General features: G+C 47.1%; 373 protein-coding genes, 12 tRNA genes, 1 other RNA gene and 1 pseudogene (2 of these 387 running past the window's edge). 222 read left to right on the plus strand and 165 right to left on the minus strand.

Translation table 11 applies throughout. The features are described 5' to 3' along the window. The 11 genes from C6W44_RS05500 to rfbC form a co-directional block, all read left to right on the plus strand. Positions 1–2,487, plus strand: the 3' portion of a protein-coding gene (locus C6W44_RS05500) for a 2-oxoglutarate dehydrogenase E1 component (protein WP_105244552.1). It extends 396 nt beyond the left edge of the window; the window shows 2,487 of its 2,883 coding nt (coding positions 397–2,883); its start codon lies beyond the left edge, outside the window; the stop codon is at positions 2,485–2,487. A 156-nt stretch (positions 2,488–2,643) separates the two neighbouring features. Next, positions 2,644–3,891: a 2-oxoglutarate dehydrogenase complex dihydrolipoyllysine-residue succinyltransferase gene (gene odhB, locus C6W44_RS05505; RefSeq protein WP_105244553.1), complete on the plus strand. Its 1,248-nt coding sequence runs from the start codon at positions 2,644–2,646 to the stop codon at positions 3,889–3,891. Positions 3,892–4,256: 365 nt separating this feature from the next. Next, entirely contained in the window at positions 4,257–5,711 is a 1,455-nt protein-coding gene (gene lpdA, locus C6W44_RS05515) for a dihydrolipoyl dehydrogenase (RefSeq protein ID WP_105244555.1), read from the plus strand. 186 nt (positions 5,712–5,897) lie between these two features. Then, positions 5,898–7,064, plus strand: a complete 1,167-nt coding sequence (gene sucC, locus C6W44_RS05520) for an ADP-forming succinate--CoA ligase subunit beta (protein WP_105244556.1) — start codon at positions 5,898–5,900, stop codon at positions 7,062–7,064. A 187-nt stretch (positions 7,065–7,251) separates the two neighbouring features. After that, positions 7,252–8,127 (plus strand): succinate--CoA ligase subunit alpha, encoded by an 876-nt coding sequence (gene sucD / locus C6W44_RS05525; RefSeq protein ID WP_075101409.1) that lies wholly within the window; start codon positions 7,252–7,254, stop codon positions 8,125–8,127. A 99-nt stretch (positions 8,128–8,226) separates the two neighbouring features. Continuing rightward, the gene (galE, locus tag C6W44_RS05530) at positions 8,227–9,270 is read left to right on the plus strand and encodes a UDP-glucose 4-epimerase GalE (protein ID WP_105244557.1); all 1,044 of its coding nucleotides are present in this window, start codon (positions 8,227–8,229) and stop codon (positions 9,268–9,270) included. A gap of 85 nt (positions 9,271–9,355) precedes the next feature. After that, positions 9,356–10,606, plus strand: a complete 1,251-nt coding sequence (sat, locus tag C6W44_RS05535) for a sulfate adenylyltransferase (RefSeq protein ID WP_105244558.1) — start codon at positions 9,356–9,358, stop codon at positions 10,604–10,606. A gap of 122 nt (positions 10,607–10,728) precedes the next feature. Continuing rightward, positions 10,729–11,802: a dTDP-glucose 4,6-dehydratase gene (gene rfbB, locus C6W44_RS05540; RefSeq protein WP_105244559.1), complete on the plus strand. Its 1,074-nt coding sequence runs from the start codon at positions 10,729–10,731 to the stop codon at positions 11,800–11,802. Then, positions 11,802–12,710 carry a dTDP-4-dehydrorhamnose reductase gene (rfbD, locus tag C6W44_RS05545; protein WP_105244560.1) on the plus strand — a complete coding sequence of 303 codons (909 nt, stop codon included), beginning with the start codon at positions 11,802–11,804 and terminating at the stop codon, positions 12,708–12,710. The genes rfbB and rfbD overlap by 1 nt, the downstream gene beginning before the upstream one ends. 113 nt (positions 12,711–12,823) lie before the next feature. After that, the gene (gene rfbA / locus C6W44_RS05550; protein ID WP_105244561.1) at positions 12,824–13,693 is read left to right on the plus strand and encodes a glucose-1-phosphate thymidylyltransferase RfbA; all 870 of its coding nucleotides are present in this window, start codon (positions 12,824–12,826) and stop codon (positions 13,691–13,693) included. Between the two features lie 94 nt (positions 13,694–13,787). Then, complete coding sequence (gene rfbC, locus C6W44_RS05555) at positions 13,788–14,327, plus strand: dTDP-4-dehydrorhamnose 3,5-epimerase (protein WP_105244562.1); 540 nt, start codon at positions 13,788–13,790, stop codon at positions 14,325–14,327. A gap of 99 nt (positions 14,328–14,426) precedes the next feature. Here rfbC and C6W44_RS05560 read toward each other — a convergent pair whose 3' ends face one another. The 8 genes and pseudogenes from C6W44_RS05560 to C6W44_RS05595 form a co-directional block, all read right to left on the minus strand. Beyond that, positions 14,427–15,353, minus strand: coding sequence for a sulfotransferase family 2 domain-containing protein (locus C6W44_RS05560; RefSeq protein ID WP_105244563.1), 927 nt, complete (start codon positions 15,351–15,353; stop codon positions 14,427–14,429). A gap of 39 nt (positions 15,354–15,392) precedes the next feature. Beyond that, positions 15,393–17,597 (minus strand): glycosyltransferase family 2 protein, encoded by a 2,205-nt coding sequence (locus tag C6W44_RS05565; RefSeq protein WP_105244564.1) that lies wholly within the window; start codon positions 17,595–17,597, stop codon positions 15,393–15,395. 72 nt (positions 17,598–17,669) lie between these two features. Next, entirely contained in the window at positions 17,670–18,671 is a 1,002-nt protein-coding gene (locus C6W44_RS05570; RefSeq protein ID WP_105244565.1) for a hypothetical protein, read from the minus strand. A 1-nt stretch (position 18,672) separates the two neighbouring features. Continuing rightward, a complete protein-coding gene (locus tag C6W44_RS05575; protein WP_105244566.1) occupies positions 18,673–19,632 on the minus strand; it encodes a hypothetical protein in 960 nt (319 codons plus the stop codon). Beyond that, complete coding sequence (locus C6W44_RS05580) at positions 19,632–23,321, minus strand: rhamnan synthesis F family protein (protein WP_105244567.1); 3,690 nt, start codon at positions 23,319–23,321, stop codon at positions 19,632–19,634. The genes C6W44_RS05575 and C6W44_RS05580 overlap by 1 nt, the downstream gene beginning before the upstream one ends. A 55-nt stretch (positions 23,322–23,376) precedes the next feature. Then, positions 23,377–24,168 carry a sulfotransferase family 2 domain-containing protein gene (locus tag C6W44_RS13380; protein ID WP_158676697.1) on the minus strand — a complete coding sequence of 264 codons (792 nt, stop codon included), beginning with the start codon at positions 24,166–24,168 and terminating at the stop codon, positions 23,377–23,379. Positions 24,169–24,401: 233 nt separating this feature from the next. After that, positions 24,402–24,785, minus strand: a pseudogene (locus tag C6W44_RS05590) (transposase family protein); the annotation flags it as partial. Between the two features lie 8 nt (positions 24,786–24,793). Next, positions 24,794–25,234 carry a transposase family protein gene (locus C6W44_RS05595; RefSeq protein WP_105244570.1) on the minus strand — a complete coding sequence of 147 codons (441 nt, stop codon included), beginning with the start codon at positions 25,232–25,234 and terminating at the stop codon, positions 24,794–24,796. A 276-nt stretch (positions 25,235–25,510) separates the two neighbouring features. Here C6W44_RS05595 and C6W44_RS05600 point away from each other — a divergent pair, with 276 nt between their 5' ends. The 4 genes from C6W44_RS05600 to C6W44_RS05615 all read left to right on the plus strand — a co-directional run bounded on the left by C6W44_RS05600 (position 25,511) and on the right by C6W44_RS05615 (position 32,544). Continuing rightward, positions 25,511–26,944, plus strand: a complete 1,434-nt coding sequence (locus tag C6W44_RS05600) for a mannose-1-phosphate guanylyltransferase/mannose-6-phosphate isomerase (RefSeq protein ID WP_105244571.1) — start codon at positions 25,511–25,513, stop codon at positions 26,942–26,944. A gap of 78 nt (positions 26,945–27,022) precedes the next feature. After that, positions 27,023–30,565 carry a glycosyltransferase gene (locus C6W44_RS05605; protein WP_105244572.1) on the plus strand — a complete coding sequence of 1,181 codons (3,543 nt, stop codon included), beginning with the start codon at positions 27,023–27,025 and terminating at the stop codon, positions 30,563–30,565. A 40-nt stretch (positions 30,566–30,605) separates the two neighbouring features. Continuing rightward, the gene (locus C6W44_RS05610) at positions 30,606–31,409 is read left to right on the plus strand and encodes a sulfotransferase family 2 domain-containing protein (protein WP_105244573.1); all 804 of its coding nucleotides are present in this window, start codon (positions 30,606–30,608) and stop codon (positions 31,407–31,409) included. Positions 31,410–31,557: 148 nt separating this feature from the next. Then, positions 31,558–32,544: a hypothetical protein gene (locus tag C6W44_RS05615; RefSeq protein WP_105244574.1), complete on the plus strand. Its 987-nt coding sequence runs from the start codon at positions 31,558–31,560 to the stop codon at positions 32,542–32,544. A gap of 158 nt (positions 32,545–32,702) precedes the next feature. On the opposite strand, the gene C6W44_RS05620 is transcribed toward C6W44_RS05615, so the two are convergent. Then, positions 32,703–33,461, minus strand: a complete 759-nt coding sequence (locus tag C6W44_RS05620; RefSeq protein WP_105244575.1) for an IS5 family transposase — start codon at positions 33,459–33,461, stop codon at positions 32,703–32,705. Positions 33,462–33,704: 243 nt separating this feature from the next. Between C6W44_RS05620 and galE (C6W44_RS05625) the strand changes: the two genes are divergently transcribed. The 7 genes from galE (C6W44_RS05625) (at position 33,705) to C6W44_RS05655 (ending at position 42,134) form a co-directional block, all read left to right on the plus strand. Next, a complete protein-coding gene (galE, locus tag C6W44_RS05625; RefSeq protein WP_105244576.1) occupies positions 33,705–34,718 on the plus strand; it encodes a UDP-glucose 4-epimerase GalE in 1,014 nt (337 codons plus the stop codon). 29 nt (positions 34,719–34,747) lie between these two features. Continuing rightward, positions 34,748–36,475, plus strand: a complete 1,728-nt coding sequence (locus C6W44_RS05630; protein WP_105244577.1) for an SLC13 family permease — start codon at positions 34,748–34,750, stop codon at positions 36,473–36,475. 59 nt (positions 36,476–36,534) lie between these two features. After that, complete coding sequence (gene cysC / locus C6W44_RS05635) at positions 36,535–37,137, plus strand: adenylyl-sulfate kinase (protein ID WP_105244578.1); 603 nt, start codon at positions 36,535–36,537, stop codon at positions 37,135–37,137. An 11-nt stretch (positions 37,138–37,148) separates the two neighbouring features. Then, complete coding sequence (locus C6W44_RS05640; protein WP_105244579.1) at positions 37,149–38,126, plus strand: DHH family phosphoesterase; 978 nt, start codon at positions 37,149–37,151, stop codon at positions 38,124–38,126. Positions 38,127–38,153: 27 nt separating this feature from the next. Next, positions 38,154–39,014, plus strand: a complete 861-nt coding sequence (locus C6W44_RS05645) for a UTP--glucose-1-phosphate uridylyltransferase (RefSeq protein ID WP_105244580.1) — start codon at positions 38,154–38,156, stop codon at positions 39,012–39,014. A gap of 141 nt (positions 39,015–39,155) precedes the next feature. Further along, on the plus strand, positions 39,156–40,823 hold the full coding sequence (gene pgi, locus C6W44_RS05650) for a glucose-6-phosphate isomerase (protein ID WP_105244581.1): 1,668 nt from the start codon (positions 39,156–39,158) through the stop codon (positions 40,821–40,823). A 15-nt stretch (positions 40,824–40,838) separates the two neighbouring features. Continuing rightward, complete coding sequence (locus C6W44_RS05655) at positions 40,839–42,134, plus strand: UDP binding domain-containing protein (RefSeq protein ID WP_105244582.1); 1,296 nt, start codon at positions 40,839–40,841, stop codon at positions 42,132–42,134. Between the two features lie 33 nt (positions 42,135–42,167). Here the strand turns inward: C6W44_RS05655 and C6W44_RS05660 are convergent, their stop codons facing one another. The 4 genes from C6W44_RS05660 to C6W44_RS05675 all read right to left on the minus strand — a co-directional run bounded on the left by C6W44_RS05660 (position 42,168) and on the right by C6W44_RS05675 (position 47,768). Beyond that, positions 42,168–43,589 (minus strand): glycosyltransferase family 2 protein, encoded by a 1,422-nt coding sequence (locus C6W44_RS05660; protein ID WP_105244583.1) that lies wholly within the window; start codon positions 43,587–43,589, stop codon positions 42,168–42,170. Next, a complete protein-coding gene (locus C6W44_RS05665; protein ID WP_158676698.1) occupies positions 43,586–45,022 on the minus strand; it encodes a glycosyltransferase family 4 protein in 1,437 nt (478 codons plus the stop codon). Before C6W44_RS05665 ends, C6W44_RS05660 begins: the two co-directional genes overlap by 4 nt. Further along, positions 45,019–46,449 carry a phosphomannomutase CpsG gene (locus C6W44_RS05670; protein WP_105244585.1) on the minus strand — a complete coding sequence of 477 codons (1,431 nt, stop codon included), beginning with the start codon at positions 46,447–46,449 and terminating at the stop codon, positions 45,019–45,021. Before C6W44_RS05670 ends, C6W44_RS05665 begins: the two co-directional genes overlap by 4 nt. 137 nt (positions 46,450–46,586) lie before the next feature. Then, on the minus strand, positions 46,587–47,768 hold the full coding sequence (locus tag C6W44_RS05675) for a nucleotide sugar dehydrogenase (protein ID WP_105246478.1): 1,182 nt from the start codon (positions 47,766–47,768) through the stop codon (positions 46,587–46,589). Between the two features lie 248 nt (positions 47,769–48,016). Here C6W44_RS05675 and mazG point away from each other — a divergent pair, with 248 nt between their 5' ends. From mazG to yjgA, 8 genes are all read left to right on the plus strand, one after another. Next, complete coding sequence (gene mazG / locus C6W44_RS05680; RefSeq protein WP_105244586.1) at positions 48,017–48,901, plus strand: nucleoside triphosphate pyrophosphohydrolase; 885 nt, start codon at positions 48,017–48,019, stop codon at positions 48,899–48,901. Continuing rightward, positions 48,885–49,289: a ComEA family DNA-binding protein gene (locus C6W44_RS05685; protein WP_227526365.1), complete on the plus strand. Its 405-nt coding sequence runs from the start codon at positions 48,885–48,887 to the stop codon at positions 49,287–49,289. The genes mazG and C6W44_RS05685 overlap by 17 nt, the downstream gene beginning before the upstream one ends. Before the next feature lie 163 nt (positions 49,290–49,452). Continuing rightward, complete coding sequence (gene pcnB / locus C6W44_RS05690; protein ID WP_105244587.1) at positions 49,453–51,663, plus strand: polynucleotide adenylyltransferase PcnB; 2,211 nt, start codon at positions 49,453–49,455, stop codon at positions 51,661–51,663. A gap of 24 nt (positions 51,664–51,687) precedes the next feature. Then, positions 51,688–52,278 carry a 2-amino-4-hydroxy-6-hydroxymethyldihydropteridine diphosphokinase gene (gene folK / locus C6W44_RS05695; RefSeq protein ID WP_105244588.1) on the plus strand — a complete coding sequence of 197 codons (591 nt, stop codon included), beginning with the start codon at positions 51,688–51,690 and terminating at the stop codon, positions 52,276–52,278. A gap of 51 nt (positions 52,279–52,329) precedes the next feature. Beyond that, positions 52,330–53,130 (plus strand): 3-methyl-2-oxobutanoate hydroxymethyltransferase, encoded by an 801-nt coding sequence (gene panB, locus C6W44_RS05700; RefSeq protein WP_105246482.1) that lies wholly within the window; start codon positions 52,330–52,332, stop codon positions 53,128–53,130. A 91-nt stretch (positions 53,131–53,221) separates the two neighbouring features. Then, positions 53,222–54,103 (plus strand): pantoate--beta-alanine ligase, encoded by an 882-nt coding sequence (panC, locus tag C6W44_RS05705; protein WP_105244589.1) that lies wholly within the window; start codon positions 53,222–53,224, stop codon positions 54,101–54,103. 182 nt (positions 54,104–54,285) lie between these two features. Continuing rightward, on the plus strand, positions 54,286–55,263 hold the full coding sequence (gene rapZ, locus C6W44_RS05710) for an RNase adapter RapZ (protein ID WP_413772336.1): 978 nt from the start codon (positions 54,286–54,288) through the stop codon (positions 55,261–55,263). Between the two features lie 196 nt (positions 55,264–55,459). Continuing rightward, positions 55,460–55,972: a ribosome biogenesis factor YjgA gene (yjgA, locus tag C6W44_RS05715; protein WP_100748714.1), complete on the plus strand. Its 513-nt coding sequence runs from the start codon at positions 55,460–55,462 to the stop codon at positions 55,970–55,972. A 165-nt stretch (positions 55,973–56,137) separates the two neighbouring features. Here the strand turns inward: yjgA and C6W44_RS05720 are convergent, their stop codons facing one another. Continuing rightward, complete coding sequence (locus tag C6W44_RS05720) at positions 56,138–56,758, minus strand: thiol:disulfide interchange protein DsbA/DsbL (RefSeq protein ID WP_075102176.1); 621 nt, start codon at positions 56,756–56,758, stop codon at positions 56,138–56,140. Between the two features lie 346 nt (positions 56,759–57,104). Between C6W44_RS05720 and ubiG the strand changes: the two genes are divergently transcribed. The 4 genes from ubiG to C6W44_RS05740 all read left to right on the plus strand — a co-directional run bounded on the left by ubiG (position 57,105) and on the right by C6W44_RS05740 (position 60,099). Continuing rightward, on the plus strand, positions 57,105–57,953 hold the full coding sequence (ubiG, locus tag C6W44_RS05725; protein WP_105244590.1) for a bifunctional 2-polyprenyl-6-hydroxyphenol methylase/3-demethylubiquinol 3-O-methyltransferase UbiG: 849 nt from the start codon (positions 57,105–57,107) through the stop codon (positions 57,951–57,953). A 55-nt stretch (positions 57,954–58,008) separates the two neighbouring features. Continuing rightward, on the plus strand, positions 58,009–58,719 hold the full coding sequence (locus C6W44_RS05730) for an HAD family hydrolase (RefSeq protein ID WP_075102178.1): 711 nt from the start codon (positions 58,009–58,011) through the stop codon (positions 58,717–58,719). Between the two features lie 95 nt (positions 58,720–58,814). Continuing rightward, complete coding sequence (locus C6W44_RS05735; RefSeq protein ID WP_105244591.1) at positions 58,815–59,648, plus strand: YciK family oxidoreductase; 834 nt, start codon at positions 58,815–58,817, stop codon at positions 59,646–59,648. Positions 59,649–59,832: 184 nt separating this feature from the next. Next, positions 59,833–60,099, plus strand: coding sequence for a DksA/TraR family C4-type zinc finger protein (locus C6W44_RS05740; RefSeq protein ID WP_075102180.1), 267 nt, complete (start codon positions 59,833–59,835; stop codon positions 60,097–60,099). 65 nt (positions 60,100–60,164) lie between these two features. On the opposite strand, the gene C6W44_RS05745 is transcribed toward C6W44_RS05740, so the two are convergent. The 3 genes from C6W44_RS05745 to C6W44_RS05755 form a co-directional block, all read right to left on the minus strand. Continuing rightward, on the minus strand, positions 60,165–60,725 hold the full coding sequence (locus tag C6W44_RS05745) for an exopolysaccharide biosynthesis protein (RefSeq protein WP_158676699.1): 561 nt from the start codon (positions 60,723–60,725) through the stop codon (positions 60,165–60,167). Positions 60,726–60,883: 158 nt separating this feature from the next. Continuing rightward, positions 60,884–61,639 (minus strand): two-component system response regulator OmpR, encoded by a 756-nt coding sequence (ompR, locus tag C6W44_RS05750; RefSeq protein ID WP_105244593.1) that lies wholly within the window; start codon positions 61,637–61,639, stop codon positions 60,884–60,886. 245 nt (positions 61,640–61,884) lie between these two features. Next, positions 61,885–62,097 (minus strand): hypothetical protein, encoded by a 213-nt coding sequence (locus tag C6W44_RS05755; protein ID WP_105244594.1) that lies wholly within the window; start codon positions 62,095–62,097, stop codon positions 61,885–61,887. Between the two features lie 96 nt (positions 62,098–62,193). Between C6W44_RS05755 and C6W44_RS05760 the strand changes: the two genes are divergently transcribed. Beyond that, positions 62,194–64,716 (plus strand): Tex family protein, encoded by a 2,523-nt coding sequence (locus tag C6W44_RS05760; protein WP_105244595.1) that lies wholly within the window; start codon positions 62,194–62,196, stop codon positions 64,714–64,716. Between the two features lie 171 nt (positions 64,717–64,887). Here C6W44_RS05760 and C6W44_RS05765 read toward each other — a convergent pair whose 3' ends face one another. From C6W44_RS05765 to C6W44_RS05775, 3 genes are all read right to left on the minus strand, one after another. After that, a complete protein-coding gene (locus C6W44_RS05765) occupies positions 64,888–65,400 on the minus strand; it encodes a hypothetical protein (RefSeq protein ID WP_105244596.1) in 513 nt (170 codons plus the stop codon). A 308-nt stretch (positions 65,401–65,708) separates the two neighbouring features. Beyond that, positions 65,709–66,521: a hypothetical protein gene (locus C6W44_RS05770; protein WP_105244597.1), complete on the minus strand. Its 813-nt coding sequence runs from the start codon at positions 66,519–66,521 to the stop codon at positions 65,709–65,711. Between the two features lie 499 nt (positions 66,522–67,020). Continuing rightward, positions 67,021–68,307 (minus strand): saccharopine dehydrogenase family protein, encoded by a 1,287-nt coding sequence (locus tag C6W44_RS05775; protein WP_105244598.1) that lies wholly within the window; start codon positions 68,305–68,307, stop codon positions 67,021–67,023. A 585-nt stretch (positions 68,308–68,892) separates the two neighbouring features. Between C6W44_RS05775 and C6W44_RS05780 the strand changes: the two genes are divergently transcribed. Beyond that, positions 68,893–69,048: a DUF1328 domain-containing protein gene (locus C6W44_RS05780; RefSeq protein ID WP_011512513.1), complete on the plus strand. Its 156-nt coding sequence runs from the start codon at positions 68,893–68,895 to the stop codon at positions 69,046–69,048. Positions 69,049–69,201: 153 nt separating this feature from the next. On the opposite strand, the gene C6W44_RS05785 is transcribed toward C6W44_RS05780, so the two are convergent. Together C6W44_RS05785 and C6W44_RS05790 are read right to left on the minus strand one after the other, a co-directional pair. Then, a complete protein-coding gene (locus C6W44_RS05785) occupies positions 69,202–69,495 on the minus strand; it encodes a 4a-hydroxytetrahydrobiopterin dehydratase (RefSeq protein ID WP_105244599.1) in 294 nt (97 codons plus the stop codon). 103 nt (positions 69,496–69,598) lie between these two features. Then, positions 69,599–69,898, minus strand: coding sequence for a GNAT family N-acetyltransferase (locus C6W44_RS05790; protein ID WP_105244600.1), 300 nt, complete (start codon positions 69,896–69,898; stop codon positions 69,599–69,601). 482 nt (positions 69,899–70,380) lie between these two features. Between C6W44_RS05790 and ettA the strand changes: the two genes are divergently transcribed. Next, positions 70,381–72,042, plus strand: a complete 1,662-nt coding sequence (gene ettA, locus C6W44_RS05795) for an energy-dependent translational throttle protein EttA (RefSeq protein ID WP_105244601.1) — start codon at positions 70,381–70,383, stop codon at positions 72,040–72,042. A gap of 117 nt (positions 72,043–72,159) precedes the next feature. Here the strand turns inward: ettA and plsB are convergent, their stop codons facing one another. Next, a complete protein-coding gene (gene plsB, locus C6W44_RS05800; RefSeq protein ID WP_105244602.1) occupies positions 72,160–74,859 on the minus strand; it encodes a glycerol-3-phosphate 1-O-acyltransferase PlsB in 2,700 nt (899 codons plus the stop codon). Between the two features lie 339 nt (positions 74,860–75,198). On the opposite strand from plsB, the gene ybaK reads away from it, so the two are divergent. After that, positions 75,199–75,687 carry a Cys-tRNA(Pro) deacylase gene (gene ybaK, locus C6W44_RS05805; protein WP_105244603.1) on the plus strand — a complete coding sequence of 163 codons (489 nt, stop codon included), beginning with the start codon at positions 75,199–75,201 and terminating at the stop codon, positions 75,685–75,687. A 138-nt stretch (positions 75,688–75,825) separates the two neighbouring features. After that, positions 75,826–76,197 (plus strand): 5-carboxymethyl-2-hydroxymuconate Delta-isomerase, encoded by a 372-nt coding sequence (locus tag C6W44_RS05810; RefSeq protein ID WP_105244604.1) that lies wholly within the window; start codon positions 75,826–75,828, stop codon positions 76,195–76,197. 24 nt (positions 76,198–76,221) lie between these two features. Here C6W44_RS05810 and C6W44_RS05815 read toward each other — a convergent pair whose 3' ends face one another. Continuing rightward, positions 76,222–76,701, minus strand: a complete 480-nt coding sequence (locus tag C6W44_RS05815) for a hypothetical protein (protein WP_227526367.1) — start codon at positions 76,699–76,701, stop codon at positions 76,222–76,224. A gap of 163 nt (positions 76,702–76,864) precedes the next feature. Further along, positions 76,865–78,685, minus strand: a complete 1,821-nt coding sequence (locus C6W44_RS05820; protein ID WP_105244606.1) for an acyl-CoA dehydrogenase C-terminal domain-containing protein — start codon at positions 78,683–78,685, stop codon at positions 76,865–76,867. A 469-nt stretch (positions 78,686–79,154) separates the two neighbouring features. Here C6W44_RS05820 and C6W44_RS05825 point away from each other — a divergent pair, with 469 nt between their 5' ends. Beyond that, positions 79,155–80,303: an FUSC family protein gene (locus C6W44_RS05825; protein WP_105244607.1), complete on the plus strand. Its 1,149-nt coding sequence runs from the start codon at positions 79,155–79,157 to the stop codon at positions 80,301–80,303. 18 nt (positions 80,304–80,321) lie between these two features. Here the strand turns inward: C6W44_RS05825 and aroE are convergent, their stop codons facing one another. Beyond that, a complete protein-coding gene (gene aroE / locus C6W44_RS05830; RefSeq protein ID WP_105244608.1) occupies positions 80,322–81,197 on the minus strand; it encodes a shikimate dehydrogenase in 876 nt (291 codons plus the stop codon). A gap of 599 nt (positions 81,198–81,796) precedes the next feature. On the opposite strand from aroE, the gene C6W44_RS05835 reads away from it, so the two are divergent. Then, positions 81,797–82,468, plus strand: a complete 672-nt coding sequence (locus tag C6W44_RS05835) for a hypothetical protein (RefSeq protein WP_105244609.1) — start codon at positions 81,797–81,799, stop codon at positions 82,466–82,468. Between the two features lie 8 nt (positions 82,469–82,476). After that, positions 82,477–83,517 carry an aminotransferase class IV gene (locus C6W44_RS05840; RefSeq protein WP_105244610.1) on the plus strand — a complete coding sequence of 347 codons (1,041 nt, stop codon included), beginning with the start codon at positions 82,477–82,479 and terminating at the stop codon, positions 83,515–83,517. A gap of 7 nt (positions 83,518–83,524) precedes the next feature. Here the strand turns inward: C6W44_RS05840 and C6W44_RS05845 are convergent, their stop codons facing one another. Both C6W44_RS05845 and C6W44_RS05850 read right to left on the minus strand, forming a co-directional pair. After that, a complete protein-coding gene (locus tag C6W44_RS05845) occupies positions 83,525–84,352 on the minus strand; it encodes a DNA-methyltransferase (RefSeq protein ID WP_105244611.1) in 828 nt (275 codons plus the stop codon). A 2-nt stretch (positions 84,353–84,354) separates the two neighbouring features. Beyond that, on the minus strand, positions 84,355–84,603 hold the full coding sequence (locus C6W44_RS05850) for a hypothetical protein (protein ID WP_105244612.1): 249 nt from the start codon (positions 84,601–84,603) through the stop codon (positions 84,355–84,357). An 89-nt stretch (positions 84,604–84,692) separates the two neighbouring features. Here C6W44_RS05850 and C6W44_RS05855 point away from each other — a divergent pair, with 89 nt between their 5' ends. The 5 genes from C6W44_RS05855 to tmk all read left to right on the plus strand — a co-directional run bounded on the left by C6W44_RS05855 (position 84,693) and on the right by tmk (position 89,609). Next, on the plus strand, positions 84,693–84,932 hold the full coding sequence (locus C6W44_RS05855) for a helix-turn-helix domain-containing protein (protein WP_105244613.1): 240 nt from the start codon (positions 84,693–84,695) through the stop codon (positions 84,930–84,932). Positions 84,933–85,232: 300 nt separating this feature from the next. Then, positions 85,233–86,075, plus strand: a complete 843-nt coding sequence (locus tag C6W44_RS05860; protein WP_199774460.1) for a DNA adenine methylase — start codon at positions 85,233–85,235, stop codon at positions 86,073–86,075. After that, positions 86,068–87,411 carry a type II restriction enzyme gene (locus tag C6W44_RS05865; protein WP_105244615.1) on the plus strand — a complete coding sequence of 448 codons (1,344 nt, stop codon included), beginning with the start codon at positions 86,068–86,070 and terminating at the stop codon, positions 87,409–87,411. The genes C6W44_RS05860 and C6W44_RS05865 overlap by 8 nt, the downstream gene beginning before the upstream one ends. A gap of 82 nt (positions 87,412–87,493) precedes the next feature. Then, the gene (mltG, locus tag C6W44_RS05870) at positions 87,494–88,801 is read left to right on the plus strand and encodes an endolytic transglycosylase MltG (protein ID WP_105244616.1); all 1,308 of its coding nucleotides are present in this window, start codon (positions 87,494–87,496) and stop codon (positions 88,799–88,801) included. Positions 88,802–88,976: 175 nt separating this feature from the next. After that, on the plus strand, positions 88,977–89,609 hold the full coding sequence (tmk, locus tag C6W44_RS05875; RefSeq protein WP_227526469.1) for a dTMP kinase: 633 nt from the start codon (positions 88,977–88,979) through the stop codon (positions 89,607–89,609). An 86-nt stretch (positions 89,610–89,695) separates the two neighbouring features. Here tmk and C6W44_RS05880 read toward each other — a convergent pair whose 3' ends face one another. Next, positions 89,696–91,972: a cation:proton antiporter gene (locus C6W44_RS05880; protein WP_105244618.1), complete on the minus strand. Its 2,277-nt coding sequence runs from the start codon at positions 91,970–91,972 to the stop codon at positions 89,696–89,698. Positions 91,973–93,063: 1,091 nt separating this feature from the next. Between C6W44_RS05880 and C6W44_RS05895 the strand changes: the two genes are divergently transcribed. The 7 genes from C6W44_RS05895 (at position 93,064) to C6W44_RS05925 (ending at position 99,957) form a co-directional block, all read left to right on the plus strand. After that, a complete protein-coding gene (locus C6W44_RS05895) occupies positions 93,064–94,479 on the plus strand; it encodes a Do family serine endopeptidase (RefSeq protein WP_413772337.1) in 1,416 nt (471 codons plus the stop codon). A 522-nt stretch (positions 94,480–95,001) separates the two neighbouring features. Then, positions 95,002–96,177, plus strand: a complete 1,176-nt coding sequence (locus C6W44_RS05900; RefSeq protein ID WP_105244622.1) for a hypothetical protein — start codon at positions 95,002–95,004, stop codon at positions 96,175–96,177. 457 nt (positions 96,178–96,634) lie between these two features. After that, positions 96,635–97,540: a 4-hydroxy-tetrahydrodipicolinate synthase gene (gene dapA, locus C6W44_RS05905; protein WP_105244623.1), complete on the plus strand. Its 906-nt coding sequence runs from the start codon at positions 96,635–96,637 to the stop codon at positions 97,538–97,540. 108 nt (positions 97,541–97,648) lie between these two features. Further along, a complete protein-coding gene (locus tag C6W44_RS05910) occupies positions 97,649–97,963 on the plus strand; it encodes a hypothetical protein (RefSeq protein ID WP_227526368.1) in 315 nt (104 codons plus the stop codon). A 124-nt stretch (positions 97,964–98,087) separates the two neighbouring features. Beyond that, on the plus strand, positions 98,088–98,801 hold the full coding sequence (gene purC / locus C6W44_RS05915; RefSeq protein WP_105244625.1) for a phosphoribosylaminoimidazolesuccinocarboxamide synthase: 714 nt from the start codon (positions 98,088–98,090) through the stop codon (positions 98,799–98,801). 145 nt (positions 98,802–98,946) lie between these two features. Next, entirely contained in the window at positions 98,947–99,594 is a 648-nt protein-coding gene (locus C6W44_RS05920) for a DNA-3-methyladenine glycosylase (protein WP_105244626.1), read from the plus strand. Between the two features lie 51 nt (positions 99,595–99,645). After that, on the plus strand, positions 99,646–99,957 hold the full coding sequence (locus C6W44_RS05925; RefSeq protein ID WP_105244627.1) for a YqfO family protein: 312 nt from the start codon (positions 99,646–99,648) through the stop codon (positions 99,955–99,957). Between the two features lie 28 nt (positions 99,958–99,985). Here C6W44_RS05925 and C6W44_RS05930 read toward each other — a convergent pair whose 3' ends face one another. The 3 genes from C6W44_RS05930 to C6W44_RS05940 form a co-directional block, all read right to left on the minus strand. Then, complete coding sequence (locus C6W44_RS05930) at positions 99,986–100,354, minus strand: hypothetical protein (protein ID WP_105244628.1); 369 nt, start codon at positions 100,352–100,354, stop codon at positions 99,986–99,988. 190 nt (positions 100,355–100,544) lie between these two features. Further along, on the minus strand, positions 100,545–101,195 hold the full coding sequence (locus C6W44_RS05935; RefSeq protein WP_105244629.1) for a hypothetical protein: 651 nt from the start codon (positions 101,193–101,195) through the stop codon (positions 100,545–100,547). A 797-nt stretch (positions 101,196–101,992) separates the two neighbouring features. Then, on the minus strand, positions 101,993–102,196 hold the full coding sequence (locus C6W44_RS05940) for a CsbD family protein (protein WP_100748743.1): 204 nt from the start codon (positions 102,194–102,196) through the stop codon (positions 101,993–101,995). Between the two features lie 775 nt (positions 102,197–102,971). On the opposite strand from C6W44_RS05940, the gene C6W44_RS05945 reads away from it, so the two are divergent. Both C6W44_RS05945 and C6W44_RS05950 read left to right on the plus strand, forming a co-directional pair. Further along, complete coding sequence (locus C6W44_RS05945) at positions 102,972–103,673, plus strand: TetR/AcrR family transcriptional regulator (protein WP_158676700.1); 702 nt, start codon at positions 102,972–102,974, stop codon at positions 103,671–103,673. Between the two features lie 49 nt (positions 103,674–103,722). After that, on the plus strand, positions 103,723–105,921 hold the full coding sequence (locus C6W44_RS05950) for a molybdopterin oxidoreductase family protein (protein WP_227526369.1): 2,199 nt from the start codon (positions 103,723–103,725) through the stop codon (positions 105,919–105,921). 94 nt (positions 105,922–106,015) lie between these two features. Here the strand turns inward: C6W44_RS05950 and C6W44_RS05955 are convergent, their stop codons facing one another. After that, positions 106,016–107,341 (minus strand): D-amino acid dehydrogenase, encoded by a 1,326-nt coding sequence (locus C6W44_RS05955; protein ID WP_105244631.1) that lies wholly within the window; start codon positions 107,339–107,341, stop codon positions 106,016–106,018. A gap of 56 nt (positions 107,342–107,397) precedes the next feature. Next, positions 107,398–108,150: a YgfZ/GcvT domain-containing protein gene (locus tag C6W44_RS05960; protein WP_105244632.1), complete on the minus strand. Its 753-nt coding sequence runs from the start codon at positions 108,148–108,150 to the stop codon at positions 107,398–107,400. A gap of 285 nt (positions 108,151–108,435) precedes the next feature. Between C6W44_RS05960 and C6W44_RS05965 the strand changes: the two genes are divergently transcribed. Together C6W44_RS05965 and hemL are read left to right on the plus strand one after the other, a co-directional pair. Next, a complete protein-coding gene (locus C6W44_RS05965; protein ID WP_105244633.1) occupies positions 108,436–108,789 on the plus strand; it encodes a zinc ribbon domain-containing protein YjdM in 354 nt (117 codons plus the stop codon). Positions 108,790–108,861: 72 nt separating this feature from the next. Continuing rightward, entirely contained in the window at positions 108,862–110,163 is a 1,302-nt protein-coding gene (gene hemL, locus C6W44_RS05970) for a glutamate-1-semialdehyde 2,1-aminomutase (RefSeq protein ID WP_105244634.1), read from the plus strand. A 108-nt stretch (positions 110,164–110,271) separates the two neighbouring features. Here hemL and C6W44_RS05975 read toward each other — a convergent pair whose 3' ends face one another. Beyond that, entirely contained in the window at positions 110,272–110,679 is a 408-nt protein-coding gene (locus C6W44_RS05975) for a DUF962 domain-containing protein (protein ID WP_105244635.1), read from the minus strand. Between the two features lie 429 nt (positions 110,680–111,108). Between C6W44_RS05975 and ppx the strand changes: the two genes are divergently transcribed. The 5 genes from ppx to C6W44_RS06000 all read left to right on the plus strand — a co-directional run bounded on the left by ppx (position 111,109) and on the right by C6W44_RS06000 (position 117,416). Beyond that, positions 111,109–112,635 carry an exopolyphosphatase gene (gene ppx, locus C6W44_RS05980; protein ID WP_105244636.1) on the plus strand — a complete coding sequence of 509 codons (1,527 nt, stop codon included), beginning with the start codon at positions 111,109–111,111 and terminating at the stop codon, positions 112,633–112,635. Between the two features lie 248 nt (positions 112,636–112,883). Next, complete coding sequence (locus tag C6W44_RS05985; RefSeq protein WP_075102213.1) at positions 112,884–113,687, plus strand: acetyl-CoA carboxylase carboxyltransferase subunit alpha; 804 nt, start codon at positions 112,884–112,886, stop codon at positions 113,685–113,687. A gap of 326 nt (positions 113,688–114,013) precedes the next feature. After that, a complete protein-coding gene (gene tilS / locus C6W44_RS05990; RefSeq protein ID WP_105244637.1) occupies positions 114,014–115,726 on the plus strand; it encodes a tRNA lysidine(34) synthetase TilS in 1,713 nt (570 codons plus the stop codon). Between the two features lie 154 nt (positions 115,727–115,880). Continuing rightward, on the plus strand, positions 115,881–116,714 hold the full coding sequence (proC, locus tag C6W44_RS05995) for a pyrroline-5-carboxylate reductase (RefSeq protein WP_105244638.1): 834 nt from the start codon (positions 115,881–115,883) through the stop codon (positions 116,712–116,714). Positions 116,715–116,846: 132 nt separating this feature from the next. Further along, complete coding sequence (locus C6W44_RS06000) at positions 116,847–117,416, plus strand: YggT family protein (RefSeq protein WP_105244639.1); 570 nt, start codon at positions 116,847–116,849, stop codon at positions 117,414–117,416. A gap of 75 nt (positions 117,417–117,491) precedes the next feature. Here C6W44_RS06000 and C6W44_RS06005 read toward each other — a convergent pair whose 3' ends face one another. Then, positions 117,492–118,298 (minus strand): hydroxymethylpyrimidine/phosphomethylpyrimidine kinase, encoded by an 807-nt coding sequence (locus C6W44_RS06005; protein WP_105244640.1) that lies wholly within the window; start codon positions 118,296–118,298, stop codon positions 117,492–117,494. A 435-nt stretch (positions 118,299–118,733) separates the two neighbouring features. Here C6W44_RS06005 and C6W44_RS06010 point away from each other — a divergent pair. The 3 genes from C6W44_RS06010 to C6W44_RS06020 all read left to right on the plus strand — a co-directional run bounded on the left by C6W44_RS06010 (position 118,734) and on the right by C6W44_RS06020 (position 119,974). Then, positions 118,734–118,823, plus strand: a tRNA-Ser gene (locus C6W44_RS06010). Between the two features lie 187 nt (positions 118,824–119,010). Next, positions 119,011–119,087: transfer RNA gene (locus C6W44_RS06015), tRNA-Arg, on the plus strand. 227 nt (positions 119,088–119,314) lie between these two features. Continuing rightward, positions 119,315–119,974, plus strand: coding sequence for an RDD family protein (locus C6W44_RS06020; protein WP_105244641.1), 660 nt, complete (start codon positions 119,315–119,317; stop codon positions 119,972–119,974). 241 nt (positions 119,975–120,215) lie between these two features. Here C6W44_RS06020 and C6W44_RS06025 read toward each other — a convergent pair whose 3' ends face one another. The 11 genes from C6W44_RS06025 to C6W44_RS06070 form a co-directional block, all read right to left on the minus strand. Then, on the minus strand, positions 120,216–121,226 hold the full coding sequence (locus tag C6W44_RS06025) for a calcium/sodium antiporter (RefSeq protein WP_105244642.1): 1,011 nt from the start codon (positions 121,224–121,226) through the stop codon (positions 120,216–120,218). A 15-nt stretch (positions 121,227–121,241) separates the two neighbouring features. Beyond that, positions 121,242–121,412, minus strand: a complete 171-nt coding sequence (locus tag C6W44_RS13385) for a hypothetical protein (RefSeq protein ID WP_158676701.1) — start codon at positions 121,410–121,412, stop codon at positions 121,242–121,244. A gap of 117 nt (positions 121,413–121,529) precedes the next feature. Continuing rightward, positions 121,530–121,910: an aspartate 1-decarboxylase gene (gene panD, locus C6W44_RS06030; protein ID WP_105244643.1), complete on the minus strand. Its 381-nt coding sequence runs from the start codon at positions 121,908–121,910 to the stop codon at positions 121,530–121,532. A 109-nt stretch (positions 121,911–122,019) separates the two neighbouring features. Next, on the minus strand, positions 122,020–122,601 hold the full coding sequence (pth, locus tag C6W44_RS06035) for an aminoacyl-tRNA hydrolase (protein WP_105244644.1): 582 nt from the start codon (positions 122,599–122,601) through the stop codon (positions 122,020–122,022). A gap of 192 nt (positions 122,602–122,793) precedes the next feature. Then, positions 122,794–123,468: a 50S ribosomal protein L25/general stress protein Ctc gene (locus tag C6W44_RS06040; protein WP_105244645.1), complete on the minus strand. Its 675-nt coding sequence runs from the start codon at positions 123,466–123,468 to the stop codon at positions 122,794–122,796. 394 nt (positions 123,469–123,862) lie between these two features. After that, on the minus strand, positions 123,863–124,810 hold the full coding sequence (locus C6W44_RS06045; RefSeq protein ID WP_058367921.1) for a ribose-phosphate pyrophosphokinase: 948 nt from the start codon (positions 124,808–124,810) through the stop codon (positions 123,863–123,865). A gap of 110 nt (positions 124,811–124,920) precedes the next feature. After that, a tRNA-Gln gene (locus tag C6W44_RS06050) sits at positions 124,921–124,996 on the minus strand. Positions 124,997–125,159: 163 nt separating this feature from the next. Continuing rightward, positions 125,160–125,235: transfer RNA gene (locus C6W44_RS06055), tRNA-Gln, on the minus strand. A gap of 301 nt (positions 125,236–125,536) precedes the next feature. Continuing rightward, entirely contained in the window at positions 125,537–126,499 is a 963-nt protein-coding gene (gene ispE / locus C6W44_RS06060) for a 4-(cytidine 5'-diphospho)-2-C-methyl-D-erythritol kinase (protein WP_105244646.1), read from the minus strand. A 104-nt stretch (positions 126,500–126,603) separates the two neighbouring features. Next, on the minus strand, positions 126,604–127,308 hold the full coding sequence (gene lolB, locus C6W44_RS06065) for a lipoprotein insertase outer membrane protein LolB (protein WP_105244647.1): 705 nt from the start codon (positions 127,306–127,308) through the stop codon (positions 126,604–126,606). Between the two features lie 150 nt (positions 127,309–127,458). After that, entirely contained in the window at positions 127,459–129,357 is a 1,899-nt protein-coding gene (locus C6W44_RS06070) for a tetratricopeptide repeat protein (RefSeq protein WP_105244648.1), read from the minus strand. Positions 129,358–129,921: 564 nt separating this feature from the next. Here C6W44_RS06070 and hemA point away from each other — a divergent pair. The 4 genes from hemA (at position 129,922) to C6W44_RS06090 (ending at position 133,631) form a co-directional block, all read left to right on the plus strand. Then, the gene (gene hemA / locus C6W44_RS06075; RefSeq protein WP_105246487.1) at positions 129,922–131,277 is read left to right on the plus strand and encodes a glutamyl-tRNA reductase; all 1,356 of its coding nucleotides are present in this window, start codon (positions 129,922–129,924) and stop codon (positions 131,275–131,277) included. Positions 131,278–131,401: 124 nt separating this feature from the next. Further along, positions 131,402–132,544, plus strand: a complete 1,143-nt coding sequence (locus C6W44_RS06080; protein WP_105244649.1) for an aminotransferase class V-fold PLP-dependent enzyme — start codon at positions 131,402–131,404, stop codon at positions 132,542–132,544. Positions 132,545–132,716: 172 nt separating this feature from the next. Beyond that, positions 132,717–133,154 carry a YeeE/YedE family protein gene (locus tag C6W44_RS06085; protein WP_037059074.1) on the plus strand — a complete coding sequence of 146 codons (438 nt, stop codon included), beginning with the start codon at positions 132,717–132,719 and terminating at the stop codon, positions 133,152–133,154. A 57-nt stretch (positions 133,155–133,211) separates the two neighbouring features. Further along, positions 133,212–133,631: a DUF6691 family protein gene (locus C6W44_RS06090; RefSeq protein ID WP_105244650.1), complete on the plus strand. Its 420-nt coding sequence runs from the start codon at positions 133,212–133,214 to the stop codon at positions 133,629–133,631. Between the two features lie 293 nt (positions 133,632–133,924). Here C6W44_RS06090 and C6W44_RS06095 read toward each other — a convergent pair whose 3' ends face one another. Then, positions 133,925–135,589: an AMP-binding protein gene (locus C6W44_RS06095; RefSeq protein ID WP_105244651.1), complete on the minus strand. Its 1,665-nt coding sequence runs from the start codon at positions 135,587–135,589 to the stop codon at positions 133,925–133,927. A gap of 328 nt (positions 135,590–135,917) precedes the next feature. Here C6W44_RS06095 and C6W44_RS06100 point away from each other — a divergent pair, with 328 nt between their 5' ends. After that, positions 135,918–138,074, plus strand: coding sequence for an NADPH-dependent 2,4-dienoyl-CoA reductase (locus C6W44_RS06100; protein ID WP_105244652.1), 2,157 nt, complete (start codon positions 135,918–135,920; stop codon positions 138,072–138,074). Positions 138,075–138,170: 96 nt separating this feature from the next. On the opposite strand, the gene C6W44_RS06105 is transcribed toward C6W44_RS06100, so the two are convergent. Next, positions 138,171–138,590 carry a tetratricopeptide repeat protein gene (locus tag C6W44_RS06105; RefSeq protein ID WP_105244653.1) on the minus strand — a complete coding sequence of 140 codons (420 nt, stop codon included), beginning with the start codon at positions 138,588–138,590 and terminating at the stop codon, positions 138,171–138,173. A gap of 58 nt (positions 138,591–138,648) precedes the next feature. After that, on the minus strand, positions 138,649–138,792 hold the full coding sequence (locus tag C6W44_RS13645) for a hypothetical protein (protein WP_264755610.1): 144 nt from the start codon (positions 138,790–138,792) through the stop codon (positions 138,649–138,651). An 83-nt stretch (positions 138,793–138,875) separates the two neighbouring features. Between C6W44_RS13645 and C6W44_RS06115 the strand changes: the two genes are divergently transcribed. Together C6W44_RS06115 and C6W44_RS06120 are read left to right on the plus strand one after the other, a co-directional pair. Continuing rightward, positions 138,876–139,136: a transposase gene (locus C6W44_RS06115; protein ID WP_105244655.1), complete on the plus strand. Its 261-nt coding sequence runs from the start codon at positions 138,876–138,878 to the stop codon at positions 139,134–139,136. An 86-nt stretch (positions 139,137–139,222) separates the two neighbouring features. After that, the gene (locus C6W44_RS06120) at positions 139,223–139,678 is read left to right on the plus strand and encodes an IS3 family transposase (RefSeq protein WP_105244656.1); all 456 of its coding nucleotides are present in this window, start codon (positions 139,223–139,225) and stop codon (positions 139,676–139,678) included. Here the strand turns inward: C6W44_RS06120 and C6W44_RS06125 are convergent. Beyond that, a protein-coding gene (locus tag C6W44_RS06125) for an IS3 family transposase (protein WP_105244657.1) occupies positions 139,675–140,858 on the minus strand; the annotation gives its coding sequence in 2 pieces (ribosomal slippage) (positions 139,675–140,585 and positions 140,585–140,858; 1,185 coding nt in all). The two genes, C6W44_RS06120 and C6W44_RS06125, sit on opposite strands and share 4 nt — an antisense overlap. Positions 140,859–141,114: 256 nt before the next feature. Between C6W44_RS06125 and C6W44_RS06130 the strand changes: the two genes are divergently transcribed. Then, complete coding sequence (locus C6W44_RS06130) at positions 141,115–142,107, plus strand: IS110 family transposase (RefSeq protein WP_105244335.1); 993 nt, start codon at positions 141,115–141,117, stop codon at positions 142,105–142,107. Between the two features lie 45 nt (positions 142,108–142,152). On the opposite strand, the gene C6W44_RS06135 is transcribed toward C6W44_RS06130, so the two are convergent. The 4 genes from C6W44_RS06135 to C6W44_RS06150 form a co-directional block, all read right to left on the minus strand. Beyond that, positions 142,153–142,866: a PAAR domain-containing protein gene (locus C6W44_RS06135; RefSeq protein ID WP_105244658.1), complete on the minus strand. Its 714-nt coding sequence runs from the start codon at positions 142,864–142,866 to the stop codon at positions 142,153–142,155. Positions 142,867–143,075: 209 nt separating this feature from the next. Next, on the minus strand, positions 143,076–144,110 hold the full coding sequence (locus C6W44_RS06140; protein WP_105244659.1) for a lipoate--protein ligase: 1,035 nt from the start codon (positions 144,108–144,110) through the stop codon (positions 143,076–143,078). A 259-nt stretch (positions 144,111–144,369) separates the two neighbouring features. Then, positions 144,370–144,783, minus strand: coding sequence for a hypothetical protein (locus C6W44_RS06145; protein WP_105244660.1), 414 nt, complete (start codon positions 144,781–144,783; stop codon positions 144,370–144,372). A 191-nt stretch (positions 144,784–144,974) separates the two neighbouring features. Continuing rightward, the gene (locus tag C6W44_RS06150) at positions 144,975–145,274 is read right to left on the minus strand and encodes a Trp family transcriptional regulator (protein ID WP_105244661.1); all 300 of its coding nucleotides are present in this window, start codon (positions 145,272–145,274) and stop codon (positions 144,975–144,977) included. Between the two features lie 230 nt (positions 145,275–145,504). Here C6W44_RS06150 and trpB point away from each other — a divergent pair, with 230 nt between their 5' ends. Both trpB and C6W44_RS06160 read left to right on the plus strand, forming a co-directional pair. Further along, complete coding sequence (gene trpB / locus C6W44_RS06155; RefSeq protein WP_105244662.1) at positions 145,505–146,743, plus strand: tryptophan synthase subunit beta; 1,239 nt, start codon at positions 145,505–145,507, stop codon at positions 146,741–146,743. A 133-nt stretch (positions 146,744–146,876) separates the two neighbouring features. Beyond that, positions 146,877–147,779, plus strand: a complete 903-nt coding sequence (locus tag C6W44_RS06160; protein WP_105244663.1) for a DMT family transporter — start codon at positions 146,877–146,879, stop codon at positions 147,777–147,779. 89 nt (positions 147,780–147,868) lie between these two features. Here C6W44_RS06160 and C6W44_RS13390 read toward each other — a convergent pair whose 3' ends face one another. After that, positions 147,869–148,066 carry a hypothetical protein gene (locus C6W44_RS13390; protein ID WP_158676702.1) on the minus strand — a complete coding sequence of 66 codons (198 nt, stop codon included), beginning with the start codon at positions 148,064–148,066 and terminating at the stop codon, positions 147,869–147,871. A 60-nt stretch (positions 148,067–148,126) separates the two neighbouring features. Then, positions 148,127–148,417 carry a hypothetical protein gene (locus C6W44_RS06170; protein ID WP_105244665.1) on the minus strand — a complete coding sequence of 97 codons (291 nt, stop codon included), beginning with the start codon at positions 148,415–148,417 and terminating at the stop codon, positions 148,127–148,129. A gap of 561 nt (positions 148,418–148,978) precedes the next feature. Here C6W44_RS06170 and C6W44_RS06175 point away from each other — a divergent pair. Further along, a complete protein-coding gene (locus C6W44_RS06175) occupies positions 148,979–150,088 on the plus strand; it encodes an alkene reductase (RefSeq protein ID WP_105244666.1) in 1,110 nt (369 codons plus the stop codon). Positions 150,089–150,141: 53 nt separating this feature from the next. On the opposite strand, the gene C6W44_RS06180 is transcribed toward C6W44_RS06175, so the two are convergent. The 3 genes from C6W44_RS06180 to C6W44_RS06190 all read right to left on the minus strand — a co-directional run bounded on the left by C6W44_RS06180 (position 150,142) and on the right by C6W44_RS06190 (position 153,785). Then, positions 150,142–150,843, minus strand: coding sequence for an IS1 family transposase (locus C6W44_RS06180; RefSeq protein WP_105246489.1), 702 nt, complete (start codon positions 150,841–150,843; stop codon positions 150,142–150,144). 424 nt (positions 150,844–151,267) lie between these two features. After that, positions 151,268–152,275: a pirin family protein gene (locus tag C6W44_RS06185; protein WP_105244667.1), complete on the minus strand. Its 1,008-nt coding sequence runs from the start codon at positions 152,273–152,275 to the stop codon at positions 151,268–151,270. A gap of 208 nt (positions 152,276–152,483) precedes the next feature. After that, positions 152,484–153,785: an NAD(P)/FAD-dependent oxidoreductase gene (locus C6W44_RS06190; RefSeq protein WP_105244668.1), complete on the minus strand. Its 1,302-nt coding sequence runs from the start codon at positions 153,783–153,785 to the stop codon at positions 152,484–152,486. A 407-nt stretch (positions 153,786–154,192) separates the two neighbouring features. Here C6W44_RS06190 and acs point away from each other — a divergent pair, with 407 nt between their 5' ends. The 4 genes from acs (at position 154,193) to pgsA (ending at position 159,280) form a co-directional block, all read left to right on the plus strand. After that, positions 154,193–156,154, plus strand: coding sequence for an acetate--CoA ligase (acs, locus tag C6W44_RS06195; RefSeq protein WP_105244669.1), 1,962 nt, complete (start codon positions 154,193–154,195; stop codon positions 156,152–156,154). A gap of 211 nt (positions 156,155–156,365) precedes the next feature. Further along, positions 156,366–157,580, plus strand: a complete 1,215-nt coding sequence (locus tag C6W44_RS06200; RefSeq protein ID WP_105244670.1) for an NAD(P)/FAD-dependent oxidoreductase — start codon at positions 156,366–156,368, stop codon at positions 157,578–157,580. A gap of 73 nt (positions 157,581–157,653) precedes the next feature. Next, complete coding sequence (locus C6W44_RS06205; protein WP_105244671.1) at positions 157,654–158,094, plus strand: MgtC/SapB family protein; 441 nt, start codon at positions 157,654–157,656, stop codon at positions 158,092–158,094. Positions 158,095–158,599: 505 nt separating this feature from the next. Next, positions 158,600–159,280: a CDP-diacylglycerol--glycerol-3-phosphate 3-phosphatidyltransferase gene (gene pgsA, locus C6W44_RS06210; protein WP_105246491.1), complete on the plus strand. Its 681-nt coding sequence runs from the start codon at positions 158,600–158,602 to the stop codon at positions 159,278–159,280. 194 nt (positions 159,281–159,474) lie between these two features. On the opposite strand, the gene C6W44_RS06215 is transcribed toward pgsA, so the two are convergent. Further along, entirely contained in the window at positions 159,475–159,969 is a 495-nt protein-coding gene (locus C6W44_RS06215) for a pyridoxamine 5'-phosphate oxidase family protein (RefSeq protein ID WP_105244672.1), read from the minus strand. Positions 159,970–160,654: 685 nt separating this feature from the next. Between C6W44_RS06215 and purL the strand changes: the two genes are divergently transcribed. Then, positions 160,655–164,662: a phosphoribosylformylglycinamidine synthase gene (gene purL / locus C6W44_RS06220; protein WP_105244673.1), complete on the plus strand. Its 4,008-nt coding sequence runs from the start codon at positions 160,655–160,657 to the stop codon at positions 164,660–164,662. Positions 164,663–164,798: 136 nt separating this feature from the next. On the opposite strand, the gene C6W44_RS06225 is transcribed toward purL, so the two are convergent. The 10 genes from C6W44_RS06225 to C6W44_RS06270 form a co-directional block, all read right to left on the minus strand. Next, positions 164,799–165,017: a hypothetical protein gene (locus tag C6W44_RS06225; protein WP_105244674.1), complete on the minus strand. Its 219-nt coding sequence runs from the start codon at positions 165,015–165,017 to the stop codon at positions 164,799–164,801. A 28-nt stretch (positions 165,018–165,045) separates the two neighbouring features. After that, positions 165,046–165,921, minus strand: coding sequence for an N-acetylmuramoyl-L-alanine amidase (locus C6W44_RS06230; protein ID WP_105244675.1), 876 nt, complete (start codon positions 165,919–165,921; stop codon positions 165,046–165,048). Positions 165,922–166,037: 116 nt separating this feature from the next. Continuing rightward, complete coding sequence (locus tag C6W44_RS06235; RefSeq protein WP_105244676.1) at positions 166,038–166,289, minus strand: hypothetical protein; 252 nt, start codon at positions 166,287–166,289, stop codon at positions 166,038–166,040. Between the two features lie 14 nt (positions 166,290–166,303). Next, positions 166,304–166,801 carry a type II toxin-antitoxin system HicB family antitoxin gene (locus C6W44_RS06240; protein ID WP_105244677.1) on the minus strand — a complete coding sequence of 166 codons (498 nt, stop codon included), beginning with the start codon at positions 166,799–166,801 and terminating at the stop codon, positions 166,304–166,306. Continuing rightward, positions 166,794–167,057 (minus strand): hexulose-6-phosphate synthase, encoded by a 264-nt coding sequence (locus tag C6W44_RS06245; protein ID WP_105244678.1) that lies wholly within the window; start codon positions 167,055–167,057, stop codon positions 166,794–166,796. The genes C6W44_RS06240 and C6W44_RS06245 overlap by 8 nt, the downstream gene beginning before the upstream one ends. 203 nt (positions 167,058–167,260) lie before the next feature. Further along, positions 167,261–168,016, minus strand: a complete 756-nt coding sequence (locus C6W44_RS06250; protein WP_105244679.1) for an MOSC domain-containing protein — start codon at positions 168,014–168,016, stop codon at positions 167,261–167,263. Between the two features lie 183 nt (positions 168,017–168,199). Continuing rightward, positions 168,200–168,601, minus strand: a complete 402-nt coding sequence (gene rsfS / locus C6W44_RS06255; protein WP_075101840.1) for a ribosome silencing factor — start codon at positions 168,599–168,601, stop codon at positions 168,200–168,202. Positions 168,602–168,802: 201 nt separating this feature from the next. Beyond that, positions 168,803–169,711 carry a nicotinate-nicotinamide nucleotide adenylyltransferase gene (locus C6W44_RS06260; RefSeq protein WP_105244680.1) on the minus strand — a complete coding sequence of 303 codons (909 nt, stop codon included), beginning with the start codon at positions 169,709–169,711 and terminating at the stop codon, positions 168,803–168,805. 205 nt (positions 169,712–169,916) lie between these two features. Next, positions 169,917–172,064: a phosphate acetyltransferase gene (gene pta, locus C6W44_RS06265; RefSeq protein ID WP_105244681.1), complete on the minus strand. Its 2,148-nt coding sequence runs from the start codon at positions 172,062–172,064 to the stop codon at positions 169,917–169,919. Positions 172,065–172,217: 153 nt separating this feature from the next. Beyond that, entirely contained in the window at positions 172,218–173,450 is a 1,233-nt protein-coding gene (locus C6W44_RS06270; RefSeq protein WP_105244682.1) for an acetate/propionate family kinase, read from the minus strand. Positions 173,451–174,189: 739 nt separating this feature from the next. Here C6W44_RS06270 and lptM point away from each other — a divergent pair. The 4 genes from lptM to C6W44_RS06290 all read left to right on the plus strand — a co-directional run bounded on the left by lptM (position 174,190) and on the right by C6W44_RS06290 (position 178,288). Continuing rightward, entirely contained in the window at positions 174,190–174,504 is a 315-nt protein-coding gene (gene lptM, locus C6W44_RS13395) for an LPS translocon maturation chaperone LptM (RefSeq protein ID WP_227526370.1), read from the plus strand. A 278-nt stretch (positions 174,505–174,782) separates the two neighbouring features. Beyond that, on the plus strand, positions 174,783–176,141 hold the full coding sequence (lysA, locus tag C6W44_RS06280) for a diaminopimelate decarboxylase (RefSeq protein WP_199774461.1): 1,359 nt from the start codon (positions 174,783–174,785) through the stop codon (positions 176,139–176,141). A 115-nt stretch (positions 176,142–176,256) separates the two neighbouring features. Continuing rightward, a complete protein-coding gene (gene dapF / locus C6W44_RS06285; protein ID WP_105244683.1) occupies positions 176,257–177,144 on the plus strand; it encodes a diaminopimelate epimerase in 888 nt (295 codons plus the stop codon). Between the two features lie 49 nt (positions 177,145–177,193). Beyond that, on the plus strand, positions 177,194–178,288 hold the full coding sequence (locus C6W44_RS06290) for a tyrosine recombinase XerC (RefSeq protein ID WP_105246495.1): 1,095 nt from the start codon (positions 177,194–177,196) through the stop codon (positions 178,286–178,288). Positions 178,289–178,381: 93 nt separating this feature from the next. Here C6W44_RS06290 and C6W44_RS06295 read toward each other — a convergent pair whose 3' ends face one another. Continuing rightward, on the minus strand, positions 178,382–179,281 hold the full coding sequence (locus tag C6W44_RS06295) for a nitrilase-related carbon-nitrogen hydrolase (RefSeq protein WP_105244684.1): 900 nt from the start codon (positions 179,279–179,281) through the stop codon (positions 178,382–178,384). A 448-nt stretch (positions 179,282–179,729) separates the two neighbouring features. Between C6W44_RS06295 and rpoN the strand changes: the two genes are divergently transcribed. Together rpoN and hpf are read left to right on the plus strand one after the other, a co-directional pair. Beyond that, complete coding sequence (gene rpoN, locus C6W44_RS06300; RefSeq protein ID WP_105244685.1) at positions 179,730–181,442, plus strand: RNA polymerase factor sigma-54; 1,713 nt, start codon at positions 179,730–179,732, stop codon at positions 181,440–181,442. Between the two features lie 607 nt (positions 181,443–182,049). Continuing rightward, on the plus strand, positions 182,050–182,430 hold the full coding sequence (gene hpf, locus C6W44_RS06305; RefSeq protein WP_105244686.1) for a ribosome hibernation-promoting factor, HPF/YfiA family: 381 nt from the start codon (positions 182,050–182,052) through the stop codon (positions 182,428–182,430). Positions 182,431–182,703: 273 nt separating this feature from the next. Here hpf and thiS read toward each other — a convergent pair whose 3' ends face one another. From thiS to C6W44_RS06325, 4 genes are all read right to left on the minus strand, one after another. Beyond that, positions 182,704–182,904: a sulfur carrier protein ThiS gene (gene thiS / locus C6W44_RS06310; RefSeq protein ID WP_105244687.1), complete on the minus strand. Its 201-nt coding sequence runs from the start codon at positions 182,902–182,904 to the stop codon at positions 182,704–182,706. Positions 182,905–183,018: 114 nt separating this feature from the next. Continuing rightward, on the minus strand, positions 183,019–183,396 hold the full coding sequence (locus C6W44_RS06315; RefSeq protein ID WP_105244688.1) for a DUF423 domain-containing protein: 378 nt from the start codon (positions 183,394–183,396) through the stop codon (positions 183,019–183,021). An 82-nt stretch (positions 183,397–183,478) separates the two neighbouring features. Then, positions 183,479–184,342 (minus strand): RNA polymerase sigma factor RpoH, encoded by an 864-nt coding sequence (rpoH, locus tag C6W44_RS06320; RefSeq protein WP_198335748.1) that lies wholly within the window; start codon positions 184,340–184,342, stop codon positions 183,479–183,481. Positions 184,343–184,583: 241 nt separating this feature from the next. Then, positions 184,584–185,042, minus strand: coding sequence for a sulfurtransferase TusA family protein (locus C6W44_RS06325; RefSeq protein ID WP_105244690.1), 459 nt, complete (start codon positions 185,040–185,042; stop codon positions 184,584–184,586). Between the two features lie 279 nt (positions 185,043–185,321). On the opposite strand from C6W44_RS06325, the gene C6W44_RS06330 reads away from it, so the two are divergent. Next, positions 185,322–187,025, plus strand: a complete 1,704-nt coding sequence (locus C6W44_RS06330) for a M48 family metalloprotease (protein WP_227526371.1) — start codon at positions 185,322–185,324, stop codon at positions 187,023–187,025. A 130-nt stretch (positions 187,026–187,155) separates the two neighbouring features. Here the strand turns inward: C6W44_RS06330 and C6W44_RS06335 are convergent, their stop codons facing one another. Both C6W44_RS06335 and rpsU read right to left on the minus strand, forming a co-directional pair. Beyond that, on the minus strand, positions 187,156–187,605 hold the full coding sequence (locus tag C6W44_RS06335; RefSeq protein ID WP_105244691.1) for a GatB/YqeY domain-containing protein: 450 nt from the start codon (positions 187,603–187,605) through the stop codon (positions 187,156–187,158). Between the two features lie 371 nt (positions 187,606–187,976). Further along, complete coding sequence (rpsU, locus tag C6W44_RS06340; RefSeq protein ID WP_010195908.1) at positions 187,977–188,192, minus strand: 30S ribosomal protein S21; 216 nt, start codon at positions 188,190–188,192, stop codon at positions 187,977–187,979. A 444-nt stretch (positions 188,193–188,636) separates the two neighbouring features. Between rpsU and C6W44_RS06350 the strand changes: the two genes are divergently transcribed. The 4 genes from C6W44_RS06350 to C6W44_RS06365 all read left to right on the plus strand — a co-directional run bounded on the left by C6W44_RS06350 (position 188,637) and on the right by C6W44_RS06365 (position 191,214). Next, positions 188,637–189,002 carry a hypothetical protein gene (locus C6W44_RS06350; RefSeq protein WP_105244693.1) on the plus strand — a complete coding sequence of 122 codons (366 nt, stop codon included), beginning with the start codon at positions 188,637–188,639 and terminating at the stop codon, positions 189,000–189,002. A 77-nt stretch (positions 189,003–189,079) separates the two neighbouring features. Then, positions 189,080–189,604, plus strand: coding sequence for a c-type cytochrome (locus tag C6W44_RS06355; protein ID WP_105244694.1), 525 nt, complete (start codon positions 189,080–189,082; stop codon positions 189,602–189,604). Positions 189,605–189,756: 152 nt separating this feature from the next. After that, positions 189,757–190,794, plus strand: a complete 1,038-nt coding sequence (gene tsaD, locus C6W44_RS06360) for a tRNA (adenosine(37)-N6)-threonylcarbamoyltransferase complex transferase subunit TsaD (RefSeq protein ID WP_105244695.1) — start codon at positions 189,757–189,759, stop codon at positions 190,792–190,794. Positions 190,795–190,872: 78 nt separating this feature from the next. Beyond that, the gene (locus C6W44_RS06365; RefSeq protein WP_264755611.1) at positions 190,873–191,214 is read left to right on the plus strand and encodes a CrcB family protein; all 342 of its coding nucleotides are present in this window, start codon (positions 190,873–190,875) and stop codon (positions 191,212–191,214) included. A 119-nt stretch (positions 191,215–191,333) separates the two neighbouring features. On the opposite strand, the gene C6W44_RS06370 is transcribed toward C6W44_RS06365, so the two are convergent. The 5 genes from C6W44_RS06370 to potA all read right to left on the minus strand — a co-directional run bounded on the left by C6W44_RS06370 (position 191,334) and on the right by potA (position 196,014). Continuing rightward, a complete protein-coding gene (locus C6W44_RS06370; protein ID WP_058025636.1) occupies positions 191,334–191,804 on the minus strand; it encodes a hypothetical protein in 471 nt (156 codons plus the stop codon). A gap of 259 nt (positions 191,805–192,063) precedes the next feature. Beyond that, positions 192,064–192,954: a LysR family transcriptional regulator gene (locus C6W44_RS06375; RefSeq protein WP_105244696.1), complete on the minus strand. Its 891-nt coding sequence runs from the start codon at positions 192,952–192,954 to the stop codon at positions 192,064–192,066. 107 nt (positions 192,955–193,061) lie between these two features. Further along, on the minus strand, positions 193,062–193,862 hold the full coding sequence (potC, locus tag C6W44_RS06380; protein WP_105244697.1) for a spermidine/putrescine ABC transporter permease PotC: 801 nt from the start codon (positions 193,860–193,862) through the stop codon (positions 193,062–193,064). Further along, positions 193,862–194,749 carry a spermidine/putrescine ABC transporter permease PotB gene (gene potB / locus C6W44_RS06385; protein WP_058367985.1) on the minus strand — a complete coding sequence of 296 codons (888 nt, stop codon included), beginning with the start codon at positions 194,747–194,749 and terminating at the stop codon, positions 193,862–193,864. Before potB ends, potC begins: the two co-directional genes overlap by 1 nt. Continuing rightward, positions 194,749–196,014 carry a spermidine/putrescine ABC transporter ATP-binding protein PotA gene (gene potA / locus C6W44_RS06390; protein ID WP_227526372.1) on the minus strand — a complete coding sequence of 422 codons (1,266 nt, stop codon included), beginning with the start codon at positions 196,012–196,014 and terminating at the stop codon, positions 194,749–194,751. The genes potB and potA overlap by 1 nt, the downstream gene beginning before the upstream one ends. Before the next feature lie 650 nt (positions 196,015–196,664). Here potA and C6W44_RS06395 point away from each other — a divergent pair. From C6W44_RS06395 to C6W44_RS06405, 3 genes are all read left to right on the plus strand, one after another. After that, on the plus strand, positions 196,665–197,303 hold the full coding sequence (locus C6W44_RS06395; protein ID WP_105244698.1) for a carbonic anhydrase: 639 nt from the start codon (positions 196,665–196,667) through the stop codon (positions 197,301–197,303). A 199-nt stretch (positions 197,304–197,502) separates the two neighbouring features. Then, positions 197,503–198,081 (plus strand): lactoylglutathione lyase, encoded by a 579-nt coding sequence (gene gloA, locus C6W44_RS06400; protein ID WP_105244699.1) that lies wholly within the window; start codon positions 197,503–197,505, stop codon positions 198,079–198,081. A gap of 77 nt (positions 198,082–198,158) precedes the next feature. Continuing rightward, the gene (locus C6W44_RS06405) at positions 198,159–199,115 is read left to right on the plus strand and encodes a mechanosensitive ion channel family protein (protein ID WP_105244700.1); all 957 of its coding nucleotides are present in this window, start codon (positions 198,159–198,161) and stop codon (positions 199,113–199,115) included. A 99-nt stretch (positions 199,116–199,214) separates the two neighbouring features. Here C6W44_RS06405 and C6W44_RS06410 read toward each other — a convergent pair whose 3' ends face one another. From C6W44_RS06410 to ribA, 3 genes are all read right to left on the minus strand, one after another. Then, positions 199,215–199,685 (minus strand): c-type cytochrome, encoded by a 471-nt coding sequence (locus C6W44_RS06410; protein WP_105244701.1) that lies wholly within the window; start codon positions 199,683–199,685, stop codon positions 199,215–199,217. Between the two features lie 392 nt (positions 199,686–200,077). Further along, complete coding sequence (hemF, locus tag C6W44_RS06415) at positions 200,078–201,112, minus strand: oxygen-dependent coproporphyrinogen oxidase (RefSeq protein WP_227526373.1); 1,035 nt, start codon at positions 201,110–201,112, stop codon at positions 200,078–200,080. A gap of 7 nt (positions 201,113–201,119) precedes the next feature. Continuing rightward, positions 201,120–201,806, minus strand: a complete 687-nt coding sequence (gene ribA, locus C6W44_RS06420) for a GTP cyclohydrolase II (protein ID WP_105244702.1) — start codon at positions 201,804–201,806, stop codon at positions 201,120–201,122. Between the two features lie 464 nt (positions 201,807–202,270). On the opposite strand from ribA, the gene dxs reads away from it, so the two are divergent. After that, positions 202,271–204,304, plus strand: coding sequence for a 1-deoxy-D-xylulose-5-phosphate synthase (gene dxs, locus C6W44_RS06425; protein ID WP_105246501.1), 2,034 nt, complete (start codon positions 202,271–202,273; stop codon positions 204,302–204,304). Positions 204,305–204,573: 269 nt separating this feature from the next. Beyond that, positions 204,574–205,401, plus strand: coding sequence for an inositol monophosphatase family protein (locus C6W44_RS06430; RefSeq protein WP_105244703.1), 828 nt, complete (start codon positions 204,574–204,576; stop codon positions 205,399–205,401). 37 nt (positions 205,402–205,438) lie between these two features. On the opposite strand, the gene C6W44_RS06435 is transcribed toward C6W44_RS06430, so the two are convergent. After that, positions 205,439–206,878, minus strand: coding sequence for a WS/DGAT/MGAT family O-acyltransferase (locus C6W44_RS06435; RefSeq protein WP_105244704.1), 1,440 nt, complete (start codon positions 206,876–206,878; stop codon positions 205,439–205,441). A 98-nt stretch (positions 206,879–206,976) separates the two neighbouring features. Next, on the minus strand, positions 206,977–207,795 hold the full coding sequence (locus C6W44_RS06440; protein WP_105244705.1) for a thiazole synthase: 819 nt from the start codon (positions 207,793–207,795) through the stop codon (positions 206,977–206,979). 432 nt (positions 207,796–208,227) lie between these two features. Between C6W44_RS06440 and gspE the strand changes: the two genes are divergently transcribed. Further along, the gene (gspE, locus tag C6W44_RS06445) at positions 208,228–209,775 is read left to right on the plus strand and encodes a type II secretion system ATPase GspE (RefSeq protein ID WP_105246504.1); all 1,548 of its coding nucleotides are present in this window, start codon (positions 208,228–208,230) and stop codon (positions 209,773–209,775) included. A gap of 143 nt (positions 209,776–209,918) precedes the next feature. On the opposite strand, the gene C6W44_RS06450 is transcribed toward gspE, so the two are convergent. Further along, complete coding sequence (locus C6W44_RS06450) at positions 209,919–210,416, minus strand: RidA family protein (RefSeq protein WP_105244706.1); 498 nt, start codon at positions 210,414–210,416, stop codon at positions 209,919–209,921. A 46-nt stretch (positions 210,417–210,462) separates the two neighbouring features. Continuing rightward, positions 210,463–211,245 carry a DUF4442 domain-containing protein gene (locus C6W44_RS06455; protein WP_227526374.1) on the minus strand — a complete coding sequence of 261 codons (783 nt, stop codon included), beginning with the start codon at positions 211,243–211,245 and terminating at the stop codon, positions 210,463–210,465. 280 nt (positions 211,246–211,525) lie between these two features. Here C6W44_RS06455 and C6W44_RS06460 point away from each other — a divergent pair, with 280 nt between their 5' ends. The 23 genes from C6W44_RS06460 (at position 211,526) to C6W44_RS06570 (ending at position 238,220) form a co-directional block, all read left to right on the plus strand. Beyond that, a complete protein-coding gene (locus C6W44_RS06460; protein WP_105244707.1) occupies positions 211,526–212,998 on the plus strand; it encodes an McrB family protein in 1,473 nt (490 codons plus the stop codon). Next, on the plus strand, positions 212,998–214,527 hold the full coding sequence (locus C6W44_RS06465; RefSeq protein ID WP_105244708.1) for an McrC family protein: 1,530 nt from the start codon (positions 212,998–213,000) through the stop codon (positions 214,525–214,527). The genes C6W44_RS06460 and C6W44_RS06465 overlap by 1 nt, the downstream gene beginning before the upstream one ends. Positions 214,528–214,786: 259 nt before the next feature. Beyond that, positions 214,787–214,863, plus strand: a tRNA-Pro gene (locus C6W44_RS06470). A gap of 104 nt (positions 214,864–214,967) precedes the next feature. After that, positions 214,968–215,044: transfer RNA gene (locus C6W44_RS06475), tRNA-Arg, on the plus strand. Positions 215,045–215,082: 38 nt separating this feature from the next. After that, positions 215,083–215,158, plus strand: a tRNA-His gene (locus C6W44_RS06480). A 214-nt stretch (positions 215,159–215,372) separates the two neighbouring features. After that, a complete protein-coding gene (locus C6W44_RS06485) occupies positions 215,373–216,449 on the plus strand; it encodes an RNA-guided endonuclease InsQ/TnpB family protein (protein ID WP_105244709.1) in 1,077 nt (358 codons plus the stop codon). A 334-nt stretch (positions 216,450–216,783) separates the two neighbouring features. Further along, positions 216,784–217,707, plus strand: coding sequence for an AraC family transcriptional regulator (locus tag C6W44_RS06490; RefSeq protein WP_105244710.1), 924 nt, complete (start codon positions 216,784–216,786; stop codon positions 217,705–217,707). A 238-nt stretch (positions 217,708–217,945) separates the two neighbouring features. After that, entirely contained in the window at positions 217,946–218,986 is a 1,041-nt protein-coding gene (locus C6W44_RS06495; protein WP_105244711.1) for a hypothetical protein, read from the plus strand. A gap of 78 nt (positions 218,987–219,064) precedes the next feature. Next, complete coding sequence (gspF, locus tag C6W44_RS06500) at positions 219,065–220,267, plus strand: type II secretion system inner membrane protein GspF (protein WP_105244712.1); 1,203 nt, start codon at positions 219,065–219,067, stop codon at positions 220,265–220,267. A gap of 483 nt (positions 220,268–220,750) precedes the next feature. Further along, complete coding sequence (gspG, locus tag C6W44_RS06505; protein ID WP_105246506.1) at positions 220,751–221,212, plus strand: type II secretion system major pseudopilin GspG; 462 nt, start codon at positions 220,751–220,753, stop codon at positions 221,210–221,212. A 439-nt stretch (positions 221,213–221,651) separates the two neighbouring features. After that, positions 221,652–222,191 carry a protein-disulfide reductase DsbD domain-containing protein gene (locus C6W44_RS06510; protein WP_105244713.1) on the plus strand — a complete coding sequence of 180 codons (540 nt, stop codon included), beginning with the start codon at positions 221,652–221,654 and terminating at the stop codon, positions 222,189–222,191. Between the two features lie 50 nt (positions 222,192–222,241). Continuing rightward, positions 222,242–224,461: a protein-disulfide reductase DsbD domain-containing protein gene (locus C6W44_RS06515; RefSeq protein ID WP_105244714.1), complete on the plus strand. Its 2,220-nt coding sequence runs from the start codon at positions 222,242–222,244 to the stop codon at positions 224,459–224,461. Positions 224,462–224,985: 524 nt separating this feature from the next. Next, positions 224,986–226,473 carry a phospholipase A gene (locus tag C6W44_RS06520; RefSeq protein WP_105244715.1) on the plus strand — a complete coding sequence of 496 codons (1,488 nt, stop codon included), beginning with the start codon at positions 224,986–224,988 and terminating at the stop codon, positions 226,471–226,473. 40 nt (positions 226,474–226,513) lie between these two features. Further along, positions 226,514–227,338, plus strand: coding sequence for a ComF family protein (locus C6W44_RS06525; protein ID WP_227526375.1), 825 nt, complete (start codon positions 226,514–226,516; stop codon positions 227,336–227,338). Between the two features lie 349 nt (positions 227,339–227,687). Beyond that, positions 227,688–228,176, plus strand: a complete 489-nt coding sequence (locus C6W44_RS06530; RefSeq protein ID WP_227526376.1) for a Tfp pilus assembly protein FimT/FimU — start codon at positions 227,688–227,690, stop codon at positions 228,174–228,176. After that, positions 228,176–228,766: a type IV pilus modification protein PilV gene (gene pilV, locus C6W44_RS06535; RefSeq protein ID WP_105244717.1), complete on the plus strand. Its 591-nt coding sequence runs from the start codon at positions 228,176–228,178 to the stop codon at positions 228,764–228,766. Before C6W44_RS06530 ends, pilV begins: the two co-directional genes overlap by 1 nt. Position 228,767: 1 nt before the next feature. Then, positions 228,768–229,862 carry a PilW family protein gene (locus C6W44_RS06540; RefSeq protein ID WP_105244718.1) on the plus strand — a complete coding sequence of 365 codons (1,095 nt, stop codon included), beginning with the start codon at positions 228,768–228,770 and terminating at the stop codon, positions 229,860–229,862. Then, entirely contained in the window at positions 229,859–230,653 is a 795-nt protein-coding gene (locus C6W44_RS06545; protein WP_105244719.1) for a hypothetical protein, read from the plus strand. The genes C6W44_RS06540 and C6W44_RS06545 overlap by 4 nt, the downstream gene beginning before the upstream one ends. Positions 230,654–230,761: 108 nt before the next feature. Further along, the gene (locus C6W44_RS06550) at positions 230,762–234,859 is read left to right on the plus strand and encodes a PilC/PilY family type IV pilus protein (RefSeq protein ID WP_105244720.1); all 4,098 of its coding nucleotides are present in this window, start codon (positions 230,762–230,764) and stop codon (positions 234,857–234,859) included. Position 234,860: 1 nt separating this feature from the next. Further along, positions 234,861–235,361 (plus strand): type IV pilin protein, encoded by a 501-nt coding sequence (locus C6W44_RS13705; protein WP_105244721.1) that lies wholly within the window; start codon positions 234,861–234,863, stop codon positions 235,359–235,361. Next, the gene (locus tag C6W44_RS06560; RefSeq protein WP_105244722.1) at positions 235,355–235,882 is read left to right on the plus strand and encodes a type IV pilin protein; all 528 of its coding nucleotides are present in this window, start codon (positions 235,355–235,357) and stop codon (positions 235,880–235,882) included. The genes C6W44_RS13705 and C6W44_RS06560 overlap by 7 nt, the downstream gene beginning before the upstream one ends. Positions 235,883–236,206: 324 nt before the next feature. Next, positions 236,207–236,629 carry a pilin gene (locus C6W44_RS06565; RefSeq protein ID WP_105244723.1) on the plus strand — a complete coding sequence of 141 codons (423 nt, stop codon included), beginning with the start codon at positions 236,207–236,209 and terminating at the stop codon, positions 236,627–236,629. A 76-nt stretch (positions 236,630–236,705) separates the two neighbouring features. Then, complete coding sequence (locus tag C6W44_RS06570; RefSeq protein WP_158676703.1) at positions 236,706–238,220, plus strand: O-antigen ligase family protein; 1,515 nt, start codon at positions 236,706–236,708, stop codon at positions 238,218–238,220. A gap of 134 nt (positions 238,221–238,354) precedes the next feature. Here C6W44_RS06570 and fdxA read toward each other — a convergent pair whose 3' ends face one another. Together fdxA and mutS are read right to left on the minus strand one after the other, a co-directional pair. Then, the gene (gene fdxA, locus C6W44_RS06575; protein WP_105244725.1) at positions 238,355–238,678 is read right to left on the minus strand and encodes a ferredoxin FdxA; all 324 of its coding nucleotides are present in this window, start codon (positions 238,676–238,678) and stop codon (positions 238,355–238,357) included. 101 nt (positions 238,679–238,779) lie between these two features. Then, a complete protein-coding gene (gene mutS / locus C6W44_RS06580) occupies positions 238,780–241,965 on the minus strand; it encodes a DNA mismatch repair protein MutS (RefSeq protein ID WP_105244726.1) in 3,186 nt (1,061 codons plus the stop codon). Positions 241,966–242,352: 387 nt separating this feature from the next. On the opposite strand from mutS, the gene secA reads away from it, so the two are divergent. After that, positions 242,353–245,154, plus strand: coding sequence for a preprotein translocase subunit SecA (gene secA, locus C6W44_RS06590; RefSeq protein WP_105244728.1), 2,802 nt, complete (start codon positions 242,353–242,355; stop codon positions 245,152–245,154). A 236-nt stretch (positions 245,155–245,390) separates the two neighbouring features. After that, entirely contained in the window at positions 245,391–245,942 is a 552-nt protein-coding gene (locus C6W44_RS06595) for a hypothetical protein (RefSeq protein WP_105244729.1), read from the plus strand. Positions 245,943–246,213: 271 nt separating this feature from the next. Here the strand turns inward: C6W44_RS06595 and C6W44_RS06600 are convergent, their stop codons facing one another. From C6W44_RS06600 to C6W44_RS06620, 5 genes are all read right to left on the minus strand, one after another. Beyond that, entirely contained in the window at positions 246,214–246,855 is a 642-nt protein-coding gene (locus C6W44_RS06600) for a YsnF/AvaK domain-containing protein (protein ID WP_105244730.1), read from the minus strand. A 233-nt stretch (positions 246,856–247,088) separates the two neighbouring features. Continuing rightward, complete coding sequence (locus tag C6W44_RS06605; RefSeq protein ID WP_105244731.1) at positions 247,089–247,937, minus strand: DUF2382 domain-containing protein; 849 nt, start codon at positions 247,935–247,937, stop codon at positions 247,089–247,091. Between the two features lie 427 nt (positions 247,938–248,364). Next, complete coding sequence (locus tag C6W44_RS06610) at positions 248,365–249,546, minus strand: thiolase family protein (protein ID WP_105244732.1); 1,182 nt, start codon at positions 249,544–249,546, stop codon at positions 248,365–248,367. 90 nt (positions 249,547–249,636) lie between these two features. Then, positions 249,637–250,980, minus strand: coding sequence for a homoserine dehydrogenase (locus tag C6W44_RS06615; RefSeq protein WP_105244733.1), 1,344 nt, complete (start codon positions 250,978–250,980; stop codon positions 249,637–249,639). A 247-nt stretch (positions 250,981–251,227) separates the two neighbouring features. Further along, complete coding sequence (locus C6W44_RS06620; protein WP_105244734.1) at positions 251,228–252,079, minus strand: DsbC family protein; 852 nt, start codon at positions 252,077–252,079, stop codon at positions 251,228–251,230. A 425-nt stretch (positions 252,080–252,504) separates the two neighbouring features. On the opposite strand from C6W44_RS06620, the gene C6W44_RS06625 reads away from it, so the two are divergent. Then, positions 252,505–253,443 (plus strand): DUF808 domain-containing protein, encoded by a 939-nt coding sequence (locus C6W44_RS06625; RefSeq protein ID WP_105244735.1) that lies wholly within the window; start codon positions 252,505–252,507, stop codon positions 253,441–253,443. A gap of 150 nt (positions 253,444–253,593) precedes the next feature. Here the strand turns inward: C6W44_RS06625 and C6W44_RS06630 are convergent, their stop codons facing one another. After that, entirely contained in the window at positions 253,594–257,700 is a 4,107-nt protein-coding gene (locus tag C6W44_RS06630; RefSeq protein ID WP_105244736.1) for an Rne/Rng family ribonuclease, read from the minus strand. Positions 257,701–258,213: 513 nt separating this feature from the next. Between C6W44_RS06630 and C6W44_RS13400 the strand changes: the two genes are divergently transcribed. The 3 genes from C6W44_RS13400 (at position 258,214) to C6W44_RS06645 (ending at position 260,900) form a co-directional block, all read left to right on the plus strand. Next, on the plus strand, positions 258,214–258,474 hold the full coding sequence (locus C6W44_RS13400) for a hypothetical protein (RefSeq protein ID WP_158676704.1): 261 nt from the start codon (positions 258,214–258,216) through the stop codon (positions 258,472–258,474). Positions 258,475–258,853: 379 nt separating this feature from the next. Further along, positions 258,854–259,879, plus strand: a complete 1,026-nt coding sequence (locus C6W44_RS06640) for an RluA family pseudouridine synthase (protein WP_105244738.1) — start codon at positions 258,854–258,856, stop codon at positions 259,877–259,879. Positions 259,880–260,159: 280 nt separating this feature from the next. Further along, on the plus strand, positions 260,160–260,900 hold the full coding sequence (locus C6W44_RS06645) for an HAD family hydrolase (RefSeq protein WP_105244739.1): 741 nt from the start codon (positions 260,160–260,162) through the stop codon (positions 260,898–260,900). A 331-nt stretch (positions 260,901–261,231) separates the two neighbouring features. Here C6W44_RS06645 and yihA read toward each other — a convergent pair whose 3' ends face one another. After that, positions 261,232–261,996 carry a ribosome biogenesis GTP-binding protein YihA/YsxC gene (gene yihA / locus C6W44_RS06650; protein ID WP_199774462.1) on the minus strand — a complete coding sequence of 255 codons (765 nt, stop codon included), beginning with the start codon at positions 261,994–261,996 and terminating at the stop codon, positions 261,232–261,234. 386 nt (positions 261,997–262,382) lie between these two features. Here yihA and C6W44_RS06655 point away from each other — a divergent pair, with 386 nt between their 5' ends. From C6W44_RS06655 to C6W44_RS06675, 5 genes are all read left to right on the plus strand, one after another. Continuing rightward, positions 262,383–262,715, plus strand: coding sequence for a c-type cytochrome (locus C6W44_RS06655; RefSeq protein ID WP_105244740.1), 333 nt, complete (start codon positions 262,383–262,385; stop codon positions 262,713–262,715). 317 nt (positions 262,716–263,032) lie between these two features. Next, positions 263,033–263,701, plus strand: a complete 669-nt coding sequence (locus C6W44_RS06660; RefSeq protein ID WP_105244741.1) for a c-type cytochrome — start codon at positions 263,033–263,035, stop codon at positions 263,699–263,701. Positions 263,702–263,950: 249 nt separating this feature from the next. Beyond that, positions 263,951–265,027, plus strand: a complete 1,077-nt coding sequence (locus C6W44_RS06665; RefSeq protein WP_105244742.1) for an RNA-guided endonuclease InsQ/TnpB family protein — start codon at positions 263,951–263,953, stop codon at positions 265,025–265,027. Between the two features lie 257 nt (positions 265,028–265,284). Further along, a complete protein-coding gene (locus tag C6W44_RS06670; RefSeq protein WP_105244743.1) occupies positions 265,285–266,427 on the plus strand; it encodes a hypothetical protein in 1,143 nt (380 codons plus the stop codon). Continuing rightward, positions 266,415–266,747, plus strand: coding sequence for an RnfH family protein (locus tag C6W44_RS06675; RefSeq protein ID WP_227526377.1), 333 nt, complete (start codon positions 266,415–266,417; stop codon positions 266,745–266,747). The genes C6W44_RS06670 and C6W44_RS06675 overlap by 13 nt, the downstream gene beginning before the upstream one ends. 19 nt (positions 266,748–266,766) lie before the next feature. On the opposite strand, the gene C6W44_RS06680 is transcribed toward C6W44_RS06675, so the two are convergent. Further along, positions 266,767–267,186, minus strand: coding sequence for an outer membrane protein assembly factor BamE (locus C6W44_RS06680; RefSeq protein ID WP_105246516.1), 420 nt, complete (start codon positions 267,184–267,186; stop codon positions 266,767–266,769). A gap of 362 nt (positions 267,187–267,548) precedes the next feature. On the opposite strand from C6W44_RS06680, the gene fur reads away from it, so the two are divergent. Next, entirely contained in the window at positions 267,549–267,983 is a 435-nt protein-coding gene (fur, locus tag C6W44_RS06685; protein WP_105244744.1) for a ferric iron uptake transcriptional regulator, read from the plus strand. Between the two features lie 156 nt (positions 267,984–268,139). Here fur and C6W44_RS06690 read toward each other — a convergent pair whose 3' ends face one another. Both C6W44_RS06690 and C6W44_RS06695 read right to left on the minus strand, forming a co-directional pair. After that, on the minus strand, positions 268,140–269,261 hold the full coding sequence (locus tag C6W44_RS06690; protein ID WP_075101772.1) for a PilT/PilU family type 4a pilus ATPase: 1,122 nt from the start codon (positions 269,259–269,261) through the stop codon (positions 268,140–268,142). A gap of 124 nt (positions 269,262–269,385) precedes the next feature. Next, positions 269,386–270,441, minus strand: coding sequence for a type IV pilus twitching motility protein PilT (locus C6W44_RS06695; protein WP_105244745.1), 1,056 nt, complete (start codon positions 270,439–270,441; stop codon positions 269,386–269,388). A gap of 351 nt (positions 270,442–270,792) precedes the next feature. Between C6W44_RS06695 and C6W44_RS06700 the strand changes: the two genes are divergently transcribed. Then, a complete protein-coding gene (locus tag C6W44_RS06700) occupies positions 270,793–271,488 on the plus strand; it encodes a YggS family pyridoxal phosphate-dependent enzyme (protein WP_105244746.1) in 696 nt (231 codons plus the stop codon). 34 nt (positions 271,489–271,522) lie between these two features. Here C6W44_RS06700 and C6W44_RS06705 read toward each other — a convergent pair whose 3' ends face one another. Together C6W44_RS06705 and C6W44_RS06710 are read right to left on the minus strand one after the other, a co-directional pair. Continuing rightward, positions 271,523–272,797: a hemolysin family protein gene (locus C6W44_RS06705; protein WP_105244747.1), complete on the minus strand. Its 1,275-nt coding sequence runs from the start codon at positions 272,795–272,797 to the stop codon at positions 271,523–271,525. Between the two features lie 209 nt (positions 272,798–273,006). Beyond that, positions 273,007–274,698, minus strand: coding sequence for an NAD+ synthase (locus tag C6W44_RS06710; RefSeq protein ID WP_227526378.1), 1,692 nt, complete (start codon positions 274,696–274,698; stop codon positions 273,007–273,009). An 835-nt stretch (positions 274,699–275,533) separates the two neighbouring features. Here C6W44_RS06710 and C6W44_RS06715 point away from each other — a divergent pair. The 3 genes from C6W44_RS06715 to epmA are packed head-to-tail and all read left to right on the plus strand — an operon-like array spanning position 275,534 to position 278,987. After that, positions 275,534–276,661, plus strand: coding sequence for an AI-2E family transporter (locus tag C6W44_RS06715; protein WP_105244748.1), 1,128 nt, complete (start codon positions 275,534–275,536; stop codon positions 276,659–276,661). Positions 276,662–276,700: 39 nt separating this feature from the next. Then, a complete protein-coding gene (locus tag C6W44_RS06720; RefSeq protein ID WP_105246520.1) occupies positions 276,701–277,885 on the plus strand; it encodes a 4-phosphoerythronate dehydrogenase in 1,185 nt (394 codons plus the stop codon). Positions 277,886–277,928: 43 nt separating this feature from the next. Continuing rightward, entirely contained in the window at positions 277,929–278,987 is a 1,059-nt protein-coding gene (gene epmA, locus C6W44_RS06725) for an EF-P lysine aminoacylase EpmA (RefSeq protein WP_105244749.1), read from the plus strand. 131 nt (positions 278,988–279,118) lie between these two features. On the opposite strand, the gene C6W44_RS06730 is transcribed toward epmA, so the two are convergent. The 6 genes from C6W44_RS06730 to C6W44_RS06755 form a co-directional block, all read right to left on the minus strand. Next, positions 279,119–279,757, minus strand: coding sequence for an NAD(P)H-binding protein (locus tag C6W44_RS06730; RefSeq protein ID WP_105244750.1), 639 nt, complete (start codon positions 279,755–279,757; stop codon positions 279,119–279,121). A gap of 430 nt (positions 279,758–280,187) precedes the next feature. Beyond that, positions 280,188–280,637, minus strand: coding sequence for a YaiI/YqxD family protein (locus C6W44_RS06735; RefSeq protein WP_105244751.1), 450 nt, complete (start codon positions 280,635–280,637; stop codon positions 280,188–280,190). Continuing rightward, positions 280,637–282,019, minus strand: a complete 1,383-nt coding sequence (locus tag C6W44_RS06740) for a 5-(carboxyamino)imidazole ribonucleotide synthase (RefSeq protein WP_105244752.1) — start codon at positions 282,017–282,019, stop codon at positions 280,637–280,639. The genes C6W44_RS06735 and C6W44_RS06740 overlap by 1 nt, the downstream gene beginning before the upstream one ends. A 213-nt stretch (positions 282,020–282,232) precedes the next feature. Continuing rightward, positions 282,233–282,787 carry a 5-(carboxyamino)imidazole ribonucleotide mutase gene (purE, locus tag C6W44_RS06745; protein WP_105244753.1) on the minus strand — a complete coding sequence of 185 codons (555 nt, stop codon included), beginning with the start codon at positions 282,785–282,787 and terminating at the stop codon, positions 282,233–282,235. A gap of 142 nt (positions 282,788–282,929) precedes the next feature. Then, on the minus strand, positions 282,930–283,880 hold the full coding sequence (locus C6W44_RS06750) for a metallophosphoesterase (protein ID WP_105244754.1): 951 nt from the start codon (positions 283,878–283,880) through the stop codon (positions 282,930–282,932). Between the two features lie 138 nt (positions 283,881–284,018). Further along, positions 284,019–284,627: a rhomboid family intramembrane serine protease gene (locus C6W44_RS06755; protein WP_075101761.1), complete on the minus strand. Its 609-nt coding sequence runs from the start codon at positions 284,625–284,627 to the stop codon at positions 284,019–284,021. A 570-nt stretch (positions 284,628–285,197) separates the two neighbouring features. Between C6W44_RS06755 and C6W44_RS06760 the strand changes: the two genes are divergently transcribed. Beyond that, on the plus strand, positions 285,198–286,811 hold the full coding sequence (locus C6W44_RS06760) for a hypothetical protein (RefSeq protein WP_105244755.1): 1,614 nt from the start codon (positions 285,198–285,200) through the stop codon (positions 286,809–286,811). A 332-nt stretch (positions 286,812–287,143) separates the two neighbouring features. Next, positions 287,144–288,739, plus strand: coding sequence for an OmpA family protein (locus C6W44_RS06765; RefSeq protein WP_105244756.1), 1,596 nt, complete (start codon positions 287,144–287,146; stop codon positions 288,737–288,739). Positions 288,740–288,874: 135 nt separating this feature from the next. Here C6W44_RS06765 and nagZ read toward each other — a convergent pair whose 3' ends face one another. Continuing rightward, positions 288,875–289,957, minus strand: a complete 1,083-nt coding sequence (gene nagZ, locus C6W44_RS06770; protein WP_105244757.1) for a beta-N-acetylhexosaminidase — start codon at positions 289,955–289,957, stop codon at positions 288,875–288,877. Positions 289,958–290,591: 634 nt separating this feature from the next. On the opposite strand from nagZ, the gene C6W44_RS06775 reads away from it, so the two are divergent. Then, a complete protein-coding gene (locus C6W44_RS06775; protein ID WP_105244758.1) occupies positions 290,592–292,775 on the plus strand; it encodes a carboxy terminal-processing peptidase in 2,184 nt (727 codons plus the stop codon). A gap of 583 nt (positions 292,776–293,358) precedes the next feature. Here the strand turns inward: C6W44_RS06775 and C6W44_RS06780 are convergent. Continuing rightward, complete coding sequence (locus C6W44_RS06780; protein ID WP_075101756.1) at positions 293,359–293,844, minus strand: FKBP-type peptidyl-prolyl cis-trans isomerase; 486 nt, start codon at positions 293,842–293,844, stop codon at positions 293,359–293,361. A 345-nt stretch (positions 293,845–294,189) separates the two neighbouring features. Here C6W44_RS06780 and C6W44_RS06785 point away from each other — a divergent pair, with 345 nt between their 5' ends. Further along, positions 294,190–296,202, plus strand: coding sequence for a M61 family metallopeptidase (locus C6W44_RS06785; RefSeq protein ID WP_105244759.1), 2,013 nt, complete (start codon positions 294,190–294,192; stop codon positions 296,200–296,202). Between the two features lie 114 nt (positions 296,203–296,316). Here C6W44_RS06785 and C6W44_RS06790 read toward each other — a convergent pair whose 3' ends face one another. After that, the gene (locus C6W44_RS06790) at positions 296,317–297,186 is read right to left on the minus strand and encodes a DUF305 domain-containing protein (protein ID WP_105244760.1); all 870 of its coding nucleotides are present in this window, start codon (positions 297,184–297,186) and stop codon (positions 296,317–296,319) included. Between the two features lie 110 nt (positions 297,187–297,296). Further along, the gene (locus tag C6W44_RS06795) at positions 297,297–297,929 is read right to left on the minus strand and encodes a pseudouridine synthase (RefSeq protein ID WP_105244761.1); all 633 of its coding nucleotides are present in this window, start codon (positions 297,927–297,929) and stop codon (positions 297,297–297,299) included. A gap of 507 nt (positions 297,930–298,436) precedes the next feature. On the opposite strand from C6W44_RS06795, the gene icd reads away from it, so the two are divergent. After that, positions 298,437–299,696 carry an NADP-dependent isocitrate dehydrogenase gene (gene icd, locus C6W44_RS06800; RefSeq protein WP_105244762.1) on the plus strand — a complete coding sequence of 420 codons (1,260 nt, stop codon included), beginning with the start codon at positions 298,437–298,439 and terminating at the stop codon, positions 299,694–299,696. A 182-nt stretch (positions 299,697–299,878) separates the two neighbouring features. On the opposite strand, the gene C6W44_RS06805 is transcribed toward icd, so the two are convergent. Then, positions 299,879–302,098 (minus strand): NADP-dependent isocitrate dehydrogenase, encoded by a 2,220-nt coding sequence (locus tag C6W44_RS06805; protein WP_105244763.1) that lies wholly within the window; start codon positions 302,096–302,098, stop codon positions 299,879–299,881. A gap of 969 nt (positions 302,099–303,067) precedes the next feature. Between C6W44_RS06805 and C6W44_RS06810 the strand changes: the two genes are divergently transcribed. The 3 genes from C6W44_RS06810 to glyA all read left to right on the plus strand — a co-directional run bounded on the left by C6W44_RS06810 (position 303,068) and on the right by glyA (position 306,591). Next, positions 303,068–304,447 (plus strand): GNAT family N-acetyltransferase, encoded by a 1,380-nt coding sequence (locus C6W44_RS06810; protein WP_105246522.1) that lies wholly within the window; start codon positions 303,068–303,070, stop codon positions 304,445–304,447. Between the two features lie 57 nt (positions 304,448–304,504). Further along, positions 304,505–305,026: a chorismate--pyruvate lyase family protein gene (locus tag C6W44_RS06815; RefSeq protein ID WP_105244764.1), complete on the plus strand. Its 522-nt coding sequence runs from the start codon at positions 304,505–304,507 to the stop codon at positions 305,024–305,026. Positions 305,027–305,334: 308 nt separating this feature from the next. Continuing rightward, the gene (gene glyA, locus C6W44_RS06820; RefSeq protein WP_075101749.1) at positions 305,335–306,591 is read left to right on the plus strand and encodes a serine hydroxymethyltransferase; all 1,257 of its coding nucleotides are present in this window, start codon (positions 305,335–305,337) and stop codon (positions 306,589–306,591) included. A gap of 139 nt (positions 306,592–306,730) precedes the next feature. Here glyA and C6W44_RS06825 read toward each other — a convergent pair whose 3' ends face one another. From C6W44_RS06825 to C6W44_RS06845, 5 genes are all read right to left on the minus strand, one after another. Further along, entirely contained in the window at positions 306,731–307,429 is a 699-nt protein-coding gene (locus tag C6W44_RS06825) for a ZIP family metal transporter (RefSeq protein ID WP_105244765.1), read from the minus strand. A gap of 210 nt (positions 307,430–307,639) precedes the next feature. Continuing rightward, positions 307,640–308,914 carry a sodium/glutamate symporter gene (gltS, locus tag C6W44_RS06830; protein WP_105244766.1) on the minus strand — a complete coding sequence of 425 codons (1,275 nt, stop codon included), beginning with the start codon at positions 308,912–308,914 and terminating at the stop codon, positions 307,640–307,642. Positions 308,915–309,002: 88 nt separating this feature from the next. Further along, complete coding sequence (locus tag C6W44_RS06835; protein WP_105244767.1) at positions 309,003–309,344, minus strand: barstar family protein; 342 nt, start codon at positions 309,342–309,344, stop codon at positions 309,003–309,005. Position 309,345: 1 nt separating this feature from the next. Further along, entirely contained in the window at positions 309,346–309,879 is a 534-nt protein-coding gene (locus C6W44_RS06840; RefSeq protein WP_199774463.1) for a ribonuclease domain-containing protein, read from the minus strand. 371 nt (positions 309,880–310,250) lie between these two features. Beyond that, on the minus strand, positions 310,251–311,552 hold the full coding sequence (locus C6W44_RS06845) for a glutamate-5-semialdehyde dehydrogenase (RefSeq protein ID WP_105244769.1): 1,302 nt from the start codon (positions 311,550–311,552) through the stop codon (positions 310,251–310,253). Between the two features lie 380 nt (positions 311,553–311,932). Between C6W44_RS06845 and C6W44_RS06850 the strand changes: the two genes are divergently transcribed. The 10 genes from C6W44_RS06850 (at position 311,933) to C6W44_RS06900 (ending at position 323,792) form a co-directional block, all read left to right on the plus strand. Next, on the plus strand, positions 311,933–312,253 hold the full coding sequence (locus C6W44_RS06850) for a hypothetical protein (RefSeq protein ID WP_199774464.1): 321 nt from the start codon (positions 311,933–311,935) through the stop codon (positions 312,251–312,253). A gap of 426 nt (positions 312,254–312,679) precedes the next feature. Further along, the gene (locus tag C6W44_RS06860; RefSeq protein ID WP_105244772.1) at positions 312,680–313,477 is read left to right on the plus strand and encodes an ABC transporter ATP-binding protein; all 798 of its coding nucleotides are present in this window, start codon (positions 312,680–312,682) and stop codon (positions 313,475–313,477) included. Positions 313,478–313,862: 385 nt separating this feature from the next. Further along, complete coding sequence (locus C6W44_RS06865) at positions 313,863–314,663, plus strand: transporter substrate-binding domain-containing protein (protein WP_199774465.1); 801 nt, start codon at positions 313,863–313,865, stop codon at positions 314,661–314,663. 106 nt (positions 314,664–314,769) lie between these two features. Beyond that, positions 314,770–315,705: a transporter substrate-binding domain-containing protein gene (locus C6W44_RS06870; protein WP_105244774.1), complete on the plus strand. Its 936-nt coding sequence runs from the start codon at positions 314,770–314,772 to the stop codon at positions 315,703–315,705. Positions 315,706–315,806: 101 nt separating this feature from the next. Beyond that, positions 315,807–316,715: an ABC transporter substrate-binding protein gene (locus C6W44_RS06875; protein ID WP_105244775.1), complete on the plus strand. Its 909-nt coding sequence runs from the start codon at positions 315,807–315,809 to the stop codon at positions 316,713–316,715. Between the two features lie 488 nt (positions 316,716–317,203). Further along, a complete protein-coding gene (locus C6W44_RS06880; protein ID WP_075101739.1) occupies positions 317,204–317,938 on the plus strand; it encodes an ABC transporter permease in 735 nt (244 codons plus the stop codon). Positions 317,939–317,950: 12 nt separating this feature from the next. Next, positions 317,951–318,676: an ABC transporter permease gene (locus tag C6W44_RS06885; protein WP_105244776.1), complete on the plus strand. Its 726-nt coding sequence runs from the start codon at positions 317,951–317,953 to the stop codon at positions 318,674–318,676. A 60-nt stretch (positions 318,677–318,736) separates the two neighbouring features. After that, the gene (locus tag C6W44_RS06890; protein ID WP_105244777.1) at positions 318,737–319,453 is read left to right on the plus strand and encodes a fumarylacetoacetate hydrolase family protein; all 717 of its coding nucleotides are present in this window, start codon (positions 318,737–318,739) and stop codon (positions 319,451–319,453) included. A 360-nt stretch (positions 319,454–319,813) separates the two neighbouring features. Then, positions 319,814–322,021, plus strand: coding sequence for a PhoX family protein (locus tag C6W44_RS06895; RefSeq protein WP_105244778.1), 2,208 nt, complete (start codon positions 319,814–319,816; stop codon positions 322,019–322,021). A 262-nt stretch (positions 322,022–322,283) separates the two neighbouring features. Then, the gene (locus C6W44_RS06900) at positions 322,284–323,792 is read left to right on the plus strand and encodes a GPI inositol-deacylase (protein ID WP_227526379.1); all 1,509 of its coding nucleotides are present in this window, start codon (positions 322,284–322,286) and stop codon (positions 323,790–323,792) included. Positions 323,793–323,898: 106 nt separating this feature from the next. Here the strand turns inward: C6W44_RS06900 and C6W44_RS06905 are convergent, their stop codons facing one another. After that, positions 323,899–324,870 (minus strand): Hsp33 family molecular chaperone HslO, encoded by a 972-nt coding sequence (locus tag C6W44_RS06905; RefSeq protein WP_105244780.1) that lies wholly within the window; start codon positions 324,868–324,870, stop codon positions 323,899–323,901. A 317-nt stretch (positions 324,871–325,187) separates the two neighbouring features. Here C6W44_RS06905 and C6W44_RS06910 point away from each other — a divergent pair, with 317 nt between their 5' ends. The 11 genes from C6W44_RS06910 to C6W44_RS06960 all read left to right on the plus strand — a co-directional run bounded on the left by C6W44_RS06910 (position 325,188) and on the right by C6W44_RS06960 (position 339,574). Further along, on the plus strand, positions 325,188–326,177 hold the full coding sequence (locus tag C6W44_RS06910) for a glutamate/aspartate ABC transporter substrate-binding protein (protein ID WP_105244781.1): 990 nt from the start codon (positions 325,188–325,190) through the stop codon (positions 326,175–326,177). An 87-nt stretch (positions 326,178–326,264) separates the two neighbouring features. Beyond that, complete coding sequence (locus C6W44_RS06915) at positions 326,265–327,011, plus strand: amino acid ABC transporter permease (protein ID WP_075101980.1); 747 nt, start codon at positions 326,265–326,267, stop codon at positions 327,009–327,011. Further along, the gene (locus C6W44_RS06920; protein ID WP_105244782.1) at positions 327,008–327,679 is read left to right on the plus strand and encodes an ABC transporter permease subunit; all 672 of its coding nucleotides are present in this window, start codon (positions 327,008–327,010) and stop codon (positions 327,677–327,679) included. Before C6W44_RS06915 ends, C6W44_RS06920 begins: the two co-directional genes overlap by 4 nt. Positions 327,680–327,829: 150 nt before the next feature. Further along, positions 327,830–328,561, plus strand: coding sequence for an amino acid ABC transporter ATP-binding protein (locus C6W44_RS06925; RefSeq protein ID WP_105246525.1), 732 nt, complete (start codon positions 327,830–327,832; stop codon positions 328,559–328,561). 239 nt (positions 328,562–328,800) lie between these two features. After that, entirely contained in the window at positions 328,801–330,105 is a 1,305-nt protein-coding gene (locus C6W44_RS06930) for an FAD-dependent oxidoreductase (protein WP_105244783.1), read from the plus strand. 308 nt (positions 330,106–330,413) lie between these two features. After that, positions 330,414–332,171: an AMP-binding protein gene (locus tag C6W44_RS06935; RefSeq protein WP_105244784.1), complete on the plus strand. Its 1,758-nt coding sequence runs from the start codon at positions 330,414–330,416 to the stop codon at positions 332,169–332,171. A gap of 153 nt (positions 332,172–332,324) precedes the next feature. Further along, complete coding sequence (locus C6W44_RS06940) at positions 332,325–333,935, plus strand: carboxyl transferase domain-containing protein (RefSeq protein WP_105244785.1); 1,611 nt, start codon at positions 332,325–332,327, stop codon at positions 333,933–333,935. A gap of 136 nt (positions 333,936–334,071) precedes the next feature. Then, entirely contained in the window at positions 334,072–334,866 is a 795-nt protein-coding gene (locus C6W44_RS06945) for an enoyl-CoA hydratase/isomerase family protein (protein ID WP_105244786.1), read from the plus strand. A 56-nt stretch (positions 334,867–334,922) separates the two neighbouring features. Further along, positions 334,923–337,028 carry an acetyl/propionyl/methylcrotonyl-CoA carboxylase subunit alpha gene (locus C6W44_RS06950; RefSeq protein ID WP_105244787.1) on the plus strand — a complete coding sequence of 702 codons (2,106 nt, stop codon included), beginning with the start codon at positions 334,923–334,925 and terminating at the stop codon, positions 337,026–337,028. 344 nt (positions 337,029–337,372) lie between these two features. Next, the gene (locus C6W44_RS06955) at positions 337,373–338,293 is read left to right on the plus strand and encodes a hydroxymethylglutaryl-CoA lyase (RefSeq protein ID WP_105244788.1); all 921 of its coding nucleotides are present in this window, start codon (positions 337,373–337,375) and stop codon (positions 338,291–338,293) included. A gap of 93 nt (positions 338,294–338,386) precedes the next feature. Then, complete coding sequence (locus C6W44_RS06960; RefSeq protein WP_105244789.1) at positions 338,387–339,574, plus strand: isovaleryl-CoA dehydrogenase; 1,188 nt, start codon at positions 338,387–338,389, stop codon at positions 339,572–339,574. A gap of 100 nt (positions 339,575–339,674) precedes the next feature. Here the strand turns inward: C6W44_RS06960 and C6W44_RS06965 are convergent, their stop codons facing one another. Further along, complete coding sequence (locus tag C6W44_RS06965) at positions 339,675–340,403, minus strand: pantothenate kinase (protein WP_075101988.1); 729 nt, start codon at positions 340,401–340,403, stop codon at positions 339,675–339,677. Positions 340,404–340,526: 123 nt separating this feature from the next. Next, positions 340,527–341,531, minus strand: a complete 1,005-nt coding sequence (locus tag C6W44_RS06970) for a biotin--[acetyl-CoA-carboxylase] ligase (RefSeq protein WP_105244790.1) — start codon at positions 341,529–341,531, stop codon at positions 340,527–340,529. 302 nt (positions 341,532–341,833) lie between these two features. Here C6W44_RS06970 and C6W44_RS06975 point away from each other — a divergent pair, with 302 nt between their 5' ends. Further along, complete coding sequence (locus C6W44_RS06975; protein ID WP_199774511.1) at positions 341,834–342,637, plus strand: sulfite exporter TauE/SafE family protein; 804 nt, start codon at positions 341,834–341,836, stop codon at positions 342,635–342,637. 1 nt (position 342,638) lies between these two features. Here the strand turns inward: C6W44_RS06975 and C6W44_RS06980 are convergent, their stop codons facing one another. Further along, positions 342,639–342,938 (minus strand): DUF4298 domain-containing protein, encoded by a 300-nt coding sequence (locus tag C6W44_RS06980; protein ID WP_105244792.1) that lies wholly within the window; start codon positions 342,936–342,938, stop codon positions 342,639–342,641. A gap of 139 nt (positions 342,939–343,077) precedes the next feature. Here C6W44_RS06980 and C6W44_RS06985 point away from each other — a divergent pair, with 139 nt between their 5' ends. The 3 genes from C6W44_RS06985 to ligA all read left to right on the plus strand — a co-directional run bounded on the left by C6W44_RS06985 (position 343,078) and on the right by ligA (position 350,465). After that, entirely contained in the window at positions 343,078–346,989 is a 3,912-nt protein-coding gene (locus C6W44_RS06985; RefSeq protein ID WP_105244793.1) for an AAA family ATPase, read from the plus strand. Between the two features lie 234 nt (positions 346,990–347,223). Continuing rightward, the gene (locus C6W44_RS06990; RefSeq protein WP_105244794.1) at positions 347,224–348,228 is read left to right on the plus strand and encodes a cell division protein ZipA C-terminal FtsZ-binding domain-containing protein; all 1,005 of its coding nucleotides are present in this window, start codon (positions 347,224–347,226) and stop codon (positions 348,226–348,228) included. Positions 348,229–348,386: 158 nt separating this feature from the next. Further along, positions 348,387–350,465 (plus strand): NAD-dependent DNA ligase LigA, encoded by a 2,079-nt coding sequence (gene ligA / locus C6W44_RS06995; RefSeq protein WP_105244795.1) that lies wholly within the window; start codon positions 348,387–348,389, stop codon positions 350,463–350,465. 266 nt (positions 350,466–350,731) lie between these two features. On the opposite strand, the gene C6W44_RS07000 is transcribed toward ligA, so the two are convergent. The 4 genes from C6W44_RS07000 to C6W44_RS07015 form a co-directional block, all read right to left on the minus strand. Further along, complete coding sequence (locus C6W44_RS07000; RefSeq protein WP_105244796.1) at positions 350,732–351,277, minus strand: hypothetical protein; 546 nt, start codon at positions 351,275–351,277, stop codon at positions 350,732–350,734. Between the two features lie 295 nt (positions 351,278–351,572). After that, positions 351,573–351,992, minus strand: coding sequence for a hypothetical protein (locus C6W44_RS07005; protein ID WP_105244797.1), 420 nt, complete (start codon positions 351,990–351,992; stop codon positions 351,573–351,575). A 220-nt stretch (positions 351,993–352,212) separates the two neighbouring features. Then, complete coding sequence (locus C6W44_RS07010) at positions 352,213–352,971, minus strand: IS5 family transposase (RefSeq protein WP_105244798.1); 759 nt, start codon at positions 352,969–352,971, stop codon at positions 352,213–352,215. Between the two features lie 262 nt (positions 352,972–353,233). Further along, the gene (locus C6W44_RS07015; RefSeq protein ID WP_105246527.1) at positions 353,234–355,711 is read right to left on the minus strand and encodes a YgiQ family radical SAM protein; all 2,478 of its coding nucleotides are present in this window, start codon (positions 355,709–355,711) and stop codon (positions 353,234–353,236) included. 519 nt (positions 355,712–356,230) lie between these two features. Between C6W44_RS07015 and C6W44_RS07020 the strand changes: the two genes are divergently transcribed. Further along, positions 356,231–357,541 (plus strand): ammonium transporter, encoded by a 1,311-nt coding sequence (locus C6W44_RS07020; RefSeq protein WP_413772338.1) that lies wholly within the window; start codon positions 356,231–356,233, stop codon positions 357,539–357,541. A 10-nt stretch (positions 357,542–357,551) separates the two neighbouring features. Continuing rightward, entirely contained in the window at positions 357,552–358,184 is a 633-nt protein-coding gene (locus tag C6W44_RS07025; protein ID WP_105244799.1) for a hypothetical protein, read from the plus strand. 92 nt (positions 358,185–358,276) lie between these two features. Here C6W44_RS07025 and C6W44_RS07030 read toward each other — a convergent pair whose 3' ends face one another. Next, positions 358,277–358,852: a hypothetical protein gene (locus C6W44_RS07030; RefSeq protein WP_226941332.1), complete on the minus strand. Its 576-nt coding sequence runs from the start codon at positions 358,850–358,852 to the stop codon at positions 358,277–358,279. Positions 358,853–359,181: 329 nt separating this feature from the next. On the opposite strand from C6W44_RS07030, the gene C6W44_RS07035 reads away from it, so the two are divergent. Further along, positions 359,182–359,934: an IS5 family transposase gene (locus C6W44_RS07035; protein WP_105244801.1), complete on the plus strand. Its 753-nt coding sequence runs from the start codon at positions 359,182–359,184 to the stop codon at positions 359,932–359,934. 97 nt (positions 359,935–360,031) lie between these two features. On the opposite strand, the gene C6W44_RS07040 is transcribed toward C6W44_RS07035, so the two are convergent. Beyond that, the gene (locus tag C6W44_RS07040; RefSeq protein WP_075107635.1) at positions 360,032–360,499 is read right to left on the minus strand and encodes an Lrp/AsnC family transcriptional regulator; all 468 of its coding nucleotides are present in this window, start codon (positions 360,497–360,499) and stop codon (positions 360,032–360,034) included. A gap of 278 nt (positions 360,500–360,777) precedes the next feature. Here C6W44_RS07040 and rarD point away from each other — a divergent pair, with 278 nt between their 5' ends. Further along, positions 360,778–361,785: an EamA family transporter RarD gene (gene rarD, locus C6W44_RS07045; protein ID WP_105244802.1), complete on the plus strand. Its 1,008-nt coding sequence runs from the start codon at positions 360,778–360,780 to the stop codon at positions 361,783–361,785. A gap of 270 nt (positions 361,786–362,055) precedes the next feature. Here rarD and smpB read toward each other — a convergent pair whose 3' ends face one another. Beyond that, on the minus strand, positions 362,056–362,532 hold the full coding sequence (gene smpB / locus C6W44_RS07050; RefSeq protein WP_075101997.1) for an SsrA-binding protein SmpB: 477 nt from the start codon (positions 362,530–362,532) through the stop codon (positions 362,056–362,058). Positions 362,533–362,755: 223 nt separating this feature from the next. On the opposite strand from smpB, the gene coaD reads away from it, so the two are divergent. The 19 genes from coaD (at position 362,756) to pdxJ (ending at position 382,987) form a co-directional block, all read left to right on the plus strand. Further along, positions 362,756–363,274, plus strand: a complete 519-nt coding sequence (coaD, locus tag C6W44_RS07055) for a pantetheine-phosphate adenylyltransferase (protein WP_075102063.1) — start codon at positions 362,756–362,758, stop codon at positions 363,272–363,274. 97 nt (positions 363,275–363,371) lie between these two features. After that, on the plus strand, positions 363,372–363,620 hold the full coding sequence (locus C6W44_RS07060; RefSeq protein ID WP_105244803.1) for a YfhL family 4Fe-4S dicluster ferredoxin: 249 nt from the start codon (positions 363,372–363,374) through the stop codon (positions 363,618–363,620). A 111-nt stretch (positions 363,621–363,731) separates the two neighbouring features. Beyond that, positions 363,732–365,045 (plus strand): adenosylmethionine--8-amino-7-oxononanoate transaminase, encoded by a 1,314-nt coding sequence (gene bioA, locus C6W44_RS07065; RefSeq protein WP_105244804.1) that lies wholly within the window; start codon positions 363,732–363,734, stop codon positions 365,043–365,045. Next, entirely contained in the window at positions 365,042–365,767 is a 726-nt protein-coding gene (bioD, locus tag C6W44_RS07070; protein WP_105244805.1) for a dethiobiotin synthase, read from the plus strand. The genes bioA and bioD overlap by 4 nt, the downstream gene beginning before the upstream one ends. 86 nt (positions 365,768–365,853) lie before the next feature. Continuing rightward, an RNA gene (gene rnpB, locus C6W44_RS07075) (RNase P RNA component class A) lies at positions 365,854–366,210 on the plus strand. A gap of 172 nt (positions 366,211–366,382) precedes the next feature. Then, positions 366,383–366,459 (plus strand) — tRNA-Met (locus C6W44_RS07080). Between the two features lie 247 nt (positions 366,460–366,706). Beyond that, positions 366,707–367,519: an ABC transporter permease gene (locus C6W44_RS07085; protein ID WP_105244806.1), complete on the plus strand. Its 813-nt coding sequence runs from the start codon at positions 366,707–366,709 to the stop codon at positions 367,517–367,519. A 34-nt stretch (positions 367,520–367,553) separates the two neighbouring features. Next, entirely contained in the window at positions 367,554–368,225 is a 672-nt protein-coding gene (locus C6W44_RS07090; protein WP_105244807.1) for an ABC transporter ATP-binding protein, read from the plus strand. After that, on the plus strand, positions 368,203–369,309 hold the full coding sequence (locus C6W44_RS07095) for a capsule biosynthesis protein (protein ID WP_227526380.1): 1,107 nt from the start codon (positions 368,203–368,205) through the stop codon (positions 369,307–369,309). Before C6W44_RS07090 ends, C6W44_RS07095 begins: the two co-directional genes overlap by 23 nt. A 71-nt stretch (positions 369,310–369,380) precedes the next feature. Beyond that, positions 369,381–371,150 carry a polysaccharide biosynthesis/export family protein gene (locus C6W44_RS07100; protein WP_105244808.1) on the plus strand — a complete coding sequence of 590 codons (1,770 nt, stop codon included), beginning with the start codon at positions 369,381–369,383 and terminating at the stop codon, positions 371,148–371,150. An 82-nt stretch (positions 371,151–371,232) separates the two neighbouring features. Beyond that, positions 371,233–373,836, plus strand: a complete 2,604-nt coding sequence (locus C6W44_RS07105) for a capsular polysaccharide biosynthesis protein (RefSeq protein ID WP_105244809.1) — start codon at positions 371,233–371,235, stop codon at positions 373,834–373,836. Between the two features lie 143 nt (positions 373,837–373,979). Next, positions 373,980–375,218, plus strand: coding sequence for a capsule biosynthesis protein (locus C6W44_RS07110; protein WP_199774466.1), 1,239 nt, complete (start codon positions 373,980–373,982; stop codon positions 375,216–375,218). Between the two features lie 374 nt (positions 375,219–375,592). Continuing rightward, positions 375,593–377,392 carry a translation elongation factor 4 gene (lepA, locus tag C6W44_RS07115; protein ID WP_105244811.1) on the plus strand — a complete coding sequence of 600 codons (1,800 nt, stop codon included), beginning with the start codon at positions 375,593–375,595 and terminating at the stop codon, positions 377,390–377,392. Between the two features lie 105 nt (positions 377,393–377,497). Then, positions 377,498–378,400, plus strand: coding sequence for a signal peptidase I (lepB, locus tag C6W44_RS07120; RefSeq protein WP_105244812.1), 903 nt, complete (start codon positions 377,498–377,500; stop codon positions 378,398–378,400). A gap of 223 nt (positions 378,401–378,623) precedes the next feature. Beyond that, positions 378,624–379,016 (plus strand): DUF4845 domain-containing protein, encoded by a 393-nt coding sequence (locus C6W44_RS07125; protein WP_226941337.1) that lies wholly within the window; start codon positions 378,624–378,626, stop codon positions 379,014–379,016. A gap of 93 nt (positions 379,017–379,109) precedes the next feature. After that, a complete protein-coding gene (rnc, locus tag C6W44_RS07130; protein ID WP_105244814.1) occupies positions 379,110–379,907 on the plus strand; it encodes a ribonuclease III in 798 nt (265 codons plus the stop codon). 316 nt (positions 379,908–380,223) lie between these two features. Further along, entirely contained in the window at positions 380,224–381,240 is a 1,017-nt protein-coding gene (gene era / locus C6W44_RS07135) for a GTPase Era (RefSeq protein ID WP_075102064.1), read from the plus strand. A gap of 70 nt (positions 381,241–381,310) precedes the next feature. Further along, a complete protein-coding gene (gene recO / locus C6W44_RS07140; RefSeq protein WP_105244815.1) occupies positions 381,311–382,114 on the plus strand; it encodes a DNA repair protein RecO in 804 nt (267 codons plus the stop codon). 93 nt (positions 382,115–382,207) lie between these two features. Next, positions 382,208–382,987 (plus strand): pyridoxine 5'-phosphate synthase, encoded by a 780-nt coding sequence (pdxJ, locus tag C6W44_RS07145; protein WP_227526382.1) that lies wholly within the window; start codon positions 382,208–382,210, stop codon positions 382,985–382,987. A gap of 255 nt (positions 382,988–383,242) precedes the next feature. Here the strand turns inward: pdxJ and C6W44_RS13575 are convergent, their stop codons facing one another. After that, positions 383,243–383,893 (minus strand): Tfp pilus assembly protein FimT/FimU, encoded by a 651-nt coding sequence (locus tag C6W44_RS13575; protein WP_227526383.1) that lies wholly within the window; start codon positions 383,891–383,893, stop codon positions 383,243–383,245. Between the two features lie 586 nt (positions 383,894–384,479). Here C6W44_RS13575 and C6W44_RS07155 point away from each other — a divergent pair. Further along, entirely contained in the window at positions 384,480–385,772 is a 1,293-nt protein-coding gene (locus C6W44_RS07155) for an OmpA family protein (RefSeq protein WP_105244816.1), read from the plus strand. Positions 385,773–386,139: 367 nt separating this feature from the next. After that, entirely contained in the window at positions 386,140–387,987 is a 1,848-nt protein-coding gene (gene typA / locus C6W44_RS07160) for a translational GTPase TypA (protein ID WP_105244817.1), read from the plus strand. A 182-nt stretch (positions 387,988–388,169) separates the two neighbouring features. On the opposite strand, the gene C6W44_RS07165 is transcribed toward typA, so the two are convergent. The 6 genes from C6W44_RS07165 to cysM all read right to left on the minus strand — a co-directional run bounded on the left by C6W44_RS07165 (position 388,170) and on the right by cysM (position 396,350). Next, positions 388,170–388,610: a hypothetical protein gene (locus C6W44_RS07165; RefSeq protein WP_105244818.1), complete on the minus strand. Its 441-nt coding sequence runs from the start codon at positions 388,608–388,610 to the stop codon at positions 388,170–388,172. Positions 388,611–388,922: 312 nt separating this feature from the next. Beyond that, positions 388,923–389,858, minus strand: a complete 936-nt coding sequence (mutM, locus tag C6W44_RS07170) for a bifunctional DNA-formamidopyrimidine glycosylase/DNA-(apurinic or apyrimidinic site) lyase (RefSeq protein ID WP_105244819.1) — start codon at positions 389,856–389,858, stop codon at positions 388,923–388,925. 76 nt (positions 389,859–389,934) lie between these two features. Next, a complete protein-coding gene (locus tag C6W44_RS07175) occupies positions 389,935–392,487 on the minus strand; it encodes a RelA/SpoT family protein (protein WP_105244820.1) in 2,553 nt (850 codons plus the stop codon). Between the two features lie 354 nt (positions 392,488–392,841). Then, positions 392,842–394,383 carry a 23S rRNA (uracil(1939)-C(5))-methyltransferase RlmD gene (rlmD, locus tag C6W44_RS07180; protein ID WP_105244821.1) on the minus strand — a complete coding sequence of 514 codons (1,542 nt, stop codon included), beginning with the start codon at positions 394,381–394,383 and terminating at the stop codon, positions 392,842–392,844. 113 nt (positions 394,384–394,496) lie between these two features. After that, a complete protein-coding gene (locus tag C6W44_RS07185) occupies positions 394,497–395,321 on the minus strand; it encodes a 3'-5' exonuclease (protein WP_105244822.1) in 825 nt (274 codons plus the stop codon). A gap of 24 nt (positions 395,322–395,345) precedes the next feature. Then, positions 395,346–396,350 carry a cysteine synthase CysM gene (gene cysM / locus C6W44_RS07190; protein WP_105244823.1) on the minus strand — a complete coding sequence of 335 codons (1,005 nt, stop codon included), beginning with the start codon at positions 396,348–396,350 and terminating at the stop codon, positions 395,346–395,348. Between the two features lie 553 nt (positions 396,351–396,903). Between cysM and C6W44_RS07195 the strand changes: the two genes are divergently transcribed. From C6W44_RS07195 to tsf, 6 genes are all read left to right on the plus strand, one after another. Continuing rightward, positions 396,904–400,341, plus strand: coding sequence for an ATP-binding protein (locus C6W44_RS07195; protein WP_105244824.1), 3,438 nt, complete (start codon positions 396,904–396,906; stop codon positions 400,339–400,341). Between the two features lie 320 nt (positions 400,342–400,661). Continuing rightward, complete coding sequence (locus C6W44_RS07200) at positions 400,662–401,474, plus strand: crotonase/enoyl-CoA hydratase family protein (protein WP_105244825.1); 813 nt, start codon at positions 400,662–400,664, stop codon at positions 401,472–401,474. A gap of 254 nt (positions 401,475–401,728) precedes the next feature. Beyond that, positions 401,729–402,988 carry a multidrug effflux MFS transporter gene (locus tag C6W44_RS07205; RefSeq protein WP_105244826.1) on the plus strand — a complete coding sequence of 420 codons (1,260 nt, stop codon included), beginning with the start codon at positions 401,729–401,731 and terminating at the stop codon, positions 402,986–402,988. 94 nt (positions 402,989–403,082) lie between these two features. Further along, positions 403,083–403,262, plus strand: a complete 180-nt coding sequence (locus C6W44_RS07210; RefSeq protein WP_227526384.1) for a hypothetical protein — start codon at positions 403,083–403,085, stop codon at positions 403,260–403,262. Positions 403,263–403,696: 434 nt separating this feature from the next. Next, positions 403,697–404,476 (plus strand): 30S ribosomal protein S2, encoded by a 780-nt coding sequence (gene rpsB, locus C6W44_RS07220; RefSeq protein ID WP_100748923.1) that lies wholly within the window; start codon positions 403,697–403,699, stop codon positions 404,474–404,476. Positions 404,477–404,904: 428 nt separating this feature from the next. Beyond that, entirely contained in the window at positions 404,905–405,786 is an 882-nt protein-coding gene (gene tsf / locus C6W44_RS07225; RefSeq protein ID WP_105244828.1) for a translation elongation factor Ts, read from the plus strand. Between the two features lie 134 nt (positions 405,787–405,920). On the opposite strand, the gene C6W44_RS07230 is transcribed toward tsf, so the two are convergent. The 4 genes from C6W44_RS07230 to hflX form a co-directional block, all read right to left on the minus strand. Next, the gene (locus C6W44_RS07230; RefSeq protein ID WP_105246541.1) at positions 405,921–406,748 is read right to left on the minus strand and encodes a lytic transglycosylase domain-containing protein; all 828 of its coding nucleotides are present in this window, start codon (positions 406,746–406,748) and stop codon (positions 405,921–405,923) included. Positions 406,749–407,190: 442 nt separating this feature from the next. Next, positions 407,191–407,880: an LrgB family protein gene (locus C6W44_RS07235; RefSeq protein WP_105244829.1), complete on the minus strand. Its 690-nt coding sequence runs from the start codon at positions 407,878–407,880 to the stop codon at positions 407,191–407,193. A gap of 37 nt (positions 407,881–407,917) precedes the next feature. Further along, positions 407,918–408,352 (minus strand): CidA/LrgA family protein, encoded by a 435-nt coding sequence (locus C6W44_RS07240; RefSeq protein ID WP_105244830.1) that lies wholly within the window; start codon positions 408,350–408,352, stop codon positions 407,918–407,920. 512 nt (positions 408,353–408,864) lie between these two features. Next, positions 408,865–410,307 (minus strand): ribosome rescue GTPase HflX, encoded by a 1,443-nt coding sequence (gene hflX, locus C6W44_RS07245; RefSeq protein ID WP_105244831.1) that lies wholly within the window; start codon positions 410,305–410,307, stop codon positions 408,865–408,867. 345 nt (positions 410,308–410,652) lie between these two features. Between hflX and C6W44_RS07250 the strand changes: the two genes are divergently transcribed. Beyond that, positions 410,653–411,453: a lysophospholipid acyltransferase family protein gene (locus C6W44_RS07250; RefSeq protein ID WP_105244832.1), complete on the plus strand. Its 801-nt coding sequence runs from the start codon at positions 410,653–410,655 to the stop codon at positions 411,451–411,453. A 120-nt stretch (positions 411,454–411,573) separates the two neighbouring features. Here the strand turns inward: C6W44_RS07250 and C6W44_RS07255 are convergent, their stop codons facing one another. Together C6W44_RS07255 and fkpB are read right to left on the minus strand one after the other, a co-directional pair. Next, the gene (locus C6W44_RS07255; RefSeq protein WP_105244833.1) at positions 411,574–412,614 is read right to left on the minus strand and encodes an aldo/keto reductase; all 1,041 of its coding nucleotides are present in this window, start codon (positions 412,612–412,614) and stop codon (positions 411,574–411,576) included. Between the two features lie 63 nt (positions 412,615–412,677). After that, positions 412,678–413,175, minus strand: a complete 498-nt coding sequence (gene fkpB / locus C6W44_RS07260; protein WP_075102068.1) for an FKBP-type peptidyl-prolyl cis-trans isomerase — start codon at positions 413,173–413,175, stop codon at positions 412,678–412,680. 124 nt (positions 413,176–413,299) lie between these two features. Between fkpB and C6W44_RS07265 the strand changes: the two genes are divergently transcribed. Then, complete coding sequence (locus tag C6W44_RS07265; protein WP_105244834.1) at positions 413,300–413,971, plus strand: DUF1294 domain-containing protein; 672 nt, start codon at positions 413,300–413,302, stop codon at positions 413,969–413,971. 9 nt (positions 413,972–413,980) lie between these two features. Here the strand turns inward: C6W44_RS07265 and C6W44_RS07270 are convergent, their stop codons facing one another. From C6W44_RS07270 to C6W44_RS07290, 5 genes are all read right to left on the minus strand, one after another. Further along, positions 413,981–414,622 carry an O-acetyl-ADP-ribose deacetylase gene (locus tag C6W44_RS07270; protein ID WP_226941343.1) on the minus strand — a complete coding sequence of 214 codons (642 nt, stop codon included), beginning with the start codon at positions 414,620–414,622 and terminating at the stop codon, positions 413,981–413,983. 461 nt (positions 414,623–415,083) lie between these two features. After that, positions 415,084–415,722: a signal peptidase II gene (gene lspA / locus C6W44_RS07275; RefSeq protein ID WP_105244835.1), complete on the minus strand. Its 639-nt coding sequence runs from the start codon at positions 415,720–415,722 to the stop codon at positions 415,084–415,086. Then, positions 415,715–418,576, minus strand: a complete 2,862-nt coding sequence (gene ileS / locus C6W44_RS07280; protein ID WP_105244836.1) for an isoleucine--tRNA ligase — start codon at positions 418,574–418,576, stop codon at positions 415,715–415,717. The genes lspA and ileS overlap by 8 nt, the downstream gene beginning before the upstream one ends. 409 nt (positions 418,577–418,985) lie before the next feature. Further along, positions 418,986–419,537 carry a protein disulfide oxidoreductase gene (locus C6W44_RS07285; protein ID WP_105244837.1) on the minus strand — a complete coding sequence of 184 codons (552 nt, stop codon included), beginning with the start codon at positions 419,535–419,537 and terminating at the stop codon, positions 418,986–418,988. Positions 419,538–419,788: 251 nt separating this feature from the next. After that, positions 419,789–421,426, minus strand: coding sequence for a carbon-nitrogen hydrolase family protein (locus C6W44_RS07290; protein ID WP_105244838.1), 1,638 nt, complete (start codon positions 421,424–421,426; stop codon positions 419,789–419,791). A gap of 466 nt (positions 421,427–421,892) precedes the next feature. On the opposite strand from C6W44_RS07290, the gene C6W44_RS07295 reads away from it, so the two are divergent. Further along, entirely contained in the window at positions 421,893–422,522 is a 630-nt protein-coding gene (locus tag C6W44_RS07295) for a BLUF domain-containing protein (protein ID WP_227526385.1), read from the plus strand. Positions 422,523–422,624: 102 nt separating this feature from the next. Here the strand turns inward: C6W44_RS07295 and C6W44_RS07300 are convergent, their stop codons facing one another. Continuing rightward, the gene (locus C6W44_RS07300; protein WP_105244839.1) at positions 422,625–424,067 is read right to left on the minus strand and encodes an FAD-binding oxidoreductase; all 1,443 of its coding nucleotides are present in this window, start codon (positions 424,065–424,067) and stop codon (positions 422,625–422,627) included. Between the two features lie 320 nt (positions 424,068–424,387). Here C6W44_RS07300 and serA point away from each other — a divergent pair, with 320 nt between their 5' ends. Continuing rightward, positions 424,388–425,614, plus strand: coding sequence for a phosphoglycerate dehydrogenase (serA, locus tag C6W44_RS07305; protein ID WP_105244840.1), 1,227 nt, complete (start codon positions 424,388–424,390; stop codon positions 425,612–425,614). Positions 425,615–425,980: 366 nt separating this feature from the next. Then, positions 425,981–426,514 carry a DUF488 family protein gene (locus C6W44_RS07310; protein ID WP_105244841.1) on the plus strand — a complete coding sequence of 178 codons (534 nt, stop codon included), beginning with the start codon at positions 425,981–425,983 and terminating at the stop codon, positions 426,512–426,514. A 175-nt stretch (positions 426,515–426,689) separates the two neighbouring features. On the opposite strand, the gene C6W44_RS07315 is transcribed toward C6W44_RS07310, so the two are convergent. From C6W44_RS07315 to metX, 4 genes are all read right to left on the minus strand, one after another. Then, entirely contained in the window at positions 426,690–427,739 is a 1,050-nt protein-coding gene (locus C6W44_RS07315) for a rhodanese-related sulfurtransferase (protein WP_105244842.1), read from the minus strand. A 286-nt stretch (positions 427,740–428,025) separates the two neighbouring features. Then, complete coding sequence (locus C6W44_RS07320) at positions 428,026–428,607, minus strand: tetratricopeptide repeat protein (RefSeq protein WP_075102044.1); 582 nt, start codon at positions 428,605–428,607, stop codon at positions 428,026–428,028. A 391-nt stretch (positions 428,608–428,998) separates the two neighbouring features. Then, the gene (metW, locus tag C6W44_RS07325) at positions 428,999–429,616 is read right to left on the minus strand and encodes a methionine biosynthesis protein MetW (protein ID WP_100748936.1); all 618 of its coding nucleotides are present in this window, start codon (positions 429,614–429,616) and stop codon (positions 428,999–429,001) included. After that, positions 429,613–430,935, minus strand: coding sequence for a homoserine O-acetyltransferase MetX (gene metX / locus C6W44_RS07330; RefSeq protein ID WP_105246547.1), 1,323 nt, complete (start codon positions 430,933–430,935; stop codon positions 429,613–429,615). The genes metW and metX overlap by 4 nt, the downstream gene beginning before the upstream one ends. Positions 430,936–431,304: 369 nt before the next feature. On the opposite strand from metX, the gene hemH reads away from it, so the two are divergent. Further along, positions 431,305–432,324, plus strand: a complete 1,020-nt coding sequence (gene hemH, locus C6W44_RS07335; RefSeq protein ID WP_105244843.1) for a ferrochelatase — start codon at positions 431,305–431,307, stop codon at positions 432,322–432,324. A gap of 122 nt (positions 432,325–432,446) precedes the next feature. On the opposite strand, the gene C6W44_RS07340 is transcribed toward hemH, so the two are convergent. Beyond that, positions 432,447–432,764 (minus strand): hypothetical protein, encoded by a 318-nt coding sequence (locus C6W44_RS07340; RefSeq protein WP_105244844.1) that lies wholly within the window; start codon positions 432,762–432,764, stop codon positions 432,447–432,449. Between the two features lie 138 nt (positions 432,765–432,902). Here C6W44_RS07340 and C6W44_RS07345 point away from each other — a divergent pair, with 138 nt between their 5' ends. Continuing rightward, on the plus strand, positions 432,903–434,192 hold the full coding sequence (locus C6W44_RS07345; RefSeq protein WP_105244845.1) for a right-handed parallel beta-helix repeat-containing protein: 1,290 nt from the start codon (positions 432,903–432,905) through the stop codon (positions 434,190–434,192). A gap of 43 nt (positions 434,193–434,235) precedes the next feature. Here C6W44_RS07345 and C6W44_RS07350 read toward each other — a convergent pair whose 3' ends face one another. The 5 genes from C6W44_RS07350 to C6W44_RS07370 form a co-directional block, all read right to left on the minus strand. Continuing rightward, complete coding sequence (locus C6W44_RS07350) at positions 434,236–435,024, minus strand: SDR family NAD(P)-dependent oxidoreductase (protein ID WP_105244846.1); 789 nt, start codon at positions 435,022–435,024, stop codon at positions 434,236–434,238. Positions 435,025–435,229: 205 nt separating this feature from the next. Further along, positions 435,230–435,772, minus strand: coding sequence for a hypothetical protein (locus C6W44_RS07355; protein ID WP_105244847.1), 543 nt, complete (start codon positions 435,770–435,772; stop codon positions 435,230–435,232). Positions 435,773–436,033: 261 nt separating this feature from the next. Then, complete coding sequence (locus C6W44_RS07360) at positions 436,034–437,200, minus strand: hypothetical protein (RefSeq protein ID WP_199774467.1); 1,167 nt, start codon at positions 437,198–437,200, stop codon at positions 436,034–436,036. 446 nt (positions 437,201–437,646) lie between these two features. After that, on the minus strand, positions 437,647–440,601 hold the full coding sequence (gene polA, locus C6W44_RS07365; RefSeq protein ID WP_105244848.1) for a DNA polymerase I: 2,955 nt from the start codon (positions 440,599–440,601) through the stop codon (positions 437,647–437,649). A 411-nt stretch (positions 440,602–441,012) separates the two neighbouring features. Beyond that, positions 441,013–441,426, minus strand: coding sequence for an organic hydroperoxide resistance protein (locus C6W44_RS07370; protein WP_105244849.1), 414 nt, complete (start codon positions 441,424–441,426; stop codon positions 441,013–441,015). Positions 441,427–441,794: 368 nt separating this feature from the next. On the opposite strand from C6W44_RS07370, the gene C6W44_RS07375 reads away from it, so the two are divergent. The 11 genes from C6W44_RS07375 to rimI all read left to right on the plus strand — a co-directional run bounded on the left by C6W44_RS07375 (position 441,795) and on the right by rimI (position 451,911). After that, complete coding sequence (locus C6W44_RS07375; protein ID WP_105244850.1) at positions 441,795–442,697, plus strand: hypothetical protein; 903 nt, start codon at positions 441,795–441,797, stop codon at positions 442,695–442,697. A gap of 188 nt (positions 442,698–442,885) precedes the next feature. Further along, positions 442,886–444,481 carry a peptide chain release factor 3 gene (locus C6W44_RS07380; protein WP_105244851.1) on the plus strand — a complete coding sequence of 532 codons (1,596 nt, stop codon included), beginning with the start codon at positions 442,886–442,888 and terminating at the stop codon, positions 444,479–444,481. Positions 444,482–444,862: 381 nt separating this feature from the next. Beyond that, a complete protein-coding gene (locus C6W44_RS07385) occupies positions 444,863–445,780 on the plus strand; it encodes an RsiV family protein (protein WP_105244852.1) in 918 nt (305 codons plus the stop codon). Between the two features lie 103 nt (positions 445,781–445,883). After that, positions 445,884–446,939: an FHA domain-containing protein gene (locus C6W44_RS07390; protein WP_227526386.1), complete on the plus strand. Its 1,056-nt coding sequence runs from the start codon at positions 445,884–445,886 to the stop codon at positions 446,937–446,939. 250 nt (positions 446,940–447,189) lie between these two features. Beyond that, positions 447,190–448,686, plus strand: coding sequence for an anthranilate synthase component I family protein (locus tag C6W44_RS07395; RefSeq protein ID WP_105244853.1), 1,497 nt, complete (start codon positions 447,190–447,192; stop codon positions 448,684–448,686). 191 nt (positions 448,687–448,877) lie between these two features. Then, a tRNA-Thr gene (locus C6W44_RS07400) sits at positions 448,878–448,953 on the plus strand. Positions 448,954–449,020: 67 nt separating this feature from the next. Beyond that, a tRNA-Tyr gene (locus C6W44_RS07405) sits at positions 449,021–449,104 on the plus strand. Between the two features lie 80 nt (positions 449,105–449,184). Beyond that, positions 449,185–449,258, plus strand: a tRNA-Gly gene (locus C6W44_RS07410). Between the two features lie 116 nt (positions 449,259–449,374). Next, a tRNA-Thr gene (locus C6W44_RS07415) sits at positions 449,375–449,449 on the plus strand. 520 nt (positions 449,450–449,969) lie between these two features. Then, positions 449,970–451,298: an elongation factor Tu gene (tuf, locus tag C6W44_RS07420; protein WP_105244854.1), complete on the plus strand. Its 1,329-nt coding sequence runs from the start codon at positions 449,970–449,972 to the stop codon at positions 451,296–451,298. Positions 451,299–451,419: 121 nt separating this feature from the next. After that, entirely contained in the window at positions 451,420–451,911 is a 492-nt protein-coding gene (gene rimI, locus C6W44_RS07425; RefSeq protein WP_105244855.1) for a ribosomal protein S18-alanine N-acetyltransferase, read from the plus strand. A 70-nt stretch (positions 451,912–451,981) separates the two neighbouring features. Here rimI and C6W44_RS07430 read toward each other — a convergent pair whose 3' ends face one another. The 3 genes from C6W44_RS07430 to trxB are packed head-to-tail and all read right to left on the minus strand — an operon-like array spanning position 451,982 to position 454,258. Then, positions 451,982–452,419 (minus strand): MerR family transcriptional regulator, encoded by a 438-nt coding sequence (locus C6W44_RS07430; protein ID WP_105244856.1) that lies wholly within the window; start codon positions 452,417–452,419, stop codon positions 451,982–451,984. A 21-nt stretch (positions 452,420–452,440) separates the two neighbouring features. Then, complete coding sequence (gene aat, locus C6W44_RS07435) at positions 452,441–453,235, minus strand: leucyl/phenylalanyl-tRNA--protein transferase (RefSeq protein ID WP_105244857.1); 795 nt, start codon at positions 453,233–453,235, stop codon at positions 452,441–452,443. After that, the gene (gene trxB, locus C6W44_RS07440; RefSeq protein ID WP_105244858.1) at positions 453,236–454,258 is read right to left on the minus strand and encodes a thioredoxin-disulfide reductase; all 1,023 of its coding nucleotides are present in this window, start codon (positions 454,256–454,258) and stop codon (positions 453,236–453,238) included. Between the two features lie 553 nt (positions 454,259–454,811). On the opposite strand from trxB, the gene C6W44_RS07445 reads away from it, so the two are divergent. Next, the gene (locus C6W44_RS07445; RefSeq protein WP_105244859.1) at positions 454,812–458,108 is read left to right on the plus strand and encodes a DNA translocase FtsK 4TM domain-containing protein; all 3,297 of its coding nucleotides are present in this window, start codon (positions 454,812–454,814) and stop codon (positions 458,106–458,108) included. Positions 458,109–458,370: 262 nt separating this feature from the next. Next, positions 458,371–459,864: an amidase gene (locus C6W44_RS07450; RefSeq protein WP_105244860.1), complete on the plus strand. Its 1,494-nt coding sequence runs from the start codon at positions 458,371–458,373 to the stop codon at positions 459,862–459,864. 48 nt (positions 459,865–459,912) lie between these two features. On the opposite strand, the gene C6W44_RS07455 is transcribed toward C6W44_RS07450, so the two are convergent. Both C6W44_RS07455 and rlmH read right to left on the minus strand, forming a co-directional pair. After that, the gene (locus C6W44_RS07455) at positions 459,913–460,803 is read right to left on the minus strand and encodes a DODA-type extradiol aromatic ring-opening family dioxygenase (protein ID WP_105244861.1); all 891 of its coding nucleotides are present in this window, start codon (positions 460,801–460,803) and stop codon (positions 459,913–459,915) included. 83 nt (positions 460,804–460,886) lie between these two features. Continuing rightward, positions 460,887–461,373, minus strand: partial view of a 23S rRNA (pseudouridine(1915)-N(3))-methyltransferase RlmH gene (gene rlmH, locus C6W44_RS07460; RefSeq protein ID WP_105244862.1) — the 3' portion only. 2 nt of this gene lie beyond the right edge of the window; 487 of the gene's 489 nt are visible here — the last part of the coding sequence; only part of the start codon is in view: it crosses the right edge, with 1 base visible at position 461,373; the stop codon is at positions 460,887–460,889.

Consider the following 461,373-nt stretch of genomic DNA (forward strand, 5'->3'; position numbering starts at 1 on the left):
TATCACAACCTATCAGAGGCCGATCTCGATACGGTGTTTCCGACCAATGATTTAAACATCGGTAAAGACGAAGCGACACTCCGTGAGATCATCGAAATCATGGAGCGTGTGTACTGCCGTTATATCGGTGTTGAATACATGCACGTGACCACCAGCACCGAAAAACGCTGGATGGAAAAATACCTCGAGACCAACCTAGGCTATATCGAATTTGATAAAGAAAAACGCCTATCTATCTTAGAGCGTCTGACAGCGGCTGAAGGCCTCGAGAAATATCTGGCTCGTAAATACACTGGCGTCAAACGTTTCGGTCTAGAAGGCGGTGAGAGCTTTATCCCAGCTATTAATGAAATCATCCAACGGGCTGGCGGCTATGGCACCAAAGAGATGGTCATTGGTATGGCGCACCGTGGCCGTCTAAACCTATTGGTCAATATCTTAGGTAAAAACCCTGCCGATTTGTTTGATGAGTTCGATGGTAAGGTACAGCCAGAAAAAGGCTCAGGCGACGTTAAGTATCATAACGGTTTTTCTTCTAACGTGATGACACCAGGCGGTGAGGCGCATTTGGCTCTAGCCTTTAACCCCTCGCATCTTGAAATCGTGGCGCCTGTCTTACAAGGCTCGGTACGTGCACGTCAAGTTCGCCGTAACGACCAGCCATTTATGGACAACCAAGACGGTAACTCAGTATTGCCAATCGTTATCCATGGTGATGCTGCCTTTGCCGGTCAAGGGGTGGTTCAAGAAACCTTCCAGATGTCACAGACGCGTGCTTATACCACGGGTGGTACGGTTCATATCGTGATCAACAACCAAGTCGGCTTTACGACCAGCCGTCAAGAAGACGCCCGCTCAACCGAGTACTGTACTGATGTGGCCAAGATGGTGCATGCTCCTATCTTACACGTCAACGGCGATGACCCTGAGTCTGTGGTGTTTGCCGCGCAATTGGCACTAGACTACCGTCATGAATTTGACAAAGACATCATCATTGATTTGTTCTGCTATCGCCGTAACGGCCATAATGAAGCCGACGAGCCATCAGCGACGCAGCCTTTGATGTATGCGGTCATCAAAAAACTGCCTACGACGCGTACTATCTATGCACAAAAGCTCATCGCCGATGGCGTCCTTAGTGCAGAAGAAGAAAAACAGTACGAAGATGACTACCGTGAGTCGCTAGACCGTGGTGACTATGTCGCCAATGCCTTGGTCAGCGAGCCAAACGAAGCGTTATTTGTTGATTGGAAGCCCTACCTAGGTCATGATTTGGTCGATGAATGGGATACCAGCGTCGATATCGAAAAATTAAAAGAGTATGGCCGCCGTATGGCGCAAATGCCAGAAGGCTACAAGCTACAGCGCCAAGTACAAAAAGTGGTCGATCAGCGTCTAGCCATGCAAACAGGCGAAGAACCATTGAACTGGGGCGCCGCTGAAACCTTGGCTTATGCGTCATTGGTCGATCATGACAATGTCTTGGTTCGTATCACTGGTGAAGATGTCGGCCGTGGTACTTTTTCGCATCGCCATAGTGAGATCTACAACGTCAATGACGGCAGCATGTATGTGCCTTTATCGCATATCAGCGAAAACCAAGCACGTTTTGCCACTTATAACTCGTTGTTGTCAGAAGAAGCGGTACTGGCCTTTGAATACGGCTATGCAACCACCGTACCCAACGCGCTCATCGTTTGGGAAGCGCAGTTTGGTGATTTCGTCAACGGCGCGCAAGTGGTGATTGACCAGTTTATCTCAAGCGGCGAGACCAAATGGCAGCGCGTTTGTGGTCTGACCATGCTGTTGCCACATGGCTATGAAGGTCAAGGCCCTGAGCATTCATCAGCACGTCTTGAGCGTTTCTTGCAGCTATGTGCCGAAGACAACATGCAAGTGATTACCCCAACGACGCCTGCACAGATTTATCATGCCTTACGTCGTCAAGCGGTACGCCCAATTCGTAAGCCGCTTATCGTTATGTCACCGAAGAGCCTGCTGCGTCATAAGCTGGCAACCTCTCACCTAGAAGAGCTTGCTAACGGTAAGTTTGAGACGGTACTGCCAGAGATGGATGAGCACAATGCAGACAACATCACTCGTATGGTGCTCTGTGGTGGTAAGGTCTACTATGATCTACTTGAGCAGCGCCGTGCGCTTGGCCTTGATCATGTGGCCATCGTCCGTATTGAGCAGCTTTATCCATTGCCAGAAAAACGCTTGATTGCTGAGATCGAAAAATACAGCAACCTAAAAGAAATCGTTTGGACGCAAGAAGAGCCATTGAACCAAGGTGCTTGGTACTATCTGGCGCCGCATATGTTCCGTATCGTCGTACCACATCCAACCAAGGCAAAAGTCATGGAGCCAGTGGCACGTCCACCGAGCGCCGCTCCTGCGACAGGCTCGCCAAAACTGCATGCTCAGCAGCAGCAAGCACTGATCGCAGGTGGCCTTGGTATCAGTGTCGATAAGCTGGCAAAGTAAGATAAGTGACAGACGTTACAAGTTATAGAAGACACATGAAGCAGGCGATGACAGTCAGTACTGGCAATACCTATCAGTGACATTGTTGCAAACAGTATTGACTGCCTATCACGACTTAATAATGCAGATAAATATCCAAATCTAAGGAGTATATCGATGGCTGATATCAAAGCCCCCGTTTTTCCAGAATCGGTTGCCGATGGCACGATCGTCGAATGGCATGTCAGTGAAGGTCAGCAAGTAAACCGTGATGACCTATTGGCTGAAATCGAAACTGACAAAGTTGTTTTAGAAGTTGTGGCACCTGATGATGGTGTTGTGACCAAAATCGTCAAGCAAGTAGATGACACAGTACTATCTGACGAGCTGATCGCTGAGTTTGAAGCGGGCGCAAGCGGTAGCACAGACTCAAACGATGAGCCAGCAGTCAACCCAGACCAGCCAGCGGCACCAGTGCAAGCTAAGCAAGATACAGATGGCGGTGAGCCAGTACAAGGCACTGACAAAAAAGCCGAAGCTGACCATAAAGATCAAAGCCCAGCCGTTCGTAAAGCGGCCAAAGAGTCTGGCGTAGATCCGAAAAACGTCGAAGGCAGTGGCCGCGGTGGCCGTGTGACCAAGAGTGATATGGCAAACCCAACGCTAAAAGCTGACAGCTCTATCAAGTCAGATAGCGGTCGTCCTGTGGCAGAGTCAACTGGCGAGCGCACCGAAAAACGTGTCCCAATGACGCGCCTACGTAAGCGTGTCGCTGAGCGTCTACTGTCAGCTACTCAAGAAACTGCTATGTTGACGACCTTTAACGAAGTCAATATGAAGCCGTTGATGGACATGCGTACTAAGTACAAAGCTCAGTTCGAAAAACGTCATGGCGTACGTCTAGGCTTTATGTCGCTATTTGTCAAAGCGGCGACCGAAGCACTCAAACGCTTCCCAGCGGTAAACGCTTCACTAGACGGTGATGACATCGTTTATCATGGTTTTTATGACATCGGTGTGGCGGTATCATCAGATCGCGGCCTCGTCGTTCCTGTACTGCGTGATACTGACCGTATGAGCATGGCGGACATCGAAGCCAAAATCCGTGAATACGGTAGCAAGGCGCAAGAAGGCAAGCTTGGTCTAGACGAGATGACGGGTGGTACATTCACTATCTCAAACGGCGGTGTATTTGGTTCACTCATGTCAACGCCTATCTTGAACCCACCGCAAACTGCTATCTTGGGTATGCATGCCATCAACGAGCGCCCAATGGCGGTCGACGGTAAAGTTGAGATCTTGCCGATGATGTACCTAGCGCTGTCTTATGACCACCGTATGATCGATGGTAAAGAAGCGGTACAATTCTTAGTGACACTAAAAGAATTGGTCGAAGATCCTACTATGCTTCTTTTAGACCTGTAAGCTTCTAAGCTTGTATTGGCAATCGCTGATACAAGTTTTTTAACTTTGGTATCGGCCATTATCATTTGAGCAAAATCACGCTTAGCAATAATCAAGCCGTTTAGCTATGACATTTAGTTATGACGTTTAATGAAAATGCAGTCCTATAGGGCGGCGTCTGACGGCGGGTCGTTAGTAAGCTTTATCGAGCTGTCTGCATTTGAGGCAGCCTATTGGTTACTAAATACTTCATCAACTAGACAGATGATTGACTCTGTGGTTAAAGATGAGATCGGTCGTTATTGCACAAAAGTGACACCATCGTGCCGATATACCTCACACAACATGAGCAAAATCTAAAATAATCTAAAAAATAGGAACGTACTATGAAAGACAATTATGATTTGGTCGTCATCGGCGGCGGTCCTGGCGGTTATGAAGCAGCCATTCGCGCAGGTCAGCTTGGTATGAGCGTGGCCTGTATCGAAAAACGTGTTTATAAAGGCGAGCCTGCGCTTGGCGGTACTTGTCTAAACGTTGGTTGTATCCCATCAAAAGCCTTGCTGGATAGCTCGCATCGTTATGAAGCGACTAAGCATGACCTAGCTGAGCATGGCATCAGCACAGGTGATGTCTCTATCGATATCGAGCAGATGATCGCTCGTAAAGAAGGCATCGTCAAGCAGTTGACCGGCGGCGTGGCAGCATTGCTCAAGGGCAATGGCGTTGACTGGCTACAAGGCTGGGGTACGCTCATCGATGGTAAAGGTAGCGAGAAAAAAGTTAAATTTACCGCGCTAGAAGACGATAGCGAAACGACCATCACCGCAAAAAATGTCATTCTTGCGGCAGGCTCAGTGCCTATCGAAATTCCAGTGGCCAAAATTGACGGTGACCGTATCGTCGATTCAACTGGCGCACTGGACTTTACTGAAGTACCTAAACGCCTTGGTGTGATCGGTGCGGGCGTGATCGGTCTGGAGCTAGGCTCTGTATGGCGCCGCTTGGGTAGTGAGGTTGTGGTATATGAAGCGCTACCAAGCTTCTTGGCTGCTGCTGACAAAGACATCGCCAAAGAAGCCGGCAAACTGCTGAAAAAGCAGGGCCTTGATATCCGTGTCGATACCAAAGTTACCAACGCTGAAGTCAAAGGCGATCAAGTCGTTGTGACCAGCGAAGCCAAAGGCGAGTCGAGCGAGGAGAGCTTTGATAAGCTAATCGTCTGTGTCGGTCGCCGTGCCTACTCTGAAAAACTACTGAGCGAAGACAGCGGTATCACCTTGACCGAGCGCGGTCTAATCGATGTCGACGATCAGTGCAAAACCAATCTAGACGGCGTCTATGCCATCGGTGATCTGGTACGTGGTCCTATGCTTGCGCACAAAGCGATGGAAGAAGGCATGATGGCCGTCGAGCGTATCCATGGCGAAAAAGCTCAGGTTAACTACGACACCATCATCAACGTCATCTATACCCATCCAGAAATCGCATGGGTTGGCATGACTGAGCAAGAAGCCGAAGAAGCTGGTTATGAAGTCAAAACTGGCTCATTTAACCTAGCGGCCAACGGTCGTGCGCTCGCGCAAAGCGAAGGCCAAGGCTCTATCAAAGTCGTCGCCGATGCCAAAACAGATCGTTTGTTAGGTATGCATGCTATCTCTGCAGGCGCAGGTGACATCGTCCATCAAGGCATGATCGCGATGGAGTTTGTCTCTAGTATCGAAGACCTGCAGCTGATGACGTTTGCTCACCCAACGATCTCAGAAGCAGTACACGAAGCGGCGCTATCTGCAGATGGCCGCGCCATTCACGCTATCCAGCGTAAAAAGCGTAAAAAATAAGTCGTTCGCTACCGTTGCAAAACAAGCAAACAAATAAGCAAGTATCGATTTATGACTTGACTATTTAGGCGTCAATGATAGTGCTGCTATCGGCGCTGCTGCTATGGTCATAAGTGCGCCAAACTCTGGTCTACGCGCACTTATTTTCACTTTTTATTAATTGTAAAAAAACAAGGGATACAATCAATGAATTTACATGAGTATCAAGCAAAAGAGCTATTAAAAAGCTACGGATTGCCTATTCAAGAAGGCATCATCGCCCACAATGGCGACGAAGCTGCTGCTGCTTTTGACAAAACCCCAACCGATATCGCCGTCATCAAAGCACAGGTACACGCTGGTGGCCGTGGTAAAGCAGGCGGTGTAAAGCTGGTTAAGACTCGTGAAGAAGCCAAACAAGTGGCAGAAGAGCTCATCGGTACCAACTTGGTCACCTTCCAGACTGATGCTGATGGCCAACCCGTCAACTTCGTCTTGGTTGCAGAAGATATGTATCCAGTACAGACTGAGCTATATCTTGGTGCTGTGGTCGACCGTGCCACCCGCCGTGTGACCTTTATGGCATCAACCGAAGGTGGCGTGGATATCGAAGAAGTCGCTCACAACACACCAGAAAAAATCTTCAAAGTACATGTAGATCCTTTGGTTGGTCTCATGCCGTTCCAAGGGCGTGATGTGGCGTTTAAACTTGGCCTAGAAGGCAAACAAATCAACCAGTTCGTGAAATTGATGACTGGCGCATACAAAGCCTTTGTCGAAAACGACTTTGCCCTAATGGAAATCAACCCATTAGCCGTACGCGAAAATGGCGAAATCGTCTGTGTCGATGGCAAAATCGGTATCGACTCAAACGCTCTATATCGCCTGCCAAAAATCGCTGCGCTACAAGACAAAACGCAAGAAAACGAGCGTGAGCTAAAAGCTGCTGAGTTTGACCTAAACTATGTCGCTCTAGAAGGCAACATCGGCTGTATGGTCAACGGTGCGGGTCTTGCCATGGCGACCATGGACATCATCAAACTGTACGGCGGCAAGCCTGCTAACTTCCTAGACGTGGGCGGCGGTGCAACCAAAGATCGCGTTGTAGAAGCGTTCAAAATCATCCTAGAAGACAGCAGCGTAGAAGGCGTTCTTATCAACATCTTCGGCGGTATCGTACGCTGTGACATGATCGCAGAAGCCATCATCGCTGCGGTCAAAGAAGTCGACGTACAAGTACCTGTCGTCGTCCGTCTAGAAGGTAACAACGCTGAAAAAGGCGCGCAAATCCTAGAAGAGTCTGGTCTAAAATTGATCTCAGCTCAGGGCCTCGCAGACGCTGCACAGAAAATTGTCGAAGCTGTAAAAGCTTAATACCGATTGCGCCAGCGCCTTAGAGTAGGGCGATAAAACCAAACTCTAAGCATATAAGCGCTATCGCATAGTCGTCAAAGCGTGATGGCACTTGCTAGGCTCGGATAGTCATTGTCAGATCATCATTGATAGTGGTCATCAGTCGTCAAGTCGCTGTCACAAGACAACCGAATACAAGGAAAAAATAATGAGTGTATTAATCGATAAAGATACCAAAGTATTGGTACAAGGTTTTACGGGTAAAAATGGTACGTTCCATTCAGAGCAAGCCATCGAATATGGCACCAAAGTCGTTGGCGGTGTAACGCCAGGTAAAGGCGGTCAAACGCACCTAGGCTTACCAGTATTTAATACAATGGCGGAAGCCATGGAAGCGACTCAAGCTGACGCGTCTGTGATCTATGTACCAGCACCATTTGTACTAGACTCTATCGTTGAAGCAATCGATGCTGGCGTGAAGTTGATCGTTGTGATCACTGAAGGCGTACCGACTCTCGATATGCTAAAAGCAAAACGCTATCTTGAAGAAGCAGGCGATGTCCGTCTAGTGGGTCCTAACTGCCCAGGCGTCATCACGCCAGGCGAATGCAAAATCGGTATCATGCCAGGCCACATCCATCAGCCAGGTAAAGTGGGCATTATCTCACGTTCTGGTACCTTGACTTACGAAGCTGTAGCTCAAACTACTAAGCTTGGTTTTGGTCAGTCAACCTGTATCGGTATCGGTGGTGACCCTATCCCTGGTATGAACCAGATCGACGCGCTAAAACTGTTTGAAGAAGATCCACAGACCGAGGCGATCATCTTGATCGGTGAGATCGGTGGTACTGCGGAAGAAGAAGCCGCCGCTTATATCAAAGACCATGTGACGAAGCCTGTGGTCGGCTATATCGCTGGTGTCACTGCTCCAGAAGGCAAGCGTATGGGTCATGCTGGTGCGATCATCTCTGGTGGTCAAGGTACTGCAGAAGAGAAATTTAGAGCCTTTGAAGACGCTGGTATCGCGTATACACGTGACCCATCGAAGCTAGGCGATAAGCTAAAAGAAGTTACTGGCTGGTAAGGTAGGCGTCAGCATAAGTCTACAAAAAGCCACGAAAGCTGTGTTGAATTATCAAAAAGACATCTCTACAATGAGGTGTCTTTTTTTGTTTGAAAAATTATGAAGAATAAAATCCTCGTCACAGGCGGCGCAGGCTACATCGGCTCACACACTTGTATAGCCTTGCATCATGCAGGTTACGAGATAGTTGTTTATGACAATCTATCTAACAGTAGCCGTGAAGCGATCAATCGTGTCTCTCACCTTATTGGTGCACCTATTGAGTTTATTAAGGGGGACATCCGTGATGCCAAGGCATTGAGACAAGTGTTCGACGCTCATCAATTCTTTGGTGTCATACATTTTGCGGGATTAAAAGCCGTCGGTGAATCCGTCGCCAAGCCCTTACTTTATTATAATAACAACGTCAGTGGCACCATCACCTTACTCGAAGTCATGGCAGAGTACGACGTTAAGAACCTCGTGTTTTCTTCTTCTGCTACGGTATACGGTGATCCTGAGACCCTGCCTATCGATGAGACCGCTCCGCGCTCCTGTACAAACCCTTACGGCCAAAGCAAGCTGACCGTCGAGTATATCCTAGAAGATCTAGCCGTCTCCGATCCTAGCTGGAGTCTAATCTCTCTGAGATACTTCAATCCAGTAGGCGCGCATCCATCAGGGCAGATAGGCGAAGATCCAAACGACATTCCAAACAATCTCATGCCCTATATCTCGCAAGTCGCTGTCGGTAAGCTGGAGAAACTTAGTATCTTTGGCAACGACTATCCGACCGTCGATGGTACAGGCGTGCGGGACTTTATCCATGTCAGTGATTTGGCCGCCGGTCATGTCGCGGCATTGAATTATTTACAGCAGCAAGTTCATGTACAGCACAGCTCAGTAGGGTTTTTGCCTATTAATTTAGGAACTGGCACAGGTACGTCGGTGTTAGAGCTGGTCAATGCCTTTACCGACATCACAGGGCAGCGCGTGCCGTATCAGTTTGTCGCGCGCCGTGCCGGAGACGTCGCTAGCTGCTATGCCAGTGCCGATAAAGCCAAAGTGCTACTTGGCTGGTACGCTAAGCTGTCTGTCGCTGAGATGTGTGCAGATACCTGGCGCTGGCAAAGTCAAAACCCGAATGGCTATTATGTATCATAATTTTTCTAATTGATGTATATAGTAATAGTATATAGTATATAGTTTTTTCAAATCATATTTCTAATCTTAAAGAAGGACATAATTTATGTCAGATAACATTGAGCAAGCACTTGATAACTTAGTAACGCCACATGGTAGCCCAGCCCTAAACATTTTATTGCTTGAAGGCGAAATGCTAGAAAATGCTTTAAAAAAAGCAGAGACATTACCAAGCGTTACAATGAGTTCTCGCGAGCGTGGTGATTTAATCATGTTTGGTATTGGTGGCTTTACTCCTTTAGACGGCTTTATGAATAAAGCGGACTGGCAGGGTGTTTGTGATGACATGGAGTTGAAATCAGGGGAGAATGAAGGTCTATTCTGGCCAATTCCTATCACATTATCAGCCAGTTCAGAGCAAGCGGAAGGCTTTGAGATTGGTGATGAGATTGCTTTGAAAGCCGAAGATGGCGAAATCATGGGTATCTTAACGCTTGAAGAGAAGTACACCATTGATAAAGAGCATGAATGCAGAACAGTGTTTGGTACAACAGATACTGACCATCCAGGTGTGAAGAAAGTGATGGAGCAGGCGGAAGTTAACCTAGCTGGACGTGTTGAAGTGTTCAGTCAAGGGGAGTTCCCAACGGAATATGCGGGTATCTATATGACGCCAACGCAAACACGTGAAGAGTTTGCGAAGAAAGGCTGGAAGAAAGTTGCTGCTTTCCAAACACGTAATCCGATGCACCGTTCACATGAATATCTAGCAAAAATTGCTGTAGAAATCTGTGATGGCGTGATGATTCACTCGCTACTTGGTGCATTAAAGCCAGGTGATATTCCTGCAGAAGTACGCCAAGAAGCGATTGGAACTCTAATTGATAACTACTTCAAAAAAGATACGGTAATTCAGTCTGGTTATCCATTAGATATGCGTTATGCAGGGCCTCGTGAGGCGTTATTGCATGCTTTATTTAGACAGAACTATGGTTGTTCAGAGCTAATCGTAGGACGTGATCATGCAGGTGTAGGTGATTATTACGGCGCATTTGATGCTCAAGATATCTTCGACCAAATTCCAGAAAATGCACTGAAGACCAAACCAATTAAAATTGATTGGACTTTCTGGTGTAATGCTTGCCAATCAATGGCATCTACCAAGACCTGCCCACACGATGCTGACCAGCATGTAAAAGTATCAGGTACCAAGCTTCGCAAAGCGTTATCTGAAGATGAGGAGGTTCCAGAGAACTTTAGCCGCCCAGAAGTATTACAGATTCTTCGCGACTACTATGCAACGATTGCAAAAGAAGATCGTGCTAAAGTTGAGCTGAAAGGTGCTTCTGCTAAGTAATTAAAGAAACATAATTACAATTTAAATAGAAACCGAGCCGCACTCTAATAATAGTAAGTTCAACTTCGATTATTAGAGTGCGGCTTTTTTAAACAGTAAATGGCTTATAAATTAGATACATTATGAAAAAGAAAATTATAGTTACTGGTGGTGCAGGATTTATTGGTTCAGCTGTGGTTAGACACTTAATAAATGATACGGATCATACGGTTTTAAATCTGGATAAGCTAACTTATGCGGGCTGCTTAGCGTCTCTTAGTGATGTTGAAAATTCTGATCGATACGAGTTTGTTCAAGCAGATATCTGTGATTTTGAGAAATGTCAGTCTGTTATTAATGAATTTCAGCCAGATATTATTATGCACTTAGCGGCTGAAAGTCATGTTGATAGATCTATTGACGGTCCAAAAGAATTTATTGAAACCAATGTTATAGGTACCTATAACCTGTTGGAGATATCTAGAGCTTACTATCAAGGTTTGAGTGATGATAAACAAGCTGGGTTTCGATTCCACCATATCTCAACAGATGAGGTGTATGGTGATTTAGAAGGGACCGATGACTTATTTACTGAAACGACTTCTTATGCACCTAGCAGTCCATATTCAGCAAGTAAAGCTTCTTCAGATCACCTTGTCAGAGCTTGGCAGCGTACATTTGGACTGCCGACGTTGATAACGAACTGTTCAAACAACTATGGCCCTTATCATTTTCCTGAAAAGTTGATTCCACTAACGATATTGAATGCTTTAGCAGGAAAGCCTTTACCGATTTATGGAGATGGTAAACAAATTAGAGACTGGTTGTTTGTTGAAGATCACGCACGTGCTTTAGTTTTAGTAGCAACGACAGGTGAAATTGGTGAAACCTACAATATCGGTGGTCACAATGAGAAGCAGAACATCGAAGTTGTTAAAACGATCTGTAAACATCTTGAGACGCTTGCGCTTAACAAGCCTGAAGGTGTTTTAAGTTACGAAGATTTGATTACTTATGTCACTGATAGACCAGGGCATGATGTCCGATATGCAATTGATGCATCGAAGATTGAAAAAGAGCTTGGTTGGACGCCAAACGAAACCTTTGACACAGGTCTCAAGAAGACAGTGCAGTGGTATTTGGATAATACTACTTGGTGGCAGTCTATCCAAGATGGCTCTTACCAAGACATCAACAACAAATTGGCGAAAAAATAATGGCTAAGAAGATAGTACTCCTTGCACATACAGGGCAGGTTGGATTTGAGTTACATCGCCAGCTACAGTCTTTGGGTTCGATTATCACAGTCAGCCGTGGTGATGTGAACTTTTTAGACTCTGATGCTGTGTATAAGCATATTGATGAGCTAGCACCTGACATTATTGTCAACGCTGCTGCATATACGGCAGTTGATAAAGCAGAAACAGATGAGAACAATGCCTTTGCTTTAAATAGAGACTTACCGAAGATTTTGGCTAAATTAAGCGTAATACATGATGCGCTTTTGGTTCACTACTCAACTGATTACGTTTACCCCGGTGATGGTGAAAAACCTTGGTCAGAAGATGACTTAACAGGACCTCAGAATTTATATGGCCAATCAAAGCTTGAAGGTGATTTAGCAGTAGAAAATATTGCTTCGAAATTTCTAATTTTTAGAACAAGTTGGGTTTATGCGGCTCGTGGCAGTAATTTCCTGCTCAGTATGCTGAGATTGGGTAAAGAGCGAGAAGCGCTTAATATTGTGAGTGATCAAATTGGCGCACCAACACCAGCACGTTTGATTGCAACGGTCACCTCACTGTGTATTCAAAAGTTTATGGCATCTAACAATGCTAATAAATTGAGCGGTGTTTATCATTTAGCACCAAGAGGATTCACCAGTTGGCATGGCTTTGCTCAAATGATATTTAAAAGAGCGCGTGCAGAAGGTGTCACGTTAGCCTTAAAAGAAGACGGTCTGGGTCAAATAGAGTCTACTGAATACCCAACACCAGCAGCCCGTCCTTTAAACTCGCGCTTAAGTCTCGATAAAATAGAATCAGCGTTTGGTCTAGCAATGCCAACATGGCAAAGTCAGCTATGCTTAACCTTTGAGGAATGGCTGGAAATGAATAAAAGTTAGGTTTTTTCAGTGAGATTTGAGTAAAATGGGTTTGGCTAGAACAAATAGCTTAACTGAAAATTAAGTTTATCTGTATTTTAAATGAAAATAAAATTAATAAGGTTGAAGCAATTATGACAAAAGGTATTGTGCTGGCAGGCGGTTCGGGAACACGGTTGCACCCTATCACCATGGGTGTTTCAAAGCAGCTGCTGCCTGTTTATGACAAACCTATGATTTACTATCCAATTTCGGTATTAATGCTTGCTGGAATTTCTGAAGTACTTATTATATCTACGCCTGATGACATGCCAGCCTATCAAAAACTATTAGGCACGGGTGAAAGATTTGGCGTTAAATTCAGTTATGCAGTTCAGCCAAATCCAGATGGCCTTGCCCAAGCCTTCATTATCGGTGAGGAGTTCATTGGTGATGATTCAGTTTGTTTGGTGTTGGGCGATAATATTTTCCATGGCCAACACTTCTCTGTGCAGCTCAAGCAGGCCACTGAACGTAAAAATGGTGCAACAGTATTTGGTTACTTGGTTAATGATCCTGAGCGCTTTGGTGTGGTTGATTTCGATGAGAATGGAAAAGCCATCTCGATTGAAGAAAAGCCAGCTAATCCAAAATCAAACTATGCTGTTACTGGCCTGTACTTCTATGACAACGATGTTGTTTCAATTGCTAAGTCTGTTAAGCCATCTGATCGTGGAGAGCTTGAAATCACTTCAGTCAATAATGCTTATTTAGAACGTGGAGATTTGCACGTTGAGAAATTAGGCCGCGGCTTTGCTTGGTTAGATACGGGAACTCACGACTCACTGCTTGAAGCAAGTAGTTATGTACAGACTGTTGAACATCGTCAAGGTTTAAAAGTAGCTAGCCTCGAAGAAATTGCTTGGCGTAATGGATGGATCGATGACAAGCAACTTGTAGCTGAAGGTAATAAATTTAAGAAAACGCAGTATGGACAGTATTTATTAAAGTTGCTTGAAAGCTAATACTTAATAATTTACCTCTCTCTCGTTTTGGCACAGTTGCTTATACAAAATATTGGTAAAATATTAAATAAGTATGTAATCAAGGTTGAATGCTATGGAATATAAGAAGTTAGAAATACCCGATGTGGTTTTAATGACCCCTCCTGTATTTGGTGATGAAAGAGGTTTCTTTATGGAAACTTTCCGTCAATCAGAGTTTGAAAAAAACTGCGGTAACTACCAGTTTGTGCAGGATAATCACAGCAGTTCATCAAAAAATATATTGCGTGGTTTGCATTATCAACATGAGAAGCCACAAGGAAAGCTGGTCCGAGTTGTTCGGGGTGAAGTATTTGATGTGGCTGTTGATATGCGTAAAGACTCACCGACATTTGGTCAGTGGGTAGGCGAATACCTGAGTGCAGATAACAAACGAATACTTTGGGTTCCCCCTGGCTTTGCCCATGGTTTTATCGTTACCAGTAAGCAAGCTGAGTTTGTTTACAAATGCACGGACTATTACAATCCGGGTGATGAATACTCTTTGATGTGGAATGATGACACTATTGGAGTTGACTGGCCTGCAGGTGTTAACCCAATACTTTCAGATAAAGACGCTAAGGGGCTTACGTTCGAAGAAGCACCTAAGTTTTAGCTCACCCCACCGTTGGTTATTATATACAAGAAGCCTCTATCTTAAGATAGAGGCTTCTTGCTAGCTAATCTTTTGAAGTAAATGGCTATTAACCTTAACCTAGGTTAGGTAATGTGTATTAATCACTTGATTGGTAGTCGAGTTGACTACTTTAATCGTAGATTTTGCGGCAAAGGCAGCTTTAGGTAGCTTGCAAGCATACCCAACATAGCCGTTACGTGGCGCACCAAAGGCCCTCATGTTTAGTAAAAGCTGGTCTGCAGTTATTTCTTGGAAGAGCTTATCGTCTATATAAAGACTTAAGTGAACAGCCTCATCATTATTGATGGTATAGGCCCATCCATGTATGCGTAGCTTTTCGATAGAAGAATCGCCATACGTCCAAGGCTGTGTTTGCTTAAATAAAGCCTTTCTTCCTTCAAACATATGAAGGGCTGTTTCGTAAAGCTCGAAATCAGTTTTATTGTTTATTTTGATTAATTCGTAAACGTCAGTGGTAGGCTCGGGTTTCTTAATAATGCCTTTATTGCTATTGAGTTCCGTTAGGTTTAAGTTGTACATTTTATTAATCATAGCTAGGCTTAATGCATATTGTTCTGTCATACCTATAAAGCCGATTTGACGAAGTGGCAAACCAGCTAAATATTTTGACTGAACATTCTGATAGCGTTTATCAGTAACAAAGGTCTCTAAGCTTTCACTATAATTGTTGTGATATGTGTGATGGCTATAGTGAGACAATACTTGATCTATGGGATTCCTGATGAAACAAAATATATTTTGAGATCGGAAGTGGAATCTATTCGTTTTTAGTCTCGTATGCCCTGTAAATACTTTAACATTATGAGTCCCTAGATAGCTTTCAAAATCAAAGCCATTATTACGGATATTATGAATAACATCGCTTGTTTCTGAGTTTTGTCCATAATCCTTTAATAAGCGATTAGGATACTCCCTTTCCAAGGCGTGTCTTAAGCTAGTGCCTGCAGTTTTTGGGATATGTATAAAAAACAGTGTTTCATTCATTTTATAACCAACTAAAGTAGTAACGATAGGCTGCTCACATTAGACCGTGAAGTTTTCTTTATTTGCAGCAAAATTAGGGTTGTGATATGGGTCGCTCTTAATATAGGTATCCCACTTGTGATGCATATATTCCACCTCTTTTAAGAATCGAGCTTTCTTTTCAGGTGTGGTATCTTTGCCACGAGATAACGATTCATAATGGTATAACTCTGCATAAGGAGTCCAAACATTACGATACCCTTTTTTGAAAGACTTAAGACACAGGTCAACATCATTATAAGCAACCGGTAATTTCTCTTCTTCAAACCCATCAATTTCTTCAAAGACAGAACGACGAATAGCTAGGCATGCACCAGTGACCGCTAAATAGTTCTGAACCTGTTTCAGCCTACCTAAGTAACCATCGCTGTCTTGATCAAAAAATCGATGCGAGTGGCCTGCCACATGTCCTAGGCCCATAATGACCCCGGCATGTTGAATAAGGCCATTCTCATAATATAGCTTAGCACCCACACAGCCAATATCTTCTCTTAGAGCTTGGCGTACCAGTTCTGTTAACCAGTTGGCACTTATGACTTTTACGTCATTATTCAAGAATACTAACACTGGAGCACTGGTATGTTTGGCAGCAAAGTTATTGATTGCCGAATAATTGAAAGGATAAGGGTAGTCCAAGCAAGTCACATTGGTATGTTGTGATACTAAGCGCTCAAAGTATTCTAAAGAGCTGGCTTTTTCACTATTGTTGTTAACTATAATAATCTCATAGTTGGTATAGGTTGTATTGGCAAAAATGCTATCAACAGCTGTTTTTACAAGGTCAATACTGTCCTTAGTAGGAATGATTATAGTAACTCTAGGTAAGATCTTAGGAAGAGGCCAAGTTATACGATGTGTGTTAGGGAGTATTCCGAAATCAACTTGTATGTCGGGGTTGATTCTGTTTAAAAACTGTTCTGCACAAGGTAAATCACTTGGTTTTCCAAGGGCTAGAGGTTGATGGTGGTTCAATATCATCTCAGAGTGTTCATTGATAGAAGGCTTCTGCTCTAATAAAACATGTGTTTCATCTGTTAAAGTTTTATGTAATAAAACTTTAGGGATATGAAAAATATTTTGAGGTGATTCTTGACTTGTTATTAAGTAGTGACCGTATAGAAATGAATCTCCGAACGTAGAATTAAAGCCTCCGTATTTTGATAAGCTTTCATAAGATAGGTAGCAGTTATCACCAATATAGTTTTGTGAATAAAGTAAATCAATATTTAGGCTTTGTTTGAAGATAGGGTGCAGTCTTTGCTGTTCGAGTATATGGTCTTCATCAAAATATATGATTTCACAATTCGAATGTTTATGGATAGCGTGAGTCAACTCGCTAAACATATAAGGCGACAAGGTGCTGTATACGCTACTATCAAGAAATAGGCAGTGGGGCGGTTTATTCGCAGTCAAAAACTCGTTTAGTGAATCTACGGCTTTGTCAGAATCAGTTGTTATGATATTAAAAGTTCCAGCCGTGTACTTGCTCATGATGCGTTGTTGGTCAAAAGCAACAGCCGTTAATAGTAAGATTTTATTGTTAAGCCCAAAATTTTCTAATTGTTCAATTATTTTTTCACAACTTTCGAGCTGAGCAGTATCGTAGGCCTTCAATATGATTTGAAAGCTTAAAGGATTGGAGCTGAGTGGACTCCATAATTTATGTTCTTTGAACTTTACCCACTGTCTGTAGTTGCACTGGTTCTCATGGGTAGGGAAGCAGATGTTGTAAAGCTCCCAAAGCTCTTCAAAGTGCATATGCTTTAGACTAGCTATATCGTAATCTAATTTGTTGATTAGCTTTTGTTTGATTTTTTGTCTGGCAAAAGACTTGGAAGCTTTGTTTATCTCGATGGATAAATCCACACTATTAAATCTCGTGGCACTTGATAAAAGAATATCTTTGACATCAGAGGGCACCCATATAAGGCGTTTACTGACGCCCTTCTTGGTTAATGGGAGTGCGTAGGAGAGTTTATCACCTGATTCTAGAAGAATATGCACCTGATAATAACCAAGTGTGTGGTCACTTTTATTTTCAACTTCAAGAAAATAGAAGCCATAAAGCAGCCTTTTCTTAAAATCAGAAAAAGTTAAGTGATAGACAGTTGCACTGTTTGTTTGCAGCTCATTGCGTACCAAGTTGACGGTGCTTTTTTTAATTTGGGGAGATATTTTGTGATTTAACCACGAAAGAAGTTTCATAGACAGCTGATCATCAAGTCTTGGAGGTATTATAGGTGAGTGTTGGGTACGTTATAGTTATAATCACGTCGATTAAATTTTGTTTGCTGCGATAAAACTGCTTTTGTGGTAGTTCCTAACTGATAGTCCAAGCCAAACGTCAGCCAGGCTTCCTATGTCTATTGCCATACCGCCCTGGTCTTTGATTATTGAGCAATAATACTTGCCTAACAATCCTGCACTAACTAAAAAAAGCTCTCCATTATCTACATTATTGATAAGGTCGCTGTTAATTATTTCTTCAAACCGAGTAGGGTAGTGAGTATGCTCAGGGGTTGAACTGATATTTAAAGCTTGAGGGGGTATTAAAACTGTCTTTCCTGGATTAACACTAAAGGCTTTTTCAATAGTAGGTAGCAGCTCAGGGTAGCACGTTATCACAGATATTTTGTCAGCATATCTTAATAAATCAGGAAGAGCTGATGCTATTTGTTTATGTATATGCCATTGGCATAAGTTTTTTTGTGAAAGAGCATATGCTGATAGGTGAGTCAGAGATGATCTTACACCAACAACACCAGTAGCTCCTCGAAGCTTTAGCTCTGGTTTAGACAAAGTCTCAATGTTCTGGAATTGTTGATCATGCTGAATGCGAGTTGGTAGACCAATAAAATCTGCATTTAATATTGCTTTGACTAAATACTCTGAAAAAGTATCCCACTGGTCTGCACTCGGTGCGTTATCTCCAAACATCATATCTAAGATATGAAACATACAATAACTTGCTAAGTAGGGGTAGTTGAGAGAGTTATAGTGCCAAAATAGTACATTCCCCTCTCCATCACCAAGCCTAATCAGTGAAAAAGGTTTAGAAGTAGAGATATACTCTTTTAATTTGGTGATGAGTATGTCTTCAGATTCAGGATATGACAGGTTGTTTTCAACCAAATCATCAACGATATTATTGAATCTGTCAAAAATAGGTCTGCCTTCTGCAAATTTCTTTACCTCTTGAAAGGCTAGATTAGCAAATCCTGGGCGAGTGATGTTCTTCTTAGTTAAGACTATATCCGAAAGATTAGACTGCATTGACATGTTATTTAGCCTTCTCATCAGTTAACTCACTTAATGTAATACTTTTCTCGGGCATAAACTGAAGAATTGTATTTAAGTCTTCATCAAGAGTGGTCATTTCTGGACACTTTGGCTTAAGATTGAAATCTCTCATTATTAGCATATCGCAATGATTGACCAAGAACTGATTATTATCTTCATATAATTTACGAATGTTTGATGCGGTGATGTCATCAATATAAAAGCCGTTCGCAAAGCGCTTCGTATTTGTTGTTGCGATTTCGGACAGACGTCTATATAGACGTTTATCTGACTCATAGCCAAGTCGGTTGTATAAGAGCTTAAAATACAACAGATTACCGCCAATAGAGGGGTTAGAATCAGCTTCTGGTTGATGGAACTTGTTATGATCCTTTGATATATCTAGTCCTGAAACAACAAGAAAGTCATCAATAATATCCTGATTTTTCAAAGCACTTCTATGAAAGTAGTGCACTGATATGGTATCAGCTATTGCTTCCCATCTATCATAAAATGCATGATAATTCAGCTTCGTTTGTTCAGCATAAGCCTCAAAGCCTCTAGATTCATTGGTGTTTTGGACTCTTTGGGCGTAAGCGCTTTGTAGATAATCCAATATCTCACGAAAATAGACGACAACATGTAGGTGGTAGTCACTAAAAAAGTTACGAAGAGCCTTTAGATTTCTGCAGTTTTGAAAAGCTTCGCTACTTATGATGATCGTATCAAAGCCTTCAGACTCCTGCTTCAGTTGAGCTTTTAGTTGTTCGAAATCCTTACTCTCTGGCTGTGGTCTCTCAAGAAAATGGGCAAGACGATGATGGGCAACTTGCTTGCCTCGCCCTGTACTAGGATACAAAATCCCCATGTCTCTTAAAGCACCTCTATTTGCATGCAAGAAACCTTGAAGAGAAGAGGTACCAGATTTGTGACGACCAATATGCAGTATGACTTTTTTCATTACAGTCCTTTTTCTTGAGAAGATAAGGATATCTTATTCAAACCTTTTAACAGCGCTGACCAACCTGCGTCAAAAGAGTAGTTGGTGCGATAAAAATCTTGCATGCGCTTTGAATCCGATAACCACTGTTCATCAGTCAGTTGCATGATATGATCAACCTTTTCAGCAAATGATTTTGGGCTATCATAGGCTGATAGGATGCTGTCTACATCGCGAATGCCTTCTAATCCTATTGTTGTCGATATAATAGGAATACCGTTTTTAAAGCCTTCAATTACTTTGCCCTTAACACCTGCGCCTGATAGCAATGGTATGGCAATGGCGCGGCTACGATGGTAAATAGCATCTAATTCGGCATCAGAAACAGCGCCATGGACAATGACGTTATTATGTCGCTCACTAAGTTTGTATATCTCATCGGTTGGGTTAGGGCCAACAATGTTGAGCATGATACTATCGTCTTTGATATGAGGCAAGATAGACTCTATTAACCAAATAACCGCCTCTTGGTTTGGTTTGTGGTTCATGCCACCCACAAAAGTCAACTCGTGGCTAACAGGCGCCTTCTGATATGTTGGGATCTGGCTCATATCTTTACTAATATATAGTGGTAAGACGCCGACATTATCAAGTTGATAGTTATCAATTAAATATTGCTTTTCGTATTCGCTTGGCGTGAAAGCAAAATCCATACTCGCGATCAAATTAACTTCATTAGGCTCATTCTTCTTAGTAAGCTCAGCAAGCTCATTATTCCCTGCATTAAGTGCTTGTCGATATTCACGGAGTGAGTGGATGTCGTGCACAAAATATAGCATTGGTATATCATGTTTTTGACACGTTGTTAAATGAGCAGCAGCCACATGTGGACGGTTCAAAATGACGGCATCTATATAACCTTTGGTACCAATGAGCCAGTTGTTCCAGTCGTACTCAACACCGAGTGCTGGTGGATAGAATGTTTCTATACCCATCTGCTCGAGTTCACGTGCAAGTTGTAGTTGCCTTAAGTTCTCTACTTTACAGGCGAGGTATTTCACAACATACCCTTTATCAAGCAACAGCTCAATATAATTAAAAGTATGTCTAGCGCCGGCATGACGATCGTATTCAGGTAGTAGATAATCAATGATTGCAATCACTGGCTTGTCCATACTGCGCTCTCGAGCATTTAATATGCGCTCTCCCGTAGTATGCTCACGTTCTAGAACCTCTTTCCATTTCTCAAAGAAGTTCTGTTTGTTGGTCACCTGATAGGCCTTGATACCTGAGCTGGTATCTGTCCCATGAGATTTTCCTTCGAAATGAATGACTTGAGATGCAGGTTGTAGCATCACTTTGCCACCATTTTCTCTTGCCTGCATACATAAATCTGTATCTTCGTAATAAGCAGGTTCAAATAGTTTGTCAAAGCCGCCAACTTGCTTCCAAAAATCACTAGTGACCATTAATGCAGCGCCAGAGATATAGTCGCTAGGCTTTATATAGCAGTACTCAGGTTTGCTGGGCACGCCGTCATTACGCCCATAATTTGCTCCGCCTGCATTATTCCAAACAATGCCGCCAGCTTCTTGTAGGCTACCATCAGCATAAATTAGCTTCGACCCTGTAATCAGTGTTTCTGGGTATTTTTCATAAACCGCAGTGAGGCTTGATAACCAGTGAGGCTGAACTTGGGTGTCATTGTTTAAGAATATAATGTATTTGCCACGTGCTTTGCTTGCTGCTAAGTTACAGTTACCAGAAAAACCTAAGTTTTTGGGTGTACGCGATATAACAAGGTTTTTAAAGTGCTCTTTAGCATTGATGGTCTCATCGGTTGAACAGTCATCTGCTAATATGATTTCAAAGGGGGTTTCCTCTTGATTGGTAAAGGCAAGAATCGAGGCCAAGCAGTCCGAGGTATAAGACCACTCGTTATAAACAGGAACCACAATCGAGACCAGTGGCTTTTCTTGATACGCAATGTCATAAGTGCTATCAGGCTGGTTCGCGATTAGGAACGGTATGCTGCCTTCAAAAGGACTGGCAGGACGGATGGTCTCGAAATCATAACCACTATCTGCAGCAATATATAGAAACAGTCTTTCTATGACATGTGCGAGCGTCGCATTCATCTGTCCATCTTCTGGCTCAAAGTCTTGCAGACTTAACTTTCCTGAAAATAAGGGTGCTAGTGCCTGTGGTTTAAACCAAAACATTGAACCAGCGGGAAAATGTAGTTCAAAGCGATTGAGTATGTCTTCGCTTATTTCTAATTTTTCGAGAGTTTTTTTGCCATAATCTAGCATACTTTCCCAGTGCATATGCTCAACGACAGCAGGGAAAGGAAGAGGCATTAAAGCGCCAAGATTTTTGGTTTTATCTTGCATTCTGTGTAGTAGATGGCTGATATACACAGGGCTGTGTAGCAAATTTTCTAAACTATACTCAAGCCATCCCGATAAAGCACTACCATACGGGCTTTTTTTAGAATGAAGGTGCAACGCAAAATCATAGTTGAGTAGTTCTTGACCAAAACCAATAACCATAGGGGCAATATCACGTCCACGGTTAGGCAGCACTTTAATGCTCAATTTGTCTAAATTATTGATATGACTTAGGGTCTCTTGTAAAAGAGCGGCTTTTTCTTCTGTATCAGTTGATACTAAGAGGTCAAAAGGATATGGGATATTATTCAAATATTCAGAAAATATATCACTCAGTTCTGCATAATACATATGCACCATAACGGCAATACTGCCTGGAGAAGACGGTTGAGCTGTGGAGTCAAAAAATTTACCTGTTGCTAAAGCCGGAGGGATGGTCTGGCTTAGGGCATTAATAGAATAACCCTTAGCCCGACCAACTCGCAGGTAGTGAACTAGTGGATTGATCTCTAAAATCTCTGCTTGGGTCATTTGTGCTTTATAGAAGCGAGTATTAAATCGCTCACTAGGATCCCTATTTTCATTGGCTCCAAACTTCAAATAATGTGTTAAAGGGTCCACTCCCGCATTCAGAATGTCGGGGTACTTTTTTAAATAAAAATGAGGATCAAAGGTATTGCTATTTTTGACCAACAAATAATCTTCTCTTAGTGAGTCAGAAAGAGCCGATGTGTTTTGATGGTATATGGCAGAAGATATTTGTCTACTCTCATGAATCCCATAGCGGAGATAATGTATGAGAGGATTCATCCCAGATTTTTGGACATCTGGATATGTCGATAAGTAGAACCCAGTATCAAATTTCTTAGATGGGTTGCGCCCCTCTTTCCAACCGTTATGTAAGTAATGTAGTGCTGGATCGATGGATGCATCCGTAACATCCGGGTAGGTGCGTGTATAAAACATCGCATCAAATAACTCACTATGTTTGAGCAGTCGTAGGTTTCGGTCTGTAACTGCTAATAAGCTTTCAACGACAAACGGCTTATTATCTGGGTGAGTTAAATAATGATACAAACTGTTAACATCTTCAGCTATGCCTGTGCTATCCCTATAAGACTTGGTATTAAAGTGGGGACTAGGGTCACGGCCTTCAGCATCACCGTGTAGAACATAGTGTGTTATAGGGTGGAGCTTGCCTTCCACCACATCTGGGTAGTGGGTCTTATACCAACGCTCGTTAAATAGATTTGAGTTTTTTATTTTGCGAACCAAATCTAGTTGAAACTTGGTTAGTTTGTTATATTTATAGGCAGGCATATCAGATGAACCCTTCCATTTCTAGGTGTTTGATAATTGAGTAGTTGATTGTGAGCTAGGCACGTATTTGTTGCAAATATTGTTTGTATCGGTTCTCAAAAACTCTTTGAGCTGTTTCATACAGCGTAATCTCTGGTTGCAAAGCTGCTAACATTTCAGCATAGGTTTGTGGAGATAGGCTTTCTTGAACATATTTGGTCTTGTCACTGATATTTTTTGATGCTTCTGAAATATTTTGTTGGGTCGGTGTTATGGGTTGTCTAAGCTCCGGGAAATAGTTTTTTAGACGGTGACAAATAAACTCAAATGACTCATCAAAACGGTCAACAAGACCAAAACAGCGGGCCGTCTGCATATTATGTAGTGCACTGTTCACTACTACGCCAGTTAGCTCATCGCGATTCCAGTTTATAATATATCGACTGTCTGCTATAGTTGCCAACTGTATACCAAAACAGGCATTGATTTTGGGGTTGTTGAGATTGCGGCGCACATACATCTCCATGGTGACATCGTCACCCATTAACTTCTGTACGTCTTTCTCAAAATGGTAGCATGATTGAATTCGCTCAACGGGGTTGCGTAAGAAAAAAACGGGATGAAAGACAACGTTTGAATAGACTGGTGCGGGAAGCCCCACTTGATGAGAGGTAATAACGTTAGAAGAGGGATTAGCTCTTTGTATTTCCGTCAAGTGCTCAATGCTGATTCTGGCACCAGGATCTTCGGTATCATAAGCAGTCATCTTGTCATTAAATAATTTAAGCAAAGCACGATCGAATGTCGTTCCAGCGTTTTTAAAAATATGTAAATGTAATAAAACATGATGTAAGTTTGAATCAGTCATAGTGCGCCCGTAACATAACCACAATTTAGTTCGAGTAATATATCATAGGACGATGAGTTTAGATAAGCCTTGCTGTAGACCCTTATCAGATTCGATATGGCTGATTGTAGCCACGATAGAAAGCGGGCATGTTGCTGGTGTTTGATTTGTTAAGTGATTTGAATGACAGGCTGTAGTTATCAGCCTTTATAACTAGTGTGAGATAAATCGTTTAATTAGACCTCTTGCAAAAGTCATAGTTTTAGCTCGAAATTAATGATACCAGCAAACAGCTTCATTCTAAGATCATAGCGCTGACGACGGTTGCGATATTTATGAGCCACGATTTTAAACAACTTTATTAAGCCTATTTTGTGTTCAACCACAATACGGAACTTTGCCAGATAGTGATTGGCCTGTTTGCATATCTCCAATAACTGACCACCACGAGGTTTCTTAAATGGTGTGAAGGTTTGCTTATGTAGATTTGCTATACCCTGATAACCACTGTCTGCTAGATAGTTAGTATTCTCAGGTAACCAATCAGGACAAGTATCTTTATACAGCTTAAAATCGTGGATTGACCCTTTACAGGTTTGCACATCAAGTATCAAGCCGGTTTGCCAATGGACGATAACCTGCGCTTTTAAGGTGTGTTGTTTTTTCTTGCCGCTGTAGTAGTCGCTTTGGTTTTTTTTGGACGCTCAATTGGGGTTTCGGTGGCATCGACGATGACGACTGACCAATTGATGTCCTCATCGACACGACTGGGCAGCTTTTTAGGCAATTCAAACTTGCCAGAGTCAATCAGTGTGTCTTCTACTTTACGAATGATACGGCTAGCAGAAGACTCATGAATACCAAAGTCCATACTGATATGATAAAGCGTGCGGTATTCACGCCAATAAGTCAGGGCTAGTAGTATCTGCTCCTTAAGACTGAGCACACTTGGTCTGCCTGATTTGGTCTTAGATGCTTCATGCTCTTGTATGGCCTCAAGCATGTCATAGAAGGTGGCTTTATGAATGCCAGTATAGCGTTTAAAACCAGCGTCACTTTGTTTGAGTAGCTTATCTATGTTTGGCATGGTTCCTAAAAAGTTATGAGTGTCTTCTTATTTTAATTCCCTTTGCTACTTTTGCAAGAGGTCTATTGATTGGTTTTTAATGTTACGCTTTTGAGAAAATAAAAGGTTACTATTTTATCTTCATAACTAATCAGGTTTTATGAATTAAAAAACCTTCTTTCCAGTATATAAAAATTATAAGGATGGTTTGCTAAAACTGAGTGTTATCGAACATTTTTAAGCCGATTATGTAGAGCCCTGTCTTTCAAGAATAGCTATTATGCTATGGAGTTATTTATGAAATTATTTCACGCAATAATGGCAGGTGGTGTTGGTAGTCGCCTTTGGCCTTTATCACGCAAAGCCTATCCTAAGCAGTTTTTTCCGTTAGCTAATGAGAAAACGATGTTAGCAGATACACTTATGCGATTAGATGCTCTTGATATTTCGGGGAATATCTTACTGTGTAGTGAGGGCCATAAGTTTTTGGTGGCTGACAGCCTTAGCGATGTTGATATAGATGCTGATATTATTCTAGAGCCAGTCGGTAAAAACACCGCTCCCGCAGCTTTGCTTGCTGCTCTGCATGTCATAGAACACCATGATGATGGTGTCTTGCTTTTATCCCCTTCGGATCATGCTATAGCACGTGTTGATGACTTAATAAGCAGTATAGAGGAAAGCCTACCTTTTGCTATTGAGGGACATATCATCACCTTTGGTATCACTCCAACTCAACCAGAAACTGGTTATGGTTATATTAAAATGGGTGAGTCAATTAATGGCGAGGAACAGGACAGACTTCGAGCTATTAGTAAATTTGTTGAGAAGCCTGATATAGATAAAGCAAAGGATTATCTGGCGCAGGGCGACTATCTGTGGAATAGTGGCATATTCATGTTTAGAGCAACGTCGTTATTAGCGGAGATGGAGCAATACCAACCTGAGATTGTTCGTGCTTGTAAGGCCGCCTATCAAGCAAAATCGAAAAAACCACCCTTTTATGATGTAGATCCAGAAGCATTTGCCAAATGTCCAGAGGACTCGCTTGATTATGCCATCATGGAACATACTGATAAGGGGTTGGTTGCTCAACTGGATGTGCAGTGGAATGACCTTGGGTCATGGAATGCTATTTGGGATTATCGTGATAAAGACAGTAATGGCAATGTCATAGATGCTGATGCGCTGACAATAAAAACCACCAATAGTATTATTCGTACAGAAAATAAGAAGCTGGTTGCAACAATTGGCCTTGATAATGTGGCTATTATTGAGACAGACGATGCTTTGTTAGTAGCTAGTCTTGACTGTGCTCAAGAAGTGAAAGATTTAGTGGATACATTAAAGCAAGAGAAACGTTCTGAATATATTTACCATCGAGAAGTTCATCGCCCGTGGGGGAAGTTTGATGGAGTAGATAGTGGCGAGCGCTATCAGGTAAAGCGTATAACCGTCAAACCTGGCGAAAAGCTTTCTGTCCAAATGCATTATCACCGTGCGGAGCACTGGGTTGTGGTGGGTGGGACTGCTTTAGTCTACAAAGGTCAGGATAAAGACAACTTAACATCACACCTATTGCGTGAAAACGAATCTATCTATATAGCAGTGGGCGAGATTCACAGTTTAGAGAATCCAGGGAAAGTACCGTTAGAAATTATTGAAGTTCAATCAGGTGCGTATTTGGGAGAGGATGATATTGTTCGCTTTAGTGATGAGTATGGGCGTTAAAAAAAGTAAGTAAAGGCTTAGTAATTAGTATGTAGATAGCTCTTAAAATTAAAAAATTAGTTGAGAAGGTGGTTCGTTTTGAAAAAGAAGATAGTTGCACAGGTAGAGTTTATCAAGTCGATAGGTGCGTTTGATGAACAGTACTATCTAACTCAGTTTGACGAGAGTAGTTTACCAGAGGTAGATCTAGTTCAGCATTACTTGGAGACTGGTTTTCGTGAGTCTAAAGATCCGAGCATATGGTTTGATACTAGCTACTATTTATCTGAAAATGACGATGTTGCCAAAGTTGGTATAAACCCACTTCTCCATTACTTGCAATATGGCATTGTAGAGAAGCGTAAACCAACAAACTCTATCTCATTAGCTTTACTAAGCTCTTTAGATGAGGTGGAATACACTGCTGAAAAGCTTGAAATATTAAATAAACACCAGCTGTTATTAAAAAGCCTACCTAATAATAACTCGAAGGTGTCACTTGGGGTTAAAGATGAATTTATAACTTTAGTTCATGCAGTAGACCAAAAGATAGCTAAAAACCCTTATTTTGATGCGGAATGGTATGGCAACACTTATGGTGTTCCCGTCGAAAAATCTTGGGAACATTTTTGTGAGTTAGGCACGCTTTTGTATTTAGCACCATGTAAGCAGTTATTAGCAGTCAAAGGAAAAATGAAGGAGTTTAATCAAGAAGAGTGGTTCACTGCTCTTATGAAGTTACCACATAGGCTTAATTTGATTGATTATAATGAGCTTAATGATATACAGAAATGCTATGAAGTTTACGTGTCTGGATTATTCGACAAAGAGTGGTACATAAATCACTATCCAGACTTGCGCGATTCTGTTGATGCATTGATGCATTTTAGTATATTTGGTGTTTATGAAAATCACAGTCCAAATGAACTGTTTAATCAGGAGTGGTATAAAGAAAACTACTCCTTAATAGATAGCCAAATTCCGTTGGTGCATTACCTTAAGAACTGGAGAAATCAAGCTTTTAATCCAAGTCTTCAGTTTGACGTTAATAAGTACTTACTTGCATACAAAGACGTTGCAAAAGAAGGAGTTGAGCCGTTAGCTCATTATATTAAGATAGGTCGTTCAGAAGGAAGGGTATCATTCTCTAGTGTTGGTGGAAGAACTGATAAAATAAATCTTTTTAGTGAGTCACCATTGTTTATTGCTGAATGGTACAATGCAGTTAATGAAGATTTACGTGATATGGGTCTTGATACTGTAAAACACTATTCTACATTTGGAGAAAAAGAAGGGAGGAAGCCTAACCCTTATTTCAATCCAATTTGGTATAAAAAACAGTACTCTTTAGATGATGAGCAATCACCTTTATTTCATTACCTTATGGAAGGGTTCTCTGAGGGCAATGCAACTTCGCCTGAGTTTGATAGCAAAGCTTATCTGAATCATTATGATTTACAAAACATAGAGATTTCAGCTTTGGAGCATTTTCTAACCATAGGTAGGAAGCAAGGCTTTAAGCCAATAGCCTTTACAGGTGATGCAAATCAAACGCTTAAGAAAGACAAGACGGCAAAATTAGTTGATAACCCTGCATTAAGAAGTTTTCTTGATACTATTGAGAAGCCTCTAAACCCTACTTCGCAAGAGTTCTATAGCAATAGACTAAACATTCACTGGGTTATACCTGACTTTGCTAAAGGCGCAGGTGGGCATATGACAATATTTCGAACCATACGATGGTTGGAGATATTTGGGCATACTTGCACAATTTGGATATATAATCCAAGCATGAATCAGTCAGGTGTTGAGGGCTATGAAACTATAGTTAAGCATTTTCAACAAATAAAAGCAGAGGTTAAAATTGTTGAAAATGGATTTGATCAGGCTGAAGGGGACGCTATATTTGCTACAGACTGGGGTTCTATGAACTACGTGACCAGTGCTAGTAACTTTAAAAGACGTTTCTATTTTGTACAAGATTATGAGCCAGAATTTTATGCTATGGGCTCCTTAAAGTTAGCTGCTTTACAAAGTTATAACCACGATGTGGATTGTATCTGCGCAAGTCCTTGGCTGTCACAGCTTATGCAGACGAAACATAATTTATGGGCTACTCCGTTTCATCTTGCATATGATAAGGAAATATATAACCAAGACAATATCACTAGACAAAACTCAAATGAAGTATTCAAGATTGCTTTCTATGCGCGTCACTTCACGGAAAGACGAGCAGTGGAACTTGGTTTATTAGCTCTAGAGCAATTAGGAAAGTGGGGCTTACCAATAGAGGTGCATACTTTTGGTGCGCCTTTAAAAACTAACTCAGCTCCTTTTAAGCTAGTAGATCACGGAGTGGTATCACCAAATCAATTAGCAGAGTTCTATAAAGACTGTGATTTAGGCATTGTGTTCTCAGCGACCAACTACTCCTTAATTCCTCAAGAAATGATGGCATGTGGCATACCAGTGTGTGAGCTGGATACCGAAAGTACACGTGCAATTTTTAATGAAGATATTGTTAAGTTTTTGAACCCAAATCCCAGGATAATGGCTGAGCAAATAAAGTCTCTTCTATTTAAATATGAAGAGTTAAATGCGATGGCTGAAAGAGCGACTGAGTGGGTGAATCAGTTTAGTTGGGAGAAATCTGCCAGAATTGTGGAACAGGGCATTCTTGAGCGATTAGCTAAAAAGGGGTTTAAGTCGGTTGAATATGAAGTCTCACCTTCTGAGATTAAAGCTTCTGTGATTATACCAACCTACAATGGTGGTGAGCCGTTTAAGCACGTACTAGATGCTTTGATGAAACAAAGAGCCCCTTGGCCTTATGAAGTGGTCATCGTCGATAGTGGCTCTAAAGATGGAACAATAGAGTATATTCATAACTATCCAGAAGTTAAATTGTTGCATATTGACTCTAAAGACTTTCAGCATGGAAGAACGAGGAACTATGCTATTGAGCATACTCGAGGGGAGTTTGTTGCGGTATTAACGCATGATGCATTACCGGCGGATGAATTTTGGCTTTACAATATTGTTTCGCTGTTAGAGCATTATCCAGATGCGGCAGGTGCTTTTGGTAGACACTTCGCTTATAACGACGCTGATCCGTATACTAAAAAAGATTTAATCGATCATTTTAATGGATTTGATAATTTCCCTATAAATCTCAGCAAGTATACTGACGAAGAGAAATATAACAGTGAGGATAGAGGTTGGCGTCAGGTTCTGCATTTCTACTCTGACAATAACTCTTGCATGCGTAAATCTGTATGGGAAAAAATTCCTTATCCAGAAGTGCCTTTTGGTGAGGATCAGGCTTGGGCCAAGCTCGTAACTGATGCAGGTTATGAAAAACTATATTCTAAGGCTGCAACGGTTTATCATTCCCATGACTTCGATTATGAAGAAACGCGCAAACGTGCTTCTGAAGAAGCAGAGTTTTTTGCTAGTTACTTTGGTTATGAGATGGTAAATGAAAATACAGTAAATGATACTATCTCTGATTTGAATCAAAGAGATAGGCAGTATGGTGAGTCAGTGGGGTGGGATGAAGCCACTATAGAAAATAGAATGCAAATTAATGAAGCGAGAATTCTAGGATTTATAGATGGGCAGAAAAGCGTTTTCAAAGGTTGAAGTTGTATTTGAAATTATTAATTAAATTAAGGATATATCAATGACTAGACAAGCATATGTACTCGAGAATAATAACTTGGTGGTATATTGGAGCCCTAAAGCTGCCTGTACAACAGTTGTTAACCAGATTTTTTATGAGGTGTTAGGTTTAAATGATAGAGATATAAATGGTAGTAAATCTGATGCTAGGGGGTATCTAGGTCAAAACTATCAAAAGAATGCTTTGCAGAGTATGAATTATTGCAAAAACAAAGGGTTCACTTCTATAGGTCTTATTAGAGAGCCATACGATCGGCTTATTAGCGCTTATATTAATAAATTTGTTAACTATCATGGTAATGATATTGATGAGGAGTGTAAGTTAGAACCATTTGCATTAAACTTTTACAGAAATGTGTTACTTAAAGAAGGAATAGTAGAGAGAGATTCAGGTGGCTATAAAGGGGTTAGTTTCAAACAGTTCGTGAATGGAGTATGTCATGTTATTGACTCAAATGTGCAAGGTGAGCCAAGCTTAGACCATCATTGGAATACCCAAATCCCATTTTTATATAGAGAGCATGATTTTAAATACGATTATTTATTTGAACTATCAGATACAGATGCTTTTTTCGAGAAGCTTGGTGAGCTCACTGGCACTAAGTTAAATAATAAAAAGTTAAACGTGAGTAGTTATAGTGAAGTGTCTGTTAATGAAGATTTTACTGATTTATCAAGTCTAGATTTACAAGATGAATCTGGATTGTCTAAGGAAAACTTATCAAATAGTACTCTTAGAGAAAAGGTTCTTAAGTCATTCGCAATCGATTATCTATACTTAAGAAGTTACGGATATGATTACTAAGATGAGGTAAGTGAATGTTAAATAATAACGATATAGAAAATTTAAGAGATATAGCTTTAGGTATTCAAAAAAACATCCAAAGTTTGCTCTTGCCTTATTGATTTGTGCGCATAAGTATAGACCTGAAGGGTTGGTTATCTTTAATAAAATGCAAGAAATCAACCGAGATCACCCAGGGCTAGATAATGAGATTATAGAAGAGGGTATTGAGAAAGTATTAATCCGTGCAGCATTCTTTTTAGAGAGATATCCCGCTTATTTAATAAGAATTCTACCTGCTGTTAAGAAATTATGTGATAGTGACTTGTTAAGTGAGTTAAGTGAGTTAAGTGAGTTAAGTGATTTGCTCGAGAGGAATAAATATTTAGTAGATATTGAATTAGAGTTTAGCTATCTACGGAACCAAGTCTCTACTTTAAGGGATAGACTTTCGAGTATTCATGCGGCTCTCTGCTATTCTAACCAATTTAGTATTCAAAGTGTTGACGACTACTCATCGAAGGTTAGCCCTGTAGAAGTCTTAAACAAAAACTCTACAACAACATTAGTAGTTTTTAGTGGTATGGCAAGAAGGCCTTCAATGGCTGTTAAAGAGTTTTACAGAAGTTTGAGTGGAAGAGATGTTAATATTATTTTCTTAAAGGATTTTTACCAATGTTGGTATGAAAAAGGTTTGATAGGGATTACAGATGACTTCCAATCAACAGCTGAGTATATTTTATCGATAATTCCAGAAAAAACAAAGAATTTGATTTTCTTGGGAACTTCTGCGGGTGGGTATGCTGCTATTAAAGCAGGAGTCACACTAAACGCAAATAGAGTTGTTGCGCTCTCGCCGCAGACTAATATTAACCGCAGAGTCTTCAACATGTTTAAATCGTATGATTCAGAAATAAATGGTTTGGATCTATCTAAAGAGAAGGTTGATCTAAAAAGCTTTCTTGACTTGTCGAGTTACTCAGGAGAGCTTGAGATATACTATGGTGAAAACAATAATGTCGATAGAGCTGCTGCTTTAAGATTGCAGGAGTATGCAAGCTTAAAAAGTTTACCAACGAATACCCATAATGTTGCTGAATATATGAAATCTACAGGGAAGCTAGAAAAATTTCTGGATGATTTAACTAAGATTTAGGTTGTAGTAATTATTAATTGGGTGAAGCAGAGTCTAAACTATTTATTTAGGATATACCTTACTTTAAAGCTGCTCCACATAAGTAACAATAAAACACTAGTAGTATAATGAGTATCTGTGGATAAAATAAATATATACTCTTAGGGTGTGTATAGAATTCAAATCAGGGGCAACCAGATAAAGACACAAGCGAGCATTACCGCCGCTGCATAGCTATCTTTGAGCTTATCATATCGCGTGGCAATGCCCCTAAAATGTTTCAATCTAGCAAAAGCGTTTTCTACCAAATGACGGCAACGATACAAATACCAATCTAGTGTGTCGTTACAGCTTTTAGAGTTCGACTTAACAGGTATGACTGACTGAGCACAGTGCGTGAAGATACACTCTCTAATATCGCTACTATCGTAGCCCCTGTCTGCAATCACCGCTTTAGTCTGGTTATTAATCGTGCTATCTATCAACGTCTTTGCCATCTTAGCGTCATGCACTTGCCCACCTGTCAGCTCAATATGTATAGGGTTACCACAAGCATCGACCACTAAGTGCAGTTTGCTGCTATTACCTGCAACGCTTTTACCAATGGCCTCATCAAGATGACTGGCGGCGCCTGTACTATGCTGATGAGCTTTGACCACGCTACCGTCTATAAATAACCATTCACTATCATAGTTTGCTGTGACTATCTTCATGAGCTTTTGCCATTTACCGGTTTTACGCCAGTAACGGTATTGATGATATATGCTAGACCAATGACCGAAATAAGAAGGTAAGTCTCGCCATGGACAACCTACTCGTATGCGGTACAACATGCCTTCAACGGTACGTCTTAGATTGGGCTTGTTATATACGTTAATTTGTCGCAATATAATAAATAGCTTGTGCCAATGTTCATCGTTGAGCTTGGTGCGAGCCATAAGTGACGCCTTGTTTCTTTGTTGTGGTAAACATTAGAGTAAGGCGTTGCTTATTTTTTTCAATGTTTTCTCAATTCTATACAGCCCCTAATGTAACGCTANGTGCCAATGTTCATCGTTGAGCTTGGTGCGAGCCATAAGTGACGCCTTGTTTCTTTGTTGTGGTAAACATTAGAGTAAGGCGTTGCTTATTTTTTTCAATGTTTTCTCAATTCTATACAGCCCCTAATTGGAATTAATGGCATGGTTTTTCTTACTGGAGGCGCAGGCTATATTGGCTCTCATATGCTGTATGAGTTGTTAAGTAGTGGATTTGATGTAGCAGTATTAGATAATTTGTCTAATAGTAGTATTGAAGCAGTTAATCGTGTACAAAGATTAACAAGTAAAGAAGCAGTCTTTATTGAAGGTGACGTGCGAAATGCAGATTTACTAGATTCAATATTTAGTAAGTATCCAATACAAGCCGTGTTGCACTTTGCTGGACTAAAAGCGGTGGGTGAAAGTGTCGAACAGCCATTGATGTATTTTGAAAATAACATAACAGGCAGCTTGGTGTTATTAGAGGCGATGAAGGCTGCTAATATTAAAAAAATAGTATTTAGCTCTTCAGCGACTGTCTATGGTGATCCTGAACAGCTGCCTATCACTGAAGACTGCCCAACATCTATGCCAACTAATCCATATGGTTATACCAAATTGGCAGTAGAACAAATGATGATGCAGTTAGTAAAATCAGACAGCTCATGGTCTGTGGCTGTATTACGCTATTTCAATCCCGTTGGAGCTCATGAAAGTGGTTTGATAGGTGAAGACCCTCAAGGTATTCCTAATAACTTACTGCCTTATATTGCTCAAGTAGGTGTTGGTCGTCGTGATAAGCTTTCCGTCTATGGAAACGACTACGATACACATGATGGCACTGGAGTTAGGGATTATATTCATGTGGTTGACTTGGTAAAAGGTCACCTACGTGCTCTAGATTATATAGCTGATAAAACCGGTTATTTCGTGTGGAATCTAGGCACAGGCAATGGTTTTTCAGTATTGGATATGGTAAAAGCCTTCGAAAAAGCCAGTGGTAAAAAGATTCCCTATCAAGTGGTTGATAGACGAGAAGGTGACATTGCTGCTTGTTTTGCTGACCCTAAGAAGGCGGCGGTAGAGCTTGGATGGACAACTCAGAAAAACATTGATGACATGATGGAAGACACCTGGCGCTGGCAGAGTCAAAACCCACAAGGCTATGGCAACTAAACTTATTCGGCCTTTACAATGAGTGATTTATGACGCCAACCATGTATCTATTGAGTGCTTTATTAGTCATATTAATTGCATTACTTATTAAATTCCAACAGCATACTACCGCCATATTTGGCGGTGTTTTACTCTTAATATTTGCCTTTGGTTGGATTGACAGTGCGACCTTATTGGGTAATGCTGCCAATGAGGGTTTAGCCACTTTAGTATTGTTAATACTCATTTCTTACGCATTGGAAAAGACCAGTGTATTAACTCACCTAACGCGGTACTTGTTTTCGAAGTCGGAGCGTACGTCAATCATGCGCACAATAGCCTTTTCTGGCGTGTCTTCTGCTGTATTGAATAATACAGCGGTTGTGGCTGCTATGATTAGTAGTATTCAAAAGAACCCTAACATTAATACATCACGTATTTTATTGCCTATGTGCTTTGCTGCCACTCTTGGTGGTACGATGACGCTGATTGGCACATCGACTAACTTAGTCGTTAACAGTATGTGGATGAAACAAGGGCATGAGTCTATTGGTTTTTTTGACCTTACAGCCGTTGGTGTAGTGGTATTTGTTGTTGGTTCCATTATTTTGTATTTTACAAGCCTGCTTTTACCCAATAGGGAAATGGTAAAAGAGCCTGTAGAAGAGTACTTTGTAGAAGCTAAGATAGAAAGCAGCTCTAGTTTGGTCGGTAAGACAGTGGAGGAAGCAGGTCTGCGCAACCTCATGGATCTATTTTTAGTAGAGATTGTTCGTGGCGATCGTTTGATTGCGCCAGTATCACATTCTAGGGTGCTACAAGCGGGTGATAAGCTGTTGTTTAGTGGAAACGTCAAAAAAATTCAGGTACTAAATCAATTTCCTGGACTGACACTATTTGCGCAAAAGACAGGACTGCATACTCAAGAGCTAACCGAAGTGGTCATTAAACAAGACTCGACACTGGTAGGACATACACTAAAAAACACCGGATTTAGAGCAAAGTTTGATGCAGCCGTTGTGGCTATTCGCCGTGAAAACGATCAGGTTAGTGGGCGTTTAGGAGAGGTAAGTTTAAGAGCTGGTGACATTTTATTACTGTCGACAGGTGAAGACTTTGCGAGCCGCAGCAACCTACGCAGAAACTTCTTTATACTGTCTGGAGTGACGCCCGACAACATGATATCCGGCTGGCGTGAAAAGCTGGTCGTTTTTGGTTTTATTGCAATGATTGTTGCTTCGGTGATAACAGGCAAATCATTGTTCGATTTATCGCTGTTTTTGTTTGCTGCACTGCTATTTACCGGCTGTATTAGTGTCAATGAAGTCAAGCGACACTTTCCTATAAGCATATGGGTTATTGTTGTGAGTGCATTGTGTTTGGCCAATGCGATGCAGTTTGTGGGGATGGATGCTCAAGTCGCACAGTTTGCAGCAAGTACACTTGTCGGTCATGGTCCAATATGGATTCTGCTTGGAGTGATGGTAATGACGATAGGCATTACCGAGTTATTGACGAACAACGCAGCGGCTGCTCTTATGTTTCCGATTGCCTATAGCCTCGCAACTGGAATGGGCATTGATCCTTTTCCAATCATCATGGCCGTTTGTTTTGGCGCGTCTTGTTCATTCATTAGCCCGTTTGGATACCAGACCAATCTTATGGTATACAACACGGGTATTTACAGGCTGCAAGACTTTGCTAAAGTGGGCTCGCTAATCACATTAGCATTCGTTTTAGTCTGTGCTATTATGATTCCTTTTATTTACCCATTTTGAGCAACCATTAAATATAGTCATTAATCGTATAAGATATTTATTGAAACTAAGGATATAACATGAGTGAAGCGAACAATATTGTGTGGCACGATGCAGGTGTCTCTTCTGAAGAGAGAAAAGAGAAGATAGGCTCTAAACCCTGTATATTATGGTATACGGGGCTCTCAGGGTCTGGGAAATCAACAGTAGCAAATGCCGTAGATAGAATTTTGTTTGATAAAGGATATACTACTTATCTATTGGATGGTGATAATATACGTCATGGTTTGAATAAAGACTTGGGTTTTAGTGATGAGGATCGAGTAGAAAATATTCGCCGCATATCTGAAGTAAGTAACCTTTTTTTAGATGCAGGTCTGATAGTAAGTACGGCATTTATCTCACCATTTAGAGCTGATAGGGTGCAAGCAAAAGCATTAATCGGTGATGCGCGTTTTATTGAGGTTTTTGTTGATGCACCGATTGAGACCTGTGAGGAACGTGACCCCAAAGGCCTGTATCAAAAAGCCCGTGAAGGTGTGATTAAAAACTTTACAGGAATCGACTCACCGTATGAATCACCACTTTCTCCAAGTATCCACTTATCGACTAATTGTGATAATGTAGAACAATGCGCCAATCAGGTAGTTGATTACTTGCTTGAAAATAAGTTCATCGGATAGGTTATTTGATAATGAGTAAGTACATAGATTTATTCAATGGTGATGCGGATGGAATTTTTTCACTTATTCAATGGCGTAAAGCCTATCCTCTCACTGCTCAGGATCAACAAATACTTATTACTGGAGTAAAGCGTGACATTGCTTTAGTCAGTAAAATTGATGATGAGTTAGCGCACCTGTCTAAAATCACAGTACTAGATATATCTTTTGATAAAAACCAAGAAGATGTCAACCGAGTCTTAGATCACTGTCAGTCGTTATTCTATTGTGACCATCATAAAGCCGATAGTTTGTTTGAACACCCTAAACTGACATCACGGATTAATACCAAGCCAACCGTTTGTACTGGCTTGTTGGTTAATGGTGAACTCAAAGGTGAACACAGCTTGTGGGCCATAGCCGCTGCTTTTGGCGATGGGTTAGACAGCATCGCAGACAAGTATGTTGCACAATTGGGGCTTGATACGACACAGCGACATCAGCTGAAGGAGCTTGGGGTTCTAGTCAATTATAATGGCTATGGCAGCAGTGTTGAGGATTTGCACTTTAGTCCTGAAGAGCTTTATAAGCGGTTGGTGAGTTATGATACGCCATTTGATGTGATAGTGGATGAAAACTCCCCGTTTAGGCAATTAAAAGAGGGGTATGAGACAGACATCACGCAGGCTAAAAACAGCAAGCAGCTGAGACAAGAAGGGGGTATTGCGGTTATTCTTGACGATGCCCCTTGGGCACGTCGAATTAGTGGTACCTATGGAAATCAACTGGCCGCAGAAAATCCAAGTCAGCCCGTGATCATTGTTACTCTCAATGCTCAAGGCTCGTACACCATTAGCTTACGAGCACCTAAAGAACACCCACATGGCGCGAGCACAATTTGTAGTAAGTTTGCAACGGGTGGTGGTCGTGAAGGGGCAGCAGGGATTAATGAATTGCCTATAGATGACTTAGATAAGTTCCTTGCAGAAGTCGTTCAGTATTATAAATAATAAATCAACCTAAAAGTGGGTGAAACAATGAAGAAAGTAACGCATGCAGTGATTCCGGTTGCCGGTTTTGGGTCTAGAATGTTGCCTTTATCTAAAAGTATTCCAAAAGAGCTTTTGCCATTAGGGCGTTTGCCTGTCATTCATTATGTGATTGAAGAAGCAATTGCTGCAGGCATCAAGCATATTGTGTTGGTTACTCACCCACAAAAACAAGCCATTGAAAACTACTTTGATATCAATGTTGAGCTAGATACAGCGCTGCGTGAAAGTGGCAAAATTTCTTTAGCAGATAACCTGCAATGGTTGCCAGATGACGTGAAAATATCATCCATTCGTCAAGGCAAACGACTAGGGCTTGGCCATGCTGTAGGCGCTGCACGTCCTATTATTGATGGACATCACTTTGCTGTCCTGTTACCAGACGTGGTGATTGACCCTTTTAAAACCAACTATGCCAAACAAAACTTGGCGTATATGACACAGCAGTTCTTAGAAACAGGTCACTCTCAAATTTTAGTGGATCCTGTAGCAGAAGAGGACATACATAAGTATGGCGTTGCGGAGTTGGGCGAAGAGACAAAGATTTATGCTAAATCTCAGACTAACGCCAGCTTGCCTGTCACCGGGTTTGTAGAAAAACCAGATGCCAAAGAAGCACCCTCAAACTTAGCAGTTGTTGGGCGCTATGTGTTTGACTGTCAGATACTGGACTATTTAGATAGGACTGCACCTGATAAGAAAGGTGAGATTCAATTAACAGATGCGATTGATGCTTTGATCCAATCTGCACCAGTTGATGTTGCAACCATGATAGGCAATAGCTTTGATGCAGGGAATATGTCAACGTATCTAGAAGCATTTAATTATTTTAGTGAGCAGCAGCTTTAGTCGCGTGTCTCGTTAAAATGCAAATTAAGAAACTAGCTTTTTGAGCCAAGAGTTTTGACATAAAACGTCAATATAATAAGTGTTAGAGATTATAAATATTTAAGGAAGACTGGATTTGTACTTTGTTATGGGAAATTCTTTATGAGTAATCCAGAGTTAACCTCTCAATGGAAAACGCTAAAATCATTAGCACCTTCAGTAGGTGATTTAAACGCTCTTTTTAAAAAAGATTCAAGTAGAACAAGCAACCTATTAATCGACTTTGAGGGTGTGTGCTTTGATTATTCTAAAGAGTTGATAAACACAGAGATTAAGTTACAACTTATAGCATTGGCTGAAGAAATGAATCTTAAGGGGGCCATTGATAAGATGGTCTCTGGGCATAAGGTTAATATCACTGAAGACCGTCAAGCTCTACATACAGCACTTAGGCTTCCAGAAGGCTCTAGCCTGATAGTTGACGGTGTCGATATCGCAAAAAAAGTGCATAAAAGTCTGGCTGCAGTTAATAGCATTGTAGACAGATTAACAACGGGTGTTTGGAGAGGGTGCTCCGGCCTTGCTATTACAGATGTGGTTAATATTGGTGTCGGTGGGTCAGATCTTGGTCCATTAATGGCGTGTACTGCACTTGAAGAGTGGACGGGTGAAACGGGTATCACTCAACGAGGTCTTAAGTATAATAGTATCAATACTCATTTCGTGTCCAATATGGATGGCACCCAACTTGAGAAGTTACTCAACGTTTTAAACCCTGCAACAACAGTCTTTATCATTTCTTCTAAGTCTTTTAGTACTTCTGATACTTTATCTAATGCAAACACCGCATTGTCTTGGCTATTAAAAGAATGCAGTGATTTAGAGGTGGTAAAAAAGAACCATTTCATTGGCATATCTGCTGTTTCTCATAAAATGGATGAATGGGGTATTTGTAAGAAAAACCAGTTAGAGCTGTGGGACTGGGTGGGTGGTCGTTTTTCAATGTGGTCAGCTATTGGCCTAACTGTAGCCTTAAAAATTGGTATGTCAAATTTTCGTGAGTTGCTTGCAGGCGCTCACTTGATGGATCAGCATTTCATAAACACACCATTTTCTGAAAATATTCCTGTAATGATGGGCTTGATAGGTGTTTGGAATAGTAGTTTTTTAGGTATCCATGCACATGCTGTTTTGCCTTATGACGGTCGCTTAAGTCACTTTCCTAGCTATTTAACGCAGTTAGAAATGGAGAGTAACGGTAAGTCTACTAACCTACAGGGTCATGCTGTCACTTTCAATACTTGTCCCATCTTGTGGGGTGAAATTGGATCCAATGCACAGCATGCTTTTTATCAGTTATTACACCAAGGCACGCAAAAAGTCACCAGTGACTTCATTGCTTTTATTAACCGATATGATGAAGGTCGCCAAACTATTAATGAACAGTTATCGTTGCAGCACAAAATGAGTCTGGCAAACTGTTTGGCACAAAGCCGAGTCCTAGCATTTGGTAACAAGGCCGTTGACTCGCATAGTATGGGCGAAAATGATGCACAAAATAATTTACATAAACATTATCACGGCAATCAACCATCTTCTACCTTCTTAATTAATAAGCTAACACCTAAAACATTAGGCATGCTGATTGCGATGTACGAGCACAAGGTTTATGTGATGGCAAGCATTTGGGATATAAACCCTTTCGACCAATGGGGTGTTGAAATAGGTAAAGTGGTTGCAAAAGATCTTAATCAAGCTATCTTACAGGGCAGTCTGAAGTATGATGACTCTACCAATGAACTATTAAAGCGCATTTGCGGTTTATCTTAATTACAGTAATATTATATGAAGAACGATTCGAATTTATTGACTTCAAAGCTTGATTCCCGAGTTTGTATCATTGGTAACAATGCTAAATCCGTTGCAGCAGCAATGGCGCTGACTCATTTTGGTTTCTCCGTAACCTTATATGCTTTTTCGGGAACAGCCGAAAAACATTTAGAAAAGTATCAATTTGACAAACCACTTTGTGAACAATGGGAGAAAAGTTTAACAGATGGCAGTTTAGATTATCAGCTGTATACTGAGGAAGGTATTCAACAGTCAGAGCACGGTTTATATTGGGCTTTTCTCGATCAGTTGGATAGTAGTCTACTCACAGAGTTAGTGGCAAGCCTTAGTAAAAAAGAAGGTGACATATGCTTTAGTGGCGTTGTTCCAATCGGGACAATTGATAGGCTAGCCAGTCAGTTTGTATCAAGTAACGTTTTTTATATCCCTTTTGTCTTTTTAAATGAGGCTTCGGTTTTTGTCGCTACTATTGCTCCAAAACTATTCTTAGTAGGTGAGAAAGTACCTGGTTCGGCACTAAAGAATCCGATAATTGAGGCTTTTGTCGATAAGAGTGGTGACTATTATATCCATAATCTGAAAACTGTAGAATTTGCTCGCAGTAGCATGATGAACCTAATGGCCATTAAGTTGAGCTTGCTGAATGAAATGGCACAGTTGGCCGATGAGTGTTCAGTTGACATGCTAGAGGTAGAAAAGATGCTCAAACTGGATAAGCGACTAGGTCATGGAGGTTTACAAGCGGGCTGGGGCTATGGTGGTAGTACGTTACCAAAAGAAAATGCCATTCTAAAAAGTCATTTGTCGGATTTGAAGATTTCTACCAATATTATTGATGCAGTTGAACAAATCAATAATAACCAAAAGGAAGTTATCTTCCAAAAACTGTGGCGCCACTTTAATTCAAACATTGGCAATAAAGTTATCGTAATATGGGGTGCCGGTTATAAAAGTGGTACTGGAAGAACCAAAGGCAGCGCCATTCATACGTTATTGCCCTTGCTATGGGCTTATGACATAACAACATTTATTTTTGATCCTTTAGCCGAAAGTGAGATGGACAGGCTATACGACGGTGATGAACGCTTGCATTTTATATCTAATCCTTATGAGAAGTTTGATGTAGCTGATGGGTTAATAGTCATAAACTGGTCTGAGCAATCTCGTCCAGATGTTACTATTATTAATCAACAAATGACTCCCGTATTTGATGCTAGGAACTTATTTAAAAAGAGTGAGATACTGGCTTTAAAAGGCTATTACACAGGCATAGGCCGAGGTGTTAGATAAACATAATCGCTATTAGAGCCTTTTGCGTATGCGTTATAAAAGCCCTCTTCTGACCATGTCAATATGCTCCCTACGCCATTGTTCCCAGTAAGTTAGGCGACTAATTCGAGCACTGAGGTTTTTAGTGCCAGTTTTGTCTGCATTCATTAAAGAGCTTGAGTGGTGTGCACCTATAGTTAATGGCTTCTTTACATGATATGTCGTGCTTGCACCAAAGACCAACTTGAAACGCTCATAAAGCTCACTGTCTGCTCCAGTGCGTACAGGCTGCCATAAGGGCTGGTCTTTAGCATCAAGGTTTAGCTTTTCAATAGCCCGTCTACGGAACATTAAAGAGGACGGGTTTTTTCTAATATATGGGTATAATGATCTCGTGAAATAATTGCCATGCTCATCTATTTTTATCCAATCAGATGTGGTGCCTTGAAGGCAAGCATCTAGTAGCAAGGGCATGACCTGATGCTCTATCTTCAAAGGATGCGCCCAGTCATCTGCGTCATGGCAAATAAGAAACTCTCCCGTAGCGTGTTCTAGTCCCTTCGTCTTTGCTATGTAAGTGCCTTGGTTAGCTGACTGCTTCACTATCTTCAAGCGCTTATCTTTTTTAGCAATTTTTTCTGCAATAGACAGGCTGTCATCGGTGCTTGCATCATCAATTAATATTACTTCTAGGTTTGACCAACTTTGATTTAACAAGCTATGTAATGTCGACGCTATAAACTGCTGTGCATTAAACATGGTCGTTAGAATACTAACTTTATGTTTATTAGATTCTAAAGTAGATAGAGGATTGTGATACACGGGTTTGGTTAATGATAGATTTAAGCTACTCAAGGGTTCTTGAAGATTAACAAGTTGATATTGAGGTAGATTAAAAAAGCTCTGATATTGGTTGAGTAGTTGCAGTTTTTGATCCGGTTCTTGGATTAGATTGCTTCTCAGTAAAAATAAATCTGGGTTTTTAGCACAATTCTTTTCTAAAAAGACTTGGATATCATCAGTGTTGTGATAAGTCTCTATGCTTTGGTCCTCATTGATGGTCTGTGAGAGATAAGCATATTTTAAGGCATGATAATAAAAGATTTGTTTTTTCTCTGGCGTACGTTCTATCAGCTGTATAGATAAATGAGCATTATATTTAGCAAACTCTCTTATAAGCTCTGACAAGTAGCGAGAGATATTTTGCTTAGAGTTCAACTGTCGTAATATTGCCTGACATTCGTCGACGCGTCCATATGCGGATAATGCTTGCGCATAAGCAACTCCAGATCTTGTATTACGACCATTCCAGCCAGCTTCTAATAATGGCTTATATATCCCCAGCCTTGCACACATCCAACGTCGCTTGCTTGTTGTGGTCCACTCTTTGTCAGGAACAAGAGCTAAAGCATGAATAAAATCACGATTTCTTATATGGCGATTATAGGCTTTCAATTTAGCTAGTGATTTAATCATGACTCGTTTCTCATTGTGTTAGGCTTTGTCATCATCTCAAGTGTAAATAAGGTTTCAGGCGTAATTAAATGAGTTGGACTGGGTAGTTTAGTGATTAACGCCTCAGTTTTTGAGGCTTGAGATTGAGTGCTCAATTTATTTAAGAAGTAATCACGCTCGGGTGTATTTTTTTTATTGGTCCGATTGTCAGAGTCTAGCAACTTTGCCAGTGTTTTTGCTAGGTCGGGCTTGGTTGATTCTATAATGGCACCATCTTCAATTAGCGGTATCAAAGCCTGTGTACGTGAGGATATGACTGTGAGTCCCATTGCGAGCGCATCGATTAATTTAGCTGGAAGCTGGTATTGACTGATGAGTGAGCCGTTGTCTTGTAGGATGACGCAGATATCCCCCATAGCCACAAACTCATGGATACAATGATAAGGTTGATTGGGTAAAAAATAAAAGTCGACATTAGAAACAGACTTTAAGTCTCGCTCGAAAGACTTATCAATAAAATCACCAATAATCAAAAAAAGAACATCTTTTCTATTCAAACTGGCTATGGCTTGAGCTGTTTCTAATAAACCCTTATGAGGTTTAGGGGTGCCAAAGAATAAAATAACTTTCTTGTCTATAGCAATACCAAAGTGCTCTCTCATCTTAGCGGTCAAAACTTGAGAGGGGATGAAGCTATCTGCATTTCTCACATGAGGAATGATGACGCCACCATACTTTTCCTGCAGAGCATGGTTTGAGACAGTCAGTGTTTGAAAAGAGCTGGCAAGATGAATGCTGTTGGTCAGCCAATAATCACTGCGAATATAGTTTAATGACTTCTTACTAGGCTTGCTTAAATCTGTCAGCTCTTTCGCTTGAGAGCCACTAAAACCTTGTTCTTCATCATCTATATCCATGATAACTTGCGTATCCCAGATAAGCTCGTATAGCCTTCCTATAATAATATTTGGAAGCCTGGGTTTTGATAGGTGGACAATATCAAATGGGTTTTGGCTAACAAAATCAATAGCTTTGTCTAAGAGGTCATAAGCGTTATGAACGGTAATATATTTACATGGAACGCCAGCCAGTCGCATGGGCTCCCATAGGCTTTTGGGCCTTTTAGGATTCTCTTCAACAATGCAACCGATAATAGCAGGGCTATAGTTAAGGTATTGATATAGTTCTGTAAGCGCTAGCACACGCCCAGCAGCATTATGCGATAGATCCCACCCACAAACAGCAACTGTTTTTCTATCCGTACGATGTTCTTGTTTATAGTGTTTTTTTGCTTGATTAAAGAGTACCGCATCGTTTTTTGATAAGTGTTTTTTGACTCTTAATGCTTGAGATAAGTGATATATACAGAGCTGCCAGTTACTGTTTTCGTAGGCGGTTCGTGCCTTTGAACAGTGACTGATAGCATTAAAGGGTGCTAATACACGATTAATCACGCCAGAACAGCGCCTTGACCATTTAACCATGCTTTTATTTCAGAAATTTTGTCTTCAAGAAGCGCTTCATTCCCTTTGGTTTCAATATTGAGACGAATCAAAGGTTCTGTGTTTGATGCACGAATATTAAAACGCCATTGGCCAAAGTCTAGGCTTAACCCATCTAAGGTATTCTTCTCTGGGTTTTGTGACTGATAGTGTGTGTCGATGGCACTTAAAATCTCATCGCTACCGACTGTAGTCAGTTTAAAGTTGATTTCACCTGAGCTTGGGTAAGCGCTGATACGTTCATCGACCAGTTGTCCGAGAGATTTACCAGTTGTTGATAATAATTCGATGGTTAATAACCAAGGAATCATACCGCTATCGCAGTAGAAGAAGTCACGGAAGTAGTGGTGTGCACTCATCTCACCGCCATAAATAGCGCCAGACTCTCGCATCACTTGTTTGATAAATGAGTGTCCTGACTTACTGATGACCGCGTTACCGCCAGACTCTGCAACAATCGCTTCGGTGTTATAAATAACGCGAGGATCATAAACGATTGAGGCGCCCGTATTTTTTTGCAAGAACGCTTGAGCCAACATGCCAACGATGTAACTGCCTTCGACAAACTCGCCTCTGGCATCAAACAAGAAGCAGCGGTCAAAGTCACCATCAAAGGCAATACCCATGTCTGCTTGATGTTCAATCACCGCTTGTTTGGTTGATTCGCGATTGGCCAGAATCATTGGGTTGGGAATACCATTCGGGAAGCTACCATCTGGGGTGTGATGTAACTTAATGATTTCGATAGGCGCATTTTTTTGCTTTAAACGCTGTTCAAGTAGGTCGATGGTTGGTCCAGCACTGCCATTGCCTGAGTTAATGACCACTTTTAGCGGTACCAACTTATCAGTGTCGATAAAGCCCATTAAATGATCAACATAAGCTGTTTTATCGAGCTTTTGAACCACTTGACCTGTTGTTGTCTGCTCAGCAAAGTTGCCATTTTCAGCCAACTTTTGAATGTCTGCTAGACCTGAATCTGCGCTGATAGGACGCGAGCCTTCACGAACCAGTTTTAAACCGTTGTAATTGATAGGGTTGTGGCTGGCCGTTACCTCAATGCCGCCCAATGCCTCATAATGACTGGTCGCAAAATAGACTTCTTCGGTACCGGTCATGCCCAAATTAATCACATCAACACCAGCATCAATGATGCCTTGAATCGTGGAATGCTTGAGCGTCTCGCTCGAATCTCTGATATCCGCACCAATCACAATGCAGTTGTTAACCTCATCACTAACGCCGTTATTTTTACGCTGGCTGGACAAAATCTGCGCAAAGGCGCGACCAATACGGTAAGCGATGTCTTCGTCAAGATTGACCCCAAGCTCACCGCGAATATCGTAGGCTTTAAAAGAAGTAATATCAATATGGTTCATTATGCTATCCGTATGATTTTTTTAAAGAAAAGAGCATGTGGGTTCTTTTTATGATAATTAAATTTGATTTTTAATATAAAGTTAAGGTTACATTACGCGCGAAGACAGGAATACTACATGAGAGTTGCTGACATGCTTCAGCTACAACCAAAAATATCTCTAGAATAGACTTTTTCTTTTATATCACTTAGCTCGTCATGCCATCTGTTAGCTATGATAAGATCATTTTGTTGTTTAAACCATTGAACATTAGTAAACACCTTACAATCGATAATTGTGCTGCACGTTATGGATGGTTCATATACTGTCACGTTTAGACCATGTCGTTTTAAAATATGTATGATGTCTAGTATGGCTGAATTTCTAAAGTTGTCAGCATCTTTTTTCATACTCAATCGATAAACACCTACGTTCTTGAAACCTTTATTGATTACTTGCTGAGCTATAAAGTGTTTTCGGCTGAGATTGGCATCTATAGTTGCGTTAATCAAGTGGGCAGGTATTCCAGCATAGTTGGCTTTTAATTGCTGAGTATCTTTCGGCAAACAATAACCGCCGTAGCCAAATGAAGGGTTATTATAGTGGGTGCCAATACGTGAATCTAGTCCAATTCCAGTAATAATTGCACGACTATCCAGATGGTTTTTTTCAGCAAAGCTATCAAGCTCATTGAAAAAAGCAATACGGGTGGCAAGGTAGCTATTAGCGAATAGCTTTACAGCTTCGGCTTCGGTAGGTGGTATGATAAGTTGTGGTATCTTCTTTTTCTGACTTGCATTTTGATAAAGCTGTATTAATTTTTTTGCCAAATAGTTTTGATTGTTAGTAGCACCAACAATAATACGAGAAGGATTTAAGTTATCATAAAGAGCTCTGCCCTCACGCAGGAACTCCGGCATAAAGAGAATATTCTCATCAAATTTCATATGCATGCTTTCAGTAAACCCAATAGGAATAGTAGATTTAATGACGATTGGCACATGGGTATTCTGGCTTCGTACTGTTTGAATACTAGACTGAATGGAGCTGGTGTCAAAGGTACTAGATGAGGTTTCATAATTGGTAGGAGTTGCGATGATAACTAAGTCACATGACTCATAAATACCAGTAGGATCATCGACAGCATTGAGGTTTAGTTTTTTCTTGACTAAATAGCTGCAGATCTCTGTATCTTGTAAAGGTGTTTTTTTTTGGTTTAACTGTGCAACCTTGTTTTTATCAATATCAAATAGAATGATCTGAGTTCGAAGGTGTTCTTGAGCTAAGAGTATGGCATTAGATAGACCTACATATCCTGCACCAACTATAACTATTTTCAGCAAAGAATAGTTAGAACTCAATTGCGATGATGAACTCAGTTTATTTATATTAGCCATATTTTTATTTTAACTTTGATGATACAACGTGGGTTGATTTGGATAGTTGGTTAACTGTATTTTAAGATAATACACTGAAATATAGTAAGTTCATAATATTGCATTATTAGTCTGACTCGCTATTTAATGCTTTTATGGAGAAGTTTCCGCCTTTTAAAGCGGTGAGTAGTTCATATAGATAGGCAAATACTATGATGCAAGACAGTCAGTTGTTTGAACTAAGTAATGAAATATCATCACCCACGCCTGTACAGGGCACCCCTGAGGCCACCGGCCAGATTGATGACTTACTTGCCTTGATAGCGCGTCTACGTGCCGACTGTCCGTGGGACAAAAAACAGACCAATCGTAGCCTGATTCCTTATGCGATTGAGGAAGCCTACGAGCTTGGCGAAGCGGTACAAGCGGATGATGACGAAGACATCAAGGGCGAGCTGGGTGATGTACTGCTGCAAGTGATTTTTCATTGCCAGCTCTACGCGGAGCAAGGGCGTTTTGATATGAGTGACGTGATTACCACTTTGCAACAGAAGTTAATTCGTCGTCATCCGCATGTGTTTGAAGCGGAGAGTCTTAAAGACGACGCGGCGGTCAAAGCGCGCTGGGATGAGATCAAAGCGGAGGAGCGGCGAGTCGATGAAGCGCGGGGCAAACCGCGTCGGCGTTTGGATGCGACGAAGGCAGGTAGCGCGCTGATGCAAGCGCAGTCGGTACAAAGCCAAGCGTCAAAACTGGGCTTTGATTGGGACGGCATCAGCGGCGCTTTTGAAAAGTTAGAAGAAGAGGTCGAGGAGTTAAAGGCGGAGGTTAGGGATAAATCCAAGGCGGAGATAAAAGCCAATATTAGCGATATCGAAAAAGAGCTGGGTGATTGTATGTTTGCGCTGGTCAATGTGGCGCGCAAGCTCAGCCTTGACGCCGAAGCGGCAACGCTGACCTGTGTGCATAAATTCAAATCACGCTTTGGCTATATCGAAGCACAGTTAGCGCAGTTAGGTAAAAGCTTGGAAGATAGCGATATTGAGGAGATGGATGCCTTGTGGGAGGCGGCAAAACGACATGAACGCTCATCATAAGCCTGGCTTGATCGGTGCTATGCTCAGCAAAGCCGTCAGTGCAGTCGGTGCGGCTGCCGCTGGGGCAGTGCTTATCATGACGCTCATGCTAAGCGAGGCCTTGGCAGCGACTTGTTTTACCAGTCCGCAGCAAGCATACGCGTCTTTATTGGCGCAAGAGGCCGCGCAGTTGCACGCACGCACGCAAACGGTGGTCAATATCAATCGTGCTGGTGAGGGCGAGCTGGTCTCGCTGCACGGTATCGGTAGTAGTAAGGCGCAGGCGATTATTTTATACCGCGAGATGTTTGGCGGTTTTCAGACGGTCGATGACTTGGCAAAGGTCAAAGGCATCGGTCAGAAGACCGTTGAGAAAAACCGAGCGCGCATCAGCGTCCAAGATGAATGAAGGCGTTTGGCAATAATCAAGGCGAATATTGACAAAATAGCACGTAAGTAGCGGTCATAACACACCCAGCAGGCGCAAAATTTGTTAAACTAGTCGTTACATCCGCCTGATAAACACTGTGTCTGTTAGGGGTGATCAAAGAATACCGGCGAGGAGTAGATGCATGGCCGAGCGTGCCGCCAAGCAGTTAGAACTGAATAAATCTGAATTACCCAATTCCATTACTGAAGTCATTGCCACATTGACCCGAGCTGGGTTTGATGCCTATATCGTCGGGGGCGGGGTGCGTGACACATTATTGGGTCTGCGTCCAAAAGACTTTGACGCAGTGACGGATGCCAAGCCGCATGAGATCAAAGACGTCTTTGGAAAGCGCTGCCGTATCATCGGTCGCCGCTTTCAATTGGCGCATGTGTACTCTGGCCGTGAGCTGATTGAAGTGGCGACGTTTCGCGGGCCACCGACCAACAACGCCAATACCAACCAAGATGGTATGATTTTGCGCGACAATGTCTGGGGCGATATAAAACAAGACTTTGCCCGTCGTGATTTTTCTATCAATGCGCTCTATTATCAACCACTCAAAGGCGTGGTCCATGATTTTTGCGGGGCGCTTGACGATATCGACAATCGCATCATTCGTCTGCTTGGCCACGCGCCTACTCGTATCGAAGAAGACCCTGTACGCCTGCTACGGGCGCTGCGTTTTAAAGCCAAGCTTGGCTTTGAGTTTGATGAGGCATTGGCGGAGCAGTTCCATGAGGACAACTGGGCGCTACTTGAGCAAATATCGCCGCATCGTCTCTATGATGAGACGCAAAAAATGTTTACCGGTGGCTATTTGGTACCGCTATTGCCGTTATTGTTTGAGTCAGGGGCGATGGATAGCTTGGTCGTTTATCCACCTGCTGAGCCAAGCGCACTGGTCAAGCAAGTGGCGATCAATACCGACAAGCGCATCGCTGCTGGTAAAAGCATCAATCCGGCGTTCTTTTATGCGGCGCTATTGTGGGAAAACTACCTGCACCAGTTAGAAAAAGCCAAAAAACGCAACATGCCTTTTGCCGATGCGCAACTGCACGCCGCTGGCAAAGTCATCGACCGTCAGCGTATCAAAACTGCCATTCCAAAGTTTGCTGAGCAATTTATCCGTGATATCTGGATTTTGCAGCCCAAACTGTCCGCACCGCGTAACAAGCAAATCGTCCAGCTCTCTGAGCATCCACGTTTTCGCGCAGGTTTTGATTTTTTATTGCTGCGTGAGCAGTGCGGCGATGCCGAGCATCCCTTGTCTGAGTCGACTAATGGTATGGGCGAATGGTGGCAGACGTATCAAACCTTGTCCGAGAGAGACAAGCAGCAAGCCATCGCTGATTTTGATGAAAATATCCGCCGCGGCGCTTACAAAAAAGGCCAACGCGGCCGCGGGCGCAATCGCCAAAACCAAAAGTCAGATAGCAGTATCGATAGCGTGACAGATACCGCGTCGTCCAAACCATCAAATGCGCCTCAAAAAGACAGCGCTGATACAGGCGGTATTCCTGCGCGTCGTCGCCGTGCCAAATCACAGCCAGCGACTAGCAAATCAAATAGTCAGCCAAACAGTAAGTCAAGCGCTGGTCGTCATGATGACAATCAGCCATTGTCGCAGGACGAGGCGGAGCTGGCACAATTGCAGCAATTGTCACTGGCCGTTATCAAGCAGTCGCACAAAAAGCCTGCCGCGCCAAAGCCATTGTTTGTCATCGAGCACGAAAAAGTCGTACCGCCGCTAAAAAAACAGCTGCCGCAAGATAAAGAGGCTCAGAGTGCTGCTCAAGACAAACAGCAAGCCGCGCCTAAACAGTCGCAAAAACGACCGCAAAAACAATCAAAGACGCAAGCAGAAAACCCATCCACAACACAGCAGACGCCATCGGCTCAAGCCGTTAGCCGCGAGAATAAGCAAGCAGCCGTCGCATCGGTGCCAGATAAGCCTGCGCTCACGGTTGCCCAGTCGCCAGCACTGGTGAGTCTCAATAATGCGCCGATACCTTATCAGCGTCGCCGCCGTCAGCCCAGCAGTACTGTTACTACGACCAAACCGCAAGCGACCGATGCCAGCGAGCAGACGCCCGTAAAACCGGCTAAGGCTTATGCAAAACAAGCGCCAAAACCTGCTGCTCAGTCTACTATCGAAGCTGAGCCGCCAGCTAAGCGCGGCACAGACCATAAAGAAGCCGCTACCGCTAAAAAAACAAAAACGTCCGCGCCCAGCACAAGCAAAAAAACACAAACTGCAATGCCTCAGCCGCTCATCAGTCTGATAGAGACGAATAAAGGCCCGATACCCGCAAAGCGTCGCCGTCGACAGCCTAGTGCTGAAGGCGCTTGATCGGTGACTGTGAGAGCCAATGGTATGAATAATCGCCTTCATAACAGTCAAAGTGCCGATGGTGCTGTAGACGTCAATAGCACACATGGTCACGGCAGTAATCAGGACGCGGCAGAGTGGGCATGCGCCTATGTGGGGTTGGGTAGTAATTTGGCCAATGAGCTGGGCTCGCCGACCGAACATCTACAGACCGCCCTCAACGCGATACAAGCGCATGCGCAGATACGTCATCTGCGGGTGTCATCGTTTTATGCGTCAGCGCCGATGGGGCCACAAGACCAGCCTGATTTTGTCAATGCGGTCGCGGGGTTTGAGACGACGTTATTGCCGTTTGAGCTATTGGCGTTTTGTCAGCAGCTAGAGGTGCACGCAAAACGGGCGCGATTGCGCCGTTGGGGCGAGCGCAGTTTGGATGTCGATATTTTGCTATATGGTCAGCTACAAATGACGGACGCTAAGCTGACCATACCGCATGCTGGATTGTGTGAGCGTAACTTTGTGTTGCTGCCGCTACGTGAGATAGCACCAGAGTTGCAGGTATTGGGCAAGCCGATTGCGGACTATCCACCAAGCTGCGATTGGACAGGCCTCAAGTTATTAAGAAATAACTCATGAGCGGTGAGCTCGCCAGGTATTCAGCTGATAATCAAAGGGATTGAGGGCTATATGACGACGTTATCTACGCTAAATAAATTTAAAAAAGAAGGCACCAAGTTTACGTGCTTGACCTGCTACGATGCGATGTTTGCGCGGATGATGGACAAGGCACAGATTGACACGATCTTAATAGGGGATAGCTTGGGGATGGTCGTTCAAGGCCATGACTCAACGCTGCCAGTCACGGTTGACGATATGGTTTATCATACTGCTAATATCGCTCGGAGTAACAGCAGCGCTTTGATTTTGGCGGATCTGCCGTTTATGAGCTACGTCACTTTGCCAGAAGCGGTGGCCAATAGCCGCAAGCTGATGCAGGCGGGCGCGCACGTGGTAAAGATAGAAGGCGGTCGTGAGCTGTGCGAGCTGGTCACAACCTTAGCGCGGGCAGGCACCCCAACGTGTGTGCATCTGGGGCTGACGCCGCAGTCGGTCAATGTCTTTGGTGGCTATAAAATCCAAGGCCGCGGTGAGGCAGCAGCAGACAAGCTACTGGCTGATGCCAAAGCCGTCGTCGATGCAGGCGCAGCGCTGCTAGTATTAGAGTGTGTGCCCGCTGAGCTGGCCAAAGCGGTGACCCAAGCAGTCGCAGTACCAGTGATCGGAATCGGCGCAGGCGCAGATACCGATGGTCAGGTGCTGGTCATGCATGACATGCTTGGTATGGCGCACGGCCGCGTGCCGCGTTTTGTCCATGATTTCTTGACCGATACGCGCAATCGTGCTGGCAGTATTGAAGGCGCATTTGCCCTGTATCAGCAGTCGGTACGTGAGGGCAGCTTTCCTACCACCCAGCATCAATTTAGCTAGTTTTAAGCTGGATTGATGATAGTTTGACAATTCTAGTGAGTTTGACTTTGTTTTTCGGCAATTACGATTATTAAGAGCAGAAGGCTTTATCATGCCAATCATTTATCAGCAGATATCAGACTTGCGTGCAGCGCTGCAGCCGCATCGCACTCAGCAATCTATCGCTCTGGTGCCGACGATGGGCAATTTGCATGATGGCCACCTTGAGCTGGTAAACATCGCCAAGCAACACGCTGATATCGTGGTGGTGAGTATTTTTGTCAATCCCACGCAGTTTGGTGAAGGTGAAGATTTTGATAGCTACCCGCGCACGCTGGACGACGATGTGGCAAAGCTTGCCACAGTGGCAGCGGACTATGTCTTTGCGCCCAGTATCGAGGAGATGTATCCAGTCTTGCCGCCCGCGACAGCAGTGCTGGCAGGGACGATTAGCGCGCAGCTATGCGGGCAGTCACGTCCTGGACACTTTGATGGGGTGGGTATCGTGGTGTCAAAACTGTTCAATATCATCCAGCCTGATGCGGCGGTGTTTGGACAAAAAGATTACCAGCAGTTGGCGATTATCAAGCAGTTGGTGCGAGACCTTAGTTATCCGCTAGAGATTATCGCCGCGCCCATTGTCCGTGCTGCTGATGGTTTGGCGCTATCATCACGCAATCAGTACTTAACGGCCAGCGAGCGGCAGGTGGCTCCTGTGCTCCATCAAGCGCTGCAAAGTTTGGCGCAGCAGTTGCAAGATATAAAAATAGCACCGCAAGGCTCGATATTGCCGCACATAACGGCGCTACTTGCACAGACGCGTGAGCACCTCACAAATGCAGGGTTTACTGTTGACTATTTACAGATAAAAACTGCTGAGCTGGATGCTATTACAGAGGATTTTGATAAAGATAAGCAAGACATGGTTATTTTGGTAGCGGCATGGCTTGGGCGCGCGCGTTTATTGGATAATCAGCTAGTGACGCTCAAGTAGTCATTATGCAATTCGCCGTCAGATAATCAGCCATGGTAATATCGCAATGTGCAGGAAGCAATAGCGTCAACTGCTGATAATAATCGCCATAGCCGCTCTGTGGCAAAAGCAAGGCCGCTTTTATGATGGCTGAGTAGCGTGGTTTAGTATGTATGGCTTGGATAACCTAGGACAGGTGGATGATGGACATGGATCAACACAATAGCAATCAGCAGTCTGAGCAGGCTTTGGAGCAAGTGCGACGGCCAGCCGCCGCCGATGCACTTAGCATCCTTGTCGTCTCAGGCCGCTCAGGCTCTGGCAAAACATCAGTGCTCAATATCTTAGAAGATCTTGGGTATTATTCTATCGATAATTTGCCTTTGTCTTTGGTGCCACAGGCAGTTCATAAGCTGGTGAGGGAAAGCGGTATACGCCGTATCGCCCTTGGAGTCGATATTCGCACACCGCGCGCTGATTTGTCTAACTTTGCAGAGACTTATGAGGCGCTAAAGGCAACGTATGGTAAGCAGGCGGTCAAAGTCGTTTATGTCACCGCGCAAGAGCATACTTTAATCGCGCGGTTCAATGCCACTCGCCGTGTCCATCCGTTGATGTCGCAAGATGTGGATAGTGATAATGCCCGTCATATCGCCTTTAACCTGCCAGCGGCTATCAAAAGAGAGATAGAGCTGCTAGAGCCGATAGCAGGTCACGCTGATATCAGAATCGATACCAGCAGCTTGAATATCCATCAGTTAAAAGACAGCTTACGTGCGCATATCGGCATGGACAATCAGATTGTCATCAATCTTTTGTCTTTTGGGTTTAAGTATGGCAGCCCTATCGATGCTGATTTTGTCTTTGATGTAAGGGTGTTGCCAAACCCGCATTGGAACCCTGAGCTGCGAGCGGCGACTGGTCTAAATGCAGAGGTCGCCACATTTTTTGCCGACTATCCAGAAGTGGCAGAAATGACCGATGATATCGATCAGTTTTTGACGCGCTGGCTGCCTGAGTTTTTGCACAACAACCGTCATACCGTGACGGTAGCGTTTGGCTGTACAGGCGGCAAGCATCGCTCGGTGTTTATCACAGATGCTTTGCAGCGCCGTTTGGCACAGAACATGCCAGCAGGGGTCAAGGTGTTGGCCAAGCATCGCGAAAAAAGCCGGTGGTAAACTCCTAGCAGACGTGCACTTTATTATTTGGTGGTGTGTCAAAAAGTATGCTGATTAAAACTTGAACAGTTTTTGAAGCCTTGAAAGCCCTATAGAATCAGAGAACTTAGCATAGATTTTTTATTGGCTTCTATCGCCAGCATACTTTTTAGAACACCACCTATTATTTTACTATTCCTCACTTCGGAACGCTTTTATGATTGACTGGTCAGAACAGGATATGCGCGTCTCGCGCACAGAACTCAAAAAAGCCCATGAGCGCTTGCAGCAGTTATCCATACCACTTGCAAGCTTGTCGAAAAAACAGCTAAAAAAACTGCCGGCCAGTGATTATTTTATGGCTGAGCTGATGGCATTGGCGGACATCACCAGTGCCAATGCGCGCAATCGTCAGACCAAGCGTGTGGGTAAGCTTATCGGCGAAGAAAACCGCCACGAGCTTGTCAAAGCGTTGTTTGATGCCTATTTTCCAAAAGAGCAAGTCTCCAAAATCGAGAGCTGGTATGATCGCCTCAATATCAATGACGAAGGCACGCTAAAGCAGTTTGTCAAACAATACAAAGCTTCTGAGCGCAACAGCATGTATCAGCTGTTGTTATGGATTGAGTACGCCAAACACATGCAAGATGATGAGCTATTAGCAGAATCAGAAGCCGATTTGGCCAGTTATATACGAGAAGTGGCCATCTTGTCGCAGCTCAAAAAATAACTGCCCAGCGTCGCTACCAATACTATAAATTCTATAAACGCAAACAAACAAAAAAGCCAATCATCAAATGATTGGCTTTTATTTATAGGCTTACTATCACGATATGCGCTAGCGCTGCGATAAGACCGAAGCACTCGGTTAAATTACTTGGTTAAAGGGCTGGGTTTATTTCTTTTCAGCGCGTGCTTTGTCGACCAAATAATCAACGACCTTGGGTACTTTGGCGCTTTCACCGGTGACGACGTATTTGCCTTGTACCACGACTGCTGGCACCCCTGAAAGCTGATAACGCTTTGCGCCAGCTTGTGAGCGGCCGATTTTTGTACCGACGGCAAATGAGTTATATAGGCTGTTAAATTTCTTTTCATCCACGCCTTTTGACGCATACCACTTGCTCAATGATGCTTGGTCAAAGAGTTTTTTGCCGTCTTTATGAATGGCATCAAACAAAGCGTCGTGGGTTTTGTTTTCAAACCCTAATAGCTGGGCGGCATAAAAACCGCGGGCGTTGGCTTCCCAAACAGGGTTTAGCGCCGCTGGGGTTTTAAAGAACGCGACATCTTTGTCTTTGGTTTTTGCCCACTTTTCCATATGCGGATTGAGGACGTTACAATGCGGGCAGCCATACCAAAAAAACTCACGAACAATGATGGCGTCACCGCTGATTTTTTCTGGATTGTCGAGCACGCGATAGTCTTTTCCGGCGACATAGTCGGCAGCTTGTGCGCCCATAGTGGCAAGTCCAATAGCCATAGCCAGACCAGTCAGTGTAATGACACGTTTCATACTTTATCCTTGAGATGTATAAACTTAGGGTGATGATGGGTTTTACCGCTTAGACAGGCCAAAAGTGCTAAAAGCTGTACAAACGATATAGTGTCGAGTACGGTCGACCTACCATAGAGTAGCGCCTATGATAACGTAAAACATAGGCGCTTGTGAATCCGATTCTTAACGAATGGTTGTAAAGCTGTGAGCGAATCAATAGCCATGACTCACAATCCGTGACGATGTACCTCACGACAAAGCCGCTACTCTCATGCTAATATTGAGTGTATCGTCGTGCGTGTTGTAGACGTTGTACGACAAACCCTTCATATACGACACTTATAATGACAATAAAGGAAATATCATGAGCTCAGTCCATGCCTCTTCGTCAAATGCCAATGAGCAAACCGATAGCCGCGTCAATAATGCCGAGACTAACAGCATCAATGTGGATGCCAGCGAGGTGGATAAATTTAATAAGCTGGCAGGGGAGTGGTGGAGTAGCACGGGCGCCTTTGCGACATTGCACGAAATCAACCCACTACGCCTCAACTGGATAGAAGAAAATATCAAACGCGGCTATCAAAGCGCGCAGTCCTCTGTTGATGAGCAGCACACTGATAAGACCGCCGAGCAGGGTCTGGCGGGCAAAAAAGTGCTGGATGTGGGCTGCGGCGGCGGGATATTGTCAGAGTCAATGGCACGCCGCGGCGCAGATGTCACAGGCATTGATTTGGGAACCGAAAACCTAAAAGCTGCCGCCCTCCACGCCGAGCAAAGTGGCCTTGGGCACACGCTGCGCTATCAGCATATCCCTGTAGAGACGCTGGCAAAAACGCACGCCGGTCAGTTCGATGTGGTGACCTGCATGGAGATGCTGGAGCATGTGCCGGACCCTCAGTCGATTGTGCAGGCGTGTTTTGAGCTGCTGGCACCAGGCGGGGTGTGCGTGCTATCGACGATCAACCGCAACCCCAAGTCTTATTTGTTTGCCATCATTGGCGCAGAGTATGTGCTGCGTCTGCTTGATCGCGGCACTCACGATTATGCCAAGTTCATCACCCCCGCTGAGCTTGACAAAATGGCTGGCTATGCTGGATTTAGACGCCAAGACATCATTGGCCTCCATTATAATCCGCTGACCAAACGCTACTGGCTGGCACAAAACGTCGATGTCAATTATATGATGGCGGTACAAAAGCCACTACGATAGCGCCGTCCTCAAGTGATTTTGCCTACATTTATCTTTTAGACTAAGAGCATTTATTATGAGCCAATTTGTAAAAGCGGTTTTATTTGACCTTGATGGGACGTTAATCGATACTGCTGCTGACTTTGTCCGTATCATCGCAAAGATGAGCGGTGAAAACGATTGGCAAGCGCCGCCGGAGGGGCAAATTCGAGAGCAAGTCTCTGCCGGAGCCTCGGCCATGGTGCAGCTGATGCTGCGTCATAATGACCAACTGCAGGCAAGTGATGAAGAGCTGCAGCGCTTTCGTCAGCAGTTTTTGGACGATTATGAAGCAGACATCTGCGTCGATAGCTGCGTGTTTCCTGCGCTCGACGAGGTACTGAGCACACTGGAGGCAAAAGGCGTGCCATGGGGTATCGTCACCAATAAGCCGCGTTATTTGGCCGAACAGCTGCTCAGTGTGATGCAATTAGATGAGCGCTGCGCGGTGCTGGTGTGCCCCGACGATGTCTCGCGCTCAAAACCTGATCCCGAGCCAATGTATGTGGCCTTAGAGAAGCTCGGTATTCCGCGCGGTGCGGCAGGCTGCGTACTGTATGTCGGCGATCATATACGCGATATCGAAGCCGGTAACGCCGCTGGCATGCCGACGATTTTGGCCGCTTATGGCTATATCCCGCCTGAAGACCAAAAAAGCCTAAAAAAATGGGGCGCAGACTATATTACTGAGACGCCTGAAGCGTTGAATAAACTTTTATTGTCTTCGGGGCAGTTCGATTATTTATAGTCTCTACAAGATAAGCACTACAAGCTAAGCCTTGCCATTTACCGAAATAACGATTAAGCATCCTAACTATTTAATAATAAGCAGTGAGTAATGCCATGAGTGACACTACGAATCAGCCAACCAAACCGCAAAGCAGCACAGACACAGCTGGTTTTACCCAGCCGTTGACACATGATGAGATCCGCAGCTTTGTACCCCCTGACAACTGCTTGGATGGCAAGACTATTTTGGTGACAGGGGCAGGTGACGGTATCGGGCGGGTCGCCGCCTTGACCTATGCGCGCTATGGCGCGACTGTATTGTTGCTCGGACGTACCAGCAGCAAGCTTGAGTATGTCTATGATGAGATTGAGAGCTTTGGCGGCAAGCAGCCTGCCATGCTACCGATGAACCTAGAGGGTGCCACTTATGCCGAGATGCAGCAGCTAGAGGGGCTGATCGATAAAGAAATCGGCCAGCTAGATGGTATCTTGCATAATGCTGGCCTGCTTGGGCAGCTGACACCGCTTGAGATGTATGACGTCGATACCTTTGCGCAAGTGATGAAGGTCAACTGTACGGCGACATTTATGCTGACGCAGGCGCTGCTACCGCTGCTCAAAGACGCAGACAATGGCTCTATCGTCTTTACCTCTAGTAGTGTGGGCACGCATCCGCGCGCGTTTTGGGGTGCCTATGCGCTCTCCAAGCAGGCAGTGGAAGGTATGAGCGATATCTTTACCCAAGAGACAAAAAACACCACCAATTTACGTTTTAATTGTATCAATCCGGGTGGGACGCGTACCAACATGCGTGCTCATGCCTACCCAGGAGAAAACCCCATGAGCCTAAAAACCCCTGAGGATATCATGGCAGGTTATGTCTGCTTGATGAGTGATGCCAGTATCGGTGTGCGTGGGCAGGTGGTGGAGTTGCAACCAAAAGACTAGTGATCGCCAATAAGCAAAATGGCTCAGGCACGTCTCATCATGCTTAGCCTATATCTGATGATGGCGTCCTCATCTACCGCCCCTAACTGGCATTGTAATCCATAAAGATATCCCCATCTATTTGTTATTAAAGGCTTTTATTGTTTAAAAGCTAAATAGCATTAATAATAAATAGGATGACGTTATGGCAGGTGGATGGTCAAGAGATGGTGCTGAGCACGAGCAAATGGATGCAACGGTCAACGACGCATTAGAGCGGGCGCGACGGGCTATGCCTAAAGGTGAAAGCGCTGAGTTTTGTGATGAGTGTGGCAATGCGATCCCACAAGCACGGCGACTGGCCGTACCCGGTGTGCAGCACTGTGTCGGCTGTCAGAGTGAGCTTGAAAAAACCGCACGGGCAACGGAGCTGTTTAATCGGCGTGGTAGTAAGGATAGCCAACTGCGCTGATAAGTATAAATTTATAATAAAAAACCAACCTGACGCGGTTGGTTTTTTTGTCACAGCACTTTTTGTCACAGTACTTGAGTAATCAAAAAATAAATAGTTGCTAAATTGAACAGTAAACCGGCTAAAAATACATAGCCATCTTCAGTAATTAAAGAGATAGCAAATAAAATCACTGAGGCTGCCGGTATCATAACTGCAAAAGGCACAAGCTCAAGCGGAATCATAGCAAGAGCGGCAAAGATACAAAGGGCTGCTGCCGCCTTTTTTGCCTTGTCAGAGGTCAGCGACTTGAGTCTAGGCTTAACCAGTTTATCAATCCATTTTGTGGCTTTTGAGGCGATATTCACACCTTTATGCAGCTTGTCTTCATCAAAAGAGATATTATCAACGAACTGCGGCAGCCAAGGACGCTCTTTGCCAAATAGCATCTGAACGCTTATCAAAGTAATAATCACGCCGCAAATAGTCGGCACCCCAGGGATGCCTCCGGTTGGCATAATAGCAATAAGTGCAGGGGCAAATATCAGAGGTCCAAAGCCTTTTGAATTCAGCGAATCCATAATATCGCCGATACTGATCTTATCAGCATCTTCATTAGGTTCTAATTGCTCAAGTACCGCAGTCAAGCTGTGCTCTGATGAAGAGGGATCCGACTTTGAATCACCTTTATCATAATGAGCATTGTCATGCTCATCTAAAGCCGCTTGATTACGGTCTGTACCAGCATTAGAGTTGGAAGGGGAAGTGTTATTGTCTGTCACCATAGCTCCTAAACGCTTACGCCTTACCCATTTTCAACGTCAGCATCCGCCTCGTCTGGAACGAATACGTAGCCCACGCCCCAAACGGTTTGAATATAGCGAGCTTGTGAAGGATTGTCTTCGATTAAACGGCGCAGACGCGATACTTGCACATCGATAGAGCGCTCCATAGCGCCCCATTCGCGGCCTCGCGCAAGATTCATTAGCTTATCGCGGGTTAAAGGCTCGCGTGGATGCTGTACCAAAGCTTTGAGTACCGAAAATTCGCCAGTGGTCAGCGTGACTACATTACCGTCGCGTTTAAGGGTGCGGGTAGACAAATCAAGCGTCCAAGGGCCAAACTCAACCACTTCTAGCTGATGGCTTGGCGCGCCGGGTAATTCGCGGTTCTGTCGACGCAGTACTGCTTTGATGCGGGCGAGTAGCTCTTTTGGGTTAAAAGGTTTTGGTAGATAATCATCAGCGCCTGCTTCGAGGCCAGCGATACGATCAGCGTCGCCGCCTTTGGCGGTGAGCATGATGATAGGGATGTCGGCATTGTCTTCACGCAAGCGCTTACAGATACTAATGCCGTCCTCACCAGGAAGCATCAAATCAAGCACCACCAACGAAAACAACTCGCGCTGCATCAACTTATCCATCTGACTGGCATCATGGGCGGTGCGCACGACAAAACCATCGTCCTCTAAAAAGCGCTGCAACAAAGAGCGCAGGCGGGCATCGTCATCGACGACCAAAATACGCTGAGTCAAAGTATCTGGGCTATTATTATCTGTCATACAGGCATCCTCTTATAAAAATTATTATGAACATTCATTATCGGTGTCACGCATAAATTGCGCTGAGCAACACCCTTATCATTATTTGCTCTGCGATTAAAAACTGTCTAAAAAACTATCTAAAAATTATCTAACAACAAAGTTCCCTCTTAATATGCCTTATAGTCAATCCAATATAAAAACACCGTTTCATTGAGCGACGTGATGGCCAGGTATCTGATTTATTTGGGTTCGACTATAGCTTTCTAAATATAGAAGCACACAAAGTTATGTAGCGGCGTTAAGCGATACAAAATAATCAGACTTAGAGATTCACGCTGCAAGACACCACCAAACTGCGCCGCTGATACTTTAGTGTATAAGATTGCACCAGCAATTGCATCATCCATCAGGATAAATGCTGTATGCGTTTGTTTAACAACGCCGAAACAGAAAGGATAAAAGGCGATATCGGCCATAAAGTCTAGGCAAAAGCGCAAAAAGATAAAAAGGATTTTTATTCATGCAGCTTTTGCTATAATGCAAAACTACATTTCTCAACGATTGATACGTATATGAGTAGCACTGATACCTTAACGCCATCTCAAACCCAGACAAATACACAGGTTTTGGATGCAACCACACACGCGAATATTCACGACAAGCTTGCTCGCGCGCTTGGCATTAAGACTGCTCAAGTCAATGCGTTTGTTAAACTTTATGATGAAGGCGCGACAGTTCCGTTTATCGCCCGTTACCGTAAAGAAAAGACGCAAAATCTTGATGATGCACAACTGCGAGCGCTAGAAAAATCGCTCAACTATGAGCGTGACATGGCCAGCCGCCGTCTCAAAATTACTGAACTGCTCAGCACGCAAGGCAACTTGACAGATGAGCTGCAGGCGCGCATTGACAATGCGACATCGAAACTTGAGCTAGAAGACATCTATCTGCCATACCGTCCGCGCCGCCGCTCTCCTGCTGCCAAAGCCCGCGCCGCCGGTTTGGATGTACCGGCACAAGCGCTGTTGACCCAAGAGATTACCCCAACTGATGCATTGGCAGATTATGAGGCGCCAGCCAGTATCTCTGATGACAAGGGCAATGAGATAGAGGTCGACTTTGGTGATCTAGACAAACAACTGGCGGGCGTACAAGCCATCATCGTTGATGAATGGACGCAAGCGCTGGATTTGCTTGATAACTTGCGTAATGGTTTTGCAAAGACAGCGAGCATCGTATCGACTGTCGCCAGTGACGAAAAACGCGAAGTGGGCGAAAAATTCAAAGACTACTTTGAACACAGTGAGAGCCTAGCGCGCCTGCCCAATCATCGCCTGCTTGCGATGCTGCGAGGTCGCCAAGAAAACGTCTTGGGCCTGAAGATTGATGGTGAAGACGCTCCTTTTATCGAAAAAATCATCAGTCATTTTGATATCGATGCCAAAGCGCCTGCTGCCCGTCGTGAGTTTTTGCAGGAGGCGGCGACCAGTCTCTGGAAGGATAAATGGCGCCCGCATATCGAGCATCGTTTATTGACCGAAAAACGTCTGACCGCTGAGGCCGATGCAATTGAGGTGTTTGCCAGTAACTTACAGCATCTACTCATGGCTGCACCTGCTGGTCGCAAGGTGATTTTGGGCGTCGATCCAGGTATTCGTCACGGCGTGAAGATGGCAGTTGTTGATGCCCAAGGTCATGTCATGTTAGATAATGAAGACAAACCTGTGGTGGCGACTGTCTATCCGTTTGCTCCTGATAATAAGATGGATGAAGCCAAAAAAATCATCGATGAGTTATTAAGCACTTATAAGGTTGATTTGGTGGCTATCGGTAATGGTACGGCCAGCCGCGAAACCGATGCGATGATCAAAGAGATTTTGGCCGCCAACGCTGAATTAAAAGCCAAAGCCGTGATCGTCAATGAATCAGGCGCGTCTGTTTATTCTGCCAGTGAGCTTGCCAGTGATGAGCTTGCTAATTTAGATGTCTCGGTGCGCGGTGCGGTTTCTATCGCCCGTCGCTTGCAAGATCCGCTATCTGAGCTGGTCAAAGTCGATCCAAAAGCCATTGGCGTGGGTCAATATCAGCACGATGTCAACCAAAACCAATTGGCCGACAGCCTTGATAAAGTCACGCAAGATAGTGTGAACGCGGTTGGTGTTGATGTGAATACTGCAAGCCCAGCTATTTTGGCGCATATCGCTGGTCTAAACAAAAACGTCGCTCAGCAAATCGTGACTTACCGCAAAGAGCACGGCGCTTTTGATAGCCGTGAAGCCCTCAAAAACGTGCCACGCCTCGGGGTCAAGACCTTTGAGCAAGCGGCAGGATTTTTGCGTATCCACGGTGGCAGCAACCCGCTGGATGCGACAGGCGTTCATCCAGAGAGCTACGCGCTGGTTGATAGCTTGCTGTCGCAAACTGGTAAAGCATTGCCAGAGGTGCTGGGTAATGACAGCGTATTAAATAGCATTGATACCACAGCACTGGCGGCCAATGACGACAATGTCAGTGTAAAAGCCATCATTGAAGAGCTGGCAAAACCTGCGCGCGATCCACGCCCTGAGTTTAAGACCGCTAACTTCCGTGAAGACGTCAATAGCATTAAAGACTTAAGCGAAGGCATGCAGCTAGAAGGCGTGGTGACCAACGTCACCGCCTTTGGGTGTTTTGTGGATGTTGGTGTGCATCAAGACGGGCTGGTACATATCTCGCAGATGGCCAATGATTTTGTCGCTGATCCGATGAACCGTGTCAAACCAGGCGATATCGTCTCGGTACGTGTCATCTCCATTGATGAAAAACGTGGCCGTATTGGCTTTAGCATGAAGCCTGAAGCAGAAAAATCAGCGCGGCCAGCCGCCAAGCCTGCGACCCGCAATACTGGTGGTGATGAAAAAGCGAGCCGCCCGCGCAGCAATCGTCCAAACAACAAGCGCCCAGCGGATAAGCGTGCAACAAAACCGCGTGACCATCGTCAAGCTAATGACAGTGCCTCTAACCGCAGCAAGGCTCCAAAAGCCGACGCACCAGCCAAAATGGGGACTTTGGGCGCACTGCTACAAGAAGCCGGCGTGACCAAAAGCAAAAAATAATCAGTATTATAAAAAATAGAAAAAGGCAGCCATTGGGCTGCCTTTTTTGTGTCATACGCTTGTATCAATTGTGCCTTACTAGGCAAAATACTATCTGTGTTTATGCTGTTTGTTAGCGACGCTATAATTGAGGCGCGGTTATTATCGAGACGCTATTATTGCGCCCAAATCTTAGCGTGCAATAGCGATACGGCGATTTTCTTTAAACTCGACATCCGCAGGCTGCGTTGCGAGTAGCTCACCACGCTTGTCTTTTTTCTTTTCTTGTAATGTGATTTCTGCGTTGGCAGCTTCGTCGTCGGTTGCGCCTTCACCTGCCAATAGTGGCTGATAGTTTGCATCACTGTGCTGCATGTTGAGTGCTGGAGCAGGCTGCTCGGTTTGCGCAGGTTGCATGCCAGCCGCTGCCATTGCATCATTTTCTTCCTCAGTAGCTTCTTTAGTCGCCACCTCCATGGCTGCTGCATCTGTGATAGCAACTGCCTCTTCACTTTCTACAGCGCCAGGTTGAGTGGCCAGTAACTCACCATCTGGGCCTTCGACTTCAGCTTGTAAGGTATTGTCTACGGGTTCGGCCAGTTTATCCGCTGGGGTCACCTCTGCTGTGTTGACTGGGGCTGCCATCGCCATGGTTGGTAAGATAAGCGTCGCACCCATAAGTAGTGATAAAGCCGTGTTTTTCATAATAAAACTCCAAAATATAATAAGATGATTATGTACAAAACCACAAATCCGCGCATAAGATGGTGAACTTTGAGTCACTACCTTATGTGCTGATACGATCTTGTTATTATTCCCAAACGCAAAATACCAGCTCTAGGGCCAGTATTTCAGTAGTAAAGTCATTAAGGTTCTAACGGCTTGGTGTTTTCTTGTGACATTATGAAACGTTGGTAATACATTTGCGACAATATCTATCCAAGCTTGTCTTCGGTTGTCTTCGTTTTTTGGCGCTTTGAGCGCGTATTTAAAACAGGTTATATGCCAATCCTTTATTCATTTACCTCTTTTGTTATCTGAGGTATCTCGTCAGCATCAGGAACGCGAACCACAGGGAAGGTTTGGTTGATTTCTGTGTTATCAAGGACGTCAGCATCGGCCTCTGCGCCCACAATCACAGCGCGATTGGCACTATCTTCGATGGCGATTGCCGTGCCTTGAGTGGTGTTGACGCGTTTGATTTGATCATCTGGAGCGATAATGACTTCTTTGACGCTGTACTTGGCTGGACGTATTACGCGCGTTGTCTCAACGACGACAGGCTCTACGCTGCGCGCTTCAGTGACCGCAATTTGTGCCTCTGGGGCAGGGGCTTCACTGGCGATAGGTGTGGGAAATTTATCGCCAAAATGATTGTCACATTGCTGCATACTCAAGCGAACTGGGTTGCCAGCTTTGTCCATATAGACGTTGACGGGCATATCAGCAGCGATAGGGACATATTTGCCGACCAACGCGCCCGATACCCCATAACGACCGTTTGATTGCCCAACGCCTAAGTCACAAGCTCCTGCAGAGTAATCCTTGGTAGGTAAGTTATGGCGATCGACCACGCTTTGGGGGATCATCACTTCTGCTAGCGTCATTTGTTTGACGGCGGCTTCACCGGCTTGGCGCTTGGGGTTTTGATAAGTATAAGGGGTATAAAATTTGGCCGAGCCATCTTTGACTGCGCTGACGCACTCATCATAGCTATCATAGCCAACGTTGCCATGGCTATCGGTGGTCATAGCTGCATTGGCAGAGCTTGCCAACATCATAAGGCCTGAAGTAAATACAGCGGCGGTTAATACGTACAATTTCATTGTGGTTCCCTCTTCATTATTATTGATTTTGCTCTGTTTTATATCATTCTCATGGCTACGTAACATTGACGATGTGCCATTCACTGTGCGTTATCAGAAACTAAGTAGTCAAGAGCGGTATTTATAAGGTGTTTGGTCTTTATAAGATGTCTAGAAACAAGGCACAAAAAGTTATGCGACCTTTGCTATGTGACCTTTTTTATCCTACGCTAGTGACCAAAAGATGGCTGTGACATTAGGCTAGGAATGTGTAGCATAATGTATAAAAAAATCGTCAACAGGTAACATCTGTCACTAAAGAAGTACACTAGTTGTATTTATTAACAGCCGCCCAAATTTGTCATTTGATGTTTCACTACATTTTCTAAAATTTTTGCCATAAAAAACCGCACCTTATAAATAAGACACGGTCAGAGACTATAGTCGATCTGCTATAAAATAAGTACAGTACGGCTGGGATGAATGTGATGCAGCCCTTCATCTACTCATGATAATAATGTTAGGCATCGACTACCTCAAAACGAAGGTCGGCATGCTCCTCTAAGCGCGACAATAAGGTATCGCCCATCGCGGCCGCTGGCGTCCAAAATCCACCGGCCACATCGTCTTTGCTGATATCTTGTGCCAAGCAAAGAGCGGCCTGTGCCAACATACGCGAAGTGCTGCCGTAACCTGGGTCTTTATCGCCGGTGACTTTGGTATTGATGGTCTGGTTGCCAGTGGTTTGACCAAACAGACGAATATCGAAGTAGCCGTTTTCTTGCTCTTCTTTAGAAGGGCCAGAGCCTGACTTGGGCAGCACATGCTTAGATAGTAGCTCACGGCTGGGTTTGATCATCATCGCTGTGGCAAACCCAAATAAGCCTGCGCTCATCGCATAGCTCGATAGTTGACCTTTGACGCCATCCTTCATCCACATCGCTTCATCGTATTTAAACTGACGCCCGTACTCATAGCCGAGCAGTTGGTTGGTGCGATGGACGATACGGGTGTTGATACTGGCCATGACAAAGGGCGCAAGCCAGCGTTTGTGCTCGCTGTCGTATTTTGGTTTACTGATGTTGTCTTGGCGTACGTTTGGCGCGTCTTTATCATCGTTTAGCAAATAAGGGTTGGCCACTTGCTTGCGGCGCGATTTGTCTTCTCCGACTTCTTCAAATATCGTTGCCATTGAGGCAATAGTGCCGCCAGACAGCCCGCCTTTTGCCGCCTTGACACGCATATGAATGACATCACATGTCTCACCAAATCTCTCTTCGGCTTGCTTTTGGGTAAAGTAAACTCCCAAATCTGAAGGAATGGAATCAAACCCGCAGGAGTTGACAATACGAGCGCCACTTTGTTTTGCCGTCTCCTGATATTTATCCATCATGTCTTTGATAAAGATGGCTTCACCGGTCAGATCGACGTAGTCGGTGCCATTTTCTGCACAAGACTTGATCAATGGTTCGCCGTACTTGAGGTAGGGGCCGACGGTTGAGATGATGACTTGGGTTTGTTTGGTCATCGCATCGAGGCTGGCGGCGTCGTTACTATTGGCAATGATGGTGTCGACTTTGCTGGCAAGTTTGGACTGCAAGTCGTTTAGCTTTGCTTCATCACGGCCGGCGATGGCCCATGTGACATTAGAGCCGTCTTTGTTTTTGGCATTTGACAAAAAATGGGTCAAATAATGGGCGGTAATCTGCCCAACAAAACTGGTCGCTCCATAAAGCACGACCGCATAAGGTCGTTTTTCAGTATTGTTTGCAGCGGTGTGATTGGTCGTATCCGTATTGGTATCCATAACTCTCTTCCTTATATGAATGGTTGTTTGTAGCGGCTCGTTCATTATCGTAGCTACCATCATCATAGCAACTTTTGCTCAATGATCATCTGGTCAAGTGCAGTACTGACAGTCATTTTATGGTTGGGTTGCGACAGTCAGCTTCCTATAAAAATGTGACAGCAAGGCTGATGACTAGGGCGTGTCCTCCATACTGCGCCTAGCTGCTTTTTAGTGGGTCACTATGAGGGGTTATAACAGATTTAATGGACAAAAAAAGCGTGACTTATAAAACACCATCTGTCGCTACACACAATCTTTATAAATAAAAACAAGATTTGGCGAGTATTAAGATTTGCTACAAAGGTTACATAATCCACCGGTATTATTACCAAAATGAACGTTGTCTGGCGACAAATGTTGCTAATCTATGGTCGTAAGCCGTTGTAATAGGTATAAAAAAACAACAATTAATGAGTATGAAAAGAAGGGATAGCAGATTAAGTGATGTTTAAGTGACAGTAAAGAACCATAGAGGTACGCCACTTAATGAGTCATGCAGACAGATCTGCGATCTGGTTTTGATTATCATTCAAGGAGAAGATTATGTTTCGCTGGGCTATTATTTTTGCCGTTATCGCATTGTTAGCAAGTTTCTTGGGCTTTGGCGGTGTCGCAGGCTTATCAGCAAACTTTGCGTATATTTTATTGGCGTTGGCGGTGATTTTATTTATCGTCGCATTTGTAAGCCGCCGTATGTAGTCGGCAGTTAAGCAGCTAAGAGGTTTAACTATTTTAAATATGCAGGCAAGTTTAAATATACAGGCAAGATGCTTGAGTATATTTGGTAAAAAAAGTCCTCGATTTGAATCGAGGACTTTTTTTTGGCTGCTGTGTTTGTCTGTCAGATAGCGCTTATAAGTGTTTGGGCTGAATGATGTGCTCCATGCGTTTGGCCAAACGGATATCCAGGCTTGAGATGCCACCTGTATCGTGGTTGGTCAAGCGCACTTCTACCACATTGTAGATATTACGCCATTCAGGATGATGCTCGAGCGCCTCTGCATGAAAAGCGGCTTGATTCATAAAGCTCATGGCTTCGATAAAGTCGCTAAAGTAATAGGTCTTGACGATACTATTGCCATCACGTTGCCATCCTGCCAGCTCTTCTAACTGTAGGTTGATTTGTTTGTCAGATAAACTACTCATATTAATAATCTTTATTATTATGTGGTTTGGTTTATTAAAAATAACGATGACGTCAGCTGACTGGCGAACAGTCTGTTATATCAAGTATTTTATACCAAATTTTTTATACTAAGTCTTGATACTCAGGTCGTCTATTGATGTAGGAGGCGACAAATGAGCATTGCGGCACGACCTTTTTATCATGAGCGCGGGCATAGTCGAGAGCATGCTTGACCAGTGCTGTACCAAGACCACGGCCGCCTAGCTCTTTTGGCACGATGGTATGGTCATACACCAGCTTGTCGTCGCGCTCCTGATAGCTGATGTAGCCTGTATGACCGTCGATGGTGGTCTCAAAGCGGTTTGCGGACTCGTTGTGGGTGATGGTTGGGGCGTTGTCTGCAGTAAATTCCTGTGTACTCATCATATACTCCGTTGTTGGTTTTATCAGATAGCTTTAGGTTGAGGGTATTTAGACAGTGGCTCTTATACGAAAGCTCTAGATCGATGTTTCTTATAAAAAGGCGCTAGATCGATGATAGATGGCGTTATTGCCTATTTATTATCTGCCCAAATATGTTATGCCTTATTATGCGCTGCCTGCGAGTAGATTTATAGCCCTTTCGGGTAATCGTGGATAGGGTAAATGTTACGATAGCCTACCCTTATCAAAATCGTCAAGGCTCGTTGAGGTCGGCAAAAAACTCGATAAGGTTGGCATATTTCACCAATTAATCCAATACTTTAGCAGAAAAGGCACGAAAGCCGTCTACTCGCTTGCAGGGTATGCGCCACAATGCGATAATGGCAGACAATTTACAACCCTGATTTTTGAGGCGCAGCCCACTGAGCATCCGTGCAAAGTGCGACTGTCACGCCTTGTCTATGCAGTCTATCGGAGTGTTAATGGCTCAATATATTTACACGATGAACAACGTGTCAAAACTTGTTCCGCCTAAGCGTGAGATTTTAAAAAACATCAACCTATCGTTTTTCCCTGGTGCCAAAATTGGTGTGCTAGGTATCAACGGTGCGGGTAAGTCTACCTTGCTACGTATCATGGCAGGTGTCGATACTGAGTTTAGTGGTGAGGCGCGCGCGCAAACAGGTACCAAAGTCGGTTACCTACCGCAGGAGCCACAGCTTGATGACAGCAAAGACGTCCGTGGTAACGTCGAAGACGGTATGCGTGAGGCGTTAGATGCGCTCGCGCGTTTGGATGCGATTTATGCCGAATACGCAGAGCCCGATGCCGACTTTGATAAGCTGGCTGAAGAGCAAGGCAAGATGGAAGACATCATCCAAGCGTGGGACGCTCATAACCTAAATACCCAGCTCGAAAAAGCCGCTGATGCGCTACGTCTGCCGCCATGGGATGCAGATGTCAGCAAATTATCTGGTGGTGAAAAACGCCGTGTGGCGCTATGCCGTCTGCTATTGTCACGTCCTGATATGCTACTACTTGACGAACCGACCAACCACTTGGATGCCGAATCGGTCGCGTGGCTTGAGCAGTTCTTGCAAAACTACAGTGGTACCATCGTCGCCATTACTCACGACCGTTATTTCTTAGACAATGTCGCGCAGTGGATTTTGGAGCTAGACCGTGGCCATGGCTATCCTTATGAGGGTAACTATACTGAGTGGCTCGAGCAAAAGAACAAACGTCTTGAGCAGCAGCAAAAGCAAGAAGAGTCTTTTGCCAAGGCACTGAAAAAAGAGCTTGAGTGGATTCGTAAAAATCAAAAAGGCCAACAAGCTAAGTCCAAATCTCGTGTGCAGCGTTTTGAGGAGCTAAACTCAACTGAGTTCCAAAAACGTAACGAAACCGCTGAGATTTATATTCCACCTGGTCCACGTCTGGGCAACAAGGTCATCGAAGTCAACAATATCTCCAAGTCTTTTGGCGATCGTTTGCTTTATGAAAACCTCAGCTTTAACGTGCCAGCAGGTGCCATCGTCGGTATCATCGGGCCAAACGGTGCGGGTAAAACCACGCTATTTAACATGATTACCGAGCGTGATACCCCAGATACTGGCTCAGTCGAGCTGGGCGAAAGTGTCAAGGTTGCCTATGTTGGTCAGGTACGTGACAACTTGGACGATAACAAAACCGTCTGGGAAGAAGTATCAGATGGCCTTGATATTATCAAAGTAGGCGACTATGAGACCCCAAGCCGTGCTTATATTGGCCGCTTTAACTTCAAAGGCTCAGACCAGCAAAAGCATGTCGGACAGCTATCAGGTGGTGAGCGTAACCGCTTGCAATTGGCTAAGACACTAAAGCAGGGCGCTAACGTCTTGCTACTTGATGAGCCGTCAAACGACTTGGATATCGAAACTTTGCGTGCGCTAGAGGATGCGATTCAAGTATTTCCTGGTACCGTCATGGTGGTCTCGCATGATCGCTGGTTCCTTGACCGTATCGCCACCCACATCTTGGCGTTTGAAGAAGAAGGCCCTGTATGGTTCGATGGTAACTACTCTGAGTTTGAAGCCTATCGCAAAAAGACCATGGGTGATGATGCTACTCCTAAGCGTATGAAGTATAAAAAGATTTCTACCTAAGAGCGGTGCTTATGGTACTCAATAAAATATAGTGCTCAATAAAAAAGACCTCTAATCAGTTAGAGGTCTTTTTTTAAGCTGCTCAATATCTTGAGCAGCTTAATATAACGGTATCAATTAACGCTTACGACCAAATTTACGCTGCTTTTTATTGCTAATCTCAGTAATCGCGTGGGTAATCTCTTCTTCGTCTAAGCTTGCGACTTGCTGCAAGATTTGCATCATATCAGGCGTCAGGACGTACTTGGCATGGTGAGCGATGTCATTGATACGATGATCAAAGGTCAGCACCCCAGTTTCTTCATCTTTTTGTAAGTAGTCAAGGCGCGTCAAGGCACTGATAAAGCTGGTAAACAACGCCCGATCAAAGAAATCCGGAATGTCGTCGGCATATAGCACCGACAAGCGCTGACCGAGCAAGTGACACAAATCCACGACCTCCTTTTCAGTCAGATTGCCCGAGCCTTGCTGCGCGAGTAGGGCAAGGGTCATAAAGTAACGCTCGAGACTCTGCCCGACAGGCGTGGCCAGCACTTGTAGCTGCTGATAGCCTTTACTATTGGACTCAGGGACGCTCAAGATACCATCGCCAAGCTCGACGATAAGACCATGAGCGAGCAGGCTATCGACTTTTTTGTTGAGCGTATCGTTTAGGCTGTGCGCCGGATAGTACAAAAACAGCTCGCTTTGTAAAAATGGATACATCTGCGTGGCAATATTGTCCAAACGGCTGCGCTCGATACGGCCATTACGAGCGACCAAGGCCGATAAGAACGACAGCAAAATAAAGACGTGCAATATATTGTTACGGAAGTAGCTGAGCAACGCTGCCTGCTTGCCAGCAATCTGAATGATGTCGCCTAAGATATGCGGCGTGCGCTCGATGAGCTTGAGCTTGATACCATAATCAATGATTTGCTGCGGGCTCATATCGGTGATAAAAGTATCATCGGCATAAGGCAGCTGCTGGGCGAGCCCCTGATACAAGGCGATTTGCTCGCGGCAAATGTTTTCATCAAGCGCCGCTTTTGGGGCTGATAGCAATACCAGTGACAATAACGATACTGGCGTGATGACAGCGGCTTTGTTGATATGCTGCATGATTTTGACGCCGATATTGTCCACCATGGCACTGGTTTTTTCGTCAAGTGGGGTATCGGTGCGATCGGCAGGCAGGCTGTCTGCTGGTACATCAAACTTGGTCATAAAATCGCTTAGGTGCAACGGCGTACCAAAGCTCAAATGGACATTACCAAAGATACGCTCGATCTTGCGCCCAACTTTGAGTAAGCCGATAAGGGATTCGGACTCTTTTGGCTTGCCCTTTAGCTCGCCGACGTAGGTGCCGCCCTCCATGATGCGCTCATAACCGATATAGGTTGGAATAAACACCACAGGCTTGTTGGTACGGCGCAGCTGGCTATGAACCGTCATCGCCAGCATGCCCATCTTCGGCGGTAGCAGTCGCCCTGAGCGAGAGCGGCCCCCTTCGATAAAGTATTCAATCGGCGTGTTGCGGGTGATGAGAGTATGCATATACTCACGCAACACCGCGGTATAAAGCGCGTTACCACGGAAACTACGGCGAATATAAAACGCTACCGCGCCGCGTAGGAGCGGCCCTAATACTGGTACGTCTAAATTGTCACCAGCGGCGACATAAGGAATGCTCAGACCGCGCTTGTAGATGACATAAGACAATAGCAAATAATCGACATGGCTACGATGACACGGCACATAGACCAGCTCGTAGTCTGCCGCCAGCTCGCGTACGCGCTCGAAATGATGGACTTCGACGCCATCATATAGCTGTGTCCATAGCCACGTCAAAAACTTGTAAAAACCACGAATGATCGAGTGCGAGTAGTCGTTGACCATCTCATTGGCATAGCCTTTGGCGACACTGCGCGCTTCGCGTACGCTGGTACCCGTAGCCTTGGCCTCGGCTTCTATCGCGTGCTTGATGGCAGGCGAGTACACGAGCTTGTCTACAAGGTTGCGGCGGTCTGATAAATCAGGGCCCAGCATACTGGCGCGCTGCTTGTCCAGATAGGTGGTGAGCTGCTGCTGCAACATCCGCACCAGCTCGCGATTGCCATCCACGCCAGTGGTCAAGGTATAAGCGGGCATCTCATCGCTGACAGGTTGAGCATGGTCGTCTTCTACGGGCGTGGTATGTAACTGCTCGTGGATCAGCGCGCGCAAGTCCTGCGGCGGATGAAACTGCACAAAGGTATCTCGCCCCATCACTCCGATATTAAATAATTGCTTGGTGATGCTAGGGTCTTCCCAGTTATCGGCGGTCAACAGCTTAAATAACGAGTCCTCTTTTTCTGGCGCGCGTCCCCACAAAATAGACACCGGTACCAACCGAACTTTCAGCTCCGGATACTGCAACACCGCAGAGACCAAACGCGATAGACGCGGCGAGAGTTGGCTGTCTTTGGCACTTGGGTGCTTTAAAAAGATAATAGCGGCGTTTTCTTTGATGTTATGAGCGCTATCTTGGACGCCGACCAACGCAGGCGGCAGGTTGTGCTCTTGGGTCTGTAGGTCAATCAAAATACTATTGGAGCGCGAATAATCTTGCAGCACATAAAACCTGAGCGTCTGATCATCGCTGTCAAATTCAGGCAGCTCTCCTAGTAGTTTGGGTTTGACCGCGACGTCCAGCATTTGTCCCGATAGCTTGCGATAGAGCTGATTGATCGGGGCATTTGCATAAGGCTTAGGCGTGACTGGTTGGCCGTCAGTTGCGGCGTTGTCCGTGGTGACGGGCGCTTTAAAAATCCGTTTTTTTAGGAACTTCGGTATCATAATCAGTATCAAAAATCATCAAATATAGTGCGCTTATGATGCCATAAAAGCCAGCAAAGCGATATATGCTGTCTGTATATACTACTAATATTCATATGCCAGCGGTCATCGCTTATCTATCAGTCATCAGGCAGTAAGCGAGAACAGCGCTTAAAGACAGCACTTAAGGGCAGCAATGAAAGACAGTATTTAAAAACAAGGCTAGGCGCGCGCAGCTGGCGGTACAATCGTTTGAAAGTTGACCCGTTTAGCGCAATAATGGACGTACTAACTGATGAAAACTGCTCTGTTCTGATATCTATTAGAATGTATCTATTAAAAAAGGTAAGTGAACCCCCTATGACGCCTGCTATCAATCTTGCCAAAAAACACCGTCTGGATTATCAATTACACGAATACACCCATGATGCACAAGCGGCCTCTTTTGGTCTTGAGGCGGCAGAAAAACTGGGCGTAGATGCCGCTCAAGTCTTTAAGACTTTAGTGGTATCGAGCGATGCAGGCGCGCTTGCCGTGGCCATATTGCCCGTTGATAAGACCTTAAACTTCAAAAAAATGGCCAAAGCTTTATCATCTAATAAAATGCTGCCTTGTAAAAAAGTACAAATGGCCGACCCCAAACTAGTCGAACGGACGACGGGCTATGTGCTCGGCGGTGTCAGCCCATTGGGACAAAAAAAGCGCTTACCGACGCTCATCCATGCCGCAGCCCAAGAGCAAGTAAGTATTTATGTGAGTGGCGGTCGCCGTGGCTTAGAGATCGAATTGCCACCTGAGCAATTGGCGACCACACTTACTGCGCGCTTTGCAGATATCATTGATGATTAAAAATGGTTAAGAAAAATTCTACACGCCGTTTATTCTGCGCCTTTGTTATTTGCTCTTATCTGCGCTTTTGTCATTTACTCTTAATAGTGTTTGCGCTGCTTATTGGCAGATTTGCTATTTTTAATAAGGATTTTATCCATGCCGCATTTAACCATTCAAGTGTCGCCAAACGTTATGATTGCTCATGAAGAGTCATTTCTTAAAGTACTAAATCAAGCGCTATGGGACAGTGGGCACTTTGGTAAGCCTGCTGATATCAAAGCGCGCATCGTACCGATTGAGACATTTTTGGTCGGCGTAGAGGATGATGAGCAACGTAACGGCTTTGTCTATGCGCATCTAAAAATTATGAGCGGCCGCAATGAAGTCATACGGCATCAGCTTGCTGAGTTATTGACAGATGCCATAGAAGAGACATTAAGTGAACAGCAATCAGGGCGTGCAGACATCCAGATATGTGTTGAGGTAGAAGAGATCAGCGTGATTTATCATAAAAAAATGCTTAGCTAGCCTTTAAAGACGCCCGTTTATAACCTAGTTATTTTCGCACAATGCCTTACTGGCATATTTAGGCAATATCATCACCTCAGCTTTATAACCAGCGGTTTTACCATGAGTCGCCATCAAATTGCGGGCGATACGTAAGCGATATTCGCCAGTTGCGGGTAGGCAGCCTTGATAAATAATCCCGCCTTTGGTGCCATCATACTTACCATTTGGCATGTGCAGGACGCCGACATTGGCGGTCTCAGGCGTGCCAGTAAGTGGCGCAATATTAATAACGGCGTATTGCGCAGCGGCGGCATTAAAACGATACCAGCGCTCCTCTTCGTTAGGATTTAATTTACCCGTAACCACGCTACTAATAGCACCTTTGGCAAAATGAATGGGAGTGTCGCTGGTTTTAGCCAGCGCGCTACTGGCACCAACACTAATTAATGAGGCACTTAGCAGCAGTATTTTTAACGCTCGTGCGCTCGTTAAAGTGGTTTTATTATTATTCGACAACATCATTGCTTCCTTATTAAGTTGTTGTTTATCAGCTGTGTGTTATTTGGATGTCTATTACTTGATAACTATGGTTCTAGTATCTTCTCTGACTTTATATTAAACATAAAAAAGCGCCTAATGAACAGGCGCTTTTCTTGTTAATTATTTGCTCAATTGTGAAGCAATCTTAGTCTAGGAAAGCAAAGTTATCGATTGCCATTGCCGTCATGCTCTCGCTTGGAGCAACCATACTTTCAGCATGGCCTGAGGTACGCGGTAAGATTTTATCAAAGTAAAATTCAGCCGTTTGAATCTTAGCTTTGTAGAATTCTGGTGACTCAGTGCCGCCTTTTTCAAGCTTGTCATAAGCGACCGCCGCCATGCGCGCCCAGTGATAACCCATCATCACATAGCCTGAGTACATCAAAAAGTCATCAGAGGCCGCAGAGATGATTTCGCGGTCTTTACGTGCCATCAGCATCAGACGAACGGTCAAGGTGTTCCACTCAGCACATAGCTTGGTCAATGCCCAAACGAACTTACGCATGTCTTTATCCAGCGCATACTCGCCGCACCATTTCATGATGCTTGAGGTATAGTCACGGATGATCTTACCTTTAGATTGCAAGATAACTTTACGGCCCAGTAAATCTAGTGCCTGTACACCCGTGGTACCTTCGTACATGGTTGCGATACGGGCATCACGAGCAATCAGCTCCATACCCCATTCTTTGATATAGCCGTGGCCGCCATAGACTTGCTGACCGTGTTTGGCCGCTTCGATACCAAGCTCAGTTAAGAAGCCTTTTAGGATGGGGGTATAAAAACCTAGCTTGTCATCCCATTTTTCAAACTCTGCTTCATCGCCATTGGCGATGCCTTGTGCCATTTTGTCCGCATAGCGCGCTGAGTGATAGATCATCGAGCGACCACCTTCAGCAAAGGCTTTTTGCGTCAGTAGCATACGACGAACATCGGCATGATGAATGATTGCATCTGCCACTTTTTCAGGGTCTTTGGTACCAGAAAGGGTGCGCATCGAGCGACGCTCTTTGGCATAAGGCAAGGCGTTTTGGAAAGACAGCTCCGTATGTGCCAGACCTTGGATACCTGTACCGATACGAGCAGTATTCATAAAGGTAAACATGGCTTTTAGGCCTTTATTTGGCTCACCGATAAGATAACCAGTCGCACCATCAAAGTTCAATACACAGGTCGAAGACGAGCTGATACCCATTTTGTGCTCAATTGAACCACAGACGACTGCATTGCGTTCACCGGCCTCACCTTCAGCATTGGGCGTGAATTTTGGTACAATAAAGAGCGAGATACCGCGTGTGCCTTCTGGCGCATTTGGTAGACGAGCTAAAACGATATGGACGATATTGTCGGTTAAGTCATGCTCGCCACTTGAGATAAAAATCTTGGTACCGCTGATTTTATAAGTACCGTCATCTTGCGGGATGGCTTTTGATTTAACCTGACCCAAGTCAGTACCACACTGCGGCTCAGTCAAACACATGGTGCCCGACCACGTACCTTCAACCAATTTAGGTAAATAAATCGCTTTTTGCTCGTCAGTACCGTACTGTAGTAAGGTGTTGATACAACCAGTTGATAGGCCAGGATACATCGCCCAAGGCCAGTTAGCCGTACCCATCATTTCAGACTTAATAAGGTTGATTGACATCGGTAAGTTCATACCGCCGTACTCTTCAGGGTACGAAATACCTTGCCAGCCGCCTTCGACGAACTGGTCATAAGCTTCTTTAAAACCTTTAGGCGTAGTGACCACACCATTTTCAAAATGACAGCCTTCTTCATCCGCTGGCTGGTACAAAGGCGCTAAGACATTTTCAGCAAAGTCAGCAAAGCCTTGCAAAATCATATCGACGGTTTCAGGATCGGCGTTTTCGCCATTGTCTAGGCTTTTATAATGCGTTTGATAGTCAAAAACATCATTTATCAAAAACTTGATATCACGCAAAGGTGCTTTGTAAGTTAACATAGTCGCTCTCTTTGATTATTTCATTAGCATAGTTCGTTAGCATAGACTGTCGGCTCATCAATTGAGCTATGGTTCATGTAAACGGGAGTTTAATTATCTGGGATAAAGGCAGACAGTATCACAGGTCGTCATCTAAGTTTATTAAGAACAGCTTGTCCATTTTGATAACCGTTAAGGCATCCTTGATAAAAAACAGCTGTCGTAGCATTGAGGTCAGTATAAATCTTCTATAGCCACAAATATACAACCGATAACTAATATTCATAATATATTAAAAAACATAAAAATTTAAGTTATAAATATAAATGGTTATTTATTTATAAACAGGCATCAATACGTCCAGTTTTATAAAGAAGCATAGTTTTAGTACAGGTTGCAGCGTAAGTTTCAGTATAGACAGCGGGATAGACGCAAAACAACCGTTAAGTGTATGAGTTGCGTGCCCAAACAGAATAAAGGAACACAATTTATGAGCGCACCAAAGCGCAATTTAGCATACCAAACAGAGCAGAAAAAGACGCCAGTATTTTGGCTAATGGCAATAGTTGGGCGGTTAAAAAAACTCATCGATGGTGAGCTTAACCATTTATTAACCGTAAACCGTAGCAAACGACCGTGGCACACGCCCATTATCGCCGCGCTTGCTATTAGTTTTCCGGTGTTTGTCGGGGCATATTTTGATGCGCTGCCTTCAGGTATTAAGGCGTCGCTGGGGGCGATGATTATCTTAAACCTACCGCTGGTGGGTAGTTTGCCGTATCGGTTGGTGACGGTCATGGCATGGGGGTTTGCGATGGCGATGAGCTTTGCTTCGGGGCTGATAGCTCAGCAGTTGCCATGGCTTAGGTTGCCGGTGTTTGTGCTGATGGCCTTTGGGGTCGTGCTGCTGGGGCGTTACTATCGTCAGCCGCCACCTGCAGGGTTGTTTGTGATGATGGCAGGCGCGATAGCACTGTTTATGCCGACACCACTGGCGCAGGTGCCAGCGGCGATGGGGCTGGTGGTATTGGGCAGCGGGGCGTCGATGTTATTGGCGGCGCTGTATACGCTGTTTTTGTTGATGACGCATACGGTCGCGCCTGCGCCTGTCTATCATTATGAAGCAGATACGATCGGTGATAGTGCGATTGTGGCGGGCTTTGTCAGCTTAACCTTGGCGCTCGCCATGTTTTTTGAGATGCCCTATCCTTACTGGGCGGCGATGAGCTGTTTTATCATCATTCAGGGCATGCAGCTACGCACGATGTGGATCAAGCAGCTACACCGACTACTCGGCACTATCGCTGGCATGGCGGTCGCCGGCTGGATGCTGTCGTGGGGGCTGTCGCAGTGGGGCGTGGCCGCCTCGATACTCGCGATGATGCTGTTGATCGAGTCATTGGTCGATCGGCATTATGGTCTGGCCGTGATCTTTATCACGCCGCTGACTATCTTTATCGCTGAGTACGGCAGTGCCTCGATGGTGGCACCGATAGCAGAGGAAGTCATGCGTGCGCGGATGCTTGATACGGCGCTCGGCTGCGTGGTCGGCCTAGGTGGCGGGCTGGCCATGCATTCGATGCGCCTACGTCGCCCATTAAGGCGTATAGAAAACTGGCTGCTGGCGCATGTTGGTTAGGCGCTATTTATCACAGTATTATTTATCATGTAACGCCTTATCATGTAACGCCGCAGTCGCTATGGCGACATCTACCTTTTGCGTCGTCCAGCGCTCAAAGCTCAAGGCTGCTTGGCCGATGAGCATGCCGTAACCGTCCGATGTCTGTGCGCCGCGAGTGGCAAAATGCTGCAAAAACGGCAGCGTCCGTCCGTACATCATGTCATAGGCGTAATGAGCCGTTAGCGTATCTGCCAGTGGCAACGTCTCACCAGATAGCCCAATAGAGGTGGCATTGATAATAATGTCAAAGGCTCCTGTCAGCTCGCTTGTCGCGCAGGTTGAGATAGTATGTGCGCCAATCACGTCGCTTGCAGCACTCAACTCACAAGCCAACTCCTCCGCCTTGCTCACTGTGCGATTGGCAATGCTCAAATCACCGATACCTGCCTGAATCAGTGGCAAAATCACCCCGCGAGCTGCGCCGCCAGCGCCGATCAGTGCCACGCGCGCGCCTGCAAGTGGCCAGCCCAAGCTCAGTATATGATTGACCAAACCTTGACCGTCTGTGTTATCGCCATAAATGGCCTCAGAGACGGAAGCACCGTTTTTTAACAATGCTGTATTTAACCATAAAGTATTGACCGCGCCTGCTACCTTGGCATGTTCAGACAAGCCACCACGCGCCGCGCAGCATGCATAGGCGACTTGTTTAAACGGCACGGTGACATTGGCACCCACGCCGCCGCCATGAAAAAACGCTTCGAGCAGCGCCGTAAAGCTGGCGGCATCATCAGGACAGTATTGGCGCTGATAGCTGATATCCATCCCCGTCTGAGCGGCAAACTGGGCATGAATCTCAGGAGATTTACTGTGGGCAATGGGATTGCCGACGACGATAAAGTGTTGGGTCATAGAGAGTCCGCGAATAAACAATGAGCAAAAGGTAATCGATAAATCTCTGCTAGAGACCAATCATCATAAGGGATAACGCGGGTGTTGACAAACCCTACGCTTGAGCAGATGGATATAAGTCATGGCTATGCGGAAGCGGGAGTACGCTATGCGTTCTTTTGACAACGGTTTTGCTGAAAAAGGCTTTGCTGGGTTAGGTTTTTAACAAATCTGTACTTTCTGGGAGGGGGATGCGTAACGTAAAGGGTAGTCAAGTGTTATGCAGTTGGGTAAACTAACAAGCGTATGAGGCGCGTATGAGCTATATAGTCGATGCACTCTAAAAAGCGCATAGCGCTACTGGGATGCTATTTTTAAACGTAGGTTGCGCAGCCTCTGGGAACGCAGCACGCAAGTAAAATTTATACCAGTAGCGCGTTTAAATTTATACAACAGTTTTATGTTCAACACGCCCTATATAGAGTAGAGCATCACTGTTTTATAAAGTACAAATGAATAAAGTATAAGCTGTTACCCAATCATTCATCGTTATCAGCGGCATCGCTGCCAGCTCGTTAATACTACGTTGAGACCCATCTAAAAGTGTGAGTAAATTGCCCATGTGGAATAATAACCTACAGACCCTTCTAGTCGGTACAATAATGGCGACGGCTCTGTCATTGAGCGGCTGTGATAGCAATAAAAACGATCCTGAAACCTCAGATGCGGCCACCGATAGCAGTGCGCAGGCCGTCACTGAACCGCAAGTCCAAGACAATGCGGCCTCAGACTCAGACCTCGACGGCGCGGTGGCTGAGCAGGGCACGCCTGTCAAATACGATGTCTCGGCATGGAGTAATGAAAAGGTAGAGCCTCTAAAGGTCACCGAGCTGGAGGGCATCAAAACCACATTTGGCAAGGTGCTCAGTACAGACGAAAACAGTCTCGACTATGCCAGCAATCCAGCATCCAAATATCGTTTTATGAAGACCGACGCGCCGTATCTAGATATTATCGACTCCGAAAAATATCTTGAGCTTGGCTGGTACTATGCCAACCCCACCGACTCAGATACAGAAAAAGAGCACAGTCAAAACCATGCCAAAAAAGCCTACAAGCTGGCACGGCAACTGATGGGCGACGATGGTGGTAAAGTCATCGCCGATATGCTGGCGGGTCAAGTCGTCAAAAACAAAGTCATCGGTGGTCAAAAAGTCGAGCTGGCCAAGTGTGAGTTTTATAGCTGTATGCTGATCATCAATAAATCAGCCGCCCAAACAGATGACGGCTAAGCGATTCAATGCTGCCATCTGATATAGCACTACCGCCTGCTAACGCCGCCTCCCTACCGAGCAATGCTTGGCACTGCCTACAATTGGCCGGCCAGCACCTAGAGGCGCTAGACTTAGATGCTGCAAAACAACGATCAGCGGCATCTGCAGTCGCCTTAGACAATCGCGGACTGGCATACGCTGATGGTTTTTTTACCACCATGGGCGTCGTTGATGGGCAGATACTGTGGCAGCAGCAGCATCGACAGCGACTGCTTAGCCATGCAAAAGCGCTGCAGCTGGATATAGACTGCCCAGCACTCATGAGCCGCCTGTCCGTCTATGGCAAGCAGCTGCAACAAGGCATGCTAAAGCTGATCGTCACGCGTAGTACGCAGGTGGTACGCGGCTATGGCTATGCGTCTGATGCAGCTGGTCGCACCTCTGATGTCTGGCTAAAAATGGCCGCTATGCCTGTCAAGACAGCAGAGCAAATCACGCTACCTGATGGACGCATGATGCTTAGGCAGTCTAATTGCGCCGCCGTTTGTCTATCGGCGAAGATTGCTAGCCTACCGCCGCCATTGGCTGGACTCAAAAGCCTCAATCGCTTGGATAATGTCCTCGCAAGCGGTGAGCTGCAACGGTATAAGACGCAGTGGCTAAATGCTCAGCCGGTGCCAAACCCTCCACAGCCAGAGATCGGCGAAGGTCTGCTACGCGATATGAGCGGACACTGGGTGGAGGGCACGATGAGCAATGTGTTTTATCAACTAGCAGAGTCGCCGCTACCTGTGTCAACCAGCAGCGATAACGACCAGGCTCAAGCCAACTATCTGACCACTGGCCAATGGTATACGCCGTCGATGGCGCAGTCGGGTGTTGCTGGGGTCATGCGACAAGTAATCATTGATGCACTTGCGAATACAGAACGACCAGTAGTTGAGCGCTCATTACATGATAAGGATTTGCCACGGATAACGCGGCTTTTCTTTTGTAATGCGCTGCGCGGAGTGATGCCGATGAGCTCGCTTACTTTGCTATCAGGTGAGGTGGTTGATGTTTTTTGAGTTGCTATTAATTATCGGTTTTATTTAACAGTCGATAAAAATGCTGCTTAAAAAATGCCTTTCTACCTTCGTTCTGTAGGTCTTCATAACGTGCTTGGCTAAGTTTTAGATATTCATCTTCTTGATCAATACCAATAAAGCGCCGCCCTAACACATTACTTGCTATCCCTGTAGTAGAGGAGCCAGCAAAAGGATCAAGGATAATAGCGTCTTTTTTAGTCGAGGCTAGGACAATTTGTGCTAATAGTGCTAATGGCTTTTGCGTAGGATGCTTGCCGCAGGACTTTTCCCATTTAGCAACAGCAGGTAGCCGCCATACATCTTTCATTTGTTTGTCGTTATTCAGTTTTTTCATTAAATCATAATCATAATAATGTGGCACTTTTGGATGCTTACGTGCCCAAATTATAAATTCAGTGGAATGAGTAAAAAATCGACAAGAAAAATTAGGCGGTGGATTGGTTTTCTCCCACGTGATAACGTTAAGTATTTTAAAGCCTAATTCAGGCAATATACGACCTAAGGTAAAAATATTATGATGCGTACCACTAACCCAAATTGTGGCGTTATCTGCCATTTTTTCACGTACTGCTGCTAACCATTCATAAGTAAAAGTAGTGGCATCGTCGTCACTGATTAGCTTGTCCCATTTGCCTTTATTGACAGATTGAACCTTGCCGCTTTTTACTGTAAGACCATCGTTAGATAAAAAGTAAGGCGGATCAGCGAAGACCATATCTAATTCTTTTTCTATTGACGGAATAAGTGTCAAGCAATCGCCTTTTATCAGGCTAAAATCAGCTTGTACACTTTGAAAAAATAAATGATCTATCATATTTATTCCAGCATGTCGGCTAAAAAATAAAGCAGGGAGGGTAAGTCAAACTCGCCTTCTACAAAACCATATTGCTCACATTCGTCTGGAATAACAATAGTTTGTCTGAGAAACCGAGGATCTTCGCTAATAATACGTAGCATGTTGGTCAGCTCCTCCCTTACAGCTACTGGGCTTTGGGTTTTTAATAAACCATCAGTTACTGTTGGGGTGGTGTTTACATTAATAGTAAAGTTTTCGATGTTTATCACAGCACTGTCCTCGGTAACGCATTTCAGGAATATCAAAATAACACTGATTGTGTGTTTTTAATAGTACACAGTTTTAAAGGTGATTGCAAATGGAAAGTTCGGTTTTAATTAAGTTTGGACAGCGTATCAGAACATTACGCAAAGCGCGCAAGCTTACTCAAAAACAGTTGGCTGTAATAACTGGATTTCACTATAACTACATTGGCATGGTAGAGCGGGGTGAGCGCAATCCATCATTAGAGAACATAGAGGTGTTCGCTAATGCTTTTGAAATGAGCTTGTCAGAATTATTTATTTTTGATCTGCCAGAAGCACAAGAAATACGTTAGAATTATTATAATTAAGCAGAGATTATAAGGGGTAAACAATGAACAGTGGCTATATTGCAATTCCACATAAATGTCCTAAATGCGGTAAGACTGCAAATTCTCATCAGGAGGTAGAAGAAAAGTTTGGTTATCGGAATATGGGTGATGGAAAGATCAGAGCTCAAAGTCAATGTAAAGCATGTCGATAATGATTCAATTTTATAAACAGCAATTTTTAGCTAAAAAGCCTATTTTAAGATGGGGTTTTTATTAGTTTATCCATACTGATCAGTAGCAAGTGATCTAATATAGAGGTTCAAAGTGGCAAAGAGAAATAAATTAGTTATGCCTTTCTTAAAGTGGGTAGGCGGAAAGCGTCAACTCATGACCGAGATTGAGCCACTACTACCTACTCGTATATCTACCTATTACGAGCCATTTGTAGGTGGAGGAGCAGTATTCCTTCATACACAACCAAAGAAAGCGGTTATAAATGACTATAACTCTGAGTTAATTAATGTTTATGAAACCATAAGAGATAATGTTGATGCACTTATCGCACATTTAGCTATTCATGAAAATAATTCGGAATATTTCTATCAAATCAGAGCACTTGATAGACAAGAAGGCTTTAATGAGCTATCAAAGGTGGAGCGCGCTTCAAGAGTTATTTACCTTAATAAGACTTGTTTTAATGGACTATATAGAGTTAATAGTTCAGGTGAGTTTAACACACCTTTTGGACGCTACAAGAATCCTAATATTATTAATGAAACTGTATTACGAGCGGTAAGTAACTATCTACAAAAGAATGATATCAAGTTACTTAATGGAGATTATCAAGACGCTCTAAAAAATATACGTAAAGGTTCATTTGTCTATTTTGATCCACCGTACGACCCTGTTTCAAAAAGCTCAAATTTCACAGGTTATGTTCAAGGTGGTTTCGATGATAAGGAACAGGAAAGGCTAAGAGATACTTGCGTAAAACTGAATGAAAAAGGTATTAACTTTCTTTTGTCTAATTCAGCAACTGAACTTATGAAAGATCTTTACAGTCATAAAGATTTCCAGATAATAGAAGTAGGAGCTACTCGACATATAAACTCTGTAGGTAGCAAAAGAGGTGAGGTCAAAGAGATTTTGGTAAGAAATTATGGGTAAATCTAAAGGTAAAAATGATCTGGCTTGGGAAAAGATCTTTGAAGAAGATCAGCTTCTGAATGAAATAGAAGCAGAAGGTGAGTTTGTTATTGATTCTAAAAGAATTAATAAGGTTAGAGAAGCTAGGCTGATGACCAAGTTTGATTCTAGAGAAGATTTGCCGGAAATATTTAAAGAAAATAAATTATCAATTCTACCAATCAGTAGAGGTGGTTACAAAGTTGGAAAATTTGATATATTTCATAACTTTGAAGATTATGATACCCCTCAAAGAGAAGACAAAATTCAAGAAAAAAAGTTCCCCTCGTTTATTGAAACTATAGATCCCAATTTGATTAAAACTGAACCGACGGCTATATACTGTGCAAATTTATGCTCAATTTTAAGTCACTTTACGGGAGCAGAACATCTTCATAGTACAATAAGTGGTCGAATGGGCTCGGGGGATTTTGATTTTCAAATTCAGGAGCCGAGTAAGGTTTTTAATTTTGAGGTAAAAGGATCTCAAATAGAAATTGATGCTGGTTATGAAAGCCATGATAGTATTTTCTTAGTAGAAGCAAAAAGTACCTTGTCTAGAGATTTCGTGGTCAGACAGTTATATTATCCTTACAGAACTTGGCATAATAAAATCAAAACTAAAGACATTAGGAATATCTATCTTACATACTCTAATGGAATTTTCTATATCAGAGAGTATGTTTTTGAAGAGATCCACAACCCTATGTCAATTAAATTAATTGATTCCAGTCGTTATTCAATAATCACTAAAGAGTTAACAGTAGAGTATTTAAAAGAGTTATCAAATAAAAAATTACCTAAACTGAACAGTCAGGAAGCTCCTTTTCCTCAAGCAGATGATTTCAATAAAGTAGTTAATTTATGTGAAGAACTGGCTAAAAGATACTCTAGTAATTTGAATGAAGATAGTGATGAAAGTGGTAGAACTGGTCTCTATAAGAGAGAAATAGCTGAAATTTATGACTTTGCAGATAGACAAGCTGATTATTATGCTAATGCCGCAAAGTATTTAGGTTTAGTATCTATAAACAGAGGGTTCGTGAGTCTTACTAAGCTAGGATTAGAAGTAATACAATTGCCATTAACTACGAAGCAAATTAAGTTTGCAGAGCTCATCCTCTCATCCAGGCCATTCGCTAAAGTACTAGATTTTTATATAAAAAATGCTGGTGTTTTATCCATTGAAGATGTTCAGAATATTGTAGAAGCATGTAAAATCGAAAACTTAAATACGGAAGCTAATACTTTTAAGAGAAGGTGTCTTACAGTTAAAAGCTGGGTTGAATGGATATTTACTCAAGTAAAAGAAGGTTGAAAGCTGACAAGCTAAACAAATCCCATTGAAAATCACACGGTTCAGTGCTAAATTCTAGCAAACTTCTGCCCCGCGAGTTGTCATGAGCACACCAACCCCTGAGTCGCCGCCCGAACGTCCCAATGATACACCAGAAAACCAGCAAGACCATGCTGCATCGTCCAATGCTGACAAGCCGCGTACGGATGACACGCCTGTAGAGCCGTCAGCCACCAACGTAGCAGATACCCCTGCGACAGATATATCGCTCATCAGCGGCGAGGGCAAACCGCGCACTTACAAAGTCGACAATCCGTCGTTTTTTATGCAGCGGGGCTATCAGGTGTTACTGGTACTGGGGCTGATCGCCGTGTTTTTTTTGGTGATGGTTTATCAGACGCTGTTTGGCCGTATCGAGCAGCCAGCGCAGATGGTGACGATTGAGCAGGGTCAGACTTACTATGGGCTATTGCCGCAGTGGCAACAGCAGATTCCGCTGTTTTCTGCCAGTGTGGCCAAGCTCTATATCAAGTCGCAAGTCGATGCGCCGCTGCACGCTGGTATCTATCAGCTGCCTGAAAACCCAACCATCGCCGAGGCACTACAGATACTAGAGCAAGGCGCAAAAGCTGCCATGGTCAAGATACAGATCATCGAAGGCAAGACCGCAAGCGACCTTTATCAGACTTTACGTGACAACCCAGGCATCAAAAAAGAAGTGTTGCTAGACAGTGAGGACAGTACCCGTCCCGCGAGTAATGCCAGCATCGCTCAGGGGCTTGACCTGGTCGGTATCTTGCCAGAGGCGGTAATCAGTAGCAACGACCCCATCGTCAATCACAACCTTGAGGGCTGGTTTGCGCCAGACACTTACTATTATGGTGAAGGCTCAACCGATAAGCAGGTACTAACGGATCTGTATAAGCGTCAGCAGCAAGCATTGTTTGATGCTTGGGAAAGCCGTGCGCCCAACCTGCCGTATCAGACGCCTTATCAGGCACTGGTCATGGCTTCTATTATCGAAAAAGAAACCAGCATCGCTGATGAGCGTCCGTTGGTATCGGCAGTGTTTAAAAACCGTTTGGATAAGGGCATGCGCCTGCAAACAGACCCAACCATCATCTATGGTATGGGCAGCCGTTATGATGGTAATATTCGCCGTAAAGACATCGATGAAAAAACGTCATATAACACCTATCAAATAGATGGGTTGCCGCCAACGCCCATCGCCCTGCCGTCAGCCGCTTCTATCGAGGCGACCTTGCATCCAGCAGATAGCGAGGCGCTATATTTTGTGGCAACCGGTGATGGCGGGCACAAATTTACCAATAGCTTGGCTGAGCACAATCAAGCGGTAAGAGATTACCTAAGCGTCATGCGCGAAAAGAAAGCACAAACACCGCCGCAGTAATACCCGTTAGCGATAATTTCCATTACGTGACGCTCTTTTTGAAACCATACATCTATTTATCGAGCGCTATGTCACCTCATAGCGCTTAATCATGACACAAGGTCATCTCATGTCTGTATCTATACCTGCCAATGCCGACACCAATCTGGTGCAAGACACTACTGATAATCAGATAATACAAGGTCGCTTTATCAGTTTTGAAGGCACTGAGGGCGTGGGTAAAACCACAGCGATCGAGCAGCTATGCACACGTTTAGATAGCCGTGGTATCGACTATCTGCGTACCCGCGAGCCTGGTGGCAGCCCATTTGCTGAGCATCTGCGCCAGATACTCCTAGACCCTGCGACCGACATAAATGACGATACTGAGCTACTGTTGATGTTTGCTGCGCGCTGCGATCATATGCAGCAAGTGATTTTGCCCGCGCTACAAGCTGGTAGGTGGGTGATATGTGATCGTTTTACTGACTCAACCGTGGCTTATCAAGGGTTTGGCCGCGCTCATGGTGATGAGGCAGTGCGCGCAAAGATTGATATGCTGATTGCTCAGTTTGTACCGCAGTTGCCTGAGCTGACGTTGTGGTTAGATTTACCAGTCGCTGAGGGGATGCGGCGTGCTGGCAAGCGCAGCGCCGCCGATCGCTTTGAGCAGCAAGCGGATGCGTTTTTTGCGCGGGTGTATGAGGGGTTTGACACGCTTGCACGCCAGTATCCTGAGCGCATACAGCGGATTGAGGCGTCGGGCAGCGCCGAGGAGGTTGGTGTACGCATCTGGCAGGCGGTACAAAAGAGGCTGGAGCTAATATAAAAACGACGTCGTAGAAAAAACCCCCAACGTTTGATTGGGGGTTTTTCTATGGTTGCTTGTCTGGTGATGCGTCAGTTATGGCTCAGTTATGCGTCAGGGTCTTTGCGGCTGTCCGTGTCGGTTGCAGTATTTTGACCGGCATCAGGGAAGCGATTGGGATCCAGCGAGCCTTTTTTGGTCTTAGGCGCATGACCATTGCCATTGGTATTGCTGTTATTAGTTGCCTTGGTCTTGGCGGCTGTGGCTGAGCTGGCAGTATCAGCGTTGTCGTTTTTTACTTGAGCCGCTGAGCGGTCTGGCGTCGCGGTATCCAACGTCGCGGCGGCGTTTGCGGCTGTATCCAAGCTGCTGCTTGCGTCTTTTGGTATGTGCGTCGGCGCATTTTGCTCAGTATTTTGCTCGGCGGTTGTATCGCCAGCGACTTTGTCTGCGACCGTTACGCTCACAGGCTCGGTAGCGTCAGTACTTTCTTCGTTCAGCTCTTTTTCTTTGCGTTTTTCAGGCGCTTTGGAGCTGGATTCAAAGTTGGCATCCGCCGCCATACGCGCTTGCTCTTGCTTTGGCGTTACATCGACTGGCTTTGGCTGCACCTCATCGTCCACTACCAAGGAGATAAGCTTGCGATCACGCGGCACCGTCCCATCAAACTTGTCGGTGATGACGTGGAGCTTGCCTTCTTTGTCGACGGTATAGAGCGGCACAAATTGTTTATTATCGGCCTTATATTGCTCAAAGCTATAGCTGTCAGTGATGTTGGTGATTTTGATACGTGCCTTTTTGGACAGCATACTGGCGAGCTTGGTATAGGTGGCGTCTTTGCCAAACAGCCACTGTGAATGGAAGTTTGACTGCTTATCGTCGCGCTCGCTTTTGACTTTTTCGTCACTAAACTTAAGACGATATAGCTTACGCTCACCAAACTCGTGACGATAATGAATCTCAGATAAGGTGTTCATCTCCTTATCCATACTCATGGCAAACAGACGGCCGATACCAATCAAATCCAGATGATGGTCGGCGTGGTCTGAGATGGGGTTGCCAAAGTAAGTACGTAGGCCACTCATGCGGGCGCGAGCAATATTGGTGTAGTTGTTGTGAGCGACGATGACATCAAAACCTTGGTCCTTGAGCGAGGTGGCGATAAGAAGCGCGACAGGGTTTGAGCCGACCACCAATATGCCATTGGTTTCAGGCTCACGCACGCCTAGCAAGTTGCCGACCATTTTGGCACCCAAGCCTTGGATCAAGACCGTGCCGATGATGACCATAAACACCAGTGGCACTAGCAGCTCGACGCCTTGGATATCATACTCTTGTAAGCGAATAGCAAATAAAGATGAGATAGCAGCAGCGACGATACCACGTGGCCCAATCCAGCTGATCATCAGCTTTTCATTGGTCTTAAGGTTTGAGCCGATGGCCGATGCCCAGACAGACAAAGGCCGCGCCACAAACATGACGATAGCCAGCAGCACCAATCCTGCAAACCCAACACTTAGCAAGCTTGTCAGCTCAACACGGGCGGCAAGGATGATAAAGAGCACAGAGATGAGCAAGATGGTTAAGGATTCATTAAACTCCAAAATCGTCTCGCGCGGGAATTTGGGCCAGTTGGCCAGCGCCACACCCAATACCGTCACCGTCAATAGACCAGACTCGTGCTCTAAATGGTTCGATACCGAAAACAGCACCAGTACAAAGGCTAGGGTAAAGACATTGCGCAGAAACTCAGGAATCATATGACGACGCATGAGGAACGCAAGCAGCCAAGCGCCTGCCATCCCAAGCGCTGTCGCTAGCACTACAATCTTGGCAAACAATAAGATACTGCTGGCTTCGCCGCCTGAGATGATGTACTCATAGACCAATACCACCGCGATAGCACCGATCGGGTCGATGATGATGCCTTCCCATTTGAGGATATTGGAGATGGTCTTATTGGGGCGTACACTACGCAGTAGCGGCATGATGACTGTCGGGCCTGTGACACAGACCAAGGCCCCGAATAGCAGGGCAATCAGTGGATCGACATCAAATAATAAATACGTCGATAACGCCACGATAGCAATGGTGATCAGTACGCCGACCGAGACCAGCATTTGTACGACGGTGCCGTGTTGCTTGATTTCATCAAACTCTAGCGTCAGCGAGCCTTCAAATAGAATAATCGCCACCCCCAAAGAGATGAAGGGGAACATCAGCTCACCGAGCACCAAATCAGGGTCAAAAATACCCAAGACTGGCCCGACGATGATACCTATCAATAATAAAAATAAAATGGACGGTTGCTTTAAATACCAAGCCAGCCATTGGGCGGCGATGCCAATCCCAACCACGCCAGATAGTAATAGGGCGGTATCCATACATTAATCCTTTTGTAATCTTGTCATATGTTATATCTATCCATTACTTGGGCGACCGCGCTGCCTGCCATTGGCAGTGTGTATCGATGTCGCAAACGGTCGCAAGCTTTTTAGTAGCAAGGCCATCAGCAGATAGCCATCATGCATCCAAACATGAGCCAGATGTGATATATACTATAAAGTAATAAAGACAAAAGCATTCCCAGATAAAAATACCAAATCCAACAGTCAATCCGTGTCATCAAACCTACTCCAGTCATGTACTCAGTTGGCAGGTTTATATGACTCATATGGCCTACTTGGTAGCTGATAGGCGGTTTTGAGTTATTGACAAGGTTGAGATAAGGTATAAACGCCTCTAGTCATGCAAAAGATGGAAAATAAGGGCGATACGAGCCAAGTTGATAAACGCAAGGTCAATCCAATCAATGTTTTTAATTGACTTTTGTTTGTTTATAAAGTTATTTGGCTTGCTATCATAACATGATTTTATTTCATCGCTGCTAGTTGCCGTGTGACTGACTATTGCGTGATAACCGACCATATCTGGCAGCGTTAGCGCCGCAGCAGATCATGATGTAGCGCTAAAAGATACCGATCTTATGCAGATAATATAGGCCAGTGCTTTGATTTATCATACAGTAGCTGCCTTTTTGTCGCCATCTTTGTCGTACCGATGGCCTGTCGCTACTATAAAGATAATGATATAAAGATACTGACGGCCAATGGTATTGCAGTAAAAAAACCAGTAACCTATTGCATAACAAAAAGGGATTGAAATCAGGGACAACAGTACGGATAAAACGATAAGACATGGCCCACTTTTGCACCAAGCGGCTATTTTGCATCACATGGCTGTGCTGTTACATTGTTTGTCTCGTCCTGCTCGAATAAGTTTTATTGCGTGCTATCAGGTGTCATACAGACTGTGCAACACGTATTCCAGCAGCACTGTACCTAACTGTACATAGCATCGTCTTTGAGATGCAGCGATAGTATTCGCCACAGCACGGCCACTGACAATAATAATGATCACTCATATGGAGGACACGATGCCTATCAATATGTCTACAGCGCCAGCCAAACCTCGTATGCGCCATTGGCTACAGCGCAGCACTTTAGCGCTTGCCATGAGCACAGCGATGCTGGCAGGGGTATATACCACGGCGATGCCAAGCGCGCATGCTGCCGTCACCACAGCGGATTTTTCGGATTTGGTACAGCAGGTCACCCCAGCGGTGGCGCGTGTCAATGTGATCAAAACCGTCAGTGAGGCGGAGCTTGCTAAGGCCCAAACGGCAGAGCTGCTCAGGCAGTTTTTTGGCGATCGTCTGCGTATTCCGGATCAAGCCGCGACCCCAGCGATTGAGCATGCCTACGGCACCGCGTTTTTTGTCACTACAAATGGCTATATGTTGACCAACCATCATGTGGTCGAAGGCGCGGACAAAATCACCGTCACGCTCAACGATAGGACAGAGCTGGATGCCACCTTAGTCGGTAGCGATGAGCGCTCGGATGTGGCAGTACTAAAGGTCAGTGGTAAGCAGTTTCCCGCGTTACCGATCGGCGACTCAAATGGTTTAAAAGTTGGGGAGCCTGTACTGGCGATTGGCTCGCCCTTTGGTTTTGATTATTCGGCCTCGGCTGGTATCGTCAGCGCCAAATCGCGCAATTTTTCACGCGATACCAGTGTGCCGTTTATCCAAACCGACGTGGCACTAAACCCAGGAAACTCAGGTGGCCCACTGTTTAACCAGCGCGGCGAGGTCATCGGTATCAACTCGCGTATCTTTAGTGGTACAGGTGGCTATATGGGGCTGTCGTTTTCTATCCCGATTGATGCGGCGATGGATATCTACGAGCAGCTAAAAATCAATGGTGAAGTCGCCCGTGCTTATCTGGGTATCTATCCACAAGACATCGATCGCAACTTGGCAGAAGCGTATAACTTGGCGCGTCCGCAAGGGGCGTTGCTGACTCGCGTATCGCCAGATTCGCCCGCTCAAAAAGCAGGGCTAAAATCTGGCGATATTATTTTGCAGTATAATGATGTGCAAATCATACGCGCCTCGGATTTGTTGAATTTACTCAACCGTGCCAAGCCCAACGACGCGTTTCATGTGCAGATTCAGCGCGATGGTAAACGGATGCTCGCGCGTGGCACGCTGGCCCATGCGCCCAATGATGTCCGAGCACAAAGCGGCGATCAGCAAGACAATGATATACAGCTTGGGCTGCGCTTACGTGACTTGACCGCCGATGAGCAAGCAGAGCTGGCAGTTGACAATAAAACCGGCATCTTAGTCACCACAGTCGACCCCACAGGGCTGGCGGCGCGCTCAGGCATCATGGCAGGCGATGTGATTACCAATTTTCACCAAAAGCCGATTAAAAAAGTCACTGATTTTTCCAGTGCCATCTCAACGTTACCCAAAAAAGGCGTGGTGACCATTGAGGTCATTCGTCAAGGTGTTCCGGGTATCATCGGTCTGCGTATCGAGTAGCCTTGTGTCATAGTGTCATACAGGAGTCGTCACGCAATGCGAGCATCTGACTGGATAAAACTGAATAAATAGGGCAATGATTGACATAGGCTGTCAGTATAATGAGGCAGCTAGCAGAATGATGAGCGGGTCGATCAATCCTATGGTTCATTAGAGACGTCTCGGCAAGTACCATCAGTACAGCACGCAAGATAGGTCAAGTGAATACATGGGTTTGCAATTGTGCTTGTCTATCATAGAGCTCGGCCTCTATAATGGCTGATTTTTTATCCAACTCGCCACATATCGTTTGGGCGATGCTGGCTGGTCGCACGTTTGGCTGTGGCAGGCGCTGTCTAATCGCTAGGGTTTGCCAGCTATTATTTTATGATCTGCGTCTTGTCAGCCCTATTTTGTCAGCCCAGTTTATAAGGCGTTGTAGCCTCTGCTAAATAAGCATTGACTGATAAGTAATGATGGCTAAGTGCTGCTCAAAAGCCACTGCTCGATTGTTCCACCTTTATCCATAACCGCTAGGTAATTATGACTGACCACGCACTTTATACGCTAAGTATCTCTATAGCAGCCGCATTGCTTGCGTATATTCTATTATGGTCAGGATTGCAGACGTTCAATGCCAATCCGACCAAACGGTTTTTGCGTATCTGGGGCAAGCTCATACTGTATTATGCCGCGTACACCATGCCTGTTTGGGCGCTGCTTCTACTGACAGGCTGGATGGAAGGTCTATTTGCCCTAGCGTGGCCGGTGCTGCTCAGCGCGGTGGCGGCCATGCTGCTCTATTTTTATACCGTTATCATTCAGCCCAATTGTTTGCGCCTTGAGCACCATGCTGTCGATTTGGGTTTGTCAGCACCATTGACGGTCGCTGTATTGGCAGACCTGCGCATTGGGTTATATAGTGGCAAGCCGCGCCATATTCGTAAGCTGGTCGCGACCATCAATGACTTGGCTGTGGATGCGGTTTTGATTACCGGTGATTGGCTGTATTATCCTAGTGCCGATTTGGTCGGGCAGTTGATGCTGTTTAAAGGGGTCAACAAACCGGTCTATACAGTGATGAGTAGCTCAGACTTGCGTTATCAGTCGCTCAATACCACCAAGCAAGGCCAGCCATTATTAGAAGACACTTTGGCCTGCGCATTTGATGTGCTTGATATCAGCTACATTGGTCAGCAGTGTACCTCGTTGCCGCTCAGATGCGCCGCCATGCCGCCATCTGCCAGTCGTTTTGATAATACAAAAGAGCCCCAACGCTTAGCGGCGCACGCAACAGATGCGCCTGTAGCTGTGCTGTGTGGTTGGCAAGATGTCCCTGTACAATGTGGCGCAATCGATGAGCAAAACAGTGCTGACAAAGCCAAGCTTGGGACAAAAATCACCCACGCGCGTCAGCCGGTGATTATTTTGGCCTCACGGTTTGATAGTATCAGCGACTTGCCAAAATCGCCACAACCACGGCCTTTATTGATCACAGGGGCAGCAAAAGCCACACAAAAAAACATATGGCAGGCGCAAAAGCAACAAGACATCCAGCGCAGTGGCCACAAAGGTATGCTTGGCAATAGTCGTATGGGTAAGCAGCGCGGTTTATACCAGCATGCCAGTGCCCAGATATTTGTCAGTAGCGGTATTGGCACGCGTGGTCTGCCGTTTCGCTTGTATCGGCCCACTATCGATGTGTTGACGATTCGTTAATATTTTGTAAAACACTTATCAGCGCTGCTGCATTGCGCTACACTAATTAGTCATTAATAAGCTACCAAATGGTGATTCATTAATGAAAGGTAGCACTTTTGATGCAGGTCATGGGTGAGCGGCGGTGAGCAGTTTATTGATTAGCGACGTAGATGTAATCTCAATTGATTGATAGCGGTCAAATCAAAATATGCTACACTAGCAGGCGTTTTTTATGATCATGTTTTAATAATTATGTTTTAGAATCAGACAGACGCATTTATATCGCAAGTGCTTGGTGTACACCAGCATTTCCATAGTACGACAGTACGTAAGATAAAACATCGCACGTAATACCATGAGTGTCTATTTTTGCCTATATAACGATAGGTAGAGTAGAGGCGCACACTGGCATTTGCAAACGACCTATCATGTGATAGCTTTGATAAAAGCTAGGATAATACAGTAAGGCACGGTTATGAGCACAGCATACGACGAGATTAAAACCCGACTACAAGGCTCAATGGTAGCCTTGGTAACGCCCATGCATCCTGACGGCACGGTCGATTATAAACGTCTGGCAGACCTCATAGATTGGCAGATTGAGCAAGGCACGCATTGTCTGGTGGCCGTTGGTACCACCGGCGAGTCAGCAACGCTATCGATGCAAGAGCATAGTGATGTGATTCGTTATTTTGTGCAGCATGTCAAAGGTCGCGTACCAGTGATTGCAGGCACAGGCGCCAACAACACCATGGAAGCCATCAAGCTGACTCAAGATGCTGCCGACGCTGGTGCAGATTGCGCCTTGCTCGTTGCGCCTTATTATAATAAGCCGCCGCAAGAAGGGTTGTTTCAGCATTACAAGACCATCGCCGAGGCGGTCAACATTCCGCAGATGCTCTATAACGTGCCAGGACGCACCGTCGTCGATATCGCCCAAGAGACCGTCGAGCGCTTATGTGATATCGACAATATCGTCGCCATCAAAGACGCCACAGGCTCAGTGGGACGCGGTGAGCAGCTAATCAAAGCTGTGGGTGATAAAATGGTGGTGCTATCTGGTGATGATGGCACCGCGCTTGATTTGATGAAAGTCGGCGGTAAGGGCAATATCTCCGTAACGGCCAACGTCGCACCAAAAGCCATGAGTGAGACCTTTGCCGCTGGTCTGCGTGGCGACTTTGCCGCTGCTGACAAAGCTCATGATGTGGTCAAGCATCTGCATCGTGATCTGTTTATCGAGTCAAGCCCGATTCCTGCCAAATATGCCCTGCACAAAATGGGTATGATCGACAAAGGGATTCGCTTGCCGTTGGTATGGCTGGCACAAAAGCATCATGCCACTATCGATGAAGCTTTGGTGCGTGCCAACTTACTATAGTAATATCGAGCTATCGTATGATCGAGCACCATTATCATCAAGCAATAGCATTATAGAGCCTAGAGCCATAGTATCATCGAGCAATAATTGCTAACTCAGAGAGATAACATGATGAAAACATCATCGACGATCACAAAGATAATCCCTGCGCTGCTAACCGTCGTTTTGGGCAGCACCTTCGTATTGAGCGGTTGCCAAAGTATCAAAAACGTACTTGGCAAACGCGACAATGGTAGTTTGGAATACCAACAAAGCAAAAAACTGGCACCGATTGAGTTGCCAGCGAATAAAGATCCTGCACCTTTTGTTCCTTTATATCCTACGCCTAACGCTGGTACAAATACCTTAACACTAAAAAATGACTCAGGCAGTCAGTATCAACTGCCAAAGCCTCAGCGTACGGTTAGCACGCCTTCAAACTAATTTTATTTCTTTACTTATACCGCTGAGTTTTTGTCTTGCCGATTGTATGTGATCGATTGGGCCAAATCAAAGCGGTAGCTGCGCGTTTTTACCACATAAGCTTGAACGAACAGGAACTCCCATAATGCAAAAGCAACAACTGCTGTACAAAGGTAAGGCCAAATCTGTATATGAAACAGAAGACAACGATCTTCTGATTTTGCACTTCCGTGATGATACCTCAGCGCTGGATGGTAAGCGTATCGAGCAATTAGCACGCAAGGGCGTCGTTAATAACCGCTTTAATGCGTTTATCATGCAAAAACTGGCAGACGCGGGTATCGAAACCCACTTTGAAAAGCAGCTATCAGAAGACGAAGTGTTGGTCAAGCGTCTGGATATGATTCCGGTAGAGTGCGTGGTGCGTAACTTTGCCGCCGGCAGTTTGGTGCGCCGTTTGGGCTTAGAAGAAGGGCAAGCACTGACGCCGCCTACTTATGAGCTGTTTTATAAAGATGATGCGCTGGGTGATCCTATGGTAAATGAGTCACTGGCCGTGTCTCTTGGTTGGGCGACCCAAGAGCAGTTGGAAAAAATGCAAGAGCTGACCTATCAAGTCAATGACGTACTAAAAGCGCTGTTTGCCGCTGGTGATTTGATCTTGGTCGATTTCAAACTTGAGTTTGGCGTATTCCACGACCGTATCGTCTTGGGTGATGAGTTTTCACCCGATGGCTGCCGTATTTGGGATAAAACCACCAAGAAAAAACTGGACAAAGACCGTTTCCGTCAGTCATTGGGTGATGTGATCGAAGCATACGAAGAAGTGGCCAACCGCATTGGCGTCCCATTAAGCTAAGCGATTTTTTAGACCGTTATAAAAGACTGAGCCGTGTGCTCAGTTTTTTTTATGCAAAAAATTACGGAACTGGTAAAAAGACGCACGGTACAAGCACGGTATTTTACTTATAATACCTTTGAATGTGTCACGTAGGTCGGTAGTCATGTCTCACACACGGTCTCCCAAAACAAACAGCAAGGCACTAGAGCCGCTTTGGTTTACGCGTCCTACCTGTGTGGTCGCCGCTGATTTGATAGGTAAGGTGCTGTGCAGGCGGCTGATAGATAGTGACGGCACAGAAAAAATCCTACGTATGCGCATCTCGGAGACTGAAGGCTATATTGGAGCAGCAGACCCAGCCTGCCATGCTCATGCTGGCACGCGCACTTCACGTACCAAGATTATGTATGAGCCAGGTGGCGTGTTTTATGTTTATCTGACTTATGGCATCCATCACATGCTCAACTTAGTCAGCGGCGCTGCCCAGTCGCCCGAGTCTGTGCTGATACGAGCAGGGTTTGTGACCGACGACAGTGACTGCCTCACAGACGAGCAGCAATGGCGTCCCCATAAGCAGCGGACAGATCCCAAACAGTTTGCAGGCCCAGGTAAGCTCACCAAACGCTTGCACATTGATCGTGATTTATATGGCAAGCCTATTGCCTCAGCATCTGATGTTTGGGTCGAAGACGATGGCTGTCAGCCGCCAGTGTCATTGCGCCCGCGTATCGGCATCGACTATGCAGGCGACGCCAAGGACTGGCTGCTACGCTATATATGGACTGACCATCCGTCGTTATCTAAAAAATAGTAAATTTATAGCTATGGTAGTTTTTTTAAATAAGCCCGAAGGAGGTAGTCTATGTATAAATTAACCGTTTTTATCCCTGATGAGGCGCTCGAGTCAGTAAAATCAGCGCTGTTTGCCGCGGGCGGCGGTAAGATTGGCAATTATGAAGCGTGCTGCTGGCAAGTACAGGGTACAGGGCAGTTTAAGCCTTTGGCAGGTAGTCATCCGCATATCGGTGCGCAAGATAGACTAGAAAAAGTAACCGAGTGGCGCGTCGAGATGGTAGTAGCAAAAGAAAACATTGAGCAGGTCATTGGTGCGTTAAAGCAGGCGCACCCTTATGAGACGCCTGCTTATGATGTTATCGAAGTACTTGACTGGTAAGAGATGAAGCAGGAGGGCTAATAGTAGTTCAATCTTCTTTTATTTTAATCACCTGATAGCTTGGGTAATCAAGCTCGATCTTATAGTCTTCGCCGCCGCGTCTGGCTTTTACCTTTATTTTGTGGTCGCCTTTCTTGTATTTTACATCTTTGACACGGTACCCCATGCTGCTGACTTTATTGGCAGCGCGCTGCTCGATTGCAGGCTGATACAGCTCTTTATCGATATTTTTCAGCGTTTTTTTGTGCTTCTTATACAGCTTGGTGTCTTTATAAACGTCTTCATATAGATCGCTATAGGCATTGTAGCCAGGCGCGGTGACGCAGCCAGTCGTCAGTGCCAAGGCAGCAACCATAGCAGTCACTGCAGCGGGCTTTACAAAAGTAGTGATGTGCATAAAAACCTCTTATGGGGTCAAAATGTGATGAGTCGGTTTATAAAAAATGGCCAAACAAACCAAGGGCTGGCTTATTTGACCAGAGGCATCAAGACCACAACGATGCCAAAACTTAATAAAAAGTCGCGCGAATAACGCACGGACAAACAAGAATAATCGATAAGACGCGCACTATCTTATCAAGTAAATATTAGTCTTTTTCTATTTTGATGACGTTTAGGTTGGGATAGCCAAGCAGGATTTCGTACTCTTGGGAGCCGCGTTTTGCCTCAATCTCAAACACTCCACGATTATTTTTTTCTTCCAGCTCAATGTCTTTGACGCGGTAACCCATGGCGCCAATCTTTCTGATCGCCCGTTGTTTGATGGCAGGGTAGCGTGACTCTTGTTTGATACGATCCTCGACGTCATCACCTTTATAGTGCTTATTGTACTTACCATGATTCTTATATTTGTCTTTCTTATGATGATCTTCGTCGTCCCAAATATTGGACCAAGATTTTTTGTTTGAGCTGATCAAGCGCAGATCAGGATAGCTATATTTTAGCTCATATGCTTGGTTGTTCTTTTTGGCATAAGCAATGAGGGCGCGGCGACCGCGATGACTGTCCACTCTAATATCCATTACTTGATAGCCTTTACGGCGCAAGTTATTGCGTAGCTGCTGACTGACGCGCTTATAACTGATACGGTCATAATCACCATCTCCGCTGTAGATGGGGTAATCATAACCGTATCCAGGCGCGGCGACCGTGCAACCGACGGTAGAGACACTCAGTAATGCGATAGCAAGACCAGAGGTGACCACCGCTGATAAAGACGAAGGTCGTAATATTTTCACAATGTCTTCTCCTATAGGGAATATTTCATCTTTTTGAAATATTTGCTTACATAACTATAGTAGGATGCTAATCTCATTGCTGCGTGTCTTGGCTGTTAATAAGTTGTAAACTTTGCAAATATTTGCGTAAGCATCGGCTACTTTGGGTGACTAATGTGCAGGATGCAGAGAAGTTCATCGCCAATCTATTTTTATTGCCGTATGATTTTTTGAAGTAGACGGTTACTTTTATAAAATAAAGTGGATAATTATCAATAACTTAGTCGGGTAAAAATGAGTGTATAAGTTTTAATGTAAGTATATGCTTACACGCAATGACGCTTACGCGACTTAACATCACATTATAGATTGGGCATTATAGTCACACGGCATTAGGGAATGTGACTCAAGGATTGAGTTGACTGCATTAAGGATAATGATTCAGTAATCAGCATCAGGATGATAATGAGAACTGAAGTAAGGACACATTTTCTTTGCTGACAACAGCAGTGATTGCTGTTAGTCGTAGAAAAAGGGCAGGATGCCCAGTATCACATTATGTTGAATAGCGTGCAAGGATGCACATGACGCAACCGTGATAGGTAACATGGATGGTTAACAATAAAACCGCATAACAATTCATTGCTATGCGGTTTTATTGTATCTGCTCGTTCGATACAAAAAAAGACCGCACACTCTCATGCGGTCTTTTTTATTCTCTACTATTTATCATTCATTTACTTAACAGCAAGTGTTTAAGCTGGTCTCCATGAGTGAGTAAAGAAGACTATCTCAGTAACTCCAATGAGTAGTTATTATTAGTAGTTATTGTGGCGACGCCATTCGTCTACTTCGCGCTCGGCATTTTCTTTACTATGGCCATAGCGCTCTTGTACACGGCCTACTAGCTTGTCGCGGCTGCCTTCGATATGAGTGAGGTCATCATCGGTGAGCTCTGCCCATTTTTGTTTAACCGCACCTTTCATTTGGTTCCATTCACCTTTTAGCGTATGTTCATTCATTGTTATATTCCTTCTATTATGATCGAGTTTATTGTTGAGACTGAGTCTAAAAGCTAAGTTTTGTCTAAAGACTAAGCTTTTAGATATTAAGTTTTAGAATATTAAGTTATAAGACATGCGTTCCATCTGTCTTTTTATACCGTATCACTCAGTGGCTGCTGATTGTTACCAACACTCAACTTGCATTGGCAATCAAGCGTGAGCCAACTGGTGATATCTAATATAGGCGCTCACAATAGCCTTGTCTGTATAGGCAGTGTTTAGAGTGTTACTTAATTATAGTGAGCGTGCATCGTGTGTTATCTGCTCACCGACTGTATTAATGATGCGTAAATTGCGTCTATTGTACGTAATGTCCATCGAATTGAGACCGATATCTAAAGGTAAGTGTCACATGGGGAACTATGAATATACGGGCTAGGTAACTGCGCAATCTCGTAGCGTATGTCAACTGGGAAAGGGGGTGGGGTATTTATAGTAGACAAACATTCTGATCTTATGAAGCATTAATCTGTTTTGTGAAGCACGAGTTCTGCTATGTGTTTTGCTATAGACTTATGGTTTAAATAACTATAACCTTATAGTTGAAACGGCGACTTCTGTAAAAACTATTCGCTCTAGAGCGCATTAACTTAATGACTATTAGCTTAAAAGACGGTTAGCTTAAAAACAGATATCAGCAGTTGGGCTGTATGTCCTCTTTTTGCCACGGGTGATTTAAGCGAACTGACTGACGTACCGATTTCATTGTTTATCGAGTAGGAATATCTCTGCATTGAACATATTAGCGCAAAATACAAACGCCCCCATAGAGTCAAAACGTGAGCAAGCAAAAGCTAGAACGCGGCGCGCCTTATTAAAAAGTGCGTTACGCCTCTATAGTCTAGAAGGCGCTCAGGGCATGAGTATGAATAAAATTGCCAAAGGCGCTGGCATTGCGCAGCCCAGTTTTTATAATCATTTTAAGAGCTTGGATGCGCTACAGAACGAGCTCAGCGCTCAGCTAAAAGACAACTATCTATCACCGATGCGGCTGGCATGGGTCAATATGCTAAAAGACTATGACGTGCTGACTAAGGATGAGTTTAATCAGCAATGCCGTCAATGTCTGACACTGATTTTTGATTCAGCGTTTCGAAACATCGCGCTATTTCAGCACTTGCTCGAAGATCGCCCTCGATTCACTGCCGATATAGAAAACCAATCCTCACTCAATAATGGACTGGGCAATCTGGTCGCAGACATACAAGAGGAGTGGACAGAGATATTCATGCAGGGATTACAGTTGTCTAATCGCACTTGTGAGCGCAGTGCGGTGAATCTCTGTGTGGATATGGCAGCTGCACAAGTACATGAGCTGATCTTGGGCTGTCATCAGCAGCGTTATTCAAGGCAGCAGGCGATTACCACCTTGAGCATCAGCTTTGATACCCTGTTCGCCAATTTTTTGCAAGGAAGCAACCATAGCGGCTCATGATAAACATCATGACAGCTAGGGTTTATAAAACATAAAAGGGAGTATGACTATGGGCACTACAGCGGCTAGCGCGACGGACAACGAACAAATCCACTTTAGAACCTGTACTTTATGCGAGGCGATGTGCGGCATCGAGATCAAGCACGATGGCGAAAAAGTCTTATCGATCAAAGGGGATAAAAACGATCCTTTTTCTCAAGGCTACATTTGCCCAAAAGCCACTGCTTTGCAGGATTTGTACGAAGATCCTGATCGTTTACGAGGGCCTGTTGAAAGAACGGCGGACGGTTGGAAATCGATCAGTTGGATTGAGGCGTTAGATAAAGTCGCTGCAGGTATCCAGTCTGTTCAGCAAAAATATGGTCAAAACGCATTTGGGGTGTATTTGGGTAACCCGAATGTCCATAACATGGGCGGTATGCTGACTATCAAGCAGCTACTGACCAGCCTAAAGACGCGTAGTCGCTTTTCTGCGACCTCAATTGACCAACTGCCGCACCATATCGTCAGCATGCATCTGTTCGGTCATATGCTCCGCATCCCTGTTCCGGATGTGAATCGCACGCAGTATATGCTCATCATCGGCGGTAACCCGCTGGCCTCTAATGGCAGTATCATGACTGCGCCCAACATACGTCAAAAGCTCAAAGACATCAAAGCACGTGATGGCAAAGTGGTGGTGATCGATCCAAGGCGTACCGAAACCGCAGATATCGCCAGCGAACATCACTTTATTCGTCCAGCGACAGACGTATTATTGCTATTGGCCATGCTCAACGAGATCTATGCCCAAGGCTACGCCAAGGTAGATAGCCGAGTGGCAGCGCTGGCGCCAGAGATTGATCGTATTGAATCATTTGCAGAAGGGTTCACCCCTGAGTCAGTAGCAGATATTACAGGTATTACCGCCGCTGAAATCAAACGCATCGTCAAAGGGTTTTGTGAAGCCGAAAGCTCAGTCTGTTATGGCCGTATGGGTATCTCGGTGCAAGAGTTTGGCTTGCTGAGCCAATATCTGTCCATGGTCATCAATATCGTGACAGGACGCTTAGATAAAGTGGGCGGACTCATGTTCCCCAATCCTGCTGTCGATGTGGTCAATAGCTCGGGCCCAGGTTATTTGGGCAAACGCCATAGTCGCGTGAGCAATCTACCTGACTTTAATGGCGAATATCCAGTGGTTGCGATGGCGGATGAGATGTTGGTCGAAGGAGAAGGGCAGTTAAAAGGCTTTATGAGTGTCGCGGGAAACCCTGTCCTTAGCACGCCAAATGGTGAAAAGCTAGATGAGGCCTTGTCAGGGCTTGAGTTTATGGTGTCGCTTGATTACTTTGTGACCGAGACCAGTCGCCATGCCAATATTATCCTGCCGCCTGTCTCGCCACTCGAGCGTGATCACTACGACATTACGTTTAATGGTTTTGCTGTACACAATGTTGCCAAATACTCGCCTGCCTTATTTAGCAAAACAGAGAATGAGAAGCATGACTGGGAGATTTATCTAGATCTTGCCGATCGCTTGGATAAAGACGCGCCAGAAGCGGTACAAAAAGAGCGTGCCGCGACAAAAGCGTTTGGACCGAAATTCTTACTTGAGCAAGCTCTCAAGTACGGACCTTATAAAGACGTCACATTGGATGCGCTGATAGACAATCCACACGGTATTGATTTAGGACCATTGCATCGTATGTTGCCGGAGGCGATCAAGCATGCCGATAAGCAAATCAATCTCAATGTTGATTTTTATCAGGCAGATTTGGCACGGGTCAAAGAAATGATGCAGCAATACAATGATCAAGAGATTTTGCTCATTGGTCGTCGCCATGTACGTAGCAATAATTCATGGCTGCACAATAGTTATCGATTGGTGAAAGGTAAGTCTCGTTGTACACTAATGCTGCATCCAGAAACGGCAGAGCAGCACGGTATTGTAGACGGGCAAGACGTGAAAGTGACCTCTCGCGTAGGCAGTGTGATCATCGCAGCAGAGGTGACTGATGAGCTGATGCCAGGCGTGGTGAGTATTCCGCATGGCTTTGGTCATGGACGTAAAAGGGTGAAGCAGAAGATTGCGCAAGCGCATGCCGGTGTCAGTGTTAATGACCTAACAGACGATACCTTAGTTGATCAGTTGAGTGGTAATGCCGCCGTTAATGGCGTACCTGTGCAATTAGAGGCGTTGGGTGCTAACGCAGACAATGTGGCTAATGCGGTATTAGAAAACTCAATAGATAGTGCAATCGCATAAGTTCAATTTTTTTAAAGTAAAAAGCAGGCGCTTACACGATGTAAGCGCCTGCTTTTTTATGGAGATAGTTTTTTTATAGTGTCTAGAGATTCAGTCAGCTGTTTGTACCCACAAAATCAAAATCAACGCTGGGCGTTTCGCCTTGTATCAATAAGCTAATAGCTTTTGCCGAACCACAAGCGTGGGTCCAGCCAAGTGTGCCATGCCCCGTGTTGAGCCATAAATTATCAAAACTCGCCGCTGTATTGTGACTACCGTGACGGACATGGCCTTTGTGCGCGCGGCCTATCAGCGGTACGTTTGATGGGGTCATCGGCCGCAGTCCTGTCCAATATTGTACAGAGTTTGCAATGATGCCTTTTGGAAATAGCTGCTGCACACGGCGAGTGATGGCCGCGCAGCGAGTGGGATTTAGATCTAAATTGTAGCCGTTGAATTCGGCGGTGCCCGCGACCCGTAGCTTATCACCGAGGCGCGATGCCACCAGTTTAAACTCATCATCGATTAGGCTGACAAATGGCGCTAGATGTGGAGCGCGAGGATTGACTTGATAAGTGGCTGAGTAGCCTTTGGCAGGGAAGATAGGCAGCTGTACATCAAGCGGTTTCATCAGGGCGACGCTATGGCTACCAAGCGCCAGCACATAGCTATCGGCGCTAAAGGTCTGGGCATTTTCGTCTTTGGGCCGAAGGGTGACGCTATGCACGTGCGGCTGCGACGTTTGGGTATCGAGGTTGATGGCGAGGATATCAGTATCATATAAAAACTGTACGCCTGCTTTGAGGCAGCGCGCAGCCAAGCGCTGAGTAAATAGATGGGCGTTGCCCGACTCATCACGGCTAGTATAGGTTGCGCCTGTGAGCTTATGAGCGATGGGGTAGAGCGCAGGCTCTAAGCTGACCGCAGTACGAATATCGATGATATGGCGCTCACAGCCTAGCGCTTGCATACGCTCGGTCGGAGCAATGGCTGCCTCAAACTCTGCTTGGTCGGTATAAAAATGCATGATGCCGCGCGTTTGCTGCTCATACTCGATACCGATATCCGCGCGTAGCTGCTGCAAAGCTTCTCGTGAAAACAGCCCCAATCGGACCATCTGTACCAGATTGGCATCCGCTCTGTCCGCGCGGCACTCTTGCAAAAACTGCAGCGCCCATCTGAGCTGCGCCTTATCCGCTCGCAGGCGATACAGCAGCGGTGCGTCTTCTTTACCTAGCCACTTTAGTGCTTTTTTCGGGGTTGCAGGATTGGCCCAAGGGGTGGCGTGCGAGACCGATATCTGCCCGCCATTGGCAAACGAGGTTTGCATCCCTGCTGCTGATTCACGCTCGATGACGGTCACATCATAGCCTGCTTGGCGAAGATACCATGCGGTGGTCACACCCACCACGCCTGCCCCGAGTACCGCGATATGTGTCATAGATTGCTCTGCTGCGTTTTTAAAAAAGTGCTGTTATGGCTGTGAGATGTTTTGTGCTATGGTTGGCGGGCTACATCTGCTTGCAGTGCTGGTGGCAATGCCAACACCGTTAGCTCGCTGTCGGCTAAATGTTCTGGACGGGCAACGACTAACGCCTCATAGCCGTTATTGCTAGCAATGGCGTTGACCACCTGAATTTTACCGAGTTTGTCGCCAGCTGCTGGCATCTCGCCTGTGCCACTGACGTAGTGCAAAAACGCCTTTGGCGCTGATTTAAAATAAATACGGGCGATGACCTCTTGACCCAAGTAGCAGCCTTTATCATAGTCCATTCCGCCGCGCTGATGCAGGCGTAGCTCTTGCGGCTGAAACTGCCCTTGTGTCGCCGCGACGATCCAGTAGTTGCCAGTGGCGATACTTTGCAGCGCCCATGCATTGGCCTCTTCTATCGTATGATGCTCGTCTTTGTGACTAAAAGTCGGCTCATCAGCGAGCACACAAGGGTAGATGGCGGCTGGAGCGCTGGTCTCAAACTTCGAAAATGCGCCGTACTTTTTAAGATGGGCTTGTAAGCTGTCGGTACAATCAGCGCTGATGACGATATCAAAGTGATTTTCGGCTTGTTTTTTGATCCAAATGCCAAACTCGATGCGGCCCTTTAGGTTGCTAATGGCAGCAGCTTGATAGCTGAGCCCGAGTTTGGTGACATCAATGGTCAGCTGACTTTGCAAGAATTTTTCGGCATCCTCGCCTTGGAGCGTCACTTGAGAAAACTGCGGCAGAGTCGATATATCGGTAGATTGAGTCATTGTTATTATCCTTTTTTGAGCGCTGATTAGCAGGGTTTGCGCATAATAAGTAAGGGCTGGTATCAGACTCCTTTGACCAAATACGCGCCTATAAAAACCAGATGAGATTAAGAAGAGTACCACAAAAAGTACCGCCGTAAAAAACAACAGTGCCTCGCCAATGGTTACGGTATAAGTTGGGTATAGTGACCATTTTTCAACCGTACAAATTGGTTAAAGATGGCGAGTTACGGTACAATGTTAGCTCTACAATACACTTAAATATTGCTGGCTGCCGAGGAAACGATGAGCTTACCAAATTGTCCAAAATGTGATGCTGAATACACGTACGAAGATGGTGCGTTGCTGGTATGTCCCATGTGTGCCCATGAATGGACAGCTGCGGAAACTGACGCTGCAGCAGCCGAAGCTCAAGGCGCTGTCATCCGCGATGCCGTTGGCAACGAGCTACAAGATGGCGACGCGGTGACCGTCATCAAAGATTTAAAAGTTAAAGGCTCCTCACTCATCATCAAGGTAGGCACCAAGGCCAAAAGCATTCGCTTGCTACCAGACGCGAGCGATGGTCATGATATCGACTGTAAGCTCGATGGCTATGGGCCGATGAAGCTAAAATCCTCGGTGGTAAAAAAGGCATAAAACGCCTGCAAGCCAATAGACTAAAGATGGCTTATGTCACCATTACCTTTACTACAATAATAGAGAATATTTATGAGTACTAAAAACGAACAACTATTTGCGCAAGCTCGCAAACATATCCCAGGCGGTGTCAACTCACCTGTCCGTGCCTTTGCTGGAGTGGGTGGTACGCCGATTTTTATGCACCGTGCTAGCGGTAGCAAAATCTATGATACCGAAGACAATGGCTATATCGATTATGTTGGCTCGTGGGGGCCGATGATTTTGGGTCATGCTCATCCAAAGGTGATCGATGCGGTCAAAAAAGCAGCGGATGATGGTCTGAGCTTTGGTACACCAACCCCATTTGAAACCACCGTTGCCGATAAGATCTGCGAGATCGTGCCAAGCGTTGAGATGATTCGCATGACCAACTCAGGCACGGAGGCGACCATGAGCGCCATCCGTTTGGCGCGTGGCTATACGGGACGTGACAAAATCGTTAAGTTCGAAGGCTGCTACCATGGCCATTCAGACAGCTTATTGGTCAAAGCAGGCTCAGGGATGCTCGATATCGGCGAGCCAACCTCAAAAGGCGTGCCAACGGATTTTGCCAAGCATACCATCACCATTCCTTATAACGATCCGCAAGCGATTAAGGATTGTTTTGAAAAGTGGGGTGATGAGATTGCTTGTGTCATTTTGGAGCCGATCGCTGGCAACATGAATATGGTCGTGCCCACCCAAGCGTTTCACGATACCTTGCGTGCTGAGTGTACTGCCAACGACACCGTGCTGATCTTTGATGAAGTGATGACGGGTTTTCGTGTCGGTCTTGGCGGCGCGCAGGCACATTTCGGTATCGACCCTGATTTGACCTGTTTTGGCAAAATCATCGGCGCTGGTCTGCCAGTAGGCGCATTTGGTGGAAAAGAGAAAATCATGTCTTGTATCGCCCCACTAGGCGGCGTTTATCAAGCGGGTACGCTATCGGGCAACCCACTTGCCATGCGTGCAGGTATTGCGATGTTTGAAGACTTAACGGTCGCGGGTTTTTATGACGAGCTATCGGCCAAAGTAGATAAGCTAATCGGTGGCTTTCAGGCAGCGGCGGACAAACATGGTATCAATCTACGCACCAATAATGTCGGCGGCATGTTTGGCATGTTTTTTGTCAAAGACCGCGACACTACTGTACCGCAAAACTTCAATGACGTAACGCAGTGTGACATGGAAGCCTTTAACACCTTTTTCCATGGTATGTTAGATCGCGGTATTTACTTGGCGCCGTCAGCATATGAAGCAGGCTTTATGTCTATCAAGCACAGCGATGCAGACATCGATGCCTCAATCAAAGCCGCTGACGAGATATTTGCTGAGATGGCGACAGCGTAATTGTGGTTTTTAGCATGGGTTTGAACGCTCTAAAAATGGGCGCTCTGAAAAGGTCAGTATCATAAATGGTGCTGACCTTTTTCTGGATATAAATGCGGTGTACTGCCTTTATTTGATTTTATCAAACTTAGCATCTTTTAGGCTCAGGCGGCCGCGCAGTACGTCACTGTACATACGGAAGTCGCTGACAAAGCTTTTTAGTGGAAACTTAAACGACGCAGGTTTGTTTTTTTCAAAGAAAAAATGACCGACCCAGGCACAGGCATAACCTGCGGCGATACCTTTGAGTAGCGGGGCGGGCGAGCGCGACTTGACCGACTTTGCGAGGCCCAGTAAGCCAAAGCTACTACCCGCAAAGTGCAACCGGCGGCAGGCCATGTTTTGATGCTCATCTAAATAAAAATCATAAAAGCTCTGTTTGGTTGGGCTGACGGTTTTGATGGCGTCGTTTTTTGCCTGAGTATGAGAGTGATGGTCAGCGGCTTTGATCACATCGAGGGTGGCTGTTTGATTCATGGCGTTAGCTTCCTTGCTAATGAATGATAAAATGATGGCTGGCGGCCAGTAAGTTAAGCCGGCATGGGCCAGCAGATAGTGAGGCCTTTGATGCATTTTAATGTAACAAAGCCCCATGAGTAACACAAGTTTTAGATAATCTGCCGGCCAGTGCTGCTGGTTTGTGCGAATTGGTAGCCATGTATCTGATTTATCTGGATTCGACTATACTTGCCAGTGTTTGGCATAAATGCTTTAATGGCGAAAATTGTGTCACTGCTGTCTGTTGGCCTCTCACATTGATGTTGATGGCCCATTTTTGTCATGTGGTTTTTATAGTTTGGTTATTATAAGATGTTTGACAGCTTGGCTTTACTTGAGCCAGCCGTTTGACCCAGCGCCGCCCATGTCTGTACCTTTTATCCCACTAATATGGTAACGATTTCGCTTATGCCCATTGATTATTTTACAAACCCGCCAATCGCCGACGATGAAATGATGGCCGCCATTGATATCGGCTCCAATAGTTTTCACTTAGCCATCGCTCGTTTAGATCATGGGGAGGTGCGTAAAGTCGTCTCTATGTCAGAAAAAGTGCAGCTGGCCGCGGGGCTGGATGAGCACAACATCCTAAGCGCGGCGGCTGAAAAGCGTGGCCTTGAGTGTCTTAGCCGCTTTGTGGCGCGTTTGGATTCGGTGCGGCCTGAGCGCATTCGGGTGGTCGCCACCAACGCCTTGCGCCAAGCCAAAAACGCCAATGACTTTATCAGCCGTGCCAATAAGATTTTGCCCAAGCCTATCGAGATTATCGCAGGACGAGAAGAGGCGCGTTTGATTTATTTGGGCGTCTCACATACCAATGCCAGTAGTGATAAGCGTTTGGTCATCGATATTGGTGGCGGCTCGACGGAGTTTATCATCGGCCAAGAGTTTGACCCGCTACTGACGGAGAGCTTGCAGATGGGCTGCGTGGCCTTTACCCAAAAATACTTTGCTGATGGGCAGATTACCAAAGACGCGTTTGCCAATGCCATCGCAGGCGCGCGTAAAGAAGTACTGGCGATCAATGGCCGTTACCAAAAAGTCGGCTGGAGCAGTGTGGTCGGCTCAAGCGGTACCATCAAAGCGGTGCGAAATGTGTTGGTGTCAAAGGGCTGGGCCGATGAGCAAGAGCGCATCACCTATAAAGGGGTGAAAAAACTCGAAAAACTGCTGCTAAAGATCGGCAACGTCGGCGATATCGATTTAGAAGGTGTCAAAGAGCACCGAAAGGCAGTGTTTCCAGCGGGGGTAGCGGTCCTGCGCGCGGTGATGAAAGTGCTGGGTATCGAAACCATCGTCTATTCTGACGGCGCGCTGCGCGAAGGCGTTATGTATGATATGTTAGGGCGTTTTGCGAGTGAGGACGTGCGTGACCGCAGTGTGCTGGCGCTGATCAAACGCTATTCAGGCGACAAAAAACAAGCCAAACAAGTGGTCAAAACCAGTCGGCATTTATTTGAACAAGTCAAAGACACGCTGGGTCTGAGTAGTGATGATGGCGATTTGCTCAGACGGGCGGCGTTTTTGCACGAGATAGGGCTGGCGATCAGCCACAGTAGCTACCATAAGCATAGCGCTTATTTGCTTGAACACTCAGATATTCCAGGGTTTTCACAGGTCGATCAAAAGCGCATGGCACAGCTGATGCTCAATCACCGCCGTAAGCTAAAAGCCGATATGTTGGAGCAGACCTGTACCATCGGCGGCAACCAGTTGGTCTATCTGTGCTTGCTCCTGCGTTTGGCAGTATTGGCGCATCACAGCCGCAGCGACCATGAGCTACCAGCATTACAGCTCGCTGTCGTCGATGATCACTGCTGGCAGATCACGGTTGCCGATAGTAGCGAGCACTATGCGTTTTTGTTGCCAGATTTGCATACTGAGATTGAGCAGTTTGCCAAATGGGGTATCGAGCTTAGCGTGATAGAGGCCTGATGGTTTTGATAGCTAGCGTTATTATTATGCCAGATGACGGACACCATCGACGTGTCAATGCGCCTTACCGGTGGCATGTGCACTATCGTTAGTAAGATGGTTCACAGATCTAGGTAACAAAAGCCGCTTCGACAATAATGTCATGCCATTTAAGATGTGCTACTATAGCTTCTATTGAGTTTACAACTGTACTTTTATTATCAAAAACCGATAACATTATTGAGTATAATTATTAAAGGGAAGCATTTATGAGCACTGTCTGGGATAGTGTGCAGCTTGCACGGCACGCCAAGCGTCCATTGTTTATGGACTATGTCAATCAGCTGTTTACCGAGTTTGATGAACTACATGGCGACCGCGCGTTTGCCGATGACAAGGCCATCGTAGGTGGTCTGGCGCGTTTTGAGGGTCAGCCTGTGATGGTCATCGGTCAGCACCGTGGCCGTAGTACGCGTGAGCGTATCGCCCATAACTTTGGTATGGCCAACCCCGAAGGCTACCGTAAGGTCATTCGTTTGGTAAAAATGGCCGAGCGGTTTAATATTCCGGTGATGACCTTTGTCGATACCCAAGGCGCGTATCCAGGAGTGGGCGCAGAAGAGCGCGGCCAAGCACAAGCCATCGCGGAGAGTATCGCGGTCTTCTCTAGTCTACAAGTTCCTATCATCGTGACCATCATCGGTGAAGGCGGCTCAGGCGGTGCGCTGGCCATCGGCGTGGGTGACAGGGTCAATATGCTACAAAACAGTATCTACTCGGTCATCTCACCTGAAGGCTGCGCTTCTATCTTATGGAAGACTGCCGAAAAAGCTCAAGACGCCAGTGAAGCGTTAAAGCTAAACGCGGTAAACCTGCATCAAATGGGTCTGATTGATGCAGTCATTGAGGAAGGTGAGGGCGCGCACGTCCAGCCGCAGCCTGTCATGGATGCGCTAAAGTCCTTGCTCACTGAGCAATTAAAAGCGCTCAATGAGATGGATGTTGAAACCCGCTGCGCGCTGCGTTATGAAAAGCTCAAATCCTTTGACTCTGAAGTGATGCTGCCTTGCTGATTTGTTGATGAGTCATATCGCAAAATAAAAGTGCTAAAATAAAAACGTGTCATTATATGGCGCGTTTTTTTATGCATAGGTGATTTATAAGAGGTGATTTATAAGATTTTGAGCCAATAAATTATCCAATCATCTAAGCGCTCAGACATTCTCCGCTACTTTTTAACTACTACGATTTAAACACTTTAAAAAATAACTTTGCATTGAGCGACTTGATCGCCATGTATCTGACGTATTTGGATTTACTATAATTAGCAGCACAATTTCTATACGACGTACATATGTCAAGGCTCATGATATTTTGCTTGCTATAAACAAGGCTGATTATGACCAGTAGCGCAATTATTCCCTCTCCTATTAAGCCAATAGCGACGCTACCAATTGACGATGATTTGGCGCAGGTATTACTGAGTAGTCTGACAGAATACAGCGCGCAGCTGCATGGCCGGCGCGTCTGGCTGGCCTGTAGTGGTGGGCGAGACTCTTTAGCGCTGGCGGCGCTGTGTGTCCAGCTATATCATCACGGCCGCTTGCCGTTTTTGCCGCAGTTACTGCACGTCGATCATGGTCTGCAAGCAGATAGCGGCGTCTGGGCGCAGCACGTCGCGCGTTGGGCCACCGCGCAAAATCTGCCTTGTCAAATCTTGCGCGCACAGGTCAAAGGTCAAGACGAGCAGGCAGCACGGCACGCCCGCTATGAGGTGATGCGCGCCGTACTCAACACCGACGATGTACTGCTGCTTGCGCATCACGCTGATGACCAAGCCGAAACGATACTGATGCGGCTGATACAAGGCGCTGGGGTCAATGGGCTATCAGGGATACAGCCGTGGCGCACGCAGACACAAGGTGAACGGCGCAACGCACTGTGGCGGCCATGGTTGACCGCCAAACGTAGTACGATCAGCCGTTATGCGCAGCGTCTACAACTCCCCTATATTGATGACCCAACCAATGAGGCAGGGGATAACGTCCGTAGTGGTCTGCGCCGCGATATCATGCCAGTTTTGGCCACGTACAATCCAAACGTCATTGATAATATCGCCCGTAGCGCCCAGCTATTAAGTGACGCGCAATCCATCCTCAATGATCAGGCAATAGCGGATCTGCAGCGGGTAGCAGTCAATGGTTTGCAGCTTGCGTCCGCCCAGCGGGTACTAGATATAGCAGCGCTAAACACGCTGCCGCCATACCGTCAGCGCCAATTGCTGCATCATTGGCTTACTCAAGATGAGCCGTTGCCACCCACAAAGCAGCTGGTAGATGCGGTATTTGGCCTTAGCCGGCGTCAGGACTCTAACCACCAAACCGCGCTTTTTTGGCAAGCGGGTCTACAGTCTTACGTCATTCGCCGTTATCGTCAGCGGCTGTATCGTATAAGTAGCGACTGGCTGGATTGGCTGACGTTACCGCTGGGTAAGGTGGAGCATGTAATCTCTGATCTGACAGCTGAAGTAGCTAGTACACCTGCTATCAGACCGCAGCCTATCTTGATGACATTACGCAGTGACACACATTTCGTTTGGCAAGCTAAGATTTGGCCTCATGCTTTGGCTGCTTTATTGGGTGGTGACAGAAGCGGCAGTGCTACGTTCAGTAAGGACATGTTAAGCAAAGACACGCTAAGAGGTAAGCTTGCCAACCATCAGGGTACAATTCGTCTCTCGTTTGCGCCGTTAGCGCGGCAGCAGCGCGTGCGCACGGTGTCCATGCCGCGCCCACAAGCGGGTAAAAAACTATATCAAACGCTGGGCATACCAGTATGGCTGCGTGAAAGCTTGGTGATAGTAAGCGTCGACTTTAGCCATTCAAAAGACGAGCAAGACGATCTGATCGAAAATGCAGCTGCCGTGCCTATCTTATTGTTGTCGCCTTTTGATTGTTGGATATTGCACACAGATATCATGCGCGTAGAGAGTAATCATCCGGCGGCGCTTAATGAGATAGCTGAGGGTGTCATCAGTCAGATAATGATACAAAAAGCGCGCCAGACAACAAAGCCAGCAACACCAAAGCTGCGCCAAAATCCGTTCAGATAGAGGCGATCACTCTATCAGTCAATGAGGCGTCAAGCGGGCAAGTAAGCCGCTGAATTTATCAAACGATGCCAGTAGCAGTATGGTAAACTGAGTGTCATTTTCCCTAGCAGTATGTTAGTTTGAATACTTTTGGATTTTTGCGTAGGAGACAAGTATGTCAGTATTAGATAATAAAAAAATCAGCTTTATCGGTGGCGGCAACATGGCGCAGGCGCTGATTAGTGGGCTTGTCAGCTGTGGTGTGGAGCCAAGCTTGATTACAGTCGCTGACCCTAGTAGCGAGGCGCGCGAGCAGCTATCTGCTAAAGGATTAAACACTGTCGACCCAACCGCCGATGCTACCGCTGCTGTTATCGGTGCTGACATCGTGGTATTGGCCGTCAAGCCGCAAGTGATGAAAGCAGTGGTGAGCGGCTTTGCCGATGCGCTAGATCAGCAGCTGGTGATTTCGGTCGCCGCAGGTCTGTCGACGGCTTTGTTGACAGACATGCTCGGCGGCTATAGCAATATCGTGCGCGCGATGCCAAACACACCGGCGATGATTCAGATGGGCGCGACTGGCTTATATGGTACAGACACTATCTCTGCAGAACAAAAGCAATTGGCAACGGCGGTGATGGAAGCATCAGGGCTAGTCATGTGGGTCGATGATGAAGCACACATGCATGCGGTCACGGCCGTTTCAGGCTCAGCGCCTGCTTATATGTTTTACTTTATCGAGTCGATGGTTGATGGTGCAGTCGCGCTGGGGTTGGATAAAGAGCAAGCGTCAGCACTGGCCATGCAGACCATGCTAGGCGCGGCAAAAATGGCGATGAATAGTGATGACGCACCAGCTGAGCTGCGCCGTAAGGTCACCTCGCCAAATGGTACGACGCAAGCGGCTGTCGAGTCTATGCAAGCCAACGAGATTGGTCGTCAAATCATTGAAGCCATGCAAGCCTGCTACGATCGCAGCCAAGCGCTGAGCGAAGAGATGAGTAAATAATCGCTGACTACTGTTTCTCTATCTTGGGATATGTCAGGCATGATGGCATATCTCATTTATAATCAAAAAACGCCTGATAAAGACATTCGTCTTCTTAAAATCCGTTAATAAAGTCACATTGAGTAGCGCTTCATGAACAACATGTTATTTCAAATCTTTGATTTGGTCACCACTTTCGCCATGATGTTGGTGTTTATTCGTTTTATGCTGCAGTTTGCTGGTATGGATGCTCGTAACCCCATGATTGCCCCTGCTTATAAAGCGACCCATATCGTCGATGTGTTTGGGCGTATTTTTCCGACCGTCGCGCAAGGCCGTATCAGTATCGCCGCCATTGTACTGATGTTTTTGATTCGTCTGATCGACATCTCTGGCAAAGCTGCCTTAATGCATAAAGGCATTGCGCCGGTGCCGTTGTTTTTTACGGGTACCACCAGCTTATTATTAGACTTTTTACGTATGTGTCGCTACTTGGTCATCGGCTCTATTATCGTCAGCTGGATTGTGGTGTTTACCCAGTCTCAGCATCCGATTATCGGTATTATCATCAGTCTGGCTGAGCCTATTTTGGCACCGTTTCGCCGCATCACGCCAAACTTAGGCATGCTTGATTTGTCACCGATGGTGGCTTTTTTGGCGTTTTATTTACTCGAGATATTCATCGGTGGTTTGGCCGCCAGCTTTATGCCAATGTTGGGTTAACACTAGGGCATTGCGTTGTTAATTAGCCTGAGTAAATGGCGCTCTATCGATATAGAGCGCCCTTTTTGTATATATTTATTGGATATGTGAATAATTGACAAAACGATTGGGTATCAATTGGGCGGCGTCATCGTCAGGGTGCGGGACATCAGCGGCGCGTAGCGTCTGAGTGATCCAGTTATCTGCCGCTTTGACGGCGTCAATCAGCGCATCGCCCATGGCTAAGCGGCCCGCGATAAAGCTGGCAAGCGAGCAGCCAGAGCCATGAAACTCGCCTTTTAGGCGTGGCAAGATACTCTGATGTACCATCTCACCATTGATATACAGATACTGCTCGATATCGCCGCTGTCGAAGTCATGGGAGGTTTTTACCAAGACGGCATGGGTGCCTTGCGCACACAGTTTTTTTGCAGCGACATGTAGGTCTTGCTCGCCGCTTAGCGCACGCAGCTCATGAGTATTGGGTGTGATTAAGGTCGCGTAGGGGAGCAGCTTGCGAAAGGCGGTGACCAAGGTCTGCTCATCGCCCAAGCTGCCGCCGCTATTGGCGACCAGCACAGGGTCTAAGACAAACGGCGTGTCAGCGTCGATGGTTTGCTTGGCAAACAGCTCTGTGAGCATGGCGATATTGTCAGTGGTGCCAAGCATGCCAGATTTGATGGCACGGACCGGCAGATCTTCGAGCACGGCGACGGCTTGATCCTTGACCAAACTGGCCGCGCATGCCTCAAACCCAAACACCTGCTGCGAGCTTTGGATGGTGATGGCGGTACAGGCGATGGCGGCATGGGCGCCGGCCTGGCCGACGGCCTCGATATCCGCTTGTAGTCCAGCGCCGCCTGAGGGGTCCAATCCTGAAAAACACAGTACCACGGGTCGCATAACATATCCTTTTATTTATAAGAGCGATCAGAAAACTGATAAATACTATAGCCAGCCAATAAGCAAAAAGCCAGTATCAGAATAGCGTTAACCTGTTTTAAATAAGTAGCGCTCTACAGACATAAAAAGTGCCAGTTTTGCGTTGTATGGATTGTGCTTATGGCAGGTGGTTCATTCAAACAAACCAGCCTATTGCAGCCTTAGGGATAGGGGGTATCTGATGTATAGATTTGGGCAGTATTGTTGGTCACAATGAGCGATAAAAGCATTTAAATCAATAATTATCATAAAAGCGAGATTAAATATGCCGACAAGGCTTGCAATTCGTTTTGGCTTTGTTATAATACTCGCCCACGACATAAGACGTATCGTTAGCATCGATACTGTATTTGTAAGGCTGTTTTTGAACAGTATTATAAGTGTCTTACTTCGTTCGGTGAAGTGGGTGAGTGGCTGAAACCAGTTCCCTGCTAAGGAACCATACGTGTAAGCGTATCGAGGGTTCGAATCCCTCCTTCACCGCCATTTATTTTGTTGTTATAATAGTACTAATGCAGTATATCGACGATAAATGATTTTTTAGCGATGACTTCAAAAATAATTTGAAATTATCTTAATAAATCAGTTGACACAAGCGATATTATCTATATAATGACCAACCTAATTTACTGCAATTGTTATTAAACACTGTAGTGAATGATATGCAAAATACGCGCCTGTAGCTCAGTTGGATAGAGCACTTGGCTACGAACTAAGGGGTCGGGAGTTCGAATCTCTCCAGGCGCACCATTTGCATACTAGCTTACCCTTTTAAAGTTTAAGCAAAACCTAAAATAATCGCCTGTCTTATGACACTTTGGCGATTTTTTTGTGTCTGTCATTTTTATACCTATCATTTACGCACAATACATACCAGTAGTATGTGGCGCATACGTCTTTAATCATCAAAGGTACGATAAGCGTTTGAATTACGGTACAATAGCGCTACTATTCACTGCTTGCTATGAGCTTGTACCATGTCAAAGAGTTTATCCAAACGCCCGCCAAAAACTGCGCCTAAATCCTCTGCACCCGGTGCGCCTGTGCAGCAAGACCCAAATGAAGCCCCTAGCATTGCCAAACCCTTAACTCGGGTGGTGGCGATTTTGTATGATGGCATGCTGATTTTGGCGCTGTTGTTTTTGGTCGGTACGATGTTGACGGTGATTGGTACTTTGCTGACCATGGAGACTGGCACCGAATCGTCGCAAGCGCAGTCGCTACCGACTTGGTATCAAAACCTTGTCATGACGCCGGCTTTTGTTTTGACCTTGGTGGCGTTCTATGGGATATTTTGGCGACGCGGCGGCCAGACCCTTGGCATGCAGACATGGCGTCTAAAGACCGTCAATAATGCAGGGCATTTATTGACTTGGGGACAGTCGTTTAAACGCATATTAGCGGCTTGTTTGATGCCGTTGCTGTTTGGTGTCATCGGCAGCCTGATCGGTGGTTCGCGCACGATTATGCTAACCAGCGCGTTCTTGGGTTTAATTTTTAATTACGTGTTTTGTTTGTTTAATCGCCGCGGTCTTGCCGTACAAGATATGCTCTCAAACTCCATTACTCTTAAGATGCCAAAGGTGGCGCATGAGGGACTATGGCGCGGTTTTAAAAACCGTAAGAAAAATCAATAACTGTGAGCTTGTATAGTCGATTTTAAATAAAACAGATACATTATATGTCAATGTGGAATGGGTATACATTTTCCTTGCGTGCTGTGCCTGCGCCGCTCGATGCTGCATAAAATTTATCCCAGTCTCACTGTATCGTTCTTATACTGAACTCACTATATGATAAGCGTCATTTGTACCGCTTATCATACAGGGGTGATAAAGCGCTGGCAGTTAACACACCTACCTCAATCTCATCTTATCTCTACATATTGACGGTTTGCATCAGCCACAGTGTGTAGCCGACAAAAAACAGCATCAACGCCGCACCTGAGCCTCGGCCAAAGGGGCGATGTCTGATAAAAGCGGCGCCACACAGCACGACAAGTAGCAGCGTAATTGCACTCATTGCCAGCACATCACGCGACAAAATAATCGGACTGGCGCTAATCGGAGCGATGACTGCTGCCAGACCCACCACGCCTAAAGTGTTGAAAATATTAGAGCCGATGATGTTGCCCAGTGCCATATCATGCTCGCCTTTGCGCGCCGCTGATAGACTGGCCACCAGCTCAGGCAAAGACGTGCCGACGGCGACGATGGTCAGACCGATAATCAGCTCGCTCAATCCCCATAGCGTCGCCAACTCTACTGCACCCCAGACGATGGCGCGCGAGCTGGCCACCAGCATGGTCAGTCCAAGGAACAACGCCCACAAACCACGCAGCAAGCTTGGCTCACTATCTGCTGCGCTCAGCGCGTCATCCACTGCGCGGTGCTCTACAATCTTATTATCATCGATATCATCGACCTTATGTGAGCTGCCTTCTCGCACGCTCAGCACGATTTGGATGCCCAAGACCACGACCAATAGTGCTAAGAGTACCAGTCCGTCAACGATACTCAGCTGCCCGTCACGCAGCTGCCACGCGGCCAAAGCAGTAATGATGAGCAATATTGGCAGATCGCGTTTTATGATGCCTTTATGGATGATTATGGGGCTTATTAGGGCAGTTGCGCCCAGTACCAAGGCGATATTGATGATGTTTGAGCCATAGGCATTACCCAGCGCTAGCTCCGGACTGCCTTCTAAGGCGGCCAGTACCGACACCACCATTTCGGGTGCAGAAGTGCCAAGACCCAAAATAATAACTCCAATCAAAAAACTGGGTACATTGAGTTTTTTTGCCAGTGCCGTGGCACCATCAATAAAAACGTCTGCACTCCATACCAAAATTGCCAAGCCGATCAATACAGCAATAACTGCTAACCACATCAGTGTCTTTCCTTATCAATGAATCATGACATCAAACTCAAAAAACACGCCAAGCCCTGTCAAACCGTTAAAACTTGTCAAACCGTTAAAACTAGGTTTATCTACAAAGTAGCTGGCAGGTATTGTCCAGCGCTGCCCGTCTTTAAGTTTGGATAAAAATATAAATGTGCCAGATAAAAATGGCACAAAAAAAGCTGAATCCTCTGTAGAGTCAGCTTTTATATACGATAATCATATATATGCCCTGACAGCTGACAGCGGTGATGCCTGATATGGGTCAGCAGCGCTTAGAGCGTCAGGCGCTTAAGCCACTTGCACAGGGATGATATTGGCGGTGTCTTTTACCGTGTTGTCTTCGTTGCAGTAGACCAGTTTTGGCTGGTGGGTCGCAGCTTCTGCTTCATCAAAGTGCGCATAAGCACAAATAATGACGATATCGCCTAAGTCTGCCATATGAGCAGCCGCACCATTTAATGAGATGATACCAGAGCCTGCTTCGGCACGAATCGCATAAGTGCGAAAACGCTTGCCATTGGTGACATTATAGATGTCGATTGATTCGTTTTCGCGCAGACCGGCGAGGTCCAATAAATCACCATCGATACCGCATGAGCCTTCATAGTGCAGCTCGGCATGAGTGACGCGGGCACGGTGAAGTTTGCATTTGAGCATATTAAGTAGCATAAGGTGCTTCCTTAGTGAAACGAATATTAAAAACAGATTAAATGAGCGAAATCAAAAGGTTAATGGGGATGATTTTGCAAAAATAAAAGGCTGGCGCAATTTTATAGCATTATTCTGGTAATTTAAAGCTATTGATTTGTGAACGGGCTTTTTCGATATCGCCGCCCAACAGCAATGGCAACGCATCAAACGCGGCGCTCAGAGCACTGTCGATGGCAATCTGTTCATCAGGTGAGGCCTTTGAGAGGACATGTCCACTGACCTTCGATTTGTGACCTGGATGCCCGATACCGATACGCAGTCGATGAAAGTCGTTGCCGATATGTGGGGTGATATCGCGCAGACCGTTATGGCCGCCATGGCCACCATTGGTTTTGAGTTTGATACTACCCGCTGGAATATCCAGCTCGTCGTGCGCGATCAACAGCTCATCGTTGTCGATGCCATAAAAGTTGACCATCGGAACCACCGATTGACCCGACTTGTTCATAAAGGTCGATGGCATCAGCAAGCGTACATCGGCGCCATGAATCTGTCCGCGTCCCGTTATCCCATGAAACTTTTTGTCAGGAGAAAGGGCGATATTGAACTGCTGCGCCAAATGATAGACAAACCAAAATCCTGCATTATGACGCGTAAACATATACTGCTGACCGGGATTACCAAGACCGACAATAAGCTTTATGGCCATAAAAACATCCTGCTTAAATGTGATAAATGAGCGTAAGGTTGGTCGTGCTGTCGTTTATGTCTGACAGCACTGTGATGCTTAAACTCTACTTACAAAAACAGCAGGAGATATACATCACCTGCTGTTTTTTTTGACGAAACGAACCTATCAGCAGATCGACGGCATAGTGCCACGAACTCTAGCGGTCGTTTATTATTCGTCGTCTTCGTTTTCAGCGCCTTGCTCGGTCGCAGGTACATCAGCTGCATCAACTTCGTCAGCATCTTCGTCAACTTCTTCAACCGTTGGTGGCTGCATGTTAACGATAGTACGGTCGTGTGCATCTTCCATATCAAGTTCGAAGATGATAACGCCTTCTGGTAGTTTGATGTCTGATAGACGGAATAGATCGCCGATTTCCATGCCTGATACGTCAACTTCTAGGTATTCAGGTAGTTGTGATGGTAGGCAAACAATTTCGATATCAGAGACTAGGGTAGACAAGATACCGCCAGCTTTTGTACCTGGTGCTTCTTCACGGCCAGTGAAATGCACAGGAACATTCATGTTGATCTTATGACCTTTTACAATGCGCTGGAAATCAGCATGCATTGGGAAGCCTTTCGCTGGATGGCGTTGTAGGTCTTTGATAACGACCTGATGCGCTTCGCCATCGACATTTAGCGTCAAGATGTGTGAGAAAAACGCTTCAAATTCAAGAGACTTAACCAGCTCATTGATTTTGATAGAAACCGCAGTTGGCTCTTCGTTACCACCATAGATGATAGCAGGTACTAGGTTCTGCTTACGTAGGCGGCGGCTCGCACCTTTACCTTGCTGTTCTGCAGAACGGGCAACTGCACTTAGTTCGAAATGATTAATACTCATGGATACAATCCTATAAAAAGATAAATGAAGTGTCTGGTCATAAAAAAGTGGATTTGCGACCAATCCACTAATACGTGATGAAAGCTCGATGACCGGTCATCAGTGATGCTGACAACCAAAAAACCGAGCAATATGTTTGCCGTCATCGTTTACTGATAAATATCAGCAAAAACCTATCTGGCAAACGTGATCAGCACTTTTAAAGATGCCAACCATCAAAGATCACACAAACGGTCGGCACAGGCGCGCATTATACGTGGTTTTGTAGCAATAATAAAGACCTACGCAAAATGCGAACATAAAAAACAGCGCCATATCATCAAATATGGCGCTGTTTTTTTATATCAGGTGTCAGTGTAGCTGTATGTGCAAACCGCCACTGACACAGAAGTCGTTAGGCGTCAAACATGGCGCTGATAGACTCTTCGTTATTGATGCGGCGTAAGCTCTCAGCGAGCATCGGTGCGATACTGACTTGGCGGATTTTGCTACAAGATTGAGCAGCAGGAGACAATGGAATGGTATCAGTCACGACCACTTCATCTAGGGCTGACTCAGAGATGTTTTTTAGCGCATTACCCGATAGTACAGGGTGAGTGATGTAAGCCAATACGCGGCGCGCGCCGTTTTCTTTTAATGCTTCAGCGGCTTTGCATAGGGTGCCTGCGGTATCGACCATATCATCAACGATGACGCAGTCACGATCACGCACATCACCGATGATGTGCATCACTTGTGACTCATTGGCGCGGGCACGGCGTTTATCGATAATCGCCATGTCGGTGTCGCCCAATTGTTTGGCCATCGCACGAGCACGTACCACACCACCAACGTCAGGAGATACCACCATGATGTTGTCGTAGTCTTGTTTTTGTAGGTCATTTAACAGGACAGGGGTGCCGTAGATGTTGTCGACAGGGATGTCAAAGAAACCCTGAATCTGATCTGAGTGCAAATCTACGGTCATGACGCGGTCGATACTGACGATATTTAGCATATCGGCGACGACTTTGGCTGAGATAGGGACGCGAGCTGAGCGTGGACGACGGTCTTGACGGGCATAACCAAAGTACGGCATCACTGCTGTGATACGGCCCGCACTAGAGCGACGAAGCGCATCCGCCATCATCATGATTTCCATCAAATTGTCGTTGGTCGGTGCACAAGTCGGCTGCATGATAAATACGTCTTTACCGCGCACGTGCTCTTTGATTTCCACGGCAATTTCGCCATCAGAAAAACGCGTGATGTCAGCTTTACCAAGAGGAATGTGTAGGTGGTCGGCGACGGTTTTCGCAAGTTCTGGATGGGCGTTGCCCGTAAAAATTGCCAAATAAGGCATGACTGAAGTCCTATTTATTGACTCAAGCAGCGACCACTAAGCAGTGTCTAACTGCCCAAATAAAGAAAAGAGTGGTGAAAGTAATTATAGACTATTAAGATAGTAAAAAATGGCAGGGGTAGCTGGACTCGAACCAACGGATGTCAGGATCAAAACCTGATGCCTTACCAACTTGGCTATACCCCTGTAATGTCTAGGCAGGACGAGCGCTGAATGCTAACAAAGTATTAGCTAGGCGTCGCTACCTATCAACCGTCTAAGACGGTGTTCCCTAGCGGTGTTCATTGCGAACTATACCGAAATTGGGAAGGTGTTGTCAATTGCTATCACTAGCAATCCAAACTAAAAATGGCAGGGGTAGCTGGACTCGAACCAACGGATGTCAGGATCAAAACCTGATGCCTTACCAACTTGGCTATACCCCTATTGTGGCGACCTATTATAAGTAAATTTTTAGATTTTGCAAGTCATTTGCGCCTTTTTCTGGTATTTATTCAAAATTTTTGCACTCGATTTTTTTATATAGTCGATTCCAAATAACACAGATACATTATATTTCAACGTGAAGCGGGTATAAATTTTTCTGACGTACTGTTGTGATACTTTTTTAAATACAGTTACGTAGTCTCCATCGGCGTAGCGCGCAAGGAGTATTTATATCAGCCGCCCTAGTGTGTATAGGAAAGCCGCCGCTTTTGGGACGCAGCCTGTACTCTGATAGCGCAATTATAAGTTATCTACCAAGTAAGCAGGACAAGGCGCATTTGCCAGCCATTTTTTTATCAATGCCTTATCGGTAGTAATACTGGCATCCAATGGCAAAAACACCGCGCTACCAGAGCCCGTCATGCGTGCTGTGCCCAATACTTGTGTTTCTAATCCTTGCAAATAACTCAAGGCCTCTGCAACCGCAGGAGCGAGGCTCGCTACCACTGGCGTAAACACATTATGATAGGGCGTATTCAAATTTTGAACATAATCATTGGATTGATTTTTAATCGTATCAATCGACAGAGAATTGATATCTCGCTGTAGTTTAGGGTGAGCGAATAGTTTGGCAGTATTGACATGCACTTCAGGCGTTAAGACTAAATACTGCTGGTCAGGCAAATTGATGGCAGTTAATTGCTCACCAATTCCCATGGCAATGGCATCTTGCCCAAAGATAAAGATTGGCACGTCTGCGCCTACCTTTGCACCGATTTTTATCAGCGCATCACGAGTAACGTTGAGCTGCCAAAGCTCATTGAGCGCCAGCATAGTCGTTGCGGCATTGGATGAGCCACCACCCAATCCTGCACCCATGGGCAAATGCTTGTCTAATCTGATAGTAATTGGTGCTAACTGCTCGGGCAGCGTGTTTGACTGTATGGCAAAAGCGAGCAATGCGCGTGCCGCTTTAAAAATTAAGTTGTCTTCTATATTAGTCGTGATTGTCTCTGCACCCTCTAGTACCAATAGCTGATGACAGAGGGTATCGGCATCTGCTTCGCCATCAGCCGTTGATATCACAGCACCATCTACAAGTGACAAATGCAAATAATCGCCCCAATCAAGCAGGCGAAAAACCGTTTGCAAATCATGATAGCCATCAGCGCGCTTGCCTGTAATATGCAAAAATAGATTGATTTTTGCAGGTGAAAAACGAGTCATCGTAGAAGCAGATGATGCTGCTATATTTTCAATCATATGTTTTCAGTCATATTTTTTCATCATAAGGTATAGTCATAAAAAGCTATCTTAATGAGCCATGATAGCTTTTGAAAGGCGATCCGTTGTTGATACCTGATGGATTAATGATTAATAGTCATGACAACCTTGTTGCCTTGTGGCTGCACTGCGCTGATTTTGGAAGGTCGTTTGTCTGAGCCTTTATAAGTAAAGCTGGCTGTCCACTCACCATTGACCGAGCTTATCAGGCGGTTTTGTGCATCGAGCTTGGGCGCGCTGTCTGAGGGCGCTGGGCGACCAGAGATCCAATAAGGCATTTGCGAGATAGGCGCTTGCCAGCCAGTGGCTTTTTGTAATAGTTCTTCAGGATCATCGGCGGTCAGTGTGCCTGTCTTTTCACTGACCAAGGTGGCCGTCTGACCATCGTATTCGATATTGGTTTTGCCAATACCGAGTGCGCCAATCAGCTCGATGGCAAAACGATCGTCTTGCTGGCCCCATGCATAAAACGCACTGCCACCTTGCGCGCCGCTGCTGTCGCTGGCAGGCGTGGTCACGCCAATCTTGCCGGTAATATTAAAACGCTCAAGCTTGTTTGGCTGATCTGCGTTTTGAGCTTGCATCATGGTGCCTGATTGATGGCTAGTATTGGCAGTCTTTATAGACTGACAGCCAGAGGTGATGGCAAGGGTAGCCGCCATCGCTGTCAGCAGGGTTAGCTTTTGCGATTTAGCTTTAGACTGAAACTTAGATTCGCACTTGGATTTAGATTTAGATTTAGATTTGAACTCGGCAGAGAGCTGAAAAAAAAGGGAGGCAACTGGCATAAAACATCCTCAAAAACAAACAAATTTGCAAAAATAATAATTTTGATTAAAGGCTAGCTTAAGCGCTATTTGTTACTCGCTTATACGCGGCTGTTAGCTTCTTATAAGTGCCTTGTAACCGGTACTCCGCACCCCGCTTTTGCACAGACCCTAATACAGTTGTATGCGGTCGCTGATATTATGCTGACCAAATGAAAAGCGCTTTTGCAAGTCGGCAAGCAAAGCCTCGACTTTGGCGTTATCGCCCAGACCTTGATAGGCACGTAGCAACAACGTGCCTGAGCGTAAGGTTGGAAAGACATCATAAGGCGTCTGTAGATAGTCGATGACTTGCTGATAGCGTTGGTTGGTTAAGGCGTTACTTGCCAATATGTTGAGCGCTTGCAAGTGCAGCTCGTTGTCGTAGCGCGGATCATCATAACGAATTTGGATGATGTCGGTCGCCAAGGCCAAGCCTTGCTCAGAGTTTGGCTCATTGGCCAAGAGTAGCTGGGCGTAACTTAGCTGATAGGCCAGATTGCTCGGATCGAGAGCGCGCAGATGATTGAGCAAGGTGCGTTTGACGATATAGTCGTTTTTATCATCGAGGAGCTGAGCGCGAGCAAACAATAGCATCTCATTGTCAGGGTATTTACGCGCTGCCCGAGTCAACAGCCGTAGCGCTTCATCCGGCTCGTTTTGTTGCCATAAAATATCGGCCTGCATGACATAAGTGTCAGGGGCAAAGACGCTAAATTGTTTGCGTAGTTTTTCTAAAGTGCTGATGGCGGCAGCGACATCGTCATCAAGTAGCTCAAACGCCACCACCTTTCGACGTGCCTCCAATACCAAGTCCTCTTGCATCACTGCATTGAGATAGTGTTTGGCTTGCTCAAAGCGCTGCTGACGCTCAGCACTGATACCCAGATAGTAATAGGCCCGATCGAGATAGGCCGGAGATTTGGCGAGTATATTTAGCAGCTCATCAGCGCTGCGGTACTCTTCGATATCCAGACTGACCAAGGCGGCAAGCAAGGTAATCTCCGCATCCTCACGAAAACGCTCGTGCGCTTGTAGTAATAATTGCCACGCCTCTTGGCTTTGTTTCAAGTCCAGTAAATAGCGAATCTCGTATAGGTACAGACTCTTGCTATCAGGGTTGCGCAAGCGCGCTTGGCTAAGGTAATTGGCCACGGTTTCGGCGGTGACGATTTTGCGTAAGATATCTGCCTTTAGGGTAATAAAAGGCACATAATCAGGCTGGCGTGCCAGCGCACGGTTGATATGTACAATAGCAATTTCAGGCTCATTAAATTGATAGAGCAGGCCTGCCTTTAGTACCGATAATGACGCATTTTGCGTGCTATCGAGCGGCTGAAGCGCGGCGAGTAGATCGCGTTTGTCAGCATCGGTATTGGGATAGATACCGATTAATATCTCGCTTAAGTCGGCGCGTGGATCGTAGCGTAAGATGCGGTTTAGTGTCTCGCCTGCCAAGACGTAATCGTGTGCGCGCAGTGCCAAATGCGCCACATAAAACCAAGCAGGCACGTGATCGGGGTTTTGCTCTTGCCACGTTTTGGCAAACTGTAACGAGTCGCCCACACTCTCGTTTTGTAAAGACAGGCTCAGCGCCCGCTCAAAGACAGCGGTGGCATCTTTTTTGAATGACTGCTGTTTATAGATGGCGACGGCGCGTTGTTTGTCGTCGCGATCAGCGGCAAACTCTGCTGCCAAAAGCGCGTACAAGCTTGGCTCGTTTAGCTCAGGCTGCCAGATACTAGCAGGAGCCAAGCGCTGCACATCGACAGTCTCTGGCAGTCTTTCGCCGGCGCTGGGTGTCGCGGTGCTCGTAAGCGTGCTGGCGCTGTTTTGCTGGTTTTCTACCTTCGCTGGGATATCGATAGCACTGGCGTGCACAGGGGCAGATAGGCACAGACAAACAGCCAACGATAGCGTTAGCCGATAGCGTTGGCACAAGCGCTCTATAATGAGGTTTAATAAAGCGCGTAGGCTCAATCGCTCATCAAGTGCTGGCGGTGCCCGAAATAATGACCCAAAAAAAATCATAAATAGCTGTGTTCGCCCGATAGTGACTGCCTAATCCATAGGTAGCGTTTAATAAGGGGTGGTTCGTCAGGTTAAGGTGCGTTTTCAATGATGCAGGCTGAGATGAAAACTTAGGGTAACACTCAGATGAAAGCGCCTGTCAAACATTATAAGAGTAGAATGACAAGATAAACAATAGCAGCCGTGTTACTCAACTAGCGCACAAGCACAGATGCAGGACATCATATAATGATACCAGTCATAAAAGTCGCCTAGGTAGTTGATTTGTCGGGCAAGTGCCCAGATACAAGCAAATACTCATCCGAAGTGGGTGAGTGTTAATTAACGCTGGTAATAATGATATAATGGGCGATTTTAAGCTCTTCCTTTTAGCGCTGTCGTCGCAAACGGTATTTTTTGTTCATATATTATATATAGTAAGTTTAGGATAAAACTGAGACAGTTCCGTGTTGAAATACAATGTATCTGTTTTATTTAGAGTCGACTATATGAGAATTGGTTTATATAAACAATCAAAACACCGTATGGCTGGCAGATGAGCGTCATGTTTATGGTCTATCAATAATGAGATTAGTGGTCATTGGGGTCAATCACAAAACCGCACCAGTCGCTCTACGAGAGCGCTTGGCGCTTGTTGGTGACGATGTGAATGTCGCACTCGAGCAGTTAGAGGTCTTTACCGATGGCAGCGTGATCGTCTCGACCTGTAACCGTACCGAGATTTATGCACTGGTACCGCAGCCTGTAGAAAGCGAGCCTGCCCAGTCTGCAACCAACGCCGCCACGACCACCAGCACCACTCTATCGGCCGCCGCCATCAGCGCTCATATTATCAAGATAAAAACATGGCTGGCTGAGTTTAAGCAGCTGCCACTGGCCGAGATTGAGCCTCATCTATACGTGCACCGTGATACCCATGCTCTGACGCATTGGCTGCGAGTGGCCGCAGGTTTGGACTCGATGATCTTGGGTGAGCCGCAAATCCTTGGTCAAATCAAACGTGCCGTCCATTTGGCACAAGAACAAAAAGCCTTGAGTAATCAGCTCGGCTGGATTGTCGATCAAGTCTTTGCCGCGGCCAAACGCGTGCGAAATGAGACCAAGGTGGGCGCGCAAGCGGTATCGCTTAGCTTTGCTGCGGCCAAACTGGTCACGCAGATATTTGATGATTTGCCCAGTCGGACGCTATTGGTCGTTGCCGCAGGAGAGATGAACCGCTTGGTGGCGACGCATATCGCAGGGCTGGGTGTGGGGCGAGTGATTATCTGTAATCGCAATCCTGAGCGCGCCGAAGCCTTGGCGGCCGAATTGCGTCATCCCAATCGCCGCGTCGAGGTCAGAGCACTTGCAGAGCTGCCGCAAGTGCTGGGCGAGGCCGATATTGTCAGTAGCTGTAGTGGCAGTATGGATGTTCTCATTGATAAAACCATGACGCTACAGGCACTCAAACGCCGTCGTTATCAGCCGATGCTGATGATCGACTTGGCAGTACCGCGCGACATCGACTCGAACATTAGCCGTATCGATGATGTATATCTGTACTCGGTCGATGATTTGCAGCATGTGATCGCAGGCAATATCGAGCAGCGCAGGCAGGCAGCTGTCGATGCCGAGTTGCTGGTCAGTCAGTTGGTCGTTGAGATGGATCGCCGTTTTCAGGTCCGTCAAGTTGGCAAAGACATCCAGCAGTATCGTGCCCGTACTCATGATCAGGTGGACAAGCTGCTACAGGCTTCTATCGCCAAGCTACAGCAAGACAATGCCGATCCCGAAGATATCCTCACCGAGCTGTCACGTCGCCTTACCCAAACGCTGACCCACGCACCATCCAAGCTCATGCGCAAAGCCGCCCGCCAAGGCGACAGTGAGCTGCTGGATTTTGTGGTCTCTGGACTCCAAGACGCCCACCGCCGCCGCTAAATGTCTTACTCGCCCGTTCACTAAACACGGGTTGGTTTTTTGGTAGATTACCCCCTATAATCAATGGGGCGAAAAACACAGGTTATACCCATCCAAAAATCCGACAACGAGCAAGGAGCATCCCATGACTGCCTTACGTCAAGATATTGATCCAAACGGCCTACTAGAATACTCCGTGGTTTATACTGACCGCGCCCTAAACCATATGTCAGAAGTCTTTCAGCAAGTGATGAATGACTTATCGAGCGACCTAAAATCTGTCTATAACGCTAACGCCGTCGCTATTGTTCCGGGATCGGGTAGTTATGGCATGGAAGCGGTAGCCAATCAGCTGGCCAAAGATCAAGACTGCTTGATCATTCGTAACGGTATGTTTAGTTATCGCTGGACGCAAATTTTAGAAAAAAGCAATCTTGCCAAATCCTCTACGGTATTAAACGCCCAGCGCGAAGATAGCGACACGCCAAAGCCTTTTTCACCGGTCGATATCGATGAAGCGGTCGCTCAAATTAAAGCACATAAGCCTGCGGTCGTATTTGCCCCGCACGTTGAAACCTCAGCCGGTATGATTCTGCCTAATGACTATATCAAAGCTTTGAGCGAGGCCACTCATAGCGTTGGTGGCTTATTGGTCATTGACTGTATCGCCTCAGGTTGTGTCTGGCTCGATATGAAAGCGCTTGGTATCGACGTGTTGATCAGTGCGCCGCAAAAAGGCTGGAGTAGTACCCCTTGCGCCGGGCTTGTGATGATGAGCGATGCGGCCGTCCAGCGCGTAGAAAATACAGAATCTAATAGCTTTAGTCTGGACTTAAAGAAGTGGTTAGAGATTATGCGCGCTTATGAGAATGGTGGTCACGCTTATCATGCGACAATGCCAACCGATAGCTTGCGCCAGTTCCGCGATACCATTACAGAGTCTAAAAAGATCGGTTTTGATAAACTATGCGATGCGCAGTGGCAGCTAGGTAACCGTGTCCGCGAAGTACTACAAGCTAAAGGCATCGAGAGTGTCGCAGCTGAAGGCTTCAAAGCACCAGGCGTGGTGGTATGCTACACCGACCGTGATGATATGCATAAAGGTAGCGCTTTCGCCGAAGCTGGCGTACAGATTGCCGCTGGTGTGCCTTTGAAAGTAGGCGAGCCTGATAGCTTCAAAACGTTCCGCGTAGGACTATTTGGTCTCGATAAGTTAACCGATATCGACGGTGCGGTTCAGCGTTTTGAAAGCGCTCTTGAGCAAGTATTAGCAGAGCAGTCTGCTTAATAGCTACTTTGGCGCTTACAGGCTTCATATTGGAGAATATAATCGTCAACAACCCAAGCATTTAAAAATACTGAGCTTGTTAATGCAGTCGCTCAGTATTTTTTTAGCTATTTATTATATTTTAATATATAATGTTTTTATATAAAATAAAGTAGCTTTTGGATCTCTCATGATGGGTATACAAATAGATTGGCAAGTTTTTACGCCTATTTCATTGGTAGGCGGCCTCATATTAGGCGTAGCGACGGTTATCTTACTCTTAGGTATTGGTCGTATAGCCGGTATCAGCGGTATTACTTCAAGCCTGCTAAAGCCAAAGCGCGTCGAGATGTGGCAAGTACTGTTTATTGCAGGTTTAGTTCTCTCGCCTTTACTCTATAGTGTGTTCAGACCGCTACCTGATATAGAGGTTACGACCTCTTTACCGCTGCTGATTGCAGCAGGGTTGTTAGTCGGCTTTGGTACGCGCTTAGGCTCAGGTTGCACGAGTGGTCACGGCATCTGCGGTAATGCGCGCTTGTCGCCGCGCTCAATGGTAGCCACAGCGACTTTTATGGCGTTTGGCATCATCACCGTGTTTATCGGCCGGCAAGTATTAGGCTTGATTTAAATGGCTGTTATGGCTAGAGGTTTTGAGAAAAAAGAAAATAAATAGTGAGAATGAACTATGCTAAAAAATATCATCGGTTTACTAACAGGACTGCTGTTTGGCTTAGGACTGCTGGTGTCGGGTATGACCGATCCGGTTAAGGTGCAAGGGTTTTTAGACGTCTTTGGCGCGTGGGATATCTCACTGGCCTTAGTGATGGGCGGCGGCCTTGCTGTCGCTATCGTTGGGGTGCAATGGGCTCGGCGGCAGCGCAAGAGCTGGGTAGGCGATGAGATTGAGATGCCGACCAAAACTAAGGTCACCAGCAAGCTTGTCATCGGCGCGATGCTGTTTGGTATCGGTTGGGGCCTTGTCGGTATTTGTCCTGGGCCCGGTGTCGTACTATTAGGCACGGGGCAATGGCAGGCTTATGTGTTTATTCCTGCGATGCTAGTTGGGATGCTGGTATTTCAGTGGCTTGAGCCAAAGATGAATTGATAGTTGCGCTTGGTAATATCGCAATCTGTTGATAGTAAAAAGCTCAGCCTAAGACAATTAGGGCGTGTCCCTAATTCAAGCGTTTATGACTAAATGGGCTAAAAATGGCTAAATCTTTGGCAAACGGTGTCAAATAGCTGGCCAATATCTTGATATTACCTGTGCTATTTTCCTTGTTTGCCTTCGATTTATCTCATTTTTATCACCATTTTTAAAATAGGGACACGCCCTAGGCTGAGCTTTATTATTTAGTGTTAATAAATACTTAGCATCAATAAGTATTCTGCATAGCGCTACTCGGAGCTAGCTGTGACTTTGGGTGTCTCATGGGCTAATGACTTGGCCGCTTGACGTAGCTCAAACTTTTGTATTTTACCGGTACTGGTCTTCGGAATTTCGGCAAAAATAATATACTTGGGTACTTTAAAGCCTGCTAAATGCTGCTTGCAGTGTGCCATGACAGTGTCGCGCTGTAAGGTGCTGCCCTCGTGAATCTCAATAAAGGCAACAGGTACTTCGCCCCACTTGTCGTGAGGGGCGGCAACGATAGCGCAGCTTTGCACGGCAGGTAGTTTGTATAAGACGTTTTCGACCTCGATACTTGAGATATTCTCGCCGCCTGAGATGATGATGTCTTTTAGCCTATCCATAATTTTGATATAGCCATCAGGGTATTTGACCCGCAAGTCACCGGTGCGAAACCAGCCATCTTTTAGCGCTTCATCAGTGGCTTTACGGCTTTTTAGATAGCCTTTCATTACCATGTTACCGCGCAGCGCCAGCTCGCCCATCTCCTCGCCATTGGCTTCAACCGGATCCGTCGTGCCTTGTTTAAAGACCTCAAAGCCTGTCATTAAGTGTGAAACCACGCCTTGACGCGATTTTTTTTGCGCGCGTTCAGCGACGTCCATGTCTTGCCATTCGGTCTGCTCAGCGCAGACGGTGACGGGTCCATAGACTTCGGTCAAGCCATAAACATGGGTGATATCAAAATCCATCGCCTCCATTGCTGTCAGCATCGTCTCTGATGGCGGCGCGCCAGCGACCCAGCCTTTGACCTTATAATCAATCGCGTCTTTGTACTCTTGTTTACCGCCCGCTATCATATTATGCACCACAGGCGCCGCGCAGTAATGAGTGACCTTGTGCTTAGCGATTAATTGTAAAATCAGCTCGGCATCAATCTGGCGTAAGCAGACATTGACGCCTGCGCGCTCGGCGATCGTCCAAGGAAAACACCAGCCATTACAATGAAATAGCGGCAGCGTCCACAAGTAGGTCGGATGCTTAGGCATATCCCAGTCTAAGATATTAGATAGCGCGTTTAGCGTCGCGCCGCGATGATGGTAGACCACGCCCTTTGGCTTACCAGTCGTGCCAGAAGTATAGTTGAGCGCGATAGCTTCCCATTCATCCTCAGGTTTTTCCCAATTATCCAAATCATCTGAGCTGGCAATCAATTCCTCGTAAGTCATTTTGCCAAAATCTTCTACCTCAACGGCTGCATCTGTGGCATGAATGACAATCAGATTAGGAAAAGTCTCGTCGATAATCTCCGCCAAATCCGCAAATTCGCTATCCATAATCAGCACTTTGGCCTCAGAATGCTGCACGCAAAAGGTTAAGGCATTGATATCGAGACGGGTATTAAGGGTACAAAGCACACCGCCCGACATCGGCACCCCAAAAGCAGCCTCAACCATAGCAGGGGTATTAGGCAGCATGACGGCTACGGTGTCGTTTTTATCGATACCCAGTTTGCGCAGGCCATCTGATAATTGACGGCAGCGCTCAAAAGTTTTGCTCCAACTCTGGATGAGATTATTATGCTGAAGATCATCGTAGATAATGGCGGCTTTGTCAGGATACACTTGCGCGCTACGAATAATAAAATCGATAGGGGTAAGTGGTTGATAGTTAGCAGGATTCTTACCAAGGCCAGTATGGAAATCAGTCATAGTGATAGTCCTTTATCTTATTTCGGGTTTTACTATAATTTAAATACACTTTGATGATGGTTTTGCTTTACCAATTCAGCAAATATTTCAATTAAAAGCGTATTCATTATAGCCAAAGACAGCGCAGAAGTCGGTTAGATTTGTAAGAGTCGTTTAAGAGAAACACTGAATAGAGTTGAATATAAATGATAAATAGCTTGTGTTCACTCATCAGTCGTTTGTCTGCATAGCTGACGACAAAGCGGTTGTGTTACGATAGCAGTCATATAAGGTTTAGCTATTTTGCACTATGAACCCCTCATCAACCTGAATTTACAAGGATCGTCACATGAGCGCTAGCAGTACTGAGAATCGCAAAGCCAGCAGCAATAACACCATCAATACTGCTCAAAGCAATGAGCACTACCCGCATCTTTTTGAGCCGCTAGACTTAGGCTTTACCACACTCAAAAACCGCTTAGTCATGGGCTCTATGCATACCGGTTTAGAAGATCGCTTCTATAATTATGGCAAGCTTGCTGCTTATTTTGCAGAGCGTGCCAAAGGCGGCGTGGCGATGATGATCACCGGCGGCATCTCTCCCAATCGTGAAGGCTGGCTGCTCCCTGCTGGCGGTACCATGAATACTAAAATGGACGTTATCAACCATCAACGCGTCACCCGCGCCGTACACAAACACGATAGCAAAATCATCATGCAAATCTTGCATAGTGGTCGCTATGGCTACCATCCGTTTATCGTCTCCTCCAGCCCAATCAAATCACCGATTACCCCGTTTAAACCGCGCAAAATGACTATCAAAAACATTGAGCAGACGGTCGAGGACTACGCACGCTCTGCCAAACTGGCCAAGCAAGCGGGTTATGATGGCGTTGAGATCATGGGCTCTGAGGGCTACTTACTCAATCAGTTTTTATCGCGCCATGTCAATCAGCGCAGCGATCAATACGGCGGTGATATCAATGGCCGGATGAAGTTTGCCGTCGATGTGGTCAAAGCCGTACGCAAAGCCGTTGGCGCAGACTTTATTATTGTGTTCCGTCTATCGGTCATCGATTTGGTCAAAGACGGCAATGTTATGGACGAGGTCATCACAGTCGCCAAAGCGCTAGAAGAAGCGGGCGTGACCATTATGAATACTGGCATTGGCTGGCATGAAGCACGCGTCCCGACGATTGTCACCAGCGTACCGCGCGCCGCTTTTGTCGACTTTACCGCTGAGATCAAAAAACATATCAGTATCCCAATGATGGCAGCCAACCGTATCAACATGCCAGAGACGGCAGAGGATATCGTCGCCAGTGGTCAGGCGGATATGATTCAGATGGCGCGTCCGTTCTTAGCCGATGCGCACTGGGTCAACAAAGCCAAAAATGGTCAAGCCGATCGCATCAATACCTGTATCGCCTGTAACCAAGCGTGTCTCGATCATACTTTTGAGAATAAACGCTCGACTTGTCTGGTTAATCCGCAAGCCTGCTACGAGACTGAGCTGGTCTACAAAAAGACCAAAAATCCACAAAAAGTCGCGGTCGTCGGCGGCGGCGTCGCTGGCATGTCAGCGGCTCATGTAGCAGCATTGCGTGGGCATGACGTGACATTATTTGAGGCCAAAGACGTCTTGGGCGGTCAGTTTAACTATGCCAAAGTCATCCCTGGTAAAGAAGAGTTCTTTGAAACCATTCGCTACTATATCAATGAACTTGAGCACTTAGGCGTTGAGATTAAACTCAATACCAAAGTCGATAAAGCGATGCTTGAAGATGGTAAATTCCAGCATGTGGTTGTCGCCACGGGCGTCGTACCAAGAAGCCTTGAAGGCAAGTTAGAAGGCGCGGATCTACCGCAAGTGATCAGCTACGCAGAATTACTCTCTGGTGAAAAATCAGTCGGCGATACGGTGGCAGTCATCGGCGCTGGCGGTATTGGCTTCGATGTCAGCGAATATCTAACCGCACGTCATGGTCAGCCTTTAGATGAGCTCGGCCCTGAGACCTTAAAAGACCCAAGCTACCGCCCTGAGCCGCAGTCTATTAGCGAGTGGCGCGAGGAGTGGGGCGTCACTGACGATGCTAACTATCAAAGCGATGGCGGTTTAATCCGTCCTGAAGGCATCAAGCCGATTCGCCAAGTGTATCTGATGCAGCGCACTAAAGGCCGTCTGGGTAGCGGACTCAATAAAACCTCTGGCTGGGTACACCGCGCCCATATCAAGTCGCACGGCGTCATTCAAGTGGCAGGCGTTCAGTACGAAAAAATCACTAACGAAGGCATTTGGGTCACCAATCCGCAAGGCCAAAGCCAGCTGCTCCGTGTCGATAGCGTGGTCGTCTGTGCCGGTCAAGAGTCGGTGGTTGAGCTGATGCCAAATGTCGGTGATGCGCCAGACGCGCAGTATCATCTGATTGGCGGGGCGAAACTCGCTGCTGAGCTGGACGCCAAACGTGCGATTCGTGATGGCGCTGAGGTTGCGGCGAGTATTTAAAAGTTTAATTTTTGAATTAAAGTTTTAAATTGAAAGGACGGTAGGGGAGGGATCTCCTGCCGTTTTTTACTTCGTAAACTGTGACCCTTTTTAATTCTATAGGGGTTCTTCGATATCACCTAATGTGAGTCCAGTTTCTTGTGTGCTATAAATAATGATACCTTTATCGTCGATTTTACCATTCATAACCAATCTACCGATGCGATTACTGGCTTGTTGATTGCCTTGATCGGCTGCCTTTTGATACCACTCAAAAGCTTTATCATAATCTTGCGGCACACCATAACCGTTCTCATAAAGACCACCGATGTTAAGTTGTGCTAAATCTAATCCTTGATCAGCGGCTTTGGTATACCACTCAAAAGCTTTGTCATAGTCTTGCGGTACGCCATAACCGTATTCGTAAAAATTACCAATATTATTTTGAGCGTCAAAAGATCCATTGTTAGCTGCTAATAGATACCACTGCATTGCTTTTGGATAATCTTGCTCAATACCAATACCCTCATGATACATAATCCCGAGATTGAATTGAGCATCAGTGTATCCTTGGTTAGCAGCTTGTTGAAGCCATTCAAGTTTTTTTTATCTCATCTTGTTCAACAGCAATACCTTCATGATACATAACTCCAAGATCGAATTGAGCATTAGCATATCCTTGGTTGGCGGCTTGTTCAATCCACTCAAATGCTTTTTGATAGTTTTGCTCTACGCCCAAACCTTCATAATATGTAACTATCCCCTAAAATAACACAGCTCAAACGTAGAATTTCTTATAAAATACCCATAAGGAGTTTTGATATGAGCAAACGAATGACTGAGACGCAAATAGTATCCATATTAAAAGAAGCAGAAGCTGGGATACCTGCTAAAGAGCTGTGCCGTAAATACGGAATTGCTAGCTCGACTTTCTATAAATGGCGTTCCAAGTATGGAGGTATGGAAGCCTCTGATGTCACGCGACTAAAAGAGCTTGAAGAAGAAAACCGTAGGCTTAAACAGATGTATGCTGATTTAAGCCTTAAAGCGCAAATGCAGGAAGATATCATAAAAAAGCTATAGCGCCTGTACCCGAGCGCAAAGTCTGGGCGCAAGAATTACAGGCACAGTATGATGTCAGCATTGCAGTGAGTTGTCAGGTTGTCTGTATGAGTCGAACCGCTTACTACTATAAGCCTAAGCTATCTGATGATAGTGAGATTATTGATGTCTTAAACAAGCTTACTGACAAGCACAATCGTTGGGGTTTCCCTAAGTGCTTTAAACGCATACGTAAGCTTGGCTATTCTTGGAATCACAAGCGCGTACACCGTGTTTATACCGCGTTAAACTTAAACCTACGCCGTAAGTCTAAAAGACGGCTACCAGCACGTAACCCCCAGCCGTTAAGTGTGCCAAACGCATTGGGTCATACATGGTCAATGGACTTTATGAGCGATAAGCTGCAAAACAATATTCGCTTTCGAACCTTTAATGTGATTGATGATTATAACCGTGAAGTATTAGGCATTGATATTGGTACGGAAATACCCCATGATTCACTTAATGATATGACACCTGCCGATTATAGGCAGGTGGCTTATGTAGTGGTCAAATATTTTTAGACAGTACTTAAGAGGTTTTTGTTGAAATAAAGTCTCTCTTTCTCGCTTGGTGTTAAATACTCATTAAAGCTGTGTGGTCTTACACTTTGATAATAGCCCCAAATATAATCATTTACTGCCTGCCGAGCCTCATCAATATTGTCATAGCCGTTTTTTGGCATCCACTCTGTCTTAAAGCTTCTAAAGAACCTCTCTGTAGGTGCATTGTCCCAACAGTTGCCTCGTCGGCTCATACTATGCGACATACCATTACACTTGGCTACGCATTTAGCATACTCTTCACTGGTATAATGACTGCCTTGATCTGAATGAAACAGCACGCCTTTAGGCTCAAGTCTTATGTGATATGCCATTTTTAGTGCAGATGTGGTCAGCTGGGTATTCGGGCTATCTGACAAGGCAAAACCAACAATACGTCGAGCATATAAATCCATAACGATGGCTAAATAACACCATCTGCCTTTGATACGAATATAAGTAACATCACCTGTCCACACTTGGTTTGGTGCAGTGGGCGCAAACTGACGGTCTAGTATGTTTCCATAAACTTTATGGAATTTTTCACAACGCCTGTACTTATGTGATTTTATCTGTCGACTAATCAACCCCATTTGTGCCATCAGCTTACCTGCTCTGTAGCGTGTGAGTTTAATGTCATGTTGATGCGTGACGATAGCAGATACCGTCCTTGCACCAGCCGAGCCATTTGACTGTTCAAATACTTCTCTGATTAAGGCTTTGAGCCTTATAAGTTCAATGTCTATAGACCTAGATTTAGTACTGTTATAATAGCTACTTCTAACAACCCCAAACAGTTCACATAGCTTGTGTTTGCTAATATGCTTATGATGCTCTGCAAGCTTGGTTATTAGCGATAGACGCTGAGATTGTCTTGGGCTAGCAGAGCAGATGCCTTTTTTAATATATCTCGCTCCATCTTAAGCTGCTTGACCTGTTTTTCAAGCTCTTGTATACGCCGTAATTCAGGCGTTAGGGCTTTGCCTTCTGATGGCATGACACCTTGCTGTTCTTTACGGTATTTATATACCCAATTCTCTAAGGTGGTTTTGCCGATACCTAATGAGTTGGCTACTTCTGGTATCTTCCTGCCTTGATCTTCAACCAGTTTAATGGCTTCTAGCTTAAATTCTTGGCTGTAGCGTCCGCGTTTGGTGGTCATATCTTCTCTCCAGTCTTGGTGATAGTATAACCTTGTATCTTGAATAACCGCTTAATACTGCCAACGAAAGTTGATAAAATAAAGTAATTATTCATGAGCATTGAGAGTATGAGTATAACCTTAGTGCCTAGACACTGTGTAAGAGATTATGCCCAATGCTCATCCCATCATCTTCATATTCTGAATGGTATCCAAGTGCCTCGCCATCTACCAAGGTGTCATGAGTGACACTGCATAGACAAGGGAAGACAATAAGATGACACACTATATCGGCATAGACGTCAGTAAAAACAAGCTAGATATCGCCTGGCTCAAAGCCACTGATAATCTCAAATTTAAAACCAAAGTCTTTAAAAATGATTACAGTGACTACGCTGCTCTTATCAACTGGCTCATTGCTAACATCACTGACGACTTAAGTAATATTCACATCACGGTCGAGGCCACAGGAGTCTATCACGAGAACATCGCCTACTACCTATTTGATAAAGGTCTTAACGTCAGTATTATCAATCCTGCTTATATCAAAAGCTATGCTGCTAGTTTAGGAAGTCGCAACAAGACGGATAAAAAAGACAGTATGTTATTAGCCCGCTACACCTATAGTGCTAAGCCTAAATTATGGACACCGCCGCCAGCAGAGGCGCGTCACCTCAAGTCATTATTGTCGCGCTTAGACGCACTACAAGAAGACTTACAACGTGAGCTGAATCGATTGGAAAAAGCGCAGGCCACAGACACCGCTCCTATCGTTAAAGCTTCTATTGAGCATATGATAGCCTCTTTGCAAGCCGCTATTGTTAAGCTCAATGGTGATATTGATGACCATATCGATCATCATCACAATTTAAAGCAAGATCAGACTCTACTACAAACTATTAAAGGCGTCGGCCCTGTTGTCTCAAAGCAGATGGTGTCGCTGATGCATAATAAGCAGTTTAGTCAAGCGTCACAAATGGCCGCCTTTTTAGGCTTAGTTCCCAAACATAGTGAATCAGGGCTATTTAAAGGCAAGTCTCGCTTAGCAAAGAATGGCTCAAGTGATATCAGAGCCAAACTGTATATGCCAGCGCTAGTCGCCATTAAGCATAATCCTGATATTAAGGCGCAGTATGAGCGACTGCTTGCTAATGGTAAGTGCAAAATGCAGGCTGTCTGTGCAGCGATGCGCAAGCTTGTGCATATCTGTTTCGGTGTGATTAAACATCAGCAGTCTTACCAAGCAAAAGTTGAGCTAATTAGTGCTTGATTTGGCTTTTTTAAGATGGTATCTCTTATCTACTGTTCTATTTCATTATGCCACTACAATATCGCTAGCTATAGTATTGCTACTCAAATCTGTAGCAGATACTTTTAGATCGACGCCAGCTAATAGAGCCTTGCTAGCATAGATATCACCAATAAAGCCATCCCACTCTAACGTAACAATATCATCTTTATTAAAAGTGCCAGATTTGGATGCTAGGGGCGTTGGTGTCCCTGATACATCCAGCTTGAAGTTTTTGAATGAACCACTCTGCACTTTGACTTTGATATATATTTTGTCATATTTATCAGAAGCTGCATTTCTTGATGATTGTCCATGAGGCCCTACATGGTTACGTGCTTTAATACCATAAGGAGAAAACAAGTTATTATTTAAATATACATCCTCAATACTAAAGTAATGACCACTATCACTTCCTTGATTTACATCACCATAAGTCGCCATGTATTGCTCAGGTTGTTCAACTCCCATTACATCAAAATCCGACTCTGCAAAAGCCTGTTGAACAGCAATCAGCTTAGCGCCGCAGCTCGTTATATCACCATCACGTGCCACAGGTGCGCCATCAATAACAAAGCTTGGGTCGCCTGTGACAATCGTGACGACTTTTTTGCATTTCTTGCACTGTACTTTGTCACCTTTACGCGCTACAGGAATACCATTAACCAATGTGTGTGCAGAACCCGTAATGACTGTGCCGCCATGATCCGTTTTTGCACCTACCGTAATATATGCAGCCATGTATAACTTCCAATGTATGCTATGGTTGATGACAAAAAAATATCGCGAGTATCAATAAACGCGATATCTTTATATCAAACTTAAGTCTGCTTGTTATTGTAATGGATATTAATATCTTAGTATACAAAAGTTCTAAATATTATTGATTGGATGAGAGGTTTTGAATAAGAACACGCTGAATGTTTATAAAAACTTGCATCTATCACCAGTCACCCAACCACTTCCCCAATCATCCACTCCTTAACATCACTCACTTGCGCGGCGAATTCAGGATGCGCTTTTGCTAATGTATCCAAACGCGCTGTAATGCCGTCTTGGCTGTATTTTGCGCCCGTCAAAGCCGCTTTTAACGCATCAATCAGCTCGACGTTTAGCGCATCAGAAAAGATAATCACCTCGCTAATCTGCGCCTGCGTCACGTCCAGATGCATATCCATCATGCCCCAATCAAAGCGCGTCTCAATATGGTGGGTAAATTCAGGCGTCTTACCAAAGCGCCAGTTCCAGTCTGCCATCTGCTCGTAATAGGCGTTTAACGAAGGCTCTTTTGCTAGGGTGTCTCTGTCTAATTCCTCTACGGGCACAGTTCCACTGTAATCAGTATCACCATGATCAGTGTCTTGATAGTATTCACAAAACGCTTCGATAATGGCATCGGATAAAGTTTCGTGATTGATGTCTTCATTAAACTCAACCAGATTGGCTACGCGAGAGCGCACCGATTTGATGCCTTTGGCTTGCAATTTGAGCGGATGCGGATTGAGATAATCGCCGAGTTTTTGCATGTTAGCGTTCACGAGTAGTGTCCCATGATGAAAGCTACGGTCAGACGCATGTTTAAAGGCGCTGCCTGATATTTTCTTATCGCCGACTTGCATGTCATTACGTCCGGACTGCTCAGCATCGATACCGAGTTTTTTTAGCGCATTGACGATAATAGTGAAGTTAGCGTCTTGGTCGTAGTCGGCCTTGGGTGACAAAAAGGTAAAGTTGGTATTGCCCAAATCATGAAACACCGCGCCGCCGCCGCTTTGCCGCCGTGCCAAAAATACATCGTCGGCTTCCATTTTATCGATTTTGCATTCTACCCACGGATTTTGTGAGCGGCCAATGACCACGGTCTCGCTATTGCGCCATAAAAATAGCGTGTGCGAGTCGGGGTTGAGGGTGTTAAATATCCAGTCTTCGGTGGCGAGGTTAAACCACGGGTTGGTGACGGCAGATTTTAGGATGCGTAGTTTCATGATGGATCCTTTTTTAAATCGTTTTTATAGGGGAGTGCTACAAATAGATACTGATATTTTTACTGATACAGAGCTGTAGTTCAATAAGTGTGGTAGGGAGTAGGAAAGGTTATTTGTAGTTTTAGAAGAGTAAAGAGTGTTAATGGGATAATTAGAGTTGGGCTGATAAAGGTAACCCATTAGTTCTTGGTTATACTCATCATAAAGCTGAGTATAATACTTAGCTTTATGATCTTTTAAGTATCAATACTATCTCAGCTTATTCAGCACAAATCTCCCACTGCGATTTAGTGCTGAGATAACACTGCATCACCGCTTTGCCAGACTGTGCATAGGCATCACTGACGATACGCTGATTGCTTGGCAAACGATATCTGATAATGGCTGGCTCATCATTGACGGTGGTCGTCCATCCGGTATGATTGCCATTGTCATCATAATCTGCACTGTTCGAGGTCGCCATTTTACCGAATCCTGGTAAATTGTAGTCAACTTGCCTAAAGGCGTAGCTCATCGCTGCGCCTTCGGCACCGTCATACTGGCAGGTGAGCTTTTTTTGTAACTTATCTTGTTTATAGACATAGCAAGTGGTGTCACCCGAAAACTGTCCAACGCCGCAAAAACCTACTGTTGCTACTGACATAGCACCGATAAACAAAGCTATTTTTCTCATTAATGTGCTCCTCAAATAGTGATAATAAGATTAAAACTGAATGTCTTTTAGCTGTCCTTTAAATAGCAAAAATAAATTCGCTTACCAGTAAAATACTAGGGTGTGTCCCTAATTTAGTAAACAAATTTTTATAAATATAGCATTTAAAAGTCTTTTATGGGTAATTTTCTTGCGCTAAATGTTGATAGCTATCAGATATTAATTTTATCGCCAATATCCGGTAGCAACTCATCGATTTGATGTTGATGAAGTACTTTGGCGCCGCGCGATACTGTGGCGATACCGACGCCAAGCTGCGCGCTAATCTCTCGTTGCGTCACTTCTTGCTGTAGTAGTGCAAAGATAGTTAAGCGATTGCCAAGCTCAGCTTGCTCTTTTTCGGTCAATAGCGCTTTAAGTATCTCTGATAAATGGGCTTTGTCACTGGTCTGAGCCAGTAGCGCTAATAAGTAGTCATAAGCTTTATTAGAATGACTGTCTTGTTTGGCCATTTTATTCTCCTTTTGCCTCCAATCAATAAAGGCGAAATACGTTCATTATTCTATTTGTGAGCACTGCTTTATTAGCAGAGCAGTAATGCTTGACCTGCCATAAAACTTAGCCTAAAATCTGTTTCAATGTACTAGAACATAATAACAAATTTCTATTATAATTTAGATCGTTTTCTATGTTTAATTTAGCTTCAAATAGACAATAGTGAATCAGACAACAGGAATGAGCCATGACAGCATTAGCCAATGACAGCAGTAACACTTACGGTCTGCACCAATCAATCTTGCCGAGTAATGACGGGCTGTATGGCGAGTATGGTGGCAAGATTGAGCATCCTGAGCTGGCAAAAGCGATGGAGGAGATCGAGACAGGCTTTCGTGCGATCATTAAAGACGACGATTTTGTTAATGAGATGAGCCGCTTGCGTCAGACTTACATTGGTCGGCCTAGTCCGATATTTCATGCCAGACGCTTAAGCGCGCATTGCGGCGGCGCGCAGATTTATTTTAAACGTGAGGACTTGAATCACACCGGCGCACACAAGATTAATCACTGTATAGGGGAAGTGTTACTCGCCAAAAAGCTCGGCAAAACCAAAGTCATCGCCGAGACAGGTGCAGGGCAACATGGCGTAGCACTAGCTACGGCAGCGGCGCTGATGGGCATGGAGTGTGAGATCCACATGGGCGTCGTCGATATCGAAAAAGAGCATCCCAATGTCAGCCGGATGAAAATCTTAGGTGCCAATATCGTGCCGGTATCGCGCGGCGCAGGCACGCTAAAAGAGGCGGTCGATAGTGCGTTTGAGACTTATCTTAGTGATTTGGACAACAGTATGTTTGCCATTGGCTCAGCACTCGGGCCTGCGCCTTATCCTGAGATAGTCAGCTACTTCCAGTCGGTCGTCGGCCGTGAAGCGCGGACGCAGTTCTTAGAAACTACTGGCACACTGCCTAATAAAGTGGTCGCTTGTGTCGGCGGCGGCTCTAATGCGATTGGTATCTTTAGCGGTTTTTTGGGTGATACAGAGGTAGAAAAAGTCGGCGTCGAGCCTGCAGGCGAAGGTCTTGATACGCCCAATCACGCGGCGACGATGACGCTTGGGACGAAAGGCGAGATTCATGGGTTTAAATGCTACGTGCTACTCGATAAAGACGGTGAGCCTGCGCCTGTGCATTCGATCGCCTCTGGTCTGGACTACCCAGGTGTCGGCCCGCAGCACTCACTCTTGAAGGACAACAATCTGGCCACTTATGAGTCAGCGACAGATGCAGAGTGCCTAGAGGCATTTATGGCGCTATCGCGGCTTGAAGGCATCATACCTGCTCTAGAGACGGCACACGCCATCGCCTATGCGATGCGTGCGGCCAAAGACATGTCGCCTGATGAGACGATTTTGGTCAATTTATCAGGCCGCGGTGACAAAGATATTGATTTTGTCTTAGACAAAGTGGATTTGTCAAAATAGCAATCAGATGTCGATATTTAATCGCTACTTACGCTATGTTCAATACGTCCTAAGCTGTTATCATTGCCATGTTTTATCACATGGCATTTTTTATGACTGCTAAGACGGTCTCAGCGCTAACTAGGACGAACCCATGAGCAAACGCGATCTCATTATTTTTATCACGCTGTCGTTTATGTGGTCGCTGTCGTTTGTGTTTTATCGTATTGGCGTGCCTGAGTTTGGCTCATTAGCGTTTGCCAGCCTGCGGGTGATATTTGCTGGGCTGGTGATGCTGGCGTTTGTCATGGTCAATAAGAAAAACCGTGACGGTCTGTGCGATCATTGGCAGCTGCTGGCGCTGGTTGGTATTTTTTCTGCGGCTCTGCCGTTTGTGTTGTTTTCTTTTTCTGCTCAGTCAGTCAACGCAGGAGTGTTGGCGGTGCTCAATGCCTCTGTGCCGATGATGAGCGGCTTTATCGCCAGTACTTTTTTTAAAGACCGGCTGTCCAAAAGACAAGTGCTGGGCTTGGTCATCGGCGTGATCGGAGTCGCTATTTTGATGAGCGAAAGCTTGTTTGCTGGCGGTGTCTCAGAGGCCGGATTGGCTAACGGTTTGTTGCCAATGGGCTATGCGCTACTTGCTTGTGTCGGCTATGCAGTCGGAGCCAATATCACCCGTCATTATTTATATAATGTCTCACCCGTGGCCATCACTGCAGGCTCGCTGATCATCGCCAGTATTTTGATGCTGCCTGTGGCTTTTTATGCGTTTCCTTATGATCAGAGCATCAGCGCCAAGGCGTGGGTGTCGGTGGTTTGTATAGGTGTCTTTTCTACAGCGATTGCCCTCATCTTTATGAACCAATTGATTAAAAATATCGGACCGACGCGGGCGACGAGCATCACTTTGGTGATTCCGATTTTTGCCATTATCTTGGGCTATGTGCTGCTGGGCGAGGCGCTAGATACCCGCGCCATCATTGGCTCGGTGGTGATATTAGTCGGCACTTATCTGTCGCTTGAGTTGTCGGTTAAAAAACTGCTGAAATCCTAAACTCGCGCAGGCCATCTCATCGCTGAAAGGTAAGGACTTGCAGTCAAATACTAGCAGCTAAATACCATGTCAAGCCCGCGGCGGTATGGTTAATTTGCGCCTCCGACCATGACCAGCTGAATAGGGAAGGTAATGATGTCAAAGGCTTTGGCAAGAGGCATCAGCGCCTTTAGCTTTTTTCTTCTGCCAACATGGTGTCTGGCTGATAATGATAAAACGTCAGGGCGAGAGGGGCAGCCGCTTTCACCAATTCTTATCGCAAAGTGCGGCGTGTCTTTTGTTGGCATGGGTTTAAAGGAAAAATACGCCAGATCGACGTGATTTAGTATAGCTGTCAGCTCAGGGTCTTAGTTTGCGCTCTGTACCAGATAGCTGTGCTTTTCCCCTGCAAGCACAATCGCATTATCCACTCCTCCAATAGGCGCGCTAGGCTTACCAACGGCGATGAGTCTATCGGTCAGCTGTTCGTCCGCGACCCATTTTGCATCTTCTTGTCGCATTAGCTGATAGTCGAGCTTTTCTGTCGCAAGACAGCCGCTCAAGGCCAACATAAGCCCCACACTGCAAGCCGCTGGCAAATATTTTTTTGCAAGGTGTTTTCGATGCTTTGTTTGGGGCGCTGCGGTTGGCGTTTGCATGTTTTTCTCTATTTGATCGATGTTTTTGATACGTTAAATACGCGATATTGCCACTATTTAATACGAATAAAACACCGTCTATTATTGGATGACGGCGTTGCTTTTATATTGATAAATGTTAGCTTTCGCTATTTAATCGAGAGACACACAAGCTAGAGAATACGATATAGGGCGCAGTGCAGTATGGTACGCGTCATTGTGACATATTTAGCCGAGGTTTTATCGTCATATCATTGAGCATGATTGGCTGCGTTGATTTGCTGCATGGATGGCAGGACAAGGGGCAGGATAGATAAAGACCAGAGGTGTTTTTGTTTGTAACGCTTGCTTGAATAAATCCATCCGCTCCCTATAAAGGTAACGGTCGTTCAATATGATTTTTTTATGCCTTTATTCGGTCGCAGCGCATATCGATACGCAGCGCACCGATACCATAATAAGTATGTATGACAAAGCATTGAGCGGCTTGATAGCGATGTATCTGATTTATTTAGCGTCGACTATAGGCAGCAGTATAATAACGAACATTCACCAATCACGACAAACACCATAGGACACAATATGGCATACGATAATTTATTTGAACCTGTCAAAATGGGCAGCCAAACACTCAAAAACCGTATCATTATGGCACCTCTGACCCGTCTGCGCGCAGTCGAGCCAGGCGATGTGCCGACCGCATTGGCAGGCGAGTATTATTCGCAGCGCGCAGGAGCAGGGCTGGTCATCACCGAAGCGACGCAGGTATCCTTTCAGGCCAAAGGCTATGCTGGCGCGCCTGGTATTCATACGCCAGATCAAGTCACCGCATGGAAAGCTGTGGTCGATAATGTCCATGCCAAAGGTGGCAAAATCGTCGTGCAGATGTGGCACACAGGACTGGTCGCGCACAAAAGCGTGCAGCCAGATGGGCAAGCGCCGATCTCCGCCTCCGATGTCGAAGTCGGCGCTCGCACGTCACTGCGTGATAGCGATAATCAAGCGATTCGCGTCGAAGCCACACCGCCGCGTCCAGCGACACTAGATGAGATACAGCAAGTGATCAAAGACTTTGCGGAAGCGACAAAAAATGCCAAAGAAGCGGGGTTTGATGGGGTAGAAATTCATGGCGCTCATGGTTATCTGCTGCATCAGTTTTGGGTCGAGCACACCAATAAGCGCGAAGATGCGTATGGTGGTAGCCGCGAAAACCGCGCGCGTTTGACGCTCGATGTCATCGATGCTTGTGTCGATGCATGGGACGCCGATCATGTCGGTATTCGTATCTCTCCGCAAGGCTCGTTTAATGGCGTAGATGCTGGCTACGATGAAGACGATAATATTTGGCTGATCGAGCAGATAAATGCGCGCGGCCTGATGTACTTACATATCTCAGAGCCTGATTGGGCGGGTGGCACGCCTTATACCGAAGGCTTCCGCCAGCGTATCCGCCAAGCGTTCGACAACATGATTATCGCAGCTGGCGGCTATACTGCCGAAAAAGCATCGCAAAATATCCAAGCCGGCTACATCGATGCGGTGGCATTTGGTCGTGACTATATTGCCAACCCCGACTTGGCCGAGCGTATTCGTCAAGATGCACCGTTAAATGAGCAGCATCCGCAGAGCTTTTATGGCGGCGGTAGCGAGGGCTATACTGACTATGCGTTTTTGGATAAAAAACAAGCCTAATGTAGCGACGATTAACTTTAAATTTTGGTGGTGTTTCAAAAAGTATGCTGACATTAGACATACCCATAATTAATGTAAAAGAACAGCATATCAAAGATCTTAAAATGGTTATCGAGCTTTTTAGAGAAACCACAAGTTTTTCTAAAGGCTCGTCTTAATCTTTGTCTTATTCGACAGTTATTGCCTTCAATACCGACAGTATGTTGTTTACTAACTTGTTTATTGTCTGCTTTAAAAGCAGTTATAAAGCTGTCCCAGTTGTCCATAGCTATATACCCATAGTCAACCTCAAGCTGCTTAAGACGTGCTCTAAGCTTCTTAGCTGTCTTTAAGTTACGCTTACCCCATACATAAGCTACTATCTCACCTGTGCTGCGGTCATAAGCATAGATAAGCCAGACTTTACGCTTCTTCTTGCCTACATACGTCCAAAACTCATCGACTTCAAGTTTTCGGTAGTACTGTCGCTTCGGGGTTAGTTGGTATGCTGAGCCTTGTATTGTGTTTAGTATCTTACCTATGCTCACAGTAGCTATTTCAGCGATATCTCGAATGCCACAGCCTCTGACTAACATTAACCGAATTCTGCTTTCTATGGTTGAATGACAGCCTTGATAGGTTAAAGCATGGTCACCAATAAATTGACGTTTACAGTCCTTACATTGGTAGTTCTGCTTACCATAGCTTTTTTTACCGTTTTTCTTTACACTTGTACTGTGACAGTCGGGGCAGTTAAGTTCTATTTGTGTCTTCATAACCTCAAATATAACATCTGCTTTGGCTGTCACAACTCTTTTCTACTTCAGCATACTTTTTGAAACACCACCTAAATTTTAAGCGTTAAAAAGCCGCTTTACATCTTTGTAAAGCGGCTTTTTTATGAGAAATTCTATGTTAGGGCTTCGATATTTGTTAATTTTGACAGACCCTTTAGTAGGGTAGCTCCTCATTTTTAGCTCATTTAGACGGCTATTGATTGAATTGAGATATAGTCGATACACTCTAAAAATGTCATAGCGCTACTGGGATGAATTTTGCGCAGCCTCTGGGCACGCAGCACGCAAGTAAAATTTATACCAGTAGCGCGTTTAAATCCATAACATTTTTACATTCAGCTAACTATACGCCCTAGTATCGACGATATAGCGGTCATTGATATAGCGGCTACTGATACAGGGGTCATTGACCAAAACGACCCGCTTGATAATCACGCAAGGTTTGATGTAGCTCTTCTTTGGTATTCATGACAAAGGGTCCGTGGGCTGCTACAGGCTCGCCGATAGGTTCACCGCTAAGTAATAGCAGTTTGGCAGAAGTTTCGACAGGCGTTTTTTTGACAGGCGCTTTGACAGGAGTAGCGGCCAGCTCGTCAGTGTGAGCGGCGAGAAGACACAGCTCAATACGGTCATGAGTTGCCACTTGCTCCGCCGCCATCTCAGCGCGGTGCTGGGTTGGCGCGGCAAATTGTATCAAATGACCCGCACTGATGGCGGTGCCATTCACCAGCACCTCGCCTTCTTGTACCAGCAGGAGCACATTGTGAGTATCAGGGAGCTGTAGTGTCGTTGCGCCTGCACGATGTAGCGCGATGTCCCAGAGGTTAATGGGTGTAAAGGTGCTGGCCGCCCCTTTGATACCTTGCCAATCACCAGCGATAATCGCCGCTGTGCCAATCGCTGTTTGATGGTTACTATCTGCTGTTAGCGTCACCATCGGCATGTCGGCGCGCTTGATGCTCTGATATCTTGGCGCTGTTAGTTTATGAGCGCTCGGCAGATTGACCCACAGCTGTACCATGCTAAATAGCCCGCCGCGCGCACCAAACGCCTCAGAGTGAAACTCCTCATGCGTGATTCCGCGCCCTGTGGTCATCCAATGGGCATCACCTGCCAAAATATCGCCGCGACCGCCGGCCGAGTCAGCGTGACTGATCTCACCTGCATATGCGACAGTCACTGCCTCAAAGCCTTTGTGCGGATGTTGTCCGATGCCGTGCGGCTTGGTCTGATAATGAGGGTTTGGGGCAAAGGTGGTCGGCTGGCCATAGTCAAATAACAAAAACGGGTCAGTATGGCGATAGTTAATGTCGGGGTCATCATCCAAATGGTTGATTAAGGTTTTTACATAAAAACCATCACCTATCCATTGTGGCGCTTTGTCACCATGAATATGTTTGATCGGACGCATGTATCACCTCATAAAAATAGTATATGGCTTATGCAGCATAACGGGAGCCAAGCGTCAGATGCCTCAATATAGTATTATCTCAGTATATATTCAAAATAACATATATTATGCTTGTTTGAGTCATTATTTCACTGACGCAAGATTGGTTGGGTTGGGTTTTTTACATAGAGCAGGAGCAGCGGGGGCATGATAATGCGGCTTATACCACTTATACTATCTCGCCGCATACATGGCCACTGGCCCACGCCCACTGAAAATTATAGCCGCCCAGCCAGCCGGTGACGTCTAGCACCTCACCGATAAAATATAAGCCCTCTTGCAAATTGCTTTGCATGGTCTTTGATGATACCTCGTCGGTGGTCACCCCGCCGCGCGTGACCTCGGCGGTGCGGTAGCCCTCGGTGCCAGAGGGTTTGAGCTGCCAGCCGTTGAGCGCCGCGCCCAGCTCCAGTAGCCGCTCGTCTTTGATATTGGCAAGTTCGGTTTCTTTGATGTCATCCCACAGATGCGCTTGTAGGGCGGAGAGCAGTTTTTTGGGTAGCGGGCTGGTGGTATGGTCAGCCAAAACGGTACGAACCAGCTGGCGTGGATGGGATTGTTTGTGAGCAAGCAGGAGCGCAGTCATATCAGTATCTGGCAGCAGGTTGATACGGATGGTTTCTCCAGTATGCCAATAGTTTGAAAGCTGAAGCATGGCAGGGCCTGAGAGCCCGCGATGAGTAAATAGCAGCGGTAGTCTAAAGGAGATACGCTCATTGCTGGCAATCACCGGTAGGCTGATGCCTGCCAGTGAGCGGATAAGCTCGCCAGTCTGATCGGTAAAAGTAAAAGGCACGAGGCTGGCATCGGTTGCCACCAGAGTATGACCAAACTGCTGCGCCAGCTCATAGCCAAGACCGCTGGCACCCATCGTCGGAATCGACAAGCCGCCCGTTGCCACCACCAGCGACTCACAGCGGTAAATGGTTTGTGGCAACGTGGGCGAGCTTGTGGCCTCTTTTCTTGCTTGCTTTTCTTTTTTACTCAGCGATTTGCTGGTACTCAACTCAAAGCGTGCATGGTTGGCACTATCGATCGGTTTTACGCCATCAATCTGTGTACTAAGCTTGATATGCACACCGACTGCCGCGCACTCATCTAGCAGCATGGTCACGATGTCTTGGGCTGAGTCGTCACAAAACAGCTGACCGTGCTCGCGCTCATGATAGGGAATATGGTGCGCCGCTACCATACCGATAAACTCCCAATTAGAATAACGGCTCAAGGCCGACTTACAAAAGTGCGGATTGGCGCCGATAAAATGGCTCGGCTCGACGACATAGTTGGTAAAATTGCAGCGTCCGCCCCCCGACATGAGGATTTTCTTGCCTGCTTTATTGGCATGGTCGAGCACCAGCACGCGGCGACCACGGCGACCAGCGGTAAGCGCACAGTATAGACCGGATGCGCCCGCACCGATGATGATGACGTCGTAATGGGTAGAGTGGGAAGCGGGACGATGGTGACTCATGGGGATCTCATAAATAAAAAGGGGTGGGGGATGCGCGTGACGTCTAGATTAGCCCATATAAAGGGAAGCTAAACAGGTTAAGTGCGTAACAACAGCCAAAAACCCTCATCGGCGAAAAAAAGCTAATATAGGCGCGTGTCATCGCCGCTGGCGTGTAGCTATTGTCCATATTTCATATCAGGTTACAAGGATTAAATGTAATGGTGCAGTCGCGCGCCAGCAATAAGCAAGTATACGGCTGTATAGTGAAATTGTTATGAATGGGCGTTGATGCCTTGCAACCGTCCCGCTTATTTGTCAAACTAACACAGAGTGTCACACATTATGGAAGATGACTCTTATTGCTTGTACAGGCAGTCGCGCGCGGCGGTTTGTGCGAGTCATAATAATGAAAAAGGATGAATACTATGACGCAAAAATCATTTCCTGTTGCAGACGACTTTCTTGCCGCCGCCAATACCAGCGCGGAGCAATACCAAACAGACTATCAGCAATCTATCGAATCTCCTGAGAGCAATGATGCCTTTTGGGCACAGCGTGCCGAGCTGGTCGATTGGATAAAAAAACCCACCAAAATCAGCGACGTCAACTATGATTTGGACGATTTTCGCATTAAATGGTTTGAAGACGGTCAGCTCAATGTCTCTGTCAACTGTCTCGATCGTCATCTAAAGACCCATCCTTACAAGCCTGCCATCATTTGGGAAGGCGATCACCCGTCGCAGCATAAAATCATCTCATTTAAAGAGCTGCACGAAGAAGTCTGCCGGTTGGGCAATGCACTGCGCAAGCTGGGTGTCGAAAAAGGCGATCGAGTGACCCTATATATGCCAATGATACCAGAGGCGATGATCGGTATGCTGGCCTGTACCCGCATCGGCGCAGTACACTCTGTGGTATTTGGCGGTTTTTCTGCTGAGAGCTTGGGCAATCGCTTGGTCAATAGTCGCTCCAAAGTCATCATTACCGCAGACGAAGGCGTGCGCGGCAATAAACACACCCCGCTAAAAGCCAACGTCGATCGGGCGTTGGACATGGATGGCACCGACACGGTCACCAACGTCGTCGTCGTGCACCGTACTGGTAACTCAGTACCGATGAGTGGCCGCCGCGACATTTGGTACCATACCTTAATCGATGGCGAGTCTGAGCATTGCGAGCCTGAGGTGATGAATGCCGAAGACCCGTTGTTTTTATTATACACCTCAGGCTCTACGGGTAAGCCCAAAGGCGTGCTGCACACCACAGGCGGCTATCTGACGTATGCCATCTCAACTTTCCGTGACGTGTTTGATATCAAAGACGATGACGTCTATTGGTGTACGGCGGATGTCGGCTGGGTGACGGGGCATACTTATACCACTTATGCACCCCTTGCCAATGGTACGACGACTGTGATGTTTGAGGGGGTTCCTGAGTATCCAACATGGGCGCGCATTGGTCATATCATTGATAAGCATGACGTGACGATTTTGTACACGGCGCCGACAGCGATTCGGGCGATGATGAAAGAGGGCGATGCCTTTGTCCGTGAGTCGGATCGCTCCAGCCTACGCTTGCTGGGTACGGTCGGCGAGCCAATCAACCCAGAGGCTTGGGACTGGTATTATCATATCGTTGGTAGTGGCAAATGCCCCATCGTCGATACATGGTGGCAGACTGAGACAGGCGGTATTCTCATGGCTCCCATACCAGGTACGGTGGCGCCAAAACCAGGGGCGGCGATGAACCCGCTATACGGTATCAAGCCAGAGATTGTCAATACGGATGGCGAGGTTTTAGAAGGCGCTGCCGAAGGCAATCTGGTAATTAAGAGCAGCTGGCCGGGGCAGATGCGTACGATTTATAACGACCATGAGCGCTTTTTAAAGACATACTTTAGTGAGTACCCAGGTTATTACTTTACAGGGGACGGCGCGCAGCGCGACGAAGATGGACACTACTGGATCACCGGCCGTGTCGATGATGTGCTCAATGTCTCAGGCCATCGCTTAGGCACAGCGGAGATCGAAAGCGCGGTGGTGGCGCATCCGGCGACCGCTGAGGCGGCCATCGTCGGTATGCCGCATGAGATACGCGGCATGGGGGTTTGTGCTTTTATTATCTTAAAATCTGGCGAGACGGCCACAGACTCGCTAAAAGCCGAGCTAAATCGTCATGTGCGTACAGAGATCGGCCCGATTGCCAATCTTGATGCTATCTATATCGTCGATGCACTGCCCAAAACCCGCTCAGGCAAGATCATGCGCCGTATTTTGCGTAATTTGGCTGCAGGGCAGTATGTGGGCTTGGGCGACTTATCCACGCTAGCCGATAGCTCAGTAATCAATCAGCTGGTTGAGGTGGTCAAGGCGGAACGCGGTGAGTAAGCAGGTAAGTAAATAGTAATAGTAGTATCAACAATAAAAAAAGCCATGTTATCGACGGTAGCATGGCTTTTTTACGTAGATGGTATTGATATCAGCAGGTTTTAAGGGTTCAATAGCTTTTATGAGCCTCGCTATCTGCACAAGACTGCCTGCACATGCTGGCTTACACACATTATTTTTTGATCAAAACACCACAAGGCCGACTGTCGTTATGTCTGAGCACACACTCCACTCTTGTCATCCTGCTGATACCGCTGCACCGACCATTGCCATCATCGGTGGCGGGTTGACGGGGCTGTTTACCGCTACTTTGTTGGAGCGTGCGTTTGGTCATACGCCTGCCGCCCAGCCGATGCCGCAGCTGACGATTTTTGAAAAATCTCGCAGCGTGGGGCGTTTGGCCACCCGATATCGCCGCGATAGCCAAACGCATAAAAACTGGCAATGGGCGTTTGGGGCGCAGTTTTTTACCGCAAAGACCGCCAGCTTTCAGCAGTTTATAGCGCCATGGCTCGACATGAGTACGATACAGCCGTGGTGTGCCAATGTGATCGAGATGACCACTGCCCATACAACGGGTCAGCGGCCCTCTACCATAAAAAAAGAGCGCTGGAATACCGAGCAAGCTCGCTATATCAGTACCCCAAAGATGACCAGTTGGGGGCGCGCGCTGGCAGGCGAGCTACAGCACACCACCATGCGCTTTCAAACCCGTGTGGCACCACTGGCGCAGTACACTGAGCCAACAGCTGGCGAAAATAAGCAACAAACTAAGCAAAAAACTGAGCTGTTTGATGAAGCAGGCCATAGTCTTGGGCTATTTGACTGGGTGATCTGTACCGCGCCAAACGTGCAAGCAGGCGAGCTGATGGCTGGCAGTGACTTTGACAAACAAGAGAGCATCAGCACCATCAAGATGCAAGCTTGCTACACGCTGATGCTCGGCTGGAATGAGGGGCAGGCACTTCCTGCGGCGCTAACGGATGCAGAAGACGGTGGCAGATGGGACGTCGCTTATGTCAATGATTCGATCATCGATAGGATATTTATAGAGCAGCGAAAACCTGCCCATGAAACGCTGCTACCGAGTATCACCATCCATGCCCGCAACGACTGGTCCGAGCAGCAGGTCGATGAAGAGATAGGGCCTGTACAAGCTGCGCTATTGACAGCAGCGCAGCATGCTTTGGGCTGGGATGATGCCTGTGCCCCCACACAGATCGACTGTCATCGCTGGCGCTATGCCGCGACGCGCTCCGATGCGCAAACCCCCGCCCAAGGCGTACTCACTGATGCGTCTCGTCAATGGATCGTCAGTGGCGACTGGTGCGGGCAAGGCAATATCGAGAGCTGCTATCACATGGCGCAGCAGACAGCTGAGGTGATCTGCGCCGCGCTTGCAGGGCGGTGCGTTGCTACCCCTTGATAATGACAGAGGGCGTTTATAATAATCGGCGCTGGGCGGGAGGCCCGTTGATAATATCCATGGAGGAGACGCTATGTTTGGATTCGATATAGACTTAGACCTGATGCAGTACCACTTTTTTCAATTGGGTGTTGCCTTTATTTTATCGTTGCCCATCGCGCTCAACCGCGAGATGAAAGACAACGGCGCGGGGCTGAGGACGTTTCCGCTAGTGACGATTGCCTCTTGTGCATTTATGCTGGTGGGTATGGATATCTATGAATCAGCAGGTGAGGCGAGGATTATGTATGCCATCATCACGGGTATGGGCTTTATCGGCGGCGGGGCGATTTTTAAAAACGAGATGGGTTCAAAAGGCACTGCCACGGCGGCCAGCTTATGGAACACGGGCGCAATCGGTATTTCGGTGGCCTATGGTCGCTACGAGATTGCCATTATTCTGTCAGCGGTTGGTTTTTTGATTTTGCAGTTTTCTGAGCCCTTTAAGAGCAAAAAAGAAAAAGACACTCCCTAATCTACTGTAGAAAATTTACCAGCCAAAAAAAAGCCCACAGAGGAGGTGCTGTGGGCTGAGGAAAACTGGACAGGTAGCAAAATCGTGCTACAAGGCAGTGGTGGTATCTTGTTGTTGTTATGCGGTTATTACGTGTTTTCATCGACACTGCATGGCACTAAACACATCAGTAGTATGCTTAAAAGTACTGTACATGGCCGTTTTGGTTCTTATCTACAAAGACATCTAAAAAGATATCTTCGGTACTGACTATACTTACTAAGATTAGGGCAATTATAATCCGTTCAATAGGCAGATATATTTACTTATATATTTAAGTGTACAAGTGTTTTCGTTTGCATGGCTATCATAACGCAACTGATGGTGATTTGGCTACGATTCGGCGATTTTGGTTACATGACATTACGTTTTATCTTTGGGGGCAGTATAAGAGATGGCATGACGGCTTGCGCGAAAAGTGCTAAGCTATCTGCCATTATTATGTCTATATAAAACTGGGTTTGCCATGACTGAGAGTACGCATTTGCATACGCAGGAACCACCAAGTAAGCAAAATACCAAAAGTATTTTTAACTTGCCAAACAATCTGACCATTGCTCGTATCTTGATGATTCCGCTGTTTGTAGCGATTGCTTACTGGCCGCCAGCGATGGGAATTGGCATGCCTGCCATCTCAGATAATGTCATCGCGCGGGTAGGAATGAGTGAGTTTAGCGATAGCTTATTGCGCCATTTATTATTGACGGGTGTGTTTATCTTAGCGGCGATTACCGATTGGCTCGACGGTTATCTTGCTCGTAAGCTCAATGTCACCTCAGCCTTTGGCCGCTTTTTGGACCCTGTCGCTGACAAGCTGATGGTGGCGGCAGCTTTGATTATCCTCGTACAGTGGCACCCAAATATCATCATGGCCATCGCAGCGATTGTGATTATCTCGCGTGAAATCGCGGTATCGGCGCTACGTGAGTGGATGGCTGAGCTGGGCAAAGGCACCAGTGTGGCGGTCTCCTATGTTGGCAAGCTCAAGACCACCTTTCAGATGGTGGCGATTACCGTATTGCTGCTAAACTGGGAGTCGCTTGAAACCATCGGCTATGCGCTTATGGTGGCCGCCGTGGTTTTGACGCTATGGTCGATGATGATTTATCTAAAAGCGGCTTGGCCGTACCTCAAACAAAACGGCTGATATTTAACCCTGTCTATAAAGGCATCTACCGGTCAAAGACCCTAGTTTTTAATACTCGATATGGGCACCTAATATTTAACACCTAATTCCCAGCAAAAAAACGCCAGTCGCATCAGCCACTGGCGTTTTTTGCTATGGTTATCGCTTATATTTATACTTCTTGTTATGTAATACCTCTTATAGCGCGATTGACTCTATAGCGTTACGGAGTTGTTTTCCCCCAGACTGGTCGCTTTTTTGCCATCCATGACCGCAGCGGTGGTCATCTTAAACATATTGACCACTGAGCTACCACTGAGCCAATATTCAGCACCATGTGGCACGACTTTGATGAGCTGGACATTTGGGTCTTCTTTGCCTTGCTCGTAGAACGCATTATAAATCGGCGACCATAGCTCATCGAGCTTTTCTTGGTCTTCAACCAGCTCGGCTTTACCATTGATCGAGACGTAATTTTTGGCGTCTTGGCTGACATAAGCCAAGTTTACTTGTGGGTTTCTTTCGATGTCTTTGACGGTTTCGGTGGTTTTATCACCGATAAACCAAATCTCTTTGGCACCGATACTGGTTTCGCTGGTGGTCATCGGGCAGGCGTGCAGGTGGTCTTCATGCGTACGGGTGGTCATCATGGCAAATTTAACGTCTTTTACCAATTCTTGCACTTTATCGATATGGTCTTGTCTACTCATAGGGATTTCCTTTTCTTTATAGTTTGTTAGGGTTATAGATTGTTGATATTTGATAGTGTGTTATTTGATGGTGACGTCGATTGGCTTTGAGCAGAGAATTTGGATAAAAATATAAAAAAACTCCGCTATCCCGCAACTGCCATCTAGCATAACGACTACTGGCAAAGCATTTATATAGGCTGCCAGTAATGCGATGTGACGGTTTGTAAGGACTATAAGTATTAGGTAAAAATTGTGACGGCATCCATCGAAGCTTGCTGCTTTGCAAATCCTCAATGCTAAACAGATAAGCCAAGTAAGACTATATGAGTAAGGCTATATAGTTAGCTGAATGTAAAACTGTTATGGTTTTAAACGCGCTACTGGTATAAATTTTACTTGCGTGCTGCGTTCCCAGAGGCTGCGCAACCTACATTTAAAAATAGCATCCCAGTAGCGCTATGACATTTTTAGAGTGTATCGACTATATATGCATAAAACATCAGTAAGCGGCAATGCGCCATGCGGCCATAACGGGCAAAAGGGCAGCCATTAGCGCAGCAGATTGCTGCTGCATCAAGTAAAGAAAGCCGTCGCTTTGGCAATTTATCGTGGTTTTGGCCTGCTTATTATGGGGCTTCTTGTTATAATACGCAGACCATTTACTTTGCATGGCAGAGATGCCTTTCTTACGGATTATGCCTTTATGATGACCATCGCCGGACAACCGTTTCTTACCGATTTTCAGACGCAGCAACTCATCAGTCAGTTTCAGCAAAAGACCGAATTAAATGTCAGCCAGATCCATACTCAGCAAGTGTATGTGCTATCACGAAAGCTTGTTGATGAAGAGGCGCAAAAAGCGCGGGACTTGCTGGGCGTCACAGCGGGCACTGAGCTTGTCGCTCCAGAGGACAATCAGATACAAGTGATCGTCGGGCCGCGTTTTGGGACGATCTCGCCATGGGCAAGTAAAGCGACCGATATTTTTAATAACTGCGACATCGCGCTCAATCGCGCTGAGCGTGTCGTGGTATATACCCTCACCGTTGCAGGCGGCACTACGGGCACTGATGGCAAGCTGCCTGCTGTCGCTGAACAGTTGTTATTTGACCGTATGACCCAGAGCTTGGTTTATGACTTAAACGACGTGAGCAAGTTGTTTGATGACGAACCACCAGCGGCGCTCAACCGTATCGATGTGATGGGTGAAGGACGCAGTGCGCTTGAGTCGGCAAATACAGAGTTTGGTTTTGCGCTATCGAGCGAAGATATCGACTATTTGATGAATGCCTATGTCAATGAGCTGCAGCGTAATCCGACCGACGTTGAACTGATGATGTTTGCGCAGGCCAACTCTGAGCATTGCCGTCACAAGATATTCAACGCTGAGTGGACAATCGATGGCGAAGTGCAGCCAAAGTCACTGTTTCAGATGATCAAAAACACCTATCAATCAAACCCGCAAGGCATCTTGTCTGCTTATAAGGACAACGCGGCGGTGATGGTAGGGGCAGAGGGGCTGCGTTATTATCCTATTCCAACCGACGCGATGGATGCCAACTCAATCCATCCGTATGCCTTCCATCAAGAGGCCATCGATATCTTAATGAAAGTCGAAACCCATAACCACCCAACCGCGATTGCTCCTTATGCTGGCGCGGCAACGGGCGCAGGCGGTGAGATTCGTGATGAAGGCGCAACGGGCCGCGGCGGTAAGCCAAAAGCCGGTCTGACAGGCTTTCATGTGTCACATTTGCATATTCCTGAGATGCCTGAGAAGTGGGAGCAGTCTGGTCAATTAAGCACGCAAGACTACGGTACGCCAGATCGTATGGCGACTAGCCTTGAGATTATGACCGAAGCGCCATTAGGCTCGGCCAATTTCTCAAACGAGTTTGGTCGCCCGAACCTATGCGGCTACTTCCGCAGTTTTCAGCTTGATACCTCTGCAGCAAAAGACGGTAGCGAGATGCGCGGCTATCATAAGCCCATCATGCTGGCGGGCGGTTATGGCAATATCAAACGCAACCTCATTGAAAAAAACGCCATTCGCGAAGGGGATTTGCTTATCGTCCTTGGTGGCCCGGCGATGCAAATCGGTCTGGGCGGCGGCGCGGCATCGTCAGTCGATAGCGGTGAGTTGGATGAAGGTTTAGACTTTGCTTCAGTGCAGCGTGATAACGCCGAGATGGAGCGCCGCTGTCAAGAAGTTATCGATCGCTGCTGGGCCTTAGCGGGTAACGATATTGACGCTAGTAATGATAGTCAAGACGGCAATCCAATCGTCTCTATCCATGATGTTGGTGCAGGCGGCCTGTCAAACGCCATGCCAGAGCTGGTCGATGACCATGACATGGGCGCGCATCTGAACTTGCGTAAGATCCCGTCGCTAGAAGCGGGCATGTCACCGATGGCCATCTGGTCAAACGAAGCACAAGAGCGTTATGTCCTTGCCATTCGCCCAGAGAGCAGAGCGCAATTTGATGCGATCTGTGCTCGTGAGCGCTGCCCGTATGCCATCTTGGGTAAAGCCACAGAAGTACGTCAGCTTGTGGTGGATGATGAGCTATTGGACGAGCAGCCAGTCGATATGCCGATGCAAGTATTGCTCGGTGGTACGCCAAAGATGCAGCGCAGCTTTGAGCGTCAAGAGACTGAGTTGCCTGCGCTGGACTTGGCTGATATCAATTTAACCGAATCCATCAAAGACGTGCTACGTCATCCAACTGTCGCGAGCAAGTCTTTCCTTATCAGTATCGGTGACCGCTCGATCACCGGTATGGTGGTACGTGATCAGTATGTGGGCCGCTATCAAGTGCCCGTCGCTGACTGCGCGGTGACAGCATCAGGTCTGGTGGCGCTAGATGGTCAGCCAATGACTGGTGAAGCCATGAGTGTCGGCGAGCGTACGCCTGTCGCCCTTATCAATCCAAAAGCCTCGGCGCGTCTGGCGGTTGGTGAAGCCATTACCAATATCGCCGGCGCCCGTATCGCTCAGCTATCCGATATCACCATGTCGGCGAACTGGATGGCGGCATGTGGCGACGACGCGGAAGACGCGGCATTGTTTGACGCCGTTCACGCAGTCGGTGAAGAGCTATGCCCAGCACTGGGTATTGCGATTCCAGTCGGTAAAGACTCGCTATCGATGCGTGCCAACTGGACGGATAACGATGAAGGTGAAAACCAAGACAAATCAGTCGTCTCGCCTATGAGCTTGGTCGTGACGGCTTTTGCACCGGTCGCTGACGTGGCAAAAACCCTCACCCCTGAGCTGATCAACGGCGACAGTGCGTTTTACCGTATTGACTTATCTAAAGGCAAGCTGCGTCTGGGCGGTTCAATCCTCGCGCAAACGGCAAGCCAATTGGGCAACGAATGTCCCGACCTTGAAAAGCCAAGTGACTTGATCGACTTCTTTAACTTTATCCAAGTGGGTAACGCGCAAGGCGTTATCAGCGCTTATCATGATATCGGTGATGGCGGTCTACTGGCGACGATTGCAGAGATGCAGTTCACCAGCCGTCAAGGTATCAAGCTGTCATTGGCTGATGATAATCTACTCGGTCAGCTGTTCAGTGAAGAGCTGGGCGCGGTCATCCAAGTATTACCAGAAAACGTCGCTGCTCTCATGCAATTAGCAGAAGAATCTAACGTCAGCGATATGCTGAGCCTCGTCGGTCAAAGCACTGAAGAAGACAGCCTTATCATTCAAACCCCTGCTCTTATGGGTGACGATACCCTACGCTTTAGCCGTTCTGAGCTGCAGCAAGAGTGGAGCCAAGTCAGCTACCAAATCGCCCGCCGCCGTGACAACCCAGCGTGCGTTCAGCAAGAGTATGACTTGATCTCTGATGCCAGCCATCAAGGTCTGATCGCAGCGCCAAACTTTGATCTGAACCAAAAAATTGAAGAGCCATATTTAGCTAGCCGTGAAAGCAAACCAAGAGTCGCTATCCTACGCGAGCAAGGCGTCAATGGTCAGACCGAGATGGCAGCAGGCTTTACCCAAGCGGGCTTTGAAGCGGTCGACGTGCACATGAGCGACTTGCTAGAAGGCCGTATCAATCTACGTGACTTCGACGGCTTGGTCGCCTGTGGCGGCTTTAGTTACGGTGATGTACTTGGCGCAGGCTCAGGCTGGGCGAACTCTATCTTGTTCCATGACGAGCTGCGTATGCAGTTTGTGCGCTTTTTTGCCCGTCCGGATACCTTTAGCTTAGGTGTCTGTAACGGCTGTCAGATGATGGCGCAGCTCAAAGACCTCATCCCAGGGGCGGAAAACTTTCCACGCTTTATCGCCAATAAATCAGCGCGATTTGAAGCGCGTACGGTCAACGTTAAAGTCGAGCGTACCAAGTCCATCCTGTTCAAAGGCATGCAAGACAGCATCTTGCCAATCGCTGTGGCGCATGGTGAAGGCTATGCCACCCTGGATAACACCGAGATCGACGGTATGGCGAAACATGGTCAGCTTGCGATGCGTTATGTCGATAGCCAAGGTCATCCAACCGAGACGTATCCGCTCAATCCAAACGGCTCGCTCGGCGGGATCACCGGTCTATGTAGCACTGACGGCCGCGTCACCATCATGATGCCGCACCCTGAGCGTAACCTAAAAGCCTATAACCACAGCTGGAAACCAGAAGCATGGGATGAGGACGGCGCGTGGATGCGTATGTTCCGTAACGCCCGTGCATGGTTGCGTTAGGATAGTTTGAGTTAGTTTAGAATATTGTTTGAGGTAATAAAAAAAGGTGGGCGTAATGCTCACCTTTTTTTGTCTTGGGTTTATGATTTGGTTCTATATGAGAGAAAAATTACCGTATAGAAGGTTTTTCAATCGATTACTCATCCTCTGAATGTTCATTAGTATTCTTCTGAGCCTCAGCAATCAACTCATGAATTCTAGCGCTTTCTCTTAGCACGCAAGCCTCATAAGCCGACAGCTGCTCAGGCTCTTGTTCTTTTTGCTTTTCTTGTTCCTGCTCTTGTCTGGCTTTCTCTTCTAGGTATCTCTGTAGCTCGTCTTGTTCATTTTGCTCGTTGTATTGTGAGTTAGTCATGGACTATGTCTCCTAATGTTTTTATCACTTAATAAAAATCATCCCGACCAGCATATTTATGATTGAGTGCGCGTAGTATCGCATACGTCTCCAAATCCATCTCGCCCGTTGGTCGCTGCGGGCGAAAATGTAGCTGAAACGCGTAGACGACATCTCGGCTGGCTTTGTCCCACGCGTCTGTGTCATTGATTTGATAACCGTAATCACGAAACGCTTGCTTAATCTCGGGTATCGTCGCTGCGGCAAAGGCGTCTAGATGCATAAAGAACTGCTTATCAAATTCATCATACCAAGCGCCGATGCCATACTCATCGTACAGTCGCTGCCAAGGGAACTTGGCACCGGGGTCGATTTTACGTGATGGCGCTATATCAGCATGGCCGACGATGTTCTTCGGCGGGATGTCATAGCGCTTGGCGATATCTTGCACCAGCTCGGCGACCTTTTTAATCTGTAATTCATCAAATGCGATATAGTGCTCGTACGGATGATAGTCGAGCGCGCCATTGTTTAGAGCGTTGCGATATTCAGGTTTGATACCTGCATTTACAATCTCGATGCCGATGGAGGTATCGTTAAGTATCGTCCTACCGGCAAACCCGCTGTCGCCTGCATGCCAAGCGCGCTCGCTCTCATCTACCAAGCTATAAATCTTATCATCGTGTCTATCCAAAATCAGATAATGGGTGCTGACATTGCCTGTGGTCAAAGTCTTTATCGAGCGCTCATTGTCTGAGACGGTGTAGTGCAGGACGATGGTTTTGATGCGCTGGCTTTTGCCAGTCGATTGATAAGTGTCGCTATCGACGCTGTAGCTTTTGGTGGTGGCGACTGGTGAAGTGGTCGTGACGCAGCCAACCAAAGGCAGGGTTAAGCCAAGTGCTAAGAAGATGTTTTTTACCATGAAATGCTCTGAATTATAAAATAGGCTAAATACAAAAGAGGTGAACTAAAAAGTTCACCTCTTTTGTAGAATAAGAATTTGTAAATTTCTTGTTCACTAAATATATTAGAAACTTCTTAATCTATTAAGCAACTAGCATCAACAGCATTTTCAGTATTCTCATTCACTTTTATGAGGTTTATGGCGTTAAATTCTATTATCAATCCTTGAGTAGACTTATCTTCAGTATTGGATTTGATTTGACCTCCCGTTATATCAGGAACAATCACCGCTAGATAATGACCCTCGTTAATTTCTTCATTTCTTAAAATAAGTTCTGTTAACTCAGTCATTGTATATATAGCTTTGATATTATTATCTTTAGTCATAACTTTTACCTCTATTACTGTACAGCTTGTGAAACAGTAAATGTTTTGGGCTCAATTGAATATTCATAATCAAAATCAATCTCAGAACCCACTGTAAAATAACTTTTAGGATGGGTAAATTGTTTAATAAAGGCTTCTTTATCGACAAAAACAAAACTATCTTTGATCGTCTTCTCTTCGAAGTATTCTGTTACACACTTAGAGATGAAACTATTTAAAGTAATACCTAACATATTAGACTCGTGAATACTCTTACGATGCATCATCTCAGACATACGGATATTGAAAGTACCACTACAAGGTTTATCAGGACATTTACCTTCCTCTGCACACATCTCTAAATATTCATCAACTGCCAATTCAAATGATAGTTTCAGTTCTGTTAATGTGTCACCATCATACATAATGAGGTCTCTAATCATTTGAACCTTACCAAAAAGACACATGTCTTCTGTACTGAAATCTATTGAACCAGTATAGCCTTTATAAGAAAAATGTTGTTTATTACTCATCTTCTAGCCAGACCTTATTGTCATTAAAATGTTGAATAACTTCACGTATATAACATCTCTTCATTACTTTCTCAGGATGAGGTTCATGAAAAACCATAGACAAACTTGTACTTTTATTTACAAATTTTCTTCCAGAACCACCTTTAGCATTGGATACTAAATAGCCATGTAAAGACATTATTTTGACAAACTCATTCCATGTAAAGTCAGAAGGAACAGTTTTAAATCTTTTAACTAATTTTTCTGACTTAGACATATAGTACCTAACAGGTCGTGTTATTTGCAACTACTTTATAGTTGCATAGTTATTAATGAAGTGGTGGATACAATATATAGTGTTTTTATGAGAATGTATTACTACATATTGTTTTATACAATAGTTTATAAAATAAAATTGCAAAATGCTAGATTATTTTTATAAAAGTAATGTGTTAGAAAGCTATTCTCTAGTTTCTATGCTCAAACTTTCCGCACCTTCTTCCGAAGCACTTTCTTCCAACTCTCTTCCAAGCACTCAATCGACAGCCATGGCTCAATCACCTCAGCGTCAAACTTCTCTTTTGCGTTCGAGAGTTCCCATAAGGTCTCTAACGTGGCAAACGGGTAGGGGCGCTTGACCAGATAGACAGGCAAACCTGCATCGACCATCCCATCGCGCACCACCTGAAAGTACCAGCCAGCGATGCCTTGTTTGCTTACCCATGCCGCGATGTTGGGCACTTTGGTAAACTGGCCGATTTGGTCGTTTATTTTGTAGCAAGGCCGGCGCGGCTGGACGATACGCAGCTGGAGGCTGGCAGCATTCTCTATTTCACCATACTGAAAAACATCACCGATACAGACGCTAGACTCTTCCATCTCAGGCAGGTCATTTACTGCTTCAGTGATGAGGTTTTCGCCGAGTGTGCCGACCCGTACGTTAAGGTCAAACGCTGCATTGATCTTGGTATAAGTGGCGCGCGGCAGCTGGTGCACCGCTTTTAGCGGGCCGCCATGATGCTTACGATCGGCTTGTTCGTCTGTGGTCAAGCCCATAAAGTCAACGGCGACAGGGGCGCTAATCGGTGCTTTGTCAATCGCGCTCATGGCTTCGCGGGCGAATGGCATGGCTTTGCCTGCGCGCACCTCTATCAAGGTCGCGATATGCAGCGGTAACGGGTGATTAAAATCTGTATGAACGTTTGGGGTAGCGGTGTTGGCAATGGCAGTGCTCATGGCGTGTCCTAGTAGATGATTATCTAGAGATAAAATGATTTTATCATGACATCATAGTAGCGCAAACGCGGTGCAGTTGCAGTCTTGTTGACCAAAACCCAAAAAAAAGACCAGACGGATTCGCTGATCTTTTTTGTATCACTTGTATATGCGTCTGTAGAAAAGACATCTGGTGGCCGTAGATTAATTGCGGCGACCGGCTTTCTTTTCGCGCGGGGTAGCGACCAGCTCAGCTAGGCTCTCAGGCGATGACCACAGACCCTCTAGGTCATAAAACTCGCGGGCTTGCGGGGTCATCATATGCACGACGACAGCCCCTAAGTCGATCAAGGTCCAATCCGAGTCGTTACCGCCTTCACGGCCAAGTGGCATAAAGCCTGCTTGCTTGACTTCGGCTCCGACGCTGTCAGCCATCGCGCGGACATGGCGCTTTGAGGTACCGTTTGCGATGACGATACGCTCCATGACATCGGTTAGGCTCTCTACATTCATCACGGTGATGTTTTTTGCTTTCATGTCATCGAGGGCGCTTTCTACAACGGCTAAGCATTCTTTTAAACGGTCGTCAGTCATGGTATTGGTCATAAATTTTCATCTCTTAAATCGTAAATATATAAAATAAAATGTTAAAGCGTCCGTCTGCCTAGGACGACATTGTCAAAGTGACCATTATGTCAAAGTGGCTAGCAAGCCAGTAGTCCAACCATTAGCCAAAACATCAGTCAGCGTATCAGCAGTCAAGTCCTAGAGGGGCAAGCATGGCAAAATAACAAAGATAAGGCGATTTTAACGGAATTGCGCCGCAGAATATAGCTGATGGGCGATAATATAATGATAAACAGCAGGATTTAGCCATTTAGCGAGTGGATCGGGCGGGTTCATAATAGCATTGATAGCGGATGCTGCGGTCATTTGCTCGTCTATAACTGGCTTGGTATGGTTGCCAGCCGCGCTATCAGGTGCCGCTTCGCTATCACCACGGGGCTGCTGCTGTAGCGTTTGCCGTATCTGCGTGCTGGAGATGGCTGCTACTTGCCGCATATCTATATAAATGCGGCCAGACGCTGGGTTTTTCAAGACCGCCTGCTCTATCGTAGGGTCTGTAGGCGTTTGAATAAAAGAAGGCTGAGAGATAGGCTGGGTCAATGCCGCTGGCGAGTCGGTGACTGCCGTCTGCAAAGGTGTGGGCAGCCAATCTTGCAGCGCTTGTCTGGCGTTATCCGTATCAGGGACTGGCATAGTATCGCGATAAAAGACCCACAGATGTACATAATCGGTCAGCTGTAGACCATCTTGCCATTTATCCAAACTGCGGGCGCTGTCCATACCCATGATAAATATCAAGCTGTCGGCAGGATAACGCTGGCGCAGGGTGCGTACGCTATCGATGGTATAGACAGGCGGCGGCTGCCAAATCTCAAGCTCATCTATGTATAGTGGCGTGCCTTGTATCGCCAGCTTTAGCATGGCCAAACGATGCTTAGGGTCGCTGCTTTGGCGCTTGAAGGGTGAGCGCGAATTGGGCAACAACGACACATAAAGCGCGCGCTGCTGCGCTTGGGCGAGTGGTAGCAGGCTTTGATAGACTGCCATCGCCATCTGTACATGCCCGCGATGGACAGGGTCAAACGAGCCGCCAAGATAGGCGCGAATGGCAGGTGCAGGTTGCGCAGGTTGCAGGGCGGTGTTTGACATAGATAAACGAATAAAAAGCGGATAAAAATATAGTGGCTCAAAGACGTGAGATGAACTATAGCATCATTGTAAGCGTGTGGCAGTAGATGTCATGAAAAGCGCGTTATATTTGCTTAAATCTCACTAATAAAAAACCGACCATCAGTATGACAGTCGGTTAAATAACAGAAAGATAAAAGACAGTGCGACGTAAGCCAAGCGGTGATTAAATCAAGTCGCTATAGGCTTGGATGGCGGTCAGGGCGATGGTATAGATGATATCATCGACCAGTGCGCCGCGAGATAAGTCATTTACCGGCTTGTTGAGACCTTGTAGCATGGGGCCGACGCTGACCACATTGGCACTACGCTGTACGGCCTTATAAGTGGTGTTGCCCGTGTTTAGGTCTGGGAAGATAAAGACATTGGCTTGGCCTGCGACCGGTGAGTCGGGCGCTTTTTGTTTGCCGACACTCATCACAGAGGCAGCATCATACTGTAGCGGGCCATCGACTTTTAGCTCAGGTGCCCGCTCGCGGACGATTTGGGTGGCACGCGTGACTTTTTCCACATCCGCGCCGCTCCCTGATGAGCCAGTAGAGTAGCTGATCATGGCAACTTTTGGATCGATACCAAAGGCGGCGGCCGACTGCGCTGACTGAATAGCAATCTCGGCAAGCTCTTCGGCATTTGGATCTGGGTTGATGGCGCAGTCACCATAGACCACCACTTGCTCAGGCAACAGCATAAAGAACACTGACGATACTAAGGAGTATTGCGGTGCGGTTTTGATGAGCTGAAAGGCAGGACGCACAGTGTTTGCCGTGGTATGAATAGCACCAGATACCAAGCCGTCGACTTCGTCTAGCTGTAGCATGACCGTTCCTAAATAGACCGTGTCTTTTAGGTATTCGGCGGCCACTTCTGCACTGGTCTTGCCTTTGCGGCGCTCGACGACAGCAGTGATATATTTGCTCATATCAAGGCTATCGGGATCGATGATCTCAAGGTCATCAGGAATGGTCAGATCGCGGTTTTTGGCCACTTGCTCGACATCGGCTCGCTTGGCGAGCAGCACACAGTTGGCGATACCGCGGCTTTGACAGATGCAGGCCGCTTCGACTGTACGTGGTTCCGCGCCTTCTGGTAGGACGATGCGTTTTTTGGCATGTTGGGCTTTTTTGACCACTTGATGACGAAACGCAGAAGGCGACAGGCGCGGCTCATGGTTTTGGCTAAAGTACGTCTTAATCCAGCTCAAATCTAGGTGCGCGGCCACATAACGCGCCACTTCATCAGCGCGCTCGGTGTCGTCACTTGGAATCTCAGAGCTCATATGCACAAGGCTCTGTACCGTCTCGTAGCTGTCGGATTCGACACTCATGACCGGAATGCCCGTTTTGAGCGCTGACTGCCATAGCTCAGCGACGGTGGCACTTGGCTCGACGCCGCCTGTCAATACCAGCCCTGCCAGCGGGATACCATTGATACAGGCCAAGCCTGCGGCCAATAGCAAATCATCGCGATCGCCTGGTACGACGATCAGGGTGCCGCGTTTAAACACCTCGTCGACACGTGACACCGAGCGCGCGGTGAGGCTAATGCGGGTGATGCGGCGCGATTTGGCTTCGCCGACGTTGAGCCACTTGGCATCGAGCTCGGTGGCGATATCCCACGTGCGAGGCACAGACAATGAGTCACTAAACGGCACCACCCCGATCAGGCGAAATGCATCGGTATTAAAAGTAGGGGAGAGGCGCTGCACCTCTTGCATAAAGGTGTCATCTAAGCTGACGATGGCCTCGCCTGGTGCGACGGGCTGCGTCTCAAAGGTATTTGGCACGTCGTGTACGCGCATCAAAATCACCCCAAGGGTGCGGGCGTCGACGATACCGCCGAACTCGCGCGCGTGCACATCGATTTTATCTGCCAAATGCGCCGGATTTTTGGTGTCGGCAGTGCTGACAAAGATGATTTTGGCATCGAGTGCGTGGGCGATGGCGCGGTTGATTTGTGAGGCATAAGAGGTTTCTGTGGTTGGCACCAGACCTTCACAGATGACCACGTCATGATTGTCGCCAATCGTATGATAATTGACCACCACTTCTTCCATCAAGTCGTCTAGGTTGTCATCGCCCAGCATACGCTCAACGCGCTGACGGCTGATCGATTTTGGTGGGTTGAGACCAAAAGCATGCATGGTCAAAGCGCTGGTACTGTCCAAGCTATGCTGCTTATCAAAGGTATCATCTTGCAAAAACGGCTTCATAAAGCCGGCTTTGATACCGTTATAATCAAAAGCGCGAATCAGGCCGAGCGCCGCTGATGTCACACCGATACCGCGACTAATGGGAACAAGTAAAATGGTTTGCATAGTGTATCCTACGGTTTATTGTATTTTTAAAGCGTGTTCATCCTTGCCAGAATGAGTCAGATAGATGCCGCGCTTTTTGATAGCGATCATCAAAGGCACGGACAAAAATGCTGACAAACCCATCCTCACGATGGATCTGTCAGCAGACAGAACCTAGGTGAGGCTCAAGGCTTCACGGGTTTCTTGAGCGATGCGGCATTCTTCGTCCGTTGGGACGACCCAAAGCTCCAAATGGCTGTCCTCTGCGTGGAAACTGCCTTCGCTACCGCCAAACAGCCCTGCGTTTTTGTTGGCATCGACCTTGATACCAAAATGACGCATCACCTCTAAGATACGAGTACGCGTGGTGACCGAGTTTTCACCGATACCACCGGTAAAGACGATACCCGTCAGCTCAGGCAGCGCACAGCTTAAGCTGGCCAGATATTTACCCACGCGGTAGCAGAACATCTCGATAGCCAGTTTGGCATCTTGGTGGCCTTCGTTGGCGGCTTGCTCGATGGTACGTAAATCATTGGATAAGCCTGAAATACCCAGCAGCCCACTTTCGTTATTGAGCATCTTATCGGTTTCTTCTAAGCTCATATCGAGCTGGCGCTTGAGATGAATATGCAAGCTTGGGTCAACATCGCCGCTGCGCGTGCCCATCATCAGCCCTTCAAGCGGCGTCAAACCCATACTGGTATCCAGACTTTCACCATTATAGACAGCCGTCGCCGAGCAGCCATTACCTAGGTGCGCGGTCAGCCAGCCATGTGGGCCCTTTGTTTGAGTGATTTCACTGGCGCGCTCTGAGACATAGGCATGAGAGGTGCCATGAAAGCCATAGCGGCGGATTTTATGCTCTTCGTAGAGAGCTTTTGGTACTGGGTAGCGAAATGCCACTGGCGGCATGGTTTGGTGAAAGGCGGTATCAAAAACCACCACCTGCGGAATCTCGGGATAAATTGCTTGTACTGCTTCGATACCGAGCGCATTGGCAGGGTTATGGAGCGGTGCCAATACTTTTAAGCGTTTGACTTCTTCTAACACATGCTGATCGACACGCACCGCTTCTGAATACTCGCGGCCGCCATGCACCACGCGGTGGCCGACAGCAATAAAGTGATATTGCTCAAGTAACTCAAGGATTTTTTTCAAGGCCAGTTCATGACGACCGCCAGCGATGGCGATTTCTAGCTTTTCACCATTTAGCGTTGTGTGTTTGATGCGCGCAGTGTCGAGGCCTAAGTTTTCGGCCAGCCCAGTGATACGGATAGAGTTGTCTTCGCTGATGAGGGCGTATTTGATAGAAGAAGAACCGCAGTTGAGGACTAAGGTAGGGTTGGTTAGGGTGGATGTTTCTGCATTTTGGTCGTAAAAATTGGGATTTAGGCTGTCGCTCATATTCTCTCTATCCTTAGATGATTTTTGTTAAATGGTGACTCAACAAATGAGTCGCAGGGTAATACACAAAAACCAGCGATATCCAAGCTGACATAGGTCACGCAAGCATATGGCTGATTTGAGGTATCCTTGGCTGTCACGGTCGATCAGTGTGTGTTGAGTTGCCCGCTAGCACCCAAACACAGTCTCAAGGTCCGTCTATAATGTAACACATTTTTGTGGCTATACCATGATAACTATCGGGGTTAAATCCATAAATCGTTGCTTGGCAAATACAACTGTACACCGAGTGTAGTCAATGTCTATCGAGCGCTAACACAAAAAATAGCAGCCAATAAAAATTGTAAGAAAGTTTGTCTAAATCAGGATAATGCGCTTTTTTGTGCTTAAAAACTGTCCGTTTGTCCGCCAGTAAAACGATGAGGAATTTATTACCCTATCATGTTCAGTATAGGGGGCGCTTTATGTCATAATGCGATTACCCAATCCGCCCATGGACGCTTTTTTGGCGGACTCATTCGCTTATTTATAGTCGATTCTAAATAAAACAGATACACTATATTTCGACGCGGAACTGGCATAAATTTTTTTGGCGTGCTGTGCCTGCGCAGACAGATGTGGCGCAAAATTCATCCCAGTCGCACTGTATCAGTTTTTATACTGAGCTCACTATATATTGTTATATACATCATACTGTTATATACACCATTATCGGTCATTCACATAGGTCATCCACGCTATGCTTTTCATTCGCCACTCGACCCATCTCCAGAACGCGACCAGCGCAGTCGCCCATCGCCGCGTCAGCCTTACTTCTATGAAGCCAGTACTTATCATGAGTGCCGTATCACTGCTGGTTTTGTCAGGCTGCGGGCAAAAGGGTGGTCTGTATCTGGTGGATGATAGTCGCCAAACGGTGCAGCAAAGCACAGAGACGATCGACAGTACCAGCCATCCGCAAGATACCGCCTTTGCTGGTATTGATGATGATAAGCATCAGCCGCGCGATGATTGGCAGCTACCAGCGCCCAGTACCGATCCCAACGACTACTAAGGCAAATGACCAAATTAGTAAATTATGAATTCACTAATTCACTAATTCACTAATTCACTAATTCACTAAGCAACTAGCAACTAAGCATCGCAGGGTAGCCGCTCTTAGTATAAGCCAGCTTGTGAGCTTGATTGTCTCAGTGTCCACACTGTTATGGCAGTGTTTGGGAGTCGTTTATATGCTAGCCATACCATCTTTGATAGGGCTGTTGCCGCGCTAGTCGTGCATTTTTGTCCTTGCCATCTTTTTAATACCTTGATCAATGTAGAGATATTTATATGAGTCATTCTGAGCAAAAAATCGGCGAATCCGTCACTACCCATACCGCACAAGGGCTGTATATCGAACCGCAGGCGCTCACCGCCCATCTGCCTGCGCTGGCTTATCGCGATGGCGCACTGCATATGGAGCAGGTCAATATCGATGAGTTGGTCGAGCACTACGGCACGCCATGCTATGTATACTCCAAACAAGCAATATTGGACGTTTATCACGCCTATAGCAAAAGCTTTGCCAGCGTAGAGCATCAGATATGCTACGCCGTAAAAGCCAACTCAAACCTTGCGGTGCTAGGGGTGCTGGCACAGGCGGGCGCTGGGTTTGATATCGTCTCACGCGGCGAGCTGATGCGCGTGCTGGCGGCAGGTGGTAGGGCTGATCGCGTGGTATTCTCAGGCGTCGGTAAAACCTATGGCGATATTGAGTATGCCCTCACCCAAGGTATCGGCTGCTTTAACATCGAGTCTATCAGCGAGCTTGCGTTGATCAACGAGGTAGCAAAGACGCTGGATAAGCCTGCACCGATCTCGCTACGTGTCAATCCAGACGTCGATGCCAAGACCCATCCGTATATCTCAACGGGCCTAAAAGACAATAAGTTTGGTGTCGCGCACCAAGAAGCGCTCGCGCTCTATCAGCAAGCCGCGACTTTGTCGCATATCGAGATTGTCGGTATTGATTGTCATATTGGCTCGCAGCTGACAGAAGTGGCGCCTTTTGTGGCGGCATTAGATAAAGTCATTGAGCTGATACAGGGCTTACGTGATAACGGTATTGAGCTGCGCCATATCGATTTGGGCGGGGGACTTGGCGTCCGCTATATCGACGAGATGCCAGTATCTATCGAGGACTTTGCGCAAGCGTTACTGCCTAAGCTAAGTGAGCTAGGATTGACAGTGTTTTTTGAGCCGGGCCGTAGCATCGTGGCCAATGCAGGCGTGCTGTTGACCCGCGTCGATGTCCTCAAGCCGACGGCGCACAAAAACTTTGCCATCGTCGATGCGGCAATGAATGATTTGATCCGTCCAGCGCTCTATCAGGCTGAAATGGCAGTGATACCAACTGTGCTGCCAAGCGCTGGTATCGAGACGGCTGATACCCAAGCGTGGGATATCGTCGGCGCTATCTGTGAGACGGGCGACTTTTTGGCAAAAGATCGTCTGCTACCCTTACAGACAGGCGATACGCTAGCCATCACAGGAGCGGGGGCTTATGGCTTTACCATGAGTAGTAACTACAACTCGCGCCCGCGCGCCAGTGAAGTCATGGTAGCGGGCGAGCGTCATCAACTGATTCGACAGCGCGAGACAGTCGAGGCGCTCTATGCAGATGAGCGGCTGTGGCAGGACGCGCCCTAGCCAGTATGGCCGAACTGATGACGATAATTGGGTATTTAACGGTGATAATTATCATTGTATCTGACAGCGTGCTAATATAACGCATACATAAAAATTAGGATAGGATATCAAGGGTATGCTAATAGAATTTACAAAAATGCATGGTCTGGGCAATGATTTTATGGTCATCGATTTGGTGACCCAGCGCTTAGATCTCACCAGAGAGTTGGTGCAATTGTTGGGCGATCGTCATCTTGGTATCGGCTTTGATCAGTTATTGGTCGTCGAGCCGCCGATGCGTCCTGACGTGGATTTTAGCTATCGTATTTTTAATACCGATGGTACAGAGGTAGAGCAGTGCGGCAATGGCGCGCGCTGCTTTGCTCGTTTTGTGCAGGCACGAAAGCTATCATTTAAGCAGCGTCTGCGTGTCGAGACGGCCAGCGGCATCATCTCATTGACCACCGACCGTTACGGCTGGGTCGAGGTCGATATGGGCAAGCCCAAGTTTGAGCCAGACGAGATTCCCTTTACTCCAAAAGCCACTACCAAAATTCAAAACGCCTATCATCTCGATGTCGATGGCACGCCTGTGCAGCTTTATGTGGCCAATATGGGCAATCCCCATGCGGTAATCAAGGTCGATGACGTCCTAAGCGCCGATGTCGAGACATTAGGCAAAGCCATCGAGTCGCACCCTGCTTTTCCAGAGCGGGTCAATGTCGGCTTTATGCAAATCATGAATCAGCGGCACATTCGCTTGCGTGTCTATGAGCGCGGCGTGGGCGAGACCCAAGCGTGTGGTACAGGTGCCTGTGCGGCGGTGGCCGTCGGTATTCGTGAAGGCTGGCTCGACGAGGGCGAAGAGATACGCGCGCAGCTATATGGCGGTAGTATGATTATCAAGTGGCAGCCTGGTTATTCGGTGATGATGACCGGCCCGACGGCCTTTGTCTACGAAGGAGTGTTTAGTCCGGATGGGCTGATGGCGCAAGCGGGTATCAAACCAAGCTCTGAGGGTTAATAAAAAATGCCCAGCGTGTACGTTTGGCGAGTAGGTAACAGCAATGGTCATGTCCAGCAAAAGGGCGTCTCATAACAAAGTGCAGCGACGCACCAGTCAAAAACAAGACTTAGATAAAGAGGTAGAGCAAGAGGCGGCATTAGCAGCAGACGATGCCTCACAAGCGTGGCGCTCAGGCTCGCTGTCGACAAGCAGAGAGGCCGATGCGGCACTGCGTGAGCTGCTGTCTCCAGTGCATCGCTGGCTCAACACCTTGTCGGTACGCAATCACTCTGAGCACACCTTGACGGCTTATTTTGCTGGGTTAAATCAGTTGGCGCTGTTTTTGCGGGGCAAGCGTCTGACATGGACGCGCTGTGACAAGCGCCAGTTGGCTCAGCATATCAGCCAGCGCCTCGATGAAGACAAGCTTGCCCTGGCCAGTGTCCAACAGGAGCTGTCCGCCATTCGCCATTTTTATGGTTGGCTGATAGAGGAGGGCATAGCTCGTATCAACCCAACCACTGGCTATCAGCTCAAACGCAGTGCCAGACCTCTACCATCTATCGCGGATGTCGATTTACTCACCCAATTGCTTGAGCAAGAAATGCCCGATACTCCAGAGCAGGCGCGCCTTTGGTTACGTGATAAGGCGATGTTTGAGCTGCTCTATAGCAGTGGTCTTCGTGTCGGCGAGCTGGTGGCACTTGATGTGAGCGATATCGATTTGTCTGACTTACGCGTGCGCGTCACAGGAAAAGGCAACAAAACGCGTTTGCTACCGCTAGGGCGCAAAGCCGCTGAAGCCATACGCCGCTATCTGCCGCACCGTGAGTTGTGGGTTGAGCAGATGGACGCCGCGCTGTTTATCAGTGAAAAGCTGGGCACCCGCCTATCGACCAGAGCGGTGCAGCAGCGTCTAAAAGTAGCCGCTGTCCGCGCTGGTATTGCCCAAAACATGTATCCACACTTGCTGCGTCACTGTTTTGCCTCACACATGCTCTCCGGCAGTGGCGACCTGCGTGCGGTACAAGAAATGCTCGGGCACAGTGATATCAGCACCACACAGATCTATACCCATGTTGATTTTGCCAAGCTCACGCAGGTTTATGACCGCGCTCATCCGCGTGCCACTCACACACAAGTTGATGGTGATACCGAGTAGGTTTGGCCTTACCTATAAGGTTCTATCGTCTTGTGCCATGTGACGGCATTGCCCTATTAACAATTTAATCATCAAATTATTTGTCAGACAGCTTTATGCCAAACGATGACAGTCAAAAATCGGCAGTTTTTGTCGTCCTTGCTGCTGTTGCGATTTGTCTAAAGACGCCATCACCATGGCATAGCGCTGGTTTTCTGTGGCGCTCGTTTTTTGTAGCTCGCTGTCATCGTAGCTGCTGAGCATCGTGCCATCATAGGCGGTGATGGCAGCATGTCCCCATGTCTGCCGTGTGTGACCGTCCTGATAAGTGTGATCTCCTCCTTGCGCCGCCCCAATCACCATGCATTGACTGTCTAATGCTCGTGCCCGTAGCAGCAGTGACCAATGCGCTTGCCCAGTCAGATAAGTAAAGGCTGAAGGAGCACTCAGCATATCCGCTCCAGCTTGACGCAGGCGCTGAGCCAACGCTGGAAAACGCAAATCAAAGCAGACCATCATACCCAGCTGGTAGACTGTATCCTCACTCTCTAGCGGCGCTACGACGGTTTGGGTGCCAGGCTCAAAGGTCGCCGCTTCATTATAGCTGCCTGTTTTGTCAGCGACTGTCGCGGTAAACAGATGAATCTTGTCATAACGGGCCACGCGCGTACCGTCAGGGGCAAACACTTGGCTGACTTGACGCAGCCTACCATCAGGGACGACAATACCATCAGGGCGATAAGGACAAGGCAATGAGCCTGCCAGCACATAGATACCATGAGTACTGGCATAGTCTGCTATCGTCGATGATAGCTCATCGAAGCGCTCGGCTGTGGCAGACTGTTGCCCCATGCTACAGCAGTTTTCTGGTAGCACCACCATGTGAGCGCCTTGCTGGGAAGCGGCGCTAATGGCCGTCTCGATGTCTGCTAGGTTTTGCTCGATGTCCTGCTGGCTATTCATTTGAATGGCAGCGACGGCAAATGATTGGTCGCTTGCTTGGTTGTGGTTCATAATATTCTCAATTATATTTTAGTTGTCGTTTATTTTAGGGCGTATCCTCATTTTAAAAATGGCGATAAAAATGAGATAAATTGCCGCCAAACAAGGAAAATAGCGCAGATAATATCGAGATATTAGCCAGCTATTTGACGATGGTTGGCAAAATTTGGCCATTTTTAGCCCATTTAGATGGCTATCGATTGAATTGAGGACACGCCCTAATATTGAGCTTTTGCAGGCTTTGCCAGTTGGCTGTGTCGGCATGCCAACAATGATAGCGAAAACATTGATTTTAGAAGGTTTTATAGTAATAGTAAAATAAGCGTATCTGGGCTAGGCATAAATTATCGTAGCAAAATTGCAACAAAAAATGCTATCGTCGTGTCCTGTTAGGGCTAAATCATGATCTTAGCCAGTTGTTTATTGACTATCACCATCGTCGGAGTGTAATAAGCCACCCATGAGTATGTCGTTCGGATTGGCAACCACGCTGAGCACCTCACAAAAGCTGACCCCGCAGATGCAGCAAGCCATTAAGTTGCTGCAGCTCTCTAGTCTTGAGCTGGCGCAAGAAGTTCAGGCCAAGCTCGATAGCAATCCTCTGCTCGAACGCATCGAGGACGATGAAGAATATGGCGACGGTGAGAGCTCTGACAGCAGCGTGAACGATAGTATGGAGACAGCTGAGCATAGCTTGACGCTTGATGACTGGAATCAGACGACGGCCACCGATGCGTTTAGTAGCACCACAAAAGAGACGGACGAGTATGGGGCAGATAGTGGCGTAGACATAGACATTGACCGTTTGGCGATAGTCGGTCTGGAGACAAACGGCGATCCTGCAAGTGATGATAATCTAACGGACTTCGACGCAGCGGCCTACAATGATGATGACAATGTCACTGACTATCATACCGATAACTATAGTACCGATAACTATGCATCCGCCGCGAGCAGTTCGACGACCAGCATCGCACAGCACGCGAATGAGGACTTTGATAGCTATCAAGGGGGTACCTCTGCCACCATTCAAGACCATGTGCGTTGGCAATTAAACTTTAAGCGTTTATCAGACACCGATACTTTGATCGCTGAATATTTGATAGACTCGATGGATGAGATGGGGTTTGTTCGGCTCGATATCGATGAGCTGTTACAGAGCTTGGATACCATGGCCAGCTTTTATCAGTGGGAGGAGCGGGTCGAGCGCGATGAGATATTGGCCGTGCTTCGTATTGTCCAGTCTTGCGATCCACTTGGCGTTGGCGCTCGTGATTTAAGCGAATGCCTTGCCCTGCAGCTCGCAAGGCTCGATCCTAGTACCGCATATCTAAAAGAAGCTCACGCGCTTTTATCTGCCAGTGAGTATCTGGTCAGCAATAATATCAAGGCATTGACCGAGTACACAGGGCTGACCCCTGAGGACATCATGCCTGCCTTGACGTTACTGCGCACATTGACCCCGTTACCAGGCGTCGTCTTTCAAAAGAACCAGCCTGACCATGCTCAGTCGCCAGATAGCTACGACATACCCGATGTGCTGGTCACACCCATTCGTCGCCCTACGGGTTTGCCTGACGCGCAGGAGGCCGGCTGGCAAGTACGCCTAAACCCTGAGACGCTGCCCAAGCTACGGGTCAATCAAGAGTACGCCAGTTTGGTCAAGCGCGGTGATGATAGCCCTGATAATCAGTATCTGCGTGACAACCTCACCGATGCCAGATTGTTTATCAGGAGTATCGAAGAGCGCAACCAAAACCTACTAAAAGTCGCGACCAGCATCGTGCATCATCAACAAGCGTTTTTGCAGCAGGGTGCCACCGCCATGCAGCCATTGGTTCTCAAAGTCATTGCCGATGAGGTCGGGCTGCACGAATCGACGGTCTCACGCTTGACCACCAGCAAAACTATTTTGACACCGCAGGGCTTATTTTCGCTCAAGCACTTTTTTTCTTCGCATGTCAGTAGCGCAGATGGTGATATCTCATCGACCGCTATCAGCGCCATGATAAAACAGCTGATTGCTGATGAAGACCCCAAAAAGCCCTTATCAGACAGCCGTATCAAAGAGACGCTATTGGCTGATGGTATCGATATCGCTCGGCGTACGGTGGCCAAATACCGTGAAGCGATGAATATCGGCTCATCCACCCAGCGTAAACAAAAATACTAACGCATCTTTTTATCATCAAGCACTCATATTCAAGCGCTTATCTTCGAATAGATATGTCTTCAGCTCATTTTATTTTATATGCTCAAAAACTAAAATAGCGCCACCAATATCACGATATGAGCGGCGTTATTTTTTTGCGTCAATATCAGCCAGAGACCATGCTACTGTGTTGCCGTACTCTATATCTAGTTATAAAAAATAAAATTTTTTGATTATATAGAAAACTGATAGAAACAACAGTTTTTATTACATTTAATTACAATTTAATGGCTTGCTACTACGCCGCTTTCATGACAAATTAGAGTCATACCAACAACGAAACCCAAGTACAAAATCTAAGTATCTAAAAATCTAAGTGTCTAACCTCAGTACGTATTTATAGAATGTATTTACCTTGACGGTATTTATATTCATTAGCAACCAAAGAGACGATATAAGGATACGTTGATTTTTTGCTAAAGATACTGGTGGCTAACGGTCTATCTCTCAGAGACATAGCTAACAAGGGTCTTAGATTTGATTAATGAGTTGTTGGTAAGGCAGGGTGATACAGGCAGGACGGCTATGTCATCTGTTGATTGTGAGTTATAAACAAAAGGACAATAATATGAATGTTTCTATCAGTGGTCATCATATCAGTGTTACCGAAGCCATGGACAAGGCAGTTCGCGAAAAGCTAGAAAAAGTAGAGCGACATTTTGATCAGATACAGAGTATTAAAGTGATATTATCGCTCGATAATAGCGGCGCCAGTGACGGCGGCATGAAGAGCCATAAGGCCGAAGCCATTATGCGAGTGGCGGGTCAAGAGATGTTTGTCCAAGCGTGTGAAGATGATATGTACAAAGCCATCAACGACATGGCAGACAAGCTCGATAGACAAGTCCGTAAGTACAAAACCCGTCAAGAGCGTAAGAAAACGCAAGGGGCAGGGCGTGATGGACGTTATCAAGATGTAACGCCAGCCGAGATAGCGCCAGCGGTATGATCCTATTAAGGTCTAATAGGGCGTAGGACAACACAACTACTATTATAATGTCATTATCTTATTAGGCCTTAATTTCTTATAAACAAATAAACGGCATAAAAGAAAAGACCTTAGCACTTATGAGCTAAGGTCTTTTCTTTTATGCCATTTACTATATCAGAGCCGGTTGCTATATCAGAACTATTTAATCAGAGCCGTTTATTATCAGCATAGCGACTTTATGTCGAACTGACGATACGTAACGGCAGTATATGGCAATACGGTCGTTGAGACCTAGCCACCGCCGACGGCTTGTACCACTTCGATGCTCATGCCTTCTTTGACACGCATGCCAGCAAGCTCGCTTTTTGGTATCAGCTCGCCGTCGACTTCTACTGCATAGCGACCTTTACTCAAGCCAAGCTCATTGAGGACCAGCTGCACCGTCTGGTGTGTGGTTTGTAGATGTTTACCATTGACACTAATAGTACTCATAACAGATGCTCCCTAACGCAGTCTTATTCCTTTTATCGGCGTTGACATATGGGTCATACTATCAGCCGCCTTACTCTTTATCATTTTTTTATCATGGCTATCAGCCCTGAAAAGCTATTTTGCGGCTACCGGCTTGATGGCAAATGCGGATATCGCCAGCCATAGCCAGCCTACTATCATCAGCACGCCGCCGATAGGCGTGATAGCACCAAACCAGCGCGGCGCGCCCAGCGTCATCGCATAGAGGCTACCAGCAAATATGATAATACCGATTTGTAGCAGCCATGCGGGGGCTTGCGCGGCGTACTTTAGACGTATCAATACGCCGACGATCAGCAGGCCGAGCGCATGGACAAATAAATACAGCGTTGCGGTATGCCACCACTCTAACTGCTGCAGGCTGACGAGGTTTTTTAGACCATGCGCGCCAAACGCCCCTAGAGCCACGGTAATGGCCATATTAATCGCCGCAATTCCTATCCAATTTACCATAGTAAAACTCGTATTATGTACTGCATCATGCTCTGCACTATCTACTGCTCTGTACTATTTGCTGCCATGTACTCTGTATGGTCTATTGAATGTCATCAGGTAAGATAACGCTATCGATGGTCATGGCATCGCGAATCTTGTCCATGGCGTTTTTTTCGATCTGGCGTACGCGCTCCGCTGAGATAGAGTAGACTGCTGCTAGCTCATGCAAGGTGGATTTTTGCTCAGAAAGCCAGCGCTGCTCGACGATGTCACGTGAGCGATCATCCAATGTGCCCATCGCGGCAAGCAGTGCTGAGGAGTTGTTTTCTTCCCAGTCTTCTTCTTCGAGCTGCTCGGCGGGATCGATGCCATCTTCTAAAAACAACTGCGGCGCATAGCGGCCATCGTCATCATCGCTAGATTGCGCTTCAAATGAGGCGTCGTAAGAGGTCAGACGCGATTCCATCTCTAGCACTTGCTTACGCGTGACGTTTAAGTCCTTGGCAATGGCATCCGCTTCTTCTAGCGTCAGCTGATTATTGGTTTTCTTCAAGCTGCGTAAATTAAAAAACAGCTTACGGTGCGCCTTGGTGGTGGCGACTTTGACGATACGCCAGTTACGAATCACAAACTCATGAATCTCCGCCTTGATCCAATGAACGGCAAAGGATACCAAACGCACGCCTTTATTAGGATCAAAGCGTTTGACCGCCTTCATCAGCCCCAAGTTACCTTCTTGAATCAGGTCCGCCTGCGGCAGGCCGTAGCCTGAATAGCTACGCGCGATATGTATCACAAAACGCAGATGTGACATGACCAATAAGCGCGCCGCTTCTACATCGCCTTCGTCATAGTAGCGATGAGCCAGCTCCTGCTCTTGGGTCGGTGTCAAGATGGGGATTTGATGAACGGTATTGATATAGGCACCCAAGTTGACGCCTGGCGCGGACAAGTGGGTCGGCATCGCAGGCACCAAGTCACGAGTGCTGGTGTCGCCAAGGGTGCTGGCGTCGTAGGGTGGCCGCTCGGCAGCGGCTTTTAGCGCCGCATCGCGTGCTTCATTTTTTATCGGCGCTGCCTCGTCTTTTTTACTCGTTTTTGCAGCATGATTAGAAGTATTAGCCATATTCTTGACCTTGGTTAAATAGTTAAGCAAATAGTCAGATAAAAATCTTTATAGTTGTAATTGTAAAGGATAGCCACCGTTAGTTGCTATCGGTTTTGGTAATGATGAAGTGATATATTGTATCGAAATGCGCGACAGATTTATCATCATTGGCAGGTTGATGGGTCACTTCATGGACACTTAAAGACAAGGGTACTGCGCTGTCCGTTTGCTGGCTTTGGCGACAAAACGCGGCAATATCTGCCTGTGAGTTGGGATCAGTCGCCACCACGTATAGCGACTCGCCTGCTGCCACCTCACGCAGAGCCACTTTGGTCTTTAATAAAGGCATCGGGCAGGCCAGCCCGCGGCCGTCGACCAGTTTTTTTATTGTCAGGCGCGGCGGTGTCATGTCCAGCGGCGTATCACTGATGAGTACTGCGTCACCCAGCAAGCGTAGCAGCTCGCAGCTTTGCTGTTGCTCAGTTGCAGACAAATCCGCCGCGAAGTAAATAACGTCAGAGGCGGGGCGGGTGATGGGCTGACTATCGGCAGACATAAACAAACCTTATCATATGCGAGGGTTTTAACTTAAGAGAGGGGTGATGGTTTGTAATTATAACAAATAGCGCAGGGGCGATTGCAGTTGAATATAGTCAACGTCATGTTCGGTTCGTTAAAATGATAACGATAATGATATAACGATTGCACAGTCATGTTGCACAATCGTCACGGTCTGCGTGGTGATTGGTAGTCACAGACGCGGGACAATTGATTTTGCACAAACAAGCTCGTATAGTCAAAACGACGTTGGGATTTATTTGTATAGGATGCGCATTTGTTTTATTTTCATCAATCGCTCACAGGCCGTACAGTCGCCTATGAAGTAGCATCGTCGCCGACTTTGCTGATGCCTGATACTGTCTCTATCCATAAGCGCAGGCGCAGCGTGGCTCACAGGCTGTCCTTATCTATCCTATCAGCGGCGATATTGACCATATCGGCGATGACCGCTGTGACCCCTAAGAGTAGTCACGCCGCCGGCAGTGATCTGCGTCAAGCGTCGTCTGCGCCTTATGATTCGTGGCAGTCCATCGATACCCAAGAGCTAAGTTTGCCAAGCTTGCGCGGGCAAGGACTGAGCTTTGCTGAGCAGTATCACAATAAGCTGCTCGGTGAGTGGTCACTACGCAATATCAATAAAAGCATCAAGATGGAGCATGATCCGTGGATACACGAGACCGTCAAAGATATGACATGGCGGCTCAATGCACAAGCAAGGCAGCAGGCACCGATGGGCTTGGTCATTATTGATAATCCAAGTATCAACGCTTTTGCCGCGCCAGGAGGCGTCATCGGTATCAACACGGGGACGATACTCGCCGCCAGTAGTATGGATGAGCTGGCAAGCGTCGTTGCTCACGAAGTTGCTCATATTAGTCAGCGCCATTATGAGAGCGGGGCAGACGAGCGCAAAAAAGCGCTACTGATGCAGATAGGCGGTATGCTGGCAGCCATTGCAGCGTCGGCGGTCGATGGAGATGCTGCCGCAGCCGTGATGATGGGGAGCCAGACTGCGACGATGAACAGTAGCATGGCGTTTAGCCGCAATAACGAGCGCGAGGCCGACCGTGTGGGCATGCAAATTATGACCCAAGCGGGTTATGATCCAAGGGCGATGCCAAGGTTTTTTGCCACCATGAATCAGCAAAGCCAGCTCAATCAAGTTGAAAATCGATTTTTACCAAGCTTTGTGCGCTCGCATCCACTAAGCAACGAGCGTTTGAGCGAATCGCAAAGCCGAGCCCAGCACTATCCACCTTTATCATTGGCCGAGCAGCAGCGCCACCAAGCGCTGTTTGACCTGCTTTATTGGCGCGTACAGAGTACCGGTAAGCATGCGTCAGAAACAGTGCTGACGACAGCGGCCAAAAACAGCGTTGGTGCCAAGTTGGCATTGATGCAGTGGTATGGCGAGCAGCAGCGCTTTGACGATGCCGATGAGATGCTTGCAGCGCTAAACAAACTGCCCGCAGCTCAGCGTCAAGGGCTTGAGCCACTTTTATCGATTACTCATAGCCAGTTGTTAGCTGAGCAAGGTAATTGGGCAAAAGCGGCGGATATTTTGGCCAGTCAGCAGCGTCTCTATCCTGAGCGCCGTGATTTGCGACTCTATTTGGCAGAGGCGCTGACCAATAGTAATCAGCCGCTCCAAGCGCAAGCATTACTCAAGCCTTTGACCCAGCAGCAGCCAAGTGACCGCTATGCGTGGCAAAGCCTGCAATTGGCCAACGAAAAACTGGCCAAAACCACCACCACACCAAAGCTGGCCAATATTGCCACCATTAATGCGCTGCGCTATCGCAGTCATGACCAGCTGTGGAGTGGGCGTTATGATGCCGCGCTTACCTCGTTGACACAAGCCAAGCAGCTGGCAGATAATCTCCAAAATACTGCGCAAGCTGGTAGCGCGCGCCCACTACTGGCCAATATCAAAGCTGAGATCAAAAACGTAAAAACCGCCCAAGACTTTGAGCCTTAGGCGGTTATTGATTGGGGCGGTTACTGATGTAAATGCTCACTGAGATACCGCTGCTCGCGCGAAACCGTTATACTTAGATTTATACTTAGATTTGTAGTGCCTAGCTTTACAGTACCTAGATTTGCAGGGCTTAGCCTTGTAGCGCGTTTTTGACCAGCTTTGAGATGGTGGCAGGGTCGGCGCGGCCTGCCGTTTTGCTCTTTAGCACGCTCATGACACTGCCCATATCGCGCATCGATGTTGCGCCTTGCGCTTGAATCTCTGCATTGATCAAAGCGGCAAGCTCGTCATCGTCCATCTGGGTGGGCATAAACTCATTAATGACATCGATCTCAAACTGCTCTTTGGCTGCCAAATCATCACGGCCATTTTCGGTAAAGATACCGAGTGACTCTTGGCGCTGTTTTAGCTGCTTTTGCAGTACTTCTAAGACGGCGGCATCGTCTAGCTCGGTCTGACGGTCGATTTCGATTTGTTTGACGACTGACTGTACGTTGCGTAGCACCTTGACGCGCTCAAGTTCACGCGCTTTCATAGAAGCTTTGATGCTGTCTGATAGTGTTTGTTTGAGTTGGCTCATTGTTATTATCCTTATGGATTAGAGACTAGGAAAGCGTGCCATAAAAACGGCCTGTGCTGGTGTTTTTTATGGGTATGGTTTATGAGTATAGTTTATGAATACCGTATGAGCTGATAACAATATATGTTTGAATCCAAATAAATCAGATACATGGCTATCAAGCCGCTCAATGAAAATTTGGCTTTCTTGCTTGCTGTGCCTACGCCGACAGATGCTGCGAAAAACAACTTTTCATCTCACTGTACCGTTCTTATATCGGATCGACTATATCAGTAATAATAATAAAAATTGTAGCACAAAAAACGCCACTGATATCAATCGATAGCAGTGGCGTTCCTGTAGCGCTGGTATTTAGCTAATCAAATAAGTGATTAGTACATACGAGTGGTACGAATGGTTTCGCGTTGCAATTTTTTCTTATAACGCTTTACAGCAGCGGCTTTTTTGCGCTTGCGTACTTGCGTTGGTTTTTCATAAAACTCACGCTTACGTACGTCTGATAGTACGCCGGCTTTCTCACAAGCACGTTTGAAACGACGGATAGCGATGTCAACTGGTTCGTTTTCTTTAACCTTAACTGCAGGCATGAAATCTCCTTGATTAGGATGAGATATAAGGGCATTAGTTTGGCTGTGTATTAGTATTTAGCCGTAATATCTCAAGATTATCGGCATCAGCTCAAACTAGGACAATTTTGTGCTAGAGCACAAGGGCGAGTATTCTAATAAAAAATAGCAATAAAGTCAATGGTTTTTGCTGATTAATTCATAATTATCATTAAGTTGCGCCCTTTTTGTCCACTGGTACAGTATAGCGGCGTCATGAATACCAAACAAAAGCGAATGATGTTTGATAAGGTGTTGATTGGTCACTACAAGGTGAGATAGACTATATGCATCAGTAGAGCTGCTTTTGGCAAGTGTGGCCATCAAGAAAAAACCCTACTGTCTATAACGGTTTGGGTAGAGTTTATGCTATGATTATTTGCATCATATCAATCGTTTTATGTGCACTTTATTGAGGATGTTGCAATGAAAAAATCAGTACTAAGTACGGCGCTAAGCACTGCATTTGTCGTCGCTTTAGGCTTTGGTATCAGCGCGTGTAGTGGCGACAAAGAAGGCGAGTCGCATCAAGTGTTGGCCAAAGACCGTGTCGATGAGGCCTCTGAGCTTGCACGTAGCAACGCTCCTGCCGCTGAACAGATGGATTTCCCAGAGACAGCGCCGATGGCGACAGAAAGCACTGATGCCGAAAGTACCGAGGCTGAAAGCACAGACACCCAAGAGACGACAGATGCTGGCACCACTGAGGCCGCTGCTACCGATAGCGCAGCTGACATGCCAGCTAGTGATGCGGAAGCAGACGCCGATGCTGAGCCTGCGACCAACGAATAACGCTCTCTTGATGGTCTATCAGTGTATGCGCTGTCGTCGGCAGCCATCGACATACAATAGCAAATAGAGGTGTGATCATGATGAACAAACCACAGCGTATAAATACATTGACCGTATCGGCCATCAGCATCAGTGCATTGTTAATGCTAAGCGCTTGTAGTGATAATAATACTGCCGAGCCGCCCGCTGACGCGTCTGCCGAAACGAGCACGGTAGTAGAGGAGGCACCTGCCGCCGCGCCTGAAGCGTCTGAACCGCAGACGTCTGAGCCAGCCGTGCCGGCAGAAGCGCCAGCAACGACGACAGCTGAACCGGCCGAAGCAGTCGAGCCACCAACCCCAGATGAGCCTGAAGTGTTGGCAGCTGATGCAGGGGCGAAGCTATACGAGTCCAACTGTAAAGTCTGCCATGAAGCAGGTCTGCTCGATGCACCAAAATACGGTGATAAAGCAGCGTGGGCGCCGCGTCTTGCTAAGGGTATAGAGACGCTACATATGCACTCAGCGCAGGGCTTTAACAAGATGCCCGCGCAGGCGACTGACAAAGTAAGCGAAGCGGAGGTCTATGCAGCGGTCGATTATATGGTAGCTGCCGTGAGCTGATTTAGGCGATATGAGCCATTGAAATTTGCTAAACTGACCGTCATTGTGACAGACAATGGCGGTTTTTTTTGTGCAAGTGCTTAGATAGAGAGTCGCAGATAAAAGCGTGGTCAAAACCAACACGCAGACCAAGGTATGATAAAGGCAAAAATATGAAGGTATTGGGTTTAGAGACGTCTTGTGATGAGACGGGGCTGGCGATCTTTGACAGTGAGCAGAGGGATGGTGACAATCAAGGTCTGGTCGGGCAAGTACTGTATTCACAGATAGAGTTGCACGCCCTTTATGGCGGCGTGGTGCCCGAGCTGGCGAGCCGCGATCATATTCGTAAGCTCGTACCGCTACTCGATGAGCTGCTAGCGCAGTGTGATATGAGTAAAAACGACATTGATGCCGTCGCTTATACCAAAGGCCCAGGCCTTATCGGTGCGCTGATGACGGGCGCGCTGTTTGGTCGTAGCTTGGCATACGGCTTGGATATCCCTGCGATTGGGGTTCATCATATGGAAGGTCACTTACTTGCACCGTTAATGGGTGCCAATCCGCCAGCGTTTCCATTTGTCTCGCTACTGGTATCTGGCGGGCACACGCAGCTGATCGCCGCACAGGGTATCGGACAATATGAAATCCTAGGTGAGTCGATCGACGATGCCGCGGGTGAGTGCTTTGATAAAGCGGCCAAAATGCTCGGCCTGCCGTATCCTGGTGGCCCTAATATCGCTCAATTAGCCGAAAATGGCGATCCCAGTGCTTATGATTTGCCGCGTCCGATGCTGCATCGTGGACTGGATTTTTCTTTTAGCGGTATGAAAACGGCAGTGCATAATCTTATCAAAGACACTGCTGGCTCTGACAGTGACCCACAAGTACGCGCCGATATTGCCGCAAGCTTCCAACACGCGATGGTCGATACGCTAGTAAAAAAATGCGTCAAAGCGCTTAAACAAGCAGGCATGAGTCGCTTAGTAATCGCGGGCGGTGTTAGCGCCAATACGCACCTGCGCGAGATGCTAGAGGCAGAGCTGGCTAAGATCAATGCGACGGTCCACTATGCACCGCCCGCGCTGTGTACGGATAATGGCGCGATGATTGCTTATGCAGGGTTTGAGCGCTTGCAAGCTGGGCAGTCAGATGATTTGGCTGTTAGCTGTATTCCACGTTGGCCGATGACAGAATTGCCAGCCGTATAAATGAGCATTTGGTCCACCAAACCTATTTGAATTAAGGACAGTCTATGCAGTGGCTTGCTATTGGTCTGGGAGCAGCACTTGGCGCGTGTTTGCGTGCGTGCGTGGTTGTCGCGCTTTAATGCGTTACACAACTGGATACCACTTGGCACGCTCGGCGCTAATATCTTGGGTGGACTGCTGATAGGACTGGCACTGGTGTGGTTTGAGCGCATGGGAAGTGGTCTATCTGATAACGTTCGTGTGTTTGTGATTACTGGGTTTTTGGGTGGGTTGACTACCTTTAGTACTTTCAGTGCAGAGGTATTTGGCTTTATCCATGACGGGCGACTGCTGGCAGGCTTAGCGCTCATCGGCTTGCACGTTGGACTAACATTATTAGCAACCGCGTTTGGCTTTTATTTCTTTAAGCTAGTTTTATAGGCGTTGATAGATATTAATCGTTTAAGAGTCTGTTATCAGTGGTTCCATATTAACAGTCTGTTTTAAATGGTCTATTAATGAGTTTAAAGGGTGAAATAACTGGTTTCGTTGGGAATATACTATGGTATTAACCATCGTTTCTTCAGCTCTGGAGTATCTTCAACTACAGAATACAAGATAGCGACCCTATCAGTTAAGCAACTATCACTAGCTCTTGAATCTAGCTTTGGAAGGTATTTACTATCTATAAACCCTCCTCCCAACATTAAATCTTTATCTAAAGATATTACCTCTCCGTTCAAGTAAATTTCTCTTTTTTCAGCGTTAAATTTCACATCGTCTGTATTAAATACAGGCGTAGTAATGCTCTCACCGTCCGCCAAAAATAAACAGTTGTCTTTGAAGATAAATTTTCCCGATATCAAAGCAGCAAACTGAACATTGTTACTTTCATCGTAGTAAGAGAAAAAGTTACTTAATTTCGGCCTGTCATTTGCATTAACGACACTATTATTCATTGGCATACTAGAAGCACAAGCTGATAGAAAGGAACTTAATAAAACAAAAGTAAATAATTTTTTGATATTCATATTGACTCGCCCTAAAAATAAGATTGCATTGATTTTAAACTCTACGACTGAATACAGAAAGCTCTTAGTTAATATTTATCCTCGGAAAGCTTATTGTATGTACACTCTGACTATTTTAGCGAGTTAAACCCCTGATTTCATTAACCTAAAGCTAGATATTCAAGTCCTCACTAGGGAACCATCATTCCTCCAGCACCTATCTTAATGTAAGAAAGGGAACGATATTTTATAACCAAAAAATGTAATAAGCAGTGAAGTATTAAATGGGCTTTACAAGCCCTTCTAACAAACTTGCAAACCCTTGCATATAAGCCATATCTTGGCTCGCCGTGCGCGTTGCTGCATAAAGCTGACAATACACGCCATTGCCTAACGGACGGGAGACCACCCAGCCTTTTTTCTCGTATTCTGCCACCACCCAATCGGGGAGAGCCGCAACGCCGCGCTCACTGGCGACTAGCTGTATCAGCATTGCTGTCAGCTCTGTGGTACGAACATGTTTGAAGCTCACATCGCTTGGCGTCATAAAATTAGCAATAATATCGAGGCGTTTGGCTTCCACCGGATAAGCGATCAAGGTTTCATCGATTAAGTCATGAGGCGCGATAAAGTCTTGCGCCGCCAAGTCATGCGTGGGCGATAGTACCAAACGGCTCTCATACTCAAATAACGGCTGATAGCTGATACCCTCTATCGGCAAATCACTGGTGGTAATAAGCAGATCAATATCACTTTCCATTAGTAAATGATGTGGCTCCGGCTCAAACCCAGTGGCAAAGTCCAGCTCCACATCCGACCACTCGCGGCGATACTGGTTGAGTATTGGCATCAGCCAATCAAAGCAGCTATGGCACTCAGAGGCCAGGCGCAGGCGACCAGCCTGCCCATGGGCAAGGCGCTTTAGGTTGGATTTGGTGCGGGCGACTTGCGGTAGGATGCTGTCGGCCAGTGCCAGCACTATCTTACCTGCTGGGGTAAAGCTCAGCGGGCGCGTGCGGCGATTGACGAGGCTGACATCATAATAGTTTTCCAGCTCTTTTAACTGATGCGAGACGGCAGAGGCGGTGACATGCAACTCATCGGCAGCCGCAGCCAGCGAGCCATGCGCGCGCAGTGCTGTCAATGTATTGAGATGACGAAGCTCTAACATAAGATAACCTAAGCACTTGGGTGAGAAAAATTCATTATAAATAATCTATCGGTGAATTCCACTCAAATATTTTTATCAAGTGCCTGTCATTAGCCAGCCTTCCACGTCTAGCGTCGCCGTAATAATAGCTGTGAGATGACGACCAGTACCAAAGAGGCTGCCAGTAGCAACGTGCCGATGGCGTTGACCTCAGGTTTGAGGCCGACGCGTACCATCGAATAAATCCGCAGCGGCAAAATCTCATAGCTAGGCCCTGTGACAAAGGTCGATACCACCACATCATCGAGTGATAAGGTAAAAGCCAATAACCAACCGGCCATTACCGCTGGCATAATCACCGGAATCAGTACCGTGCGGATCATCGTCGACTCAGATGCGCCCAAATCGCGCGCTGCTTCCATCAAGCGCTCATCCAAGCTGCTTAGGCGTGCAAACACAGTAATGACCACAAAGGGCAAGCAAAAGGTAATATGCGCTATCAGTAAAGAGACAAAACCTAGCTGTAAGCCTATCAATAAAAACAGTGCCAGTAGTGAGATAGCCAAGACAATCTCAGGCGACATCATTAGTACAAACAATAGGCCATTTAATAGCCCTTTACCGCGAAAGTCGTAACGATGTAGGGCAAGGGCGGTGAGCGTACCGATTAGGGTTGAGACGGTGGCAGCGACCAAACCCAAGACGATAGAATGCCAAAATGCATCGAGCATCGCTTGGTTGTTGAATAGCGACTCGTACCATTTGAGGCTAAAGCCGCCCCAGTTGTAGCCGATTTTTGATTTATTAAATGACATCACCACCAAGACGATGATGGGCAGATATAGCAAAGCATAAATCAGGCCAAGATAGCCTTTGGCCGCGATACTGCCGAGGCTTGGCGGTTTGATGTGGCGTTGGTTATCAGGCATTAGGCCACCTCATTAAAATCAGTCTTACCAATGCGGCGGCTACTGGCACGATAAGCCAGCAATAGCACGGCCATTGCCAGTGTCAATAGCACGCTTGCTGCCGCCCCAAAGGGCCAATCACGCGCGTCCAAAAACTGGTTTTTGATGATATTGCCAACGAGCAGGTTACGCGAGCCGCCCAGCACGTCCGCCACATAAAACATCCCCATCGCAGGCAGCAGCACCAAGAGCACGCCTGAGATAATCCCAGGCGTGGTCAGTGGCAGCACCACGTGCCAAAAAGTCTGGGTTTTCGACGCACCCAAATCTTGCGAGGCCAGCAGCATATCATGACGCAAATCGGTAAAGACCGCATATAGCGGCAGCACCATAAACGGGAACAGTAAATACGTCAGGCCTGCTATCACCGCGCCTTGCGTGTACAAAATATCGATAGGCGCGTCGATGATACCCAGTGTCAGTAGGGATTTATTGATCAAACCATTATTGGCAAACAATAATTTGAGCGCGTAAGTCCGCACCAAAGAGTTGGTCCAAAACGGCAAAATCAAAAGCATCATCAGCAGCGGCTGCCAGCGCGTCTGGGCTTTGGAGACCAGCCAAGCAAACGGATAGCCGAGTAATAAACAAATCACCGTGGTGATACCAGCCATCCAGAGGGAGTGGACAAACACCTCAAAATACAGCGGATCCACCATACGTATATAGCTGTCGATATTGACAGGCAAACTGATAAAGGCGCTGCTATCACGGGTCAAAAAACTGACCGCGATGACCAAGATATTTGGCAACAAAGCAAATATCAGCAGCCAACCCCAGATGAGCCATAGCGTTGCAGTACGAAACGGGCTTTTATTACCCAAGTTAAAACGGCTAGTACGCGCCATTAGCTGACATCCTTTTGTGTGGCTGTTTTTTGTATAGCCGCGCTTTGCTCAGGCGCTTGTGGTTCTGTTAAATGGTCTTCGGGCAATACCCACTCCCAGCCATCGACCCACGCCACCTTGACCGCTTCATTGAGCTTATAATCAAAGCTAGGATCGTCTTCATCAAAAAACTCAGAGGCTTTGATGATATGACCATTGGCCAGCTCGATAATCGAGTCTAAGGTACTGCCTTTATAGTTACTCTCGATGACACGGCCCAGCAAGCCTGCATGACTGTCGTCTTTGGGATCATAAATGCGTAAGTCTTCAGGACGCAGCAGTAGGTTGACGATGTCGCCTACTTGTACATCGTTGGCAAAATCAGGACGGCGTAGATTACGCAATGTGGCTTTACCTTCTTGCACCTGCGCTTCACAAACTTCCACCTCGATGCGGCCATTGGTCACGCGGCCATCACGATCTGGCTGATCGGGGTACACGCCTTTGACCTCTGCCTTAAACAGATTGGTCTCACCGATAAATTTGGCCGTAAATAGATTGGCAGGGGTTTCATAAATCTCGATCGGTGTACCAATTTGCTGAAACCTACCGTCCTTCATTACCGCAATACGGTCTGACATCGACAGTGCTTCTTCTTGATCATGCGTGACAAAGACAAAGGTAATGCCAAGCTCGCGCTGCAAGCGCTTGAGCTCTGACTGCATCTGCAGACGCAGTTTGTGATCGAGTGCTGATAATGGCTCATCGAGTAGCAGTAGTTTGGGGCGATTAATCACCGCGCGCGCAATGGCCACGCGCTGCTGCTGACCGCCGGATAAATCTTGTGGTTTGCGATTGGCTAAATGCTCTAGCTGCACCATTGCCAGCATCTCACGCACGCGGGTTTGTATCTCCGCCTTAGGTACTTTTTTAATCTTTAGGCCATAAGCGACGTTTTGCGCAACTGTCATATGCGGAAACAATGCATACTGCTGAAACACGGTGTTGACCGGACGCTTATCCGCGGACAGCCCTGCCATCTGCACGCCGTCTAGATAAATCGCCCCTGCCGTCGGCTGCTCAAACCCCGCGATTAAGCGTAGCAGCGTGGTCTTGCCGCAGCCTGATGGGCCAAGCAGGGTCAAAAACTCACCATGCTGGATATCAAGATTGATGTCTTTTAAGACCTCAGTTTGATCATAGGTTTTTTGTAGGCCAGTCAGTTGTAGCAGTACAGTGTCTGGTGACGTAGGGTTGGTATGCGTATTTGCTAAAGATTGGGTCATAAATCTGTTTCCTAAGCCTCTTACCTGTCCGTACCTTTTTTAATATCAGTACTTTTTTAGTATAAGACACGACAAGGGCTGGCATGAGCATGGTCTGGTTGCTGCGTATTATAACAAACCCTTACTATAAATCAGTGCAACTTCGTTATCAGTTACGCGAGTCATACCCGCAAGCCAAATCGGATGGCGCGAATGGCGCAGGTGGCTATAGCGCTCGGTATATGGTTTTTGCGGTAGTATAATAGTAAGGCGTTTATGTGCTTGGGCATTTTTTTTGAGCAGATTGTATTACCCTAAGCGCGGCTTTTGTGTGGTTAATCTACTGAAACTAGGTGCCGTCCTGTTGGCATAAAGCGTGTTGATATACAACGTGCCAGTTTTATGTCGAATGGGTTGTATTTCACCATGAGCATAAGGGCCTTTGGGATAATGGTCGTGGCGTTTTTAGCGATATTAACGACATTAAAACAAAAGTTTTTAGCATTTTTTTGTCGGTGTTCCTATACAATCATGTCATGGCTGACACCGAAGTGCGCGGCATGACCTCGTTGCCATTGGCCGTCTTTTGGTCTATATATCCAGCATCTTCTTTATCCGCGATATATGAGCAGCCATCTATCATTTAACATTCGGAAAAAAAAGGATTTCTCATGCCTAACGACATACGCCCCAAAACCGGTCAAGAAGCGCTTGAGCTTTTAAAAGAAGGTAACGCCCGTTACGTCGACAGCCTCACCAACCCAGATCCTGCGATGCAGAGGCGCCCAGAGCTTATCAGTGATCAAGACCCGTTGGCGATTATCTTGGGCTGCTCAGATGCACGCGTACCGGTTGAGATTGTCTTTGACCAAGGGTTAGGGGATTTGTTTGTGATTCGGGTGGCAGGAAATGTTGTCGCACCGTCACAGATTGGCTCGGTTGAGTTTGCTGCCGAAAAATTTGGTACCAAGCTGGTGGTGGTGCTCGGCCACTCACACTGCGGCGCGGTGACCGCTTGCGTAGAAGCGCTCATCAACCCTGAGCAAAACTACACGCCAAACCTACAGTCTATCGTCGATCGTATTCGTCCAAGTGTTTACAATTTGCACGAGCTGGCGACTGCCAATGGTCAAGACGTCGATGCCGATGAGCTGCTAGATCGCTCTATCAGTGCCAACGTGCGTATGTCTGTCAGCCAGCTCAAACATGGCTCCCGAGCCCTAGAGGACTTGACGACGAGTGGTAAGCTGCTCATCGTTGGGGCAGAGTACGACTTAGAAACCGGTAAGGTACGGTTTTTAGAAGACTGATCTGTTTTTGGGGTTTTGTACTCACTTGACGAAAGCGGCCCTCACACCAGAGCGGTGCGCTTTTTGTTTACAAAACCCTATCATAGATTGGTGCATTTTTGATTATCATAAAAGTAGCAAGCGCATCGCCATGCTGTGATTCGCTTGCTGATTCATTTGTTTTTTATATTAATTTTATATTAGGTATATTAGGATTGTTATGTCTCATTCAGCGTCTAGCTCAACCTCTCTTGATGATGCAGCGACTATCGCGCAGCCTGCCAGCAGCGTCGCGCATGCAGGTATTCAGCCGATCTCAGCGCAAACCTCAGGCTTTACCTTTAACCACACCATGCTACGCGTAAAAGACCCTGCCAAGTCGCTTGAGTTTTATACTAGGGTGCTGGGCATGACCCTATTGGCGGTCAAAAAATTCCCTGAGATGGAGTTTGATTTGTACTTTTTGGCCAAACTGACCGATAGTGAGCGTGAGAACCTGCCGTCAGGTGCCGATCTAGAGATCTTTGCCTTTCGTCAGCGCGGTATCTTGGAGCTAACCCACAACTATGGCACAGAGAGTCAGGCCGACTTTAGCTATCATGATGGCAACCAAGATCCTCAAGGCTTTGGTCATATTTGTTTTAGTGTGCCAAATTTGGCAGACGCGGTGGCTTGGTTTGACAAAAACAATGTCGAATTTAAAAAACGTCCAGAAGATGGCAGTATGAAAAATATCGCCTTTATTAAAGACGTCGATGGCTATTGGATCGAAATCGTACAAGCTGATTTGATGTCATAACTGGCAAAACAGTAGTGAGATGTTCATTTATTTATTCATTTAAACACGCGCTAAGACAGCAATAGGAGCAACCCTTTATGCCCACCCCTGACGTGAGCCGCCTATCGAACACGCTAACCGATGGTGTGACCGTCTATCAACAAGTGGTCTATACCACGCAAGACTTGGCAAGTGGCTTTATTGAGCGCATTCCATATTTTGTAGCGGCGCTCATTGTGTTGGGGATTTTTTGGCTATTGTCGATTATTTTCAAAAAAGTCGTGCATAAAACCTTAGGTGCGCGCGTCCGTCATCAAAACTTGGTGAAGGTGTTTCAGCGGATAGGTGGGGCGCTTATTCTGTTTATTGGCTTTATGATCGCCATGGTTGTTGCTATTCCAGGATTTACACCAGCCAAATTAATCGGCGCGCTGGGTATTGGTTCGGTTGCGATTGGTTTTGCCTTCAAAGACATCTTCCAAAACTTATTATCTGGTATTTTGTTACTTATCTCAGAGCCGTTTCGTATTGGTGATCAGATTGTCTCAGGTGACTACGAAGGTACCGTTGAAGACATTAAGATTCGTGCAACGACGATTAGAACCTATGATGGCCGGCAAGTAGTGATTCCAAACTCAGATTTGTATACCTCAGCCTTGACAGTCAATACCGCTTATAAGCAGCGCCGCTTGCAGATAGAGGTCGGTATCGGCTATGAGGATGATATTGAAGCGGCAAAAGCGGAGATCTTACGTGCGCTAGATAAGGCCGATAGCGTCTCGACGAAAGCTCAGCCTAGCGTGATTGCGACTGGATTTGGCGGCTCGTCTATCGATCTGACGGTACGCTGGTTTATCGAAGATGGCACGCAGGCCAATAAAGTCGCTTCTATTCATCAAGTCATCGTAGAAGTCAAAAAAGCGCTGGATGCAGCCGGTATCAATATTCCTTTCCCTATACGTACCATAGATTTAAGCGATCCGTCTGTCAGTGCTATTGTGGATAAAATGCAGGCGCAGCAAGCCCCCGCTACCGATCAGCAAGCGGCAAAGTAAGCCGATTGATACTTTTATATATAGCAAACAAAAAACCGCCATATTATTCAATATGGCGGTTTTTTTTGTCAGGGGGGTTTGACGGATGTTGCTCTGGACTTAGTCGTTTTTGACTCTAAAGTCAGTGTGGCAAGATTTGCAGCTTTGGCCCACTTGACCAAACGCTGGCATGACATCATCTATGCTAGTAGCGGTTTGGGCGGCAGCATTTAGCTCAGATGTTGCTTGTTGGAAGTTTTCTGCTTCTGCGCGAAAGCCGTCGGCATTTGACCATACCGCTTCAGTTGCGTTACCTGCGGCTTCTTGGTTTTCAAAATGGCTCCAAGGCGTGGCGGCATCTTCTGCCAAAAACGCAGCCTGCTCTTTAAAGATCTCTGCATCAAAGGTGTCAGGGGCTTCGGCCATATCGCCCATGATGCCCATCGCATCGCCCCAGCTTTTCATGCTGTCTTGACGTGCTTTGACATCTGGGTCCACAGAGGTGCTACAAGCAGTTAGGCCTAGAGCAGTAGACATCAAAGCGATGCCAAAAATAGATTTTATTGGGGTTTTGCGGTGAAGGGATAGCATATGCAAACTTCCTTATTTAATGGCTATTAAGTTAGGCGCATTATCTCATGCTTTGCCTAAATAGTGGCTGTTGTTAAAGGGTGATTCTCAACTAAAAAGTAGTACAAATTAAAAGTATGATAAAAGCACCTTTATTTTTTTATACTTATTGCCCTAAATATATAGGGTGCAGCGATGAGTTGTGTAGAGTATTTGTGTAATTGATCCGTTATAAAGGGTCTGTAACGATAAAGGTCAGCTATAAAAGCTGACCTAAAATTGAGTCTTCACGTATAGCGGACTATATTGCTTATTACCATATCCACTGTCAATAGCATCGTGCTATAAACTCTACCATAAGTAGTGTATAAAACACTTGTCGGTAAAAGTAGCGTTCATTGTACCGTCAAAAGCTATAAAGTCAACCAATCACGCGGCTTGAGATAATAATCAGTCAACTCAAACTCAGGTGTGCCCTCAGCCGGCTCAAACCGATAATGCCAGCTGGCAAGAGGTGGCATACTGACTAGGATAGACTCGATACGGCCGTTACTTTGTAAGCCAAATAAAGTCCCACGATCGTAGACCAGATTGTACTCTACATAACGGCCACGGCGATAGAGCTGAAACTCGCGCTGTGCTTCAGTATAAGGCAGATCTTTACGCTGCTCAAAAATCGGCATGATACCGTCAAGGTAGCCATTGCCTACTGCTTTCATAAAGTCAAAACACGTCTCAAAGTCCCAGCCGCGGCTCTCGGTATTGACATCGTCATAAAACAACCCACCAATGCCGCGCTGCTCATTGCGATGACGCAGATGAAAATACTCATCGCACCACTGTTTGAAGTCAGGATAAACGCTGTCGCCAAACGGCGCGCACAAATCATGGCAGACCTGATGCCAGTGGACGCAGTCCGCTAGCACAGGATAAAACGGTGTCAAATCAAATCCGCCACCAAACCACCAAATCGGCGCTTCGCCTTCTGCTTCGGCGACGAATAAGCGCACGTTGGCATGGCTGGTCGGGACGTTTGGGTTTTTGGGATGGACGACGAGGGACACGCCCATGGCTTGTGCTTTGCGCCCTGCGATATTGGGGTGGCGCGCGGTCGCCGACGCGGGCAGGTTGTGCACGTGAATGTGGCTAAACATCACGCCGGCTTTTTCGATCACCTCACCGTCCGCTAAGACACAAGAGCGGCCGCCGCCGCCTTCTGGGCGCTGCCAATCATCAGGGACAAAGATGGCATTACCGCCGCCGTCACGCTCTTGTGCTTCGAGCGCTTGGCAAATACGTGCTTGCAAATCGACCAAAAACGCGCGGACGCGAGCGATGTCGTTATCGTTTGGTATGGCAGGGTTTGCCGCATCTGCTTGTGCCTGAGCGACGTTTTTGTCTATGACGTTTTTGTCTATATTGGTATTAGCTGTATCTGGAATACTCATAACATATCTATTTATTTAGGTGTATGGCAGTATTAAAGTCTTTGTCGAGCAAATGGCCCATGCGGTCGCGTTTGGTGGCGAGGTAATCCGCATTCATATCGTTGACACCCACCAGCAAAGGCACGCGCTCCACCACATTGACACCGTGTTCGGTCAAATAGGCGACTTTATCTGGGTTGTTGGTGATGAGCCGTACCGCATCGACGCCGACATGGGCGAGCATGGGGCCACACATATCATAAATGCGCGCATCAGCAGGTAAGCCTAACATTAAATTGGCATCTAGCGTATCATGGCCCTGGTCTTGTAGTGCATAGGCGCGGATTTTGTTGGTCAGGCCAATACCGCGGCCCTCTTGGCGCAAATACAAAATAGCGCCGCAGCCTGCCTCTTGGATGGCTTGCATGGCGGTATTGAGCTGCGGGCCACAGTCACATTTTAGTGAGCTAAAGGCATCGCCAGTAAGGCATTCAGAATGGATACGTACCAAGGGCACCGGCGGCTCTGAGGCTGCATGCGCTGTGCTCGGCACGCGGGTGTTGTCTGCCGTCTCATCAGCCGCTACTTGCTCACACGCAGCCAGACCAACGGTCAGCATCACATGCTCTTGGCCGTCGTCGTTTTCAAAAACATGAATATCAAACTCGCCATGACGAGTCGGTAGTTTGGCACTGGTAATAAATTGATATGACATTACTGTCCTGCATAAGCCGGTGGTGGTGGCAGTAGAGTCTGTAAAAACGCGATCACCTGCTCATGACAATAGCATGGTTTTGCGCTTTATGGTAAAAACACACAAAGTTCACAGACGACGCACGATGATTAAAGCGACAATTAAAAAAAAATGCTATTATGCCATACTATTTTGACGGATACAGTGACAAGTCTTTACCCTTACATTACTATGTCGTCACGAACATTCGGTATTGATGTCTGATAATAAGGCATAATACTCATCCCAAGCCGCGCCGCGCTATATATTATGCTCGCGTGCTTGCTGTGAGACGCCGCATGATAGGTTTTATGCCGGCGTTACATAAATAACTATATGGCTTGTTACATCAATAATGATGTAGATATTATTGACGTCGCTTGGCTATCTTTTTTTTATACCCTAAAGCACGTTTTGTCAGCAGATTGGTAGGTATCGTACGGTTTATGCAGCAGTCACCTTATTCCCCACAGTCTCAGTCCGTATCTGCGTCAGCCACTACGTCTGCGGTCCAGCTGCCCAGTCTGCAGCAGACTTATACGGCGATCCCACGTGTGCGCCCGCAGACGCCGCTGCTCGATAGTATCGATACGCCTGCTGATTTAAATGCCTTTAGTAGCGCTCAGCTGATTGCGTTAGCCGATGAGCTGCGCCTTTTTTTGTTGTATTCGGCCGGTCAAAGTGGCGGACACTTTGGTGCCAACCTAGGCGTGGTCGAGCTGACCATTGTCCTGCATTACTTGCTAGATGCGCCGCACGATCAAATCGTTTGGGATGTGGGGCACCAAGCCTACGCTCATAAAGTGCTGACGGGTCGCCGCGATCAGCTGGGCAGTATCCGTGCAAAAGATGGGTTGACGGCGTTCCCTGAGCGCGCCGAGTCTGTGTACGATACCTTTGGTGTTGGTCATTCATCGACCTCCATCTCAGCGGGTCTCGGCATGAGTCTGGCGCTGCGGTATCAGGGGCTGCCGCAGACGGTCGCTTGTATCATCGGCGATGGGGCGATGACAGGCGGCATGGCGTTTGAAGCCATGAACGATGCGGTACAGCAAGATGCCGATTTGTTGGTGATTTTAAATGACAATGATATGTCGATATCTTGCTCGATTGGCGGGTTTTCGCGGCATTTGGCCATGCTATGGGAGTCGGGGTATCAAGTAGATATCTCTGATACCGGCCAGCCTATTGTCTGCCAGCGCCCTGACATGCAGGGGTTTGATCGGCGCAAACGCCACAAAGAGATGCGCGATGTGCCGCAGCTCGAGGACAATTTATTCAAAGCCATTGGCTTTACCTACTTTGGCCCCTTTGATGGCCACAATATACCTGAGCTACTGCGCGTCTTGTCATTAGCAAAACAAGTCAAAGGCCCCGTGCTGGTACATGTCTATACCACGAAAGGCAAAGGCTTTGCGCCTGCAGAGCTAGACCCAGTTGGCTACCATGCCATTAGTAAGCTATCAGATGAGCAGCCGCATGATACGCCGCCTGCTGCTAAAAAATCGCAGCCTGCGCTAAAGTACTCGCAAGTATTTGGCCAGTTTTTGTGTGACAAAGCGCATGAAGATGACAAATTGCTCGCCATTACGCCAGCGATGGAAGAAGGCTCAGGCATGACCGACTTTGCCCGTCAGTTCCCAGAGCGGTTTTTTGATGTGGCGATTGCTGAGCAGCATGCCGTCACACTGGCTGCTGGTATGGCAACGCAAGGCGTCAAACCCATTGTGGCGATATACTCGACGTTTTTGCAGCGCGGCTACGATCAGCTGATTCATGATGTGGCTTTGCAAGATCTTGATGTCACGTTTGCCATCGATCGCGCAGGATTGGTGGGCGAGGACGGCGCGACCCATGCGGGGGTGTTTGATTTTGCTTTTTTACGCTGCGTACCCAACATGCTAATCGCTGCGCCAAAAGATGAAAACGAGTGCTACCATTTATTAAATACTTGCTATGAGTATCAAGGCTGTACGGCTGTTCGTTATCCGCGCGGCGTCGGTACAGGTGCTGCCATCGAGCGCCCCGCGCAGACCTATGACATCGGCAAGGCGATGATTGAGTCGGTAGTAGGACAAGATGACGCCCCCCTCAAGCTGGCGCTACTGGCATTTGGCAGTATGGTTGCCGCCGCTGATTCGGCCGCCCAAGATATCGCTCAGCAGTTGCACTGTCAGGTACATGTGGTCAATATGCGCTGGGTGAAGCCACTAGATACCGTATTGTTAGAAGAGATACTGGCAAACGGCATCACCCATATCGCCACCCTAGAGGAGCACATGCTGATGGGCGGCGCGGGCAGTGCAGTCAATGAATACTTGCTCAATGAGTCGGCGGCCTTTAAGCATCATCGCCCAGCCATTTGCAATATCGGTATTCCGGATCGTTTTATCGCGCATGGCGCACCCGCAGAGCAAATGGCCGACTGTGGTCTGGATGTTGCAGGTGTGGTCAGTCAGCTCAAGCAACTGCTAAAATAAAACCCTATCATTCATAAAAAATTGCTAAAATAGCAGAGTAAAAAATAAAGCTTATAGGTTTTTTGCTTAAACCTCGCCTACTTGCCGTAGGTGTGAATTATTTGACAACTTGGGCGGTGCAACGACTAGCAATCATCTATTTGGTTTGCTTGGCGGCTAGGGTTTTTGTTAGGTTGATAGGACTTAGTTTTAAGTCGGCTTTATTTTTTGTACATTTTATCAGTGTTATCTCTTAAGTAGTATTCATTCATCAAGCAAATAGGTTATCTATGGAACCCATGGTCGTCATCGCAGCACGTGCTGCTGAAAAAGTCGGTAAAGAGATTTTATACGCGCATCAAAACCGTCACAAAATCGAGCTAGATATCGAGTCAAAAGGGCTTGATGGACTGGTCACCCGTATTGATCGTTTTAGTGAAGAGCTGACGATTGAGACACTAAAAGCCAGCTACCCAAACCATTCGTTTTTGGGTGAAGAGTTTGGTATGCAAGAAGGCCGCGGCGAAGATGCCGACTGGTGCTGGATTATCGATCCACTAGACGGCACCAAAAACTTCGTCCATGGTGTGCCGCAGTTTTGTGTTTCTATTGCCGTACAGTATAAAGGTGTGACCGAGCACGGCGTGATTTATGATCCTGTGCGTGACGAGATGTTTTCTGCCAGCCGCGGCAAAGGCGCGCGTCTCAACCAACGCCGTATCAATGTCAGTGAGCGTAAAGTCATCGACGGTGGGCTATTTACCACCGGTCATCCGCTTGAGCGCACTCGCAATGGCGAAGTCATCTCTTATGCCAAGCAGCACTTTGAAAGCCTACAAAAAATCTCTGAAGCGGGCGGACAAGTTCGCCGTTTAGGCTCAGCTGCGCTGGATCTGTGCTATGTGGCGGCAGGTCGTTTTGATGGTTATTTCGAGATGTCTATCAAGCCGTGGGATATTGCTGCCGGTGAGCTGATTGTCACCGAAGCACGCGGCGTGGTCGTCGATCATACTGGCGCGCACAACTCGATGACATCAGGCTCTATCTTTGCTTGTAACGTCAAGCTGCTCAAGCCATTGATGCAAGTGGTGGTACCGACTTGGGGCGATGTGTTTTAAGCCGCCGTCAACGATCAAATCTTAAAAGCTGGTACCATTATGGTGCCAGCTTTTTTATGTGCTTAGGGTTTTGGTCATCACGCTTGTCCTTGACCGTGATGCCTTGAAACTCAAGCTCTTTGCTGGTCGCCTCTAGCAAATCCAGCTCTTCTTCGATCAGTATCAGCATGTCTTGTATATGCGGTAGCGCCTTACTACAGGCAGTGATGCCAAACTCAATTCTATCGAGATAGCTGGCGAGCGTGATGTTCATCGCTTGACCATTAAAGACGATAGAGGCAGGGTATAGCGACTGTAGCTTTGCGCCATTCCAGTATAAGGGTTTGGTTGAGCCGGGTACATTGGAAATGATAAGGTTAAAGGCTTGTTTTTTGGGGAATAAGCCCGTTGCCAGATTGATGCCTTCCCACGCATACGCAATCACGCTGTAATTAATCACTTGGGCTTGATTCATACGGCGAAAACGGCGTTTGCCGTTATTCATGCTGCGGTGAATAAGCTCGATGCGGCGTAGTGGGTCATCAAGGTGCGTGCCGAGGTTTGCTAGGACAAACGATAGCTGATTACCTGAGACGCTATTATCAGTACGTAGCGACATCGGGACAAAAGCGATCAATGGCTTGCTGGGTAGGGCATCCATGGCGAGCAAATAACGACGAATGGCCCCTGAACAGACGGCAAGTACCACATCGTTTTTGCTGATTTTTAGGCGGGCGGCAATATCGTTAAAGCGTTCGATATCATAAGACTGCGCAGCGATACGACGAGAGGCGGAGATGCGTTTGTTTAAGATGCTCATCGGTGCATCAAAGGTGCCGACATAGCCTTCGTCGCCATGGTTTTTGAGGTTGTCCAGCAGCTCAGTAAACACCGGTTTGATGGTAGAGATTTGCTCTTTGATAATGCGTCGCACGGAGCGCTCTTTGGGCAGTATGGCGTTGACTTGGTTGCGGTGGCGCGCCATCAGTGACCACACAGGCAGGGTGACAGGCTCGGTGGCGGACTGCGATAGGGATTTTTGTACCAAACGCATGGCTGCAATACCATCGACCAATGAGTGATGGATTTTAAAATACAGCGCAAATCGCTCAGCACCGCCCTCAGTCTCAGGCTGGATGCCTTCTATTACGTGGCATTCCCATAGCGGCATGGCGCGATCTAGCAGCCGTCCGTGCTCCCTTGATACATACATCAGCAACTCGCGAATCCGCGCAGGGTTTGGCAGCGCGACATGATGCAGATGATGCTCCACATCGAAATTTTTGTCTTTTTTCCAAAAGATCAGATGCTCTAGCACTTGGTTAAAAGGAAAGCTTGGCGGCACGTCGGATTCTTGCATTTGTTTTACCAGCTGATAGACAAAATCGCTATCCGCCGCTTTTGGTAATTCAAATAAAAACAAGCCGCCAACGTGCATGGGCTGTTTACGCGACTCAAGAAGTAAAAATAATTGATCGACTGCGGTGAGAAGTCGCATAATAAATCCTTTTATGATGTTGGAAAAAAGACCTGTGATGGTGGCGTCATATCTGGCGCCACACGATCAGGTGTCCGCTGAGCTACTAGCAAAAGCGCTTACTGAAAAAAGTAGCCTGTCTGCGGCGAGCTGGCGGCTGCCATTTTGCGCATCGGCATACGGCCCGCCAAAAACGCCTCACGCCCAGCCCAGATAGCGTGCTTCATGGCTTGTGCCATCAAGACTGGGTTTTGCGCATTGGCAATGGCAGAGTTCATCAAGACCCCATCGCAGCCAAGCTCCATGGCAATCGCTGCATCCGAAGCGGTGCCGACGCCTGCATCGACCAAGACGGGTACGTTGGCGTTTTCAATGATTAGGCTGAGGGTATGGCGATTGAGCAGGCCAAGTCCAGAGCCAATCAAGCTACCGAGCGGCATAATCGCCACGCAGCCCATGCTCTCAAGCTCTTGGGCGACGATAGGATCATCAGACGTATATACCATCACCTCAAACCCATCGTCTATCAAGACTTTGGCCGCTTTTAACGTTTCCATGACGTTAGGGTAGAGGGTTTTTTCATCGCCCAACACCTCAAGCTTGACCAGATTGTGCCCGCCGAGCAGCTCGCGAGCAAGCTTACAGGTACGAACCGCCGTTTCGGCATCAAAACAACCAGCAGTATTTGGCAAAATAGTATATTTGTCTGGAGAGATGACGTCGAGCAAATTGGGCTCATCGTTATTTTGCCCAATATTGGTACGGCGAATGGCGACGGTGACAATCTCTGCCTCCGACGCGCCGATGGCCTCACCTGTCTGCGCCATGTCTTTATATTTCCCCGTCCCGACCAATAACCGAGAAGAAAAGGTGCGACTACCGACGTTAAAGGTGTCTGATAGTAGCGGCGTGGGAGTGGGGTGGGCGTTTTCTGACATAACTCAAATCCTAATAACGGGCGGCAAGATGACCTAATAAATAGACATCAAATATGAAAAGGTGTGTCTTAGTGCAAACGTGCACCGCTTATCAGACAAGAAGTCTCAAACTGATAATAGCGCACTATCGACAAAATAAAAATCCTCTGTGGGCTTGGCGCGTTAGATGGCGCAATTGGCACCAAGCGATAGGGACGCGCGTCTTGCAGATAAACTAATACGCATCTGACACAAAATGCTATTATACCAAACTCATGCAGGTTTACAGTCAGTCTTTTTGGACTAAGGCGGTGCGGCGGTGAGCCGCGCTATCGCGCTATGCTATATAGTCAAGAGCGCTATGCCATTTTAGAGAGAGTCGATTTACCCATACCTCTGCTGTCATCATCTGCTGCTCATACCGCAGTTATTCTTAGTTATCAGGTCGTTTTTATGATGCAATTGCCTTATAGTTTTGCCAAACGCCATCAGGTTTTGGTCATCCTTGCGATAGACCCTGAGCTGCCGGCGACGCTGGTACTGACCAAGGCCACACCGCTATCGGCGATTAATGAAGCGGTGCGGTTTTTGCAGCAGCAGGGCGTGCGCGGCGTGCCAACCTATGACAGTGTCAGCGCCGATGAGTTTGAAAAACGCCTAAACGCCGCTTATGCAGGCAATACGGGCGAGTCACAGCACATTGCTGCAGGACTTGAAGACCATCCGGATCTCGATAGCTTGGCAGATAGCGTGCCTGAGACAGAAGACCTGATGGATCAGCAAGACGACGCCCCCATCATCCGCCTGATCAACGCGCTACTGTCCGAGGCCATCCGTCTCAATGCGTCTGATATTCATATCGAAACCTTTGAAAAACGCTTGGTCGTGCGTTTTCGCGTCGATGGCGAGCTAAAAGAAATCATTAGCCCAAAACGTCAGTTAGCGCCGCTCTTGGTCTCGCGTATCAAGGTGATGGCCAAACTCGATATCGCCGAAAAACGCGTGCCACAGGATGGCCGTATCAGCTTGCGTCTAGCAGGGCGTGAGGTCGATGTGCGGGTGTCGACGCTACCCTCTAGTTTTGGCGAGCGGGTGGTGATGCGACTGCTCGATAAGCAAGCAGGCCGCTTAAACATGACCTATCTGGGTTTGTCTGACAGCGATTATAGTGAGCTTAAGCGCCTTATCCATCGCCCGCACGGTATCATCTTGGTGACTGGGCCGACGGGGTCTGGCAAGACCACTACTTTATACTCGGCATTGACTGACCTAAATGATCAGACTCGCAATATCTTGACCGCTGAGGACCCGATAGAATTTCAGCTCGATGGCATCGGCCAGACGCAGGTGAATAATAAAGTCGATATGACCTTTGCCAAGAGTCTGCGCGCGATGTTACGACAAGATCCAGATGTGGTAATGGTCGGTGAGATTCGCGATTTAGAAACCGCAGAAATTGCTGTACAGGCATCGCTTACCGGACACTTGGTATTATCGACGCTACATACCAACACCGCTATAGGGGCCGTCACCCGCTTACAAGATATGGGGGTTGAGCCTTTCTTATTGTCATCATCACTGATAGGGGTTGTCGCCCAGCGTTTGGTGCGCACCTTGTGCCCGCACTGCCATGGCTGGCAAGCTGCAGATAGTGAGCAGGCCAAGCTCTTTACCGAGATTGATCTGACATCGGGGCCATCAGGCGCACAAGCGACAGACACCTTTATCAAACTCCCCAAACCTGTCGGCTGCGACAAATGTAACCAGACAGGCTTTAAAGGTCGTACCGCCATATATGAGGTGGTGCCCATCGATGATACGCTGCGCCGTATGATTCATAGCAACACCGCTGAGTATGAGCTAGAAGCCTACGCTCGCCAAAAAACATCGTCGATTCGCGCTGATGGACTGCACAAAGTGATAGCAGGTCGGACGACGTTAGAGGAAGTGCTGCGCGTGACCAAAGAAAGCGCGCTAAATGATGAACCGCTTTTAAGTTGATAGAGGGTTTATGAGGATGCCTAGCATATAAACGGCAAAAAAATAACTGACTATCAAAGCCAGTTATTTGGTCGTGCTCTATTGGTAATGACTGGTATGCAGTGGCACATTGATAGTGAATACCGCAATAGTGAACACCGCGATTATTTGACAGCGATACATTCAACCTCGACGCTTGCGCCCGCCGCCAGCTCTGAGACGCCAAAGGCTGAGCGCACCGGATAAGGCTTGGCCATCGTGGCTTTGTAGACGTTATTAAAGTCAGCAAAGTCATCCATGTCGGTCAGCATCGCCATGCATTTGACCACATCTGACTTTTGGTAGCCATACTTTAGGAGCGTGGTGTGAATGTTGTCTAGCGCTTGCTTGGTTTCGGCTTTGACGCCGCCTTTGACCAGCTTGCCGTCTTTAAAGCCGATCTGGCCTGACATATATAGTGTATCGCCGACCCGCACCGCTTCAGAAAAAGGATAGTTGCCACCTTCTCCCAAAAATACAGGGCTGGATTTGCTAAGTGTGGCATGTTGGCTGGTATTTGCTGGAGCGGCCGTGGCTGTCATGCTAAGCCCCAACGCGCAGGCGCTGGCCAGTAGTACCTTGGATAAAGGGGCTGTCAATGTATGGACAAGTTTGGACATCATTGTCTCCTTGTTATTGGTTTTTTGATTTGATCACGCAATCTATGTGCTATGTGCTTTTGGCCATATCTGTAGTGGCGGCAGACAAGTCTTGCGCAGAGGGTGTATCGTTTAGTTGTGAAGCGGGTTGAGCGTCATTGGTCTGGTCGTCAAGCGCACCTGCCAATGCTGCGTCATCACCTGCTGCTGTTTGCGCATTCGCTTTGCCTTGACGTCTGGCTTCTAGCTCTGACTTGGGTATCCAAGCCCATGTCATCTCGACCACGATAGGGTCGCGCTCGCTATCAGACTCGCGATCATGGATGACGCAAGGGATGACCATCTCGCCTTTTGGGGTATTGAGTATGGTTAAGCGCTGCTCATCCGACAAGGTGGCGATAGCGGCGATCTGACCTTTTTTGATGGGGCGATAAAAATTTACCGAGTAAGATTTAATCAGCAGGACACGGTCAGAGGGCAGGTTTAGACCCAAAATAAACCCCGTGGCTGTTTCGGCCAGTAGGGTGATGGCAACGGCGTGGATAGAGCCGATATGGTTTTGTACGGCTTTGGTGTTGTTTAAGCTGACCGCCACTTGGTTTGGCTCAACCGTCTCATAGTAGACGCCCGTGGTGCCGACATAGGGCACCACTTTACCAAAAGCCTTGGATAAAATACTGGAGCGGGCGCTGGCCGGTAAGTATTTGGTCACTGACAATAGCTTGGTGAATTGGTTACTGACGGGCTTGAGCGTGCTGTTTGGTGGTTCGACTGGCGATCTTGTGCTGTCAGCTACTTTGGCTGGCAATTTATTGGTCAGCTTGGTAGGGAGTTTTTTTAATAATCCTGACATACAAAAATCCTTTATATAGTATATAGATAGGTTGAAGGTGACATTGCGTATGATGAAACCTCATCAATAACGACGAAGCGCCTATTGGCTGCCAAGTCGTCACCGCTACTATGGTACATTAACCGCGTTCTGCCTACTATTATTAGCATGAACTGCTGCGCTTACAAAATGATAGTAAGGTAACGAGCAGACCGCCCTAACGTCGCCATTTACCTTGTTATAATCAGCCCGCCTATTGCTTGTTTCATGTTTATACACTTTTGCTCTGCTGGATAATGTTATGTCTGATGTCTTGCTCACTCAACCAAACCGCTCTCACCAACCGGTCAATATCATCTACACGGGCGTCGCTGGTACCGGTAAGACTTATCGATTGCTACAAATCGCCCAGCAATACACCGACGATCTGCCCACCGCAGATGATGAGGTGCTATTGGCCCAGCTGTTACAGAAATTGAGCTGGCGCGAGGTGCTGTGCTTGATATTTTTGCAGATGCGCAAGTCGCAGCAGGACTTACTAAAAGTACCAGAGATTGTCGCCCATCCTTTTTTTGTGGCAAAGGCGGCCAAAAATGCCCGCGACAAAAACTTAAGCAGCACCGCTTGGTTGGCGCTGCGTCGCCACAGTCCTGCTGACTCGCGGACGGTCAGCTGTGATAACCGCGCTAGTCAAGCGTATTTTGATAAGGATGAGAGCGGTGCGTGGTATTTGCTGCCTGATAGCATCGACTTGCTAGAGGGTTTATCACAGCAGCTAGCCGAATTTGAGCAAGCGCAGCACGACAATAATGCGCGCCAGCAAGCCTTTAGCCAGCAGCGCTTTAGTATGGTGAGCTTTCACCAAGCCTACGGCTATGAAGAGTTTGTCGAAGGGATTCGCCCCGTTATGACATCTGCCAATATCGCCACCAATGCCGAAGGCCGACAGATGCAGTATGGCATTCAAGATGGCGCGTTTTTGTTGTTGTGTCAGCGCGCCGCTCGCGACCCCAAACAGCGCTATGCTATGCTGATCGATGAGATCAACCGTGCCAACGTATCACGGGTCTTTGGTGAGCTGCTAAGCTTAATTGAGCCAGATAAACGCACTGGCATGGCCAATGCGATGACGGTAAAGCTGGCGTATTCTGGCCGTACTTTTAGTATTCCGGCCAATGTCGATATTTATGCCACCATGAACACGCAAGATCATTCTTTAGCCCCGCTAGATATGGCGCTGCGTCGGCGCTTCCGATTTATCGATTGTCCGCCACAGCCTGAGCTGCTACCAAGTATCGAGACAGGCCACAGCGTAGACAATGCTGAGTCTGCTGCCACGATAGCGCTCGATAAACTACTCAGCGGCCTCAATCAGCGCATCACGCAAACGCTCGGCAGCGAAGCGCAGTTGGGCCATGCGTTTTTATGGGCGATAGAGAGTCTGGAGCACTTACAACGCGCACTGGCCGAGCAAATCATTCCGCAATTAGCGCAAGCCGCAGGTGGGCAAGTGGCGGTGCTACAATATATCTTTCAAGATGACGAGCAGCCGCTAGCGATGCAGTTTATACAAGACAGCCAAGCGCTGCTGGCAGGTAGCCGGCCTACACAGACGGCGACTCAAAACGACAGCGCCGCTGACTATTTGGGCCATGATTCGTTTTTTGGTCAGCCGCACTCGGCTCTAGGGGCAGGGGGCTATAGGATAAATGCAGATCTTATAGCAGGCGCAGGCGCGTTTGCGCAGGCGGCTATCTATCAGCGATTATACTGATGACTGTGCGCCATAACGATAGCAATCTTCATACCGCTGGTAATCCTGAGCTGCGGCGGCCAGCTGGTTCTCAGACAGGCATTATGACAGTGTTTGAGCATCAGCGGCTGACCGCGCGCGACTTTGCGTACGTGACTGATTTTGAGTGGCTACTGGCGCAAGATTTTGCGGTATTTGGCATCAAGCGCAAGCGGGGCCAGTGGCAGCTTCAAGTGGGTCACTATATCGGTATTGTGCACCTGCCAAGTGGCATGGTGCTTGAGATATTACCCAAACGGATGGCGGCGACAAATACACCGCCTCAGCGTCAGTCGCCATCAGAGCAGAAAAGCACTATCAGCCGCACTCGGCTTTGGGTGCAGAGGATGCTGGCAGATTTGATCGCCAGCAACGACTCATCACCGCAGACACTGCCAAATAGCAAACACCTTGGGCAGTTTGGTCGCCACGCTGCATCCTTACCGATCAACGCTTTGCCATTGTCAGATTGGCTCATTCAGCAGTTTTTGCAAGGACTGACGCAGCACCCACCCACCAAGCACTATCAAACGCAAATCGACAACCAAACCTCATTGCAAGGTCGCCTCGTGATAAAAGAGCAACTGCAGCGCAACCTGCTGCAGCCGCATAAGTTCGTGTGTGAGCGCAGTGTGCTCAGCCAAGAGATGCTAGCCAATCGGCTGATCAAAAGTGCTTTAGAGCAACTTGGCCCATTACTACAGACCTCCGTGCGTTTTCGTCGCATTGGTGCTCAGTTGTCGACGACATGGCAACGGGTCTCTGCGCTACATGCTCATGAGCTGACGCAGTTGGCGACGGTCTATCAGCAAGCCAAACGCCAGCTTGCTATGCAGCCACTGCATGCGAACGCCGTGCAAGATGCGCAGCAGCTATTAGAGATGGCGTATTGGCTACTGCGCCAGTCGAGTGTCGCTGGCGCAAATGGTATTGCACCACCTGCAATAAAACAGCGGCCACCATCACTACGTTTGTGCCTGCTGCTAGATATGAACCAAGCCTTTGAGCAGTGGGCCAGCTTACGTATCGCCGCACTGTTTCGGCGCGTCAGTACGAGATATCAGCCGCTGTTTCAGGCGCAGCGGGTCTGGTTAAATGACGAGGAGGGGCGAGCTTGTTTGTCTATCCGCCCTGATTTGTTGATCTATCAAACGCCGCCTGACAATGATAATGACAACTCCACTCATACGCATCACAAGGCAAAGACGGTCACTAACACGGCACGCTGCTATAGCCATGTAATCGATATCAAATGGAAAGCACTAGCAAATGCTGCTGCTATCAGCCCCAGCGATGCTTATCAATTGGCCAGCTATGCGCAGGCTTATCAAGCGCCGCAGGCTTGGCTGGTGTATCCTGTACAAGATGACACGCGGCAACCGACGAGGCTTCGCCAGCTGTCTATCACAGAAGCGCTCGCCAGCAAGGTGCCAGATCATGCCACGCTATGGCTAATACCCTTTAACGTCAACACAGGCACGATAAATAAGGGCAGTGACTTGCTTCCTTGAGAAAATATAGTATAATGCCCCTGTCGATGAGTAGGTAACATCGATATTAAGGGATATTAAGGCGTTGATTGTGGCCTTTTTTATAAAAACATGCGTTTTTGCGGTAATTTAATAATTCTTTTAAATTTATCAAAAATAGGTGTTGACACAATCGGCTTTACCCCTTAATATGTGCACCTCGATAGCGATGAACATTAACAAGTTAGCGGCATTGTCAACAACAAGTTACTTGACAAAACTATCGTAAAAATAGAAATATCGGAGTGTGGCGCAGTTTGGTAGCGCATCTGGTTTGGGACCAGAGGGTCGTAGGTTCGAATCCTATCACTCCGACCATCTATTTATTTAAGAGCCTTACAGGCTTTTTTTTATGTATAATGATTGAGTTTATACTACAATAGTATTGTAATCTTAATCAGATATATAAAAAGCCCTTAAGAGCGCCTGTAGCTCAGTTGGATAGAGCACCTGCCTTCTAAGTAGGTGGTCGCAGGTTCGAATCCTGCCAGGCGCGCCATTTAGCCTGCATATCTTGCCTTCCTTGGCCATATTATGGCGGTTGTAGCTCAGTTGGTAGAGCCCCGGGTTGTGATCTCGGTTGTCGTGGGTTCGAGTCCCATCAGTCGCCCCAATTTTTCTTTTTTTCTCTTTATCTGTCAGCAGCCGCTTTGGTTCTATTGCTGCACCTTCTTTCTGTTTCTTTATTAGACTTCCCTGTCGTTACTCTTTATCATCTAACGCCGTAAAACCACATCCTTCTAGGGCGTGGATATCAGGCGTCAGTCATTGTCGTACAATATTGCGAATACCTTGATAACCAACTGCATTGAGATCATAATTATTCCATGAAAACGCTCAAGCTACGCATCAAAGACAAACACGCCACTCAGCTCAATATCTTGGCTGGGTCGGTTAACTTTGTCTGGAATTACGTTAATGAGCTTAGTTTTAAACATCTTAAGCGCACAGGAAAATTCTTTTCAGCCTATGACTTGGCCGCTTATACCAAAGGTAGTGGCGAGTATTTAAACTTGCACAGCCAAACGCTACAAGCCATCTCTGAAACCCATGCCAAAAGCCGTAAACAGTTTAAAAAAGCCAAACTCAACTGGCGTACCAACAACCCAAAGGCCAAGAGAAGAAGTTTGGGCTGGATTCCTTTTAAAAAGACAGCCATAAAACACCTTTCAACCCGTCAATCAGGCAAGAAAAGCCTTAAATCTACGATTCAGCTAAGCCTTGCTAAGGGTGAAAAACTAATCATTGATCTGTGGGATAGCTATAACCTCTCGCTCTACAACATCAACACCTGTGAGCTGGTACAAGATGCACGAGGCAGATGGTATGCCTGTATCACCGTTAAAGAATTTCCAAAGACTAAGTGTGGTACTGGCCAAGTCGGTATTGATTTAGGCTGTAAGGATTCAGCAGTCAGTAGTGATGGTGATATTCTAACCACTAAGCTGACCCATCAATACGCAGAAAAACTGGCCATTGCTCAAAGAGCCAAGAATAAAAAGCGGGTCAAGGCCATTCACGCCAAGATTAAAAACACCCGCCAAGATCTGATCCATAAATTCACATCAAAGCTTGTTAAGGCCAACAGCCTAATCGTTGTTGGAAAAATCAAATCAAACTCATTTACTTCATCCAAACTGGCCAAATCCGTCTATGACGCTGGTTGGTTTGAGATTAAGCGGCAACTGGACTACAAATGCGCGAACGCAGGTTGCCACTATATTGAAGTCAATGAAGCGTACAGCACCCAAATCTGCTCGTGTTGCGGCTCCCGCCAAGACAGTCCGAAAGGTAGAGAAGGTCTTGGTATAAGAGAGTGGTTTTGTCGTTCTTGTAAAACGACCCATAACAGAGATGTTAATGGAGCAAAAAACATTCTCGCGGTCGGGCTTGGCCGTCTTTAGTAGGAATCCCCTCCGTTTAGGGAGGGGAGGAAGTCAACCTTTGCTGCTCATAAATAATGACACTGGTTTTGGCCGGCGTTTTTTTGTGCCTGCGTGTTTATACCGCCATCTGATGCTTGGTGCTCATATTTGTCATTCTATCGTTCTATTTAAATGTCACTTGCCCAGCACATAAGTGCGGGCAGTATTGGCGCGCCTCGAGTTTGGTCTATGTGTCTAACGTATGTATATTTTTAACCAGAGTCCACGAGCGGATATTTGACTTGTGTCATCTCTATGAGATAGTTTATTTTGCTAGGTTTGGACACTGCTCATAATCACTGAGGAACGACAGATGGACGCTCTAAGCGTATTGCTACAAAATGTGCATTTGTTTGAAACCAAATACTATCGGCTAAATTGCGTCGGTAATTGGTCTTATTCATTGACGAGAAAAGACACTATTTTATTTTATTTGGTGATGTCTGGCAGTTTTTGTATCGATGTTGGCAATGATCGACGAGAGGTACATGCAGGCGATATTATCATGATTCCCAATACCCATCAGCACACAAGCTATGCGCTAGCGTATGATGGTGATGCCGCCCAGCCGCTAGATGAGATGCTCAATAGCTGCAAAGCGCAGACGCTAGATGTCAAAGGTGAGGGCGAGTCTCATTCGTCTCTGATTTTGATTGAGTGTAAGTATGACAAAGAGATGATACGGCCGTTATTGTCTGTCCTGCCATCGATTTTGCCCGAAATTAATGAAGAATCTGATGGCAGGTTTGAGGTCATTGATGTGGAGATTAAGCTGCTGACCTTGGAGGCTGAGCGCGAGCGTATGGGTAAGACCGCAGTCATCAATCATTGGGCGAGTATCATGATGATTGAGTGTTTGCGCGTCTATATCGAAAGCCTGCCTGAAGCCACTGAGAATTGGCTAAAGGCCATGAAAGATCCGTTTTTGACCAAAGCCTTGGCCGCCATGCATGAAGCTCCAAGCAAAAGCTGGACGATACATAAGCTGGCAGAGGTCGCGGGGATGTCGCGCTCAAGCTTTGCGCAGCGCTTTAAAGACACAGTCGGTATGCCGCCGCTAACGTATCTGATTGATTATCGCTTGCGCCTGGCAGCGCGCTACTTGCGGTTGCAACAAAACAGCATCAGCCGTATCAGTGAGCTGGTCGGCTATGCGTCGGATTCGACCTTTAGCCAAGCATTCAAGCGCGTTTACGGCGTCTCGCCCAAAGCTTATCGCCAGCAGTATCACGGTTAGCGGATGACGTGATGCCGCGTTTATCTGGCTAGGTATTTTGTTTAGTCTAGGTATTTTAAGCCGCGTGCGGCGGTGGGTATTTTGCTGATGGACGGCTGACAATACGTCGATGTTCAGGTACTATGGAATATTGAGTCATCTGGACGCCAGCGCTTGTGACAAGCGTGCTATATTTCCTTATAAAGCAGGCATATAGTCAGATCTAGGTGATGTTTCATTTTGCTGCAGATGGTATGTTATGACTGAACCAACCGCAAAGCCAAACGCCCAAGCCGGTAGCCAATCCGCTATCGAAGCCAATGGCAACAAACCAAGTAATGCGCCTCAAGGCACCGTCAGTGATGCGCAATATCCCATGACAGACGCTCAGGAGGATGACAGCGCTGTGGTCTTTGATAAGGCGGCACTGTTGGCCTTGTTTACGGTTGATAGCGCTGTGGACACGGCGCATACAGTCACGTCACAGGTGCAAACTGATGCTTCTACCGATAAGGACAGCGTTGCCGCCCAGCGTCTGGCCTTGTACCGTGCTCAGCATGAGCGTACACGGCTCTTGTATATGGCTCCTGCCAATACCCGTCCGACTTATTTGGTACAAACGCTCAAATCACAGTTTGTAGAATACCAGCAATATTTGCTGGCGCAGCAGCTCGACAAGCGCGGACTGATGGATACCGATGGGCTTGAGCGCCTTTGGCAGCAGCTACATGTGGTCGACGACATCATCGCTGATATCGTCCGCCACATGCCCGCGCAGCAGCCAGCAGGGTGGCAGCTGACCACTCAAGATGGCCGTAACCCGTTGTGCTTTGCCACGATCGGTAGGCTCAAAAACACCAAGCCTATCTTTGATCAAGGCAGCCTCAATAGCTATGTGCTTGGGCACTTTGGGGTGAGTAGTTTTACTTACGATAGAGGCTATTATATCGGCCATGTAGTCGGCTATTTATTTAGTTGTTATTTTTGCGCGCATCTGTCCATTAGCTATAGCGTCACGGCGCTTGCGCCCGAGGTGGTGGCGGATTATGACTACGCCAGTTTAGAGACACCGCATATGGTGCGGCTGCTACAAGGGCTAGACGGCTATTGCAAAAAACGCATTTATCAATTGGCCGTCATCTGTGCACGGCTGAGCGTGTTTGCCAGTGATAAACGCATCGAGAGAATGCTGATCGCTGAGGTCAATGACTTTGATAAAAAGCTCCAACAGCAGCATTTAGATGTCTTGCTCCTCCAAGGGCTGATGCCGGACAGCAACGACTCCACGCCGCTGTTTTAGGCGACAAAGCCATGCCCTAAGGTTTTGAGCGCTATTTTATCATTCATTCTCTTTGATCTTCTTAGGATATCTGCTGCTATGCCAGCCTATCATTTTAAAGCGCTTGATGAGCGCGGCAGTATGCAAAAAGGCCTGCTCGAGGGCGATTCGGCGCGGCAGATACGCCAGCAGCTGCGTGATAAGCAGTGGACGCCCGTGGAAGTCAGTGCCGTCAATGACAGACAAGCTAAGTATAAAAACCGCTATAAAAAGCCCTCCGCTTATGAGCTGGCGCTCTTAACCCGTCAGCTGTCTGTCTTGCTGGCAGCGGGTATTCCGTTAGAGGAAACGCTTGCCGCCGTCGCCAAACAATCACCAAAGACGCATATCAAATCTCTCATGCTTGCCGTGCGCTCTCATGTGTTAGAAGGCTTGAGTCTTGCGCGCGCACTGCAGCAAGCCGCCAGCTTTCCGCCGCTATATATCGCGACCATTGCCGCAGGCGAGAAATCTGGTCATTTGGATTTGATCCTCAACCAATTGGCAGATTACACCGAAAACCGTTTTGCTTTACAAAAGAAAATCCAAGGCGCAATGGTCTATCCGATTGTGCTGATGGTGATGGCGGTCGGAGTAATCATGGGCTTGATGAGTTTTGTGGTGCCAAAAATCGTCAAGGTCTTTGAGCAATCAGAGCAAGCGCTACCGCTGATTACCCAAATCGTACTAACGCTGTCCAAATTTATCACTCAGTGGTGGTGGCTGATGCTGTTGGCATTGGCTGCGCTGGCATTTTTGTGTTATCGCTTTGCCCAAACGCAAGCGGGCAAGCTGGCCATTGACAGTCTGGTACTCAAGCTACCGATATTGGCGCGCTTGTCTAAGGGACTCAATGCCGCGCGCTTTGCCAGTACTTTGGCGATATTGGTGCGCTCAGGGGTGCCGCTGATTGAAGCCCTACATATCGGTGCGGCGGTGACGACCAACTTACATATCAAACAAACCATTGTGAGTGCAGCCGATCGAGTCACAGAAGGCGCTAGCCTCTCTACGCAGTTAGAAAAATCCTCCTATTTTCCGCCGATGATGGTTCAGATGATCAAAAGCGGCGAGAACTCAGGCGAGCTGGAAAACATGCTCAGTCGAGCGGCCAACATGCAAGAGGCCGAAGCCACCAACTTTATCAGTACGTTACTGTCATTACTTGAGCCTTTGATGCTGGTGTTGATGGGCGTGGTGGTGATGATTATCGTCATGGCAGTGATGCTGCCGATTGTCAATATGAATGATTTGGCCGGTTAAATGCTATGTGGTTTTTAGGATGAATCGACGATATAGACTTGTTTTAAGCGGACTGTATGGGCGAGTAGGTAACAGTGAGCCGTGGGTTTATCTTGCTTAAACTTGCATCAGCTTGCTCAAGCTTTACTTACTGTTGTACATTATTGACTGTGATCAGGATAAACTTCTGCCAACCCTCATAGTAAGCTATAGTAACCAGCATCAGTGTCTCTACAGCCTGCCTGCTGGTTTATAAAACCAAAAAAGATAAATTCATAAGACAAGTCATCTGGCGGCGCTGGATAAAAATAAAATCATGGTCTATAGTGACCATGATGCCAATATCGATAGATAACGGCAAATACATAAAATCAGGTAACCATGCGCCAAGTAGCGCCAAGCATTAAACGCCATTTAAGCACCCTGATAACTGACACAACTGCGATGATAAAAGTGATGATAATGACTGACAAAACCCAAGCCGCCCCCCGAGCACAGATGACGATGGACAATACAGGCAACAGCCCGATAAATACCACTCATGCGAAGCGGAGTGGCCAGTCCGGCTTTACCTTGATCGAGATTATGGTGGTGATTGTCATTTTGGCCATCCTAGCAGGCCTTGTGGTACCCAAAGTGGTGGGACAAAGCGACAGAGCCCGTATCAAAACCACTGAAACCGCGCTGGCCACTGTCTCAAACGCGCTTGATATGTATAAAGTCGACAACTCGCGTTATCCCACCACCGCGCAAGGATTAGAGGCACTGATCACGCCGCCAAGCGATGCGAAAAACTATCCCGAAGGCGGTTATATCAAAGGCGGCTATCCGACAGATGGCTGGGAAAATGAGCTGCAGTATGTCGCTCCAGGCAGCGAAGGCCGTCCTTATGACTTGTTTTCATTAGGAGCCGACGGCCAGCAGGGCGGTGAAGGGCAAGATGCGGATATTTACGCGAAGCTATAGTCCACAATAGCAAGGCAAGCAATGTATCTCGGCGTAGAATAAGAATAAAGGCAGTCCAAAATGACGTCAATATGCCGATATTACCCATGCTACTGCTATAAATTTACCTGCGGGCTGTGCTCCTAGAGACTACGAAAAACTCATTCCAATAGCACTGTACCAGTTTTAGAGAGAAGCAGGCTCACGCTTTGCAGTTTTTTATAATGATTAGATATCAATCAATAAAGGTTTATTGGTTGATATTTTTTATTAGTGACAAAAATTATGATTTTTGTTAACCACTCTTTGTTGAATGCGTTTTGCTATAGACTGTATCGGTATATGTATTAATATTATAATTATTTTTAATGTATGTTGCGCTGTATAAGTGGCTTGCTGCTTTGAGCATGATTTAATCTGCATTATCAAGTTTGACATCAGTTATTAAGAGGTATCATTTATGGGTATATCGACATCGACGACAAAATACCAGTCAGCCAGCGTGCGTACAGTGGCCATCATTCTTGCTAGTAGCTCACTGATAGCAGCGGGAACCATAAGCGCTCAGGCAGCCAGCCTTAGCGGTTTGTTTAACAGCAGCAATAACGGGTCGTCAAAGTTTTTATCAGTTGAGCAAGCGTTTAGCGTGGATAGCAGCAGCAAGGCCACCAAAAAAGGCACGCAGCTGTCGATTACGTTTGATATCACCCCTGAACATTATGTTTATAAAAACCAGCTGAAACTGCGCTTCCCTAAAGGCATCAATGCCACGCCATTTACCTTTAACCAAAAGCCTGTGACCATTGATGATCCGACCTTTGGCAAGGTACCTGTATTTACTCAAAAAAGTGTCACCGCTACCACTACCTTAACCACTGCCAATGGCAAGGGCGCAAAAAACGTCCCTGTGGTGATTCATTGGCAGGGCTGTGCTGAGGCAGGATTATGCTATCCACCAGAGAAGATGGCGACCAAAGTTGATATCGCAGTGCCACGCTAAGCCGTTGCTGACATTTTGTTCGATTCTGAGTAATAAATAGGTAGCCTTTCATGCCCGCACATATAGCAACACCGCCGCCGACCACGACTACCCGTGAGACCATCGCTCCTAAACAAGCCAAGCATGCGCCCTATCACAGTGTAAAAAACCGCCCCTATCTATCGGCACTTGTGCTAAGTGCCAGCGCTCTGCTGGTAGGGCTAAGCGCGCCGATGCCCGCGCACGCAGCAGGATTGGGCGATTTGTTTGGTGGTAGCAGTGACAGTCGTGCACAAAAAAAGTTTTTATCCGTTGATGAAGCCTTTGATGTCAGCAGTAGCAGCAGCCCTGCCAAAGCTGGCACGCGCTTGTCGATCAATTTTGATATCACCCCTGAGCACTATGTGTATCAAAATCAGCTCAAGCTGACACTGCCTGATGGGGTAAAGGCCGCGCCGTTTACCTTTAATCAGCAGCCCGTTTCTATCGACGATCCGACCTTTGGCCGCGTGCCAGTGTTTGATCAGGCCAATGTAGTGGCGAGCACCACGCTGAGTACGACAGATGGCAAACCTCTAGACAATGCTGCGATTACGATTGGCTGGCAGGGCTGCGCCAAAGCAGGATTATGCTATCCACCAGAGAAGATAAAAACCACAGTCAGTATCGCCGCTGTACCCTCCCAGAGCCGCGCCAATAATGCATCAGCGACTGGCCAAGACGCGACAGCTAAAAGCACTGTGGCCAATGCTGATGCTCATACCGTAGATACTGACGCTCAAGATAAGGCGGCCATCAGTGAGCCGCTAACCACATCATCGGCTGCTGCGCCGCCAGAGAGTGCCAGCGGCCTTGCTGGTGAGCAGATGGATGATGAAGTCGTCGACTATGATTTGATAGACGATGTGTCATTGGAAGGTGAGATTGCCGGTGCAGCTGCGCCCATAGCAGACACCCAGCAGTCTTCTGATCGAGCCTCAAGTAGTAGTGAGACTGCCGCTATCGGCGCGATGGATAGCGACCCTTTTGGCCTAGCGTCTCATCCATGGCTGGCATTGGCTTTGCTGTTTTTAGCAGGTTTGGGCTTGGCATTGACGCCTTGCGTCCTGCCCATGCTACCCATTGTGGCCAATATCGTCGCCCGTGAAGACAATCCCACGGTCAAACGCGGTGTACTTTTGACAGGCAGCTACGCCATTGGGGTAGCCACTGCTTATGGAATTTTAGGTGCGGTTATTGCGGTGTTTGGTGAGTCTTTGGGCATCATCGGTTGGCTACAAAACCCGATTATCTTAATCAGCTTTGCCATTGTGTTTGTACTTTTGGCGTTATATATGCTGGGTGTTTTTAGTATTCGTTTGCCCAATACCATCAGTAGTAAGATGCAGCGCTTGAGTCAAGCAGGAGATAGCAAGCTTGGTAGTGCGGGCGGCAGCCTAATCGCTGGTTTTTTATCTGCGCTGGTGGTGTCGCCCTGTGTCTCAGCGCCGTTATTTGGCGCGCTGCTGGCGGTGTCTACCATTGGCAGTCCGCTGCTTGGGTTTGTCGCTTTATTTATGCTGGGTTTCGGTCTGTCCGCGCCGCTGATCCTAATCGGTGCCACTCAAGGCAAAATCATGCCAAAAGCTGGCGCGTGGATGAACTGGGTCAAGCAAGGTTTTGCGTTGCTGCTTTTTGCTGTGGCGCTGCTGCTGATTGAACGCATCTTTATCTCGCCTGTCATGCTGGTCGTATGGGCGCTTTGGTTTATGGTGCTGGCGACATGGGCGTGGAGCTGGCTTGGTAAAGGTCGTATCTTAACCCAAGCGCTGGGCTTAATCGCTGGGATTTGGGCGGCTTGTTTGATGATAGGTGCCGCTTTGGGTAACGATGACAGTCTGCATCCGCTGGCCTCTCTAAGCGCCGCGCCTATGATGATGACATCTGCAAACGGTGTAACAGGTGCGAGCAATAGCGCCAATGACGCGCACATCACCACCCTTGCCGAGCTAGATGCTATTTTGGCTGACAATCCAAAAGTCATTGTCGATCTGACAGCAGAGTGGTGTGTTGAGTGCCGTATTATGGACAAAAACTTATTTCACAATCGTCCTGCTCAGATGCAAGACTGGCTGCTGGTCAGACTCGATATCACAGAGACGACAGAGAACTCAAAAGCCATCTTAGCGCGTTATCAACTATTTGGACCGCCAGCATTGCTCTATTATCAAGACGGGCAGTTGGTCAATCAGCAAGTAGGGGAAATCGGGCGTTCGGCATTTGAGCAGACTTTAGAGGCGCTCAATCGCTAATTATCTACATGGATGAGCAGTAGCTAAAAGGGTGAATGTCTCACCTTCAAACACCCGCCTGATGTAACAGCTAATGCTGTATATTTTGCCAATCAAAAGCCAGGCGCCTACTATGTTAGGCGCTTGGCTTTTTTGGTAAGGTGTCTTGAGATTGGCAGGGTGACCGACTAACTATTTGCTTTTATAGGTATTAAATGTCTTTGTCTGTTTATCTTGTTTGTTTATACAGGCATGGTGCTTGATATAATGGTAACCTCTATTGTCTCTCGCTAGTCAAAGTAAGCTCATATGGAGATCTGTCTTTTTGTGTTTGTTATTATCTGTATTTGCAGCAAGGATAACGCTAGTATAGTGTCTATATTTTCATTACAATAAAGCAACAATGCTGAAGGGGCTAGGCGAATTGTCAGCACAGCCCTCGATGTCCATTAATGAATGGTTTTTATATTAGCGCTGATGCTAATGGTATATTCATTATCTAAAATACTCTACTGACCTTATTATTGGTCAGATAAAGGACACCTATGTTTGCCCATATCATTACTCAACGTCAATTACCGCAAGCCTGTGCCACAAGCCAGCCATCTGATGGCTTATCACTCAACTGTCGTCAAAGTAGCCATCGCCATCTATGTGTTGCAATCGCGGCGGCTTTGAGCTTGACGGCCTTACAAGCTCACGCTGCGATGGACGAGCAAACTTATCGGGAGCTGCCAGTTCCAGACGCGGCGTTTGAGTATGAGGATTATGAGGTGCCGCAGAGCGAGGCCGATACTGAGCAACCAGCGAGCGCAGAGGCAGGTAAGCAAAACCGTAAAGTGGTCAGTAAAGAGTTTATCGCCAAACAAGCAAAACTGTTTGCTGAATGTACCGAGGTACAGCTGGCGACCGCGCGTTTGGCTTGTTTTGATAAAGTGGCAGAGCAAGGCAAAACGCCGAGCTATACCACCACCAAACAGCCTGTGGACTTAGCCAAAACTTTTCAAAGCACACTGTCAGGCAACCCGCAAGTGGTGTTTGTAGAAGAAAGCTCTACCATCACAACCGATAGCAGCGCCGTCGCTGCCGAGCTGCCCCAACAAGCGGCGTCCTCGCCTGAGACGCAGAGTCTAGATACAGTGGGGTTGACCCAACGAGAAGCCAAAGTGCTCGAAAGTGTCGGTGTCAAGCAAACGGACATCGAAAAGTACACCCCGCTGAGCCTATCTTATGACTTGGATAAAAACAGTGAGCGCGGTACTTGGACCGTCAGACCTTATCGTCCAACCTACGTACTGCCGCTGTTTTATACCTTTGACCCTAATCTTAGCCCAACTCCTAGTAATCCAGATGAGCCCGGTGAAACATTCACCTCTAATGACGTCCGTGAGACGGAGCTGAAGTTTCAGCTGTCGTTAAAGACCAAAGTGGCAGAAGACTTGTTTGATAGTAGTGCTGATTTATGGTTTGGCTATACCCAAGAGTCGCATTGGCAGGTATATAACGAGGACAACTCTCGGCCATTTCGCGCCACCGACTATCAGCCTGAGATATTTTTGACCCAGCCTGTGACTGCTGATTTACCCTTTGGCGGCCGTCTACGTATGCTAGGTGCAGGTGCCATTCACCACTCTAATGGCCAAGATGATCCGTTATCGCGTTCGTGGAACCGCGCGTATCTGATGGCAGGGGCTGAGTGGGGCAAGTTGTCGGTCGTACCGCGGCTCTGGGCGCGCGTCAATAACGAAAGCAGCAGCAGCGAAGACAACCCTGATATCGAAGACTACATGGGCTATGGTGATATCAAATTCCTATACGATCTGCCAGATCAGCAAAGCCTAAGCGGTACGTTGCGCTATAACCCCAGCACCAACAAAGGCGCGGCGCAGATCGACTACATTTATCCACTGACCGAAAACGTCAATGGCTATGTACAGCTGTTCCAAGGCTATGGCGAGTCTATCATCGACTATAACCACGAAAACACCTCCATCGGCTTTGGTATCGTCTTAAATGATTGGAAGGGGTTTTAAGGCCTTATCGACGGTCTTTGACTGCTAAGGAGTACAAGCAATGCGCCGACTGGCTCCTTATCAAACTGGACTATGGCTGGCAGAGTATGTAGATATACGCTGCCAGCTATGCCGCGTATATCGCAGCACCGCACCATCCCAGCTGCTGTCTTCTCATCTATCCTCAGCCGCTCCTTTTATTGCTGACTCAATGCTTACCGATATTTACCGTGGTAAGGTTGCTCGGTATATTCATCGTCACTTGAGTCGCGGTCTGCTCTGTGCTCATTGCCATCATGGTATTACATGGCTGCCCAAACCATTTAGAGTTGATATCGCAGCTGGCAGCGCCTTGGGCATTCAGGCGTCTACTTTTTATGACTATCCTATTCGGCAAGCCATTCGCGCTTTCAAGCATGATGAAGACATGAGCAAACTGCCACTGCTGCTCCATGCGCTTCGTCAACTACCACGGCCACATGGCTGCCATCACGATAATGCTGTCATCGTCGCGATGCCAACCACCCCTCAACGTCTGGTAAAACGTGGCTTTGATCCGGTGAGTATCTTAGCCGCGCAGCTGTCTAAGCATTGGCAAATTCCACTGTGGAACGGCGTAGAACGTATCGATCACACCGTCAGCCAGCAAGGCTTGACACGCGCTGAGCGCCTCAGTAATCTCAATAATGCTTTTGTGCTGACCGAAACCCCGCCAGTTAAACGTTTACTGCTGTTCGATGATGTCGCAACCACAGGCGCGAGCCTAAAAGCGCTGGGCCGCGCTTTGTATAAGCCAGCTACCAATACCGCCTCTGCGTCCTCATTGCCGACCAACCGCTACCACCTATCTGCCTATGCACTCGCTCATGGGAGTCAGTATCGTTAGTCATTTATAAAGTATTGACGGTACTTCTATAATGACTAATATGTTGCTAAGATGTTGCCTAACCGCTATATTATTAAATCAATATATATAAATTTGTTAGCTGATATTAATCGAAAGCTAGAATTGGTTTTTAAGTATCTGATTTAAAATATGTTTTTCTATAGCTGGCATGTGGTTTTATGGAATAAAAATTGCATGTCTTATAGTGGATAATAAAAGAAAGTGACCTTTCCCTACTGATTGGTAGTTAAATGTTTTAGCAGGTAAGAGTTACGAGGTCTTTTAGATTGACTACTGGCAAACGGATAGTTATGAGACAGACGGTAGACGTTATGAATAGGAATGTGATGTGAAAGCCTCTAAGAATAGCCTGTCGCCTACAATACAAATGAGAAACTCAGGGTTTACCTTGATTGAACTAATGGTCACGATTGCTGTGCTTGCTATTATTGTCGGTATCGCCGCCCCTAGTATCAGTACTCAGCTTGCCAATCAGCGCGTAAAGTCGACGACGGCTACACTCGCTAATGCCTTAAAAGAAGCAAAAGCTGAAAGCATTATTCGTCGGCAGAACGTTACTTTGAGCTATAACAATACTAGCACGCCTAAAATGATTACGGTTACTACCCCTGATTCAAAAACTATCGCAAATTATAGTTATAACGTTAAAAGTACTATTACCGACTCCGAGTCCAAAAATCCTATTACCTTCGAACCTAGTAAGCGTGTTGAGTCAACTGTCTACACTATTTGTGATGAGAATGCTGCTGCAACACCACGGCAAGTGAGTATTAGTAAGCTTGCCAATATTAGTATTATAAACTCTGGAAGCTGCTGATGAATATTGCATCCAAACAAACAGGCGTGGGACTGATCGAAGTTATGGTAGCGTTATTGCTACTGAGCATAGCAATACTTGGCTATAGTGCTTTGCAAGCACAAGCCATTAAGTCGACAGATGAAGCGTTTGAACGTACACAGTCATTAGTGATGATGCGTGCTTTAGCGGAAAAGATTCGCGCAAATCCTGCTGCTATTACAACTTATGAAGCTCAGCTAAATGCAGCAGGGGTGCCAAATGTACCAAGCCAGCAATGTGGTTTGAATGGTCAGACGGTGACAGCACTTTGTACACCTGCTGAGCTTGCCATAGCAGAAAGCTATCAATTTAAAATAGAGCTGAGTAGTTATGATTTCCAAATCCAAATGCATCCATGCCCTAACACAGGTGGCACGGGTACCGATGCTAGCACTAATATCATGTTCTCCTATTGTTTGCTGTCTGCATGGGGAGACACAACCCCGACAATAGGAACGGATGATGAAGTAGATTGTCTAACTGAAAGAGTAGTAGATGAACAAGATAACATAGAATCTGCTGGAGGGAACTACTATCCTAGCGCTACTTGTATGATGATGGAGATATAAAATGAGCATAAACCATCACAAGTCAAAACAGATTTCTAACAAAGCATTTGCGGCTCGCCCCTATCAGTCAGTTCAAAATCACAGTTCCGGTTTTACTTTAGTTGAGCTCATGATCTCACTAGTACTTGGACTTTTAATATCAGCAGCAGCGCTACAGATATTTTACACAAGTTCCGTCAATGCGCGCAGACAAGAAGCGAGCTCGCAAGTTCAAGATAATGCGGTATTCGGTTGGTCACAGATGCAACAGCATATTCGGCGTGCTAATTACGGTGCAAAACCGACACCAGCATCTAATGCCGATCAGTATTACATGAATCATTTGACGCCGCAGGGAGGTGTGGTATTGACGGCTCCTACGGATACAACGGCTGCTTCCACTAGTGGTGAAAAAGCTTGGTTAGATGGAAACTTGTCGGGCCTAGTCCTAAATGGCGCTGCGATTTCATCAGATTTACTAACGACCAATGAGTCTGGAAATAGTATAAGTAATATTGAAGGTGTTTCTAATAGTGATCAGTTAACCATTCAATATCAAATGTCAGAAGCTGGTGCGTTTAATTGTGAAGGTACAGCAATACCACAGAATTTTTATGTCATAGAACGCTATTTTGTGCGAGAGGAAGGATTGGCATGTGCTTCTGCTATCTATGAGTATGATGTAAACACAGCTGGAAGTAGCACAGGCATTGATATCAGCTCCTTTACTGATCCTGCAAAAACAGACTCAACACCAAACACATTAGGTAGTAACGGTAGTATCATTATTCCAAACGTAGATTATTTTCGCGTACTATTGGGTATATCTTCAAGTAAAGATTTTGCTACAGATCCCGATAATGCTCGTATTGCTTATATACCCATACCTGATGACCCAAGTACTTTAGGCACAGACCGTATATTTGGCGTACAGATTGCTATGCTGGCACGCTCGAATAGCCCGACCGCTACCAATCAAGGTAATACTGATTTGCGATTTAATATTCTCGATAAGCGTGACGTTGCACTAAACGAAACTACAGCCAATGGTGCAAAAAGTCTGAGAACCGTTTATGAAAGTACCGTATTGATTCGTAATGCACGAGGTGGCGTATGAGGGTTAAATATGTAGCAGGTAGGCATAGCCAAGAAGGTGTCGCACTGATTGTGGTTCTATTGGTGCTGATACTCATTGTTATTGCTGGTGCTATTGCAGTGAGACAAAGTACGACAGATCTTAAGATTGCGACTGCTGACCAAGTGAATAAACTATTGTTTCAGGCAAATGATGCAGCTTTTATGAAGGTAGAGAAAGAAGATAGAATTTTAAGCAGCAGCCGAGAGAATATCGATGTTCTAAAAGGTTATATGTCAAATAGTGCACGTGCAGGACATGAGGTCAGTCTGTGTGTACGCCCTCGTAGTACGAGACTGTTTAGTATTCTTGAGATTAGTGAGCTTAATGAGGATGACGATCTATTGGCTAATAAAGCGAATGGCTATTGTGATCCTAGTAACGATGATGACTACGTCAGTGAGGGGCGAGTGATTACTCAGCTATCATTTGTTAGACCAAGACAAACGACAGCAGGCGCGTTTTCTAGTGAAGTCGCAAGTACATACTCTAAAGATATCAGCACATCGTCTTCAAATGGAGAGTCGACGCTTGGCTGTACCACCTTTCAAGGTTATGCGACCTCTATCATTCCAGCTCTGTCAGATGTACCCCTTGGCGATGCAGACAGTACAGCTGACGATACTGACACTATTGCAGGATGCTTAAGACAGCCTAGAGTCGGCACAACGACGGTAGATACTTGCCTTACTGCCTTAGGTGTATCTTATCAAACACATATACAGCAGTACATCAACCAGCCAACAGGTGTAAAGTGTTTGACCGTTAATTAATAAATGTATTTGTGACTTATCAATAAGATATGTTACAGCCTGAATCGATAGCATGGCGCTTGTGATAATTCGCCATATTTTAAGACGAACACAATATGGGTGGTTATTATGAAAAACAGAGATAAAGTAAACGGTGATAAAAGAAATACTAATCGTAAGCATCAAGCGCTCAGCGCCCTGTCTGTAGCAGTTTTGGCATCTATGAGCCAAAGTGCTCAGTCAAGCGATTTAGAAATTTATCAAGCACCAGAAGAAGGCAAAGTCGTACTGACAATGATGCTGGATAACTCAGGAAGCATGGATGCTACCGATAATAGTAGCTGTACAAATGCTAATCGGTTTGAAGAAATCGAGCAAAAAATATATGATAATAATGGTGTATATACTGGTGAGATAAAAAAATATTGGGTCAACTATTGTTCTACACAGACGAAGATTGAGGGGCAGTGGTACGAAACAGGTAGATATTATGATCGCCTATCACGTGTAAAAATGGCACTTATTCCTATGTTTGCGAATCCCAAAAGTAATGTAGGGTTTGGCACTGATTTTGATGTTAATAAGTATAAGATTGGCCTTGGAAGTTTTGAGGCAGGTGGAAATACAAAGAGTGAAGGGCGAGGTAAAATAGATATAGAGGCAAAGTTTTTAAACTTCGCGCATCGAAAAGATCTGATTACTAAAATTATAGGTTATGGAGCAACTACAAACACACCATTAGCTAATGCCTATGCAGCAGCAGGTGCCTATATGTTGGGTACCAGTACAGACACATTAGTTAATGACAATGTAAATTCAGATGATATTTACAACTTAGTTGCTGTAACTTATAAAAAGAGAGATGGTAGTAGTCAGAATTTCAAATATTTTTTATATAAGTGTAATTCTGACTACAATACACAGTCTATAAAGAATGTAGATAATTACAATTACCATAGATGTGGAAGTTACGCAGAAAGTTCAAAGAATAAAAGTCCGGTTGGTATGGCTGGAGTAGACTACACAAAAAGTCTTTCTGTAAATTCTGCAGATAGTTTAGACAGTGATTTAAAAACAAGCCAAAACGGTAAAAGTCAGATAGAAGAAATCACATTCTATTTTAAAGAAAAAGCTGTAGTTCCACCCTCTACCTCACCTATTATCCCTGGTCAATGTAATGCTCAAGGTATTTACTTCTTAACTGATGGTGAGCCCAATCAATCACGAGAATCAGATACATTAAACTTGATGAATAATAGCTTGGGTAAAACTCCACTAGCTATGAGCACTTCTTGTGACTCCACATTATCAAATTCAGATGCTAGGTATGGTGGTTATTCAGGTTGGGAGTGTATGGGGGAATATGCCCCTTTATTAAACAGTAGTAGTAACTATCAGAAGGCTGCTATTGAAACAGCAACGGTAGGCTTTGGTAGTGTCTATAAAGAACTATCAACCATACCAAAGATAGAAAAAACCATTACCAAGCCTAACGGTGAAACAAAAGTGGTATCGGTATATAACTGTGATAGTGAAGATATCTTGAGTCAAGATGCTAAAAATCTGTGTAGATTGGGCGAAAAAGGTTATGGTCTCGGGCAAGGTGGCTTTTACTATACAGAAACCAGCAGAGACGTTTCAGACAGTGTTAAGTCTTTTGTAAAAAGTCTGGGTGACAATGTTATATCTCCTATATCGACAGGAACAATGTCCGTACCGCTAGACAACTTGAGTGGTCTCAAATCTCGCGGTTTTGCCTATCTGCCCATTCTCGAACCAGTACCAGGCTCTTCATTATTATGGAATGGCAATCTTAAAAAGTATAAGACCAGAAATGCTACCTTAATCGGTGACGATGATAACTATGTATTCCAAGATCAAAAAGGCACCTTTGCTACAAATACCCACGATCTTTGGAACACCATTATTGACGATACACGACCAGATGCTAAGCGTCCTGATGCAGCGAAGCCTCAAGTCGGTGGCGCTTATCAAAAAGTATTTGAAAATGCCAATGGAACGGGCGTAGGCGATCGGAATTTGTTTGTTGATAATGGAGGTACACTTGTCAAATTAACAGTTAGTGCATCTAAAGTACCTAACAATTTTGATGCTCTAACTACCTTATCTGATGATGGAAATGAGAAAAAGCCTGCTTTGCTCAATTTTATGGGCTATAGCGTATCAAAGGGTACTACTGTAAAAGATGGTGAAGCGCTAAATGTAGATAAGCAGAAAGAGGCAAAAAATATTGGTGGTGTATTGCATTCTATACCACAGCTCATCACTCAAAAGGTAAACATTAGCGGCTCAGGTGAGTTTGATAGAGCGAGCCGAAAGGACTATATCCTATATGGTTCGATGGATGGTGCGCTGCATATGATTGACGACAGTACGGGTAAAGAGACATTTACCTTTATTCCCCAGCAGATAGTAGATCTGCAACCAGCGGCTATTGCAGGAGAGGGTGCGGCTATTGATGGAAGCTACCCCTATGGTGTAGATGCCCCTTGGATGACTTATGCAGCCTATACGATAAAGGAGAATACGACGGGTACAGGAGCCAGTGCAACGACGACTAATACCTACGAAGCCTCACAAAGCTTTGCTCTAGGTGGTCTGCGTATGGGTGGCTCGACTTACTATGCTCTTGATGTCACCTCACCAACGGCACCAAAATTGATATTTAGTGTTGGCTCAAACTATGCCAATCGTCAAAAAGGACTCACAACGGATATTCGCGGTATTAAAAACGGTACTAGTAATATTATTAGTACATCAGGCGCAACCAATGAGCAAAAAGCCTACGCGCGTATGGGTCAGACGTGGGGTAAGCCTGAACTTGGTTATGTGAAGAGCGGTGGCAAACGCGTTATGGTTAGCTTCTTACCCGGTGGCTATGATGCTTGCTATGAAAATACACAGTTTAAGTTGGGAAACAATGCAAATAGCGAAAGTTGTGCGGATAAGTCAAAAGCTCAGGGTAATGCGATGTACATGGTACAAGTGGGTGAGATAAAAAAGAACAGTAATAACGAAGAACAGGTAGAGACTGGCAGTGATAGTGGCAAGTTACTATGGTGGGCAAGTAGCGATGCAACAGGGAGCAACAGTACCAACCGTTCTAATTTTTTACAACAATCGCAAGTACCTGACATCAAGCACAGTATCGTCACACAAGTTAGAGCGTTAGACCGAAACTATGACGGATTGACGGATCATATCTATTTTGCAGACTTAGGTGGTCAAGTCTGGCGCGCTGATATCAACAATAATGCAGACACAGATAATTTCAAAATTGATCGCGTGGTAAAAGTGCTAGACGTTAGCGATCAAGCGACTGGCACCACCGACACCGACACCGACGCGCCACCACGTATTTACGAGCGTCCGTTAGTGACGTTCCATAATGGCATACACAGGTATACTGATGCAGATAACAACTCAGTGCAATACTCAGGTATCGAAGCTTTAGTAACGGTTGGTACTGGGGATCGTAGTAATCCTGTGACAGCGACACGCAACAAACCTAATGCCATTTATAGTATCCTTGATAAAGATGTTGCACGCACAGACTTATTTTATTACGGTACAGGTACTGCACCAACGATTAGTATGCGTACCCCGGTGATTCGAGTTGCCGATACAATGTTACCTAATAACAAGCTACAAGAGTTGACATTCACTGATGAGGATATTGGCGACACAGGCATTAAAAAGCGTATGCAAACCAATGTTGTACAAGGTTGGTATATGCCATTGACACACTGGTTGGGAGAAGAAGAAAAGGTCGATGGAAAGTATAAACTAAAGATGTTTAATGAACCTGATGCGATTGCAGGTATTTTGATTACTTCATCGTTTAATCCTGATGAAGGAGACGACGTCAATAGCTGTAGTGCGGGTGTTATCGGCGAGACTCAGCGCGAGCGTACTTGTTTACCCTATGGTGTATGCTTTGATAAAGATCAAAATGAAGTTGTAACGACACGTTCATCATACAGTGCAGGCTTGGGTATTGTAGATAATATTATTAGTCAATATAACGATGGGACTTTATTCACTTCATTGAAAAACCGCTGTGAAGGTGATGAATGTATTCCAAAGGAAATCTGCACAGGACCTGATTGCGATGATGACCAAACATGCGTAGGCGATACCTGCGCTGCTGACGATGCAATTAACGTTGACAAGCGCATCAATCCATTAAGCTGGATGGAACGCTAATATGTCAATACGTTATTGCCAGCCGTACCGCCAAAATGGTTTTACTTTGATAGAAATGATGGTCGTTTTGGCTATCATCTCTATATTGGCTGCCGTTGCCATACCAAGCTATCGCGCTTATGTCATTCGCAATGCTGAAGCAGACGTACAGCGAAAAATGCTATCCTTGTCCGTTGAGCTTGAGCAATGGCGTGCAAAGGCGCTAACCTATCGTGGATTTAAGCCTCGCTCGGATACTATTACCGATGGCACAGGCCTTATACGTTTTCCTGCAACCAATCCAATATACAATATTAAACTTGGTCATGTTTCAGGTACGCCAGCAACTTTTGAGACGCTACATCAAGAAACAGGACGCGCTAATAACTGGGTAATGATGGCAACACCCGTTGATCTAGTAGGGGCGGATAGTTTCTTATTATCAAGTCAAGGATTACGCTGCGCCAGTAATGATGCGTTTGATATTACAAAGGCGGATTGTATAGGAGCGACGACATGGTAGTGTCAGTATCATCAATAAACACATCGATCAAATATACCCGCCAAACTGGCTTTACTCTGATAGAGCTGATGATCGTCGTCGCCATCATCGGTGTACTCGCAGCGATTGCATATCCTAGTTATCAGTCTTACGTCATAAAGACCAAGCGCGTCGATATGATGACGGAAATGCAGCAGATAGCCAGCCGTATCGAGGCCAATAAGATAAACTATAGGCGCTATGATAGAGTGCCACTTTCCTCTATATTCTCATCTACTGTTGCTACTGATGGTAGCACAAATTTCCCTGTTTCGGGATCTGCGCTATATACAGTGACGATAGGTACAGGGTCATGGGGAGAGACAGACTGGACTACAAGTACGGATACATTAGGAGGCCGTGACTGGACGATTATAGCCACACCAGTCTCAAATCAACGTATGGCAGGTGATGGCGTCTTGAGCCTTAATTATCAAAGCATTAAATGCCGTACTATCGGTACTGAAAAAAAATGCGGCACTGGCAGCGAGTGGAATGACTAAAAAAATAGTCTGGCAACTGACAATTATTGTCAGCTATCGTGAGCCAGAGTAGCTGCCATTGACATAAACTGACACTTTTAGGTATGCTTAGCGTAACAATTAGTATCAGTAGATAGCAGTATGGTAAGTGACTGCACGAAAATATCAATAAATAGCGTTAAGAATTGGGCACTTAGCACATATACCTACTGTGACTAATGATATTGGCACGCTATATGCATCTACTAGGGCACGAAAGACCAATACACTATATTCAATACCTAACATAATGAAAGATAACGCGAGCGAATATCCGTTATCTTTATCCTCTCTAAAGGAGTTCTTATGAACGCTCAAAAAGGTTTTACCCTAATCGAACTAATGATCGTTATCGCCATTATCGGTATTTTGGCTGCGATCGCTTTACCTGCTTATACTGATTATACCACCCGTGCTCGTGTATCAGAAGCACTAACTACTGCTTCAGCTATGAAAGCTACTGTCTCTGAGAATATAATTAGCAAAGGTGGTACTTCAATCGATGAAGATTCAGCTTGTATTGGAGTAGCTACTGTTGGTAGTGATGCTTCAGCAGCTACTAAGAACGTACAAAAATCAGTATGTGACAAAGGTGTAATTACAGTTACTACTACTCCTGATGCGAAATCAGTACCGTTGATTTTAACTCCTAGTTACAGTGGTGATGGTGTAGAATGGACATGTACTACTACTGCTGATAAAAAATATGTCCCAGCTGAATGTCGTTAATAATTTCTAAGTACTGCTGATAAAAATGCCAATCTTTTACTTTATTTTAGGGCTAAGTTATCTTAGCCCTATTTTTATGCAACCATGGGTAAGCGCGTTTCAAGATTTATGCGCTATCATCGCTATAATATTATTAATGTCGATACAAAGCTATCGTAAGAATATTGAAATTGATAGAAGAGTACTGTATGTCTTTGGATTCATAGTATGCATTCCTTTAGTCCAATACTTGTTTGGAATATTATTTTTTACGCAAGAGTTGGTTTTATCACTTATTTATATTAGTGTGTTCTTCCTAAGTATAATTAGTGGTGCTAATTTCAATAGGTCTTATAAAAACGAAGAAAAATTATCGTTTTTCTTCGTTTTTATAGGCTTATCCTGCGTATTTATACAGTTAATACAGTGGAGTGGCCTTTACCATTCGGCATTGATATTAGATAGCAGCTCACGTCGACCCTTTGCAAATATAGGCCAACCTAATAATTTAGCAACGCTGCTATTTATAGGGTTCTTTTCTAATATTTTGCTATTTAAAAATAATAGATTGAAAGCAAAATTCTATTTTTTAATAAGTGCCGTTCTAATGACAGGTATAGTACTTACTCAGTCTAGAACAAGCTGGCTAGTATTTGTTTCAGTGCTACTTCTAGCTTTCTTCAAGAGTAAGTTAGAGCTTTTCAGTATTATGTTGAAAAGCTCTGTACTATTCTTCTGTTTAGTCTTGATTTTGCCATATATAACTTTGTTTTTTCATGATCAAGGATTAACCGTAACAGAAAGGATCAGCTCTGATTCCTCACGGTTGTATATATGGAAACAGATGCTCATAGCTATAATGGACAAGCCTTGGTTTGGTTATGGATGGAATCAAACTTCTGTAGCACAGACTTCGGTAACTCTAAAATATCCATTAGATATTTGGCTTGAATATTCGCACAATTTGTTCTTAGATCTTATAGTATGGACTGGAATACCTATAGGGCTATCAATTATAGGTATTATCATCATCTGGTTCTTGCAAACCTTTAAAAAAATAAACACTTTAAATCAGCTGTTATACTTCTTTATCATCGCTGCTTTTCTCATACATTGTATGCTCGAATATCCATTTGCATATGCCTATTTTTTAGTACCTATAGGACTCTATGTTGGTATGTTGCATCAACAGTTATATGAAACCAAAAATTTAAAATTTAAAAGCCTTGTGATAACTTTAGTTAGTATATTGATAATTACAATCATTATTATATCGAGAGACTACTTTGTACTCAGTGACAAAAGAACCATTTATACTTCCGAAAGTCTTTTTTCTGAACAAGTAAAGCCTGCCTTCTCTAAAGTATTAGTGCTGGACGCCTTAGATGTAAATAACGATATTTTATTTCTAAACAGATGCTATGTTCTGAAAAAAAATACTATTGAAAATTTTAAAAGTAACTTTTATCGTTATCCTACAAGAATGAACTTAGTGATGTATTATAAATCTACTATATATTACGAAAAAAATTCTAGAGATGCGGAACGATATATGACAGCCTGGTATCCAGATTATAAACAGAATCTAAGTCAATATGATATATGCTCTTGATATTACTTTATAGTTTCCAGATACCTTATAGTTACCTTGATAACCTAATGCCTCAAGCGAAATATTAATAACAAAAAAGACTGAAGCAACTGCTCCAGCCTTTTTGTGTATAAAATACTTTTTCAAACTAAGGACTACTTCTCTAAATATTGAATCTTACCTTCCACACCATCCCACTTTTCAGCTTCTGGCAACTGCTCTTTCATCTCAGTGATGTTCGGCCATTTTTGCGCCAGCTCTTCATTGAGTTGAATAAAGACTTCTTGGCCTTTTGGTACTTCATCTTCTGAAAAGATCGCATTGGCGGGGCATTCCGGCTCACACAGCGCGCAGTCGATGCACTCATCAGGGTCGATGGCGAGGAAATTTGGCCCTTCATAAAAGCAGTCCACAGGGCAGACTTCCACACAGTCGGTGTATTTGCAAAGAATGCAGTTATCTGTAACGACAAAGGTCATAGTGGTCTACCTGTTATTGGTTTGGCAAAGTACAATAGTTAGTACATTAGCTGAAAAATAAGACATATTTTAGCGCTTTTGCCACTATTTTACAAATCCCTTTAATGACTAATGATTTCCTTTAAATGATAAATTAAATCGTGCGCTTGCTTTGGTGTTAGGTTATCAGGATTAATCGCTGCTAGCTCATCTTGTAATCTAAATAATTGATTTTGCTGTGGAATGGTAGCAATGCTTTGACTTAGACTAACGTCATCTTCCTTCATTTTCTTTGGTTCGCTATCATAAGTCTGCGCTCTTTCATCCTTTACTGACTTAGCTAATTCATTTTTATCATCAATGGCTTTTACACTTTCAGTTTTTAAATTATCTACTAAATACTGCTTCGCATCATTTAATACGTGAGTCGGAATTCCCGCCATTTTTGCGACATGCAGTCCAAAGCTAGAGCTTGCGGCGCCATCTTTAATTTGATGGAGTAGTAATAATTGACCATCAACTTCACTGGCGGCGACATGGACGTTACGAATACCTTCATTTTGCGCAGCCAATTGTGTCAGCTCAAAGTAGTGGGTGGCAAACAGGGTCAGGCAGCCGATCTCAAGCAGACGATTGACACAAGCGTGGGCAATGGCCAGCCCGTCGGTGGTGGCGGTACCGCGGCCGACTTCATCCATGAGCACCAGTGATTTATCGGTCGCTTGGTTTAAGATATTGGCCGTCTCGATCATCTCGACCATAAAGGTCGACTTGCCGCCTGCCAGATCATCAGCCGAGCCAATACGGGTAAAGATGCGGTCGATATCACCGATGCGCGCGCTGGCCGCTGGTACAAAGCTGCCACAGTGCGCGAGCAAGACAATAAGAGCGGTCTGGCGCATGTAGGTTGATTTGCCGCCCATATTGGGGCCTGTGATCATCAGTAGGCGCTCAGGATGTCCTTCTTTAGTATTGGCACTGCCCAGCGTGCAGTCGTTGGCGACAAAGGCATGGGCGCGCGCAGGTTTGCTGGTGTGTTGGCTGAGGTTTTGGCTAAAGGTCTGCGTTGCGCCTTGCGCGGCTGGGCTGCTGGTATTAGCGGGGTTTAATGCCGCCTCGACCACCACATGGCGGCCTTGCTGGATGTCGATACTGCTCTGGTCGATACGGGTCTGGCTGCTATTTTTTAACAAGTTGCCATTGTTTGAATCGTTAGTCATAACGGGACGTTGCCAATTATAAAGGGTCGCAAGCTGCGCCCAGTTGCTGAGCACATCTATTTGAGCGATGGCGGCGCTCAGCTGCTGCAATGCGGCCAAATGACTACTGAGTATCGTCAACAGCTCATGATACAGCTGTTTTTCTCGAGCCAGTGCTAAGCTTTGTGCGCTTAGGCATTCGGTCTCGACTTCCTTTAGCTCATCGGTGATAAAACGCTCACTACTCTTGAGCGTCTGCCGCCTGATAAAGTGCGCGGGTGCGTTTTTGGCTTGCATTTTGGGCAGCTCAAAATAGAAGCCGCTGACTTTATTAAAGCCTACTTTTAGGCTGGGTAGCTGGTTGTCCTGACGGGCGCGCGCGACCATCTCATCTAGTGTCACTTGGATGTTGTCATGTAGGTGTGTGAGGCGATCGAATTCTTCATCATAACCGGCAGCTATCATACCGCCATCACGGATATGAGCAGGCGGCTCTGGGATAATGGCACGCTCGATCAGCTCGGCGACAGATTGTACCTTAGGTAGCTGCGCGGGCAGTTGCTGCATGAGCATGGCCAGCAGTCCTGCCTGCTCGTGATGGATGCCTGCTTGCTCTAATAAGGTAGTCAGCTGCGCGCTGCTGTTGATACCGTCCACCAGTTTGCGCAAGTCTCGCGGTTTGGCGCTCATCAGGCCGATGCGGCTGGTGATGCGCTCGATATCACCGATGGCGCTTAGCGTGTCGCGTATATGGCTGACCAATGAGGGACGCTGTAGCTGCGGACTATGCGGACTATGCGGACTACCTTGCTTGCTGCTGTCAGCTGGGCTGTCTGCATGCAAAAGTTTGTCTATGGCGTCTAGGCGCATATTGATACGCGCATGCTGGCGCAAAGGGCGTTTCAGTTGCTGCACCAGCAGGCGGCGTCCCATCGGCGTTTGGCAGTGACCCACGACCGAGACCAGCGATGTACCGCTGCTACTGACTGGAGCAAACAGCTCAAGGTTTTGCTGACTACCGGCATCGATAATCAAATAATCGTCACTGTATTCAACGATCAGCTGATTGACCTGCGGCACGTGACGCTGCTGGGTTTGCTGCGCATAATGAATCAAGGCGGCACAGCTAGACTGGCTAAGCGGCGCGTCATGGATACCAAGCCCATCGAGACGCTGCACCCCAAACTGCTGACAAAGGGTGTCTGCGGCATGGGCGCGGTGAAAGTCATTGGCAGCGACTTCGATGATCGGACAGTCAAGGTGTTGTCGCAGCCATAGCGGCCAGTCGGTATCAGCACTGCCAGTAGCATCGCTCAGTGCTTCGCTGATGATACATTCACTAGGGGCGAAGCGGGCAAGCACTGTCAGCATCTGCGTTTGTAGGTCATCGTAGTCATCATGATTGGCGCTCAGACTCTGAGTGGTCAGGGTGCCAGCGGCTAAGTTGAGCTGACTGACGGCGGCCTGTAGTGGCTGCTTGCTGTTTGCTCGCGGCTGGGCGATATCGATTGCCACCACGGTCGGCGTGTGGTTGGGCGCGATCAGCGCGTCATCCGTGATGGTGCCTGCGGTCAGCGTTTTGACCACCTCACGGCGCATGATACCAGTGGCCTTGCTACTCTTTTTTTGTTTATCGCCCACCGCCGATGGAGCGGATGAGCGGCTGGCTGCATCGGTTGATGCATCGTCCACTTGCTCACAGACGACCACTGTCTGACCTGCCGCGATGAGCCGCGCCATGTAGCTGTCGGCGGCATGAAACGGCACACCCGCCATGGCAATGGTATTGCCTGCTTTGTCGGTGCCGCGGCGCGTGAGCGTGATGTCTAGTATTTGTGCGGCGCGCTTGGCATCATCAAAAAACAGCTCATAAAAATCACCCATCCGGTACAGCAGCAGCGCTTGTGGATAGTTGGCTTTCATGGTTAGATACTGCACCATCATCGGCGTGTGATCGGCCAAATGATAAACAGTATCGCCGATAAGTAGCTGATCGGCGTCTGCAGATTTGGCAGCGCTTGCCTTGCATAAAGGCTGTTTGGCCGCGGTATCTGTTGTGGGCGCAGGATGGCTAATACGAGCGTGCGGGGCAGAGGTGTTGACGGTCATGCAGAGTCTCTTATGGTACTTAAATGGGTTTGCTTAGAAAGAATGCGTATTTTTTAGAAAAAATCGAGGATGCAGGTTGGCAGTTATTTGCGTTTATTGATATCACCAAACAGCTGTTAAATTAAGGGTATAGGCGCTATTTTAACACGTTCAGCGCTGTTTTTACGTCGGCAAATATCTGCTCACAGCCCTTGTATCCATCAGCGTCATAACCATATATAATGACGGCACACTTAATTGGGCGATACTTAGTTGGGCGCAGTATCATAAAATAGCGCGCAGTATTAGATAAACTGCGCCGAGTGACGACAAGCACCAAGTAGGGTGCTACGCTAGGCATTGGCTAATGCGCACTAATTATCGAATATTTCCATAGGTCAAAAAATTATGTTATCAAAGATTATAGGCAGTGTGGTTGGCACCAAAAATGACCGCGAACTAAAACGCATGCGCCGCGTGGTCAGTAAGATCAACGCACAAGAGGCTGAGATACAAGCCCTGTCTGATGAGCAATTACAACAAAAAACTGCCGAGTTTAAAGCGCGGCACCAAAACGGCGAGAGCTTGGATGCGCTATTGCCAGAAGCGTTTGCTGTCTGCCGTGAGGCGTCATGGCGTGTCAATGGCATGCGCCACTATGATGTGCAGCTAATCGGTGGTATCACCTTGCACGAAGGCAAAATCGCCGAGATGAAAACAGGTGAAGGTAAAACCCTCATGGGTACCTTGGCCATGTATCTAAACGCCATCAGCGGTAAAGGCGTGCATTTGGTCACGGTCAACGACTATCTAGCGGCGCGTGATGCGGAGCTCAACCGTCCACTCTTTAACTTTTTGGGCATGACCGTCGGCGTGATTTACTCACAGCAGCCGCCACAAGAAAAAATCGACGCCTATCAAGCCGATATCACGTACGGTACCAACAACGAGTACGGTTTTGATTATTTGCGTGACAACATGGTGTTTAGCCTCGCTGAGAAAAAACAGCGCCCGCTGAATTTTTGTATCATCGATGAGATTGACTCAATCTTAATCGATGAGGCACGTACGCCGCTGATTATCTCAGGGCAAGCCGAAGACTCTTCACGCATGTATGCGCTGATTAACACCATCATTCCACGGCTTAAGCGCTCAAAAGACGAAGAAGCTAATAAAAACAACGAAGATGAAGATTTTTGGATTGATGAAAAAAACCGTCAGATTGAGATTAGCGAAAAAGGCTATGAAAAAATCGAGCGTTTTTTGACAGAAGTTGGTGAGCTGGGCGAAAACGAGAGCTTGTATAGTCCAAGTCGCTTGCCGCTGCTCGCGCACGTCCAAGCCGCCATTCGCGCTCACCATGTGTTTGTCAAAAACGTCCACTATATCGTTGACGACGGTGAAATCATCATCGTCGATGAAAACACGGGCCGTACCATGCCCGGTCGCCGCTGGTCAGAGGGCCTGCACCAAGCGGTAGAAGCCAAAGAAAACGTCGAGATTCAGGCAGAAAACCAAACGCTTGCGACCACGACTTTCCAGAACTATTTCCGTCTTTATGACAAACTCTCTGGTATGACGGGCACGGCCGATACCGAAGCGGCGGAGTTTAAATCCACGTATGATTTAGACGTCATCGTGATTCCAACGCACGAGCCGATCGCCCGTATCGACATGGACGATCAGATTTTCTTGACCAAGCTTGGTAAATACAAAGGCATCATCCGCGAGATCAAAGAGATTCAGGCCAAAGGTGCGCCGGTACTGGTCGGTACAGCGACGATTGAGGCCAGCGAAGAGTTGTCTTATCTGCTCGATCAAGAAGGCATCAAACATAACGTCCTAAACGCCAAGCAGCATGAGCGTGAGGCAGAGATTATCGCGCAGGCAGGTAGCCCAAAAGCGGTGACCATTGCCACCAACATGGCAGGCCGTGGTACCGATATCATCTTGGGCGGTAACTGGCAGTCGTTTATCGAAGACATCGATGCGGTCAGCCCAGAAGAGATGGCACGCCTAAAAGCAGAATGGCAAGTCAAACATGACCAAGTCGTGGCCGCTGGTGGTCTGCATATCATCGGCTCTGAGCGTCATGAGTCACGCCGTATCGATAATCAGCTACGTGGCCGTGCCGGTCGTCAAGGTGACCCTGGCATGTCGCGCTTCTTTTTATCATTAGAAGACGACTTGATGCGTATCTTCGCAGGCGACCGCGTGGTCAATATGATGCGCGCCATGGGACTAAAAGAAGACGAAGCCATCGAGCATAAGATGGTCTCAAAATCGATCGAAAACGCGCAAAGTAAAGTCGAAAGCCGCGACTTTGATGCCCGTAAAAACCTACTCAAATACGATGACGTCGCTAATGAGCAGCGTAAAGTCATCTATAGTCAGCGCGATGATTTGCTCGCAGAGATGGACTTAAAAGAGGCCATCGATGTCATGCATCATGAAGTCTATAATGCCATGATCGATCAGTTTATTCCGCCAGGCTCTATCGATGATCAGTGGAATATCGACGGCCTAGAGGATGAGCTAGAGGATGAGTTTAAAATTTCAATGCCGATTAACGATTGGCTAGATGAAGATCGCCGCCTAGATGAAGAAGGTTTACGTGCCAAAATCATCCAAACGGCATTGGATCGTTATCATGCCCGCCGTGAGCAAATGGGTGAAAAAGACGCCGCCCAGCTTGAGCGCCACTTTATGCTGCAAAGTCTGGACAAGCACTGGAAAGAGCACTTAACCCAGATGGATCAGCTACGTAAAGGTATCCATCTGCGTGGTTATGCACAAAAAAACCCAGAGCAAGAGTACAAGCGCGAGTCTTTTGAGCTATTTCAGATGATGCTTGGTGCTATCAAGTCTGAGACCGTACAAGACTTATCACGCGTGCACATTCCGACCAAAGAAGAGTTAGAAGCGCTAGAGGCGCAGCAGCGTGAAAACGCTGCGCAAATGCAGATGCAGTTTGAGCACAATGATGTCGATAACTTAGACAGCAATGCCGGTACCGCGCAGCCACCAGCGCAAAACCGTAACCAAGCAGCAGGCGCGGCCGCCGCTGGTATGACGGCCGGTGCTGCAGGTACGAATGCCAGTGCGAGCGCTGCTGGGGAAAACCCATACGCGGGTATGCATATCAGCCGTAACGCGCCTTGTCCTTGCGGCTCAGGCCTGAAGTACAAGCAGTGCCACGGCAAGATCTAGGCATATCAAGCAATTTAGATGAGATGTTTACAGGCCCTTATCTTGCACAGATAGGGGTTTTTTCATGAGAAGGGTTAAGACACCAAAAAAGACGTTAAGTGTCTTTTTTGGCTTGCAGACAGCCTCTAGAAACGGGTAAATGCTCACTGTTTTTGTATGGATTGTTTACAAATTGTACATAGGCGTGCATTTAGGGACACGCTATAGTATTTAACATATTTGTTTTGGAGAGTGTGATGAACGTAGAATTATTAAAACAATTTCGAACCTCTGTCGTTTTAACGGGCTTATTGGCTGGCATCATGACTGTCAGCGCTTGCCAAAAACAGCAAGAAACTGAGCCTAGCCTAGAAGAAAGCATCAGCGAAGAGCAATCTGTACCGATGTCTGCTGAGCCTGCCGAGCCAAATGATATGGTAATGGACGCGCCAGCTGATGAGGTGGCAGATGATACAGTCGCGATGGTCAATAGTGGTGTTACTCAGATGACCTACTCATGCTCGCCAGCACTAGAGGTAAAGGCAACTTATAAAGACGCTGATAATCAAGTGGTCATCGAAACTGCCAATGGCACTGCGACTTTGACCAAAACCAATGATGCGAGCAACCCAGAAGTTTTCAATCTCGATACCGCTATCGATGGTGGTGTAGGGTTTGTACAATGGCGTGTGGCACATACAGAGCGTGAGACAGGTATCATGCGTACCGCTGGTGCCGATGCCGATAATGTCAGCACTTATGAATGTAAAAAATCAGCCGAGCCTAGCGCCGATGAGTCAGCTGCCTAACCACGCCGTCGTGATTTTATCATTAGATAGCTAGCCAACTAAACAGCAGTAAGAGCGAGTCTGCAGCTAGACAACAGCTGATACCCTTATATGGTTATATTTAGATTTTATGACTAAGCATTGATTCGATAATTTACGCAAAAAGCAACGCTAACACAGCGTTGCTTTTTTGTCGTATTGCCTTGTATTGTCTTTCCGTCGTCAGCTTACTTATCGTGGCCTTCTGATAAAGCTGCTATAGTTGATGCACGTTAAGATGTGCCTATCGGTTTTATTTCGAATTGGCTATATCATCAGTGGCAACATGCTCATGAACCAAAAACCCTTCTTCGGCGACATCAAGCTCCTCATGCTTCAAGGTCACCTGAATACTATCGGTATGGGTATGTGTGGTTTTGTTGATATCAACTTCTTGAATGGCAAATGTCTCCTTGGTAATGGTGGCAACTTGACGAGACAAGACGATCTCAAGCGGTGCTTCACCGATCTCAATCTGCTGGCCATTGACCGTCACCACCGCTTTGCTATCTAGCGCAGGCTCGACATGACGCAAAATATCTTTATCATCGTACTGACCTGATAGTAAGTCTTGGCTTTCGGCATCGTGGTATTCAGTACGAATGGTAAGATACTCTTCTACCAGCTCTATCGGCACATCGATAGTCTTGGTGCGACGGTGTTTGGTCACTGTGACTTTGCCTACATCAAGACGCTCTTTGTTGACCACAGGGCGCTCTTCTAACAGCTCTAAATGACCAACCTCTTGTGATGAGGGATGCCGGTCAACTGCTAGATCTGTATCTTCGGCCATCTGCGTGGTGTCATTGTGAAGAGGAGTGGCTGATGTAGAGATGCCATCGTCTTTTGATGGGTCGCGGTTGGAGTCAGTGACCGCATTAGGGTCAGTGGTCATTTTGATATCCTTATATGGTGAAATACTATAAATGTCATGGCGCAAGATCGATATGCTATTTGGTTAAAGCCAGAAAAAAGGCCAGAGACATGCTCTGGCCTTTATTTGCTAAGTGACGCTGCCTCCTATCTCATAGTGCAGCCGTGCTTAGCTGTAAATGGCGACTATGACTGGTGTGTTTATTATATTATTATAACCAATCAGGGAGTAGGCCAGTATAAGGCTGTTGTGGATTACATACCGCGAGCACGGCGTACATCTTCGGCAGTGATGTCGTCACGATTGACGATGTTGCCTTCACGGTCTACCACATTACCATCACGGTCGATGTCTAGCTCTTCGCGCTGAATGGTTTCGACGATCGTCTCCGTATGGCGTTCAGTTGTCTTACCGACGTTGACTTCTTCTGCCACATAAGTGTCTTTGCCCACGCGTGCACGCTCTGCTTCTAGCTCAACTTCGATGGTTTCATTACCATTGACATCTCCGATGCGGCGATCTGTTGGGCGATCGACATTGGTACGCTGAATATTGGCGTGCTCTTCTTCTAGCTCGACATCGACGTTGCGCTCTTCTGTGACCACATGTTTACCGACTTTGACCAGACCTGCTACGATACGATCTTTATTGACGGTTAGACGCTCTTCTAGTAGCTCTAGGGTGTTTGGCGCTTCATAAGCATGATCAGCAATCTCCATACGCTCAGCTGCTGGTACGCTGTCTGCGACAAAGGCTTGGCGGTCTTTTTCGTACTGCTCTTTATAGCTGTACTGATAGTCATGGTCGTATACTTCCATCGCTTCGACTTGCGCTTCTGTTAAGCTGTCGAAGAATACATCATCACCGACGATACGTGCCAGACCTGCTGGGACAAGGACTTCTTTTGAGCTAAACCAGCCGCCTACATCTACGATCAAATAACGAATACGGCCTGTGGTGTCCTCTACTAGTGCTCCTTCGATTTTACCGATTTTTTCTTCATTGACGCCATAGGCAGTTTTGCCTGTTGGATCATAATAGTCATCACCGATTAGGTCGCGGTGCGTGGCTTGGATGTCTTTTAAACGGATTAGCTGGCTCATTATTGTCTTCCTTTTTTATGAGTTCATTATTGATTATTAAATTCTGTTTAAGACATTAACTTTTATACCTGCCAGTGTTACCTTGGCAGTTGCTGCCTCAACTTGTAATTATCGTAACACCCTGATTTTAGATGAGGTATATAAGCAAGGTAGCAAAGTGTGCGCTTGAGGTAATGGCGTGTAATAGGCTGTAAGTGGCATAACAGAGTAAGGGGTACAAGTTAACGCGTTTTTACACGGTGCAATAATTTGGCTATTTTAGAAAATGACAAACACAAAAAAACCGCAGAGCATATCGCCGTGCGGTTTTGATACATTTAAGAGCTTGATATGTTAAAGAATAAACAGCCTGACAGCTATTAAGGCTTATATTAATCTAGGGCTTATATTAAGCTAGATATTGCCCCTATCAACAGGCAGCTGCTGATTAAGCAAGCTCGATGGCTACCGCCACGGCTTCGCCGCCACCGATACATAAGGTCGCCACGCCTTTTTTGCCGCCTGTACGCTTAAGTGAATTGATCAAAGTGACCAAGATACGCGCGCCAGAGCATCCAACTGGATGACCAAGAGCACAAGCGCCGCCTTCGACGTTGACTTTGGCATGGTCAATGTTTAGCTCATCCATCGCCGCCATCGTGACCATAGCAAAGGCTTCATTGATCTCCCAAAGATCGACATCAGCGATTGACCAGCCAGCATTAGCAAGGACTTTTTCGATGGCGCCAATCGGTGCAATGGTAAACTCGCTTGGATGACGAGAGTTAGACGCGGTGGCGATGATACGTGCTTGATAGTCACGACCTTCTTCTTTGGCTTGTGATTCTTTCATCAACACGACTGCTGCTGCACCGTCTGAGATTGAGCTGGCGTTTGCGGCGGTAATGGTACCGTCTTTGGCAAACGCTGGACGCAGGGTAGGGATGCGCTCGGCGTTGGCCAGACCTGGCTGCTCATCGGTATCGACCGTTTGCTCGCCCTTGCGGGTTTTAAAAGTAACGGGTTCGATCTCGTCTTTGAAGTGATCGTCTTGGATTGCTGTCAGTGCACGATTGAGCGATTCGATGGCAAACTCGTCCATTTGCTCGCGTGTATAGCCTTTTTCGTCAGCCATTTCTTGGGCAAACATGCCCATCAGCTTGCCCGTTTCTGCGTCTTCTAAACCGTCTAAAAACATATGGTCTTTGACTTCTTTGTGCCCCATACGATAGCCTGCGCGCGAGCCTGGCATGATATAAGGAGCATTGGTCATCGACTCCATACCACCTGCGACTGCGACCTTAAAGCTGCCCGCTTTGATGCCATCGTGAGCCTGCATGACTGCTTTTAGGCCTGAGCCGCACAGTTTATTGATAGTGACCGCGCCCGTCGCATCAGACAAGCCGGCGTTGCGCATCGCTTGGCGGGCAGGACCCTGACCTAAGCCTGCTGTCAAAATACAGCCCATAATGACTTCATCAATACTGTCGACATCGACACCTGAGCGCTCGACAGCGGCTTTGATCGCCGCCCCGCCAAGCTCGGTTGCGCTCACATCTTTTAGCGAGCCTTGAAAACCGCCCATAGGAGTACGGGCACCGTTTAAAATCACAATTGCATCATTTGACATCGTTATTATTCCTTTTTACATATTTAAATGAACGTGTGGCACTTTTTGGCCAAACGCTGACAGGCTAGCGGCTATCCATCTTGCTGTTGTTTACGCTAGCTCATCTAGGCGAATGCGTACTACTTTATCAGTAATTGTGTCTAGTTTTTCGATTTTTTCGATGGCCAGATTCATGCGGCGCTCAACTACAGGCAGCGTCAAGATAATGACAGGCACCTGACCAACCTTGTGCGCCGGTTTCTGCAAAATCGCATCGATATTGATACCTGCATCGCTGAGGATACGCGTGATATCGGCCAGCACTCCTGGGCTATCATAAGCATGGACGCGCAAGTAGTAACCCGTGGTCATCTGCTCGGCGCGTAGGATCGGTGTGTCAGATAATTGCTCAGGGATAAACGCTAGGTGCGGCACATGGTGACCGTTGTTGCTTTTATCGTCGGCATCCTTGCTACCTAACACACGTACCAAATCCATGACATCTGCCATCACCGCCGACGCGGTCGCGCCTGCACCGGCGCCATCACCGCAGTACAAGGTCTGCCCGAGTGGGTGTGAATTGACCAAGACTGCGTTTTTTACGCCATTGACATTGGCCAAAAGAGCGTCTTGCGGGATGAGGGTCGGATGGACACGCAGCTCGATACCAGTCGCAGCATCGTCGCCTGTGCCATCACGGCGCACCGCAAAACCTAAATGCTTGATACGATAGCCCAGCTCTTCGGCATAGTTGACGTCTTGTAAGGTGATACCTGTGATGCCTTCGCAATATACCTTATCAAACTGTAGCGGGATACCAAAGGCGATAGAGGCCAGTAAGGCCAGCTTATGCGCCGCATCGATACCCTCGACATCGAACGTTGGGTCGGCTTCAGCATATCCTAATGCTTGGGCTTCGCTCAGTACATCAGCAAACGGGCGACCCTTATCACGCATTTCTGTCATGATAAAGTTGCCCGTGCCGTTGATGATGCCGGCCAGCCACTCTATTTTATTGGCCGCCAAGGCTTCACGCATCACTTTGATGATTGGAATACCGCCTGCGACTGCTGCCTCGTATGCCACATGGACATGGTGCTCTTCTGCAACAGCAAAGATCTCATTGCCGTGTTCGGCGAGTAAGGCTTTGTTTGCGGTGACCACATGCTTACCGTTTTTGATGGCATGCATGATGACTTCGCGGGCGAGTGTGGTGCCGCCGATCACCTCGATCACGATGTCGACATTGTCGCTTGCCGCAATTGCCATCAAGTCACTGCTTTGCATGATATTGGGATTAATATCATCACGCTGACGGCGCGTACCCACTTCGGTAATGGTAATGTCTTGGCCGCTGCGGCGTTTTAGCTCATCTAAATTGTCATTGATTAGATTGATCACGCCCGTTCCGACGGTGCCTAGACCAAGTATCGCTAGTTTTATGGATTTACTCACAGTATCCTCGATGAAATAGATGGATAAAAATTCAAACTAAAAAGAAAAGCTTAATCGACTCTAGGTTGCATAGCCGTATTATAGTGATAAACGTATCATACCGATAAGCAAAGGTGGCGTCTACCTAACGCGCCGCATCAATGTCACTTGACATTTACTATTGCAATTTGCTTTTTTCATCAAGCGCCCTTATTTATGCAGGCGCTATGATTGAGCGTTACTATAATGGTAGGGCAATGGCATGGGCTTAGTTGTTAAGCGCAGCTTCAGCCAATTGCGCCGCTGGCAAGTAGCCGCCAATCTGTTGCCCCGACTCTGTAAAGATGGCCGGCGTACCGCGCACGCCTAAGCTTGCGCCTAACTGCATGTGCTTAGCCACAGGACTCTGGCAGGCAGGTGCTGAGATATTCACATCTTCATTTTTTGCTTGATCCATTGCCTGTACGCGATCGTCGCTGCACCAAATGGCTTCCATAAGCGGAATACTGGCTTCACTGCGTGGCCATGCCAGATAGCGAACTTCGATACCGCGGGCATTGATGTCATCCATCTCAGAATGCAGCTTAGTGCAATAAGGACAATCAGCGTCGGTGAATACATAGACGACCGCTTTGGTTGCTCCTGTAGCCGGATAGATAATCAGCTCATCTTTATCAACCGCTTCTAATGCTTGTTGGGCATTAGAAGCCATAAGTGCGGCGCTGATATCGACAGGCGCGCCGTCACCTATGCTGATGATTTGTCCTTGAATGATATGCTTGCCAGCTTTGTCAGTGAAGAAAGAGGGTAGACCCTCAGCGCTGACCCAGTAGATATCATCCATAGCGGTAGGCACAGCTGAAGTCACAGTCTCTTCAATGCCAGAGGCGTCTAAGTTGGCTTGCAAAGCGCTCACTACTGCCGCATCGTTATCAGGCGCAGCTGCTTGGGTGCTAGTAGTAATCTCAGGGTTGGTCGCGTCAGCGGCATTGTTCGAACATCCCGCCGCTACCACTACCAGTAAGGAGCTCATCATTGCTCGCGTTAGTTTGCTGCTTACAGAGTTATGAGCAGGTTTATAGCTAGCCGCGCGAGCTTTTGGAAAAGGGAGTACAGACATATAACGTTTCCTATAAGCGCTAGCGCTTATCTATGGTTTGGTAGTAGAGGCAGATAAAGCACGAATAAAGCTTAAATAAAATCTGAGTAGAATCTAAATAAAACATTGTATCTTAACATATTTTATTAAATAGGCGCTAAGTGAGGTATTTTTACTTTAGCATCACCTAAAAAATAGACAGTATCAATATGAGTATCTGTGTCATCAGTATCCGTATCGAATTTTATACAGCCTTTGTAAGGAAATCAAAAATAAAATACATTGTTACTATGTAATGTCATTCTGGTTATGTCATCATTAGCTAGGTTTTCTATGATTAAGCTAATAATAAAGATATAGATAAAGTAAGCGCAGAGAGACATAAGTGTCGGTATACCGTTATTGGTTGACGCATAATTGTAAATTCATAATTTTAAGGAATAAATATGGCAGGTGGTAGTTTATTACTCTTGCTCGATGACATCAGTATCTTGATGGATGATGTCAGTGTCATGACCAAGATTGCAGCAAAAAAGACAGCGGGCTTAGTAGGGGATGATTTGGCATTGAATGCCGAGCAGGTCACAGGCGTCAAGCCAAACCGTGAACTACCTGTTATTTGGGCAGTTGCTAAAGGCTCTTCTGTTAATAAATTGATTTTGGTACCAGCAGCGCTATTAATTAGCTACTTTATACCTTGGTTGATTACGCCGCTGTTAATGATAGGGGGGTTGTATCTCAGTTATGAAGGTGCAGAAAAGGTCATTCATAAGTTTTGGCCGAAGCTATTACCGCATGATGAAGAACAAAATGCTCGCCTGCAAGCCAATGCCGATAGCAATATCGACTTAGTCGCTTTTGAGAAGGATAAAATCAAAGGTGCTATTCGTACTGACTTTATTTTATCGGCTGAAATTATAGTGATCTCTTTAGGAGCGGTGACTGCAGCTGGCGGCGATATCTTACAAAAAGCGTTAGTCTTATCTATTGTCGCTATCGTAGTGACAGTCGGTATTTATGGCCTAGTCGCTGGTATCGTAAAGATTGATGATGCAGGCTTGCATCTGATTGAAAACTCTAACGAGGGTAACATAAAACATAAGTTCGGTGAGTTGATGCTATCTGCTGCACCAAAGCTTATGAAGTTTTTATCGATAGCTGGTACGATAGCGATGTTCTTAGTCGGCGGCGGTATTATCGTCCATGGTATTGGCTTTTTACATCATAGTGTAGAAGATATTGCCCACTTAACAGGTGTCTTTGAGGGGCTGACTAATGCCTTATTAAATGGAGTCATCGGTTTTATTATCGGTGCTATTATCGTTGGGATCTTCACTATCGTTGGCAAAATGCGTGACGACGATACAAAGTCAGCGACGCACTGAGCTTGCATGAAAAGCGTTAAACAGATAACGCATTACTCAGCAAAGTGAAGAAAAATAAAAGCCCCGATAGTGAACTATCGGGGCTTTTGAGTATCTATACTTGTACTGTTTTTAATAATACAAGCGGTCTAATAGTACAAGCGACGGTGATTAACTGTCTGCTTGCTTATCGGCATCCTCAGCGTCTGTCTTTTCAGCTTGTGTCGGCTTTTTGTGCTCAGTCTTTGGCTTACGACTGCGCGCCTTAGGAACCTTTGGCGTGGTCAAGTTAAACATGCCAGTCTGTGGCAATAACTGCTCGGCCACATTCTCAATCATGTTTTTATAACTGGCGATCGTGGTTTTGGACTTGGCCGCTTGGCTGTCTTCCTTTTCTGCGCCTTTGTCTGCGTCTTTAGACGGCGCCTCTGACTCAGATGTATCGCTTTGCTGGGCGACTTCGCTGTCAGACTCAGCCGTCTTTGTGCGAGTATCGGCATTGTCAACATGGTCAGCTGATGGACTAGTAGCAGGCACCACGTTTTTATCGGCTTTTAGCAGCTGCTCACTTTCAGTGCTGATATCGTCTGCCTGTGTTTGATTGGCTAGAGCAGTCGCATCGACATCATCAGCGTCCACCTCGTCTGCCTGATAATCAGGATGTTGACCACGGGGGTCATTGCTAGCGCGTTTGCCGATCGCTCGCGGCGCGACTGCTGTTTTGCCTTGGTTGGTAGCAAATTGACTAACGGCCTGAGTCATCGCCTCAAAGCGCGCCAGATAGTCTGCCGCCAATGGCTGGTAGCCATAATTGCTAAAGTCAAAGCCTCGAGCTTGAACGTCAGCAACTGGTTGCTGTGCTTGCGCGCTGTCAGCAGATTTTGCTTGCTCTGAGTGCGCTTCGATAGCCGCGATAAAGCAGCGGATCACACCGTCATTTTTTAGACGGCTTTCGGCATCGGTGAGTGCTTGACGCACAAAGTCACCAACGCTACCGCGCCCCGTTGGTACAGGTGTTGCCGATTCTACCGCTGGCTGCTCAGTGGACTGGGACTGTGCCTGCTGACGACGCACGACACGTGGGTCGTTACTGGCCTGTCCAAACTTCTGAGCGGTGACGTAACGGTTGGCAAATAAGGCATCATGCGTGAGCAAGGGCGCTGCGCGTTCAACGTCCGCATCGGCTTTATCTGCAGTAGGGCTGCTTTCGGCACTTATGCTCTGTGTGCCTTTGGCAGTGGCGTGCGTCTGTGTTGCAGCGTTGCTATTTGCATTGCCGGTATCACGGTCACCTGTGTTTGCCGCGGTGTCTTGCGACTTGGTGGCAGTAGCGCGATCAGCCGGGGCTGAAGCTGAAGCTGAGCGCGTAGCAGGGCTCTTCGCAGCTGATGACTCGTCGGCGGTCGGCTGTTTAGTAGTTGCCTGCTCGTTAGCGGTTACCGCTTTGCTATGCGCCGCTTTATCACCGCTGGTATCTGCCTGTGCCGTAGTGCCGTTTTTACCAGATTTCTCGACGCTTTGGCTATTTGCTGACTGCTTATCGGCAGGCGCTTTTTGCGCATTACCTTTGGCCGTAGTTGCTTGACCAGCGTCTTTTTTGCTCGCAGTATCGTTTGCTGTACTGTCATTTGCTGCATGGGGCTTGTCAGCAGGTGAGCGTTTGGCAGAGGCCGGCTTGCTATCATCTAAGGATAGGTGCACCACTTCTGGCGATTTTAGCACCGCTGGGGCTTCGTTGACCTGCAGTATGACTTCGTTTGGGTCTTGGTTGCGGCGCGTGTTCGCGGCTTGTTTGCTGGTGTGTGCTTCGCCGTTTTTGCCAGAGGACTGCTTGACGCTATCAGAGGTAAGCGTCTCACCGCGTTCTAGCTTGCCGCGTGAGCCGCGTTGGCTGTGCGATTTGCGTTTATTGAGCGGCTGCTCGTCTGCTGCCTTACGCTCACCAGTATCGCGGCCGTTGTCTTGGCGGTTGTTGCGACTGCGATCACTGCTACGTCTATTGTCTTGCTGACGTTTATTTGGCTGCTCGTTTGCGCTTTCAGCGGCATCTGAGCTGCTTTGGGTCTCAGCGCTTACTTTTTGGTTACTCTCGCTATTTTGCTCTTTGCGTTGACGCGGCTTAGCAGAGCGAGACTTACGTGATTTGCGTCTTCTTCTGTCGTCATTGCTCTCTTCGTTTTTATTGTCTGAGCTGCGACGCGCTTGCTGGCGGTTGGCGCTGTCTGATTTGCCATCGATCTGCTGCTCAGGGGTTTGCGAGTTTTGCTCGGTGCCCGCGGTACGGCTTTCGACACTAAGCGCGCTGTTATCGATTTGACCAAAAGCGCCTAAGCTTTGTGCGCCAGTGTTGACCAAGGCTTCGATTGCTTCGGCAGCATCACGGCTGCTCACGGTAGGCGTGGTCGATGCTTGCGGTGCCTGAGCAAACAGGTTGGATAGCCAAGCAACGGCTTGCGGCTGAGCGGCGGTCACACTCGCTGATGGCGTGGCTGCTGGTTGGGGCTTATCCGCTTGCGGCGCGCACGTCACGGTGTTGGTGCTGTTGTTTTGACGACGATCGTTTTGATGACGGTCTTTTTGATTGCGTTCGCTTTGTTGTGCGCTGTTGTTTTGCGCTTGTGCAGGAGCGTTTAACGGTGCTTGGGCGCGGCTTTTGTTTTTCTGTGCCGCGCTTTTGTCGCTGCTTTGGCGCGGCTGACGCGTTGGCTGCTGCTCAGGGCGTTCGTTGTCCGCCGTTTGCCAATCGACGTCGTAGCCAAGATCGCTATACTCTTGCTGCTGGGTGTCAGTGATACGCTCGTAGCTGGATGGGGCAAAGCCATCGCGATTGAAGTGCAATTTGAAGTTCGGCGATTCTAAATGCGCGTGCGGCAAGATAGTAATACGCGTACCGCTGTCTTGCTCCAGATAAACCAAGCTGTCACGTTTTTCATTTAACAAAAACGCCGCGATATCGGTCGGTACTTCGGCCTGTACTTCACCTTGACGCTCTTTTAGGGCAATCTGCTCGATTTGGCGCATGATTGATAATGACAATGAGCGCAAATCACGAATCATACCGTTGCCATGACAGCGCGGACAGATATAGCCGGTTGATTCTTCAAGTGAGGGACGCAAGCGCTGACGGCTCATCTCCATCAAGCCAAATTTAGAGATATCACCGAACTGCACGCGGGCGCGGTCGTATTTGGTCGCATCAATCAGACGTTTTTCGACTTCTTTTTGATGCTTGTTGTCATTCATGTCAATAAAGTCAATGACAATCAAGCCGCCCATATCACGTAGGCGTAGCTGACGGGCAATCTCGTCAGCGGCTTCTAAATTGGTGTGATAGGCGGTTTCGGCGACATCTGAGCCTTTGGTTGACTTGGCGGAGTTGATATCGATAGAGACCAGCGCTTCGGTTTGATCAATGACGATAGAGCCACCTGAGGGCAAGCGCACTTCGCGCTGATAGGCTGTCTCGATTTGCTTTTCGATATTAAAGCGCGAAAACATCGGCTCATAATCGGTGTATTTGCGCAGTTTTTCGGCTTGTTTTGGCATGACAGCATCGATGAAGCTGGCCGCCTCAACGTACGCGTTTTCGTTATCGATCCAAATCTCAGCGATATCGTCGCGCAGATAGTCACGCACGGCACGGGTGACAACGCCAGCTTCTTGATGCACTAAGCGCGGTGATGGGTATTTTTTATTCTGTTCTTGGATGGCTTGCCAGATGTTGAGCAAGTGATTGAGATCGTGCTGCAAGTCTTCTTGGGTTTTACCGATACCAGCGGTGCGGATGATGACACTCATGCCTTTTGGCAAGTCAAGATTGCCTAGCATGCGCTTCATGTCTTCACGCAGTTTGCCTGATATTTGGCGTGAGATACCGCCGCCACGAGGGTTGTTGGGCATCAATACCAAATAACGGCCAGCGAGTGATACATAGGTCGATAGGGCGGCGCCTTTGTTACCGCGCTCTTCTTTTTCGACCTGAACGATTAGCTCGTCGCCTTCTTTGATGAGCTTTTTGATGTTTTCATCACGTGGGTTGCCGCTTAGATACTCAGCAGAGATTTCACGAATCGGTAAAAAGCCTTGACGCTGTGAGCCGTATTCGACAAACACCGCTTCAAGCGATGGCTCGACACGGGTCACGTGGCCTTTATAAATATTGGATTTTTTTTGTTCGCGGGTGCGGTTTTCTAGATCAAAATCGTATAGATGGTTGCCTTTACAAAGGGCGACGCGAATCTCTTCGTTTTGAGTGGCGTTGATCAAAATGCGTTTCATATTTTATCCTATGAGTACGCATAACGACGACTAAGCTTGGACTTTAGGAGGTGCCGGCAAGTGCTGCAAATGGCGACATCGGCGGCAGATATGGTGACCGGAGAACATAAGCAATCAGCCTCAAGGGCTGCTTTACTGTGATCTAAAGAGGCCAGCAGTGTCAGACAAGCTATATCAAATAAACTATGTCAAACCATGCAAACGCAGATTGTTCTAAACATCTATGCATCAGCGTCTTAGGTAAGTTTTTGGTCAGTGGTTTTTAGGGTCATTATGACCGCGCACTTTGTCAGAGTGGGCAAGCCTTAGCGACGGCTCTAAAAATACTGCTCCTAAAAAAGGCGCTGTGTTGTTGCTATGCATCCTCAAAGTCTAGCAATAATCGCTATCATCAATACTATTATAAAAAATAGCGCGATGCAGCATCTGTTAGATCAGGTAAAACAATGGGTCTTGCTTTATTTTTCGTTCTTTTGCGATTACGTCAATCATATCTTGGGCGTTTTGTTAGCTATGGTCGCATCAGTCATCGGCGGGGCGTACTTGGCAAACAGAGTAAATGACCGGCTTATCGGCACGGTTTATGTCTATGTCTTTATTGTCATCTGTTTGACCACCGATACTAAGGCGGCTATCGATATCTGTCTCGATGCTAAGGTAAAACGTCCCATACTTGCTCGGCTGCCTCACATAAAAGACATTGATAATGTGTTATCAAAAACAGTCGTGATTATGCGGGTAGTAAATCAGTGTTATGGGGTAAATGGTCAATAAATAGGCGTTTTGCCAGCATTATTCACGCAATGGTATTTTTTATCACTATCAGTTCTATCATACAAATAGCCATGCGGTAAAAAAAAACTTGCTTTTATCAAAAAAGAAGCATTCATGCCGCGTTTACAATTTATGGGGCGGTCTGAGAAGCGACGTCTATAAAAACAGCTTTACTCAGTTTCTGCACCCTAAAATCAGATGAGACGGCCCATCTTGGCAGAGGCATCGCTAACCGCGCTTGGGCAATCACTCATAAAACCGTGATTGGCAAAATAGCGTTAGGCAATCTTTTGCAATAATGATTATTGCGCAGCTTCTGCTTAATTGGCGCTCAACATGCTAAACTATAGCAAATCTTTGTGTAAATACCTAACGAAAAATGACAAACTCAAAAACGACCGATGATGCGCCGATCCACGAAGCGCCTGCTATTTTCAATAGCAAAACACGCCCGCAAAGCGCTGACGATGAAATCAGCAACTTTGCCAGAGTCAATTATCTAGAGGTAACGCGCCATCAGCATGACCAGCGTTTGGATAATTTTTTGCTCAATCGCCTAAAGGGTCTGCCAAAATCGCACATCTACAAGATGATTCGCTCGGATGAAGTACGTGTCAATAATAAACGCTGTAAAGCGCATGATAGAGTCCAGCGTGAAGACGTCGTGCGTATCGCGCCCATTCAGCTGGCGACGCGCGAAAAGCCCATCATCAGCACCGAGTTTGCCAATAGCTTGCTGGCACGAGTGGTGTATGAAGATGAGGGTATGTTGGTGCTAAACAAGCCTTCGGGCATTGCGGTGCATGGTGGTAGCGGGTTGGATTTTGGTGTCATCGAGGCCATGCGTGAAGTCACTGGCAAAAAATATCTGGAGCTGGTACACCGTATCGACAAGGATACCTCAGGCTTGCTGATGATCTCTAAAAAACGCTCAACGCTAAAAGCCTTGCAGCAGCATCTGGTGGATAAAACCATCCAAAAGCACTATCTGTGTATCGCCAAAGGCCAGCCTGTGATGGGTGAGCAACGTATCGATGCGCCATTGTTACGCTATACGCTTGCTAATGGTGAGCGCCGTGTCAAGGTAGATAGCCAAGACCCGCAAGCCAAAGACAGCCAGACGGACATTATCATTCATGAGCGTTTTATGCTAGCCGATCAGCCTGTGAGCTTGATTGAAGCCAAGCCGCTCACTGGGCGCACCCATCAGATTCGTGTACACTTAGCGCATATCGGTCACGCCATCTTGGGCGATGATAAATATAACGTGCACGACAAATCAGGCGTCCATCGTCTGTGCTTGCATGCGTGGCGCTTAGATATTCCAGGTTATGAGACGATTACTGCACCGTTGCCAGATGATATGGCCGACTGGCTGCCAGAGCAGAGCACACTGCCTGATTAGTATTGTCCCATTAGTGTTGTCCCACTTTCGCGTATGATGACAGTGTGTCTATCTTACTTGTAAATGTTCAACACGCGCTAAGGACGGACGATAAAGTCGAATACGTGCGCTAAACGTCACGCTCGCTTATTTTTGATAAGTCGCCGTGACGTTTTTGTATTGACACTTACCATTTATCGTCGTTATTCATAGTCTTTATTCATAAAAGCCATCAAGTCACACACGTCAGCTTATCAAGTATTAAAGGTCGTCAAGTCTTAACAGTTATCAAGGTTTATTTATGAGTCCACAATCTGCTGCCAGTATTGCTATTGCCGAAGCCAGCTCTCACGTATCCAACCCGTACAATCTGGCCGATAAGACGCTGATTATTTTTGATTGGGACGGCACCTTGATGGATTCGGTGGGTTTAATCGTGGAGGCCATGCATGTGGCAGGGGAGGCGCACGGGTTTCAAACGACAGATAAGGCTGTGCAAGATATCATCGGTCTTAGCCTGATGAATGGCATTGATATTTTATATCCGCAGGCCAGCGATTTACAAAAGCAGGGCATTCAGCAAAGCTATGCTGAATACTATATCGCCAATAGCCACCGCACGCCGCTGTTTGCTCCGATAGAAAGCATGCTACAAACGCTACAGCGTCAAGGCAAACAGCTGGCCGTGGCCACAGGCAAAAAACGAAAAGGTCTAGATCGGGTGCTTGCAGCCTCGAGCAGTCATCAGTATTTTGTGACGACCCGCTGTGCTGATGAAGCAGGCTCAAAACCTGATCCGCAGATGCTTATTGATATATTACAGGCTACTCAGCAGGGTATCGCCGACGCTGTTTTTGTCGGTGATAGCGTCTATGATATCGAGATGGCGACGCAGCTGGGTATGAGTAGTATTGCGGTCAATTATGGTACAGCATCAGCGGCAGAGCTTGCCGCGCAGCAGCCTACCTATCAGGTTGAGACGCCGCAAGCATTAATGGCGCTATTATGTGGCGAGGGCGTGTCTTCAAGTCACTCGCTATAGTCAGTTGAAAATAAAACTGGTATATAAATTTAAACACGCTACTGGTATAAATTTTACTTGCGTGCTGCGTTCCCAGAGGCTGCGCAACCTACATTTAAAAACAGCATCCCAGTAGCGCTATGCGCTTTTTAGAGTGCATCGACTATAATTATCTAAATGGGCTAAAAGTGCTAAAAGTGGCCAAATTTTGCCAACCATCGTCAAATAGCTGGTTTATATCCCGATATTAACGGCGCTATTTTCCTTGTTTGACCGCCATTTATCTTATTTTTATCACTATTTTTGAAATAAAGACATGCCCTAGGACGCCACTCTCTCCGCGTGGCGCAGCTTATTTAGCACCGTCTTTTGCATCACTCTCTTCTACAGATGTCGTCGTCTCGCCATCTTGAGTGTCGGCAGACTCACTGAGGCCGGTTTCAATGATTTTATCGCCATCGAGCTGATATTCATACCATTTGCCCATCACGCCAGCCAGCTCCTCTAGCCCTTCTTTGCGCAAGGCAGAAAACAGCTGAATGCTACAGTTTAACCCCAGTTTTTTTAGTCTTTTACGGGTGTTGAGCAGGGCGTTTTTGGCGGCGCCGTATTTCAGCTTGTCCGCTTTGGTAAGCAAAATGTGTACGGGCAAATCTCCATCTTTGGCCCAATGCAGCATTTGCTCATCAAAAAACTTAAGCGGATGACGGATATCTGTCATCAACACTAGCCCTGCAAGGCTTGAGCGCGATACCAAATATTCTTCTAGCTCAACCTGCCATTCTTTTTTCATCTCTAAAGGGACAGCGGCATAGCCATAACCTGGTAAGTCGACCAGTCGTCTGTCGCTATCACCGACGCTAAAAAAGTTGATCATTTGCGTACGACCAGGGGTTTTGGACGAGCGTGCCAGTTGGCGCTGGTTGGTCAGCGCATTGATGGCAGAGGATTTGCCCGCGTTTGAACGGCCTGCAAAGGCGACCTCTAAGCCCATATCGGCAGGACAAAGGCGAAAAGTCGGCGCTGACATCATAAAGGCGGTTTGTTGAATTTTTTGACGAGACTTGGTGTTAAATAAGGCTTGGTCGGTGGCGACATCGGTAAACGGGGTGCTCATAAGTGACTCATTAATCTTAAAAAATTGGGTACAGTGGTAAGGCGTTGCGTCGTTTAGACCAGCGAGAGGCGACAGTAGGACATAAGCGTCACATAACGTTTATAGCAGTCGGCATGGCAGACGACTTGATAATTGCTTATTCTATACTATTCGTCCGCTTACTTATTGAAATAACGGCAATTAATATCATATAAATATCACAGTCACTCATATATCGCAGGCTATCATGGTAGTAACACCAGTCATCATTAGGTTACCAAAGCCAAACTATATTTATCTGTATTTGTATGACATACATTGTTACAATATTTGCTAAGAGATAGTTAGCGACACACGTTTAATCAAAAAATAGACTAAACGAATGTCATATCCAAAGGAGGTGTTCAATGTTTTCAATCACCACACTTTTTGACCGTGCTCAGCGTGTACTCATAAGCGGCGCGGCGGCACTCATCTTAAGCAGCACGATGATAACGGGCGCTGCTGCTGATATCGCAGCGACCTATAATAACTCATGTGCAGCCTGTCACGATAGTGGCGCACTCAATGCCATAAAAAAAGGCGACAGCGCCAAATGGCAGCAGCTCATCAAACAAAAGAGCATGCCGACCTTGATAAACTCAGTAAAAAGTGGCATGACGCAGATGCCAGCGGGCGGACTCTGTGACAGCTGTAGTGATGATGATTACCGTCAGCTGATCGAGTATATGAGCAAATAATCAGTAGAAAATCAATAAGTCATGCCATCTAAAGCGCTGGGTTTTATTGCCCGAAAGCGCTTTTATTTTTTTGCAAGCAGCATAACAAGCCGATTAGAAAAACTGGTGGATGTGACGATTAAGTAGGCAAATGCTACAAAGTCTTGCTATAATAATCGAAAATAAACCCTGATGTTAGTAAGTACTTTCAGATTGCTTGTGGCCAAGACCTTAAATTATATACTTGTCTCGCTGATTATAGGGCGGTCGGTATCAGGTATCTTATCAGTACAATCACTCTAAATAATGCTTACACCGAGTTAGTAGGATTTGTATCAATGAAAAAGTTAATCGCTGCTGCCAGCTTATGCGTTGCAAGTTTCAGCGTACAAGCTGCTATTATTGTTCCTGAGCATGATGTCGACGCAGGCAAGAAAATTGCAGAGACCGTCTGCGCTGCTTGCCACGGTGTTAATGGTGTTAGCGTTGTCCCTGCGCAGCCTAACTTGGGTGGCCAAAACGTAAAATACCTCTATAAGCAGTTGGTCGATTTTAAGACAGGCTATCGTAAGAATGGCATCATGCAGTCGCAAGTCGCCAACTTATCTCAGCAAGACCTAGCCAACGTGGCAGGTTATTATGCCAGTCAAGCTCCTTGGGGTGTCGGTTTTGGTAATCCTGCGACCAACCAAGAAGCCACCAAACTCTATTTGGGTGGTGATAAGTCGCGCGGCGTGATCGGCTGTGCAGGCTGTCATGGTCCAGATGCCGCTGGTAACGAGTGGGCCGCATTTCCGCGCTTAGGCGGCCAGCATGCCGAGTATATCTCAACTCAGCTAAAACTGTTCCGCGCCGCAGGCCGCGCTGATGATATCGATAGCGATGAGCAAAAACGTATCAACGACGCTGCCAAAGAAGGCGAGATGGGTATGATGCAGACGGTAGCATCGAAGCTATCAGATCGTGATATTCGTATCCTATCAGACTATATCAGTGCCGTTCACTAATTTGTAGCAATCACGGCACAGGCCACAGAGCGCGGTTGTCCGTTGATGTGATAATGAGTGCCTGATAGTCAGTCGTTATTATGTGATAATGAGGCATTGTTTATTGATTAAACCCCGATTTCGGGGTTTTTTTATCATCTAACGCCGTAAAACCACATCCTTCTAGGGCGTAGATATCAGGCGTCAGCCATTGTCGCCCAGTATGGCGAACCCCTTGATACCCAAACCCATTGAGATCATAATTATTCCATGAAAACGCTCAAGCTACGCATCAAAGACAAACATGCCACTCAGCTCAATATCTTGGCTGGGTCGGTTAATTTTGTCTGGAATTACGTCAATGAGCTAAGTTTTAAACATCTTAAGTGTACAGGAAAATTCTTTTCAGCCTATGATTTGGCCGCTTATACCAAAGGGGCGGGTGAATACCTAAATCTGCATAGTCAAACCTTGCAAGCAGTGACCGAAACCCATGCCAAGGCTCGTAAACAGTTTAACAAAGCCAAACTCAACTGGCGCACCAACAACCCAAAGGCCAAGAGAAGAAGCTTGGGCTGGATTCCCTTTAAAAAGACCGCGATTAAGCATATCAGTACGCGCCAAAGCGGTAAAAAGTCTTTAAAAAGCACCCTACAATTTAGCCTCGCTAACCGCCAAAAGCTGACCATTGATGTGTGGGATAGCTACAATTTAGCCCTGTACAGCATCAATACTTGTGAGTTGGTGCAAGACGCACGGGGCCACTGGTATGCTTGTATCACCGTTAAAGAGTTTCCAAAGATTAAGTGTGGTACTGGCCAAGTCGGTATTGATCTAGGCTGCAAAGATTCAGCAGTCAGTAGTGATGGTGATCAGCTACAAATCAAAGTCACCCATCAATACGCTGAAAAACTGGCCATTGCCCAACGTGCTAAAAACAAAAAACGGGTCCGTGCCATTCACGCCAAGATCAAAAATACCCGCCGAGACTTAATCCATAAATTCACATCAAAGCTTGTTAAGGCCAACAGTCTAATCGTTGTTGGTAAGATTAAATCAACATCATTCACTTCATCCAAACTGGCCAAATCCGTCTATGACGCTGGTTGGTTTGAAATTAAACGGCAACTGGACTACAAATGCGCGAACGCAGGTTGCCACTATATCGAAGTCAATGAAGCGTACAGCACCCAAGCCTGCTCATGTTGCGGCTCCCGCCAAGACAGTCCGAAAGGTAGATCAGGTCTTGGTATAAGAGTATGGTTTTGTCGTTCTTGTAAAACGACCCATAACAGAGATGTTAATGGAGCAAAAAACATTCTCGCGGTCGGGCTTGGCCGTCTTTAGTAGGAATTCCCTCACTTTAGGGAGGGGAGGAAGTCAAAAGGTCATGATGTTGTATCGTGATAAATTACTGTTCTTCACTTAAGCGCGTGTCGTCAATGAGCCTGTTGCGATCGATTGTAGGCTTACTATCATGAAAGTTTGCCTGTTTAAAGCTTCGTTGTTTTAAGGTTTGTTGTTGCGAGCTCAGTGTTTTGCACCTTAGCTATATAGTCAATGACATAAACGATGACACGCCCTAGCTCATTTGGATTTAGATTATGATGATCCGTTATGCTTCTTACTTCGTTGCTGCCTTGCTGCCGTTACTGTTGTTTCGCTGGTTTGCCCCTGCTTCAGTCGGTGAGATAGATTTTTGGCTATTGTGGCTGCTGGCGATGGTATTGGTATCGCTACCTGTGGTGTATGCAGAGATAGCACTGGCGTATCGGAGCGTCGATGCGCCACTGGCTGGTATGCAAAAGCTGACCCGCGAGGCGGATGCCAGTCCGATATGGCGCAGTTTTGGTTGGCTTGCGGCGCTGGTGTCGATTGTCATCGCTGCGCTGGTCATCTCGGGCGCTAGTACAGGTATCTTGGCGGCTTTGACGGCGCTTGATAGTGCGCCTGCGCTACCGAGCTTTGCAATGGCGGCAGGTCTGATGGTCATCGCTGTATTGCTGAGCCTAGTGGGTGTCGCGCCGTTACCGATTGGTCTGGGGCTGATGGTTGCCGGGCTACTTCTGGGTGCGGTCAATGGGCTGCCAAATATTGACTTTGCCATGACAGAGGTGAGCTTAGGCGAGTGGGCGCGTGCGGTTGCTTTGGCGCTAGTCAGTGTGGGGACGGGTACGGGGCTGTATTGGTTCGGTCAAAGCTTGACCAGCAAGCAGTCAGTGACCGCCGTCGGTGTGGACAATCACAACGCCCAAAAACCTGCTCGTAGCCGTCTGGCCGCTGAGCCACGTGCGACCAAGCTGGTGCTACCGATTTGGATACTGCAACTGCTAGTCGGGATGATGGCTTTGTTTGTCAGTGGCATGGCATTGCCGCCTATCGCTCAGCTATTGTATTGGGTAGGGGTGCTATTCGTTGCCAGTTATTTGCTGCACTATAGTACCCAGCAGCTGGCGCATAAGTTTGGGCTGGTGGTGAGCTTGGTGATCACTTTGGTGGTGGCATTGGCGCTGGTCGTTGTGATTCCTGCCACTTGGTTGGTCGGTATCTTGGTCATTATCAGTAGTATCGCGGTGCTGCTCCTATCGATATTTGCTGGCTGGCAAATGAAAATCAGTCATTTGCGCAAGTCGCTTAATTTCGGTAGTGAAGGGTTTTATAACTTGTGGCGCGTGGCGATAAGGTTGGTGGTACCACTGGCTCTGATATTGGCATTACTGGGTTGGGTGCTACAGTGGCTGAGCTAAATAACGATGCTATCACCGTATATCTGGCCTATGCCGAGGATGCCACACATCAGCACTACAAGTCACTACAGGTGCGCCCTGATACCACGCTGTATGAAGCGCTATCGCAAGCAGGGTGGCTGACGCAGTTTGCCGCTTTGGCCGCGTGGTGCGAGGAGATGGCGGAGGTGGCAACCCCAATGGCAAAGCGCTGGCATGTGGGTGTCTATGCAAAAAAACAGCCGCTTAGCTATCGCTTGCAGCCTTTTGATCGTATCGAAGTCTATCGTAGTTTGAGCGCTGATCCGATGTCTCAGCGCAAAAACAAATCACGAAGCTAGCGGCTTGTCAGCCCTCACGTTACGACGCAGGCAAGCTCTCTATACCCTCGATGCGGCTGACCAAACCATTATCATCAAAGTAGACAATCAGGTGCTGGCTGGCATTTTTGACATCAGCAATGCCTTGGCGTTGGCCTTCAGTGCCCGCTTGATAGTCGTAGATATAGTCCCAGCGCTTTGGCTCTAGGGTATCTTTAATCGCAGGACTGCCGAGGATGTATAGCACTTGGTTTTGGTTCATACCCACTTGCAGCTTTTGTGCTTGGGCTTGGGTGATGGCAGTGCCTTGTGGTAAATCAATCTTATAAACACTCAGTAAAGAGCAGCCGGACATCGCGACGGTAGCGCTGAGCATACTGGTTAGAATAATGTTACGTAATGTGCGTGCAGGGCTGAACGGAGGAAAAGTTAATGTCTTTATCATGGTAAGATGACTCATAAGAAATGGGTTAGGTGCGGCCACCATCAATGCTAAGGTGTCTGGCCGACTATCTTGAACAAATGATACGTCATTTACTTGCAATTGCCTACCACTTACGACATTATTTACCAAACGCTACCAAGGTGATTTGGTTATTTGTTTTTTAAATTCATAGGCTTGCATTGATATTTTCGGCGAAATGATAGACCATATAGGCGTTAAAGATAAGCAAGGGTCATACGCGAGATATCAATGAATTGCAAAAGGCATGTTTGGCATGTCTTAGATAAAACACGCTTTATAAAATAATTTATTAGGTTATCTACCTCCTATTTTTTGGTTCTTTATTTGCTAAGACTGTCACAGTCACAAGGGATATTATGGCTTCTTTTACCAATCAAGATTTACGCAAAGCAGGGTTGAAGGTCACCTTACCACGTATCAAAATTTTAGAACTGCTAGAAAATGCAGAGCTGCATCATATGAGTGCCGAAGAAGTGTACAAGGCGCTGATCGATCAAGGCGAAGATGTGGGACTGGCCACGGTGTATCGAGTATTGACCCAGTTTGAACAAGCGGGCATCGTCGAGCGTCATAACTTTGAAAACAATCTATCGGTGTTTGAGATCACCCAAGAAGAGCATCATGACCACTTGGTCTGTGACAACTGCGGCAAAATTATCGAGTTTCATAATGAAGCTATCGAAGAGGAGCAGCTCAAAGTTGCAGAGTCGCATGGTTTTAAATTATCGGGTCACTCACTGGTGCTATACGGTATTTGTGATGATCAAGAATGTAAGGACAGCGTCAAATAACAGCGGTTAAGTTATCAAAGTCTGATAAGGCTTTATCACTTTTAACCGTTTTATTGATTGTTTAATGTTTAAACACTCAAATACTATCACGCAGCAAAAAGCCCTCACGATTTTTTTACGAGGGCTTTTTTTATGGGCTTGATTGAAGCGCTAAGCTTATGTGATATCTAGCGACAAACCATCTGCGCCTTCGTCTAAAAGGTGGGCGCTGTTTTTGCTACTGAGCTTGATTTTTAGGCGCAAATCGTTTGGTGAGTCAGCATGCAAGATCGCTTCTTTATAGGTAATCTCGCCGTTCTCATATAAATCAAACAGTGCCTGATCAAAGGTCTGCATGCCGCTCTCTCGTGAGCGCTTCATCACATCTTTAATCTCATGAATCTCGCCTTTACGGATATAGTCGCTGATGAGCTGCGAGTTTAATAAAATCTCAATCGCTGCGCGTCGCCCTTTGCCATCCGGTGTTGGGATGAGCTGCTGGGCGATGATCGCTTGCAGGTTGAGCGACAAATCCATAAACAGCTGGTTGTGACGGCTGGTCTCAAAAAAATGAATGATACGATCAATGGCTTGGTTGGCGTTGTTGGCGTGCAGCGTGGCAAATACCAAATGTCCCGTCTCAGCATACTGAATCGCGTAGCTCATGACCTCGCGGTTACGAATCTCACCAATCAAGATGACATCAGGGGCTTGGCGCAGGGTGTTTTTTAAACCTGCTTCAAAAGAGTGGGTATCGATACCGACCTCGCGCTGGGTGATGATACAGCCGCGATGCTTGTGGACAAACTCGATCGGGTCCTCGATGGTAATGATATGGCCTTGTGAGTTTTGGTTGCGATGGCCGATCATGGCAGCAAGCGTCGTCGATTTACCCGTACCTGTCGCACCGACCAGTAGGATGATGCCGCGCTTTTTCATCGCCAGCTCTTTGAGAACAGGTGGCAGGCGCAGCTCTTCGACGGTTGGGATTTTGTTTTCGATTTTACGCAAAATCATCCCAGCCATGTCGCGCTGTACAAACGCGCTGACCCGAAACCGTGCCTGCTTGGCTTCATCAGTGATGGCAAACTGACACTCGTTGGTCTCTTCAAACTCTTGCTGCTGACTGGCCGTCATGACGCTTTGGACCAGTTTTAGGGTTTGAGCAGGAGTCAGTGGGGTCTTACCCACAGGCAATATCTTGCCATTCACCTTCATCGAAGGCGCCACTTCAGCAGTAATAAAAAGGTCAGAGCCGTTTTTATTGATCATTAACTGCAATAGTTTATCAATGTCCATGTTGTACCCGCTTTCGATGTCAATTGCCTAAAAAAATATCTAAAATTATGTGATCCGTGATGCTCGCAGTGATGCTGATACTGCAGAGCACTGCGTCAATGCTGTCTTAATGGCAAATCACCGCCTATAAAAAAGTCTCAGGCTGCTTGGCATAAGGGCGCGCCACGTCTTTGCTGATGGTGCCTTTGGCCACAAGGTTTTTTAAAGCCTGGTCAAGGGTGATCATACCGTCGCCTGCGCCTGTTTGAATCGCCGAATACATCTGGGCGATTTTGTTTTCGCGAATGAGGTTACGGATGGCCGGTGTACCTAGCATGATCTCGTAGGCGGCGATACGGCCACCTGCTTGACGGCGCAGCAAGGTCTGTGAGATGACTGCCTGTAGCGACTCTGAGAGCATGGCGCGAATCATGTCTTTTTCGGCGGCAGGGAACACATCAATCACACGGTCAATGGTTTTGGCCGCTGAGCTGGTGTGCAGGGTGCCAAAGACTAAGTGGCCGGTCTCAGCTGCCGTTAGTGCCAAGCGAATGGTCTCAAGGTCACGTAGCTCACCCACCAAGATAACGTCGGGATCCTCACGCAGTGCCGAGCGTAGGGCTGGCTCAAACCCCAAGGTGTCGCGGTGTACTTCGCGCTGGTTGATAAGGCTTTTTTTCGATTCGTGGACAAATTCGACCGGGTCTTCGATGGTCAAAATATGCTCTTTGCGGCTCTCATTGATATAATCAATCATGGCTGCCAGCGTCGTGGATTTACCAGAGCCGGTCGGGCCAGTCACCAGCACCAAGCCGCGTTTGAAGTCTGACACGCGTTTGAACACATCGCCCATGCCCAAATCTTCCATCGTTAGGACCTTAGAGGGAATGGTACGAAACACAGCACCTGCGCCGCGGTTTTGATTAAAGGCGTTTACCCGAAAGCGGGCAAGATTGGGAATCTCAAAAGAAAAGTCCGTCTCAAAAAACTCCTCAAAATCGGCGCGCTGCTTGTCATTCATGATGTCATAAATCAGTTGATGCACCGTTTGATGCGTCATCGCTGGCATATTGATGCGCGTCATCTCGCCATCGACACGAATCATCGCGGGCATACCGGCTGAAATATGTAAATCAGATGCTTTATGTTTAACCGTAAAACGCAACAAGTCTTCGATGCTTAAGGTGTTTTTTTCAGCCATAATCGGATAGTCCTATCAGTCAAAAAAGGTCAAACAAAAGATAGTAAAGGCCAATGATGGCGTGATGCTAATATCTGGCGCAGCAGGACGCAGCCTTGGGTAAAGCGATCTGCCAACCTACCTTGTCTTTACCATGACGCTTATATTCAGTAGCATATGTTAGACCATGTAACAATATCATAACAAGACTGCCGGCATTTAACCATCTACTGCCCAAAGAAAATGTAAAATTTGTCTAGCACTGTAGGTCGCAGATGGGGAGCGAGACAGTTAATGTTAGACGCAATTGCTAGACCCAACCGCAACGGGCGAAGCTTATAAACAAACCTATATAACAACAGCGAAAATACTATGGATAAGCAATACTTAATCGACAATTGGCAACGCGTTCATGCACAGGTGGTCGCAGCTTGTGAGCAAGCGGACTCTCAAGCCGAGCAGGTAACACTACTGGCCGTCTCCAAAACCAAACCTGCACAGATGATCGCGACTCTGGCGCAGCAAGGTCAGCGCCACTTTGGCGAAAACTACTTACAAGAGGCGCTCGAAAAAATCAATGAGCTACAAAGTCAACCTGACGCTGAGCATATCGTTTGGCATTACATCGGCAGTATCCAGCGCAACAAAACCCGTGATATCGCTGAGCATTTTGATTGGGTACAAACGGTCGAGCGCAGCATTATCGCCAAGCGCTTAAATGATCAGCGGCCAGAGGATTTACCGCCATTGAATGTATTGGTGCAGGTCAATATTGATGATGAAGACAGTAAGTCAGGCTGTCTGCCAGCCGAGTTGCCTGAGCTGATAAGTGCCATGAAGCGCTATGAGCGTCTGATACTGCGCGGACTGATGATTATCCCTGCCAAGACAGATACCAATGCCTTTGCCCGTACCCAGCAGTTGTTTGAAGACATCAAAGATAAGCATCCAGACTTGGCGCATTGGGATACGCTGAGCATGGGCATGAGTGGGGACATGGCGGACGCCATCGCTCATGGCTCGACGATGGTGCGCGTGGGTACCGCCATATTTGGGTCGCGAGAGTAGATGCCATCCTATCTTTTCTCTAACTATTCTCCAGTTACCCTGTCTCATCAAGTCTGGTAACCAGCATTTGGGTGATTTTGAGGTTGTTGGTGGCGATGATCTCAAAACGATAGTTGGCATATTCGATAGAGTCGGTCTTTTTTGGGATTTTGCGCAGCATATACATCATAAAGCCGCTGATGGTTTCATAGTTTTGATTGCGCGGCAGATTGACGATATCGAGCGCGCGCACCACATCTTCGATAGGCGTCATACCATCGATCAGCCATGAGTTGTCAGTGCGCTGAACGATAGGCTGCTCCTCTAATGTCACAAGCTCGCCCATGACGATGCTCATGACATCCCTTAAGGTAATGACGCCCACCACCAAGCCATATTCATTGACGATGACAGCAAAGTCAGCACCTGTGGATTTAAACATCTCCAGCACTTCAAACAATGACAAAGTATCTGGCACAAACAGCGCTGGTTTTATCAGGGACTTGTCCGTGAGGCTGACTTCTTGCTTATTGAGTACCAACGCCAAAAAACTACGAGATTCGACATAGCCGATGATATGCTCTAAATCATCGTCATGACAGACCAAAAACTTATTGTGCGGCTGTTCAATCATCGTCTCGACGATTTGTTCGGTACTCATTTTTGTATCGAAGTACACGATATGCTCGCGAGGGTTCATCACTGAGGTGACGGTACGCTCCTGCATCTCAAAGATGTTTTCTATCAAATGATGCTCTTGTTTTTTGAGCACGCCTGCCTCGGCACCAGCATCCATCACCGCATAGATGTCTTCTGGCGTGATGTCATCTTGACGACTGGTGGAGATACCAAAAAACTTAAACAACATATTGGCCGCGCCGTCAAACACCCAAATAACAGGCTTAAAGATAAACGTCAGCGCCATCATTGGCCGCACCAAACGCACGGCAAAAGCCTCGGCATTGGACATCGCCAAGCGTCTGGGCATCAAGTCCGCGAGCAAAGAAAACAGGCTGGTGATGAGGACAAAGGAGATGACTGACGAGACGGCTTCGTTTTTGACCACCAATTGAAAATAAGGGCTGATAGCAGACTCACCGATAGCACCTGCGGAGATGGCAACGGCGTTCAACACCACCTGCACCACAGTGATAAAGCCACCAGGATTGTCTTGCATATGTAGCACATCAAGGGCGCGTACCTCTCCTTCTTTTGCTATGATTTGTAGCTTGATCTTGCGAGCAGCAGCAATGGCAATCTCAGCGCCAGAGACAAAGGCACTCAAGGCAAGTAATAAAAGCAAAAACACACTAGCGGTTAGCAAACTCATGACATACTCGGTAAAAGATAAGATTCATTAAAAATAATGCAGGATTAGCATAAAAAGAAAAACAGCATGGGTATAGAATCCTCATGTATAAAAACCAAAAAAGCTGGGCAAGCACCCAGCTAATCATAAGGCAGTAAAATAGTATGAAGCGCTGCTCTTGCATCTAAGTTGGTAAAGACTTAGATGCTAAAGGCGCAAGCGCTGAGCGTTTAGCCTTTGATTGACCACTTATTGACCAGTGGATAGCGGCGCTCACGGCCAAAGGCTTTGTGGCTGATCTTAGTACCGATTGGCGCTTGTAGACGCTTGTACTCGCTGTTATCCACCATCTTGATGACCTTGGCCACCATAGCTGCCTCAAACCCTTTATCGACGATTTCTTGATAGCCCATGTCTTCATCGATATACGACATCAAGATGCTGTCCAATACATCATAATCAGGCAGGCTGTCTTGGTCTTTTTGGTCAGGACGCAGCTCAGCGGACGGCGGCCGTGTGATGACGCGCTCTGGAATCACAGGTGTGTCCTCTAGGCGGTTACGGTAGCTTGCCAGCTTATATACTTGTGATTTATAAACGTCTTTTAGTACATCAAAACCGCCTGCCATGTCGCCATATAATGTTGAGTAACCAACTGCCAGCTCTGACTTGTTGCCAGTGGTGATGACCAGATGACCAAACTTATTGGACAGTGCCATCAGCACCACACCGCGCGCGCGCGCTTGGATGTTTTCTTCGGTGGTATCAGCAGGCGATTTGTTAAACAGTGGCGCTAGCGTATGACGGATACCTTCCACCGCATCAAAGATTGGACAGACAGTATAAGAAACGTTTAAGCGGCGCGCTTGTGCTTGCGCGTCCTCTAAGCTGATCTGTGAGGTATATTCGTACGGCATCATCACTGCATAGACTTTATCTGCGCCCAGCGCGTCGACCGCGATACAAAGCGTCAAGGCAGAATCGATACCGCCTGACAGGCCGACGATGACACCTGAAAATCCAGAAAGATTGACATAATCACGTAGCCCCACTACCAATGCTTGATACATCTCCGACTCGCGGCTCAAGCTTAGTGGCGCTTTGGTTTGGCTGTCGAACTTGGCTGTTTTGACATCTAAAGTGGCCAGCAGTAATTGGCTCATAAAACGCGGCGCTTCGTGGGCGACGCTGCCATCTGCTTGTATCGCCATCGAGCCGCCATCAAACACCAAGTCATCTTGCCCGCCCACGGCATTGATATAGATAATAGGTAAGTCGTTTTCGCGGCTGCGTTTGGCCAGCATGGTCTTGCGGTTTTCTTGTTTTTCAATCTCAAACGGTGAGGCGTTTAGGCTGACGATCATATCAGCGCCTTGTTTTTTTAGCTCAGCGACTGGGCCTTTTTCCCACAAGTCTTCACAGATCAGCAGACCGATGGTGATGCCTTTATAGTCAAACAGTACTTGATTGCGGCCTTTATCAAAGTAGCGGCGCTCATCAAACACGCCATAGTTTGGCAAAATTTGCTTATGATAAAAGCCTTTTTGATGGCCATTATGTAAGATGGCCGCTGAGTTGAAAGTACCGTGATGATCGACGTGCGGATAGCCGACGATCATAACGATGTCGTCGATATCGCTTAGGGTAGATAGTGCGCTTTTGACGCGGCCTGACAAGCTTGGGCGCAGCAATAGGTCTTGTGGTGGGTAACCCAATAAGGCCAGCTCTGGAAAGACGATAACGTCGGCGCCTTGCTCACGTGCTTGCAGCGCTAAGGTGCGCATTTTTTCGGCGTTGGCAGTGATATCACCGACCAAAAAGTGTGACTGCGCCAGTGCAAAAGTAACGGTCTCTGGCGGCTTGCTAGTATAACTGGCCTCGCTCGAGGGGTTTAGATTGGGATTATCAGTGTCTTTTGACATTGTTATTTTTCCTATCGATATAGTATTTAAAATGTGGTCAGGCAGTGTGGGTCTAAAAATCCAACATTCATTCAAACAACATTTATGCAAAATAATGCGGTTATACAGCACTGGTATAGACCGCTTGATTATTAAATCATACAGCGCCTAGATGAAACTTTCGCTTTGAGAGAAGGCGTAAAGCGGCATCTGATACGTGCGCCAATATCCTGCTAATCGCTCAAATTAGCGTCATCGATAACACGACGCTAACCTCTTGATTTGATATCAAAATGGCGATGTCCATGTGACAGCGGCTTTATAACGGTCTTTATTTTATGGTGGATTGCCATTGATGCGCCCAAAAAGCGTAAAATAATCGCTTTAGTATAACATCAATTACCGTGACAAATAGAACGCGCCGGTGAATTACCTGATGAGATATCTGCTGCAAATGGGCAGAAGCGCGCTGCTGTCGGTGATGGTTTTTATCGACCAAAACCCTATGATGCAGTGTGGTTATTGTGCTCATAGCTCGGTAAGATTGTATAGAGAAAGTTGTAAGTAAAGATTACAACATAGCGTTATTTATTTGGGATATTTTATTGCATAATGAGGGTTGATAATCGCTTTGATTTTGGTGTGTTTTTATAAAAAGAATGGCCGCTAAATGTGTTACGGTATCATAGGACTTGCTACTGCTATCTTGATGGTGTTATCGCTATGAATGTTGGACAAACCCTCGCTTGTGAATACGACTTATGGACATGATCTATAGACGGATATTCATCACCCATTTATAAACTTGTCAGCAAAGCTGTAATGGTCTTTGCTGTCAGCCCTTGGTTTATACGCTATGATTGAAAACTGGACAAAAGAATTTATTATTCAGCGCCTGCTGGCCATTACCTTATTGGTTGCGTTATTTGTACTGTGCTTTCAGGTGGTACAGTTTTTTATTGTGCCGGCTTTGTGGGCGGCGATTTTGGCGTATGTGACGTTTCCTATTTATAGTTTTTTTCATGAAAAAGTAAAGCTCAGTCCAGACTTTAGCGCGGCGATTATGACCGTGAGTATCTCACTTATCATCGGTATACCGCTGGTCATTGGGGTTTTTATTTTACAACAAGAAGCGTTGAGCCTTATCAGTAACTTGATCTATCGTATCAAGGTGGGCTATCTGGATGTGCCAGAGTCCATCAAGGACCTGCCAGTTATCGGTCAGCAGGTCAAAGATATCTTGTGGCGCATCAATAAAAACCCAGAAGGCACGCTAGAAGCGTTTCGGATGTGGGTGCAGTCACATTTATATTATGGCAAAGTCGCCTTTGATGTGGTGTTTAGTGGACTTGCCAAGCTGGGTATGGCATTGATGACGCTGTTCTTTTTTTACCGAGATGGCACCAGTTTGGTACGGCAAATACGCCAAGCCCTGCGCAATATCATTGGCAATCGCATCGATGGCTATATTGATTCGGTCGGCACGACGACGCGAGCGGTGGTCTATGGCATCGGGCTGACCGCGCTGGCGCAGGCTTTGCTTGCGGGTATTGGCTATTATTTCTCAGGCGCGCCCAGTCCTATTTTGTTGACCATCGTCACCTTTATTATTGCCTTGATTCCGTTTGGGACGCCGTTTGTGTGGGGCGGGGTGTCGGTCTGGCTGCTAAGCCAAGGCCATACAGTTGAGGGCATCGGTCTGGCACTGTGGGGGATATTTGTCATTAGCTGGGTGGACAATTTGATTCGGCCTATCGTCATCAGCGGTGCAACCAAGATTCCTTTTATCATTATATTTATCGGGGTGTTGGGCGGGCTGACAGCGTTTGGCTTTGTCGGTTTGTTTATCGGGCCTGTGGTGCTAGCCATCGGGCTGGCTGTGTGGCGTGAATGGATATCTCAGCATAAAAATGAGATATTTGCTCAGCAAGACGTGGTACTGTCTGAGACTCAGACGTTGCCAACTGTGACTAAATCAGAATAGAGGTACACGACCATGTTAAATAAGAGCGCAGATGTGGCAATGGAAAATAAACCAAATGCAGCAACAGACCTCACCATCGTGGCCGATAGCAATATCGCCAGCTTGTCCGAGTTTTTTAATAATGACACGCTCAGTGGGACGACAGGACGGCGCGTGCGTATGATCAAAGTGGCAGGGCGCGATATCGATGCGCAGCTATTGGCGGATACGCAGCCCAATGTCTTACTGATACGTTCAGTGACCCACGTCAATGCAGATTTATTGAAAGACAATGACAGTGTGAGGTTTGTCGGTTCGGCGACGATTGGTACCGATCATGTCGATCAAGATTACTTAGCGGCGCGTCGTATTCACTTTGCCAATGCGGCAGGCTGTAGCAAGCACTCTGTGGCGCAGTATGTGCTGAGCGCTATTTTGACCTTGCGGCCTGAGTACTGGCAGCGGTCATCGACGCCGCCCACATTGGGCATTATTGGACTGGGCAATATCGGTAGTACATTGGCGCAATATGCCAGTAGTTTGGGCTGGCAAGTGTTCGGCTATGATCCGCTGCTACCAGAATCAAGCCTCAATAATGCCAGCTTTGCGCAAGCCATCGAAAAAAGCGATGTGGTCAGCCTGCATGTGCCCTTGACTGACAAATCGAGTGCGACCAGTGTGGCGGGCAGTACTTATCATCACAATCATGCCAGTCGTGTCAGTCATAGTAGTCATGTCAGTGAGTATCCAACGCGGCATTTAATCGACAAAAACGCTCTGAATGCGATGCCAGCCAGTACCTTATTGATCAACAGTGCTCGCGGGCCCGTCATCGATGCCGCTGCCTTGCAGGCGGATATTGAGCGTACCGGTCGGCAAGTGGTGCTCGATGTCTTTGAGCATGAGCCGCAAATTGAGGAAGCACTGCTAAGCAAACTGGCGATTGCCACCCCGCATATCGCTGGCTACACTTTGGAAGGTAAGCTGCGCGGCACTCAAATGATCTATGATGCGCTCTGTGAAAAACTCTCAATCAGCCCTGCGCAGTCGATGCATCAGCTGCTACCGCTCAATATGTTTTTGTGGTCTGAGCTACAGGCACACCCTGATAGGCTGGTTAAGTTTTATGACATCATGCAAGATGATAAAGCGCTGCGAGCCACGCTCGCTGAGGGTCAGGTAAAGGCCGCGGCTTTTGATCAGCTTCGCCGTGACTATCATTTGCGGCGCGAGTGGCAGTTTTAGGCGTATTTTCCATAGGTTTTTATAAAAGTTGTAGTACATCATAATGAATTCCAAAGCATCAGTCACATCAAACCTAAACGCTTGCTCCCAGCCCAGTTATGCGCCGACCATGACGCTTGCCATGGCACAGCAGCGCGCGCATTTTATGAGTAAGGTGCGGCAGTTTTTTGCAGCGCGGCACGTATTAGAGGTACAGACGCCACTACTGTCGCAAGCGGGCAATACCGATACTTTTTTGCAGTCGGTCGCCGCGGCGGTCACCTATCAAGACAAACCGCGCACCTACTATTTACATACCTCGCCTGAGTTTGCTATGAAGCGTTTACTCGCCAGCTGGCAAGTGCCGATTTATCAGATCTGTCCTGTGTTTCGAGACAATGAGATAGGAGCGCGGCATAATATCGAATTCACCATGCTGGAGTGGTATCAGCCCCATTATAGTCTTGAGGATATGGCCGCCGAGCTGGGAGCGCTATTAGAAGCGCTATATGGTCATGCAGTGGTGCTAAGTCATTATCGCTATGTCGATGCTTTTATGGATTTTGTCGGGATTCATCCGCTGACCGCTAGCCTTGCGACGCTACAAGCAGTTGCAGAGGATAAAGGGCTGATGGGGTTTGATTTTAATGCGGGCATCAATAAGGCCGAAAAAAACGACGCCGGTCAGAGCGAGGAGAGCATCCGCCAAAGCTGGCTTGACTTGCTGTTTAGCCACGTCGTCGAGCCAAACTTAGGTCATGATCTGCCGACGCTGATTATTGAATATCCACCAGCGACGGCAGCACTGGCAAAGACCGCGGTGGATAAAGAGGGTAATACCGTTGCCAAGCGTTTTGAGCTGTATATCAATGGCATTGAGATTGCCAATGCGTATGATGAGCTGGCAGATGGGCCAGCGTTACGCCAGCGTTTTGAGCAGGACAATGAGCGGCGTCAGCAGCATGACCTGCCAGCCATGCCAATCGATGAGCATCTATTGGCAGCCTCTGATGCATTGATGCCTTGTAGCGGCATCGCGGTTGGTATCGATCGGTTATTGATGGTGACAACAGGGGCGCGCAGCTTGCAGGAAGTGATTGCCTTTCCTAGTGGTTTGGCGTAACTGGGCTATAAATGCATTGTAAGTGCAAGCGTTCTGATATTATGTCTTCTAATAGACCATCATAAAAAAGCGAGTCAAGCAAAAAGGCTGACTCGCTTTTGTCTTTTTTAACTATAACGATCGTTAATCTACTACAACGTAGCGATGGCTTCGTTGATGGCGGTCTCACCATTGTGCAGACTAAAGACTTTTTTGATGGTATTGTTTGCGCCCAATACCGCAGTCAAGGTCGCCGCCACATCTGCAATCGCATTTTCGCCTGCGTTGTCATCGTTGATGGTGATTTTGCCAGTCCCTGCACGCTCCTTTAAAGCCCCTGCTTGTACGATGGTATAGTCAAGCGTGCTGTCGTTGACCAGCCACTGATCGGCGTAATGCTTACAGATATAGTATTCTTTTAGATCAGCAATGCCAGGAGTGTCCCACTTGTTGGTGTCTAACGAAAACACCGTGCTTAGCATGATATAGCGTTTGATACCTTTGTCTTCTACCGCTTGCATGGTCTTTACAGCGCCATGTAAGTCCACTTCTAAAACGTCTTTGCCGCCTGATCCTGCAACAAAATAGACCGCATCGATATCTTGCTCTATTTGCTCGGCGATGGCGTCTTTTTCGGCGGTGATATCTAAGTCTAGCTGACGGTAATTGTCGTTATCAAACAGTTTTTTATCCTGACGCGTGGTACCGATGACCTGATGGTCGTCTGCCAATAGTTGTTCGACCAAATCTGTACCCACACGGCCACTTGCTCCAATCACTAAAATTTTCATATGCATTCCTATTGTTATATATTAACTACGATGACGTCTGCGCTTTGACAACACAGTATTTTGACTGATTTAAATGATACAGGGCTTTAAACAATATAGTAAATTCACTCTAAAAATGACATAGCGCTGCTGGGATGAATTTTGCGCAGCCTCTGTGATAACAGCACGCAAGTAAAATTTATACCAGTAGCGCGTTTAGATTTATAACAATTTTAATTTGAACTGACTATATTGCGTTTTGCCGTTTCGCCGTTTTGCCGTTTTGCCAATGTCATCGCCCTATCAAAGCGTGTCTGAAAAAGCACATTTTAAAGACTGTATATAGACTAACAACAATAAACGGCACACTTCGTTATGAAGCGTGCCGTTTGCATGGTGTTTGGTTGTAGAGTGTATAGGGTTTGCAAGATCTGCAAAAATACGCGGAAGATCAGCGCACCAGCTTGTTTAGACCATCGGCAAAGGCTTTTTTGTCACGCTCGCCATAAGGCTTTTGTCCGCTCATCTCTTGTGGCTCTAAGACGCCAGTGCCGCGCATGGTATCCATAAAGTCACGCATGTTCAGCTTTTGCTTGATATTTTCTTTATTATAAATGATGCCGCGCGTGGTAAGCACCAACGCGCCTTTGTCCAAAATATCATTGGCCAAAGGAATGTCGCTGGTGATGGCCAGATCGCCTGCCTGTATTTGCTCAACGATATAATCATCGGCTTTATCAAACCCCGATGGTACCACCGTCATGGTAAGCAGAGGTGAGCGGCGCAGTTTAATCGGCTGATTGGCGACGAATATCGCCGCCGTTTGTGTGCGCTCAGCAGTCTTGATAATCAAGTCTTTGGCAATGGATGGTACCGAATCTGCATCTACCCAAATCTGCATTATTTTTTGGCCTGTGTGGTTTTGGCCTGTGTGGGTTGTGCCTTCGCCTCACTGTCCACTTGGTGGTCTACCGATTGGGGCGCAGCGTAGTTCGCGGCCTTGCTATCGAACGGCTTGGCGTCTTGGGCGGTGCTGTTCGTTTGTGGACTGGCAGGCTCTTGAGGCTTTTGGACGGCAGCGTACTCTTTATCCAAACCGACTTTGTTGGGTAAGCTGGCGACCAGCTTGGCCATCGAAGGCTCTAAGTCAGTGACGTCATTGGGCATCAAGGTGATATGAGCGATTTTACGATCGTCGCGTTCAGTCTTGTGGTAGCTGTGATAATGGGCACCATCGATAGCCAGTACGTCGCTGATGTTAGGGTATTGCCCCAGCACATTGACCATAATCGCTGGATGGACGTTATCAGTATCGCCTAATGGCAAATCGACCACCGCGCGGATATGGTTTTCAAATTGACTGGTAATCGCCCCTTCGATGCTCCAATGCCCAGAGTTGTGTACCCGCGGCGCGATCTCATTGGCCAGCAGATAGTCATGACCGCGCGCATCCTTGGTGACAAACAGCTCAAGCGCCATCACGCCTACATAACCTAAGTGGTCCATGATCGTGGTGATGGCTTCTTTGGCTTGGCTAAAGATATGGCTGGTGCCGACAGCAGGCGCTTGGGTCTTGGCCAAAATGCCATGATGATGGTGGTTTTCGACCAAATCATAACAGCGCACACTACCATCTTGGGCGCGAGCCGCAATGATAGATACCTCGCGGCTAAAGTTGATAAAACCTTCGGCAATCAGCGGCGCTGGGGTAGGCGTTAGGCTGCCTTTACCGCTGACCGCGTCTTTGAGGTCGTGCCAAGCTTTGGTGATGTCGCTGTCTTGTTTGATGACATACTGGCCTTTGCCGTCATAACCGCCGCGGCTGGTCTTTAGAACGATAGGTAGCCCTAATTCATCGCAGGCTTGCTTTAACTGAGCCTCAGAGCTGACTTCTTGAAAAGGCACCGTGGCGATTGCTAAGTCATTAAACATCTGCTTTTCTTTTAAGCGATCTTGAGCGATATCTAAGGCCACTGGCGGCGGAAACATGCCTTGCTTGTTGCCTGATGTTGAGAGGCTGGCCAGTTTTTCGACCGTGGTAGTTGGCGTGTTTTCGAACTCTAAGGTAAAAACATCGGCCGCTGCGATAAAGTCATCGAGCTGCGCGCTTGAAAATACCGTACCATAAAGGCTGGCTGGGCAGTCCGCATTGTCCTCTAAAAACACGCATTGATAGCCGAGCGGTAGCGCAGCTTGGGCGAGCATCATGCCCAGCTGACCACCACCTAGGATACCGATGGTACGGATAGTTTGAGTAATAGGATAAGCATTGGCTGTGGTCATGATAGTAACTCTTTGAATAAATAATGGATGAAAACGAGCGTATTAAAATAGGAAAAGGCGCAATGTCTGCACCTTATTCTTGGGTGAACCCGCATGCTAAACGCGCATTTTAAAACAATCGCTAGACGCGCTAGGATGAGTGATCGCTTGGCTTTGCATGTTTTTGCATGGTTGTTTCGTATGATTAATCATCGGCCCAGATACCATAAATCGCTAGGCAGATTGATTAATGATACCTGGGGTTGGGCTGGCAAGGATGGTATCGGTTTGCGTCTGACGCAGCGTATCGAGCTTGCTGGCCACCGCCTCGTCATGTAATGCCAACACTTGAATCGCTAGCAAAGCGGCGTTATATGCGCCTGCCGTCCCAATAGCGAGAGTGCCGACCGCCACGCCTTTTGGCATCTGTACGATAGAGAGTAGGCTGTCCCAGCCGCTGAGCATGGAGGACTTGACCGGTACACCAAAGACAGGGAGCGGCGTTTGGCTGGCACACATACCAGGCAGATGTGCCGCCCCGCCAGCACCTGCGATAATCACTTGTAGGCCATTGTCTTTTGCACATTTGGCGTAGTCAAACAATCTATCAGGCGTACGGTGCGCTGAGACCACTTCACAATCAAAGGCAATATCAAAGTCGGCCAGTAGCTGGGCGGCGGCGCTCATGGTGGCCCAATCAGATTGTGAGCCCATAATGATGCCGACTTTTGGCTGGCCAGCAGGAGAGGCGATAGGATTAGGTTGAATCGTAGCTGATTGGGTGCTCATGATGCGATATCCTCAAAAAGACCATCATACAAAAGTTTTGCCGCATTCGTAAAGCCAAGATTGAGGTTTCTCCATACTATCGCGTTTTTGTCCCCTCAGGCATCACAGAAGCGTCAGCAGGTAGCGCGCATCATACGCGGTCTTAGCGCTGATCGTGACGATACTGTACAAAGCTATCTGCTGTGAGTGGTAATGGTTTGGTCGTATCAAGCTGATAGCACGTCAGATAGCCGCTGTCTACGGCGGCAGAATAATCTGTGCAAGCGACTTGCGCGCTGAGCGGCTTAGGTGTACCTGTCAGCCAATAATGCCCGACAAACACAGGTTTGTGGGTTTTTAAGGCAAAATCGATATTATCAGCCAAGACGTCTTGAGGAATCTGCGCCAATGCCGAAGCGGGCGCGCGAGCAACTTCATACAGCGTGCGCTGGTTCAACGCATCCAGCCACCAGCGTACCCGTACCCGCTTGCGCTCCGTGCCTTCTTTATCGACCATTACTAAGCCGTCTGGCAAAGGTGTTTCCACACCTTTTAGCACTCGCTCTAGCGCATCAAAGGCCGGACTAAACTCACGCGAGGTCACCTCAAGCGCATGCGGCGTCAGACAATTATCTGCGGTGAGCAACGGCTTTAGCACAGCCATGCTATCTACATCCCAGCAAGCATGGACAAAACAGGCATAGTCAGTCTCAAGCCACAACGGAATCTCATAAAAACGCTTAAGCCAGTACTGATGCGCCGCCGAGCCAAAAGGCACCTCTGCCAAAAACGCCTCGTGTTGACGGGTATGCACCGTATCGTGCGAGCGCAGATACTCGCCAGGCACGTCCGGGTCGGGTGTGGCAAAAGCCAGCGCGTTATACTCATGATTGCCCATCACCGCGTCGGCGACATCAGCGTCTAGCATGGCAAACACAATCTCCAACGTCGCCACTTGCTGGGGCCCACGATCCATCAAATCGCCAATAAACAGCGCTCGATGACCCTCTGGCGGCACAAAGTATTGACCATTATGGACATAACCCAACTGTTTAAGCAAACCGACAAGCTTGTCCGCGTAGCCGTGAATATCACCGATAACATCTATAATCATAATAAAACAACATAAAGGAAAGATTGTGCGCTTATAAAAACGCAATACATAAAAAGTTAAACCATCAATGAGATGATTGTCTATCGGTCATTATCAGCCATAGCCATAGCCATAGCCATAGCCATAGCCATAGCGGCTCTAAAAACCTGGCGACAGCAGCGCGTTGATAAAGTGCGGCAAGACACGCGGCTCTAAAACAATCGTGGCCACCACTCCAAACGCGCCGCCCCACATATGCGCCATATGATTGATGTTTGAGCCGCCGCGCCTATCTGCATAAATACTATAAGCCACATATGCTACTGCAAACAAAATCGCCGGAATCGGAACAATGGCAAATAAGTAAAGGCTTTCCCACGGTGCCAGCAAGATAAAAGCAAACAGCACCGCTGAAACCCCGCCTGACGCGCCAAGGCTTAGATAGCTGGCATTGTTTTTGTTTTTTAGATAGCTTGGCACCATAGCGATAACAATGGCAAGCACATAAAATACCACAAACCCATACCCAAACAAAAACGGCTGGTACAGCCCTTCGATGGCGCGACCAAAGAAATACAGCGTAAACATGTTAAACAATAGATGCATGCTGTCGGCATGGATGAAACCATGCGTCACAAAACGATCCCACTGTCCGTTGTTTACCGCTGGCGGATAAAAAATAAAACGGTTAAACAAGCGTTTGTTTTGCCATGCCAACAAGCTGATGATAACCGTAATAATAATGATAAGAGTGGTATGGTTTAACAAAGAAAGATCCTTAGGCCGCGCCTGATGTATGACAATGCGAGAAATGACAACGTTCAAAGCCTAAGCGTTACGGCTGCATAAAAACTGACGATCGTTACTAGGGCGTGTTCTGTCTGCTGAAGCTATCTCACTCTATCTTCACGTAACTTAAGCCTAGGTAATCTCAGCATAAGCCATACTTATCCCAGCCATGCGCTAGTGGTGTTATGTTTTATAGGGAACCAAATTATCGCTGATCGAGCACCGAGGTAAGCCATAATATTAACAGTAGTTGAGCCAATGCCAAAACCTATTATGTGACAAAACGCTGCGTTTTTATGCTTTTCTGGTGAATAATGTAGCCATGCAATGATGGGTAGCCGTCAAACCTGAATTAGGTAGCGTTTGAGCTAGCATGATAGGTCATCAATGTCGACGTGGTTTTGCGACACTGGTGCTGTTATTGAAAGTATACAGCCAGTACTTTTTCTTTACCGATACTGCTTTTCAATAGCGTCAACCCTAGTCATAATAAAATATAAGCTTGTCATTTTGTAAATTTCCATCAATGGCCGATAGAGGCAGTCATCTATGAGTATCATCGATCAACTAGAGCAAACCGTGACCCCAGCTGTCTTAGGTGAGCAGGCGAGTCACCAAAGCGTGGCTTATATCAGTTTGCTTGAGCAGTTTTATGCGGTTTTGGCTGCCCGTTTGGCGCAGCCAGATATATACTCTGAGCTATTGCGTAGCGATGAGACAATCAGTACAGAGGCGGCTGTAGAGCGTCCGTTTTTTGTGCAGCTATGGCCAGACTCTGCCGTACAGCAAGTGATGATAAAAGCGCTGGCGGCCGATCATCATATTGATGAAACTGCGACCAAACAGCTACTGATCAATGCCGCGCCGCTTGTCTATCGCGAGCTTATGATCTTGGCAAATGGTCAGTTTTTGCCCGCATTTCTACAGCAGCAGACGTCAGCGCTGCGTCAATATTTACCGATATGGTCAGCACCTATCATCACCGCAGCAGCCAGCGGCGGCTTAACGAATTTTGAGACGACCAAGGCGCCTATTAACCCAAACGATACCGATGACTCTGATGCACGTGCCTATGACACACATGGTTCTGAAGGGCATTTTGATAAAACAGGTAGCGCTATCCATGCCAGTCCAGCGGCGCATCATCTGGCCAAAAACACCAGTCTAAAGCAAGAAAGAGTACGCAGCCGTAACCTGCGCCGTGACTTGTTGGTGCGGGTGTTTTTGTTGTTGTTGGCGGTGGCTGCGCTTGGTCTTGCTTTGTGGGCGTTTGTTCTAAAACCCAATAGCGCGCCGCCAGCCGAGCCAATTGTCACTGAGTCTGTGACTGTGCCGCCTGCGCCTGAACCAGTCGCCGCGCCGACGCCTGTTGAGCTTATCGTAGGGGTGGACGATAGTGGCAGTCTATACACTTGTAGCGCGATTGTCGGTGATACAGCACTACAAAACACCCTACAGCAAGCGCTCAGATCAAGCTTTGGCGAGCAGGCAGCGATCTGTCAGTTTACTGTACAACAAGGGGTTGCCAACAGTATTGCTAACCTACCAGCAGAGCTATTGCCCAATGTGTTGACGATGCTGAGGTCCACGCCCTTTGCCCGCTTGCATCTACAAAACGATCGACTTACGCTAGAAGCGCCAGATGCCATGCTGCTACAGCGCTTGCTCAGTGAGATGCGGGCTTTGGTGCCAGCCATGGTCATCGATAGTACCACGCCCATCCCTTTACCTGATAACCCGAACGCGGCAACCAGTGAATTGGGTGATGCTGATAGTCTGAGTAATGATGTATACCCCAATGACCAATACCCCAATAATGCTACTGGTGCTGGCGAATATCAGGCGGCAGACGATGAAACAGGCGATAGCGTCATACCTGCGCCCAACAATAATGCCAGTATATCTGCCGATCTGCCCAACACGGCCCCTAATAACCTGCCCAATAACATACCGTCTAACAATACGTCTAACAATACGTCTAACAATACGTCTAACAATACGTCTAACAATACGTCTAACAATACGTCTAACAATACGTCTAACAATACGTCTAACAATACGTCTAATAACAGCCAAACTAGGCCGTCAGGCCCTATTTCGCTATCAGAGGTAGATGAGATGGCAAGTAGTGTGATCGTCGCCGAGCCAGCACAAGTCAGGTAGCAATGTGAGGCTACAGATGGATCGTTTTACTAAAAAATTGTCTCTGTGTTTTCCTTTAAGTCTTTCTCTAAGTATTTTTCTAAGCTTTTGTCGGACAGTCGCATTTGGGCGGGCTTTAGGGTGAGATAGTTACGTGTCTCAACTGAAACATTACTTAACGTAGCATTTGCACAACAACCTGTTGATTGTGAACGGATACTTAATACTTTTATAATAACAAAAGTTGAATGTATGAGTTGAACCTACAAAGTGTTGAACCTATAAAGTATTGTTAAAAAAAGCATTGTGAAGAGTGTAATTATATAAATACGTATTAACGGAGGAATTATCCAATGGATATTATCAGTCATCTAACACGGACCGTTAGCCCTGCAGTACTAGGAGATGATCACAGCCCAGCCAAAGAAAGCTTGCTTGAGCAGTTTTATGCTATCTTTGCCGCGCGCCTTGCTGATCATGATACTTATGGACGCTTTGCAAATGAAAACATCGCCCGTGACGATCAAGGGTTTTATGACCGCGTCTGGACAGAAGGCGCTCACCGCGATCAAATCTCGCGTGAGCTGGCGGACAAGCACAATGTCGATGCTACCGCCGCTCGCGGCTTGATTGCGATGGCAGCGCCGCTCGCATTTCATGAAATCAAAAGCTTAGCAGGCACCACGCCTGTGCCGCAGTTCTTAAATGATAATTTGGCCAGTTATCAGCATCATATTCCTGCATGGGCAAGTACGGTTTTGCCAGCTGGCATGTTGGCGGCTACCCCAGCTGCGGGTGGTACTCGTATCTCTGATACCACCAGCACCGCGCCATTGCAGCATACCGAAGAAGAAAAAGGCAGCTTTATGAAAGCGCTGTTACCGATTATTGGTTTGATCATTTTGGGGGCGCTGGCATGGGCGCTACTCAGAGGTTGCCAAGAAAACCCTGAACCTGTTGCCACACCAGTTGCCAGTGAGCAACAAGCAGCAGGCGATGAGCAAGTAGCAGTTGCAGCAGATGTAGAGCCTGCTTCACTGCGTATCGCGACGGGCGAAAACAATGAGCTGTATGCCTGCCGTATGAATGCCGGTGACGAAACCCTACAAAGCAAAGTGATGAATGCACTGACTGCGGCATTTGGCGATGAAGCCAATAAATGCCGCGCAGACGTCGATGATAACTTTGCCACCGATATGCCAGCCGCCGCTCAGCTTGCTTCTATTTTGCCCATCGTCAAAAACGTGCCAAACGCCAGTATGGTCATCAAAGGTGATACCATCACCGTCAACGCCCCAGACGAGGCAGCGTTACAACAGTTAGTGACCGATTTACAAGCGGCTGCGCCTGCCATGACTGTCCAAGCGGAAGGCCCACTGGACTTACAAGGTGAGATTGACGACAGTCTAACGGCCGCTGATGCCGCTATGACCAACTTGGGTGACAATCCAGACCCTCGTGATGTGGCGCGCGCCTTGAGTATACAAGTGATTAATTTTGAATTAGATAAAGCGATCATCCCTGATGCCAACAAAGCGCTACTAGACCGCGCGGCCACAATCATCACTGAAGTACCAGATATGGAGCTGATGATTATCGGCCATACAGATAGCCAAGCGTCTGACGACTACAATATCGAGTTGTCACAAGAGCGCGCCGATGCTGTCAAAGAGTATTTAGTCGCCCAAGGGGTCGATGCCAGCAAACTGTCCACCAAAGGTATGGGTGAGTCAGAGCCAGTCGCTGATAACTCAACTGAACAAGGCCGTTTCCGCAATCGCCGTATCGAGTTTGTCGTCAATGATGAGATTAATGTGGCAAATGAAGGCATGATAATCAGTAACGATGCGCTTGATCCGGATTTAAACCCATTAGATAGTAACAACGATGACTTATTGCCAGATGGTGATGATGTCACTCAAGGTAGCGCTATCGATCCAGCAAACTAATATCAGCTGTGCTCAAAAAAACCGCTTCTTATTAAGAGGCGGTTTTTATTTATCACAAATGTAATGATTACAAAACAAAGTATTGCATCTAGGGCGTGTCCTCACTTTAAAAATGGCGATAAAAACGAGCTGCGATTATTTATAAGCGGTGGGGTCTATTGAGTCACTAGCAGAATGATTAGCAGGTGTCTCGGCCGCTGCAAAAAACGCCTGCATCACGTTTTGCTTGGCTTGCTGCCAGTAGTCAAACTGCTGACACGTTGACTCAAGATCGCCTTGCCATGCTGGTATCTTGCCGGACATAGATTTGACACGGTTTTGGTTAGGATAGGGCAGCTCTTGCGCTGCTTGGGCGGCTTCATGAGCCGCGATACGGTCATTACAGACCAAAGCAATATCGCAGCCTGCGTTGATGGCCGCTGTTACTCGTGCACTGACATCGCCTGCCGCCTGCGCACCTGCCATCGACAAGTCATCTGAAAACAGCACGCCATCAAATTTTAACTGCTCACGGATGATGTCTTGTAGCCAAATCTTTGAAAACCCTGCAGGTTTATTATCCACTTGCGAAAAAATCACATGGGCGGGCATCAGCGCATCGAGCCATGGCAGGGTTTGGGCAAAAGGCTGCATGTCACTATTGATGATCTCATCCAAGCTGCGATTATCAATCGCTTCTGCCACGTGTGAGTCAGGTGCGATGGCACCGTGCCCAGGGAAATGCTTGCCTGTGGTCGCCATGCCAGCCGCTTTCATGCCGCGCATAAACTGAGAGGCCAAGGCAATGATGGCTTGCGGCTCTTGATGAAAACTGCGATCGCCGATGACTTGGCTGATACCGCCTCTATCAAGCACAGGCGCAAAGCTCAAATCAATCCCCACGGCCAGCACCTCTGCCGCCATCAGATAACCGCAGTCATAAGCGAGGCTCAGCGCCTGCGCCGGATCTTGCTCAAACCGCTCACCCAGCTTGCCCATCGCTGGCAAAGGGCTAAAGCCGTTGCGTAGTCGTGCCACGCGCCCACCTTCTTGATCGACGCCGATCAAGATATCAGGATTGTGGTAGCGTATGTCATCACACAGCTGGCGCACTTGCGCGGCGTAAGCGACGTTGCGGGCAAACAAAATAACACCGCCGACTTGTGCTTGTTTGATTAAGCTGACATCTTCAGCGGTCAGAGCAGTACTATCGATATCAATCATTAAAACGCCATACATTGCGTTATCCTTTTTGGTTATTACTTGATAAGTGGTTATCTTAAAATGCGACTGTTACTGTTATTTAATAAAATTGACAATAAGGAGTACTAAGGTGGGTGGCGGTGTTTGTGAAGACTGTACCGTTTAAGTCCCATCGTTTAAGTCTCATCGTTTAAGCTCCTTAGGCTCGCGACAGACATGCCTTAGTATATTGTGTAGATGGCCTTATTATGACAGTTATTAGGCACGGCGTATAATGCGCCAGATAAATGGCTTTAAATTGATGGGCTTATGGGGTTTAATGAGTGATCTCGTCGATGTACAAAAAGCGCTAGTAGCGCAAAGATGGACTGCGATAAATATGACAGAAAGTTTGGTACAGAGCGGCGTAGCGTGTAAGATTGTTTATACAGTTTAAGACAGTTTTATCTAGATGCTCGTGATAATATTGATTGATTTTTCACGATATTTTAATGCTATCTGGTCACTTCTGTATAGAATGCCGTATAAGTAGTCAGCTATTACAATCACTACAATCTGCGATACCAATGATGGTAATAACAGAGAGGGTATCAAGATAGCAGCAGAGCAAAGCCTTCTGGATTTTTACAATAACGATATTATTACTCACTTAAAAAACTAGGTATATATGATGAAAAAACAACCAGCACAGTGGTTACTCAGTGCAGTGTCAGTGGGCATCGCCGGTATTATTTTAACCCAAAGCTATAGCACTGCTGTGGCAGAGACCAGCACCGAAGGCTTTGTACCGACGCCTGAACAAAAAGTCACCACGCGCCAAGTCGCCGCCTTGCTAGATCGGAGTCATTATCTCAATCAGCCACTCGATAGCAAAATGGGTAGCGAGATTTTATCGATGTATATCGATAGCCTAGACCCCAATCACACCTTATTTTTGCAATCTGATGTCGATGAGTTTAAGAAAAAATACGCCGACGAGTTTGGCGCACGCCTCAAGCGCGGAGATTTGTCGGCGGGGGTAGAGATATTTGAGCGTTATCGCAAGCGCTCAAGTGAGTACTTCGCCATGGCAAGTAAAATGCTCAAGACCGATATTGATTTGACAGGTGATGAGACCATCGTTTTAGACCGTGAAAAGCTTGGGCATTTTAAGACCAAAAAAGAGCAACGTGACTATTGGACGCGGCAGCTAAAATTTCAGCTGATCAGCATCACCTTGGGGCAAGAAGACGAAAAAGCCAAAGAGCAGGTGTTTTTAAACAACCCCGATATCACACGTGGTCAAGACCTCGTCCGTGATGACAAACGCACACCAAGTGAGATATTACTCAAACGTCTCACACGTCAGCAAGAGCAGTTTAAACGTCTCAAAGACGATGAAATCATGGAGACGATCTTAAATACCGCGATGCTGACCTATGACCCACACAGCAACTATTATGCGCCTATTCAAGCGACTGAGCTGCAAATTCAGTCAAGCTTGCAACTAGAAGGCATCGGTGTATCGATTCGCCCAGATCGCAAAAACCCAGACTATACGCGTATTGTCACGCTAGTCGATGGTGGCCCTGCAGCCAAAACTGGTCAGATAAAACCCAATGATTTGATCGTCGGTATCGCCAAAGACGGCAAAAACATGACCGATGTGGTCGGCTGGTCGACGCGAGAGATTGTCAGTTTGATTCGCGGTAAGCGCGGTACCTCAGTGACTCTCAAACTACGCCAGCCCAATACGCCAGACTCAAGTGCTCGCACCGTGACGGTGGTGCGCGATATCATTCAACAAGAAGAGTCGGGCGTCAAGCAGCGCGTCGTCGAAGTACAGCGTCCTAATATTGACAAAACGCCCAAACGTATCGGTGTGCTTGAGATACCAAGTTTTTATCTCAATTATCGCGCACGGCGCAATGGCGAAGACTATCGCAGCGTCAGTATCGATACCGAAAAGGCGCTAAAAGCCCTTAATAAAGAAAATATCGATGGGCTTGTGGTGGATTTACGCAACAACCCTGGCGGCTCTTTGGATGAAGTGGCCAAGATGCTGGGCTTTTTTATCAAGAGCGGACCGCTCGTGCAAATTCGTGACAACCGTGGCAACATCCAAGTCTACCGCGACAACGATGGCGGCGAGCAGCTGTATGATGGCAAAATGGTGGTACTGACCAACTTAGCATCTGCCTCGGCCAGCGAAATCTTTGCTGCTGCTATCCAAGACTACGGACGCGGACTGGTCGTTGGTAGTACGACCACCGGTAAAGGCTCTGCTCAAATCCAGCTTGATAGTCTAGCGCTTGGGACAGCGACCTTGACTCAGCGTAAGTTTTATCGTGTGACGGGCGGCAGTACGCAAAACAAAGGTGTCGTCCCAGATATCGAGCTGGTCAATATCTATGATGATGCGACCTTTGGTGAGCGCGCGCAGAAAAAAGCCTTGCCTTGGGACACCATCAAAACAGCGCCGTACAAGCCAGAGGGCAAGTTTAGCAGTGATACCTTGGCGACACTCAATCAACAATCCAAGATTCGCCAACAGCAAAACCCGCAGTTCGTCTATCTCTCAACGCTCAATGATATCCGTGATATGGAAGATGAGAAAAAACCCATTCGCTTAGATATCAATAGCCGCCGCGCCAAGATGCAGCTGATCGAAAAACGCTCGCTTGAGGCAGAAAACAAGCGTCTGATTGCAACGGGCGAAAAGCCTTATAGTGATTGGAATACCTATCAGGCGGCGATGGATGCAAAGTTTGAAGAGCGCAGTCAGATGAAAGCCAATGAGCGCCCAGAGCTGCCAGAGGATGAGGCCTTTATCAATGAAGCTGCCTATATCATGCTAAGCGCAGAACCAAAGTAGCTGCTGAGCCCTAAAGAGGTGCTAGAGAAATGACGAGTGCTATCGAGATAACAATGGTATGTAAGCATATGCTTACACCGATTGACGTTTCGACCTCTTACTAACGATAGGGCAATCTGCGATTATAACTGTACGGCACGATTGAACGGAACGGTTCATGGATACTAGGGATTGGTATCTTAAAGGTCGCATCAGGGATAGGTGGTTTGCTGATTAGGGATGATAGGGATGATAAGGCTGGATGCCTGTCAGTTATGAGATACCCCGGGATTAGGTATTTGATAACATTAACATGGATGGTTAGTGATAAAAGCCGCATAATGCTTGTCGTTATGCGGCTTTGTTACGTCTAAAGGATGGCGGTTTAGTGGTAAACCATTGTGCCGCTCTCAATGACACTTGTGCTAGCATGGTTCGGTCAGCTGCCCACAACGCTGCTCCCATAAACGTACCGTATAAACGAGCAGGCACAAAACAGCAGGCATAAAAAAAGCCGACTCAATTGAGTCGACTCTGTTGGCCAGTTGGCTGATGTATCTTAAAGCCACCAGACCTTTTACTGCTTACCAAATGCAAGTAGCGATTAGTGCTGAACGCCACCAGCGCCATGTACATGGCCGTGGTTTAGCTCGTCTTCAGTAGCAGCGCGCACTTCTTGAATTTCAACATCAAACGTCAAACGCTTACCAGCCAATGGATGGTTGGCATCGACAGTGATTTCTTTGTCGTTTACTGCCGTGACGGTCACTAGCATCACTTGGCCGCCCGCTTCTGACTGGAACTGCATACCAGGCTGGATATCGTCGACACCTTGGAAGTTTTCACGTGGCACATGCTGTACCGCTTGCTCTTGGTACTCACCGTAGCCGTCAGCAGGCTCTACGACAGCGTTTACTTTTTCGCCAGCAGATTTGCCTTCTAGTTGTTTTTCTAGACCTGGGATGATATTGCTGTGACCATGTAGATAGGCAAGTGGTTGACCTTCTGGTGACTGGTCAAGGATGTTGCCTTCGTCGTCTTTTAGCGTGTAATTGAATGTGACGGCGGTGTCTTTTGCGATAGTAGTCATAAAATATCCTAAATATATCGATGTAAAAAATTAAATACGGTTGCAATAAACCTAAAAAAGCCAATTAGCCAGCCAAATAGCCACGTCATTAGTCAATTATCATCAGTTTATTTCGGTTTATAAAAGTAACTTTAGCAGTTAGCATCTTTAATTGAGATGGCTTTGATAACTTTCAAGGCAAAAAACAGAAAAAATGCCAATTAATCACGTTAAATAGCTATTTTTTTGAAATATAAACGGATGGACTCGCCAGATGCCTGAACGCTCCAGTATAAAACGTTTGCCAGTTGCGTTTTGTCTGTCGGGCTTCTACCATAATGATAACCATAAAAATGAGACAAGAAAATGACACAGATTACCTCAAAAACCAATGAGCAGCCAGCCAACTATGATGCCAACGTACAGAGTACAGCAGACATCGATATTCGTTATCGTTTTGATTTTTCCCGTTTTGCTGAGCACTTGGTGGATGTGACGCTGAGCTTTACCGTCAGCACCGATGCGCCGCAGCTTTGGCTACCTGCGTGGATACCAGGCAGCTACTTGATGCGCGAGTTTGCTCGCAATATCACCACTGTCCATTATCAGGTGCTAGATGAGCAGGATACAGCTCGTGATACGTCGTCACAGCCTTACCGTGGCCAAAAAATAGACAAGCATACATGGCAGCTCCCGCAGATAAAGGCAGGGCAGAGCGTCAGCGTTCATTATGAGGTTTACTGTTATGATCTGTCGGTGCGTACCGCCTACGTCGATCAGCAGCGACTGTATGGCAATTTTACCTCGCTTGCATTGGCTGTTGAAGGGCAAGAGCAGCAAAAGCTGCAAGTGAGTCTTATCGTTCCTGCAACGTTTTTGGCAGATAAGGATGAGGCGCGTGTTTGTCTGGCGATAGGCGTGGACTACACAGAGCTGCAGCTAGAGGGGCAGCTGTGCTTTGCGCTACAAGTGCCCAGCTATCATGACTTGATTGACTATCCGTTTGAGATTGCCGAGCAAGATAGGTTTGATTTTATTATTCAAGACAGCGCGCATCAGACGCTACGTCACCGTTTTTATCTGTCAGGCAAGCACATCAGCAATATGGGCAGGTTGCAGCAGGATATCACTCAGATCTGTCAGAGCTATGTAGACTGGTTAGGCGATGCGCCTTTTGCAGATTATACCTTTATGACCTTTGCCAGTGGGCAGGACTATGGCGGGCTTGAGCATATCAATTCTACCAGCCTGATCACCCCGCGCCGCGACCTGCCAAGTGTCGATGAGCCAGAAATACCCAGCAGTGATTATCAGCGTTTTTTAGGCTTGTGTAGTCATGAGTACTTTCATGCATGGTGGGTCAAGACGGTGCGCCCCGATGTGATGCTCGAGGTTGATTTACGAAAGGAGGCCTTTACGCCTTTGCTATGGGTGTTTGAGGGCTTTACCTCCTATGTGGACGACTTTATGCTGCAAGCATCAGGCGTCATCGATAAAGCCAGCTATCTGAAGCTGCTGGCTGAGCAAATCAATCGCTACTACCAGACGCCAGGGCGCGCATATCAGAGCGTGGCTGAGTCGAGTTTTGATGCTTGGATTAAGCTGTATCGCAATGATGAAAACACAGGTAACGCAGGTATCAGCTATTATAATAAAGGCGCCTTGGTAGCGCTTTGTTTGGACCTGACTTTGCTGGAGAAAACCAAAGGGCGTTATCGCTTGTTTGATGTGATACAGGCATTTTATCGACAGGCCAAGCAAAATGACAAGAAGCACATCGGTATCAGCAGTGCCGATATGGGCGCGGTCATCAGTCAGTTTATGCCATTTGATGTCTGGCAGGACTTTGAGCGCCGCTACGTCAATGGCGTTGAGGCGTTGCCGATACAGACATTGCTGAGTGCCAATGGTGTCAAGCTACATGTCAATAGTAAGGAGACGGCAGACAAGCACATGCCTTGGGGTATGCGCTGTAGCGATACCCCAGCAGGCCTCAAAGTCAATCGAGTCCTGCGCGGTAGTGCAGCGGCGCGTGCGGGTATCTCCGCCCATGATGTGATCGTCGCCATCGACGGTATCAAAGCCGATGCCAAACAGCTATCGTCTCTGAATACGTCTGCGCGCAAGATTGATTGTCATTTGTTTCGCCGAGATGAGCTGATGTCGGTCACCGTATTACCCAAAGCGGCCGCTGAAAAGAAAAATGCAGCGGCAGATATTGAGCAAGATGGCCTTTATCCAGACAGCCTCCGTCAAGATTGCCCTTATAAAGTCACTTTGCATCTTGCAACACCCACGAGCGCATCGCCCAGTGATGAGGCGGCATCGCCGACCCAAGCAGGCTGGCATACATGGCTAAATGTGTGGGCAGATAGGTAGGCTAAAGTCGCCCTTTCGTTGTCTGAGAGTAGATTAGAGGCTAAGGGCTGTTCGCTGTGTCGCCAAAGAGAGGCTTGGTGACACAGCTGGCTTACTATGTATGTTTGTGTGTATTTATGACCCACCATCTTTGGCTGGTGCTGTAGCCGGCTCCTTAGACGGCTGAGATTGAGACGGTTGAGCATGATCGTCTGACGCGCCAGTCGTAGAGTCCGCATCTGCATTGGTATTTGTCTCAGCGGCGTCCGCGCTATGGCTTGCAATCCATTTTTGCATCAGCTCAATCTCAGCTTGCTGGGTGTCGATGATACTTTGTGCCAACTGGCGCATCTCTTCGTCAGTGCCGTACTTGAGCTGTACGTTGGCCATATCTACCGCGCCGATATGATGCGGCAGCATACCGCGAGCAAACGCCATGTCTGGCTGCGGGTCGGCGATACCAAGCACCATATCACCGTGTAAGACATCCATGCTTTTAGCATAGGCCTGCTGCATGGCTTCTGTGTGTGGGTTGGTTTTGACGGTATCGGGGTGGCTGGCAAGCCATTTATTTAACGTATCAATCTCTGGCTGCTGGGCATCAATGACGTTTTGCGCCAGTTGCCGCATGCTATCATCTGTCCCGTATTTTAGCTGGGTCTTTGCCATCTCGATCGCTCCGCGATGATGACCAAGCATGGCTTTGGCAAACGCGGTATCAGGATCGTTATAACCCATACCGATCATCATCTCATCGTGCATACGCGTCATCGCCCTCGTATAGTCTTTGAGCATATCGGTCATTTGTGCCTCGTTTGCTGCATCTTCTTTAGCCAGCACATCGTCCGTTTGCGCATCAGATGGATTGATCTCTAGGTCGGTCACGGGCGGCGTTGCGGTATCGCTAGACGTCGCCTCATCCTCAGTCGCCGGCTGACAGGCACTTAATATCAGCGCAGCAGCAATACTGGTGGCAAGCAAAGAAAAGCGACGAGAAGCAATCATGACATATTCCTATTATAAAGCGGCAATGATAAAAACAGACGAGTGATGAGATAATATCCGTAATGTGCTGAATCTTAACAGATAAACCTTACCAGTTCGAGACATGATGTTTAGAGCGTGTGCCCAATCCCTAATTGTCGACAGCGCTCGTCATTTAGATGAATACGGACAAACTCACCGACCCCCAAACGGCCTAACTCAAACCCTGCAACCGACCAGCGTATCAAACGCAGACAAGGCAGACCTACATGAGCGGTCATACGCCTGACTTGGCGGTTTTTGCCTTCGTAGATGGTCAGCATTAGCCAAGACGTTGGGACATTTTTGCGCTCACGTATCGGTGGGTTGCGGGGCCATAAGGCTATTGGCAAGTCCGCCTCTGTGACCATCTGGGCGAGCGCAGGTAAAGTTTTACCGTCCTTTAAGTGCACGCCTTTGCTCAGGGCTTGTAGCTGTGCAGGCGTTGCGATCCCCTCGACCTGTACCAAATAGGTCTTGCCTTGCTTGTGCTTGTCTTTTTCAAAGCTCGCCGCCGATGGTGGCTGGGTAATGGCTTTGTTGACGCGGCCATCACTGGTCAAAATCAGTAGCCCCTCTGAGGTTGCATCAAGCCGGCCCGCCACTCGCAGCGACTTATCGGTAAAGTATGGCGATAGGGTGGCGTGGTCATTATTACTGTCGTCACGGAACTGACTTTGCACCCCATAAGGCTTATTGAACAAAATGAGACTAGAGCTCGGCATGGCGTAAGCATTCCTAAAATAAACTGACAAAGCGGTCAAAGGGCACTATGAAGTATAAAACAAGTATAAAAATTGCCGCTTGTAACCGTTGATGTGGTATCGGTCTTGAATGCTGCGACTATAACACCGTCCCATCGGTGAATAAATACCATGTTATTATTATGGTTTTATATCTTTGATATCCCGATAGGCGCTATAGTCAATCCGGTATAAAAATAATCTGATAGCCACGTATCCGATTTTAAACGATAAATGGCGAAGCAGCATACAGTAACGTCTCATCAAAACCCTAGCACATAACGCCTTTTGATTTGTTAATACTGTATAAACTATCTTTATAATTATGCTCGTTATGGGCCAATTGTGTTTTTGTCCTCTACGGTTTGGGTAAGTTTTGCAGTATGGTAAATGGCATAAGGAGTTACTCATCAGATTGGCAAAATTACGATAAATGACCAAGATATATAATTAAATAACTCATAATTAAATCATTAAGGAGTGTTACCCATGTCCTACGATAAAGTGATCGTCCCAAGAGACGGCGAAAAAGTCACGGTAAATGCTGACTTGTCTTTAAATGTGCCCAATCATCCGATTATCCCTTTTGTTGAGGGTGATGGTATCGGAGTCGATATCACGCCTGTGATGATAAAGGTCGTTAATGCAGCAGTAGACAAGGCTTATCATGGCAAAAAATCCATCATTTGGATGGAAACCTATCTCGGCGAAAAATCGGCAAAAGTATACGATGGGGATTATTTGCCCAATGAGACGCTGGAGATTTTAAAAGACTATGTCATCAGTATCAAAGGGCCATTGACGACCCCAGTGGGCGGTGGTTTTCGCTCGCTCAACGTCGCGGTACGCCAAGAGCTCGACTTGTATGTGTGCCAGCGCCCCGTGCGCTGGTTTGAAGGGGTGCCAAGCCCAGTGCAGCATCCCGAGCTGACAGACATGGTGATCTTCCGCGAAAACTCAGAAGATATCTATGCTGGCATCGAATGGAAGGCGGGCAGTGATGAGGCTAAAAAGGTCATTAAGTTTTTAAAAGAAGAGATGGGCGTCACCAAGATTCGCTTCGATGATGACTGCGGTATCGGCATCAAACCTGTCTCAAAAGAAGGCTCGCAGCGCTTAGTGCGTAAGGCCATCCAGTATGCCATCGACAATGATTTGCCTAATGTCACCTTGGTGCACAAGGGCAATATCATGAAATTTACCGAAGGCGCGTTCAAGGATTGGGGCTATGAGCTTGCCGCCGAGCGCTTCGGTGCCGAGCTATTGGATGGCGGGCCTTGGATGACGATGAGAAACCCAAAAACAGGCAATGACATCGTCATAAAAGACGTCATCGCTGATGCCTTTTTGCAGCAAATCCTCATGCGCCCTGCTGATTATTCGGTGGTGGCAACGCTCAACCTAAACGGCGATTATATATCCGATGCTCTCGCAGCAGAAGTGGGCGGCATCGGTATCGCACCAGGTGCCAATAAAGGCGGCGCAATCGCGGTTTATGAAGCGACGCATGGTACTGCACCCAAATACGCTGGACAAAACAAAGTCAACCCAGGGTCGCTCATCTTATCAGCTGAGATGATGTTACGTGACATGGGCTGGACGGAAGCGGCTGATTTGATCATCAGCGGCATCCAAGGCGCTATCGCTAATAAGACAGTGACCTATGATTTTGAGCGGTTGATGCCAGATGCCATTTTGCTGAGTACTTCTGAATTTGGTAAAGCCATTATCAAGCACATGCACGCTTAAGCGTCGGGGCATGTCTGCAACTTAATCAATGCTCTTTACATAAGGACGCATCCTAAAAGTAAGCATAAAAAAACACCCCTGAGATTTCAGATCTAAGGGGTGTTTTTTATGCTAAAAGTGAGCGTAAAGGCTTAAATACCTCCTTTACGCCCAGTGCTCAGGCATATCAGCGGTGCATCAGATTATAATGAGGCGATCGCTTCGTTGAATAACGTGCTTGGACGCATCACTTGCTCAGCCAGTTTTTCATCAGCTAAGTAGTAACCTTTGATATCTACCGACTTGCCTTGGGCATCATTCAACTCTTTGATGATGGCCGCTTCGTCACGCTGTAGTTGTTCTGCCAGCGGTGTAAACTGCGCTTTTAGCTCGCTATCTTTGTCTTGAGCCGCCAGCTCTTCTGCCCAGTACATCGCTAGGTAGAAGTGGCTGCCACGGTTGTCAATCTCGCCTGTCTTACGCGAAGGTGACTTGTTGTTTATTAGCAGTTTTTCTGTGGCTTTGTCGAGGGTATCTGCCAATACTTGCGCTTTGGCATTGTCGTCGTTTTTGGCCAAATGCTCCAAAGATTCGGTCAAGGCTAAGAACTCGCCTAGTGAGTCCCAGCGCAAGTGGTTTTCTTCTACCAACTGCTCGACATGCTTTGGTGCTGAACCGCCTGCACCTGTCTCAAACAAACCGCCGCCTTTCATGAGTGGCACGACCGATAGCATCTTGGCACTGGTACCAAGCTCTAAGATAGGGAACAAATCTGTTAAGTAATCACGCAAGATGTTACCAGTAGCAGAGATGGTGTCTAGACCGCGAGCGACGCGCTCTAAGGTATAACGCATGGCGCGAACCTGCGACATGATCTCGATATGTAGGCCATCGGTGTCATGGTCTTTTAGGTACATTTTGACTTTCTTGATCAGCTCGTTTTCGTGCGGACGGTATGGATCTAGCCAGAAGATCACAGGTGTGTCTGACTCGCGAGCACGGCGTACGGCCAGTTTGACCCAGTCTTGGATCGGGGCATCTTTGGTCTGACACATGCGCCAGATATCGCCTTTTTCGACGGCTTGCTCCATGAGGACTTCACCAGTATCCACATCTACGATACGAGCGATACCAGCATCGCTTGACTCAAAGGTCTTGTCGTGTGAGCCGTATTCTTCCGCTTTTTGAGCCATGAGGCCGACGTTTGGTACTGTACCCATGGTGGTTGGGTCAAAGTTGCCATGCCATTTGCAGAAGTTGATCATTTCTTGATAAATACGCGCAAAGGTAGACTCTGGCATGACCGCTTTACAGTCATACATTTTGCCATCTGCGCCCCACATCTTACCGCCTGAGCGAATCATCGCAGGCATTGAGGCATCGACGATCACATCGCTTGGTGAGTGGAAGTTGGTGATGCCTTTTGATGAGTCAACCATCGCCAGACGTGGACGATGCACTTGACAAGCATGCAAGTCGCGCTCAATCTCTTCTTGTAGAGAGGTTGGCAGCTCTTTGATTTTGTCGTAAAGTGATGCCATACCGTTATTGACGTTGATGCCTAACTCATCAAAGAGCGCACCATGTTTTTGAAAAGCGTCTTTATAATACGTTCTGACCGCATGACCGAAGACGATTGGATGCGAGACTTTCATCATCGTGGCTTTTACGTGCAATGAAAATAAGATACCTGCTTCGCGGCAGTCTTCCATTTCGCGCTCATAAAACTCAAGTAGCGCTTTTTTGCTCATAAACATCAGATCGATGACTTCTTTGTCCAACAAAGCAATCTCTGGCTTTAGGACTTTGGTGGTGCCATCTTCGAGCAACAGCTCCATACGTACGGTACGCGCCTTGTCGAGGGTCATCGATTGCTCGCCGTCATAAAAGTCGCCGCTGTGCATGTGTGAGACGTGAGTGCTTGACCACTGTTTCCACTCACCCATTGAGTGCGGATGCTTACGTGCGTAGTTTTTGACCGCTTTTGGCGCGCGGCGATCAGAGTTACCTTCACGCAGTACGGGGTTGACCGAGCTACCTAGTGCTTTGCCGTAGCGCTTACGGATGTTTTCTTCTTCCTCAGTTTTTGGCTCATCAGGGAAGTCAGGTAGGGCATAGCCTTTACTTTGTAATTCCTTGATAGCGGCTTTTAGCTGCTGTACTGAGGCACTGATATTCGGCAGTTTGATGATGTTGGCATTTGGGTCTTGGGTTAGGCGACCTAGCTCTGCGAGGTTGTCAGGTACGCGCTGCTCTTCAGTGAGGTACTCAGGGAATTCGGCCAACACACGCGCGGCCACAGAGATATCGCTGATATCGACAGAGACGCCTGCTGTATTGGTAAAGGCTTTGACAATTGGCAAGAATGATAAGGTCGCCAGCGCTGGGGCTTCGTCAGTTTTTGTATAAATAATTTTTGACATATTAGTAGAATATTCCTATAGGCTGTAGTGAATAATAAAGCTCAAATATAATGCTACAAATCGTTAAACGTCATATCGTTAAATAATACTATGCAATAGCAAACGTTATGGTTCGATCCCGTACATTATATGTAGTCTCTTGCAATGGTTGAGGCTACTTAAGTTTCTTGTTGCTGTTGGCTAGCCTTTATAACCGTAGTGGCTAGCTTTGATTGGTTTTTATTCAAAAGGCGCTTGCAATGATGATATCACCATCTAAAAAAAGCGACCTAAAAGCAAATGGCTAAGAGTATATTATAAAGGATCCACTATAAATTCGATACGGTGTCAATCCTATATCATGAACTAAGTATACTATTTTCGCTTATGTCCTATGCAACAGAATTATATTAAGCTAAGAACAGCGTTATTCTACCAGTCATCCGCTTTTATATCATCCCTTCCCAGCGATTACTGTCATTTCATGGGTGCTTACCCGTTATCAATTAAGTAAATCCAAACCCTGTGTCATTCTAGGGCGTGTCCTCAATTCAATCGATAGCCATCTAAATGGGCTAAAAATGGCCAAATCTGGCCAAACGGTGTCAAATAGCTGACTAATATCTCGATATTATCTGCGCTATTTTCCTTGTTTGACGGCGATTTATCTCATTTTTATCACCATTTTTAAAATGAGGACACGCCCTAAAACCGCGCCTTTACTGTCAGTGGTTTTTATAAAGTGGTGAGTGTGCTTTGCAAATTGTGACAGCAAACCGGCAAAAATTTGCTAGGCTATTTTAGGTTAAAGTATATCTTTGTCTCACATACAGCGATAAGCTTTAGGTAACGCAGCGATGGCTGATATTTGCTGTCGCTTTGATGCGAGCAGGCATCTCACCATGTTTGGCTGTCTTTTATAAGTGATTGACTGATATACGCCTTAAATAAAACATTGACACACATAGAGCGGCTAGAGTGACCATGAGCATACGTTTAAGATACGCACTGATGAGTGATACCAGCTGGCAGCAGATGGCAGAGTGGCAAAGGCCAGACACGCCGTTTATGTCCTTTGCTTTTTGGCAAGCGCTGGCAGCCACGGGCGCCATCGGTGAGCAGGCAGGCTGGCTGCCGATATATGTCTTGATCCATCAGGTCGATGAGGGATATCAACCGCCGCCAAGCGCCGCTGACATCAAAAACAGCAAGGCACACTCTGACGGTGACAATAAGGCATTAGCTGCAGGCGACAAGGTATCCGTCACGCATCCTATAGCGGTGCTGCCAGTCTTTATTAAGGGTCATCACCGCGGTGAGTTTGTGTTTGATCATGCTTGGGCAGAGGCCTACGCGCGCTATGGTGTCGACTACTATCCGCGGCTGGTCAGTAGCGTACCTTATACGCCGATTACCGGTCAGCGGTTTTGGCTGGCTGATGGCGAGCGCCTGCGTGCCGATATCATAAAGACCGCCCTAGCAGGCGTAGATGATATTGCTCAGCAAGTGGGGGCATCAAGCTGGCATGGACTGTTTGTCACGCCTGAGTTGGCCGATATTGCAGCTGCCGCCATGCCGACAGATAGTGATGTCATGTGTGCACTGGCGGCGCAAGAGCAGGACGGCGCAGCGGTGGCCATCGACATACCGATACTGGAGCGTCAGGGCTGTCAGTTTTTGTGGCAAAACCAAGACTTATTAAAAAACGCGCAGCCATTTGCAGATTTTGAGGCGTTTTTGGCAACATTAAGAGCCAAAAAGCGCAAGACCATCCGCGCTGAGCGCCGCAAGGTCACCGAGCAAGGCATCCGTTGTCAGCGTAAATGCGGGAATGCGATTTGTGAGGAGGACTGGCACGCTTTTTATCATTGCTATGTGATGACCTATGCGGTGCGCGGCCAGCAGCCTTATTTAACGCTAGATTTTTTTATGGCGTTGGCCGCGAGTATGCCTGAGCACCTGATGCTGGCTCAAGCGCGTGATGTGCATGGTGATATCATTGCCAGTAGTTTGTTTTTGTACGATAAGCCCGATAGCAAAGACGCGACTTTATACGGTCGCTATTGGGGCGCACTGGCGGACTATGACAGCTTGCATTTTGAGCTGTGCTATTATCAAGGCATCGAGTTTGCTATCGAGCAGGGTCTGAGCTATTTTGATCCAGGGACGCAAGGCGAGCATAAGCTGGTTCGCGGTTTTATACCGACGACGACTCATTCGTTGCACCGCGTTTATGATGGGCGGTTTGTGCCAGCCATTGCGGACTTTTGCCGTAGAGATAGAGAGCATATGGCTGAGTATCGCCGACGAGCATTTGACGCCTTACCGTTTAATGCTGATAATATGCCCCCCGCTGATGCCAGTCGCTAGTGCTGCTCTCATCTATTTTTTTATCCGTCTTTTATCCGTCATCATTAGCCGCTTATTATGCCTAGTAACCACCTGTTTTGCTCTGTACCGCCGCCCGCCGAGCTACACGCTTGGCTCAATGTCGAAGGCTCTTTGACTGCTGTACTAGAGGTAAAAGCTCGGCAGCCCTTGCGCGTTGAGCGCCGATTTGAGGGCTATCGCGCGCTGACACTGGCACAAAAACGCCAGCTGGGTGTACGAGGCGCGCGGCTAAATCGGCCGATGCTGGCGTGGGTACGCGAGGTGTACCTATATGGCAATGATGAGCAGCCGTGGGTCGAGGCACAGAGCATCTTTCCGTTGCCCAGTCTCAAAGGCCGCGCCCGCCGTTTGCAGCAGCTCAAGAGTACGCCTATCGGTTATGTGTTGTTTAAGCGCAGCCGCACGTTGCCCAATCAGCGTTTTATCTCACAGACGGCCAAAGGCTGGCAACGGCAAACGCGTTATGACTGGTATGGGCGGACGCTGCTGATCAGCGAGACGTTTTTACCCGCGTTCAGCCAAAATAGACAATCACAGATAGGCTGCAATAGAGAATAGAAAAATTTATATCCAAGCATATAAATATACCGTGATAAATACTTTATTTTATTGGCTATTTATTTGCAGTATAAGGCCATTTAATTTGTTCAGCTTAGCGTGAGGTTTTTTTGCGCTCACCATACAAATTTTCATGTTACACTTAAACTTTAGCGACGATGTCGACGCCTGCGTGTCGATTTGATTGTCGATATAGACACGTCAATGACAGGCCAATTGCCTGTGCTTGCCTGTTTTACCTCCTTTTGCTACTCGCTTCTTTTCGATAAACACTACCATTAACGATAGCCACTACCTAGGACATTATTATGTTTAAAGATATTTCTATCAAAGAGTTTGATCCAGTACTTGCAGAAGCCATGGCCGCCGAAAGCGTGCGTCAAGAAAACCATATCGAGCTTATTGCCTCAGAAAACTACTGCTCACAAGCGGTTATGGAAGCACAAGGCACCGACCTAACCAACAAATACGCGGAAGGCTATCCAGGCAAGCGTTACTACGGCGGCTGTGAGCACGTCGATGTGATCGAGCAATTGGCCATCGACCGCGCAAAAGAGCTGTTTGGTGCAGAATACGTCAACGTCCAGCCGCACTCTGGTAGTCAAGCAAACTCTGCTGTATTTTTGGCTTTGCTAGAGGCCAATGACACCGTACTTGGCATGAGCCTAGACGCTGGTGGTCACTTGACTCACGGCGCGCACATCAACTTCTCAGGCCTGAACTACAACGCCGTGCAGTATGGCCTCGTCGAAGGCACTGGCCTGATCGACTATGACCAAGTTGATGCTCTGGCTCGTGAGCACAAGCCAAAGATGATCATCGCAGGCTTCTCAGCGTATTCACAAGTCGTTGATTGGCAGCGTTTCCGTGATATCGCCGACGAAGTGGGCGCGTACTTGCTTGTCGATATGGCACACGTGGCGGGTCTGGTCGCAGGCGGCGTTTACCCAAGCCCAGTACCCTTTGCCGATGTGGTCACCACCACCACGCACAAGACTCTACGTGGCCCGCGCTCAGGTATGATCTTGGCGCGTGATGAGAAGCTGGCGAAAAAGCTAAACTCTGCTGTCTTCCCAGGCAACCAAGGCGGCCCGCTCATGCACGTCATCGCGGCAAAAGCGGTTTGCTTTAAAGAAGCGCTAGAAGACAACTTTAAAACCTATCAGCAGCAAGTGGTCAAAAACGCCCAAGCGATGGCAAAAGTCATCCAAGAGCGCGGCTATGAAATCATCTCTGGCGGTACTGAAAACCACTTGATGCTCATCAGCCTCGTCAAGCAAGAAATGACGGGTAAAGAAGCGGACAAATGGCTTGGTGATGCCCACATTACTGTGAACAAAAACGCCGTACCAAACGATCCAAAATCGCCATTTGTTACCTCTGGTATCCGTATCGGTACGCCAGCGATTACCACGCGCGGCTTTAACGAAGCACAAGCAGGCGAGTTGGCAGGCTGGATCTGTGACGTACTAGACAGCCGCGGTGACGAAAAAGTCGCTGCTGAAGTACGCGGCAAAGTAGAAGCTATCTGTAAAGAGTTACCAGTTTACGAAAAAAACCAGTAATTTTCGATTGCTTGATTTTTACAGTTAGGTTGAAAAAAACCGCTTAGCTTAATGGCTAGGCGGTTTTTTATTGCGCGGGCATTTAGATTTATAACAACTTTAATTTGAACTGACTATACAAAGTTACCTGACATACTTTTTAGCCACCAAGCTGGTTTAGAGCCAGTGCTAAGATGAGGCCAATGGTGGTGCTAATACCCGCCCAATGGTTGCTGTGTTTGAAGGCGGTCGGGAAGACCTCGGTGGCCAAAGAGGCAATAACCGCCCCTGCGGCAAAGCAATTGATCGCACTAATAACGGCGTCATCGACATTTTTTAGTAGTATCTTGCCCAAGATAGCCGCCAGTGATAATAAAGCTGCGGCCCCAACCCAAAGCATCAGCACTTTTTTGTTGCTGGCACCGTTGCGGCGCATTTCTTTGGCACCGCCTGCTGCTTCTGGCAGGTTCGATAACAAAATAGAGCCGGCCAGAGCCGCCACTTGCATGACGTTGCCGCTGATTAATGCCACACCCAGCGCTAAGTTTTCTGGGATGCCATCGAGAGTGATGGCCGCCAGCAGCCCCGAGCCGCCATCGGCATTGAGCTTTTCATCGAGTAGATAATCGACACTCGCAAATACCACTGCGCCCAACAGGGCAAAAGCTGCGGTAATCCAAACCCCGCTGTCAGTCACCGCCGGCTGCACCAGCTCGATGACCACTGATATCATCAGCGCGCCGCCAGCGACCGCCAATAAGTTCCCCTCAAGCCAGGTTGGCAAGCGGCCATAAAGCCCCCATAGTGCTCCGATAATCAGAGCACCGGATACCACAACAATCACTGCAAATATCAACATAGTATGCCTCATTACTTTTATAAGGTATTGATAACGGCTAATGGGTTTTGTGTCATTAAAAGTTGCGTAACGATAGGGTTAGGCACTGTTAGCGCTCTGCTTTTTTTATATTAAACGCCTAAAAAAGCCCCAAACGGCCAAAAAAGCCCCGATTATAAAAATAATCGAGGCTTATGAAGCGCAGTTCAGGTTAACTTTTGATTAAATAGCTTACATAAACGGCAGTTTGGTAAATATCTGTAATATCGTGGCGTTGACGATATCGACAAAGAACGCCCCAACCATCGGCACAATCAAAAACGCTTTTGGCGAAGGCAAGTAACGATCAGTGACCGCCTGCATGTTGGCAATCGCCGTCGGCGTCGCACCCATACCAAACCCACAGTGCCCTGCTGATAACACCGCCGCGTCATAGTCTTTGCCCATGACCTTAAAGGTAATCAGGTAAACATAGATGATCATAATAGCGGTCTGCACCAATAGGATGATCAGCACAGGGCCTGCCAGATCAGTCAGCTGCCATAGCTTGAGAGACAGTAGCGCCATGGCCAAAAACAAGCTCAAAGAGGCGTTACCAAACACATCGATTGAGCGATCAAACATATCGAAGTTAAATAAAGTGGTGAGCACATTACGAATGATAACACCGCCTGCCAGCGCCCAAACGAAGGTAGGTAGCTCAAACCAAGTGTCGGCGGCCAGCAGCGTCATCACATCGGCAAACGCCAAAGCGGCGGCAAATAGTGCCAACGTCTCAATGGTCGAGGAGGCGGTGATAAAACGCATACTGTCAGGTCTTTCAAAGATTTCTTTGTTGCTATGGGCAGAGTCTTCATCATGTTTGGTGCTATATAGCGATTGCGCCCCAGCGACTTTTTCGATATCACTAGGGTTGGGATTAGCAGGGGTTGGCTTGAGACCAAGCCGCCGAATCAGGCGGCGCGCCACAGGGCCACCGATGATACCGCCTGCGACCAGACCATAAGTGGCTACTGCGATACCAAGTGTGGTCGCACCCACCACGCCATAGTCTTCTTCTAAAGTAATGCCCCAAGCGCCTGCGGTGCCATGTCCGCCCGTCAGAGCGATGGAACCTGTCACTAGCCCAAGCAGAGGATCGAGTCCTAACATGCTGGCCATAGCGACGCCCACGATGTCTTGTAGCACGATAAACACCGACACCACGATCGTAAAAATCAGCAGCGGCGTGCCACCAGCTTTTAGGCGACTAAAGTCAGCACTGAGACCGATGGAGGCAAAAAACATCAGCATGGTCGCAGTTTGGAGCCCCTGATGAAAGTTGAAGCTATAGCCCCACACCGTATTGAGAATATAGACCACGATTGCCGCGACCAAGCCGCCAGCCACTGGTTCTGGAATATTAAAATCTTCTAAGAATTTAATCCTTTTGACCAAAAAGCGCCCCATTAGCAGCACTAAAGTGGCCAGTATCAGCGTGTAATAGCCGTTTAAGGTAATTTCCATACGTTAATCCTTTCTATAAAAATAAATTAACCTGAATTCGGGATAAATATGGCTTTATCTCGAATTCAGGTTTGGTGATGATTTTTGGTTAAGCGGAGTATGTCGGCGGTGTTATGACCCACAGTTGCGGCTTGCCAAACTCTTTATAGGCGTCCTCAATGATGCGTTGAAACATCGTAAAGTCTTTAGTCGTTATGTTGGTTACCATCGTCAAGTCCAGCACAAGCTTGGTCACATCGCTGTCGGTCAAGCAGTCCCAAGCGCTGTCCCAGTTGTACGAAAAATAACTGGGAAAATGGCACACTGCTGCCAGACTGCTTAGCAACGTGTGCTTGTTGAGTACGTCAGCGATAGGGATGACAGTTGCCTGCTGTAGCGCGTTATCGTGCTCGGTGCTGTCAGGATTGACATAATAAATGGCTTGGCTCATGTTATTTTACTTCCAGTTTATGAAAGCTATCGTAGTGATCCACGGTCAGATAGTAGATGGTGGGCGGATGACCGCCTGTGACGATACGCCTAGCACCGCGGTGCGATACGCCGGGTGTGGGCACAGTGTACTCACGGTAATAGCCTTGTGTCTGTATCGGTAGCCTGCCTTCACGGTTATAAAAAGTCGAGCCGTCTTTATGCGGGTAAGGAAATGGCCCGCCTTGTCGAATCAGCGCGATGGTATGATCTATTTGCGCGTCACCGGTGATAGGGCTGGCGCTGTTAGCCGGCCGCGATAGGGCAGCCGAGTCGATACTCGGATCAGGCTCGGCACTATCGCGATACTCGGCGACCGCACCACCCTCAGTGTGATCGACCAATGCCCCAGTATTTATATCAGCATTTATATCAGCGAAAAAATAAATCGCCGCGACAATCAGAGACAACACACCAAATAACGTGGCACGTGGGCTGTTATTGTTTTGCTTGCCGCTTTGCATAAGGGCATCGTCCTTTAGGTCGTTGGAAGACATTGACTACTCATCACATGATGGGACTACTTATCACATGATTGCTGATCTCAGCAAAGCCTATCGCATGATGGTTTGCGCCACAACCGATACGGACGTGAGCAAAACGTTATCAAAGGGTGGGTTTATATCGTAAGCTCGGCTCAAAATCAACACCTTGCTCATGGCGAATATCAAGGTAATAACGCCCTAGATAGATAAAAGTTATTTTTTGTTTGCTACCCTTGGCTGCTGAACACCACACAGCAGCAATTTAACAAAAAACGCCAGCAACTTGGCTGACGTTTTTGGTGGATTATACGTGAAGTTAGGCGATGGATGATAGGTTTGCGCCCAATTCTCCTTTGATAAGTGGTCGATAAATATGTGATAAGTTACGCGCGCGTCTCGCCGTGACCATAGACGATCCATTTTTGTGAGGTCAGACCTTCGAGCCCTACAGGGCCGCGCGCGTGGATTTTGTCGGTTGAGATACCAATCTCAGCACCCAAGCCATACTCAAAACCATCGGCAAAACGGCTAGAAGCATTGATCATCACACTGGCCGAATCAACCTCACGGATAAAGCGCTGCGACTTGGTATAGTTGTCGGTGATGATAACGTCGGTATGATGGCTGCCATGGGTGTTGATATGTTCAATGGCCTCGTCGATACCAGATACCACCTTAACCGCCAAGATAGGGGCCAGATACTCGGTATCCCAGTCCTCGCTAGTGGCTGCTGATAGATGACCTTGCAAGGTCGCATTGTCATTTAAGATGGCTTGTGCCTTATTATCAAGGCGCAGTTGCATGGCGTCATCCGCTTTTATGATGGCTTCGGCAATCTTTGGCAACAGCTCACTTGCGACATGCTCATCGACCAATAGTGTCTCCATGGTATTACAGGTGCCATAACGGTGGGTCTTGGCATTGACACTGACTTTAATCGCCGTTTCGGCATCGGCATCGCTATCGATAAAGGTATGGCAGTTACCATCTAAGTGCTTGATGACCGGTACTTTGGCATCGCGGCTGATGCGCTCGATCAAGCCTTTGCCGCCGCGAGGTACGATGACATCGACGTAGTCTGTCATGGTGATCAGCTCACCGACCGCCGCGCGATCCGTCGTTTGTAATACCTGCACGCTGTGCTCGGATAGGCCGACCTTTTTTAGTCCTTGTAGGATACACTTGGCCAGTGCTTGATTGGACTCAAAAGCTTCAGAGCCACCGCGCAAGATGATGGCGTTACCTGATTTTAGCGCCAAAGAGGCGGCTTCTAAGGTGACGTTGGGGCGCGACTCATAAATCATACCGACCACACCGAGGGGGACGCGCATTTTGCCTAAATGAATACCAGAGGGGCGGTAGGTCATGTCAGTGACCTCACCGATAGGGTCAGGCAAGGCCGCCACGTCTTTTAGGCCTTGTAACATACCATCGAAGCGCGCGTCGTTCAGCTCAAGGCGATCTAGTAGCGCGGTGTCCAAGTCGTTTTTTTGACCGTTGTCCATATCGATTTTGTTGGCGGCCAAGATGTCTGATTTGGCGTTTTTTAGTACGTCATGAATCGCCATCAGCGCCGCGTTTTTATCGCCAGTATTGGCTGCCGCGAGGGCACGTGAGGCGGCGCGCGCTTGCTTGCCGACCGTTTGCATATAAGCGGTAACGTCTGTGGTAGTGGTTTGAGTCATAAATATGTCCTTATGGTTATCAGTGTCTGACAGGGCGATCAATGCCATAAATAATAAAAGCGCCTAGCAAGGCAAAAGTTTAACAAATATAGAAGGTTAAATGCTCAGATGGCATTGTGCTATTTAACATAGAGGAGATTGCGTCGATAGTAAAGACGATTTTGTGAACAGCGCCCGCTTGACCGCATCTATTTGTCGACTTTCAGCGGTGTGTCAGGGGCGGTTACATGATAGTTACCTGTTTTTAACACAATTGTGCTGTAACTACTAAGGTAGTCAAACGACATCGTTAGTATAGTGAAGGGTCAAGTAGGGGCAGCCGAACGCCCATGCTCCTGTTAAATGAATCAATATACTCTGTATTAATGAGGAAGAATGACATGGTTATGCTCTATAAAATGGACAAAAACTGGCTAACTATTGGATTGGTGGCGGCCGCCTTGACACTCAGCGCTTGTGGCAAAAAAGACGATGCGCCGATGGAGACCGAGCCTGCTGTCGACGCACAAACCACAGTAGAGACCGAGGCGACGGGTGTTGCGACTGCAGAGTCTTCTGATGATGTGGCAGTGGCAAGTGCTGATACCAGTGTCGATGACGCAATGGCGGTAGGTGACAATGATGATGTCGCGGTGGCAACTGCTGACGATGCCGAAGTGCTGGATGGTACAGAGAGCTCAGAGCACATCTCGACTTATTAATCGGTCTGACTAGACAAGATAATTAGACAAGATAATTAGACAAGATAATTAGATAAGATGATTAGATTAGATGATTAGATTAGATGATTAGATTAGATGATGAGATGATGAGATGATTAGATGATTAGATGATTAGATGATAGGTGGTGCCTGATGTTTTTTACAGATAAGTAGGCATCAAATCAAGTAGGCGTCAAAGGCGATAAGATAACAGCACGCCAAGCTTGCTAAAGTGATAAAATAACGCCCAGTGCTGTCGATGCAGACTGGGCTTTTTTATGTGGGTAAAGGGCGGCCAACGTGGCACACGGGCCAAACGCCTAGGTACCTGATATAGATAATATTTGCCTTTTTGCTGCGGAATAAGAGACAATGGCACATTTTTATTCGTGTTTTCACTCATATTTATTGGAAGTCTGCTAAACCATGCTTGATACTGCAAAAAATCCGACTCGGCCTATCGCCTTAGATTTACAAGATATCCATAAAAGCTACGGCTCATTAGCAGTGCTAAAAGGGGTGTCGCTCACCGCCTATGATGGTGATGTTATCTCGATTTTGGGTTCGTCCGGCTCAGGCAAATCTACGTTGCTGCGCTGTATTAACCTATTAGAGAAGCCCAATCAAGGTCGTATATTCATCGGTGATGAAGAGCTGATGCTAAAGCCTGCCAAATCAGGCGAGCTACAAGCGGCAGATATCAAGCAGTTAGAAAGCTTGCGCGCGCGCGTGGGTTTTGTCTTTCAAAACTTTAACTTGTGGCCGCACAAGACCATTTTGCAAAACATCATCGAAGGCCCGACGCAGGTCCTAAAAATCAAAAAAGACCAAGCCATCAGTGATGCCGAAAAACTGCTCGACAAAGTAGGGCTGCTTGACAAAAAAGACGCCTATCCGGCTAATCTCTCTGGTGGTCAGCGTCAGCGTGTCGCCATCGCTCGCGCGCTTGCCATGCAGCCGCAAGTACTGCTATTTGATGAGCCGACCTCGGCGCTCGATCCTGAGTTGGTCAATGAGGTGCTGGCGGTGATGCGCGAGCTGGCAGAGGAAGGGCGTACCATGCTCATTGTCACTCACGAAATGCGCTTTGCTCGTGAAGTCTCAAGTAAGGTGGTGTTTTTACACCAAGGCGTCATTGAGGAGATTGGCACGCCTGAGCAAGTATTTGACAATCCTACCTCTGAGCGCGTTAAGGACTTTATGTCCTCTCACCGCCAAAACTAGCCACATGGCTGCTATGTACTGTATTACAAAACTAAAATAGCATTAAAAAATTAGGACAGCGCGGCCGTTGCTGTCCTAAAGCGAGTTAACTAATTAACTAAGCCTGAAAATCACCTCTATAATAAAATCTAACGCTTGGTCATGATTTTTAGTCATGGCTATGTGGTCATTAACATTGATGGTTTATTACCCAACAATAACAGTCCGTATGTAAAACGTTTGTTTTTGATATTTTACTCAGGTATTATCAGAAGGTTTATAGGCGGCCGTGTATGACGGCTGTCTGTCTATCTATTCTGCTATCTATATTGCTTGTCTGGCAGGGACGTCAGAGAACAAAATATCAGAACCCTATATCAAAAACTCATCAGAATTTAAGGAACGTATGATGTCGAATTCTCGCCTATTGTGGTCGTCGATGACCGTTACTGCAGCGTTGATGCTGAGCGCTTGTAGCCAACCAGCCAATGAAGCTGCTGATACCAATGCCGATGCACCGGCAGCAGAAACCGCTGGCAAGACCATTCGTATCGCCACCGAGGGCGCTTACCCTCCTTTTAACTATACCAATGCCGATGGCAGCTTGGGCGGGTTTGATATCGATGTGGCCAATGCGCTATGCGAGCAAATGCAGGCGGATTGTGAAATCGTCGCTCAAGAATGGGACGGTATTATCCCAGGCCTATTGGCACAAAAATACGATGCGGTAATCGCAGGTATGTCTATCACCGATGAGCGTCAAGAAAAAGTAGACTTTAGCGAGCCATACTTTGCCAATACCATGGTTTGGCTGACCAAAACCGATGGTAGCTTTGATCCGACCTCGATCAAAAACCTCACGCTCGGTGGTCAGCGCTCGACCACGCCTGGCGCTTATCTACAAGATAACTACGAAGGTAAAGACGGCAACACCGTGCAGTTGTACGACAACTACGACAACGCTTATTTGGACCTAAAATCAGGCCGTAGCGATGCGGTATTGGCCGAAAAAGTCTCAGCCAAATCTTGGCTGGCAGACAATACCGAAGGCTTTGGTATTGTAGGCGATGAAATTGACAATGACGATAATATTGCCATTGCCGTGCGCAAAGGCGACTCACTCAAAGAAGACTTTAACAAAGCCCTGAGCGAAATCCGTAGCAACGGTGAATTGGCGCGTCTTGAGCAGATGAATTTTAGTCAATAAGCTGTCGGGCGTGTCAGCAAACGAATACTGACCCGCCTTATAAACAAACAGTAATCCATAAGTCATGAGTGACAAAAGGCTGGTAAATATATTAAGGAATAACCCTATGACAATTTCAATGACTCGCTCTATGAGCAAAAAAGCCCTTTGGCTTGCGCCACTAAGCGCGGCCATGCTAATGCTGGCAGGCTGTAACAATAGCTCGGCACCAGCAGACAGCGCCGAGGCAGATGCAGCAGACGCCCCGTTAAACATCAAAATCGCTACCGAATCGAGCTACAAGCCTTTTAGTTATACCGATGCTGATGGCAAACTGATCGGCTATGAGATTGAGCTGGTCGATGCCTTATGTGCGCAAATGAAAGCAGAATGTGAAGTCATCTCACAAGATTGGGATGGCTTGATCCCAGGTCTCAATGCACAAAAATTTGATGCCGCCATCGCGGGTATGTCCATCACCCCTGAGCGTAAAGAAGTGGTGGATTTTAGTGACCCTTACTTCCACAGCGGTATCATCTTGATCGGTAAAAAAGGCGATGACCTCGCTATCGATTCGCTCAAAGGCCAGCCGATTGCGTCTCAGCGCTCAACCGTTGCTTCACAGTATCTACAAGATGAGCACAGCGATGCGGATATCAAACTCTATGACACACAAGACAACGCGTATCTAGACCTTACCTCAGGTCGCGTGCGCGGTATGATGTCTGATAAAGTGACAGGTATTGACTGGCTAAAAACAGAAGCTGGACAAAACTACGAAGTCAAAGGCAATGAGATCAGCAGCAACGATGATGCGATGGGTATTGCTTTTCGTAAAGGCGATCCGCTAGTAGCGAAGTTCAACAAAGCCTTGTCTGAGCTAAAAGCCAACGGCACCTACGATCAAATCACGGGCAGCTATTTTGGCACCAGCTCAACCGCCGCTGCGCAAAAAGCCGTCGCCACAGAAGGTGTGGAAGAAGTGCTGGTCGTTGATGATGGCGATGTCGATGCCAATGCGGTCATCGCTGACCAAGAGCAAGCAGAAGCCGCAACGAACTAATCTTACCGCTCATCGCTATTTGGGCGCATAGGGTCATCTCTATGACTACTGGCGTAGGGTAGCGATGGGTATTGTTTTTATCACAACTCTCAAGGATGATCATGAATAATCGTTTTGACCACCGCCGCGCCGTCGCCACTGTACCTGCCAAAAGCCCTATCAGCGGGCGACGTTGTTTAGCACCGTTTGTCGCGATAAGTGCGCTTTTTACGTTGGTCGGTTGTGGTACTGGTCAAAACGAAACCGCCTCTGATGACTCTCAAGACACAGCCGCCGCTGCTGCGACAGGTGAAGTGCTGCGTATCGGTACCGAAGGTGCTTATGCGCCGTTCAACTATACCAATGCTGATGGCAGTCTTGGCGGGTTTGATGTCGATATTGCCAATGCCATCTGCGCTGACATGCAGATGACGTGTGAGATCATGGCGCAAGACTGGGATGGTATCATTCCAGGACTCAAGGCGGGTAAGTACGATGCCATCGTCGCGGCGATGTCGGTCACGCCTGAGCGCGCCAAGCAGGTGGCATTTACCGAGCCATACTTTAGTAATGCGCTGGTGTTTTTGGCCAAAAAGGACAGCAGCTTTGATCCTACCAATAGCAGCGACATCAATGCGCACTCTATCGCCGCTCAGCGCTCGACCATCTCATTGCAGTGGCTGGAGAACGCCTATCCAAAGGCCGATATCAAGCTGTATGATACCTTGAGTAATGCCTTTTTGGATTTGGGCTCAGATCGCGTCGATGCCATGATCTCTGATAAACTGCCAGCGCTAGAGTGGCTCGGCTCGCCATCAGGCAGCAATTATGCACTCAAAGGCGAGGAGATCGATATCAATGATAACTTTGCGATTGCCGTGCGTCCTAACGATGAAGCATTGCAAGCCAAAATCAATCAGTCGCTGGCCAATCTCAAGGCCAATGGCACTTATGATAAAATAAATGAAAAATACTTTGCCGTGCCTACCAGTGCAGCGGCAACGCCAGCAGTAGATGACGCAGCGCAGTAAGCTTGTCGCCCCGTGTTTGGTAAAACCACAGGTCTGCTGAGATATTCTATGGCGTGGTTGTCATTACAAGGTCATTATAAGGTCATTAGCTATTAATTAGTCAGCACAAGGACATTGCCATTGGATTGCCAGTGGCGGTGTCTTTTTTGTTTTGGGCAGATCGGTGCTTTATGGCTGCACAGAAAGGTCGATTTTTATCAAATCTATCTGATTTGTTTGCTATTTATCCTGATAAGTGTCTATTTAGGCAACGCTTTTACGTCTGAGTATTAACATAGCGGCGAGCGAATATGATAAAATCAGCGCTCATTTCTACTGTGTCAATTACCGTCGCCATAGTCGTATGAATATCACGTCACTCTATGACGCAAAAAACCGCCCGTCTATGCGGTTTTTTATACGACTATCAGCCGCGCTCAGCTATTGATGCTGATTCTTTTAACTCATATTTTGCAACTTGCTAATATAAAGAGACTGAGTGGATAATTGTGTTTGATTTACAAGGATTTGGCGCGCTTTTATTAAGCGGCGCTACCGTCACCATAAAGCTTGCGTTGACTAGCCTAGTCATCGGCATGGCTTTGGGCTTACTCGGCGCGACAGCAAAGATGTCCAATATCTGGGTGCTACGTAAGCTGGCGACTGTCTATACTGCTACGATGCGCGGCATACCTGAGCTGTTGTTGGTGCTGTTTATTTATTATGGCGGCTCCATACTGCTGATGAGCATCCTCAAAAAATTCGGCTATAACGATTATATCGAGATTAGCGCGTTTTGGGGCGGGGTCATGGCGCTCTCGATTGCTTTTGGTGCTTATGCGACCGAAATTTTTCGCATGTCGATTCAAGAGATTCCAGTCGGGCAACGCGAGGCCGCGCAAGCGATTGGTATGCGTCCGCTGCAGACTTTTTATCGTATCACCTTGCCGCAAGTGTGGCAGATTGCCTTGCCAGGTTTGGGCAATTTGTTTTTGGTACTGCTCAAAGACACAGCGCTGGTCTCGGTTGTGGGCCTTAAGGACATCATGTATCAGTCCTCGCGGGCTGCGCAGTCGACACAGCAGCCATTTACGTTTTATATGGCGGCGGCCATTATTTATTTGGGTCTGACCATGTTGATTACCGGTTTTATGATGTGGCTTGAGTGGCGTGCCAATCCAGCGGCGCGCTACGCCAAAAAAATCAGCCGTCAGTCAACACAACGTCAATCGACCATAGGGTAGAGGAGAGAGACTATGGATTGGAATTGGCAGGTCATCTTTGACCATATCCCTGATTTGATGGGTGGTGCGGTGCTGACCGTACAGCTGGTGGTGATATCAGGTATCATCGGATTGTTTTTTGGTCTGATTTTAGCGCTGCTACGCCTATCGAAAAATTGGGCAGTACAGATATTACCGTTTTTATATATTTTCTTTTTCCGTGGTACACCGCTGCTGGTACAGATATTTTTGATTTATTATGGTCTGGGTCAGTTTGAGGCGGTGCGTGACTCGTTTTTATGGGAGCCGGTGCTTAGTCAAGCTTACTGGTGTGCGATCATCGCCTTCACCATGAATACCAGTGCGTATTTGGCAGAGATCATTCGCGGTGCGATTCAGGCCATTCCCGTAGGCGAGCTAGAAGCTGCGGATGCGCTGGGTATGTCGAAGTGGCAAAAGCTGACCCGCGTGACACTGCCGCGCGCCTTTGGTATCGTCATCCCTGCTTATAGTAATGAAGTCATCTTTATGCTAAAGGGTAGTGCGCTGGCCTCGACCATCGCTTTGATGGACATCACAGGGGTGGCGCGGACGATCAGTGCGCGAACCTATACCTTGATGGAGCTGTTTTTTGCAGCAGGTGTCATTTATCTGCTATTGACGTGGGTGATCTTGTTTAGTTTTAGAATGTTTGAAAAACGTATGAATCGCCATGCCAGCTATGTACCACCCGATGTGGTGACCAATACCATCCCTTAAGGATATCAGTCAGCATCGCCACTTTTGATGTTTGTGAATAACTTGCTATGAGAGCCGAGTATGAGTCAATCGCCCCATATGTCGCTGGTCAATGCCATCGCCGCCAATGCCAATAATGATGAGAGCATGACCGATGCCAATCAAAGCTTGCGTGCGCCGATTGGTAAAGTGGTTTGTGTCGGTCGTAATTACGCCGCGCATGCTCGCGAGCTGGGCAATGAGGTACCTACCTCGCCGATGCTGTTTATGAAGCCCTCCTCTTCGGTGGTGTCTATCCGCCAAGGCGTGGTCCGTCCAGATCCGGCAGTATTTGGCGACACGCACTATGAGACTGAGCTGTGTATCCAGCTGGCAACAGACTTATCTGCTGCGACGATGGAGGAAGCAGCGCAAGCCATCGGTGCGGTGACGGTGGGGCTGGATCTGACTTTGCGCGATTTGCAGTCTGAGCTAAAAGCAAAAGGCCATCCATGGGAGCGCGCCAAATGCTTCGATGGCGCTTGTGTGCTGGCTGACTGGCTCGATCCCCAAGCGTTTGGCGACTTTCGCAATGTCGCCTATCAGCTGTATATCAATGATAGCCTCAAGCAAGACGGCGATACTGCTTTGATGCTGTTTCCGGTATATGAGCTGCTGGTCAATATCAGTCATGCCTTTAGCTTACAGGCAGGCGATGTCATTATGACGGGTACGCCAAGGGGTGTTGGGGTGTTACATGCTGGTGATACGCTGACCCTAAAGCTTGGCGCGCATGAGTGGCAGGCAGAAGTACACTAGGATATTGCCTAGCTAGTGCGTACTTTATCTAATGAAATTGTCTAAAAAATCCCAAGTGACCGCTTGGGATTTTTTTTATTGGCGCTGTTTTTTATGAAAATGACTTTTGTGGGAGTGGTTTTTATGACAATGGCTTTTATGAGAGTGTTTTAGGAAGCTATTTGATGAGCATGGTTGACGCTTATCTCTGTAACAATCTGACAGCCTTTGGTGGGTCGCTGAGTGATAATTTAGCAGTTATTGTCAACGTACTGTCATAAATGCTCGGTAGACTTGAGCGTAACTTATATCGTTGTGGTGGATTTGATAAAGCCGCGACCCACTCTCCGCCAATCTAGCCCAATAGCAAGGTGACTGATAATGACATTATTGAATAAAGAACTAGAGCTCGCTCACGAAATCGTTGAAGATTCAAACCCTACTAATAATACTGATTTTCAGACAGTTATTAATCGCCGTCTGAATCGCCGTAGTATTCTAAAAGGTGGTACAGGGTTGACGGCAGCAGCGTTTTTTGGTGCGCTACCTTTGGTTGGTTGTAGTGATGACGATGACAATATCAGCAGTCCTATTATCGAAGATGGCAATGATGCTGCTATTCCGGCGCAAGGTGATTTGAAGCGTCCTGAAACATTAAAGTTTAAGGCCGTAGCGCACTCAACTGCTGAGACGATGACGGTGGCAGAAGGTTACAAGGCAGAGATGATACTGCCGCTTGGCACACCGCTGATGCCTGGCCTTGACGACTGGAAAGACAATCGTGAGCAGTCGGCAGAATCATTTGAATGGCGCATGGGCGATAACCATGATGGCATGTGGTTCTTTGGCAAAAACAGCAATGCGTACGATGCCAAAGCCTCAGAGAATGGCCTACTGGTTATGAATCACGAATATGTGAATAGTGAGGAGCTAAGCCCGTTTGGCTATTATGTCATCGAAGATAAAGATGCTGCGCCTTTATTCCAACGCCGCCGCCTTGCCAGCGATGTGCGCCGTGAAGTCAACTGCCATGGTGTGGCCGTGGTTGAGATGAAGCGCCGCGCAAATGGTATGGGCTATGAGATGGTGCCAAACTCCAAATACAATCGACGTATCACTAGTAGTACGACCGCGCAGTTGGCAGGCCCTGTGGCAGGTTCTGATTTGGTCAAAACCAAGTTTGACCCAACAGGTTTTCAGACGCGCGGCATTAATAATAACTGCGGTGCAGGCTTGTCACCTTGGGGCACTTACCTGACCACAGAAGAGAACTTCTTGGGTGTGTTTGCACGCGGACAAGATGCCAGTCAGTTAAGCGCCAGTGATAACTATGGTCGCGAGCGTTACGGTGCACCAGAAAACTCTCCAGGCTCTAGATATCTATGGCACACGCCTGACGCCAAAGACGCCATCATCACAGACGAGTTTTCACGTTGGGATATGACTGCTGTTGGTGCTAGTGCTGCTGATGATTATCGTAATGGCTTTAATACCTTTGGCTATATCACTGAGATTGATCCGTTTGACCAAAACTCTACACCGCAAAAACGTACCGCCATGGGTCGATTTGCCCATGAAAACTGTGCCTATGCACCCGTTAAGCAAGGCAAACCTGTGGTGTTTTATATGGGGGATGATGCGCGCGGCGAGTATATTTATAAATTTGTCTCAAAGGCACGATGGTCAAATGCGGATATCGGTGGCGGTCTCAAAGCTGGTGACAAATACCTAAATGAAGGCACGCTGTATGTGGCGGTGTTTCACGAAGACGGTCGCGGCGAGTGGCGGCCACTGGTCCATGGACAAAATGGACTTGATGCGACCAATGCTGAGCTGCCCTTTGCTGGGCAAGATGAGGTGTTGGTCTATGCTCGCGCTGCTGGCGATGCCTTGGGTGCGACCAAGATGGATCGACCAGAGTGGGTGTCGGTGAGCCCCATGACAGGCGATGTCTATGTGACATTGACCAACAATAAATATCGCGGTGTGCGTGATGACCAACCTTTATCAGCTGCTAACCCGCGTAGCTACGAAGTGGGCGGCAAATCCCGCGGAAATGATAATGGTCATATCATTCGCTGGGCAGAGACGGGCGGCGATCATGCCGCAACCAGTTTTGAGTGGGATATCTATCTGTTTGGTGCACCAAGTGATCTGTCCGCAGAGAATTTATCGCAGTTAAGTGCTAGCAATGATCTGTCTTCTCCTGATGGTTTGTATTTTGATCCACGTGGTGTGTTATGGATTCAAACGGATGATGGTGCGTATACCGACACTACCAGCTGTATGCTGCTTGCGGCATTACCGGGCAAAGTCAGCGATGGTACGACTATCACGACGTCAGCAGGACAGCAAACGCGCATTGGTATGCCTGCCAGTAACGACAACATTAAACGATTCTTTGTCGGTCCTGAAGGCTGTGAGGTGACAGGCATCACCATGACGCCAGATTTTAAAACGTTATTTATCAACATTCAGCATCCTGGCAACACATGGGGCGCGGTGGCTGGAGGTAGTACGCCGCGCTCGGCCACCGTGATGATTACTCGCGAAGATGGCGATGTCATATTGGCAGAATCATTTACTTAAAGCGCTTGGATGACTCGGCTACGGTAGTGAAATGGCTGAAATAGTGAACGGCTGCGATGGTAAAGCGGCGGCACGGTGATTATAAATATGGATAGTGATGTTAGCTAAAACCGCAAGCGCTGGCTTGGGGTTTTTTTTCTGTGAGTAGCGGTAGATGTCACGACGTTTTATCGTAAAGCGGCTACCAGTTACATCATTTTTTTCTATTGCAAGCGTTTACAGGCTAGTATATAAATATCTTTTGACCAAATGTGTCCATTTTATGAACGCACTAACGAGTAACACTATGGACAGTGTAGAGATTATTTATAAAGACAGCATGAGGCCTGATAGCTCAGATAAAGCAGGTCATGAGCTGGCCGCGCATTTTGCCTCAGAGACTGCCGCCACAGACCACACAGTAGCGCCGCATAGCGACCTGTATGAGCAAATCGATCAGCTAGCCGCCATCGATATCGACGAAATCATCAAACTGCAAGCCGATGATGCCAATGCCGTGACGACACATCCTGTGCTGTATGCCGATTTTTTTGAAGGGCTTGCGCAGCTGGCGACGATGGGCGTGGTGGAGGTGACAGAGATTGTGGAAGCCATTCACCGCGAGGTGATTTTACGCCCTTTGGGACGGTTTAATGAAAACCACCTTAACAATTGGCAACGGGGTATCACGGGGCGTATATATGGCACCATACGCCAAGTCATGCTACTGGTGGGCAACAATCTGGCCACGGTGCTGCGTATCTACAAAACCATGATGCGCCAAAAAAACACTCAGCCGTTGCCCGACACCCTAAAAAAACTGGTCAATGTGCTAAACGGCGTGATGGGTGATCATCTGGTCAATCATAAAAACGCACTTGCCATACCGATGCAGCTCTATGATGGCAATGGTGATACGCAGTTAGCGACGCTCTCAGGGCGAGTGGTAATCTTATGTCATGGCTTATGTATGAGTCATCTCAGTTGGCAATCCGCAGAAGGCAATCATCTGGGGGAGGCCATCGCGCGCAGTCAGCCTGAAGCGACAGTGCTGTACCTTGATTATAATACGGGGCGGCGTATCTCGCGTAGTGGCCGTAAGCTGTGCCAGCTACTACAAGACTTGATCGAGCAGCATCCCAATATCAGTCAGATCGATCTGGTCGGTCACAGTATGGGCGGCTTGGTTGCTCGCAGTGCGCTGTTTTATGGTGAGCAAGACCATATGGCTTGGGTCAAGCGGGCCGGCAACCTCATCACCCTCGGCTCACCGCACCACGGTGCGGTGCTAGAGCGTATCGGTCATCATGTACAGGATATCATCGCCAAGCTGCCGTTTGCAGGCTCGCTTGCCAAGTTGGGCGAGATGCGCAGCGCGGGTATCATTGATCTGCGTCACGGTAGTATTCGCGATGCAGACTGGCGGGCGCTGGAGGGTCGTAGTGTGCTGCCGCAAGACTTTCGGCATCCTGCGCGCTTGCCAAGTGGTATCAAAACGTATTTTGTCGCCAGTGCATTGGTCGAGACCCATTATGACTCGAAGATGACACACCTGCTGGGCGATGGTCTGGTCTCTGTCGCCTCAGCGCTTGGAGAAGATGATGCCGAACATGCTTTGTTTGTCCCTGAGGGGCATAAAGCACTGTTTTATGGCGTCAGTCATATGAATCTGATTCATAGTAGACGGGTGCGCGAGCAAGTAGTGGCGTGGCTGTTAGCTAATGGCCGCAGTGACTACGCCGAGCAGCCGCGGATATATTCTTATCCCAAAAGTCTGGGACTGATGGTATAAAGGTAGGTTAGGCTAGATTGCCTTTGCTAAGCACAGCATCATAAAAAAAGGCCCTCACACTTTATGTTGAGGGCTTTTTATTGAGAGGTGTTTTACCAGATACCGCCTATTTAGCAAAGATAGCGGTCACATCGTCTTTATCAAACGGATAGATCTCACCGCAAAAGCCGCAGTCCATCTCAAACGTCCCGCCTTGCTCTTCGACGATATCTAACGCTTCTGCTTCACCGATTTGCTCGATGGCTGTCTCGCACTTTTCGCGTGAGCAAGTACAGCCAAATGATAGCGCCACAGGCTCAGGTGCCACGATGTTTTCTTCATGATACAAGCGGTATAAAATCTCGCTGGTATCGAGTGTGGTCAGCTCTTCTGCTTTTAGCGTACGCGTGAGGACGTTTAAGCGCGGCCATAGGTCATCATCGATGCCGGCGTCTTGGTTTTGCTCGACTTCGTAGGTTTCCTCAGCGGTACGTGGCAACATTTGTACCAAAATACCCCCAGCTTGTAGGCCGTCTGATGCTAAGTTGATCAGCGTTGGAATCTGCGCGGACTGCTTTTGATAGTGCGCCAAGCAGTCTGCCAAATTGTCATGACTACGCTCGACGATACCTTGATAAGAGTCGCCGCCGTCAGGCTGAATATTGATAAACAATACGCCTTGGCCCATCGCGCCAAGCTCCGCAAAAGCGTCTTTGGCTGTGGTCATGCTCTCCCACGCTTGTGCTTGCGCGTCGGTGTCGGCCTTCCAGCTGGCAAGCGCGCGGATGATGCCGTCTTGGTCACACTCCGCCATCGCCCAATTGAGCAGGCTCTCAGGGTCTGAGGACTGCAGCTGGATAGACAAACGACCGTTGATTTTGACAGTGCTGATCAGCAAGCTTGCCGCCGTCATCATCTCACCCAATAAGCGTTTAATCGCTTCAGGATAGGGCTTTTGGGCAATCGTGGTCGCATAGCTGCGCGATAGACGCACCACATCACCGCGTACAGGCGAGTCTTCAATAAAAAAGCGCTGGCGAATGTCGTTGTAGCTGGTGGTTTGGGTGTCCGTATTTGGTGCTTGAGTATCTTGAGTCATAACTGGCTTATGTCATTGAGAAGTTGTTAACTTTATGGGGATTGTTGCGTATTTATCAATCTTATCAATTACCCCTGATGGCCGTCGCGGGTTAGATGGGTAATCGCCAAAGACCATCATTCTATATTTTGCACAAAAAAGTTTATCGCCCGTTGCAATTTTGTTGTACAGTAACATTAAGTTGCATTGTGATAAACAATAGCAACAACGACAAGGGTGCATGACAACCAGTCAGTCGATAGGGGATGATTTATAAACCCTTTATCGTCCAAGCACTCGTTTAATTTAGTGATAATGTGATAAAAAGGATGTATCTCATGAGCTATCTATCTTCCAAACCTCTCTCTAAGAGCTTGACCCTAGCGGCCTTTATGGCGTTTGGCCTCGCTGGGTGTAATAACAGCAACCAAGCGACCAGTGAGACAGCGCCTGCCGATGAGGCGGGTACCGCGACCAGTGCAGCAAACGGCACGCTACAAAAAATCAAAGACTCAGGCACCATCGTGGTCGGTCACCGTGACTCTTCTATTCCTTTTTCTTATATCGCGGACGACCCAAATCAGCCGATAGGCTATGCCCACGACCTAGAGATGAAAGTCGTCGAGGCCGTCAAACAAAGGCTCAATATGCCTGATCTTAATGTCCGCTATAACCTTATTACCTCGCAGACGCGTATTCCTTTGGTACAAAACGGTACTGTGGACTTTGAGTGTGGCTCAACCACCAACAACGAAGAGCGCCAAAAGCAAGTGGCCTTCTCCAATGGCTTCTTTGAGATTGGGACGCGTCTGTTGACCAAAAAAGACTCCGGTATCAATGACTTTGCCGACTTAAAAGGCAAGACGCTAGTCACCACCGCTGGCACGACATCAGAGCGCTATATCCGTCAATATAATGACGACAATCAGATGGACATCAACATCATCTCAGCAAAAGATCATGGCGAGGCGTTTTTGATGTTAGAAAACGGCCGCGCTGACGCCTTTATGATGGATGATGTGCTGCTCGCTGGCGAAAAAGCCAAAGCCAAAAACCCAGATGAATGGGTCATCGTCGGTGAGCCGCAATCGTTTGAGATCTATGGCTGTATGATGCGTAAAGACGACCCTGAGTTTAAAGCGGTGGTCGATGAAGCCTTGGCCAATGTCTTTAGCTCAGGCGAAATCAATAGCATCTATGATAAGTGGTTCTTGAACCCAATCCCGCCAAAAAACGTCAATCTCAACTTTGAGATGTCTAACAACCTAAAGGCATTGATTGCCAACCCGCACGATGGTGCGCAGCCAAAAGCGGCGCCAGCACAGTAATCGTTGTCCCAAACCCTAGCTGGCCTATGCGTACGTCATGTGTTGTTTGACGCATAGGCTCTTTTATCGCTGCTTGGAGAGACAACCATGAATTATAGCTGGAACTGGGGTGTGCTGTTTGAGCAGACCGGTATCGGTAGCGAGCTGTATATCCATTGGATGATTACTGGTCTTGGCTGGCTGCTACTGATTGGCAGTATCGCTTGGGCCATCGCCATGATCGTCGGCACCATCTTAGGCATCATGCGCACGTTGCCGAGCAAGACGGCGCGAGCGATTGGTACCGCTTACGTGACGTTTTTTCGTAATATACCATTACTCGTACAGCTGTTTTTTTGGTTTTATATCGCCCCTGGTTGGCTGACACCAACGATACAAGAATGGTGGTATAAAGACCTGTCGCCCAATACCTCAGCCATGCTCTCGGCGAGTATCGGTTTGGGGCTGTTTACTGCCGCCCGTATCGTCGAGCAGGTGCGCACGGGTATCGAGTCGCTACCAGATGGCCAAGTCAATGCCGCCTATGCGCTTGGCTTTAGCATCCCGCAAGTCTACAAAGAGGTCTTACTGCCGCAAGCCTTTCGTATCATCTTGCCGCCGCTCAGCTCTGAGCTGACCAACTGCTTTAAAAACGCCTCAGTCGCCTCGCTCGTTGGGGTGATGGAGCTGATTAGCCAAACCAAAACCATCAGTGAATACACGCAAAACAGCATTGAGATCTATACCTACGCGACGATTATCTACTTGGTATTTAACTTGTCCTTAATCGCGATAATGGGACTGATCGAGCGCAAACTACGCGTGCCTGGGCTGATTGCAGGAGGTCAAAAATGAATATGATGACTGAGCTTGCCACTGCCTATCCCGGGTTGATGGGTGGCATGCTGACCACGCTTAAGGTATTGTTTTTGGCGATTTTGGGCGGTATCAGTTTAGGGACGATACTGGCGCTGATGCGTTTATCGGGTATCAAAGTGCTTGAGATACCAGCAAAACTGTATGTGAATTATTTTCGCTCAGTGCCCTTACTGCTGGTGCTTTTGTGGTTTTATTTTGCTGTACCGATGATTTATTTTTGGATCGCGGGTAAGTATCTACAGCTCGATGCGGCGTTTGCCTCTTGTGTGGTGGCCTTTATGATGTTTGAGGCGGCGTATTTTTCTGAAGTGGTGCGTGCTGGCATTCAATCGATCGGCAGCGGGCAGGTCAATGCTGCCAAAGCGCTGGGCATGACTTATGGGCAGACCATGCGTTTGGTTATCTTGCCGCAAGCCTTTCGCAAAATGCTGCCGCTGATTTTGCAGCAGTGTATTATTTTATTCCAAGATACGACGTTGGTGTTCGCTATTGGTTTGACGGATTTTTTCCGCGCAGCCTACGTGCGCGGTGAGCTGATGGGGCTTCTGACGCCTTATATCTTGGGCGCTGGTGCGATTTATTTTGTCATTAGCTTAAGTGCGTCTATGGGCGTGCAGCAGCTACAAAAGCGTTTGCGGTTCTGACATACCCTAGACTGCGCGGTCGCGGTTGACGAAGTTTTTAGACAATGATTATCAAGATAATGTGGTTAGGAGCCAGTAATGAACAATGCTGATACGTATGTAAATGCCTTTGGCGGGCTGGTCACCAATAATGGTCATGCCAGTGATGAGATGGTCATTGAGATGGCAAATGTCAGTAAATGGTATGGCGACTTTCAAGTGCTGACTGACTGCACCGCCCATGTACACAAAGGCGATGTCGTCGTGGTTTGCGGGCCATCGGGTAGTGGCAAATCAACGCTGATTAAGACGGTCAACGGGCTTGAGCCTTTTCAACAAGGCGAGATTATGGTCAATAGTGTCTCTGTTGGTGCACCTAAGACTAACTTGCCCAAGCTACGTAGCCGTGTCGGTATGGTGTTTCAGCATTTTGAGTTGTTTCCGCATTTGACCATTATCGACAATTTAACCGTCGCACAAATCAAGGTGCTGGGCCGTAAAGAGTCTGAGGCTAAACAAAAAGCCATGGCTTATCTAGATCGCGTGGGACTAAGTGCGCAGGCACCCAAATATCCCGCCGAGCTATCAGGCGGTCAGCAGCAGCGCGTGGCGATTGCCCGTGCATTGGCGATGGACCCTGTGGCGATGCTGTTTGATGAGCCAACCTCGGCGCTTGATCCTGAGATGATTCAAGAGGTGCTTGATGTGATGGTCGAGCTGACTCGTGATGGTATGACCATGATGTGTGTGACCCATGAGATGGGCTTTGCCAGTCAGGTCGCCAATCGCATTATCTTTATGGATGAAGGTCATATCGTCGAAAACTGTAGCAAAGATGAGTTTTTTGAAGGGGCAAAAAGTGAGCGCGCCCAGCTATTTTTGTCCAAGATTTTAAATCATTAATAGCAAAGTTTTTGTTGCTACTTTAGCGCCTTGATGTAGAGACTGTTCAATGAGCCCTAAGCATTTGCCAAAAAGCGTCTATGATTTTAGGCGCTTTTTTTTGGTTTTTTTTGGTTTTTTTGGCCATAACGGTCCAGTAGCGGGGGGATAAGCAAGTAGATGAGTGCATGACTGTTTACTGCTACAATAGCGCTCAAGATACCGACAATGAAAAGTTTATACATTATATTGGAGCTATTATGAGCATAGAAAATGCCGACACCCTCGCAAACTCAACAAACCCCGCCAATGCTAAAAACCCTTTACATACTGAAAACCCCGCGCCAGCGGAAAACCATGCGTCAGCGGAAAACCAAGGCATCGTCATCGTTGGTGCCGGCTTGGCAGGTTGGCACGTCATCGATGCCATTCGAGCAAAAGATAAAGACATCGCCATTACTCTCATCACAGCGGATAATGGCGATCGTTACCATAAGCCAATGCTGACAATGGCCATCAGCCAAAACAAGCGGGCGGCAGATTTGGTACGTGCAACTGGCGCTGACGCTGCCAAAGCGGCAAACGTCAATCTACTAGCCAACACGCAGGTCACGGATGTTGACGCCGCTACGCAGCAGTTGCAGCTGGTCTCTGCCCTGCGCTCTGACCCTGTTTATACCAATTATGCCACCATCAGCTATGACAAGTTGGTACTGGCGATGGGCGCGCAGCCGATTTTTCCAAAGAGCCTGCCGGAGGATTTGGTGTGGCATGTCAATCATATTGAGCGCTTTGGGCAGCTACAAGAAAAGCTGGCAGCAGGCAGTCAGCATGTCGCCATCGTTGGCGCTGGTATGGTGGGGACAGAAATCGCCGAAGATTTACTAAAAGCTGGACATGAAGTCACCTTGATTGATTTAAATGACGCGCCTTTATCACAAATGCTACCAGCAAAAGCGTCCGCTCGTATCGCGGCGGCGGTCCAGTCCCAAGGTATTCACTTTTTGGGTGGTTATCAAGTGACTGGCGTTACGCGTCAGGAGGACGGCAGGCTACACGTCCGCTATGCGCCAGTGGCAGGCAGTGCTGACAGCGCGGCCGCTCAGTCATCCGAGCCTTTGGTCGTCGATCATGTGATTGCCAGTACTGGCCTCACGGTCGATGCCAGACTGCCCACTGCTGCAGGGGTAGAGTTTGATCGCCGGACTGGTATCGTGGTGGATGCCACCACCTTACGTACGCAAGCGTCAAATATCTATGCCATCGGTGATTGTATGTCTATCAATGGCGTTGCCTGCCGTTATGTTGCCCCGCTGCGTGCACAGGCGGCGACCATTGCGGATGATATCTTAGGGGTGGCACATGACGGCTATGATCATAAACCGCCAATGATTCGTCTAAAAAACAAAGCCATCTCTGTCATGGCTACTGGCGTACCACAAGCTGCTGGCAACTGGCAGGTAAAGACTGACACGGATGACGAGTTAATCATGGATTTGCTAGATGATAACAATGACGTCAGTGCGACAGTAACGATTAAAGCGCCGCCAATGGTTAAATCTTAATCAACGCTTAATCGCTGTAAGTTTAACTTTTAGCTTTAATTTCTAGTTTTAATTTTTCTCAAAAGCCAGCTGTGTAACAAATACGTAGCTGGCTTTTTTGCCTACAATAATCGCGGGTTTTCATGCTATCTTTTACTGGGCTAATATTTTTAGCAGTTAATTTAAATGATACATAATGTATTACTATTATTGACAGTTTCGTTTTAGGCGGTATAGTAGTGAATCATATATGATAGATACTCAAGGAAGAAAAATTGGCCCACGGGCGGTTTTTGAGTAGAATAAAAAGCACAACGAAAGGACTCGTTATGACGCAACCTACTGCATTTGACCACATATTAAGCAACATCCCTACCGTAAATATGGGCGCGCGCTCAGCGAATGCGCCACTGACCCAAAGCTATGATAAAGGCCCTGATGTGCCGCTGATTGAGGCGACCATCGGCGACTTTTTTGATGCCATTGTCTCCAAATATCCAGAGCGCGAAGCGCTGGTCGTCCGTCATCAAAACATCCGCTGGACGTACCGCGAATTGCAGCAACATGTCAACCAGCTGGCCAGCAGTATGATCGAGATGGGGCTTGAGATTGGCGATCGCATTGGCATCTGGTCGCACAACAACGCCGAATGGCTACTTATGCAGCTTGCCACGGCCAAAGTCGGCGTGATCCTCGTCAATATCAATCCTGCCTATCGTACTTTTGAGCTGCAATATGCGCTCAATAAACTCGGCTGCTCGGCACTCGTGCTCATGCGCCATTTCAAAAGCAGCGACTACGCTGGCCTGATCCGTGAGCTGTGCCCTGAGATTTATCATAAAGACTATACCCAGCTGGATTTGGTCGAGATTCCAACCATCGAGCGTATCATTTGGATTGATGAGCCAGACTCTGACGAAGCGTTTGGTTTTATGCAAAAATTCTCTGACTGGATGGCGGAAGGCGATGCCAACGATCCGCGCGTGGCCGAGCGTCAAGCGCAGCTAAAAAACACCGACGCGATTAACGTTCAGTTCACCAGTGGCACGACTGGGACGCCAAAAGGCGCGACCTTAAGCCATCGCAATATCCTCAATAACGGCTATTTCATCGGTGAGGCGATGAACCTTACTTTCGAGGATAGACTGTGTATTCCTGTGCCGCTATATCACTGTTTTGGTATGGTGCTCGGCAATTTGGCCATCTTGACGCATGGTGGTTGTATCGTCTATCCAAACGATGGCTTTGAGCCGTTATCAGTCCTACAAGCAGTCGAAGAAGAAAAATGTACGGGGCTGCATGGTGTACCGACGATGTTTATCGCCGAGCTCGATCACCCTGAGTTTGAAAACTTTGATTTATCGACCCTGCGTACAGGCATTATGGCCGGCTCTAGCTGCCCGATTGAGGTCATGCGCCGTGTCATTGATAAGATGCATATGAAAGAGGTGACCATCGCTTACGGCATGACCGAGACCAGTCCAGTCTCTTGCCAGACCAACGAGCACACGCCGCTTGAGAAGCAAGTCTCGACCGTTGGCCTGGTACAGCCTGCGCTTGAGGTGAAAGTCGTCGATACCGAGACGGGTGAGATCGTGCCGTTAGGGGAGACAGGAGAGCTGCTCACACGCGGCTACTCGGTGATGAAAGGCTATTGGGGCAGCCGCTTTAAAACCCGTGAAGCGATCCAAGATGGCTGGATGCATACTGGCGATTTGGCTACCATGGATGAGGACGGCTATGTCAAAATCGTCGGCCGTAGTAAAGACATGGTCATCCGCGGCGGCGAAAACATCTATCCGGTTGAGATTGAGAACTACTTATATCGCCATCCCAAGATTCGCGATGTACAAATCGTTGGCGTACCAGATAAGCGGTATGGTGAAGTGCTGGCCGCTTGGATTATTCCCAAAGAGCCGGGCTGCTTGAGTGAAGACGACGTGCGCCAGTTTTGTAGTGAGCACATTGCTCATTATAAGGTACCGACTTATTATCGGTTTGTTGAAGAGTATCCGATGACCATCACTGGTAAAATTCAAAAGTATAAGATTATCGAGCAGATGAAAGCAGAGCTGGGTTTAGACTAAGCGCACTTCTCGGATACAGAACATCCACGACACCGGTGAGTGATACAAAAGACAAATGGCTACCAACCTATCGGCTAGCAGTCGTATGACCAGCAGTCACTATAAACCATATAATCAATCACTTGCACTTACGCAGCAAAGAAAAGGGATATCATGAGCACTATCATAACCAGTAAACTGAGTCCAAACGCCAGCGATTTTCAGCAAAACCGTGCCGCCATGCAAGAGATGGTCGATGACTTATATGTACACCTGCGTAAAGTCGCTCAGGGCGGCTCAGAGCGGGCGCGAGCCAAGCATTTAGCGCGTGGTAAGCTGCTGCCACGTGAGCGAGTCGAGCGTTTGCTGGATGTCGGCACCCCGTTTTTAGAGGTCGCTCCGATGGCCGCGCACGACATGTATGGCGAAGAGATACCCGCCGCGGGCGTGATTGCTGGTATTGGCCGTATCAATGGTACTGAGTGTATGATTGTCTGTAATGATGCCACGGTAAAAGGCGGTACCTATTATCCAATGACAGTCAAAAAGCACTTGCGCGCGCAAGAGATTGCGCAAGAAAACAATCTGCCTTGCGTGTATTTGGTGGACTCAGGCGGTGCAAACTTGCCCAACCAAGATGACGTATTCCCAGACAAAGAGCACTTTGGTCGTATCTTCTTTAACCAAGCCAATATGAGTGCGGCGGGTATCCCGCAGATTGCGGTGGTTATGGGTAGCTGTACGGCAGGCGGCGCGTATGTACCGGCGATGAGCGATGAATCCATCATCGTCAAAGAGCAAGGCACCATCTTTTTGGGTGGGCCGCCATTAGTAAAAGCAGCAACGGGCGAAGAGGTCAGCGCCGAGGATTTGGGCGGCGGTGATGTACATACCCGTCTGTCAGGAGTCGTCGATCATCTGGCACAAAGCGACACGCATGCGCTATCGATTGCGCGTGATATCGTCAGTCACCTTAACCGTCCTGCCAAGCAAATTCCCAATCAAATCAAACCGCGGCCACCGCGCTACGATGCCAAAGAATTATACGGCATCATTCCGACCGATAAGCGTCAGCCCTTTGATATCAAAGAAATCATCGCTCGCATCGTCGATGACAGTGCCTTTGATGAGTTTAAAGCGCGCTTTGGCAACACGCTGGTCTGCGGCTTTGCTCATATCGAGGGCATGCCAGTTGGCATTATCGCCAATAACGGCATCTTGTTTAGTGAGTCGGCGCAAAAAGGCACGCACTTTATCGAGCTGTGCTGCAAGCGTAAAATCCCGCTGGTGTTTTTACAAAACATCACCGGCTTTATGGTCGGCCGTAAATACGAAAACGAAGGTATCGCCCGTCATGGTGCCAAAATGGTGATGGCAGTGGCCAACGCCAAAGTGCCAAAGTTTACCGTCATTGTCGGTGGCTCGTTCGGTGCGGGTAACTACGGTATGTGTGGCCGTGCTTATAGTCCGCGTTTCTTATGGATGTGGCCAAATGCGCGCATCTCTGTGATGGGCGGTGAGCAAGCGGCGTCGGTATTGGCCACCGTTAAGCGCGATAACTTCGAGCGTAAGGGCGAGACATGGAGTAGCGAGGACGAAGCGGCCTTTAAAGCACCGATTCGAGATATGTACGAAGCGCAAGGCCATCCGTATTATGCCACCGCGCGCCTGTGGGATGACGGGGTGATTGATCCTGCTGATACGCGTCAAGTGCTGGCATTGGGGCTAAGCGCTGCCTATAACGCACCGATTGAAGAGACGACGTTTGGGGTCTTTAGAATGTAGATTGGTACTATATTTTCGATGAGAAAATGCTTTGGTTTAAAATAAAAACTGGGTTACTAAGGCCAAGAACATTACGCAAAATTATCCGTAAAAAAAGACATGTAAAAGTTACCATAAAATATTGAGATAACCCTATATGAATAATTATAAAAGCCTATTGGTTGATATCGAACAGCACGTGGCGACGGTGACGCTAAACCGTCCTGAGATACGTAATGCCTTTAACGATGAAATGATCGCTGAGCTGACAGAGGTTTTTACCACGCTTGGCACTGATGATAATGTGCGAGTCATCGTGCTAGCAGCAGCAGGCAAAGCGTTCTGTGCGGGTGCCGATCTAAACTGGATGCGCGCCATGGCGGATTATAGCTATGAAGAGAACCTAGCAGACGCCGATAAACTCGCGCAAATGCTCAAAACCATTTATGAGTGCCCAAAACCAACCGTGGCTGCCATTCAAGGCGATGTCTATGCAGGTGGCATGGGTCTGGTCGCCGTCTGTGATGTGGCCATCGCGGTGAAAATTGCCAATTTTTGCCTCAGTGAAGTGCGTTTGGGACTAGCGCCTGCAACGATTAGCCCTTATGTTGTAAGAGCATTAGGGACTAGGGCGTCGCATCGCTACTTTTTAAGTGCAGAAGTGTTTGATGCTAAAAAAGCGCGGCAGCTTGGCTTTATCCATGAGCGCGTCAGTGAGGAAGCGCTCGACGATGCGGTGGCGACGTTTTGTGCCAAAATGGTCAAAAACAGCCCCGATGCGGTGAAAACCTGCAAGCAGCTGTTGCATGATATCGCAGGCGCGCCCATTAGCGACGAGCTGATCGCCGAGACGGTAAAAGGCATCGCTGATATTCGCTCATCCACACAAGGTAAGGAAGGCGTGCAAGCGTTTTTGCAAAAGCGTAAGCCTGATTGGCTGACGGCAGATTAGCGACAAACAACGATAGCCAAGCCGACAAATAAAAACGACAAGACACAGGGATAGTTATGTTTTCTAAAATTTTAATCGCCAACCGTGGTGAAATTGCCTGCCGTGTGGCCGCGACTGCCAAGCGCTTAGGCGTTCGTACCGTCGCTGTTTATTCTGATGCCGACCGCGGCGCCAAGCATGTCGCCGTCTGTGATGAAGCCGTTTATTTGGGTGGCTCATCGCCGAAAGACAGCTATCTAAAAGGCGATGCGATCATTGCAATTGCTCGCGATGTGGGCGCGCAAGCGATCCATCCAGGCTATGGCTTTTTAAGTGAAAACGCCGACTTTGCGCAAGCCTGTCAGGATGCGGGGTTGGTGTTTATCGGTCCATCCGCTGATGCTATTCGCGCGATGGGTGGCAAGTCTGAGTCCAAGCGTTTGATGGAAGCGGCTGGCGTGCCGCTGATACCGGGTTATCATGGTGACAATCAAGATGCCCAGTTTTTAAAAGCGAAGGCCGATGCAATTGGCTATCCTGTGTTGATTAAAGCCAGTGCCGGCGGCGGCGGTAAAGGCATGCGTATCGTCGAGCAAAGCAGCGTTTTTATCGAGATGCTAGACTCTTGTCGCCGCGAAGCAATCACTAGCTTTGGTAATGATCAGGTACTCATCGAAAAATACGCGCTAAAGCCGCGCCATATCGAAATCCAAGTATTTGGTGATACGCATGGCAACTATGTGCATCTGTTTGAACGTGATTGCTCGGTGCAGCGCCGCCATCAAAAAGTGCTAGAAGAAGCGCCAGCGCCAGGCGTCGATGTAGCGATGCGTGAAGCGATGGGGACAGCGGCGATTGAGGCGGCGCGTGCGGTCAGCTATGTCGGTGCAGGGACGGTTGAGTTCATCGTTGAGCAGCGCGAAGGCACGATGAGCTTTTATTTTATGGAGATGAATACCCGCCTACAAGTTGAGCACCCAGTCAGTGAAGCCATTACTGGCGTCGATTTGGTCGAGTGGCAGCTCTTGGTCGCCTCCGGTCAGCCATTGCCAAAGTCGCAAGATGATTTGGCGATTAATGGCCATGCGATTGAAGCGCGTATTTGCGCGGAAAACCCTGACAATGATTTTTTGCCAGCGACGGGTACACTCTTTACGTATCAAAAGCCTGAGCACAGCACCTTTGATGTTGCCGATGTACGTATCGACGATGGCGTACGCGAAGGCGATGTGATTAGCCCATTCTATGACTCTATGATTGCCAAGCTTATCGTGCATGCGCCGACTCGCGAGCAGGCATTGGCCAAACTCGATCGCGCACTCGCTCAAACGCGTATCGTCGGTTTACCTAATAACGTGGCGTTTTTGCGTTATATTTTAAATACTGAGTCGTTTAGTCAGGCCAATCTCGATACGGCGCTTATCGAGCGCGAGGCGGACGAGTTATTTGATCAGCATCCACTTGATTTATCGACGCTGGTGGTGACTGCTATCGCCCAGCAGCTGGCTAGTGAAGGCATGGCACAAGACGCCGATCCGTTTAGTAAGCCGACAGGATTCCGTGCTTATAACGATTATACACGCTCGTTTAGCTTGGTTTATGATGAGCAAGCTTATAGCGCCCGCATTAGTCATTGGCACAACGCCACTGCCACTGCTGGCAAAAAAGGCGCAGATAATCTGAGCCGCTTTACACTAGTGATCGAAAAAGAAATCGCGAACGCTGACGAAAATGCCAATGCCAATGTCGCCGCGCCAACCGAAGCGGTATATGAAGGTGAGGTCAGTTACGCCAGCGATGACGCGCACAATCATACATTATGGCTCGATGGCGCACGTATTAATGCGCAGAGCTGGGTGAACCATGAAACCGTCTATGTGTTCACCGATCGTGGCCGTGATGAAATTACACTTGTCGATATTATGGCGCATGTAGGCGAAGAGTCTGCAGCAGTCGGTAGTTTGAAGTCACCGATGCCAGGGCAGGTCGTTGCCTTTAAAGTGGCTGTCGGCGATAGCGTGAAGAAAGGCGAGCCACTCGCCGTCATCGAAGCGATGAAAATCGAGCACACCATTACTGCACCCACCGATGGCGTGGTGGGAGAGTTGTTATTTGCAGCGGGTGATTCGGTGGCTGATGGTGATGAGCTGCTCCGTATTGATACAGAAGCTAGCGGCGCTTAAGCGCTGAAGTATAAGAAATGGAATATAGTCGATACACTCTAAAAATGTCATAGCGCTACTGGGATGAATTTTGCGCAGCCTCTGGGAACACAGCACGCAAGTAAAATTTATACCAGTAGCGTGTTTAAATCCATAACAGTTTTACATTCAGCTAACTATATATAGTCAATTCGATATAAAAACGATACAGTGAGATGAAAAGTTGTTTTTCGTAGCATCTGTCGGCGCAGGCACAGCACGCAAGAAAAACAACGTTTCATTGAGCGACTTGATAGCCATGTATCTGATTTATGTGGATTCGACTATAAGAACCGAAATATAAGAACAGTGAAAGGATAATAATCATGAGCCATTCGTATCCAGAGCACGTCACCATCGTTGATGTCAGCCCACGTGATGGCTTGCAAAACGAAGCCACGACGGTACCGACGGCGGTTAAGCAAACGCTTATCAACGATTTAATCGCAGCAGGCGTCAAAAAGCTGGAAGCGACCAGCTTTGTCTCGCCAAAGTGGGTACCACAAATGGGCGACAACAGTGAGCTGATGACCGCACTGGCAGAGACGCGGCATAATGACGTTATTTATTCGATACTGGTGCCCAATATGCGCGGTTTTGATAATGCGATTGCACATCGTCCTGATGAAATCGTTATCTTTGGCTCAGCCAGTGAGACCTTTAGTCAAAAAAACATCAATTGCAGTATTGATGAAAGTATTGAACGTTTTGCACCCGTTGCCACTGCTGCAAAAGCGCATGGCATCAAAGTGCGCGGCGTCATCTCTTGTACGGTTGGTTGCCCTTATGAAGGCGAGATTGACCCAAGCCAAGTCGCGTATGTGACCAAGCGTTTGGTTGAGATTGGCTCAGAGCAGATTGGTATTGCTGATACTATTGGCGTCGGCACCCCACTAAAAGTACAGCGCGCCCTACAAGCCGCATTAGAATATGCTGACATCGCTATGCTATCAGGCCATTTTCATGATACTTATGGTCAAGCCGTGAGTAATACTTTAGCCGCACTACAGATGGGTGTCAGCGAATTTGATACTTCAGTGGCTGGGCTTGGCGGTTGTCCTTATGCCAAAGGCGCAACGGGTAATGTAGCCACCGAAGATGTCGTCTATATGCTGCATGGTATGGGTATTAGCACTGGCATAGATTTGGATAAATTGGTCATGGCTGGTGAGCGTATCAGTGAATTCTTGGGTCGCCGCAATGGCTCAAGCGTGGCACGTGCGCTGATTAATAAGCGTCAGTCTTGACTAAGAAAATAAAGCGAGTCACAAGCTATATGGTCTCTTTTTAAATGGCTCTGAATTTTTAAAAAATTAAACATCAAAATACAAGGAATGGTTATGAGTTTACCTGGGTTAAATTTTCAGCTTGGCGAGGATATTGACGCACTGCGTGACGTGGTACAGCAGTTTGCGGCCAATGAAATCGCCCCGCGCGCAAGCGAAATCGACAGCAGCGATGAGTTCCCAATGGATTTATGGCAAAAAATGGGCGACTTGGGTTTGCATGGCATTACTGTTCCTGAAGCGTACGGCGGCTCGGACATGGGCTACGTGGCTCATATGGTCGCGATGGAAGAGATCAGCCGCGCTTCTGCCTCTGTAGGGCTGAGCTATGGCGCGCACTCAAACCTATGCATCAACCAAATCAAACGCAATGGTAATGAGGCGCAAAAACAAAAGTATTTGCCTAAGCTCATCAGTGGTGAATTCATCGGGGCTTTAGCGATGAGTGAAACCGGCGCTGGCTCAGATGTGGTCAGTATGAAGCTCAAAGCCGAAGAAAAAGACGGCCATTATGTGTTAAACGGCAGCAAAATGTGGATCACCAATGGTCCAGATGCCGACGTGATGGTGGTGTATGCCAAGACCAATCCAGAGCTGGGCGCCAAAGGCATGACGGCATTTATCGTAGAAAAAGGCATGAAGGGCTTTGGCACCGCACAAAAGCTCGACAAGCTCGGCATGCGCGGCAGCCATACCGGTGAGATGATCTTTGATAATGTTGAAGTGCCAAGTGATAATATCTTAGGCGGCGTCGGCAATGGCGTCAAAGTGCTGATGAGCGGCCTTGATTATGAGCGTGCGGTACTTGCTGCAGGCCCTATCGGCATCATGCAAGCGGTGATGGATAATGTCGTGCCTTATATCCACGACCGCAAGCAGTTCGGTCAAGCGATTGGTGAGTTTCAGCTTATCCAAGGTAAAGTCGCGGATATGTATACCATCCTGCAAGCGGGGCGCAGTTTCTTATACACGGTCGGTAAAAACCTCGATATGCTCGATCAGCGCGGCGCAGGCCATAGCCGAGAAGTGCGCAAAGACTGCGCCAGTGTGATTTTGTGGTGCGCCGAAAAAGCCACATGGATGGCCGGCGAGGGCATTCAAATCTTTGGCGGTAATGGCTATACCAATGAATATCCGCTCGGTCGCTTTTGGCGTGATGCCAAGCTCTATGAGATCGGTGCAGGCACCAGTGAGATACGCCGTATGCTGGTCGGGCGTGAGTTATTTAACGAGACTAAGTAGAAACACTTACTTTCATATTAAACCAAAAAAGCAGGTCGCTTAAAACGTCCTGCTTTTTTATGTTTATTTTATGTCTTATAAAAATCTTAGATTAAAATTGTTATGTCTGTTTACTATGGTCAAAATAGCGTGCCAGACCATTTAATAGTAAATCATCACGTAGTCGTACTGGGCGATTGACGTGCTGGGCGATGATGGCGGCATCGCCACCCGTCATGATGACTTCGAAGTTGGGATGACGATGGCTGATCTCGTTGATAGCGCCAACGATAGAGAGCAGTATACCGCGATGCACCGCGTCTTGGGTGGTCATGCCCTGACCGACGCTATCAAAGGCACCGTTAGAGATAGTGATTTGCTTGGTACCAGAAAATAGCGACTCGCGCTGCAAATAAATACTGGGAAAAATATAACCGCCCAAATGTGTCGCATGATCGATCAAGTCAATCGTCACCGCGGTCCCGCAACCTATCACGCACTGGCGCTTTTTTTTATCGACTGCACCCAGCATCTGCAGCCAGCGATCACAGCCGAGCTGCTGATCGTTATAGTCACTACGCATCAGCGGGTGCGCGGCATCGACATGGACAAACTCAAACGGGATATTTAGACGGCTGAGGGTTTCGGTGACTTTTATGTTGAGCGCTTCGCCGAGCACAGATGAGATACCGATAAAATCGGGCGCATATCGCTCAAAGCGATCGGTGAGACCCATGAGTAATTCGGCAGGCGCTTGCAAATGCTGCTTGGCATCATGGTCGACGATCTGACCGATATCATCAGTGAGCCAGTATTTTAAGCGGGTATTGCCAAGATCTAACCAGAGCATAAAAATCCCTTTATATAGTCAATTCACTAAAAAATGTTATGGCAAAGCTTGTGGATGAAGCCTGTCAATAAAGCCCAGAGACTTTTATGCCATAAGGGCGATAGCGCCCGCAGGCTCTATGCGTTAGGCCTGATGAATCACGTCAATGCGTCCAGTAAAAAGCGCAGAAATATTACCGTTATCTTGGCGCAATTGCAAACACCCATGTGTATCGATACCGCAGGCATATCCTGTCACTACAGTGCTATTGCCATGGTGCTCTTGAGTGACGCGTAGGCGCCGTCCTGCGAGGGCATCGACGCCATCGAACTGCTCTAAAAAACGATCCAGATAGTAGGTGTGACCGGTGGGTTTTTCTAAACTAAAATATTCAAAACGCGTCATCGCTGCCATCAGCGCTTTGCTCATTTGCTGATAGAGTGTTTTGAGATTTGGCAAGCGTATCTTCGCCGCGTCAGGCAGCATCTGACCGATATCTTGTAGACTGATCGCCTGATAGCTCATACCTTCGCAAGTCTGCGCAGTCAGCGCTGGTGCCGCTTGTACATTTAGCCCCACACCCATCACCACACCGACCAACTTGCCTGCTATGGTGACAGGCTCTATCAAGATACCCGCAAGCTTTGAGAACGGCTGAGTTTGTATTGCTGGCTCAGAGGGTGTCAGCGCCGGCTTGGATATGGCCGCATAAAAGCCCAAGTCATTGGCCCATTTTACCCCGATAGGCGTCAGCTGGCGCGCGTGCAGTTGCTCATTGAGCGCTTGAATGACAGGCATTTTTGCCAGCTCGACACCGATGACCAAAGACAACAAACCGCTAATCGGCTGATGCACAGGGTGATATAACGACAAGTAAACATTACCAGGTGGCGACTGCCAAGAGCGTCCGTGCTGCCCGCGACCAGCGCTTTGGGTATCGGCAGTCAGTAGATGCATCTGTGCAGCATCAAGCGTGCCATCTTGTACCGCTGTGATCAACTCGCTATTGGTCGAGGCGCTACTAGCGAGGTGCCGATGGTTGAGCTCAGGCAAATGTACAAGCGTTGGCGATGTATCTGACGCAGTTGGAGTAGAGGTCTCGGCTAAAGGGTCAAAAGGCGCGGCAGATAAAGGGGCTGATGGCGGCATAAGTTTCGTCGATGTGGTTAAGGTTGTAGGGACAATCTTTGCTATACTGAGCGCGGGTCACGGCTTGGTATGAATAAGCATGAATAATCATAGTGACGCGGCTTAATAGTGGTAATCAAATAGCATAAAGATTGGCTGCAGGTTTGGCAAATGGAATATATAGTCAATTGCAAATCAAACGGTTATATAAAGTTAAACGCATTACTGGTATAAATCTTCCTTGCGTGCTGTGCCTACGACCTACAAATGTGCAGATGCGCTAAAAATACTCCAAAACCCCAAAATAAAAGGCTGAGCTAATGATGTTATATGTGTGGTTTGTGATTGCAGGGGCGTTTGCTGGGGTCAGTGCAGGCTTGTTTGGGGTAGGCGGCGGTATGATTATTGTGCCCGCCTTGGTGTGGATATTTACCGCCTACGACTTTTCGCCTGATGTCATCACCCACCTGGCGATCGGTACCTCGCTTGCGACCATCATTGTCACCTCTATTAGCTCATTGACAGCACATAATAAGCGCGGCGGTGTGCGCTGGGAAGTCTGGTGCAAGATGGCGCTGGGCTTGGTCATCGGAAGCCTTGTCGGTGCCGGTATCGCCGATATGATCGATGGAAAAGTCTTACAAGCCATCATCGGTGTTGGTGCTTTATTGGTCGCGCTAAAGATGCTGTTTTTGTCTAACAAAGAGCAGCTCGGCAAGCCTTTGCCGCCCGCTGGCGTGCAGTTTGGCGCGGGCACAGGGATTGGTATGGCGTCCTCTATCTTTGGTATCGGCGGTGGTAGCTTGACCGTACCGTTTTTAAACTGGGCAGGACTGCCGATGAAGCAAGCGGTTGGCACCTCGGCCGCGTGTGGTTTGCCGATTGCGGTGGCAGGCGCGGTAGGATTTGCATGGTTTGGTCAAGACGTGGTCAATTTGCCTGAGGGTACGCTCGGTTTTGTCCATATCATAGGATTTTTGTGCATATCCGTCGCCAGCTTTATGATGGCAAAGGTCGGTGCCAAGCTTGCCCATGTGTTGCCAGCCGCCACGCTTAAGCGCGCGTTTGGCGTGTTGTTATTGTTTGCCGGCGGGCAGCTGCTGCTGAGTGCAATTGGGGTGATATGACTTATCTTTTTTCAAGCGCATCAAGCCCCAAGCGCATCCATTTCATGGCCAGCTCGTCATGGTCGGTGAGCATATTCCATAACGCATCTTCGCTAAAGATAGAGTGCGCTTCACCCGAGTGCTCGATGGGCAGATCTGCTTCATGATCTTTCATCCACTGTGGATTTAGATAGTAGTCTTTCAACTCATTTTGCAATGCTTCAGCTTTTAAGAACTGTTCTTGCGCCTCTAGTTGCTGGCGATGTAGCTTGCACCACAGCTCATATTTTTGCTGCAATTCTTGTGGATTATAATCAGTCATTTTAATGCCCTTAACTTTTAGTGCTTAGAGGAATCATTATTATTTTAAGCCTTATTATAGCATCCCGTACAAAGTCCAAAAAATCGTCATCATTTGCGGTAGAATAGCCGCCTGTTTTTATTAAGTTTGTCGATCCTTCATGCGTCTAAAATCTCTTAAGCTGGCAGGATTTAAATCCTTTGCCAATCCTACGACCTTTACCTTTCGTCATGGCATTACCGCCATCGTCGGGCCAAACGGCTGCGGCAAATCCAACGTCATCGATGCCATTCGCTGGGTGCTGGGTGAGACCTCCGCCAAGCAGTTACGCGGCGGGGCGATGAGCGATGTCATCTTTGCCGGTACACAAGACAAAGCGGCCAAAAGTGTCGCCAGCGTCGAGCTGACCTTTGAGCATACTCAAGATGAGCAAACTGGCATTCGCCATGAATTGAACCTGTACCATGAGCTCTCTGTGCGCCGTCAGGTCAATAAAGAGGGACGCTCGGATTACTTTATCAATGGCACGCGCGCGCGCCGCCGTGATGTGGTCGATGTGTTTTTGGGTACTGGGCTTGGGGCGCGTAGCTATGCGGTGATTGAGCAAGGCATGATTGGGCGTATTGTCGAGTCAAGCCCGATGCAGCTACGTGAGTTTATCGAAGAGGCGGCTGGGGTATCGCGCTATCAGGCACGGAGAATAGAGACACAAAAAAAACTTGAGAAAACCCAAGACAATCTGGCGCGCCTGCATGACATGCAAAGCGAGCTGGCAAGCCAACAAAAACGCCTGTCCAAGCAAGCCGCTAGCGCTGAGCGTTATAAAGAGCTGGCACTGACACTAGCGGACATCAAGCAGCAACTGGCCATTCAGCAGCTGTATCAGGCCAAGCATAGTCAGCAGCAGCAAAAACGCGCCCATGAGCAAAGCTGTGCTGAAACCGCTCGCTTGCAAGCACAGTATGAGGACCTAAAAGCCAAGCAAGATAAGCTGACGGCTCATATCAATCAAGAGCAATGGCTCAAAGACGATGCACAAAGCCGCCATTATCAGCAGCAGCTCAATTATCAAAATGCCGAGCACGCGCTAAACGATGCCAAATCGCAGCTTGCCAGTTTGGCGCAGCAGATGACCAGCTTGGCGCAGCAGCGTGAGCAGGCCGTCAATGAGATTGAACGCATCACCACCGAGCAAGCCGAGCAGCAAAACGTGCTAGAAAAATTGCGCCCGCAGCTCGATGAGATAGCGAGTAAACGCGAGACGCATCAACGTGACGAGCGGCCGCTACAGCGCGCCTATCATGATGCACAAAACCAGCTGTCACGGCTACAAGACAATCATCGTGTGCTAGAGCAGCAGCAAGCGATTAATAGCCAAGCACAAAAACGCCAGCAGCAAAGCCATGAAAAATGGCAGCGCCGCCAGCAGAACTGGCAAAACCTCTGGCAGCAGCTACAGCAGTCACTGTCTGCCAAAGTAAATGCGGCTAATACACATAGCGCAGATGGACAAAATCCGACCTTAGCGTCGCACATTGCTGAGCTGAATAAACAGCTACAACAGATCGAACGCCAACAAGATAGCGTCGATGAGCGACTCTCCGAGCTACAGCCGCGCGCGCATGAGCTGCAGCAGCTTTTACATAAGCAGCAGCGCGCGCTGGGCGAGGAAGAAAAACGTCATGCAGTGTTGACCAGTGAATACGACACCTTGCATCAGATACTGCATCCAACACCTACGCCAAAATCACAACAGTCTGCTAAGGTAAAAACCACCGATGTAGTAACAACTGATTTAGCGAATCAAGTAGTAAATAACGATAACGACTTAGCCATTACCACCTTGCGCGAGCAGATTGAGCTGAGTGCAGTAGGCAAGCAGCATGCTGAGCTGCTCGATAAGGTGTTAGCACTATGGCTCGATAGTCATGTGCTGGCTTCTAAACAAGCAAGTAATGAAAAAGTTAACGGCGAGGTGCAAAAAGCGAATAGCTTATGGCAAGCGCTTGAGTATAACTTAAGGGATGTGTTTACTTATCAGAATGCGCAAAACGCGCAGACTAATATACAGGACAATTCGTCAATAGAAGCGGGTCATAGCTTGTGGCTATCTGCTAAGCAAAATGATGTAAACGAAAAGCCATTTGTTGGCGCACTACCAAATACTTTGACTGATAAGGTACTGCCTTTATCACAGCTGATCGCGGCGCCCACCCTAGCGCTTTGGCAGCAGTGCTATCTATATATCGCAGACCTTACAACAAACAGCCATCAGACCTTCGATGTGCTGGCAGATATATTAAAAGCGCTCCCACCGTCAGCGATTTTGCTAACGTCTGATGGCTGGCTTATCAGTCGTCAAGGTACGATAAATCTTGGCAAGCTTGTTGGCGCGCAAGATGGTCAAAACGACAGCAATAGTCAGTTTTTGACGCAGCGTCTACAGCAGCGCGAGCGTCTGCAGATCTTAGAAGAGCTACTTGATGGACTTGAGAATAAAATAGAAGAGCAGCGCAAAGCCATTGCTAATAATCAGCGAAGCTATGATGCGTTGACGATTGGCCTAGAGGAGGCGCGGGCGCAAGCTGAGCAGCTGACGCGTGATAAATATAAATATCAGGAGCAGCTGACAACCCAGCGCGCTGCCGCTGAGCGCCTGCAAGCAGATAGCCAGCGCCTAACTGCGGACAAAGCAGCCCTTGAGCAAGAGCAGCAGGAGCTTACGCACGAGCAGCAGACGCTTACGCATGAGCAGCAGCATATCGCAAGCGAGCTGGCAGCCTTTGCGCCGCAAATCACTGAGGCGCAGGCGACTATGCAGCAACTGCAAGCTGAGCGCCGTGAGCAGCAGCACCGTCAGCAAGCAGATGACGACGCTTGGCAAGCCCTGCAGCTGCGTGTACAGCAAAGCCAGATGCGTCTTGAGCACAGTAGCAGTAGCCTAAAACGCGCAAATGCGCAATATGATAAGGCGCAACAAAACGAGGAAAGTCTAAAGGCGCAGCATGAGCAGCAGCAAAATAAACTGCCCGCGCTGCAGACCGCCTTGCAGGCACTGCAACAAACGCGCGATGAGCAGCAGGCGCTCTTGGCAGAGCGTGCTGCGGCTTTAACCGCGCTAAAAGAAACCTACAATCAGCAGCAGGCGACTTTAGACACGCTACAGCAGACGCTACAGACGCAGCAAAGTGAGCAGGCCGCACTTGCCACTGAGCTGGCATTGAGCGCCGCGCGTTTAGAGGAGGCGACTCGCTATGCTGAAGACGCCATGGCCGAGTATCACCGTACCAGCGAACAGGGCGACACCGCGCAATTGATGAGTATCTCGAGTTTGTTGGCGGATTTTATTGCCCATGATCGCCGCGTGCGCCCTGATAAAATCGCCGAGCTTGAGCGCGAAAAAGCCAAGCTTGAGCAGCAAATCAGCAAGATTGGCGCGGTCAATCTGGCCGCCGTGGCAGAGCTGGCTGAGGTCAATGAACGTCTAGAGCCGCTCGCGCAGCAGACCACTGACATCACTGCCAGTATGGAGACATTGAGCGAGGCGATAGCCGCTATCGACGAGACCACCAAGACCTTGTTTATCGAGACCTTAGAGGCGGTGAATACCGAGCTTGCCAACTTGTTTGCCAAAGTCTTTGGCGGCGGTCAGGCAAGCTTGACATTAAACTTAGAGGATCTACCAGCAAACACGCCCAAATCAGAGCAGTGGCGGGCAGGGCTGACCTTGATGGCGCAGCCAAAAGGCAAGCGTAATAGCCGCCTTGCGGTACTCTCAGGCGGCGAAAAAACCCTAACAGCACTCAGTCTTATTTTTGCCATTTTTAAGCAGCATCCTGCGCCGTTTTGTGTGCTTGACGAGGTCGATGCGCCGCTCGATGATGCTAATGTCGGGCGTTTTACTAGCCTCATTCATGAGCTGGCAGATGACTTGCAGTTTATCTTTATCAGTCATAATAAGCTGGCCATGCAGATCGCCGATGAGCTCAAAGGCATCACCATGCCAAGCGCTGGGGTCTCTCGTTTAGTAAGCGTCTCGCTCGATGAGGCGGCGCGCTATATTAGTGAATAACAAAGAGAATGAGGACAGGCGCTAGACAAAACAAATCACGGAGCAATAAAATAGTAATAACAGCAAGCGGCGAGCAATGGTATAGTAAATAGCACGCCAGCAACGTCACACAACTGTGTCAGGCTGATGATAAACGATGACTATATGATGACGATATTCATAAGCCATGCTAGACTATTGCCATTTATTGTTTCTTGTGTATTCCCTTTTGTCATATATTAGGATGTATCTCTCATGACCGCTATTCAGTTTATCTTGATTGCCATTGCTGCGTTTATCGTGCTCGCAGGACTGTATATGGTCATTCGTAGCTTTAAGCGTCGTAGCAGCGCTGACGCTCCTGTCGTCAATTATGACAAAAACGGCATCCCGATCATACCGCGTCACGAGCGCAGCATCGTCGACCAGCCAGATTTAGAAGACACTGTCGCCGGCGAGACCAGTATCGGCCCTGATCGCAGTTATTTAGATACGGTGGTTGAGCAAGAGCCTGTGACTGCGCCTCACAATACCGAGACCCCATCAGCCACGGCGCAAAACTTGGCCGATACGCCTGATAGCAATGATGAAGACTATATGCGCTGGCAAGAAGCTGAGCTGCGCCGTGACGATGCAGAGTTTGCCGACGCAGCGGCGCAGATGGGCAGTGAGCAAGAGCTCGATGCGTTCTCAAGTTTGGTATCGGCGACTGACAGCTTGATGCCATCGATTGATACGGCAGAAGAGCCAAGCTTTGATAGCAACAGCCCCATACTAGATCAACACCTCTCAGAGCCGGTCGATGAAGCGCAAAACGCGCCGCTTATCAACGCCAAAGACAACATCAACATCACTATTTTACCAACCCAGTATCGTGATCGCCCAGCGGCGATGATTCGTGGCCGTGATTTGCTGGCATTGATTGACAAATATGGCCTGCGTTATGGGGCGATGAACATGTTTCACCGCTATGAAAAAAAAGACGGCACAGGCATGCTATGGTTTAGTATGATGGGCATCACCGAAAGCGGTATCGCCCCTTTTGATCCGCATAGCGTCGCGACCAATGTCTATAACGGTGTGGTGGTGTTTTTGTCATTGCCGCATCCGCAAGCGCTGCACAGCTTTGATAGTATGATGAGCATCGCTTATATGATGGCAAGCGATTTGGACGCCATCTTACTTGATGAAAATAACGAACCGATCACGCCCGAATACAAGCAGCAGCTACGCAACCAAGTCCGTGACTATGAGGCTTAAGCGCCAACGCTAAATAAATCAATAGAAATTCAAAGCAAAACCAAAAGCAAAAAACATCATGATAGCGTGATGTTTTTTGCTTTTTTTATGGGCGGTTTATCACAATATTAGCCAAACTTGTTATGATATCAGCATCTAGAGTAATCAAGACGCTGACTATGACTGACCTGTACTTATCGCCTGCCACGGCACAAAAAACCCAACAGCCCGCCACACCTGATGACATCGTGGCACAGATGCGCACGCTGATTGCCGCCATCAAAAAACACAATTATGCCTATTATGTACTCGATAATCCTATTTTGGACGATAGCGAATACGATCAATTGCGCCGCGCATTGCTTGAGATCGAAGAAAAGTATCCAGATTTGGTGCAGTCTGATAGCCCCATCAACCAAGTCGGCGACATACCGCTGTCGGCATTTACGCAGGTGACCCATGACATCCCTATGCTATCGCTCGGCAACGTCTTTGATTATGACGAGCTGCACGGCTTTATGCGCCGCGTCAATGATCGCCTGAGCGATGCCCAGCAAAATCCTGAGTACGAGATGGAGCTAAAGCTAGATGGCCTAGCGGTGTCACTCAAATACGAGTATGGGCAGTTTGTGCAAGCAGTGACGCGCGGTGATGGGCAGACAGGCGAGGACATCACCCAAAACGCCAAAACCATTCGGAACTTGCCGCTGTATCTTTGTGAAGCAAAAGACATCCCGCTATTAGAAGTGCGCGGCGAGGTGCTGATGCCAAAGGCGGGGTTTTTACGTTTAAACCGTTTGGCAGAAGAAAACGGCGACAAAACCTTTGCCAACCCGCGCAATGCTGCCGCCGGTAGCCTACGCCAACTCGACCCTGCAATCGCTGCCAGCCGTCCGTTGGCGTTTTATGCGTATTCGGTCAATCAGGGTTTGCCTGAGAGTATAGAAACCCAATCAGGGGCGCTGGCATGGCTCACCGAGCTTGGCTTTACCGTGAGTGCTGTCGAGGTGGTACAGAATCCACGCGAAGCACAAGCCTACTATGAATCGGTGATCAAGAGCCGTGACACGCTACCGTTTGAAATTGATGGGACAGTGATTAAGGTCAACCGTTTGGCATTGCAGCAGCAGCTTGGGTTTTTGTCGCGTGAGCCGCGCTGGGCGACCGCCTACAAATTCCCTGCCGAGACGGTGATGACGCGCTTAAACGATATCGAATGGCAAGTGGGGCGCACCGGACAGATCACACCTGTGGGTAAGCTTGAGCCGGTGCAAGTCGGCGGCGTGACGGTCAGCAATGTCACCTTGCATAACTTTGGCGAAATTCAGCGCTTGGATGTGCGCGCAGGCGATATGGTCAGTGTGCATCGTGCCGGTGACGTTATCCCCAAAGTCACGCGTGTCTGGCACGACCAGCGTCCAGCAGACGCAAAGCCAGTCGAGCTACCATCGGCTTGCCCCGTGTGTGACTCGCCTGTGGTGCTGCCAGAGGGTGAAGCCTTGGCGCGCTGTAGCGGCGGTTTGTTTTGTCCTGCGCAGCAAGTTGAGGCGCTTATCCACTTTGTCTCACGGCGGGCGATGGATATCGATGGGCTGGGTGAGCGCTGGCTGATGAGTTTTTTTGAGCATGGTCTTATCAAAACCGTCGCTGATATCTATGACCTACATAACCATACCGACGAGCTGATCACTTTTGAAAAGCTGGGCGAAAAATCGGTAAAAAATCTCATCAGTGCTATCGACGCCAGCAAGCAGACGACACTCGCACGCTTTATCTACGCGCTTGGCATTCGCGGCGTGGGTGAGACGACCGCGCAAAACCTCGCCCTGCAGTTTGGCGAGCTTGATGGCTTGATGGCAGCGGATATCGAGACATTGCTACAAACGCCTGATGTCGGTGCGATCACCGCCGAGCTGATTTATGAGTTTTTCCGAGCGCCGCACAATATCGAGGTCATCACCGCGCTACGCGAGGCAGGCGTGCATTGGGACAAAGTCGAGCAGGTCGCAGCAGAAGGGCTACCACTTGATGGGCAGACGTGGGTCATCACCGGCGCGCTTGATAGCATGGCACGTGATGAAGCCAAAGCCAAGCTGCAAGCGCTCGGTGCTAAAGTCTCCGGCAGTATCTCGGCCAAGACCACCGCGCTACTGGCAGGCGACAAAGCTGGCTCAAAACTCACCAAAGCAGAAAAGCTGGGCGTACAGATAGTAGATGAGGCAGCGTTTTTGGCGATGGTTGGGGATGAGAGCCGTTAAAAAATTGCACTGCAATTTTAGGTTCGCAAATAGTGAAAAACAAAAGCATGGCCTCAGCATCGCTTGCTTTAATAGTGGGCAAATATGCGGGTCATGAGACATCTTTCTTTAGTGGTTCACTCGGCGCTCGTCCCTCGCGCAAGAGCAGAGCGAAAATTCTGCATCTATTTGAGTAGGGCGCGCCCAGCGCACCAGATAAGATGAGTTGCTATAAGCGTGTTGAACATTCGACGATGACACTACTGCTCAAGCAGCCTCTATAGCTTCTACTCCGCCATTTCCCCATGCGCCTTAACCTCGCCTTTTTTACCATCTGGCTGAATAACGATAGGCAAGACCAACCCTTTTGCAAAGTCATCCGTCAATACATAATCATAACGGCTGGCCGCCACGTCAGGCGTGGTATGAATGACAAGTTTTATCTCTTCACTATCGATAATCTCATGTGAGGTATAGCGCTCGCTTAGCTGATCTAGCACTTTTGAAAGTGCTTCGTTGCTCGCCATGCTCACCGTGAGGTTGTGCTGGGCAGTAGCAGTATCCATATCAAAATACTCGGCATAATCGAGGACGTTTTGACTATCGATGGCAAAGGGGTACTCATAGGTACTGCGATCAGCAGGCTTTTCGCCGCTCGCGACCGACGACCAATCGATGATGTAGGCGGCAGGCGCTGAGGTCTGTGCAGTGCCATCGCTGGACACTGCTGCTTGCTCAGTCGCAGGGTCAGCCACCTCAGTTGGCTGGTCACAACCTACTAGCGGCCAACCAGCAGTAGCCACTAGTAATATACTCGCTAAGCGCATTCCCATCGATGTATCCTCTTTGTTATTGGTCGTTATGGTTGCTCGTTGTGCTATTTTGCCAGCTTTTTCTCGGCTTCTCTAGGGCATGTCCTCAATACGTTTTAATACCTCGATATTACCTGTGCTATTTTCGTTGTTTGATTAGGGCGTGTTGAACATTCAACCATGGCACTGATAGAGACTATTAACGCGCATAAAAAAACAGCCATCTTTTGATGACTGTTTTTGACGTGCTTTATTGGTTTGGCTTTTTGGTTTTCTGTCGTTTAAACGCAAAAGCTTAACGACTGAACCTTAAGTATTATCTACCGATCTGGCAGTTTACTTGATATTCTTTACCGTTTGCCCATTTGATGGCAAAGATACCTTTGTCTCCTTTCATATGCCAAGCATAGACTGCTTCTGGGTTTGAGTCATTGATATAGCTGGCTACGTCACCTTGTACGCCGCCGTTTAGGATAATTGGCTGCTCTGCCCATTTTACTTTAGGCATGGTGGCGTTTAGCATGACTTGTTTTTTATTGATAGACTGTTTTGCCATGATTTGGCTGTCATCAGTACAGGTATAAGGTGCTGGTGCCATACGGTCGTAAGCGGCATCCGTGACGCTCTCTGATGCTGGCGTGTTTGCAGCGTTTGGCGTGGTCGGTGCGGTCGTGGCACAAGCGCTTAGCAATGCAAGGGCAGGTAAGGCAGTGGCGATTTTGGTTAGGGTGTTCATGGCATTCTCCAAATGTTTAGCAAAATTATAAGAGTTCTTAAGACGTCTATAACAATTATCATGTATTTATTATTAACAAAGCATTAAGCTAACAATGTATTAAGCATAGGCATAAGCATATAGGGGCTATGGTAACGAAAGCCGCCTTTGATGAGTGTTAGAAATTGTTTGTTACATGTTCATTAAGTTACGTAAACACTGACTAGGGTGTGTATAGAATTCAAATCAGGGGCAACCAGATAAAGACACAAGCAAGCATTACCGCTGCTGCATAGCTATCTTTGAGCTTATCATATCGCGTGGCAATGCCCCTAAAATGTTTCAATCTAGCAAAAGCGTTTTCTACCAAATGACGGCAACGATACAAATACCAATCTAGTGTGTCGTTACAGCTTTTAGAGTTCGACTTAACAGGTATGACTGACTGAGCACAGTGCGTGAAGATACACTCTCTAATATCGCTACTATCGTAGCCCCTGTCTGCAATCACCGCTTTAGTCTGGTTATTAATCGTGCTAAATATCAACGCCTTTGCCATCTTAGCGTCATGCACTTGCCCACCTGTCAGCTCAATATGTATAGGGTTACCACAAGCATCGACCACTAAGTGCAGTTTGCTGCTATTACCTGCAACACTTTTACCAATGGCTTCATCAAGATGACTGGCTGCGCCTGTACTATGCTGATGAGCTTTGACCACGCTACCGTCTATAAATAACCATTCACTATCATAGTTTGCTGTGACTATCTTCATGAGCTTTTGCCATTTACCGGTTTTACGCCAATAACGGTATTGATGATATATGCTAGACCAATGACCAAAATAAGAAGGTAAGTCTCGCCATGGACAGCCTACTCGTATGCGGTACAACATGCCTTCAACGGTACGTCTTAGATTGGACTTGTTATATACGTTAATTTGTCGCAATATAATAAATAGCTTGTGCCAATGTTCATCGTTGAGCTTGGTGCGAGCCATAAGTGACGCCTTGTTTCTTTGTTGTGGTAAACATTAGAGTAAGGCGTTGCTTATTTTTTTCAATGTTTTCTCAATTCTATACAGCCCCTAATGTAACGCTACGGGACAGTCGTTAGTGATAGCTGGCTCGCCGCCAGGGCCACATTTGATAGTTAATTTGATATAACACCCTACAATTACCAAAAAACACCTGCCGACAATTGGTCGACAGGCGTTTTGCTCGAACAGCGCTTGGGATGGTCCACTCTAGCCATAGTCCAGACTATTTAGTCTTGCGCGGCGGCAGGCCAGTGTGCTGCGTCTGAAAGTTGCCTTTACTGACGCGCTTTTTGCTATTTTTGTTCCCAGTATTTTTGGTCGTTGGGTGCTCAGAGGCGCGGTTGCTGCGTTTGAGCGAATCGTTGCCGACGCGGCTGTTCTTTTTGCGTGCAGACTGGTAGCTGTCTTGCGCCGCATCACGGCCTTCTAGATGGGCGTTATATGGCGGTATCAGGCAGCCGCGATTTTTACCAATTAAGTCACTACGGCCCATGTCTTGTAGCGCTTTACGCAGGAGTGCCCAGTTTTTTGGGTCATGGTAGCGAAGAAAGGCTTTGTGCAATTTGCGCTGCTTGCCTGATTTGACGATGTCCATATCACCACCCTCACGGCTGACCTTGTGTAGCGGGTCTTTGTGGGTATGGTACATGGTGGTCGCGGTCGCCATGGGGCTAGGATAAAACGCCTGCACTTGGTCGGCGCGGTAGCCGTTACGCTTTAGCCACAGCGCAAGGTTCATCATGTCCTCATCTTTGGTGCCAGGGTGGGCGGCGATAAAGTAAGGAATCAGATACTGCTCTTTGCCAGCCTCGGCGCTGAAGCGCTCAAACATGGCTTTAAATTCGTCGTAGCTGCCCATGCCCGGCTTCATCATTTTGGACAGTACGCCTTCTTCTGAATGCTCTGGGGCAATTTTTAGATAGCCGCCGACATGATGGCTGACCAGTTCTTTGACATATTCAGGATCTTTGACCGCCAAGTCATAACGCAAGCCTGAGGCGATTAGGATTTTTTTCACACCTTTGATATCACGGGCCTTACGATATAGCTGGGTGAGGTTGCTGTGATCGGTAATGAGGTTTTCACAGACATCAGGATAGACACAAGACGGCTTGCGGCAGTTTTTCTCAATGGTCTCGTCTTTGCAGTTGAGGCGGTACATGTTGGCAGTAGGGCCACCAAGATCGGAGATGACACCTGTGAAGTTAGGCGCAGTATCACGGATGGCTTCGACTTCACGTAGGATGGAGTCCTCTGAGCGGTTTTGAATGATGCGGCCTTCGTGCTCAGTGATAGAGCAAAACGTACAACCACCAAAGCAGCCGCGCATGATATTGACCGAAAACTTAATCATGTCATAAGCTGGAATGCGTGCGTCACCATAGCTCGGATGCGGCAAGCGGGCATAGGGCAGATCAAACACATAATCCATCTCTTCGGTGGACAGCGGAATCGGTGGCGGGTTTAGCCACACATCGATGGCGCTGTGTGAGTTACCACCGCCGCTGTTGTGTCGCTGCACCAGCGCCCGAGCGTTACCGGGATTGGTCTCTAAATGCAGGATACGGTTGGCATGCGCGTAGAGCACAGGGTCTGATTTGACGTGCTCATAGTCAGGCAGGCGAATCACTGTCTTATCACGTGGCGGCATTTTTAGCTTATGCTTCCGCGCGGTCATCGGCTTGTTTGTTTTCGTCTTATCAAACCCGCGTATCTGTACTACTTGCGTGTCGGTATCGACTTGATCAGCATTTAAGACTTTGTTGGTGACGGGCTCGGCGATGAAGCCTTGATACTGCTGCGAGTATTGTGAAGCCGTGCCTGTCATCGCTGATGTGGCTTGCCCAACTGGCGAGTCCGATGGTTTTTCTTGTTCGATTTTACAGCTATCAACGTCCTCGGTCATCACGTACGGGTTGATGATTGGATCGACGCGGCCGACGGTATCGACATCGTTGCTGGCGACCTCAGTCATATCTGCTTGCCAATGGCGACGACTCGGCGAGAGTAGATACGCTGTGCCTCGCAGTTTACTCATCTGCTCAAACGTATAGCCTTTAGACAGACCATGTACCACATCGACGATGGCGCGCTCGGCATTGCCGTACAGTAACACATCAGCGCGAGCGTCGAGCAAAATACTACGGCGCACTTTATCTGACCAATAGTCGTAGTGGGCGATACGGCGAAGGCTGCCCTCGATACCGCCGAGGATAATCGGCACATCGGGATAGGCCTCACGGCAGCGCTGGCTATAGACGATCGCGGCGCGGTCGGGGCGTTTGTTTGCCACGTTGCCTGGTGAGTACGCATCATCGCTACGAATCTTGCGATCGGCGGTATAGCGGTTGATCATGCTGTCCATATTGCCCGCGGTCACGCCGTACGCATAGACTGGCTTGCCAAGCGCCATAAAAGCGTCTTTGCTCTTCCAGTCAGGCTGGGCGATGATACCGACGCGAAAGCCTTGTGACTCAAGCAAGCGACCGATAATCGCCATACCAAAGCTTGGGTGATCGACATAAGCGTCGCCTGAGATGATAATGACATCACAGGCATCCCAGCCCAGCGCGTCCATCTCAGCACGGCTCATCGGTAGATAAGGCGCAGGCTCGTAGCAGCTCGCCCAGTGTTTGTCATAATCATAAAGCGGTTTGATGCCTTGTTTAAAGGCGGTACGGGCGATGGTATCGGCAGACATGGGCGGACCTGTTAAATAAAAAGAGACACTAAAAAATAAGCCGTTATTTATCAATAATAATAACGGCTCATTAAAAAACGCTCATTTTAACATGAATTGTCTTCAGGATGTCATAAAGCCGTTTTAATGAGTGAAGGGTAAGTTATTGATAGCGTAAGAAAATACTGCTTATGCAAAGTGAGCGACTAGCCTAGCAAAATAATGGCAAAAATGGTTTAAGCAGAACCGTCTATCTTCGCAAACATGGTTGTTAAAGTACAGTTATCAAAGTATGGGTTTGGTCAGTACTAATCATTTGTTTTCTCATGTTTTGTTAGCCGTTCTGATTTTCATCCATAACTTTTGGCATAGCTTTTGCTCCAACCCCGTTAGGGCTTATTTGTGTGCATTCATGAGTGAAAATGGTGCACCGATAAAAATTGAACGGATAGATAAGTGTTTGGAGATAAAATGAGAACATCATCTGTTGGGCTGGATGCGATAAAAGGGCTACTAAGAACATTACTGCACAAGATACTTATGCTGGGGACGCTACTGTTTGGCACGATAGCTAGTGCACAAGCGGCTGCGGCTGACACATTGACGGTGGCGCAGCTACTCGAATATCAAAATATCGCTTGGATTATCTGGGGCGGGGTTCTGGTGTTCTTTATGCAGGCAGGTTTTGCGCTACTTGAGAGCGGATCGGTACGCGCAAAGAACGCCGTCAATGTGATGATGAAAAACTATACCGATATGTGTATCGGTGGTCTGGCGTTTTATTTGGTGGGTTTTGGGTTGATGATGGGTACTAATTATTCGGGGTTTGTCGGTACCGATCATTTTATGCCAGTCAATCTATCCAATATGGACTGGGCACTGATGTTCTTTCAGATGATGTTTGCGGCGACAGCGGTGACCATCGCGAGTGGTGCCATGGCAGAGCGTGTCTCGTTTATCGGCTATGCAGTCGCCGCCTGTTTGATTTGTCTATTTATCTATCCTGTGTTTGCTAGTTGGGTGTGGGGTGGGTATTTCGGCGGAACAGGGTGGCTGACCGAGCTTGGTTTTATTGATTTTGCTGGTTCGACCGTCGTGCATTCTATCGGGGGCTGGTTGGCACTGGCAGGTGTTTTAGTTATCGGACCGAGACTGGGCCGCTTTGCACCCGATGGGACGCCAAGACTCATCGCAGGTCACAACATGACGCTATTGGCGCTTGGCGGGTTTATCTTATGGTTTGGTTGGTTTGGCTTCAATGCTGGATCGACATTATCTATCACTGGAAATATTGGCTTGATTGCCGTCAATACTTTTATCGCTGCGGTCAGTGCGGTGGTGAGCTACATGCTGATTGCTCGGACAATGAACAAAGCAATCTTGCTCAGTGATAGTGTCAATGCCAGTTTGATCGGACTCGTGTCTATCACGGCAGGCTGTGCCACAACGACGCCTTTATTTTCTATTATTATCGGTGGGGTTGCTGCCGTGGTCTATATATTGTCTACGCAGGCGCTACTAAAGCTCAAAATAGACGACGTGGTTTCAGCAGTGGCCGTACATGGCTTTGGTGGTGTGTGGGGTACACTTGCGGCTGGGCTATTTTATACAGGGGATTTATTTAATTTATCACGGCTGGGCGTGCAGGCGCTGGGCGTCGGTGTAGCTTTGGTATGGGCACTAGGTCTGGGTCTTATTATGTATAAGCTGATTGATCTGAGCTTTGGGTTAAAGGCGAGCCGGTTACACGAGCAGCGTGGCCTTGACTATACCGAGCATGCAGAGCTGGGTTACCCTGAGTTTCAAAAGCAAATGTTCGATGCTAAAAGTCTAACAGAGCGTCACTTATAGGAGAGAGCTGATGAATACTGATACTCAATCCGTAGACCAAACGGTATCCGCGATGGCAGAGGTACTGGCAAAATACTTACATCCTGAGGAAGTACGACTGCTCAAGACCCAATGGCTACAGTACTCGGCGGTCTCTGTCAGGATGATGCAGCAATGCATCTTGGATGCGACAAGGCGCTATCCTGAACTACAAGATCACAAATCTGAAATTCGTAAAGGCTTTTGGGCTACGTTGCAAGTGGATAGTCAGCAGACAGTGGAGTCTGACAGTCACAATGGCCATAACGAGACAATCAATGCACCCGTACCTATCTCTGAGCCCGTTCTCGCATTTTATACCGTGATAGAAGCGCTGCGCAGTCAGCTAACGGCAGCAGACAGTCGCAGCTTTTTTCATAGTATGCACCAAACTGTTTCGCAAGAACGCACCTTCAAAGGGCATCACATCAATATCAATCAGTTTTTGGAAGGTAATCGTCCACCTGTACCGGACAATGAGCACCTGTTAAACAATCTGATGCAACTTGCCTACGTGTGCTTGTGCGATATTACTGGTCCTGTAGAGGCAGATGAGATACTGTTTCAAGCAGCACAAACGGCCAAGCAAAGTTATCCAAAAGCCGTCGTCGAAAAATTATTTTAACCTATCAAGTGAGCACGTTACGAGCAAGTACGGATATCGCCTCGTAACGTACCTTATGGTTTCAGGTGAGTCAGTGCGCTGTCTGATAGCTTTTAATTATCTAATAATTGAAGCGGGAAAGTCACCACGTCAAAAGCGAGTGCAAAGGGAAGTAATACCAGTTTTTGCGCGCTATTTGGTCCATGACGGTTTGTGTTTTTTTGCTGCGTTTGAGTATAAAAGCTTACCGTATAAGGCTTGGTTAGAGCGCGATAATTTGACTGAATCAAGCTTAAATTACTCACTTGCGGATATATGGCACCTTTCACGGGGACATTAAAACAAAAACGCTGGGCACCAATACGTTGATCACTGGTTGATGTGCATTCCCGGCCATTATTTTGTAAAAAGAACTGATAATCTGTGCGTCCAAACTCATCTTTTAATTTGGCGTAAGACAGCCTCATTTCTCCTTGGAAATATCCATCATTATTGGGGACATAAAAATTCATGTCATTGTCAACGTGAATGTTTTTTTGCGTGAGATTGCTGAGTAGGTTTATCATCTCAATCCCGCCTTGGGTGAGTACGTAGCTGTTTTTTTCACCAACGATTACCATCGTTGCATTTGGCGTTTTTGGTAATGCTTGCGCCGGACGGCCAAAGGCAATAATTTGGTCTTCTGACAATGTCTGCTTGGTCGTGATGATATGGTCATTACTTTCTAGCAATGAGCTGGTCGCGCAGCCTGATATTGCGAGCACAGAAGTCAGCAAAGTCCCTGTTACCAAAGCTTTTGGGCTTATATGCTTTAGTATGTTATACCTGCTATTGGTCTTGTGATGGCAGTCTGGTTGATAGGTCATGATCAGGCTTCCTTGTCTACTACGGTGAATAAAAATTGCTAATATTATCCAACTTATGTTAGGGCGTGTTGAACATTGGGTATAAATTAATGGCAAAAAAAATAGCGAACGGTTAATCTTTAAGTTCTCACACAAAAAAGATATCGTTCGCTATGCCTCGCACTATGCTCAAAGATGAACACTGGACAAGACTAAGACCTATCTTACTAGAGTTGAATATCTATGACAAAGGAAATCTTAGAAATACGGTTGAAGGTGTGTTGTATCGGATGCGCGTTGGTTGCCCTTGGCGTGACTTACCACCGTACTTTGGCAAGCCCAATACCATCTATAAAGCTTACCAGCGCTGGTCTCGCAGTAATAAGCTGATTGCGCTTTTTACGTTACTGATCAAGGACGCAGACCTTGAATGGGTCTTTATCGATGGTACTCATATTAAAGCGCATCAGCACAGCAGTGGTGGCAATGAGAATGCGCAGGCTATTAGTAAAAGTGTTGCAGGACGCGCGACCAAGATTCATTTGGCAGTTGATGCTCATGGCAATCCACTCACTTTTATCTTGTCAGATGGTACAACCCACGATGTTAAAGTCGCTCCTGACTTAATAGACAAGGTTGATTTGAGCGATACAGAGGTTTTATGTGCCGATAAAGGCTATGATTCTGATGCGCTACGAGCCCATATTGAACAAGCAGGGACGTGTGATAACATCCCTCGGAAACGAAATACAAAGTCCTCTAACGACCATATGGACTGGAACTTGTACAAGGTACGCCACTTAGTAGAAAATGCTTTGGCTAAGCTAAAACAGTATAGGGCAGTTGCCACCAGATTTGATAAGCTCAAGCAGAGTTATGAGAATACGGTCGCTCTCGCTTGCGCTTATATCTGGCTGAAATTATGAATGTTCAACACGCCCTAGTTTTTTACAAGTTTTGAATACAGTTTAAACTCTTATTATTAATAAGAAAGCTGATACCAACTAATACAGGTAGATGTGTTTAGTCTAAGGTAATCTTGGTTCCACTCTTGGTAAAGTTCATCACAAACTGACTCTTAAAATTGCGTACATTATTCTCATAAGTCAGTAAGCTGCGCGTGAACTGGTGGTAGTCACTCATATTTTTGGCATTGACCATCAGCATAAAATCAAAATCGCCAGATACTTCATAACAGCTCATCACTTGCGACTGCGCATCCATCAAACGCTCAAATCGATGTTGCATCGACGTATTGGAGCGCTCCATTTCTATCATCACCACTGCGGTCAGACCGTAACCCACTTTATTAGGATTAACGATGGCGACTTGCTTGGTAATCACGCCGCTATCTATCAATGCTTGAATGCGACGCTGAGCCGTCGCAATAGAAACGTGCACTCGTTCTGCGACAGTTTTAAGCGGTAATGTCGCATCGTCTTGCAATAAGTTCAAAATGGCTTTATCGGTGTCATCTAGATGCTGACTCATGTGCTTATCCTTTTACAGTAACCCTTTTATAGAAATGGGTTTTGGAGTAAAAATATAATAAGAATTATGCATTTATTAAATTATTATCATAATAACTTAGTAAATGATAAATAAATTGATTTATAGGGTAGTAATTGAAAAATTAATTCATTATTTTTGATAAATAGATAATTTATATCATAAGACATCAGTAGAATAATACCTATCAGTCAATAGTTACGCAACTTACGCACGCTGAGCTTCACCTTTTATCCTTATCTCAATCTATGGTGCTTCCCATGTCTATGCAAATGCTATCCAATACCGTCACTACGAGCCTCACACGCTGGCTGTTACCTAGTGTTTGGACAACTGGTAACACGCAGCAGCGCACGCTGATGTTGGGAGTGTCATTTGCCATCTTATCCAATATCTTGTTTGGTGTACTCTATGCGTATAGCAGCTTTCTGACGCCTTTGTCAGGCACACAAGTGTTTATCTGGCGTATGCTGTCAATGTGGGCGGTGTTGGTTGGCTATTTATCGATAAGTGGACGGCTGGGTATGCACATCGATAAACTGCGTGCACTGCGCTCGGTCAAACAGTGGGCATGGCTGCTGCTACCTACACCGATATTTTTGAGTCAGCTGTGGCTATTTATGTGGGCACCGGTCAATGGGCAAGGTGTACAAACCGCGATGGGCTATTTTTTGTTTCCACTCATGATGGTGGTGTTCGGTTGCCTGCTGTTCGGCGAAAAGCTCAGTCGTCTACAGTGGCTGGCGGTCGCATTTGCGGCGGTAGGGGTGTTTAGTGAAATCATTCGTACGCAGAGTGTTTCTTGGGTGACATTGTGGGTGTGTGGTACTTATCCGATATATTATATCGTGCGTAGACTCCAAGGCATTGACGCCATCACTGGTATGCTGGTCGATCTGACCTTGTTTGCCCCATTTACGCTTGGTTACTTGTACTTTTTTGCACCTAGCAATTTGGCGATGGTAGCAGGGTCTGGATTTTTGATCATGATGTTAGTTGGTCTTGGCGTTTTGAGCATCCTAGCAATGAAAACCAATATTGATGCCAGCCAAATGCTTCCAGTCAATGTCTATGGCATGATGAGTTATATAGAACCTGCTTTGCTATTTATATTGGCGGTGACGGTGCTCGGTAATCCGTTTGAATCAGCAATGATTTATAGCTATGGGTTGATCTGGTTAGGTATTGCTTGTTTGATTGCTCATGGGATAAAGCAGCTTCGCGCTCGTAAAAGTGTGCCATTGGCGGTCGAAGGGCAGGTCGCGTAAGTAGCTAGTAGGGTAGTTAATGAGTATTGTCAGTCACGAGTGTTAACAGTTGATAAGTATGGTAGATTTAATTTAAAAATGTTATAGCGTTACTGGTATAAATTTTCCTTGCGTGCTGTATATACAGAGGCTGTGAAAAATTCATCCCAGTAGCGCTTTAGAACTTATGACAGTTTTGTTTTGAACTGACTATATAAGCATTGATAAGGTACAAAAAAGGACGGCTCAATATTTACTGAGCCGTCCTTTTTTATTTAGATTAAATAACGCTTAATCTAAGTGTTGTTTAAAGCCGCGCTGCTTATCGCGCTCCCAGTCGCGGTCTTTCAGAGTTTTACGTTTATCGTGTTGCTTTTTACCGACGGCAAGGGCGATCTGACACTTGACCATCGAGCGCTTCCAGTAGCAAGACAGCGGCACACAAGCATAGCCTTTTTGATTGACCGCGCCATATAGTTTGTCGATCTCGCGGCGATTGAGCAGCAGTTTACGGGTACGGATGCTATCGGGGCTAATGTGCGTCGAGCTAGAGAGCAGAGGCTGGATATGAGCACCAAACAAGAAAGCCTCACCATTACGAAAGGTAATATAAGCCTCGGTGATGGACATTTTACCTGCACGAATGGCCTTGACTTCCCAGCCTTGCAAAGACAAGCCTGCCTCAAAGGTTTCTTCGATAAAATACTCGTGCCGCGCTTTTTTATTGGCGCAGATTTGATTGTCTGGTTTTTTTGCTTTTTTTGACATAAATTCTCCATCAGGATGTCAGTGCGCTGCATCCTTGTCTTACCATTCCTCATCCAAGACCATCGGCGGGCCTACTATGTGAGATGAGTCGAAGCGCTTATTGTAGCAAAGCAAAGGGGCAAAAGGTAAATCGGCTGTTAGGACAAATGTAGCAGATAAGTATTAAATGTAGGCAAAATTTGCTAGCATGTGCAGTATCATTAACGACCAGATTAGCACTGCTATGAATTCAGCAAATGTCGCCCATGCTTCAAAGCTTCAGACCAAGATTTTATACCCTGGCACCTTTGACCCCATTACCAATGGCCATGTCGATTTGGTGACGCGCGCGACCAAATTATTTGATGAGGTGGTCATTGCCGTGGCATCAGGACACCACAAAAAACCACTGTTTAGTTTTGAGGAGCGGGTGGCTTTGGTCGAGACGGTGTTTGCAGATTTGCCGCAAGTGTCGGTGGTGGGTTTTGAAGGTCTGCTCGTGGATTTTATGCGCCTGCAAGGTGCCACTGCCGTCTTGCGTGGCCTGCGTGCGATGTCGGATTTTGAGTATGAGTTTCAGCTGGCCAATATGAACCGCGAGCTCGATGAAAATTTTGAGGCGGTGTTTTTGACGCCATCGCAAAACTACTCGTTCATCTCATCGACGATGATTCGTGAGATTGCCAAGCTTGGCGGCGATGTCAATAAATTTGTGCCACCTTGTGTCTCGCAAGCTTTTGCCAAAAAGCTCACGCTTAACTAGCCGTCACCGTTTATCTGCTGACAGTTATTTTATCCTTCACCAAACTCGCCAGAGTAATCTGCCGCGCTTGTTATTAGTCATACATAAGGAGCAGTTTATGGCATTGTTAATCACTGACGAATGCATCAACTGTGATGTCTGCGAGCCTGCTTGCCCAAACGAAGCCATCTCTGAGGGCGATGATATATATGTGATCGACCCTGACCTGTGTACAGAGTGTGTCGGTCACTTCGATGAGCCGCAATGCGTGGTCATATGTCCTGTCGACTGTATTCCAAAAGACCCCGATCATATCGAGAGCGAAAGCGATTTATTGGCCAAATACAAGCGTATCACTGGTCAATAATGCGCTGAGATGCTGCTGCCCAACAAAGCCTAGGAACAATATGATGAATACGGATATTCAATTGCCCATACACTTTTTTCAACATACATACTTTTCGTTTGCGAGCGGACGATGAGTATGCCTACCAGCGATTTCGACCACCAGCACTTGTGGCATCCCTATGCCAGCTTGCCGCCCACTTATCCAAATATCGTCATTGACCATGCCGAAGGTATCTATATCGTCACTCAAGATGGCACGCGCCTCATAGATGGCATGTCGTCATGGTGGGCAAGCGTGCATGGCTATAACCATCCGGTGCTCAATGCGGCAATGACTCATCAGCTCGGCAAAATGGCGCATGTGATGTTTGGGGGCTTGACCCATCAGCCGGCGATAGACTTGGGTGAAAAACTGCTCTCCATCGTACCAGCAGGCCTCGATGCTGTTTTTTATGCGGATAGTGGTAGTATCGCGGTGGAAGTGGCATTAAAGATGGCGCTACAGTATCAGATTGCTGCTCAGCGTCCGCAAAAGTGCCAGTTTGCCTCGACACATTCAGGCTATTATGGCGATACCTGGCATGCGATGAGCGTCTGCGATCCTATCAATGGCATGCATAGCTTATACGGTAAGCAGCTGCCGGTGCAGCATTTTGTCCCAGCCCCGCCATTGGGATTTGAACATAAATTAACGCAAGACGTGCGCGATGAATTAACCCAGTTTTTTGCTAAACATAGTGCTCAGCTTGCTGGATTCATTATCGAGCCTGTCATTCAGGGCGCCGGCGGCATGCGCTTTTATAATCCGGAGTATTTGCAATTACTGCGGCAGTTATGTAATGCGCATGATGTGCTGTTGATTACCGATGAGATCGCCACAGGCTTTGGCCGTAGTGGTAAGCTTTTTGCGTGTGAGCACGCCGATGTCAGCCCCGATATTATGACTGTGGGTAAGGCGCTAACGGGCGGCTATATGACCTTTGCGGCCACCTTATGCACCCGCCATATTGCCGATACCATTCATCACAGCGACTATCCTGCACTGATGCATGGGCCCACCTTTATGGGTAATCCGCTGGCTTGCGCGGTCGCTTGTGCGTCGATTGATTTGATTTTGTCTTATGATATCGAGAGGCGTACGGCAGATATGCAAGCTGTTATGGAGTCGCAGCTTTCGCCAGCAGCGACATTGGATGGTGTCAAAGAGGTACGTTGTTTGGGCGCGGTCGCTGTCATTGAATTGGATGAAGCGGTTGATATGCCTGTTTTTCAATCCTTACTGATCAACAATGGCATTTGGGTCAGACCCTTTGGTAAATTGGTCTATATCATGCCGCCCTTTGTCATGACGGATGATGAGCTGGTGACGCTATGTCAGTCACTACTGACCGTCGTTATCTTTTATGTAAATCAGATCTGTGTCACCAATAGAGCTACTATATGAGTGTGCTATTTATCTCCGGTATCGACACCGACATTGGCAAAACTTACGCCACCGGTATACTGGCTAAGGCCTTAATGCAGCAGGGTATAAATATCATCACCCAAAAGCTGGTACAAACGGGCGTTGGGGTTGATTTGGCCAGTGGTGAGATGAATATTGCTGATGATATTGTTACTCATCGCCAGTTGATGGATGTACCGCTACAGCCGTGTGACCTTGCTCACACCACATGCCCTTATCGTTATAAAAAACCAGCGTCGCCGCATCTGGCGGTCAGACTGGCCGATGATGTGTTAGACCCTGATGTCATCACTCAGGCGACGCGGCAATTGCAAGTAAACTACGATGTGGTGTTGCTAGAAGGGGCAGGCGGTTTGCTCGTACCCATAACCGAGCAATTATTGACGCTAGATTATATTGCCACCCAAGGCTATCCAGTGGTTTTGGTGACCTCGGGTCGCCTTGGCAGTATCAACCATACTTTACTTAGCCTTGAGGCCATCAAAGCACGCGGTTTAACGCTGCATAGCGTGATTTATAATCCCATTCATGATAATGCGGCTCAGACAGATCCTGAGATTGCGACGAGTACCATGGCGTTTTTACAGCACCATCTGCAGCAGTACCATCCGGACACGTACTGGCTGACTCTGCCCTATATAAAGCAAGATAAGCAATGCCACACTCTGCCAGATTTTTATTTACCAAATGGTTTTGTCTGAGGCGGCTACAAGCGATTATTTGACGAGGCAAAATTAGTCACAAAAGATATTCCCAGATGAGCCTTGGGTTTGCTATACTGGCGCCCTTGGTAGACTAGGCGATCGCCGCTGCACACTGGCAACAGATGCGCAGGGGAGGAAAGTCCGGGCTACATAGGGCAGCGTGCCAGCTAACGGCTGGGCAGGGTAACCTGACGACCAGTGCAGCAGAGAGGAGACCGCCCCGCGCAAGCGAGGTAAGGGTGAAAGGGTGCGGTAAGAGCGCACCGCGTGGCCAGCAATGGTGCACGGCATGGTAAACTCCACGCGTAGCAAGACCAAATAGGCATCGGCATGGCGCGGCCCGCGTTCGATGCGGGTAGGTTGCTTGAGCGTGTCAGCGATGATGCGCCTAGAGGAATGATCGTCCACGACAGAACCCGGCTTATCGGTCTACCAACTTTTTTATGCTTTGTTTTTTAAGCGTTGTGTTTAAGCATTGTTTTTACGCTTCGTTTGTATAGTTAGCAGTGATGTTTTTGCGCTTAATTTGAATAAAACTCATTTTTTTTGCAAAAAAAGCCAATTAGGGGTTGACGGTATCCACCTCTATCGGTATTATACCGAGCCTTAAATGGCGATGTAGCTCAGCTGGTTAGAGCGCACGACTCATAATCGTGAGGTCGAGAGTTCAAGTCTCTCCATCGCCACCATATATCATAAAACCTAATCAGTTTTAAAAAGCCAATCTTTCATGATTGGTTTTTTTTTGCCTAAAATAACTTAAAAACTCTGTCAGGCTGAGGGATTTTTATCATGAAGTCGCTTATAAAAGAGCCATTAAGCTTACGGATTTCTTGCTATATCATTGGTTTATCAGTTTACTCACAGATTAATTCTTGTAACTTATGTCCTGCTTGCTTATCATAGGGGCTGTTTTCGGTAAAGTCCTGTAACGCCATGTCTGTACAACTGCCTCCTTATCGTCCCATCAAGCACCGTAGTGGCCTTAAAGTCATGGGTGCGGCATTTCATGCGTTGCTGATGCGTGAGCTACAGACGCGCTTTGGTGGCTATCGTCTGGGCTATCTGTGGGCGCCACTTGAAGTCTTGTTCCAAGTGCTGATTTTTTTAGTGATCTTTGGCGTGATTATTGAGCGCTTGGTTCCAGGAATGGACTATTCCTTGTTTCTAGTCGCAGGCATGGTACCTTTTCGAATGTTTCAAAGGATAGCGACGAGAGCATTGGGAGCGGTAGAAGCCAATAAAGGCTTATTGATGTATAGATCTATCAAACATATTGATGTGATTATTGCGCGCTCATTTTTAGAGCTGATTATTTATTTCTTTACTTCGATCTTATTGCTGTTAGGTTTAGCTTTTTTTAATATCTATGCCAGCTTAGAGAGTCTACATATCGTGCTATTTTGCTGGATCACACTGTTTTTATTTAGTTTTGGCATTGCACTGATGATGATGGTTATTGGTTATTATGGTGGTGAGATTAGCAAGGTGATTACCATTATATTTACCATCTTGTACTTTGCTTCTGGTATTATTTACCCGATTCACATCATTCCAGAGCCATATTTTAGCTACCTGCTTTATAATCCTTTTATTCATAATATCGAGCTGATCAGGCATGCTTTTGCCCCTAACTATCCAGTATATCATATTGATATGGGGTACTTTTTGAAATGGATGTTTGTGGTGAATTTTTTGGGACTACTGCTTTATAAGTATGCAGAACGTGACATGATTCGTTCTCGTTAGAGCAAGCGTTAAGATATATAGAAAAGGCAAATAAATGATTGAAGTTAAAAATATTTCTAAGTCATTTATGACAAAAAAAGGTCGGCATTATCTTTTTAAAGATCTCAATCTGACCATTGGTGATAAGCAAAGCGTTGGCTTGCTCGGGCGTAATGGCGCGGGTAAGTCAACCTTGCTGCGTATCATCTGCGGACTTGATGAGCCAGACCATGGTGAGATCATCACCGACTCTACCATCTCATGGCCAGTCGGTGTGGCAGGAGGCTTTCAAGGCAGTTTGACGGGTCGGCAAAACGTCCGCTTTGTGTGCCGGCTATATTCAAGCGGGGCCTATATCGATGAAAAAATTCGTTTTGTCGAAGAGTTTGCAGATATAGGTAGTTATTTTGATATGCCTGTACGAAGTTATTCGTCTGGTATGCGTTCAAGGCTTGTATTTGGCTTAAGCCTAGCGTTCGATTTTGACTACTACATGCTAGATGAAGTAGGTGCTGTTGGCGATGCAGCTTTTAAGAAGAGGTCTCGAGAAATATTGAAGGCACGAAAAGAAACGTCAGGTGTGCTTATGGTGTCTCATAGCTTGAAAGATATAACGGCAAGTTGTGATGTTGGTATTGTATTAATGGATCAGACAGCACATGTCTTTGATGATATAACAGAAGCGATTGAGGTTTATAAAAAGCATGTTCATAAAGCAAAAAAGTAAGATAATTAACCTCTCGTTATTTATCGGCTTAGTCATACTGCCTTGGGTGATCGTGATATTTTATGTCATGACGCTGGCTCATCCGCGTTATATATCGACCGCTGATGTGGTGGTAAAGCAAATCAGCGAGTCAAGTGTGCCGTCCGGTGGTGGTCTGTCTGCGCTACTGGGTGTCAATAGCACCAGCAAAGAAGACGCCACCTATCTGACGGAGTACATCTTATCGAATGATATGGTCAAGCGCCTTGACGATAAGTTTAAGTTTCGCGAGGCTTATTATGTCGATGGTTCAGACCCCATCTATGAGATTGATCCGGATGCCACACAAGAAGAGCTGCTCGATTACTTCAAAAAGCGGGTACACATCAACCTCGATGAGCAAAGCTATGTGCTGTCGGTGGCGACAGAAGCCTTTGATCCACGCTATGCGTTTGAGCTAAACAAAACCATCTTGAACGAGTCTGAGCAATTCGTAAACCGTATCTCACAAGAAGTTGCGCGTGATCAGTTGGTGTTTGCCGAAACCCAATTAGAAGAGTCACAAGATCGCCTAAACGACGCCAAAGAAAAACTACTCAATTATCAAAACACCAACGAGATTTATGACCCGCAGGCCAACGCCCAGATTATCAATCAGCTGATTGGCAGCCTACAAGGACAGCTGAGCTCTCTACGTACTGAGGAGCGGCAACTGCTTAGCTATCTCAACCCTGATGCGCCGCAAGTGGTGTCGATCAGAAGCCAAATCAAAGCGATTGAAGCGCAAATTCGTCAAGAGCAAACCAAGCTGACCTCGCCAAATACCACCAAGCTAAACCGTCAAGCGGTGCAGTTTGAGACCATCAAAGCGGATGTGGACTTTGCCACAGAGCTGTATAAGCTATCGCTATCATCACTTGAAAAGGCGCGCCTAGAAGCCTTTAAAAAGATGAAAAACCTGATTGTGATCTCAACCCCTTATGAGGCCGAAGAAGCGTTGTATCCACGCCGCGCTTATATCATTTGGACATCACTTATATTGTTATTGATATTCTACGGTTTTGTGCGTTTGGTGATGGCCGTTGTTCGCGATCATCGTAGCTAGTTTTGCGGTCTGCCAGCTTTGACCGACCAGATATCACTAATGATCGACAGATCAGTAAAGGAATATAATTCATGAATACGAAACCACGTGCGATCGTGATGATGATAAGTGTGGCGATGGCTGCTATGAGCATGTCAGCAAACGCCGTCAGTTATGCCGAGCAAATGGCAGGCTCTAGCTTTGGTACAAGCGCCAATAATGCCAGCCAAGATCAAAATCGCAATAATATCAATGTTTCAACCCAAGCGTTTGCTGGCGGTGTACCTGGACAGGCCACCACCCAAGAAGCGGTGAATGCTGCCAGCTTGCCCAGTCAGTCGGTTATTAACACCACCCGCCCTTACCAAGACATCAACACCCAAGACACGATGTTTGGTGAGCAGCTATTTCGCGGGGCTTTTTCGACCACCTCCGGCTCGACCTTTAACGACAGCTATGTGATAAATCCAGGCGACAATGTCCAAGTACGTATGTGGGGCGCTTATCAATTTGCCTCCACCATGACAGTCGATCCACAAGGCAATATTTTCTTGCCAAACGTCGGTCCGGTACGTATCGCTGGGGTTCAAAACGGCAACTTACAAAACGTGGTCAAAAGCGCGGTCAATCGTATTTACCGCTCAAACGTCGGCGTCTATGCTTCTTTAGAGCAAGCACAGCCGGTCAAAGTATTTGTCACCGGTTTTGTCAAGCAGCCTGGTTATTATGGCGGGCTGGCGGCGGACTCGGTGCTGTCTTATCTCGACAGAGCGGGCGGCGTCGACCCAACACGCGGCAGCTTTATCGACATTCAGATCAAACGCAATGGCCAAATGCTTCAGCAAGTCAATCTTTATGATTTTTTATTGGCCGGTAAGTTGCAGCCTTTTGCCTTTCGTGATGGTGATGTGATTACAGTGGCCCCGCAGAAAAAAACCTTTGCCGTGAGTGGTGAGGTACAAAACGAATATACCTTTGAGTTTGATGTCAACGATCTGACCATCGGTGATGTCTTGCAAGTGGCCAATCCTGCCGCAAACGCCACCAACGTCAGTATTACCCGCAGTGCAGGCCGCGCCCAGACGGCGGAGTACTACTCACTGGCAGAGGCGCAAAACGTGCCTGTCTATAATGGTGATCAGATGGTGGTGACCTCAGATCGCTATGCTGGGACGATCGCAGTGCAGGTGAAAGGAGCACATACGGGCAATGGCGCGATGGTGGTGCCCTATGGCGCCCGTCTCAAAGACATCGTGCCGCAATTGCAGCCAAGCCCGCTGGCTAAGTTGACACATTTGACCATTTATCGTCAGTCAGTCGCTGAGCAGCAAAAACGCATGATCAATGAGTCGCTTGATCGTCTAGAAGAGCTGACACTTGCCACGCAGTCAACGACTCGTGAAGAGGCCGCACTGCGTCAAGATGATGCCGCTTTGGTCAAGCAGTTTGTGGCAAAAGCGCGAAATGTACAGCCAGATGGTCAGATCGTTGTAGTACCAAACTCATGGCAAGACATTATCCTTCAGCAAGGCGATGTCATCGAGATCCCCTCGCAGACGTCTGTGATTACGGTCAATGGACAGGTACGCGCGCAAGGGGCGTTGACCTTTAACCCAGATTATACCGTCGGCGATTATGTGGCCAATTCAGGCGGCTTTGGTGATAATGCAGATACCAAAGAGATTTTGGTTATCCATCAAAATGGTGCCAGCGAAGTGGTGAATACCGCTTACCGTATTCAGCAAGGCGATGAGATTATGGTGTTGCCAAAGGTTAAAACCAAACGAGTAGAGATTGCGCGCGGACTGTCGCAGATTTTCTATCAGTTGGCCATCGCTGCAAAAGTGGTGCTGGATCTATAACGACTGATAGGCGTTTTATAGGATAAGGTGTTTATACTAAAATATCAGTGATTGGTAAATCACTGATTGACAAGGGGAGATAATGGCAAACAGCGTCACAGATGAAGGCAAAAACGCCTCTATATCGGCCTTTGATGATACGCTGTTTTTGCCCTTAACCCAGCGCTTGCAGCCGATGCAACTGGCGGTGATTGGTAAAGGTATGCAGCGTAATAATCTTTTGCTGCCACAAGTGCTGCATGCTGATATTCAGCGCTGGTATCCGTGGTCAGCAAGGCAACAAGGTGTCACGGCCCCTGCTGCATCAATGCTGTCTAGGTTGCCCTTACCAAACCGTATCAAGAATCAGATCAAAACCATATCGAAGCCTCAGCCTGAGGCTTTTATCGGTTGGGGACGCAAAAAAAGCTTTCAGCGCGCCCACAAAGCCGCCAGCAAACAAAGCTGTGCTGTGCTGAGTATCGAAGACGGCTTTTTGCGCTCATTAGACTCTGGCATCAGTAGCCGCCACGCTGTCAGTGTGGTCGTCGATGATGTGGGTATTTATTTTGATTTGACCCAAAGCTCGCGCTTAGAACAGCTTATCGTTGCTCGTACCAGCTTTGACAATCATAACACTCATAACAATCGTGACAGTGCTGGGCATCATGCGCTGCATCACAGTCGTGCTCAGCAGCTGATGTCACGCATCTGTGCAGAAAAGCTGAGTAAATATAATGCGGTGACGACTTGCCCATCACTCAATGAGTTGGCAAACAGTAAAGCGGCAAAGCGAAAAGTCGCCAATACCGCAAACACTCCTCGGCCGGCACATATCTTATTAATCGATCAAGTCGCAGGCGATGCCTCTGTCAAAGGGGCTGGTGCAGATAAACGTCAGTTTAGACGTATGCTAAAAGCCGCTTGCCGCAATCATCCGAATGCCCATATTTGGATAAAAGCACACCCTGCCGCCCGCACAGGCTATCTGACTGGTCTCAAGCTACCCAAAAATGTGCAGGTGTTGACACAGGTGCTCAATCCTATCGCCTTACTGACGCAGGTCGATCATGTGTATACAGTCAGCTCGCATATGGGTTTTGAGGCGCTGATGCTCGGCAAGCAGGTGCACTGCTTTGGGGTCAACTGGTATAGTGGCTGGGGGCTGACAGATGATAGCGGTGCGCCCAAACGCTTGTATCATACTGTCATGCACCGTCGTCAAAACTTTGCGAAGGGTTTGCCGCCGTCCAAACCACAGCCTAATTCAGCCTTATTTCCACCAGCTTTTTCTCAAACGACGTCTAAAGCCAATATGGCGAGAAACATGAGCGCAACTTTAGAGGTGTTGTTTTATAGTGCTTATGTTGATTATAGTCACTATGTTGATCCTGCGAGCAGCAAAGCTTGCGACATAGAGACGGCGATTGAGTGGCTGGTGACCAACCGTCACTGGCAGTCGCAGCTGGCAGGTCGTTTGACGGCTTATGAATTTAGCCCCTGGAAGCTGCCATTCGTTAAGGCTTTTGTGGATCTGCCGCGTACCGATTTATTTATCAAACCAAAACCTCGCCTAAAAAACCTGCTGCATCCCGATCATTTACGGGTGGATTATCAGCAGCCGTTACTGGTTTGGGGCTTAGCAAAGCGGCAGCAGGTACAACAAAAACGCCAGCGTAAGCAGGTAGGTTTTGGTGCAGATAGCCCAGCTATCTACTGTATGGAAGATGGTTTTATCCGCTCCAACGGTCTGGGCGCAACGCTACTGGCGCCTCTATCTGTTGTGATAGACAGACAAGGCATCTATTACGACGCCACCGCGCCCTCGGATTTGGAGACGCTGCTACGCCACTGTCAGCCGCTAAGTCAGTCGCAGCGTCAGCGCGTCCAAAACTTACAAACCAAACTGCTCACCCAGCGAGTCAGTAAATACAATGTGGGTGCGAGCATCAGTCGTCAGGCAAGTCGTGATGGCAGCTGGCTCATACAGGCAAAGCAGTCTGGCAAGCGTCGCCTCCTCATCGTTGGACAAGTAGAAGATGATCTCTCTGTGCAGCACTGCGGGTCAATGATCAAAAAAAACCGTGATCTGATCGCGCGCGTTAGGCAAGACAATCCTGATGCATATCTCATTTATAAACCGCATCCTGATGTGGAGGCAGGGCTGCGCGCTGGCAAGGTAGGCGCTGATGGCTTACAGCTGGTAGATGCGGTCGCTTATGATACCGCGATGCCTGACTGTCTGGAAGGGGTCGATGCGGTGCATACCATCAGCTCGTTGACAGGTTTTGAGGCGCTGCTTCGCGGTTTGAGTGTGACGTGTTATGGTCTGCCGTTTTATGCAGGGTGGGGACTGACCACAGATATCGATGCGCAGCTGCCGCCAAAATCTCAATATCTGGCCAGACGTAATCGCGCCACTCCTTTATCGCTTGAGCAGCTATTGTATTGTACTCTGATTCGCTACCCGTTATATCGCCTGCCAAATGGCCATGGGCTGGCGCAAGTGGAGCAGGTCATCGACTATTTGTACCCGCCTGATGACAATGCTTTGATGGCAAGTTCTGAGGCTTTCATTACTCCCAGCACCAAGAGCCCTATGCGCGCTTTATTACCAACGCCTACCCAATTAAAACGCCGCGCCGCGACGCGTTTTATGCAGTATCGCCATCAGTGGCAACAGCGTCTAAGTAATAAACCGCACTAACCTTATCTCAACAATCAACGTAAATCCCCTGCGACAGTCATGCCTTTTTTAGGTATAATTGCCTGTCGTTTATGCGGTTTTTTTGTATATTGGCCTGCTTTGATGCGACCTTCTTTTTCTTTGATTAATGGTAATTTGATACTATGACAGCTTCGATGTCTCATCTGCTCACTCATCGACATGTCTTGCTATTACAAGGAAAAATGGGCGGGTTTTTTCATCGTTTCTCAAGTTTTTTGCAGACGCAAGATATCAAGGTCAGCAAGATTAACTTTAATGCTGGCGATGCGTTGTTTTATCATCATCCCAATACTTACGAATACACAGGCACATTGGCGCAGTTTTCGTCGTGGTTGTCTGCTTTTATTCAAGAGCAAGGGGTCGATGCCATCGTCTGCTTTGGCGACTGCCGTCCGCACCATACTCAAGCGGCGCGGGTCGGTGAGCAGCTAGGCACCTCATTTTTCGTATTTGAAGAAGGCTATTTGCGCCCTGATTACATCACCTTGCAAGAGCATGGCATCAATGGCTACTCACGCCTCAATACGGCTGATATCAAGGCGCTGAAAAAAGCCAACGACCAGCCGCTATATACGCATAATCGCTTTTATCGCTTGAGCGTCGCGGCTGTCGTTTACTATGCGGCCACTTGGCTGTATAAAGGCCGCTACCCGCATTATTCCCATTATCGTGGCATGACCGCCTGGCAAGAGGCAATCGCTTGGCTAAAAGCACCGTGGCGCAAGCTGCGTGGCTACTTACCTGACAAGCGCTTACAACAGCGGCTAACGCGGCAAGATAGCAACAATTATTTTTTGATTAGCTTACAGGTGCATAATGACTCGCAAATCACTCATCACAGTGACTATCGTGATGTGGTGCAGTTTATTGACGAGGCCATTGCAAGCTTTGCCCATCATGCCGATGCTGCGCAGCTGCTGGTATTGAAGCATCATCCGCTAGACCGAGGTCATCGGGATTATCGTGAGTTGATAGCAAGTTTGGCAGCGCGCTACCAAGTCGCAAACCGAGTGTTTTATGGCTGTGATATGCATCTGCCCACCTTGATGAAGCACAGTATCGGAATGGTCACCATCAATAGCACCACGGGTCTACAATCGATATATCATAAAAAACCGACCAAAGTTATGGGCCGCGCTATCTATGACACTCCCAAACTGACGGATCAAAAGCCACTCGATAAATTCTGGCAGCAGCCAAAGGGCCCCGACAACGAGTTTTATCTGCGCTTTCGTGAGTATCTGATAGAGCAAACTCAGCTAAATGGTGCTTTTTATGGCAAGTCGCCATGGATATATAAGTATCTGAGCGCGACAAAAGACACTGACGATTCGGCGTTCTCTGAGAGTAAGATGCCCTAAAAAATAACGGGGATAAACGTGAAATATCGCAAAAGACACAGGCGCGATAAACAAATTAGCCAACAATCTGTTGCCTTCTTTTTTTTCTGTAGCGTTATCGGCTTGTAACCTCACTGGTAAATCCTTTGCCAACAAATAAAATCGCCTTACTTTATAGTGGAAAACTGCTAGAATACGCTTTTATGTTTGCGCATAACGGTTGGCGTCTTCAGTGGTTGATTAAAGACAGTGATACCGGATGTCGGTCTGATAATGTCTGGATCTTTATGGCTCATTTATAGGCCGCCAGTTTTTAGATAGCGACCGTGTGACATGCGCCTGACAGCATTTGCTCGAATCTTTTATTCTATCACCCTTAATTTAGTAGGCGCTTTGTGACTGCATTAGCAAATATTCGTAACTTTTCAATCATTGCCCACATTGATCATGGCAAGTCGACGCTTGCCGATCGTTTTATCCAGATGTGTGGTGCCTTGCAAGATCGCGAGATGCAAGCGCAGGTACTCGACTCCATGGATATCGAGCGTGAGCGCGGTATCACGATTAAGGCACAGTCGGTCACTTTGTTTTATGACCATCCAAATGGCGAGCGCTATCAGCTTAACTTTATTGACACACCAGGCCACGTCGACTTTTCTTATGAAGTGTCGCGCTCACTTGCTGCCTGTGAAGGGGCACTGCTGGTGGTGGACGCCGCGCAAGGCGTCGAAGCACAGTCGGTGGCCAACTGCTACACCGCGGTCGATCAAGGTTTGGAGGTTATGGCAGTCTTAAATAAGATTGATTTGCCACAAGTAGAGCCTGAGCGCGTGATTCAAGAGATTGAAGACATCATCGGGATTGAAGCCATTGATGCGCCGCGTGTCTCTGCCAAATCAGGTCTAGGCGTCGATAAGCTATTAGAAACGTTAGTAGATGTTATCCCTGCGCCAACAGGCGACCGCGAAGCCCCGCTACAAGCCCTTATCATTGACTCTTGGTTTGACAGCTATTTGGGCGTGGTATCGTTGGTTCGTGTCCGTGAAGGGACGGTGAAAAAAGGCGATAAGATTTATATCAAATCGACCAAAGAGTCTCATCCTGTCAGCTCTATCGGTGTCTTTACGCCAAAACCTGTCGACACCGGCGTTCTAGAAGCAGGGGAAGTGGGTTTTGTCATCGCTGGTATCAAGGACATCGCAGGCGCGCCGGTGGGTGATACCATCACGCATGCCAGCACGCCTGACGTTGAGCGTATCCCAGGTTTTCAGCAAATCACTCCGCAGGTCTATGCAGGTATGTTCCCTGTCGATGCCAATGATTTTGAAAAATTCCGTGAGGCCTTACAAAAACTACAAATCAACGACGCCTCGCTTTTCTTTGAGCCAGACACCTCGGATGCGTTAGGGTTTGGTTTCCGCTGTGGCTTTTTGGGCATGCTGCATATGGAGATTATCCAAGAGCGTTTAGAGCGCGAGTATGACTTGGATTTGATCACCACTGCGCCGTCGGTGATTTATGAGATTGTCAAAAAAAACGGTGAGATTATCTATGTCGATAACCCATCGAGATTGCCTGAGCCAAACAACATCGAAGAGTTCCGCGAGCCGATTGCTCGTTGTCAGATTTTAGTACCGCAAGATTACTTGGGTAACGTCATGACTTTGTGTATCGAGCGCCGCGGCGTACAGGTCGATATGCGCTTTATGGGCAAGCAAGTCCAGCTGATCTTTGATATTCCGATGGGTGAGGTGGTCATGGACTTCTTTGACCGTCTAAAGTCAGTCTCGCGCGGCTTTGCCTCATTGGATTATAACTTTGAGCGTTATCAAGTCGATAAGCTGGTGAAAGTGGATGTACTCATCAATGGTGATCGAGTTGATGCGCTCGCGATGATTGTCCATCAGGACCAAGCACGCTTCCGTGGCAACCAGCTAGTGACCAAAATGAAAGAGCTGATTCCGCGTCAGATGTTTGATGTGGCAATTCAGGCGGCGATTGGTAGCCAAATTATCGGTCGTAGTACGGTCAAAGCCATGCGTAAAGATGTCCTAGCCAAATGTTATGGCGGTGACGTATCACGTAAGAAAAAGCTGTTGTCTAAGCAAAAAGCGGGTAAAAAACGTATGAAGCAGGTGGGTAGCGTCGAGATTCCACAAGAAGCCTTCTTAGCCGTGCTGCAAGTGGATAACTAAGAGTACATGCTGCTTTGGTAAAGGTTTGATAAAAAATACGTCACATATGGTTTGATCTTATCGATGCTGCAATAAGATAAGCCGCTCGTTAATAGGCAAGTTATTATGGATTTTGATTTTAATTTAATTTTAGTGCCATTAACCATCGGCTTAGGTATCATTTGGCTATTAGATAAGTTGACCCTCAAACAGCGTAAGACTCGCGGACGTGGCAAGGAGGGCTTATTGGTCCGCTGGGCCTATGACTTTTTCCCCGTGTTGGCCGTGGTGTTAGTGGTACGCTCATTTTTGATTGAGCCTTTTAATATTCCCTCATCATCGATGGTGCCTACGCTGTACACAGGCGATTTTATCGCGGTCAATAAGTATGCGTATGGTGTGCGTCTGCCTTTGACGTACAATAAAGTATTGGACACAGGCGAGCCTGAGCATGGCGACGTGGCCGTGTTTCGCTATCCAGAAAACCCAAGTATTTACTACATAAAGCGTGTGATTGGTCTGCCAGGGGATACGGTGAGCTATGATAACGGGACGCTTGCGATCAATGATGTACCAGTAAAAACCAAGCCTGTCAGCTTTACGGCCAATACAGATCTGACGTCTCAGCTTTATTTGCCAGGACAGATTGCCCCCGGTCAAATACTCACCGAAGAGAGCGCTGCTGCCATGGGCCAGCAAGAAGAGCGTGAAGCGCAGTATTTTGCCGAAACCCAAGGGGATACGACGCATCTTGTGCGCTATTTGACCGATATGAATAGCGCGCAATATGCGCCTTTTTTGCAGCAACAAGCGCCAGAAGTGGTCAGTTCTGAGGGCACACAGTGGCGTATCCAGGTACCAGAAGGTCAGTATTTTGTGATGGGTGATAACCGTGATCGCAGTGCTGACGGTCGGTTTTGGGGTTTTGTGCCCGAACAAAACCTAGCGGGCAAAGCGGTCTACATCTGGATGCATAAGCCGCCTGGTCTAAACCTGCCCACTTTTGCACGTAACGGTACGATTCACTAACCGTAAAGGCTGACTAGAGCGCCTCTTCACTTAGGGTTTGGTTTGAGGCAGCGCGTACAAGCATGATATGTCTGCTGATAAAAAACAGCAGCGCCGCTACTGGTTTTTTTATCGATAATAGTTTTGTGCTAATATTGTTACTGTCTAATCAACGATCGCCTCATAGGTAGGCGGCGGTTAAAAATAGTGATTTATCAATATGGACCAGTAGAGGAAAAGGATCATGCAGCAGATATCTGGCTTGGCAACGCAGCGCGGTGCAAGTGTGACCAGTATCGTTTTAGTCATTATGGTTTTGGGTGTTGCTGCCAAACTCATCGTTGCTATCGTACCCGCTCACATCGGTGATTACCAGTTAAATAAGACTTTGAGTGCCCAGCTAAAAGAGTCGAATAATAATAATGAAACCGCCAGACAGTACGTCGAACGTGTCAATCGGCAGCTATCTATCAACGCTGATTATGACACCAAAGCAGAAGATGTCTTTACCTTTACCAATAAAAAAACGGGTCAACTGGCGATTCATAAGCAGTATGCGGTCACCAATAACTTCTTTGGCAATGTCGATATCGTCAATCGTTTTGAGGCCGATATCGATATGAATAGCGCAGAGTAGCGCAGCTGAGCCGCCGATGATTTTTATAGCGCATTTATCATTCTAACCATTCACCACCTCAGTAAAAACAGAAGGGATAACCATAAGCCACGCATGAAACCAACTTCGCAGCATTCCCAAGCGGTTACTACTCCCAAAAAAAATAGCACGTCTGTCGACAACCACGTTGTGAGTACAGAGTTTGCCCAACGATTAGCGGTTTTGACGCGCAAATTAGGCTATGTGTTCAACGATTTGAGCTTGCCAAAGCTTGCGCTGACGCACCGCTCTTTTGACAGCAAAAAAAACTACGAGCGTTTAGAGTTTTTGGGTGACGCCCTGCTAGGGATGATCGTCGGAGAAGCTTTGTACCATCGTTATCCGACGCAAAATGAAGGGCGATTGACGCGTATGCGAGCCACCTTGGTACGGCAGGAATCGCTGGTAATCATCGCGCAAAATCTTGAGCTCTCCAACCATTTGATTTTAGGCGTGGGCGAGCGTAAAGGTGGCGGACGCAATCGCGCTTCTATCTTGGCCGATGCTGTAGAGTCTTTGATTGGGGCGATTTACCTAGATAGCCAAGACATGGACATCACGCGCCAGTGCGTACTGTCGTGGTATGGGGATTTGATCGACAATGTCAACGATCAAAAAGCCTTAAAAGATGCCAAAAGCCGTTTGCAAGAGTGGCTACAGTCCAAGCAATTTGATTTACCGCATTATGAGCTATTAGAGACTCGAGGGAATGCGCCGCATCAGATATTTGTGGTGCGCTGTCATGTCAATATCAATGAATGCCCTGACATTACTGAGTCTGGTGAGAGTCGCCGTATCGCTGAGCAAAAAGCGGCCGAGCTGATGATTAATCAGTTGCACAAGCTGCCAAACTCTGCCAAAAAACGCTTATAGCAAGTAATAAACCCACAGCCTGACATATAATATGGTTATTGCAAGGCAGTTTGTCCACGTTGATTTTACTCGTCTTGACCGCATATATTATAAATGTTTACCTATTTATTAGCCCATAACGCAATGGATGTTTTAATATTGGTGATAATGCACCATTTAACGCCTAGTGATTTTTTATCAAACACCGTTTGGCTGGTGATAAACCCTACAGGATTACCTTATGAGCAATCATTCTGATTTGCCATCACGCAATGCAGATAATACTGACAATATGACTGAAAACACCCCCATGCCCGCAGACCAAAATCAGGTAGCAATGAGCACAGACGAGATCAATCAGTCAGAAGATGTCTCATTAGAAAACGATGCCGCCATTGAGGCGTTTTTTGCCCCGAGTAGCCAGACGCGTATCGCGGAAGATTTCAAGTCGGGCTATGTGGCGATTGTTGGTCGTCCAAACGTGGGTAAATCGACGCTGATGAACCACTTGCTTGGGCAAAAACTGTCTATTACATCGCGCAAGCCGCAAACCACCAGACATCGTATCCACGGTATTTTGTCAAACCATGAGATGCAAGCGGTGTTTGTCGATACGCCAGGTATCCATCGTAACGAAGTACGGGCAATCAATGAGCGTATGAACAAAGCCGCGGTTTCGGCTTTGGTCGATGTTGATTTGGTACTGTTTGTGGTCGACTCGGATCAATGGCGCGATGATGATCTGCTTACCTTGCAAAAACTTGGTGAGACAGATCTGACCGTGGTATTGGTAATCAACAAGGCCGATACCTTAAAGGATAAAGGTACGCTACTGCCCTTGATCGAAACGTTCCACGAAAGCTTTGACTTTGCTGATATCGTTCCTGTGTCTGCGCTAAAAAACCAAAACCTCGATCGCTTACAAGAGGTGATCGCCTCACACTTACCAGTGGCGTCGCCTATTTATGACACCGAGCAAATCACCGACCGCTCAGAGCGCTTTTTGGCCAGTGAAATCATTCGCGAAAAAATCATGCGCAGTGCAGGCGATGAAGTGCCCTATGATTTAACCGTGCAAATTGATGAGTTCAAAGACGAGCCTGCGCATACAGATGCCAAAACTGGCCGTCCACGCAAAGCTTGTACCTTTATTGATGCGACCATCTATGTGGAGCGTAGCGGACAAAAAGCCATCGTCATCGGAGATAAAGGCCAGCGTATCAAGCAAGTCGGCATGGATGCTCGCAAGGATATGGAGCAACTGTTTGACAAAAAAATCATGCTGACCTTATGGGTAAAAGTCAAACGTGGCTGGTCTGATGACGAACGAGCCTTGACCAGTTTGGGCTATTGATGCGCAGCGATACCGATAGGTATAGCCGTTTTTAAGCCACCTGATAAACATGGGTGCTGAGGTAATAGACATGCGTAACGAAGCGTTGACAGGTTACTTATTGCATCAGCGTCCTTATCAAGAAAAGCGCGCATTATATTGTCTTTTTTCTCAGCAGCATGGGGTCATACATGGGGTTGGCAAAAAAGGCGCACCGCTATTTATGCCTTTGCAGCTATTTGCCAGTGGCAAGCGTGATTTAAAGACGTTTAGTCAAATCAACATCGCTGTGCATAGTAACAGTAATAGACATGAAAAAGTCTCTTTAGATGCTCATTCCGATGATACAGCGGTAGATGACGCTCACACGCTTGCTGCCATGCCTTATGAGACAATCACGGGTCAGCAGCAGTATTCGGCATTGTATCTCAACGAGATATTGTGGCGTCTTTTGCCAACCGAAGACCCAATGCCGGTACTGTGGCAGCACTATCAAAACAGCCTATACCAACTCAAACAGCCTTTGACCCAGCAGCAGCTGCGTCTATGCTTGCGTCAATTTGAAAAGCACCTATTTGATGAGCTTGGTTTTACCCTGACTCTCAGTCATGACAGTATGCAAGACGCGATTGTGCCTGAGGGACTATATCGGTTTTTGCCAGATGCTGGGTTTTTGGCCATATCGCGTGACACCATAGAGTCTGAGCATTTAACAAGTGCCAGTGGCTATGCGGTGTTTTTGGGTGCAGATATCATAACAATGGCGCAGTCAGGCATCACTACCACGACGCTAAACGACTGGTCAAAACTACATCGTCATCTGATTGATCATTTATTAGAGTATCAGCCCCTGCAAAGTCGATTGTTGTGGCAGCAGCAGCGGCGCTATCAATGATTACGTCTAGCGGTAGTCACATTTATCAATCAATCGTTACGTCTATCAATAGTCATGCCTGTCTATTAGGTCTCGTTATTAAAAGGATGTCTTATGACCACTTCTTCATTGTCCGCCGCTCATGGTACTTTGCAAAAACCTTTGTTAGGCGTCAATATTGACCATGTAGCGACATTGCGTCAAGCACGCGGTGTCAATTATCCAAGCCCTTTGGCAGCCGCTTTACTGTGTGAAAAGGCGGGCGCTGACGGTATCACGATACACCTACGCGAAGATCGTCGCCATATTCAAGATGCTGATGTCTATGAGATAGCAGAGCAGCTGACGACGAGAATGAATTTAGAAATCGCTGCAACAGAGGAGATGCTAAAAATTGCCAGTGAGGTCAAGCCATACTGGGTATGTCTGGTACCTGAAAAGCGTGCTGAGCTAACCACAGAAGGCGGTCTTGATGTCGCAGGACAACTGGCTTGGTTGACCGATTATATCGGCAAGCTACAAGCGGCGGGTATTAAAGTGTCACTGTTTATTGACCCTGACGACAAACAAGTCGCAGCAGCCATCGAGTGCGGCGCGGATGCCATCGAGCTACATACCGGTGCTTATGCCGAAGCAGGTTTGGCCGGTGATGTAGATGCCCAGCAAAATGAGCTTGCGCGCATCAAAGCGGCGGTTGCGACCGCGCAACGTCTCAATAACCAGCTACTGGTCAATGCAGGTCATGGCCTCACACTTGACAATGTCCATGCCATTGCACAGATAGAAGGGATTTATGAGTTAAACATCGGCCATGCGCTCATCGCAGATGCCGTATTTTCCGGACTAGAGCAGGCCGTCGTGGTGATGAAGCAGGCTATGCATCAAGGCGGCTAATGCATATATAGCCAATCCGATATAAAAAGGATACAGCGAGCGGCGTCGTCACAGCACGCAAGAAAAACAACTCTTTATTGAGCCGTTTTTAGCCCACTTAGATAACTATCGAGATAACTATCGAGTGAATTGAAGGCACGCCCTAGCTATTACACTGCGTAGGATGATGCTCATTGTGCTTTTGCTTGATGATACCTCGTTGATTAAATGAGATAAGATACATGGCTTTATTATAAGTGGCCGTTGGGCAGTATTTTATATGACCAAAGTGCCCACGCGGTTGCCACTATCTCCCCAAAACTTAGTATAGTGGCGTCTGCCGCCTACGCGTAACATCACCTTACTGTATTTTAGCTTCAGTGACTGCTGCACCAACAGCTGATCGACCTGCGCATCGAAGTGCTTGTTGTTATTTTTATCGATAAATAATAAAAGGGTTTTGTCACTGTTTCTATGACAGCGGCCACCTGCGTTTGATAAGCACAGCAACACGTTTTGTCTTCTGATAAAACTTTCAGCCTTGGCTAATGCAAGTGTATCCTCTAGTTGGTTTTTGACGCGTTCAGCTTCCATCCGCGCCAGCTGCGTCTGTATGGCTGGCACCGCCATCATCGCTGTAATAGCCAGTATCGCAACTGTGATAATCAGCTGAATTAAGGTAAAACCCTGACAACCTTTATACACGTGCGGACAATTCGCGATTTTGGGTTTATCTAATAAAGTGATTGGATATGGTGAGCGTGGCGACCAAGCTATACAGTCTTTACCTCTCTTGTCTTTATCTCTCTTATAAAGCAAGTAACGTCTTACTTTGTCAAATAACAGTGCGCCTAAGACCAACGTTACTTTACCAGCGCGACCAACGCGGCAAACTCTAAGTAGCTCTATCCTAAGTAGCCAGTTCATGAGGCGTGTAACCTATACTAAGTGAAGGAATCTAATAACGGGGTCCCACTTATTTCCTTGTTACTTCATTTTATATTTGTATTTTTAAATATATTGCTAGTTTTTTATCAAAGTGCCATTATTTTGCTTTACATAAAACTGTATAAATACACTACAATATACAGTAAATAAATGTCGACTTATGGAGTTTAAACAAAATATATGTCTACTGTCAAAAAATGTTTCAATTGGTGAATGCTGGGTTTTAACAATAGAGAAAAATTACTAACTGTATTAAAATACGTTCAGACAGTAGGTATTGTTAAGTGAACTATCTATTGCGAACTGACATACAAAAGATAAAAAGCGTAAGGTGTGTTAGTTCTAGGTAACTTAAGCTGGTTATTGTGTTTTAGTTACGACATTATCGTGTAATAATGTGTAGCTCGTTAACGAAAAAAGTTGTAAACTGAATTGATAATCGCTAAGCTACTCCTTAATTGGTTTTGCTTTGTAACTTAAAATTCGTAAGAGATGTTTATTTTAGAGCGTCTTGAGAAGCGGTTTTGCTTAACGCATCACTAAAATTATCCTTTGGAGGAAGTCCATGAAATTGAATAAAATTGCTCTAGCTCTGGTTGCTGTAGCAGCTGCGCCTTTAGCAGCAAATGCTGGCGTAACAATCAGCCCACTATTACTTGGTTATCACATGACTGAAGAGTTCAGCGATACTAGTGATAAGCAACGTGAAGTCCTTCGTACTGGTAAAAACTTGTATGAAAATGCCGAGGGTCAACCAATTGGTGACGGTACTCGCGGCAATGATAATGGCGGTATTGCTAAAGAAAGTGGCCTTTATACTGGTGCTGCTCTTGGTATCGAATTGACACCTTCTACGCAGTTCCAAGTTGAGTATGGTGTTTCTAATACCAATGGTGAAGCGTCAGAAGATTCAGCAGATGCTGGTGTCAACCGTTTTGACGTAGAACAAACCATGCTTTCTGGTAACTTCTTGATCGGTACTGAAGAGTTCACGGGTTACACCGACAGCGCATTCAAACCATATGTATTGGTTGGTGCCGGTCAATCTAAAATTGAAGTAGAAAACCAAGAGCAGTATGTTAACTCTAACGGCGATGACGTTGAAGCTGGTACTGAAGTATCAAACTCTAAAGATACCATTGGTAACCTAGGTCTAGGTGCTATGTATCGTATCAACGATGCACTAAGCCTACGTGGTGAAGCTCGTGCGATTCACAACTTTGACAACAACTGGTGGGAAGGCATGGCATTGGCTGGCCTAGAAGTTGTACTTGGTGGCCATTTAGCACCTACAGTAGCAGTACCACCTATGCAAGAGCCAGTAGTTGACAACACGCCAGTCGTGGTTGTTGATGACCTTGATTCTGATGGTGATGGTGTACCTGATAGCATCGACGCTTGCCCAGACACTCCAATGAACGTTGTCGTTGATGAGCGCGGTTGCCCAGTTCCAGTAGATATTACTGATGAGTTAAAAATGGAACTACGCGTATTCTTTGACAACGACAAGTCAACGATCAAAAACCAGTACAAGCCAGAAATCGCTAAAGTTGCTGAGAAGATGCGTGAGTATCCTAACTCTACCGCTCGTGTAGAAGGTCATGCTTCTAAGACTGGTCCTTCAGCACGTTATAACCAACGTCTATCTGAAGCTCGTGCCGTTGCGGTTAAATCTATGCTAACTAACGAATTTGGTATCGCGCCAAACCGTCTAACCACTGTTGGCTATGGTTACAACAACCCAATCGCGCCAAACGACACTGAAGAAGGTCGTGCTATGAACCGTCGTGTTTATGCCATCATCACTGGTGACAAAACAATGACTGTTGAGCAAACTAAAGACATGGTTGTTCAGTAAATAACAACTGATAGACTCAAGTCTTGAGTGAAAAACACTCATATATAGTTACAAAAAAAGCTGCCCATAGGGTGGCTTTTTTTTATTTATGTATTGAGAAAAGCAAGTAATTACATAAATTTATCGGGCAATAATGTTATACTAGCAGCCCAAACATTCTGTAAATTGACAGAGTGTACATTAGCATAGCTATCTGTATGATGAATTTATCAGTGTAGATATTTGATTCTCTTGAAATAATTAGAAAGTCGATACTTATTGGACGACTTTTTAAATCAGTATTAAATACCTGTCTGATTGATGATAAAAGTTTATCCAGCGGCGCTTATTGCTACTGCATTTTTTTAAGACGAAACGAGCATTTTATATGGCGAACGATATCAAACACCTGCGTAACATTGCAATTATTGCCCACGTTGACCACGGTAAAACCACTTTGGTTGATAAGTTATTACATCAGTCTGGTACTTTTGGCGACCGTGCAAACATTGCTGAGCGTGCGATGGACTCAGGTGATATTGAGCAAGAACGTGGTATTACTATTTTGGCTAAAAACACAGCCATCCGCTGGACAGATCAGACTGATGGTACCGAATACCGTATCAACATTGTAGACACCCCAGGTCACGCCGATTTTGGCGGTGAAGTCGAGCGTGTTATGTCAATGGTTGATTGCGTCTTGTTGGTAGTGGACGCGGTTGATGGCCCAATGCCACAAACTCGTTTTGTGACGCAAAAAGCATTTGAACAAGGTCTAAAGCCGATTGTGGTTATCAATAAAATCGACCGCCCAGGCGCGCGTCCTGACTGGGTCATGGATCAAATCTTTGATCTATTTGATAATTTGGGCGCAACCGATGAGCAGCTTGATTTCCCAGTAGTATATGCTTCAGCGCTAAACGGTATTGCAGGTTTAGATGCTGATGATTTGGCAGAAGACATGACGCCGCTATTTAAAACCATCGTTGATGTGGTACAGCCACCTCAAGTAGATGCAGATGCGCCATTCCGTATGCAAATCTCAAGCCTTGATTACAACAGCTTTGTTGGTGTTATCGGGGTTGGTCGTATCCAGCGCGGTAAAGTAAAGACCAACACACAGGTCACGATTATTGATAAAAACGGTAAAACACGTAATGGCCGTATTTTAAAAATCATGGGTTACCACGGTCTTGAGCGTATCGATGTAGAAGATGCGCAAGCAGGTGATATTGTTTGTATCACGGGTATCGATGCACTAAATATCTCAGACACCATCTGTGATCCAAACCATGTAGAAGCCCTGCCAGCGTTGACGGTTGATGAGCCAACGGTATCTATGAACTTCCAAGTAAACAATTCACCGTTTGCTGGTCGTGATGGTAAGTTTGTGACGTCACGTAATATTCGTGAGCGTCTAGAGCGCGAACTGATTCACAACGTCGCCCTGCGCGTAGAAGATACAGAGTCTCCTGATAAATTTAAAGTATCAGGTCGCGGTGAGCTACACCTTTCAGTATTGATCGAAAACATGCGCCGTGAAGGTTTTGAGCTTGGGGTATCAGGTCCTGAAGTTATCGTAAAAGAAGTCGATGGTAAGCTACAAGAACCGTATGAAAACGTGGTTTTTGATATCGAAGAAGAGCATCAAGGCCCTATCATGGAGCAAGTTGGTCTACGTAAAGGCGAGATGACCAATATGGAGCTTGATGGTAAAGGTCGTATGCGTATTGAGGCAACGATGCCTGCGCGCGGTTTGATTGGTTTCCGTTCTGAGTTTTTAACGCTAACCTCAGGCACGGGTATCATGACATCGAGCTTTTCTCACTATGGTCCGCAAAAGATTGGTGATGTCGGTGGCCGCGCTAATGGTGTATTGGTGTCTATGGCCAATGGCGTATGTCTAGGTTTTGCACTATTTAACCTACAAAAACGTGGTAAGCTATTTGCTGAGCCACAGCTAGAAGTCTACGAAGGCATGATCGTCGGTCTAAACTCACGTAGTGATGATATGACTGTTAACCCAACGACGGCAAAACAGCTAACCAACGTTCGTGCTAGTGGTACTGATGAAGCGTTGACATTGACGCCAGCTGTGAAGTTCACCCTTGAGCAAGCGCTTGAATTTATTCAAGATGATGAGTTGGTCGAGGTGACACCAAAAGCCATTCGTATCCGTAAGCGTTATTTGACGGAAAGTGAGCGTAAGCGTCACAGCCGTAGCAAAAAAGCGTAAGACAAACCAGAGCTTAAACACTCAGTGCTAAAATATAGTACGAAAGTTTGTTTAAGCTAAAAGTTCAGTAATAAAAACGGCTAACCCTAGGGTTAGCCGTTTTTTTGCATATGCGTTAGGACAAAGATAATAAGATTTAGAGCAAAGAATAAAGTAAGGAGTGTAGAGTAAAGCAGCAAAGACTAAGGGGTTACGACCACATAATCATTGGTATTGATTAAGATCTCTGATGGCTGGTCTACAACGATACGTACGACGTTATCATTGACGGCTTGTGATTTATAATAGTTGTCTTCGGCGACGGTACAGCCTAAGCAGCGACCCATGGCACTCCACGGCTCAACGAACAGCTTTTGCTGCGCTTGATCTGGGTTACCCCCGATGATAGAAAATGGCAAACTGACGATATAAGCGGCGGTGCCAGCAACTGCATTGACCAGTTGCAAAGGCTTGCCCACAACGGTATCCACGACCATGGTTTCATAAGAGGGGCCAAAGTCGCTTTCATCAATCTCTATCGCTGCCAACGCAGGCTGCATGCTAGCCGCCATCAAACCTAAGCTTGCGACTGCTGTAAAAAGTTTCTGCTTAACGGCGCGTTGGTTGTTGGCTCTAACAGTCATAATGATATCCTAAAACTCATGATTAATATGGTTTGCTGGTGCTTTTAAAGCAACTAGGAAACCGCGTCTCTATAAAGTTATCGCAATAATAGACAGCTTGAATATTACAGATAGATGAATGATTTGCACAACTTATGTAAGTGCTAGCACTATTAAAGCAAGATGTGCGTCAATAAGCAACAAAAATGCGTACAATCGCGCGGCGGAAATATAAACGGCGATTGTATTATCGATAAACAGTAGAGCATTATGAGTGGTTGTTTAAAGCCAATGAGATAACAGTCAGCTGAGCTGCTAACAGGTGAGCAGCACTTAAGGATTTAGAGGCTGGCAGTTGGCACAATAGACACTTGCGCGGCCATTAAGTTTGATGTTTTTGAGGAGTGTATCGCAGTGTGGACAAGCTTCCCCTTGTCTGCCATAAACATTGAGTGTTTGCTGAAAATAACCTGTGGTGCCGCTTGCCACCGTAAAGTCGCGTAGAGTCGAGCCACCAAGCTCTATGGCTTTTAATAAAATATCTTTGATATGAGCGACCAAAACCAATAGCTGCTCATAGGAGAGCTGATGGGCTGGGGTGGCGGGATGAATACCTGATAAATATAGGCTTTCTGTCGCATAGATATTGCCCACACCAACGACGACCTGCTGCTCCATAATCACTGATTTAATTGCGCGAGCTATCGGCTGCTTCTTTGATTTGGTGGTGCTGGCAGCCGCTGTACCATTGCTGTCGTTAGGTGCAGTTGTTCGCTGAATCAGATGGTACAGATAGTCAGCGGTGAACGCCTCTGACAAAGGCTCAGGGCCTAAGTGATCAAGCAGCTTGGTGCGATAGTCTCGATACCAGAGCACCGAGCCAAACCGTCTAGGGTCATAGTAGTGCAGCTGGGTTTTGTTGTTGTCAGTATCGCGAAATGTGATCAGCAGATGATCGTGTTTGCGTTTTTCGGTCGCATGCTCGTGTTGTTGCAGGCTGCCTGACATACCCAAATGCACTAATAGCTTTTTTGGCTCCTTTATATGAGCGTGCTGAGAGCCATCATCAGAAGTAGAGGGTGAGAAGTTTAGGATCAAGTATTTGGCGCGGCGCTCCACACTGACTAAGGTATGATGAATCAAACTTCCCAAATCATCTGGCATAGCCCAGCGCAGTTTTGGCTGAAACACTTGTATGTCAACAACTTGCTGACCATGTAAGGGGCTTAGGCTGGTCTTGGTGGTTTCTACTTCAGGCAATTCCGGCATGATGTTTTATGATAACTCTATGATTAAGGTAAGTTTGTAGGCTCAGGTCAAGGGACAGGCTATAAAAATACGCGCCTTATGCGACGGCACGTCTGGCATGCAAGATACCGTGCTGCTGCTCGAGCTTGGCCAGCAGTTTAGACAAGTGCGCCAGTCCTGATACTTCGATATGGAACTTCAAAAAAGCGATATTGTCGTCATTACTTAACGTCTCAACTTGGCGAATATTGACGTTTTCTTTGTCAATAATCTGTGTCAAATCGCGTAATAACCCTCGTCTGTCATAGGCCTCTATATGTATATCAACTGGTTGATAGCGGCCAGGTTGGACGCGCCAGCTGGCCTCTACCTCGCGCTCAGGATCACGCTCGATGAGACGCAGATATTCTGGACAGCCACGATTGTGGACACTGACACCGCGTGACAAGGTGATATAGCCGGCGATGGGTTCGCCATGGATAGGGTGACAGCAGCCCGCCAAGCTAATCTCTATATTATCCAGTCCATCGATTCGTATCTTATAGGCATCGAGCTTGCTTGTGTCTTTGGTATCGATGCTGGGTACAAAATCCTCTGGCGGTCGCTCTGGCTCTAGCTGTAGCTGACGCGAGATATGACTGGTGAGCTGGTTTAAGCCGATGTCACCGGTGACCAACCCGACGATGATATCATCGGTATTATTGACATTAAAATGCTGGGTATAGTCATTGAGATCAATGCTGTTGGGATGTACGGACAAGCGCTCAAGCTCTTTGCTGAGCATTTGTCGCCCAATCTCGATATTTTTGTCACGGTCTTGCTTGTTAAACCATTGGCGTAGTTTTGAGCGTGCACGGTTGGTATGGATATAACCAAGCGAGGCCACCAGCCAATCACGATTAGGCTCACGTGAGGCTTTGGTGATAATCTCTACTTGCTCGCCCGTTTTGAGCTGGTAGGTCAGCGGCACATAGCGCTGATTGACTCGCGCTGCCTGTGCGCGGTTGCCCACCTGCGTATGGACATAATAGGCAAAATCAAGGACGGTCGCGCCTTTTGGCAGCTCGGTGATATCGCCATCACGACTAAAGATATAAATGCGCTCCAGCTCATCGAAATCGACTAACTGTTCTTCTTCATCAAGCTCCAGCTCTTCTATTTCTTCGCCTGCTAAAACTGCCGAGCGCGGCTGGTTGCGGGTTTCGTTATTAATGGACAAAAGCTGCCGCAGCGAGCTGATTCTTTGATTGAGGTAATTGTCTTTTTTGTTTTTTAGGCCTTCTTTATAATTGACATGCGCGCACATGCCAAGCTCGGCCTCGAAGTGCATCTCGCGCGTTCGAATCTGTACTTCCAGTGATTTGTTTTCGGCAATGACGGCAGTATGCAGCGAGCGATAGCCGTTGGACTTCGGGTTGGTGATATAGTCGTCAAACTGCTCTGGAATATAACGCCATAAGCCATGTACGAGCCCAAGTACGTGATAGCAATCTGAGGGGCTGGTGACCAAAACCCGTAGCGCCCGAATATCATAAAGCTGATCAAACGATAAGCCTTTGAGCTTCATTTTTCGATAAATCGAGTAGATGTGTTTGACGCGTCCCGACACTTCTCCTTCGATACCGGCGTCTGCCAGCGCCTCATTGAGCTTGTCTTGCACGCGCTGGATATAAGACTCGCGCTCACTGCGTTTTTCTGACAGCAGCTTAGCGATTTCTTTGTAGCGCTCAGGTGCCAGATAGCGAAAAGCCAAGTCTTCTAGCTCCCACTTTAATTGGGCGATACCCAATCGGTGCGCTAGTGGGGCATAGATGGTCATGACTTCTCGCGCCACGCGATTTTGCCGCTCCTTACTAGAAAACGTCAGCTCACGCATGGCAAAGGTACGCTCGGCAAGCTTTATCAGTACAACACGGACATCGTTGGTGACCGAGATGAGCATGCTGTAGATGTTAGAGAGCTGGTCGCGCTGGTTGTTGACAAAGTGGTCTTCTAAACGCTTGTTGCTCTCGATGATCTCCGACAGCTTACCCATCGCTAGGGTATCTTTGACCAAGGTGGCGATGTCTGCTCCGAAGTTTTTTTCGATATCTGTCAGGCTAATGATAGACTTGCGCGCGCTACGATAAAGCATCGCTGCCACCAAGGCATCTTCGTCTTGATACAGGTACGTCAAAATATCGGTCATGCCAATACCTGTGACATAAGCGCCTGAGCGCTCGGACTCACTGGTATTCATATGGCTGCGAATAAACTCACAAGCCGCGCTGAGATTGGGCACCGCATCTTGGCCGATACGTTTGGCGACATTGTCCAGCCACGTTGGGACGTCGATGTTGACTTGATCTAGATTAATCGCCTCCAGCTCTTTTTTGGTTAAAGTGTTGTTTTTGTCCAAAAGCGGATTTTTTGCATACTCATTGGCAAGTTTTGGGTCATGTGTATGCAGCGCATGATCGGCGGAGCGATCAAAGGTGGTGTGCAGCTTATGAGTGGCCAGTTGGTATTTGATATCGAGAGGAATTTGGGCATAGCTATTGGCAGATTGGTGAGAGCGCTGGCTCGCAACCAGTTGCGCCGCTAGTGTGGCACTGTCAGCTTGAGTGGTTTGTCCATCCACCAACGGCAATCCTTCACGAATTTTGACCATAGCCGACTCCTCTTAGCTATCTTGAATTGATTATAACTTCATCTACTCTGCACGCACTTTGGATGAGATCACAAAGTGTCAGCTATAAACCAATACAACTGCTAAAAAATCCTTTTTTAGCAGCTATAAAATGCAAATAAAATATATAAAGCTATGAGTGCAAGTCTTCGCCATGTGCTGATAGAGTAGACATAGGAAGATTGTTTATTATTATCTCATTTTGAGGCGACAAATCAAGCGAGGCTATGTAATGTCTGTTGTTGATAGGTTGAACTAGCGGGTTTGCCTCGCGATATTATCTATAGTTTTAATAAAGACAGCGTGTTCTTTTTTGATAAAGACACGCCGGTAATATCAAACCGCAACCTTCTCAAAACGGGCAATGGACTCTACATGACCGGTATGACAAAACATATCCATCACCCCAGCATGTGTCAGGCGATAGCCTTGCTCTAATAAAGCCTTGGTGTCGCGCGCGAGCGTCGCTGGGTTACAAGAGACATAAACGATGCGCTCAGCGTTGAACTTGGGCAGATACTGCATAATTTCCCACGCGCCAGAGCGTGGTGGGTCGATCAAGAGCGCATCAAAGCCTTGGTTGGCCCACGGCTGATCTGAGCAATCATGCGTCAAATCCTGACTATAAAATTCTGTGTTGTTAAGGCCATTACGGCGAGCGTTGTCTGCGGCGCGCGCGGTCATTGCGTCACTGCCTTCTACGCCAACCACCGAGCCTGTCTCTCCGACAAGCCGCGCTAAGGGCAGACTAAAGTTGCCCAGTCCACTAAACAAATCCAGTACCCGTTCGCCTGCTTTTAAATCCAACAAGTCGCAAGCAAGCTTGGTCATTTGACGGTTGACGGATAAGTTCACTTGCGTAAAGTCAGTTGGAATAAATTCATACGTCAGGTCAAACTCGGGTAGCTGATAATACAAACGTCCAAACTGCTGACTCATATCATCATCAGCGCTCAAGGCGATACGCTGAATGCTATCAGCACCTTTGGGCTGTAGATACAACTGCCAGCTGCGCGCTGCAAAAAACGCCTTTAGCTTTTCTACATCCGCCTCTGACAACGGCGCTAAATTGCGTACGATCAAAGCAACGGGCTGATTGCCGTCTGGTAGCCCGTCTATTTGTTCACCCATCGCCAGCTCAAGCTGGGCAATCTTGTCACGGCTCTCTAAAGTACTAATCAGCGCTTTTAGGTTTTCAATCTCAAAACCGATACGCGGGTCTAGAATATGACACTCGTTTAGCTCCGCCAAAAAGTTACTAGAGCGCTCTCGAAATCCGACCAACGCTGTTTCTTTTTTGGCGACATAGCGTACGCCCAAGCGCGCTTTGGTGCGATAGCCGAGGCGATCACCGACCACAGGCGCCAGCCAAGTATCAGGCTCGGCATTGGCCTGATGGATGAGCATCTCTGCCAGTACAGACTGTTTAAAATTGATTTGCCCATCTGGCTGCCAATGCTGCAAGCTACAGCCGCCGCAGACGCCGAAATGCGGGCAGGGCGGAACCGCGCGCTCAGGATTTGGATTGGCCGTAATACTCACAGCGTCGCCTTCTTCAAAGCTGGCACGACTGTTGGTCAACTTCACTAAAGCGCTCTCACCTGGTAAGGCAAAGCTGACAAAGACTTTTTTGCCGTGCTTGTCTTCGATATGGCCGTCATCTACGCCAAAGCCATTACCATATATCGCCACGCCGCGACCATCATGTGATAGACCATCAATCGAAAAAGGCAGCGGCTCGGCTTCTTTTAACCGTCGACGTGTCTTTGAAGAGGGTTTGGATTTTTTTTTGTTGGGCGGAATGGTGATTGTTTGGCGAGCGCTCTCAGGCGTCGTCGCCTCGGGTGCCGTAGAAGTCTTTGAATCGGTGGGCTGCATAAACCTGCCTTAATAATAAATGATAAATAACGAAAAATAAGATAAGGGTGAGTGCTACTGTGTATAGCTCTACTCATAGCACTGCGGTAATATCGGATGGTCAATCACAGGGTTTAAGCGTCGGGTGCCGACGACCAATCAGCGATAAACTCATGATGACGTGGGCGACCATCTGCTTGGGTATATTGTCTTAAATAAGTCAGGCTCTGCTGCTGCCATATATCAAAATCCTGCAAAGACAGCTGTCCAGTTAGTCGTAACCAGCGCAAATAAATCAGCCACGTATTCATGACATCAGACTCGCAATATATCGACAGTGTCTGCCAATCTGCCTCATTAACCAGATCGCCCACCATGCTACCATCGACACTGGTCTTGCCAGGCAGACCGTAGAGGCTTGCGACCACATCCATGGCTTCGCGGCGACTGGCACCATACTGGCTAAATCTATCCATCAAGTCTAAATGGCGAGTATGAAAGCGATTGACATAATTATCAAAACGCATGTTTTTGATGCGCTCGCCTTCTTCAAATAGCCACGGCGCTGCCAAGTCATACTGCATGGCGCGATAAATAAGCACCGGAATATCAAAGCCAGAGCCGTTCCAGCTGATCAGTTGCGGCAGTTTTTCAAGATCATTAAATGCCCGAAAAAACTTAGCAAGAATGTCTTTTTCGCTAAATTTGTCCGCCGTCAAAGAAAACAAAGAAAACTGACCGTCCTTGATATACAGCGCTGATATACAGACGATACGCTGCAGCGGCAGACGCATAAAATCATGTCCTGCTTCTTGTGTGCGTATCGCTATCAGTGCGCTGAGGGCATCGGCATCGTTAAGCTCAGCCAACTGTGGATAGATACGGCGCGCCGCATCAGTATCGGCAACGGTCTCGATATCGAAGACCAGTATCGGGTCGGATGGTAAGGCTTGTGACATAGGTAAACCTAATTAATTGTTTGCTTATTGTGCGGCGTTTTCTGTACCGTTAACGACATTGTTGTCATTAACCTTGTCGTCATTAACCTTGTCATCATCTACATTGTATAAACCAGTCGATAAATAACGATCACCGCGGTCGCAGACGATAAAGGCGATGACGGCGTCTGGATTGGCTTTGGCGACTTGTAGCGCCGCCCATGCTGCTGCCCCAGATGACACCCCAGCGAAAATGCCTTCGGTTTTGGCCAGTTTGCGCATATAGACTTCGGCGATACGTTGATCGACATCCATCACCTCATCGACCAAATCAGCATCAAAGATACCCGGCATATACTCAGCAGGCCAGCGGCGGATACCTGCAATAGAGGCGTTTTCATCAGGCTGTAGACCAATCACCTTAATATCTGGGTTTTGCTCTTTTAGATAGCGAGACACCCCAGTGATCGTGCCTGTGGTCCCCATAGAGCTGATAAAGTGAGTGATTTTACCGTCTGTTTGTGTCCAAAGCTCAGGGCCTGTGGTGAGATAATGCGCTTGGCTATTATCAGGGTTGTTGAACTGGTCCAGCACAATCCCTTTGCCATCGGCTTGCATCTGCAGAGCCAAGTCGCGCGCCGCTTCCATGCCTTCATCGACCTCGATGAGGGTGGCACCATAAGCCGTCATGGCGTCTTTGCGCTCTTGGGTTGAGTTGGTCGGCATGAGTAGCGTCATCGGATAGCCGCGCATGGCGGCAACCATGGCGAGCGCAATACCAGTATTGCCGCTGGTGGTCTCAATCAGCATATCACCTGGCTTGATATCACCGCGCAGCTCTGCTTGATAAATCATGTTAAATGCTGGGCGATCTTTTACCGAGCCTGCTGGGTTATTGCCTTCTAGCTTGGCCAAGACCGCCGTGCCACCAGCAATCTGCTCTTGCTCAGGCAAGCGCTGCAATTTCACCAAGGGTGTCTGCCCGACGCAATCGGCAAGGGCGGTAACTTGAGAGATGAAGGTGGCGTTTGACGTGGCCGTAGCTGACATAAGATACCCTTATTGTTAATATGAATGTTCAAACCTGATTTATGCACTTGCAAAGCGTGACCGTGTTGACCTTGATTGCTTAAAATCAACGACAGTTTTTTATCGTTGTCGCCGTGCATGCAAACGCTCGTCTACTGATGCATACGATGAGACTGTCGCCAAACGGGCATGACAGCGCGCAAAAATAGCGGCAAGTAAAAAGCTGCGTCATTATATCATTTTGTTTTTGCCTACGCTGAATGCATGCAGAGATTTTGGTAAATGAATGATGCTTATAAATGGTAGTTGAGACAAATACTGTTAAAATACTTGTATGATTCAGAGACGTTATGATGCAGCCACCACACTTATCGCCACGACTGATACCCAACGACTGATAGCTATAGCCAAGTGATAACGATAGCGCTATAGTACAGGACGCGATGGCGCAAAGTCGCTGTGATAAACCTAGCGTATGTCCTCCATTCAATTGATAGTCATCTTATCTTGTTTTTATCATTGTTTTAAAATGAGGACACGCCCTAGCAAAACATTGAGATGAGAGCGAGCTTGCATGGCACACAAAAAACGTTTTGATACCAGTAGCGCCTATGGTCAGCTGATCATATTGGTGTTTTTGCCGATATGTATATTGGCCGCTGTCGGCGGTATTTTGGTGTTTCATGAGACCATGCGTGCCAGCGACTCTGAGCAAGAAGTGTTGGCCGAGGCGGTGCTGATTCGTTATACCCCAGAGATTGCAGATCTGATTCCTGAGCTGTTAGAGCAAGAGCGCCAGCAGGCGGGCAGTGCCTCCAAGGCTGCCGTCTCGACGCTAGAGGGTATTCGTGACAGGCTAGGCCGCATGCAGTCCGAGCAGCACGTGCAGCGCATCGCGATTGTCAATGAAGACAATAAGGTGCTGGCCACGGTCGGTTATGGGCTCAATGAGCCTTGGCCATTGATTGATGCTTCAGCGCAATTTATCTCGCAAAAACCCACGCCGATTGGCACTGCTTATGGCAGTGTGCTTGGTGAATTTGAAGGACAGCGGCTGTGGTTGCTCGTCGATATGGACAACGAGCCGCTGTATATCGCGCGTTATCGCATCGCCATGGCGCTAGTGATTACGGGGTTGTTTACCATCCTGATTTTGCTGTTGAGTTTAAATATTTACTCAAAACGCTGGATCGCACCGATTTATGAGCTGCGCTTGCAGTTGCAGCGCACTCACGTAGACAATTTATATCAGCCGATTCCGGTGGAGTCGGATGGCGAGCTAAATTTATTGCAGCAAGATTTGGTCAATACCTTGCGCCGCTTGCACAGAAGCTTTCAAGACCTCAAAGACCATGCCGAGCAGACTGAGGATGACTTGCGTTTGGCGTTTGATGAGATGGAAATGCAAAACATCTCGATCAGAAACGCGCGTGATGCCGCCATCTCAACCAGCCAAGCCAAATCGGCGTTTTTGGCCAATATCAGTCACGAGCTACGCACCCCGCTCAACAGTATTGATGGTTTTATCAACCTACTAGCGCGTCACGGCGAGCTAAATCCTGAGCAAGACTTGTACGTACAGACCATTCGTAAATCCTCAGCGCATCTGCTGGCGCTGGTCAACGATGTCTTAGATTTTTCTAAAATCGAGGCGGGCAAGCTGGTGCTTGATCGTCATGAGTTCGATCTTTATGACACTATTTATGATGTGGTCGATATGCTCTCGCCAGTCGCCGCCGAAAAAGGCCTGCGCATGGCAGTGCTGTTTTATAACGATGTGCCGATGCGTATCAATGGCGATGCCTTACGCCTCAAGCAAGTACTGACCAATATCGTTGGCAATGCGATTAAGTTTACCGACAGTGGTGATGTGGTGGTGCGGGTCAGCCTTGATGATCACCGTGATAATTATCTGATGATAAGTGTGCAAGACAGTGGTAAGGGCATCTCGCTTGCTGATCAAAAAATGCTGTTTCAAAGCTTTAGTCAAGGCGATCCTTCTATCACGCGTCAGTATGGCGGGACTGGGCTGGGTTTGGTCATCTCCAAGCAGCTGACGCGATTGATGGGCGGTGATATTGGGTTTTATGACAATGCGCAAGAAAACATTGCCAATCAAGGCGCGACGTTTTGGTTTCGCATGCCAGCGCACGTCGATGTGCTCGAGGCGGCGACAGGGCAGACCATTGAGCTGCCTGTGCTCGCGCCGCTTGCTAGCGAGACTGATGAGTTTAATGTGCTGGTGTGGATCAACCATCCAGCCTCGATACAAGTGCTCAAAGCCAGTTTGCAATATCTACCAATTCAGCTGACCCAAGCCAACTCATTGCCAGGCGTGCTTGAGTCGTTAAAAGAGCGTGGTAACTACTGGGACTGGGTCATTGTCGATGATGATACCCAAGACGATATGATGGCACTATTAAAACAAATTCGTCTGCACTATCAGGGCAAGCTTGCTGTCTTTGGCTATCAAGTGGCCGCCGATCAGGCTCTGCTCAACCGTTATCATGCCAATATCTTATATGAGCCTTTGGATAAAAGGCAGCTGTATGCCATGCTCGATACACAAAATCGCCGCCAGCCAACGAGTCTGCAAGAGCCGCGCTGGAAAGGGGTGACGGTATTGGCGGTGGATGATCATCTGCCCAATCTCTTGGTACTCGATGCGCTGCTTAGCGAGCTGGGTATTCATGTCGTCACCGCCAGTAGCGGCTTTGACGCGATAGAGATTATCAGTAAGCAGCAAACCAAAAACCTGAAAACTGCCAAAAACCAAAAGCAAAGCCTGTCAAACAAAACCCAGCTCTCTAAAGCCGAAGCGCGAGATGACATGAGCAAAAAGTCAAATTCTGTGCTGTATGCAGAGGAGACGGTCAATGAAGATAAAGGCAGCAACCAAGACAATTATGAAGATACCCACAAAGACAGCATCGACTTGATATTTATGGATATCCAAATGCCGCGTATGTCTGGGCATGAAGCGGCCAAGCAAATCCGCAGTATCGAAAGCGATGACAGTCACATTCCTATCATTGCCTTGACAGCGCATGGGCTAGCTGATGAGCGTGACAAGCTGATAGCCAGTGGTATCAACGACTATGTCGGCAAACCTATTAGTCAGCCGCAGTTGCTGCAAGTGCTGCAAAAATGGCTGGGCCGCACCTCGACTACGCCGCAACTAACCGCGCTGTCTGAGGCCAATCTACATGGATTGGGCTTGCAAGACACGGATGCGGCCTCTAGTCGCACCGACGCGCACACAGATACTGACACGCAAACCTTCTCTGAATGGCCGCTGGGCGCGACGACCAGCACGTATCCTGTCAGTAAAAGCGCGCGCACCACCGATGCCAGCGAGCCGCCAAAAATAACGCGACCATTATCACTCAAAAAAATCCGTGATGACTATTTGCGTGACAGTCAGCCGCGCGAAGACTATAGACGAGAGACTCAGCCGCGCTACGACAGCTTACGCTTACAAAAGCAAGGACAGGCGCCGTTGCTGAGTCCGCCATCAGGGTCGATGGATCATGCCAGCGAACCAAATACTGATCTAGCCGCGCGGCCGCAGGAGCAAAAGTATACAGCGATGGACAGCCCGCATTCAGAGATTTTGGACTGGCAAGATGCGCTGACTCGCTCAGCCAACAAGCCTGATCTGGCAGCCAAGCTGATCATCATGATGCTCGACACCATCAATGATGAAAAGCAAGCGTTGACTCAAGCATGGGAGGCGCGTGACCGTAGTATGCTGGCGCAGATTGCCCATCGTATATTGGGTGGTAGCCGTTATACTGGCGTGCCGCAGCTGCGTCAGGCCAGTCAAGATTTAGAAGATAAGTGTTTATTAAATATCCAGCATACCACGCCTGCGCAGTTTGCCATGCTCCAGCCTTATTACGAAGCGCTACTGACCGCATTAAATAATTTGCAAACGCTGGATTTGTCCGCTTATCCGCAGCTCAATTACCATCGTCTAAGCGAAAACGACATGACGTGGAAAATGATTTAGGAGCAGTGACTAAGGAATAGTGACTGAGAAACAATAAAAAGCGCAACTTCATGTTGCCATGCTCATATAATCGATCCACCATAAAATAAATACCGTGCGACTGGGAGTGATTTTGCGCAGCATCTACCTGCATCGCACAGCAAGCAAAACTGATACCAGTCGCGCGCAAAAAATCACGTACTTCTTTTATTTGATATTGACAATACAGTCTCGCTATAAAGTATCGTGGCAGTCAGTTATTGCTAAGGTAGGATATGGATAAGCCTGCTAACATTATCGCTATCAGTCTATCTTTTACCCATTCATAAATAAGGATCGTTATGAACGCCATTGCAACTTACCAATACGAAACGCTACAAGTGAGTGTCACTGATAATATACTCACTGTGACGCTAAATCGTCCGCACAAAAAAAACGCCATGAGTTTTCAAGTCATCGATGAGCTGATCGCTGTGGCAGGCCGAGTGAGCAAAGATAAGACGATACGAGCGGTTATTTTAAAGGGTGCAGAAGGGACGTTTTGTGCCGGTATCGACTTGGGCGATTTAAACCATCCAAAAAACCAAGCGTTTGCAGTGTGGGAGCTGATTAAGCCATGGCAAAGCTCGTTTCAGCGTGTTTGCTTGGTCTGGCGTGATGTGCCAGTACCGGTCATCGCCGTCTTAGAGGGCTACTGTATCGGCGCTGGGTTACAGCTGGCATTGGCCTGTGATGTGCGTATTAGCCATCCTGAGTGTAAACTGTCTATTATGGAAGCCAAATGGGGGCTGGTACCAGATATGGGATTGACGCAATCGGCGTATGGCGTGGTACGAGAAGACGTTCTCAAAGAGCTGGCAATGACGGCGCGCATCATTAATGCTAATGACGGCAAAGAATTAGGATTAATCAGTCATTGTAGTGAGACGCCACTTGAGCAAGCACAGCAGCTCGCCGCTGAGTTTGCCGAACGCTCTCCTGACGCTGTGCTCGCCAGTAAACGCGTCATTAATGCCATGTATGAGCAGCCTACAACCACGCTCTATAAAGAAAAAATCTGGCAGATTAAGATGATGCTGGGCCGCAATCGCAAGCTGGCCCTTAGAAAAGCCAAGCAAGCAAGCACCATCTTTGCCAAGCGACAGTTTCGCTAGTCTTTTATAATGAGTCATAAATCATAAGGGTTTACATCAGAGGTAGAAAAATTTAGACAGAGTCTTATGCTTTATATTGATTGTTTTTAGTTGTTAAGTCGCGTGTTATGGCTATTGAAATACGAGTGGACAGCACGATATAACACTGTCAGCTTGCACAGATTTGGATAAAAATGCACTATTGTCGTTAAAAACATCTATTTCATGCATCTTATAAGTGCTTAAGTAATCATCACTATATAAACGGTCTAACTATGTCTGCCCCAAAATCCTCTCTTTCAAAGAAACCTATCACCGCTGAACGAGTACGTTCTGCTGATCTGCCTGTTGCGTGGATTATGATGCTGGGGTTGATAGTTGCGGTAGGACCGTTATCCATTGATATGTATCTGCCTGCGCTACCATCAATGGCAGATGATTTTGGCGTATCTACCGCATTTATGGCCAACTCAGTCCCAGCGTATTTTGTGGGTTTGGTATTTGGTCAGTTGTTTTACGGCCCCTTTAGCGATCGCGTTGGTCGAGTCAAGCCGCTGTATATGGGCATGACGCTTTATGTGATTGCCTCTGTTATCTGCGCGACCACGGATAATGAGTATGTGTTGTTTGTCGGCCGTACCATGCAGGCTCTTGGTGCCTGCGTTGGGGCAGTGGTAACTCGAGCTGCGATTCGTGATCGGCTAACGGCTAAACAAACCGCAAAAGCTTTTTCGATTATGATTTTGGTGATGGGTCTGGCACCGATACTCGCGCCGTCTTTGGGCGCACTGTTTTTACAGTTTTTTAATTGGCACTCTATCTTTTGGTTTTTGGCCGCCTTTGGTGCTCTCAATCTATTACTGACGAAGTTTTTCTTTTTCGAGACATTGACCGAAGAAAATCGTAACGTACGCCCTGCCAGAGAAGTGCTGAGCCAGTATTGGGACTTATTAAAAGATCCCAGCTTTAACTACCCTGCGATCGGTGGCGGACTGTTGATGGGTGCGATGTTTGTCTATATCAGCTCAGCTTCTGAATTAATCATGGACACTTATGGCGTCTCGGCCACGCATTTTGGCTGGTTGTTTGGGATGAATGCGGCAGGGTTTGTGGGTTTGACTCAGCTGAATCAGTGGTTGACCAATCGCTTTCGTATCTTGAGCATATTACGTTTCGGGGCGATGATGCAGGTGCTCTCTGCAGGCACGTTGTTTTTTGTCGGTATATTTTTGGGGACCGATGCTTGGTTGCCACTGGTGCTGGCGTGTATTTTCTTTTGTATTGCAGGCTTAGGATTGACCCAGCCAAACGCCTCGGCGATTGCGCTGGCTTTTCAAAAGCAGCGTGCGGGTATGGCAAGCGCGCTGCAAGGCTCGCTGATGTTTTCAGTGGGTATTTTTGGTGGTTTATTATTAAACTTATTCCCTCTTAATCCAGTGTTAAAAATGGGTATTGCACTTTTTGTCCTGATGAGTTTGGGTGCGTTTTTAATCTGGCAGATAGATCGTAATTTAGACCTCGATGACGCAGAGTAGCGGCTGCAAGTTTTTGAGACACCCAATATTGGGTGTTTTTTTTGTCTTAATAAAAAGGTTCTTGACACGAGTCTTGTGTGCTTTTGACTTAAAGATGGCCAACACCATCTCTGGTAACGCTCGGACGGAGTTTGGGTCAGAGTTTATTATCTCGCCGCCGCATATCGTCGAGAGCGCGCCTGACGTGTCGTATCTACCCAAAGATCGGCAAAGCTATATCACGCCCTTTACCTGGCGTGGTCACAAGGCCGTCATCGGTATCTGCATCACTTAATGACAATTAACTGATAGCGTCTCGTTTATCACTTTGCCTCAACGAAAAGCGACAAAAAAGCGATACAATGGTATCGCTTTTTTGTTGATACGACGATTTGAGGCGTGAGGCTCACGAGTTGTTAAATTGCGGTTTATCCTCATAAAGCGCTGGAGGTTGTGAGGCGTTATATGATAAAATACGGCGCAGCTATTTCTATAATTTGCTTTATAGGAGGGGTTTGAGTTTTTTGCTAAAACCCAACATGGCTTCTTTTTTACACCAACCAATGACACACACATCATGGCAAAAAATTGCTGGGTGTTTGGCGACTTGATTAATTTGCAAGTTAGGTCAGTGCCATGATTATAGGCATGATTCACAGGCAGATGCGTGTTGCTAGATAGGCAGTTTTTGTGATGTGGAGGCATAACCCAACCAACAGGATATTTCACATGGCTACAAACAACCCAACCAAAATCGAAATGCGCGACTTACTACAAGCCGGCGCTCACTTTGGTCACCAAACACGTTTTTGGAACCCAAAAATGGGTCCTTATATCTTTGGTGCACGTAACAAAATTCATATCATCAACCTAGAGCACACCGTAAAAGCGTTCAACGAAGCGTTGACTTACGTAAACGGCCTAGCTGCCAAGAAAAACAAAGTATTGTTTGTTGGTACCAAACGTGCCGCTAGCGGTATTATCCGTGAGCAAGCCCAGCGCGCTGGCATGCCATACGTCGACCATCGCTGGTTGGGTGGTATGTTGACCAACTGGAAAACGCTACGTCAGTCAATCAGCCGTCTAAAAGAGCTTGAGAAGCAATCAGAAGACGGTACTTTTGCTAAGTTGACCAAACGTGAAGCGCTTGAGCGTACTCGCGATATGGAAAAACTTGAGCGTTCACTAGGCGGTATCAAAGACATGGGCGGCCTACCTGACGCTATCTTTGTGGTAGACGTAGATCACGAAGCAATCGCTATCAAAGAAGCCAAAAACCTTGGTATCCCAGTAATCGGTATCGTTGATACCAACTCTAGCCCAGACAATGTTGACTACATCATTCCAGCTAACGATGATGCTATCCGTGCTGTGACTCTATACGTCACGTCTATGGCTGATGCGATCATCGCTGGTAAAGAATACGCACAGACTCAAGCGGGCGGCAAAGCTGAGCAAGCACCTGCCGAAGAAGCCAATGCAGAAGAAGCAGCAACGCCAGCTGAATAATTCGCTGCATTTAAAGTGTTACTTTGTAAGGATGTCTTGATAGCACCGCTAGCAGCGTCCATATAAAGTCATTAATGATAAGCTCGTAGTAGGCATGATGCAGTTTTACTCGTCATGCCTTGTTGTTAAATAATAGCGCTGAAACCATGGCTATTACATAACGTGATGAAATGATGGCTGTCAAACGCCCTCAATCAATAACTGCTATTACATAAAGTATATTAAATACATGCTGATGACATGATCGTCATCTATCATAAACTGGCCAAACGAGTATTATCGTTTACTCCAGTGGGTAGAGTTGCTGGATGTCATGATTTGTTTTTATTAATAAGCAGATAATACGAGCGTTTTTCTTAAGTCATCAGCAGCCTTGAGAAAAATAGACATTAAGCCCTCCTATACATAACTATACTAAGGTGACTCTTATGACAGAAGTAAAAGTATCTGCCAAAATGGTAAAAGAATTGCGCGACCGTACTGGTCTTGGCATGATGGAATGTAAAAAAGCCCTACAAGAAGCCAATGGTGATGTTGAAGTTGCCATCGATAACTTGCGTAAATCTGGTCAAGCAAAAGCGGCCAAAAAAGCAGGTAACATCGCAGCTGACGGCGCTATCATCATCGCTCAAGGCGACAATAAAGCGTTTTTATTAGAAGTAAACTGCCAAACTGACTTTGTGGCAAAAGACGCCAACTTTACTGCTTTTGCAGAAAAAGTAGCCAACATCGCGCTAGAAAATAACGTCACAGACGTTGCTGCTATCTCTGAGCTACCATATGGCGATGGCCAAACCGTTGAAGAAGCACGCGTGGCTTTGGTACAAAAAATCGGCGAAAACATTCAGGTGCGCCGTGTAGAAACCCTAGAAGGTGCCAACCTAGCATCATATCGCCACGGTCTACGTATCGGTGTTGTGGTATCGTATGAAGGCGGCAGCGAAGAGACTGGCAAAAACCTAGCGATGCATATCGCAGCGTTCAACCCTGTAGCGGTCGACGACGAAAGCGTTGATGCTGATGTGTTAGCTCGCGAAAAAGACATCATCGAAGCCAAAGCCAAAGAGTCTGGCAAGCCTGACAACATCATTGAAAAAATGATCGAAGGTGGCCTACGTAAGTACCTAGACGAAGTCACTCTACTACGTCAGCCATACGTCATGGACAACGACAAAAAAGTTGGCGATGTCCTAAAAGCGGAAGGCGTAAAAGTACTAAGCTTCAAACGTCTAGAAGTGGGTGAAGGTATCGAGAAAAAGCAAGAAGACTTCGCAGCTGAAGTTGCAGCGGCTCAAGCGGCTAGCAAGTAATATCCAAGTAACATCTCTGTGCACTTGCACTGATGAGGACGGTTAAGCCCTTGGCTTTGCCGTCAGACACAAAAAAGCCCGTTACTCGATAACGGGCTTTTTTGTGTCTGAGTTTGACCAACTTTATGGACTTACTAGCGTAAGGCCTCGTAGGCAGATTTGATATAACTTGGGCTGTTGCTATTATTGCTCGTGCCATAGCTGACGTTTTGTAGCCCATTGTTTGTACTGTTCATATTGACTTGATTGCTGGCATTGATACTGGCGCCAGACAGGCCAGCGTCATTTTTGTATAAGCTATGATAGCGGCTCATCACTCTTTTGACATAGTTGCGCGTTTCTTTAAAAGGCGGGATGCCGCCGTATTTATCGACATTGCCCTCGCCTGCGTTATAGCCTGCCACAGCGTGCTCGACGTTGTTATTAAAACGGCGCATCAGCCAGGCGATGTATTTGGCTGAGCCTTCGATGTTGTCGGCAGGGTTCCAAGGATTGCCCACATTAAATCGCCGTGCGGTAGCAGGCATTAGCTGCATCAGCCCTTGAGCGCCGACTGGTGAGCGAGCATTTGGATTAAAAGCTGACTCAGTATGCATCATGGCTTTCATCAAGGCAGGATCGACGCCATGACGTGCCGCGGACGCGCGAATATAGCTATCATAGGCATTGCGACTGGCACTACTACTCGCCGGACTGCTGCCATAGCCATTGCTGCTGCCGTCATACATCTTAGAGTCTTTATAGTAAGTGACTTTGACTTTTTTGGTGAACTTATCAAAGTTGCCACTGGGGCTAACGTTGGTCAAGAGCACCTGACCGCCTTGGTCTTTGTAGATATACATATTGCCTGCATGAGCACTCACACTCAAGCTTGAAATAGCAAGGATACTGGCAATACCAGCGGTGGCATTTAATAAAAACGGAGACAAACAGCGAGTCTTGATGGTAGTCGTATTTATCATAGAGATATCACTTTTTATCGAGTAGTCGCAAATGACTGTCGCTGATGAGTCGGCCAGCTTATAAAGGCAAGTGCTTATTTTATCTGCCGTGTTTTGTCGCCAGCTACCTAGCAACAACCCTGACGTCTTCATGTTTTGTTAAAATCATTTGCAATAGATACAAAAAATAATAGTTGTTTACTATAACATATAATAACTTTTTGACGCATGGGATTGTCAAAATAATAAGAAAAAGTGAGCATTATTTTGTAAATAATACGAAATAAATCAATAAGCTATCATTTGCAGTGTACGCATGTCAGTGCCAGCTCAGCTGCCGCAAGGGCTGATGATGATAGTAAGTGGCTATGATAAGTGAGTAGGAGCGGTGGGATAAGAGCAAGAGGATAAGAGCGGCTAATGCTTTGAGCTTGTCTTTAATTGATGAGAGGTCAGGGAGTAGCTATAACGCAACGGCACTAACAAATATCGGTACCCAAATCGCGGTCACCAGCCCATTGACTGCCAGTCCAAAGGCTGCATAGCGTCCGGCGGTATGACTGATCTGCCACGCTTCGACTGTACCAAAAGCGTGAGCGGCCAAGCCAAGTGCTAAGCCTTTGGCACGGTCATCATCGACACGGCCAAATAAAAAGCGCGCCAAACTACCCCCAAAGATACCTGAGACAATGATGATAAGGTTGGCCATCGCCAGCGGCGCTTTGATCAAATCCGCCACACTAAGACCGATAGGGGTGGTCACTGAGCGGGTGGCAAATGCCAGTATCGTCTCGTGACTGAGTGACAGCAGATAGGCGAGCGACATTGGCAGCAAAGCACCGACCACGCTTGCAATCATGACGATAAGGGTGAGTTTTTTGACAGGTAAGCCTTTAAAGTTCATGGCGGCGAGTGGCACTGCCAATAAAACCGTGACGTATCCTAAGAGATGGTCAAACACAGGCTTTGCGACGCTATAGTAGTGATTGTACTCCCACTGCAGCACAAACAAAAACAGCAAAACCAGCGCTAAGGCCGTGATGACCATCGGTAGCCACGATAGCTTACGCGCTAAGATACGGGCAATGACATGGGCAACCAAGGTCAATAATATCGCCGCAAGGGTTGCTGTCAATACGCTATCAAAAGTCATAAGTCTGCCTTGTTCATTCAGCTGAGCGCTGCTTTTATTACTTGCTAGTGCTGCCGGTGTTGCCAGCTTGCGAGTCACTATCAGTGTCTTGATTGAGCCAGCGGTTGGCCAGCAATGCTAATCCCCAAAGCGGTATCAAGGTGCTGATCAGAATCGTCAGCATCACGCCCCACAGCTCGTCTCCTAAGGCAAATAACAATAAACCTGCACCAGCAGAAACGGGCAAAAAAGCAAAACCGCTATCAACCAATAACGTATTGCTGGCTTGAGTGAGCCAGATAGGTAGGCCTTTTAGCAAACGCCACGCCATCAACACCACAAACATCGCCACCAAACCGACGATATTGGCCGCTTTTTCGATACCCGCCCATTGACAGACCAGCACTGCTGTTTCACGGACAAAAATAACCATCGCTAATGTTAATATCAGCGCCAGCCATAGCGGTAGGTTGGAGGAGTGAGTGGACTTCATAAGCAGTTTTGGCCAAATCGGAGATGGGTAGGCGCAGTGATAACGGTTGGCGCATGGCTATGGCAGCTGCACCCTTATAAGTACATTGTGTCGTTATGGTATTTTGTATATGGCATATCGTATAGGCGATTATATAGAGAGTTACGTAACTAATAAAGCCTATCGTCGTGACTAAATAAAAGAGAGATAAAGAGATACATTGCATACATTCGCTAGACTGGTACAAAATTTTTTGCGTGCTGTGCTTGCGCCGACAGATGCTACGAAAAATTTATTTCAGTCTCGCTGTATCCTTTTTTTATTGACCTGACTATAGGTATAACCGCCCTAGTATCATCGCGCTATTTTGTCTTATGGTATTAGGGAAGGTGGCTTTGAGAGAGACGGCTTTAAGCGAGGCAATAAAAAACAGACGATATCAGCGATACCGTCTGTGTGTAGGGCGTTGTCTGTAGGTATATCAAAGCGGTTTGCAAATAAAAGCTGAGCCGCCCGCCGTCTGCTCTTATAAGTTAAGAGTCCGGTAGGCTGCTTTTTTGAGGCGAGGACGGTGCTGTGTTTGTCTCAAACTCATCAAAGGCTTTTTCTTCGGCCGCAGTCAAGGTAGGCTCTACGTTCTCATCTGGCTTTTCAAACTCCTCAAGCGTCGGCATCAGTAGCGTCGCTTGCGCCAGTGGTAGGACATCTACAGGATCGAGATTGGCTTGTCCAAGCAGCTGTTTGAGCCGATCGCTTGGCAAGCGAATGGTTAGGCACTCGTGGCCTGTGTCATCGTAGCTTTCTTCTAAGATGACGCCTAGCTCATACAAGGTGTTTTTAAATTGACCTGCACCATAAGGCAATGTCAAATCAAAGGTGGTCAGTGCGCCAGTGAGCAGCTGCTGTACGGCAAGCGACAGCGCTTCTATTCCGAGGTTTTCTTTTGATGAGACGTAGACGCGGTTTGGCTGGCCTTCGCTGGCATAACCAATATGAGCAGGCTCACCTGTGATATCGATTTTGTTATACACATTGAGCACGGGTACGTCGTTATCAATTTCGGCCAACACATTTTTTACCGCTTCGATTTGCTCGTGCATGTCTTCGCTAGAGGAGTCGATGACGTGTAGTAGCAAGTCCGCCTCTAGCGTCTCTTCTAGTGTCGCGTGAAACGACTCGACCAGCTCGTGCGGCAAATGACGCACAAAACCGACAGTATCGACCAGTACCACACGTCCCACGCCTTGCCAGTCAAGGCGACGTAGCGTCGGGTCGAGGGTAGCAAACAGCTGGTCGGCGGCATAGATGTTTTCGTCGACCAAGCGGTTAAACAGTGTCGATTTACCAGCGTTGGTATAGCCGACTAGCGAGATGGTCGGTACGTCAGATTTTTGTCGACGGGCGCGGCCTTGTGCGCGGGTTTGCCGGACTTTTTCAAGCTTAGATTTGAGCTGGTTGACTCGCGTTTGTAGTAAGCGGCGATCGGTCTCAAGCTGGGTCTCACCCGGCCCGCGCAGACCGATACCGCCTTTTTGCCGTTCCAAATGCGTCCAACCACGTACCAGCCGTGTCGATAAGTGGTTGAGCTGCGCCAGCTCCACTTGTAGCTTACCCTCATAAGTGCGGGCGCGCTGAGCAAAAATATCCAAAATCAGTCCGGTGCGATCCAGCACGCGGCATTTGACCACCGACTCGATATTACGCTCTTGTGAGGGCGATAAGCTGTGATTAAAAAGAACAATATCGGCGTCGTGCTCACGCACTAGCTCTGCAATCTCTTCTGCTTTGCCGCTACCCACAAAAAACTTGGCATCAGGCTTTAAACGTGAGCCTGTCACCAATGCCAAACGATCAGCACCTGCTGAGTCTGCCAGTAGCTCAAACTCGCTAAGATCGTCAGGGTCTTGGATTTGCCGAATATCTAAATGTACAATGATGGCACGCTCGCCACCTTCATGTCTTTCAAAATAATCCAAAGAATATCACCTATTTAATAAAGTAAATAAATCGCTACCATCTGTCTGTCAACTATCGAGGCGGCGTTCATATGACCTTTTATATGTGGTCTTATCTGTTGATATTAAAGCGTAACGGCACAATTAGCGATAGATTTATGTTACACAGGTTTGTGTTTTCTAGCGCGAAGAGCGGCTGGTAAGTTAGCGCGTTTATAAGCGGCTTTATTGCGCGTTTGTATAAAACTTTGTATAAAACTAGGCACTGACTCAGTGAACAGGCTATCACTGAGGCGCATAACTTTGCTATACTTAGCTCGTTTTTTTGTTGATATAAACAGCAGTTATTTAATCATGAGGGCGAAGATGAGCCAAGCTAAGTCAAAATTTTCACTCAGACAACAGCTAGGACGCGGCAAGCAAATCGCTGGTATGACCACAACGATGGTCGGTGGACTGCGAGCCGCTCAGCGTCTTGGTGCCTTTAAGCAGCCGCCACGCGAAAAGCTACCCCGTTATATTCAGGCGTTTTGTCGTAAGATGGCAGGCTCTTTTGGTGTCAAAGTCATCGAGGTTGAGCCAGTACAGCAGCATCATGGTCTGTGGGTGTCCAATCATGTGTCATGGATGGATATCCCTGTCGTGGGCACGGTAAGCCCCGCGTTTTTCTTGTCCAAGGCGGAGATTGGTGAGTGGCCTGTGTTTGGTAAATTAGCGCATGCTGCCGGCACGCTCTTTATTGAGCGCGGCTCCGGTGATGCAGGCTCAGTGGCCACGCAGATTGCTGAGTTTTTGACCAAAGGGTTTTCGGTTATCTTCTTCCCTGAAGCGACTACTACTGATGGCAAAAAGGTCAAGCGTATCCATGGTACCCTGCTACAAGCTGCGATAGACGCAGATGTCCCTATACGACCGATCCTTATCGCTTATGTCGACAAAGATGGAGCGCTCAGTGAGGCACTGCCGTATTATGGCAAGATTACCATGAAAGAGAGCTTAAAAAAGGTGCTAGATAGTAAGGATGTGACGGCCTATGTGCTACCATTAGAGCCGATAGACCCTAAAGGCTATAGCAAAAGCGAACTGACCGACTTGCTGCAAAGAAAAATGCAAGAAGGATTGGCCGATCTGCATGCGCGGGTACTGAGTGTGCCGCCTAGTCAATAATCAGCTGAGCTGTACAGTCAAATGAAAAGTCGCTGAATAAAAAAGGCGCCAATCGTAGCAATATTTACCGCGATTGGCGTCTTTTTTGTGTTTTGTCAGTGACACATTGGGCGCCGCTTATTAAGGTGACGGATTGGGCTGGCGCGTGTGCACTGCTTCAATGGCCTCCAATACATCGTCAGTGAGTGTCAGATCAATGCTATCGATATTGGATTTTAACTGCGTAAGTGTGGTCGCGCCAATGATGTTGCTGGTGACAAACGGGCGTGAATTGACAAAGGCCAGCGCCATCTGCGCCATATCTAGTCCGGCATCGCTGGCAATCTTAGCGTATTGCTCAGTGGCTGCTAGCGCTTGCTCATTAATATATCTTTGGAATCTATCATACATCGTCAGGCGCGCGCCAGCTGGGCGTTTGCCGTCCAAGTACTTACCTGATAGTACGCCAAACCCAAGCGGCGAGTAAGCAAGCAAGCCGACGTTTTCACGATGGGCAATCTCTGCCATGCCGACTTCATAGAGACGGTTGAGGAGGCTATACGGGTTTTGCACCGTCAGCGGCGCGATTAGACCGTTTTTGTCCGCTTCCCACAGATAGCGCATCAGTCCCCACGCGGTATCATTCGACAGCCCATAAGCACGAATACGGCCTTTTTTAATCTCATCATTCAGCGCTTGGATGGTCTCCAAAAATGGCGTTAAGTCATCAAGCGATTGCGCTGACATCTCGCTGTCATAGCCGCGCTGCCCAAAGAAGTTGGCTTGTCGCTCAGGCCAATGCAGCTGATAAATATCGATATAATCGGTTTGTAGACGCTCAAGGTTGCTATCGATAGCGCTGCTGATTTGCTCAGCATTAAAGCGCGTTTTACCGTCACGCAAAAAGCTCAGGGGTGACATTTTACTGGCCAAAATGACCTTGTCACGCTGCTGGGTCTTGGCAAACCAAGTACCGATATAACGCTCGGTATCGCCTTGCTTGTCTTTATCTGGTGGTGATGGATACATCTCTGCTGTATCCCAAAAGTTGACGCCTTCGCTCAGTGCCATATCCATCTGGGCGTGCGCCTCAGCCTCGGTGTTTTGCTGCGCCCATGTCATAGTGCCCAGACAGATTTTAGAAACCTGTTCATCGAGTTGCGGCAACGTTGTATATTGCATGTCAGTCTCCTTGTGGACTTTGATTTTAGGGTTGAGCATTGAGTATTGAGCGTTGTCAGGGCATTACATGATTTGGATGCCGGTCACCCCAGGCGGGGTTACTTTAAAGACTTTGACCTTAAACAATACCGATTGGCCGGCCAGCGGATGGTTAAAATCGACCTCAATCTCATCCTCATTAATCGCGCTAATAATACCGGGTAAGGTATTTTTGCCTTTATCCTCAAACTCAACCATCATGCCGACTTCTGGATGATCGGCGATAAGAGCAAACTGCGGACGGCTAAAGTGCTGAACGTTGTCAGGGTTCCACTCACCAAATGCCTGCTCTGGCTCAAGGTGAGCTGTGCGCGTGTCGCCTGCGCGTAGATTCATAAGTACTTGCTCAAACCCTGGCAACAAGCTTTCATCGCCGACCGTCAGCGTCACTGGTGCCTCACGGCCAAAGGTGGAGTCAATCACCGTGCCGTTTTCTAATGAAACTTCAAAGTGTAGGCTAACAAGGCTACCAAAGGTGATGCGTGTGTCTTCGTTGGGGTTGATAAATTGTGATTCAGTCATAATCAAAAGCCAATTGTCGTAAATATAATAGAGAAATGATAAGTCATTTTGCTGGGTGTGTAAGCGCAAATAGTGTAACGCAAATGGTGTAATATATCTGCCATATCTTAAATAGGGCAGAATTATGGCAAGTCAAGCACCCAGCAAGCAACAGGGACACGTGCATAAATGGCAAGACGACAAAGGCTTTGGTTTTATTGAAACATCAAGCGGGGCGTCGCTGTTTTTTCACATTAGTGAGTTTAGAGCGCAGCGCCGTCCTGAGGTTGGTGAAGCGGTGGTCTTTGATGTCGGACAAGATAGCCAAGGTCGCCTGCAAGCCAGACAAGTCCAAGAGCTGAGCTTTGTCCAACAAAAAATGGCAGAAAAAAACCGCCAAATCCGTCAGCGTAATCGCAAACGTAATGCCCAAGCAGAATTTGCAGCAGGGCAAAAGAAACGCTTGTTTCTTGGTATTGGTTTTTATGGGGTTTTAATTTTATTGGCGGCAACTCAAAAGCTCAGCTGGCTGGTGGTTGCATGGTACGCTGTGCTAGGCATCGTTACTTATATTACTTATGCCAAAGACAAAGCCGCTGCCCAAAATGGCGATTGGCGCACGCCTGAGTCCACACTGCACGTGTTGAGCGCACTTGGCGGCTGGGTCGGCGCATTGGTAGCACAGACGTATCTACGGCACAAATCACAAAAGCCTGAGTTTCGTATCGTTTATTATTTAACGGTTATTATCAACTTAGCAGGATTACTCTTTGTCATCATGGGCGGCGGGCTAGCGCTTTTAAGCGAATTAGGATAAAGCGTTAAATTAAATCTGCGCCAGTATTTGCTTATACACAGCGGCATCTGAGGCAGAAAAACAGCAAAAAATCACGTCGTGAATGGAAAAGCCATCCATTTGTTCTAAGCCGTTTTGCACATATGCTGTGACTGTATCGATTGCAACCTTAGCTGCCTTATCAATGGGGTAGCCGTAGACGCCGGTACTAATAGAAGGGAAGGCAATACTGCTGAGACCGTGTTGCGCTGCCAAATCTAAAGACTTTTGATAACAGCTGGCCAGTAGTGCTTGCTCATTACTACGACCGCCATGCCAGATAGGGCCTACCGTATGAATCACGTACTGACAAGGCAAATCAAATGCTGGGCTGATTTTGGCATCACCAGTTTGGCAGCCATTTAATGTACGGCAATACTCAAGCAGCTTAGGCCCTGCTGCTCGATGAATCGCACCATCGACACCGCCGCCACCGAGCAAGCTTTTGTTGGCCGCATTGACAATGGCATCGACATGCAACGTGGTAATATCCGTCTGTAACACTGATAGGGTCACGCTGTGAGTACCACTGCTGTTACCATTATAATCATTAGACACTGACAGCTGCTTTTGAGCAATAGGCGTTATTTTGCTATTCGTCATTTGATTGTTCGTCACTTGATTGTTAGGCATGGCTACATCCTTTTTATAGTGAACGTATGGTACTTTAGCGATAAATATTAATAGTTTCAATCTACAAAAACACGAAAAAAATAGGCCACCATTTGGTAGCCTATTGATAACCCTGTTGTTTTTAGGATGTGTCCTCACTTTAGTCGATAGTCATCTAAATGCGTTAAAAATAGCTGACTAGGGCGTGTCCTCAATTCAATCGATAGCCATCTAAATGGGCTAAAAATGGCTAAATCTGGCCAAACGGTGTCAAATAGCTGACTAATATCTCGATATTATCTGCGCTATTTTCCTTGTTTGACTGCGATTTATCTCATTTTTATCACCATTTTTAAAATGAGGACACGCCCTAATATTTCGATACTATCTGCGCTATTTTCGTTGTTTGATTGCAATGTTTTGCGGCCATTTATCTCATTTTTATCACCATTTTTAAAATGAGAGCATGCCCTAATGTTATATTATTTAGGGCTGCGTTTACCTTCCAAAAACAGCATGTCGATGACAATGAACACGACGCCGATACAGATAGCAATATCGGCAATATTAAAAATCGGATAATGCCAAACATCGGCATAATGCACATGAATAAAGTCAATCACATGACCATGTAGCAAGCGATCAATCAGGTTGCCAATGGCACCGCCAAGCACCAGCGCAAGGCCTGTCGATAGCAGCTTGGCTTGCCGTGGTGCTTTGATTAGATAGCCGATCAAAAACAGCGACATCACCAGCGCCAGTCCCGCAAAAAACCACTTTTGCCAGCCGCCTGCATCGGCCAAAAAGCTAAACGCGGCGCCATAGTTGTAAGCCAGTGTCCAGTTGAGAAACGGCTCTAACACTGGCACAGGCTCAAGAAAATTGAGCGTGGTCTCAGCCAGCCATTTGCTCCACTGGTCGATGATGATCACCACCAGCGATAACGCATACCACATAAAGGCGCGACTGCCATTGGCGACCATCTTAGGGGTCTTAGTTAGGCGACCTCTAGGCGTCGATGAGCTGCCAGTGGTTGCATGTGCAGGCTTGGGGGAGCCGTCGGCCTCAACTTGCGGCGACTTGTGAGGTGAGTCTGACGGGTTAGGCGCAGAATTAGGCATAGTGGCGCACCTCGCCTGTACCGCTCACGTTGGTCACGCAGCGCGCGCATAGCTCAGGATGGGCGCGATCGACGCCGATGTCATCACGGATATGCCAGCAGCGTACGCACTTGGTACCTGTGGCAGCACTCACTTTGACCTGCAAGTCGCTTGACTCATCGGCATGGCTCTCTGCTGATACTGAGCCAGTATCCGCGCTCTGAGCAGGGGCCTCACTCATCGGCTGCAGGGTCGCGCTACTGGTAATCAAGACAAAACGTAGCTCTTCGCCAAGCTTGGCCAAGCTCTCTTGCATCGCGCCGCTGGCATACAGATCGACGCCCGCTGATAAGTTGGCGTTGATGATTTTTTCGCCGCGCGCTGTTTCGATATGTTTGTTGACGATGTCTTTGGCCTGCATGATGCGTTGCCAGTCGTCGCTTGTGATGGCGCTTAGCTCAAAGGCTGGGAAGGTGTACCACGCTTGGGTAAATATATAACCTGCGTCTTGTCCGTTTTTGCCTTCTAGTACTTCCCACGCCTCTTGGGCCGTAAAGGACAAGATAGGCGTGATCCAGCGAATCAGCGCATGAGCGATATGATAAATCGCCGTCTGGGCAGAGCGGCGCGGCTGTCCATCAGTCTGAGTGGTGTACTGGCGATCTTTGATGATATCTAAATAAAAGCTGCCCAAGTCTTGCGAGCAAAACGCGGTGACGTGCTGGGTGACTTGGTGAAAGTCCATCGCATCATAAGCACTGATGATTTGTGCTTGCACGGTTTGTGCGCGCTCAATGATGAATTTATCAAGGCTGACCAGCTCATCCATCGCCACGCTGTTGGTCGCTGGATCAAAGTCATCAGTATTGGCAAGCAAAAAGCGCAAGGTGTTACGGATACGGCGATACATGTCGATCGCGCCCTTAAACACGGTCTTACCCGCGCTCATCTCATAACGATAATCACTTGAGGCAATCCATAAGCGCAGCATGTCCGCGCCCGTTTTGTTAATCTCGTCTTGCGGCGTGATGATGTTGCCAAGCGACTTACTCATCTTGCGGCCGTTTTCATCTACCACAAAACCATGGGTCAATACTTGCTTAAATGGTGGACGCTCGTACATCGCCTCTGAGGTCAGCAAGGAAGTCTGGAACCAGCCGCGATGCTGATCTGAGCCTTCTAAATACATATCCGCTGGATTGGTCAGCTCATCGCGCTGCTCAAGTACAGCAAAATGCGTGGTCCCTGAGTCAAACCACACGTCTAGCGTGTCGGTCGCTTTGTCATAGTCAGCAGCCTCATCACCCAAAAAGTCCTCACAGCTGGCATCAAACCACGCTTCCACGCCGCCATCAGCGATTTTTTGTGCCGCCGCTTCCATCAGCTCTAGCGTGTTTGGATGCAGCTCACCGGTTTCTTTATGCGTAAAGAAAGTGATTGGCACACCCCAAGTACGCTGGCGTGAGATACACCAGTCAGGACGGTCAGTCATCATCGCCTCGATGCGGTTTTGTCCCCAAGCTGGCGTCCATTTGACCGTTGGAATATCGGCAAGCGCTCGCTCGCGTAAGCCTTTGGCTTCCATATTGATAAACCACTGCGGGGTGGCGCGGAAGATAATCGGCGACTTGTGACGCCAGCAATGCGGGTAGCTGTGCTCGATTTTGGTATGGCTAACGAGGTGGCCGTTTTCGTGCAAGGTGGCGATGATTTTTGGGTTGGCTTTATAGATATGCTCTCCGGCAAATATCGCAGCGCTGTCTAAATACACACCCGTACCGCCCACAGGGTTTTCAACCGGCAAGTTATATTTTAGGCCAACGATATAATCGTCAAGACCATGACCCGGCGCGGTATGGACGAGGCCTGTACCGCTATCGGTGGTGACGTGATCGCCTAGGATAAGCGGCACTTGACGCCCTTCAATCAATGGGTGCTGGGCGTGCAGACCTTCAAGCTTGCGTCCTGATACGGTCGCCAAGATACCTTTGTGGTCAAGCTTTAGCTCGGTCAGCGCAGTTTCGATCAAGTCTGTCGCCAATAAAAAATGGCCTCTGTCTGTTGCCACCACGCTATAGTCGTGCTCAGGATGCACGGCAATGGCTTGGTTGGCAGGCAGCGTCCATGGCGTCGTCGTCCAAATGATGGCAGCAATACTGCCGTCGATGCCATTTAGCGCCTCTACCTTGTCTGTATCCACTATATCAAAGCTGACGTAGATGGCGTCAGAGACTTTGTCTTGGTATTCTACTTCGGCTTCGGCGAGGGCAGAGCTACAGTCCAAGCACCAGTTCACAGGCTTCATACCGCGGGTTACGTGACCATTATCATAGATTTTTGCCAGTGCACGGACGATATTGGCTTCCTGCGCAAAGTTCATGGTGAGATAGGGGTTGTCCCAATCACCAAACACGCCCAGACGTTTAAAGTCGGCTTTTTGTAGCTCGATCTGGGTGCGGGCATACTCGCGGCACAGACCACGAAACTCAGTGGCCGAGACTTTTTGACCGACTTTGCCGACCTTGGTTTCGACTTTTTGTTCGATAGGTAGGCCATGACAATCCCAACCAGGAACATAAGGCGCATCAAACCCCGACAGCGTTTTTGACTTAACGATGATATCTTTTAAAACTTTATTGACCGCATGACCTAAGTGAATCTGACCGTTGGCATAAGGAGGGCCATCATGCAAAATATACTTTGGCGCACCTGTGCGCGCCTTACGAATTTTGCCATAGACATCATCGGCTTCCCACGCCGCTAGCCAGTCAGGCTCACGTTTGGCGAGGTTTGCACGCATGGCAAACGGGGTGTCGGCGAGGTTTAATGTATCTTTATAATCGTGGCTTGGGGTGTCGGTGCTTTTGTCAGTCATAAAAGGTATCTTATAAAATGATGGTTAGAAGTGGGAGAAAGAGCCGAGTACATGCTGATCTAAAATAGCGTGCGGATGTTAAGTGAACGCTACGCTTACTGTGTCACTATTAATACTGGTATTTGGCTGCGGCGCTAGTTAGTAATATAGCGGCTTCCAACTACAATCACTTTATGTCGTCACAAGCAGATAAAAGCGTCTGCCTACATCATAAATACTAATGAGATGATTGCAATGCCATATACCGATATTAAAATAATAAGAAAAGTGGCGATAATAATGACAGCTATTATATGACAAAACCAGTGGGGTAAAAAGAGCTGGCCGGTATCGTCCTGTTTTTAGCCAAAACCAATAGTTTATACCATCAAACCAAGACTAAAAAAGAACAAGGCTAAAAAAACAAGAGCTAAAAAACCGATGACAGCCATAAGCGTAGTTTTAGTGACCACAATGGCTGGATGCCCGTTAGACCTTGCGCCATTTCACCCTCTTTTAAGATGACATAAGAGGGCGTTACTTGTCCTTGCCAGCCAGCGAAGATTGCGCCGTCTTCGTCGTTGATAGTGGTGAAGTCAAAATTATTTTGCTGCATATACTCTGCAAGCCGTTGGTTGGAGCCTGACTTAATGGCCACTGTCACTACCGGATAGCTATCACTAGCGGCAAGCTTATCGATAGTGGGCGAGGTATAAGTACATATCGGACACCAAGTACCCCAAAAATACACTAGCGTAGGCTGCTTGTGACTCATCGCTGCTAAGTCTAGTGTCTGTTCTTGATAGTCGGTCAGCTGCAATTGCGGGTTGGCAGGCATGACTGGCTGACGCCACCAATTAACCGCGGTATAAATGACGGCAAACATCAAGCCATATATCAGTATCGTCTTGATAAGCGACAGCGCTTTTTGCTGTGGCGTCTTTTTAGGCTTTGCCGCTGTGGTATCAGTATCAGTTGTCATAAGGTCTGCTTTTTATGCTTGTCATGGTATCAAAAAGTGTCTGGTCGTTGTTTATTATCGCGTGTGCTAGGCTGTGTCCTCATTTTTATCACCATTTTTAAAATGAGGACATGCCCTAGATAAAAATAAACGGCTGAATGCTCAGCCGTATGATTCCTAAATGCTTTAAAACACCAATTCTTTAGAACACTGTCAAAATATCGTCCATCGCTATTGCTGTACCGATTTTATGTCGGAGTGACGATAAGCGCTTAAGGTTTTTGTGCGCGGTCTTGTAGTGGGTCGCCGGTCAGCACGCTGCCTGTGTTTTCTCGGCGCTCGCTTGTGCTGAGCTTACTGGCTAGTACTTTCGACTTTTTCTTCCATTTTAGGCTAAACAAGTCATCGCGGCGGTCAAGCAAGTTATGTACCGAGCCTTCGTGACGGACGTGAATCAGCTTGTCCAAATCTAAGTCAGAGAAAAAAACCATCTCAGTGTTTGCGGTGGTTTCTGCCATAATTGCGTCATGAGGAAAGGCAAAATCTGATGGCGAAAAGATAGACGACTGGGCGTACTGAATATCTAAGCTCTCAACCTGTGGCAAGTTGCCAACAGAGCCGCAAATCATCACGTAGCATTCGTTTTCGATAGCACGCGCCTGAGCACAGTGGCGTACGCGCAAGTAGCCATTTTGAGTGTCTGTCCAGAACGGCACAAATAAAATATCCATGTCATCGAGTGCCATGAGGCGCGCAAGCTCTGGGAACTCAACGTCATAACAGACTAAAATACCAACGCGGCCGGCATCCGTATCGAATACTTTTACCTCATCGCCGCCCTCAATCACCCAAGCGCTACGCTCGTGGGGGGTGATATGGATTTTGCGCTGCTCTTCTACCGTCCCGTCACGGCGACACAAGTAGCTGACATTATAGAGGGTATCGTTTTCATCGAGTAGCGGCATAGAGCCAGTGATGACGTTGACGTTATAGCTGACGGCTAAATGCGAGATTTCATTCTTAAACCATTCGGTATAGTCTGCCAAAAATCGAATAGCAACGTTTTGATCCGTCGACTCGCATAGTCCCATCAAGGGCGCGTTAAAGAATTCCGGCAGGCAAGCAAAGTCAGAGTTGTAGTCGGCCATGATATCGACAAAAAACTCCACTTGCTGTAGTAGCTCTTCAGGCGAGTCAACTTCACGCATCTGCCACTGAATACCGCCGATACGCACCTCTGACTTGCGGGTGCTGGGCTTGTATTCTTGTGGTTCATAATAGATATTGGCCCACTCAAGTAGTGTAGCAAAGCCCTTGGACTGGGCATCATCTGGTAGGTACGCGGTCAAAATACGCTTGACGATAAAGCCATTGGACAGCTGAAATGATAGCGCAGAGTCGTGAATCTCACGAGACTCGACAGCATCGATATACTCGCCAGGGGTCAGGTCTTGGTGGTTGTGATAATTGGGAATACGGCCACCGGCCAAAATCGCGCGAAAGTTAAGCTGACGGCATAGCTCTTTGCGCGCATCATACAGCCGGCGTCCGAGGCGATACCCGCGATAGTCAGGGTCGATCAGCGCGTCCAAACCATAAATCGCATCGCCTTTTGGATTGTCTTTGATGATCTCTTTGTGACCGATCAAATCATCATAGGTATGCGGGTTAGAAAACTTGGCATAGTCAACGCGCATCGACAGCACGATGCCGATCAGCTGATCATGGTCAAACAGCGCAATCTGCCCTTCAGGAAAGGCGTCTATGAGCGTATGAATGGTGTTTTTTGACCACGCGCCGCCTAGGTTGGCGTAGACGCGATCCATCAAGGCTTTTAACTGGGGGTAGTCTTTTTTCTTAATCTCGGCAATCGTCAAATGAAAGTCGTCTGTTTTTTCAATCTTGCTCATAAGGTTCCTATCTGCTGTTTTTATAAAAACTTTTCGTGTAACAAAAGCAATAAAAATATTCCTATTAGAGAATATTGTCGTTACAATCGTTTATTGCCATGTTTACAATGGGTTAGAATGATATAGTCCATCTGATATAAAAATGATACAACGCTTCATTGAGCGACTAATAGCCATATATCTGATTTATTTGGATGCGATTATACTCTTTCATCTGCCCTGCTGAATTTGCCAGTAGTGTTGTAGATATCGTGGTGCGTTTTTATCGTCATAAAGGCTATATTGCTGGTTATGATAGCAAGTCACATGGGCAATGACAGTCTAACGTGGTAACTATTTGCTACGTTTTTGTGAGCCGGCTTTGATGTCAGTGATGTGCACTCAACTATTGTTATCACTCAAGCAGCGTCTTGTTTGGCTTATTTGCTTCGGCTATCGGCACAAGTGCCCCTTTAGGATTTTTATTATGCCCCTCACTCATACCACTGCATTTAGCCAACTAGATAACATAGCAGATGATGCGTTGGTACAGTTGGTGTATGTCAGTAGTCTGACGCTGCGCTCGCGCTTAAGCGCTTCGATATTTGATGAAGTAGAAGGCCATGCGAAAGATTTTAATGAGCAGCATGGTATCACCGGTACGCTTTGTTATGGCAACGGCCATTTTTTGCAATGTATTGAAGGCGAGAAGGCCGAAGTGGCGGCGCTGACGCAGCGTATTTTTGCCGATGAGCGCCATAAAGACGTGCAAGTGCTCGTATTACAAGTGATTACGCAGCGTGATTTTTCAGACTGGCGCATGCGTTTGCTTTTTTTGGAGCGCTGGCTTTGGTCGCCTGCCACCAAGCAGCAGGCGGCGCAGTTGTCACCGTATCTGCCATTTGCGCCGCATGGCTGGTCGCCTGAGCGTACCGAACAGTTTTTGCAAATTATCAAAACCTTTGACACCCCGCCACATATCAAAGCCACTGGTATTACTTATAATGCGCTGGGCAATATGGTGCGTCATATCGCCGCCCCGCATCAAGCGTTTTTAGTGGTGCAAGGGTTTTTAAGTGTGCTATTAATCGTTGGTTTGGTGCTGTTATATTTATAAGCGGTGCTATTGTGCGAAAAGATAATAGAAAAATGACGCTAAACTCTGAGGTTTAGCGTCATTTTTTATGGTTATAGATGGGTTGTTTTGATAAAAAACTTCTTACACATCAAAGACCTTACCACGATTCATAATATTATTGGGATCAAACACCTTCTTAATCTCACGTAAATACGCAATCTCAGTCTCACTGCGGCTATAGTGTAGATACGGTTTTTTCGTCATACCCACCCCATGCTCTGCAGACACCGAGCCGCCATATTTTTGTACCGTTTCAAACACGTATTTATTGACAATTTGACACTCACTAAAGAAATCATCTTTGCTCATGTTTTCAGGCTTTAGAATATTGAGATGCAAATTGCCATCGCCGATATGACCAAACCAGCACACCTCAAAGTCTGGATAGTTGCTGGCGACGATATGATCAATCTCAGCGATAAATTCCGGCACATAGCTGATGAGTACCGACACATCGTTCTTATAAGGGGTAAAGACTGAGATAGTCTCAGAGATATATTCACGTAGCTTCCACAGCTCTGCCGCTTGCGCCAGACTTTGGCTCATGACACCATCGACGACCCAGCCTTCAGTCATACAATGCTCAAAGATGGCCATGGCTTTATCCATGATAGGCTCATAGGGCGCTTCAAACTCAAGTAAGGTATAAAACTTGGTACGAGACTCAAACGGCTCTTGTACTTGACCATGGGCCATGAGTTTATCGATAGCGACGTCATCAAAGAATTCAAAGGCGGTCAGATCAATCTGCGCTTGAAAGGCGGATAACACCTTCATGACATCATTAAAGCTGTCCATGCCCAGTACCATGACGTTTAAGTCTTGTGGCTGACGCTCAAGCTTGATTTGGGCATGGGTGACAAAACCTAGGGTGCCTTCACTACCGATAAACAGCTGACGCAAGTCGTAGCCGGTGGCGTTTTTTATCATGCCGCGGTTGAGTTGCAAGATGTCGCCTTTACCGGTGACGACGGTGAGCCCCATGATCCATTGACGGGTCATGCCATAGCGGATGACCTTGATGCCGCCGGCGTTGGTGCCGATGTTGCCCCCGATTTGACTGGAGCCTGCTGAGGCAAAGTCGACAGGGTAGTATAGGTCTTTTGACTCTGCGAACTGTTGCAGCTGTTCGGTGATGACGCCGGCTTCAATCTCGACCATACGATCGGCAGGATAAAAGGTGCCGATTTGGTTCATTTTGTCCATGCTGACGACGATTTCGCCATTGGCGGCAACGGCACCTGCCGACAGACCGGTACGGCCACCACTAGGGGTGAGGACGATGTTGTGCTCATTGGCAAGCAGGACGATGGCTTGTACTTGTTCGGTGGTCTTTGGAAAGACGATGGCAGAGGCGGCTGGGGCGAAGTGTTTGGTCCAGTCTTTGCCCCAATACTCAAGGCTTTCAGGGTCGGTTTTGATTTGGGCTGGGTCAAACTGATGGCTTGCAAGCAAACAGTCTAAAAGGCTTTGGACGGCGGCGGTACTAGGGTTAGACGGGCTTTGGCTAGATAAAGAAGTCATGGTCAACTCTCGGTATAAACGGTAAGTACTATGCATAAAGGGGATTATTATATCGCTAAATGGATATAACGCGGCAGTTATAAGTATGTTTATATAAGGGGAGGTCGCCCTCAAAAAAAACAGTTCAACCCAGTTTGGCAGCGTGTCGCTACCAGCGTTTACTATAGCATAAATAGTTTTCAGGCTAGATAATCAATAATTCATCTAATCTGCTAACATCGAGACGGAATTTTGTGTAAGATATCTGAACTGTTTTCGTTTCACCCATCATAGATTATCGAGCAGATAATCTTATAAGACAATCATAGGACAGTTCTCATATGGCGTTATCATTAGAAAAAGACAAAATTCGTTTTTTATTGCTTGAAGGTCTGCACGACAATGCCCTAAAAGTATTAAAAGACGCGGGCTACCACAACATCGAAAATATCAGTCACGCTTTAGATCAAGATGAGCTGATCGAAAAAATCAAAGATGCGCATTTTATCGGTATTCGCTCGCGTACGCAGCTGACACGTGAAGTGTTGGAGCATGCGCACAAGCTCATCGGTATCGGCTGTTTTTGTATCGGTACCAACCAAGTCGATCTAGACGCGGCTCGCGACCTAGGTATCCCCGTCTTTAACGCGCCATACTCGAACACCCGCTCGGTGGCTGAGCTGGTATTGGCAGAAGCCATCATGCTATATCGCGGTATTCCAGAAAAAAACGCCACCGTTCATCGCGGCGGCTGGGGTAAATCTGCCACCAACTCGCATGAAGTACGCGGCAAAACCATTGGTATCGTCGGTTATGGCTCTATCGGCTCACAGTTGTCTGTACTGGCCGAAAGCTTTGGTATGAAAGTCATCTATCATGATGTCGTGACCAAATTGCCATTGGGCAACGCCGTACAAGTGGGTAGCCTAGAAGAGCTGCTATCGACCGCTGATATCGTCACCTTGCATGTGCCTGACGTCCCAAGCACCCGCTATATGATGAAAGCTGAGCAGTTTGCACACATGAAAGACGGCAGCTACTTTATCAACGCCGCTCGTGGTACTTGCGTAGAGATTGATGACTTGGCGGCCGCGCTTGAGTCTGGTAAGCTTTTGGGCGCTGCGATTGATGTGTTTCCAAAAGAGCCAAAATCGGCGGACGAAGAGTTTGAATCACCACTACGTAAGTTTGACAATGTGATCTTGACACCGCATATCGGTGGCTCAACCCAAGAAGCACAGGCCAATATCGGTCTTGAAGTGGCTGATAAGTTTGTCAGATACTCAGATCAAGGTGATACGGCGACCGCGGTGAACTTCCCAGAGGTTTCTATACCGTTTAAAGAAGGCTCACATCGTCTGCTACATATCCATAAAAACGTGCCAGGCGTACTGTCACAGATCAACCGTCTGTTCGCCGAGGCGCATATCAACATCTTGGCGCAGAGCCTGATGACAGAAGGCGATGTTGGCTATCTCGTGATGGATGTGGATTATAACGATTCAACCGCCGCGCTTGATCAACTAAAAGACGTTGAAGAAACCATTCGCGTACGTATCTTATTTTAATAGATTATTCATAACGCTTAAGACTGACGGTATAAAGATACGTTTAACGTCTTAAAGTAAGTTCAATGAAATAGCAGATGACCTTGGTGGTTGTCTGCTATTTTTTTATGTTGGGTATCGTTATAAGTAGTAGAGATTTGGTTTGCTTTGCTTGATTTTGCTGCGTTAGCGACCTTCAACCACGATAGTCCTACAAAAGTCCTAATGATTGAGCAAGTTCAAGCTGGTTAATATTGAGTGAGCAAAACCATTGAACCATTCAAGACCATGCAACATAAGACGACAACAATAAAATTTAAAAACAATAAAATTCAAAACCTCAACGCGACAATGCGACAATGCGACAACTCTATAACGGCTTAACTCATGACCACCACATTTTATACGATTGGACATTCGACCCGTAGCCTTGCTGAGCTGATTGACATGCTTCAAGCAGCCGATATCGAACTGCTCATCGATGTGCGCAGCTTTCCTCGTTCTCGTACCAACCCTGATTTTAATATCGATACTTTTCCAGAAGCGCTTAGTCAAGTTGGCATCAGTTATCAGCACTGCCCCGACCTTGGCGGGCGACGTCCAAAACAAAAACAAGTCGACGAAGACATTAATAGTCTATGGCGCGTGCAAGCTTTTCATAATTACGCAGATTATGCGTTAAGTGATACTTTTCAGGCAGCTCTCGACCAACTCATTCAACTTGGGAAAAAACAGCGTCTTACCCTTATGTGTTCTGAAGCAGTATGGTGGCGTTGCCATCGGCGTATCATTACCGATTATTTACTGCTTAGAGGCGATAGGGTAGAGCATATTATGGGCGTTGGTCGCTTAGATCCTGCCAAGCTAACACCAGGGGCTGAGCTCAACAGTCAAGGCCAAGTGGTTTATCCGGCAGTATAATATAATTAAAAGAGACAAAAAAAAGAGGCGCTAGTGACCTCTTTTTTGACAATTCTTATTTAATAGACCTCTTGCAAAAGTACCGTTTTATCGACCTTCGTTAACGGAGTATCAACGGCTAGCAATGACTTATGCAAGAGATCTAATAAGCCTTATTTAATAAATCTCAATGCCGTTAAGCTTTGGCTTTATTGGCCGCTTCTGCTTGTTGGCGCGCTTCCATTTTAGCCGCTTTACGCTTTTCGATGATGTCCATCACATCGCTACCAATATGCGCTTCACCACGTTTTTTGGCCAGCTGCATTTGATGCTCGCGCTCACGGAATCTAGCTTTTTGTTCCTCAGTCGCTTTGTCGATACAATGCGGGCACGACTCACCTTTGATATAGGCGGCGCTTTGCATGTCCTCGGCTGTAATCGGCATACGACAAGCAAAGCACTGCTCGTAGTTGCCTTTTTCTAAGTTGTGATTGACTGACACACGGTTGTCAAAGACAAAGCAATCACCTTGCCACATAGAGTCACTGGCTGGGACTTCTTCTAGGTATTTTAGAATACCACCTTCTAAATGGTAGACCTCTTCAAACCCTTGCTCGCGCATATAGGCCGTGGACTTCTCACAGCGAATACCGCCGGTACAAAACATTGCCACTTTTTTGTGTTTGGTTGGATCGAGCTCTTTTGCCACATATTCTGGAAACTCACGGAAGGTTTCGGTGTGTGGGTTGACGGCGTTTTGAAAGGTGCCAATCTGTACTTCGTAGTCGTTGCGGGTGTCGATTAGGAGCACGTCAGGATCAGAGATCAGCGCATTCCATTCACTCGGCTTGACGTAGCGGCCGACAGATTGCAGTGGATCGATATCTTCTACGCCCATGGTGACGATTTCTTTTTTGAGCTTGACCTTAGTACGATAAAAAGGCTGGACGTCGGTATAAGACTCTTTAAACTCAAAACGACCAATCGCTTCAATGCTACGCAAATAATCAAGGACCGTATCGATGCCTTGGCGGCTACCAGAAATCGTACCGTTGATGCCTTCATTGGCCAGCAATAAAGTGCCTTTGACGTCATTGTCCAGCATGGTGTTTAAGATCGGCTCACGATACTGCGCAAAGTCAGCAAAGCGGGTAAATTTATAAAGTGCAGCGACGACGATATTGTTGGTTTCGCTGTCGTATTCGGTGGCGTGTTGCTGATTATTTGTGCGGTTGTCAGTGGTCATGCAAGTCTCCTGCTGGCTGAGTCGTAAACCCAGTGCATTGATTCATTTAGGATAGCTATCTGATACTAGCAATAACACTAGCGCAATTGTGGAATTGGGCCAGTGCGCGCGTAGTGTAGCAAATTTTGCTGATGTTTTGAAGATTTTGTGAGAAGGGCTGTGTTGTGATTGATACGATTTTAAGGAGAGTTATCTGTCTCTGAAACGGCTCGATAGCCGCTCTAAAAAGAACAAAAAATCCAGCGCATCGGCTGGATTTTAATCGCTGAGAGAGTCGGTATAAAAGCTATTTGCTTTGGAACCAACGATCCGCTTGGCTACGAGCATTGGCGATGTCTGAGCTGGATAAGTTCAACGCCAGCTGACCGATTTTGCCACGGGCTTTGTTGCGTACTTTTTCATCGAGCATACCGTCACGGGCAGCCAAGTCATACCACTTATAGGCATCGACCAGATTCTTTTGTTTTTCATCGAGCAAAGCTAGCGTGTAGCTGGCGCGATTGTCACCGCGCATGGCCGCTTTTTCTAACCAGTGGCGTGCTTGCTGAAGATTGGGCTTCACGCCTTCACCGCGTAGATACATGATGGCCAGATTTAGCTGGGCTGGCGCAACACCTTGCTGCGCGGCTTTGGTATACCACTGAATGGCTTGCTGAGTGTTTTGTGCCACGCCTTCGCCTTTTTGTAGGCGCTTGGCTAAGTAAAACTGCGCATGGTCATTCCCTTGCGCCGCACGGTTGGACAGCTCACTGACAGGCATCAGCTCAAAACGTGAGGTATCAAGCGGTACGTTTGATATTAACTCAGCATTGGCAAGACCTGCGCAAGAAAATAAGGCAGTAAACAACGCAGCTTTTAATAGTTTCATAGCAGCTCCAAAATTAGGCAGTTAATAAGCAAAAAAAATGTACCGCTAAAGTATCTTAGGCGGCGCTAATGATAAGGGAGCGTCGTATCAATGACGTGTTATCCAAACGTCCCAAACCATCCATTAAGTATAGTGAGCCCTTTACCTGAACATCTTGCTCAGCAGTTGCTGTCAAGTCAAACAGACGAACGGTGCAAATACGGGTGTCAGTGACATTATTTTGCTAGCTTAACACCCACACTTACGAAACTCAAATACTAATTACAAGAAATCATGGCCGATTATACCTGAGTGTCTTCAATAAAATCATAGAGTTACTTGCGCGTAAGAATAAATCAATCATTTTATAAAAATCAGACAAGGAGGATTAGGGCCGTTTGGTTTTTGAATATTATGCAGGCTTCCTTTTGGTGACGCGATAAATAGCGACATCTGCCAAGAGATTGGGTGCTTGACGGATTAAAGATGTCATCAGCGGTGAATGGCCTTTTTCTGAGTCGCTAACAGCAAAGCGGTTGATGATATGAATGTCATGCTCAGCACACAACTGCTCAAAGTCTTTAAAGGTACACAAATGAATGTTTGGGGTGTTGTACCACTCATAAGGCAGGGCTTCTGAGACGGGCATCAGGCCTTTTAGTCCAAGGTGAATACGGTTTTGCCAATGGGCAAAGTTGGGAAAGGTGATGACCGCTTCACGGGCCACGCGTAGCATATCGAGCAGCAAAACGTCGGGGGCTTTGACCGCTTGGAGCGCCCGTGCCATGACGACGGTGTCAAAGCTGTCGTCAGCAAAGCGCGCCAGCCCATCGTTGAGATCTTGCTCGACGATAGAGAGACCCTTGCTGATGGCTTCATTGATTTTGTCTTCATCAATCTCTAGGCCATAACCCGTCACGCCCAGTTTTTGCTGCAAATGCGCGAGCAGCTCACCATTACCACAGCCCAAATCCAGTACATGCGATTGCGGCGCGATCCAGCGCTCAGCCAACTGATGGTCCATTCTCATGAGCGTTCTCCTGTGCCGGCCATGTTAGTGGTCATAAAAGGGGCGGTCAAAAAGCCTTTGATCGCGCCCATATAACGGGGGATATCAAATAAAAACGAATCATGACCATGTGGGGCGTCGACATTGATATAGCTGACCGGCTTGCCTGTGGCCATCAGGGCATCCACGATTTCTTGTGAGCGCTCAGGGGCAAAGCGCCAATCAGTGGTAAACGACACCACCAGATATTGGCACTTGGTATGGGCAAGGGCGGATTTTAAGGCGCTCAGCTCAAGCTGGCTGTCGGTATCATCGCTGTGCTCAGCAGTATGGTCGCTACCTGTGCTACCTGTGTGCTCGTTATTGATGCTGGTAGCCAGACTATCATCGATGGCTGTGTCGTCGGCAGTATTCGCATAATTGGCATAGTCGCGCGTAGGATCAAAGTAATCTAAAGCTTTGGTCATGAGCAAATAGGTATTGGCATCGAAGTTTTTGCTAAAGCGCTCGCCTTGATAGCGCAGATAGCTCTCTACTTGGAACTCGACATCGTAGCCGTACATAAACTTGCCCGATTTTAGATCGCGGCCAAACTTGGCCTTCATCGCGTCATCGGTCAAGTAGGTGATATGGCCGACCATACGTGCCAATATCAGGCCGCGGCGTGGATAAGTGCCGGCTTGGATATAGCGGCCGTCTTTGAAGTCTGGGTCAGAGAGAATGGACTGACGAGCGACTTCGTTAAAGGCGATATTTTGTGCCGATAGCTTGGGCGTGCTGGCAATAATGACGCAGCGTTTTAGCCTGTCTGGATAGTCGACTGACCATTGCAGCGCTTGCATACCGCCCATAGAGCCGCCGACGATGGCATGCCAGATATCGATGCCTAAGCGGTCTGAGAGCAGCGCTTGGGTTTTGACCCAGTCTTTGATGGTGATCAGCGGAAAGTCAGGGCCATAGACTTGTGGCTCGCTGCCATCAGCTTGATCGAGGGTATCAGGGTTGATGGTGGTGGGTCCTGTCGAGCCAAAGCAGCTGCCGATATTATTGACGCACACCACATAAAATTGATTGGTGTCGATGGCTTTGTTGGGTCCGATCATATTGTCCCACCAGCCCGCTTTTTTGTCATCATGGCTATAATACCCTGCTGCATGATGGCTGCCAGACAAGGCATGGCAAATCAAAATAGCATTTGATTTGTCTTGATTGAGGGTGCCGTAAGTCTCTACCATCAAATCAAAAGACGGCAAGGTGCGATTGCACTCAAGGGTAAGCGGCTCGGCAAAATGGATTTTTTCGGGCGTGACGATTCCGACTGAGCCTGCCTGATCGGCCAAGCCTTGTGGGTCGAGTGTATCTGTTGGGAGTTGGTCACTGGTACTATCAGAGCGTGCGTTCAAAGCTACCTCGCAAGACAACAATCATCTATAAATAAGCGTCAATTAAGCGTCAATAAAATCACCAGCCACACAAGCAAAATAGCATGTATGTTCTTATACGGTTTTGGTGATGGTTGGCTCTATTGTATGGCGATGGGCGTAGGAGTACAACCTCCGTACGCAGTCTTTATTTAACCTGCGTAGCAAATTGTATAAAGACGGCCTTTACCATGCGTTTTTTGGCGATAAAATGCTACACTAATCAGATGCTAAATGAATAATGCCTTCACAATCCTTTTTATCACTTATGAATCACACACGACTTTTATGAAACCTAAACTGCCGCCGCGTATAGCCGTCTTATTGGTCAACCTTGGGACACCTGATGAGCCAACAGCGCCTGCTGTCCGTCGTTATCTCAAACAGTTTTTATCAGACCCTCGGGTGATTGAAATCCCTAAGTTTTTGTGGGCCATCATTCTTAACTTGTTTGTCCTGCCTAGTCGGCCGAAGCGCGTCGCAAAAGCTTATGCCAGTATCTGGGAGGGCGACTCGCCGATCCGCAAGATATTAAACGGCCAAGTGGCATTATTAGAGCCGCGTCTGGCCGACAGTGCAGCGCCGTTTCGTGTGTCGGTACATGCGGCGATGAGCTATGGCAATCCTGGTCTGCCTGAGGTGATGGACAATCTACGCGATGAGGGCGTGGATCACTTTGTCATCTTGCCATTGTTTCCGCAGTACTCCGCCACCTCAGGCGGTGCTGTCTATGATGCGCTGACCAAATGGACGCTGACGCAGCGCAATTTGCCCAACTATACCATTGTAAAGGACTACTTTGCCCATCCACTGTATATTCAGGCACTAGCAGACTCGATTCGTCGCTTTCAGGCAGAGCATGGCAAACCTGACAAGCTGATGTTTAGTTTTCACGGTATCCCGCAGCCGTATGCGGATAAAGGCGATCCGTATCCAAAGCGCTGTAAGTGTACTGCCGCCCAAGTGGCACATGCGCTAGGTCTAAGAGATGATGAATGGATCATCAGCTTTCAGTCGCGTTTTGGCAAACAAGAATGGGTCAAGCCATATACCGATGTGGTACTAGAGGAGTGGGGTCAGTCTGGCGTGCGCTCGGTGCAGGTTGTCAGTCCTGCATTTTCTGCCGATTGTCTGGAGACGCTAGAAGAGCTGGCGATTGAAAACCGTGATAACTTCTTAAACGCTGGTGGGCAAGAGTATCATTATATACCTGCACTTAATCTTGACGAGGCGCACATTGACTTACTCGAAGCGCTTAGCAAACCATTGGTCAAAGGCTGGGCGGACACGCTTGATGGTTGGGCGTAGTTAAGCCTTTTGATCTTAATGAAAGCCTTTTGATCTTCATGAATAATAAAAACACCGGACGTGATGTTCGGTGTTTTTTTACCAGTGTTTGACGTCATTGATGCTGTGCTGAGCAGATAGGGTTAGAAGTTATCGTCGTTACTGCGCCCAGCAGCGTCGGTATCAGCGATATCGACGATGTCTGGATAATCCTTGTCATCTAGATTGTCCTCGACCAATACCTCATCGACACGGGCTTCATCGATATTTTGGTGATGCATCGGTGTGAGGCCTTGCGTGGCCTCGCTGCCTGCTTGTGAGTTGTCAAACCCTGCGCTATTGTCAATGACGTCATCGTCATCAATCGTATGCAGCATTGGATTGTCTAAATCGACTCGCTGGTTGTCATCGCCATCGATACGGTCTTGCGCCTCTGGGAGCGGGGTTTTTGTATTATCCATCTGACATTCCTTTTATCTTATGATTGGTTTTTATCTGTATGATGAGGATTAGTGTGCCGTGTTAGGTCGAGCTCGACTAGTAGTAAGGTGTCACAGGATGTTCAAAAAATGTAAGACAACTCGCAGTGAGCATTATTTATGCCCCTTGTTTATCGCCTAAAATATGTCAATGTATGGTCGGTCATGGTCGGCCTGATAACCGCTATGAGCTTAAGCGCTTGTGACGATCAGCCAGTCGTCAGTCAAACGGACGTTATAAAAAAGCCGTTGGTCATGGAGGCCAAGCTACCAAGTACCGCGACCGTGATAGAGTGCGCGCAGCTGACGCCCAAGCAAACTGTGACGATAAAAGGCCATCAGATCCTGAGCAAAAGCTGCGACTTAACAGGTCAATCGATACGTTTTGAGCTCAGTGACTCTCATAGCTCGCTTGACTGTCAAGGGGCGCAGCTTAGCCCCAGCGCCGATGATTCATCAAAGGCCAGCGCTATTATGATTAAACCAAAGACGGATGCTGCTATTGAGAATATCACTGTTGCTAATTGTCATATAACAGGCTACGGCCATGCGCTGCACATTCGCCAATACAGCCATCCCAATCAGCGTTATACGCGCGGCGTTATCGACCCTACTGCCAATCGCGCGCTGGCACCGAGAGATATCCGCGTCATCAATGTCAGCAGTCAGAATAGTATTAATAGCGGCATGTTTATCGGCGATCACGTACACGGCGTGAGCTTTGAGCGCGTGCGTATTCAAAACGCTGGCACGGTTGGGTTATATTTAGAGTTTGGTAGTCGCGACAATGTCATCAAAGACTCTGTGTTTGTCGGTAATGGTTTTCGCACGTTTAAGCCCAATCGTGAAGCCATCGCGGTGGACTCATCAAGCAACAATCGTATTGAGAATAATCAGTTTTTTCACAATGGCGCAGGCAGTATCTTGCTCTATCGCAACTGCTTTGAGCATGCTGATGACCCGTCGCGCAGCAATCATTTCAAACGCACTGAGTCGAGTCGTGACAATATTATTCGCGGTAATGTTTTTCAAAATGAGCCAGTGGGCGTGTGGGTGGCGTCAAGGCAATCGCGCAACCTAAAAGGGTTTGAATGCGGCGCGTATTTGGTCAAGCAAACGCTGTTTGCCAGCTATCACTTAGACAGTGCTAAAGACAATCAAATCATCAATAATCAGTTTACCCAAGTCGAGCAGGGCGTTATTGTGGAAGATGATGGCACGCTGATAAGGGATAACACGTTCGCCGCCGACGTTCGTTTGCCCATTCAGGTTGGTTCAAAAATTCGCGAAGACACTGCCGCAGGGCCAGTCAAAAACACGCTTATTAACAACAATACGTTCGCTGATAAAACCATAAAGCAAGCAATTGACATTCGAGCCGCCAGCAAAACGGCCACCCAGATTGAGTAGCCGTCAGGACAATAGGATAAGCATTTGGTAAATGGGCTGTGCTTTATTTGGCACCCACTTTGGTATTTACCCAGCGGATCACAGGATCAGGCGTGACTTGTGAGAGGGTCTGAAAGACTTTGGCTGGCATGCCGACCGAGTAGTGCGTGCTTTTGAGTTTACGATTGGGGCGGGTGGTCAGTTTGCACAGAGTTTTTGCCACATCATTGACAGTCAAATTGATACCCAAGCGCTCAATACTGGTGACACTAAGATCCTCTGTCATGTCTGATTTTACCCACAGCGGCATGACATCAATGACCTTGATACCAAGGCGGTCATACTCGATATTTAGCCCTTCGGTAAGTCCACGGACAAAAAACTTGCTGGCAGAGTACGCTGCAACCTCGGGCTGGCCGTAAATGGCCGAGGCCGAGGAGACATTGACGATTTTACCATTGGTGCTATCCGCCAAATAAGGCGCAAGCTTATGACAGCCGATAAGCACGCCTTTACAATTAACATCGACTAAGGCCAGCTGCTCTTGCAAATCAGTCGTCGGCAAAGTGCCACTGACCAACACGCCTGCGTTATTGATTAGCGCATCGATACTGCCAAAATGATCAATCATTTGTGTGATGGCGTCGTCCCATAGCTCAGGCTGGGTGACATCTAATTTGCCGATAATGACACGGTTTTTTTTCAGCGCTTTTTTAAAGGCTTTGTCGCCGATGGCATCCTCAAGCGTGGCCGTATTGGTCGCAAACAGGCCGACGTTGTGGCTTTTTTCTGCCAGTTTTTTTGCGGTGGCCAGACCGATACCACGTGAGGCGCCAGTGATTAAGATATTCATAATAAGTGACTCGGTGATTTGGGTGTGTCCCCATTTTTATTACCCTTGTCAAAATGAGGACACGCCCTAGCAGTAATGGATAAGTCGAGAGCAAGTGGATATCAGAGATATGTGCGCTCGGGCATTGATCCAGTATAGCAAATCTGGCGGCAAGTATTGATAGGCAGCGCGGCACAGCGGCTTTGGCCGAGGTTAGATCAGATATCTATGCTGAATGTGACACCGCGTGAGAGTGCGATAGGTCTGCGCGCGCTGAGGGACAGTCATAGTCGCTTAACGTAAAGCGCCATAGGTATATCAAGGTAATGGCATAAATGGCGGTTTCTGATAGCTCCTCGATCACCACGCCAAGGGTTTCAGGTATGCCAATCATGTTTTCGCCCATGTATTCTAGTAGTGCCAGTACCGCTACCGTCAAATATAACGATACGGGCACACGCTTTAATACTGCCAAAAGATAGCGCCATGAATAAGCCAGTAGCCCAACAATCATCAGGTAGACGACGGTTAGTACACAATCTTCCCACCAGTCATAGGGCTGGCTTAGCAATAAAAAATCAGCTGGAATAAAAAGATCGGGTAAGTAGTTTAGCTCGCGGCGTATGACCGCAAAAAACACCAGCACTGCCGCCAACCAAAACGCTTCAGTTTTTTTGCTATGACTGCGCCGAAAATACTGTAGACAGCGTATCCAGCAAGCAAGCAATATAATAATGCCAGGGGCTTCGATAAGACCATCTGTAATCAAAATAAGGACTCCAGATTTTGCAATAAAAAAAGCGAGCGCTAAGGCTCACTTCCAATCACAAGTAATATAAAAACAAAGATATGAAATAGAGATACAGCGTTATTATACGCTTGATTATCCATAAATGGGATTATGAAACATAACTAATTGGTCATAAGGGATTGTTAATATTTAAAAAATAGTCAACACCGTTTCACAGGTAGCAACATACTATTTGTCTTGTGCCGGCTGCCAAGCGAGACAGCAATGAGCTATCGCGGACTAAAACAGTGCCTCCATGCGTAATAGTGCTGATGGGTAGTGGTCTTTGTTTTCTGTTTTGTCATTATAATAGTTTAGCTCTGTCTGCACGTAGAGCCACTCCCGCCAAATCGGCTGACGGTAGGTGATGGCTGGGCCATAGCTATTGAGCAGTGATTTGTTTTTATCGAAATAACCACTGATCGAAATACCATAGGCCAGCTGCTTTTCTTCACCGAGCTGATGGACTTGTCTTAGATCATGGCTCCAGTCGGTATCCTCCCTGCTATCCTGATTGCGGTAGCGCACGGTAGTACGGTTGTTAAGAAAGCGTGCTGGATCAGCGCCATATCGCAAGGTGAGTCCGCCTTTGGCGTAGTGTTCGCTGTCGAGGCCATAACGATAAAAGCTATCGGTGGTTACTTTTAGCTTCTCGTTTTGGTACCAATCTCGATCGACACTGACTTTGACATACAGATCATCAAGTGAGCGTACGCCGACATCGACATCTGTTTTGACGCCCAGTTGCTCTTCGATCTCATCGTTGAAGCGTGACCAGCGCAGCGCAATAGAGGCGTTGTCTTCACGAGTCTTTTTACTATTGATTAATCTATCAGAGCTTTCGGTACCATCTTGATAAGCCGCTCCTGTCGCGCTTTGTCGCAAAAAATCATCATCATCCAAGTCTTCATCACCGATAATCAAGCTTAGGCGGCGCTCTAAGACTGGTAAGCGTAGACGTCCACGAACCCGAGGCTCGACGCTCACATCACTGCCTGATAGTGGGTCATTGGCCCAGCGCGTGTCTAGGACCAGTCGTAGGCTCGCGGTAGCAGGCGCTTTTGGGTCAGGCTCACCAAACCACCCGTCCATTTCGTGCGCCCATTCGTCTAGCTGCGCTTTTGCGTCTTGTCGCCGCTCATCGGCCCAGCCCCATTGTGCTGAGGAATCAAAGGGCTGTGGCGCGGCAAGTGGTGTGCGCGCTTGATAGCCTAGCTGTTGATAGGCTGTGTCTGTTGTATTGACATCACCGATCTGAGGACTGGATGAAGGGTGGGCGGTGTCTTGATATTTTGCCGGTATGGCGGCGCTATGATCAGCCAACGCTGGCGTGCATAGGTTTAGCGCAGCTAAAGCGGCATAAGTCAAAGTATGACGAGTCGGTGTGGTAAGGCTTGAGGGTTTCATGATGGCAGATAGTCGCCTGTAGGCAAAATTGAAAAATAATCATGCTATATTGACCGATTTCCCAACAGTTGACAAGGCGTATGCGGTCACGCGCATCGATATGTGGTTATAGGGCGGCGATGACTATACTGACAAATAAAAGATAACAAATAACAAATCAGAAAGAGGCCAAGCAGGCCGCTCAGCCCTTTTGTGGGTCAATGGTAATAGATGCTATATAGTGAGTTCAGTATAAAAACGATACAGTGGGACTGGGATAAATTTTACGCAGCATCGAGCAGCGCAGGCACAGCACGTAAGGAAAATTTATACCAGTTCCACGTTGACATATAATGTATCTGTTTTATTGAGAATCGACTATAGTCAATCCGCCATAAAATGAGTACAGTAGCACGCCCTAATTCGATAGTATTTATCGTAGCGGGTGCGATATCTTCTTTGGGCGATTAATGTGCCTCGTCCCAATTGGCGCCGCTATCTGTTTCTACCAGTAATGGTACGGCAAAGTCGACTTGCCAGCCTTTTTCAGCCGCAGTGGTCGTTAACACATCTTGCATCGCATCGGTGATAAGCTGACTAATGTCATCGACCTTATCGCTATCAACTTCAAATACCAACTCATCATGGACTTGCAGCAGCATTTTGGCTTGATCTTTGGGCAATACCTTATCGACAGCAATCATGGCAAGCTTGATAATATCAGCGGCAGAGCCTTGTAGTGGAGCGTTGATCGCGGCTCGCTCAGCGCCTTGCTTGACCATGCGGTTGCTATGAGTGATATCGGGCGTGTAGAGCTTACGGCCCAATATCGTCTCGACATAGCCTTGCTCATAAGCGCTGGCTCGCGTGTTGATCATATAGTTTTTGACACCAGGATAGCGCTCAAAATACATGTCGATATATTCTTGCGCCTCACCGCGGCTCATCTGTAGCTGTTTGGCAAGGCCAAAGGCGCTCATGCCGTAGAGCAGACCAAAGTTAATGGCTTTGGCATTGCGGCGCTCGGTCGCAGTTACCTCAGCGACTTCTTTACCTAGCACTTCTGCTGCGGTGGCCGCGTGAATGTCCAGACCTTCGTTAAAGGCTTGCGTCAAGTTTTTGTCGCCTGAGAAATGTGCCATCAGACGCAGCTCAATCTGTGAGTAATCCGCTGCCAAGATAACGCGACCTGCTGGCGCGATAAAGGCTTGGCGAATCAAGCGGCCGGTGGCGGTGCGAATTGGGATGTTTTGTAAGTTAGGATCTGTCGATGACAGACGACCGGTACTGGTCAATGCCTGATGATAGCTGGTATGTACGCGGTCGCTTTTGGCGTCTGCCACATTGGCCAGCGCATCGGTGTAGGTGCTTTTAAGCTTAGACAGTCCGCGATACTCAAGGACAATCTCGACCAATGGGTGATCAATCTTTGACAGTATCGCTTCGCCAGTCGAGTATTGGCCTGACTTGGTTTTTTTGCCGCCAGGGATGCCCAGCTTATCAAACAGCATCTCACCCAGCTGCTTTGGCGAGCCAAGGTTAAATTCTTCTCCAGCAATTTCATAAGCGCGTTTTTCTAGAGCGATGATTTCTTCATCAAACCGTTCTGATAGCTCATTTAAAAACGAGCGCTTGATTAAGATACCGTTTGCTTCCATTTGGCACAGTATCTCGGCCGTTGGAATCTCTAACTCGTGCAGCAGTTTGGCATTATTTTCGTCATCAGACAGTTTTTTATGAAACATATCAAACAGCTGATAAGTGATATCGGCATCTTCACAAGCATAGTCGCTGGCGATATCGATGGCCACCTGATCAAAGGTGACTTGTTTGGCGCCTTTACCCGCGACATCTTCAAAGCTGATCGTTTGCGTCTGTAGATAGTGGCGTGCCAGATCATCCATACCGTGGCGAGTGATGGCGGCATTGATGACGTAGCTTGCCAGCATGGTATCCATCGTCCAGTTGTTGGGGCTGGCGTGAATCGCGCCGATCAAGTCGATATCATAATGACTTAACACATGAGCGTCGTATTTGAGGTGCTGGCCGATTTTACCGATATTTGGGTTTTCTAAGATAGGCTTTAAACGCGCCAACACCGTATCGCGATCCAGCTGCTTGGCGGTCAGCTCATCCCCTTCTAAACTATGAGTTAGCGGTACATAGTAGGCTTCGTGCGCTTGCAGTGCAAAAGACAGGCCGACGATTTCGGCTTGTCGCCAATAGACGCTGGTGGTCTCGGTATCGATGACGAAGTGCGGCGCGGCTTCTAGTCGCTTGACCAAGCTATCAAAAGCAGGTGCGTCTAAAATCGTATGCCATGCGCTATCGCGACTTTTGCTATCGGTGATATTGTCGATAGTGCTTGACTGTAAGGATTTAGCGATTTGCGCTTGTGATTCACTATCGGCCTGAGCGTGCGCCACGCTTTGTGAGCCATTGGCAGGGTGGTTTGGATGATCAAGCGAGGCCAGCTCGTTTCGAAACTCAAGCTCTGTGTACAGAGCGCGTAACTCATCGATATGGGCGCACGGGTCGGTATTGATTTTTAGATCGGTCCAGTCTTGGCCAATCTCTAAATCGGTGACGATAGTGGCCAACTGCGCGTTGAACGGAATGTCATCGGCATACTCGACCAGATTTTTGCCAGCACGGCCTTTGATATCGGCGACATTGGCCAGCATGGCCTCGATATTACCGTATTTATTGAGCAAATCTTTGGCGGTTTTTTTGCCGATGCCCGGTACGCCTTTGATACCATCTGATGAGTCGCCCATCAACGTCAAAAAATCGATCATCTGATGCGGCTCAATCCCGAATTTTTCGACCACGCCTGCGCCATCAGTAATTTTGCCCGTAAAACTGTCTTCTAGTATCACGCAGTCATTAATCAGCTGCATCATGTCTTTGTCACCTGTCGAGATGACCACGTGATGCCCTTCAGCGACGGCGCGATAGGCTAGCGTACCGATGATGTCGTCGGCTTCTGCGCCCTCGATACGCAGTAGTGGAATTCCAAGCGCGGCAACCAAGCTATGAATATACGGAATCTGCTCAGCCAGCTCTACATCCATTTTGGGGCGATTGGCTTTGTATTCTTCAGACATCGCATGGCGAAAGGTCGGTGATTTGGTATCAAAACACACCGCCATATGGGTGGGGTGATAGCGGCGCATCAGTTTTAATAGCGCATTTAACGTACCGCGTATGGCGTTGGTGATGAGGCCTTGCGAGTTTTGCATGGTTTTTGGCAAGGCATGATAAGTGCGAAACAGGTAGTAAGAGCCGTCGACCAAGATAAAAGGCGGTTGCTCTTTATCCACATGACTGGTGTCCATCGTTGCGACGTTGGGCATACAGGCAAAATTTGGCAGGGTGTTTGGATTGATGGGCGAGTGGGAATTGTGGTCGTTGTCAGTCATAGAGGGTCACTTATCAAGTATTTGGCAGCAGGTATTGGATAATAAAATATGGGATAAAAACAAGCATTAGGTAAAAAGATAGCCTCATTATAACGATAAAATACCTTCTTGCCGAATGAATGACAAACGAATAAGACGAGCCAATAAAAGTCGCGATGTGTACAAGATGCGTACAAACAAAAGTGCCAGACAATAAAAAAGAACCCAGACTCGCTGCGTTCTTTTTATGCTTTGTGATACTATAATCAACTGAAAATAAAACTGTTATATAAGTTTAAACGCGCTACTGGTATAAATTTTACTTGCGTGCTGCGTTCCCAGAGGCTGCGCAACCTACGTTTAAAAATAGCATCCCAGTAGCGCTATATTCTTTTTAGAGTGCATCGGCTATACAGTAGAGTAGCCGAGAACTTATTGAACCTCTGATGTCACCTCGACGTCGATATTGCCGCGTGTGGCTTTTGAATATGGGCAGACTTGGTGGGCTTTTTCGACCAGCTTTTGGAACTCATCAGCAGATAGCTCAGTGTTTTTGCCAATCACGTGGATTTTTGCCGCCAGCTTATAGTCGTGCCCTTCGCCTTGCATCAGATCCACTTCTACTTCGGTGGTGGAGTCAAATTTGGCTTTTTCCATTTGTTTGACCGCGCCTAATGCGCCATCAAAACAAGCGCTGTAACCCATGGCAAATAGCTGCTCTGGGTTATTGCCGTCTTTGCCAGAGCCGGGCGGTACCATATTGATACTCAGATCGCTATCAGCGAGACTGGCTGAGCCTGCACGGCCGCCGGTGGTTGTAGCTTTAGTAGAATATAACGTTTTCATAACATATCCTTTGTTGTTGGTTTTGTCGCTCGAGGTGAGCTTTATTGATTTAGAGACTATTGTATTAAAATTGATTTAGAAACTTATGTATTAAAGACTTATATAAATACGATTGTAGGTGCGAGCGTCGAATAAAGGCTGGTAAGCTCGTATTGTTTTTATCCATGGTAGCAAGCTATTTGATGCGCACAATAGGTCAGGCGTAAACATATATAAAAAGTTTGTAAATATACAAACAGTGTGCGCATAACAAAACAGCGTTGATATATAAATAATGAGGGTATTGAGGTAAACTAATCACATCAATATCGCTGTTTGATCCTCAGTATAGATGACAACCGACCTGACCATGACAAGGATACTATTTAATGAGCAACTCTATAAAAAAACGGATGGTGATTCCCAGCGTATTGTCTGTGTTGGCGTTGACGATGGTTGGCTGCGGAGAAGATGATGGTGTGTATGGTTCGGGGAATAGTAACGAGCTTGAAATCAATCATTTTGAGCGCGTAAACAATAACATCGCACGTATTGAGATTGAATATAGTGATGGAGAGCGTGATATTGATGTCACAAACATCAAGGGTGCGCTGATCTCGCCAAGTATTAATAATTTACCAGTTGCAACCGTGTTAGGAAACAACTTTGAAGGCACCCTCGAAGATCGCTATATTGAAGTCGATGGCCGCACAGTAAAACGCCCTATCTATGAGAAGGGCAGTAATAAACAATTGAACTATCAAATACGCTATAGAACGTTGAACCTATCAGGAACAGATGCTAGTAGCTACCAAAAAGGCAATCGTCCTAGTGATGATCGTGGTATTTTCACTGATTTGAATAATTTCACCAATATTCCTACAAATGCTAGCTTCCCTACTGGTTCCGTGTGTTATATCCCTGTGACTAAGAGCGAAGAAGCGTTTTTTGTGTTTAATGATAAAAATAAAACACGATATCAAACCCTAGAAGACTGGATTGAGGTAAATGAGAATAGGTTTGGTGACAATCAGCGATATTCCACTACCACAGTCAAGGTAGGTAAAGATAATAATGCTCGTGCGGCGCAGGTGACGTTTTTTGCTACCGATGAGCGGCCTGAATATAACTACTATGGTGCTGAATATGGCAAGTCGGTTTTTGATGCAAACTACATCAACAAAAATGAACAGCGGCCTAATGAAGACAGCTTTCGCGGCGTAGTCGATTGCACGTTGGTCAACGACGTAGCGGCTGACTTTTTAGAGCAAGAAATCAAACGCTATTATTAAAAAAAGCCCATAATTTAGGCCAAAAACATCGTAACCTCCAAGGTCGCACGCTCTATTGAGCTATCATAGAGCGTGTTTTTTTATGCGCTAATTCTGCAGCCTGGCGCTAAATCCGTTACAATACGCTCATATTTACCCTATTTATTTAGACTAATCTCTAAATGACCCAACTGCTGAAGCCGAACATTATGAGCGTAGACCCAAAAAAACTAAATCAAGAAGTTGCCAAGCGCCGCACCTTCGCCATTATCTCGCACCCTGATGCGGGTAAGACCACCATGACCGAAAAGCTGCTCCTATGGGGACAAGCCATTCAGGTAGTGGGTGAGGTCAAAGGCCGTAAAACCGACCGTCATGCCACCTCTGACTGGATGAGCATGGAGCAAGAGCGTGGCATCTCTATCACCACCTCCGTCATGCAGTTTCCTTACAAAGACCATATGGTCAATCTACTAGACACCCCAGGTCACGCCGACTTTAGTGAGGATACTTATCGTACTCTGACCGCCGTAGACAGCGCGCTGATGATGGTCGATGGTGCCAAAGGTGTCGAAGAGCGTACCATCAAGCTGATGGAAGTCTGCCGTATGCGTGACACCCCCATCATCTCATTTGTCAACAAGCTCGATCGTCAGATTCGCGAGCCGCTTGAGCTACTGAGTGAAATCGAAGCGGTACTAAAGATTAAATGCGTGCCCGTCACATGGCCGATTGGCATGGGTCAGGATTTTGTTGGGGTATATCATCTTGCAGAAGACAAAACCTATCTTTATGAGAAAGGCAATGGCGGCAAGATGAGCGTCTCTGAAACGCGTGAAGGCTACGATTATCCTGATATACGCGAGCGTCTAGGTCAGCTGATGTTTGATTCTTTTGAGGAGTCACTTGAGCTGGTACAAATGGCGCTCGAAGAGTTCGATGTAGAGGCGTTTTTAAAAGGCGAGATGACCCCTGTGTTGTTTGGTACCGCGCTGGGCAACTTTGGCGTCAATATGGTACTTGATACCTTGGTGAAGTATGCGCCGCCGCCCAAAGCGCACCCGACGCATGAGCGCGAAGTGGCTGCGACCGAAACGGCGTTTAGTGGTTTTGTCTTTAAAATTCAAGCCAATATGGATCCACGTCACCGTGACCGCATCGCGTTTTTGCGGGTCTGCTCAGGTAAATACGAAAAAGGCATGAAAATGAAGCACGTGCGCCTAGGGAAAGACGTGCGTATTGCTGATGCCTTAACCTTTTTAGCGGGCGACCGTGAAGCGCTAGAAGAGGCGTATCCGGGTGATATCATTGGCTTACACAACCACGGGACGATCTCTATCGGTGATAGCTTCACCGAAGGCGAGGAGTTGAACTTTACGGGGATTCCGCATTTTGCCCCTGAGCTGTTTCGCCGTGTGGTATTAAAAGACCCGCTCAAATCCAAAGCGCTACAAAAAGGCCTACAGCAGCTCTCCGAGGAAGGCGCCACGCAGGTGTTTATGCCGCAGATTAATAACGACTTAATCTTAGGCGCGGTCGGTGTCCTGCAGTTCGAAGTTGTCGCTCATCGTCTGAAAGAAGAGTACAAAGTACAGTGCAGCTTTGAGCCGGTCTCTATCGCTACCGTACGCTGGATTCATTGTGATGATGAGGCTGCGCTGGCGAAGTTTAAGAAAAAAGCACATGACCAGTTATCGATTGATGGTGGCGGTTATTTGACTTATCTAGCACCGTCACGGGTGAATTTACAGCTGATGCAAGAGCGCTATCCGGAAGTGACGTTTAGTAATACCCGTGAGCACTAATACACACTGTCGTGCCGCGCTTGCTATCTAAAGCGGTACGACTGACAACCATAAAAAGGCACGACTTTCGTGTCTTTTTTATTTACTTGCCTCTGACCTGACGGGCTGACATAGCACACAGGTCATGCGCTAACACCTCAAAAACACAAACAGTGTTCCTACAATATATCGGTATTGTTACGATAAAATATCAAGTAGCGTGTCAGTTTATAAGATGTCATTGATAAAAGCCTGCCGCGAAGCAGAGCGCTTTGGCAGCTCGATTTTGCATACTGCTATTTTAGATAGCTTGAGCTTTAGGATGTTTTAAAAGCTGACACTGTAAAATCTGATATTTTCAAAGCTTGATAGATAAAAATAATAGGTATAAAAAGAGGCTATATGAACACCGTGTCTGGTTTTATCGTAACTTGCGCCCATAGCATACGCTCGCTGGTATCGGCGCGGCTGCCTTTGCGGGCAAGACCTTTGCAAAAGACAACTTTGCAGACAGAGCCTTTGCAAGCGAGTTTGTGGCGTGTGCTGGCGACGGGCGTGTTGTTAGGGTCGCTTGCCATGCCAAGCTTTGCTGCCAGCTTAATCAGTGAGCGTGACTATCTGGATTACCAGCTACCAAAAACGCTACAAGATAAGTGCGCCAAGCGTGACAATTGTCCAACGATAGAGGTTCAGTATCTACAAAGCAACCATGCTTGGATAAATGATGTCGTCAACGCCCGTATTGATGCGCTGGTGGTCAATAGCAAACCTAGTGAGTCAGGCGCACGAGTGGTAAAAACGCCTGACGATGTCAAAGCGGCGCTTGATGAGTTTGTGACCTCACAGTTTGCGGAGGTGCCAGCAGACAGCGTGTTTGTCTATAGCCTTATGGTCACGCCAGAATACTTAGGTCACGTCAATGATTTTGAGCTGTTTGAAATACACTCATACGTCTTTACGGGCGGCGCTCACGGCATGCCCTATAGTGAGTACTTAATATTTGATCAACAAACCAAAAAACCAATTCAGCTGGCAGACATGCTACAGCCCAACAAAAAATCTCGCTTTAACGCCTTAGCCTATAGCGCTTATAAAGAATGGGTCAAGACAGTCGATGAGGATGTTGCCAGCTATGAGAAAAGCTGGCCGTTTACCCTAAGTGATAATGTCACATTGACAGATCAGGGCATCGATATTCGCTATCAGCACTATTCTATCGGGCCTTATGCTTATGGTATGCCAGTGCTGAGCATCCCTTATAGCCGGCTTCAAGGGGTTATCAAACCGCAGTTTTTGCCAGCGCCCCTGCCGAGTAAATAGTTATAGTTGATGTGTCTGGCACATTTGGCCGATCATCGATCAAATCTGAGAGATAGCTGAATACATTATATGTAAAATTTCATAAAAAATAAGGAGTCATAGCATGATGAACCATACAGATAATGCACATACCACCGCAGACGCAGACAGTTGGCGTCTCAATGCCCTAACCGAAGCGTTGGGCGATTTGACATTGACCGTCACAGATAGCCTCTCGATTGGCCGTGGCAGCGATAATGATGTGGTGCTAGGCAGTAAAGCGGTGTCACGCAACCACGCAGTACTGAGCGTGCTGGATACTGAGCTTTATGTCAAAGACTTAGACTCCTCTAACGGAACCTTTGTTAATAATAAGCGTATTGAGGCGAATAAAACGGTTCAGCTGAACGCCGACGATAAGCTTGGCTTTGCTAGCTTTGAGTTTCAAGTAATGGCTTTAGCTGCCGAGGATATAGAGTCAAGCGCCATTGATCCAGCCACCAAAGAGCCGAAAGCAAAAGAGCCAGAAGAGATAGTAGGCTCAGTGCAAGAAGATCTAGAGAGCACTAGCACGCCATCGAAGCAGTCAGCAACAGAGTCATCACTGCCACCTGCCGCTGTTGAAGAAACGATCCCAGCAAGACCTGCATCACCTAGTGAGACAGTTTCAGTAGAAGCTACGCCAGAGCCAGTGGTAAAAGAAACTATCGTCGAGGAGGTGCTCGCGGCTAGTGCAGGCGAGGCCGCTATGTCCGCCGCCCCTGTAGAAGAAGATATTATTGCCCCTACGCCAGCTCAAAATGAACCTCAAGAAACTGTTGCGACAGAGCCAGTAGCCAAAGAACAAGTCGCTGCAACGCCAGTAGTCGAAGAGCCAGTAGTCGAACGCCAAAGTCCTGAGCATGACAAAACGACGACCACGTCTCTACAAGAAGAAGCCGATCCAGAGGTCTTACGCGCCAAGCAAGCGGCGACCGCTCAGTTTTCAGGAACTGCCAATCTCGGTCAGGAGCGCGACCTTGGTACCGAAGGCAATAATGCCATGGAGCAAGCCATCAATAATCCTGCCAATGCTGGCCAAGTAGAGAAAAAGTCCAGCGGCGGCTGGTTTGTATGGGTGTTTATTGCAATTTTGATTATCGGGTTGGCGTTATGGTTGTTTAATATGGGCGGCGCTTAATTTTAATGGCGTTTCATTTTAATATAGTACTGGCCAGTCCGTTTGAGCCGCTATAACCCCAGCGGGCTTTGATATAATTAGCGGCTACCAGTTATCCTTACTATGCCACTGATAATAAACTAAGCCACCAATCTGCCATTTTTATAGCGTCAACATTCAGTAGAGTGTTGACGCTATCTTGCATTTGTATTGTGACTATCGTTTTTACTGTTCTTATCTTTTGCCAATCGTTTGCTAAGAGAGTTTCATTATGATGACCTTTGAAGAATATCAAGCTTTTCAAGACCGTGGTTTTAGCCATGCGCCACTGATAAAAAAACGCTTGATGGATGCCCAAACACCAGTCTCGGTGTTTTCCAAAGTACGTGATTTGAGCGGTTCGGCCTACTTGTTTGAGTCGGTGGCAGGCGGTGAGCGTTGGGCACGGTATTCGATGATTGGTCTGGGTGGTGATCTGATCGTGCAATATATAGATGGGGCAATGACGGTCAAAAAAAATGATCATATCGACGTGGAAATGGTAGACCAACCATTTGAGTATATTCGTACCCTGATGGCAGAGTATCAAATGCCAACTTCAACAGACATGCCGGCACTGCCGAGCTTTAGCGGTGGTCTGGTTGGGTATTTCGGCTACGATATGGTACGGGTGATCGAGCCGAGTATGGGAGAATGTGAAGCGCCCAACCCAATGACCATGCCTGATATGTGGCTCATGCTATCGATGAATGTGATAGTCTTTGATAGGCTAGAAAACACCCTATCTATCATCGTCTATGCTGACTGCAGAAGCGATGACGGCTATAGCCATGCCATTCGCGAGCTAGAAAAAATAGAAGACAAGCTGACAGAGATGCCAAGCTTGTACGCCCCTATCATGCCCACACCTAAGTTTAAATCGCATACTGGCATGGATAAATACAGTACGGATGTCAATAAAATCAAAGACTACATTGTGACAGGGAATGTGCAGCAAGTGGTGCCAGCCCAGCGCCTGACCGCGGATTATAAAGGCAACTCGCTGGCAGTGTATCGTGCGCTGCGATTTTTAAACCCATCGCCGTATTTGTTTTTAGTGCATGGCTACACGTTAGATGATCACAAACGTTTTGATATCATCGGTGCCTCTCCTGAGATGCTATCTCGCGTAGAGGATGGCCGTGTCAGCGTGCGTCCGCTGGCAGGCACGCGCAAACGTGGCCAAGATGCCGCCGCCGATTTAGCACTTGAGACGGCGCTGCTCGCTGACCAGCAAGCGGTCGCCGAGCACTGCAAGCTCGTTGACTTAGCACGTGATGATCTTAGCTGCGTCTGTGAAGATGGCAGCGTTGAGGTCAGACAAAAAATGGCTGTCGAGCGTTATTCGCAAGTGATGCAGATGGCCTCTCATGTTGAGGGTGCGATAACTGCTGACAAAGATGCGCTCGATGTACTGTGTGCCACTTTTCCTGCAGGCTCACTGTCAGGTGCACCCAAAATCCGCGCGATGCAAATCCTCGATGAGATTGAGCCGGTGCGTCGTAGCGTCTTTGGCGGCTGCGTTGGTTATTTGGGCTGGCATGGCAATATGGACACCGCGATAGCGGTGCGCACAGCAGTGATGCGCCGCGGCAAGATACATATCCAAGTAGGCGCAAGTGTGAATGACAGTGCTATTGCAGACGCGATGTGGGAGGAGACCAACCAAAAAGCCCAAATACTGATAAAAGCCGTAAAAATGGCCTGTAATGGATTACGTATTCGCTAACGGCTAGGCTTACAGCGAACGGTAAAACAAGCACAAATGCTATGACTGCGATAAAAGCGGTTTTATGGACAAAAAAACAGTAACATAATCAACCGCTTGACAATTAATGTGAAATTAATCGCAAAAAAAATAAAAAAGGGCTTGCGTCTCCCAAAATATTTGATAGAATAGCCACCACTTTGAGAGAACAAGCCGACTTAGCTCAGTTGGTAGAGCAACTGACTTGTAATCAGTAGGTCGCCAGTTCGATCCCGGCAGTCGGCACCATCTCTTTCAAAGTCGCTTTTTATAAAATTGCCTTGTTTTAAAGTCATTTTTGTTCAAAGCACCCTAAGGTGGGATTGGGGAGCGGTCAAACCCAACAGACTGTAAATCTGTCGCGAAAGCTTCGAAGGTTCGAATCCTTCTCCCACCACCATATTTTAAGTTTTTCATAGCGCCAAGCAAGCTCTTATTATGATAGACTCTCTATTAGAGTCAGCCAAAACAAGAGTAATTGCGGGTGTGGTATAATGGTAACACCTTAGCCTTCCAAGCTAATGACGCGGGTTCGATTCCCGCCACCCGCTCCATTTATACACCATAGCAAAGACTATCAATAATACATCACGACAGTCAGTTATCATCGCTGCATCGTGATATTTTTTTTAGTAAATCTACAGATTTCTGCTGTAGTTATTAGAAATATGCTCATATAGCTCAGCGGTAGAGCACTCCCTTGGTAAGGGAGAGGTCTCGAGTTCAATTCTCGATATGAGCTCCATTTATTGTTTTAGCTTTTTGTGTTTGCTTTGAGCTTTAATACACAGCTTTACGTCGATATCGAAATTATAGAATATTGAAAACTATAAAATTAGTGTGGCAGATTATAATTCAAAGGTGACACTGAGGTGTTGCCTTTTAGTGCTGTCAATTGGTTAACAAAGCAGTAACGCTTCAGCTGATAGATTGGTTAGGGACTCGTAAGATATCGTAACGTAACAGCCATATCGCGATACCATGGATGATGGGCAATCGCGCAAAAAGCAAGTATAATAGCCAAACATATAAGTGTAATCAAAAATAAGCTTGAATAAAAACAAGTTTGAATAAAGCATTGAAACGTACCGTGTTTAGAGGCAAATGAAGAGTCTTGTGTTTGCGATAACACGTTAAGCAAGGTCGTTTTAGTAGTTAAGCCATAGCGTCAACGGTTTGATGGTTGAATATGCATCAGAAGCCGTCAAACAGCTATTCACTGATCTTTTATTGATAAAGATTCAACAAAAAAAGAGGAATTACCCATGGCAAAGGCCAAGTTTGAACGCAACAAGCCACACGTCAACGTCGGCACCATCGGACACGTTGACCACGGTAAAACAACCCTAACCGCCGCTATCGCAACCGTAGCAGCAAAAACCTCAGGCGGCGAAGCAAAAGACTACGCGTCAATTGACTCAGCCCCAGAAGAAAAAGCACGTGGCATCACCATCAACACCTCACACGTAGAGTATGACACCGACACCCGTCACTACGCCCACGTTGACTGCCCAGGTCACGCCGATTATGTTAAAAACATGATCACCGGTGCCGCACAAATGGACGGCGCAATCCTAGTCGTATCAGCAACTGACGGCCCAATGCCACAAACTCGTGAGCACATCTTGCTTTCACGTCAGGTAGGCGTACCATACATCATCGTCTTCATGAACAAATGTGACCTAGTAGACGACGAAGAGCTGCTAGAGCTCGTCGAAATGGAAGTACGTGAACTCCTAAACGACTACGACTTCCCAGGTGACGACACCCCAATCATGAAAGGTAGTGCCACCCAAGCCCTAAAAGGCGACGACGGCAAATACGGCGAACCAGCAGTCGTAGAACTACTAAACACCCTAGACACCTACATCCCAGAGCCAGAGCGTGACATCGACAAAGCATTCCTAATGCCAATCGAAGACGTATTCTCAATCTCAGGTCGTGGTACCGTTGTAACTGGCCGTGTTGAATCAGGTATCGTAAAAGTTGGTGACGAAATCGAAATCGTCGGTATCAAAGATACCCAAAAAACCACCTGTACAGGTGTTGAGATGTTCCGCAAACTACTAGACGAAGGTCGTGCTGGTGAGAACTGTGGTGTACTACTCCGTGGTACCAAGCGTGAAGAAGTCCAACGTGGCCAAGTACTAGCTAAGCCAGGTTCAATCACTCCGCACACCAACTTCGACGCCGAAGTATACGTACTATCAAAAGAAGAAGGTGGTCGTCATACTCCGTTCCTAAACGGCTATCGTCCACAGTTCTACTTCCGTACCACTGACGTAACTGGCGCAATCCAATTACAAGACGGTACAGAAATGGTCATGCCTGGTGACAACGTTGAGATGAGCGTAGAGCTTATCCACCCAATCGCTATGGACAAAGGCCTACGTTTNCAGTTCTACTTCCGTACCACTGACGTAACTGGCGCAATCCAATTACAAGACGGTACAGAAATGGTCATGCCTGGTGACAACGTTGAGATGAGCGTAGAGCTTATCCACCCAATCGCTATGGACAAAGGCCTACGTTTCGCTATCCGTGAAGGTGGCCGTACTGTAGGTGCTGGTGTGGTAGCTAACGTAAAAGACTAAGCGATACTGATCTCAGCGCAAGCTGACACCGAGTATTGAGTAGTGAAAAGCCATCCTTTATAGGGTGGCTTTTTTTTGGGCGCTTATAGAGGGTTATGGGGTTTATTGGAAAGGGGGCGGCATGACTGTAATACAAATTTTGTCAAAAGACACTCAAGACTTTAGGCAAGTGGTGCAAGCGGTAGCTGCTATCGAGTCTATCGTCCAGCCGCAGGATGCGTGGTCGTATCAGGCGATAATTGATTTATTTGAGCAAGACAGTGTCCATCTGCTGATCGCTTATGAGTCAGCAGAGTCGGCTGCAGCCGTGCAAGGTTACTGCCTATATCAAAGCGTCTTTGAACAAGCAGAAATTTTACGCATTGGCACTCATCCTGATTATCAGCGCCGCGGGCTTGCGTCGCAAATTTTTGCGCAGTTACACTTAGCGCTGAGAGATAAACAAGTAGAGAGCCTGCTATTAGAGGTGCGAGCGGACAACGCGCCTGCGATTGCGTTATATAAGCAGCAAGGCTTTGAGGTGATCCATCAGCGTAAAAACTATTACCAGCTAGCCCAGAAGCCAGCTGTCGATGCCCTGATCATGCAGCTGACTTATCGTGATTTTAAATGATTGGTTCATGATTTTAAATGATGGGTAGATGATACGTAATGCGCTTGTTTAGCAATGCAGCTGTGCAACCTTATAGGTCTGCGGGGAGTTTTCTTTTGCAAACGTCGACGTTGGGTTTGTAGTCACTGTCTGCTTTCATGCGCTCAAGCACCTCAATGCGTTCGGTGAGCAGCTCAACCATGACATTGATATTGGCTTGTTGTTTTTTTACTTGTGCCAGTTTTTGCTGTGTGAGGAGTAATTGTAGGTCGATGTCTAATTGGCCATCATAATAAGCATTGAGGCTGTCTCTGATTTCGGTGAGCGTAAAACCGATGGCCTGCGCGCTTTTTATCAGCTCAATACGTTCAACACATTCAGGATGAAACTCAGTATATAGCCGTGAGCCTGCCTGACGTTTGCGCGATCTGAGTAGGCCTAGCTGGTCATAGTGACGCACCGTGTCTTTGGTGGTATTGGCTTTGGCAGCCAGTTTTCCAATTAACAAAAATGAGGTATCAAGTGCCATAATAATCTCAAAAGTGGGGCGCTATTTGCCGCTTTGCCAAGGGTGTGGTGTATCAAGCAGCGAGACTGCTAGCGGTTGGTGGGAGTCACTGTGCCAATGTTCAGCATCACTTACGAGCAAGCTATCTAACTGATGCAAAAAGTCAGCACGAGGTAAGGTGGTGGCGCCCAAGCTCATGAGGTGCTCGTTTGGCAATTGGCAATCGACCAGTGCGACCTGACTTTGCTCGCATAAACGCATTAAACCCCAAAACGCCATCTTGGATGCGTTTGAAGCACGGTGAAACATCGATTCTCCAAAATAAATACCGCCCAGCTTTAGACCATATAGACCGCCAACGAGCGTGCCTTGTTCATCCCAAACTTCGATACTATGAGCAAAGCCTTGGGCGTGTAGCTTGCCATAAGCGTCGATCATCTCTTGATGAATCCAAGTATGCTCGCCTTCAGGCAGACCATTGCTACGCGGTAAGCTACAAGCATGGATGACTTCGTCAAACGCTTGATTGAGGGTGAGTTGCCAGCGCTCTTTTTTGGCCTGACGGCGCAAAGACTTACTGGGTATATATTCAGCCGGCACCATGACGCAGCGCGGCTCAGGACACCACCACGCGATAGGCTCGTCTTCATTAAACCAAGGAAACAGCCCCTGCGCATAAGCAGAGATGAGCGTCTCGGAGGCCAAATCACCACCCAGCGCCACGATGCCGATGCCATCAGGGTCGATGGTGGTGGGGTTGGGAAAGTCATAACGCCCAAGACTTTTTAGGGTCTCAGGCGTGATGGGATTATGGTTTTGTTGCCAAAGATGACTCATTTAGGCTTCTTTATCAGCAGTCAATGTCGAGGCGTAGGTATGGTCAGAAGCATCTGCCTCACCGATGGCATCGAGATATTTTTCTGCATCAAGGGCGGCCATACAGCCGGTACCTGCTGAGGTAATGGCTTGACGATAGACGTGATCGGCGACATCACCTGCCGCAAATACCCCTTCGACACTGGTCTGGGTGGCGTTACCATTTAGGCCGCTATTGACGACAAGATAGCCGTCTTTCATAGCTAGCTGACCTTTGAATAGGTCAGTGTTTGGCTTATGACCAATGGCGACGAACATGCCCATTGCATCCAGTTGTTTGGTGCTGCCATCGACGGTAGATTCGATCAACACCCCATTGACACCCATGTCGTCACCAACCACTTCTTTGACTTGATGGTTCCACTCAATTTTGATATTACCGTTTTTGGCTTTTTCAAACAGCTTGTCTTGCAGGATTTTCTCGGAGCGCAAGCTGTCGCGGCGATGCACCAAGGTCACCTCAGAGGCGATGTTTGATAGGTATAAAGCTTCTTCGACCGCGGTATTGCCGCCGCCGATGACCGCGACTTTTTGGTCTTTATAAAAGAAACCATCACAAGTAGCACAAGCAGATACGCCAAGACCTCTAAATTTGGTCTCTGACTCCAAGCCCAAATACTGCGCCGAAGCGCCCGTTGAGATGATAAGCGCATCACACGTGTAGCTGCCATTGTTGCCCGTCAATTGAAACGGACGTTCGTTTAGATTGACGTCATTGATATGATCATAGACCAACTCGGTACCGAAACGCTCGGCATGTGTCTTCATACGTTCCATCAACGCAGGACCTGTCAAATCGTACGCATCGCCTGGCCAGTTATCAACCTCTGTGGTGGTGGTCAGCTGTCCGCCAACTTCCATCCCCGTGATCATGACAGGCTTTAGGTTAGCGCGCGCAGCATAGACAGCCGCGGCATAACCGGCAGGGCCTGAGCCTAAAATAATGAGCTTTTCGTGACGTGGGGCAGTAGTGTCAGTTGCCATGAGTTGTTCCTTGCTAAATATACGAATTAAAAATATACGAATTAAAAATGTAAGTTATAAATATAATAAAAGACGAATATCAAAAATGACTACAAATATGCTTCTTCTAATTGCTATGTGATAATAACATAAGGGCAGTTGGCAAAAAGTGCAAGTTTGCTAAAGCAAACATGGGTATCATTACAATCAAAGCATCAAACCCTTGAATTCTAGGGTGCTAAAGGTAGGCGCTAATCGGCCAAGTCTTTATCAAATCCGGTGTAATGGTGATGATAAAGGTGTATTGTTTTATTTTCTTAAGAAGACTGTCGCCACTGTACCTATGTATTTGTTATTATAAGAAGTTATGCCAAGCGCAGTAAGGGCTAAGTGATCTTGTCATCTATTTTGATAACCGCACTTATAATTGTTTTATACAAGTAGCCATTGCCGCTGCGCTCGGTATCTTGGTACAGGTTGATCGGTACCGTTTATGTCAGCACTTTATGCCAGCATGGTTAGCGTTAATCATGGGCTGGCGACCATTTAGTATTATTAACAAGGCAGATCTTACGTGATATCAGCACCGCTAATTGAGTATTTAAAAAAAGGAATATTTACCCTGCTTGGGTTAATACTGACCGTTTATCTGTTTGTCATTTTGATGACGTATACGGGTAATGACCCTAGCTGGTCGCATATCAGCAGCGATATGACCACGATCAACAATATGGGCGGTAAAACTGGTGCATGGTTGTCAGATTTGCTGTATCGGTTTTTTGGTTTTGGCGCGTGGTGGCTACTGGCGTTTATGGTCTATGAGTCCATCTTGATTTGGTGGGACAATAAGCCAACATTTTGGCTGATGCGCTTGGTCGCTTATGTGTTTTTGTTATTAAGTGCCAGTGCACTGTTTGCTCAATTGGTCGCGCTGGTGCAGCAGGTTGCAGATCCTGTGGCCACTGAACTAGAAGGCGTGGCCGGCGGTATCATCGGCCTTGAGCTTCAAGCTCGTTTGGCGCAGCTATTATCGCAGTGGGGGAGTGTGGTGTTTTTGACCGTGTTTGTCACCATCACTGCAACCTTTGCGTTTAATATTCACTGGCTGAGCATTTATCAAAAAATTACCACGCTGGCTTGGCTTGGCTCAGGGGTCAAAAACAAAGAGGCGACCGCTGTTGATGACCAAGCGGGCAAGCAGTACAGCGCTGCTGGGTATAGTGATGACCAACAGGCGCTCAAAACACCAGCAGCATCAGAGCACGAGCAGCTAGCATTAGAGCTGCCCACTGCTGATGCTACGGATGGCGCACAGTCTGCGGATAAAAGTGGCCGATTTGGCAATGTGTTGTCCGAGTTTTTGACCACATCAGGACTGGCTGATAGTGTCAAAGCCTCGGTGGCTGCCGCGACACAAGCTGCAAAAGCGACTACATCGCCTGACAGCGTAGCGCCGCCTGCCATGCCAACGCAGTCGAGCGCCGAGCTGCAAAGCCCCGTAGCCGCTGCTAAAAGTGGCGCGGTCAGTGCCAGCGATGCAGCCGCGGCGACGGCCACCCCTGTGATGACTCGCAAAGTAGAGCCAAGCTTTGCATGGAATGATGCGAGCACGGTGGATGATTTATTGGCCAGCGAGCAGTCGCACTACCATACTGATGGTAGCTTTGTTGCTGGTGATAGCTATGTTAATGGCGATAGCTATATGGCAGATACGACCGACGATATCTCTGAGACTGCATCTACCGTATCCGCCTCTTATGACAATAGTAATGAAACGCTAGATAGTGAGGCGACCTCTGTGACGTCAGCTATAGAGACTCCCGATACTGATGATACGGCCACTGACGATGTCGATACCTTGGCTGAGGCGTGGTTGGCAGAACACGCAGAGACGCTCACCCCTGCTACTGCAGCAGTCGATGACGTCGTATATAAGGAATCGACGTCAGATGCTGCCGCGCCCAGCTCCGTATCTATGGAGAGTCCGGCAGCTGGTAGACCAGCGGCAGAGGCAAGAGAAGCAAACGTATCACATAGCTCAGAGGTAGAGCCTGTCGAGCCATCATTCAGCTCGGCGTCTACCACGCAACCCTCTGCTGTAGAGCCTACCTCAGAGGTCGCTACCTCTATCGCAGACACTGCGGATATGACCCCGACCAACACGCCGCCTGCCAACCCCAAACAAGCACCAACAGTGGCGGCGCTGACACCAGAAACAACCAAGCCTGCGGTGAGCTTTGCGGTACCAGAGGGAGATAGTAGCAATCATATCACCGATATGATGCCAGATGGTGATGCAGAGACAGTTGCAGCCGTCATGCCAGATATCAGTGATGATGCCGCATTTAGTAAAAAGTCACGCTCAATGCAAACAGCGGCATATCGTAATAGCCTCACGCCGATACCTGAGATGTCTATCTTGGACAAGCCAGACCCTGAGCGTAAGCCCAGCTATACCGTCGCAGAGCTTGAGCAATTGTCTGAGTTATTAGAGATTAAGCTGCAGGAGTTCAATGTCAAAGCAAGCGTGGTGAATGCCATACCAGGGCCGGTGGTGACCCGCTTTGAAGTCGAGTTGGCACCAGGCGTCAAAGCCAGTAAAGTCACGGGTATCTCGCGAGATTTGGCGCGCTCGCTATCGATGGCGTCTTTGCGTGTGGTCGAGGTGATCCCAGGCAAGCCTTATATCGGTATCGAAGTACCCAATAAAAAACGCGAAATGGTGCGTCTGATTGAGCTGCTTAATACGGAAACATACAAAGACCCTAAAGCGCAGGTTAGCATGGCGATGGGTAAAGATATCGGTGGCAATCCGATCATCACCGATCTTGCACGGGCGCCGCACATGCTGGTCGCCGGCACCACAGGCTCTGGTAAGTCGGTACTGGTCAACTCCATGCTACTGTCCATGCTCCTCAAATATACCCCCAATGAGCTGCGCCTGATTTTGATTGACCCAAAGCAGCTTGAGCTTGCCAACTACAATGATATCCCGCATCTGCTGACGCCAGTGGTCACTGACATGACTGAAGCGGCCAGTAGCCTCTCGTGGTGCGTGGCGGAGATGGAGCGCCGTTATCAGCTCATGAGCCTGCTGAAGGTACGTAAGCTGGGCGAATTTAACAAAAAAGTCGCCGCCGCCGAAAAAGCAGGCAAGCCTATTATCGATCCGCTATGGCGACCCAACGACAGCGTCAGTATGAGCCAAGCGCCTAAGCTCAAGACATTACCGATGATTGTGATTGTCGCAGATGAGTTTGCTGATATGATTATGCAGGTCGGTAAACAGGCCGAAGAGCTGATCACGCGGTTGGCACAAAAGTCACGCGCGGCTGGTATTCATTTGATGCTCGCCACTCAGCGCCCGTCAGTCGACGTCATTACCGGTTTGATCAAAGCCAATATTCCAGTGCGAGCCGCCCTCCGTGTGAACTCAAAGGTCGATTCGCGTACCATCTTGGATAGCGGCGGTGCAGAGGATATGCTGGGCAACGGCGATATGCTGTTTTTAGGGCCAGGCCAGATTGAGCCGGATCGTGTGCATGGCGCTTACGTCAGTGACGAAGAGGTCAACCGTGTCTGTGACGCATGGCGTGAGCGCGGCGCACCCGACTATATTGACAACATGGCGGGGAACTTTGAGCTGTCTAGCCCTGGCGGCGGTAGTACTGGCAATGCATCGGGTGAAGACGACGACTTATACGATGAGGCAGTCGCCTTTATTATGGAAACGCGCAAAGTATCAGCCTCTAGTATTCAGCGTAAATTTAGTATCGGCTATAACCGCGCCGCTCGTATTGTCGACTCCATGGAGGAGGCTGGGCTAGTCAGCTCGATGGGCAAAAGCGGCAAGCGTGAGCTGTTGATGTGACAAAAAGCGAGTTTGATTGAGTGACAAAAAGCGAGTTACAGTAAGTAGCTCGCTTTTTTTATGAGCGTTGTTTGCCATCACAACGTACAAATTTGCCGTCCTAAAATAGATGACATGATAGATTCAGTAGATCAGGCCGCCCTGCATATATAGACATCAGATATGGAGTAAACACAGCAGTGTCGATAAGGTGGTTACTATTGAAGCGATGAAACCGATATACTAAAAGTGATAAATAACTTAAGAACAAGGAAGCTCGGTTATGTTTAAAGAATACACCCAGTATGATGCGATAGCGCTAGCGGCATTGGTCAATGCCGGAGAGGTCAGCGCCAGAGAGCTGCTGGATGCGGCTGTCTATCAAGCCAATAAGCTCAACCCTAAGCTAAATGCCATCATTCATCGTTTTGATGAGCGTGCCTATCACGCAGCAGCGCAAGGCCTACCGGCAGGCGCGTTTACAGGCGTGCCTTACTTGCTCAAAGATTTGTCGTTTAGCTTTGAGGGAGAGCCTGTCACGATGGGCAGCCGTAGTGTCAATATTGTCTCAAAAGACGACAGCGAAATCGTCAAGCGTATGAAAGCCACTGGCGTCAATACCTTTGGCAAGACCAATACCCCTGAGTTTGGGTTGATCATCACCACCGAGCCCAAGGCGCATGGCGCAACGCATAATCCCTTTAAAAAAAGCTACAGTGCTGGTGGCTCCTCAGGCGGTAGTGCAGCGGCGGTGGCAAGCGGTATTGTACCGATGGCAGGCGCTGGTGATGGTGGCGGCTCGATACGCTTTCCTGCGGCGTGGTGCGGCGCGTTTGGCTTAAAGCCTAGCCGTGGCCGTAACCCCATGGGCCCGACATTTGGGGAAGGCTGGGAAGGCGCTGTCGCCGATCATGTGATTACCCGCTCCGTTCGCGATAGTGCCGCGATGCTCGATGCCACCAGTGGCGCTGAGATTGGCGCGCCCTTTATCATTGCGCCGCCAGAGGGGTCGTTTTTGCAGGCTGCGATGCGCGCACCGCGGCAGCTGACCATTGCGCTACATCAGCAGCCACTGATCGCAGGTACGGTGGTGGACAAGGAAGTGCTGGCGGTCCTTGAACAAACCGCCAAGCAGTTAGAGACCATGGGGCATCGCGTGGTGCCTGCCGAGCCTAACATCAATATCGAGCAATTTTGGCATGATTTTATGGTTGTGGTGTGCGCCCATACAGCATTTACCATCGATAATATTGAGCGTGATTTTGGGTCGCAGCATATCAAAAAACTAGAGCCACAAACCTACAATATGGCGCTTTTGGGTCGTTCATTATCAGCGGTAGACTTGGCGCATGCCAAACACGGCTGGCATCACAGTCAATATCAGACAGGCTTATTACTAGAAGAGTACGATATGATTTTGTGTCCGACCGTACCGACACCAGCGGTCAAGCATGGCGTACTACCGCCTAGCCGTATGGATGAGATGCTGATGCGTAGCGCAGAGCTGCTTAATAAAGGCATAGATATGGGGAAATACGCCTTTAGCTCAGGCATGATAGAAAAGCTGAGCCAGCCTGTGCTGAGTAAGATGGCTTTTACCTTACTAGCTAATGTCACAGGTTTGCCCGCGATGTCACTGCCGGTAGGCATGAGCAAAAAAGGCTTGCCGATTGGTATGCAGCTGATCGGACGGATGAATGATGAGGCGACGTTGTTTAGTATCGCAGGTGAGATGGAGCGTGCAGGGCTGTTTACGAAGTCAGCGTTTGAGAAGTAGCTCAAGCTATTCAAAACAACGTCGTCAAAACGCAGCAGCTAAGACACCTTAGTCGAAGCGATAAATATCCATACCTAAGCTATGGTGCGCCATGCTTTGATGTATCACTGAGACGCGCTGGCCGGCACCCAAAGCAAAAAACAGCGGCAACAGATGCTCATCACTAGGATGGATGTCTTTATAATTGGGATAACGCTGCCAATCAAGAGCGCTTGGAATGTCGGTTTTGAGCTGCTTGAGTAGCCATATTTTAAAACTATTGGCGCTCTGATCGATGCTGTCCGCCTGCCAGCGCAGGGCTTGCAAGTTATGAGTGATATTGCCTGAGCCGATGATCAGTATCTGCTCATCACGCAAACGCGCCAGCTGCGCCCCTAACTGATAGCAGGCGAGACTGTCATAATGCTGCGGCAAAGAAATCTGTACGATCGGAATAGTGGCTTCTGGATACAGATGTTTGAGCGGCGCCCAGACGCCATGATCAGAGGCGCGCATGGGGTTTAGTCTGCAGGTAATACCGCGCGCGCTGAGCTGCTGCGCAAGCGACTCGGCAAGCAGCGGATGACCTGCGGCAGGGTATTGTATCTCATACAGCTCAGCGCCAAACCCAGAAAAATCATGCCAAGTCTTTGGCTGAGGATTGCTGCTGATCTCAAGCTTTGCTGATTGCCAATGTGCCGACATAATAACGATGGCACGCGGCACAGGCAGGTTTTGGCCGATACGCGCCAAGGCACTGGTCGTCGCTGACTGCTCTGTGGCTAGGCTTGGCGCGCCGTGCGAGACAAATAGCGCAGGCAGCTTTGCGTGCTTAGAGAGGGTAGAAGTATCGGGCCACGCATCAGCGGCACTAATGGGCGCTGACGTGTGGCTGCCTGATGGTTGCTGCTCGGCGCTCGGCGCCATAGCAGTAAGTGCTGTGTTTTTTGGATGAGTCATGTAGCGTTTATTAGGGCTTGCAGCGATATTTCAATCCTGCCTGTCTGTTATCTTACCAAAAGCCTGATCTGTCTTGTGAGCATTTAGTTGCCACGGTGATAGGGGTGGTTGTGATTGATGCTCATGGCGCGGTAGAGCTGCTCCATCAATACCACGCGTACCAGTGGATGCGGCAGTGTCAGCGCCGATAGTGACCATTTGACATCGGCCTTTGCCAACACTTCTGGCGACACGCCATCAGCGCCGCCAATGACCAGTGCGATATCATCGCCTTGCTGCATCGAGTCTGCCAGTTTTTCCGCCAGCCCTTCTGTCGAGAGCATCTTACCTTTGACCTCTAATACCCATAGCTGCTCGCGGCTGGATGCTTGGTGAGCGGCCAATATGGCTTGTCCTTCTTGCTCGCGGTACTGAGCGAGGTTGGATTTAGAAGGGTTCTTTGCCCGCTTTGCCGCCGCTATCTCGACAATCTCAGTACTGAGCATGGGCTGAATACGTTTAAAGTACTCATCAAAACCAGTTTGTACCCATTTTGGCATCTTAGTGCCCACGGTCAAGATTCTTACCTTC

The organism is Psychrobacter sp. Marseille-P5312 (assembly GCF_900291405.1).
Lineage (GTDB): Bacteria > Pseudomonadota > Gammaproteobacteria > Pseudomonadales > Moraxellaceae > Psychrobacter > Psychrobacter celer.

What these genes read in the sequence shown, in the direction of transcription:
- panC (WP_105244589.1), top strand. Translation starts at nt 53,222, where the DNA reads ATGCCAATCATTTATCAGCAGATATCAGACTTGCGTGCAGCGCTGCAG.
- rnc (WP_105244814.1), top strand. Translation starts at nt 379,110, where the DNA reads ATGAAACCAACTTCGCAGCATTCCCAAGCGGTTACTACTCCCAAAAAA.
- C6W44_RS06805 (WP_105244763.1), bottom strand. Translation starts at nt 302,098, where the DNA reads ATGTCAAAAATTATTTATACAAAAACTGACGAAGCCCCAGCGCTGGCG.
- C6W44_RS07205 (WP_105244826.1), top strand. Translation starts at nt 401,729, where the DNA reads ATGTCTGCCCCAAAATCCTCTCTTTCAAAGAAACCTATCACCGCTGAA.
- C6W44_RS05790 (WP_105244600.1), bottom strand. Translation starts at nt 69,898, where the DNA reads ATGAGTACACAGGAATTTACTGCAGACAACGCCCCAACCATCACCCAC.
- pgi (WP_105244581.1), top strand. Translation starts at nt 39,156, where the DNA reads ATGAGTAATCCAGAGTTAACCTCTCAATGGAAAACGCTAAAATCATTA.
- C6W44_RS05775 (WP_105244598.1), bottom strand. Translation starts at nt 68,307, where the DNA reads ATGGATACCAATACGGATACGACCAATCACACCGCTGCAAACAATACT.
- C6W44_RS06185 (WP_105244667.1), bottom strand. Translation starts at nt 152,275, where the DNA reads ATGCGTCCGATCAAACATATTCATGGTGACAAAGCGCCACAATGGATA.
- C6W44_RS06045 (WP_058367921.1), bottom strand. Translation starts at nt 124,810, where the DNA reads ATGCCTTATTTGGCAATTTTTACGGGCAACGCCCATCCAGAACTTGCG.
- C6W44_RS13400 (WP_158676704.1), top strand. Translation starts at nt 258,214, where the DNA reads ATGGTCGCATCAGTCATCGGCGGGGCGTACTTGGCAAACAGAGTAAAT.
- ligA (WP_105244795.1), top strand. Translation starts at nt 348,387, where the DNA reads ATGACTGACCTGTACTTATCGCCTGCCACGGCACAAAAAACCCAACAG.
- C6W44_RS06515 (WP_105244714.1), top strand. Translation starts at nt 222,242, where the DNA reads ATGCCCGCACATATAGCAACACCGCCGCCGACCACGACTACCCGTGAG.
- C6W44_RS06240 (WP_105244677.1), bottom strand. Translation starts at nt 166,801, where the DNA reads ATGAGTAATAAACAACATTTTTCTTATAAAGGCTATACTGGTTCAATA.
- rfbB (WP_105244559.1), top strand. Translation starts at nt 10,729, where the DNA reads ATGAAAAAGAAAATTATAGTTACTGGTGGTGCAGGATTTATTGGTTCA.
- rpoH (WP_198335748.1), bottom strand. Translation starts at nt 184,342, where the DNA reads ATGCCGACCCACTTGTCCGCGCCAGGCGTCAACTTGGGTGCCTATATC.
- C6W44_RS06905 (WP_105244780.1), bottom strand. Translation starts at nt 324,870, where the DNA reads ATGACTCAAGATACTCAAGCACCAAATACGGACACCCAAACCACCAGC.
- C6W44_RS07210 (WP_227526384.1), top strand. Translation starts at nt 403,083, where the DNA reads ATGGCCAACACCATCTCTGGTAACGCTCGGACGGAGTTTGGGTCAGAG.
- C6W44_RS05660 (WP_105244583.1), bottom strand. Translation starts at nt 43,589, where the DNA reads ATGATTAAATCACTAGCTAAATTGAAAGCCTATAATCGCCATATAAGA.
- C6W44_RS07350 (WP_105244846.1), bottom strand. Translation starts at nt 435,024, where the DNA reads ATGAATATCTTAATCACTGGCGCCTCACGTGGTATCGGTCTGGCCACC.
- fkpB (WP_075102068.1), bottom strand. Translation starts at nt 413,175, where the DNA reads ATGACTGAATCACAATTTATCAACCCCAACGAAGACACACGCATCACC.
- C6W44_RS06720 (WP_105246520.1), top strand. Translation starts at nt 276,701, where the DNA reads ATGGAAAATAAACCAAATGCAGCAACAGACCTCACCATCGTGGCCGAT.
- ompR (WP_105244593.1), bottom strand. Translation starts at nt 61,639, where the DNA reads ATGACAGATAATAATAGCCCAGATACTTTGACTCAGCGTATTTTGGTC.
- galE (WP_105244576.1), top strand. Translation starts at nt 33,705, where the DNA reads ATGGTTTTTCTTACTGGAGGCGCAGGCTATATTGGCTCTCATATGCTG.
- ileS (WP_105244836.1), bottom strand. Translation starts at nt 418,576, where the DNA reads ATGACTGACAAAAGCACCGACACCCCAAGCCACGATTATAAAGATACA.
- sucD (WP_075101409.1), top strand. Translation starts at nt 7,252, where the DNA reads ATGAGTGTATTAATCGATAAAGATACCAAAGTATTGGTACAAGGTTTT.
- C6W44_RS06990 (WP_105244794.1), top strand. Translation starts at nt 347,224, where the DNA reads ATGACCGCTATTCAGTTTATCTTGATTGCCATTGCTGCGTTTATCGTG.
- pta (WP_105244681.1), bottom strand. Translation starts at nt 172,064, where the DNA reads ATGCAAACCATTTTACTTGTTCCCATTAGTCGCGGTATCGGTGTGACA.
- C6W44_RS05840 (WP_105244610.1), top strand. Translation starts at nt 82,477, where the DNA reads ATGCTGCCATCTGATATAGCACTACCGCCTGCTAACGCCGCCTCCCTA.
- dapA (WP_105244623.1), top strand. Translation starts at nt 96,635, where the DNA reads ATGAGCACAGCATACGACGAGATTAAAACCCGACTACAAGGCTCAATG.
- C6W44_RS06430 (WP_105244703.1), top strand. Translation starts at nt 204,574, where the DNA reads ATGGAACCCATGGTCGTCATCGCAGCACGTGCTGCTGAAAAAGTCGGT.
- C6W44_RS06670 (WP_105244743.1), top strand. Translation starts at nt 265,285, where the DNA reads ATGATGATCCGTTATGCTTCTTACTTCGTTGCTGCCTTGCTGCCGTTA.
- C6W44_RS06290 (WP_105246495.1), top strand. Translation starts at nt 177,194, where the DNA reads ATGTCCAGCAAAAGGGCGTCTCATAACAAAGTGCAGCGACGCACCAGT.
- C6W44_RS06660 (WP_105244741.1), top strand. Translation starts at nt 263,033, where the DNA reads ATGAAAAAGTTAATCGCTGCTGCCAGCTTATGCGTTGCAAGTTTCAGC.
- C6W44_RS05965 (WP_105244633.1), top strand. Translation starts at nt 108,436, where the DNA reads ATGAGCTTACCAAATTGTCCAAAATGTGATGCTGAATACACGTACGAA.
- C6W44_RS07255 (WP_105244833.1), bottom strand. Translation starts at nt 412,614, where the DNA reads ATGCAATATACAACGTTGCCGCAACTCGATGAACAGGTTTCTAAAATC.
- hemH (WP_105244843.1), top strand. Translation starts at nt 431,305, where the DNA reads ATGAAACCTAAACTGCCGCCGCGTATAGCCGTCTTATTGGTCAACCTT.
- C6W44_RS06825 (WP_105244765.1), bottom strand. Translation starts at nt 307,429, where the DNA reads ATGTTGATATTTGCAGTGATTGTTGTGGTATCCGGTGCTCTGATTATC.
- C6W44_RS06095 (WP_105244651.1), bottom strand. Translation starts at nt 135,589, where the DNA reads ATGACTGATTTCCATACTGGCCTTGGTAAGAATCCTGCTAACTATCAA.
- C6W44_RS06005 (WP_105244640.1), bottom strand. Translation starts at nt 118,298, where the DNA reads ATGCGACCCGTGGTACTGTGTTTTTCAGGATTGGACCCCTCAGGCGGC.
- C6W44_RS05655 (WP_105244582.1), top strand. Translation starts at nt 40,839, where the DNA reads ATGAAGAACGATTCGAATTTATTGACTTCAAAGCTTGATTCCCGAGTT.
- C6W44_RS06100 (WP_105244652.1), top strand. Translation starts at nt 135,918, where the DNA reads ATGAGCGCTAGCAGTACTGAGAATCGCAAAGCCAGCAGCAATAACACC.
- C6W44_RS06890 (WP_105244777.1), top strand. Translation starts at nt 318,737, where the DNA reads ATGAGTCAATCGCCCCATATGTCGCTGGTCAATGCCATCGCCGCCAAT.
- hemL (WP_105244634.1), top strand. Translation starts at nt 108,862, where the DNA reads ATGAGTACTAAAAACGAACAACTATTTGCGCAAGCTCGCAAACATATC.
- serA (WP_105244840.1), top strand. Translation starts at nt 424,388, where the DNA reads ATGGCGTTATCATTAGAAAAAGACAAAATTCGTTTTTTATTGCTTGAA.
- C6W44_RS06225 (WP_105244674.1), bottom strand. Translation starts at nt 165,017, where the DNA reads ATGACTAACTCACAATACAACGAGCAAAATGAACAAGACGAGCTACAG.
- rfbA (WP_105244561.1), top strand. Translation starts at nt 12,824, where the DNA reads ATGACAAAAGGTATTGTGCTGGCAGGCGGTTCGGGAACACGGTTGCAC.
- C6W44_RS06740 (WP_105244752.1), bottom strand. Translation starts at nt 282,019, where the DNA reads ATGACCACAGCCAATGCTTATCCTATTACTCAAACTATCCGTACCATC.
- C6W44_RS05845 (WP_105244611.1), bottom strand. Translation starts at nt 84,352, where the DNA reads ATGATAGATCATTTATTTTTTCAAAGTGTACAAGCTGATTTTAGCCTG.
- C6W44_RS06700 (WP_105244746.1), top strand. Translation starts at nt 270,793, where the DNA reads ATGGATAAGCAATACTTAATCGACAATTGGCAACGCGTTCATGCACAG.
- hemA (WP_105246487.1), top strand. Translation starts at nt 129,922, where the DNA reads ATGAGATTAGTGGTCATTGGGGTCAATCACAAAACCGCACCAGTCGCT.
- C6W44_RS06910 (WP_105244781.1), top strand. Translation starts at nt 325,188, where the DNA reads ATGAGCTATCTATCTTCCAAACCTCTCTCTAAGAGCTTGACCCTAGCG.
- potA (WP_227526372.1), bottom strand. Translation starts at nt 196,014, where the DNA reads ATGACCCAATCTTTAGCAAATACGCATACCAACCCTACGTCACCAGAC.
- C6W44_RS05610 (WP_105244573.1), top strand. Translation starts at nt 30,606, where the DNA reads ATGACTAGACAAGCATATGTACTCGAGAATAATAACTTGGTGGTATAT.
- yihA (WP_199774462.1), bottom strand. Translation starts at nt 261,996, where the DNA reads ATGAGCACCCCGTTTACCGATGTCGCCACCGACCAAGCCTTATTTAAC.
- C6W44_RS07285 (WP_105244837.1), bottom strand. Translation starts at nt 419,537, where the DNA reads ATGACAACTGATACTGATACCACAGCGGCAAAGCCTAAAAAGACGCCA.
- C6W44_RS06090 (WP_105244650.1), top strand. Translation starts at nt 133,212, where the DNA reads ATGCTAAAAAATATCATCGGTTTACTAACAGGACTGCTGTTTGGCTTA.
- C6W44_RS07010 (WP_105244798.1), bottom strand. Translation starts at nt 352,971, where the DNA reads ATGGCTCGCACCAAGCTCAACGATGAACATTGGCACAAGCTATTTATT.
- C6W44_RS05595 (WP_105244570.1), bottom strand. Translation starts at nt 25,234, where the DNA reads ATGCCAAACATAGATAAGCTACTCAAACAAAGTGACGCTGGTTTTAAA.
- C6W44_RS05720 (WP_075102176.1), bottom strand. Translation starts at nt 56,758, where the DNA reads ATGAAACGTGTCATTACACTGACTGGTCTGGCTATGGCTATTGGACTT.
- C6W44_RS06375 (WP_105244696.1), bottom strand. Translation starts at nt 192,954, where the DNA reads ATGTTAGAGCTTCGTCATCTCAATACATTGACAGCACTGCGCGCGCAT.
- metW (WP_100748936.1), bottom strand. Translation starts at nt 429,616, where the DNA reads ATGAGAATGGACCATCAGTTGGCTGAGCGCTGGATCGCGCCGCAATCG.
- C6W44_RS05940 (WP_100748743.1), bottom strand. Translation starts at nt 102,196, where the DNA reads ATGAATGAACATACGCTAAAAGGTGAATGGAACCAAATGAAAGGTGCG.
- sat (WP_105244558.1), top strand. Translation starts at nt 9,356, where the DNA reads ATGTCAGATAACATTGAGCAAGCACTTGATAACTTAGTAACGCCACAT.
- C6W44_RS06600 (WP_105244730.1), bottom strand. Translation starts at nt 246,855, where the DNA reads ATGACCACTGACCCTAATGCGGTCACTGACTCCAACCGCGACCCATCA.
- C6W44_RS07240 (WP_105244830.1), bottom strand. Translation starts at nt 408,352, where the DNA reads ATGAAGTCCACTCACTCCTCCAACCTACCGCTATGGCTGGCGCTGATA.
- C6W44_RS06610 (WP_105244732.1), bottom strand. Translation starts at nt 249,546, where the DNA reads ATGTCAAATGATGCAATTGTGATTTTAAACGGTGCCCGTACTCCTATG.
- rsfS (WP_075101840.1), bottom strand. Translation starts at nt 168,601, where the DNA reads ATGACCAATACCATGACTGACGACCGTTTAAAAGAATGCTTAGCCGTT.
- C6W44_RS06245 (WP_105244678.1), bottom strand. Translation starts at nt 167,057, where the DNA reads ATGTCTAAGTCAGAAAAATTAGTTAAAAGATTTAAAACTGTTCCTTCT.
- C6W44_RS06440 (WP_105244705.1), bottom strand. Translation starts at nt 207,795, where the DNA reads ATGTCAGAAAACGCCCACCCCACTCCCACGCCGCTACTATCAGACACC.
- C6W44_RS06625 (WP_105244735.1), top strand. Translation starts at nt 252,505, where the DNA reads ATGGCAGGTGGTAGTTTATTACTCTTGCTCGATGACATCAGTATCTTG.
- polA (WP_105244848.1), bottom strand. Translation starts at nt 440,601, where the DNA reads ATGACTGACAACGACCACAATTCCCACTCGCCCATCAATCCAAACACC.
- C6W44_RS06715 (WP_105244748.1), top strand. Translation starts at nt 275,534, where the DNA reads ATGATTGAAAACTGGACAAAAGAATTTATTATTCAGCGCCTGCTGGCC.
- C6W44_RS06485 (WP_105244709.1), top strand. Translation starts at nt 215,373, where the DNA reads ATGAAAACGCTCAAGCTACGCATCAAAGACAAACACGCCACTCAGCTC.
- C6W44_RS07320 (WP_075102044.1), bottom strand. Translation starts at nt 428,607, where the DNA reads ATGAAACTATTAAAAGCTGCGTTGTTTACTGCCTTATTTTCTTGCGCA.
- C6W44_RS05630 (WP_105244577.1), top strand. Translation starts at nt 34,748, where the DNA reads ATGACGCCAACCATGTATCTATTGAGTGCTTTATTAGTCATATTAATT.
- tilS (WP_105244637.1), top strand. Translation starts at nt 114,014, where the DNA reads ATGACCAGTAGCGCAATTATTCCCTCTCCTATTAAGCCAATAGCGACG.
- C6W44_RS06795 (WP_105244761.1), bottom strand. Translation starts at nt 297,929, where the DNA reads ATGCCGAGCTCTAGTCTCATTTTGTTCAATAAGCCTTATGGGGTGCAA.
- C6W44_RS05600 (WP_105244571.1), top strand. Translation starts at nt 25,511, where the DNA reads ATGAAATTATTTCACGCAATAATGGCAGGTGGTGTTGGTAGTCGCCTT.
- C6W44_RS13575 (WP_227526383.1), bottom strand. Translation starts at nt 383,893, where the DNA reads ATGAACTGGCTACTTAGGATAGAGCTACTTAGAGTTTGCCGCGTTGGT.
- C6W44_RS06695 (WP_105244745.1), bottom strand. Translation starts at nt 270,441, where the DNA reads ATGGCTGAAAAAAACACCTTAAGCATCGAAGACTTGTTGCGTTTTACG.
- gspF (WP_105244712.1), top strand. Translation starts at nt 219,065, where the DNA reads ATGCCAGCCTATCATTTTAAAGCGCTTGATGAGCGCGGCAGTATGCAA.
- C6W44_RS05815 (WP_227526367.1), bottom strand. Translation starts at nt 76,701, where the DNA reads ATGATGTTGTCGAATAATAATAAAACCACTTTAACGAGCGCACGAGCG.
- C6W44_RS07450 (WP_105244860.1), top strand. Translation starts at nt 458,371, where the DNA reads ATGTTTAAAGAATACACCCAGTATGATGCGATAGCGCTAGCGGCATTG.
- C6W44_RS07040 (WP_075107635.1), bottom strand. Translation starts at nt 360,499, where the DNA reads ATGAGTCAGCATCTAGATGACACCGATAAAGCCATTTTGAACTTATTG.
- icd (WP_105244762.1), top strand. Translation starts at nt 298,437, where the DNA reads ATGTCCTACGATAAAGTGATCGTCCCAAGAGACGGCGAAAAAGTCACG.
- rfbD (WP_105244560.1), top strand. Translation starts at nt 11,802, where the DNA reads ATGGCTAAGAAGATAGTACTCCTTGCACATACAGGGCAGGTTGGATTT.
- C6W44_RS07105 (WP_105244809.1), top strand. Translation starts at nt 371,233, where the DNA reads ATGGCAAACAGCGTCACAGATGAAGGCAAAAACGCCTCTATATCGGCC.
- pth (WP_105244644.1), bottom strand. Translation starts at nt 122,601, where the DNA reads ATGGCCATAAAGCTTATTGTCGGTCTTGGTAATCCCGGTCAGCAGTAT.
- C6W44_RS06545 (WP_105244719.1), top strand. Translation starts at nt 229,859, where the DNA reads ATGAGGGTTAAATATGTAGCAGGTAGGCATAGCCAAGAAGGTGTCGCA.
- C6W44_RS07155 (WP_105244816.1), top strand. Translation starts at nt 384,480, where the DNA reads ATGAAATTGAATAAAATTGCTCTAGCTCTGGTTGCTGTAGCAGCTGCG.
- C6W44_RS07310 (WP_105244841.1), top strand. Translation starts at nt 425,981, where the DNA reads ATGACCACCACATTTTATACGATTGGACATTCGACCCGTAGCCTTGCT.
- C6W44_RS05670 (WP_105244585.1), bottom strand. Translation starts at nt 46,449, where the DNA reads ATGAACCATATTGATATTACTTCTTTTAAAGCCTACGATATTCGCGGT.
- C6W44_RS07125 (WP_226941337.1), top strand. Translation starts at nt 378,624, where the DNA reads ATGCAGCAGATATCTGGCTTGGCAACGCAGCGCGGTGCAAGTGTGACC.
- C6W44_RS06945 (WP_105244786.1), top strand. Translation starts at nt 334,072, where the DNA reads ATGAATAATTATAAAAGCCTATTGGTTGATATCGAACAGCACGTGGCG.
- C6W44_RS06335 (WP_105244691.1), bottom strand. Translation starts at nt 187,605, where the DNA reads ATGAGCCAACTCAAACAAACACTATCAGACAGCATCAAAGCTTCTATG.
- C6W44_RS06145 (WP_105244660.1), bottom strand. Translation starts at nt 144,783, where the DNA reads ATGAGAAAAATAGCTTTGTTTATCGGTGCTATGTCAGTAGCAACAGTA.
- C6W44_RS05765 (WP_105244596.1), bottom strand. Translation starts at nt 65,400, where the DNA reads ATGAAAAACACGGCTTTATCACTACTTATGGGTGCGACGCTTATCTTA.
- C6W44_RS06410 (WP_105244701.1), bottom strand. Translation starts at nt 199,685, where the DNA reads ATGCTATCCCTTCACCGCAAAACCCCAATAAAATCTATTTTTGGCATC.
- C6W44_RS05985 (WP_075102213.1), top strand. Translation starts at nt 112,884, where the DNA reads ATGAGCACTGTCTGGGATAGTGTGCAGCTTGCACGGCACGCCAAGCGT.
- C6W44_RS06595 (WP_105244729.1), top strand. Translation starts at nt 245,391, where the DNA reads ATGAACGTAGAATTATTAAAACAATTTCGAACCTCTGTCGTTTTAACG.
- C6W44_RS06460 (WP_105244707.1), top strand. Translation starts at nt 211,526, where the DNA reads ATGTCTGATGTCTTGCTCACTCAACCAAACCGCTCTCACCAACCGGTC.
- C6W44_RS06815 (WP_105244764.1), top strand. Translation starts at nt 304,505, where the DNA reads ATGCCTAGTAACCACCTGTTTTGCTCTGTACCGCCGCCCGCCGAGCTA.
- C6W44_RS06495 (WP_105244711.1), top strand. Translation starts at nt 217,946, where the DNA reads ATGACTGAACCAACCGCAAAGCCAAACGCCCAAGCCGGTAGCCAATCC.
- C6W44_RS06895 (WP_105244778.1), top strand. Translation starts at nt 319,814, where the DNA reads ATGACATTATTGAATAAAGAACTAGAGCTCGCTCACGAAATCGTTGAA.
- fdxA (WP_105244725.1), bottom strand. Translation starts at nt 238,678, where the DNA reads ATGACCTTTGTCGTTACAGATAACTGCATTCTTTGCAAATACACCGAC.
- C6W44_RS05950 (WP_227526369.1), top strand. Translation starts at nt 103,723, where the DNA reads ATGGGCACTACAGCGGCTAGCGCGACGGACAACGAACAAATCCACTTT.
- C6W44_RS07230 (WP_105246541.1), bottom strand. Translation starts at nt 406,748, where the DNA reads ATGATAAATACGACTACCATCAAGACTCGCTGTTTGTCTCCGTTTTTA.
- C6W44_RS06450 (WP_105244706.1), bottom strand. Translation starts at nt 210,416, where the DNA reads ATGATGTCCAAACTTGTCCATACATTGACAGCCCCTTTATCCAAGGTA.
- C6W44_RS06885 (WP_105244776.1), top strand. Translation starts at nt 317,951, where the DNA reads ATGGATTGGAATTGGCAGGTCATCTTTGACCATATCCCTGATTTGATG.
- C6W44_RS07100 (WP_105244808.1), top strand. Translation starts at nt 369,381, where the DNA reads ATGAATACGAAACCACGTGCGATCGTGATGATGATAAGTGTGGCGATG.
- C6W44_RS06120 (WP_105244656.1), top strand. Translation starts at nt 139,223, where the DNA reads ATGAGTCGAACCGCTTACTACTATAAGCCTAAGCTATCTGATGATAGT.
- smpB (WP_075101997.1), bottom strand. Translation starts at nt 362,532, where the DNA reads ATGTCAAAAAAAGCAAAAAAACCAGACAATCAAATCTGCGCCAATAAA.
- C6W44_RS06510 (WP_105244713.1), top strand. Translation starts at nt 221,652, where the DNA reads ATGGGTATATCGACATCGACGACAAAATACCAGTCAGCCAGCGTGCGT.
- C6W44_RS06020 (WP_105244641.1), top strand. Translation starts at nt 119,315, where the DNA reads ATGTCAAAGAGTTTATCCAAACGCCCGCCAAAAACTGCGCCTAAATCC.
- C6W44_RS06085 (WP_037059074.1), top strand. Translation starts at nt 132,717, where the DNA reads ATGGGTATACAAATAGATTGGCAAGTTTTTACGCCTATTTCATTGGTA.
- rfbC (WP_105244562.1), top strand. Translation starts at nt 13,788, where the DNA reads ATGGAATATAAGAAGTTAGAAATACCCGATGTGGTTTTAATGACCCCT.
- C6W44_RS07385 (WP_105244852.1), top strand. Translation starts at nt 444,863, where the DNA reads ATGAACACCGTGTCTGGTTTTATCGTAACTTGCGCCCATAGCATACGC.
- C6W44_RS05880 (WP_105244618.1), bottom strand. Translation starts at nt 91,972, where the DNA reads ATGGATACCGCCCTATTACTATCTGGCGTGGTTGGGATTGGCATCGCC.
- C6W44_RS06870 (WP_105244774.1), top strand. Translation starts at nt 314,770, where the DNA reads ATGACAATTTCAATGACTCGCTCTATGAGCAAAAAAGCCCTTTGGCTT.
- pdxJ (WP_227526382.1), top strand. Translation starts at nt 382,208, where the DNA reads ATGACCACTTCTTCATTGTCCGCCGCTCATGGTACTTTGCAAAAACCT.
- C6W44_RS06935 (WP_105244784.1), top strand. Translation starts at nt 330,414, where the DNA reads ATGACGCAACCTACTGCATTTGACCACATATTAAGCAACATCCCTACC.
- C6W44_RS06270 (WP_105244682.1), bottom strand. Translation starts at nt 173,450, where the DNA reads ATGAGCGACAGCCTAAATCCCAATTTTTACGACCAAAATGCAGAAACA.
- C6W44_RS05685 (WP_227526365.1), top strand. Translation starts at nt 48,885, where the DNA reads ATGAACGCTCATCATAAGCCTGGCTTGATCGGTGCTATGCTCAGCAAA.
- C6W44_RS06960 (WP_105244789.1), top strand. Translation starts at nt 338,387, where the DNA reads ATGAGTTTACCTGGGTTAAATTTTCAGCTTGGCGAGGATATTGACGCA.
- lysA (WP_199774461.1), top strand. Translation starts at nt 174,783, where the DNA reads ATGAGTCATTCTGAGCAAAAAATCGGCGAATCCGTCACTACCCATACC.
- C6W44_RS05865 (WP_105244615.1), top strand. Translation starts at nt 86,068, where the DNA reads ATGGGTAAATCTAAAGGTAAAAATGATCTGGCTTGGGAAAAGATCTTT.
- C6W44_RS06950 (WP_105244787.1), top strand. Translation starts at nt 334,923, where the DNA reads ATGTTTTCTAAAATTTTAATCGCCAACCGTGGTGAAATTGCCTGCCGT.
- C6W44_RS05730 (WP_075102178.1), top strand. Translation starts at nt 58,009, where the DNA reads ATGAGCCAATTTGTAAAAGCGGTTTTATTTGACCTTGATGGGACGTTA.
- dxs (WP_105246501.1), top strand. Translation starts at nt 202,271, where the DNA reads ATGCAGCAGTCACCTTATTCCCCACAGTCTCAGTCCGTATCTGCGTCA.
- C6W44_RS05975 (WP_105244635.1), bottom strand. Translation starts at nt 110,679, where the DNA reads ATGAATCAAACAGCCACCCTCGATGTGATCAAAGCCGCTGACCATCAC.
- C6W44_RS05825 (WP_105244607.1), top strand. Translation starts at nt 79,155, where the DNA reads ATGAGCGCACCAAAGCGCAATTTAGCATACCAAACAGAGCAGAAAAAG.
- C6W44_RS06655 (WP_105244740.1), top strand. Translation starts at nt 262,383, where the DNA reads ATGTTTTCAATCACCACACTTTTTGACCGTGCTCAGCGTGTACTCATA.
- bioA (WP_105244804.1), top strand. Translation starts at nt 363,732, where the DNA reads ATGAGTATGCCTACCAGCGATTTCGACCACCAGCACTTGTGGCATCCC.
- pcnB (WP_105244587.1), top strand. Translation starts at nt 49,453, where the DNA reads ATGGCCGAGCGTGCCGCCAAGCAGTTAGAACTGAATAAATCTGAATTA.
- aroE (WP_105244608.1), bottom strand. Translation starts at nt 81,197, where the DNA reads ATGACCCAACACTTTATCGTCGTCGGCAATCCCATTGCCCACAGTAAA.
- C6W44_RS06000 (WP_105244639.1), top strand. Translation starts at nt 116,847, where the DNA reads ATGAACAACATGTTATTTCAAATCTTTGATTTGGTCACCACTTTCGCC.
- C6W44_RS06230 (WP_105244675.1), bottom strand. Translation starts at nt 165,921, where the DNA reads ATGGTAAAAAACATCTTCTTAGCACTTGGCTTAACCCTGCCTTTGGTT.
- lpdA (WP_105244555.1), top strand. Translation starts at nt 4,257, where the DNA reads ATGAAAGACAATTATGATTTGGTCGTCATCGGCGGCGGTCCTGGCGGT.
- C6W44_RS06865 (WP_199774465.1), top strand. Translation starts at nt 313,863, where the DNA reads ATGATGTCGAATTCTCGCCTATTGTGGTCGTCGATGACCGTTACTGCA.
- proC (WP_105244638.1), top strand. Translation starts at nt 115,881, where the DNA reads ATGTCAGTATTAGATAATAAAAAAATCAGCTTTATCGGTGGCGGCAAC.
- ettA (WP_105244601.1), top strand. Translation starts at nt 70,381, where the DNA reads ATGGCTCAATATATTTACACGATGAACAACGTGTCAAAACTTGTTCCG.
- C6W44_RS06970 (WP_105244790.1), bottom strand. Translation starts at nt 341,531, where the DNA reads ATGCCGCCATCAGCCCCTTTATCTGCCGCGCCTTTTGACCCTTTAGCC.
- C6W44_RS07390 (WP_227526386.1), top strand. Translation starts at nt 445,884, where the DNA reads ATGATGAACCATACAGATAATGCACATACCACCGCAGACGCAGACAGT.
- C6W44_RS07110 (WP_199774466.1), top strand. Translation starts at nt 373,980, where the DNA reads ATGACAGCTTCGATGTCTCATCTGCTCACTCATCGACATGTCTTGCTA.
- ribA (WP_105244702.1), bottom strand. Translation starts at nt 201,806, where the DNA reads ATGTCATATCAATTTATTACCAGTGCCAAACTACCGACTCGTCATGGC.
- C6W44_RS06780 (WP_075101756.1), bottom strand. Translation starts at nt 293,844, where the DNA reads ATGACTACTATCGCAAAAGACACCGCCGTCACATTCAATTACACGCTA.
- C6W44_RS06760 (WP_105244755.1), top strand. Translation starts at nt 285,198, where the DNA reads ATGAGTATCATCGATCAACTAGAGCAAACCGTGACCCCAGCTGTCTTA.
- C6W44_RS06080 (WP_105244649.1), top strand. Translation starts at nt 131,402, where the DNA reads ATGACTGCCTTACGTCAAGATATTGATCCAAACGGCCTACTAGAATAC.
- secA (WP_105244728.1), top strand. Translation starts at nt 242,353, where the DNA reads ATGTTATCAAAGATTATAGGCAGTGTGGTTGGCACCAAAAATGACCGC.
- C6W44_RS07025 (WP_105244799.1), top strand. Translation starts at nt 357,552, where the DNA reads ATGAATACTGATACTCAATCCGTAGACCAAACGGTATCCGCGATGGCA.
- mltG (WP_105244616.1), top strand. Translation starts at nt 87,494, where the DNA reads ATGAGCACACCAACCCCTGAGTCGCCGCCCGAACGTCCCAATGATACA.
- C6W44_RS05820 (WP_105244606.1), bottom strand. Translation starts at nt 78,685, where the DNA reads ATGTTAACTTACAAAGCACCTTTGCGTGATATCAAGTTTTTGATAAAT.
- C6W44_RS07060 (WP_105244803.1), top strand. Translation starts at nt 363,372, where the DNA reads ATGGCATTGTTAATCACTGACGAATGCATCAACTGTGATGTCTGCGAG.
- C6W44_RS13390 (WP_158676702.1), bottom strand. Translation starts at nt 148,066, where the DNA reads ATGCCAACAAAAGACACGCCGCACTTTGCGATAAGAATTGGTGAAAGC.
- gspG (WP_105246506.1), top strand. Translation starts at nt 220,751, where the DNA reads ATGGACAATACAGGCAACAGCCCGATAAATACCACTCATGCGAAGCGG.
- C6W44_RS06540 (WP_105244718.1), top strand. Translation starts at nt 228,768, where the DNA reads ATGAGCATAAACCATCACAAGTCAAAACAGATTTCTAACAAAGCATTT.
- C6W44_RS07200 (WP_105244825.1), top strand. Translation starts at nt 400,662, where the DNA reads ATGAACGCCATTGCAACTTACCAATACGAAACGCTACAAGTGAGTGTC.
- C6W44_RS06605 (WP_105244731.1), bottom strand. Translation starts at nt 247,937, where the DNA reads ATGAGCCAGCTAATCCGTTTAAAAGACATCCAAGCCACGCACCGCGAC.
- C6W44_RS06570 (WP_158676703.1), top strand. Translation starts at nt 236,706, where the DNA reads ATGCAACCATGGGTAAGCGCGTTTCAAGATTTATGCGCTATCATCGCT.
- rlmD (WP_105244821.1), bottom strand. Translation starts at nt 394,383, where the DNA reads ATGCAGCCCACCGATTCAAAGACTTCTACGGCACCCGAGGCGACGACG.
- C6W44_RS06325 (WP_105244690.1), bottom strand. Translation starts at nt 185,042, where the DNA reads ATGTCTGCCGATAGTCAGCCCATCACCCGCCCCGCCTCTGACGTTATT.
- C6W44_RS07085 (WP_105244806.1), top strand. Translation starts at nt 366,707, where the DNA reads ATGTCTGTACAACTGCCTCCTTATCGTCCCATCAAGCACCGTAGTGGC.
- C6W44_RS06640 (WP_105244738.1), top strand. Translation starts at nt 258,854, where the DNA reads ATGACAAACTCAAAAACGACCGATGATGCGCCGATCCACGAAGCGCCT.
- C6W44_RS05835 (WP_105244609.1), top strand. Translation starts at nt 81,797, where the DNA reads ATGTGGAATAATAACCTACAGACCCTTCTAGTCGGTACAATAATGGCG.
- C6W44_RS06925 (WP_105246525.1), top strand. Translation starts at nt 327,830, where the DNA reads ATGGTCATTGAGATGGCAAATGTCAGTAAATGGTATGGCGACTTTCAA.
- C6W44_RS07235 (WP_105244829.1), bottom strand. Translation starts at nt 407,880, where the DNA reads ATGACTTTTGATAGCGTATTGACAGCAACCCTTGCGGCGATATTATTG.
- C6W44_RS05920 (WP_105244626.1), top strand. Translation starts at nt 98,947, where the DNA reads ATGTCTCACACACGGTCTCCCAAAACAAACAGCAAGGCACTAGAGCCG.
- C6W44_RS06140 (WP_105244659.1), bottom strand. Translation starts at nt 144,110, where the DNA reads ATGAAACTACGCATCCTAAAATCTGCCGTCACCAACCCGTGGTTTAAC.
- C6W44_RS06520 (WP_105244715.1), top strand. Translation starts at nt 224,986, where the DNA reads ATGTTTGCCCATATCATTACTCAACGTCAATTACCGCAAGCCTGTGCC.
- C6W44_RS07195 (WP_105244824.1), top strand. Translation starts at nt 396,904, where the DNA reads ATGGCACACAAAAAACGTTTTGATACCAGTAGCGCCTATGGTCAGCTG.
- mutS (WP_105244726.1), bottom strand. Translation starts at nt 241,965, where the DNA reads ATGACCGTCAACACCTCTGCCCCGCACGCTCGTATTAGCCATCCTGCG.
- recO (WP_105244815.1), top strand. Translation starts at nt 381,311, where the DNA reads ATGCGTAACGAAGCGTTGACAGGTTACTTATTGCATCAGCGTCCTTAT.
- hpf (WP_105244686.1), top strand. Translation starts at nt 182,050, where the DNA reads ATGAATGTTTCTATCAGTGGTCATCATATCAGTGTTACCGAAGCCATG.
- bioD (WP_105244805.1), top strand. Translation starts at nt 365,042, where the DNA reads ATGAGTGTGCTATTTATCTCCGGTATCGACACCGACATTGGCAAAACT.
- C6W44_RS06980 (WP_105244792.1), bottom strand. Translation starts at nt 342,938, where the DNA reads ATGACTGATTATAATCCACAAGAATTGCAGCAAAAATATGAGCTGTGG.
- trxB (WP_105244858.1), bottom strand. Translation starts at nt 454,258, where the DNA reads ATGGCAACTGACACTACTGCCCCACGTCACGAAAAGCTCATTATTTTA.
- C6W44_RS06215 (WP_105244672.1), bottom strand. Translation starts at nt 159,969, where the DNA reads ATGAGTAGACAAGACCATATCGATAAAGTGCAAGAATTGGTAAAAGAC.
- C6W44_RS05960 (WP_105244632.1), bottom strand. Translation starts at nt 108,150, where the DNA reads ATGACTCAATCTACCGATATATCGACTCTGCCGCAGTTTTCTCAAGTG.
- C6W44_RS06135 (WP_105244658.1), bottom strand. Translation starts at nt 142,866, where the DNA reads ATGGCTGCATATATTACGGTAGGTGCAAAAACGGATCATGGCGGCACA.
- C6W44_RS06845 (WP_105244769.1), bottom strand. Translation starts at nt 311,552, where the DNA reads ATGACTCAAACCACTACCACAGACGTTACCGCTTATATGCAAACGGTC.
- C6W44_RS07290 (WP_105244838.1), bottom strand. Translation starts at nt 421,426, where the DNA reads ATGAGCAAGATTGAAAAAACAGACGACTTTCATTTGACGATTGCCGAG.
- C6W44_RS06405 (WP_105244700.1), top strand. Translation starts at nt 198,159, where the DNA reads ATGCCCACCCCTGACGTGAGCCGCCTATCGAACACGCTAACCGATGGT.
- C6W44_RS06915 (WP_075101980.1), top strand. Translation starts at nt 326,265, where the DNA reads ATGAATTATAGCTGGAACTGGGGTGTGCTGTTTGAGCAGACCGGTATC.
- trpB (WP_105244662.1), top strand. Translation starts at nt 145,505, where the DNA reads ATGACAGCATTAGCCAATGACAGCAGTAACACTTACGGTCTGCACCAA.
- fur (WP_105244744.1), top strand. Translation starts at nt 267,549, where the DNA reads ATGGCTTCTTTTACCAATCAAGATTTACGCAAAGCAGGGTTGAAGGTC.
- ppx (WP_105244636.1), top strand. Translation starts at nt 111,109, where the DNA reads ATGCCCATTGATTATTTTACAAACCCGCCAATCGCCGACGATGAAATG.
- ubiG (WP_105244590.1), top strand. Translation starts at nt 57,105, where the DNA reads ATGAGCTCAGTCCATGCCTCTTCGTCAAATGCCAATGAGCAAACCGAT.
- C6W44_RS07345 (WP_105244845.1), top strand. Translation starts at nt 432,903, where the DNA reads ATGCCCCTTGTTTATCGCCTAAAATATGTCAATGTATGGTCGGTCATG.
- panD (WP_105244643.1), bottom strand. Translation starts at nt 121,910, where the DNA reads ATGCTACTTAATATGCTCAAATGCAAACTTCACCGTGCCCGCGTCACT.
- rpsU (WP_010195908.1), bottom strand. Translation starts at nt 188,192, where the DNA reads ATGCCTGCAGTTAAGGTTAAAGAAAACGAACCAGTTGACATCGCTATC.
- lptM (WP_227526370.1), top strand. Translation starts at nt 174,190, where the DNA reads ATGCTTTTCATTCGCCACTCGACCCATCTCCAGAACGCGACCAGCGCA.
- C6W44_RS06115 (WP_105244655.1), top strand. Translation starts at nt 138,876, where the DNA reads ATGAGCAAACGAATGACTGAGACGCAAATAGTATCCATATTAAAAGAA.
- C6W44_RS05785 (WP_105244599.1), bottom strand. Translation starts at nt 69,495, where the DNA reads ATGAGTAGTTTATCTGACAAACAAATCAACCTACAGTTAGAAGAGCTG.
- C6W44_RS06965 (WP_075101988.1), bottom strand. Translation starts at nt 340,403, where the DNA reads ATGCTCTGGTTAGATCTTGGCAATACCCGCTTAAAATACTGGCTCACT.
- C6W44_RS06040 (WP_105244645.1), bottom strand. Translation starts at nt 123,468, where the DNA reads ATGAGTATTAATCATTTCGAACTAAGTGCAGTTGCCCGTTCTGCAGAA.
- purC (WP_105244625.1), top strand. Translation starts at nt 98,088, where the DNA reads ATGCAAAAGCAACAACTGCTGTACAAAGGTAAGGCCAAATCTGTATAT.
- odhB (WP_105244553.1), top strand. Translation starts at nt 2,644, where the DNA reads ATGGCTGATATCAAAGCCCCCGTTTTTCCAGAATCGGTTGCCGATGGC.
- rpoN (WP_105244685.1), top strand. Translation starts at nt 179,730, where the DNA reads ATGAGTATGTCGTTCGGATTGGCAACCACGCTGAGCACCTCACAAAAG.
- C6W44_RS06235 (WP_105244676.1), bottom strand. Translation starts at nt 166,289, where the DNA reads ATGACTAAAGATAATAATATCAAAGCTATATATACAATGACTGAGTTA.
- C6W44_RS06435 (WP_105244704.1), bottom strand. Translation starts at nt 206,878, where the DNA reads ATGCGACTTCTCACCGCAGTCGATCAATTATTTTTACTTCTTGAGTCG.
- C6W44_RS06250 (WP_105244679.1), bottom strand. Translation starts at nt 168,016, where the DNA reads ATGAGCACTGCCATTGCCAACACCGCTACCCCAAACGTTCATACAGAT.
- tsf (WP_105244828.1), top strand. Translation starts at nt 404,905, where the DNA reads ATGACAGAAGTAAAAGTATCTGCCAAAATGGTAAAAGAATTGCGCGAC.
- C6W44_RS07360 (WP_199774467.1), bottom strand. Translation starts at nt 437,200, where the DNA reads ATGAAACCCTCAAGCCTTACCACACCGACTCGTCATACTTTGACTTAT.
- C6W44_RS06370 (WP_058025636.1), bottom strand. Translation starts at nt 191,804, where the DNA reads ATGAATATCAAAAAATTATTTACTTTTGTTTTATTAAGTTCCTTTCTA.
- C6W44_RS07035 (WP_105244801.1), top strand. Translation starts at nt 359,182, where the DNA reads ATGCCTCGCACTATGCTCAAAGATGAACACTGGACAAGACTAAGACCT.
- C6W44_RS06630 (WP_105244736.1), bottom strand. Translation starts at nt 257,700, where the DNA reads ATGAAACGCATTTTGATCAACGCCACTCAAAACGAAGAGATTCGCGTC.
- C6W44_RS06295 (WP_105244684.1), bottom strand. Translation starts at nt 179,281, where the DNA reads ATGAACCACAACCAAGCAAGCGACCAATCATTTGCCGTCGCTGCCATT.
- nagZ (WP_105244757.1), bottom strand. Translation starts at nt 289,957, where the DNA reads ATGTATGGCGTTTTAATGATTGATATCGATAGTACTGCTCTGACCGCT.
- C6W44_RS06175 (WP_105244666.1), top strand. Translation starts at nt 148,979, where the DNA reads ATGGCATACGATAATTTATTTGAACCTGTCAAAATGGGCAGCCAAACA.
- C6W44_RS07250 (WP_105244832.1), top strand. Translation starts at nt 410,653, where the DNA reads ATGAGCCAAGCTAAGTCAAAATTTTCACTCAGACAACAGCTAGGACGC.
- C6W44_RS07315 (WP_105244842.1), bottom strand. Translation starts at nt 427,739, where the DNA reads ATGACCACTGACAACCGCACAAATAATCAGCAACACGCCACCGAATAC.
- plsB (WP_105244602.1), bottom strand. Translation starts at nt 74,859, where the DNA reads ATGATACCGAAGTTCCTAAAAAAACGGATTTTTAAAGCGCCCGTCACC.
- C6W44_RS06645 (WP_105244739.1), top strand. Translation starts at nt 260,160, where the DNA reads ATGAGTCCACAATCTGCTGCCAGTATTGCTATTGCCGAAGCCAGCTCT.
- epmA (WP_105244749.1), top strand. Translation starts at nt 277,929, where the DNA reads ATGAATTCCAAAGCATCAGTCACATCAAACCTAAACGCTTGCTCCCAG.
- C6W44_RS06840 (WP_199774463.1), bottom strand. Translation starts at nt 309,879, where the DNA reads ATGTCTTCCAACGACCTAAAGGACGATGCCCTTATGCAAAGCGGCAAG.
- glyA (WP_075101749.1), top strand. Translation starts at nt 305,335, where the DNA reads ATGTTTAAAGATATTTCTATCAAAGAGTTTGATCCAGTACTTGCAGAA.
- C6W44_RS06205 (WP_105244671.1), top strand. Translation starts at nt 157,654, where the DNA reads ATGTTTGGATTCGATATAGACTTAGACCTGATGCAGTACCACTTTTTT.
- C6W44_RS06955 (WP_105244788.1), top strand. Translation starts at nt 337,373, where the DNA reads ATGAGCCATTCGTATCCAGAGCACGTCACCATCGTTGATGTCAGCCCA.
- lspA (WP_105244835.1), bottom strand. Translation starts at nt 415,722, where the DNA reads ATGCCTAATTCTGCGCCTAACCCGTCAGACTCACCTCACAAGTCGCCG.
- gspE (WP_105246504.1), top strand. Translation starts at nt 208,228, where the DNA reads ATGATGCAATTGCCTTATAGTTTTGCCAAACGCCATCAGGTTTTGGTC.
- C6W44_RS06130 (WP_105244335.1), top strand. Translation starts at nt 141,115, where the DNA reads ATGACACACTATATCGGCATAGACGTCAGTAAAAACAAGCTAGATATC.
- coaD (WP_075102063.1), top strand. Translation starts at nt 362,756, where the DNA reads ATGAATTCAGCAAATGTCGCCCATGCTTCAAAGCTTCAGACCAAGATT.
- C6W44_RS07090 (WP_105244807.1), top strand. Translation starts at nt 367,554, where the DNA reads ATGATTGAAGTTAAAAATATTTCTAAGTCATTTATGACAAAAAAAGGT.
- aat (WP_105244857.1), bottom strand. Translation starts at nt 453,235, where the DNA reads ATGAGTCATCTTTGGCAACAAAACCATAATCCCATCACGCCTGAGACC.
- C6W44_RS05565 (WP_105244564.1), bottom strand. Translation starts at nt 17,597, where the DNA reads ATGAAACTTCTTTCGTGGTTAAATCACAAAATATCTCCCCAAATTAAA.
- C6W44_RS05740 (WP_075102180.1), top strand. Translation starts at nt 59,833, where the DNA reads ATGGCAGGTGGATGGTCAAGAGATGGTGCTGAGCACGAGCAAATGGAT.
- C6W44_RS07430 (WP_105244856.1), bottom strand. Translation starts at nt 452,419, where the DNA reads ATGGCACTTGATACCTCATTTTTGTTAATTGGAAAACTGGCTGCCAAA.
- C6W44_RS05900 (WP_105244622.1), top strand. Translation starts at nt 95,002, where the DNA reads ATGACTGACCACGCACTTTATACGCTAAGTATCTCTATAGCAGCCGCA.
- potB (WP_058367985.1), bottom strand. Translation starts at nt 194,749, where the DNA reads ATGGCGCGTACTAGCCGTTTTAACTTGGGTAATAAAAGCCCGTTTCGT.
- C6W44_RS07000 (WP_105244796.1), bottom strand. Translation starts at nt 351,277, where the DNA reads ATGGGAATGCGCTTAGCGAGTATATTACTAGTGGCTACTGCTGGTTGG.
- pgsA (WP_105246491.1), top strand. Translation starts at nt 158,600, where the DNA reads ATGACTGAGAGTACGCATTTGCATACGCAGGAACCACCAAGTAAGCAA.
- C6W44_RS06835 (WP_105244767.1), bottom strand. Translation starts at nt 309,344, where the DNA reads ATGAGCCAAGCCATTTATTATGTCAATCCTGACAGCACCGAGCACGAT.
- ybaK (WP_105244603.1), top strand. Translation starts at nt 75,199, where the DNA reads ATGACGCCTGCTATCAATCTTGCCAAAAAACACCGTCTGGATTATCAA.
- C6W44_RS07300 (WP_105244839.1), bottom strand. Translation starts at nt 424,067, where the DNA reads ATGACTTCTTTATCTAGCCAAAGCCCGTCTAACCCTAGTACCGCCGCC.
- C6W44_RS05755 (WP_105244594.1), bottom strand. Translation starts at nt 62,097, where the DNA reads ATGGCCGATATCGCCTTTTATCCTTTCTGTTTCGGCGTTGTTAAACAA.
- acs (WP_105244669.1), top strand. Translation starts at nt 154,193, where the DNA reads ATGACGCAAAAATCATTTCCTGTTGCAGACGACTTTCTTGCCGCCGCC.
- C6W44_RS06025 (WP_105244642.1), bottom strand. Translation starts at nt 121,226, where the DNA reads ATGTGGTTAGCAGTTATTGCTGTATTGATCGGCTTGGCAATTTTGGTA.
- C6W44_RS06465 (WP_105244708.1), top strand. Translation starts at nt 212,998, where the DNA reads ATGACTGTGCGCCATAACGATAGCAATCTTCATACCGCTGGTAATCCT.
- C6W44_RS06690 (WP_075101772.1), bottom strand. Translation starts at nt 269,261, where the DNA reads ATGGACATTGATAAACTATTGCAGTTAATGATCAATAAAAACGGCTCT.
- C6W44_RS06735 (WP_105244751.1), bottom strand. Translation starts at nt 280,637, where the DNA reads ATGCAGATTTGGGTAGATGCAGATTCGGTACCATCCATTGCCAAAGAC.
- C6W44_RS05955 (WP_105244631.1), bottom strand. Translation starts at nt 107,341, where the DNA reads ATGACACATATCGCGGTACTCGGGGCAGGCGTGGTGGGTGTGACCACC.
- C6W44_RS06940 (WP_105244785.1), top strand. Translation starts at nt 332,325, where the DNA reads ATGAGCACTATCATAACCAGTAAACTGAGTCCAAACGCCAGCGATTTT.
- C6W44_RS06350 (WP_105244693.1), top strand. Translation starts at nt 188,637, where the DNA reads ATGAAAAAATCAGTACTAAGTACGGCGCTAAGCACTGCATTTGTCGTC.
- gloA (WP_105244699.1), top strand. Translation starts at nt 197,503, where the DNA reads ATGTCTCATTCAGCGTCTAGCTCAACCTCTCTTGATGATGCAGCGACT.
- gltS (WP_105244766.1), bottom strand. Translation starts at nt 308,914, where the DNA reads ATGGAAATTACCTTAAACGGCTATTACACGCTGATACTGGCCACTTTA.
- C6W44_RS07165 (WP_105244818.1), bottom strand. Translation starts at nt 388,610, where the DNA reads ATGACTGTTAGAGCCAACAACCAACGCGCCGTTAAGCAGAAACTTTTT.
- C6W44_RS06170 (WP_105244665.1), bottom strand. Translation starts at nt 148,417, where the DNA reads ATGCAAACGCCAACCGCAGCGCCCCAAACAAAGCATCGAAAACACCTT.
- C6W44_RS06790 (WP_105244760.1), bottom strand. Translation starts at nt 297,186, where the DNA reads ATGATTGCTTCTCGTCGCTTTTCTTTGCTTGCCACCAGTATTGCTGCT.
- C6W44_RS06355 (WP_105244694.1), top strand. Translation starts at nt 189,080, where the DNA reads ATGATGAACAAACCACAGCGTATAAATACATTGACCGTATCGGCCATC.
- mazG (WP_105244586.1), top strand. Translation starts at nt 48,017, where the DNA reads ATGATGCAAGACAGTCAGTTGTTTGAACTAAGTAATGAAATATCATCA.
- C6W44_RS06750 (WP_105244754.1), bottom strand. Translation starts at nt 283,880, where the DNA reads ATGATTATAGATGTTATCGGTGATATTCACGGCTACGCGGACAAGCTT.
- C6W44_RS07295 (WP_227526385.1), top strand. Translation starts at nt 421,893, where the DNA reads ATGCCCCTCACTCATACCACTGCATTTAGCCAACTAGATAACATAGCA.
- C6W44_RS06560 (WP_105244722.1), top strand. Translation starts at nt 235,355, where the DNA reads ATGGTAGTGTCAGTATCATCAATAAACACATCGATCAAATATACCCGC.
- C6W44_RS05770 (WP_105244597.1), bottom strand. Translation starts at nt 66,521, where the DNA reads ATGAAATTGTACGTATTAACCGCCGCTGTATTTACTTCAGGCCTTATG.
- C6W44_RS07005 (WP_105244797.1), bottom strand. Translation starts at nt 351,992, where the DNA reads ATGAACACCCTAACCAAAATCGCCACTGCCTTACCTGCCCTTGCATTG.
- C6W44_RS06190 (WP_105244668.1), bottom strand. Translation starts at nt 153,785, where the DNA reads ATGAGTCACCATCGTCCCGCTTCCCACTCTACCCATTACGACGTCATC.
- C6W44_RS06150 (WP_105244661.1), bottom strand. Translation starts at nt 145,274, where the DNA reads ATGGCCAAACAAGACAGTCATTCTAATAAAGCTTATGACTACTTATTA.
- C6W44_RS06490 (WP_105244710.1), top strand. Translation starts at nt 216,784, where the DNA reads ATGGACGCTCTAAGCGTATTGCTACAAAATGTGCATTTGTTTGAAACC.
- C6W44_RS05760 (WP_105244595.1), top strand. Translation starts at nt 62,194, where the DNA reads ATGAGTAGCACTGATACCTTAACGCCATCTCAAACCCAGACAAATACA.
- pilV (WP_105244717.1), top strand. Translation starts at nt 228,176, where the DNA reads ATGAATATTGCATCCAAACAAACAGGCGTGGGACTGATCGAAGTTATG.
- typA (WP_105244817.1), top strand. Translation starts at nt 386,140, where the DNA reads ATGGCGAACGATATCAAACACCTGCGTAACATTGCAATTATTGCCCAC.
- C6W44_RS06900 (WP_227526379.1), top strand. Translation starts at nt 322,284, where the DNA reads ATGAACGCACTAACGAGTAACACTATGGACAGTGTAGAGATTATTTAT.
- C6W44_RS05645 (WP_105244580.1), top strand. Translation starts at nt 38,154, where the DNA reads ATGAAGAAAGTAACGCATGCAGTGATTCCGGTTGCCGGTTTTGGGTCT.
- C6W44_RS06850 (WP_199774464.1), top strand. Translation starts at nt 311,933, where the DNA reads ATGGTTATGCTCTATAAAATGGACAAAAACTGGCTAACTATTGGATTG.
- C6W44_RS06930 (WP_105244783.1), top strand. Translation starts at nt 328,801, where the DNA reads ATGAGCATAGAAAATGCCGACACCCTCGCAAACTCAACAAACCCCGCC.
- C6W44_RS05640 (WP_105244579.1), top strand. Translation starts at nt 37,149, where the DNA reads ATGAGTAAGTACATAGATTTATTCAATGGTGATGCGGATGGAATTTTT.
- C6W44_RS07340 (WP_105244844.1), bottom strand. Translation starts at nt 432,764, where the DNA reads ATGGATAATACAAAAACCCCGCTCCCAGAGGCGCAAGACCGTATCGAT.
- C6W44_RS05895 (WP_413772337.1), top strand. Translation starts at nt 93,064, where the DNA reads ATGCGCCATTGGCTACAGCGCAGCACTTTAGCGCTTGCCATGAGCACA.
- C6W44_RS13705 (WP_105244721.1), top strand. Translation starts at nt 234,861, where the DNA reads ATGTCAATACGTTATTGCCAGCCGTACCGCCAAAATGGTTTTACTTTG.
- potC (WP_105244697.1), bottom strand. Translation starts at nt 193,862, where the DNA reads ATGCCTGATAACCAACGCCACATCAAACCGCCAAGCCTCGGCAGTATC.
- yjgA (WP_100748714.1), top strand. Translation starts at nt 55,460, where the DNA reads ATGATTGACTGGTCAGAACAGGATATGCGCGTCTCGCGCACAGAACTC.
- rarD (WP_105244802.1), top strand. Translation starts at nt 360,778, where the DNA reads ATGTCTATGCAAATGCTATCCAATACCGTCACTACGAGCCTCACACGC.
- C6W44_RS06620 (WP_105244734.1), bottom strand. Translation starts at nt 252,079, where the DNA reads ATGTCTGTACTCCCTTTTCCAAAAGCTCGCGCGGCTAGCTATAAACCT.
- cysM (WP_105244823.1), bottom strand. Translation starts at nt 396,350, where the DNA reads ATGTCAGCTACGGCCACGTCAAACGCCACCTTCATCTCTCAAGTTACC.
- C6W44_RS06200 (WP_105244670.1), top strand. Translation starts at nt 156,366, where the DNA reads ATGTCTGAGCACACACTCCACTCTTGTCATCCTGCTGATACCGCTGCA.
- C6W44_RS05780 (WP_011512513.1), top strand. Translation starts at nt 68,893, where the DNA reads ATGTTTCGCTGGGCTATTATTTTTGCCGTTATCGCATTGTTAGCAAGT.
- C6W44_RS07270 (WP_226941343.1), bottom strand. Translation starts at nt 414,622, where the DNA reads ATGCCTAACAATCAAGTGACGAACAATCAAATGACGAATAGCAAAATA.
- C6W44_RS06730 (WP_105244750.1), bottom strand. Translation starts at nt 279,757, where the DNA reads ATGAAAATTTTAGTGATTGGAGCAAGTGGCCGTGTGGGTACAGATTTG.
- lolB (WP_105244647.1), bottom strand. Translation starts at nt 127,308, where the DNA reads ATGCCAGTTGCCTCCCTTTTTTTTCAGCTCTCTGCCGAGTTCAAATCT.
- C6W44_RS07455 (WP_105244861.1), bottom strand. Translation starts at nt 460,803, where the DNA reads ATGACTCATCCAAAAAACACAGCACTTACTGCTATGGCGCCGAGCGCC.
- C6W44_RS06710 (WP_227526378.1), bottom strand. Translation starts at nt 274,698, where the DNA reads ATGTCAAAAGACACTGATAATCCCAATCTAAACCCCTCGAGCGAGGCC.
- lepB (WP_105244812.1), top strand. Translation starts at nt 377,498, where the DNA reads ATGGATTTTGATTTTAATTTAATTTTAGTGCCATTAACCATCGGCTTA.
- tsaD (WP_105244695.1), top strand. Translation starts at nt 189,757, where the DNA reads ATGAAGGTATTGGGTTTAGAGACGTCTTGTGATGAGACGGGGCTGGCG.
- era (WP_075102064.1), top strand. Translation starts at nt 380,224, where the DNA reads ATGAGCACAGACGAGATCAATCAGTCAGAAGATGTCTCATTAGAAAAC.
- C6W44_RS05855 (WP_105244613.1), top strand. Translation starts at nt 84,693, where the DNA reads ATGGAAAGTTCGGTTTTAATTAAGTTTGGACAGCGTATCAGAACATTA.
- C6W44_RS06705 (WP_105244747.1), bottom strand. Translation starts at nt 272,797, where the DNA reads ATGAGTTTGCTAACCGCTAGTGTGTTTTTGCTTTTATTACTTGCCTTG.
- C6W44_RS05575 (WP_105244566.1), bottom strand. Translation starts at nt 19,632, where the DNA reads ATGAAAAAAGTCATACTGCATATTGGTCGTCACAAATCTGGTACCTCT.
- C6W44_RS06680 (WP_105246516.1), bottom strand. Translation starts at nt 267,186, where the DNA reads ATGAGTCATCTTACCATGATAAAGACATTAACTTTTCCTCCGTTCAGC.
- C6W44_RS07185 (WP_105244822.1), bottom strand. Translation starts at nt 395,321, where the DNA reads ATGTCACAAGCCTTACCATCCGACCCGATACTGGTCTTCGATATCGAG.
- C6W44_RS06260 (WP_105244680.1), bottom strand. Translation starts at nt 169,711, where the DNA reads ATGTCAAACACCGCCCTGCAACCTGCGCAACCTGCACCTGCCATTCGC.
- C6W44_RS07370 (WP_105244849.1), bottom strand. Translation starts at nt 441,426, where the DNA reads ATGAAAACGTTATATTCTACTAAAGCTACAACCACCGGCGGCCGTGCA.
- C6W44_RS06070 (WP_105244648.1), bottom strand. Translation starts at nt 129,357, where the DNA reads ATGATTTTTTTTGGGTCATTATTTCGGGCACCGCCAGCACTTGATGAG.
- C6W44_RS07015 (WP_105246527.1), bottom strand. Translation starts at nt 355,711, where the DNA reads ATGTCTGCCGATACCATCGCCCGTACCGCCTTTAAACAAGGCATCAAA.
- C6W44_RS05810 (WP_105244604.1), top strand. Translation starts at nt 75,826, where the DNA reads ATGCCGCATTTAACCATTCAAGTGTCGCCAAACGTTATGATTGCTCAT.
- panB (WP_105246482.1), top strand. Translation starts at nt 52,330, where the DNA reads ATGACGACGTTATCTACGCTAAATAAATTTAAAAAAGAAGGCACCAAG.
- purL (WP_105244673.1), top strand. Translation starts at nt 160,655, where the DNA reads ATGATGACCATCGCCGGACAACCGTTTCTTACCGATTTTCAGACGCAG.
- C6W44_RS07395 (WP_105244853.1), top strand. Translation starts at nt 447,190, where the DNA reads ATGATGACCTTTGAAGAATATCAAGCTTTTCAAGACCGTGGTTTTAGC.
- C6W44_RS06180 (WP_105246489.1), bottom strand. Translation starts at nt 150,843, where the DNA reads ATGAAGACACAAATAGAACTTAACTGCCCCGACTGTCACAGTACAAGT.
- C6W44_RS07095 (WP_227526380.1), top strand. Translation starts at nt 368,203, where the DNA reads ATGTTCATAAAGCAAAAAAGTAAGATAATTAACCTCTCGTTATTTATC.
- hemF (WP_227526373.1), bottom strand. Translation starts at nt 201,112, where the DNA reads ATGAGTATTCCAGATACAGCTAATACCAATATAGACAAAAACGTCATA.
- C6W44_RS06395 (WP_105244698.1), top strand. Translation starts at nt 196,665, where the DNA reads ATGCCTAACGACATACGCCCCAAAACCGGTCAAGAAGCGCTTGAGCTT.
- C6W44_RS06860 (WP_105244772.1), top strand. Translation starts at nt 312,680, where the DNA reads ATGCTTGATACTGCAAAAAATCCGACTCGGCCTATCGCCTTAGATTTA.
- sucC (WP_105244556.1), top strand. Translation starts at nt 5,898, where the DNA reads ATGAATTTACATGAGTATCAAGCAAAAGAGCTATTAAAAAGCTACGGA.
- C6W44_RS13380 (WP_158676697.1), bottom strand. Translation starts at nt 24,168, where the DNA reads ATGACTGATTCAAACTTACATCATGTTTTATTACATTTACATATTTTT.
- C6W44_RS07265 (WP_105244834.1), top strand. Translation starts at nt 413,300, where the DNA reads ATGGCAAGTCAAGCACCCAGCAAGCAACAGGGACACGTGCATAAATGG.
- C6W44_RS06105 (WP_105244653.1), bottom strand. Translation starts at nt 138,590, where the DNA reads ATGTATCATGAGGGTATTGGTATTGAGCAAGATTATCCAAAAGCAATG.
- rpsB (WP_100748923.1), top strand. Translation starts at nt 403,697, where the DNA reads ATGGCTACAAACAACCCAACCAAAATCGAAATGCGCGACTTACTACAA.
- thiS (WP_105244687.1), bottom strand. Translation starts at nt 182,904, where the DNA reads ATGAGTACTATTAGTGTCAATGGTAAACATCTACAAACCACACACCAG.
- C6W44_RS05580 (WP_105244567.1), bottom strand. Translation starts at nt 23,321, where the DNA reads ATGCCTGCCTATAAATATAACAAACTAACCAAGTTTCAACTAGATTTG.
- C6W44_RS06665 (WP_105244742.1), top strand. Translation starts at nt 263,951, where the DNA reads ATGAAAACGCTCAAGCTACGCATCAAAGACAAACATGCCACTCAGCTC.
- C6W44_RS06455 (WP_227526374.1), bottom strand. Translation starts at nt 211,245, where the DNA reads ATGTCAGGATTATTAAAAAAACTCCCTACCAAGCTGACCAATAAATTG.
- C6W44_RS07380 (WP_105244851.1), top strand. Translation starts at nt 442,886, where the DNA reads ATGAGCGTAGACCCAAAAAAACTAAATCAAGAAGTTGCCAAGCGCCGC.
- cysC (WP_105244578.1), top strand. Translation starts at nt 36,535, where the DNA reads ATGAGTGAAGCGAACAATATTGTGTGGCACGATGCAGGTGTCTCTTCT.
- C6W44_RS06875 (WP_105244775.1), top strand. Translation starts at nt 315,807, where the DNA reads ATGAATAATCGTTTTGACCACCGCCGCGCCGTCGCCACTGTACCTGCC.
- C6W44_RS05620 (WP_105244575.1), bottom strand. Translation starts at nt 33,461, where the DNA reads ATGGCTCGCACCAAGCTCAACGATGAACATTGGCACAAGCTATTTATT.
- dapF (WP_105244683.1), top strand. Translation starts at nt 176,257, where the DNA reads ATGCTAATAGAATTTACAAAAATGCATGGTCTGGGCAATGATTTTATG.
- C6W44_RS06775 (WP_105244758.1), top strand. Translation starts at nt 290,592, where the DNA reads ATGAAAAAACAACCAGCACAGTGGTTACTCAGTGCAGTGTCAGTGGGC.
- C6W44_RS05735 (WP_105244591.1), top strand. Translation starts at nt 58,815, where the DNA reads ATGAGTGACACTACGAATCAGCCAACCAAACCGCAAAGCAGCACAGAC.
- galE (WP_105244557.1), top strand. Translation starts at nt 8,227, where the DNA reads ATGAAGAATAAAATCCTCGTCACAGGCGGCGCAGGCTACATCGGCTCA.
- C6W44_RS07020 (WP_413772338.1), top strand. Translation starts at nt 356,231, where the DNA reads ATGCTGGGGACGCTACTGTTTGGCACGATAGCTAGTGCACAAGCGGCT.
- C6W44_RS06550 (WP_105244720.1), top strand. Translation starts at nt 230,762, where the DNA reads ATGAAAAACAGAGATAAAGTAAACGGTGATAAAAGAAATACTAATCGT.
- purE (WP_105244753.1), bottom strand. Translation starts at nt 282,787, where the DNA reads ATGAGCACCCAATCAGCTACGATTCAACCTAATCCTATCGCCTCTCCT.
- C6W44_RS06525 (WP_227526375.1), top strand. Translation starts at nt 226,514, where the DNA reads ATGCGCCGACTGGCTCCTTATCAAACTGGACTATGGCTGGCAGAGTAT.
- folK (WP_105244588.1), top strand. Translation starts at nt 51,688, where the DNA reads ATGAATAATCGCCTTCATAACAGTCAAAGTGCCGATGGTGCTGTAGAC.
- rimI (WP_105244855.1), top strand. Translation starts at nt 451,420, where the DNA reads ATGACTGTAATACAAATTTTGTCAAAAGACACTCAAGACTTTAGGCAA.
- C6W44_RS05570 (WP_105244565.1), bottom strand. Translation starts at nt 18,671, where the DNA reads ATGTCAATGCAGTCTAATCTTTCGGATATAGTCTTAACTAAGAAGAAC.
- C6W44_RS06765 (WP_105244756.1), top strand. Translation starts at nt 287,144, where the DNA reads ATGGATATTATCAGTCATCTAACACGGACCGTTAGCCCTGCAGTACTA.
- ispE (WP_105244646.1), bottom strand. Translation starts at nt 126,499, where the DNA reads ATGATTGAAAATATAGCAGCATCATCTGCTTCTACGATGACTCGTTTT.
- C6W44_RS07375 (WP_105244850.1), top strand. Translation starts at nt 441,795, where the DNA reads ATGAGCAACTCTATAAAAAAACGGATGGTGATTCCCAGCGTATTGTCT.
- C6W44_RS06920 (WP_105244782.1), top strand. Translation starts at nt 327,008, where the DNA reads ATGAATATGATGACTGAGCTTGCCACTGCCTATCCCGGGTTGATGGGT.
- C6W44_RS06975 (WP_199774511.1), top strand. Translation starts at nt 341,834, where the DNA reads ATGTTATATGTGTGGTTTGTGATTGCAGGGGCGTTTGCTGGGGTCAGT.
- C6W44_RS06565 (WP_105244723.1), top strand. Translation starts at nt 236,207, where the DNA reads ATGAACGCTCAAAAAGGTTTTACCCTAATCGAACTAATGATCGTTATC.
- C6W44_RS05560 (WP_105244563.1), bottom strand. Translation starts at nt 15,353, where the DNA reads ATGAATGAAACACTGTTTTTTATACATATCCCAAAAACTGCAGGCACT.
- C6W44_RS06985 (WP_105244793.1), top strand. Translation starts at nt 343,078, where the DNA reads ATGCGTCTAAAATCTCTTAAGCTGGCAGGATTTAAATCCTTTGCCAAT.
- C6W44_RS05925 (WP_105244627.1), top strand. Translation starts at nt 99,646, where the DNA reads ATGTATAAATTAACCGTTTTTATCCCTGATGAGGCGCTCGAGTCAGTA.
- C6W44_RS05615 (WP_105244574.1), top strand. Translation starts at nt 31,558, where the DNA reads ATGCAAGAAATCAACCGAGATCACCCAGGGCTAGATAATGAGATTATA.
- C6W44_RS05910 (WP_227526368.1), top strand. Translation starts at nt 97,649, where the DNA reads ATGATGAAAACATCATCGACGATCACAAAGATAATCCCTGCGCTGCTA.
- mutM (WP_105244819.1), bottom strand. Translation starts at nt 389,858, where the DNA reads ATGCCGGAATTGCCTGAAGTAGAAACCACCAAGACCAGCCTAAGCCCC.
- C6W44_RS07175 (WP_105244820.1), bottom strand. Translation starts at nt 392,487, where the DNA reads ATGGTCAAAATTCGTGAAGGATTGCCGTTGGTGGATGGACAAACCACT.
- C6W44_RS05930 (WP_105244628.1), bottom strand. Translation starts at nt 100,354, where the DNA reads ATGCACATCACTACTTTTGTAAAGCCCGCTGCAGTGACTGCTATGGTT.
- C6W44_RS06315 (WP_105244688.1), bottom strand. Translation starts at nt 183,396, where the DNA reads ATGGTAAATTGGATAGGAATTGCGGCGATTAATATGGCCATTACCGTG.
- C6W44_RS06160 (WP_105244663.1), top strand. Translation starts at nt 146,877, where the DNA reads ATGAGCAAACGCGATCTCATTATTTTTATCACGCTGTCGTTTATGTGG.
- C6W44_RS06785 (WP_105244759.1), top strand. Translation starts at nt 294,190, where the DNA reads ATGACACAGATTACCTCAAAAACCAATGAGCAGCCAGCCAACTATGAT.
- rapZ (WP_413772336.1), top strand. Translation starts at nt 54,286, where the DNA reads ATGGACATGGATCAACACAATAGCAATCAGCAGTCTGAGCAGGCTTTG.